The organism is Clostridium sp. CM041, from assembly GCF_055081035.1.
Map to the genome: position 1 here is coordinate 3056586 of NZ_CM143648.1, position 461373 is coordinate 3517958.

At 32.0% G+C, this 461373-nt stretch carries 402 protein-coding genes, 27 tRNA genes, 6 rRNA genes, 2 pseudogenes, 3 riboswitches and 4 other annotated features (2 of these 444 running past the window's edge); of the genes and pseudogenes, 326 read left to right on the plus strand and 111 right to left on the minus strand.

Going from position 1 to position 461373, the window contains the following annotated elements; all coding sequences use genetic code 11:
* The 5 genes from leuS to ACWJJT_RS14405 all read right to left on the minus strand — a co-directional run.
* Nucleotides 1-1458: the 5' portion of a leucine--tRNA ligase gene (leuS, locus tag ACWJJT_RS14385; RefSeq protein ID WP_462955198.1), read on the minus strand. The gene continues 1002 nt to the left of window position 1, outside the view; 1458 of the gene's 2460 nt are visible here — the first part of the coding sequence; its start codon is at nucleotides 1456-1458; its stop codon lies beyond the left edge, outside the window.
* Between the two features lie 96 nt (nucleotides 1459-1554).
* Nucleotides 1555-1789: a binding site (T-box leader), on the minus strand.
* A gap of 76 nt (nucleotides 1790-1865) precedes the next feature.
* Nucleotides 1866-2366 carry a hypothetical protein gene (locus ACWJJT_RS14390; protein ID WP_462955199.1) on the minus strand — a complete coding sequence of 167 codons (501 nt, stop codon included), beginning with the start codon at nucleotides 2364-2366 and terminating at the stop codon, nucleotides 1866-1868.
* Nucleotides 2367-2392: 26 nt separating this feature from the next.
* Complete coding sequence (locus ACWJJT_RS14395) at nucleotides 2393-3022, minus strand: J domain-containing protein (protein ID WP_462956786.1); 630 nt, start codon at nucleotides 3020-3022, stop codon at nucleotides 2393-2395.
* Between the two features lie 163 nt (nucleotides 3023-3185).
* Nucleotides 3186-4067: a DUF5685 family protein gene (locus ACWJJT_RS14400; protein WP_462955200.1), complete on the minus strand. Its 882-nt coding sequence runs from the start codon at nucleotides 4065-4067 to the stop codon at nucleotides 3186-3188.
* Nucleotides 4067-4615, minus strand: a complete 549-nt coding sequence (locus tag ACWJJT_RS14405; protein ID WP_462955201.1) for a class IV adenylate cyclase — start codon at nucleotides 4613-4615, stop codon at nucleotides 4067-4069. The genes ACWJJT_RS14400 and ACWJJT_RS14405 overlap by 1 nt, the downstream gene beginning before the upstream one ends.
* A 343-nt stretch (nucleotides 4616-4958) precedes the next feature.
* On the opposite strand from ACWJJT_RS14405, the gene ACWJJT_RS14410 reads away from it, so the two are divergent.
* Nucleotides 4959-5996 carry a nucleoid-associated protein gene (locus tag ACWJJT_RS14410; protein ID WP_462955202.1) on the plus strand — a complete coding sequence of 346 codons (1038 nt, stop codon included), beginning with the start codon at nucleotides 4959-4961 and terminating at the stop codon, nucleotides 5994-5996.
* 127 nt (nucleotides 5997-6123) lie between these two features.
* Here the strand turns inward: ACWJJT_RS14410 and ACWJJT_RS14415 are convergent, their stop codons facing one another.
* From ACWJJT_RS14415 to ACWJJT_RS14425, 3 genes are all read right to left on the minus strand, one after another.
* Entirely contained in the window at nucleotides 6124-7071 is a 948-nt protein-coding gene (locus tag ACWJJT_RS14415) for a ketose-bisphosphate aldolase (RefSeq protein WP_462955203.1), read from the minus strand.
* Nucleotides 7072-7208: 137 nt separating this feature from the next.
* Nucleotides 7209-7589, minus strand: coding sequence for a DUF4363 family protein (locus ACWJJT_RS14420; protein ID WP_462955204.1), 381 nt, complete (start codon nucleotides 7587-7589; stop codon nucleotides 7209-7211).
* The gene (locus tag ACWJJT_RS14425; protein WP_462955205.1) at nucleotides 7586-8275 is read right to left on the minus strand and encodes a DUF421 domain-containing protein; all 690 of its coding nucleotides are present in this window, start codon (nucleotides 8273-8275) and stop codon (nucleotides 7586-7588) included. The genes ACWJJT_RS14420 and ACWJJT_RS14425 overlap by 4 nt, the downstream gene beginning before the upstream one ends.
* Nucleotides 8276-8401: 126 nt before the next feature.
* Between ACWJJT_RS14425 and ACWJJT_RS14430 the strand changes: the two genes are divergently transcribed.
* The 5 genes from ACWJJT_RS14430 to ACWJJT_RS14450 all read left to right on the plus strand — a co-directional run bounded on the left by ACWJJT_RS14430 (nucleotide 8402) and on the right by ACWJJT_RS14450 (nucleotide 13467).
* Nucleotides 8402-10060 carry a nucleoside kinase gene (locus ACWJJT_RS14430; RefSeq protein WP_462955206.1) on the plus strand — a complete coding sequence of 553 codons (1659 nt, stop codon included), beginning with the start codon at nucleotides 8402-8404 and terminating at the stop codon, nucleotides 10058-10060.
* A gap of 60 nt (nucleotides 10061-10120) precedes the next feature.
* The gene (gene sdaAB, locus ACWJJT_RS14435; RefSeq protein ID WP_462955207.1) at nucleotides 10121-10798 is read left to right on the plus strand and encodes an L-serine ammonia-lyase, iron-sulfur-dependent subunit beta; all 678 of its coding nucleotides are present in this window, start codon (nucleotides 10121-10123) and stop codon (nucleotides 10796-10798) included.
* A 20-nt stretch (nucleotides 10799-10818) separates the two neighbouring features.
* Nucleotides 10819-11709, plus strand: a complete 891-nt coding sequence (sdaAA, locus tag ACWJJT_RS14440) for an L-serine ammonia-lyase, iron-sulfur-dependent, subunit alpha (protein WP_462955208.1) — start codon at nucleotides 10819-10821, stop codon at nucleotides 11707-11709.
* A gap of 273 nt (nucleotides 11710-11982) precedes the next feature.
* On the plus strand, nucleotides 11983-13029 hold the full coding sequence (cax, locus tag ACWJJT_RS14445) for a calcium/proton exchanger (protein WP_462955209.1): 1047 nt from the start codon (nucleotides 11983-11985) through the stop codon (nucleotides 13027-13029).
* Between the two features lie 108 nt (nucleotides 13030-13137).
* Entirely contained in the window at nucleotides 13138-13467 is a 330-nt protein-coding gene (locus ACWJJT_RS14450) for a hypothetical protein (RefSeq protein ID WP_165412674.1), read from the plus strand.
* 95 nt (nucleotides 13468-13562) lie between these two features.
* On the opposite strand, the gene pssA is transcribed toward ACWJJT_RS14450, so the two are convergent.
* Entirely contained in the window at nucleotides 13563-14075 is a 513-nt protein-coding gene (gene pssA / locus ACWJJT_RS14455; protein WP_462955210.1) for a CDP-diacylglycerol--serine O-phosphatidyltransferase, read from the minus strand.
* A 232-nt stretch (nucleotides 14076-14307) separates the two neighbouring features.
* Here pssA and ACWJJT_RS14460 point away from each other — a divergent pair, with 232 nt between their 5' ends.
* From ACWJJT_RS14460 to ACWJJT_RS14470, 3 genes are all read left to right on the plus strand, one after another.
* The gene (locus tag ACWJJT_RS14460) at nucleotides 14308-14736 is read left to right on the plus strand and encodes a CBS domain-containing protein (RefSeq protein ID WP_216301879.1); all 429 of its coding nucleotides are present in this window, start codon (nucleotides 14308-14310) and stop codon (nucleotides 14734-14736) included.
* 184 nt (nucleotides 14737-14920) lie between these two features.
* Nucleotides 14921-15808, plus strand: a complete 888-nt coding sequence (locus ACWJJT_RS14465) for a YegS/Rv2252/BmrU family lipid kinase (RefSeq protein WP_462955211.1) — start codon at nucleotides 14921-14923, stop codon at nucleotides 15806-15808.
* Nucleotides 15809-15873: 65 nt separating this feature from the next.
* On the plus strand, nucleotides 15874-16524 hold the full coding sequence (locus ACWJJT_RS14470) for a hypothetical protein (RefSeq protein ID WP_462955212.1): 651 nt from the start codon (nucleotides 15874-15876) through the stop codon (nucleotides 16522-16524).
* A gap of 71 nt (nucleotides 16525-16595) precedes the next feature.
* Here ACWJJT_RS14470 and ACWJJT_RS14475 read toward each other — a convergent pair whose 3' ends face one another.
* The gene (locus ACWJJT_RS14475; RefSeq protein ID WP_462956787.1) at nucleotides 16596-18551 is read right to left on the minus strand and encodes a YgiQ family radical SAM protein; all 1956 of its coding nucleotides are present in this window, start codon (nucleotides 18549-18551) and stop codon (nucleotides 16596-16598) included.
* A 438-nt stretch (nucleotides 18552-18989) separates the two neighbouring features.
* Between ACWJJT_RS14475 and sleB the strand changes: the two genes are divergently transcribed.
* Nucleotides 18990-19706 carry a spore cortex-lytic enzyme gene (gene sleB / locus ACWJJT_RS14480; RefSeq protein WP_369811880.1) on the plus strand — a complete coding sequence of 239 codons (717 nt, stop codon included), beginning with the start codon at nucleotides 18990-18992 and terminating at the stop codon, nucleotides 19704-19706.
* Between the two features lie 49 nt (nucleotides 19707-19755).
* Here the strand turns inward: sleB and ACWJJT_RS14485 are convergent, their stop codons facing one another.
* Entirely contained in the window at nucleotides 19756-20796 is a 1041-nt protein-coding gene (locus tag ACWJJT_RS14485; RefSeq protein WP_462955213.1) for a M42 family metallopeptidase, read from the minus strand.
* A 174-nt stretch (nucleotides 20797-20970) separates the two neighbouring features.
* Between ACWJJT_RS14485 and ACWJJT_RS14490 the strand changes: the two genes are divergently transcribed.
* The 22 genes from ACWJJT_RS14490 to ligA all read left to right on the plus strand — a co-directional run bounded on the left by ACWJJT_RS14490 (nucleotide 20971) and on the right by ligA (nucleotide 47305).
* Nucleotides 20971-22323, plus strand: coding sequence for a VanW family protein (locus tag ACWJJT_RS14490; RefSeq protein WP_462955214.1), 1353 nt, complete (start codon nucleotides 20971-20973; stop codon nucleotides 22321-22323).
* Between the two features lie 84 nt (nucleotides 22324-22407).
* Nucleotides 22408-23235, plus strand: a complete 828-nt coding sequence (locus ACWJJT_RS14495; protein ID WP_462955216.1) for a Cof-type HAD-IIB family hydrolase — start codon at nucleotides 22408-22410, stop codon at nucleotides 23233-23235.
* Between the two features lie 49 nt (nucleotides 23236-23284).
* Nucleotides 23285-23470: a hypothetical protein gene (locus ACWJJT_RS14500; protein ID WP_462955217.1), complete on the plus strand. Its 186-nt coding sequence runs from the start codon at nucleotides 23285-23287 to the stop codon at nucleotides 23468-23470.
* Nucleotides 23471-23635: 165 nt separating this feature from the next.
* Nucleotides 23636-25198, plus strand: coding sequence for a MutS-related protein (locus ACWJJT_RS14505; RefSeq protein WP_462955218.1), 1563 nt, complete (start codon nucleotides 23636-23638; stop codon nucleotides 25196-25198).
* A gap of 133 nt (nucleotides 25199-25331) precedes the next feature.
* On the plus strand, nucleotides 25332-25799 hold the full coding sequence (locus ACWJJT_RS14510) for a tRNA (cytidine(34)-2'-O)-methyltransferase (protein WP_462955219.1): 468 nt from the start codon (nucleotides 25332-25334) through the stop codon (nucleotides 25797-25799).
* 55 nt (nucleotides 25800-25854) lie between these two features.
* Entirely contained in the window at nucleotides 25855-26694 is an 840-nt protein-coding gene (locus tag ACWJJT_RS14515; protein WP_462955220.1) for a DegV family protein, read from the plus strand.
* Between the two features lie 41 nt (nucleotides 26695-26735).
* Nucleotides 26736-27659 (plus strand): thioredoxin-disulfide reductase, encoded by a 924-nt coding sequence (gene trxB, locus ACWJJT_RS14520; RefSeq protein ID WP_462955221.1) that lies wholly within the window; start codon nucleotides 26736-26738, stop codon nucleotides 27657-27659.
* Nucleotides 27660-27921: 262 nt separating this feature from the next.
* Complete coding sequence (locus ACWJJT_RS14525) at nucleotides 27922-29004, plus strand: BMP family lipoprotein (RefSeq protein ID WP_462955222.1); 1083 nt, start codon at nucleotides 27922-27924, stop codon at nucleotides 29002-29004.
* Between the two features lie 176 nt (nucleotides 29005-29180).
* Entirely contained in the window at nucleotides 29181-30722 is a 1542-nt protein-coding gene (locus tag ACWJJT_RS14530) for an ABC transporter ATP-binding protein (RefSeq protein WP_462955223.1), read from the plus strand.
* Nucleotides 30715-31821, plus strand: coding sequence for an ABC transporter permease (locus tag ACWJJT_RS14535; RefSeq protein WP_216301895.1), 1107 nt, complete (start codon nucleotides 30715-30717; stop codon nucleotides 31819-31821). The genes ACWJJT_RS14530 and ACWJJT_RS14535 overlap by 8 nt, the downstream gene beginning before the upstream one ends.
* Entirely contained in the window at nucleotides 31814-32746 is a 933-nt protein-coding gene (locus ACWJJT_RS14540) for an ABC transporter permease (RefSeq protein ID WP_216301896.1), read from the plus strand. The genes ACWJJT_RS14535 and ACWJJT_RS14540 overlap by 8 nt, the downstream gene beginning before the upstream one ends.
* Nucleotides 32747-32935: 189 nt before the next feature.
* Nucleotides 32936-34306: an RNA polymerase factor sigma-54 gene (rpoN, locus tag ACWJJT_RS14545; protein WP_216302031.1), complete on the plus strand. Its 1371-nt coding sequence runs from the start codon at nucleotides 32936-32938 to the stop codon at nucleotides 34304-34306.
* A gap of 157 nt (nucleotides 34307-34463) precedes the next feature.
* Nucleotides 34464-35498: a sugar-binding transcriptional regulator gene (locus tag ACWJJT_RS14550; RefSeq protein WP_462955224.1), complete on the plus strand. Its 1035-nt coding sequence runs from the start codon at nucleotides 34464-34466 to the stop codon at nucleotides 35496-35498.
* Between the two features lie 80 nt (nucleotides 35499-35578).
* Nucleotides 35579-36586 carry a type I glyceraldehyde-3-phosphate dehydrogenase gene (gene gap, locus ACWJJT_RS14555; protein WP_165412698.1) on the plus strand — a complete coding sequence of 336 codons (1008 nt, stop codon included), beginning with the start codon at nucleotides 35579-35581 and terminating at the stop codon, nucleotides 36584-36586.
* A 226-nt stretch (nucleotides 36587-36812) separates the two neighbouring features.
* Entirely contained in the window at nucleotides 36813-38009 is a 1197-nt protein-coding gene (locus ACWJJT_RS14560; RefSeq protein WP_462953621.1) for a phosphoglycerate kinase, read from the plus strand.
* A gap of 108 nt (nucleotides 38010-38117) precedes the next feature.
* Complete coding sequence (tpiA, locus tag ACWJJT_RS14565; protein ID WP_220286094.1) at nucleotides 38118-38864, plus strand: triose-phosphate isomerase; 747 nt, start codon at nucleotides 38118-38120, stop codon at nucleotides 38862-38864.
* 176 nt (nucleotides 38865-39040) lie between these two features.
* Nucleotides 39041-40570, plus strand: coding sequence for a 2,3-bisphosphoglycerate-independent phosphoglycerate mutase (gene gpmI / locus ACWJJT_RS14570; RefSeq protein ID WP_216301900.1), 1530 nt, complete (start codon nucleotides 39041-39043; stop codon nucleotides 40568-40570).
* A gap of 125 nt (nucleotides 40571-40695) precedes the next feature.
* Nucleotides 40696-41991, plus strand: coding sequence for a phosphopyruvate hydratase (eno, locus tag ACWJJT_RS14575; protein ID WP_165412702.1), 1296 nt, complete (start codon nucleotides 40696-40698; stop codon nucleotides 41989-41991).
* Nucleotides 41992-42103: 112 nt separating this feature from the next.
* Nucleotides 42104-42334 carry a preprotein translocase subunit SecG gene (gene secG, locus ACWJJT_RS14580; protein WP_216301901.1) on the plus strand — a complete coding sequence of 77 codons (231 nt, stop codon included), beginning with the start codon at nucleotides 42104-42106 and terminating at the stop codon, nucleotides 42332-42334.
* A gap of 186 nt (nucleotides 42335-42520) precedes the next feature.
* On the plus strand, nucleotides 42521-42823 hold the full coding sequence (locus tag ACWJJT_RS14585) for a YerC/YecD family TrpR-related protein (RefSeq protein ID WP_462956788.1): 303 nt from the start codon (nucleotides 42521-42523) through the stop codon (nucleotides 42821-42823).
* Nucleotides 42824-42897: 74 nt separating this feature from the next.
* Nucleotides 42898-45156, plus strand: a complete 2259-nt coding sequence (gene pcrA / locus ACWJJT_RS14590; protein ID WP_462955225.1) for a DNA helicase PcrA — start codon at nucleotides 42898-42900, stop codon at nucleotides 45154-45156.
* A gap of 154 nt (nucleotides 45157-45310) precedes the next feature.
* Entirely contained in the window at nucleotides 45311-47305 is a 1995-nt protein-coding gene (gene ligA / locus ACWJJT_RS14595; protein ID WP_462956789.1) for an NAD-dependent DNA ligase LigA, read from the plus strand.
* A 59-nt stretch (nucleotides 47306-47364) separates the two neighbouring features.
* Here the strand turns inward: ligA and ACWJJT_RS14600 are convergent, their stop codons facing one another.
* Nucleotides 47365-47598: a hypothetical protein gene (locus tag ACWJJT_RS14600; protein WP_462955226.1), complete on the minus strand. Its 234-nt coding sequence runs from the start codon at nucleotides 47596-47598 to the stop codon at nucleotides 47365-47367.
* A gap of 449 nt (nucleotides 47599-48047) precedes the next feature.
* Between ACWJJT_RS14600 and ACWJJT_RS14605 the strand changes: the two genes are divergently transcribed.
* On the plus strand, nucleotides 48048-49667 hold the full coding sequence (locus ACWJJT_RS14605; protein WP_462955227.1) for a peptide ABC transporter substrate-binding protein: 1620 nt from the start codon (nucleotides 48048-48050) through the stop codon (nucleotides 49665-49667).
* Nucleotides 49668-49783: 116 nt separating this feature from the next.
* Here ACWJJT_RS14605 and ACWJJT_RS14610 read toward each other — a convergent pair whose 3' ends face one another.
* Entirely contained in the window at nucleotides 49784-51166 is a 1383-nt protein-coding gene (locus tag ACWJJT_RS14610; RefSeq protein WP_462955228.1) for a hypothetical protein, read from the minus strand.
* Nucleotides 51167-51257: 91 nt separating this feature from the next.
* On the opposite strand from ACWJJT_RS14610, the gene ACWJJT_RS14615 reads away from it, so the two are divergent.
* From ACWJJT_RS14615 to ACWJJT_RS14790, 36 genes are all read left to right on the plus strand, one after another.
* The gene (locus tag ACWJJT_RS14615; protein WP_462955229.1) at nucleotides 51258-52232 is read left to right on the plus strand and encodes an AIR synthase family protein; all 975 of its coding nucleotides are present in this window, start codon (nucleotides 51258-51260) and stop codon (nucleotides 52230-52232) included.
* Between the two features lie 78 nt (nucleotides 52233-52310).
* Nucleotides 52311-52916, plus strand: a complete 606-nt coding sequence (locus tag ACWJJT_RS14620; RefSeq protein WP_462955230.1) for an XTP/dITP diphosphatase — start codon at nucleotides 52311-52313, stop codon at nucleotides 52914-52916.
* A 64-nt stretch (nucleotides 52917-52980) separates the two neighbouring features.
* Complete coding sequence (locus ACWJJT_RS14625; RefSeq protein ID WP_462955231.1) at nucleotides 52981-53451, plus strand: metallophosphoesterase; 471 nt, start codon at nucleotides 52981-52983, stop codon at nucleotides 53449-53451.
* Nucleotides 53452-53712: 261 nt separating this feature from the next.
* A tRNA-Pro gene (locus ACWJJT_RS14630) sits at nucleotides 53713-53788 on the plus strand.
* A gap of 6 nt (nucleotides 53789-53794) precedes the next feature.
* Nucleotides 53795-53868, plus strand: a tRNA-Gly gene (locus ACWJJT_RS14635).
* Nucleotides 53869-53903: 35 nt separating this feature from the next.
* Nucleotides 53904-53980: transfer RNA gene (locus ACWJJT_RS14640), tRNA-Arg, on the plus strand.
* Between the two features lie 4 nt (nucleotides 53981-53984).
* A tRNA-His gene (locus tag ACWJJT_RS14645) sits at nucleotides 53985-54060 on the plus strand.
* Between the two features lie 8 nt (nucleotides 54061-54068).
* Nucleotides 54069-54143: transfer RNA gene (locus tag ACWJJT_RS14650), tRNA-Gln, on the plus strand.
* A 4-nt stretch (nucleotides 54144-54147) separates the two neighbouring features.
* Nucleotides 54148-54223 (plus strand) — tRNA-Lys (locus ACWJJT_RS14655).
* A gap of 15 nt (nucleotides 54224-54238) precedes the next feature.
* A tRNA-Leu gene (locus ACWJJT_RS14660) sits at nucleotides 54239-54323 on the plus strand.
* A gap of 43 nt (nucleotides 54324-54366) precedes the next feature.
* Nucleotides 54367-54441 (plus strand) — tRNA-Gly (locus tag ACWJJT_RS14665).
* Nucleotides 54442-54474: 33 nt separating this feature from the next.
* Nucleotides 54475-54551, plus strand: a tRNA-Arg gene (locus tag ACWJJT_RS14670).
* A 4-nt stretch (nucleotides 54552-54555) separates the two neighbouring features.
* Nucleotides 54556-54631, plus strand: a tRNA-Lys gene (locus ACWJJT_RS14675).
* Nucleotides 54632-54646: 15 nt separating this feature from the next.
* Nucleotides 54647-54722, plus strand: a tRNA-Pro gene (locus ACWJJT_RS14680).
* A gap of 14 nt (nucleotides 54723-54736) precedes the next feature.
* A tRNA-Gly gene (locus tag ACWJJT_RS14685) sits at nucleotides 54737-54810 on the plus strand.
* Between the two features lie 35 nt (nucleotides 54811-54845).
* Nucleotides 54846-54922, plus strand: a tRNA-Arg gene (locus ACWJJT_RS14690).
* Nucleotides 54923-54926: 4 nt separating this feature from the next.
* Nucleotides 54927-55002 (plus strand) — tRNA-His (locus ACWJJT_RS14695).
* A gap of 78 nt (nucleotides 55003-55080) precedes the next feature.
* Nucleotides 55081-55156: transfer RNA gene (locus tag ACWJJT_RS14700), tRNA-His, on the plus strand.
* Between the two features lie 79 nt (nucleotides 55157-55235).
* Nucleotides 55236-55311 (plus strand) — tRNA-Lys (locus ACWJJT_RS14705).
* Nucleotides 55312-55326: 15 nt separating this feature from the next.
* A tRNA-Leu gene (locus tag ACWJJT_RS14710) sits at nucleotides 55327-55411 on the plus strand.
* Nucleotides 55412-55437: 26 nt separating this feature from the next.
* A tRNA-Gly gene (locus ACWJJT_RS14715) sits at nucleotides 55438-55512 on the plus strand.
* A 5-nt stretch (nucleotides 55513-55517) separates the two neighbouring features.
* A tRNA-Gly gene (locus ACWJJT_RS14720) sits at nucleotides 55518-55591 on the plus strand.
* Between the two features lie 52 nt (nucleotides 55592-55643).
* Nucleotides 55644-55720 (plus strand) — tRNA-Arg (locus ACWJJT_RS14725).
* Between the two features lie 556 nt (nucleotides 55721-56276).
* Nucleotides 56277-56948, plus strand: a complete 672-nt coding sequence (locus tag ACWJJT_RS14730; protein ID WP_462955232.1) for a response regulator transcription factor — start codon at nucleotides 56277-56279, stop codon at nucleotides 56946-56948.
* A 61-nt stretch (nucleotides 56949-57009) separates the two neighbouring features.
* Nucleotides 57010-58023 (plus strand): sensor histidine kinase, encoded by a 1014-nt coding sequence (locus tag ACWJJT_RS14735; RefSeq protein ID WP_462955233.1) that lies wholly within the window; start codon nucleotides 57010-57012, stop codon nucleotides 58021-58023.
* Nucleotides 58024-58228: 205 nt separating this feature from the next.
* A complete protein-coding gene (locus ACWJJT_RS14740) occupies nucleotides 58229-58996 on the plus strand; it encodes an ABC transporter ATP-binding protein (protein WP_462956790.1) in 768 nt (255 codons plus the stop codon).
* Nucleotides 58986-60965, plus strand: a complete 1980-nt coding sequence (locus ACWJJT_RS14745; RefSeq protein WP_462955234.1) for an FtsX-like permease family protein — start codon at nucleotides 58986-58988, stop codon at nucleotides 60963-60965. The genes ACWJJT_RS14740 and ACWJJT_RS14745 overlap by 11 nt, the downstream gene beginning before the upstream one ends.
* Before the next feature lie 253 nt (nucleotides 60966-61218).
* Nucleotides 61219-62145: an aspartate carbamoyltransferase gene (gene pyrB, locus ACWJJT_RS14750; protein ID WP_165412712.1), complete on the plus strand. Its 927-nt coding sequence runs from the start codon at nucleotides 61219-61221 to the stop codon at nucleotides 62143-62145.
* Nucleotides 62145-62579, plus strand: a complete 435-nt coding sequence (locus ACWJJT_RS14755; RefSeq protein ID WP_462955235.1) for an aspartate carbamoyltransferase regulatory subunit — start codon at nucleotides 62145-62147, stop codon at nucleotides 62577-62579. The genes pyrB and ACWJJT_RS14755 overlap by 1 nt, the downstream gene beginning before the upstream one ends.
* A gap of 95 nt (nucleotides 62580-62674) precedes the next feature.
* Entirely contained in the window at nucleotides 62675-63862 is a 1188-nt protein-coding gene (locus ACWJJT_RS14760) for a dihydroorotase (protein WP_165412714.1), read from the plus strand.
* A gap of 50 nt (nucleotides 63863-63912) precedes the next feature.
* Nucleotides 63913-64782: an orotidine-5'-phosphate decarboxylase gene (gene pyrF, locus ACWJJT_RS14765; protein ID WP_462955236.1), complete on the plus strand. Its 870-nt coding sequence runs from the start codon at nucleotides 63913-63915 to the stop codon at nucleotides 64780-64782.
* 35 nt (nucleotides 64783-64817) lie between these two features.
* On the plus strand, nucleotides 64818-65552 hold the full coding sequence (locus tag ACWJJT_RS14770) for a dihydroorotate dehydrogenase electron transfer subunit (protein ID WP_462955237.1): 735 nt from the start codon (nucleotides 64818-64820) through the stop codon (nucleotides 65550-65552).
* Nucleotides 65545-66441 carry a dihydroorotate dehydrogenase gene (locus ACWJJT_RS14775; protein ID WP_216301912.1) on the plus strand — a complete coding sequence of 299 codons (897 nt, stop codon included), beginning with the start codon at nucleotides 65545-65547 and terminating at the stop codon, nucleotides 66439-66441. The genes ACWJJT_RS14770 and ACWJJT_RS14775 overlap by 8 nt, the downstream gene beginning before the upstream one ends.
* An 11-nt stretch (nucleotides 66442-66452) precedes the next feature.
* Nucleotides 66453-67019: an orotate phosphoribosyltransferase gene (pyrE, locus tag ACWJJT_RS14780; RefSeq protein ID WP_216301913.1), complete on the plus strand. Its 567-nt coding sequence runs from the start codon at nucleotides 66453-66455 to the stop codon at nucleotides 67017-67019.
* A 569-nt stretch (nucleotides 67020-67588) separates the two neighbouring features.
* Nucleotides 67589-68674, plus strand: a complete 1086-nt coding sequence (locus ACWJJT_RS14785) for a hypothetical protein (protein WP_462955238.1) — start codon at nucleotides 67589-67591, stop codon at nucleotides 68672-68674.
* Nucleotides 68675-68785: 111 nt separating this feature from the next.
* The gene (locus ACWJJT_RS14790; RefSeq protein ID WP_462955239.1) at nucleotides 68786-70087 is read left to right on the plus strand and encodes a hypothetical protein; all 1302 of its coding nucleotides are present in this window, start codon (nucleotides 68786-68788) and stop codon (nucleotides 70085-70087) included.
* 326 nt (nucleotides 70088-70413) lie between these two features.
* On the opposite strand, the gene pflA is transcribed toward ACWJJT_RS14790, so the two are convergent.
* Nucleotides 70414-71139 (minus strand): pyruvate formate-lyase-activating protein, encoded by a 726-nt coding sequence (gene pflA / locus ACWJJT_RS14795; protein ID WP_462955240.1) that lies wholly within the window; start codon nucleotides 71137-71139, stop codon nucleotides 70414-70416.
* Between the two features lie 411 nt (nucleotides 71140-71550).
* Between pflA and ACWJJT_RS14800 the strand changes: the two genes are divergently transcribed.
* Entirely contained in the window at nucleotides 71551-73086 is a 1536-nt protein-coding gene (locus ACWJJT_RS14800) for a transposase (protein WP_462954445.1), read from the plus strand.
* A gap of 181 nt (nucleotides 73087-73267) precedes the next feature.
* Here the strand turns inward: ACWJJT_RS14800 and pflB are convergent, their stop codons facing one another.
* On the minus strand, nucleotides 73268-75496 hold the full coding sequence (gene pflB / locus ACWJJT_RS14805; RefSeq protein ID WP_462955241.1) for a formate C-acetyltransferase: 2229 nt from the start codon (nucleotides 75494-75496) through the stop codon (nucleotides 73268-73270).
* A 562-nt stretch (nucleotides 75497-76058) separates the two neighbouring features.
* On the opposite strand from pflB, the gene ACWJJT_RS14810 reads away from it, so the two are divergent.
* From ACWJJT_RS14810 to ACWJJT_RS14860, 11 genes are all read left to right on the plus strand, one after another.
* Nucleotides 76059-76883, plus strand: a complete 825-nt coding sequence (locus ACWJJT_RS14810; protein ID WP_462955242.1) for a hypothetical protein — start codon at nucleotides 76059-76061, stop codon at nucleotides 76881-76883.
* A 16-nt stretch (nucleotides 76884-76899) separates the two neighbouring features.
* Entirely contained in the window at nucleotides 76900-77736 is an 837-nt protein-coding gene (locus ACWJJT_RS14815; RefSeq protein WP_462955243.1) for a sugar phosphate isomerase/epimerase family protein, read from the plus strand.
* 170 nt (nucleotides 77737-77906) lie between these two features.
* Nucleotides 77907-79199, plus strand: coding sequence for a trigger factor (tig, locus tag ACWJJT_RS14820; protein WP_165412010.1), 1293 nt, complete (start codon nucleotides 77907-77909; stop codon nucleotides 79197-79199).
* A gap of 153 nt (nucleotides 79200-79352) precedes the next feature.
* A complete protein-coding gene (gene clpP, locus ACWJJT_RS14825) occupies nucleotides 79353-79937 on the plus strand; it encodes an ATP-dependent Clp endopeptidase proteolytic subunit ClpP (RefSeq protein WP_216301919.1) in 585 nt (194 codons plus the stop codon).
* A gap of 34 nt (nucleotides 79938-79971) precedes the next feature.
* Nucleotides 79972-81264 carry an ATP-dependent Clp protease ATP-binding subunit ClpX gene (clpX, locus tag ACWJJT_RS14830; RefSeq protein WP_462955244.1) on the plus strand — a complete coding sequence of 431 codons (1293 nt, stop codon included), beginning with the start codon at nucleotides 79972-79974 and terminating at the stop codon, nucleotides 81262-81264.
* Nucleotides 81265-81513: 249 nt separating this feature from the next.
* Nucleotides 81514-83196 (plus strand): ATP-dependent protease LonB, encoded by a 1683-nt coding sequence (gene lonB / locus ACWJJT_RS14835; protein WP_462955245.1) that lies wholly within the window; start codon nucleotides 81514-81516, stop codon nucleotides 83194-83196.
* Nucleotides 83197-83434: 238 nt separating this feature from the next.
* Entirely contained in the window at nucleotides 83435-85777 is a 2343-nt protein-coding gene (lon, locus tag ACWJJT_RS14840) for an endopeptidase La (RefSeq protein ID WP_462955246.1), read from the plus strand.
* The gene (gene yihA / locus ACWJJT_RS14845) at nucleotides 85758-86351 is read left to right on the plus strand and encodes a ribosome biogenesis GTP-binding protein YihA/YsxC (RefSeq protein WP_165412005.1); all 594 of its coding nucleotides are present in this window, start codon (nucleotides 85758-85760) and stop codon (nucleotides 86349-86351) included. Before lon ends, yihA begins: the two co-directional genes overlap by 20 nt.
* Before the next feature lie 243 nt (nucleotides 86352-86594).
* The gene (locus ACWJJT_RS14850; RefSeq protein WP_462955247.1) at nucleotides 86595-87050 is read left to right on the plus strand and encodes a hypothetical protein; all 456 of its coding nucleotides are present in this window, start codon (nucleotides 86595-86597) and stop codon (nucleotides 87048-87050) included.
* Nucleotides 87051-87151: 101 nt separating this feature from the next.
* Nucleotides 87152-87397 (plus strand): hypothetical protein, encoded by a 246-nt coding sequence (locus tag ACWJJT_RS14855; protein WP_462955248.1) that lies wholly within the window; start codon nucleotides 87152-87154, stop codon nucleotides 87395-87397.
* 54 nt (nucleotides 87398-87451) lie between these two features.
* Complete coding sequence (locus ACWJJT_RS14860) at nucleotides 87452-88390, plus strand: hypothetical protein (protein WP_462955249.1); 939 nt, start codon at nucleotides 87452-87454, stop codon at nucleotides 88388-88390.
* Nucleotides 88391-88602: 212 nt separating this feature from the next.
* Here the strand turns inward: ACWJJT_RS14860 and ACWJJT_RS14865 are convergent, their stop codons facing one another.
* Nucleotides 88603-89544, minus strand: a complete 942-nt coding sequence (locus ACWJJT_RS14865; RefSeq protein WP_462955250.1) for a VCBS repeat-containing protein — start codon at nucleotides 89542-89544, stop codon at nucleotides 88603-88605.
* Between the two features lie 256 nt (nucleotides 89545-89800).
* Nucleotides 89801-91336, minus strand: coding sequence for a transposase (locus tag ACWJJT_RS14870; protein ID WP_462954445.1), 1536 nt, complete (start codon nucleotides 91334-91336; stop codon nucleotides 89801-89803).
* A 266-nt stretch (nucleotides 91337-91602) separates the two neighbouring features.
* On the opposite strand from ACWJJT_RS14870, the gene ACWJJT_RS14875 reads away from it, so the two are divergent.
* Nucleotides 91603-92832, plus strand: a complete 1230-nt coding sequence (locus tag ACWJJT_RS14875) for an ABC transporter substrate-binding protein (RefSeq protein WP_462955251.1) — start codon at nucleotides 91603-91605, stop codon at nucleotides 92830-92832.
* A gap of 56 nt (nucleotides 92833-92888) precedes the next feature.
* On the opposite strand, the gene perR is transcribed toward ACWJJT_RS14875, so the two are convergent.
* On the minus strand, nucleotides 92889-93299 hold the full coding sequence (gene perR, locus ACWJJT_RS14880) for a transcriptional regulator PerR (protein ID WP_462955252.1): 411 nt from the start codon (nucleotides 93297-93299) through the stop codon (nucleotides 92889-92891).
* A 176-nt stretch (nucleotides 93300-93475) separates the two neighbouring features.
* Between perR and ACWJJT_RS14885 the strand changes: the two genes are divergently transcribed.
* The 16 genes from ACWJJT_RS14885 (at nucleotide 93476) to ACWJJT_RS14960 (ending at nucleotide 111019) form a co-directional block, all read left to right on the plus strand.
* Nucleotides 93476-94852 (plus strand): PhoH family protein, encoded by a 1377-nt coding sequence (locus ACWJJT_RS14885; protein WP_462955253.1) that lies wholly within the window; start codon nucleotides 93476-93478, stop codon nucleotides 94850-94852.
* Between the two features lie 163 nt (nucleotides 94853-95015).
* Nucleotides 95016-96038 carry a phosphodiester glycosidase family protein gene (locus ACWJJT_RS14890; RefSeq protein WP_462955254.1) on the plus strand — a complete coding sequence of 341 codons (1023 nt, stop codon included), beginning with the start codon at nucleotides 95016-95018 and terminating at the stop codon, nucleotides 96036-96038.
* Nucleotides 96039-96087: 49 nt separating this feature from the next.
* Entirely contained in the window at nucleotides 96088-97116 is a 1029-nt protein-coding gene (locus ACWJJT_RS14895; protein ID WP_462955255.1) for a hypothetical protein, read from the plus strand.
* A gap of 293 nt (nucleotides 97117-97409) precedes the next feature.
* Nucleotides 97410-98027: a site-2 protease family protein gene (locus ACWJJT_RS14900; protein WP_462956791.1), complete on the plus strand. Its 618-nt coding sequence runs from the start codon at nucleotides 97410-97412 to the stop codon at nucleotides 98025-98027.
* A gap of 47 nt (nucleotides 98028-98074) precedes the next feature.
* Nucleotides 98075-98728 carry a tRNA (guanosine(46)-N7)-methyltransferase TrmB gene (gene trmB, locus ACWJJT_RS14905; protein ID WP_216301927.1) on the plus strand — a complete coding sequence of 218 codons (654 nt, stop codon included), beginning with the start codon at nucleotides 98075-98077 and terminating at the stop codon, nucleotides 98726-98728.
* Between the two features lie 174 nt (nucleotides 98729-98902).
* Nucleotides 98903-99087, plus strand: a riboswitch (cobalamin riboswitch).
* 135 nt (nucleotides 99088-99222) lie between these two features.
* Nucleotides 99223-100716, plus strand: a complete 1494-nt coding sequence (locus ACWJJT_RS14910; RefSeq protein WP_462955256.1) for a cobyric acid synthase — start codon at nucleotides 99223-99225, stop codon at nucleotides 100714-100716.
* 80 nt (nucleotides 100717-100796) lie between these two features.
* Entirely contained in the window at nucleotides 100797-101747 is a 951-nt protein-coding gene (gene cbiB, locus ACWJJT_RS14915) for an adenosylcobinamide-phosphate synthase CbiB (protein ID WP_462956792.1), read from the plus strand.
* A 30-nt stretch (nucleotides 101748-101777) separates the two neighbouring features.
* Nucleotides 101778-102962, plus strand: a complete 1185-nt coding sequence (gene hemA / locus ACWJJT_RS14920; RefSeq protein WP_462955257.1) for a glutamyl-tRNA reductase — start codon at nucleotides 101778-101780, stop codon at nucleotides 102960-102962.
* The gene (locus tag ACWJJT_RS14925) at nucleotides 102926-103585 is read left to right on the plus strand and encodes an NAD(P)-dependent oxidoreductase (RefSeq protein ID WP_462955258.1); all 660 of its coding nucleotides are present in this window, start codon (nucleotides 102926-102928) and stop codon (nucleotides 103583-103585) included. The genes hemA and ACWJJT_RS14925 overlap by 37 nt, the downstream gene beginning before the upstream one ends.
* Before the next feature lie 27 nt (nucleotides 103586-103612).
* Nucleotides 103613-104488: a hydroxymethylbilane synthase gene (hemC, locus tag ACWJJT_RS14930; protein WP_165411632.1), complete on the plus strand. Its 876-nt coding sequence runs from the start codon at nucleotides 103613-103615 to the stop codon at nucleotides 104486-104488.
* Nucleotides 104489-104517: 29 nt separating this feature from the next.
* Nucleotides 104518-105975, plus strand: coding sequence for a uroporphyrinogen-III C-methyltransferase (gene cobA, locus ACWJJT_RS14935; RefSeq protein ID WP_462955259.1), 1458 nt, complete (start codon nucleotides 104518-104520; stop codon nucleotides 105973-105975).
* A gap of 94 nt (nucleotides 105976-106069) precedes the next feature.
* A complete protein-coding gene (hemB, locus tag ACWJJT_RS14940; RefSeq protein WP_216301932.1) occupies nucleotides 106070-107035 on the plus strand; it encodes a porphobilinogen synthase in 966 nt (321 codons plus the stop codon).
* 35 nt (nucleotides 107036-107070) lie between these two features.
* Complete coding sequence (gene hemL, locus ACWJJT_RS14945; protein ID WP_462955260.1) at nucleotides 107071-108345, plus strand: glutamate-1-semialdehyde 2,1-aminomutase; 1275 nt, start codon at nucleotides 107071-107073, stop codon at nucleotides 108343-108345.
* 307 nt (nucleotides 108346-108652) lie between these two features.
* Entirely contained in the window at nucleotides 108653-109216 is a 564-nt protein-coding gene (gene cbiT, locus ACWJJT_RS14950; protein ID WP_462955261.1) for a precorrin-6Y C5,15-methyltransferase (decarboxylating) subunit CbiT, read from the plus strand.
* 235 nt (nucleotides 109217-109451) lie between these two features.
* Nucleotides 109452-109859, plus strand: coding sequence for a hypothetical protein (locus ACWJJT_RS14955; protein ID WP_220319599.1), 408 nt, complete (start codon nucleotides 109452-109454; stop codon nucleotides 109857-109859).
* Between the two features lie 260 nt (nucleotides 109860-110119).
* A complete protein-coding gene (locus tag ACWJJT_RS14960; RefSeq protein WP_462955262.1) occupies nucleotides 110120-111019 on the plus strand; it encodes a M23 family metallopeptidase in 900 nt (299 codons plus the stop codon).
* Between the two features lie 522 nt (nucleotides 111020-111541).
* Here ACWJJT_RS14960 and ACWJJT_RS14965 read toward each other — a convergent pair.
* Together ACWJJT_RS14965 and ACWJJT_RS14970 are read right to left on the minus strand one after the other, a co-directional pair.
* The gene (locus tag ACWJJT_RS14965) at nucleotides 111542-112327 is read right to left on the minus strand and encodes an HAD family hydrolase (protein ID WP_462953626.1); all 786 of its coding nucleotides are present in this window, start codon (nucleotides 112325-112327) and stop codon (nucleotides 111542-111544) included.
* A gap of 169 nt (nucleotides 112328-112496) precedes the next feature.
* Complete coding sequence (locus ACWJJT_RS14970; RefSeq protein ID WP_462955263.1) at nucleotides 112497-112718, minus strand: hypothetical protein; 222 nt, start codon at nucleotides 112716-112718, stop codon at nucleotides 112497-112499.
* A 423-nt stretch (nucleotides 112719-113141) separates the two neighbouring features.
* Here ACWJJT_RS14970 and ACWJJT_RS14975 point away from each other — a divergent pair, with 423 nt between their 5' ends.
* Together ACWJJT_RS14975 and ACWJJT_RS14980 are read left to right on the plus strand one after the other, a co-directional pair.
* Nucleotides 113142-113579 (plus strand): HTH domain-containing protein, encoded by a 438-nt coding sequence (locus ACWJJT_RS14975; protein WP_462955264.1) that lies wholly within the window; start codon nucleotides 113142-113144, stop codon nucleotides 113577-113579.
* Nucleotides 113580-114110: 531 nt separating this feature from the next.
* A complete protein-coding gene (locus tag ACWJJT_RS14980; RefSeq protein WP_462953631.1) occupies nucleotides 114111-114734 on the plus strand; it encodes an HAD family hydrolase in 624 nt (207 codons plus the stop codon).
* A 407-nt stretch (nucleotides 114735-115141) separates the two neighbouring features.
* Here ACWJJT_RS14980 and asd read toward each other — a convergent pair whose 3' ends face one another.
* On the minus strand, nucleotides 115142-116227 hold the full coding sequence (asd, locus tag ACWJJT_RS14985; RefSeq protein WP_462955265.1) for an aspartate-semialdehyde dehydrogenase: 1086 nt from the start codon (nucleotides 116225-116227) through the stop codon (nucleotides 115142-115144).
* 287 nt (nucleotides 116228-116514) lie between these two features.
* On the opposite strand from asd, the gene speD reads away from it, so the two are divergent.
* From speD to ACWJJT_RS15055, 14 genes are all read left to right on the plus strand, one after another.
* Nucleotides 116515-117333, plus strand: coding sequence for an adenosylmethionine decarboxylase (gene speD, locus ACWJJT_RS14990; RefSeq protein WP_462955266.1), 819 nt, complete (start codon nucleotides 116515-116517; stop codon nucleotides 117331-117333).
* A gap of 841 nt (nucleotides 117334-118174) precedes the next feature.
* A complete protein-coding gene (locus ACWJJT_RS14995) occupies nucleotides 118175-119329 on the plus strand; it encodes a glucose-1-phosphate adenylyltransferase (protein ID WP_462955267.1) in 1155 nt (384 codons plus the stop codon).
* Nucleotides 119330-119347: 18 nt separating this feature from the next.
* On the plus strand, nucleotides 119348-120457 hold the full coding sequence (gene glgD / locus ACWJJT_RS15000; protein WP_462955268.1) for a glucose-1-phosphate adenylyltransferase subunit GlgD: 1110 nt from the start codon (nucleotides 119348-119350) through the stop codon (nucleotides 120455-120457).
* 151 nt (nucleotides 120458-120608) lie between these two features.
* Complete coding sequence (glgA, locus tag ACWJJT_RS15005) at nucleotides 120609-122048, plus strand: glycogen synthase GlgA (RefSeq protein WP_462955269.1); 1440 nt, start codon at nucleotides 120609-120611, stop codon at nucleotides 122046-122048.
* A 21-nt stretch (nucleotides 122049-122069) separates the two neighbouring features.
* Entirely contained in the window at nucleotides 122070-124502 is a 2433-nt protein-coding gene (locus ACWJJT_RS15010) for a glycogen/starch/alpha-glucan phosphorylase (protein ID WP_462956793.1), read from the plus strand.
* 124 nt (nucleotides 124503-124626) lie between these two features.
* Nucleotides 124627-124728, plus strand: a riboswitch (purine riboswitch).
* A 128-nt stretch (nucleotides 124729-124856) separates the two neighbouring features.
* On the plus strand, nucleotides 124857-125429 hold the full coding sequence (locus tag ACWJJT_RS15015) for a xanthine phosphoribosyltransferase (protein ID WP_165411646.1): 573 nt from the start codon (nucleotides 124857-124859) through the stop codon (nucleotides 125427-125429).
* A gap of 33 nt (nucleotides 125430-125462) precedes the next feature.
* On the plus strand, nucleotides 125463-126569 hold the full coding sequence (locus ACWJJT_RS15020; RefSeq protein ID WP_462952807.1) for a BMP family ABC transporter substrate-binding protein: 1107 nt from the start codon (nucleotides 125463-125465) through the stop codon (nucleotides 126567-126569).
* 35 nt (nucleotides 126570-126604) lie between these two features.
* Nucleotides 126605-128125: an ABC transporter ATP-binding protein gene (locus ACWJJT_RS15025; RefSeq protein WP_462955270.1), complete on the plus strand. Its 1521-nt coding sequence runs from the start codon at nucleotides 126605-126607 to the stop codon at nucleotides 128123-128125.
* Nucleotides 128126-129205 carry an ABC transporter permease gene (locus ACWJJT_RS15030; protein ID WP_220286062.1) on the plus strand — a complete coding sequence of 360 codons (1080 nt, stop codon included), beginning with the start codon at nucleotides 128126-128128 and terminating at the stop codon, nucleotides 129203-129205.
* Nucleotides 129198-130136, plus strand: a complete 939-nt coding sequence (locus ACWJJT_RS15035; RefSeq protein WP_216301951.1) for an ABC transporter permease — start codon at nucleotides 129198-129200, stop codon at nucleotides 130134-130136. Before ACWJJT_RS15030 ends, ACWJJT_RS15035 begins: the two co-directional genes overlap by 8 nt.
* Nucleotides 130137-130277: 141 nt before the next feature.
* On the plus strand, nucleotides 130278-131258 hold the full coding sequence (gene cbiG, locus ACWJJT_RS15040; protein ID WP_462955271.1) for a cobalt-precorrin 5A hydrolase: 981 nt from the start codon (nucleotides 130278-130280) through the stop codon (nucleotides 131256-131258).
* A 55-nt stretch (nucleotides 131259-131313) separates the two neighbouring features.
* On the plus strand, nucleotides 131314-132318 hold the full coding sequence (gene rpsA, locus ACWJJT_RS15045; RefSeq protein ID WP_462955272.1) for a 30S ribosomal protein S1: 1005 nt from the start codon (nucleotides 131314-131316) through the stop codon (nucleotides 132316-132318).
* Between the two features lie 236 nt (nucleotides 132319-132554).
* Nucleotides 132555-134354, plus strand: coding sequence for an oligoendopeptidase F (gene pepF, locus ACWJJT_RS15050; RefSeq protein ID WP_462955273.1), 1800 nt, complete (start codon nucleotides 132555-132557; stop codon nucleotides 134352-134354).
* 398 nt (nucleotides 134355-134752) lie between these two features.
* The gene (locus ACWJJT_RS15055; protein WP_462955274.1) at nucleotides 134753-135220 is read left to right on the plus strand and encodes a VOC family protein; all 468 of its coding nucleotides are present in this window, start codon (nucleotides 134753-134755) and stop codon (nucleotides 135218-135220) included.
* A gap of 316 nt (nucleotides 135221-135536) precedes the next feature.
* On the opposite strand, the gene ACWJJT_RS15060 is transcribed toward ACWJJT_RS15055, so the two are convergent.
* On the minus strand, nucleotides 135537-136718 hold the full coding sequence (locus ACWJJT_RS15060) for an IS91 family transposase (RefSeq protein WP_462955275.1): 1182 nt from the start codon (nucleotides 136716-136718) through the stop codon (nucleotides 135537-135539).
* The gene (gene xerA / locus ACWJJT_RS15065) at nucleotides 136711-137559 is read right to left on the minus strand and encodes a site-specific tyrosine recombinase/integron integrase (protein WP_462955276.1); all 849 of its coding nucleotides are present in this window, start codon (nucleotides 137557-137559) and stop codon (nucleotides 136711-136713) included. The genes ACWJJT_RS15060 and xerA (ACWJJT_RS15065) overlap by 8 nt, the downstream gene beginning before the upstream one ends.
* A 263-nt stretch (nucleotides 137560-137822) precedes the next feature.
* Here xerA (ACWJJT_RS15065) and ACWJJT_RS15070 point away from each other — a divergent pair, with 263 nt between their 5' ends.
* The 3 genes from ACWJJT_RS15070 (at nucleotide 137823) to ACWJJT_RS15080 (ending at nucleotide 139133) form a co-directional block, all read left to right on the plus strand.
* A complete protein-coding gene (locus tag ACWJJT_RS15070; protein ID WP_462955277.1) occupies nucleotides 137823-138083 on the plus strand; it encodes a TfoX/Sxy family protein in 261 nt (86 codons plus the stop codon).
* 185 nt (nucleotides 138084-138268) lie between these two features.
* On the plus strand, nucleotides 138269-138643 hold the full coding sequence (locus ACWJJT_RS15075; RefSeq protein WP_462955278.1) for a DUF3795 domain-containing protein: 375 nt from the start codon (nucleotides 138269-138271) through the stop codon (nucleotides 138641-138643).
* Between the two features lie 259 nt (nucleotides 138644-138902).
* Nucleotides 138903-139133: a hypothetical protein gene (locus ACWJJT_RS15080; RefSeq protein WP_462955279.1), complete on the plus strand. Its 231-nt coding sequence runs from the start codon at nucleotides 138903-138905 to the stop codon at nucleotides 139131-139133.
* Between the two features lie 493 nt (nucleotides 139134-139626).
* On the opposite strand, the gene ACWJJT_RS15085 is transcribed toward ACWJJT_RS15080, so the two are convergent.
* Nucleotides 139627-140964: an APC family permease gene (locus ACWJJT_RS15085; protein ID WP_462956794.1), complete on the minus strand. Its 1338-nt coding sequence runs from the start codon at nucleotides 140962-140964 to the stop codon at nucleotides 139627-139629.
* 288 nt (nucleotides 140965-141252) lie between these two features.
* Entirely contained in the window at nucleotides 141253-142233 is a 981-nt protein-coding gene (locus ACWJJT_RS15090; protein WP_462955280.1) for a lipoate--protein ligase, read from the minus strand.
* Nucleotides 142234-142401: 168 nt separating this feature from the next.
* On the opposite strand from ACWJJT_RS15090, the gene gcvT reads away from it, so the two are divergent.
* The 9 genes from gcvT to ACWJJT_RS15135 all read left to right on the plus strand — a co-directional run bounded on the left by gcvT (nucleotide 142402) and on the right by ACWJJT_RS15135 (nucleotide 153909).
* Entirely contained in the window at nucleotides 142402-143508 is a 1107-nt protein-coding gene (gcvT, locus tag ACWJJT_RS15095) for a glycine cleavage system aminomethyltransferase GcvT (RefSeq protein ID WP_462955281.1), read from the plus strand.
* An 18-nt stretch (nucleotides 143509-143526) separates the two neighbouring features.
* Nucleotides 143527-143910: a glycine cleavage system protein GcvH gene (gene gcvH, locus ACWJJT_RS15100; protein ID WP_462955282.1), complete on the plus strand. Its 384-nt coding sequence runs from the start codon at nucleotides 143527-143529 to the stop codon at nucleotides 143908-143910.
* 1 nt (nucleotide 143911) lies between these two features.
* Complete coding sequence (gene gcvPA, locus ACWJJT_RS15105) at nucleotides 143912-145255, plus strand: aminomethyl-transferring glycine dehydrogenase subunit GcvPA (RefSeq protein ID WP_462955283.1); 1344 nt, start codon at nucleotides 143912-143914, stop codon at nucleotides 145253-145255.
* Nucleotides 145252-146706: an aminomethyl-transferring glycine dehydrogenase subunit GcvPB gene (gene gcvPB, locus ACWJJT_RS15110; protein ID WP_216301961.1), complete on the plus strand. Its 1455-nt coding sequence runs from the start codon at nucleotides 145252-145254 to the stop codon at nucleotides 146704-146706. Before gcvPA ends, gcvPB begins: the two co-directional genes overlap by 4 nt.
* Before the next feature lie 210 nt (nucleotides 146707-146916).
* The gene (lpdA, locus tag ACWJJT_RS15115; protein ID WP_216301962.1) at nucleotides 146917-148317 is read left to right on the plus strand and encodes a dihydrolipoyl dehydrogenase; all 1401 of its coding nucleotides are present in this window, start codon (nucleotides 146917-146919) and stop codon (nucleotides 148315-148317) included.
* A 209-nt stretch (nucleotides 148318-148526) separates the two neighbouring features.
* Nucleotides 148527-149291 carry a 5'/3'-nucleotidase SurE gene (surE, locus tag ACWJJT_RS15120; protein WP_462955284.1) on the plus strand — a complete coding sequence of 255 codons (765 nt, stop codon included), beginning with the start codon at nucleotides 148527-148529 and terminating at the stop codon, nucleotides 149289-149291.
* Nucleotides 149292-149374: 83 nt separating this feature from the next.
* Nucleotides 149375-151135: a bifunctional homocysteine S-methyltransferase/methylenetetrahydrofolate reductase gene (locus ACWJJT_RS15125; protein WP_216301964.1), complete on the plus strand. Its 1761-nt coding sequence runs from the start codon at nucleotides 149375-149377 to the stop codon at nucleotides 151133-151135.
* 175 nt (nucleotides 151136-151310) lie between these two features.
* Nucleotides 151311-151673 carry an ArsR/SmtB family transcription factor gene (locus ACWJJT_RS15130; RefSeq protein ID WP_165411667.1) on the plus strand — a complete coding sequence of 121 codons (363 nt, stop codon included), beginning with the start codon at nucleotides 151311-151313 and terminating at the stop codon, nucleotides 151671-151673.
* A 67-nt stretch (nucleotides 151674-151740) separates the two neighbouring features.
* Nucleotides 151741-153909, plus strand: a complete 2169-nt coding sequence (locus ACWJJT_RS15135; protein WP_462955285.1) for a heavy metal translocating P-type ATPase — start codon at nucleotides 151741-151743, stop codon at nucleotides 153907-153909.
* Nucleotides 153910-153970: 61 nt separating this feature from the next.
* On the opposite strand, the gene nagE is transcribed toward ACWJJT_RS15135, so the two are convergent.
* Nucleotides 153971-155371: an N-acetylglucosamine-specific PTS transporter subunit IIBC gene (gene nagE / locus ACWJJT_RS15140; RefSeq protein ID WP_462955286.1), complete on the minus strand. Its 1401-nt coding sequence runs from the start codon at nucleotides 155369-155371 to the stop codon at nucleotides 153971-153973.
* Between the two features lie 456 nt (nucleotides 155372-155827).
* Between nagE and ACWJJT_RS15145 the strand changes: the two genes are divergently transcribed.
* From ACWJJT_RS15145 to nagB, 4 genes are read left to right on the plus strand one after another with little or no spacing between them, the layout of a single operon-like run.
* Nucleotides 155828-156559: a GntR family transcriptional regulator gene (locus tag ACWJJT_RS15145; RefSeq protein ID WP_165411670.1), complete on the plus strand. Its 732-nt coding sequence runs from the start codon at nucleotides 155828-155830 to the stop codon at nucleotides 156557-156559.
* Between the two features lie 55 nt (nucleotides 156560-156614).
* On the plus strand, nucleotides 156615-157490 hold the full coding sequence (murQ, locus tag ACWJJT_RS15150) for an N-acetylmuramic acid 6-phosphate etherase (protein WP_462955287.1): 876 nt from the start codon (nucleotides 156615-156617) through the stop codon (nucleotides 157488-157490).
* Nucleotides 157491-157524: 34 nt separating this feature from the next.
* On the plus strand, nucleotides 157525-158688 hold the full coding sequence (gene nagA, locus ACWJJT_RS15155; protein WP_220286196.1) for an N-acetylglucosamine-6-phosphate deacetylase: 1164 nt from the start codon (nucleotides 157525-157527) through the stop codon (nucleotides 158686-158688).
* A gap of 32 nt (nucleotides 158689-158720) precedes the next feature.
* Entirely contained in the window at nucleotides 158721-159446 is a 726-nt protein-coding gene (gene nagB / locus ACWJJT_RS15160; protein ID WP_220286052.1) for a glucosamine-6-phosphate deaminase, read from the plus strand.
* A gap of 84 nt (nucleotides 159447-159530) precedes the next feature.
* On the opposite strand, the gene ACWJJT_RS15165 is transcribed toward nagB, so the two are convergent.
* Nucleotides 159531-159959, minus strand: a complete 429-nt coding sequence (locus ACWJJT_RS15165) for a CBS domain-containing protein (RefSeq protein ID WP_165411673.1) — start codon at nucleotides 159957-159959, stop codon at nucleotides 159531-159533.
* Between the two features lie 225 nt (nucleotides 159960-160184).
* Here ACWJJT_RS15165 and ACWJJT_RS15170 point away from each other — a divergent pair, with 225 nt between their 5' ends.
* Together ACWJJT_RS15170 and ACWJJT_RS15175 are read left to right on the plus strand one after the other, a co-directional pair.
* The gene (locus ACWJJT_RS15170; RefSeq protein ID WP_462955288.1) at nucleotides 160185-162098 is read left to right on the plus strand and encodes a BMP family ABC transporter substrate-binding protein; all 1914 of its coding nucleotides are present in this window, start codon (nucleotides 160185-160187) and stop codon (nucleotides 162096-162098) included.
* A 19-nt stretch (nucleotides 162099-162117) separates the two neighbouring features.
* Nucleotides 162118-162714 (plus strand): metallophosphoesterase family protein, encoded by a 597-nt coding sequence (locus ACWJJT_RS15175; RefSeq protein ID WP_224579026.1) that lies wholly within the window; start codon nucleotides 162118-162120, stop codon nucleotides 162712-162714.
* Between the two features lie 45 nt (nucleotides 162715-162759).
* Here ACWJJT_RS15175 and ACWJJT_RS15180 read toward each other — a convergent pair whose 3' ends face one another.
* Nucleotides 162760-163659, minus strand: coding sequence for a DMT family transporter (locus tag ACWJJT_RS15180; RefSeq protein ID WP_462955289.1), 900 nt, complete (start codon nucleotides 163657-163659; stop codon nucleotides 162760-162762).
* 349 nt (nucleotides 163660-164008) lie between these two features.
* Between ACWJJT_RS15180 and ACWJJT_RS15185 the strand changes: the two genes are divergently transcribed.
* The 3 genes from ACWJJT_RS15185 to ptsG all read left to right on the plus strand — a co-directional run bounded on the left by ACWJJT_RS15185 (nucleotide 164009) and on the right by ptsG (nucleotide 168450).
* On the plus strand, nucleotides 164009-165151 hold the full coding sequence (locus ACWJJT_RS15185) for a cysteine desulfurase family protein (RefSeq protein WP_462955290.1): 1143 nt from the start codon (nucleotides 164009-164011) through the stop codon (nucleotides 165149-165151).
* 25 nt (nucleotides 165152-165176) lie between these two features.
* Entirely contained in the window at nucleotides 165177-166319 is a 1143-nt protein-coding gene (gene thiI / locus ACWJJT_RS15190) for a tRNA uracil 4-sulfurtransferase ThiI (RefSeq protein ID WP_216301972.1), read from the plus strand.
* A 598-nt stretch (nucleotides 166320-166917) separates the two neighbouring features.
* Nucleotides 166918-168450: a glucose-specific PTS transporter subunit IIBC gene (gene ptsG, locus ACWJJT_RS15195; protein ID WP_462955291.1), complete on the plus strand. Its 1533-nt coding sequence runs from the start codon at nucleotides 166918-166920 to the stop codon at nucleotides 168448-168450.
* Between the two features lie 381 nt (nucleotides 168451-168831).
* Here the strand turns inward: ptsG and ACWJJT_RS15200 are convergent, their stop codons facing one another.
* A complete protein-coding gene (locus tag ACWJJT_RS15200; protein ID WP_462955292.1) occupies nucleotides 168832-169416 on the minus strand; it encodes a phosphatase PAP2 family protein in 585 nt (194 codons plus the stop codon).
* 380 nt (nucleotides 169417-169796) lie between these two features.
* Between ACWJJT_RS15200 and megL the strand changes: the two genes are divergently transcribed.
* The gene (gene megL, locus ACWJJT_RS15205) at nucleotides 169797-171002 is read left to right on the plus strand and encodes a methionine gamma-lyase (protein WP_462955293.1); all 1206 of its coding nucleotides are present in this window, start codon (nucleotides 169797-169799) and stop codon (nucleotides 171000-171002) included.
* 484 nt (nucleotides 171003-171486) lie between these two features.
* Here megL and ACWJJT_RS15210 read toward each other — a convergent pair whose 3' ends face one another.
* The 3 genes from ACWJJT_RS15210 to ACWJJT_RS15220 are packed head-to-tail and all read right to left on the minus strand — an operon-like array spanning nucleotide 171487 to nucleotide 173733.
* Nucleotides 171487-172227, minus strand: a complete 741-nt coding sequence (locus ACWJJT_RS15210; RefSeq protein WP_462955294.1) for an amino acid ABC transporter ATP-binding protein — start codon at nucleotides 172225-172227, stop codon at nucleotides 171487-171489.
* 33 nt (nucleotides 172228-172260) lie between these two features.
* Nucleotides 172261-172902 (minus strand): amino acid ABC transporter permease, encoded by a 642-nt coding sequence (locus ACWJJT_RS15215; RefSeq protein ID WP_462955295.1) that lies wholly within the window; start codon nucleotides 172900-172902, stop codon nucleotides 172261-172263.
* A gap of 33 nt (nucleotides 172903-172935) precedes the next feature.
* A complete protein-coding gene (locus ACWJJT_RS15220) occupies nucleotides 172936-173733 on the minus strand; it encodes an amino acid ABC transporter substrate-binding protein (protein WP_462955296.1) in 798 nt (265 codons plus the stop codon).
* A 213-nt stretch (nucleotides 173734-173946) separates the two neighbouring features.
* On the opposite strand from ACWJJT_RS15220, the gene ACWJJT_RS15225 reads away from it, so the two are divergent.
* The 6 genes from ACWJJT_RS15225 (at nucleotide 173947) to ACWJJT_RS15250 (ending at nucleotide 178736) form a co-directional block, all read left to right on the plus strand.
* Nucleotides 173947-174081, plus strand: coding sequence for a hypothetical protein (locus ACWJJT_RS15225; RefSeq protein WP_258280636.1), 135 nt, complete (start codon nucleotides 173947-173949; stop codon nucleotides 174079-174081).
* 105 nt (nucleotides 174082-174186) lie between these two features.
* Nucleotides 174187-174300, plus strand: a riboswitch (FMN riboswitch).
* Between the two features lie 293 nt (nucleotides 174301-174593).
* A complete protein-coding gene (ribD, locus tag ACWJJT_RS15230; RefSeq protein WP_462955297.1) occupies nucleotides 174594-175700 on the plus strand; it encodes a bifunctional diaminohydroxyphosphoribosylaminopyrimidine deaminase/5-amino-6-(5-phosphoribosylamino)uracil reductase RibD in 1107 nt (368 codons plus the stop codon).
* Nucleotides 175685-176335 (plus strand): riboflavin synthase, encoded by a 651-nt coding sequence (locus ACWJJT_RS15235; RefSeq protein WP_462955298.1) that lies wholly within the window; start codon nucleotides 175685-175687, stop codon nucleotides 176333-176335. The genes ribD and ACWJJT_RS15235 overlap by 16 nt, the downstream gene beginning before the upstream one ends.
* Nucleotides 176336-176419: 84 nt before the next feature.
* Nucleotides 176420-177628 carry a bifunctional 3,4-dihydroxy-2-butanone-4-phosphate synthase/GTP cyclohydrolase II gene (locus ACWJJT_RS15240; RefSeq protein ID WP_462955299.1) on the plus strand — a complete coding sequence of 403 codons (1209 nt, stop codon included), beginning with the start codon at nucleotides 176420-176422 and terminating at the stop codon, nucleotides 177626-177628.
* A gap of 55 nt (nucleotides 177629-177683) precedes the next feature.
* Nucleotides 177684-178145, plus strand: a complete 462-nt coding sequence (gene ribH / locus ACWJJT_RS15245; RefSeq protein ID WP_165411689.1) for a 6,7-dimethyl-8-ribityllumazine synthase — start codon at nucleotides 177684-177686, stop codon at nucleotides 178143-178145.
* A 285-nt stretch (nucleotides 178146-178430) separates the two neighbouring features.
* On the plus strand, nucleotides 178431-178736 hold the full coding sequence (locus ACWJJT_RS15250) for a hypothetical protein (protein ID WP_462955300.1): 306 nt from the start codon (nucleotides 178431-178433) through the stop codon (nucleotides 178734-178736).
* A 56-nt stretch (nucleotides 178737-178792) separates the two neighbouring features.
* Here ACWJJT_RS15250 and ACWJJT_RS15255 read toward each other — a convergent pair whose 3' ends face one another.
* Nucleotides 178793-179539 (minus strand): HAD-IB family hydrolase, encoded by a 747-nt coding sequence (locus tag ACWJJT_RS15255; RefSeq protein WP_462955301.1) that lies wholly within the window; start codon nucleotides 179537-179539, stop codon nucleotides 178793-178795.
* Between the two features lie 37 nt (nucleotides 179540-179576).
* On the minus strand, nucleotides 179577-180158 hold the full coding sequence (locus ACWJJT_RS15260; RefSeq protein ID WP_462955302.1) for a 5-formyltetrahydrofolate cyclo-ligase: 582 nt from the start codon (nucleotides 180156-180158) through the stop codon (nucleotides 179577-179579).
* A gap of 271 nt (nucleotides 180159-180429) precedes the next feature.
* On the opposite strand from ACWJJT_RS15260, the gene ACWJJT_RS15265 reads away from it, so the two are divergent.
* The 4 genes from ACWJJT_RS15265 to ACWJJT_RS15280 all read left to right on the plus strand — a co-directional run bounded on the left by ACWJJT_RS15265 (nucleotide 180430) and on the right by ACWJJT_RS15280 (nucleotide 182692).
* Nucleotides 180430-180636 (plus strand): hypothetical protein, encoded by a 207-nt coding sequence (locus ACWJJT_RS15265; protein ID WP_462955303.1) that lies wholly within the window; start codon nucleotides 180430-180432, stop codon nucleotides 180634-180636.
* 229 nt (nucleotides 180637-180865) lie between these two features.
* A complete protein-coding gene (locus ACWJJT_RS15270; protein WP_462955304.1) occupies nucleotides 180866-181795 on the plus strand; it encodes an FAD:protein FMN transferase in 930 nt (309 codons plus the stop codon).
* Nucleotides 181779-182165 (plus strand): NusG domain II-containing protein, encoded by a 387-nt coding sequence (locus ACWJJT_RS15275; protein WP_165411695.1) that lies wholly within the window; start codon nucleotides 181779-181781, stop codon nucleotides 182163-182165. The genes ACWJJT_RS15270 and ACWJJT_RS15275 overlap by 17 nt, the downstream gene beginning before the upstream one ends.
* Before the next feature lie 23 nt (nucleotides 182166-182188).
* Nucleotides 182189-182692 (plus strand): Gx transporter family protein, encoded by a 504-nt coding sequence (locus ACWJJT_RS15280; RefSeq protein WP_216302045.1) that lies wholly within the window; start codon nucleotides 182189-182191, stop codon nucleotides 182690-182692.
* Between the two features lie 118 nt (nucleotides 182693-182810).
* On the opposite strand, the gene ACWJJT_RS15285 is transcribed toward ACWJJT_RS15280, so the two are convergent.
* From ACWJJT_RS15285 to rsxC, 6 genes are read right to left on the minus strand one after another with little or no spacing between them, the layout of a single operon-like run.
* The gene (locus tag ACWJJT_RS15285) at nucleotides 182811-183629 is read right to left on the minus strand and encodes an RnfABCDGE type electron transport complex subunit B (RefSeq protein ID WP_462956795.1); all 819 of its coding nucleotides are present in this window, start codon (nucleotides 183627-183629) and stop codon (nucleotides 182811-182813) included.
* 6 nt (nucleotides 183630-183635) lie between these two features.
* Nucleotides 183636-184223, minus strand: coding sequence for an electron transport complex subunit RsxA (gene rsxA / locus ACWJJT_RS15290; RefSeq protein WP_216301991.1), 588 nt, complete (start codon nucleotides 184221-184223; stop codon nucleotides 183636-183638).
* A 25-nt stretch (nucleotides 184224-184248) separates the two neighbouring features.
* Nucleotides 184249-184941, minus strand: coding sequence for an RnfABCDGE type electron transport complex subunit E (locus ACWJJT_RS15295; protein ID WP_216301992.1), 693 nt, complete (start codon nucleotides 184939-184941; stop codon nucleotides 184249-184251).
* Nucleotides 184941-185507, minus strand: a complete 567-nt coding sequence (locus ACWJJT_RS15300; protein WP_462955305.1) for an RnfABCDGE type electron transport complex subunit G — start codon at nucleotides 185505-185507, stop codon at nucleotides 184941-184943. The genes ACWJJT_RS15295 and ACWJJT_RS15300 overlap by 1 nt, the downstream gene beginning before the upstream one ends.
* Complete coding sequence (locus ACWJJT_RS15305; RefSeq protein WP_216301993.1) at nucleotides 185508-186428, minus strand: RnfABCDGE type electron transport complex subunit D; 921 nt, start codon at nucleotides 186426-186428, stop codon at nucleotides 185508-185510.
* A gap of 15 nt (nucleotides 186429-186443) precedes the next feature.
* The gene (gene rsxC / locus ACWJJT_RS15310) at nucleotides 186444-187766 is read right to left on the minus strand and encodes an electron transport complex subunit RsxC (protein WP_462955306.1); all 1323 of its coding nucleotides are present in this window, start codon (nucleotides 187764-187766) and stop codon (nucleotides 186444-186446) included.
* A 401-nt stretch (nucleotides 187767-188167) separates the two neighbouring features.
* Between rsxC and ACWJJT_RS15315 the strand changes: the two genes are divergently transcribed.
* The 3 genes from ACWJJT_RS15315 (at nucleotide 188168) to ACWJJT_RS15325 (ending at nucleotide 192372) form a co-directional block, all read left to right on the plus strand.
* Nucleotides 188168-189799, plus strand: a complete 1632-nt coding sequence (locus ACWJJT_RS15315; RefSeq protein WP_462955307.1) for a YceG family protein — start codon at nucleotides 188168-188170, stop codon at nucleotides 189797-189799.
* 101 nt (nucleotides 189800-189900) lie between these two features.
* A complete protein-coding gene (locus ACWJJT_RS15320) occupies nucleotides 189901-191001 on the plus strand; it encodes a toxic anion resistance protein (protein ID WP_462955308.1) in 1101 nt (366 codons plus the stop codon).
* A gap of 51 nt (nucleotides 191002-191052) precedes the next feature.
* Nucleotides 191053-192372: a replication-associated recombination protein A gene (locus ACWJJT_RS15325; protein WP_462955309.1), complete on the plus strand. Its 1320-nt coding sequence runs from the start codon at nucleotides 191053-191055 to the stop codon at nucleotides 192370-192372.
* Nucleotides 192373-192615: 243 nt separating this feature from the next.
* On the opposite strand, the gene ACWJJT_RS15330 is transcribed toward ACWJJT_RS15325, so the two are convergent.
* From ACWJJT_RS15330 to ACWJJT_RS15345, 4 genes are all read right to left on the minus strand, one after another.
* Nucleotides 192616-192957, minus strand: coding sequence for a hypothetical protein (locus ACWJJT_RS15330; RefSeq protein ID WP_165411705.1), 342 nt, complete (start codon nucleotides 192955-192957; stop codon nucleotides 192616-192618).
* A 30-nt stretch (nucleotides 192958-192987) separates the two neighbouring features.
* Nucleotides 192988-193464, minus strand: a complete 477-nt coding sequence (locus tag ACWJJT_RS15335; RefSeq protein WP_462955310.1) for a YtxH domain-containing protein — start codon at nucleotides 193462-193464, stop codon at nucleotides 192988-192990.
* Between the two features lie 175 nt (nucleotides 193465-193639).
* On the minus strand, nucleotides 193640-195247 hold the full coding sequence (locus ACWJJT_RS15340) for a Na/Pi cotransporter family protein (protein ID WP_462955311.1): 1608 nt from the start codon (nucleotides 195245-195247) through the stop codon (nucleotides 193640-193642).
* A 148-nt stretch (nucleotides 195248-195395) separates the two neighbouring features.
* A complete protein-coding gene (locus ACWJJT_RS15345) occupies nucleotides 195396-195929 on the minus strand; it encodes an ECF transporter S component (protein ID WP_462955312.1) in 534 nt (177 codons plus the stop codon).
* Between the two features lie 382 nt (nucleotides 195930-196311).
* Here ACWJJT_RS15345 and hcp point away from each other — a divergent pair, with 382 nt between their 5' ends.
* The 16 genes from hcp (at nucleotide 196312) to ACWJJT_RS15425 (ending at nucleotide 210821) form a co-directional block, all read left to right on the plus strand.
* The gene (gene hcp / locus ACWJJT_RS15350) at nucleotides 196312-197955 is read left to right on the plus strand and encodes a hydroxylamine reductase (protein ID WP_462955313.1); all 1644 of its coding nucleotides are present in this window, start codon (nucleotides 196312-196314) and stop codon (nucleotides 197953-197955) included.
* 226 nt (nucleotides 197956-198181) lie between these two features.
* Complete coding sequence (locus tag ACWJJT_RS15355) at nucleotides 198182-199018, plus strand: PRD domain-containing protein (RefSeq protein ID WP_462955314.1); 837 nt, start codon at nucleotides 198182-198184, stop codon at nucleotides 199016-199018.
* A gap of 305 nt (nucleotides 199019-199323) precedes the next feature.
* A complete protein-coding gene (locus tag ACWJJT_RS15360; RefSeq protein WP_462955315.1) occupies nucleotides 199324-199815 on the plus strand; it encodes a PTS sugar transporter subunit IIA in 492 nt (163 codons plus the stop codon).
* Between the two features lie 12 nt (nucleotides 199816-199827).
* Complete coding sequence (locus tag ACWJJT_RS15365; RefSeq protein ID WP_216302004.1) at nucleotides 199828-200091, plus strand: HPr family phosphocarrier protein; 264 nt, start codon at nucleotides 199828-199830, stop codon at nucleotides 200089-200091.
* 12 nt (nucleotides 200092-200103) lie between these two features.
* Nucleotides 200104-201813: a phosphoenolpyruvate--protein phosphotransferase gene (gene ptsP / locus ACWJJT_RS15370; protein ID WP_462955316.1), complete on the plus strand. Its 1710-nt coding sequence runs from the start codon at nucleotides 200104-200106 to the stop codon at nucleotides 201811-201813.
* 186 nt (nucleotides 201814-201999) lie between these two features.
* Complete coding sequence (locus ACWJJT_RS15375; RefSeq protein ID WP_462955317.1) at nucleotides 202000-203205, plus strand: DNA polymerase Y family protein; 1206 nt, start codon at nucleotides 202000-202002, stop codon at nucleotides 203203-203205.
* Nucleotides 203206-203325: 120 nt separating this feature from the next.
* A complete protein-coding gene (locus ACWJJT_RS15380) occupies nucleotides 203326-204189 on the plus strand; it encodes a DUF6414 family protein (RefSeq protein ID WP_462955318.1) in 864 nt (287 codons plus the stop codon).
* A 35-nt stretch (nucleotides 204190-204224) separates the two neighbouring features.
* Complete coding sequence (locus ACWJJT_RS15385; protein ID WP_462955319.1) at nucleotides 204225-205592, plus strand: CCA tRNA nucleotidyltransferase; 1368 nt, start codon at nucleotides 204225-204227, stop codon at nucleotides 205590-205592.
* Between the two features lie 180 nt (nucleotides 205593-205772).
* Nucleotides 205773-206003, plus strand: a complete 231-nt coding sequence (locus ACWJJT_RS15390; RefSeq protein ID WP_462955320.1) for a DUF1292 domain-containing protein — start codon at nucleotides 205773-205775, stop codon at nucleotides 206001-206003.
* A gap of 67 nt (nucleotides 206004-206070) precedes the next feature.
* Nucleotides 206071-206229 (plus strand): hypothetical protein, encoded by a 159-nt coding sequence (locus ACWJJT_RS15395; RefSeq protein ID WP_165411718.1) that lies wholly within the window; start codon nucleotides 206071-206073, stop codon nucleotides 206227-206229.
* Between the two features lie 173 nt (nucleotides 206230-206402).
* A complete protein-coding gene (locus ACWJJT_RS15400; protein WP_462955321.1) occupies nucleotides 206403-207032 on the plus strand; it encodes an HD domain-containing protein in 630 nt (209 codons plus the stop codon).
* A 149-nt stretch (nucleotides 207033-207181) separates the two neighbouring features.
* A complete protein-coding gene (locus tag ACWJJT_RS15405) occupies nucleotides 207182-208051 on the plus strand; it encodes a radical SAM protein (protein WP_462955322.1) in 870 nt (289 codons plus the stop codon).
* Nucleotides 208052-208097: 46 nt separating this feature from the next.
* Nucleotides 208098-209087, plus strand: coding sequence for a biotin--[acetyl-CoA-carboxylase] ligase (locus ACWJJT_RS15410; RefSeq protein WP_462955323.1), 990 nt, complete (start codon nucleotides 208098-208100; stop codon nucleotides 209085-209087).
* A gap of 135 nt (nucleotides 209088-209222) precedes the next feature.
* A complete protein-coding gene (locus tag ACWJJT_RS15415; RefSeq protein ID WP_462955324.1) occupies nucleotides 209223-209465 on the plus strand; it encodes a DUF1292 domain-containing protein in 243 nt (80 codons plus the stop codon).
* 111 nt (nucleotides 209466-209576) lie between these two features.
* The gene (locus ACWJJT_RS15420; RefSeq protein ID WP_462955325.1) at nucleotides 209577-210068 is read left to right on the plus strand and encodes a UPF0158 family protein; all 492 of its coding nucleotides are present in this window, start codon (nucleotides 209577-209579) and stop codon (nucleotides 210066-210068) included.
* A gap of 51 nt (nucleotides 210069-210119) precedes the next feature.
* Nucleotides 210120-210821, plus strand: a complete 702-nt coding sequence (locus ACWJJT_RS15425) for an MgtC/SapB family protein (RefSeq protein WP_462955326.1) — start codon at nucleotides 210120-210122, stop codon at nucleotides 210819-210821.
* Nucleotides 210822-211070: 249 nt separating this feature from the next.
* On the opposite strand, the gene ACWJJT_RS15430 is transcribed toward ACWJJT_RS15425, so the two are convergent.
* The 3 genes from ACWJJT_RS15430 to ACWJJT_RS15440 form a co-directional block, all read right to left on the minus strand.
* Nucleotides 211071-212642: a DEAD/DEAH box helicase gene (locus tag ACWJJT_RS15430; protein WP_462956796.1), complete on the minus strand. Its 1572-nt coding sequence runs from the start codon at nucleotides 212640-212642 to the stop codon at nucleotides 211071-211073.
* A gap of 121 nt (nucleotides 212643-212763) precedes the next feature.
* Nucleotides 212764-213288, minus strand: a complete 525-nt coding sequence (locus tag ACWJJT_RS15435; RefSeq protein WP_462955327.1) for a QueT transporter family protein — start codon at nucleotides 213286-213288, stop codon at nucleotides 212764-212766.
* 176 nt (nucleotides 213289-213464) lie between these two features.
* Nucleotides 213465-214526, minus strand: a complete 1062-nt coding sequence (locus tag ACWJJT_RS15440; protein ID WP_462955328.1) for an IS30 family transposase — start codon at nucleotides 214524-214526, stop codon at nucleotides 213465-213467.
* 284 nt (nucleotides 214527-214810) lie between these two features.
* On the opposite strand from ACWJJT_RS15440, the gene ACWJJT_RS15445 reads away from it, so the two are divergent.
* From ACWJJT_RS15445 to ACWJJT_RS15455, 3 genes are read left to right on the plus strand one after another with little or no spacing between them, the layout of a single operon-like run.
* Nucleotides 214811-216061: a M16 family metallopeptidase gene (locus tag ACWJJT_RS15445; protein WP_462955329.1), complete on the plus strand. Its 1251-nt coding sequence runs from the start codon at nucleotides 214811-214813 to the stop codon at nucleotides 216059-216061.
* Between the two features lie 2 nt (nucleotides 216062-216063).
* On the plus strand, nucleotides 216064-216948 hold the full coding sequence (recX, locus tag ACWJJT_RS15450; RefSeq protein WP_462955330.1) for a recombination regulator RecX: 885 nt from the start codon (nucleotides 216064-216066) through the stop codon (nucleotides 216946-216948).
* Nucleotides 216923-218107, plus strand: a complete 1185-nt coding sequence (locus ACWJJT_RS15455) for a transglutaminase domain-containing protein (RefSeq protein WP_462955331.1) — start codon at nucleotides 216923-216925, stop codon at nucleotides 218105-218107. Before recX ends, ACWJJT_RS15455 begins: the two co-directional genes overlap by 26 nt.
* A gap of 19 nt (nucleotides 218108-218126) precedes the next feature.
* On the opposite strand, the gene ACWJJT_RS15460 is transcribed toward ACWJJT_RS15455, so the two are convergent.
* The 3 genes from ACWJJT_RS15460 to ACWJJT_RS15470 form a co-directional block, all read right to left on the minus strand.
* Nucleotides 218127-218483, minus strand: coding sequence for a tetratricopeptide repeat protein (locus tag ACWJJT_RS15460; RefSeq protein WP_462955332.1), 357 nt, complete (start codon nucleotides 218481-218483; stop codon nucleotides 218127-218129).
* A gap of 92 nt (nucleotides 218484-218575) precedes the next feature.
* On the minus strand, nucleotides 218576-219376 hold the full coding sequence (locus ACWJJT_RS15465) for an ABC transporter permease (protein ID WP_462955333.1): 801 nt from the start codon (nucleotides 219374-219376) through the stop codon (nucleotides 218576-218578).
* Nucleotides 219360-220103, minus strand: a complete 744-nt coding sequence (locus ACWJJT_RS15470) for an ABC transporter ATP-binding protein (protein WP_462956797.1) — start codon at nucleotides 220101-220103, stop codon at nucleotides 219360-219362. Before ACWJJT_RS15470 ends, ACWJJT_RS15465 begins: the two co-directional genes overlap by 17 nt.
* 743 nt (nucleotides 220104-220846) lie before the next feature.
* On the opposite strand from ACWJJT_RS15470, the gene ACWJJT_RS15475 reads away from it, so the two are divergent.
* The 4 genes from ACWJJT_RS15475 (at nucleotide 220847) to ACWJJT_RS15490 (ending at nucleotide 227149) form a co-directional block, all read left to right on the plus strand.
* Nucleotides 220847-225127, plus strand: coding sequence for an acyl-CoA dehydratase activase-related protein (locus tag ACWJJT_RS15475; protein ID WP_462955334.1), 4281 nt, complete (start codon nucleotides 220847-220849; stop codon nucleotides 225125-225127).
* A 551-nt stretch (nucleotides 225128-225678) separates the two neighbouring features.
* Complete coding sequence (locus tag ACWJJT_RS15480; RefSeq protein ID WP_216302018.1) at nucleotides 225679-225861, plus strand: hypothetical protein; 183 nt, start codon at nucleotides 225679-225681, stop codon at nucleotides 225859-225861.
* A gap of 273 nt (nucleotides 225862-226134) precedes the next feature.
* The gene (locus tag ACWJJT_RS15485; protein ID WP_216302019.1) at nucleotides 226135-226680 is read left to right on the plus strand and encodes a PadR family transcriptional regulator; all 546 of its coding nucleotides are present in this window, start codon (nucleotides 226135-226137) and stop codon (nucleotides 226678-226680) included.
* A gap of 1 nt (nucleotide 226681) precedes the next feature.
* Nucleotides 226682-227149 (plus strand): hypothetical protein, encoded by a 468-nt coding sequence (locus ACWJJT_RS15490; protein WP_216302020.1) that lies wholly within the window; start codon nucleotides 226682-226684, stop codon nucleotides 227147-227149.
* A 388-nt stretch (nucleotides 227150-227537) separates the two neighbouring features.
* Here the strand turns inward: ACWJJT_RS15490 and ACWJJT_RS15495 are convergent, their stop codons facing one another.
* From ACWJJT_RS15495 to ACWJJT_RS15520, 6 genes are all read right to left on the minus strand, one after another.
* The gene (locus tag ACWJJT_RS15495; RefSeq protein WP_462955335.1) at nucleotides 227538-228725 is read right to left on the minus strand and encodes an IS91 family transposase; all 1188 of its coding nucleotides are present in this window, start codon (nucleotides 228723-228725) and stop codon (nucleotides 227538-227540) included.
* On the minus strand, nucleotides 228718-229575 hold the full coding sequence (xerA, locus tag ACWJJT_RS15500; protein ID WP_462955336.1) for a site-specific tyrosine recombinase/integron integrase: 858 nt from the start codon (nucleotides 229573-229575) through the stop codon (nucleotides 228718-228720). Before xerA (ACWJJT_RS15500) ends, ACWJJT_RS15495 begins: the two co-directional genes overlap by 8 nt.
* A gap of 353 nt (nucleotides 229576-229928) precedes the next feature.
* On the minus strand, nucleotides 229929-230327 hold the full coding sequence (locus ACWJJT_RS15505) for a hypothetical protein (RefSeq protein ID WP_216302021.1): 399 nt from the start codon (nucleotides 230325-230327) through the stop codon (nucleotides 229929-229931).
* A gap of 2 nt (nucleotides 230328-230329) precedes the next feature.
* Nucleotides 230330-230542, minus strand: a complete 213-nt coding sequence (locus tag ACWJJT_RS15510) for a helix-turn-helix transcriptional regulator (RefSeq protein WP_216302022.1) — start codon at nucleotides 230540-230542, stop codon at nucleotides 230330-230332.
* A gap of 191 nt (nucleotides 230543-230733) precedes the next feature.
* Nucleotides 230734-230940 carry a hypothetical protein gene (locus ACWJJT_RS15515; RefSeq protein WP_462955337.1) on the minus strand — a complete coding sequence of 69 codons (207 nt, stop codon included), beginning with the start codon at nucleotides 230938-230940 and terminating at the stop codon, nucleotides 230734-230736.
* Between the two features lie 343 nt (nucleotides 230941-231283).
* On the minus strand, nucleotides 231284-232306 hold the full coding sequence (locus ACWJJT_RS15520; protein ID WP_462955338.1) for an ABC transporter substrate-binding protein: 1023 nt from the start codon (nucleotides 232304-232306) through the stop codon (nucleotides 231284-231286).
* A 173-nt stretch (nucleotides 232307-232479) separates the two neighbouring features.
* Nucleotides 232480-232705: a binding site (T-box leader), on the plus strand.
* An 83-nt stretch (nucleotides 232706-232788) separates the two neighbouring features.
* On the opposite strand from ACWJJT_RS15520, the gene ACWJJT_RS15525 reads away from it, so the two are divergent.
* A complete protein-coding gene (locus tag ACWJJT_RS15525) occupies nucleotides 232789-235431 on the plus strand; it encodes a valine--tRNA ligase (protein WP_462955339.1) in 2643 nt (880 codons plus the stop codon).
* A gap of 1111 nt (nucleotides 235432-236542) precedes the next feature.
* Here ACWJJT_RS15525 and ACWJJT_RS15530 read toward each other — a convergent pair.
* Nucleotides 236543-237976, minus strand: a complete 1434-nt coding sequence (locus tag ACWJJT_RS15530) for a DDE-type integrase/transposase/recombinase (RefSeq protein WP_258280699.1) — start codon at nucleotides 237974-237976, stop codon at nucleotides 236543-236545.
* A 174-nt stretch (nucleotides 237977-238150) separates the two neighbouring features.
* Between ACWJJT_RS15530 and ACWJJT_RS15535 the strand changes: the two genes are divergently transcribed.
* The 6 genes from ACWJJT_RS15535 (at nucleotide 238151) to ACWJJT_RS15560 (ending at nucleotide 245485) form a co-directional block, all read left to right on the plus strand.
* The gene (locus ACWJJT_RS15535; protein ID WP_216303284.1) at nucleotides 238151-239068 is read left to right on the plus strand and encodes an ABC transporter permease; all 918 of its coding nucleotides are present in this window, start codon (nucleotides 238151-238153) and stop codon (nucleotides 239066-239068) included.
* A 16-nt stretch (nucleotides 239069-239084) separates the two neighbouring features.
* Nucleotides 239085-240023 carry an ABC transporter permease gene (locus tag ACWJJT_RS15540; RefSeq protein ID WP_462955340.1) on the plus strand — a complete coding sequence of 313 codons (939 nt, stop codon included), beginning with the start codon at nucleotides 239085-239087 and terminating at the stop codon, nucleotides 240021-240023.
* A 14-nt stretch (nucleotides 240024-240037) separates the two neighbouring features.
* Nucleotides 240038-241048, plus strand: coding sequence for an ABC transporter ATP-binding protein (locus ACWJJT_RS15545; RefSeq protein ID WP_216303283.1), 1011 nt, complete (start codon nucleotides 240038-240040; stop codon nucleotides 241046-241048).
* Nucleotides 241048-242025: an ABC transporter ATP-binding protein gene (locus tag ACWJJT_RS15550; protein WP_216303282.1), complete on the plus strand. Its 978-nt coding sequence runs from the start codon at nucleotides 241048-241050 to the stop codon at nucleotides 242023-242025. The genes ACWJJT_RS15545 and ACWJJT_RS15550 overlap by 1 nt, the downstream gene beginning before the upstream one ends.
* 89 nt (nucleotides 242026-242114) lie before the next feature.
* Nucleotides 242115-243809, plus strand: a complete 1695-nt coding sequence (locus tag ACWJJT_RS15555; RefSeq protein ID WP_462956798.1) for a peptide ABC transporter substrate-binding protein — start codon at nucleotides 242115-242117, stop codon at nucleotides 243807-243809.
* A gap of 323 nt (nucleotides 243810-244132) precedes the next feature.
* Nucleotides 244133-245485: a bifunctional folylpolyglutamate synthase/dihydrofolate synthase gene (locus tag ACWJJT_RS15560; RefSeq protein ID WP_216303281.1), complete on the plus strand. Its 1353-nt coding sequence runs from the start codon at nucleotides 244133-244135 to the stop codon at nucleotides 245483-245485.
* 538 nt (nucleotides 245486-246023) lie between these two features.
* On the opposite strand, the gene ACWJJT_RS15565 is transcribed toward ACWJJT_RS15560, so the two are convergent.
* Entirely contained in the window at nucleotides 246024-246272 is a 249-nt protein-coding gene (locus ACWJJT_RS15565) for a TIGR03905 family TSCPD domain-containing protein (protein WP_216303280.1), read from the minus strand.
* A 149-nt stretch (nucleotides 246273-246421) separates the two neighbouring features.
* Here ACWJJT_RS15565 and ACWJJT_RS15570 point away from each other — a divergent pair, with 149 nt between their 5' ends.
* Nucleotides 246422-247303, plus strand: coding sequence for a YncE family protein (locus tag ACWJJT_RS15570; protein WP_462955341.1), 882 nt, complete (start codon nucleotides 246422-246424; stop codon nucleotides 247301-247303).
* 26 nt (nucleotides 247304-247329) lie between these two features.
* On the opposite strand, the gene ACWJJT_RS15575 is transcribed toward ACWJJT_RS15570, so the two are convergent.
* Nucleotides 247330-247857 carry a DUF4364 family protein gene (locus ACWJJT_RS15575; RefSeq protein ID WP_216303278.1) on the minus strand — a complete coding sequence of 176 codons (528 nt, stop codon included), beginning with the start codon at nucleotides 247855-247857 and terminating at the stop codon, nucleotides 247330-247332.
* Nucleotides 247858-248145: 288 nt separating this feature from the next.
* Between ACWJJT_RS15575 and pdaB the strand changes: the two genes are divergently transcribed.
* Nucleotides 248146-248895: a polysaccharide deacetylase family sporulation protein PdaB gene (gene pdaB, locus ACWJJT_RS15580; RefSeq protein ID WP_462955342.1), complete on the plus strand. Its 750-nt coding sequence runs from the start codon at nucleotides 248146-248148 to the stop codon at nucleotides 248893-248895.
* Between the two features lie 182 nt (nucleotides 248896-249077).
* On the plus strand, nucleotides 249078-249767 hold the full coding sequence (locus ACWJJT_RS15585) for a single-stranded DNA-binding protein (protein ID WP_462956799.1): 690 nt from the start codon (nucleotides 249078-249080) through the stop codon (nucleotides 249765-249767).
* 239 nt (nucleotides 249768-250006) lie between these two features.
* Here ACWJJT_RS15585 and dapD read toward each other — a convergent pair whose 3' ends face one another.
* Nucleotides 250007-250717 carry a 2,3,4,5-tetrahydropyridine-2,6-dicarboxylate N-acetyltransferase gene (dapD, locus tag ACWJJT_RS15590; RefSeq protein ID WP_462955343.1) on the minus strand — a complete coding sequence of 237 codons (711 nt, stop codon included), beginning with the start codon at nucleotides 250715-250717 and terminating at the stop codon, nucleotides 250007-250009.
* Nucleotides 250718-250906: 189 nt separating this feature from the next.
* Between dapD and ACWJJT_RS15595 the strand changes: the two genes are divergently transcribed.
* On the plus strand, nucleotides 250907-252058 hold the full coding sequence (locus ACWJJT_RS15595) for a pyridoxal phosphate-dependent aminotransferase (protein WP_462955344.1): 1152 nt from the start codon (nucleotides 250907-250909) through the stop codon (nucleotides 252056-252058).
* A 205-nt stretch (nucleotides 252059-252263) separates the two neighbouring features.
* Here the strand turns inward: ACWJJT_RS15595 and dapB are convergent, their stop codons facing one another.
* Together dapB and dapA are read right to left on the minus strand one after the other, a co-directional pair.
* Nucleotides 252264-253019 (minus strand): 4-hydroxy-tetrahydrodipicolinate reductase, encoded by a 756-nt coding sequence (gene dapB / locus ACWJJT_RS15600; RefSeq protein WP_462955345.1) that lies wholly within the window; start codon nucleotides 253017-253019, stop codon nucleotides 252264-252266.
* The gene (gene dapA, locus ACWJJT_RS15605; protein WP_462955346.1) at nucleotides 253016-253912 is read right to left on the minus strand and encodes a 4-hydroxy-tetrahydrodipicolinate synthase; all 897 of its coding nucleotides are present in this window, start codon (nucleotides 253910-253912) and stop codon (nucleotides 253016-253018) included. The genes dapB and dapA overlap by 4 nt, the downstream gene beginning before the upstream one ends.
* A 340-nt stretch (nucleotides 253913-254252) precedes the next feature.
* On the opposite strand from dapA, the gene ACWJJT_RS15610 reads away from it, so the two are divergent.
* The 8 genes from ACWJJT_RS15610 (at nucleotide 254253) to ACWJJT_RS15645 (ending at nucleotide 257007) form a co-directional block, all read left to right on the plus strand.
* Complete coding sequence (locus ACWJJT_RS15610; RefSeq protein ID WP_165414222.1) at nucleotides 254253-254492, plus strand: small, acid-soluble spore protein, alpha/beta type; 240 nt, start codon at nucleotides 254253-254255, stop codon at nucleotides 254490-254492.
* A 98-nt stretch (nucleotides 254493-254590) separates the two neighbouring features.
* Nucleotides 254591-255328, plus strand: a complete 738-nt coding sequence (locus ACWJJT_RS15615; RefSeq protein ID WP_462955347.1) for a class I SAM-dependent DNA methyltransferase — start codon at nucleotides 254591-254593, stop codon at nucleotides 255326-255328.
* Nucleotides 255329-255359: 31 nt separating this feature from the next.
* Nucleotides 255360-256241, plus strand: a complete 882-nt coding sequence (hslO, locus tag ACWJJT_RS15620; RefSeq protein WP_462955348.1) for an Hsp33 family molecular chaperone HslO — start codon at nucleotides 255360-255362, stop codon at nucleotides 256239-256241.
* A gap of 331 nt (nucleotides 256242-256572) precedes the next feature.
* Nucleotides 256573-256648 (plus strand) — tRNA-Val (locus ACWJJT_RS15625).
* Between the two features lie 5 nt (nucleotides 256649-256653).
* A tRNA-Asp gene (locus tag ACWJJT_RS15630) sits at nucleotides 256654-256730 on the plus strand.
* A gap of 29 nt (nucleotides 256731-256759) precedes the next feature.
* Nucleotides 256760-256835: transfer RNA gene (locus tag ACWJJT_RS15635), tRNA-Phe, on the plus strand.
* A 4-nt stretch (nucleotides 256836-256839) separates the two neighbouring features.
* Nucleotides 256840-256914: transfer RNA gene (locus ACWJJT_RS15640), tRNA-Gly, on the plus strand.
* Nucleotides 256915-256932: 18 nt separating this feature from the next.
* A tRNA-Cys gene (locus tag ACWJJT_RS15645) sits at nucleotides 256933-257007 on the plus strand.
* Between the two features lie 75 nt (nucleotides 257008-257082).
* Here ACWJJT_RS15645 and ACWJJT_RS15650 read toward each other — a convergent pair.
* Nucleotides 257083-257778, minus strand: a complete 696-nt coding sequence (locus ACWJJT_RS15650) for a DUF6873 family GME fold protein (protein ID WP_462955349.1) — start codon at nucleotides 257776-257778, stop codon at nucleotides 257083-257085.
* A gap of 150 nt (nucleotides 257779-257928) precedes the next feature.
* Here ACWJJT_RS15650 and ytxC point away from each other — a divergent pair, with 150 nt between their 5' ends.
* The 19 genes from ytxC to ACWJJT_RS15745 all read left to right on the plus strand — a co-directional run bounded on the left by ytxC (nucleotide 257929) and on the right by ACWJJT_RS15745 (nucleotide 279660).
* Nucleotides 257929-258831: a putative sporulation protein YtxC gene (gene ytxC / locus ACWJJT_RS15655; protein WP_462955350.1), complete on the plus strand. Its 903-nt coding sequence runs from the start codon at nucleotides 257929-257931 to the stop codon at nucleotides 258829-258831.
* A gap of 122 nt (nucleotides 258832-258953) precedes the next feature.
* Nucleotides 258954-259065: a sequence feature (ribosomal protein L20 leader region), on the plus strand.
* A 34-nt stretch (nucleotides 259066-259099) separates the two neighbouring features.
* Complete coding sequence (gene infC, locus ACWJJT_RS15660; protein ID WP_165414227.1) at nucleotides 259100-259627, plus strand: translation initiation factor IF-3; 528 nt, start codon at nucleotides 259100-259102, stop codon at nucleotides 259625-259627.
* A 20-nt stretch (nucleotides 259628-259647) separates the two neighbouring features.
* Nucleotides 259648-259845, plus strand: coding sequence for a 50S ribosomal protein L35 (gene rpmI / locus ACWJJT_RS15665; RefSeq protein WP_165414228.1), 198 nt, complete (start codon nucleotides 259648-259650; stop codon nucleotides 259843-259845).
* Between the two features lie 27 nt (nucleotides 259846-259872).
* Nucleotides 259873-260232 (plus strand): 50S ribosomal protein L20, encoded by a 360-nt coding sequence (gene rplT, locus ACWJJT_RS15670; RefSeq protein ID WP_165414229.1) that lies wholly within the window; start codon nucleotides 259873-259875, stop codon nucleotides 260230-260232.
* 118 nt (nucleotides 260233-260350) lie between these two features.
* A complete protein-coding gene (locus ACWJJT_RS15675) occupies nucleotides 260351-261715 on the plus strand; it encodes a TrkH family potassium uptake protein (protein WP_462955351.1) in 1365 nt (454 codons plus the stop codon).
* An 11-nt stretch (nucleotides 261716-261726) separates the two neighbouring features.
* On the plus strand, nucleotides 261727-262386 hold the full coding sequence (locus tag ACWJJT_RS15680; RefSeq protein ID WP_462955352.1) for a potassium channel family protein: 660 nt from the start codon (nucleotides 261727-261729) through the stop codon (nucleotides 262384-262386).
* A 12-nt stretch (nucleotides 262387-262398) separates the two neighbouring features.
* A complete protein-coding gene (locus tag ACWJJT_RS15685; protein WP_462955353.1) occupies nucleotides 262399-263184 on the plus strand; it encodes a TrmH family RNA methyltransferase in 786 nt (261 codons plus the stop codon).
* 68 nt (nucleotides 263185-263252) lie between these two features.
* Nucleotides 263253-263466, plus strand: a binding site (T-box leader).
* A 59-nt stretch (nucleotides 263467-263525) separates the two neighbouring features.
* On the plus strand, nucleotides 263526-264545 hold the full coding sequence (pheS, locus tag ACWJJT_RS15690; protein ID WP_165414233.1) for a phenylalanine--tRNA ligase subunit alpha: 1020 nt from the start codon (nucleotides 263526-263528) through the stop codon (nucleotides 264543-264545).
* 67 nt (nucleotides 264546-264612) lie between these two features.
* The gene (gene pheT, locus ACWJJT_RS15695) at nucleotides 264613-266991 is read left to right on the plus strand and encodes a phenylalanine--tRNA ligase subunit beta (protein ID WP_462955354.1); all 2379 of its coding nucleotides are present in this window, start codon (nucleotides 264613-264615) and stop codon (nucleotides 266989-266991) included.
* A gap of 172 nt (nucleotides 266992-267163) precedes the next feature.
* A complete protein-coding gene (locus ACWJJT_RS15700) occupies nucleotides 267164-267763 on the plus strand; it encodes a cell division protein ZapA (RefSeq protein ID WP_462955355.1) in 600 nt (199 codons plus the stop codon).
* A 243-nt stretch (nucleotides 267764-268006) separates the two neighbouring features.
* Nucleotides 268007-269719, plus strand: a complete 1713-nt coding sequence (locus ACWJJT_RS15705; RefSeq protein WP_462955356.1) for an ABC transporter substrate-binding protein — start codon at nucleotides 268007-268009, stop codon at nucleotides 269717-269719.
* Nucleotides 269720-269789: 70 nt separating this feature from the next.
* Nucleotides 269790-270752 (plus strand): ABC transporter permease, encoded by a 963-nt coding sequence (locus ACWJJT_RS15710; protein WP_216303263.1) that lies wholly within the window; start codon nucleotides 269790-269792, stop codon nucleotides 270750-270752.
* A gap of 11 nt (nucleotides 270753-270763) precedes the next feature.
* Nucleotides 270764-271681, plus strand: a complete 918-nt coding sequence (opp4C, locus tag ACWJJT_RS15715; RefSeq protein WP_462955357.1) for an oligopeptide ABC transporter permease — start codon at nucleotides 270764-270766, stop codon at nucleotides 271679-271681.
* Between the two features lie 10 nt (nucleotides 271682-271691).
* Entirely contained in the window at nucleotides 271692-272660 is a 969-nt protein-coding gene (locus tag ACWJJT_RS15720; RefSeq protein ID WP_462955358.1) for an ABC transporter ATP-binding protein, read from the plus strand.
* Between the two features lie 63 nt (nucleotides 272661-272723).
* Nucleotides 272724-273689 (plus strand): ABC transporter ATP-binding protein, encoded by a 966-nt coding sequence (locus tag ACWJJT_RS15725; RefSeq protein ID WP_462955359.1) that lies wholly within the window; start codon nucleotides 272724-272726, stop codon nucleotides 273687-273689.
* 60 nt (nucleotides 273690-273749) lie between these two features.
* Nucleotides 273750-273944: a hypothetical protein gene (locus ACWJJT_RS15730; protein ID WP_462955360.1), complete on the plus strand. Its 195-nt coding sequence runs from the start codon at nucleotides 273750-273752 to the stop codon at nucleotides 273942-273944.
* 184 nt (nucleotides 273945-274128) lie between these two features.
* Nucleotides 274129-276060 carry an ABC-F family ATP-binding cassette domain-containing protein gene (locus tag ACWJJT_RS15735; RefSeq protein WP_462955361.1) on the plus strand — a complete coding sequence of 644 codons (1932 nt, stop codon included), beginning with the start codon at nucleotides 274129-274131 and terminating at the stop codon, nucleotides 276058-276060.
* Nucleotides 276061-276155: 95 nt separating this feature from the next.
* Nucleotides 276156-278522 (plus strand): ATP-dependent DNA helicase, encoded by a 2367-nt coding sequence (locus tag ACWJJT_RS15740; protein WP_462955362.1) that lies wholly within the window; start codon nucleotides 276156-276158, stop codon nucleotides 278520-278522.
* 721 nt (nucleotides 278523-279243) lie between these two features.
* Nucleotides 279244-279660, plus strand: coding sequence for a hypothetical protein (locus ACWJJT_RS15745; RefSeq protein ID WP_462955363.1), 417 nt, complete (start codon nucleotides 279244-279246; stop codon nucleotides 279658-279660).
* 79 nt (nucleotides 279661-279739) lie between these two features.
* Here the strand turns inward: ACWJJT_RS15745 and ACWJJT_RS15750 are convergent, their stop codons facing one another.
* Entirely contained in the window at nucleotides 279740-279985 is a 246-nt protein-coding gene (locus ACWJJT_RS15750; protein WP_462955364.1) for an AbrB/MazE/SpoVT family DNA-binding domain-containing protein, read from the minus strand.
* A gap of 296 nt (nucleotides 279986-280281) precedes the next feature.
* Entirely contained in the window at nucleotides 280282-280773 is a 492-nt protein-coding gene (locus ACWJJT_RS15755) for a YajQ family cyclic di-GMP-binding protein (protein ID WP_462955365.1), read from the minus strand.
* A gap of 342 nt (nucleotides 280774-281115) precedes the next feature.
* Here ACWJJT_RS15755 and recQ point away from each other — a divergent pair, with 342 nt between their 5' ends.
* The 3 genes from recQ (at nucleotide 281116) to ACWJJT_RS15770 (ending at nucleotide 286246) form a co-directional block, all read left to right on the plus strand.
* Nucleotides 281116-283287, plus strand: a complete 2172-nt coding sequence (gene recQ, locus ACWJJT_RS15760; protein WP_462955366.1) for a DNA helicase RecQ — start codon at nucleotides 281116-281118, stop codon at nucleotides 283285-283287.
* 15 nt (nucleotides 283288-283302) lie between these two features.
* Nucleotides 283303-284529 carry a DEAD/DEAH box helicase gene (locus ACWJJT_RS15765; protein ID WP_462955367.1) on the plus strand — a complete coding sequence of 409 codons (1227 nt, stop codon included), beginning with the start codon at nucleotides 283303-283305 and terminating at the stop codon, nucleotides 284527-284529.
* A gap of 100 nt (nucleotides 284530-284629) precedes the next feature.
* A complete protein-coding gene (locus tag ACWJJT_RS15770; RefSeq protein ID WP_462955368.1) occupies nucleotides 284630-286246 on the plus strand; it encodes an ABC-F family ATP-binding cassette domain-containing protein in 1617 nt (538 codons plus the stop codon).
* A gap of 51 nt (nucleotides 286247-286297) precedes the next feature.
* On the opposite strand, the gene ACWJJT_RS15775 is transcribed toward ACWJJT_RS15770, so the two are convergent.
* Entirely contained in the window at nucleotides 286298-286525 is a 228-nt protein-coding gene (locus tag ACWJJT_RS15775) for a ground-like protein (protein WP_216303255.1), read from the minus strand.
* Nucleotides 286526-287048: 523 nt separating this feature from the next.
* Between ACWJJT_RS15775 and ACWJJT_RS15780 the strand changes: the two genes are divergently transcribed.
* The 7 genes and pseudogenes from ACWJJT_RS15780 to ACWJJT_RS15810 all read left to right on the plus strand — a co-directional run bounded on the left by ACWJJT_RS15780 (nucleotide 287049) and on the right by ACWJJT_RS15810 (nucleotide 292548).
* The gene (locus ACWJJT_RS15780; protein WP_462955369.1) at nucleotides 287049-287453 is read left to right on the plus strand and encodes a DUF6465 family protein; all 405 of its coding nucleotides are present in this window, start codon (nucleotides 287049-287051) and stop codon (nucleotides 287451-287453) included.
* Between the two features lie 34 nt (nucleotides 287454-287487).
* Nucleotides 287488-288564 (plus strand): M24 family metallopeptidase, encoded by a 1077-nt coding sequence (locus tag ACWJJT_RS15785; RefSeq protein WP_462955370.1) that lies wholly within the window; start codon nucleotides 287488-287490, stop codon nucleotides 288562-288564.
* Between the two features lie 228 nt (nucleotides 288565-288792).
* A complete protein-coding gene (locus tag ACWJJT_RS15790) occupies nucleotides 288793-288939 on the plus strand; it encodes a family 1 glycosylhydrolase (RefSeq protein WP_462955371.1) in 147 nt (48 codons plus the stop codon).
* Nucleotides 288879-289820: pseudogene (locus ACWJJT_RS15795) on the plus strand (family 1 glycosylhydrolase); the annotation flags it as partial. The gene ACWJJT_RS15790 and the pseudogene ACWJJT_RS15795, both read left to right, overlap by 61 nt.
* Before the next feature lie 34 nt (nucleotides 289821-289854).
* A complete protein-coding gene (locus tag ACWJJT_RS15800) occupies nucleotides 289855-290688 on the plus strand; it encodes a deoxyribonuclease IV (RefSeq protein WP_462955372.1) in 834 nt (277 codons plus the stop codon).
* Between the two features lie 143 nt (nucleotides 290689-290831).
* Nucleotides 290832-291524 carry an iron-sulfur cluster assembly scaffold protein gene (locus tag ACWJJT_RS15805; protein WP_216303251.1) on the plus strand — a complete coding sequence of 231 codons (693 nt, stop codon included), beginning with the start codon at nucleotides 290832-290834 and terminating at the stop codon, nucleotides 291522-291524.
* A 22-nt stretch (nucleotides 291525-291546) separates the two neighbouring features.
* The gene (locus ACWJJT_RS15810; RefSeq protein WP_216303250.1) at nucleotides 291547-292548 is read left to right on the plus strand and encodes a GGGtGRT protein; all 1002 of its coding nucleotides are present in this window, start codon (nucleotides 291547-291549) and stop codon (nucleotides 292546-292548) included.
* Nucleotides 292549-292739: 191 nt separating this feature from the next.
* Here the strand turns inward: ACWJJT_RS15810 and ACWJJT_RS15815 are convergent, their stop codons facing one another.
* From ACWJJT_RS15815 to ACWJJT_RS15830, 4 genes are read right to left on the minus strand one after another with little or no spacing between them, the layout of a single operon-like run.
* Nucleotides 292740-293510 carry a hypothetical protein gene (locus ACWJJT_RS15815; protein WP_462955373.1) on the minus strand — a complete coding sequence of 257 codons (771 nt, stop codon included), beginning with the start codon at nucleotides 293508-293510 and terminating at the stop codon, nucleotides 292740-292742.
* Nucleotides 293504-294211, minus strand: coding sequence for an ABC-2 transporter permease (locus ACWJJT_RS15820; RefSeq protein ID WP_462955374.1), 708 nt, complete (start codon nucleotides 294209-294211; stop codon nucleotides 293504-293506). Before ACWJJT_RS15820 ends, ACWJJT_RS15815 begins: the two co-directional genes overlap by 7 nt.
* 58 nt (nucleotides 294212-294269) lie before the next feature.
* Nucleotides 294270-295124 (minus strand): ABC transporter ATP-binding protein, encoded by an 855-nt coding sequence (locus ACWJJT_RS15825; protein WP_462955375.1) that lies wholly within the window; start codon nucleotides 295122-295124, stop codon nucleotides 294270-294272.
* On the minus strand, nucleotides 295117-295500 hold the full coding sequence (locus ACWJJT_RS15830; RefSeq protein WP_216303246.1) for a GntR family transcriptional regulator: 384 nt from the start codon (nucleotides 295498-295500) through the stop codon (nucleotides 295117-295119). Before ACWJJT_RS15830 ends, ACWJJT_RS15825 begins: the two co-directional genes overlap by 8 nt.
* 191 nt (nucleotides 295501-295691) lie before the next feature.
* Here ACWJJT_RS15830 and ACWJJT_RS15835 point away from each other — a divergent pair, with 191 nt between their 5' ends.
* Complete coding sequence (locus tag ACWJJT_RS15835) at nucleotides 295692-297737, plus strand: sigma-54 interaction domain-containing protein (RefSeq protein WP_462955376.1); 2046 nt, start codon at nucleotides 295692-295694, stop codon at nucleotides 297735-297737.
* A 223-nt stretch (nucleotides 297738-297960) separates the two neighbouring features.
* Here ACWJJT_RS15835 and ACWJJT_RS15840 read toward each other — a convergent pair whose 3' ends face one another.
* Entirely contained in the window at nucleotides 297961-298380 is a 420-nt protein-coding gene (locus ACWJJT_RS15840) for an OsmC family protein (RefSeq protein ID WP_462952826.1), read from the minus strand.
* Between the two features lie 134 nt (nucleotides 298381-298514).
* Here ACWJJT_RS15840 and ACWJJT_RS15845 point away from each other — a divergent pair, with 134 nt between their 5' ends.
* Nucleotides 298515-299417 carry a LysR family transcriptional regulator gene (locus tag ACWJJT_RS15845; protein WP_462955377.1) on the plus strand — a complete coding sequence of 301 codons (903 nt, stop codon included), beginning with the start codon at nucleotides 298515-298517 and terminating at the stop codon, nucleotides 299415-299417.
* Nucleotides 299418-299529: 112 nt separating this feature from the next.
* On the opposite strand, the gene ACWJJT_RS15850 is transcribed toward ACWJJT_RS15845, so the two are convergent.
* The 3 genes and pseudogenes from ACWJJT_RS15850 to ACWJJT_RS15860 all read right to left on the minus strand — a co-directional run bounded on the left by ACWJJT_RS15850 (nucleotide 299530) and on the right by ACWJJT_RS15860 (nucleotide 302546).
* Nucleotides 299530-300519, minus strand: coding sequence for a D-cysteine desulfhydrase family protein (locus ACWJJT_RS15850; RefSeq protein ID WP_462955378.1), 990 nt, complete (start codon nucleotides 300517-300519; stop codon nucleotides 299530-299532).
* A gap of 17 nt (nucleotides 300520-300536) precedes the next feature.
* On the minus strand, nucleotides 300537-300917 hold the full coding sequence (locus ACWJJT_RS15855; RefSeq protein ID WP_216303244.1) for a RidA family protein: 381 nt from the start codon (nucleotides 300915-300917) through the stop codon (nucleotides 300537-300539).
* 368 nt (nucleotides 300918-301285) lie between these two features.
* Nucleotides 301286-302546 (minus strand): annotated as a pseudogene (locus ACWJJT_RS15860) (dicarboxylate/amino acid:cation symporter).
* Nucleotides 302547-303227: 681 nt separating this feature from the next.
* Between ACWJJT_RS15860 and ACWJJT_RS15865 the strand changes: the two are divergent.
* Nucleotides 303228-304409: a MalY/PatB family protein gene (locus tag ACWJJT_RS15865; protein ID WP_462955379.1), complete on the plus strand. Its 1182-nt coding sequence runs from the start codon at nucleotides 303228-303230 to the stop codon at nucleotides 304407-304409.
* 98 nt (nucleotides 304410-304507) lie between these two features.
* Here the strand turns inward: ACWJJT_RS15865 and ACWJJT_RS15870 are convergent, their stop codons facing one another.
* The gene (locus ACWJJT_RS15870; protein WP_462955380.1) at nucleotides 304508-305023 is read right to left on the minus strand and encodes a hypothetical protein; all 516 of its coding nucleotides are present in this window, start codon (nucleotides 305021-305023) and stop codon (nucleotides 304508-304510) included.
* A 286-nt stretch (nucleotides 305024-305309) separates the two neighbouring features.
* Nucleotides 305310-306542, minus strand: coding sequence for a sodium/glutamate symporter (gltS, locus tag ACWJJT_RS15875; RefSeq protein ID WP_462955381.1), 1233 nt, complete (start codon nucleotides 306540-306542; stop codon nucleotides 305310-305312).
* A gap of 397 nt (nucleotides 306543-306939) precedes the next feature.
* On the opposite strand from gltS, the gene ACWJJT_RS15880 reads away from it, so the two are divergent.
* The gene (locus tag ACWJJT_RS15880) at nucleotides 306940-307080 is read left to right on the plus strand and encodes a hypothetical protein (RefSeq protein WP_462952831.1); all 141 of its coding nucleotides are present in this window, start codon (nucleotides 306940-306942) and stop codon (nucleotides 307078-307080) included.
* A 21-nt stretch (nucleotides 307081-307101) separates the two neighbouring features.
* On the opposite strand, the gene ACWJJT_RS15885 is transcribed toward ACWJJT_RS15880, so the two are convergent.
* Complete coding sequence (locus tag ACWJJT_RS15885; protein WP_216303238.1) at nucleotides 307102-307305, minus strand: DUF6440 family protein; 204 nt, start codon at nucleotides 307303-307305, stop codon at nucleotides 307102-307104.
* Between the two features lie 583 nt (nucleotides 307306-307888).
* On the opposite strand from ACWJJT_RS15885, the gene ACWJJT_RS15890 reads away from it, so the two are divergent.
* The 4 genes from ACWJJT_RS15890 to ACWJJT_RS15905 all read left to right on the plus strand — a co-directional run bounded on the left by ACWJJT_RS15890 (nucleotide 307889) and on the right by ACWJJT_RS15905 (nucleotide 313956).
* Nucleotides 307889-309415: ribosomal RNA gene (locus ACWJJT_RS15890) — 16S ribosomal RNA — on the plus strand.
* A 291-nt stretch (nucleotides 309416-309706) separates the two neighbouring features.
* Nucleotides 309707-312632 (plus strand): 23S ribosomal RNA (locus ACWJJT_RS15895).
* Between the two features lie 158 nt (nucleotides 312633-312790).
* Nucleotides 312791-312907 (plus strand): 5S ribosomal RNA (gene rrf, locus ACWJJT_RS15900).
* Together the 16S, 23S and 5S rRNA genes form the textbook arrangement of a ribosomal RNA operon.
* Nucleotides 312908-313047: 140 nt before the next feature.
* Entirely contained in the window at nucleotides 313048-313956 is a 909-nt protein-coding gene (locus tag ACWJJT_RS15905) for a L,D-transpeptidase family protein (protein WP_462955382.1), read from the plus strand.
* A gap of 85 nt (nucleotides 313957-314041) precedes the next feature.
* On the opposite strand, the gene ACWJJT_RS15910 is transcribed toward ACWJJT_RS15905, so the two are convergent.
* On the minus strand, nucleotides 314042-314512 hold the full coding sequence (locus ACWJJT_RS15910) for a GreA/GreB family elongation factor (protein ID WP_462955383.1): 471 nt from the start codon (nucleotides 314510-314512) through the stop codon (nucleotides 314042-314044).
* Nucleotides 314513-314948: 436 nt separating this feature from the next.
* Here ACWJJT_RS15910 and glsA point away from each other — a divergent pair, with 436 nt between their 5' ends.
* The 4 genes from glsA (at nucleotide 314949) to ACWJJT_RS15930 (ending at nucleotide 319748) form a co-directional block, all read left to right on the plus strand.
* The gene (gene glsA, locus ACWJJT_RS15915) at nucleotides 314949-315866 is read left to right on the plus strand and encodes a glutaminase A (RefSeq protein WP_462955384.1); all 918 of its coding nucleotides are present in this window, start codon (nucleotides 314949-314951) and stop codon (nucleotides 315864-315866) included.
* A gap of 91 nt (nucleotides 315867-315957) precedes the next feature.
* Nucleotides 315958-317367 (plus strand): alanine/glycine:cation symporter family protein, encoded by a 1410-nt coding sequence (locus tag ACWJJT_RS15920; RefSeq protein ID WP_462955385.1) that lies wholly within the window; start codon nucleotides 315958-315960, stop codon nucleotides 317365-317367.
* 244 nt (nucleotides 317368-317611) lie between these two features.
* The gene (locus ACWJJT_RS15925) at nucleotides 317612-318775 is read left to right on the plus strand and encodes a class I SAM-dependent methyltransferase (protein WP_462955386.1); all 1164 of its coding nucleotides are present in this window, start codon (nucleotides 317612-317614) and stop codon (nucleotides 318773-318775) included.
* 169 nt (nucleotides 318776-318944) lie between these two features.
* A complete protein-coding gene (locus ACWJJT_RS15930) occupies nucleotides 318945-319748 on the plus strand; it encodes a pyruvate, water dikinase regulatory protein (protein WP_462955387.1) in 804 nt (267 codons plus the stop codon).
* 566 nt (nucleotides 319749-320314) lie between these two features.
* On the opposite strand, the gene ACWJJT_RS15935 is transcribed toward ACWJJT_RS15930, so the two are convergent.
* The gene (locus ACWJJT_RS15935; protein WP_462955388.1) at nucleotides 320315-321388 is read right to left on the minus strand and encodes a tetratricopeptide repeat-containing glycosyltransferase family 2 protein; all 1074 of its coding nucleotides are present in this window, start codon (nucleotides 321386-321388) and stop codon (nucleotides 320315-320317) included.
* Between the two features lie 229 nt (nucleotides 321389-321617).
* Between ACWJJT_RS15935 and ACWJJT_RS15940 the strand changes: the two genes are divergently transcribed.
* Nucleotides 321618-323012, plus strand: coding sequence for a glycosyltransferase (locus ACWJJT_RS15940; protein ID WP_462955389.1), 1395 nt, complete (start codon nucleotides 321618-321620; stop codon nucleotides 323010-323012).
* 259 nt (nucleotides 323013-323271) lie between these two features.
* Complete coding sequence (locus ACWJJT_RS15945) at nucleotides 323272-323454, plus strand: hypothetical protein (protein WP_165414411.1); 183 nt, start codon at nucleotides 323272-323274, stop codon at nucleotides 323452-323454.
* A gap of 175 nt (nucleotides 323455-323629) precedes the next feature.
* Here the strand turns inward: ACWJJT_RS15945 and ACWJJT_RS15950 are convergent, their stop codons facing one another.
* The gene (locus tag ACWJJT_RS15950) at nucleotides 323630-325492 is read right to left on the minus strand and encodes a beta-N-acetylhexosaminidase (RefSeq protein WP_462955390.1); all 1863 of its coding nucleotides are present in this window, start codon (nucleotides 325490-325492) and stop codon (nucleotides 323630-323632) included.
* Between the two features lie 966 nt (nucleotides 325493-326458).
* On the opposite strand from ACWJJT_RS15950, the gene ACWJJT_RS15955 reads away from it, so the two are divergent.
* The 5 genes from ACWJJT_RS15955 (at nucleotide 326459) to rrf (ACWJJT_RS15975) (ending at nucleotide 331639) form a co-directional block, all read left to right on the plus strand.
* Nucleotides 326459-327985: ribosomal RNA gene (locus ACWJJT_RS15955) — 16S ribosomal RNA — on the plus strand.
* 161 nt (nucleotides 327986-328146) lie between these two features.
* Nucleotides 328147-328222, plus strand: a tRNA-Ala gene (locus ACWJJT_RS15960).
* Nucleotides 328223-328228: 6 nt separating this feature from the next.
* Nucleotides 328229-328305: transfer RNA gene (locus ACWJJT_RS15965), tRNA-Ile, on the plus strand.
* Nucleotides 328306-328438: 133 nt separating this feature from the next.
* Nucleotides 328439-331364, plus strand: a 23S ribosomal RNA gene (locus ACWJJT_RS15970).
* Nucleotides 331365-331522: 158 nt separating this feature from the next.
* A 5S ribosomal RNA gene (rrf, locus tag ACWJJT_RS15975) occupies nucleotides 331523-331639 on the plus strand.
* A 159-nt stretch (nucleotides 331640-331798) separates the two neighbouring features.
* Here rrf (ACWJJT_RS15975) and ACWJJT_RS15980 read toward each other — a convergent pair.
* A complete protein-coding gene (locus tag ACWJJT_RS15980) occupies nucleotides 331799-331906 on the minus strand; it encodes an alpha-isopropylmalate synthase regulatory domain-containing protein (RefSeq protein WP_462956800.1) in 108 nt (35 codons plus the stop codon).
* A gap of 223 nt (nucleotides 331907-332129) precedes the next feature.
* Between ACWJJT_RS15980 and pdxS the strand changes: the two genes are divergently transcribed.
* The 13 genes from pdxS to ACWJJT_RS16045 all read left to right on the plus strand — a co-directional run bounded on the left by pdxS (nucleotide 332130) and on the right by ACWJJT_RS16045 (nucleotide 345763).
* On the plus strand, nucleotides 332130-332999 hold the full coding sequence (pdxS, locus tag ACWJJT_RS15985; protein WP_462955391.1) for a pyridoxal 5'-phosphate synthase lyase subunit PdxS: 870 nt from the start codon (nucleotides 332130-332132) through the stop codon (nucleotides 332997-332999).
* Nucleotides 333000-333001: 2 nt separating this feature from the next.
* On the plus strand, nucleotides 333002-333589 hold the full coding sequence (gene pdxT / locus ACWJJT_RS15990) for a pyridoxal 5'-phosphate synthase glutaminase subunit PdxT (RefSeq protein ID WP_462955392.1): 588 nt from the start codon (nucleotides 333002-333004) through the stop codon (nucleotides 333587-333589).
* 361 nt (nucleotides 333590-333950) lie between these two features.
* Nucleotides 333951-334073, plus strand: a complete 123-nt coding sequence (locus tag ACWJJT_RS15995; protein WP_462955393.1) for a hypothetical protein — start codon at nucleotides 333951-333953, stop codon at nucleotides 334071-334073.
* Between the two features lie 392 nt (nucleotides 334074-334465).
* Complete coding sequence (locus ACWJJT_RS16000; protein ID WP_462956801.1) at nucleotides 334466-334546, plus strand: hypothetical protein; 81 nt, start codon at nucleotides 334466-334468, stop codon at nucleotides 334544-334546.
* A 164-nt stretch (nucleotides 334547-334710) separates the two neighbouring features.
* On the plus strand, nucleotides 334711-336105 hold the full coding sequence (locus tag ACWJJT_RS16005) for a sigma-54 interaction domain-containing protein (RefSeq protein WP_462955394.1): 1395 nt from the start codon (nucleotides 334711-334713) through the stop codon (nucleotides 336103-336105).
* 261 nt (nucleotides 336106-336366) lie between these two features.
* Entirely contained in the window at nucleotides 336367-336657 is a 291-nt protein-coding gene (gene ortA / locus ACWJJT_RS16010) for a 2-amino-4-oxopentanoate thiolase subunit OrtA (protein WP_462955395.1), read from the plus strand.
* A 28-nt stretch (nucleotides 336658-336685) separates the two neighbouring features.
* Complete coding sequence (gene ortB / locus ACWJJT_RS16015) at nucleotides 336686-338098, plus strand: 2-amino-4-oxopentanoate thiolase subunit OrtB (protein WP_462955396.1); 1413 nt, start codon at nucleotides 336686-336688, stop codon at nucleotides 338096-338098.
* A gap of 60 nt (nucleotides 338099-338158) precedes the next feature.
* Nucleotides 338159-338524, plus strand: a complete 366-nt coding sequence (locus tag ACWJJT_RS16020) for an ornithine aminomutase subunit alpha (protein WP_462955397.1) — start codon at nucleotides 338159-338161, stop codon at nucleotides 338522-338524.
* Nucleotides 338524-340734, plus strand: a complete 2211-nt coding sequence (oraE, locus tag ACWJJT_RS16025; RefSeq protein ID WP_462955398.1) for a D-ornithine 4,5-aminomutase subunit OraE — start codon at nucleotides 338524-338526, stop codon at nucleotides 340732-340734. Before ACWJJT_RS16020 ends, oraE begins: the two co-directional genes overlap by 1 nt.
* 15 nt (nucleotides 340735-340749) lie before the next feature.
* Entirely contained in the window at nucleotides 340750-342123 is a 1374-nt protein-coding gene (locus tag ACWJJT_RS16030; RefSeq protein WP_462955399.1) for a GlmL-related ornithine degradation protein, read from the plus strand.
* Nucleotides 342124-342139: 16 nt separating this feature from the next.
* Complete coding sequence (gene orr / locus ACWJJT_RS16035; protein ID WP_462955400.1) at nucleotides 342140-343210, plus strand: ornithine racemase Orr; 1071 nt, start codon at nucleotides 342140-342142, stop codon at nucleotides 343208-343210.
* 58 nt (nucleotides 343211-343268) lie between these two features.
* Entirely contained in the window at nucleotides 343269-344315 is a 1047-nt protein-coding gene (ord, locus tag ACWJJT_RS16040) for a 2,4-diaminopentanoate dehydrogenase (RefSeq protein ID WP_165413169.1), read from the plus strand.
* A gap of 26 nt (nucleotides 344316-344341) precedes the next feature.
* A complete protein-coding gene (locus ACWJJT_RS16045) occupies nucleotides 344342-345763 on the plus strand; it encodes an amino acid permease (RefSeq protein WP_462955401.1) in 1422 nt (473 codons plus the stop codon).
* Nucleotides 345764-345897: 134 nt separating this feature from the next.
* Here ACWJJT_RS16045 and lysA read toward each other — a convergent pair whose 3' ends face one another.
* Nucleotides 345898-347193: a diaminopimelate decarboxylase gene (gene lysA / locus ACWJJT_RS16050; protein WP_462955402.1), complete on the minus strand. Its 1296-nt coding sequence runs from the start codon at nucleotides 347191-347193 to the stop codon at nucleotides 345898-345900.
* Between the two features lie 283 nt (nucleotides 347194-347476).
* Nucleotides 347477-349327 carry a sigma-54 interaction domain-containing protein gene (locus ACWJJT_RS16055; RefSeq protein WP_462955403.1) on the minus strand — a complete coding sequence of 617 codons (1851 nt, stop codon included), beginning with the start codon at nucleotides 349325-349327 and terminating at the stop codon, nucleotides 347477-347479.
* Nucleotides 349328-349592: 265 nt separating this feature from the next.
* Here ACWJJT_RS16055 and ACWJJT_RS16060 point away from each other — a divergent pair, with 265 nt between their 5' ends.
* The 16 genes from ACWJJT_RS16060 to ACWJJT_RS16135 all read left to right on the plus strand — a co-directional run bounded on the left by ACWJJT_RS16060 (nucleotide 349593) and on the right by ACWJJT_RS16135 (nucleotide 363187).
* Nucleotides 349593-349808 carry an NAD(P)-dependent oxidoreductase gene (locus ACWJJT_RS16060; RefSeq protein WP_462955404.1) on the plus strand — a complete coding sequence of 72 codons (216 nt, stop codon included), beginning with the start codon at nucleotides 349593-349595 and terminating at the stop codon, nucleotides 349806-349808.
* 121 nt (nucleotides 349809-349929) lie between these two features.
* Nucleotides 349930-350574, plus strand: a complete 645-nt coding sequence (locus tag ACWJJT_RS16065) for an ABC transporter permease (RefSeq protein ID WP_462955405.1) — start codon at nucleotides 349930-349932, stop codon at nucleotides 350572-350574.
* Nucleotides 350575-350602: 28 nt separating this feature from the next.
* The gene (locus ACWJJT_RS16070; protein ID WP_462955406.1) at nucleotides 350603-351541 is read left to right on the plus strand and encodes a glycine betaine ABC transporter substrate-binding protein; all 939 of its coding nucleotides are present in this window, start codon (nucleotides 350603-350605) and stop codon (nucleotides 351539-351541) included.
* 32 nt (nucleotides 351542-351573) lie between these two features.
* Entirely contained in the window at nucleotides 351574-352527 is a 954-nt protein-coding gene (locus ACWJJT_RS16075) for an ABC transporter ATP-binding protein (protein WP_462955407.1), read from the plus strand.
* Nucleotides 352528-352543: 16 nt separating this feature from the next.
* A complete protein-coding gene (locus tag ACWJJT_RS16080; protein ID WP_462955408.1) occupies nucleotides 352544-353182 on the plus strand; it encodes an ABC transporter permease in 639 nt (212 codons plus the stop codon).
* Between the two features lie 104 nt (nucleotides 353183-353286).
* The gene (locus ACWJJT_RS16085; RefSeq protein ID WP_462955409.1) at nucleotides 353287-353763 is read left to right on the plus strand and encodes a complex I 24 kDa subunit family protein; all 477 of its coding nucleotides are present in this window, start codon (nucleotides 353287-353289) and stop codon (nucleotides 353761-353763) included.
* A gap of 1 nt (nucleotide 353764) precedes the next feature.
* A complete protein-coding gene (locus ACWJJT_RS16090; protein WP_462955410.1) occupies nucleotides 353765-355639 on the plus strand; it encodes an NADH-ubiquinone oxidoreductase-F iron-sulfur binding region domain-containing protein in 1875 nt (624 codons plus the stop codon).
* Between the two features lie 4 nt (nucleotides 355640-355643).
* Nucleotides 355644-357335 (plus strand): [FeFe] hydrogenase, group A, encoded by a 1692-nt coding sequence (locus tag ACWJJT_RS16095; protein WP_462955411.1) that lies wholly within the window; start codon nucleotides 355644-355646, stop codon nucleotides 357333-357335.
* Nucleotides 357336-357489: 154 nt separating this feature from the next.
* Nucleotides 357490-357867, plus strand: a complete 378-nt coding sequence (locus ACWJJT_RS16100) for a GntR family transcriptional regulator (protein WP_462955412.1) — start codon at nucleotides 357490-357492, stop codon at nucleotides 357865-357867.
* A complete protein-coding gene (locus tag ACWJJT_RS16105; protein WP_462955413.1) occupies nucleotides 357860-358555 on the plus strand; it encodes an ABC transporter ATP-binding protein in 696 nt (231 codons plus the stop codon). Before ACWJJT_RS16100 ends, ACWJJT_RS16105 begins: the two co-directional genes overlap by 8 nt.
* Complete coding sequence (locus ACWJJT_RS16110) at nucleotides 358555-359313, plus strand: hypothetical protein (RefSeq protein WP_462955414.1); 759 nt, start codon at nucleotides 358555-358557, stop codon at nucleotides 359311-359313. Before ACWJJT_RS16105 ends, ACWJJT_RS16110 begins: the two co-directional genes overlap by 1 nt.
* A gap of 37 nt (nucleotides 359314-359350) precedes the next feature.
* Nucleotides 359351-360271 carry an ABC transporter ATP-binding protein gene (locus tag ACWJJT_RS16115; RefSeq protein ID WP_462955415.1) on the plus strand — a complete coding sequence of 307 codons (921 nt, stop codon included), beginning with the start codon at nucleotides 359351-359353 and terminating at the stop codon, nucleotides 360269-360271.
* Nucleotides 360264-361214 carry an ABC transporter permease gene (locus tag ACWJJT_RS16120; RefSeq protein ID WP_462955416.1) on the plus strand — a complete coding sequence of 317 codons (951 nt, stop codon included), beginning with the start codon at nucleotides 360264-360266 and terminating at the stop codon, nucleotides 361212-361214. Before ACWJJT_RS16115 ends, ACWJJT_RS16120 begins: the two co-directional genes overlap by 8 nt.
* Nucleotides 361215-361360: 146 nt before the next feature.
* Entirely contained in the window at nucleotides 361361-361738 is a 378-nt protein-coding gene (locus ACWJJT_RS16125) for a GntR family transcriptional regulator (protein WP_216301639.1), read from the plus strand.
* Nucleotides 361731-362426, plus strand: coding sequence for an ABC transporter ATP-binding protein (locus tag ACWJJT_RS16130; RefSeq protein ID WP_462955417.1), 696 nt, complete (start codon nucleotides 361731-361733; stop codon nucleotides 362424-362426). The genes ACWJJT_RS16125 and ACWJJT_RS16130 overlap by 8 nt, the downstream gene beginning before the upstream one ends.
* Nucleotides 362426-363187, plus strand: coding sequence for a hypothetical protein (locus tag ACWJJT_RS16135; protein ID WP_462955418.1), 762 nt, complete (start codon nucleotides 362426-362428; stop codon nucleotides 363185-363187). The genes ACWJJT_RS16130 and ACWJJT_RS16135 overlap by 1 nt, the downstream gene beginning before the upstream one ends.
* 63 nt (nucleotides 363188-363250) lie before the next feature.
* Here the strand turns inward: ACWJJT_RS16135 and ACWJJT_RS16140 are convergent, their stop codons facing one another.
* Nucleotides 363251-363553, minus strand: coding sequence for a hypothetical protein (locus ACWJJT_RS16140; protein WP_462955419.1), 303 nt, complete (start codon nucleotides 363551-363553; stop codon nucleotides 363251-363253).
* Between the two features lie 237 nt (nucleotides 363554-363790).
* Between ACWJJT_RS16140 and ACWJJT_RS16145 the strand changes: the two genes are divergently transcribed.
* The 11 genes from ACWJJT_RS16145 to ACWJJT_RS16195 all read left to right on the plus strand — a co-directional run bounded on the left by ACWJJT_RS16145 (nucleotide 363791) and on the right by ACWJJT_RS16195 (nucleotide 376905).
* Nucleotides 363791-364477 (plus strand): ABC transporter ATP-binding protein, encoded by a 687-nt coding sequence (locus ACWJJT_RS16145; RefSeq protein WP_462955420.1) that lies wholly within the window; start codon nucleotides 363791-363793, stop codon nucleotides 364475-364477.
* 11 nt (nucleotides 364478-364488) lie between these two features.
* Complete coding sequence (locus ACWJJT_RS16150; RefSeq protein WP_462955421.1) at nucleotides 364489-366996, plus strand: ABC transporter permease; 2508 nt, start codon at nucleotides 364489-364491, stop codon at nucleotides 366994-366996.
* A gap of 100 nt (nucleotides 366997-367096) precedes the next feature.
* A complete protein-coding gene (locus ACWJJT_RS16155; RefSeq protein ID WP_462955422.1) occupies nucleotides 367097-367792 on the plus strand; it encodes a response regulator transcription factor in 696 nt (231 codons plus the stop codon).
* Between the two features lie 6 nt (nucleotides 367793-367798).
* On the plus strand, nucleotides 367799-369040 hold the full coding sequence (locus ACWJJT_RS16160; RefSeq protein WP_216301648.1) for a sensor histidine kinase: 1242 nt from the start codon (nucleotides 367799-367801) through the stop codon (nucleotides 369038-369040).
* A 93-nt stretch (nucleotides 369041-369133) separates the two neighbouring features.
* On the plus strand, nucleotides 369134-369844 hold the full coding sequence (gene treR / locus ACWJJT_RS16165) for a trehalose operon repressor (protein ID WP_216301649.1): 711 nt from the start codon (nucleotides 369134-369136) through the stop codon (nucleotides 369842-369844).
* 219 nt (nucleotides 369845-370063) lie between these two features.
* Nucleotides 370064-371500, plus strand: a complete 1437-nt coding sequence (gene treP, locus ACWJJT_RS16170; protein WP_216301650.1) for a PTS system trehalose-specific EIIBC component — start codon at nucleotides 370064-370066, stop codon at nucleotides 371498-371500.
* Between the two features lie 82 nt (nucleotides 371501-371582).
* Nucleotides 371583-373241: an alpha,alpha-phosphotrehalase gene (gene treC, locus ACWJJT_RS16175; protein ID WP_462955423.1), complete on the plus strand. Its 1659-nt coding sequence runs from the start codon at nucleotides 371583-371585 to the stop codon at nucleotides 373239-373241.
* Nucleotides 373242-373577: 336 nt separating this feature from the next.
* A complete protein-coding gene (gene sstT, locus ACWJJT_RS16180; RefSeq protein WP_462955424.1) occupies nucleotides 373578-374810 on the plus strand; it encodes a serine/threonine transporter SstT in 1233 nt (410 codons plus the stop codon).
* A gap of 313 nt (nucleotides 374811-375123) precedes the next feature.
* Nucleotides 375124-375351 carry a DedA family protein gene (locus ACWJJT_RS16185; RefSeq protein ID WP_462956811.1) on the plus strand — a complete coding sequence of 76 codons (228 nt, stop codon included), beginning with the start codon at nucleotides 375124-375126 and terminating at the stop codon, nucleotides 375349-375351.
* On the plus strand, nucleotides 375320-375880 hold the full coding sequence (locus ACWJJT_RS16190) for a phosphatase PAP2 family protein (RefSeq protein ID WP_462956802.1): 561 nt from the start codon (nucleotides 375320-375322) through the stop codon (nucleotides 375878-375880). Before ACWJJT_RS16185 ends, ACWJJT_RS16190 begins: the two co-directional genes overlap by 32 nt.
* Before the next feature lie 302 nt (nucleotides 375881-376182).
* Nucleotides 376183-376905, plus strand: coding sequence for a DUF975 family protein (locus ACWJJT_RS16195; protein WP_462955425.1), 723 nt, complete (start codon nucleotides 376183-376185; stop codon nucleotides 376903-376905).
* Nucleotides 376906-377038: 133 nt separating this feature from the next.
* Here ACWJJT_RS16195 and ACWJJT_RS16200 read toward each other — a convergent pair whose 3' ends face one another.
* From ACWJJT_RS16200 to ACWJJT_RS16235, 8 genes are all read right to left on the minus strand, one after another.
* A complete protein-coding gene (locus ACWJJT_RS16200) occupies nucleotides 377039-378184 on the minus strand; it encodes an ABC transporter permease (protein ID WP_462955426.1) in 1146 nt (381 codons plus the stop codon).
* A gap of 1 nt (nucleotide 378185) precedes the next feature.
* The gene (locus ACWJJT_RS16205; protein ID WP_462955427.1) at nucleotides 378186-379310 is read right to left on the minus strand and encodes an ABC transporter permease; all 1125 of its coding nucleotides are present in this window, start codon (nucleotides 379308-379310) and stop codon (nucleotides 378186-378188) included.
* 10 nt (nucleotides 379311-379320) lie between these two features.
* The gene (locus ACWJJT_RS16210) at nucleotides 379321-380256 is read right to left on the minus strand and encodes an ABC transporter ATP-binding protein (protein ID WP_462955428.1); all 936 of its coding nucleotides are present in this window, start codon (nucleotides 380254-380256) and stop codon (nucleotides 379321-379323) included.
* 117 nt (nucleotides 380257-380373) lie between these two features.
* Nucleotides 380374-381006, minus strand: a complete 633-nt coding sequence (locus tag ACWJJT_RS16215; RefSeq protein ID WP_462955429.1) for a response regulator transcription factor — start codon at nucleotides 381004-381006, stop codon at nucleotides 380374-380376.
* Between the two features lie 35 nt (nucleotides 381007-381041).
* Nucleotides 381042-382151, minus strand: a complete 1110-nt coding sequence (locus ACWJJT_RS16220; RefSeq protein WP_462955430.1) for a sensor histidine kinase — start codon at nucleotides 382149-382151, stop codon at nucleotides 381042-381044.
* A gap of 207 nt (nucleotides 382152-382358) precedes the next feature.
* A complete protein-coding gene (locus ACWJJT_RS16225; RefSeq protein ID WP_462955431.1) occupies nucleotides 382359-384155 on the minus strand; it encodes an urease accessory protein UreH domain-containing protein in 1797 nt (598 codons plus the stop codon).
* Between the two features lie 178 nt (nucleotides 384156-384333).
* On the minus strand, nucleotides 384334-384924 hold the full coding sequence (locus ACWJJT_RS16230; RefSeq protein ID WP_462955432.1) for a TlpA family protein disulfide reductase: 591 nt from the start codon (nucleotides 384922-384924) through the stop codon (nucleotides 384334-384336).
* 18 nt (nucleotides 384925-384942) lie between these two features.
* Nucleotides 384943-385647 (minus strand): cytochrome c biogenesis CcdA family protein, encoded by a 705-nt coding sequence (locus tag ACWJJT_RS16235; RefSeq protein WP_462955433.1) that lies wholly within the window; start codon nucleotides 385645-385647, stop codon nucleotides 384943-384945.
* A gap of 380 nt (nucleotides 385648-386027) precedes the next feature.
* On the opposite strand from ACWJJT_RS16235, the gene ACWJJT_RS16240 reads away from it, so the two are divergent.
* Complete coding sequence (locus ACWJJT_RS16240) at nucleotides 386028-386294, plus strand: metal-sensing transcriptional repressor (protein WP_165414088.1); 267 nt, start codon at nucleotides 386028-386030, stop codon at nucleotides 386292-386294.
* A gap of 24 nt (nucleotides 386295-386318) precedes the next feature.
* The gene (locus ACWJJT_RS16245; protein WP_462955434.1) at nucleotides 386319-388757 is read left to right on the plus strand and encodes a heavy metal translocating P-type ATPase; all 2439 of its coding nucleotides are present in this window, start codon (nucleotides 386319-386321) and stop codon (nucleotides 388755-388757) included.
* Nucleotides 388758-388928: 171 nt separating this feature from the next.
* Here the strand turns inward: ACWJJT_RS16245 and ACWJJT_RS16250 are convergent, their stop codons facing one another.
* From ACWJJT_RS16250 to ACWJJT_RS16270, 5 genes are all read right to left on the minus strand, one after another.
* On the minus strand, nucleotides 388929-389588 hold the full coding sequence (locus tag ACWJJT_RS16250) for a 3-oxoacid CoA-transferase subunit B (RefSeq protein WP_462953695.1): 660 nt from the start codon (nucleotides 389586-389588) through the stop codon (nucleotides 388929-388931).
* Nucleotides 389589-389621: 33 nt separating this feature from the next.
* Nucleotides 389622-390338, minus strand: coding sequence for a CoA transferase subunit A (locus tag ACWJJT_RS16255; RefSeq protein ID WP_462953696.1), 717 nt, complete (start codon nucleotides 390336-390338; stop codon nucleotides 389622-389624).
* 661 nt (nucleotides 390339-390999) lie between these two features.
* Nucleotides 391000-391902, minus strand: coding sequence for a DNRLRE domain-containing protein (locus ACWJJT_RS16260; protein ID WP_462955435.1), 903 nt, complete (start codon nucleotides 391900-391902; stop codon nucleotides 391000-391002).
* Nucleotides 391903-391966: 64 nt separating this feature from the next.
* Nucleotides 391967-392308, minus strand: a complete 342-nt coding sequence (locus tag ACWJJT_RS16265) for a hypothetical protein (protein WP_216301670.1) — start codon at nucleotides 392306-392308, stop codon at nucleotides 391967-391969.
* Nucleotides 392309-392383: 75 nt separating this feature from the next.
* Nucleotides 392384-392752 carry a YmaF family protein gene (locus ACWJJT_RS16270; protein ID WP_462956803.1) on the minus strand — a complete coding sequence of 123 codons (369 nt, stop codon included), beginning with the start codon at nucleotides 392750-392752 and terminating at the stop codon, nucleotides 392384-392386.
* A gap of 687 nt (nucleotides 392753-393439) precedes the next feature.
* Here ACWJJT_RS16270 and ACWJJT_RS16275 point away from each other — a divergent pair.
* The 6 genes from ACWJJT_RS16275 to ACWJJT_RS16300 all read left to right on the plus strand — a co-directional run bounded on the left by ACWJJT_RS16275 (nucleotide 393440) and on the right by ACWJJT_RS16300 (nucleotide 400803).
* On the plus strand, nucleotides 393440-394180 hold the full coding sequence (locus tag ACWJJT_RS16275; RefSeq protein ID WP_462955436.1) for a CPBP family intramembrane glutamic endopeptidase: 741 nt from the start codon (nucleotides 393440-393442) through the stop codon (nucleotides 394178-394180).
* A gap of 357 nt (nucleotides 394181-394537) precedes the next feature.
* Nucleotides 394538-394843, plus strand: coding sequence for an ArsR/SmtB family transcription factor (locus tag ACWJJT_RS16280; RefSeq protein ID WP_216301684.1), 306 nt, complete (start codon nucleotides 394538-394540; stop codon nucleotides 394841-394843).
* 15 nt (nucleotides 394844-394858) lie between these two features.
* Complete coding sequence (locus ACWJJT_RS16285; RefSeq protein WP_462955437.1) at nucleotides 394859-395296, plus strand: SRPBCC domain-containing protein; 438 nt, start codon at nucleotides 394859-394861, stop codon at nucleotides 395294-395296.
* Between the two features lie 307 nt (nucleotides 395297-395603).
* Entirely contained in the window at nucleotides 395604-397682 is a 2079-nt protein-coding gene (locus tag ACWJJT_RS16290; protein WP_462955438.1) for a thioredoxin domain-containing protein, read from the plus strand.
* Between the two features lie 503 nt (nucleotides 397683-398185).
* A complete protein-coding gene (argS, locus tag ACWJJT_RS16295) occupies nucleotides 398186-399910 on the plus strand; it encodes an arginine--tRNA ligase (protein ID WP_462955439.1) in 1725 nt (574 codons plus the stop codon).
* A gap of 173 nt (nucleotides 399911-400083) precedes the next feature.
* The gene (locus ACWJJT_RS16300) at nucleotides 400084-400803 is read left to right on the plus strand and encodes a ribonuclease H-like domain-containing protein (RefSeq protein WP_462955440.1); all 720 of its coding nucleotides are present in this window, start codon (nucleotides 400084-400086) and stop codon (nucleotides 400801-400803) included.
* 62 nt (nucleotides 400804-400865) lie between these two features.
* On the opposite strand, the gene ACWJJT_RS16305 is transcribed toward ACWJJT_RS16300, so the two are convergent.
* From ACWJJT_RS16305 to ACWJJT_RS16315, 3 genes are read right to left on the minus strand one after another with little or no spacing between them, the layout of a single operon-like run.
* Nucleotides 400866-401021, minus strand: a complete 156-nt coding sequence (locus ACWJJT_RS16305; RefSeq protein ID WP_462955441.1) for a FeoB-associated Cys-rich membrane protein — start codon at nucleotides 401019-401021, stop codon at nucleotides 400866-400868.
* Between the two features lie 55 nt (nucleotides 401022-401076).
* Nucleotides 401077-402840, minus strand: coding sequence for a ferrous iron transport protein B (gene feoB, locus ACWJJT_RS16310; protein WP_462955442.1), 1764 nt, complete (start codon nucleotides 402838-402840; stop codon nucleotides 401077-401079).
* Between the two features lie 33 nt (nucleotides 402841-402873).
* On the minus strand, nucleotides 402874-403098 hold the full coding sequence (locus ACWJJT_RS16315) for a FeoA family protein (protein ID WP_165414912.1): 225 nt from the start codon (nucleotides 403096-403098) through the stop codon (nucleotides 402874-402876).
* A 238-nt stretch (nucleotides 403099-403336) separates the two neighbouring features.
* On the opposite strand from ACWJJT_RS16315, the gene ACWJJT_RS16320 reads away from it, so the two are divergent.
* The 5 genes from ACWJJT_RS16320 (at nucleotide 403337) to ACWJJT_RS16340 (ending at nucleotide 409637) form a co-directional block, all read left to right on the plus strand.
* Nucleotides 403337-404014: a ribonuclease H-like domain-containing protein gene (locus tag ACWJJT_RS16320; RefSeq protein ID WP_462956804.1), complete on the plus strand. Its 678-nt coding sequence runs from the start codon at nucleotides 403337-403339 to the stop codon at nucleotides 404012-404014.
* 118 nt (nucleotides 404015-404132) lie between these two features.
* A complete protein-coding gene (gene ade, locus ACWJJT_RS16325; RefSeq protein WP_462955443.1) occupies nucleotides 404133-405833 on the plus strand; it encodes an adenine deaminase in 1701 nt (566 codons plus the stop codon).
* 393 nt (nucleotides 405834-406226) lie between these two features.
* On the plus strand, nucleotides 406227-407927 hold the full coding sequence (locus tag ACWJJT_RS16330; RefSeq protein ID WP_462955444.1) for a GspE/PulE family protein: 1701 nt from the start codon (nucleotides 406227-406229) through the stop codon (nucleotides 407925-407927).
* Between the two features lie 31 nt (nucleotides 407928-407958).
* Nucleotides 407959-409164: a type II secretion system F family protein gene (locus tag ACWJJT_RS16335; RefSeq protein ID WP_462955445.1), complete on the plus strand. Its 1206-nt coding sequence runs from the start codon at nucleotides 407959-407961 to the stop codon at nucleotides 409162-409164.
* A gap of 77 nt (nucleotides 409165-409241) precedes the next feature.
* Nucleotides 409242-409637 carry a type II secretion system protein gene (locus tag ACWJJT_RS16340; protein ID WP_165411993.1) on the plus strand — a complete coding sequence of 132 codons (396 nt, stop codon included), beginning with the start codon at nucleotides 409242-409244 and terminating at the stop codon, nucleotides 409635-409637.
* 243 nt (nucleotides 409638-409880) lie between these two features.
* Here the strand turns inward: ACWJJT_RS16340 and ACWJJT_RS16345 are convergent, their stop codons facing one another.
* A complete protein-coding gene (locus ACWJJT_RS16345) occupies nucleotides 409881-411416 on the minus strand; it encodes a transposase (RefSeq protein ID WP_462954445.1) in 1536 nt (511 codons plus the stop codon).
* 266 nt (nucleotides 411417-411682) lie between these two features.
* Between ACWJJT_RS16345 and pilM the strand changes: the two genes are divergently transcribed.
* The 9 genes from pilM (at nucleotide 411683) to ACWJJT_RS16390 (ending at nucleotide 419206) form a co-directional block, all read left to right on the plus strand.
* On the plus strand, nucleotides 411683-412711 hold the full coding sequence (pilM, locus tag ACWJJT_RS16350) for a type IV pilus assembly protein PilM (RefSeq protein ID WP_462955446.1): 1029 nt from the start codon (nucleotides 411683-411685) through the stop codon (nucleotides 412709-412711).
* Between the two features lie 3 nt (nucleotides 412712-412714).
* Nucleotides 412715-413242 (plus strand): PilN domain-containing protein, encoded by a 528-nt coding sequence (locus ACWJJT_RS16355; RefSeq protein ID WP_165411991.1) that lies wholly within the window; start codon nucleotides 412715-412717, stop codon nucleotides 413240-413242.
* 28 nt (nucleotides 413243-413270) lie between these two features.
* Nucleotides 413271-413963, plus strand: coding sequence for a hypothetical protein (locus ACWJJT_RS16360; protein WP_462955447.1), 693 nt, complete (start codon nucleotides 413271-413273; stop codon nucleotides 413961-413963).
* Nucleotides 413964-413977: 14 nt separating this feature from the next.
* On the plus strand, nucleotides 413978-415327 hold the full coding sequence (locus tag ACWJJT_RS16365; protein ID WP_462955448.1) for a hypothetical protein: 1350 nt from the start codon (nucleotides 413978-413980) through the stop codon (nucleotides 415325-415327).
* Between the two features lie 30 nt (nucleotides 415328-415357).
* Nucleotides 415358-415732 (plus strand): type II secretion system protein, encoded by a 375-nt coding sequence (locus ACWJJT_RS16370; protein WP_462955449.1) that lies wholly within the window; start codon nucleotides 415358-415360, stop codon nucleotides 415730-415732.
* A 6-nt stretch (nucleotides 415733-415738) separates the two neighbouring features.
* A complete protein-coding gene (locus ACWJJT_RS16375; protein ID WP_165411987.1) occupies nucleotides 415739-416269 on the plus strand; it encodes a PulJ/GspJ family protein in 531 nt (176 codons plus the stop codon).
* Nucleotides 416270-416906: 637 nt separating this feature from the next.
* A complete protein-coding gene (locus ACWJJT_RS16380; protein ID WP_462955450.1) occupies nucleotides 416907-417299 on the plus strand; it encodes a prepilin-type N-terminal cleavage/methylation domain-containing protein in 393 nt (130 codons plus the stop codon).
* A 309-nt stretch (nucleotides 417300-417608) separates the two neighbouring features.
* Nucleotides 417609-418385, plus strand: coding sequence for a prepilin peptidase (locus tag ACWJJT_RS16385; RefSeq protein ID WP_462955451.1), 777 nt, complete (start codon nucleotides 417609-417611; stop codon nucleotides 418383-418385).
* Nucleotides 418386-418615: 230 nt separating this feature from the next.
* On the plus strand, nucleotides 418616-419206 hold the full coding sequence (locus ACWJJT_RS16390; RefSeq protein WP_462955452.1) for a hypothetical protein: 591 nt from the start codon (nucleotides 418616-418618) through the stop codon (nucleotides 419204-419206).
* 102 nt (nucleotides 419207-419308) lie between these two features.
* Here ACWJJT_RS16390 and ACWJJT_RS16395 read toward each other — a convergent pair whose 3' ends face one another.
* Nucleotides 419309-420538, minus strand: coding sequence for a 6-phosphofructokinase (locus ACWJJT_RS16395; protein WP_462955453.1), 1230 nt, complete (start codon nucleotides 420536-420538; stop codon nucleotides 419309-419311).
* A gap of 282 nt (nucleotides 420539-420820) precedes the next feature.
* Between ACWJJT_RS16395 and ACWJJT_RS16400 the strand changes: the two genes are divergently transcribed.
* The 3 genes from ACWJJT_RS16400 (at nucleotide 420821) to ACWJJT_RS16410 (ending at nucleotide 424735) form a co-directional block, all read left to right on the plus strand.
* Nucleotides 420821-423133 (plus strand): VIT and vWA domain-containing protein, encoded by a 2313-nt coding sequence (locus ACWJJT_RS16400; RefSeq protein ID WP_462955454.1) that lies wholly within the window; start codon nucleotides 420821-420823, stop codon nucleotides 423131-423133.
* Nucleotides 423134-423239: 106 nt separating this feature from the next.
* Nucleotides 423240-424004 carry a hypothetical protein gene (locus ACWJJT_RS16405; RefSeq protein WP_462955455.1) on the plus strand — a complete coding sequence of 255 codons (765 nt, stop codon included), beginning with the start codon at nucleotides 423240-423242 and terminating at the stop codon, nucleotides 424002-424004.
* Nucleotides 424005-424144: 140 nt separating this feature from the next.
* Complete coding sequence (locus tag ACWJJT_RS16410) at nucleotides 424145-424735, plus strand: GerMN domain-containing protein (RefSeq protein WP_462955456.1); 591 nt, start codon at nucleotides 424145-424147, stop codon at nucleotides 424733-424735.
* A gap of 618 nt (nucleotides 424736-425353) precedes the next feature.
* Here the strand turns inward: ACWJJT_RS16410 and ltaE are convergent.
* Complete coding sequence (gene ltaE, locus ACWJJT_RS16415) at nucleotides 425354-426391, minus strand: low-specificity L-threonine aldolase (protein ID WP_462955457.1); 1038 nt, start codon at nucleotides 426389-426391, stop codon at nucleotides 425354-425356.
* A 144-nt stretch (nucleotides 426392-426535) separates the two neighbouring features.
* Between ltaE and ACWJJT_RS16420 the strand changes: the two genes are divergently transcribed.
* From ACWJJT_RS16420 to radA, 4 genes are all read left to right on the plus strand, one after another.
* Nucleotides 426536-427918, plus strand: a complete 1383-nt coding sequence (locus ACWJJT_RS16420; RefSeq protein WP_462955458.1) for a metallophosphoesterase family protein — start codon at nucleotides 426536-426538, stop codon at nucleotides 427916-427918.
* Nucleotides 427919-427931: 13 nt separating this feature from the next.
* The gene (locus ACWJJT_RS16425; protein ID WP_462955459.1) at nucleotides 427932-430763 is read left to right on the plus strand and encodes an ATP-binding protein; all 2832 of its coding nucleotides are present in this window, start codon (nucleotides 427932-427934) and stop codon (nucleotides 430761-430763) included.
* Nucleotides 430764-430899: 136 nt separating this feature from the next.
* A complete protein-coding gene (locus ACWJJT_RS16430; RefSeq protein ID WP_462956805.1) occupies nucleotides 430900-432897 on the plus strand; it encodes a DNA topoisomerase in 1998 nt (665 codons plus the stop codon).
* 90 nt (nucleotides 432898-432987) lie between these two features.
* Nucleotides 432988-434373 carry a DNA repair protein RadA gene (gene radA, locus ACWJJT_RS16435; RefSeq protein ID WP_462955460.1) on the plus strand — a complete coding sequence of 462 codons (1386 nt, stop codon included), beginning with the start codon at nucleotides 432988-432990 and terminating at the stop codon, nucleotides 434371-434373.
* Between the two features lie 142 nt (nucleotides 434374-434515).
* Here the strand turns inward: radA and ACWJJT_RS16440 are convergent, their stop codons facing one another.
* Complete coding sequence (locus ACWJJT_RS16440) at nucleotides 434516-436276, minus strand: phosphoenolpyruvate carboxykinase (protein WP_462955461.1); 1761 nt, start codon at nucleotides 436274-436276, stop codon at nucleotides 434516-434518.
* A gap of 366 nt (nucleotides 436277-436642) precedes the next feature.
* Between ACWJJT_RS16440 and ACWJJT_RS16445 the strand changes: the two genes are divergently transcribed.
* The gene (locus ACWJJT_RS16445) at nucleotides 436643-437551 is read left to right on the plus strand and encodes a DMT family transporter (protein ID WP_462955462.1); all 909 of its coding nucleotides are present in this window, start codon (nucleotides 436643-436645) and stop codon (nucleotides 437549-437551) included.
* Between the two features lie 189 nt (nucleotides 437552-437740).
* Here the strand turns inward: ACWJJT_RS16445 and ACWJJT_RS16450 are convergent, their stop codons facing one another.
* Complete coding sequence (locus ACWJJT_RS16450) at nucleotides 437741-438028, minus strand: ArsR/SmtB family transcription factor (RefSeq protein ID WP_462955463.1); 288 nt, start codon at nucleotides 438026-438028, stop codon at nucleotides 437741-437743.
* 207 nt (nucleotides 438029-438235) lie between these two features.
* On the minus strand, nucleotides 438236-439492 hold the full coding sequence (locus tag ACWJJT_RS16455) for a D-alanyl-D-alanine carboxypeptidase family protein (protein WP_462955464.1): 1257 nt from the start codon (nucleotides 439490-439492) through the stop codon (nucleotides 438236-438238).
* A 236-nt stretch (nucleotides 439493-439728) separates the two neighbouring features.
* Here ACWJJT_RS16455 and ACWJJT_RS16460 point away from each other — a divergent pair, with 236 nt between their 5' ends.
* Nucleotides 439729-440343 carry an NUDIX hydrolase gene (locus tag ACWJJT_RS16460; protein ID WP_462955465.1) on the plus strand — a complete coding sequence of 205 codons (615 nt, stop codon included), beginning with the start codon at nucleotides 439729-439731 and terminating at the stop codon, nucleotides 440341-440343.
* A 23-nt stretch (nucleotides 440344-440366) separates the two neighbouring features.
* Here the strand turns inward: ACWJJT_RS16460 and ACWJJT_RS16465 are convergent, their stop codons facing one another.
* Together ACWJJT_RS16465 and ACWJJT_RS16470 are read right to left on the minus strand one after the other, a co-directional pair.
* Nucleotides 440367-440717: a hypothetical protein gene (locus ACWJJT_RS16465; RefSeq protein WP_462955466.1), complete on the minus strand. Its 351-nt coding sequence runs from the start codon at nucleotides 440715-440717 to the stop codon at nucleotides 440367-440369.
* A gap of 126 nt (nucleotides 440718-440843) precedes the next feature.
* Entirely contained in the window at nucleotides 440844-441203 is a 360-nt protein-coding gene (locus ACWJJT_RS16470; protein WP_462955467.1) for a winged helix-turn-helix transcriptional regulator, read from the minus strand.
* Nucleotides 441204-441360: 157 nt separating this feature from the next.
* Here ACWJJT_RS16470 and ACWJJT_RS16475 point away from each other — a divergent pair, with 157 nt between their 5' ends.
* The 3 genes from ACWJJT_RS16475 to ndk all read left to right on the plus strand — a co-directional run bounded on the left by ACWJJT_RS16475 (nucleotide 441361) and on the right by ndk (nucleotide 442980).
* Nucleotides 441361-442002 (plus strand): lactate utilization protein, encoded by a 642-nt coding sequence (locus ACWJJT_RS16475; protein WP_462955468.1) that lies wholly within the window; start codon nucleotides 441361-441363, stop codon nucleotides 442000-442002.
* A 185-nt stretch (nucleotides 442003-442187) separates the two neighbouring features.
* A complete protein-coding gene (locus tag ACWJJT_RS16480; RefSeq protein WP_462955469.1) occupies nucleotides 442188-442400 on the plus strand; it encodes a hypothetical protein in 213 nt (70 codons plus the stop codon).
* Nucleotides 442401-442488: 88 nt separating this feature from the next.
* Nucleotides 442489-442980, plus strand: a complete 492-nt coding sequence (gene ndk / locus ACWJJT_RS16485; protein ID WP_462955470.1) for a nucleoside-diphosphate kinase — start codon at nucleotides 442489-442491, stop codon at nucleotides 442978-442980.
* A 212-nt stretch (nucleotides 442981-443192) separates the two neighbouring features.
* Here the strand turns inward: ndk and ACWJJT_RS16490 are convergent, their stop codons facing one another.
* Together ACWJJT_RS16490 and ACWJJT_RS16495 are read right to left on the minus strand one after the other, a co-directional pair.
* On the minus strand, nucleotides 443193-443552 hold the full coding sequence (locus ACWJJT_RS16490) for a hypothetical protein (RefSeq protein ID WP_462955471.1): 360 nt from the start codon (nucleotides 443550-443552) through the stop codon (nucleotides 443193-443195).
* A 44-nt stretch (nucleotides 443553-443596) separates the two neighbouring features.
* Complete coding sequence (locus tag ACWJJT_RS16495; protein WP_462955472.1) at nucleotides 443597-445075, minus strand: nicotinate phosphoribosyltransferase; 1479 nt, start codon at nucleotides 445073-445075, stop codon at nucleotides 443597-443599.
* Between the two features lie 157 nt (nucleotides 445076-445232).
* Here ACWJJT_RS16495 and ACWJJT_RS16500 point away from each other — a divergent pair, with 157 nt between their 5' ends.
* The 6 genes from ACWJJT_RS16500 (at nucleotide 445233) to ACWJJT_RS16525 (ending at nucleotide 453756) form a co-directional block, all read left to right on the plus strand.
* Entirely contained in the window at nucleotides 445233-447263 is a 2031-nt protein-coding gene (locus tag ACWJJT_RS16500; RefSeq protein ID WP_462956806.1) for an ATP-dependent helicase, read from the plus strand.
* A gap of 88 nt (nucleotides 447264-447351) precedes the next feature.
* Complete coding sequence (locus ACWJJT_RS16505; protein WP_462955473.1) at nucleotides 447352-447651, plus strand: hypothetical protein; 300 nt, start codon at nucleotides 447352-447354, stop codon at nucleotides 447649-447651.
* A gap of 130 nt (nucleotides 447652-447781) precedes the next feature.
* Complete coding sequence (locus tag ACWJJT_RS16510) at nucleotides 447782-449803, plus strand: cell division protein FtsA (protein ID WP_462955474.1); 2022 nt, start codon at nucleotides 447782-447784, stop codon at nucleotides 449801-449803.
* A 33-nt stretch (nucleotides 449804-449836) separates the two neighbouring features.
* Nucleotides 449837-450994 (plus strand): M20 metallopeptidase family protein, encoded by a 1158-nt coding sequence (locus ACWJJT_RS16515; protein WP_462956807.1) that lies wholly within the window; start codon nucleotides 449837-449839, stop codon nucleotides 450992-450994.
* A gap of 147 nt (nucleotides 450995-451141) precedes the next feature.
* Nucleotides 451142-452095: an RluA family pseudouridine synthase gene (locus ACWJJT_RS16520; protein WP_462955475.1), complete on the plus strand. Its 954-nt coding sequence runs from the start codon at nucleotides 451142-451144 to the stop codon at nucleotides 452093-452095.
* 32 nt (nucleotides 452096-452127) lie between these two features.
* Nucleotides 452128-453756 (plus strand): putative polysaccharide biosynthesis protein, encoded by a 1629-nt coding sequence (locus tag ACWJJT_RS16525; protein ID WP_462955476.1) that lies wholly within the window; start codon nucleotides 452128-452130, stop codon nucleotides 453754-453756.
* Nucleotides 453757-453844: 88 nt separating this feature from the next.
* Here ACWJJT_RS16525 and spoVB read toward each other — a convergent pair whose 3' ends face one another.
* The gene (spoVB, locus tag ACWJJT_RS16530; RefSeq protein WP_462955477.1) at nucleotides 453845-455344 is read right to left on the minus strand and encodes a stage V sporulation protein B; all 1500 of its coding nucleotides are present in this window, start codon (nucleotides 455342-455344) and stop codon (nucleotides 453845-453847) included.
* 287 nt (nucleotides 455345-455631) lie between these two features.
* On the opposite strand from spoVB, the gene ACWJJT_RS16535 reads away from it, so the two are divergent.
* The 7 genes from ACWJJT_RS16535 to ACWJJT_RS16565 form a co-directional block, all read left to right on the plus strand.
* Entirely contained in the window at nucleotides 455632-456186 is a 555-nt protein-coding gene (locus ACWJJT_RS16535) for a ferritin-like domain-containing protein (RefSeq protein ID WP_462955478.1), read from the plus strand.
* Between the two features lie 63 nt (nucleotides 456187-456249).
* Nucleotides 456250-457548 carry a hypothetical protein gene (locus tag ACWJJT_RS16540; RefSeq protein WP_462955479.1) on the plus strand — a complete coding sequence of 433 codons (1299 nt, stop codon included), beginning with the start codon at nucleotides 456250-456252 and terminating at the stop codon, nucleotides 457546-457548.
* A 94-nt stretch (nucleotides 457549-457642) separates the two neighbouring features.
* Nucleotides 457643-458344, plus strand: a complete 702-nt coding sequence (locus tag ACWJJT_RS16545) for a zinc dependent phospholipase C family protein (RefSeq protein ID WP_462955480.1) — start codon at nucleotides 457643-457645, stop codon at nucleotides 458342-458344.
* Between the two features lie 101 nt (nucleotides 458345-458445).
* Nucleotides 458446-458985 carry a class I SAM-dependent methyltransferase gene (locus ACWJJT_RS16550; protein WP_462955481.1) on the plus strand — a complete coding sequence of 180 codons (540 nt, stop codon included), beginning with the start codon at nucleotides 458446-458448 and terminating at the stop codon, nucleotides 458983-458985.
* On the plus strand, nucleotides 458960-460693 hold the full coding sequence (locus ACWJJT_RS16555) for a B12-binding domain-containing radical SAM protein (protein WP_462955482.1): 1734 nt from the start codon (nucleotides 458960-458962) through the stop codon (nucleotides 460691-460693). The genes ACWJJT_RS16550 and ACWJJT_RS16555 overlap by 26 nt, the downstream gene beginning before the upstream one ends.
* Nucleotides 460694-460965: 272 nt before the next feature.
* Complete coding sequence (locus tag ACWJJT_RS16560; RefSeq protein ID WP_462955483.1) at nucleotides 460966-461292, plus strand: ATPase; 327 nt, start codon at nucleotides 460966-460968, stop codon at nucleotides 461290-461292.
* Nucleotides 461279-461373: the start of a V-type ATP synthase subunit I gene (locus tag ACWJJT_RS16565; RefSeq protein WP_462955484.1), read on the plus strand. Its footprint extends 1873 nt past the window's final position; the window shows 95 of its 1968 coding nt (coding positions 1-95); its start codon is at nucleotides 461279-461281; the stop codon falls past the right edge of the window. The genes ACWJJT_RS16560 and ACWJJT_RS16565 overlap by 14 nt, the downstream gene beginning before the upstream one ends.

A 461373-nucleotide genomic window follows, 5' to 3' on the forward strand; every position in this document is an offset into this window, starting at 1 on the left:
AGCTGCGCCGCCACAAACTGGGCAAGGGACATTCATAAAATCCTCGCATTTAGCAAGTGGTGATACTCCGTCTGGTGCAAATTCTACGTTGTATGGCAGTTCTACAGGAAGTTGATCCTCAGGTACAGGAACAGCCCCACATTTTTCGCAGTGAATTATTGGAATAGGAGCGCCCCAATATCTTTGTCTTGAAACTAACCAATCACGAAGTCTAAAGTTTACTTTTTCACAGCCGAGACTTATACTTTCTAATTTTTTTACAATTGCTTTTTTTCCGTCGATGGTAGATAAACCATCAAATTCTTGACTGTTTACCATTTTTCCATGTTCAGTATAAGGGAGATTTTCGCCCTCTCCATTTACACTTTTAAAACCAATAATTACCCTTTCAATAGGCAATTTGTATTTAGTAGCAAATGCGAAGTCTCTATCATCATGAGCAGGAACAGCCATTACTGCACCAGTTCCATAAGTGTTTAGAACATAGTCAGCTACCCAAATTGGAACCTCGCGTCCATTAATAGGATTAATAGCATAAGAACCAGTAAATACACCTGTTTTATCTCTTGTAATAGATTGTCTTTCTATATCAGTTTGTTTTCTAGCATCATATTTATAAGATTCTACAGCATCTTTATATTCACTTTTAGTGAGTGAATCTACAAGTTCATTTTCAGGGGCTATGACTACATATGAAACACCGAATAAAGTATCTACTCTTGTAGTAAATACACTAAAGTCTACATCAGAATCAGCTACTTTAAAAGTAACATCAGCACCAGTAGATTTGCCTATCCAATGTTTTTGCATGGATTTGGTTTTTTCAGGCCAATCCAAGGTATCAAGCTTTTCTAGTAGTTCATCAGCATAGTCAGTTATTTTTAAGAACCATTGTGTTAAATTCTTTTTAGTAACCTCAGTGTTACATCTTTCGCAAAAACCATCTACTACTTGCTCATTTGCAAGTACTGTACTACAGCTAGGACACCAATTTACTGGTGCTTTTTTCCTGTAAGCAAGGCCTTTTTCAAATAGTTTTAAGAATAACCATTGAGTCCATTTATAATAATCAGGGCGACATGTAACAACTTCATGATCCCAATTAAACATTGCTCCCATAGCTTTTAATTGCTTTTCCATATTAATAATGTTTTGCTTCGTAGAATCCTTTGGATGCACTCCTGTTTTTATTGCGTAGTTTTCAGCAGGTAGACCAAAAGCATCAAAGCCCATTGGCTGAAATACATTGTATCCTTGCATTTTCTTCATTCTAGCCCAAGAATCTACAGGGCCATAGTTAAACCAATGCCCCGCATGTAATTGGCTTCCAGACGGATAAGAGAACATTTCAAGTACATATAACTTCTTATCAATTTTATTTTCATCAAATTCATAAAGGTTAGATTCTTCCCATTTTTGTTGCCATTTTTCATCGATAGTTGTAGTATATTTTGCCATTAGTATTCCTCCTTATTATGATCTATAGGTTAAAAACAATTATTAATCTTTTCCACTTAGTTTTAAATTAGAAAATAAAAAAAACCCTCATCTCAACAAAGAGACGAAAGTAATATTCCGCGGTACCACTCTAATTAGGCATTACGCCTCACTTAAGAATATAACGGTTTTAACCGTACTTGTTTTCACAAGTAAGCTTTTACTTACAAGTAAGATTTTACTTAAAAGTAAGCTCATAGGCAAGTTCATATTATATCATTACTGCTTCACACCTAACAGCAGCTCTCTTTAAAATGCTATAAATACTACTACTCCTAATAAAAGCAATTTATTATAGTATCATTTGTTTAAGATTGTATTATTATTCATTATAATTTAAATAGAATTTTGTGTCAAGGCCATGTGATTTACTTAAATTTCATAACAAGATTTTTATTTGCATAGGATATAAATGCAGTAAGCGCATAGTCATATACTATGAAGGCAAACTCCATAACAATTATTATTAAATAAATATTTATATTAGGGAGTTTTGACAATATAAATAATTTATAAATAAATATAAGTATAGCGGAGGCTATATTAAAATACAATAACTTAAGCACAATTTCTAGAATCATACTTCTTAATTTTTCTATAAAATATTTCACAAAGCCATAGGAACCAAAAATTAGTATATATGCAATGCTTATAAGCTTTGAAGGTATAATAAATAAACTAAGCAAGGAGACAGCACTATATACTACAATGGTATTCTTTATTCCGGTAGTTAAAATTGAAAGGGGAATAATACAGGAAGCAATGCCTAACATAAAAAACTTATTTGTAGGGAAAATAGAAGAAAGATATAGTAATATTAAACTAAGTGCTGCGAATATTCCACCCTTAGCAATATTATTAGATTTCATAAAAATCATCTCCTAAATTAATAGAATTAGCAACAGGATATAAGATCTCCGCCTAAACATTCGCAAATACTGTCTGCACACCACAAGTTAAGACATAGATTACCCATGCCAAAATCATTGTTACGCTTGCCATAATAGTTATCTCTATAATTTGAAGTACGCGAATTTAGTTCATTAAAACTTCGTCTATATTCAATATTATTAGGATCTTGCGTGCAAGCGCGGCTTATAAAATTATAAGCACTATCATGCCAACCTTTTTTGAGGTGAAGCACTCCCGTTAAATAATTCCACTCGGCAGTTTTTGTATTCATGGAATTTAATTTCTGCTCAGCGGAAGGGATATTTCCGTTATTTAAATCCATTCTTATAGATTGATATATATTGTTATTAGTATAGTCATCATTTGAATTAGAACCATAATTATTAGAGGAATTGTAACTGTTAGAAGAACCATTGCTACTTGAAGAACTAGTGTTTTTCATAAGTGAATCATAGGCTTCATTTAGTTCCTGCATTTTTTCTTCTGCTAAATCTTTTAAAGGATTATCACCATACTGATCAGGGTGATATTTTTTTGCTAACTCTCTATAGGCTTTTTTAATATCTTCTTTAGATGAGCCTTGTCTTACACCAAGTACTTCATAGGGATTTATCATCTTTATATTCCACTCCTTTTAAATTATTAATGTTACATTCTTTATTAAATCATCACCTGCGGTGATGTAATATTAACGACTTCAGAAGGAGATTTATACCCCCACTGAAGTTTTCTACTTGTTAGGGTATGTTACTCCCACTTATAGAAGTGGGAGACTTTCATTCTGAAATGTCGTTAAAAACCTTATCCATTTTTTCCATGAGTCCGAGTTCTAGTATATTACATAATATAGCTTCATTTTTTATTAAAGGTAATCTATTTAGATAGTTTAAACATTGCTGCGCACAGGTAGATAATAAAAAATCAATTCGGGGTGCTATCGATATACTAAAACTTTTGAAATCTAATTTATCCGTATTAAACAATGAATTTATAGCATTAAAAGAATCACTTTTTATATCCTTTTCTAAATCATCATAAGCATCTATAATATATATCCATTTACCTAAATTATACCCAAGCCAATATAAATCATCCTTAAAGGAAGCAGTCTTATAATAAAATGATATTATAAAGCCTGTAAGGTCAGCAAAAACATGAGAAAGCTCATCTATAGATAGCTGCTCATCAATGCATAGATCCTTATGGTCCGCTTCGAGGGTATTTAGTAATAAAAGCTTTTCTTTTGTATAATTCATTACATCATTATATGCTATATCTGATTTTGATAAATAGTTTTTTAAAAACACTGAAAAAACTTTACTTTTCATTGTTTTATTATCGTAAACATCATCCATTATCTTATAATAGGCTAAAGTAATATTACAAAAAGCGGCATAATCTATTGCCTGGTTATTATCAATCATAATCCTTTTTTTTAGTGGATGCATCATACATTTGAATTTAATAAAATTATATTTATTCTCTGAAAGTGCATCCAAAAGTACTGCCAAGAAAGTCATATCATAATTTAAAGTAAGCCTTGGTAGGTTTCCAAAATTATTTTTAATAGAGTTACATAGGCCACAATAATAAGCTTTGAATTTCTCGTAGTCTTTTATCTTCATTTCCATTTTACATGGAGTTACATATCCAAACATTATAGTTCCTTTGGTGATTTTTTTGATTTTAATATTTCATAAATGCTTTTAGCCGTAGTATCCTCTAATCGGTAACCGAGCAAAGTCACAACTTCCTCAATTTCGAATTCATCCTCGCTTTCAATTTCTATGTAAGGAAAAGGACAGAATGTCTTCTCATTTATATCTATTTCAATAAGGGTATTTTTGTATTTATAGCTTTCTCTATATTTTTTAATAGATTGGATAAGCTCTAGACCTAAGGATTCGAATATACCCTTGGCAGCAGCTGCATCTTTAATTTCTGATTCGTGTTCATCCATAATTTTATATTTTTCTTGGCTTATGAGTTTTTTCGTGGTTATGTAATGAACTGTGGAATTTGTTAGTTCATCATGCACTGTTCGTATTCTTGCATAGCCTTTGCCGTTTAGTAACCTTTTATCCGAGAAATCATAAATATTATTTATTTGATTTTCTTGTTTTACTTTTATAGCATTTATGTTTAATAGTTTTTTGCGGATTTCTTGTACATCAATATCTATAATTCTAAGTTCTATTTCTCTCAAAGTAGTTCCTCCTTGTCACTCTTAGGAACATAACAGTTATTAATTGTTATGCTTCTATTTTTATATATCTAATCATTAATTCTTTATTATACCATTAATTGTGATTATATCATAACTTAAGTAAAGTAACATTAATATTGCGTTAAAATTACAAATTCCTATACAGGAAAATAGGTAGTCACAATAATATTGTGTTAAGAACTAAGGATAATAGCAATATATGACTTTGTTATAAGTGACGATACATAGTATAATAATTGGGCACGTTTAAATAAATGGACTAGCATTATTGACTTGTTATTTGTTTAAATGCGCCTTAGATAAATATTAAGGTGGTGTTTTTTTGGAGTACATAAAAGAAGTTAATATAAATGAGGCTATTATTCATGTTTTAGATAACAATGCAGATGAACCTATCTTGAATGAATATGCATTAGACTTAGATGAAGAAAAATATAACTATTTACTGAAACATATCCAGAAGTGCCTAAAGGATGAAGAATTAAAATATGGAGTCTTTAATCCCGATCGAAATATAGTAAAAGATATATCACAGGAATACTTAAATGGTGAGAATAATTTACTGGCGGTATCTAAGGAACTAGCAAGGCAGATGTTTATTTTAATGAGATCTATTGGGAACGTTCCTTCCTGTGATTTGGTAATAGTATCTTTTACCACAGAGTTTGGACCAATGCTTGGGATATTTAAAATGGATTATATTAAAAACTATGTGCACACTATCGAATTTGTGGATAATAAGTTAGGCATTGATATAGTATCGCAGGTTACAGGGTTACCTGGTAGTTCTCAAAGAATACAAAAATGTACGTTTTTAAAACCAATTAGAGATGAAAATAATTTTGATTTAATGGTCATCGATAAAAAAAGCAAGAATAAAGAAGATGAGGAATATGGCTCAAACTACTTTATAAGTGATTTCTTAGGTTGCACAATTATTGATAATGAAAGAGATGTTACTAAAAACTTCGTGAAGGCAGCTGAAAAATTCACCCAAAACAACTTTGCAGAAAATGCAGATGAAGCAGAAGTTGTTAGAAGTACTATAAAAAGAAAGCTTAGAGAAGAAGATAATATTGATCTTAAAGAATTGTCTGAGGAAATGTTTTCTGAAAATAATGATACTAAAGAAAAATTTGTTGAGTTTATAACAGAACAAGGAGTTTCAGAAAATATTAGTCTTGATAAAGAGTGGATAGACAAAAAGCTAAAAAGAGTAAGACTAAAAATTGATAAAGATATAGATTTATACGTAAATGAAGAAACGTATCATGATAATAGTCGCTTTGAAATACAAAGAAACGGTGATGGCACAATTAATATGGTTATTAAACATGTAAGCAATTATGTTGAAAAATAGATAAGAAAAAAGTATAAAAACATTATAGTTTCCTATATAATAAAAAATAAAACAAAAATACCCATAGTAGAATATACTGTGGGTATTTTTGTTTTAATAATTTAGATTTAAAATAATTTAATCTAAATTATTTTAAAGAATTAGAAGAACCTAAAACGTTAGTGATTTTGCTTTCAACTAATTTAGTTATGTTAGTTCTTGCTTCGCCTAAATATTTTCTAGGATCTATTTCGCCAAGATTTTTTGTAAGAACTTTTCTTATTGAACCAGTCATAGCAAGTCTTAAATCAGTATCCATATTTATTTTACAAACAGCCATAGATGCTGCTTTTCTAAGCATATCTAGTGGAATTCCTTTTGCGCCTTTCATTTCGCCACCAAATTCATTGATCATAGTAACGTAATCTTGATCAACTGCAGATGCTCCGTGAAGAACTATTGGGAAATTGTGCTTTCCAGCTTCTTCTAATTTTTCTGTGATTTTTGCTAATCTTTCAAAATCAAGTTTAGCTTCGCCTTTGAATTTATATGCACCGTGGCTTGTTCCTATAGCTACAGCCAAAGAATCAATACCAGTTCTTGTTACATAATCTACAGCTTGTTCTGGATCAGTAAAAGTTGCGTCTGCTGCGGAAACATTAACATCATCTTCAATTCCAGCAAGCTTTCCAAGTTCTGCTTCAACTACAACACCTTTAGAATGAGCATATTCAACTACTTCTTTAGTTGTTCTTACATTTTCTTCATAATCAAGATGAGAACCATCATACATTACTGAAGTAAATCCAGAAGCTATTGCAAGTTTACATTGTGCTAAATCTGAACCGTGATCTAAATGAAGAGCAATTTCAAGACCAGTGTCTTCTACAGCTGCCTCTACCATTTTTCTAAGGTAAGTAGGTCTAGCATATTTCATAGCGCCGCCTGATACTTGAAGTATAACAGCTGACTTGTGAGTAGCACAAGCATCGACAACTCCTTGAATTATTTCCATATTATTGATGTTGAAAGCTCCAATAGCGTAATTGCCTTCTAAAGCTTTTTTAAACATATTAGTAGTAGTAACTAAAGCCATGTTAATTCCACCTTTCAAATTTTGTAATAGGGACATATATTGTCCCTGCGGGACTTTTATGATATGTTATAATTATAAGCTATAATTGGACTATTTTCTACCCCTTTACTATAAATTGTACCCATAAATTTAAAAAATCAAAAAATATTACTTATAGATACTTTTTCATGAGACATTATATGATCTATAAGATATTTCATACTATGTACAGTGGCTAAGCATTCAGACTTATCTTTTATTTTTATATATTGAGTTAATTTTAAAAGCTCGTTGTCCATATGATCTGTATCTTCATGATGTATATATATAGTTAAGAATTTAGAAGCTTTATTCCAATCAGCTACATAATCTAGTGATAAATTGTATGCATCTTCGTAGTTCTCTTTAAGTATATAGCTTTCTAGGGAAGAATTCAAATTTTGTAAATGAGCGCAATTATGATTTATAAGATTTATAGATACAAATATGCCTATAATCATTGTGAAAAATAAGCCGAAGGCTACAATAACATTTTTCATATTTTCTTATCTTTCCCTTCTTTAAGTTGATAATAGAACTTATTTTTAGAGTCAATCATTCCTATGAAAACATCTTTTGCACATAAAATATTATTTTTTCTTAATACATTATTTAACCAAGTTATGTCTTTTTTTAAAAGATCTAAATTTTTATAATTTATATTGCCATCCATAATCAAAGGTATAGGCAAGGACTCTTGAGTTATGGAGATATTTAAATCATCCTTAGTTGCATTAGAAACACTAGTTTTAGGCAATATGGATAGCTCACCACTAGTCTCCAAAATAGCATATTGGATATCAGATAAATTAAAATACCCTTTTAATCTAAGTTCTTCGAATAAATCATTAATATTAAATCTTTGACATCTGAGCTCTGCAATATCAATTTTGCCATTTTTTATTAATATACTCGGAGTGCCTGTTAAAATTTTTCTAGCCTTTTCGCTTTTGAGTTCAATATACGAAGTTGCTATTTGGAGAAATAGCAAAGTGAATATTGGTATAACTGCATGTATAATTGGTATTCTTATATCTTCCATAGGGAAGGTTGCAAGATTAGAAATCATCAATGCAATCACAAGTTCAAAAGGCTCAAGCTCACCTATTTGTTTTTTACCCATCATTCTCATAATAAATATTACTGTAAAGTATAAGACAAAAGTTCTGATTACTAGAATAAGCATAATAACACCTCTTTAACATATGATGTATATGTTTCCTTTAAACTCAAAAATTATAAGGGGGAAAGGATACATTTTCTAAAAACTAAAGTATAATAGTACTAACCACTAAAAATAGGGGATGATTGTATGAGTAGTTTCAATATAGGACTTAAGGATGGTAGAAACATTTCAGTTCCAGAGGGAACTATATTAAATGATATTATTAAAAAAAATAGTTTAGTGAGCGATTTTCCAGTAGTTTTAGGTAAAATCAACAATAAATTTTATGAGCTAGGAAGTACTATCACGCATGGGGGTGATTTTGAACTCGTAGATATTACAAGTAGAATCGGAACGATGGCGTACGTTAGAACCCTTCAATTTGTACTAATAAAAGCAATTTCTGAATTATTCCCTGAAGCTAAAATTTCTATCGAACATTCTTTAAGTAAGGGATTATTTGGTGAGATTCATAAGACTCTTGCACTAGATATTGATGACATATATGATATAAAAAGCAGAATGAGCGAAATAATAAAAGCGAATATTCCTATAAGAAAGATAGCATTTTCAAAAGAAAGGGCAGTGGAAATTTTTACGCAGTACGATATGCAAGATAAAGTTAAGCTTTTAAAATATGTAACAGGAAAAGAGATAAAGCTTTATGAACTAGATGGGAGATATGATTATTTCTATGGCCCTATGGCTTATTCAACAGGAATATTAAAAACATTTGATTTAATGTACTATGAGCCGGGGTTTATATTAAGATATCCAACAAATGATGAACCAGATAGAATCCCTAAATTTTATAAACACGAAAAACTAGCTAAAGTATTTTATGAAGCAGCGCAATGGGGAGAAATACTAAGTGTTGGAAGTGTTGGTGCACTAAACAATGAAGTGGTAAATGGTGATATTGTTAATTTAATTAGAGTAGCAGAAGCACTTCATGAAAAGAAAATTGCATATATTGCGGATATGATTTATAAGCGGGAAAAGGTGAAATTGGTTCTTATTGCTGGACCGTCATCTTCAGGAAAAACTACTTTTTCAAAAAGATTAGGGATTCAATTGAGAGTAAACGGCTTAATACCAATATTTATTTCATTAGATGATTATTTTGTTAATAGGGAAATCACTCCAAGAGATGAAAGTGGAGAATATGATTTTGAGTCTATATATGCTTTAGATTTAGAGCTTATAAACAAGGATTTAAAATTATTACTGGAAGGCAAAGAGACTGAAGTACCAAGTTTTAATTTTAAAACAGGGAAAAGGGAATGGCATGGTAATAAGATTAAAATGCCCGAAAATGGAGTTATGATTGTAGAAGGAATACATGGATTAAATGAAATTTTAACTTCATCTATATCTAAGGACAGTAAATTTAAAATATATATAAGTCCTTTAACACAGCTTAATTTAGATGATCACAACAGGATTTCTACAACAGACGTAAGAATGACAAGGAGAATAGTTAGAGATTATTTATCAAGAGGATACGGCGTTGAAGATACACTGAAAATGTGGCCTTCTATAAAACGTGGAGAGGAAAAAAATATTTTTGTATTTCAAGAGCAGGCAGATGCAATGTTTAATTCTAGCGTAGTATATGAACTTTGTGTGCTTAAGAAATTTGCATTAGCTGAGCTTAATAAAGTTCAGGAAGAAAGTCCAGTATATTACGAGGCAAGCAGATTAAGAAGTTTTCTTAATTTTTTTAAAGATGTAGATAAAGATTTAGTACCAGATAATTCAATAATAAGAGAATTTACTGGCGGAAGTTGCTTTTATAAATACTAAAGCACATGAGAATAAAATAATTATGCTATACTGTGCATATGCTGACAAGGAGGAAAACGAATGAAAAACTATAGTATTTTTGACATATTGGGTCCAATTATGGTAGGGCCATCAAGTTCACATACAGCGGGGGCTGCAAGGCTTGGTAAAATTGCCGCTATAATTTCAGGGAAAAATATAATATCAGTAAAATTTGTTTTACATGGTTCTTTTGCTAAAACTTATAAAGGCCACGGAACGGATAGAGCATTAGTAGCAGGGATTTTAGGAATGGATCCTTGGGATGATAGACTTAAAGACTCATTAGCTATAGCTAAAAAGCAAGGGCTCCAAACAGAGTTTGCTGAGGACGATTTGGGAGATGTTCATCCTAATACAGTAAAGTTTATTATAACAAAAAAAAATGAGAAAATAGTTGAAGTTGTTGGGTCATCTGTTGGAGGAGGAAATATTTCGATATTTGAAGTTGATGGGCAACCAGTTAAATTTACAGGTAACTATCCAACAATTATAATTAGCCATAAAGATATTCCAGGGATGATTTCAAAAGTAAGTACCTTGTTATATGATGGAAATGTTAACATAGCATTTATGAATGTGTATAGAAATAGTAGAGGACTAAAAGCAGCCATGGTGTTTGAGACAGATACCATAGTAACTGAAAACGTATTAAGTAAGATTAAGTCTATGGAGGATATTTACAGTATAAGAGAAATATCACCAGTGCAACGGTCGTAATACAGCGAGGAGGAAATAATATGTTCGTAAACAAAGGGATAGAACTTTTAAGTGTATGTGAAGAGAAAAATATACCAATTTGGGAATATACAATAAGGTGTGAACAAGAAGAAAGTGGATTTACGCGCAGTGAAATTGTTGAAAAAATGAGGAAAAATCTAATTATAATGAGGGAAGCTGCGGAATATGGGCTTACAAATGAAACTAGATCTATAAGTGGATTAATAGGTGGGGATGCAATTAGACTGAATAGGTATGCGCAAGGGGGGAATACACTGACAGGTGAATTTATGATAAAAGCAATGGCGAGAGCTCTTTCTTGCTCAGAAGTTAATGCAGCCATGGGAAAAATAGTCGCTGCGCCGACAGCGGGGTCTTGTGGAATACTTCCTGCAGTAATTATTACAGCAGGAGAGAAGTTAAATAAAACTGAAGATGAGCTGATTAATGCGTTATTTACAGCTTCTGGAGTAGGAATTATAATAGCTAAAAATGCTACAATGTCAGGAGCTGAAGGTGGATGTCAGGCTGAATGTGGTTCTGCAGCTGCCATGGGAGCCGCGGCTGTAGTGGAAATGATGGGTGGTACTCCCGCTATGGCACTAAATGCAGCTGCTATTGTTATAAAAAACATATTAGGACTAGTATGCGACCCTGTCGCAGGTTTGGTTGAGGTACCGTGTGCTAAACGAAATATAGCTGGTGCAGTAAGTGCATTGACTACTGCAGATTTGGCTATGAGTGGGGTTACAAGTCGAATACCTTTTGATGATACAGTAATTGCCATGTATAAGGTGGGAAAACAATTACCTTGTGAATTAAGAGAAACAGCTATGGGCGGGCTTGCAACTACTCCTACAGGACTCGAACTTGCAAAAAAAATATTATTAAAACAAGGTGAGCTTAAATAAATATATTGATGGAAGTTAAGAGAGGGATATCCTAAACGGGATGTCCCTCTTTTTTTGTATATCACATCACTTAGTAAAGTAACCTTTAAAATCATAATGAATAGAATAATAAAGGAGATAACTAATTAAAGGGAGGGATAGAAATGCAGTGGCGCAATACAGATGAAAATGAAGTGTATAACACATACAGAAATATTAATGAAGATATTTTTGAGGGGATTAATGAAGAATACGTAAATGAAAGTACAAAATAATGATAGTTTGGTGTTGTGAATGAAAAAAACCTATATTTTTATAATCGGTGTAATTGCATTAATGTTTATAAGCACTTCTTCAAGTTTAGTAAATACAATAATATATTCTATAGCTATAGTTCCGTTAGCTATTCTACTAGGAGACCAAACCACTAGCATTTCAGATTATATAGGACAAAAAAAAGGGGGGCTTTTAGCTGCTACAGTAGGCAATGTTCCAGAGCTTATGATGGGAATATGGTCAATAAAGTATGGAATGATACCTATGGTTCAAGCTTCTTTAATTGGGTCAATTGTAAACAATATGCTTTTGGGTCTTGGAATTGCGGTAGTGTTTGGAGGATTTAAGTTCAGGCAGCAGAATTTCAATAGGATAATAGCACGAACAAATTTCAATATGTTACTATTGGCATTGTCATCCATGGTAGTTATAGCAACATTAAATAGATACTCTGTAGTTAAGGATCCGGTACTAATATCCATAAGTGTGAAAATTGCTTTTTTACTGATAGGTATTTATATCTTAGGACTAATATTCTCATTGTATACTCATAACAATTTGTTTGTTATAAGCGTGGATAAAGAAGAAAAAAAAGTTGTCGTGAATAAAAAAGTTATTGAAAGTGTAATGATTTTAATTTGTATATCTGTATTACTTTATTTTATAAGTGATAAGCTAATTTATAATATTAGAGAGTTTACTAAAAACTATAATATATCCCAAGAGTTCATAGGCATAATATTAATTCCACTTTTGGGAAATATAGGAGAAAATGTTTCTACAATAATGTGTGCAATGCAAAATAAGGTAGATATGAGCTTAGAAACAGCTATAGGATCAAGCATCCAAATTTCACTTTTTGTTACCCCTGTGCTTGTAATATTCTCTTGTTTTATGGGTTTAAATATGACACTTCTATTTCCAACCTTTCACATAATAATGTGTAGTATAGCTGTAGGTATGTCTTTTTTAGTCTTTCAAGATGGAAAAACCTATTGGCTAGAAGGAAGTATTCTAATTACTACCTATATAATAATTACTTTAGCATATTATTATATTGTTTAGGTAAATTTAGATAAATAACAAGTCACACCTTTGACTTGTTATTTATTTTAATGCACCTAAGCATAAATAGATATATATAATAATATAATTAAACTAAAAGGTGATTATTTGGCACATAGAAGAGTAATTCAGAATTATTATGATGATGTAAATAATTTAGCAGATATTTTAACTAAACTAGTTAGTTCTTATAGGCTATTAATAGGTGGAGCAGATGAATTAAATAAAATTGCACTATCTAAAAAAAGTGAGGTTAAGGATGCATTAAAAAGAGCTGATAATTTGGGGGACATTATAGATGAAACAATAAAGGTGTTAGACGATGCGAGTTATAGTTATATGTCTTATTGCAAAATTAAGACCGAAGTTATGAACTGCAAGATTCAAACTGAGTATATAGAAACAGAGATTGACGAGGAGCTAAGGTTAAAGGATTAATTATCTCCTGCGGAGCTATTAAGTATCTCTTGTTATAAAATTGTGGAATTTCCTTCTGAGATGTCGTTGAAAAAGTGTGAGAAATATTATATTTCTTACACTTTTTTTATTTGAAATTTACTTACCATAAGATAAGAGAGTATAAATATTATAATAATAGTAAGAGGGAATTTGTGTGGAGAATTTAAAGTCACGAAAGCATAGAGTGCTAAAAGCATTCCAGAAATTGTAATAGGGATACCAGTATAAACATTATTAAATTTAGAATTATTATATCGTGCTAGTCTATATGCACCAGCTACAGGGAAAACTAAAAAACAAACATAACCCAAATAGCCTAAGGAAATGAAATTATATAAATTATATATAAGCAAAGAAGGTGCAACGCCAAAAGATACTAGATCAGCTAATGAATCCAATTCTTTTCCTAAAGCGCTTGATACTTGTAAAAAGCGTGCTACTTGGCCATCATATCTATCCATAAAACCAGCTAATAATATAAAAATTACAGACAATTTGTAATTAGCTTGAAAAGTCATTAGCAAGGATAATAAACCAAAAATTAAATTTCCAAAAGTAAGAATATTGGGTATAGAGGATTTCTTCACTAAATATCACTCCTAAAATAATAAAATTTCACTAATATATTAATATAAAATCATACTTTAAATTATACATCATATTATAGAAACATTTAAGTATGAAAATCATAAATTTTATTTTTCGGTTCTCAAGGAAAAATATAATAAAAAAATATTAATATTAACATTTATTTATGGTTAAAATAAAAATATTAGTAATTTTTATCTAACATAAAAAATTAAGAAGGAGGAATACAAAATGAAAGTTTCTGAAATAATGACTAAAGACGTTTTAAGTTTATCTGTAGATGATACTGCAAAGCATGCAGCCGAGCTTATGAAAGAACATAATATAGGATCAATTCCTGTAAAAACAAAGGAGAAAGTGATTGGTATTGTAACGGATAGGGATATAATACTTAGATGCGTGGCAGAAGGCAAGGATGTAAAAACGCAAAAAGTTCGAGATATTATGACTTCTAACCCAGTAGTAGGAGATCAAAATATGAATGTGGATGATGCTATTAGGATTATGAGTGAAAGGCAAATAAGAAGGCTACCAATAACGGCAAAGGATCAATTAGTTGGGATGGTTTCGCTAGGGGATGTGGCATTAGAACCAAAGCTTCATGAAGAGGCTAGGGACGTACTCAGTGATATTTCTATCCCATGCACACAGAATATTTAATGAGAATGTTAAAAAATAAATAAAAAATGTAATTTATTAGCGCAATTATATGTTAAATTACTATTGACTTTTATTTTATTAACTAAAAATCCACAGGAAAGGTAAATCTTGTGGATTCATTTTTAAAGAGGTATAATGTTTATAAATAACATATTAAATTTAAACGGAAATAGGGGAGAATGTAATGAACAAGGTAAAATTTATTTATAATCCATATTCTGGAGAAAATACTATAGCATCAGATTTAGATAAGATAATAATGATTCATCAAAAATATAAGCACACGATAGTGCCATATAGAATATGCAATGAAAATCCTATATCAGATGCTTTTTTTGATATAGACAAAAATTACAAATACATTTTAATAGCAGGTGGAGATGGAACTTTAGATACTGTAGTAAATGAGATGAAAAAAAAGAATATTGATTTACCTATAGCAATTCTTCCCGCAGGTACTGCAAATGATTTTGCATATTATATAGGAATGCCTCAAGATGTTGAAAAGGCATGCAATCAAATATTAACAAGCGATGCAAAAAAAATAGATATAGGGAAAATAAATGATAAATATTTTCTGAATGTAGCGAGTGCAGGTTTATTTACAGATATATCACAAAAAATGGATATGGATCTAAAAAACACTATAGGAAAACTTGCATATTATATAAAAGGAATTGAACAGTTACCTAATTTTAGAAAACTAAAAATAAAAGTTAGTTCAGATGAAGTCTCTTTTGATGGAAATATGTATTTAATGTTAGTGTTCAATGGACAAACTGCAGGAAATTTAAAATTTGCATATAAAGCTAAGGTGGACGATGGACTTTTAGATGTAATTATAATAAAGGCTGGAAACATGAAGAATATCTTAAATATTTTTATTAAAATGATTCGAAATGAGCATTTAGAAAATATAGAAGGAATTGTTTATTTTAAAACTGATAGATTAGAAATAGAATGCTTCGAAGGTATTGGTACAGATATAGATGGAGAAAGAGGACCCGATTTCCCACTCCTTATAGAATGTGAAAAAGGTGGAATATCTATATTAGGTACTAAAATAAAGTAAATTAAGCATAATATCAAACATAAATTAATAAATATTAATAGTAGCAATTTTAGGAGAGTATATGAATGAGTATATATTTTTTACTGCTGTTGATAGTGTTTTTTTTATTGTATGAAGGTATAATATCTAGTTTGATTTATGCACCTAAAAAAATTAAAATAATTAGTCTTATTGCTTTAATTTTAATGACGTTTAGATACATAGCTTTAATAATCCTTTCCGTTATAAAAAATCAAAATTATTTATATTTATTAAAACCTTTGGTATTCACAAATTTACTTAGCATACCAATATGTGGCGTTATTTCAGTGTTTATATTTGCAAGAAACAATAAAATTAAACTTAAAAAGATTTTATTTATCTGCTTAATGTTGTCTGTAGTATACTGCATTATGATATATAAATCTGCTTCAGATATTAATGTATCAATCCTTTGTGGATACATTATAGAATTACAACTAGAAGGTTATTGTTATATTGGACTACTTATAATAAATTCAGTTTTTATTATTAAAGGTATAGAACTTTTTAACAAAACATATTCGAATAAACTAGGATCAGCAATAATAATAATATCTTCTATTGTTACAATTATTTCAGTAGTTCTAACTTCAATAAATGGAAATCTCCCATGGTTATTGCTAGGCGATATTTCTTGGATTATAACCATAGATTATGGATTAATAAAGTTTAAAAAGAAAAGGCAAAATGGTTAATGTTATAGCACCACAGGTGAAAATTTTAAAAGCATATATGACTACAAAAAAATGTAGTCATATATGCTTTTTTATTTTCTAGTTCTAGCTTTTTTGCTAGGACTAATTTTTGAGTCAGTTTTTGAAACGGTTGTTGAAATAGTATTTGAAACGGGTTTTGACCCGGTCTTTAAAGGATTTACTTTAGAATTTTTATTCCCTTTAAATTTGGCATTAGTATTTGCCTTCATAGGTCTTGGCGGTATTAATGATTTTTTATCAAAACCAATTAAATCTTCCCTATGAGCTTTTATTAGTGCTTCTTTTACAATATTATAGTTATCTGGATTTTTAAATTGCATCAGAGCCCTTTGCATATTTTTTTCTTTTTGCTCAGTTGGAACATAAACCTTCTCATTCGTGAAAGGATTAATTCCGGTGTAAAATATTGTGGTAGATAAACTCCCGGGTGTTGGGTAAAAGTCTTGGACCTGTTCGGGAGTATATCCCATTTCTTTTATATATTCTGATAATTTAATTGATTCATTTAAGTCACAACCAGGGTGGCTTGACATAAAGTATGGAACTAAAAATTGATTTTTATCCAATTGTTTATTTGTCTGCGAATATTTTTTAACAAAACGGTCAAATACTTCTTGCTTTGATTTTCCCATTTGGTCTAGTACCTTGTCGCTTATGTGTTCAGGTGCTACTTTTAATTGTCCACTAATATGATGTTCACACAATTCTTCAAAAAACTTAGGGTTTTTATCAAAAATTAAATAGTCATATCTTATTCCAGAACGAATAAAAACTTTTTTAATGTTTGGAATTACTCTAACTTTTCTTAATAAATCCAAATATTCAGTGTGGTCGATAATAAGATTTTTACATGGAGTTGGGAACATACATTGTTTATCTCGGCATACACCTACTTTTTCTTGGAGTTTGCAAGCTCTATGCCTAAAATTTGCAGTAGGCCCACCAATATCATGAATGTATCCTTTGAAATTTTTTAAGGTTGTTAAAAGCTTCGCTTCATCTATAATAGAGTGTTGGCTTCTATTTTGAATAACTCTACCTTGATGAAAGGTTAAAGCGCAAAATGAGCAGCTACCAAAACAACCTCTATGGCTGGTTATAGAAAATTCAACTTCAATTATTGCAGGAATACCGCCCTTATCTTCATATATAGGATGATATGTTCTAGTGTACGGCAGACCATAAGTTACATCCATTTCTTTTTGCGTTAAAGAAATTTGAGGAGCATTTTGTACTACATATCGATCAGTATGTTTTTGTATTACTACTTTTCCTCTTATGTCATCTTGTTCCAAAGACTGTAATTTATAGCTTTCTGCATAAGCATTTTTATCAGTGGAAACAGTTTCGAAAGAAGGTACCTCTATAAAGTCTTTAAGTTCACTAATATCTTTTGAAGCGTAGACAGTTCCACGAAGGGTAGTCATTTTATCAATACTCATGCCATACTTGAAAAGATTAGCCATTTCAACTATAGTTTTTTCTCCCATACCATAGATTAGTAAATCTGCTTTAGCATCAATTAATAAGCTTCGTCTTACTTTATTAGCCCAATAATCGTAATGGGCAAACCGCCTAAGGCTGGCCTCTATTCCACCAATTATAATTGGAACATTTTTAAAAGCTTCGCGAGCGCGATTACAATACACAATTACTGCTCTATCTGGTCTATGACCTGACTTGCCACCTGGTGAATAAAGATCAGTGTGTCTTTTTTTCTTTGCTGCAGTATAGTGATTAACCATAGAATCTATATTACCTGAATTTATAATAAATGCATATTTAGGTTTTCCAAGTTTTCTAAAATCATCAACGCTTTCCCAATTAGGCTGGGCGATAATACCTACGGTAAAGCCTTCTCTTTCTAAGGTTCTTCCGATTATAGCAGTTCCAAAGGAGGGATGATCAATATATGCATCCCCTGTAATTATTATAAAATCTAATTGAGATATATTTCTTTCTTTCAAATCATTCATGCTAATAGGTAAAAATTGTTTATTTGATATCATTTAATCCTCCTAATAGACTAGTTGAGAATTGATAGTGGAAAGTTGCGAGTTTAAAATATAGTTTAATAGTTTTCAGGTTTTCATAAAAACCAACCATAACCCTCAATTTTCAACTCTCAAATTAAAGCTAGTTGTCTTGTATTAACTGTATTTAATAATATTAACATAACTATTGAAAAATATGAACTGTAAAAGTTTATAAATGTTAGATTGTGATTATAAAATGTCGAATTTTAAGAGAAAATAAGCATTTTAAGGTAATAATAAAAGATAACTCACTAGAGTATTTTAAATATTATAATGCGGAAATTTAATTCTAAAAATATACTGTGTTACTTAATTAGATTATAGTAGCATAGTGTATTTTTTTTGGAATTTAGAACAAACTATTAATGTTAATGAAATTTATAGATTGTTTTCTAAGGAGGAATTAATTTGAAGAGTAAAAAGCAATTATTTAAAAGATGTAGTGCTGTGGTTATGATAGTTTTAATTACATATTTTGCAAATGAAATTTACCTTAATATTTCTAGTATGAAAGTTATGGCACAGGTTTACAAATATGGCGCGCGTGGTGAACAAGTTAAACAAATTCAAACTAAATTAAAACAATGGGGATACCATAAGGATAGTGTTGATGGAATATATGGTTACAATACCTATCTTTCTGTTAAAGCATTTCAAGGTAGTAATGGATTAGATGCAGATGGAATTGCAGGAAAACAAACACTTGCGGCCATGGGTATTTCGGTTAGTACATCAACTCCTGGTGGATCAGCTTCCGGCCAAAACGTAACAAATAATAAGGATGTGGATTTAATAGCTATGCTCATAAATGGGGAGGCTAGAGGAGAACCTTATGAAGGTCAGGTGGCTGTTGGAGCAACAATTTTAAACAGAACAAGAGATGCAAGATTCCCGGCTACAATAGCGGGAGTAATTTATCAACCAGGGGCATTCACAGCTATAGTCGATGGACAAATAAATGCAAAACTTGAAGAAAGTTCCGTAAGGGCTGCAAGGGATGCAATAAATGGATGGGACCCATCAGATGGAGCAGTATTCTATTTTAATCCTGCAACGGCTACTAATAAGTGGATATGGTCACGCACACTTATAAAAGTAATTGGTAAACATAGATTTTGTAGCTAGAATAATCATAAAATAGTAGTAGAAAATTTCTACTACTATTTTATATGCATTATTCTTGCGTGCAATATTTAATTATTAGATCTAGAGTACATAATATGGAATCCATATGAGTCCTTTCATATCCATGTGAAGCGAAAATTCCAGCACCAATTAAAGCTGTTTTAATATCCCATCCAGCTATTAGAGCAGCAGAAGCATCAGAACCATAGTGTGGATAAATATCTATTTTATAATCTATGTTTTCTTTTTTGCATATGTTTGTTAACTTTTTCCTTAAATCTAAATCATAAGGGCCTGTTGAGTCTTTAGCGCAAATACAAACACTATACTCAGATGAATTTTGATCAAGACCGGGGCAACCCATATCTACTGATACAAACTCTTTAGTATTTTCTGGAATTGACGCAGAAGCTCCATGTCCAACTTCTTCATAATTACTAATAAATATATTAGTTGTATATGGAAGTTCAATGTTATTTTCTACTATGTGTTTTATAGCATAAAGGAGAATTGCAACTGAAGCCTTATCATCTAGGTGCCTAGATTTTATAAAACCTTTTTCGGTAAAGAGTGTTCTCGTATCAAAGCAAATGAAATCACCGACGCTTAAGCCTAATTCCTCCACTTCTTTTTTTGAAGAAATTTTTTCATCAAGAATTACTTCCATGTTTTCAGGGGTTCTTTTAAGCTCACGAGCATCATTACCACTAATATGCACTGAAGGTTTTGTGCAATGGATAGTTCCTGTGAAGGTTTTACCATCAATAGTCTCTATGGTGCAGTTTTCGCCCTCTATTGAATTCATCATGTATCCACCTATAGGATCTAATGCTAAAGAACCACTGGAATTAATTTTTTTAACCATTGCACCAAGTGTATCCACATGAGCAGAAAGTGTTCTTTGATAATCGTTATTTTTGCCTTTTAAGGTGATTACAATTGCACCTTTATTAGTAATGAAATGTGCTGCGTTCAGAATATTAAGCTCATCATTTATATAGTCCATAATTTTTTGTGTATAACCTGAAGGACTAGATATTGATAAAATGTTCTTTAAATAGTATTTAAGTTTATCTTCATTATAATTCATATTATCACTCCTTAAAATGGAATTATTATAAGTTTAATTTTACCATAAAAGGTACTTAATTGGAACTTAAATATTAAGCTAAGTTAACAAATAAGCAAGAGTGAATAGGGGGAAAGTATAGGAATATTAGATTCTTTGTAGTATAATATGCTTGAGTAGAAAAGGAGATTACATATGAAGAAAAAAGCAATTATAGTATTAGGAATTTTAGTTTTGTTAGGTGCAATTATATTTACTAGCTACTCTTATTTTAAAGTAAAACAATGGGATTCTTTGATTTTACCTAAAGTAAAAATAGAAAATGAGGATTTAACAGGTAAAACTGAGGAACAAGCAAAAATAATAATGAAGGAAAAGTACTCAAGTAAGGTGATTAAGAAAAAAATTACAATAGTAAACGAAGATAAAAAATATACCTTGGACTATTCAATGCTAGACGCAAAATATAATATTGATGAAGCTATAAAGCAGGCAATGAGATATGGAAGTGACATGAATATGTTACAAAGATATAAAGCTATTAAAAATCCTGGCGATAAGCAAATAAAGCTTACCTTTGAATATAATGATAAGGCTGTTGATAAAATATTAGCGGAAATGACAAAAGATATAAATAAAGATCCAGTAAATGCAACTATAACTATGGTTAGTAGTGGAAACTTTAGTGTTACAAGTGACGCTTATGGAAAGCAGTTAGAATCAGAAAAATTGAAAAAAGATATTAAAAGTAAAATAAATGGTCTTCTCTCGGGAGATGATATAAGTATCACGGCTCCAGTAAAGAAATTAAATCCTAAAGTTACGGCAGCTTCCTTAAATGCGATAAATACAAAAATTTCAAGCTATAGTACGAACTTTGCAAGTTCACAAGAAGGCAGAGCTACAAATATAGAGTTGTCTACTAGAAGTATAAATGGGACGCTACTCATGCCAGGAGATGTCTTTAGCTTTAATGGAATTGTAGGAGAGAGAACTGCGGCAAGAGGATATAAAACTGCAGGGGTAATTGTTGGAGATAGATTAGAACAAGGGTTAGGTGGGGGAATATGCCAGGTTTCATCTACTCTGTATAATGCAATGCTTACAACTGAAATTCTTTCAGTAGAAAGAATTCATCATACAATTTCTTCGGGTTATATCCCAAAAGGACAAGATGCTACAGTTGATTATGGCAATCTAGATTATAAGTTTAAAAACACATTTAAGTATCCAATATACATTGAAGGTGTTATATCAAACAGAAATCTCTCATTTAACATTTATTCTAATTCCACATTAACTAAAAGAACTTATGAAATTGTAAGTGAAGTATTGGAAGTTACTCAGCCAAAGACCGAAACAATACAAGATCCAACTAGGTACGAGGGTGAAAAAGAAATTGTTAAGACGGGTTATGCAGGATTTAAAGTCAAAGTGTGTAGAAAAACGTATGAAAATGGTAAGCTAATTGGTACACAGGTTATAAATAATGATACATTCAACGTTATTAATGGAATTATAAAAGTTGGTACTAAGAAGAGAGCATAACGTTTAATTAACGTTATGTTCTCTTCTTAATGACATTTCAGAAGATGATTTAATAAAAAAAACTTAAGAAGGAGAATAAAAAATATGGATTACAAATTGATATGTATAGATATGGATGGTACGCTTCTAAATGATAAAAAAACTATTAGTGAAAGGAATCTTAGCGCTATAAGGCTAGCTAATAAAAAGGGCGTAAAGATTGCAGTATGTACGGGAAGAATTTTTGCCTCTGCTGATTTTTTCTCGGATCTCTTGGGAGTTAAATCACCGGTAATAGCTGCGAATGGTGCTTATATCAGAGAAAAAGATAGAGATGAAGTAGTTTACAATGAAGCGTTAGGTGTGGAAAAATGCAAAAAACTGCTATCTGTGTTTAGAAAGTATGAGATTTATCCGCATTTTTATACCAAAGACATGATTTTTACGGAAAATTTAACATATTCTACATCTTTTTATGCGGGAGTTAATAAAACACTACCAAAGGATAAGCAGATCAAAGTAGTGCTCGTGAAGGAGTGGAATGAGATATTTAAGAAATATGAAACTGAAATTTTTAAAGGTATAGGGGTAGATGAGGATACAGAAAAAATCCGAAAAGCAAAAATATCATTAAGAGATATGGATAATTTTGAAGTGGTAAGCTCTCATTTCGATAATTTTGAAGTAACGAATAAGGGAGTATCAAAGGGAAATGCGGTTAAGATTTTAGCTGATTATTATGGAATAAATCGTGAACAGGTTATTTGTATAGGAGATAGTGAAAATGACTTATCTATGATTAAAATTGCAGGACTTGGAGTTGCTATGGGAAATGGAGATGGGTTCGTGAAAGAAGCTGCAAAATATATTACTGATACTAATAATAACGATGGAGTAGCGAAGGTTATTGAGAAATTTGTGCTAGAAGTGTAATGGTAAGCCTTTCATTCCATCCTTGAAAGAGTGGAATGAAAGGCTAATTTTGAGTTGTAGGAAGTTATTCCAGTCAACTTCAATGAATTGTAATCAAGCGCTAGGGAGTTTAAAAACTGCACTTTATATTAATCCATACAACGGCAAGATATATGGATTAATAGGGGAGTGTAACCAGTGTGAGAAAAATTATAAAGAGGCTGAAAGATTTGCTGCTATAGCAAAATTATTTTAATACTTCTAACTATATAGGATTAGGTGTATATGAAAGTTATGAAACTCTTTATTATCAAGGGTTCAGAACTCATTTATTTATAATAAACATTGGAAATATGTATCGGATTTTGCTATAATGTAGTAAAGATGAAATAGTTTAAAAAAACTAAAGGAGTATTTTACTATGAGTAATAGGTATTTACATTCAATAAGAAGTGATTATAAGGGAGATATGGACAAGAAAAGAGATTTTGAGAAGATTAAGAAGTTTTTTAGTATACATAAAAAAGATGAATATACCTTAGATAATCAAACATGGGACGATTTAGATATGAATAAGGTATACGAAAAATTGGATAGAGCATATAGTAGCCCTGGAGAAGCCGCTTTATACACAATGCTTAGAAATCCTTTAATGAAGGAAGAAAAATTGAAAAAAAGGGGGAAATTAATTCAGTCATTTAAAGAAAATGACAGATTAAGAGAAAGCCTTCAGTGCATTTTCCTTGAATTAGGTAGCGATATAAAAAATAGTTTTTTAGATATGATTGAAACTGACCTTATAATAAATAAAACTAAATATTATATTTATACTTTTATTGGAAAGATATTACCATTAATAGCGATCTTGCTTGCGATATTTGTGAATATTAAATTTATGATAGTTTTGTTTGGAATCGCGTCTATTAATATGCTAATAAACTCTTCGGAAGTAAGGCAAATTAAATCTAATGGCATTTTTTATTTGCAAAAAAATATTAAGGCAGCTAAAAAAATTGTAAGCATAAATAATAAAGATATTGTTTATTATAAAGAAAAGATAAAAATAATGCTTAAATCCGTAAAGGATATAGATAGAAACATAAGATTAATAGGATTTATAAATATGTGGCAAGGATTGTTTGAATTTATATCTGTGATATTTCTCCTTGAAGAAACTGCTTATTATTCTATATCTCATAGGATAAAAGAAGAAAAAGAAGTTTTAATGGACCTTTACGGTACAGTTGGTGAAGTAGAAGCCTTAATTTCTATCGCGGGTTATAAGCAAAATTTAGGTGAGCAGTATGTAAAACCTAAGTTTATAAAGCAGGTTGAGTTAACTATAAAAGAGGGAATACATCCTCTTATAGACAAGGCTGTTGCAAACTCAATTAGCATAGAAAGTGGAGGTATTGTACTTACGGGCACAAATATGGCAGGAAAGTCTACTTTTTTAAGAATGCTAGGGGTAAATATAATTTTGGCTCAATGCTTTGATTTTGTTTTGGCTAAGAGTTACGAAGCTCCTTTTTTTAACATAGTTACATCAATTAGCCCTAATGATGATTTAACAAAGGGAAAAAGTTTCTATATGGCAGAGGCGGAAGCAATTCTTAGAATAATCAAAGCGCTAGAAAAGGATGCAGCTGTATTTTGCCCAATAGATGAGATATTTAGAGGTACAAATCCAATAGAAAGAATTTCAATGTCGGCGGAAATATTAACATACATAAACAATGGAAAATCTGTTTCTATTGTAGCGACTCATGATAGAGAATTAGTGAACATTCTAAAAGAAAATTATGAGTTTTATTATTTTAGTGAAAAGGTTGATACGAGTAAAGGATTAAGTTTTGATTATAAGATAAAAAAAGGAGTTTCTCAAACAAGAAATGCTATAAAACTTTTAGAGTACATGGGTTATCCAAAGAAAATAATATCTAGATCGTTTAAAAGAGCTGAGACCATAGAAAAGTTATTATAGTAGCAGCACAGGTGATGATATAACCCAGAGAATGTAGATTAGCTGCATCTTTACTATTAGTTATACTTAGGGTAATATGGTTTTAGATATTTATATGTTTTATATTGAAAAAGAAGGGCAAGGAGGATTTATTGTGAATTTAAATATAGTTTTATTTCAACCGGAAATTCCACAAAATACTGGTAATATAGGAAGAACTTGTGTGCTAACTGATTGCAAACTTCATCTTATAAAACCTTTAGGATTTAGTTTAGAGGAGAAGCAACTTAAAAGGGCGGGACTCGATTACTGGCCTTATTTGAATTTAGAGATACATGATACATATGAAGCTCTTAGAGAAAAATATAAAGAGTCAACTTTCTACTATTCTACAACAAGAGCTTCAAAATTATATTCAGATGTAAAATATAAAGACGGCGATTTTATAATTTTTGGCCGAGAGTCATCAGGGCTTCCAGATAATGTTCGTGGTAGCGATCCTGAAAGGTGTATAAAAGTGCCTATGATAAATAGTACAACTAGGTCCCTTAATCTTTCCAATACAGTAGCTATTGTGACATATGAAGCACTTAGGCAAATAGGATTTAAGAATATGAAATAAGGTGCATAGCAATTAACAACTGTTATATCCCCAAGAGACGAACAAGGAGATAGGAATGGAAAAGATTAAAATCATAACAGATAGCACGTGCGATTTAAATAAAGACATTATTGATAAGTATAATATAGAAGTTTTACCACTACTCGTGAACATAGAAAACAAAACTTACAGGGATGGCGAGGATATTAATTTACAAGAATATTTATATAAAATGAATAATTCTGAGCAGTTCCCTGTGACCACTCAGGTAAACCCACATAGATTCTATGAATGCTATAAAAAATATTTAGATGAGGGATATAAGATAGTTTCTATTCATTTATCTTCAAAAATGAGTGGGACTTATCAATCTTCATGTATGGCTAAAAGCATGTTATCATCAGAAGATATTATCACAATTGATAGTTATAATGTTACATCGGGTCTTGGAATTTTGGTTTTAAAAGCCTGTAAATTAAAAGAAGAGGGATGTAATATATTTGAAATAGAAGAAAAAGTTAAACAAACAATACCTCATGTGAAAAGTGCGCTTGCTTTTGATTCATTAAATAATTTAGTTAAAGGTGGTCGATTGTCTAAAACTGCTGGAACGATAGGCGGGCTACTCGGGATAAAATTAATTTTAACTGTAAAAGATGGTGAAATGGCCGTAATAGATAAAGTTCGTGGAAGCAAAAAAGCAATAAAAACTATTTTGAAAAATTTAGAGGAAACAGGGACTAGAAGTGGGGAGACAAGTATTCTATTGCAAGCTAGTGACCGAGATATTCTAGGGAGTTTGAGGTCTCATATGAGTGAACGTGAAATGGACTTTATAGAATGCTCGGTTGGATGCGTTGTGGGGACACATGCAGGTGAAGGTGCCTGTGGCATTTTTTACGTTGAAGAATATTAAAATTTTTACTGAGTGAATAAAAAAGTGAGGAGGTTAAGCGTATGGTACATATTTATGATACTATAATTATTGGCGGTGGACCTGCAGGATTATCTGCTGGCATTTATGCATCAAGATCAAAAATGGACACTTTAATTATTGAAAGAGGAGAGTTTGGTGGACAGGTTGCTACAACTAATGAAATAGATAATTACCCAGGCTCCATTGAAGATTGTACAGGAGCATCATTAAGCAAGCGAATGAAACAGCAAGCGAAGGAATTTGGAACACAATTTGTTAAAGAAGAGGTTATGCAAGTTGAGATCGAAGGTGACATTAAAGTAATCAAATGTATGAAAGAAACTTACAAGGCTAAAACAATTATAATTTCCTCAGGAGCGAGCCCAAGACTTGGTGGATTTAAAAATGAAATAGAATTAAGAGGGAAAGGAGTTTCTTATTGTGCAACTTGTGATGCTGACTTCTTTGAAGATTTAGACATTGCAGTACTAGGAGGCGGAGATTCAGCTATATCTGAAGCTATATACTTAACTAAATTTGGGAAAAGTGTTACAGTAATACATAGAAGAGCAGAGCTCAGAGCTGCTAAGTCACTTCAAGAAAAAGCTTTTAATAATCCGAAAATAAAGTTTGTTTGGAATACAGTAGTTACGGAGGCTAAAGGCGAAGAAAGCTTGGAGGGATTAGTACTTAAAAATATTAAAACTGGTAAAACTCACGATTTAAAAGCAGATGGATGTTTTGTATTTGTAGGATACCTTCCAATTTCGGAATTGTTTAAAGGGAAGACTACCATGAATGAGCGAGGCGAAATTATCACTGATGAAGAAATGAGAACTAATATACCTGGAGTATACGCTGCAGGAGATATAAGAGCAAAATTACTAAGACAAATAATTACAGCAGCAGCAGATGGGGCAATAGCATCTACCCATGCTGAATATTACATTGAAAATATGATTTAATTAGTTTATAAATTCAGAAAGAATACCCATAATTTCAATTATGAGTGTCCTTTCTGAAAAATTGTAATAATTAGCTTGAAATAAAAACATAATCAAGGAATCAAAAATCTATATACAGCATATAATATTATTTTATCATCATATAAAGATTACAAAAAAACATTCTAAAATAAAAAGGATTTTTTTAATGTTTATAGAATACATACTGCTAAGCAATAATATTGCTTAATTACTTAGTTAATTACTTAGGGAGGAATTTATTATGAATAAAAGAAAGATAGTTGCAGTACTTACATCAATGGCAATAGTTACAACATTGTTTGCTGGCTGTGGAACTAAGAAGGAAGCTGTAAAAAATACACCAAAAAGTACTGCCGTTATAGGACTTTCTACTGATGAAGGTGGATTAAACGACAAGGCATTTAACCAATCAGCAGATGAAGGGGTTAAAAAGGCACAATCTGAAGACGGTTTCACGTACCATGCCCTTGAATCTCAAAAGAAAGAGGATTATGCATCAAATTTAGAGTCATTAGTTGAAGAGGGCTCAAATCTAACTTTTGCTATTGGATATCAAATTGCAGATGCAATGACAGAGGTTGCTAAAACTCATACTGATAAAAACTTTACAATTATAGACTCAGTTGTTAATCTTCCAAACGTAGCATCAATTACTTTTAAAGAGCAAGAAGGATCTTTTTTAATGGGGATTATTGCTGGGAAAATGACTAAAACTAATAAAATTGGATTTATTGGTGGAAAAGATAATGAATTAATAAACAGATTCGAAGTTGGGTTTGCAGCTGGCGTTAAAGCAGTTAATCCAGAAGCTGCAAAAGGATTATTGAGCATTGATGGTAAGAGTGCAGGAACAACTGTAAAATATGCAGATAGTTACAATGATTCAGCAAAAGGTTATGAATTATCTAAATCATTATATCAAGGAGGTTGTGACGTAATTTATCATGCGGCAGCCGGAGTTGGTCTTGGTTTATTTAAAGCAGCTAAAGAATTAAAAGATGGAGGAAAAACAGTTTGGGCTATAGGAGTTGATATGGATCAATCTTTAACAGTTCCACAGTATTCTGATATAATACTTTCAAGTATGATAAAAAGAGTTGATACAGCAACTTACAATCAAGCTAAAGCTCAAATTAAAAACGAATTTAAAGGTGGTACAGTTACTAATCTTGGGTTAAAAGAAAAAGGCGTAGGAATAGCTGATACATCTAATAAAAACGTACCAAAAGATGTTTTAGATGAAGTTAAAAAATATGAAGATAAAGTTATAGCGGGAAAAACAGTTGTTCCAGTAGATAGACAAGGAGCAATGGATTTTAAATAAAAATCAATAAATAAAAATTTTCATTTACTGATTTATGGTTTTTAGTATACAATAAGAGCTAGATGTGTTACATCTAGCTCTTTCTAATAATGAAAATTTTGGGCGAAGGTAATGTCAGCACCACAGGTGATGTCAGCACCACAGGTGATGAATAATCTTTTTAAGGAGGAAATCCAATGGAAAAGGTAATTGAAATGAAGGGCATAACAAAGATTTTTCCAGGAACCATTGCCAATGACAACATAAATTTTGAACTATTAAGAGGCGAAACACACGTTCTTCTTGGTGAAAATGGCGCAGGAAAAACAACCCTTATGAATATTCTCTATGGTCTATATAAACAAGAAGAAGGCGAGATTTATGTAAGCGGTAACCTAGTGAATATATCTACTCCAAATGATGCTATCAAGTTAGGTATAGGAATGGTTCATCAACATTTTATGCTTGTACATAATTTTACTGTTGCGGAAAATATTGTGTTGGGTATTGAACCTAAAAAAGGATTCAAAATTGATATGGGCAAAGCGATACATGATGTTAAAGAAATTTCAGAAAGGTACGGTTTTGCAATAGACCCAAGCGCGGTTATAGAAGATATTTCTGTAGGGCAACAACAAAAGGTAGAGATACTAAAGGCGCTATATAGAGGTGCACAAATTTTAATATTAGATGAGCCTACAGCAGTTTTAACACCAAAGGAAATTGAGGAACTCGGAATCATAATTGAAAATCTTGAAAAAGAAGGAAAATCCGTAATACTGATAACTCATAAATTAAAAGAGGTTATGAGTATGAGTGATAGAGTTACTATAATTAGGCGAGGTGCAGTAACTGGAACAGTAAAGACTAAAGAAACAAGTATAGACGAATTAGCGCAGCTTATGGTAGGCAGAAAAGTTAATCTAACTGTAGAGAAAAATCCTGCTCAAATTCGCGGCGAAATATTGAAAATTGAAAATCTTTGTGCAAGTGATCACAGAGGATTACCTGCAGTACAAAATTTAAACTTAGCAGTATATGGTGGAGAAATTCTTGGGATAGCTGGTGTTGATGGAAATGGTCAATCTCAATTGTTAGAAGTTTTAACTGGACTTCAAAAGCCTAAGAGTGGAAGCATTATAATAAACGGTAAAAATACATATGGTAAGTCACCAAGAGATATTATGTCAGTAGGTGTTGGCCATATACCAGAAGATAGGCATAAAAGAGGGCTTATATTAGATTATTCTCTATTTGAAAACTCAGTGCTTGGAATTCATAAAAATGCACCCTTCAGTAAAGGCATAGTTATGAATTACAAAGAAATTAGAAAACACTGTGATGAACTTATTAGCGAATTTGATATTAGAACTCCAAATGCAGATGTAAATGCGGAATCATTATCAGGTGGTAATCAACAAAAACTTATAGCAGCTAGAGAAATTTCAAAAGATCCGGAATTATTAATAGCAGCACAACCTACGAGAGGTCTTGACGTTGGTGCAATTGAATATATTCACAAAAGATTAGTTGTAGAACGTGATAAGGGTAAGGCGATTTTATTAGTATCATTAGAACTTGATGAAATAATGGCATTATCAGATAGAATTGCCGTAATGTATGATGGCAGAATAGTAGATATACTCGATAGATGTGATGCAACAGAGAAAAAACTTGGTATACTTATGGCTGGTGGTAATCTAAATAAAACACCGGAAGGAGCTAAAGATAATGAATAAAGTAGAAAGTGAAAATAGTAATTTTGTAAGTATAGCAAAAAATATCATTAAAACACTTGCTTTCCCTTTCTTTTCTATAATCGTTTCTATATTTGTTGCTGTATTCTTTGTAATGTGGGCAAAAGGATATTCTATATTACAATACTTTTCAGCTTTAGGTGATTTATTTGGACTTATATATAAAGGTGGGTTTGGTAATACTAGAGTAACCTTCGTTACCCTTTCAGAAGTTACTCCATTAATATTTACAGGAGTTGCAAATGCTGTAGCATTTAAATGTGGATTATTTAATATAGGTGTTGCTGGTCAATTTATACTTGGAATGATGGCAGCTGCTGTTGTTGGAACATTGCCAGGACTAAATCCAGTAATTCATATAGTTTTAGTTATTTTAGCAGGACTTTTAGCCGGAGGAGTATGGGGAGCAATCCCGGGATATTTAAAGGCTAAAGTAGGCACTCATGAAGTTATTAACACAATTATGATGAATTATATATCTATGGCTTTAGCCAATTTTATTATTTTAAGAACTAGTTTTGGAGTGGAAGGTAAAGCAAGTACTCCTAATATACAAGAGAGTGCAGAAATTCATAGGTTTGTTAGCGGTAGTGGAGCTAATATTAGTATATTCCTTGCCATAGCAGTAGCTATCTTTATATTCTGGTTATTATGGAAAACCACTGTTGGTTACGAAATAAGAGCAGTTGGTATAAATCCACATGCTGCAGAATATGGTGGGATTAATGTAGCGAAAAATACTGTTTTGGCTATGGTGATTTCTGGTGCAATAGCCGGAGTTGGTGGGGCAACGCATGTTGCAGGCGTGCTTCATAATGCAAAAGATTTCATGGCACTTCCCTCTTATGGGTTTGATGGAATTGCAGTTGCTTTACTTGCAAAGAGCAATCCTATTGGATGTATAGCATCTGCTTTATTATTTGGAACATTAAATAGTAGTTCTAGAACCCTTCAATTAAACGGAATACCAAAAGAAATAGTTTATTTAATTCAAGCTATAATTATTATATTTGTAGCAACAGATTATATTGTTAAATACTTCTCTGAGAAGAAAAAGAAGGGGGCGATTACAAATGAGTAGTGTTATTTTAATTAATTTGTTTGCGCAAACTTTAAGAATAGCTACGCCTCTAATTTTTGCAGCACTGGGTGGTATATTTTCAGAAAAATCAGGTGTGGTTAATATAGGCCTTGAAGGTATGATGGTAATAGGCGCTTTCTTTGCGGTATATGGAAGTTACACCACTGGAAGTCCAGCAATGGGAATACTTTTTGGAGTGATAGCAGGGGGTGTTTTGGGATTAATACACGCTGTGCTAAGCATACATTTGCGTGCAGATCAAGTAATTTCAGGTACTGCTATAAATCTTTTTTCGACGGCCCTTGCGAGTTTCTTAATATTTAAGTTATTTGGTGGTAAAGGTGGCCAAACAGATATAGTAACAGGACTTTCATATAACATACCGGATTGGATTAAAAATATACCAATAATAGGGAATTTGATATCGCAGCTAAACTGGTTTGTAATACTCGCGATTATTTTAGTATTTGTTTCGCATTATATACTATATAAAACACCTTTAGGACTTAGAATTAGAGCTGTAGGAGAACATCCAAAGGCGGCTGATACTTTAGGAATAAATGTTTATAAGATAAGATATTTATGTGTTATTTTATCAGGAATGCTAGCAGGGCTCGGTGGAGCAGCATTATCCCTGGGAATAACACCACTTTACAGAGAAGGAATGGTTGCAGGACGTGGATTTATTGCCTTAGCGGCTGTTATTTTCGGTAATTGGAAACCTTTCGGAGCGCTTGGGGCTAGTTTGTTATTTGCCTTTGGTAGTGCATTTAATATTTTTGCACAGGGACTTAGCTGGAATTTACCTACAGAAGTATATGATGTTATTCCATATGTACTTACCATGATTGCACTTGCAGGATTTGTTGGAAAAACAACAGGCCCCCTTGCGAGTGGTAAACCATATGTTAAAGGATCTAGATAATATTTTAAAAATAAAAAATCTTAGCTTACGTTTTCTGCTGTTGTAGAAATTTGTGCTGAGATTTTTTATTTTTATTTCTAGCTTAATGCATAATCTAGGTTTATATCATTAGCTATGTTATAATATTTATAATATGAGAGGTACATGAAAATAAATAGCAACCAAAGATGAGGTGATAATAAAATGAACATTAATTTTGGTTTAAATTTGATTCAAGAACAAAAATTAATAATGACTCAAGAAATGCAAATGTCTGTTAAACTTCTTCAAATGTCAGCGTATGAGCTAGGACAATATGTAAATAAAGAGATGCAAGAGAATCCAGTGCTGGAGGAAAAAGACTTGCAAAACCACAAAAGTAATAACAATAATGAATTTGATTATAAAGAAATAATTAAATATCTTGGCAAGGATGATTATAAAGTAAAGAGCTATGCTGCAAAGAATGAAAATGAGGAAATTTCGCCATTTTATTATATTGCAGAGGAAAAATCTCTTAAAGATTATCTTAAAGAGCAAATAGGAGAACTAACGGAGCAGTATGAAATTTTAGAAATATGCAAATATATGGTGGAGAACTTAGATACCAAAGGTTATTTATCGGAAGATTTATCTGATATATGTAGGGAGCTCGGAATAACAAACGAGAATGCTGAAATTGCACTTGAAATTTTCCAATCTTTAGAGCCACAAGGAATTGGAGCTAGGAACCTAAGGGAATGTTTAAGGATTCAATTACATAATCTGGGGATAGATGATGAAAATATTTATATAATCATTGATAAGTATTTAGAATTATTGGGAGAAAATAAATACAATGATATAGCTAAGGAACTAAATGTTAAAATTTCTGAGGTTCAAAAATATGGAGATATAATAAAAACTTTAGAGCCTAAGCCGTCAAGAGGATTTTATACTGGTGAGACGGTTAAGTATATTGTGCCTGATGCTTATATTAATAAAATTGATGACCAATATTTTATTTCTATGAATGAAGATGTACTTCCTAAATTGAATATAAATAGTTTGTATAAAGAAATTATTAAAAATGAAAATGATATAGAAGCTGTAGAATATGTAAAAGATAAAATTAATAGCGCAGTGTTTCTTATTAAAAGTATTGAACAAAGGAAAAACACTGTATATAGAGTTTTGGAAGATATTTTGGCAGTTCAAAAGGAATATTTCGATAAAGGCGCTGAATATTTAAAACCAATGACGCTTAAAAAGATTGCTAACAATTTAGAAATGCATGAATCTACTATAAGCCGTGCAATTAGGGAGAAATATGTTAGTATAAATAACGGGAAAGTCATTAAAATAAAAGACTTGTTTACTAATGGCATTGCGTCAATTGTAGGTGGTGAGGATGTATCCACAACTAATATTAAGAAAACTATTAAAGAAATGGTGCATAATGAGGACCAAAAGAAGCCCTTATCAGACCAAATTATTTGTAATCGATTAAATGTAGAAGGAATGAATATTTCAAGAAGAACTGTAGCAAAATATAGGGAAGAACTTGAAATTAAAAGTTCTTGTAAGCGGAAAAGATTTTAATGTTTTAGCGACCCCGGAGATGATTTAATCATGCCGTTAACAAAATGTTAACATATTTTTTGCAAATACTAATTTAAAAAAGTTAGAATTTCATCTATAATGTTTGTGGGAGCAAAAAATATAAGCTGGGACTTAAAAAGTCCAGAAAGGTGTTCAAGTGGAGAGTATATTGAAATTACAACAAAAGATAGTGCCTGAATTAATAGAACTTCTTGAAAAACGACATGATATATTAAGGACGATATGTTATAATCAACCTATAGGACGAAGAATTTTAGCAGATCAGATGTGTATAAGCGAGAGAATAGTAAGAAATGAAATAAACTTTCTAAAGTCCCAAAACTTGATTGAGGTTAATGCACTGGGTATGTTTATAACAACTGATGGTGAAGAAATTTTAGATCAGTTAAAAGGCTTTATTCATGAGATTAAAGGGTTGTCTAAAATCGAGAATTTTATTGAGAAACATTTGAAGCTACAGCAAGTTATAGTTGTTCCCGGGAACGTTGAAATTGATAAAAGTGTCCTTAAAGAAGTTGGGAAGGTAGCTGCAATTTATGTTATGGATATTATTAAAGATAACAGTATAATTGCAATAACAGGTGGATCAACAGTTAAGGAAGTTATAGATAATTTCTCTAAAAATAACAAATATACCGATGTTTTAGTGCTTCCGGCCAGGGGTGGTATGGCCAGGAATGTAGAAATTCAAGCTAATACTTTAGTGGCTAGGCTAGCAGATAAAATTGGTGGAAATTACGAATTACTACATGTACCTGATAATTTGAGCAATGATGCTTTAAAAACTATAGTAAATGAAAAAAGTATAAAAAGTATAATTGATAAGATTCGAAGTGCTGATATTCTTATTTATGGAATAGGTATCGCCAGTGATATGGCTATGAAAAGAGAAGTACCTGAAAAAGAGATAAAGGAACTTGAAGAATTAGGTGCAGTAGGAGAAGCATTTGGTCAATACTATAATGAATTAGGAGAAATAGTTCATTCTACACCTACTATTGGGGTGAAAAATGAAGATGTTACAGACAGCAAAACACTAATCGCAGTAGCGGCTGGAAAAAATAAAGCTAGAGCCATCATCGCTACTGAAATCAACCGCTTAAGCACTGTTTTAATAATTGATCAAGCGGCTGCGGAAGAAATAGTAAATATTATAGAGAAAAGAGAGTAAACTATATAATGATTTGATTAATGAAAAAATTATATATTTACATATAATTAGGTTAATAAAATTTAGGAGGTTTTGCCAAGATGGTAAAAGTAGGAATTAATGGATTTGGAAGAATAGGAAGAAATGTATTTAATGCACTAGTAAAAAATTATTCAACAGAATTAGAAGTAGTAGGAATTAATGATTTAACAGATGCTGCGACACTCGCACATCTTTTAAAATATGATTCACTTTACGGAAAATTTGACGGAACTGTAGAAGCTAAAGAAAGTGCAATAGTAGTTAACGGAAAAGAAATTAAAATATTTGCAGAAAGAGAACCAAAGAATATTGACTGGAGTTCACTTGGAGTAGAAATAGTATTAGAATCAACAGGATTCTTTACAGATGCTACTAAAGCAAGCGATCATTTATGTGTAAGTGTTAAAAAAGTTCTTATATCTGCACCAGCAAAAAATGAAGATATTACAATAGTTATGGGAGTTAACGAAGAAAAATATGATTCAGCAAAACATAACGTAATATCAAATGCATCATGTACAACAAACTGTTTAGCACCATTTGCTAAAGTTTTAGATAGAGAATTTGGAATAGTTAAAGGCTTAATGACTACAATTCATTCATATACTGGAGATCAAAGATTATTAGATGCTCCACATAGTGATATGAGACGTGCAAGAGCAGCTAACCTATCAATGATTCCAACTACAACAGGAGCAGCAAAAGCAGTAGCATTAGTTTTACCACAATTAAAAGGAAAATTAAACGGATTCTCATTAAGAGTTCCAACTCCAACAGTTTCATGTACAGATTTAGTTTGCGAAGTTTCAAAGAATGTTACTGTAGAAGAAGTAAATGCAGCATTTAAGAAAGCAGCTGAAACTGAAATGAAAGGAATACTTGGTTGTTGTGAAGAACCTTTAGTTTCAATTGATTTTAAAGGAGACGAAAGATCTTCTATAGTTGATGCTATGTCAACTATGGTTATCGAAGGAAATATGGTTAAAGTTGTTTCATGGTACGATAATGAAGCAGGTTATTCAAACAGATTAGCAGATTTAACTAAATATGTTGCAGACAGACTATAAAATTTAATTTTATTATAAAACTGTAGGAAACTGTAAGTATAGTATTAAGGTCTGGTTTTATAGTTAGTCTATGGAACCGGACCTTTTTATATTTTATTAATACAAGGTACATTCAAATAAATAGTAAGATAGTAGTAAATAGTAAGATAGTAGGGTAGTCTATTTATATGAATGTGATTAAATTATAAGAAACTTGTATTATAAACCATATGGGAGGAGAATGTGTATGCAATTCAATAAAAAAACAATCGAGGATATTGAGGTTAAAGGTAAAAAAGTTTTAGTAAGATGCGATTTTAATGTACCATTAAAAGATGGGGTAATTACAGATGTAAATAGATTAGTAGGTGCAATGCCAACAATAAACTATTTGATAGAAAAAGGTGCAAAAGTTATTTTATGTTCACATCTTGGAAAACCAAGTGGAGAACCAAAACCTGAGCTTTCTTTAGCGCCAGTTGCTAAGAAATTAAGCGAAATGTTAAAAAAAGAAGTAGTCTTTGCAGCAGACCCAAATGTAGTTAGTGATAATGTAAAATCTGCCGTATCAAAAATGAAAGACGGAGATGTTCTATTATTAGAAAACACAAGATATAGAAAAGAAGAAACTAAAAATACAGAAAACTTTTCAAAGGAATTAGCGTCCCTTGCAGATGTATTTGTAAATGATGCCTTTGGAACTGCTCATAGGGCTCATTGCTCTACAGTTGGAGTAACACAATTTATTGAGACTTCAGTATGTGGGTATTTAATTCAAAAGGAATTAAAATTTTTAGGGGATACAATAGAGAACCCTGTTAGACCTTTCGTAGCAATTTTAGGTGGAGCTAAGGTTTCTGATAAAATAAATGTTATCGAAAATTTGCTTGAAAAAGTTGATACTTTAATAATTGGTGGAGGAATGGCTTATACATTCTTAAAAGCTGGTGGATATTCTATCGGAAGTTCACTAGTTGAAGAAGATAAAGTACAATATGCTAAAGTTATGATGCAAAAAGCTGAGTCAAAAGGAGTTAAATTTTTAATACCTGTAGATAATATTGTTGCAGATAGATTTTCAGCTGAAGCAGAGCCAGTAGTTACTGAAAGTCAAAATATTGCTGATGGGTTTATGGGACTTGATATTGGACCTAAGACTTGTGAGATGTATAAAGGCGCTATTAGCATGGCTAAAACTATTGTTTGGAACGGACCAATGGGAGTATTTGAATTTGCGAATTTTGCAAAGGGAACAATAGCAGTAGCTGAGGCTATGTCAAAAGTTGATGGAACTACTATAATAGGTGGTGGAGATAGTGCAGCAGCTGTTAATCAATTAGGATTTGGAGATAAAATGACTCATATATCTACAGGTGGTGGAGCATCTCTTGAATTCTTAGAAGGTAAGCTACTTCCAGGAATTGAAGCTCTTACAAATAAATAGTTAAAGTTAAATAAGACATTTTAAATATTTTAATATACATTAATTGTTGTCCAGATAACAATACTAATAATTATTACTTACAATAAAAGAATACTTGGGGGTTTTTTGATGAGAAAAGGTATAATTGCAGGAAATTGGAAGATGAATAAAACTGTAGCTGAGGCTGTAACTTTAATTGAGGAAATGAAACCGTTAGTTAAAGATGCAAAATGTGATGTTGTAGTTTGTCCTACATTTTTATGTTTAGACGCAGTAATAAAGGCAAGTAAGGGTACAAATATAAAGGTAGGAGCTCAAAACATGCATTTTGAAGAAAATGGTGCTTTTACAGGTGAAATTGCACCAGGAATGCTAAAAGATATGGGCGTTGAATATGTTATAATTGGTCATAGTGAAAGAAGACAATATTTCAATGAAACTGATGAAACTGTAAACAAAAAGATTAAAGCTGCTTATAGCCATAGTATTATTCCTATACTTTGCGTAGGGGAAACTCTTAGTGATAGAGAAGGAAATATTACAGAAAAAGTCTTAGCTAGTCAAGTAAAATTAGATTTAGAAGGACTTACAAAAGAACAAGTGGAAAAATTGGTTATTGCTTATGAACCAATTTGGGCAATAGGTACAGGTAAAACTGCAACTGCTGATCAGGCTAATGATACAATTGCATTTATAAGAGCAACTGTTGGAGCTATGTTCGGAGCAGAAGTAGCAGAAAAAGTTAGAATTCAATATGGTGGATCTGTTAAACCAACAACTATAAAAGAACAAATGGGTAAATCAGATATAGATGGTGGATTAATCGGAGGAGCTAGCCTTAAGGCACAAGACTTCGCAGGAATAGTAAATTATTAAGATGTTATAGTAAATGAATCCACTAATGTGGCTAGACTACTTTAGTAGATGCAGCCACTTTAGTGGATTTAGCTACTTTAGTAGATTAATCTACTTTAGTTAGTTAATTATAACTGTGAACTATTGATACATATACATGTATTTTGATTTTAGAAATAACGGATGGGGGAACAAAAATGTCAAAAAAACCAGTAATGCTAATGATTTTAGATGGATTCGGATTATCAAGTAACGTAGATGGAAATGCAGTAGTTGCGGCCAGTAAGCCAAACTATGACAGAATAATAAAGAAATATCCAAGTACGAAATTAAATGCAAGTGGCCTAGAGGTAGGACTACCAGCGGGTCAAATGGGAAATTCAGAAGTTGGCCACTTAAACATAGGTGCTGGTAGAATTATATATCAAGCACTTACGAAAATAACAAAAGAAATTGAAGAAGGAAACTTTTTTGAAAACCTTGCTTTTAATAAAGCTATAGATAAAGCTATTAAGGCAAATTCTTCGGTGCATCTTTTAGGATTATTGTCAGATGGAGGAGTTCACTCTCATATTGATCATTTAAAAGCTTTAATAAAGCTTGCTAAGGATAAAGGTGCTAAAAATGTTTATGTTCATGCATTGTTAGACGGTAGGGATGTGCAACCAGGTTCAGCACTACAATACATAGCAGAACTCGAAGAATATATGAATACAATAGGCGTGGGTAAAATTGCTACTGTATGTGGTAGATATTATGCTATGGATAGAGATAAGAGATGGGAAAGAGTTGAACTTGCATATAATGCTATGGTTTTATCTAAGGGTGAGGAAAATACCTCGGCAATAGAGGCAGTTAAAAAAGCTATCCATGATAATAAGACAGATGAATTTGTTCTTCCGACTGTTATAATGGAAAATAATAAGCCTGTTTCAGCTATAAGTAATAACGATAGTGTAATATTCTTTAACTTTAGACCGGACAGAGCTCGCGAACTTACTAGGGCATTAAATGATAAAGTATTTAATGGTTTTAAAAGAGAAACTTTAAATTTGAACTTTGTATGTACTACGCAATATGATATAACTATAGAAAACGTTGATGTAGCGTATACACCAGAAAGTTACACTAATACGCTTGGAGAATATGTTAGTAAAATGGGTAAAAAACAGCTCCGAATAGCTGAAACTGAAAAATACGCCCATGTTACATTCTTCTTTAATGGAGGTGTTGAGGCTCCGAATGTAAATGAAGATAGAGCATTAATTCCATCACCTAAAGTAGCAACATATGATTTATTGCCAGAAATGAGTGCGCAAGAGGTTACAGAAGAATTATTAAAGAGACTAGAAACAGATGAATACGACATGATTATACTTAACTATGCTAACCCAGATATGGTAGGTCATACAGGCGTTTTTGAAGCTGCTAAAAAAGCTATAGAAACAGTGGATGAATGCCTTGGAAAAATTGTTGAGTGCGTTCTAGGCAAGGACGGTAGCGTATTTATAACTGCAGATCATGGAAACTCTGAACAAATGCTTGATTATTCGTCTGGAAAGCCTATGACAGCACATACTACAAATTTAGTTCCATTCACATACGTTTCAAATCACAGTAATGGTCTAAAAGATAGTGGAATATTGGCGGATATTGCACCAACTATGCTCCAAGCTATGGGACTCAGTATACCAAGTGAAATGACAGGAAAATCTTTAATTAAATAGGTTAAAAAAAACTAAATTGAATAATGTATTATCTAAGATTAACTTAAGTTTCCGTAAAGTATAGGATTAACTTAAGTTAACTTAGGATATAATAACATAGAGAAAAAATTTGGAGGTTAGATAACATGAAAAACTTTATTGAAATAATTGATATTTATGCAAGACAGATTCTGGACTCAAGAGCATTTCCAACTGTTGAAGTTGAAGTAACACTCGAAGATGGAACAATAGCAAGAGCATCAGTACCATCAGGCGCTTCTACTGGCATATTTGAAGCGGTAGAGTTAAGAGATGGAGACAAGGATACATATAACGGTAAAGGAGTTTTAAAAGCCGTTGATAATGTAAACAATCTAATAGCTGAAGAGATAGTTGGAATGAATGTATATGATCAAATAGCAATTGACAAAGCAATGATAGATCTTGATGGTACACCTAATAAGGCTAAACTAGGTGCTAATGCAATTCTTGGAGTATCTCTTGCATGTGCTAGAGCAGCTGCTGAGTCATTAGGACTCGGACTATATCAATATATTGGTGGAGTAAATGCTAAGGTTTTACCAGTTCCAATGATGAACATTATAAATGGTGGAAGCCATGCTGACAATAATGTAGACTTACAAGAGTTTATGGTTATGCCAGTTGGAGCAACTTCTTTTAAGGACGCTTTAAGAATGAGTGCAGAAGTTTACCATTCATTAAAAGCATTATTAAAAACTAAAGGACTAGCGACTGGTGTTGGTGATGAAGGTGGATTTGCTCCAGATTTATCATCAAACGAAGAAGCTATAAAAATTATAATAGAAGCTATAGAAAAAGCTGGATATGTTCCTGGAAAAGATATTTATATTGCTCTTGATCCAGCAGCTTCTGAATTCTTTGAAGATGGAAAATACAACTTAGCTTCAGAAGGAAGAATATTAACTCCAGAGCAAATGGCTGACTACTATGTAGAACTTGTAAACAAATATCCAATTATATCTATTGAAGATGGAATGGCTGAAGAAGATTGGGAAGGCTGGAAGTACTTAACTGATAAAATAGGAGATAGAGTTCAATTAGTTGGAGATGATTTATTTGTAACCAACACTGACAGATTAAAAATGGGAATTGAAAGAAAAACTGCAAATTCAATTCTTATAAAATTAAACCAAATAGGAACACTCACTGAAACACTAAATGCTATAGAAATGGCTGAAAGGGCAGGATATACTGCAGTAGTTTCTCATAGATCAGGAGAAACAGAAGATACTTCAATAGCTGACTTAGTTGTAGCTATGAATGCAGGACAAATTAAAACTGGTGCCCCAGCTAGAAGCGAAAGAGTTTCTAAATACAATCAATTATTAAGAATAGAAGAAGAATTAGAAGAAATGGCTGAGTACAGAGGATTAAAAGCATTCTATAACATAAATAGATAATTAATTAAGGGTATAGTCTTTATAGGCTATACTCTTAAATTTTACAATTCATTGTAAACTGTCTTAGAGTATGCTAAAATAATTATGTATTCGATGAATTGGAGGTGTACACATGCATAGTTTTCTAGTAGTTTTACAGGTTATAACTTCAATTGCTATAATTGTATCCGTTATGATGCAACCTAGTAAATCAGATGGATTAAGTGGCCTTATAGGAGGAACTTCTGAAACTTTTTTTGCGAAAAATAAAACAAAAACAGCAGAATCAGTACTAGTAAGAATTACAGTAGTTTCAGCAATTTTCTTTGCTATAACTACAGTGATGTTAAATTTAGTTAAATAATATACTTATCTAAGTAATAATTTAGGTACAATCAAATAAATATTTTATACTTCACAGCAGTTTATTTAAAAAAATTTAATAAGCTGCATTTTTTTATATGATTTTTAAGTGTTCAGGTGATGAGTAGAGACCCAGTAGATGATTTAATAGTATATATGAATCTATGATTATTAGAGGTGAAGGATGATGAGTGAATACAGTTCTAAATTAGAAAGTAATGATATGGATTTCCTTTTTGATGGCATTTTAAGCCTTCAAACAAAGGAAGAATGCTATAGATTTTTTGAAGATTTATGCACTATAAATGAAATTAAAGCATTTGAGCAAAGGATTCAAGTAGCAAGAATGTTAGCAGATAAAAGGACCTATTTGGATATAGCGGGTGTAACAGGGGCAAGTACTGCTACAATAAGTAGAATCGGCAGAGCATTAAATTATGGTAGTGATGGGTATAAACTTATATTAGAGCGTTTGGAATTTGCGAAATAAGTGTATTCATTTTTAACGACATTTTAGATGCGGATAGAGAGGGACGGTTAATATAATATATAAGGAGTGGTTTCATGGATTTGAAAAGTTTGTTAAACAAAGAGCAGTGCGAGGCTGCAATAACAGTTGATGGCCCATTGTTAATATTAGCTGGAGCGGGATCTGGAAAAACTAGGGTTTTGACCTACAGAATTGCGCATATGATTCAGGATTTAGCTATTTATCCTTCTCAAATTTTATCCATAACTTTTACTAATAAAGCGGCTGGTGAAATGAAGGACAGAGTGCGTTCTTTAGTAGGCAATATAGCGGATAATATGTGGATTTCTACCTTTCACTCTAGTTGTGTTAGGATTTTAAGGCGAGAGATAGATAGGCTGGGATATAATAAGAATTTCACTATTTATGATAGCTATGATCAAAAAAGTTTGATTAAACAGTGTATGAAGGAACTTCAAATAAATGAAAAAGATCTAACAGATTCAGAAATTTTAGGTAAAATATCGAGTGCTAAAAACGAACTTATTAGTCCACAAAAATTTAAAAAAGAAAATGAAAGTGATTATAGAAAAAACAAAATCGCTGATGTGTATGTTCTTTATCAAAAAAGACTAAAAGGTAACAATGCACTAGATTTTGATGATTTAATTTTTAAAGCAGTTGAACTCTTAAAAAATAATAAGGAAGTTTTGGATTTCTATCATTCAAAATTCAAGTACATTATGGTTGATGAGTATCAAGACACAAATAAAGCACAGTATGAGCTTATAAAGCTTTTAGTAGATGAGCGTGAAAATATATGCGTAGTTGGAGATGATGACCAATGTATTTATGCTTGGAGAGGTGCGGATGTCACCAACATCTTAGATTTTGAAAAAGATTATCCAAAGGCAAAGGTTGTTAAGCTCGAGCAAAATTATAGATCTTGCGGAAATATACTTATGGCAGCTAATGAAGTTATAAGAAATAATTCTCAAAGAAAAGATAAGGCTCTAAGGACTGAAAAAGATTGTGGAGAGAAAATTAATTTATATAGAGCGTTTACAGATAGAGACGAGTCAAATTTTGTAGCAAGCCAAATTAAGAGAATTATGACTGAGGAAAATAGAAGCTATAAGGACTTTGCAATTTTATATAGGATGAATTCTCAATCACGTATTTTTGAGGAGAGTTTTAGAAAAAATTTAATTCCATATAAAATAGTAGGGGGATTAAAATTCTATGATAGAAAAGAAATAAAGGATATAATGGCGTATTTAAAGCTTATTAATAACCCGCTTGACGATATCGCTTTAAAAAGAATTATAAATGTGCCTAAAAGAAGTATAGGAGATGCAACTATTCAAAAGATTCAAGAATTTGCAACAGGTATAGATCAATGCTTGTATAGTGCTATTCTAGATGTAGATTTTATACCTACATTGACAACTAGAAATAAAGCATCTATAAGTAAGTTTGTAAGTCTTATGAATAGCTTTATGGCCAAAAATGAAACAGGAACAGTCTCTGAGTTAATTAAATCTATAATAAGTGATACAGGGTATTTAAAGCAATTAGAACTTTCTAAGGAACCAGAGGATGAGAGCAGGGTAGAAAATATAAAAGAATTAGTATCAGATGCTGTAGAATTTGAAAGAACTTCAGAAGATAAGTCACTTTTAACATTCTTAGAAGGAGTAAGTTTAGGTTCGAGCACCGAGGACCCCGATGAAACAGTAGAGACTGCGGCAATGATGACTGTTCATAGTGCAAAGGGGTTAGAATTTCCAGTAGTATTTATGGTTGGTATGGAAAATGGGATATTCCCCGGCATGTCTTCGCTTAACAACTTTACTGAAATGGAAGAATCAAGGCGCCTGTGCTATGTTGCTATAACAAGGGCGGAGGAGAAGCTCTACATAACATCTGCCGAGAGTAGAATGGTATTTGGAAGAAATGTTGGGTATCAGCCTTCTGATTTTATCAGTGAAATTTCTCCGGATTTAAAAGAAGTTATCGGGGGAGCTAAGAATAGGACTGTGCAGGTATTAAAGAGAAAAAACACTGGAAATTCACAAAATTATAATCCGCATGGACTACTAAGTAAAACTTCGCCTCAAGATTATGCATCAGCTACAGCGAAAGGAAATGATCCAGGGCAGCGAAGTGTCAATAGTGAGAATGCTATGAATAGAGAAGCTACGGTAGGTAGGAAAGTTAGACATACTAAATTTGGAATAGGTACCATAGTGTCAAAATCGAGTTCTGATAATGATACAATGATTTCAATAGCGTTTGATAACATGGGAATAAAAAAGCTGATATTAGATAAAGCGCCTTTAGAAATGTTATAAGGCACATGAAAATAGGGCTAGCATACTGATTTGCTATTTATTTGAATGCGCTAAGGCATTTTGGATAAAATAGCTAGTGAGTGTGCTAGTTATTTTATTTCATATACCTAGCAGATGAACGTTGATTTCGTGGGAAAGGGTGTAGTTTATGAAAATTAGTGTAAAAGATGAAATTGAAGAATTAAAAAAGACAATTAAATATCACAGTGATAGATATTACAACCAAGATAATCCGGAAATATCAGATTATGAATATGATCAATTGATGCTTGCGCTTAAAGCAATAGAGAAAGAATATCCAGAACTTATCACATTAGAGTCCCCGACTCAAAACATAGGTGGAAACGCTAAAAGAAAAGCTGGGGTATTAGTAAAACATAATGTACCAATGCTCAGTTTGCAAGACGTATTTACAAAAGAAGAAGTCTATGCTTATGTAAATAAAATGATTGAAGAACTTAGTGATCCAACATTTGTTGTTGAACTTAAAATTGATGGTTTGTCAATGTCACTACGTTATGTAGAAGGTAAATTAACAGTAGCTGTAACTCGCGGTGATGGAATCATTCAAGGTGAGGATGTCACTGAAAATGCTAAAGTAATTGGGGATGTCGTGCGGAAACTGAAAGAGCAAGTGCCATACCTCGAGATTCGTGGTGAGGTATATATGGCAAATGCTGCGTTTGATAAGGTTAATGAGGGGCAAGAACTATTAGGGAAAAAGATATTTGCAAATCCTAGAAACTGTGCTGCTGGTACATTAAGGCAGTTAGATAGTAAAATAACAAAGGAAAGACAATTATCTCTGTTTATTTTTAATATTCAAGATGCCAAAGGAATTGAATTTAAAACACATACAGAAGGTTATGAATGGTTAAAAAAACAGGGTGTAAAAGTTATTGAGAATTATGTGAAATGTAAAACAGCTGATGAAGTGTGGAATACTATCCAAGCTATAGGAGAAGATAGAGGTAATTTAGCATACGACATTGACGGAGTTGTTATTAAAATTGATAACTTGGAAGATAGAAAAAAACTTGGTAATACTTCAAAAGTTCCCAAATGGGCTATAGCATATAAGTTCCCTCCAGAAGAAAAAGAAACAAAATTGATTGATATTGAACTATCAGTAGGAAGAACCGGAAGAATTACTCCTACAGCAATTTTTGAGCCAATTCGTTTATGCGGAACTTCTGTATCTAGAGCAATTCTTCACAACCAAGATTTTATCAATGATTTAGATATTAGGATTGGAGATAAAATTGTTGTATACAAATCAGGAGAGATTATCCCGAAAATTAAGGCTGTAGTAAAAGAAAAACGTTCTGAGAAGTTAAATAGATTCCAAATTCCAGACCGATGCCCGGTATGTGGAACACCTACTGTCCGTGAAAAAGATACGGCTGATATCAAATGTACAAACCCTAACTGTATGGCGCAATTAGAAAGACACATAATTAATTTTGTTGGTCGGAATGCTATGGATATAAAAGGGTTTGGTACGGCTTATATTAAGGAGCTTATCCGTTTGGAATATATTAAAGATGTAGCGGATGTATATTCACTGTTTAATTACCGCGCGGAGCTTATAGATAAAGGTATAATTGGAAAAGAAAAGAATACAGATAAGTTACTAGATGCTATAGACAAATCAAGGGGAAATGAAGCACAAAGGTTGCTGACGGGACTCGGAATTCCTAATATTGGAAAGATAGCAGCGAAATCCATAATGAAGCATTATAAATCTATTGAATGTTTGCAAAATACAACATTGGATGAACTAATAGAGGTTTCTGATATAGGTGAAATAAGTGCTTTGTGTGTACTAAGATTTTTTGAAGATAATAAAAACAGAGAAATAATTGATAGGTTAAAAGAGTATGGCGTAAATATGGCTGTAGAAGACTCAAATCAGGTCGATAATCTATTTAACGGGTTAACATTCGTTGTAACTGGAACCCTTACGTCAATGGGGCGTAGTGATGCCACATTGATAATAGAAAATCATGGAGGAAAAGTATCAGGTTCTGTTTCTAATAAAACTAGTTACGTTTTAGCAGGCGAGAATGCCGGAAGTAAGCTTACCAAAGCTCAAGAGCTTGGAATTACAGTTATATCTGAAGAAGAACTAGTAAATATGTTAAAATAGTGTGGGAAATGTAAGAAAGACGTCAAATGACGTCTTTCTTTATGTTGCGCTACTAATATTTATTTTTCACCTGGACTAGAAATATCTTCGACTTTAAAATCATCTTTAGGATATTCCTTGTGTCTCTGTTTTGAAGATGAGCTAGAGGTATTTTGTAGAAGTTTTTCAAGTAAATAATTTTTATATCTTAACTGATTAAATATTTTAATTAATAAAATAAAGCCCCATATCGAGGTAAGCATAAAAATTAACATGGAAAATATAAAAAAAATTTGTATAGTCAGGATTAACATGGGAAAAGCCTCCTAAATACTTACATATATAAAAACTGTAAGTACATATTAATATAATAATGTACATTAGGATAAATAACAAGTCAATTTTACACAGTATAATGATTATATGCATTCATCTATATAATATATATTCAACTATATATTATATAGTTAAAATAAATATATTACAGAATTAAGCGCAAAAATAAGTGTATATTACGTATAATGCATTGAAACAAGCTTTAGAACTTCTTATTTTATTTTTAATTAAGATACGTTAAGAAAAACATATGTTTGAGCGACAGCGAGTTTATGCTTTTCAGCAGATTAATTGAAAATAAAATTAGTAGTTCTTAGCGAAGTGAATGCATTAATAGTAATATATACTTTTTTATTTTTTATTGTATATTTGATTATTTCATATATGAAAAGTTAATACTCTTAATAATACTATATTGGGGGTAATTATGAAAAAGTTATTATGTATAATGTTGATTTTTATGACGATGCTAACCAGTGGATGCATTCAAAAGAAAGTAAAACCAACAACATCTAGGAAATATTTAGTTTATAACTTGGGAGAATTGCCAGCAGACTTGCTTATGACAAATAATGATAGTGTTCGCGAAAAAGACTTGTTATTAGTTTTATTTGAAGGATTAGTAAGAGAAGATAAAGATGGCAAAATAGTACCGGCCATGGCAGAAAAAATTGAGGTTAGTAAGGACAAAATAGGGTATACCTTTAAATTAAGAAAAGATCTACATTATAACGATGGAACGTCTATAAAAGCTGATGATTTTAAGAGGTTCTTCCAAAATATTTTATTGGAAAAAGAAAATATTTTTGCTAAGCAATTATATTGCATATTTGGAGCTAAGGATTTTAGTGTAGGAAAAGTAGAATTTGAAAATGTTGGTATTGTTGCAAAGGACGATTCAACATTAGAGATAAGGCTAAATAATCCTAATGAGAACTTTATAAATATCCTTAGTAATCCAGTTTTCACTTTAAGGGGAAATAATATGGATACAAAGAACTGGAAAGATAGTTATAGTAAAATTAAATATAGTGGTCCATTTATTATAAAAGAGGTAAACAAAGATGGAGAAATAAAATTAGTAAAGAACGAAAAGTATTGGAGAGCCAATGAAATTGTTAGTAATGAAATGCTATTTACTTCTATAAAGGATGAAGAGAAAGCTTTAGCAAATTTTGAAACTTCACAGTATAGTGATACCTCAAAAATTGATGTACTTGTAAGTCCACCAATAAGTGAAGTAAGTGCCCTTAGCACGGAAAATAAAACTGAAGTTAAACTATCGCAGAGCATGTATTATATGAATTTCAATCTAAAAACTAAAAATATACTAGAAAAAAGGAATTCGGTAGATATAAATTTTAGAAATGCAATTGGTTCTATTATAGATCGGGAATTAATTATAGAAACTATATCAGAAGATGTAGCAGTTCCAACAATAAATTATACACCTTTTACTAGGTCTAATGACAATAGTGGTAAAGTGATTTTTAATGCATCCCAGAATAAAATTAAAGGCTTAGAATATTTAAAAAAAAGTAGTAATTATGAAGAAAAACAAGAATTAGTTATGGTATATGAAAATAAAAATTTTGACACTAAAATAAGCAAGGAAATAGCTAAAAATATTAAAGAATATTTAGGTATAAAGGTAGTGTGCACTGGATACACAAAAGATGAAATCGAAAAAGTACTTAAGGAGGGAAATTATGATATAGTATTTTCAAAAAATGATGAAGAATATGGAGACATTTATAAATTCTTTACTAAATGGACATCGTATTCAAAAGATAATATTTATGGATATAAGAGTTCGGATTATGATAAAACTATAGAAAAAGCATTGATGGAGAAAACCAATAAAAATAAAGTAACGATTTATAATCATGCGCAATCTATATTGGCAAAAGACTTACCATGTATACCTATATATATTGGCAATACAGTTATATGTAAAAGAGAAAATATTAAAGATATCTATTTAACTAAAAGTGGAAATTTAGTATTTGATTATGCTTATAAAGAGGCTAAGGCTGATTCCAAATAAAACTAAGTTTTTTTCTTATATTATGCTAACAAAAGTATATATTGCGTAGAATGCATTTTAGCCATATATACTTTTTGTTATAGCATAATATGAGGAGAAAACATTAAATTATAATATTAGTGAGTGTGGAAAAATATTGTTAAGAAGAATATAAACATATTTTTGCTGCTATCAAAAGATAACTTACTTTGTTTAAAGCTCTCCTTTCGTTTATTATATACCACATTTTTAATGAATATAGAAGCTAATTCATTGGTTTCAGGTGTGGGGATTTCAGGCATTCTAAAATCATCCTCTTGTATCAAATCCTCTGATTTTAGTGAAAAATCCCGGTAATGTTCAGCGTTATCTAAAGCAGGAGACTCAGGCCAGCTTAAAACTATACCAGAATCCAAAATTTGATGTTTGAAAATATCCTGAAGCATCAAGGAATTATCTTCAATATTGTTAAAATCAGAATATATGATTTGGCTGTAAATGTATAATAAGAGCTCATCACAAGTATAAGTTGTCTCTTTATCAGCGCTTTCCTTTAGCAAGATACCTTTATCGGAATCGTATAAGTTTGTAAGCTTTTCATATAAATCCTCGCTAGTATCTTTAAATTTAAGAATTAATGTATTATTATACATAAGCGTACAGTTTATAAAAAGCATACAGGAATGATCTAATTTAGCATTAACAATTAAAGATGGCTTAGCATTATATTGATCTATAAGCAAATCTAAAAAATCTAGCAGTAGGGTTTCGCATAGTTCTAAGCCAGAGTACTTATAAAAAATATTTAATGCTAAGCATATCTTATTGAGCTCCTCAAAAGAAACATTGTAAATTTCATCCTTATACTGAGCAAACATATCTAGGATATCTAGAGCAAACTGTTTATATTCATGCTCTTGTTTTACGTTATTATAAGTAGAATATTTGTAGTAAGCAGACATCATAAAGGCTTGATCAGAAAATTTGAATTTATTGTTTTTATTTTCGAAATTAAATTCTTGGTTCAGAGGATTAGTTAAATCTTTTTTGTCAACAAAGAGCCCATCTTTATTTCGAAAATAAGAAGCATAAAATTCTAACTGTTCTTTGCAAAGTTTAAGGTAAATAGAGCTTAGATCATATTTTGTATCATCGACGTCCTTAAAGTTATTATAATAGTCTACGAGTTCCAGTAGGGATAAAGTCATAAATGCATTACTATTAACAGTTATTTCTTTCTTTACTTTGTTTTCATTCCAATTTAACATGCCCTCTTTCGATTTTAATTTAGCATCTGCTTTTTTGTAAACACATAAAAGTGGAGAATTTAAATTAATTGTGTTAATATCAATCTTAGAAAAGGATTTAGATTTTAAATCGCGTGAGGGAATATATATACCACATTTAGAATCGAAAACTATATCCTTTAATGATTCTTTTGATAAGTAGAAAAATTGATTTTTTATGTTAGTTTTGTTTAATGTATTGGTTTTTAAAAAAGGTCCTAGAAAATTCAACATATCACCACCATATAATTAGTACTTATATAGATGATATGATTAGAATTGTTAAAATGTGCTACATTTATGAAATTAGAAAGGAAGAATTTAAATGAAAGTTGGAAAATTAAATTGGGATGACTTAAAACAAATAATTGACAACAATAAAAGTGTTGTCCGGGGCGATGTGAGAATTAGAAGTGGAATAGGCGAAGACTGCAGTGTAATAAATTTTGGCGAATATGAGTGCGTAGTATCTACAGATCCAATAACCGGAGCTGATAAAAATATGGGCAAATTAGCAGTTCATATAAATTGCAATGATATAGCTTCTTGTGGAGTTGAGCCTGTAGGCATTTTAGTTACAATTCTTGTACCGCCAACAGCGACGATAGAAGATATAAAAAATATTATGAGTGAAATTGATGAAGAGACAAAAAAACTGAATGTGGAGATATTAGGTGGACATACTGAGGTTACAGACGCTGTAAATAAAATAATAGTTTCATGTACTGCTATAGGAAAAGGAAAAGCACAAGGTGCTGTGGCAACTTCAGGTGCAAAAATCGGAGATGAAATTGTCGTTACCAAACTGCTTTGTATGGAAGGAACTTCAATTATAGTAAATGACCATTTAGACAGGATACAAGGCGTTTTAACTCCTAAAGAAATAGAAGAAGCTAAAGACTATATTAGTGGTATTAGTGTGGTTAATGAAGGACGTATAGCAGGAGAGTTCGGGGTTAATTCTATGCATGATATAACTGAAGGTGGTGTTCTAGGAGCATTATGGGAAGTTGCGGAGGCTAGCAATTTAGGATTTAAGGCATATAGTGATAAAATGCCAATTAGTGATATTACATATAAAATATGTGAAAGACTTAATATTGACCCTTTGAAATTTATATCTTCGGGAAGCATGCTAATAACGGTGGCATCTGGGAAAGAATTGGTGGATAAATTAAATAGCAATGGAGTACAAGCTACGGTAATAGGAAAAATGACTGCGTCTAGAGGGATATTAGTAAAAGATGAAACTTGCAAAGATGTTTTGCCCCCTACTAGAGATGAGTTATTTAGTATATAATTTTTAAAATAGATTACTTTTAGAGTAGATAATGATTACTAATTATTATCTACCCTAGAGAGTTGTGAGGAGTATACAATGAGAAGATTAATAGTTGCTAGTAATAATGACCATAAAATTAAGGAAATAAAAGAAATATTATCACGGTTTCCTTTTGAAGTACTATCTTTAAAAGAAGCCAATATTAACATTGATGTAGAGGAAACAGGAAGCACTTTCATGGAGAATGCAGATATAAAGGCAAGTGAAATTTTCAAAATAGCCCATGGGAATATGGTACTTGCCGATGATTCGGGATTAGCAGTAGAATCATTAAATGGAGCTCCAGGCATTTTTTCAGCGAGGTTTGCGGGGGAACACGGAAATACTAAAGCGAATAATGAAAAATTATTGCAGCTTTTAGATGGCAAAACAGAAGAACAGCGAAAAGCTAAATTCATTTGCGCAATGGTACTTATAATTAATAAAGATGAAATAGTAAAAGTACAAGGAGAGTCAGAAGGGATAATCACAGCAGATTTTAGAGGTGAAGAAGGTTTCGGATATGACCCGCTATTTTTTGTGGAAAAATTCAATAAAACTTTTGCACAGATGGAAAGTAATGAAAAAAATGCTATTAGTCATAGGGGAAGGGCACTAGATAAACTAAAAGGTGAGCTTGAAAAATTAATTTATGATGTTTAATTATTATGCATCTCAAAAAAAGTCTGAGATGCATACGTTATATTAATGAAGAGGGTGATTTTAAATGAGAATAGGTGTTATAAGTGATACACATGGCATCATTAGCAGCATAGAACGGCTAGGATGCGAAATAAAGGGATTAGATGTGTTGATTCACTTAGGCGATAATGTAGACGACATATCCATTATAAGAAAGCATTATAAGGGAGAAATAATTAATGTTAAAGGCAATTGTGATTTTTCTACAAGTGCACCTAATGACAGGGTAAAAGAAATTTGCTTAAAAAAAATTTTTTTAACTCATGGACATAGATATAGTGTAAAAGAGAACTTGGCTAAATTAAGATATAAGGCTTTAGAAACGGGGGCTGACATAGTCTTGTATGGACATACACATATTGGAAAAATAGATTTTGAAGAAGGAATATGGTATATAAATCCTGGAAGTGCGTCACTACCAAGAGATGGAGCTAGGAGCTTTGCTATTATAAGTATCAACCAGGGATGCATAGAGCCAAATTTGATAAGATTCTAGTTGTTTATAGCTAGGTATTTTAAATGTGAACTTCTAAAATTTTAGTTTTTTTTAATCAGACTAAAATAAGTTAAAATAAAAAATAACATGTTGATAGGATTTATTTTAATATTAAAATGAGAAAGTTTTAAAAAAAGTATTGACGTATTAAAACATATGGTGTAGAATAATCCATGTCGTCAGAAAAAATCATTTAATTTAAATGGTTATGAGGTCAGGATTAATTTAGGACATTAAATGGTTTTAAAGTTTAATGGGTAGCGGGGTGTAGCGCAGCTGGGAGCGCGCGTGGTTTGGGACCATGAGGTCGCAGGTTCAATCCCTGTCACCCCGACCACTATATGCGGGTATAACTCAATGGTAGAGTGTTAGCCTTCCAAGCTAATTACGAGGGTTCGATTCCCTCTACCCGCTCCAAATATATTAATGTTTATTTAAACACTAATATATAAGCATCTTTAGCTCAGTTGGATAGAGCAACGCCCTTCTAAGGCGTGGGCCAGGGGTTCGAATCCCTTAAGATGCACCATACGGTGGACGTAGTTCAGTTGGTAGAGCGCCAGTTTGTGGTACTGGTTGTCGTGGGTTCGAGTCCCATCGTCCACCCCATTTAATGCTGGGGTATCGCCAAGCGGTAAGGCACCACACTTTGACTGTGGCATCCGTAGGTTCAAATCCTGCTATCCCAGCCAATAAGGTTTACTAGCTCAGTTGGTAGAGCACATGACTTTTAATCATGGTGTCCGGGGTTCGATTCCCCGGTAAGCCACCAAAATAGTAATAATATGCAGGTGTGGCGGAATTGGCAGACGCACTAGACTTAGGATCTAGCGCCTTCGGGTGTATGGGTTCAACTCCCTTCACCTGCACCATTACTATTTACAAATTAATTACTGTATATAAAAACAATAATATGCGGGGGTGGCTCAGTGGTAGAGCGTCACCTTGCCAAGGTGAACGTCGCGAGTTCGAATCTCGTCTCCCGCTCCAAATATGTTTATACATATTAGTTTAAGTATACAAGCATCTTTAGCTCAGTTGGATAGAGCAACGCCCTTCTAAGGCGTGGGCCAGGGGTTCGAATCCCTTAAGATGCACCAATATGCGTCATTAGCTCAGTTGGTAGAGCACCTGACTCTTAATCAGGGTGTCCGGGGTTCAAGCCCCCGATGTCGCACCATTTTTTAATATATGCCGGGGTGTAGCGCAGCTGGGAGCGCGCGTGGTTTGGGACCATGAGGTCGCAGGTTCAATCCCTGTCACCCCGACCATTAAAATATAATATGCGGGTATAACTCAATGGTAGAGTGTTAGCCTTCCAAGCTAATTACGAGGGTTCGATTCCCTCTACCCGCTCCAAATATGTTAACGTTCAACTGAGCATTAACATATAAGCGTTTTTAGCTCAGTTGGATAGAGCAACGCCCTTCTAAGGCGTGGGCCAGGGGTTCGAATCCCTTAAGACGCACCATATGGTGGACGTAGTTCAGTTGGTAGAGCGCCAGTTTGTGGTACTGGTTGTCGTGGGTTCGAGTCCCATCGTCCACCCCATTTAAAAATAAAGTTATAAATAAAAGGTATTGTATTAGAAAATAATATAACCTTAATAAATTTTAAATTCCCAATACGGTGGACGTAGTTCAGTTGGTAGAGCGCCAGTTTGTGGTACTGGTTGTCGTGGGTTCGAGTCCCATCGTCCACCCCATTTAAAATTGGGATGCCTTTCAAAACCGTAAGGCATCGGACTCTTTACTTAGATGTATAGGTTTGAATTTAACTAATAAGGTTTACTAGCTCAGTTGGTAGAGCACATGACTTTTAATCATGGTGTCCGGGGTTCGATTCCCCGGTAAGCCACCAAAATAGTAATAATATGCAGGTGTGGCGGAATTGGCAGACGCACTAGACTTAGGATCTAGCGCCTTCGGGTGTATGGGTTCAACTCCCTTCACCTGCACCAATTACTATTTATAAAAACAATAATATGCGGGGGTGGCTCAGTGGTAGAGCGTCACCTTGCCAAGGTGAACGTCGCGAGTTCGAATCTCGTCTCCCGCTCCAAACATGCGGGTATAACTCAATGGTAGAGTGTTAGCCTTCCAAGCTAATTACGAGGGTTCGATTCCCTCTACCCGCTCCAATAAAAGTCTTTAGTATTTATACTAAAGACTTTTTAAAAATTATTTTATTATGCGCCCATAGCTCAGTTGGATAGAGTGGCAGACTTCGAATCTGAAGGCCGTGGGTTCGACTCCCTCTGGGCGCACCATCAAAGCCTTACAAACTTAGTGTTTGTAAGGCTTTAACTTTGCCTTTTAATATTAATTTAAAGACAGTTCAGAAGAAAGTATCCCACTTCTATAAGTGGGAGTTACATACCCTAACAAATAGAAAACCTCAGTAGGAGATTATTTAAGTTCTCTGGTTGGGATGTAAGTGTCCGTTGGAACTTCATATCTGTTTTATTTATACAAAGTTACATTTTACTATAGATTCTACTTTGCTCTTACTTTGAGAAAGTTGAATCTACAGAAAAAGTAGACAGTTTTTATTATACTAGCCATCGTTATAGCAGTGTTATTTATAAGAGTACTAAAATATTGGGTGCTTTATGCTCTAAACTAAAATATTATGAGATAGTACTTTATATTTCCTAATTATATATGTTAGAATAAATATAAGGACATCCTTTATTTTTGAGTACGAGACAAAGGGATGGAATTTTTTATTCCATTGTTTTAGGAATGTTTTATGAAGTAAACCGATGTTAGTAACGAAGAGAATAAACAAAATATGAATTTTAATATAAAGTAAGGTGAGTATGAATGTTTAAAATTATGGTTGTTGAGGATGATAAAAGCATCCGGGATGAATTGATAGTACTATTACGTAATGCGATGTATGAAGTTGTTATTGTAACTGATTTCACAAATGTTGTAAATACATTTAAATATGAGAAGGCAGATTTAATTTTATTAGATGTTAACCTGCCTGAAATTAGTGGACTAAAAATCTGTGTGCAAATCCGCACCTTTTCTGAAGTGCCAATTATATTTGTTACTAGCTGTAACACGTCAATGAATGAACTTGATTGTATTAATATGGGTGGAGATGACTATGTTACAAAGCCATATAATTCAGCTGTATTATTGGCTAGAATTTCTACAATGCTAAAAAGAGTTTATGGAAATTCAAATAAAGAAAGCCACTTATTAGTATATAAAAATGTTGAATTAAATATAGCAACAGGGATGGCTCTATATAATGGGAAATCTGTAGAATTAACGAGAAATGAATTGAAAATGATGTATTATTTGTTTCAGAATACAGGCAAAATTATACCAAGGGTGGAGATTATAGAATATCTTTGGAATAACCAAATGTATATTGATGATAATAATTTGAGTGTTAATATAAAAAGAATAAGGATTAAATTGGAAGAAATTGGTTTGGTTGATTTTATAGAAACAAAAAGAGGATTAGGATATAAAGTATGAGAAAAAAATTTGTATAGTTACATGACGGACTTATTAGTTATTATCTAGACTTGGAGGAATTATGAACTTTGGAGATTATTTAAAAGATAAAATTGGAATGATTTTACTGAACATATCATGTGCCCTTGCATTATCGGTATTTTTATATGCAATAGGAAATAATCTAGAGGTAATTTATCTTATTTTAGTAGCGTGGGCATTTGTGTTCATTGGATATACTGTTATCAATTATATAAGTAGGAAAAAATATTTTAATCGAATTAAGAGCATGTTAGATATATTAGAGCAGAAGTACCTAATTTCTGAGATGATTAGAAAACCACATCGATTAGAAGATAAAGAGTATGTTTCAATCTTAAGAAGAGCTTTGAAGTCTATGACAGAGCAGGTCAATAGTGTTAAGAATGATAGTCAAGAATATAAAGAATACATTGAAATCTGGATTCACGAGGTAAAGTTGCCAATAACATCAATTCAGTTAATGTGTGAAAATAATAAGACTGAAGTGACTCGTAAGATTCTTTTAGAACTTAGAAAAATCGAGAATGATGTGGAGAAAGCTCTTTATTATGCCAGATCTAATGAAGTTTGGAAAGATTATATGATACAGAAAACAAATATAGATCAGGTTGTAGTATACACAATTAGTAAAAATATACAGTTTTTTATTCAAAATAGCATTCAAATAGAAAGAAGATGTCAAAACACTTATGTCTACACAGATGGGAAATGGCTGGAATTTATAGTCAATCAGTTATTAGTTAATTCAGTGAAGTATAAGATATCCGAAAATTCTAGGATAAAGATATATACACAAGAGATGAACAATGCTGTAGCATTGGTTATTGAAGACAATGGAATAGGAATAAAAGAGAGTGAGATTAATAGAATCTTTAATAAAAATTTTGTTGGGAGTAATGGAAGGAAAACAGAGAAGTCAACGGGGATGGGATTATTTCTTTGTAAAAAACTATGCGATAAACTTGGCTTAGAAATTTATGCAGAATCTGAAATAGATAACTATACGAAGATTACAATAAGTTTTCCAAAAGGAGAGTTTATCTTACAAAACTGAAAGATAAATGTAAGGTTGTTAGATACAATAATTCTGAATTTTGTTTTATAATAAGATAAGCTTATGTTTTGCAGAAGAAATTAACGACATTTCAGAGGAGAAATTACATTCTGAAGTCGTTGATATTACAGCACCACATGTGATAATTTAACAGTAAAAATTGATAGGGTAGCTTATATTATTTAAAAGGAAGAGATGAATGAAGATGAATGAAATTCTTAAAATTAGTAATATTGAAAAATACTATGGGAAAGAGGGAAATATCACTAAAGTATTAGAAAACATTAATTTTGGTGTAGAAAAAGGGGAATTTGTAGGAATCATGGGGGCTTCTGGTTCTGGGAAGACCACTTTATTAAATCTAATATCAACCATTGACACAGTAACTGCTGGACATATTTACTATGATGATACTGATATTACAGAAATCGCAGATTCAAAACTTGCAAGCTTTAGAAGAAAGAACTTAGGATTTATATTTCAAGATTTTAATTTGCTAGATACACTTACCATTGAAGAAAATATTTCTTTGGCTTTATTAATAAACAATGTAAAAGCAAATGAAATTGACAGTAAGATAGAAAAAATTGCAAAGAAATTGGGTATATTTAAGATATTGAAGAAATTCCCATATGAAGTATCTGGTGGAGAGAAACAAAGATGTGCATGTGCAAGGGCATTGATTAATAACCCAAAACTTATATTGGCAGATGAGCCAACTGGTGCTCTTGATTCAAAATCTGCACAAATGTTATTGGAATCTATGAGTACTTTAAACCAAAACCTAATGGCAACCATTTTGATGGTTACGCATGATCCTTTTTCTGCTAGCTATTGCACCCGTATTCTGTTTCTGAAAGATGGAAGAATATTCAATGAATTAGTGCGAGGAGAGGAAACCAGACACCAATTTTATAGTGAAATTTTAGATGTTTTATCTTTGCTGGGAGGTAACTCTAACAATGTTAACTAAATTGGCATATCGTAATGTAAAAAGATCTATTAAAGATTATCTTATCTATATTATAACTATTACAATCGTTATATCGTTAATGTTTGCATTTAATTCCATGATGTTTTCTGATATGATTCATGGAATGAATAGTCATATGACAGACTATATGTTTTTACTTGTCTTTTTTTCCATAATCGTCGTCATTATTGTTGCTTGGCTTATTAATTATATGACCAAGTTCATGCTTGATAAACGAAGCAAGGAGTTTGGAACGTACTTATTGCTTGGTATGGAAAATGAAAAAATATCCAAATTATTTCTTTGTGAAAATACTTTGCTTGGAATCATTTCTTTTATTTTTGGCGTTATTTTGGGAAGTTTTATATTCCAGTTACTGACCGCTGTTGTTACGGTGTTCTTTGGGAAAGAATATAATATTGTGATAGGATTTGATATTAAGGCATTATTGCTTACAATTGCTTACTATGGTGCAATCATGTTCCTAGTTGTATTAAAAAACAATAAAAGACTGAAGAAAATGAAAATATATGAATTGCTTTACGCAGATAAAAAGAATGAAGTAATTAAAATCAAAAACATAAAGAAAAGTTGTTTCATTTTTGTACTATCTTTGATTGCAGGAAGTGTGGCACTGAAGGGTGCACCTGTCATTGTTACTTTGATTTGTGTCATATTTTTTATCTATGGTTTTTATATCGGAATAACAGGTGTTATTGTTTTGATATTTTTAAAATCTAAACGTCTTAAATATAAGAAAACTAATTTGTTTGTATTCCGTGAATTATCATCTAAGCTTAATACAAGGGGATTTACTATGGGAACTTTAGCAGTACTATTTACCCTAACATTACTAAGCAGCAATTATGCAGTTGGAGTAAGTAGATTTAAGGGTGAAATAGAGCAGAGTGTTCCGTTTGATACTTGTATTTCAGTGCTTAATAAGGATGAAAATTTTGAAAAAGTATCTGCTTATATGGATAAAAATGATTGGGTAAAGGAAAGTATTGTATATCGTATTTATAAGGGGAAAAATAGTACGTTTACAAATGTACTATCTCAGAATAAGATTTTAGGTGGTTATTTTAAGCATGATATCTATTTGAAAGTAAGTGATTATAATGTTTTAAGAAGACTTTTAGGCTTAAATGAAATAACGATTAGCGATAATGAGTTTTTAATTCATACGGTTTCTTCCGTAGCGGATTGTTATACTCAATATATTAAAAAAAATCCAACAGTGGATATAAATAATAAAAAGTATTCATGCAAGAAGGTTTATTCAGAGGATTTTTCGCAAAATGGACAAAATGGAGCTGGCTTTATATTGGTAGTACCAGATGAAGCTGTAAGTCAAATGGAAGTATATTATTCACAGTATGCGGCAAGTACGAAAAAGCAAACAAATGAAAAACTCTATAGTGATCTAAAAAAAAATGTAACACAGGATGCAGATAAGTGGGCAAGTTCTGCTCATAGAGCTAACGAAATCGATCATGGTGTGGGAGTAGATAGTGTCTATATGATTTTTGACAATATTATGGTTAAAGATGGAGGACTTGATTATGAGGTTAAGGCCGCGATTATAACAGTGGTTTCATCTATTTTCTATGTTTCATTGGTATTTGTAAGTGTGGCATTAACAGTGCTCGCTGTTCAACAGTTAAGCGATTCTGCAAAGTACAAGCATAGATATAAGATATTAAATCAATTAGGACTTGACGAGAAGCAGCGAAATCGATTGGTGTTTAAGCAACTGTTAATTTACTTTATGTGGCCGATAGTAATTCCGATTATAGTTAGTTTTACTATTTCAATGAAGCTAAATCAGCTGATGTTAAGAGGAACGCAGATTGCAGCAACTACATTTACCTTCTATGGAGCAACATTGATTCTATTCTTAATAGTTTACTGTATTTATTTTGTGGCTACATACGTCGGATTTAAAAGAAACATTAGTGAAGATTAGTCTATAGAGTGGTTTTTATTTTTGTGGTAAATTATGTTGACAGGGATTAAAATGTATAGTATTATAGGTAAAAGAATAAAGAACCTTTAATTTTGCCCGAGAGGCTGAGAAGGAAGTAGATGTTTTACAGCGATATTACTACGCCTTCTCATAAAAGAGATGGCGTTTTTTGTTTAGAAGTAAATGTAATATTAAAAGTACTTATAGTACCTTTAAATTTAGCTCAGAGAGGCTGAGAAGGAGTGGATGTAATATGCTAAAAGGAAGACACTTAATTGAACCAATGGATTTTACAATATTAGAGCTTGAGGAGATTTTTGATTATGCAGATGAAATAATTAAAAAACCTGAAAATTTTTCTCATATCTGTGATGGGAAAGTTTTGGCAACATTATTTTATGAACCAAGCACACGAACAAGATTAAGCTTTGAAGCGGCAATGTTAAGACTTGGAGGTCAGGTTTTAGGTTTTTCTGAGGCGAAATCAAGTTCGGCAGCAAAAGGGGAAAGTGTAGCAGATACTATAAGGACAGTAGAATGTTATGCAGATATTGCAGCCATGAGACATCCCAAAGAAGGAGCTCCTAAAGTTGCATCTATGCACTCTCAAATGCCAGTAATAAATGCCGGTGATGGTGGGCATCAACATCCAACTCAAACATTAACAGATCTTTTAACCATAAGAAATATTAAAGGGTCATTATCAAACTTAACCATAGGAATTTGTGGTGATTTAAAGTTTGGTAGAACAGTTCACTCATTAATAAAAGCCATGTCAAGATATGAAAACATTAAATTTATACTAATTTCACCAAATGAATTAACAATTCCTAAATACATTAAATCGGAAGTATTGGAAAAAAATAATATGGAGTTCCTTGAAGTTGAAAAATTAGAGGATGTTATTGGAGATTTAGATATTTTATATATGACTAGAGTTCAAAAAGAAAGATTTTTTAACGAGGAAGATTATATAAGACTTAAAGATATTTATATACTGGATAAAGAAAAAATGCTAAAAGCTAAGAAAGATATGATAATTCTTCATCCACTACCTAGAGTTAATGAAATAGCTGTGGAAATCGACGCTGATCCAAGGGCATGTTACTTTAGACAAGCAAAATATGGTATGTATGCAAGAATGGCACTTATTGCTAAACTTTTGGGGGTGGATAAGTAATGGTAACAATAAATAGCATAAAAAGAGGAATAGTAATAGATCATATTAAAGCGGGTGTAGGACTCAAAATATTCAACTATTTAGGTCTTGATAATGCTGAATTTACAGTTGCGCTTATTATGAATGCACATAGCGGGAAGCTCGGAAAAAAGGATATAATTAAAATAGAAAACGAGATTGATATAGATTTTACAGTGTTGGGGTTTATAGACCCTAACATAACAATAAATATAATAACTGGAGAAAAAATCGAAAATAAAGTTAAACTAAAGCTGCCAGATAAAATTGATAATGTTATAAGATGCAATAATCCAAGATGCATAACATCTGTAGAGCAAGAAATTTTGAATAGTTTCTACCTAGCAAATAGTGAAAAGGGCGAGTATAGATGTATATATTGTGATGAGATTAATAACCATACTACTGTATCGTAATAAAACACATAATTATTAATATAAAGTGTACGGTTTAAATTGTGACTTAGACCGTACAAAAAAATCGTAATGCAGTGTGAAGGGATGGTAGAACTATGGAATTGTTAATTAAGAACGCAAGGGTAGTTGATTCATCACAGGATTTTATTGGCGATGTTTATATAAATAAAGGAACAATATATGAAATAGGAAAAAAACTAGAAAAAGACTGTGAGGTAATAAATGGAGAGGGATATATTTTAGCCCCTTCTTTTATAGATCTTCACAGTCATTTTAGAGAACCGGGGTATACATATAAAGAAGATATACTGTCGGGAAGCCAGGCAGCAGTGCGGGGTGGATATACTGCGGTAAACCTTATGGCAAATACAAAACCAGTATGTAACTCAATGGATACAATAGATAAGGTGCTCAAAAAATCTAGGGAAATAAATCTCTTAGACATTCATCAATGTGCATCTATTACAGAGGATCTATTGGGGAAATCTATAGATCACCTAGGTCAGTTAACCAATGAAGTAAGATTTATATCGGATGATGGTAAAGGGGTTTATGATAGTCGTATAATGCTTGAGGCAATGGTTAAAGCTAAAGAAAAGGATTTAACAGTAATATCTCATGCTGAAAATGAAGAGTTAGTAGAAGTTGATACAAGGCTTGCTGAAAATATGATGACATGGAGAGATATAGCCCTTTCAAAATTCACAGGTTGTAAACTTCACTTAGCTCATGTTAGTACAAAAGAAGCTATGCAAGATATTATAAAAGGAAAACAGCAGGGGGGACGAATAACCTGTGAAGTTACGCCGCATCATCTAGCATTAACAGAAGAAACAAACTATAGGGTAAATCCACCTATGAGGAAAGTTGAGGATGTAAGCTTCTTAATACAAGCTATAAAAGATGGCTTTGTGGATGTTATAGCTACTGACCATGCGCCACATAGTGTTGAGGATAAAATAAAGGGCGCTCCTGGTATATCAGGACTAGAAAGTTCATTTCCTGTATGCTACACTAAATTGGTAGGAGAAGGTCATATTACTTTAAATAAACTTTCTGAATTGATGTCAAAAAACCCAGCTAAAATTATGGGATTTAACAAGGGCGAAATAAAAATAGGTTATGATGGAGACTTGGTACTGTTAGATACTAAATCTAAATATAACATTGATCCTTCGCAGTTTTTATCTAAAGGACACAATTCCCCATTTGAGGGTAAGGCTGTAGTAGGTAGGGTAATGTGTACTATTAAGGCAGGGAGAATAATTTATAAAGATAAGTAGAAACAAACAAAGTGTGATTTGTAAATAAAATGGTAAAGGCGGAATAATCTTTGATTATAGATAAATTATTTAAAAGTGTAGAAAAAAACGGTCATGTATGCGTTGGGCTTGATACGGATATAGAATATTTACCAGTAGAGTTTAGGAATAAGTTTATGCATGAGGAGCACGCGTTATACAGATTTAATCAAATGATAATTGATGCTACTTTTGATGTATCAGCTTGCTATAAGGTGCAAATAGCATATTATGAAGCTCTTGGATTAAAAGGTTTAAAAGTATACAAAGACACCTTGAGTTATATAAAAAGCAAAGGTGGCATAGTGATTGCAGATATTAAAAGAGGAGACATTGCAAAAACTGCACAAATGTATGCTAAAGCTCATTTTGAAGGGGATTTTGAAAGTGACTTTATAACTATAAATCCGTACATGGGGATGGATAGTATTGAACCATATCTTCCTTATTTGAAAAATAAGGAAAAGGGATTATTCTCACTAGTAAGAACCTCTAATAAAGGCGCAGAAGATATAGAGTACATAGAGAATAAAGAAAATAAAAAGGTTTATGATATTGTGGGGGAAAAGTTATTAAAAATCGGAAGTGAATTTATTGGAGAATGTGGATATAGCTCCATAGGTGGAGTAGTTGGGTGCACGCATATAGATGAAGGATTAAAGATGAGAAATGATCTTCAAAAAATGTTTTTCTTAATACCAGGGTATGGAGCGCAAGGTGGAGCAGCGAAAGATGTAGCCATATATTTGAAAAATGGGAATGGTGGAGTAGTAAATGCATCTAGAAGTATTTTGCTTGCATACAAGAAAGCAGAAAATGGTCAAATTCGTTTTGAACAGTGTGCTCGCGAAGAAGCTATAAAAATGAGAGACGAAATAAGAAAAGCCGCAAACAAAAAATAAGATATATTCTTTATTAAAATGCTGGAGGGGTTTATTTGATATGTTCAGTAGAAAAGACATATGAAAATGTTGAAATAAGTGATGGCGTGTATAAGCTTTCTATAAAGGGGAAGTTTAACGTAAAACCAGGACAATTTTTTATGTTAAAGGTAAAAGAAATGGAGCCATTATTACCAAGACCTATAAGTGTGTATGATGTGGATGATGAGAAAATAAGTTTTTTATACCAAGTAGTAGGTCAAGGTACAAAATATCTTAGTAAACTTTGCGCAAATGATGAACTTCAGATAATGGGACCACTCGGAAATGGATTTGATGTGGAAAAAATAAAAGGGAAAATTGCTGTTGTATCTGGAGGAATTGGAATAGCACCACTTGTTTATCTGATAAAAAAACTTAGGTCGTGTGAAATAGATTTGTATGCAGGGTTTAGGACTGTGGATTATTCTGTGGATTCTGTGGAAAAATATGTAAATAAAATTAACTTATCCACAGAAAGTGGTAAAATTGGTCATAAGGGATACGTAACAGACATAATAAATGTAAAAGAATATGAAACTGTTATTTGCTGTGGACCAGAAATTATGATGAAAAAGGTTGTAAATATGTGCTGTGATGAAAAAGTGCCAGTATATGTGTCTATGGAAAACCATATGGCTTGCGGAATAGGTGCATGTCTTGTATGTACTTGTAAAACCGTGGGTGGAAATAAGAGAACCTGCAAGGATGGTCCAGTCTTTGAAGGAAAGGATTTGATTTTTAATGACTAAAGTAGAATTATGCGGTGTGCATTTAAAAAATCCAGTCATAGCTGCATCTGGAACTTTTGGATTTGGCGAGGAGTATAGTAAGTATTACGATATTGGAAGACTTGGCGGCATATCAAGTAAAGGTCTTACGATAAATGAAAAGCAAGGTAATGATGGAATACGAATTTATGAAACCCGTGGGGGAATGCTAAATAGTGTAGGACTTCAAAATCCAGGTATTGAAAATTTTATAAATACACAACTTCCGCAAATGCAACAATATAACACAGCTATAATTGCAAATGTTGGTGGAGGTAGTATAGAAGAATACATAATGGCAATAGAAAAATTAAATAATGAGGCTATAGATATAGTTGAATTAAACATATCCTGTCCTAATGTAAAATGTGGGGGTATGGCTTTTGGAATTAAATCAAAGGTAGCATATGAAGCAGTGAAAGAAATTAAGAGTATTTGCAAGAAACCTCTTATGGTTAAACTTTCACCGAATGCAGAGGACATAGTAGATATGGCATATAAATGCTGTGAAGCTGGAGCAGATGCATTATCTTTAGTAAATACGTTTAAAGGTATGGCAGTTGATATACATAAACGAAAAGCGATTTTTAATAATATATATGCAGGGGTATCAGGACCAGCTATAAAACCTATGGCACTCAGAATGGTACATGAAGTATGTAAAGCTGTAAATATACCAGTTGTAGGTATGGGTGGTATAACTAGCTTTGAGGATGCTATAGAATTTATAATGGTGGGAGCAGAGGCGGTTCAAGTTGGAACTGCCAATTTCATAAAACCGGATATTTGCAATGATATAATCGACGGAATTGAGAAGTATATGATAAAAGAAGGTATTAAAGATCTAAGTGAAATTAGAGGGATTATATAGGAGGAGATACTATGAATATTAATGTTTTAGATATATTAAAAGAATCAGGTGCGCTACTTGAGGGACATTTTCTGTTATCTTCAGGAAGACACAGCAATAGGTATTGCCAATGTGCAAAATTGCTTCAGTATCCAGACAAGGCTGAAAAGGTACTAAGTGTAGTAGTAGAAAAGATTAAAGATATAGATTTTGATGTGGTAGTAGGCCCGGCGATGGGTGGTATAATAGTAGCTTATGAAGTAGGTAGACAAACAGGAAAGCCTGCTATATTTACTGAAAGAGTAAACGGCACCTTCGAACTTAGACGTGGATTTGAAATTAAAAAGGGACAAAAGGTTTTAATTACAGAGGATGTAGTAACTACTGGCAAGTCTTCTTTAGAAACAATAAAAGTCTTAAAAGAACTTGGTGCAGAAGTAGTTGGGATATGTTGCATAGTAGATAGAGGAAGTAGCACTATTGATTATCCTATCTATAGTTCAATAAAACTAGATATTGAAAGTTACGATCCATCAGAGTGCCCACTTTGTAAAGCTGGAACGGCTTACATAAAACCTGGTAGTAGAAATATAAAATAAATGTAATCTTTTTTTCTCAGAGAATGCTGTAATGAAGAGTATATATTGCTGAAATGCGCTCACTTTGCCAAGGAATTCTAAAATTAATATTATTTTAAGAATTACTAAGGCTCGCTCGAACGCATTCTACGCAATATGTACTTTTATTAGCATTCTCTAAGAAAAAAGATATAATTAGTTCGCTAATGGTATCTTTCAAATATTATGTATTAATTAGTCTCGAAGTTAGTAAATACATTAAGAAAGTAAAAAAACAAGAAAAGCAGAAGAGTAAATCTTCTGCTTTTCTTGTTATATAGGAAACAGTTTAGGGAAGTGACTGTAGATAACATACTAGAAAAAATCTACGTGGAAAAATGAGATTACGATAAAAAATATTTGAGAATATTTTTTATATCCTCATTAATTCCAATATATATTAAATTAACGATAGGTGAGGAATAATTAAATATTTTTGAGGTAGAGCAACATCTTTATTTTGTTTGTAGCTTAATATTATAAAAATTCTTAAAGATTTCCAAATATAGTACGATATAGGTAGTGATATAAAAAAATGAGGGGGTAATATGATGAAAAACAATAGACATTATTTTAAAAAAGTTTTAGGTTTTCTTTGTATAGTCTTATTTTTAGGAGGAGCCATTTCTGTTAAGGCAACAACAAATAAAAAAAATGTTGATTTTAATTTAAAAAGTTTGAACACAAAAAATGAAGATGTACGCGAAGTTAATAATCTAGGACAAATTAATAATAAAACTATAAAGATTAAAGAAAAATTAATAAAAAATAAAAAATTAAAATCACAATCGATGGTAGATGTTCCATTAATAAGTTTAGATGAGTCATTAACGGCAGAAGATAATACGGATTTTTATTTTTTTAATGTTGATAGCACTAAAACTATGCTAATGAATATGGTATCAAGTAATTCAAATTATGTAGCACAATTAGGAATAGTTAATTGGCAAGATGGAACGTTTAATCCAACAGATATATATGTATTTGCTGGTAATCAAATTAAATTAGCTAATTTACCAACAGGTAGTTATGGTATTAGGGTATTTTCAAATAATAACACTGTTGGTGATAAATATACTCTTAGAATGAATGCATTAAATCCAGGTGGTGATAATTCTATAATTTTACGAAAGTCCGATTCATTAAAATATTTAACATTACAATATATTAATAAAGATATATATTCGAACGGAAAATATGTTTGTAATCCAGACAAGGACAATTCCCAATTAAATTGGGATCGTGAATTTTATTTTCCCAATAGCGGAGGGTATACAAGTCGTAAGCATAGTATTTCTGATATGAAAATTAAGTCTGTATCAGGACCTGTAAGCTATAAATCATCGTATGCAAGTTCAGATAACGCAATGTTAATTTATCTAGACAAAGGAACTTTGTTTACATATTTTGAATCAGCATTTCAATCTGGTGTAAATACATCGTATCACAATTCGTTTGTTGATACTACTGGGAAAACAACACCTAGAAGGATTGATGCTGAGGATATGATAACTTACGGAGATCATATATTAGTAGTAGATTTAAATACAGGTAAGTCAATTGACTTTTTTAGCGTACTAAATTTTTATTATGCAAGTGGAATTGAACCTATACCAACAATAAACTTTTTGAATTAAGTAATAAGTTCATTTAAATAAATAATAAGTCAGGTCAGTATATTAATGCATTTGATTTGTTATTTATTTAAATGTAACTAAGTAAGTAATTAGGGAGAGGGGAATTTAACAATGAAAATTGATATTTCACATATAGTAAAGAGTTCTGGGATTACACCTATTAGTGATGAATTTAAAAATATGAAAGTTAAAACTTGTGAATATAACCCACTAAAACCAATTACCTATGATGAAGCACAAAATAGGGCATATTTTAATACAGATGTAAGTGAAATAACTAAAGATGAATTTATAAAACAAATACAAAACAGGGGACTTGATAAAGAGATAAATTGGGATTCATTAAATCTGAATTTAGTGAATGTTAGTGGAAATATTTTGGATAATAATAATTTTAGTGACAGTTTAGACTATCTATCATCTCAGTATTCAGTTTTAAAGAATCAGATTCAAGAGGATTTTCAAGGAGAAGACTTAAAGAAGCAAATAAGTTTACTTGATGATATGTTTGATAGTACAATAGATAGGTTTTCACATGAATTTTCAAATATGGTTGGTGGTTTTTTAGATAATAATGGATTAAGTGGAGAAAAAGATGAAGTTTATAATAGTGTAAAAAACATATATTCAGAACAAGTTAAGAATTACTCTAAATATATAGGTCAAAATGATAATTATGCAAATATTAAAAGTCCTAAGAATAAATGGTTAGAGAAAGATAATTATTATATGTCATCTAAGTTAAGGGAGGTTTGCAAATCAGGAGATTATAAGGATTTAGATAAAATGTATAGTAAAGATGAACTTTATGCAATGTCAATTTTTGTTAATAATATTAAAAAACCTATATATTGTGAATGGGAGTTTGACCAAAATGAAGAAGCTGTAGGACTTAATTTGGGTATAGTAGAACTAAAAACCAATATATTATTGGAAAGTTTTAACTTGAGAGACGATATTGTAGATAAAATTAATATTGCAAAGAAAAATTATTTTGATAATACTATAGAGAATTATGATAAAAAATATGCGAATTCTCAAAAAATTGTACAAGATACAAGAGGATATGCAATGATGGACAAACAAGCTATTAATGATGTATTTAAATTTGTAATAAATAAATACAATAATAGTAATAATATTTCAGATACAATTAATGAAAGTATAGATTATGCAAAAAATAAATATGAGGAAAAACGGAAAGATATTAAATATAGCGACATTTATAGATATAGCAATAATTCAGAGTTTTTTTTAAATATGGATAACATAAAACATGAAAACTATTATGGCAAAAATAAAACAATTAAGAGCACTATAATAGACAATTGGAATAAGTTCATAAATGAAGCTACTACTAAAAATAAGGATAGTTTTATAATTAAAGATAATACTTATTATAATTTTGCATAGCTAAAATTATAATAAAAAATGTTCGATGATCTACATTCAAGAGGATTATATAGGAAACAGTTTGGGGAAAATAATGTGGATAATTTTTTTATTCGTAATCTCACTAGCATTTACTTATAGGAATTCATGGTTTTTCGCCAGACCATTTCGGTCTAAGGCCGCGCAAAAGTCCCAATCTTAAATATAGATATACATAATAGCATGAACCTTCTCCGGAAGTGACTTAAAATAAGAAGAGTAGAAACATTGAAATTGAATTTAGAAATTCACGTTTCAAGCTCTTATTTCTAGTCATATAGGAGAAAGTCTATATGGATGAACTCCTATTATTTGATATTAAGTAAATTATTTATTAGTGTTTGGAGTTCTTTAGTTTTATCTTTATCCATTGGTTCTACACCTTTTAATTTATAAGGGATAGATAAAGCTTCGTATTTATTTACTCCAAGAACGTGATAAGAGAGGAGCTCTACTTTATCAACATGCGGAACTTCTTCACTAATAATTTTGGCAAGTTTAGTTATATGTTCCACAGAATCTGTAATTCCGGGTACAACAACATGTCTTACCCAAACTCTAGATTTAGAGTGTCTTAACGCTTCTAAAAATGTATTAACATCAGTTGAATCTCTGCCAGTTAAATTAACATAACCTTGACCAGTTGTATGCTTTATATCCAAAAGAACTAAATCTGTATGCTTTAATATCTCAGAATAGTCACCATCACCAAAACCAGCTGTGTCTATGGCAGTATGGATACCATTTTGTTTACATAATTTTAAACACTCAAGTAGAAATTGTGGTTGAACTAACGGGTCGCCGCCAGAGAAAGTAACTCCACCGGAAGATCTATTAAAATATGGTTTGAATCTAATGATTTTTTGAACAATTTCTTCCGCAGTCATTTCAATGCCACCGCTTAGCTTCCAAGTATCGGGGTTGTGGCAATAGGCACATCTTAGTTTGCAGCCTTGAAAAAAAACTACTACTCTTATTCCAGGACCATCAACCAGGCCCATGCTCTCTATAGAATGAATTTTACCTTTTACCATATATACTCCTCCTTCAGATTTGTTACAAGAAATTTCAATGTCAAAACTAGATTATATTCATTTCATATTAAAATAAAAACAATATTTTTGCTTTAATATAAAATGAAACCCACAATTAGTTTTATATAAATTGAGAAGTGCTTATAATAAGCACCTCTCATAATATAATGTGCACTCTCGGAAACTCTTAAGGCACTGCTAACTCTTGATTCATTTTGCTCAAAAATCAACTTCACCTCAAAAATTCGTGGTGCCTCATATTGTACGAATAACCTAGAAAATTTAAGCTATTCGTATTATTTTTTATTTTTTTTACTTAAACATTGTGAAATAAGACTTGACAGCTAGTAAAAATTCGCAAAATTAAATATGTATATTTTTTACATTATTTCATTTGCGAGGAGTGTTTTTATGTTAACTGTTAAGGTTTCTCATTCCCAATATCAATATTTTCTTGAAACATTTTTAGAAAAATTCTATATTCAAACCAATCAACAAATCACTTTGTTTGAGCGTAGTTCACAAATAACTAAAATATGGTCTACCGACCTAACCGGAATTGTCCCTCTAATAGAAAGTACTTATTCTAAATCTAATCAAGGAGCTCCGCCAAAAGATGCGGCAGCATTACTCAGGTCACTTATTATCATGGCTTATTGTAAAGAAACTAGTATATCCTCTTGGGTAAAAACATTACGTTCAGACCCTTTCTATTCAATTTTATCTGGTTTTATACCCGCTTGCTATTCAGACTCTAAAGCCGAAGGCATACATGTTGACCGACTTCCTGGTGTAGGTACTTTTTATGATTTTATGGATAGGCTGATTCATAAGGATAAGATCCTTAATAAATCCAAACTGCGTAAAATTAAACGTAAACCACGTAAAAAGCAAAAGAAAAACCAAAAGATGAATAACTCCAAATCTGGTGTAGTTGACCGTTTAGTTAAAAGAATCTTAAAATTTGATAATTTAAAGCTCCTTGACAGAAGCGAATCCAAAATGAACAACATACTTAAAGAATTATTTGTTATTCCTTCTTTATCAATGGGTATTTTGGGCGATCCTTCTAAACTAAATATTGCTGGCGACGGAACCTGTATGCCAACACAGGCTTCGCCTTACGGTAAAAAAGTTTGTGATTGCAAACTTAAACCAGGAGAACATTGTGACTGTTATCGAAAGTTTACCGACCCCAGTGCTAGCTGGGGTTGGGATAGCTTTAATGAACATTATTACTATGGTCATACCTATCATGGATTTACTGCCTGTGATAGCTTTTACAGCCTACCTATCCATATTAAATTTGTTAGCGCGGCACGCCATGATGCTGTTACTGGAGTTTATGCACTTAAAGAACTTGTAGATTTATATCCTGAAATTAAATTTCATTCTGTAGCCTTAGATTCTGCTTATGATGCTAATGCTTTTTATCTTTTATGCATGCATTATGGAATAAATCCTATTATTGATTTAAATTCACGTTCTTCAAAACCATCATCAAATAGTGAATTTGTTAAACTTGATAAGAATGCTATTCCACACGGAACTGTTTGTGGACATCAGCTTCGTAATTGGGGAATTATTACTAAACAATATAGACATAAATGGTTATTCCCAGTTCAATGTGAAAACTGTGAAAAATGTCCTATGAAAAGCAATAAATCTTATTACACTAAAACATTAGATAACCCAAGGTATTTTACTCCAATATTAAGAGGTTCAAAACAATGGAAATCTCTTTATAAAAGACGTTCAACTACTGAAAGGTGTTGGGATAGAATAAATAATAATTTTCATGCTGAAGATGCAATTATTTATTCTGTTGGGTATAGAATAACAAGGGTATTTCTTGGTGCATTTTGCTGTTTCATAGATGCTTGGGCATCAGAAAAATTAATAGCCCTTGCTGATATTTTCCCAACTCTTAAAAATATAGCTGCGTAATTTAAAATAAATTTCAATTCAATAACCAGCCTACGGCTTTTTTTAATAGTGTATAAAAAAGTCTTTTTGTCATGCCCGTAATTAATTCAAATATAACTTTTCATTCAAATAAGCACTTTTAATACTTAAATATGGAAATTGTTAATTATTGTTTTCCGACTATACTATATAATAAAATTATTTAGATTTTATCATGGAAAGTTCTGCTAATAACTTCAAGTTGTTGTTCTTTTGATAATCTATTAAAATGAACAGCATATCCTGATACTCTTATTGTGAGTGTTGGATATTTGTCTGGATTCTCATAAGCATCAACTAAAACTTCTCTATTTAGTACATTTACATTTAAATGGTGTGCACTTTGTGCAAAATAACCATCTAAAAGGAAAACTAGATTATTTATTCTTGTAGATTCATCTATTCCAAGTGCAGCTGGTACTATTGAAAAAGTATTTGAAACTCCGTCTTGGCAATAATTTCTATAAGGAATCTTAGCAACTGAATTTAATGATGCTAATGCTCCATTTTCATCGTTACATTGTGTTGGGTTTGCCCCTGGAGCAAGTGCTATACCTTGTTTTCTTCCATCAGGAGTTGCTCCTGTCTTCTTACCATAAACTACATTTGATGTAATAGTAAGTGCTGATAAAGTATGTTCTGCTTCCTTATATGTAGGGTGTGTTTTAAGATTATCGCTGAATTCCTTTATAAGATTAACAGCTAAATCATCAACTCTATCATCATCATTTCCGTATTTAGGGAAATCTCCTTCAATTTCAAAATCAACGGTTATGCCATTCTCATTTCTTATTGGAGATACCTTAGCAAATTTTATAGCACTTAAGGAGTCGGCTGCAACAGAAAGCCCTGCTACTCCAAATGCCATGAAGTATTTAAGATCACTATCATGAAGAGAAAGTTGACCAGCTTCATAAGCATATTTATCATGCATATAATGTATGGTATTCATTGTATCCACATACATTTGCGCAACATATTTTAAAACTTTTGAATACATTTTTCTAACTGTTTTGTAGTCAAGAATTTCATCAGTTGTCTTTTCAATTCCAGGTACCACGAGTTTGCCTTTTAATTCGTCGACTCCGCCATTAAGCGATAGTAATAAAGATTTTGCAAGGTTAGCTCTTGCTCCAAAGAATTGCATTCTCTTACCAATTTCCATAGCAGATACACAACAAGCTATACCATAATCCTCACCATATATTGGTCTCATTATATCATCATTTTCATATTGTACGGCATCAGTTTCGATAGACATTTTAGCGCAATACTTTTTGAAAGTTTCTGGTAATTTTTCTGACCAAAGTACAGTCATGTTAGGTTCTGGTGCAGATCCTAGGTTTGTTAATGTATGAAGGAATCTAAAAGAATTCTTTGTTACCATTGCTTTGCCATTAAGAGCAACGCCACCTATTGATTCTGTTACCCAATTTGGATCTCCACCAAATAAATCATTATATTCAGGAGTTCTAAGATGTCTTGCCATTCTAAGTTTAATTACGAATTGATCAATAATCTCCTGAGCTTCATCTTCAGTTATTAAACCTTTCGCCAAATCTCTTTCAAAATAAATATCTAAGAAAGTAGTAGTTCGTCCAAGTGACATTGCAGCGCCGTTGTTTTCTTTTATTCCTGCAAGGTATCCTAAATAAACTGCTTGTACAGCTTCTTGTGCAGTGGTAGCCGGTTTTGAAATATCAACGCCGTATTTTGAAGCCATGCTTTTTATTTGACCAAGTGCTTTAATTTGCATGCTTAGTTCTTCTCTATGTCTTATTAAATCATCTGATGCACGTCCTGTTAATTCTTTTAAATCTTTTTTCTTCTGCTCTACTAAATAATCTAATCCATAAAGAGCTATTCTTCTGTAATCTCCTATTATTCTTCCTCTACCATATGCATCTGGAAGTCCAGTTAATAATCCTACATTTCTTGCAACTTTAGTAGCATCAGAATATGCATCGAAAACTCCTTCATTATGAGTTTTTCTATACTTAGGGAAATATTTTTTTATATCCTTGTTTAATTCGTAACCATACTCTTCAAGTGATTGCTCTACCATTCTAAAGCCGCCAAATGGGTTTACTATTCTTTTGAGTGGTGCATCTGTTTGTAATCCAACAATTACTTCATTTTCTTTATCTATATATCCAGGTGCAAAATTATCTATGCCTGAAACCTCATTAGTTTCTACATCTATAATACCTTTGTTTATTTCTTCTATAATAAGCGAATTAGCTTTATCCCAAACTTTATTAGTTTTATCAGTTGTTCCTACTAAGAAACTATCATCACCTTCATATAAGGTATAATTTTTTTGTATAAAGTCTCTTACATTAATTTCATCTTTCCACTGGTCGCCTTTAAAGCCGGTCCATTGTTTAAACATTTGTTTTCCTCCTTATAATACATTAATGTTATAATATTTTTTAAAGTGATTGGTTTTACGTAAAATCACAACAAATTCATCATAAAATAATCGATATATAGTAGTGGTAATTCAAATTGATTATGTCGATATATACATTGTAATATTAAAAATGAAACAGTTCAAGTGTTTTATAAAAGTTGCAAAATTGAGAATATTCAAATAGTTGCTCAAACGTTGAAATACAACGTTTTGAATGTGTTAAACATTTAACGTAAAAAAACAACAGGACATTTTTAAAATGAAACAAGGCCATACTAGATTGGGTTATAATAGAAAAATATGCTTAATTATTTGAAATTTTAACAAATTATATCAATGCAGACTATTAATCAAATTTGATGTTGCAGTTTTGCAGAAGATGAGTTAATATAGACTACTTGGAAAATATATATCGCTAAAGGGGTAGATGATATGGGATAAACAAAGAGACATGTATGTCATCTTTAAAAAACCATATTATTTTCATTTACAATGATGTATAATTAATAATACTGCATCAATTATAATGGAGGTAAATTATATGAAGAAGCCTAGCATGTTTAGTAAGGATTATGAGAAAGAAGTGAAAAAACGAAGAAAAACAATATTATTATTGATTATTGTACCTATAATAGGGTTGAGCATATTTTTAGCTACAGATTTTGATTTTTTATTAAGTAAACCAAAAATCAATACAGAGGATAAGGAAAGTAAGGCAGCGGAATCACAAAAAAAATCAGAAGAAGCTGTTAAAAAACAGGCAGATGCTGAAAAGTCGAAAGCGGCAGAGGATTCAGCAAAAGCAGAGGCTGCTTTAAAAGCGGAAGCGGTTGAAAAAAATGAGATCTTTATTGCCTCATTTTCGGATGGGCAGAAAATTAGCGTTGAATATAATGTAAAATCAGGCGAAAAAAATATAAAAGGTGTATCAAACACTAAAGATATATCATATGACATAAGTCCAAGTAAAAAAGCAATAGTAGTGCAGAGTACGAAAAGCCAGGATATGCTATACATTGATGTGAATAAAATCACTAAAGATATCACAAAAAAAGAATATAAATCTAGTAAAGGTGAAGTTTTTCCTAAAGTAAATAAACTTAAAGAGAAACCAACATATATTTGGTCAATTACACCTAAGTTTATTGATGAAGATAATATTGCATACGTTAGTGAATTACCTTGGATGAAGGAAAAGCAAGTTCAATATATATGGAAGGTGAATTTAAAAAATAATGAGCATACGCAGGTAATGTCATTATCTGGTAAAAAAATTACTTTTAAAAACATAACGGCAAAGGGGCTTGAAACAATTGTAGATGGTCAGGTAGTGCATGTAAATTCATTAGGTGAAGTAACGCAGTAGAGAAAAGAGGTTAAGCATGGATATAGGATTATCTTCGGCATGTTTTTATCCTAATTTGAGTACGGAAAGCAGTATAAAAAAGATGAAAGAGTTAGGGTTTAATCATGGTGAAATATTTTTTAATACACAGGGTGAGTACGAGGAAGATTTTTTAAAGATGTTACTTGAAAAAAAAGAAACCTATGAATTCAACGTAAATTCGGTTCATGCATTTTCAAGTTCATTTGAGCCGTATCTTTTTGATGAATATGACAGAAGACGCCTGGATATGTTAAAACATTTTAAAAAAGTTTGTAGGGCAGCAAAGATATTAGGTGCAAGCTGTTATACATTTCATGGTATGCGCAGTGCAGATTTTAATGAACTTGATACTAAATTTGTTATAGATACATATAATGAACTTTCCTATATTGCAATGGAAATGGGTATTAAATTGGCACAGGAAAATGTATCTTGGTGTATGTCGGGGAATTTAAAGTTTTTAACATTTTTGTCTTCTAAGTGTAAGTACCCAATATATTTTACTTTAGATTTTAAACAAGCGTATAAAGCCAATGTTTCTATAGAAAAGTATATTGAGGTTATGGGTGAAAATATAGTGAACCTTCATATTAATGATAGAGATGAAAATTCCCCTTGTCTTTTACCTGGAAAAGGTAATTTGGATTATGAATATATATATAACAAACTTAAGAGCGTTAAGTATAGTGGAAAAGGAACTATAGAAGTTTATAGCAGCAATTATTTAAGTTGCGAGGAACTGACAGAAGCAAAGGATTTTGTTATTGAAAAATTTAACAAAAGTTCAGAAGGAAAGTCTCGCACTTCTATAATAGGCAGTTCTATACTATAACAAGGAGAAAAGCTTGGCAAAAATAACTTGTAAATTATAAGCAATTTGGTTATAATTATAGCATTAGACTATTTGAGCAAATATGCTTAAGAATATTTGTAAATACATGAAAAGTTATGTTATAATATTTAAAGTAATAAGCATTTGTGGCGATTAGGAGGAGTAATATAATGAACATTAAAATGGAAAAATTAGAAAAAAATATTATTAAATTAGAAATAACGGTGGAAGCAACAAGATTTAATGAATCTTTGAAAAAATCTTGTGCAAAAAACTCAAAGACTATTAATATACCTGGGTTTAGAAAAGGTAAAGCTCCAATGAATATAATAAAGAAAATGTATGGTGAAGGTGTTTTCTTTGAAGATGCTATAAACTTCTGCTGTGATGATACATATCCAGAAGCTTTAAAAGAGTATGATATAAAGCCATTGGATTATCCTCAAATTGATATTGTTGAAATAGGGGAAGGAAAAGACTTTGTATACACTGCATCAATTGCAGTAGCACCCGAAGTTCAAATTGGAGAATACAAAGGATTAGAAGTTAAGAAAACTGAATATAAGGTAACAGATGATGAAATTGAAAATCAGTTAAAAGGCATGCAAGAAAAAAATGCTAGAGTTGAAGAGAAGCTTGATGGCGCTGTTGCAATGGGCAACATAGCAATTATAGACTTCGAAGGATTTGTTGAAGATGTAGCTTTCGAAGGCGGACAAGGAACAGATTTTGAACTTGAAATTGGTTCAGGATCATTTATTGATACCTTTGAAGAACAATTAATAGGCTTAAAAGCTGGAGAAACTAAAGAAGTTAAAGTTAATTTTCCAGAAGCATATGGAAGAGAAGACTTAAATGGAAAACTTGCAACTTTTAATGTAACTATTAAAAGCATGAAAGAAAAAGAATTACCAGCTATTGATGATGAATTTGCTAAAGAAGTGTCAGAATTCGATACTTTAGAAGAATTAAGAAATAACATTAAAAAATCACTTGAGGTATCAAGTGCAGATAGAGAAAAGAAAGAATTTGAAGAAGCTGTAATAGATGCAGTTTGTTCTAACGTAGCAATGGATATTCCAGAAATTATGGTGAAAAGAGAAACTGATATAATGCTCAAAGATTTAGAAATGAAATTAAAACAACAAGGGTTAGATCTTGAATCGTACTATCAGTACACTAACAACACTGAAGAAAAGGTTAGGGAGTTCATGAAAGAAGCAGCTGAAAAGAGAGTTAAAACTGATTTAGTAATAACAGAGATAGCGAAAATAGAAAAATTTGAAGCTAGTGATGAAGAACTGTTAGAAAAAGCTAAACAAGTTGCGGCGCAATATGGAGACAAAGAAATAGATAAAACAGCAGACTTAATTATGAAAGCGCAAAAACAATATCTACAAATTGATGTTGTAAATGAAAAAGTAATAGATATGTTAGTTGATAGTGCAAAAGTTACTGCATAATTTATACTAGAATTAATTGCCAGATATTTCTCTGGCAATTAATTTTAAATACAGGATAAAATTAATTGATTAAAAAATAATTACTTGGGATAGAATTAAGGAATAGATTACCTAGTTAAACAGTACTATTATTAGAGTAAAGGAGTGAATTATATGAGTTTAGTGCCAATGGTTGTTGAACAAACTAATAGGGGCGAAAGATCCTATGATATTTATTCGAGATTATTAAATGATAGAATAATTTTCCTAGGAGAAGAGGTAAATGATGTCACTGCTAGTTTAGTTGTTGCTCAGTTATTGTATTTAGAGTCGGAAGACCCTGATAAAGACATTTATTTATATATAAATAGTCCAGGTGGATCAATTACAGCAGGGATGGCTATTTATGACACAATGCAATATATAAAACCACAAGTTTCAACTATTTGCATTGGTATGGCAGCATCCATGGGATCGTTCTTATTAAATGCTGGTGAAAAGGGAAAAAGATTTGCATTACCTAATAGCGAAATACTTATACATCAGCCTTTAGGTGGGTTCCAAGGTCAGGCAACTGATATTGATATTCACGCAAAAAGAATTATGAAAACTAAAGCTACACTAAATAAAATCTATAGTGAAAGAACTGGACAATCAATTGAAAAAATTCAACATGATGTTGAAAGAGATTACTTCATGAGTGCACAAGAAGCTATGGAGTATGGATTAATAGATGAAGTTATATCTAAAAAGAAATAACATTAAACGAAATAAGGTTAGTTGAGGTGAAAATATGACAAAGTTTGATGAAAAAAAACAACTTAAATGTTCTTTTTGTGGTAAAACCCAAGAACAAGTTAGAAGATTAATTGCAGGACCAGGAGTGTATATTTGTGATGAGTGTATAGAATTATGTTCTGAAATAATTGTAGATGAATTCCAGGGGGATGTTGAACTAGACCTAGGGTCATTACCAAAACCTGCAGAAATAAAAAAATATATAGATGAGTACGTAGTTGGGCAAAATACCGCTAAAAAATCTTTGGCTGTAGCAGTATATAATCATTACAAAAGAATAAATTCAAATGTTAATGAAGGTGATGTTGAACTTCAAAAAAGTAATATATTATTACTTGGACCTACAGGAAGTGGTAAGACTTTACTAGCTCAAACATTAGCAAAATATTTAAATGTACCTTTTGCAATAGCCGATGCAACTACACTTACTGAAGCAGGATATGTAGGAGAAGATGTAGAAAACATCTTACTTAAATTAATACAAAATGCTGATTATGATGTAGAAAAAGCAGAAAAAGGTATTATCTATATAGATGAAATAGATAAGGTAGCTAGAAAATCTGAAAATCCTTCTATAACTAGGGATGTATCTGGAGAAGGCGTTCAACAGGCGTTACTTAAAATATTAGAAGGCACTACAGCATCAGTTCCACCACAAGGTGGAAGAAAGCATCCTCATCAAGAGTTTATTCAGATAAATACATCAAATATTTTATTTATCTGTGGAGGAGCATTTGATGGACTTGATAAAATTATAGAAAAAAGAACTAGAACTACATCTGTTGGTTTCGGAGCTGAAATAAGATCAAAAGAAGAAGCAAATGTAGGAGAAATGTTGAAATTTATAATGCCAGGAGATTTATTGAAATTTGGATTAATTCCAGAGTTTGTAGGAAGGCTTCCGATAGTAGTTACTCTTGAAGCTTTAGATGAAGAAGCATTAGTTAAAATTCTTAGTGAACCTAAAAATGCGCTCATTAAACAATATAAGAAATTGTTTGAGATGGATAACGTAGAATTAGAGTTTGAAGAAGAGGCGTTAAAAGCTATAGCTAAAGAAGCTATCAAAAGAAAAACTGGAGCTCGTGGACTTAGATCTATTATAGAAGATACAATGAAGGAAATTATGTTTGATATTCCATCTAATGAACAAGTATCTAAAGTAATAGTTAATGAGGATACTATTAGAACTAGAAACCCACAATTAGTCTTAGCTGAAAGTGGAAAAAGAGAAAAATTAAAGATTGCAAAGAAAATTAAAACTAAAAAAGGCCCAGAAACAGCATAGTAAACTAAGACTAAATCATCACCTACGCAGGTGTAATATTAATGTAGAAAAAAGACGGATTATATATCTGTCTTTTTTTATTGTGATGAAATTATAAAATTTAAAAATTTGAATAATATATGGAATAAGAAGAATATATTATTCCTTTCTTGACCATAATATAAATGATGCAATATTTACTAAAATATGCAAATTTAATATGAGAAAGGAGGATTAGTTTAATATATTAAATATTAAACTTTAAATAATATGACAATGAAACTTCTTATGGCAATACAACTTTTTTTTACAATAGTTATTGGATTATATTTTTTTAATGCATTAAAAAGTCAGCAAAGTAGTAAGGTGGTTGTTAATAAAGGAAACAAAAAAGAAATGGAAAATTTAAGAAAAATGAAAAGCATAAGCCTTACAGAACCACTTACTGAAAAAAGCAGACCGACAAGATTCGAGGAGGTTATAGGACAAGAAAAAGGAATTAAGGCACTGCAAGCAGCAATATGCGGACCTAATCCTCAACATGTCATAATTTATGGGCCACCTGGAGTAGGAAAAACAGCGGCCGCTAGATTAGTACTTGAAGACGCTAAAAAAAGAGAACGATCTCCATTTAATGAATGTTCTAAGTTTGTAGAAATAGATGGAACAACTGTTAGATTTGATGAAAGGGGGATTGCAGATCCGCTTATTGGATCCGTTCACGATCCCATTTACCAAGGAGCCGGACCACTCGGAGCGGCTGGAGTACCTCAACCAAAGCCTGGAGCGGTTACAAAAGCACATGGCGGAATTCTATTTGTTGATGAAATTGGAGAGCTACATCCTATAGAAATGAATAAACTCCTTAAAGTATTAGAAGATAGAAAAGTGTTTTTAGATAGTGCTTATTATAATGGAGAAGATCCTAACATGCCGCTTTATATAAAAGAAGTATTCGATGAAGGGCTTCCAGCTGATTTTAGACTTATAGGTGCAACTACACGTAATCCAGAAGAAATAATGCCTGCAATAAGGTCAAGGTGTATAGAGATATTTTTTAGGGCATTACTTCCAGAAGAATTACAAACAATTGCTGAAAATTCAATAAATAAAATAGGTCTTAAAATATGTGAAAAAGCATTAAAGCTTGTTGGTAAATACTCTAGCAATGGACGTGATACTGTTAATTTAATTCAGTTAGCTAGTGGTATGGCTATTAACGATAATAGAGATGAAGTAAGTGTTGAGGATGTTGAGTGGGTTATAGAAAATGGTCAGTACTCCCCAAGGTTCGAAAATATGATATCAGATAAACCACAAATTGGATATGTAAACGGGCTTGCGGTTTACGGATCTAATATAGGAGCGGTAATGGAAATTGAAGCTAGTGCAAAAAAAATAAAGCTTAGAAAAGGTGTTCTTAAAATTACAGGAATTATTGAAGAAGAAGAAATAAGTAGTAGCAATAAAAAATTGAAAAGAAAAAGTACTGCGAGATCATCAGTAGAAAATGTGGTTACAGTACTCGAAAAATATTTTGATATAGATTGTGATGATTATGATATTCATGTAAACTTTCCAGGTGGATCACCTGTAGATGGCCCATCAGCAGGGGTTAGCATAACAACTGCAATATATAGTGCAATAAAAGGTGTACCAGTTGATAATATGGTTGCAATGACAGGAGAAATATCAATTCATGGTAATGTAAAGCCGATAGGCGGTGTCAATGCTAAAATTGATGCTGCAAAAAAAGCAGGTGCCACAAGAGTTATTATTCCGAGGGATAATTGGCAAGATAGTTTTAAAAGTATCGAAAATATTAAGATTATACCAGTGAGTAATATTAGTGAGGTAATTCGTGAGGCGTTACTTCAGGAGACTCCTAAAAATATTTCAATTGCATTTGAGAAAGATGTGGATGTTATAGCAGCTGAATCATTAAAAGGATAAATCATATTTAAAAAAAAGGTGATCACTATTTAATTATAGTAGGTTACCTTTTTTATTTTAAACTTTGTAGTATTGAAAAATAATTGTATTATAGGTATACTATAGTAGTCGAAATATAAAAACATAAAAATATAATGAGCAAATATTTATAGTTTGTGATATCTATTATTTGTAAAGTAGAAATTTGATTTTACATTAATAGAGAAAAATTAATATAATATAGAAAAGAGGGAGAAAAATGGACAAAATTACAAAACTTCTTCCGTTAATTCCGTTAAGAGGCATGAATATATTTCCATATATGGTATTGCATTTTGATGTTGGTAGAGAAAAATCTATACTTGCATTAGAGGATGCTATGCTAAATAATCAAGAGATTTTTCTGGGTTCACAGAAGGTATTAAAAATTGAAGAACCAGAAGAGAAGGATATATATAATATTGGTACTATTTGTAATGTAAAACAAATATTAAAGTTACCAGGAGATGCAATTAGGGTACTAGTTGAGGGAATAAAGAGAGGTAAGATTCTTGAGTACAAAGAGAAGGAACCTTTTCTACGGGTGGAAGTAGAAATTATTGAGGATGAATTGTATGAAGATAATAAGGAATGTAAGGCATACATTAGAAGTATAGATAAAGCCTTTGAAGAATACATAAATCTATCAGTTAACAACTTCCCAGATGCTTTATTCAGTTTAGAAGAGACGGAAGAACCAGGAAGATATTGTGATATGGTAAGCTCATATTTAATACTAAAGCCAGAGACAAAACAAGAATTGCTTGAAACAGTACAAGTTATTAAAAGATTAGAAAAATTGTTACTTATATTAAAAAATGAGGTTGAAGTATTAAAAATAGAAAAGAAGATTGGAAACAAGGTTAAAGGTAGAATTGATAAAATCCAAAAGGAATATTATCTAAGAGAACAAATGAAAGCTATACAAGAAGAATTAGGAGAAGATGACGAAGATAAGAGAGAAATCGTAGAATATGAAAATAAAATAAAAAAGGCAAAGCTTCCTAAAGAGGCAAAAGAAAAAGCAATTTATGAACTAAATAGATTGAAAAGTTCAGGGAATTATTCTTCAGAAAATGGAGTAACAAAAGCCTATTTAGATTGGATATTAGCACTACCCTTTAATAAAGTTACTAAAGATACCATTGATATTAACAAGGCTAGAGAGGTTTTTAAAGCGGAACATTATGGGCTCGAGGATGTTAAGGAAAGAATAATAGAATATTTAGCAGTTAAAAAAATCAGCAATACGCTTAAGGGACCTATACTTTGTTTGGTAGGTCCACCAGGAGTTGGAAAAACATCTATAGCGAAGTCTGTTGCTAATGCATTAAATAGAAATTTTGTTAGAATGTCACTTGGGGGAGTAAAAGATGAGGCTGAAATAAGAGGACATAGAAAAACTTACGTGGGAGCAATTCCAGGTAGAATTATATATGCCATGAAACAAGCCGGATATAGAAATCCATTATTCTTATTAGATGAAATTGATAAAATGAGCGGTGATTCTAAGGGTGACCCCGCAGATGCGCTTTTAGAAGTTTTGGATAGTGAACAAAATGCAACTTTTAGGGATCATTACCTAGAATTAGACTTTGATTTATCGAAAGTTTTATTTATAACTACTGCAAATAAATTAGATACCATTCCAAGACCATTACTAGATAGAATGGAAGTTATTGAGGTGTCAGGCTATACTTCAGAAGAAAAATTCCATATCGCTAAAAATCACATTATTCCAAAGATGTTAAAAGAACATAATATGGATGATGATAAAATAACTTTTTCCGATTCTTCGGTGAATTGTATTATCGAAAATTATACTAGGGAATCAGGGGTTAGAAATCTTGAAAGAAAAATTGCCTCAGTTATAAGAAAGGCAATAACTGAAACGGTAGAAAAGGGCAAAGAAAATGTTAATGTTACAACTTCACATGTTAAACGATATTTAGGTCCAGTTTTATATACCTATGATAAAGCTGACGAGGAAGATGGAGTAGGAGTTGTAACAGGCCTTGCGTGGACAGAGGTTGGTGGGGTTATCTTGCCTGTAGAGGCAAGTGCTATGGATGGAACTGGTAAGCTTCAACTTACCGGTCAATTAGGAGATGTAATGAAAGAATCTGCTAAAGCTGGATACAGCTATGTTAGAGCTAATGCAGCCAAATATAATATTGATAAAGATTTTTATAAAAATAAAGATATTCATATTCATGTACCAGAGGGGTCGGTGCCTAAAGATGGACCATCGGCGGGGGTAACTATGATAACTGCAATGGTATCTGCCTTAACTAACAAAAAAGTAAGACATAATGTAGCGATGACAGGGGAGATTACACTTACAGGAAGAGTGCTGCCTATTGGTGGACTTAAGGAAAAATCGTTAGCTGCATATAGGGCAGGAATTGATACAATTATAATACCTAAAAATAATGAAAAAGACATACAAAAAATACCAAATAGTATTAAAAATAAACTAAAATTTATAATTGCAAGTAAAGTAGAACATGTGCTTGAAAATGCATTAATTGGAGAGATATATAATGGAGATAAAACAATCTGAATTCATAATTTCAGCAGTAAAACCTAACCAGTATCCTACAGATAATATGGTAGAGTATGCTTTCGTTGGTAGGTCCAACGTAGGAAAGTCTTCTTTAATAAATACTTTAACCAATAGACGAAAGCTGGTTAAAGTTAGTGGAACACCTGGAAAAACTAGACTTATAAACTTTTTTTTAATAAACAATAGCTTTTATTTTGTTGATTTACCAGGTTACGGATATGCAAAAGTATCAAAAACTGAACAAGCTAAATGGGGTAAGATGATGGAGGACTACCTAATTCGTAGACCACAACTTCAAAAGGTAGCATTACTTGTGGATTGTAGACGTAAGCCAACTAAAGATGATCTTCTAATGTACGGATGGATTAAACATTTTGGTTATGAAGTTGTAATAGTGGCAACAAAAAAAGATAAGTTAAATAGAGCAGAACTTGTAAAAAATAATAAGCTGATAAGGGAAACATTTGCTCTTGAGGCGAATGAGGAAATTATTAATATTTCCTCACTAAAGAAAATAGGTGTAAAAGAGTTACTAGGAAACATGTTTAAAGATGATCACATAGAAGAATAAAAAATAAAATAGACCTACATTACGGCGTGCAAACTAGTACTTTGTGCATAAAGTAATGAGGTCTATTTTTTTTTGCCTTTAGCATGTGTAAAAAATATACAGCGCCGCAGGTAATGATTTAAGCACATGGAAAAAGATGATTTAATTTGAAAATCTGTGTCAATTTATTTCTACAAGAATAGTATATATTAGAACCAAAGAAAAAGATTTTAAAAGGTAAAACAACAATAAGGAGGCAAGTAAATGGATATGAATAGCTTATTAAGTGGCTTGAGTAGTGGCAAAGGAAATTTAGGCGGTGGCAACTGTGGCATCGGAGGTGGCAACTGTAACAACAGAGGCGATTGTGACTGTGGACGCGGCTGTGGTGGCTTTGGAGGCGGAAGAAGCTCAATAATTTGGATCATTATTCTATTATGCTTATGCGGAGGATGGGGTCAAGGACAAGAGAGTGGAACTGTCTGCGGATGCGATCCTAAACACTGCAAGGAACTTTGCAGATGTGGCTCAAGTAGTAGAGGTGGATTTGGCGGATTTGGTGGATTTGGTGGCGGATGTGGCGGATTCGGCGGCGGCGGTGCATGTTGCTGGATAATAATCTTAATTCTTATATTCGCATGTGGTGGCAATAATGGTAGACAAGGCAGAGGATGCACAAATAATTTTATAAATCTAGATAACTGTGATGAAGATTGTTAGATAAATAATTGTAATTGCACAAATAGATAAATTAAAATATTAATTAACTTGAGTTAAAATAAATAGTGCATTAAAACATGGCCCAGGAAGGGGAGTTTTATATGTCAAAAAGAAGATGTCGTGAAAGAAGATGTTGTGATAGAACATCAGAGTGTGGATGTAGAAATGGAAATCAGTTTTCAAGTATATGTACAAATCCATGTTGTGCGTTAATACTCTTAATTATACTTCAAAGAACATGTCTACTTGAAAACAAAAATGCTTTCTTGCTAATATTGATATTCATAGTTTGTTGTTGTTGTAAAGGTAGAAATGTTGAAACACCAGCGAGAGGATGTTGTTGTTAATTCTAAAAATCAGGGAGAGCTTATGCTCTCCCATTTATAAATGAGGTGATAAATATGTCAAAACATCATAAACACGATAGAAATAATATGAATAATGAAAATAATAACAATAATGCAAATAATAACAATGACAGTAATAATAACGGCAACAATAATAACAATAACAATTCTGGCAATAACCCATTAGCACAAATGATTAATGGAAATTCTGCAAATCCTTTGATGGGATTATTAACTAGCTTTCTTGGAGGAAATAATGGTGGGGGCAATAATATGCTTGAAGGGTTAATTTCTGGGTTAGGTGGCCAAGACAATAATATGCTAGGAAATTTAATTGGCAGTTTAGGCGGACAAGACAATAATATGTTAGGAAATTTGATGGACAGTTTAGGAGGGCAAGGTAATAACATGCGAGGCAACTCAACGGATAGTTATTCAGGAAATGTAAATTCAACATCGAATTCAGCAAAAAATAATAATAATAATCAAAATAATAATAATGGCAATAATAATCAAAACAATCAAAATAAAAATAATAGTAATAGTAGTAATAATAGTAATCGTAATAATGGTAATAGTAATCGTAATAGTAATAGTAATGAAAAAAACAATGATCTTAATGAGAATAATGATTTAGTAAATTCAAATGAAGATGGGCAAGATAATATGTTATCAAATATATTTTCAGGTATGGGTAATATAGATTTAAGCGAAATTTCAAATATGCTGTCTGGAATAGATTTAAATAATCTAGACTTAAACAATCCAAATCTTAATGATATTATGAATTCCATATCGAATAATGATTCTTTTGAAAGCAACGATGTTGAATTTAAACATACGAGTCCTAAAGAAAGTACACATAGCATTTTACAATTCTTAGAGGATGAGGATAAGGAACAGCTTATTTTTATATTAGCTCATCTAGTAGATGATAAAAAAATTGAAGTGCTCAATAAAATCGTAGAGGAAAATGATACCTCAAGACATTAGAATTGCTACAAATAAATGTGTGTTTTATATAAAAAATTTAAATATATTTTATAATGAATAAAACTCCGTAAAAAGGGTAATATTATAAATGTAATCGGAGTTGAAATCTCCATTAGCATAAAATAATTATTTTATGCGTAACCCCCCATCCCCCTTGGGACCGATAATACGGTCCCTTTTATAATTGTGTATATCTTAATAATATCGCTTTATTACTTAAGAGTTATAGAGCTAATCTTGAAGATAGAAACTTTATTCTCATTAGGCATAAGCTTTACAATTAGTTCTATAGTATAGTTTTTTGTTTCTTTTAAATCATTTGTATTGGTTCCTTTAAAATTTAATGTCCATAGAATTTCACTGGCATTACCGTCTTTGTCCCAATTATAATCTTTGAAAACGGCATCTTGAAAAGTAAAATGTATTTTTTGGCTTGATAAATCGCCTAATAGTGAAATATCATTACCATTTAAATAAGGTGCGAAAAGTTCTTTTGACATATTTAATTCTGATAATGGAAAGCTTTCCATCAGATTTACAAAACCTAACATGGTGTTTTTACCCATATAATTATCGGCATAATTATAGTTAAAAGACTTTAAATTATTTTTAATGAAAATATAACTGACTAAGTTCATTTCACCATCTTTAATATTTCCAGATATAACTTTAGGGGTTTTATTATTCTTACTATCTATAAAACCTAAAATATTGTTTGTGCTGCAAAATATATCATCAAATTTTTCTCCAGTCCAAAGAAATACATGCTGAATAGCCTTATCCTTTACTGATGCTTGAGTAAATATTTCAGGTATATTGTTTCTAGATATGTCCATTAAAGTAAGTCGCATTGGCCACTGCGAATAATAATTTCCCACAGTGTTACTTTTTTTAGAAGGCTCTAGATAATAACTCTTAGATTCTGAATTTATTTGGATATAATATTTATCTGCATCTGTTTTTATGTAGAGAATATCCTTAGTTCCATCCGCTGTTAGATCAGCTTGCATCATTTTGTTTTCATTAACGACATTAAACGTACTTATTGAACTTTTTCTGAAAAACAAAAAAAATGTAAGTGTTATGGTAAAGATAATAATTGCTAAAGTATAATAGACAATCTTCTTCTTAAAAAATAGTATCTGTAATTTCATATATTACACCCCCCTCTAAATTATATGTAACAATTGTATGTTTAATTAATTTATATTAAATAAATTTAAAAAAGATTCATATTTATTAATAGTATAGTCGGAAAACAATAATTAACAATTTCCATATTTAAGTATTAAAAGTGCTTATTTGAATGAAAAGTTATATTTGAATTAATTACGGGCATGACAAAAAGACTTTTTTATACACTATTAAAAAAAGCCGTAGGCTGGTTATTGAATTGAAATTTATTTTAAATTACGCAGCTATATTTTTAAGAGTTGGGAAAATATCAGCAAGGGCTATTAATTTTTCTGATGCCCAAGCATCTATGAAACAGCAAAATGCACCAAGAAATACCCTTGTTATTCTATACCCAACAGAATAAATAATTGCATCTTCAGCATGAAAATTATTATTTATTCTATCCCAACACCTTTCAGTAGTTGAACGTCTTTTATAAAGAGATTTCCATTGTTTTGAACCTCTTAATATTGGAGTAAAATACCTTGGGTTATCTAATGTTTTAGTGTAATAAGATTTATTGCTTTTCATAGGACATTTTTCACAGTTTTCACATTGAACTGGGAATAACCATTTATGTCTATATTGTTTAGTAATAATTCCCCAATTACGAAGCTGATGTCCACAAACAGTTCCGTGTGGAATAGCATTCTTATCAAGTTTAACAAATTCACTATTTGATGATGGTTTTGAAGAACGTGAATTTAAATCAATAATAGGATTTATTCCATAATGCATGCATAAAAGATAAAAAGCATTAGCATCATAAGCAGAATCTAAGGCTACAGAATGAAATTTAATTTCAGGATATAAATCTACAAGTTCTTTAAGTGCATAAACTCCAGTAACAGCATCATGGCGTGCCGCGCTAACAAATTTAATATGGATAGGTAGGCTGTAAAAGCTATCACAGGCAGTAAATCCATGATAGGTATGACCATAGTAATAATGTTCATTAAAGCTATCCCAACCCCAGCTAGCACTGGGGTCGGTAAACTTTCGATAACAGTCACAATGTTCTCCTGGTTTAAGTTTGCAATCACAAACTTTTTTACCGTAAGGCGAAGCCTGTGTTGGCATACAGGTTCCGTCGCCAGCAATATTTAGTTTAGAAGGATCGCCCAAAATACCCATTGATAAAGAAGGAATAACAAATAATTCTTTAAGTATGTTGTTCATTTTGGATTCGCTTCTGTCAAGGAGCTTTAAATTATCAAATTTTAAGATTCTTTTAACTAAACGGTCAACTACACCAGATTTGGAGTTATTCATCTTTTGGTTTTTCTTTTGCTTTTTACGTGGTTTACGTTTAATTTTACGCAGTTTGGATTTATTAAGGATCTTATCCTTATGAATCAGCCTATCCATAAAATCATAAAAAGTACCTACACCAGGAAGTCGGTCAACATGTATGCCTTCGGCTTTAGAGTCTGAATAGCAAGCGGGTATAAAACCAGATAAAATTGAATAGAAAGGGTCTGAACGTAATGTTTTTACCCAAGAGGATATACTAGTTTCTTTACAATAAGCCATGATAATAAGTGACCTGAGTAATGCTGCCGCATCTTTTGGCGGAGCTCCTTGATTAGATTTAGAATAAGTACTTTCTATTAGAGGGACAATTCCGGTTAGGTCGGTAGACCATATTTTAGTTATTTGTGAACTACGCTCAAACAAAGTGATTTGTTGATTGGTTTGAATATAGAATTTTTCTAAAAATGTTTCAAGAAAATATTGATATTGGGAATGAGAAACCTTAACAGTTAACATAAAAACACTCCTCGCAAATGAAATAATGTAAAAAATATACATATTTAATTTTGCGAATTTTTACTAGCTGTCAAGTCTTATTTCACAATGTTTAAGTAAAAAAAATAAAAAATAATACGAATAGCTTAAATTTTCTAGGTTATTCGTACAATATGAGGCACCACGAATTTTTGAGGTGAAGTTGATTTTTGAGCAAAATGAATCAAGAGTTAGCAGTGCCTTAAGAGTTTCCGAGAGTGCACTTATTAATAAAGTGAGGTGAACTTATGAAAAAATCATTAAAAAATTTATGTTGCGTTCTTATAGTTTTAACTATGGTGTTTAGCTTTTCATCATGCAAAATGGATGAAAAAGAAAAAAAATTAAATATATTTTTAGATACAACTGATGAGTCTTCTTCAAAAGTAATTAAGCTTTTAATTGATGATTTTAAAAAGAACAACCCTGATGTTGAAGTAAAACTAAATGATGCACTAGGTGATAAAAGTGATATCATGGAGACCATTAATTTAGGAACAGAAATTGATGTGATTTTTACTAATAGGAATAAACTTATTGAACTTAGTAAAAATGGAGTTTTGAGTGATATGAAAGATTCTTATGATGATAATACTATAAATAATAGATACTATAATATTATGAGTTCTTATGGTAGAGTAGGAGATAAATACTATGGAATAGGGGTTGTGCCATATTCTATTGAGCTACTATATAATAAAGCGCATCTTGAGAAACTAAAAATATCTAACCCTAATAATTTAGAACAATGGTTAAATGTGCTAAAGAAAACTAATGGTAAGGGTATGAAAACTCCAGTAGTGTTAACGGGAGATGTAGATGCGAATGGATTTCTATTTTCATTAATAGCTAGCAAGAGCATAAGTATTCATGACGTTGAGGAAAAATATGATAGTGGTGAAGAATCTTATAAAGAATTGAAAGATGTACAGGGAATATTTAAAGAATTTGATTCTTTAACAAAAAATAATGGAATTACTAAGGACTCTTTTGAATTAGGTAATGAACAAAATATTACGAATTTTAATAATGGTGATTCTCCATTATTAGTATGTATTTCTTATTATAATTCTAAACTTAATGGAAGTAACATAGGCATAATAGAAGATTACGAGAATAATTCAAAGTATGGTTCTAATGGACCTATTATAATTAATTCTTTATTAAGTGTTCCTGTAAATGCAAAGAATGGCGATAATGCCGATGCGTTTATTAAATATATTTATAGTGATGAGGTTCAAGCAAGAATTGTGCAGAAAGGAATTATAAGTGGAAATAAAATCGCAAATAATAAAGTCTCAGGTATTGGTAAAATAATGGTTCAACATATATATAAAGCTAATGATAATAATGTACCTATATTATATAATTTACCTGATAAACTCAAAAACAATGTACTTTTGGCTTTGAAAAAGATTTTAGGTGGTGATTATAGCTCTAAAGAATGGGAGGAGTTATTAAAAGAAAGTTATAAATGATTTGGTAAATAAAGAAAGAAGTATGAATTGAATTTCATACTTCTTTCTTTATTTAATTATTTTTTGCAATTTTCACATAAACCATAAAAATATACTTTACTCTCTAAAACTTCATAGCTAGTATGCTGTTTTACATCTTCGCGTATATTTGAAAAACGTATGCCTTCTATGTCATCAACCCTGCCACAACTTATGCAATGTATATGAGGATGTGAAGACACATTGCCATCATATCTAAAGTTACCTTCACCTACATTAAGTTCAATTATTAATTTAACTTCTATAAGAGTTTTTAATGCTTTATAAACCGTAGCTAAACTCATAGTAGGATACGTTGGTTGCAGAGCTTTGTAAATTAATTCTGCAGAAGGGTGTTCTTTTGTTGATTGCAAATATTTATAAACAGCAATCCGTTGAGGTGTAAGTTTTAATTTCTTCTCTTTAAAAATTGTTGTAATGTTATCCATATACACCATCCTATAATGTTATCAAAACTGTTGTAGGTTTTATTATATAATAAAACCTATTACTTGTCAAAAAAATATATTTAGAATTAATAGGAATTTTAAATTTTATTTTATTTTTAATTCATTTATAGGATAAGTAACATATATTAGTAATAGAGAAAGGGGGAGCTGACATTTTGAAAAAAACCTATGTACTAGATACAAATGTTATTTTGTATTCACCAAGCGCCATATTATCTTTTGGAGATAATGATGTAATAATACCTGAAGTGGTACTCGAGGAATTAGATAGTTTTAAGAAAGATAAAAGTGATTTAGGGGCTAATGCTAGATATGCGGCTAGACTTATTGATAAACTTAGGAAGCAGGGGAAACTAAATGAGGGTATTGATTTAACAAGTGGAGGAAGACTAAGAGTAGAAATGAATCATTATGATACCAAAATTCCTGATTCTTGGAATAAAGATAAAGCTGACAATAGAATATTGCAGGTATGTAAAGGGCTTAAAGAGCAAGGCGAGGATGTATGGTTAATAACCAAAGACATTTTCCAACGAATAAAGGCAGATGCCGTAGATATTAATGTAGAAGATTTTTATGAAAAATTTGTACCGGAATATGACAATCAGTATACAGGAAGAATGGAGGTATTTGTATCTCCAGAAAAGCTTCAGGAGTTTTTTAGTAAAAAAAATCTGGAAGTTGGTGCCTTACTTAAATATGATGAGGAAACAGAAGAATATACCACTCCACTTTTATACACAAATCAATTTTTAATAATTCATTCAATGGAAAATCCTAAACAAACGGCACTCGCTAGATATGATGGTAAAAATGTAGTACCGCTTTATAATAAGGAAAGTAAACCTTCAGGAGTTTCGCCAAGAAATGTAGGTCAGAAATTTATGCTGGAAGCTTTAAGCGCTGACTCAGTAAAAGCACCACTCGTAATTATAAAAGGACCTGCAGGAACAGCTAAAACATTATTTTCATTAGCGGTAGGTCTTCAAAAAATATTACAGGATAGTAATGAACATTACAGAAGAATTTTAATTTGCAGACCCAATGTTACTATGGATGAGGAAATAGGGTTTTTACCTGGTACAGAACAAGAAAAAATATCACCATTCATGAGGCCAATATTTGATAATTTAGAGATACTTGTGGAATCTGATGAAAAAGAACGTTACAAAAATGAAAAGCAACTATTAGATAAAATAAATGACTTGTTTGATAGGAGAATTATAACTACTGAAGCTGTTGCTTATCTTAGAGGAAGGTCCATAGTTAAAAATTGGGTAATTATAGATGAGGCACAAAATTTGTCGCCGAAACAAGTTAAAGCAATAATAACTAGAGTTGGAGAGGGAACTAAGTTGATTCTTATAGGTGACCCAGAACAAATAGATCATCCTTTCCTTGATTCAAGGTCAAATGGTTTGTGTTATGCCTCTGAAAAAATGAAGGGTAGTGACTTGTGTTATCAAGTAACTTTGAAATATGATGAATGTGAGAGGTCGCCCCTAGCATACGAAGGCTCTAAAAAATTATAAAAATCTAATTCTATAGAAGAGAGTATAAAAATTTATACTCTCTTTTTGTATTAATTTATCATATGATATTTATATTCACAAAAATTACATTTAAAAGATGTGTTAAAATATATAGTTTTATTGTATAATATGATAGTACATAATAAAGAAAAGGATGGGAAAGATGAAAAAAATAGAAAAATGTGGGAAGAGAAAAAAAAGAAGTCAAAGCACGCTTGTTTTATTTTTTATAATATTTGAATTAACTTTTACAGCTATTACAGGCCCATTTATGATTTATTATGGTCCGTTTAAAAATGTAAAGACTACAGTGGTAGGCGCAGCAATGACCACCCTTACCTTACAGTGGCTAGCAACATCATTTTTATCCGATGAAAAAATAAAAGAAATTATGAAGGACCAAGTAGTGGAAACTATAGCTCAAAATAACTCGGCTGGCGTAAATATAGAAAATAAAGATGATAATAGTATTGAAAGATATAATATTAAAGGGACAAAATATAAAGGTCATGTGTTAGTAATCAGTGACGCGACTAGATTAAAAGTAGGGTATAGTAGTAAGCTCAACCAGGAAGGTCAATTAAGGGAAGGTCAATTAACTAGTGATATTGCAAAAGATAATAATGCAATTGCAGCAGTTAATGGTGGCGCGTTTACAGATAAAGCTGGTGACACACTTTGGGCAGGAACGGGAGCAAATCCAACAGGAATTATAATGTCTAATGGTAAAGAAATTTTTAATGATATAAAAGATGAAAATGAAAAAACAGAGGTTGTAGCATTTACTAAATCGGGAAATTTATTAGTTGGAGCTCATTCAATTAAAGAAATGAAAGAGCTTGAAGTGATGGAAGCGGTATCCTTTGGTCCGGCACTTATAGTTAATGGACATAAAACTATAAATACGGGTGACGGACGTCAGGGGATAGCACCTAGAACAGCTATTGGACAAAGGAAAGATGGTGCAATAATATTATTAGTTATTGATGGTAGACAGATAGGTAGTTTAGGTGCTAATTTAAGAGAGGTGCAAGATATATTGTATGATTATGGGGCTTATAATGCTACTAACTTAGATGGAGGTTCTTCTTCTACATTGTTTTATGATGATGAAATTATAAACAATCCTAGTGATAGTTTAGGAGAAAGATCTATACCTTCAATTATTTATGTGGAGAGTAGGTAATGAAGTGAAATTTGAGCATAGTACATTTTAAATTAAAGGAGAAGAAACTATGAGCTGGAAGAAAAGAATAAGTATATGGATAATATTTTCATTATCCATGCAATGTTTAGGTTTATTTTATATAGATCATTATTTTTTAGCTACTGATTCAAAAATGGTTACGGAAAAAATTGTTGAAAATAAAAGCGATAAATTAAAAAATATTGATATTACATTGCCAGCAAACGTAGAAAATATATTAGCATCCTATGATGCTAAATATTTATGCTATTATGAGAATGAAGAATTAAAAATTGCTAACTGTAAGGATGGAAGCGTTAAAAATATAGAGGCGGAAGATGGAAGTAAAATTTCTTTTTATAAATGGCTTCCAGATAGAAATAGAATGCTTTTAGTAGAGAAAAGTGATGATGAGTCTAGTAATTTAGTATTGTATTCTTATGACGTAGCAAAAGGTGAAAAAGCGAAGATTAAAGATTTAGCCTGGACTGATACAAATGCTGAAGTAGAAGATACTCAACTATCAATTTTAACAGGGTTTATTTACGTAAAAGTTTCAAGTAGTGGTGAGGGAAGCAGTATATATAGAATTACAAGAATGAAAGATATGACAAAAATTGATACAATACCAAAGAGTGTGAGTAATATGGCATTAGCGCGCCATGAAGATAATTTGGTGTACGAGGGATTAGTCTATAATAAAATGTATTCTACCACCCTTGAGGAACCTATAAATATTAAAGGTGTAGAAAAACTTACTTTAATTGGCACTGATGATGATGACAATGTGTATCTTGGAGAATTAAAAGATAATTTGGTAAGCAAAGTTTATTATGGTAAAACATCAGAAAACACTGAAAATTGGAAAGTGATTGATTTACAAAAACCTTGTAAAAAAAATGATCTATTCGTTACATCTCTTGGTAAGGTCTATCAAAATGATGCAATGAAGGGTGTAATAAAAGATGTTAGTTCTGGAACTGAAACTAGCTATAAAGGAGAATTATTGCAATTGTATACTAAGGGAATAGTATCATTAGTTAATAATAAAGAAGTATCTTTTGTTCTTTTTAAGTAGTCGATACTATGATGTTTTATTTAAGACCTTATCTTTTTAAGATAAGGTTTTTTCTATAACCTGAAAATATAAGTTAATTCATAAGGATATAGTTGTGGTAATATATTATTTTATTTTAAGAATATTCAATTCAAAATAACAATAAACTTTGTTATAATAGATATATTAGACATCTTAAAAAATAACAAGTCAAAGATGCATTAACAAGGTGAGTAGCGATTAACATTGCCTACCATGTAGGAATATAAGGAGGAATAAATTTGGATACACAACAAATATTAAATAAGATTTTGATGATACCGGCAATTTTATTAGCATTTACTTTTCATGAGTATGCGCATGCTATCGTAGCGGATAGGTTAGGAGACAAAACTCCACGATTTCAAGGGAGACTTACGCTGAATCCAATCGCACATATAGATCCAATGGGATTTCTTATGATTATATTAGTAGGGTTTGGTTGGGCAAAGCCTGTTCAGACAAATCCTAGTGCATTTAAAAATTATTATAAGGATGATTTGAAAGTTTCAGTTGCAGGCCCAATTGCTAATCTGATTCTAGGGTTTGTATTTGCAATTCTGACTGTGTTATTTTCGAAACTTCCACCAATTCATGGTGGATTATATACTATTATTAGCCAAATTTTAATAATTACAGGGTACCTAAATTGTATTTTGTTTTTTCTTAATTTAGTGCCAATACCGGGATTTGATGGATCTCATATAGTTAGAGATTTGTTCCCAAAGTTTTTTTACAATTTACCAGATGCAATTTATAGGTATCAATTCTTAATATTTATGGTGTTAATATTGCCTATATTGCCTGGTGGACAATCAGTTTTTACTTATATCGTGCAAGCGCCAGGGTTATGGTTATTTAAACAGTTTTTAAATATTGCAGGGATGTTTTAAATAAAAAGTAAATTTCATAAAAATTATAAATGTAGGGAGAAAAACATATGCGCTTAAGAAAAAAATATTGGGCTAGGCCAGAGCTGGAAACTAGTCATATTGTAATAACTGACCAATATGATCACAAAGGAAAATGGAATGAAGAATTTAAAAATAACAATGCAATTCATCTAGAACTAGGTTGCGGTAAAGGTAGATTTATATCAGAAAAGTCCAGGAGAGATCTTGATATCAATTTTGTAGGCATTGATTTAAAAGATGAGGTTCTGGTATTTGCCCTTAGAAAAGTAATAGAAGTAAGAGAAGTTGAAGGGGAACAAGACATAAATGTACGTCTTATGCCAATGAACATTATGCTTATTGATGATGTGTTTGCAAAAGATGAGATAAGCAGAATTTATATAAATTTTTGTAATCCTTGGCCAAAAGACAGACATAATAAAAGAAGATTAACTCATACTAAGTTCTTGACGAGCTATAAGAAATTCTTAAAACCGGGATCTGAAGTTTGGTTCAAAACAGATGATACAGAGCTATTCGAAGAATCAGTAGACTATTTCAAAGAGTGCGGGTTTGAAATATTATTTTCAACCTATGATTTGCATAAGAGTGATTTTAAAGATAATGTAGTTACAGAATATGAAGCTAAATTCACAGAAATAGGGAAACAAGCTATGTTTCTACAAGCAAAATTAATTTAGCGAATTTAACCATATGAGACTTAAGCATTTTAGATTCTTATTTATTGACAGGATTAACATAATGCTATAAACTTAATTACATAGAAATGTATTAAATTGAAAATTTTAATAATGAAACTTATGAATTATATTAGTTAAAAATGAATAGATTTGTTTAGGTGCCTTTTATTAATCAGCCAATAAAGTGGATGAAGTTACTTTAGTAGATGATTAGTAAGGTGAAAAGGGAATGTGGTGTAATTCCACAGCAGCCCCCGCTACTGTAATTGAGAGAAAATCTTTAATAACTACCTGAAAGGGAAAGTGATAAGAGAAAGTGTATCAAGAGCCAGGAGACCTGCCTAAATTAGTAATATTAAGCTTTCGGCGGGAAAGAACTGTAGAATTCAAGTTAGTGCAATGAAATATTTGTACATAACAGCAGGTGCGCAAGCTTGCTGTTTTTTTGTTGTGTGCCAAGTACGAATACAAGCAGGAAGAAAGGAGAAATAATAATGGCTAAAGTAATGGTTCAAGGAACCGCTTCATCAGTAGGAAAAAGCATATTAGTAACAGCACTTTGCAGAATTTTTGTGCAAGATGGGTTTTCAGTATGTCCTTTTAAGTCACAGAATATGTCATTGAATTCTTATATTACATTGGATGGAAAAGAAATGGGACGTGCGCAGGTGCTTCAAGCCTATGCGGCAGGATTGGAGCCAGAGGTATATATGAATCCGATTTTATTAAAACCTACCTCGGATAAAAAGTGCCAAATTATCGTTAATGGAAAGGTTTTTGGGAATAGTACAGCTATGGAATATCATAATATGAAATTGGAATTCAAAGACATGCTAAAAAAGCAGTTTGAAGAATTAGAGAAGAAGTTTGATATTATAGTAATGGAAGGAGCAGGTAGCCCAGCAGAAATTAATTTAAGAGATAGAGATATAGTGAATATGGGAATGGCGGAACTTATAGATGCACCTGTGATACTCGCAGGAGATATAGATAAGGGTGGAGTATTTGCGTCATTAGCAGGGACTTTGCTTTTGCTTAATCAGGCAGAGAAAAAAAGGGTTAAAGCCACTATTATTAATAAATTTAGAGGAGATTTAGAAATCTTAAAGCCAGGACTTACAATGCTTGAGGATATTATACATATTCCATGTGCAGGGGTAGTTCCTTATTTTAGATTGGAACTCGAAGATGAAGATGGTGCAGTAGAATTTAACAAAAAAATTACTGCAGCTATTGATATTGCTGTAATAAAGCTTCCACATATATCGAATTTTACGGATTTAGACGCATTAAAGGCTGAAGAAGATGTATCAGTTAGATTTGTTACAACTAAAGGAGAATTGGGCACGCCAGACCTCCTTATCATACCGGGAACAAAAAATACTATTGATGATTTAATTTCTTTAAGAAATTCAGGACTTGCAGAAGCGGTTCAGCAATATAGTGTAGAAGGTAACGTATTAGGTATTTGTGGGGGCTATCAAATGCTAGGAAATAGCTTAAGTGACCCTAATTGCTTAGAGGGAAATTCAAAAGAAACAGAGGGTATGAAGCTTTTAGACATAGACACAATATTTGAAGATGAGAAAATAACTACAAGAGTAAAGGCTCGTAGCATTAACATTAGGGATACTAGTATAGAAACTTATGGTTACGAAATACATATGGGAATTTGTAAATATGGTCATAATGCAAAACCACTTTTTGAAATCTATGATAAGAATGGTTCTGATACGTCATCCTTCGATGGAGCAATAAATGCAGGTGGAAATGTTATGGGTACATATATTCATGGAGTTTTTGATGGAGTAGAATTTAGAGAACATATGATTAATACTTTAAGGGTAAAAAAAGCTATGGAACCTAAAAAATCTAAGGTTTATGAAAATCTAAGAGAAAAAGAATTAGACAAGCTAGCAGATATAGTTAGAGATAATGTAGATATGGATTCAATCTATAAAATCATAGGAATAAAAAGAAAAAGTTAGGGACAGTTAACAACTATTTAAAAAATTATAACAGTATAAGATAGTGAGGAATTAAAATGGCAATACTATTTCAGACGAACATAATAGATTTAATTTTAGCGGTAATGTTAGACTTATTAATTGGAGATCCATATTGGTTTAAACATCCGGTGATTTATATAGGAAAACTTATTTCTAAATTAGATAAGTTAGGCAGAAGGATATGTAAAACTAATGGTCAAATTAAAATTTTTGGCGGAATTATTGTAGTTATAGTAGCACTTTCTAGTTTTTTAGTGCCTTTTATAATTTTGAGAATTTCTAATAAGTTTTTTTGGTTGTACCATATTCTCAATATAATATTGCTTTGGACAACAATAGCTGCTAGATGCCTTCATAAAGAAGGTAAAAAGGTTTATGATTCTTTAGTTAATGATGATATTTATGACGCAAGAGTTAAATTATCGTACCTTGTAGGGCGAGATACAAAAACCCTTACTGAGTATGAAATAGTAAGGGCTGATGTGGAGACCATTGCAGAGAATACAGCAGATGGTGTTATAGCCCCTATTCTCTATGCAATATTAGGGGGAGCACCTTTAGCTATGATGTATAAGGGCATAAATACCATGGATTCAATGCTTGGATATATGAATGAAAAATATAAATATATTGGGTTCTTTCCAGCTAAAACAGACGATGTATTTAATTTTATACCAGCAAGAATAACAGGGTTTTTAATCTGTTTGGCATCACCACTTGTTCGAGGAAATATTGCTTGCAGTATAAAAGTGATGATAAGAGATAGAAAAAATCATAAAAGTCCTAATTGTGCTTATCCAGAAGGAGCAGCAGCGGGGGCTATGGGAGTTAGACTAGGTGGTACGAATGAATATTTTGGAGAAAAAATGTATAAACCAACAATAGGAAACAAAATAAACGATTTGGGGAAAGAACATATAATAGATACAATAAAATTAATGTATGGGGCAATGTTTTATTTAATAATAATATGCATGTTATATGAAATATGCGTATATATGAAGTATTAGTAATAGTGATGTATTTTTGGAGATGATATAATGATACAACTTATAGGGCTAAAGCATGATGTGAAAATAGAAATTAGAGAAAAACTCTCAATTATACCAAAACGCCAAGGAAAGTGCTTAGAGGAACTTTTAAAAATTTGCGAAGAGGCAGTTATTTTAAGTACCTGCAACAGGACAGAGATATATTTTAAATCTAAGGATGAAGAGATTGTTGATAAGATTTTTAAGGCATTAAATTGGGATAGATCTTTAATAAAGTGTGTAGAAAATTATAAGGAAGAAAAAGCAATACAACATTTAATGGATGTGGTCTGTGGGTTTGATTCATTATTACTTGGAGAGGACCAAATTTTAGGGCAAGTTAGGGATGCTTATGAAGCTGCAAAAGGTTCAAAATCAACTAAAAAGGAACTTCAAAGACTTTTTGAAAATGCTATCGCTTGTGGCAAGAAGTTTAGAAATAAATCTAAAATAAGTGAGATACCGGTTTCTTCATCTTCTATGGTAGTTAAAGAAGCAATAGATAGGGGACACAAAAATTTTATGATTTTAGGCTATGGAGCGGTAGGAGAATTAACTTCAAAATATATACTAGAGGGAAAAATAAATTTACTATATATTGCAGTTAGGGATATTCATAAGGCTAATATAGAAGATCCGAGGGTGAAAATGATACCGTTTAACGACATACATAAATATTATGAAAAGGTGGATTGTGTTATATCTTGTACAACGGCCCCTCATACTGTGGTTCACTTAAAGGAGTTACCGAGCAAACACTTATTATTATTTGATTTAGCTGTACCAAGGGACATTGAAGAAATAGTAAGTGAAAACCCCTTATATGAAGTGTATGACATAGATATGTTAGGCGATATCCATGATGCCAACTACAAAAGACGTGAAGCCTCTATGAGGGATAATAGATACATTGTGGATGAAGCTATAAAAGAGTATATAGAGTGGAAAACCATGGAAGAGTTATCGCCTTTTATAAAAAAGTTAAAACACAATGGTGAAGGTGTTTACAAAGAAAGACTAGAGACTTTTAAGCACAAGAAAGAGACTAAGGATAATGAAAAATTAGCAGAGATACTTTTGAAGAGTACTTCAAATGCCTATGTAAACAAAGCTATAGAGGTGTTAAAGGAGGAACATTTGAAGGGGAGGTCTAAGGAATGCGTGGACATAATAAGCAGGATTTTTCAGGTTTAAATTATACCATGATTTCACTGCTATCAGATAAGATTAATATACTTATAGTTGGTGGGGGAGAGGCAGCTCTTATAAAATGTAAAACTTTCTCAAAGGAAGGTTGTAATATTACAGTAGTATCAAAAGAGTTTTGCCTAGAATTTTACACACTACAAAATATTTATAACCTAAAATTAATAAAGGGTGAATATGATGAAAGATATGTGGATCAGAATCATATTGTAATTATCGCTACAGATAATATAGAGACAAATGATGGTATAAAAGGATACTGCGATAGAAAAAGTAAACTATATGTACACTGCGGGGATTATAAACAAGGGTTATTTGTAACACCAGTTCAAAGAAGTACACCCAATATGAAATTTGCATTACATACTAAAAACGGTAGCCCTAAAACAACACTTTTCATGTCGAAAGTCATAGAAGATAAAATTTGTGAGTATGAAGGTTTTATAAATTATACATGTAGCATGAGAAATATGGTAAAGAAGAGTGAAGTCAAAAAGGAAATTATGAATTTTGTATGTAGTGAAGATTTCTACTTTTTCTATAATAAGGGAGTGCAAAATACTATTTTAGAAATGTTTTATGGAGCTGAATTTGGGATAGTTGAGAATTGAAAGTTGAAGTTAAAGGAGGAATAAATTTTGAAAATTAATATAGGAACTAGGAGAAGTGAACTTGCACAAGTACAAGCTAATACAGTTATGGCTATGATTAAAGAAAAATTTAATATTGACTCTGGAAAGGTACTTATTGAGACTAAGGGAGATAGAATTTTAAATGTAACTTTAGATAAAATAGGAGGTAAGGGTCTTTTTGTAAAGGAAATAGAGGTTGCAATGCTGGAGCAAAAAGTTGATATAGCAGTACATAGTATGAAGGATGTACCCTACGACATACCAGAGGAGTTTGAAATAGTGGCTATTCCAGTTAGAGAAGATGTTAGGGATGCATTTGTTGCCTTTAACAACATTAGTTTTTATGACTTGCCTAAGGGCGCAAGAATAGGAACTAGTAGTATTAGACGCGGCACTCAAATTAAGATACTAAGACCAGATGTGGAGATTGTACCTATAAGAGGTAATGTACAGACTAGAATAGCAAAAATAGAAAAGGAAAACCTAGATGGCATAATCCTAGCGGCTGCAGGACTAAAAAGACTAGGTATGGAAAAGATAATTACTAACTATTTTGAACCAACGGAAGTTGTACCAGCAATAGCCCAAGGTGCATTAGGTATTGAAATGGTTAAAAGCCATCCACAAGTATCTATGATTAGAAAATTAGATTGCTACGATGCTAGAATTTGCGTAGACGCAGAAAGAAGCTTTATGGCGACACTTAATGGGGATTGCCATGGTTGTATAGGAGCATATGCTTATTTTGAAGGAGAAACTATGCACATGCTTGGCGTGTTTGAAGTTGATGGGAAAATAGTGAAAAAACAACTTTCAGGAGATAAAAATGATTATATAAAGCTAGGTGCTGATCTAGCTAAAAAAATATTAGAAGATAATTAATCATATTAAAAAGTAGAAAGGGGATACTAATGGGAAAGGTTTATTTAATGGGAGTCGGTCCAGGAGATGAGGAACTAATAACCCTAAAAGCAATAAGAATGCTAGAAAAATGTACTGCAGTTATGTATGATAGGTTAGCAAGTACTAGTATACTTAAATATTTAAAAGCGGAATGTGAAATATACTATTGTGGAAAAGAGCCGGGCTGTCATTATAAAACTCAGGAAGAGATAAATGAAATGCTAGTAATGCTCGCTAAAAAAGGACATGTAGTTGGAAGAATTAAGGGCGGAGATCCATTTGTATTTGGACGTGGCGGAGAGGAAGCTTTAGCACTTCTTGAAGAGAACATTGAATTTGAAGTTATACCAGGAATAACTTCACCAATAGCAGTGCTCAATTATGCTGGGATACCTATCACTCATAGAGGGATAGCTCAAAGTTTCCATATATTCACTGCAATGACCGCAGAAAAACTTAATATTGATTGGAATGCGGTAGCAAGGCTTGGCGGAACTTTGGTTTTTATGATGGGTTTTAAAAATCTAGAAAAGATTGCAGGAAATCTTATATCCAATGGAAAAAGTAAAGATACTCTTTGCGCGGTAATAATGAGAGGAACTACATCAAAGCAGAAGAAGGTAGTGGGAACGCTAGAAGATATTTTATGTAAGGTGCAAAAATCAGAAATATCATCTCCTTGCATTATCGTAGTGGGGGAAGTAATTAAATTTAATGATGAATTCAATTGGTACGAGAAGAAACCTTTATTCGGGAAGAACATCTGTATAACTCGTTCAAAAGAGCAATCAAAGGAATTAAGAGAAAAATTAATAGATTTAGGTGCAGAAGTACTTGAGATAAATTCCATTGAATTTAAAAACACTTCATATAATTTAGATGATTATAAAACAAAGCTTGCGGGCTATGATTTTTTAACTTTAACCAGTGTAAATGGAGTGAATATCTTTTTCGATTACTTAAAGGATATTGAATTTGATATTAGGAAGCTCAAAGCTAAAATTGCAGCCATAGGGCCAGCCACTGCAAGCGCTCTTAAAAATAGAGGGATTATGCCAGAAATAGTTGCAGATCATTTTGTTGCTGAAAGTTTGTTTGAGAAAATGAATACATACGTAAAGGCGAAAGATAAAATATTAGTTCCTCGATCTAAAGATGCAAGACCTTATTTGGTAGAAGAATTAAGAAGTATTGGCTGCAGCGTGGATGAAGTTTTCACATATGAAACGGTTTGTGGTAAATTAAGATATGAAAATGAAATAAAAGATGTAGATTTGATAGTATTTACTTCGCCGTCGACTGTTAAAAATATGATTACAATGGTAGGTATTGAAGTTATAAAATCGAAAACGGCACTGGCTATAGGACCTATAACTGCAAAGGAACTTTCAGATAATGGTATAGAATCTATTATATGTGATGAATATAGTGCAGAAGGGGTTATAAGCAAGCTTGTAAAAATGTAATGTTAATTTAGAGATGATTTACAGCACCGCAGGTGATGAATTAATAACAATTTGTGGATAAAATGATAATTTATTTAATTAGGAGTGGATAACTGTGTTCAAAAGGAATAGAAGATTAAGAGAAACAAGTAATATAAGAGATTTAGTAAGAGAAACGATATTAACACCATCAGATTTTATATTTCCTATTTTTGTAGTAGAAGGTGAAAATATTAAAGAAGAAATATCTTCAATGCCAGGGAATTATCATTTTTCATTAGATAGACTTCATGAAATTATTGAAGAAGTTGAAGAAGTGGGCGTACGTGGAGTAATTTTATTCGGATTACCAGATCATAAAGATGAAGTAGGTTGTGGGGCCTTTGATAAAAATGGTATTGTTCAAAGAGCAGTTAAAAAGGTACGAGAGATATCAAAAAAATTAGTTATAATAACGGATGTATGTATGTGTCAATATACTAGTCATGGACACTGTGGAATATTAGAAAACGAGAAAGTAGATAACGATAAGAGTTTAAAATATATGGCAGAAATAGCATTATCTCATGCTGCAGCTGGAGCGGACATGATAGCACCATCTGACATGATGGATGGTCACGTAGCTGCAATAAGAGAAATTTTAGACGGAAATGGATTTAAAGATGTATCAATAATGGCTTATAGTGCAAAATACTCGTCAGCGTTTTATGGCCCTTTTAGAGAAGCGGCTAACTCAACGCCACAGTCTGGGGATAGAAAAACTTATCAAATGGATCCAGCAAATATCAGAGAAGCTATGAGAGAAATAGAATGCGATATTGAAGAGGGCGCAGATATTGTAATGGTAAAACCAGCATTATCATATTTAGATGTAATAAGATGGGCTCGTGATAGACATGATGTGCCAATAGCAGCTTATAGTGTTAGTGGAGAATTTGCTATGGTAAAATCAGCTGCAAAAATGGGATTAATTGATGAAAAAGCTGTAGCTATGGAAATGCATATGTCTATGAAAAGAGCAGGAGCGGATATGATAATCACTTATTATGCACTTGATTTATGTAGATGGATTAAGGGATAATTAGAAATTAAATATTTAGAAAAGAGGAAATTACGATGAGAAATTTAGATATATTTAATGAATCAAAGCAATATATGCCTGGTGGAGTTAATAGCCCAGTTAGAGCGTTTAAAGATGTAAGTGTAACTCCCCCAATTATTAAAAGTGGTAAGGGGGCATATATTTATGATGAAGATGGAAATAAATATATAGATTTTGTATGCGCTTGGGGACCTATGATACTTGGGCATAGTGATGATGATGTAGTAAAAGCTATACAAAATACTTGCACCAGTGCTATTGCATTTGGTGCACCTACAGAATTAGAACTAAAACTCGCAAGGCACATTTGTAGCACTGTAGATAGTGTAGACATGATTAGAATGGTCAACTCAGGTACAGAAGCCACAATGAGTGCAGTTAAGCTTGCAAGGGGATATACAAGAAAGAATAAAATAATAAAATTTGCAGGTTGCTACCATGGACATTTTGAAGGCTTTCTAGTTGAAGCCGGTTCAGGAGTAATGACCGCGGGAATACCAGGTTCAGCAGGCGTTCCTGAGGAAAGTATTATACATACATTAATTGCAAATTACAATGACATTAGCAGCGTTAAAGCATTGTTTGATAAATATAGTGATGATATTGCCTGTATAATAATTGAGCCAGTAGCAGGAAATATGGGAGTTATACCAGCTGAAAAAGAATTTTTATTAGAGCTTAGAAATTTATGTGATGAATACAAGAGTCTACTTATTTTTGATGAAGTAATGAGTGGATTTAGAGTAGCATATAAAGGAGCACAAAGTATTTATGGAATAGTTCCTGATTTAGTAACTTATGCAAAAATCATGGGAGGGGGACTTCCTTGTGGTGCATATGGTGGGAAAAAAGAAATAATGGAGTTATTATCTCCTATGGGACCAGTTTATCAAGCGGGAACTATGTCTGGGAATCCAGTGGTAATGGCAGCAGGATATGAAACATTAACTAAGCTTTATAATAACCCTAGTCAATACGCGTACATGGAGAAAATTTCAGAAAAACTTCAAAAGGGGCTACTAGAAATTGCAAAAGAAAAGGGTATACCTATGGTAGTTAATAGATGTGGTTCAATGCTCACAGCATTCTTTACAAAGAAGAGTGAAGTTAAAACTTTTGAAGATGCTAAAACCTGTGATCCATCGCTATTTGCAAAATACTTTGAACATATGATAAAAAGTGGAATAAATATTGCACCTTCTCAATTTGAGGCAATATTCTTATGCGTTAAGCATACTGATAATGATATTGAAAAATTCTTAGAGGCGTTTAATAGTTTTAAAATATAAGAGTTCAGTGAATAACAGGCACAATATGTGAAGTAACAATTTATTCTTGCTGTATGCTATAACGAAAAGTATATATCGCTACAGATGCGTTCGCTTTGCCAAGTAATTCTAAAATTTATTTTATTTACAGTTGCTAAAAAACACAAACTCGCTAGCGCTCAAACATGTGTTTTTCTTAACGCATCTGAAACTAAAACAAATTAAGAATAACTAAGGCTCGCTCAAACGCATTTTACGCGATATATACTTTTGTTAGTATCTATTAAGAAAAAATACTTAATTTCTAAAATTGAAGGAAGTGTAAAACATGAGATTTATTAAAGACAATGAATTTATAAGGGGCAATTGCCCAATGACTAAGGAAGAAGTAAGAATATTAAGTGTGGTAAAACTTGAGCTTCAAGAGGATTATAGGGTATTAGACATCGGTGCTGGAACAGGATCGGTAAGTGTTCAGATTGCTCAGATATGCAGTAGCGGCGAAGTAATCGCTATAGAAAAAGATGTTGATGCATTAGAGGTTATAAAACAAAATAAAGAAAAATTTAAAACGAGTAACCTGGAAATACAAAGTTCAGAAGCTATGGAGATCCAGCCTAATATAACAGGAGAATTTGATGCTATATTTGTAGGTGGAAGTGGTGGAAATATAGCTGATATTATCGAGAAGTATGGAAGTAAGCTTAAGAAAAACAGAAATATCGTTTTAAATTTTATAACAATAAATAATGTGTACAAGGCTATGGAAGCTTTAAAAACATTAAATTATGAAGTAGAATGTGTACAAATTCAAGTAAGTAAGACAAAAGGAAAGAGCTATATGTTAATGGCAAATAATCCTATATTTGTTGTTAGTGGAAAAAAAATATAAAAAGTATATATTACTATTAATGCATTCACTTCGCTAAGAAGTTCTAAAGCTCGCTTCAATGCATTATAGGTAATATATACTTTTTTTGCGCATAAATCGGTAGGATTTCTAAATGAAATTTCAATTGTTTCTGCTCCTCTTATTTGAAGTCGCTTCCGGAGAAAATCATACTATTATGCAGGTAGCCTAGTATAAATCTTAATAATTCCCACTAAAAAGTCTTTTAGCCTGTAGGATGAAGCGATTAGGAGTAACAAGTTTTGAACTTTCATATATGCTTGCTGAAAAATTATGTCAAACTGGTAAGGCTTTTATTGTTGAAGGTAATTTTGAAGATAAATTCGCAACAAAAATTTTCTCTGACTTAAAAACAAAATATAACTACAAAATATTACAATTATATTGTCATGCACCAGAAGAAATATTATATAAAAGATATATTGAACGTGATAATTCAGGGAAAAGACATCCAGGGCATATTATTCAGATAAGTGGACTTGATGAATTTAAGAAAAGAGTTACAAATAAGAACTTTAAGTTAAAAATAGATAATTGTATAAATATAGATGTAGATACAACAAAATTTGAAGATATTAGATTACAAAATATTTATGATGAAATAATAGAAAATATTAACTTATAAATAATGTTACAACCTTGTTAAATTTCACGTCACAAACAATAAAAGGTTGTGGCGTTTTTACTTGTGACGACTTATTTATTAATGATACATGTATCATTGTAATTTACTGCGAAGCAAATATTAGTTGAAGTATTATGATTTTTAAGATCGTTATATAATATATAGGGTTGTTTCATTTTGTCTTTGTTGGAGTATATCAATCTCAATTCAATTTGTGATTTATTGTTGCATTATTAATATTATATATTGGGGGCGTTAAATTGGAAACTGGAAAATCTAATAGAATACTGAATTATATAATGGCTAGTGTTTTATTTGTTTTATGGGGGAGTATCTTTCTTATTCATGGAATAGCAGGTGCTGTGGCATGGCCACTATCAATGTTATTTTTTGCACCAATTGGTGTTATATTGGTATTTATTAATATGATACTGCTCATTATCTGCTTAGTAAGAAAGAAAAATATTATTCATAAAGTAATTGCATTGCTATTATCTATTTTTCTTGCATTTCCTATTCTTATGTTATTCGATGTTTTACAGCTTAAATATCCTGCGAACATTGATAAAGTAAAGCCTTCAATTACAGTAAGATGGCCATTAAAGGAGAGGACAATTGTTGGATGGGGTGGAGATACCATAGAAACTAATTCGCCACATGTTAGATGGTCAGCTGAAAGGTGGGCATATGATTTGGTTATGGAACCAGAAAATATAGGTAGTAAAAATCTTAGGGACTATGGAATTTACGATAAAGAGGTTGTTGCACCAATTTCAGGAACAATTATTGCCGCTTATGATAAGGAAAATGATATACTACCCAATACAGAGAAATTTCTATCTATGGAAGGTAATCATGTTTACATAAAGATAGATAAAACGGGGACATTTTTACTGCTGAATCACTTGAAAAAAGGTAGCGTCCTTGTGAAAGCTGGAGAACATGTAAGTGATGGAGATATCATTGGAAGTGTTGGAAACTCAGGTTCCACATCTGAACCTCATTTGCATATTCATCATCAACGGCAAGATCCAACAAAAACTATTTATTCAATCTTTGCAGAAGGTTTGCCACTTTATTTTAAAACTATCGATGGCAAACCTATGCCGGAGAAGGGTTCAATTATAACACCTAAGAAATTCGCTTTGGAATGTTCATAAATGGTACATCAATCATGATTCTATGATATATGGAGAATTGTAAAATATTGTGAACCTTAATCTATATTAGAGTAATAAAAAAAATGCTTGATTATATTTAACGTGGTACATTTTGTTTAACAATATTTCAGAAGGGAAGTCTCCCACTTCTATAAGTGGGAGTATAAATTTCATTTAAAGCTCGCTTCAATGCATTATACGTAATATATACTTTTTTTTGCACATAAATAGGAAATATTGCAGCTTCGCAGGTTATGATTTAACTATTATTCTATGGTTGCTTAAAAATCCATAAATTATTTTTTGTATCTGAAAATAACATCACATAAAAAATATGTTTAATATATGAATATATAAAGGGGGGTTCACTGCAAAAACTGCTGACACAAAGAGGCGAGTTTGATAATGATTAGCCTCAGTTTTCAAAATGGTATGATTTATTTCTTGAAAAAGAAATTGTTACTGAACGTATTGTGAATTTTAGGGTGTTAGTCATGGTTTTGTAAATGAATTTTTATATACTTATAGTATGTAATTTTTGATTCCTAAAGCTATGCCATCATTATTTACGGTATCAGTCACTTTTTTTGCATAGTTTTTAACTTCATCACTAGCATTTCCCATAGCTATTCCGCATCCAACTGTAGATAACATTTCTATATCATTTTTTCCATCACCAAAAGCATAGCTATTTTCTATTGAAATATTTAAATAAGCTAATGCTTTTAAGATTCCTGTAGCTTTTGTATTTCTTTTTGAATAAAGCTCAAAAGAGTTTTCTTTTACATTATGAATATAATCATAATTATCATTTCCTAAGGATAAACAATAATCTGCACCTTTCTTATCTTTGCAGAGCATTTCAATTTTATAGGTATCTACATTTTCAATATCATAATTAATTTTTAAGTACTTTCTAGAAATACTAAAACTATCATAAATTGAATAAAATTCTTTGTAATTTTCTTTCATATATGAATATACCTCTCCTTGTAACATGTATTGAATGTTAAGTCTTTCAAAATTATTAGTTATTTTCTTTATAAAATCTTTATCAAGTGGGTCGTTATAAATAAGATTATCTTTGATTTTTACTTGTGCTCCATTTGTAAGAATAAAACCATCAAATCCAAAATTCAACAAAGATTCACTTAAAAATGCATAAGGTCTACCTGTTGCAATGAATGCATAATATCCATTGGTTTGCAAAATACGAATTGCTTGTTTCACTTTATGAGTAATATCTGTTAACCCATTTAAACAATCTATTAATGTTCCATCTATGTCAAAAAACACTGCTTTTTTCATAAATATATACTACCTCCTCACTGTCATTTTAATAATTTATTGAGTCTTTGACTAAAAGAATAGGATAATTACAATTTCTCATAAAACTCTATTTTTTCTTCCGATGGCCCTTTTAATATAAAAAAACTAACTTTATTCTCTCCAAAAAAAATATATTGCACTTCATCTTCTATAATATTATATCCTCTACATTTACAAATTTTAAATGCTTTTTCAATATCAGAAAGTTTATTGATATATTAGCTATTGCGCCTACTTTTCCTTTGGTATTTAAAGTTTCATTAGTTTCAATTACTATATCTTTAAATTGAAGAAATGGCACCTGCTCATTTGCTTCTTTATTAAAAGTTCTTAAAATAGTTTTAAATCCTAAATCTATATAAAATTTCATGGTTTTTTGTAAATTAATAGTTGAAATTTTTATATGTTTAATTTCTGTAGAAAGGGAAATTCAAAATTTGGAGATTCTTTTAAAGGTTGTAAAATATAAAAGATAATAAAAAATAACATGCTAATTAATTTTATAATTAGCATGTTATTTTTATTGACAATGCTTTTTATTAAATAATTCTTTCAATATAATATTAAAAATATGTTATGATTATATTATAGGTTATATATATCATAAAAGAATTATATATACATCATTGTAAAAAGAATGAAAAGTAAGGATTAGCTATATAATGGGAGGTGACACCAATTGAATCCAGCACTTTGGATTTGCATATTTATGCCGATAGTTACATGGTATATTATAAGCTTATGCTTATATGCTGTTGTGAAACTGTATAAAAATACGAATTAAATTTAAGAGGTGATAATAATCGAAAATGAAATTCAGATAATTACAGACATAGATAAAAAGATAGGAGCAATATTAGATACATTGACGATGGATTATGGAATGAGCACAGAATGTCTATCACATTTGTTGGGCGTAAAAAGTGATGGACACAAGGTTGAAGTACCGACAGGGTTTGCAGAGCGTTCTTCCTTTGGTAATTTAATAGCAATGTTAGACATTATTCCAAAGGAGGAACCAGATTTTAAGTTTAAAGCATTTTTAGGAGTTCTAATTGAAGTACATAAGATTAGTGCTGATACTATTGCCAAATTTGCAAAAATTCCAACACAGTATGTTTTAGATTTCATGATTGAGAGTAGCACAGTGCCAATTGAGATAAAATATAAGCTTGCATCAGTAATAATGACATTAGGACTTATATTTAAAACTGTTGAGCCTAAAATATAATATATGTTATATTAAGCGATTTCGGACATAATGAATATTATTCTTATATTGTTAACTAACTAGTGTAAAAAACACTCTAGTTTTATTTTATTTGAGAGTTTTAATATAACCTTTATGATATTTATTTTAGATATTATTTGATTAACGTAGGCAATTGATTTTAATGTTGTTTCTATATAAAAGAATTGATGGGATATTAAGAAAATAACTCTTTGGCTAAAAATAAATTGTGCTAAATAGCATATATTAAGAAAAGTTACTCTAAGCCTGAGGCTTTTCCAATACTAATTGTTATGTCCCCCCAGAGAACTGCCCAGAGGCAGGGTCTTAAATTAAAGAAAAAACAAAAATACTATTATGGGTATTTAATACATAAGCATTCATAAAGTTCTTGGATATCCAGAAGTTTGTTATTATTCTATTTGTTATGGCGATAAAGTGGGTATGTGATATGAGATTCATTAGGCAAAAACAATCATTATAGGTATGTAAACTATGTAAAATTACTTAATTTTAACAATGGAGGTTACAATGTATAATTATGTTATATTTGATATTGATGGTACGATTTTAGATACCGAATTTGCAGTTCTTTCATCACTCCAAAAATTAATGTTTGAAGAACTTAATAAAAATTTTAGCTTTGAAGAATTAAGATTCGCTTTAGGTATTCCAGGAGAGGTAACATTAAATAAACTTGGAATAACTAATCTTCATGAGTCTAATGAGAAATGGAATAGATATTTAAAAGAATATCTTTCTCATGTGAAAGTTTTCGATGACATTAAGGATACATTAGTTAAATTAAATGAAATGGGAATTTCAGTAGGTATAGTTACTTCAAAGACTAAAAAAGAGTACATAAATGACTTTGTACCTTTTGGGTTAACCAATTACTTTAAATTAGTAGTTTGCGCAGACGATACAGAAAAACATAAGCCTAATCCAGAACCTATTTTAAAATTTATTGAATTATCAGGAGCAGATAAATCAAAGACAATTTACATTGGTGACACTAAATATGATATGGACTGTGCATTCAGTGCTGGTATAGATTTTGCATTAGCGTTATGGGGTGCTAAATCCTCAAGTGGGATTAATGCAAATTATATTTTTCAAAAACCTAAACAAATATTGGAATTTATAGAGGTTTAATCCGGATTAAGGGAAACTCAAAATTTGGGGATTCTCTTAAAGGTTGTAAAATATAAAAGATAAACAGAAGGATGTGCTAGCGAACCTGAGGCAGGATGTCGAGTGTGGTCACATAATAATTAATAATTGTTATGTACCTAAGAGAACTACCCAGAGGCAGAGAATTTTATATTCGCAAAACACTGATTTTTAGGCGCAAAAAAAGTATATATTACGTATAATGCATTGAAGCAAGCTTTAGAACTTCTTATTTTATTTTTAATTAAGATGCGTTTCGAAAAACATATGTTTGAGCGACAGCGAGTTTATGTTTTCTAGCAGATTAATTAAAAATAAAATTAGTAGTTCTTAGTCAAGTGAATGCATTAATCGTATTGCAATACGCGTAATATATACTTTTTTTCTCTTTATTTTGAAGTTAAATAACCTTCTTTCATTAAAAGTTCAGCAGAAAGCACTGCGCCACCGGCTGCACCACGTAAAGTGTTATGAGATAGGCAAACAAATTTATAGTCAAACAATTTATCTTCCCTAAGTCTTCCAAGTGATATGCCCATTCCTTTTTCAATATCTCTATCTAGTCTAGCTTGAGGTCTATCATTTTCCTCAAAATAAGTTAGGAATTGCTCTGGGGCATTTGGTAGTTCTAAAAGCTGTGGTTTGCCTTCGTAACTTGCCCAATGCTTTAAAATAGTTTCTTTTGATGGTTTATTTTCAAAAGAAACAAAAACTGCAGCTAAGTGACCATCTGCCACAGGAACACGAATGCATTGAGTTGAAATTATAGGTTCCGCAGCATTAACTATCTTATTATCCTCCATATGGCCCCAAATTTTTAGGGGTTCCTGCTCGCTCTTTTCTTCTTCTCCACCTATATAGGGTATAACGTTGTCAATGATTTCCGGCCAGTCTGAAAATATTTTTCCAGAACCTGATATAGCCTGATAGGTGCAAACTAATATTTTTGTGGGTTTATATTCCATAAGGGCGCTTATAGCAGGAACATAACTTTGAATTGAGCAGTTGGGTTTCGCAACGATAAAGCCTCTTTTAGTGCCTAAACGCTTACGTTGTGCGTTAATTAATTCAAAATGGTCAGCATTTATTTCTGGAATAACCATCGGAACATCAGGTGTACCTCGGTGTGCAGAGTTATTTGAAACTACAGGAGTCTCAGCTTTTGCATATTTCTCTTCAATTTCTCTTATTTCATTAGCTTTCATATTAACAGCACAGAAGACAAAATCTACCTCACTGCTTATTACATCTACTTCATTTATATTTTTAATTACAATATTCTTAACGCTTTCAGGCATAGGTACGTCTAGTTTCCATCTGTTATTTACTGCGTCATAATAAGTTTTACCCACAGAGTTCTCACTAGCAGCAATAACAGCTATTTCAAAATAAGGGTGATTTTCAAGTAGTGTAACAAGACGTTGACCAACAAATCCAGTTCCACCTAATAATCCAACTTTTAATTTTTTATACATTGTATTAATACCTCCGATTCTAATGATATACATTTGTAGAAAAATATAAATATTACACTTAAATATATTAATATCCATGATATAAAGGGAATAGTATGATAAACATAAAAACATATATACTACTATTATATATATTACTATTATAAATAATTATAATGTTAAAAAGTATATACTTCAAGCAATTTATTATATAGAATGGAAAGAAACGATAAATTTATATCTTGACAATGAAGTCATAAGTTATATAATTTTCTTTAGAAGAAGTCTAATAGAAATGGGGAATAAAGTTGGCTAAAAATGAGAAAAATAAAATAAAGCTATATGGATTTAACAACTTAACAAAATCATTAAGTTTTAATATTTATGATATTTGCTATACGAAAACAGAAGAAGATCGCAAAAGATATATAGAGTATATTGATGAACAATATAACGCTGAGAGGTTAACGAAAATTCTTACCGATGTTACTGAGACGATAGGCGCAAGTGTACTAAATATTGCAAAGCAGAACTATGATCCCCAAGGAGCAAGCGTAACATTACTTATTTCAGAGGAAGAAATTCCATTATATGTAGTGGATCCTTCCTGTAATAGAGGAATTTTAACTCCGGTACGCGCGAATATCGTGGGACATTTAGATAAAAGTCATGTAACAGTACATACTTATCCTGAAAGCCATCCTCAAAATGATATAAGCACTTTTAGAGTAGATATAGATGTAGCCACTTGTGGTACTATTTCGCCATTAAAAGCTCTAAATTACTTAATAGATAGTTTTGATTCGGATATTATTACTATTGATTATAGAGTTCGTGGCTTCACTAGAGATATGGATGGTCAAAAACATTTTATAGATCATGAAATTAATTCTATACAAGATTATATTTCAAAAGAAACTATAAATAAATACAACTTAATTGATATGAATATATATCAATCTAATATATTTCATACTAAAATGATATTAAACGATTTTGAGCTAGATAATTATTTATTTGAAATTAAACAAGAAGATTTAAATGAAGATGAAAAATGTGATATTATACAAAAATTAAAAAAGGAAATGGGCGAAATATTTTATGGTATGGATATTTCTAATGAGTAAATTTCTATGAAATTTTATCTAAGGCACATTAAAATGAATAATTATTCATTTTAATGTGCCTTAATAATTATTAAGGCTTTATCATAAAGCATGATTAGAGTTATAGATTTTTAGCTATCTTAATAAAAACTGAGCCAAAAAAATAATTGTAAATATTTAACATAATATTGGCGGGTAATATAGTTATAAATGTAACACTTATTCCCAAAATAATTTTATTGAGATAAAAAAAATGTAATTATCTTTAAATATTTATATATTTTTATTATGAAACTTAAAACAGTGTAATAATATTCTAATCCTAAAAGAAACTTTAGTAAACTTGTAGATAAATAATTATTATAAGGAGCAAAATCCACCAATATTTTCCCTATTCTTATGATACAATTATAAAAACATTATAAAAATATTATTAAAAATATTCAAATAAATGCAGTTGAATAAGGCTTTGCTTTCATTTTAATAAATTTAACAATTCAAAATTTATTATTACTAAATTATAATTTTTATATGTTTAAAGTGGAGGGTGTATTCCTAATTTTTAAAGCAAAATTGTGGATGAGCTTCTTGGGGATAGCAAACCATCAGATATTTTTCTTTGATTAGTCTTTTGAAAATCCCTAAAGATTATATGCGCCTTGTTAGATAAATTTTATGAAACGTATTTGTTATCATTAATATGAATTTTCTAAAGATTTTTTTGTGTTTTTATATTATGAAGTAAGTACATGTAAAAATGTGTAAAAATCAATTAAGTAAGATGTTAGCTTTAGTAAAAGTTAGTATGTAGCTCCGCAGGAGATGATTTAATTAGTAAAGGTTTAGAAAGGAGAGAACTAGCATGATAAAAAAAGAAATGATAGCTATGATATTGGCAGGAGGCCAAGGGTCAAGACTAAAACAATTAACTAAAATCACAGCAAAGCCTGCGGTTCCATTTGGAGGAAAGTATAGAATTATAGATTTTTCTTTAAGTAATTGTTCTAATTCGGATATAGACACTGTAGGGGTTCTTACTCAATACCAACCTTTAGCTTTAAACTCTCATATAGGTATAGGCGCACCTTGGGATTTAGATAGGAAAAATGGAGGGGTGAGTCTACTTCCACCTTACCAAAGTCAAGATGGCGGAAATTGGTATAATGGCACAGCAGATGCTATATATCAAAACACAAATTACATCGATAGCTTTGAACCAGAGTATGTTCTTATTTTATCAGGAGACCATATTTATAAAATGGATTATTCCAAAATGTTAGATTATCACAAAGAAAAAGGCGCAGATGTTACCATTGCAGTATTAGAAGTAACGAAGGCCGAGGCAAGTAGATTTGGAATAATGAACACACGAGAGGATCACAGCATCTTTGAATTTGATGAAAAACCAGAAGAGCCTAAAAGCAATTTAGCATCTATGGGAGTTTATATTTTTAAATGGTCTGTTCTTAAACAGCTTTTAAAAGATGATAACCTTGATAAAGATTCCAGTAACGATTTTGGGAAGAATATAATACCGAAAATGTTAATAAATAATCAAAAATTATATGCATATCCATTCAAGGGATATTGGAGAGATGTTGGTACTATTGAAAGTTTATGGGAAGCTAATATGGATTTGCTATCTGACGATAACGAACTTGATATACATGATAATCAATGGAAAATATATACGGTGAATCCTATGATGCCGCCACAATATATCGGACCTAGCGCAAGCATTGACAATGCAATGCTCAATGAGGGATGTACTGTTTTTGGAGAAATAAGCAATTGTGTGCTTTTTCATGGAGTACATGTAGGAAAAAACACTAAAATAACTAATTCCGTAATTCTACCTAATACTAAAATAGGCAATAATGTGGTAATAGATAAAGCTATTATAGGAAGTAATGTTACCGTAAGACGTAATGTGCATATTGGCAATGGAGAAGACATTATTGTTATAGAACAAGGAAGAGAAATTAAGGTTGATTCAAAGAAAGTAACTAAATTATAAAACTTGCGAGGTGAGAACATGCTTAAAAATTATATAGGAATATTAATGTTAAATGAGCAAGAAGATAATATTAAAAGTCTTACAAAATCGAGACCTATAGCGTCGATTCCTATAGGTGGAAGATATAGAATTATTGATTTTGTGCTTTCAAATATGATTAATTCGGGTATTCATAATATAGGTATGTTTACTAACACAAAATCGAGGTCCTTAGTTGATCATTTAGGTTCAGGGAAATCGTGGGATTTAGATAGAAAAATAAATGGACTATTTTTGTTTAATATTACCTCAGAAACATCACAATTAAAAGATATAGATGCAATAAGTGAAAATATGGAATACATTTACAGAACTAAGCAAGAGTATGTAATAATATCTTCCTCTTATATGTTATGTAATATGGATTACAATGAAGCTGCTAAGTATCACGAAGAATCTGGTAGCGATATAACGGTAGTTTACAAAAAAACAAATAATGGAAAGAAGCATTATGTAAGTTGTAGTACTTTATATATTGATGAAGAAAATAAAGTTTTGAACATTGGAAAAAACATAGGAGCAGAGGACGAACTAAATATATCAATGGAAATGTATATAATGAAAAAAAGCACTCTTATATCTATTGTAAACAAGTGCATTCAGACTGGATATCATAGTTCGATGAAAGAAGTTATTTGTAGTGAAATTACTGAACTTAATGTAAATGCATATGAGTTTAAAGGATACCTCCAATGTGTAAATTCTATAAAAAATTACTATAAAACTAGTATGGATATGCTAAATGGTAAAGTAACCAAGGAATTATTCTTTAACAAAGGATTAATCTATACAAAGAGTAAAGATGAAGCTCCTACTAAATACTTTAATGGATCAAAGGTTAGTAATGCTTTGATTTCCAATGGATGTATTTTGAAAGGAAGTATAGAGAAAAGTATAATTTCAAGAAGGGTAACGGTACACGAAGGAGCAGAAATCAAAAATTGTATAATATTTCAGAATTGCGAAATTAAAAAAGGTTGTAAACTGACTAATGTTATAATTGATAAAAATGCAATTATAAGTGAAAATACAGTACTAAATGGGGATGAAGATTTTCCGGTGGTTATTGAAAAAAAATTTCGGCCATAACAATTTTAAAAAATAAGGTATATGAAAATAAATAACAAGTATATTTACTTGTTCAGCTTGTTAACAAACCAACAAGTAAGTATGCTTGTTTACAAAATAACAAGTATACTTACTTGTTATTTATTTTCATATATTTAATGGGGGGTTTAGTATGAAAGTATTATTTGTGGCTTCTGAAGCATATCCTTTTATAAAAACTGGAGGCCTTGGGGATGTTGCATATGCACTGCCTAAAGCTTTAAGAAAGCTCGGCATTGACGCAAGAGTAATTATACCTAAATATAGTAAAATTCCTTTGTCATTTAAAAATTGCATGGAAACTACAGCTAGTTTTAAGGTTAAAGTTGGTTGGAGAGATAAGTATTGTGGACTACAACGGTTGACTTATGATGAGGTGCCTTATTATTTTGTAGATAATGAAGATTATTTTAAAAGACCTGAGATATATGGATATTATGATGATGGAGAGAGATTCTCTTACTTTTCAAAAGCAATCTTAGAATCTATAAAATACATGGGGGATTTCGTTCCAGATATAATTCATTGTAATGATTGGCACTCTGGAATAGTACCAGCTTTACTTAAAGAAAATTATAGTGAAGACGAGCGATATAATGAAATAAAAAGTGTATTCACTATACACAATTTGAAATATCAAGGAGTATTCAACAAAGAGATACTAGGTGATTTAATAGATTTAGATTGGAAATATTTTAATGATGAAGCATTAAAATTTTATGACAATGTATCATTTATGAAGGGCGGGATCGTTTTCTCAGATGCAGTAACTACTGTAAGCAACACTTATGCAAGAGAAATACAAACTCCTTTTTATGGGGAATCGCTAGATGGATTATTAGCGTCAAAGGCTGAAAATATATATGGCATAGTAAATGGTATAGATTATGATCTCTATGATCCTAGGGTGGATAAAAAAATATTTTGCAATTATGATGAAAAAAGTATAAAACAGAAAGTGAAAAACAAATTAAAGCTACAAGAAAAACTAGGGTTTACGGTAGATGAAGAAATGCCAATGATAGGAATTACAACTAGACTAGTGAAACAAAAAGGCTTAGATTTAATTGTGGATAAACTTCAGGAATTACTTATTCTTCCTATACAAATAGTACTGCTTGGTAATGGTGAAGGATATTATGAAGATATATTTCAATACTTTGCGTCTATTTACCCAAGTAGGATATCGACAAATATTATTTTCGATGAGGAGCTAGCACAGCAAATATACGCTGCCTCAGATATGTTTTTGATGCCATCTTTATTTGAACCTTGTGGCATAGGTCAGCTTATAGCCTTAAAATATGGAAGTATTCCAATTGTCAGGGAAACAGGAGGGCTCAAAGACACCGTTATCCCTTATAATAAATATACTAGTATTGGCAATGGTTTTTCTTTTGAAAATTATAGTAGTCAAGAATTGTTAGATGCTATAAAGAGGGCTCTGGATTTATACAAAGACAAAGATTCTTGGAATAAATTAGTTCAAAATGCCATGCTTTCAAACAATAGTTGGGAAAATTCGGCTAAAAACTATATGAAATTATATAATAATCTGAAAAGTAAATTTTAAAATTGCTAGGTGGTGAATGTTATAGTAATAGATAAAGAAATATTTAAATTGGATTATGTAGAGAAATTACAAACAATGTTTGCAGAAGATGAAATTGATGCATCGCCTCTGCATCAATATTATGCTTTAGGAGCATTAGTAAAAGACTATTGCTCTAAACCATGGATAGAAAGTAATAAAGAGTATGGAAAAAATAGAGGAAAACAAGTGTATTATTTTTCTATGGAATTTTTAATTGGTAGATTACTAGATAGTAATCTAGTTAATCTAGGTATAAAGGATATTTGTGAGGATGCTCTTAATGATTTAGGAATTAGTTTAAAAAAGATAGAGGATATAGAATCGGATGCAGGGCTCGGTAATGGTGGGCTTGGAAGATTGGCAGCATGTTTCTTAGATTCTATGGCATCTACTCATATACCGGGCCATGGTTGCGGCATAAGATATAAATATGGATTATTTAAACAGAAAATAGAAAATGGTTATCAAGTAGAAGTTCCTGATAATTGGTTAAAAAATGGAAATTCATGGGAGATAAGAAAAGAAAGCAAGTCTGTAGAAGTAAGATTCGGTGGAGATGTAAATTTAAATAAAGAGAATGGATTAACAAAAGTTAGCCATGAAAATTATGAGTGTGTAAGGGCGGTACCCTACGATACTCCAATAAAAGGATATGAGAATAATACTGTAAATACATTAAGGCTTTGGAGCGCAGAAACTATGGAGGAAGATTTTGATTTTTCATCCTTTAGTCAAGGAAATTATGCAAAAGCTGGCGAAAATAAATATTCAGCGGAGGCTATTTCACAAATTTTATATCCGGATGATAGCTATGAAAAGGGTAAATTACTAAGGCTTAAGCAAGAGTATTTTTTTGTGAGTGCTGGATTACAAAGTATTTTAAGAAATTATAAAAAGAAGAAACTTTCATTTAGTGAGTTTCATAAACACGTGGCGGTGCAGATAAATGATACCCATCCGGCTGTAGCTGTGGCTGAACTAATGAGGCTATTAATTGATGAAGAAGGTTTATCTTGGGACGCTGCAATGAATATTACAACGCGAACTATGGCATATACTAACCATACAATTATGGCAGAGGCACTAGAAAAATGGCCTGTTGATATGTTTAAAAAATTACTTCCACGTATTTATATGATTGTGGAAGAAATAAACAGGCGTTTTTGTAATGAAGTGTATCATAGGTACAATGGAGATTGGAACAAAGTCAATAAAATGTCTATTATTTATGATGGATATATAAGGATGGCGTATCTCGCTATTGTAGGGAGCCATTCTGTTAATGGAGTTGCAAAATTGCATACAGAATTATTAAAGCATCAAGAATTGGCTGATTTTTATGAGTTTTTCCCAGAAAAATTTAACAACCAAACTAATGGCATAACTCATAGAAGATGGCTATTAAATTCTAACCAAAAGCTTGCAGAACTTATAACGGAAACTATAGGTTACGGGTGGGTAAAGTCTCCAAATGAGCTCCATAAATTAATGGATTATTCAAAGGATACCGCTTTTCAAGAAAAAACACATATCATAAAAACGAATAATAAAATAAAATTTTCAAACTATATATTAACCAACTATGGAACTGAAATTGATCCGAATTCCATATTTGATGTTCAGGTAAAAAGACTGCATTCCTATAAAAGACAAACTTTAAATGTACTCCATATAATGCATTTATATAACCAACTTCTTGAAAACCCTAATTTAGATATGGTTCCAAGAACTTTTATATTTGGAGCGAAAGCTTCTCCAAGTTACTATATAGCAAAACAAACTATTAAACTCATTAATACAATTGCTTCTAAGATAAATAATGATCCCATAGCACGCGGTAAAATAAAGATAGTATTCCTTGAAAATTATGGTGTGTCACTAGCTGAGAAAATTATTCCTTGTGCTGATGTTAGTGAACAGATTTCTACAGCGTCTAAGGAGGCTTCTGGAACTGGTAACATGAAATTTATGATGAATGGGGCTATAACACTAGCCACTTTAGACGGCGCAAACGTAGAAATATTTGAAGCAGTTGGAAAAGAAAATATTATATTATTCGGGCTAACATCAGAAGAAGTATTAGAATATTACAAGAATAAAAGTTATAACCCTTATGATATATATAATAGCGATCAAAGAGTAAATACTATAGTGAATCAATTGGTAAATGGATTTTTAGAAACTCCTAAAATGGAATTTATGAGCATATATGATAGTTTACTATTACACAATGATGAGTATTTTGTGCTTAAAGATTTTGATGCTTATGTAAAGGCACATAGAGAAATTGACAGGTTATATAGACAAAAATCCATTTGGCAACAAATGGCCATTACAAATATTGCTAAGTCGGGTATCTTTTCAAGTGATAATACTGTAAAGAAATATGCAAAAGAAATTTGGGGAATTCCTGAGGTTAATATTAAATTATAATTGTATAAGAATGCTGTACTATATTATCATCTAGTACAGCATTTTTTTAAATACATATTGATTTAACGAAAAAAATGTTGTAGTATTGATATACAACTATAAATACGAACAATTAATAAGAAACAAAACTTAATATTCGCAAACTCATATATGCTTAGAAATATGGACTAAGCGTTTCTACCAAGTAGCCGTAAAATACTTGACTATGGGTGTTTTAATAAAAATAGTTAAATAATTCTAAAATGAATTTTTTTATTATAAACTCCCTAGCTAACGCGTTAAGTCGTTAACAGGGGAGTTTTTTGTTTTGCAATGAATCGTATGTTGAAAATATAGTTAATAAAGGAGAAGATTATGGAAATATTAAAGGATAAAATATTAACGCAAGGGTCAGTAATAGGTAGTGGAATTTTAAAGGTTGATAGTTTTTTGAATCATCAAATTGATATAGTGCTCTTAAATGAAATTGGAAAAGAATTTAAAAAAAGGTTTGCACAACATGAAATCACAAAAATATTAACAGTTGAAGCATCAGGTATAGGAATAGCATGTATTGTGGCACAATACTTTGGTAACATTCCTGTAGTTTTTGCAAAAAAACATGAAGCCACTAATTTGGATAGCAATACATATGAAGCAGATGTGTTCTCTTTCACAAAAAATAAGAATTATAAAATTAGAACTAGTAAAAAATATATAAAAAAAGAAGATAAGATTTTAATAATTGATGACTTTTTAGCTAATGGGAACGCTGCACTAGGACTTATAAAAATTGTACGTCAAGCTGAAGCCGAAGTGGTTGGAGTGGGAATTGTAATCGAAAAAGCATTTCAAAATGGAAGAATATGCATAGAAAAGGAGGGTGTTAAAGTAGAATCATTAGCCATAATAAAATCTTTACAAGATAACAAGATAGTTTTTAGCTAAGACTTATTATTTATTATAGGGGAGGAATTAACAATGAAGAAAAAATTAGGAAGTTTATTAATAGTACTTACATTAGTTATGCCTTTAATGATTGCAGGATGTGGCACTGATAAGAAAACTGAGACAAAAGGTACGCAAAAAAAGGAAATAAACGTAGGGTTTATATATGTAGGACCTGTAGGTGACGAAGGCTGGACTTACTCTCATGATGTTGCAAGAAAAGAGATTGAAAAACAGCTAGCTGTAAAAACTTTGTATAAAGAATCAGTAAAAGAGGATTTAGCAGAAGTTGAAAAAGTATGTGAAGAAATGATTAATCAAGGAGCTAACGTTATTGTAGGAACAAGTTTTGGATTTATGGATGGAATGGAAGCATCAGCTGCGAAACATCCTGAAGTTAAATATCTACATGCATCTGGGTACAAAACTTCAGAAAATATGTCAAACTATTTTGGACGTATCTATCAAGCAAGGTATCTTTCAGGGATAGTTGCTGGAATGAAGACTAAAACTAATAAAATAGGATATGCAGCAGCACACCCAATTCCAGAAGTAATAAGAGGAATAAATGCTTTTGCTCTAGGGGTACAATCAGTGAATCCGAAAGCTGTAGTAAAAGTAAAATGGACTAATACTTGGTATGACCCAGCTAGAGAAAAAGAAGCAGGAAAGGCACTTATTGCAGAAGGTGTAGACGTAATTACCCAGCATCAAGATACTGCAGGACCATTACAAGCTGCAGAAGAAGCAGGAATATCCGCTATTGGATATAATACAGATATGAAAGCTAAAGCACCTAAAGCATATATGACATCGCCAGTTTGGAATTGGACACCATATTATGTTGAGCAAATAAAAGCTATTAAAGCCGGTACGTGGAAATCAGGAAGTTATTGGAAAGGTTTAGAATCTGGAGTAGTGAGTCTTGCGCCGCTCACAGAAAATGCACCAACTGGAGCAAAAGAGGCTGTAGAAAAGGCTAAAACAGAGATTCTTTCAGGTGAAAACAAAATATTTGTAGGACCTTTAAAGGACCAAACGGGAACTACTAAAATTGAAAAAGGTAAAGTCATGACAGATGAGGAATTACTACAATTTAATTGGTTTGTTAAAGGCGTAGAAGGAAAAATAGAGAAATAATATATGATTTTAAAATATGCAGGAGATGATTTAATATGAATGAAATCCCTTATGTATCTATAGAGAATATTAGTAAGACCTTCGGAAAGGTAATAGCTAATAAGAATATGAATTTAACGGTGCATGGTGGGGAAATTCATGCGCTACTAGGTGAAAATGGGGCAGGTAAAAGCACTCTCATGAATATGCTATCAGGGGTATATACTCCTGATAGTGGCTCTATTTTTATTCATGGGAAAAATATGAATTTTACTTCTCCAAAGGATGCTATTAAAGCTGGTATAGGAATGATTTATCAGCATTTTAAATTAGTTGAGGAAATGACTGCGAAGCAAAATATATTACTGGGTCAAAATAGAGGCTTATTTTTTAATGACAAGTTAGAAATTAAAAAGATTAATGATATATGTGAAAAATTTCATTTAGAGATGGATGTAAACAAATATGTTTGCGATATGGCAGTAGGAGAGAGGCAAAATCTTGAAATACTTAAGGTACTTTATAGAGGTGCTGATGTCTTGGTATTAGATGAACCTACTACGGTGTTTACTCAAGGTGAAACTGAAAAATTATTTAAAATAATGAGAAAGATGAAAGAACAAGGCTGTGCAATTATATTTATAAGTCATAAAATGGATGAAGTAATGGAGATCTGTGACAAAATTACTGTATTAAGAAAAGGTGAAGCTATAAAAACAGTTGAAAAAGAAAATACCACTCCAAAGCAATTAACAGAACTTATGATGGGCCGCAAAGCGGATTTATCTATAAATAAGGTAAATAAAGAGCCAGGAGATATAATGCTTAAGGTAAAGGAATTAAAAGTGTTAAATGCTGAAAAGGCAGAGATAATTAAAAATATTAGTTTCAGCCTAAGAAGTTCTGAAATTCTTGGCGTGGCTGGAATTGCTGGTAGTGGCCAAAGGGAATTATGTGAGGCCATTGCAGGAATTGAGAAGGTAGCAAGTGGTGAAATAGTTCTTGAGGGCGAGAATCTAGTAGGGAAATCTCCTAGAGATATTATTAATAAAGGTATAAGTATGAGCTTTATACCAGAAGATAGATTAGGAATGGGACTTGTTGCTTCTATGGGAATGGTGGATAACCTTTTGCTAAAGGATTACCACACGCAAAAGGGGATATTTATAGATAGAAAACCAGTCGTAATTAAAGCAAAAAAAATGGTTGAGAAGTTTGAAATTAAAACACCGGACATACATCATCCCATAAAATATTTATCAGGTGGGAATATTCAAAAAATATTAGTTGGAAGAGAATTAAGCATGTATCCGAAGATTCTTGTTATGGCATATGCCGTAAGGGGCCTGGATATTAATACATGTTATACGATTTACGACTTAATAAGTCAAGAGAAGGAAAAAGGAACGGCAGTATTATTCATTGGAGAAGATTTGGATGTATTAATTAAGTTGTGCGATAGGATTATGGTGCTTTGTGATGGTGAGGTTACTGGCATTGTTGATGCAAAAAAAGCTTCAAGAGAAGAAATTGGTATGATGATGGTGGGAAATACTGCCCAGATGGAGGAGAATTAGATGATGAAGATTGTTAAAAGAGCTGAAACTCGCAAAACTGATAATTTTAAAATTAGAAGCATTGCAATCCTCCTATCATTATTGGTACTAGGTATGTTTTTGTTAGTAATTAAACTTAATCCAATAGACGTATATGCGTCTCTTATAAAGGGGAGCTTTGGCTCGAGTTATAGTATTAAGCAAACACTTATTAAGGCAATACTACTAATTGTAGCTTCTCTTGGAATATCGATAGCCTTCAAAATGCAATTTTGGAATATTGGTGGAGAGGGACAAATAGTAATGGGAGCCTTTGCTGCTACTTTTTTTGCATTGAAGTTTCCCTATATGGATAAATTACCATTGTTATTAATAATGTTTTGTGCAGGTATTTTAGGCGGAGGATTATGGGCATTAATTGCAGCCTTACTTAAGGGGAAATGGAATACTAATGAAACAATTGTAACATTAATGCTAAATTACATAGCCTTAAAATTTATTACATACCTACAATATGGACCTTGGAAGGATAAGAGAGCAATGGGTTTCCCTAAAATACCTAATTTATCGCCAAATGCAACGCTTCCAGATGTTTTTGGTATACATATGGGATGGATAATCGCAATTATACTTGTGATTATAGTGTATATTTTCATGAAATATACTAAGAAGGGTTATGAAATTTCGGTGCTTGGAGAAAGTGAAAAAACAGCATTGTATGCAGGCATTAAAATCAGAAAAACCATGTACATAGCTATATTTTTAAGTGGAGCACTATGTGGAATTGCAGGTGTAATTCAAGTATCAGCTGTAAGTAGGACACTGTCTGCACAAGTTGCAGGTGGGGCAGGATTTACAGCTATAATTATAGCTTGGCTTTCAGGATTAAGTGCACCCATTATAGTAATAGTATCTATACTATTTGCGGCTCTATTACAAGGAGCGTCATTTATTCAAACAGCATTTGGAATACCTGAAGCGGCTGCACAATTAATACAAGCAATTATACTGTTTTTTGTATTAGGCAGTGAATTCTTCATTAAATATAAAATAAATTTTAACTATCAAGGCATACTAAAGGAGGAAAATAGAAATGAATAGTATAACAACATTTTTAGCCGCTGCGGTTGTAGCAGGTACACCTCTACTTTTTGCCACATTAGGTGAATTATTAACTGAAAAGGTAGGTAACCTTAATTTAGGTGTAGAAGGCATGATGCTTATGGGATCTGTCATTGGATTTATGGCAGGCTTAAGTACGGGAAATCCTGTTATAGCAATGATAGCTGCAGCGATTTCAGGAGCCTTTGGAGCGTTAATTTATGCGTTTTTAACTATAACACTTCGGGCAAATCAAGTTGTATGTGGTCTTACGCTAACTATATTTGGAACAGGGTTCTCAAGTATGATAGGTAAAAAATTGATTGGGCAAGTTACCCCGGATAAGGTTAAATCATTTTTCGTACCTAAAAGAATTCCATTAATTGGAGATATACCTTTTATAGGAGATATATTTTTTAATCAAGATGTGTTTGTATATTTGGGATATATTATAACTTTGCTTTTGTTTATATATTTATATAAAACTACTAAGGGCTTAAACACCATGGCAGTTGGCGAAAATCCTGCAGCTGCCGATGCAGCTAGTATAAACGTTAATTTGTATAAATATGTGAATACATTAGTAGGCGGAGCTCTTTGTGGTCTTGGAGGAGCATATCTATCTCTTGTTTATGTTCCAGCATGGCAGGAGAATGTAACATCTGGCAGAGGATGGATAGCAGTGGCCTTAGTAATTTTTGCAACTTGGAGACCTCATAGAGCGATTATAGGAGCATACCTTTTTGGAGGGCTTGACATAGTAGGTTTTAGACTTCAAGGATTACCTAATTTTTCAGTATCTCAATATCTTATTGATTTGCTACCATATTTAGTTACAATAATTATTTTAGTAATAGTATCAATGAAAAAATCTAGTAAAAACTCACCACCGGCTGGACTCGGAAACCCCTATTTTAGAGAAGAAAGATAGTTAATTTCTCGAATTTTTTTACATGATACATAATAGGGGACATTTAATAATTATTCAAATGCAAATAGTTGTTAACTGTCCCCAATTATTTTATGTTTTGTGTATAATAATAGTATGATATATAATAGGAATGGTGACAAAATGAAATATGCAGTTATTACATTTACAGAAAAGGGAGATCAAATAGCTAATATTTTAGCTTCAAGCCTTAACATTGATTTGTATTCAAAGAAAAAGCAAAGTGATTTTAATTTTAAGGAAGTTAGTAGAAATGCAATGGAAAACTATAGAGGTGTAATATTTATAAGTTCTACGGGTATTGCAGTTAGAGCTATAGCACCATACATAAAAAGTAAGGATGTGGACCCTGCAGTATTAGTTATAGATAATTCTTGTAATTATGTTATAAGTCTTTTAAGTGGTCATTTAGGAGGGGCAAATGAGCTTACATTAAAGGTTAGTAAGCTTCTCGGATCACAAGCTATAATAACTACTGCTACAGATAATTTAGGGATTTATGCTCCAGATATGATAGCAAAAGATAATGGACTTATAATTGAAGATTTGAAAAAAGCAAAAGACATAGCGGCCCTTTTAGTAGAAGGAAGAAAAATTGGATTTTTTGATGAAAGAGGAATAGTACAAACGCCCGCTGGATATAGTAGTAATTTAGAGGATATTAGTGGGTTACTATACATTTGCAGCTCAGAGAGTACTAATAATCATAATATAGTGCCTACGCTTAAATTAATAAGAAGAAATATCGTACTAGGGATAGGATGTAGAAAAGATTTTTCAACCCAGAAAATGAAACAAACTGTATTAGGGGTTCTTAAAGAATATAATATAGATATTAGGTCTATAAAGTCTATAACCACGATTTTGATAAAAAAAGATGAGGTAGCAATAAATGCGCTAGTAGATTATTTTAAATGCCAACTTAAAATATTTACGGCAGAAGATATAAAGCAAGTACAACATAAATTTTACGGAAGTGATTTCGTTGAAAAAACTATTGGAGTTAGAGCTGTTTGTGAGCCTTGTGTAGAACTTAGTGGTGCAAGGATTATAAAAAATAAGATGAAATTAGATGGTATGACGTTATGTATAGGTGAAGTATGATATAATAAAGAAGATATTTTTAGTAACAATTATGCAATAAGAGGAGTGTATTTATATGACAACAGATAATAAAGAAGAAGTTATAATGAAAGATATGACACTAGATAGTAGTGAAGAAATTACAATGAAAGATGCGATGGATAATACTGATGACGTTCTTTTAGCTAAAAAAAGAGAAGATAGCGTTAAAGTATGGGAAAAATTCCAGGAAATCGTAGATGAAAATAAAACGTTAGAAGTAACAGTTAGCGATATAGTAAAAGGCGGAGTTACGGCTTATATTGATGGAGTTAGAGCATTTATACCTGCGTCACAAATCTCAGATTCATATATAGAAAACTTAGAAGACTTTAAAGGTAAAACTTTAGAAGTTAAAATAATAGAACTTGATAAAGAAAATAAAAACATAGTTCTATCAAGAAGAGTAATAGAAAAAGAAGAAAATGAAGGTAAGAAAGATATAATTTGGAATGAACTTAAAAAGGGCGATAAGAGAAATGGTGTTATAACTAGACTTGCTAAATTTGGTGCTTTTGTAGATTTAGGTGGCATTGATGGTCTTATTCACGTTTCACAATTATCATGGAAAAGAGTTCAAGATCCAGCAGAGGTAGTGGCAGTTGGAGATGAAGTCGAAGTTACTATTTTAGATTTTGATAAAGAAAAAGGAAGAATATCTTTAGGACTTAAATCAGAAGCAGGAAACCCATGGAAGAATATAGTAAGCAACTACAAGCCTGGTGCTATAGTAGAAGGAACTGTTGTAAAATTAATGGATTTCGGTGCTTTTGTACAACTTGAATCAGGAGTAGAAGGACTAGTTCATTTATCAGAAATATCAGAAGAACGTATAGCAAAAGTTTCTGACGTATTAAAAGTTGGAGAAGTTGTAAAAGTTAAAATCGGTGAAATAAACGAAAAAGATAGAAGAATAAGCCTAAGTATTAGAGAAGCAGCAAGAGGAAATGAAGATTTTTCACAATATAAGCAAGAAGAAGAAGCTGGATTAACTTTAGCTGATATATTAGGAGATAAATTCAAAAACTTTAAATTTGAATAAAATTATAAGTAAAAATAATTAATAATAGTTTTACTTAATAGAGCTACAAGAAGCATAGATTTTTAAAAAAGTATATGCTGAATTAAGAAGATGATTTCTGTATTGTAAACAGGAATCATCTTTTTTAGGTTCCATTGATATCTAAATTTAATATCTACTTTTAATAGATTTTTTTAGAAACATATGGTAATATATTTATAAAATGTAATTTAATGATATGAAAGAAGGGGATTTTAGTGAGTGAAGTTAAAAAACTTAAAACAAGAGATGAAATTGACAGCATGTACAAGTGGAACGTACAAAAGATGTATAAGAGTTCTGCGGCGTGGGAAGAAGATTTTGAAATACTAAGATCTAAAGCATCAGAAATGCAAAGATTTTCAGGGAAACTGGGCACTGCTGAGGAGTTATTATCATTTTTAGAAAGCAATGTAGAGATTCAAAGACTTCTAGAAAAATTGCTTGTATATGCACATTTAAGAGGGGATGAGGATACAGCTAAGGCAGAGTTTCAAGTGCTTAAAAATAAGATTGATTCATATGCCGCAGAAGTTTCGAGTGCCACTGCATTTTTTGTCCCTGAACTATTATCATTAAAAGAGGGCTTTATAGATGAGGCAATTTGTAAGATTCCAAAACTTAAAATATATGAATTCTACTTACTAGATATTTTAAGTCAAAAGCCTCATACATTAAGTGTAGAGGGAGAAAAGCTATTAGCCTCTGTAAGCGACTGCTTAAATGCCCCGGGAAATATATTTGAAATGCTTACAAATGCAGATATGACGTTTCCAAGTATAAAAGATGAAAAAGGTAATGAAATTGAATTAACAGAAGGAAACTACAGTATTTTTATAAAATCGAAGGATAGAAGGGTAAGAAAAGATGCCTTTGAAACATTATTTGGAACATATAAGGGGTTTAGAAATACGTTAACAACATCTTTAACATCATCAATAAAAAACTTTGTATTTAATGCAAAAACAAGAAATTATGCATCAGCATTAGAAAGCTCATTAAAGCCTAATAATATTCCAGTAGAGGTTTATCATAATGTGGTGGATACTATAAACAACAATCTAGACTCCCTCCATAAATATGTAAGACTTAAAAAGAAACTTTTAGGACTTGATGAAATTCATATGTATGATTTATATGTGCCAATAGTTGATGCGGTGCAAGATAGTATTGAGTACGAAGATGCTGTTAAGATAGCATTAGATGGTATTAAACCTTTGGGTCAAGAATATTTAAATATATTTAAGGAAGGAATTAGTGAAGGCTGGGTAGATGTATTTGAAAATAAGGGTAAACGTTCTGGGGCATATTCATCGGGATGCTATGACAGTATGCCATATGTACTCTTGAATTATAACCACCAATTAAATGATGTATCTACGCTTGCTCATGAAATGGGGCACTCTATTCATTCTTATTATTCAAGGAAGAATCAACCATATATATATTCAGAGTATGAGTTATTCTGTGCGGAAGTAGCATCTACAACTAATGAATGTTTACTAATAGATTATTTAATTAAAAATGAGACAGATAAGAAGAAAAGACTATTCTTAATAAATCAGCAATTGGAAGGAATAAGAACTACAGTATTTAGACAATGTATGTTTGCAGAGTTTGAAAAAACAACCCATGAAAATATTGAACAGGGTAACCCATTATCTCCAGAGGACTTATGTAAAATTTATCATGATTTAAACCAAAAATATTTTGGAACTGAAATGGTGGTAGATGAGGGTATTGATATGGAATGGGCAAGAATTCCCCACTTTTACAGCGACTTCTATGTATATCAATATACTACAGGTTTTGCAGCAGCTAATTCTTTCAGTAAAATGATAGTTGAAGAGGGCGAAAGTGCTGTAGAAAGATATAAAGGATTCTTAAAGAGCGGTGGAAGTGACTATCCAATAAATATACTTAAAAAAGCAGGGGTAGATATGTCATCACCAAAACCTTTAGAGGATACTATAAGAAGATTTGATGAATTATTAGAAATGCTCGAAAAAGAGATATAAAAAAAGTATGAAGTTTCTCCTGGGGGACTTGCAATAAGAGCTTGGGACTGGAAATTCCATTAAGGAATTCTAATCTTTTGCAAATATAAAATTCTCTAACATTCACACTCGACGTCCTGTCTCGGGTTCACTAGCTTGCACTTCCTGTGCAAGCTTACGAGAATTTTATATTGGCAAAAGAAGAATTCCTAAATGGAATTTCAATAGCCCTGCACTTCTTATTGCAAGTCACTTCGGAGAAACTTCATACTTACTATTAAGCTCTTATTTTAAGCACACCTCTGATATAACAGAGATAATGACTACAGAATTAAATATATTAATATTTAATACACAGTTGTAAAAAAACAGCGAAGTAAAGATTATTTATAGTGCGCCCTATCAGGAGGATAAGAAAGATGAAATATACAAGTACATTGATTGTGGTGAAAGATATGGAAAGAGCCAAGCAATTTTATCATGATGTATTAGGCTTAGATGTTATTGCCGACTTCGGAGCAAATGTGACTTTGACAGATGGTATTGGATTACAGACTATTGACACTTGGAATGACTTTATCCATAAACAGGACAGTGAAATTGTTTTCTGTAACAATGCGAGTGAACTGTATTTTGAAGAAGATGATATGGATGTTTTTTTCGAAAAGCTGAATGATATAAAAAATATTGACTATGTACATCCGCTGATTGAACATTCATGGGGACAGAGAGTGGTTCGTTTCTATGATTTGGATAAGCACATCATTGAAGTTGGTGAAAATATTATTACGGTCGTTAAACAATTTTTGAATAGTGGTCTCTCTATTGAAGAAACTGCTGTCCGTATGGATGTACCTGTTGATTATGTGAAATCATGTTTAGCGTAGGGAATGAGTATAATGTGTAATTGAGTTAATTCGTTTTCTGAATAGGTTTGGATTCAGATGTTGAGCCGCTAAAAACTATCACCATAAGTATATGCTTAAATGATGATAGCCACTAAAGTTGCTCAATTTCTGAAACAAGCTAAAGAACGATGCCGCGTTTCCACTACTATGGAGATTCAATCTTTTCCCTCTTTCTGAAATTTTCTTTAACACTAAGAGTATTAACTTTAATTTCCACAAATGCATCTTAAATCATTCTAAGCCTTGATTATTTTCTAAAAATAGACGTAATTTCCCCCTCCCCTAAATAAAAACTTTATGCTATTTTATTTATTCCTCCTGGTGGCGAATAATTTTGGCGATTTAATTTCTCTTTTGTAATCATTTTACCTTTACCACAGCAAGAACAGATATTTATATCTATCCCTGTCAGCTTTAAAAGAAGCTCCGCTGCACTTAACTTAACTTCTAAATTTTTATTTTCTATTGTTCCTGTAAGTTCTTTGCATTTTTGAAGCTTAGTTGACCTATTTCTATTGCTTAATATTCCATAATGTCTAATTTTAACAAACTTTCTTGGTAAAACATGCATGAGAAATCTTCTAATAAATTCATCTACTGTAAGTGTCATAAACTTTTCTTTATTATGGTCTTTATAATCTCTCCATTTAAATGTTACATATCCATTTTCTAAATTTACAATTCGATGATTAGATATCGCTACTCTATGAGTATATCTACCAAGGTATTCAAGTACGTACTCCGCACTCCCAAAAGGAGGTCTACAATATACAATCCATTCTTTTTTATATAACTTATCTATGAAGCTCTGAAATATATGTTTCTTTGTTAATTCCTCAATTCCTGTAGTATATTTAAGTGCATTACTATAATAAGCTCTTTTAAGGTAAAATAAAAATTTACCTCTAAATTTTCTTGAAAGCACTTTCACTGGGATAAAGAAATCTTTTTTTGAATTTATCCATCGGTTACCATCTAAAGTTAATCCGCCACTAGGAACTATGCAATGTACGTGTGGATGATTCATTAAATTTTGACCCCACGTATGCAAAATTGCCATAAATCCAATTTCTGCTCCTAAATGTTTTTTATCACTTGAAAGTTCAAGTAGTGTTTCAGAAACAGATTTAAATAGAATAGAATACATTTCCTTTTGATTTGTTAATGTTATATAGTTAAGCTCTTCAGGAATAGTGAAAACTACATGAAAATACCCTACGGATAATAAATCCTCTTTTCTTTTTTCAAGCCATCTTTCCTTGGCTAAAGTTTGGCATTTAGGACAATGCCTGTTTCGGCAGGAATTATAAGAAACCCTAACATGCCCACATTCATCACATTCGTCTACATGACCACCAAGCTCTGCTGTTCTACAAGCTTCAATATCTATCATAGTTTTTAAAATATTCAGCGGAAGCTGATGAGTTCTCCTATATTCATCACCATGTTGATTGAATATATCTTGAATCTCAATCATCGTTCTCTCCTAAGAGGATATCCAACGGACTCTTTATATTAAGTAAATCCATCCTTCTAAGATGTAAATAGATAGTGGTAGTAGTAATTCGGGTATGTCCTAAAAGTCTTTGAATATAGCAGATATCCGTGCCAGCATCCAATAAGTGAGTTGCAAAGCTATGGCGAAGCGTATGGACAGTTGCATGCTTAGTGATTTTAGTTTTTTTTATAGATTTCTCGAGCATTTTCTGAACACTACGTGGACTTATAGAATCTGTACGACACTTTCCAGAAAATAAATATTCCGTAGGATGATATCTGCTCCAATACTCTCTGAGGATTTCTAAATTTGCTTTAGATAACAATGAATATCTATCTTTTTTACCTTTGCCCTCTCTAATTAATATTTGCATGTTTTTACTATCAATATCTGTTATTTTTAGGTTACAAACTTCACTAACTCTTAATCCTGCGGAGTAGACCGTCATGAGAATTGCTTTATGCTTAAGGTTTTCAGTAACATCAAAGATAGATTTAACCTCATCTGGAGATAATACAGAAGGTAATTTTGATGGTTCTTTCATCCTTGCGATTTTGTCCGAATTCCAATATCTATTTAGAGTTTTAGTATAAAAAAATTTAAGACTTGAATTAATATAATTAACTGTTCCTTCACTTAATTTTTTTTTAATGATACAATAATGTAGATAGTCACAAATTTCTTTTTCACCTAAATACTTTGGTGATTTGTTGTAAAATTTAGCAAAGTTACTAACGTGATTGATATAGCTTTTTATAGTCATTGGACTATAACCCCTTAGTTCCATATTCATTTTCATTTTTTCTCTTAATTCTGACATAAATAATAACACTTCCTTATTTTTTATTTCGACAATAAAAGTTTATAGGAAGTGTGTATTATAATAAAGAAGTATCTTAGTCAAATAGGATACTTCTTTCTATTTTATTTAAGTAAAAATTAAATTAATATGATTAGCACTTGTCTGCCACCGTTTTTAGCGGTTTAGTTCTATTCTTATATCACGTCACAATAGTATAAAAAATGCGACTTATGAACGATGTAAACAAGTCAATAAATAGGAATCTGGAAGGAAGTTTCATAATGGGAGAATTATCAAAACTACCGAATATCGGAAAAGAAGTTGAAAGTCAATTGAATAAAGCAGGTATATTTACTCATGATGAATTAAAAGATATTGGTGCAGAACAAGCGTGGCTGAAAATACAAGAAATTGATGCTTCTGCATGTATTCATAGATTGTTAGTACTGGAAGGTGCAATTCATGGTGTTAAGAAAACAGCGTTGCCACAGGAACGTAAAGCAGAACTAAAAGATTTTTATAATTGGCATAAAGATAAATAGTAAATTTGTATAAAGAGTAGTATAAGTATGTACATAAAAAAAATGGATGAAAATGATGAATTATTATTGAAACAAAGAAGAGAAAAAATAAAAAGATTCCAAATTAAGTTTAAATGAAATAGTGGATATAATCTATCAAGATGTTATAAAGTAAGTAATAATTCCAAATCTGAAGAGGTGTTAAAATGAGAAGAGAATTAGGCATTGCACGTTGTGGACTTGCTTGTTGTCTGTGTTCAGAGAATACAAAATGTTCTGGTTGTAATTCAGGTGAATGTCCAGATAAAGAATGGTGTGAAAATCGTAAATGTTCTATTAAAAAAAATATAACTGCTTGTTATTTATGCAAAGAAGAATGTCGTAAGGGGCTATTAAACAAAATAAAACCTTATGGATTTACTTTGTTTATTAAGAAATATGGAATTGAAGAGCTCCTTGATTGTTTAGAGAGAAATGAAAAAAAGGGAGTAGTATATCATAGAGAAGGAACAAATGGAGATTATGATGATTTTGATAATGTTGAGGATTTAATATCTTTTATTAAATCTGGAATTCGATAAATTCCAATTTGTTGAGTTGAAGTAACGTAATTTTAGCTTCAGTTATGTCGTATCTTTCTAAAATAGTGCATCAATTGTATAGCTACGATTGATGCGCTATTTTTAAGACTTCGAAGATTGATTAGTTATATGATTTTTAACGGACAAGATGTAATTGTGGCACATGCTGTAAAACATTTAACATAAGTGTATAATATTGAAAAGTATGAATATATTGGTATGAAGCTATGAAATAATATGAAAAATGAGGCGATTTTATATGTCAAAAAAATGTGCTATTTGTGGGGTAGAAATTGGTTTTTCCTTAGGTAAGTTTATTTCAGATAAATATGTGTGTAATACTTGTTATGAGTTGAATGAAAAAAAGAAATTAAGCGAACAAAAAGAAGAGAATAAAGATATAGGGTCCAATATGGGTAAGGGTTTAAGTTATATGGCTGGCGCATTTAAAGATGATGAGGTCTTCACTTCGTCGGTAAACAAAAAATAAAACAGCTTGCGGAAAACAATGTGGATAACTTTTTTAAAAGTTGAGAATTAATGTTGAGTTTCCGGTTGACAGAGAAAAATTTTAAAATCTCATTTGGAAATTCTTGTTTTGTAAATATTAAATTTAAAGGATATGTACCAAATCTGCAGCCTACCGGCCAAAAGACTTTTGGTGGGAATTATTGCGATTTGATCTTTTTTTATCTGCTATCCATAGTAGATACATCTTAGTGTAAATATGATATAGTATGAAGTCTTTCCGGAAGTGGACCAAATAAGAAGAGCAGAAACATTGAAATTCCATTTAAAATTCTTCTTTTGCAAATATAAAATTCTCGTGAGACTGACTTGGAAGGAAGGCTAGCGAACCGGCTGTAAGCCGAATGTGAACGTTAGAGAATTTTATATTTGCAAAAGATTAGAATTTCTTAATGGAATTTCACGTTTCAAACTCTTAGTTGGTGCCATGCAGGAGAAACTTCATACGAATCGTATTATTTCTTTTTAGTAATATACCAATATACAGGCAATCCAATTAAGGTTATTGCAAGTCCTATAAGTGCTTTTGAAGTATCAGTTAAAAGTGTACTTACTAGGATATAGATACCTCCAGTAATTCCGATGAGTGGAACTATTGGGTAGAAGGGTACTTTATAAGGTCTCTCTAAATCTTTATGTTTTGTTCTTAATATAAAGATACCAGCTACTGCCATTGTGAAGAAAATCCATAAAACAAATATAACAAGATCAGTTAAGGTATCAAAAGAACCGCTAAATACATATAAAGAGGCGAGTACTGCCTCGAAAATAAAAGCGTTTAATGGAGTTTGATATTTTTGATTAACTTTTCCGAGGATCTTATCAAAAGGTAAAAGTTTATCTCGAGCCATGGCAAAGGGTATTCTAACTCCTGTCATTAGGTAACCATTTAATGTTCCAAAGATTGAAATTAATATGCCAGCAGTTATAAACAATGAACCAAATTTTCCAAATAAAACTGTTGCAACATCAGAAGCCACTTTATTAGAACTAATAACAGCTGTTATAGGAATTATGTTTATAATTGCTAAATTAAATAAAACATACACTGTTATAATAACGATTAGCCCTAAAATTATGGACTTTGGTATGTCTTTTTTAGGATTTTTAAGTTCACCTGCTATATTACCTACGCCTACCCAGCCATCATAAGCCCAAAGTGTTCCAAGCATAGCAGCTCCAAAACCAGCTCCGGCTGCAGTAGTCCCTAGTGGCAAGGAAAAACTGTGAGCTGTTCCTTTTATAAGGCCTAAGGCAATAATAATAAAAATTGGAATTAGTTTTGCAACAGTTGCAATGAACTGAATTTTACTAGCAAGTTTTGTTGATAACACGTTTGCAGTGGTGATAACAAATATCATTAATATTGCAAATAGTTTTTGCTGGATTGGACTCATAGGTACAAAATTAGTAGCTTGAGTTGCTAAAACTATTGCGAGTGCTGCGGCGGCACCAGGTACATAAATAACCGTCTGTACCCAACCAAATAGAAATGCCCATTTTTCTCCATAAAGTTCTTTAAGATATATAAATATACCACCAGTTTTTGGAATAGCTGCTGCTATTTCAGCTATAGTAAGACCAGAAGCCATAGTTATAATGCCACCGGCGATCCAAGCAAGTATTCCCATGGTTGGAGATCCTGCGTTTTTAAATACAATAGAAGGTTTAAAGAAAATCCCTGAACCTATAACCATACCTATAACTAGGGTAATGGATTCTAGTAAGCCGATTTCTTTCTTTAGTGTTTTTGGTGAATTATTGATAGAATCTAATTCTTTTGATGCTTCCAGAATAAATCATCCTCTCTTTTGTTAGTCTTAAAATAATAGAAAACTCATTTAAGTGGGTCAAATCATCTCCTGCGGAGCTGAAATGTCGCTAAAATATATAAAGACATGAAGTAAAAAAGCGGCAAAAGCACTGCATTTTTACTACATGTCCTCTTATCTGAAAGTTTCATTAGATAATAATCTAAGTTGCTCCAATAAAAATATTTTAAAAAATTATAATCCCAAATGTAAATTTTATTATTTCTTTATATTTTATTAGCAAATTCAAATATAGTCAAGAAGAATTTTTTAAAACATACAACTTAAAATATCTTCTATATTTGCATTTGAAAAATAATCAGATATATTAAAGGCTGAAAGCGCTTTTTTTACATCAGATTCCACATGATTTACGCCTATAAGGGCAGCATCTATGTCCGAGATATCAAGTTTGCTAAAGAAATCACCATATATCGTAATATCTTTTATTATTCCATGTTGTACTTCCATATTACATTCAACAGTTCCAAATGAAAATTTCTTTTCATTTGTGAAATTATATTTTGGTGAATGGCCAAAATTCCATTCCCAAGTAGAATATTTTTCAGTGGCAAGCTTATTTATACTATTTAAATCATATGGAGTAAATTCATACAAAGAATCTGAATTATCTTTTGTAATAATATAGTTCATAATCAACTCTTTAAATTCCATGATAGGTATAGGCTGCTTTAAGTGAGAACTTATATTGGTTACCCTGCTTAATACGGATTTAATACTTTTGTCTTGAAATTTTAAAGGTTTAGCTTGTAATGCTTTTGATAAATCCGAAATATTTGATGAAAAAAGCAAGGTGCCATGATGAAGAACTCTGTTTTTGTAATTATATTGTGCATTGCCTGAGAATTTTTTACCTTCAATGGTTAGATCATTTCTTCCACTAAATTCAGCATTTATTTTAAGTGAATTTAAAACATTTAAAATTGGCAAGGTAAATTTTCTGAAATTATTAAAATTTTCTTCACTACTATTTTTGATAAAAGTGAAATTCAAATTGCCTAAATCGTGAAAAACAGTGCCTCCACCAGACAATCTCCTTACCACAGGAATATTATTTGTTCTTATATAGTCTAGGTTAATTTCTGATAAGGTATTTTGGTTTTTTCCGACGATGATACAAGGCTCATCCCTCCAGAGCATAAAACAGTCTTCTTTAAATTTTTTTAGTAAATATTCTTCCGCTGCTAAGTTAAAATAGGGACTTGTATTTGTGTTATTTATATAAATCATATTATTTCCTCCTTGCATTAACTTTAGATTTGAATCTTTAAACCAAAATATATATTTAATTGAATTATATACCAAAAGGCAGTATAATGAAACATGAAAGAGAATAAAAAAACAATCATTTTTTTTTATATTTTAATGAATATATTTTACAAAAATGGGGGGATTAGTTTGAAAAATTTAAAAAAAACGCCATTATACAGTGTTTATAAAGAATATGGTGGGAAAATAGTTGATTTTGCTGGGTGGCAAATGCCAATACAGTTTGAAGGGATAATTTCTGAACATGAGGCTGTAAGGTCCGCTGCTGGACTTTTCGATGTGTCACACATGGGAGAAGTGGAAGTAAAAGGAGCCGAGGCTTTCGAATTTGTACAAAATTTAGTTACAAATGATGTAGCAGTACTTGAAGATAATCAAATACTATATACTTTTATGTGCTATGAAAACGGAGGAGTAGTTGATGATCTTTTAATATATAAATTTGGTAAGGAACATTTCTATCTTGTTATAAATGCAGGGAACATAGAGAAAGATTTTCAATGGATGATTGACAATAAGGGCACCTATGATATGGAACTCACTAATATCTCGAATGAAATAGCAGAGGTTGCGATTCAAGGACCAAAGGCACAAAAGATACTTCAAAAAATAACTGATATAGATTTAGATGAAATTAAATTTTTCTATTGTAAACGATATGTTCTTGTAGATGGTGTAAAATGTCTTATTTCAAGAACAGGATATACAGGTGAGGATGGGTTTGAAATATACACTTCCCCAGAGGAAATAGAAAAATTATGGCATAAACTACTTAATATAGGTGAGGAAGAAGGACTTAAGCCCACAGGGCTAGGCTGCAGAGACACTTTAAGATTCGAAGCTTGCCTCCCTTTATATGGAAACGAATTATCTCAAGATATTACACCGCTTGAAGCAGGACTTGGATTTTTTGTAAAGCTTAAAAAAACTGGATTTATAGGAAAAGAAGCTCTTTTAAAGCAAAAAGAACAAGGTCTTAAGAGGAAATCAGTAGGCTTTGAAATGAAGGATAGAGGGATTCCAAGACATGGTTATGAAGTTACTGCATTCGGAGAAAAAATCGGGGTGGTAACAACGGGATATTTCTCGCCTACATTAAAGAAAAATATAGGTCTTGCTTTAATAGATTCTAAATACTCAGAATTAGGTACAGAAATTGGAATTGGGATTAGAGGTAAAGCATTAAAAGCTGAAGTAATAAGTAAAAAATTCTATAAGAAAAATTATAACAAATAAAATTTAGGAGGATTTTAAATGAAAACATTAAAGGGATTATTTTATAGTAAAGATCATGAATGGATAAAAATTAAAGGTAATATTGCATACGTTGGAATTTCTGATTATGCACAACATGCTTTAGGAGATATTGTTTTTGTTGAGCTACCAGAGGTAGATGCAGAAATTACTAGTGGGGATGTTTTTGGGGTCATTGAGTCTGTTAAAGCAGCTTCTGATATGTATACTCCATTTAGTGGAAAGATTTTAGAGGTAAATGATGATGTAGTAGATAACCCAGTATTAGTAAACGAAGACTGCTATGAAAATTGGATGTTTCTTATAGAAATTGCAAATAAGGAAGAATTAAAAGAGCTTATGAACGAAGAGCAATATAATGAATATTGCAGTAAGGAGAAATAAGATGTTTCCTTATATACCTAATACTTTAGAAGACGAAAAGGTAATGTTAAAAAGTGTGGGTGCGGAGTCTGTACAGGAATTGTTTAAGGACATACCAGAGGACCTTAAATTAAATAGAGATCTAAATATAAATTCACCCATGTCAGAACTGGAAGTACAAAAACACGTAAAATCACTTTGTAATAAAAATAAAAGCGCTGAAGAGTTAGTTTGTTTTTTAGGAGCTGGAGTTTACGATCATTATATACCTTCTATAATAAAGCATATAGTTTCAAGATCAGAATTTTATACATCATATACACCTTATCAACCAGAGATAAGCCAAGGTACTCTTCAGGCTATTTTTGAATATCAAACATTGATATGCAGTTTGACCGGACTAGACGTTGCGAATGCATCTATGTATGATGGTGCTACGAGTTGCGCTGAAGCTGCTTTTATGGCTGCTGAGCATACAAAAAGAAAATCTATAATTGTATCTAAAACAGTACATCCAGAAATTAGAAAAGTCATTCATACCTATGCAAAATTTAAGGGATTAGAACTAATAGAAGTAGATGAGAAGGAAGGAGTTACTGATACTCTAAAATTAAAAGAACTTGTAGATAGCAGTGTGGCAGGAGTTATAGTTCAAAACCCTAATTTCTTTGGAATAATTGAAGATATGAGGTCGGTTGAAAAAATTACTCATGATAATAAAGCTATTCTAATAATGAGTGTAGATCCTATATCTCTTGCCATATTAAAAACTCCAGGAGAAATAGGAGCAGATATTGTGGTAGGGGAAGGCCAATCACTTGGAAATGCAATGAATTTTGGAGGACCTTATTTGGGATTCATGGCAACGACGAAAAAACTTATGAGAAAAATGCCAGGAAGGATTGTAGGTCAGACCATCGACGTAGATGGAAAAAGAGCCTTTGTATTAACGCTTCAAGCTAGGGAACAACATATAAGACGCGAAAAAGCGACTTCTAATATATGTTCAAATCAAGCTTTAAATGCATTAACTGCTGCAATTTATCTTACAACTATGGGAAAACAGGGATTAAAAGAAGTGGCATATCAAAGCACTCAAAAGGCGCACTATGCTTTTAATGAAATAATTAAATTAGAAAAATACGAGCCAGTATTTAATAAACCTTTCTTTAAGGAGTTCGTAATTCAGGGACAGGAAAGGGCTAGTATTATTAACGATAAATTATTAGAAAATAATATAATTGGTGGATATGATATAGAGAAAAATTACCCTGACCATAAAAATGCTCTACTATTCTGTGTAACAGAAAAAAGAACAAAACCAGAAATTTGTGAGCTAATAACTGCAATGGAGGGGATAAAATGAAACAGTATAATAAATTAATATTTGAAATCTCAAAAGAAGGAAGACGAGGATATACGTTACCTTGTTGTGATGTAGAGAGTATCGATATTAGCGAAATGATACCTGAGCATTTGCTAAGCAAAAAAGACATATCCCTTCCGGAAGTAAGTGAAGTAGATGTTATAAGACATTTCACTCTATTGTCTAATAAGAATTACGGGGTAGATACTGGCTTTTATCCTTTAGGTTCGTGTACTATGAAATATAATCCGAAAATTAACGAAGATATGGCGTCTATGACCTCATTTACTCAGATCCATCCATATCAAAGTGTAAAAACGGTACAAGGTTCCTTACAATTAATGTATGAACTTAGTGAAAAATTAGCTGAGATATCCGGAATGGATCAGGTTTCACTTCAACCTGCAGCAGGGGCCCATGGAGAGCTTACTGGACTTATGATTATAAAAGCCTTCCATGAAAATAAAGGGGATTTTAAAAGAAAAAAGATTATAGTTCCAGATTCAGCTCACGGAACTAACCCAGCCAGTGCAAGTGTGGCAGGCTTTGAAATTGTAGAAGTTAAATCTAATGAAAAAGGTAGTGTAGACTTAGATAGTTTGAAATCTGTATTAAACGATGAAATAGCGGGATTAATGCTAACAAATCCAAACACTTTAGGTTTATTTGATGAGAATATTAAAGAAATAACAAATCTAGTACATGAAGCTGGTGGGCTCGTATATTATGATGGAGCAAATTTAAATGCCATTATGGGTATAGCAAGACCAGGAGATATGGGATTTGACGTTGTCCATATGAATCTTCATAAAACATTTTCTACCCCACATGGTGGTGGTGGACCGGGAAGCGGACCAGTAGGAGTTAAAAAAGAACTTATACAATATTTGCCTGTCCCAATAATAGAAAAAATAGAAGAAAAATTTGTTCTTAATTATGATAAACCACTATCTATTGGAAAGGTAAAGAGTTTCTATGGGAACTTCGGAGTACTTGTTAAAGCATATTCTTATATACTTTCAATGGGCGCTGAGGGACTAAAGAAGGCAAGTGAAATGGCAGTGCTTAATGCAAATTATATGAAAAGCAAACTAAAGAACTATTATTATTTACCAATTGATAGAGTTTGCAAGCATGAATTTGTTTTAGGAGGTTTAAAGCAGGGACCAAGTGAGGTAACTACATTAGATATTGCCAAGAGACTTCTAGATTATGGATATCATCCGCCTACAATATATTTTCCAACAATTGTAGAAAATGCAATTATGATAGAACCTACGGAAACGGAAAGTCTTGAAACTATGGATGATTTTATTGAAGCTATGATAAATATTTCAGAAGAAGCAATAGAAGATCCACAGCTACTAAAGGATGCTCCATATGATACTCTTGTTAGAAGGCTTGATGAAGTTCGAGCTGCTAGATATCCAGTTTTAAAATATACTAATTAATATAACTTCGGGATAGTTAAATCATCTCCTGCGGAGCTGTAACATCTTCGTAGAAGATGTATTAACGACTTCAGAAGGAGATTTATACTCCCGCTGAAGTTTTCTATTTGTTGGGGCAAGTAACCCCACTTATAGAAGTGGGAGACTTTCCTTCTGAAATGTCGTTAAGATATTCCGAAGTTATACTGATTTATAGGAGGAGGAGCAGTGATGGAGAAGGATATAGTTATAATTGGGGGAGGCCCTGGGGGATATGTTGCTGCTATTCGTGCAGCTCAGCTGGGTGCTAAGGTTTGTATTGTAGAAAAAGGTGAGCTTGGTGGAACATGTTTAAATAGAGGATGTATTCCTACAAAGGCGCTATATAGAAATGCTGAAATTTTAAATACTTTAAAGAATATTAATGAATTTGGAATCGTGGTAGATAGTTACAGTTTTAGCGTAGAAGAAATTCAAAATAGAAAAGACAAAATAGTTAATCAACTAGTGAACGGGGTAGAACAATTATTAAAGTCAAATAATATAGATGTAATTTTAGGGACAGCTTGTTTGAAAGATAAAAATACAGTTTCTATCTCTCTTAAGAATGGAGAATTAAGAGAAATAATAACGAAAAATATAATTATAGCAACTGGGTCTATTCCATTAATACCTAATATACCGGGTATAGATCTACCAGGAGTATTTACTAGTGAAAATATATTAGAATTTAAAGAAGTGCCTAATAAATTAGCAATTATAGGCGGCGGTGTTATAGGTGTGGAGTTTGCAGGTATATTTAATGCATTAGGATCAAAGGTAACTGTTATAGAGTTCTTGCCAAGTATTCTTGCTCAAGTGGATACTGATTTAACAAAGAGATTGAGTGTTTCACTTAAAAGAAAAGGTATAGATATGAGTATCAACACAAAGGTAATTAGTATTGAAAAATCTAATGAACAGCTAATTGTAACTGCCGATGGGAAAAAAGGAGAAATTGTGTTTACGGCAGATAATGTATTGGTATCCGTTGGTAGAACGCCTATGACTGAAGGGCTTAATATTGAGAATTTGGGTATATCGCTTAATAGAAGAGCTATTGTGGTAGATGAAAATTATGAAACTAACATTCCAGGTATTTATGCTATTGGTGATGTGAATGGAATAAGTATGCTTGCTCATGCAGCAACGCATCAAGGTAAAAAAGTGGTTGAGAGAATTATGGGTTATATTGCTCCTTATTCTAGTGAAATAATACCAAGTTGTATTTTTGCATTTCCAGAGATAGCTTGCGTAGGCATAACAGAAAACGAAGCCAAAAAAAAGGGAATGGAGTATAAAACAAGTAAATTTTTATTTGGAGCTAATGGCAAGGCATTAGCACTAGGTGAAGGAGAAGGATTAGTAAAGGTTATAGCAACGCTTGAGGATATAATCATTGGAGTGCATATAATGGGACCTCATGCATCGGATTTAATTCATGAAGGGGCTATGGCTATAAATAATAATATGAATGTTTCAAACATCGCTAGCATGATACATGCTCATCCAACACTATCTGAAGCTTTTGAAGAAGCAGTGTTAGGGTTAAAAGGTGAAGCTATTCATATGGTACCTGCTAAAAAAAGATAGAAGAAACATAAAGATAGTTCAAGAGAGTAATTTTAATTACTCCCTTGGACTATCTTTGTATTTTAAAGCTTTCTTACAAATAATATTTAAATGCTATGCAATTAGAATTATATTTGGACGGTTTGTATCCTGTTGAACCATATTTTGCTATAATATATATACATATACTATTTGAAATTTTAAAATAGTGAATAATGGGAGGGATGAAAATGAGATTATTGCTTACAAACGATGATGGTATAAATGCAAAGGGGTTATATGCTTTAGCTAAAGAACTCGAAAAAAATCATGAAGTAATTATTGTAGCACCATATAATGAAAAAAGCGCTTGCGGACATTCCATAACCCTTACAAGGCCACTTATTGTTAGAGAAACAAAAATTGAAGGGTTAAAATCAAAAGCTTATAGCGTAGATGGAACACCAGCAGATTGTGTAAAAATAGCAATTAATAAGCTCATTGATAGTAAAAGTGATTGTAAAATAGATATGGTAGTATCCGGAATCAATAAAGGATTAAATTTAGGTACTGATGTCTTATATTCCGGTACAGTTTCTGCAGCTATAGAAGCAACTATTTATAAAATACCAGCTATGGCGGTTTCTATGGAAATTAAGCGAAATATTGAAAATTATGAAATGGCAGCTAAATATGCTGGAAAGATATTGCTTAAGGCTATTGAGAATAACATTAAGAATGATATTGTATTAAATGTGAATATTCCTATACTAAGGGATAATGAAATAAAAGGAATTAAAGTATGTAAAATTGGAAGTAGATTGTATAACAACCGTTATATAGAAACTATTGGAGAAAATAATGAAACTCAATATGAAATTAAGGGTGAGGTAATAGATATTCATGAGGATGATTCTGACACAATATATTTTAAAGAGGGGTATGTTACTGTAACTCCACTTCATTATGATTTAACTAATTTTAAAATGTTAGATGAAACACGCAAATGGTTTTAACGACATTTCAGAAGGAAAGTCTCCAACTTATATAAGTGAGAGTTCTATACTGTAACAAAGAGAAAACTTCAGTGGGGGAATTTATGAATATTAAAGAAAAACCATTAATTTTTGATGGCGCAATGGGGACATATTACGCAAGCGTTTGTGAAAATCCATTATCCAAATGTGAACTTGCAAATATTTATGATAAAAATACCATACTAAATATACATAAGGAATATATAAATGCTGGTTGCAAGGCAATTAAAACCAATACATTTGGAGCAAATAAAATTAGCCTTGAAAGTAATTTCGATACGGTTAAAGAGGTTATTGTAAAAGGTTATGAGATAGCAAGGGAAGCCACAAAGGGTACTGAGGTTTTAGTTTTTGCCGATATTGGGCCAATACCATTTTTAGAAATGATGGATTTATGGGAGGCATACAAAGAAATAGTAGATTTGTTTTTAGATCTCGGTGCAACATATTTTATATTTGAAACTTTTAGCAGTGATGAATATCTTGCTGAGATTTCAAGGTATATTAAGGAGAAAAATCCAAATACATATATTTTGATGGAACTTGCGGTTTCACCAGAAGGGTTTACAAGACTTGGAATAAATGGTGAAAAATTTATAGAGAAAGTTTCGCAAATACCAACTATTGATGCCTGTGGATTCAACTGCTTTTCTGGGCCATATCACTTACTTCAATATATTAAAACTCTTAATATAGAAAATAAAACTATTTCTGTTATGCCAAACTCAGGGTATCCAACAATAATAAATAATCGTACGTTTTTTAATAATACTAAAGAATATTTTGCTGTGCAAATGCTAGAAATAGCAAAGCAAGGTGTGGCTATTATTGGTGGTTGTTGCGGTACAACTCCAGAATTTATAAGGGAAACTGTTGCAAAAATAAAAGGTTTATCAACACGCGAAATTGTTCCGAGTAAAACTGGAAAAGTTAAAATTGAGAAATTAATTGTTAAAAACCTTCTCCTGGAAAAAATCAGAATTGGGAAAAAAATTATTGCGGTAGAATTAGACCCACCACTTGATACAGGAATTGAATTTTTTATGAATAGTGCTAAGAGTCTTAAAGAGAATGGAGTTGATGCAATAACCATTGCAGATTGTCCTATTGCAAGAGTAAGGGTAGATAGTAGTCTACTCGCTTGTAAGTTGAAAAGAGAACTCGACATCACAACAATTCCACATATGACATGTCGCGATAGAAATATTAATGCTACAAAGGCATTACTTCTAGGCTTAAATATTGAGGGGGTAAATAACGTTTTAGTGGTAACAGGTGACCCTATACCCTCAGCCCAGCGTGACGAGGTTAAGGGGATGTTTAGTTTTAATTCTGCAATACTTGCTAACTATATAACCAATCTAAATGATATAACATTTTCATCACCTTTTAATATTTGTGGTGCTTTAAACGTAAATGCTATTAATTTTAGTAGCCAACTATTACACGCAAAAAAGAAAATTGAAAGTGGAGTAACTATGTTTTTAACACAGCCAATTTTAACAAAGCAGGCTGTAGAAAATTTAAAACGGGCACGTAGTGAATTACCTGCTAAGATATTAGGTGGAATTATTCCGATTGTAAGCTATAAGAATGCTTGCTTTATGAACAATGAAATTTCTGGAATAAGCGTTTCTGAGGAAATTATAGAACTATATAAGGACATTTCAAAAGAAGAAGCTAGGGTTCTTGCAATTAAAATATCTACTGAAATAGCGGAAGAAATCTACCCTTATGTAGATGGATATTATCTTATTACACCGTTTAAAAGAATTGATATTATTACTGATATTATTAAGAATATAAGCACTATTAATAATTAATAAATTAAAACTCCAATCATGAATAAATACATGATTAGGGTTTTAATTTTTTGATTACAAATTTTATAAAACTAATGAACTATTATTTCCCAGGAATGTTGACAAGTATTAATTGGTAACATATAATGAACATATGAACAATGATTCATGTGTTCATATGAAAGGGGTGGAATAAATGGGAAAAAACATAGAGGTTTGTACATGTTCTAATATACATGAAGATGTAGTAGAAAAAGTAAGAAAATCAATACCACGTGAGGAAACGTTATATGACTTAGCAGAGCTTTTCAAAGTTTTTGGAGATGGTACGAGAATTAAAATTCTTTGTGTGTTATTTGAAACTGAAATGTGTGTTTGTGATATAGCTGCTCTTCTTAATATGACTCAATCAGCTATTTCTCATCAACTTCGTGTGCTTAAAAATGCTAGACTTGTTAAGTATAGACGTGAGGGAAAGGTTGTCTACTATTCTTTAGATGATCAGCATGTTAAACAAATTTTTGACCAAGGACTTATACACATAAAGGAACTTAGATAATACTCTATTACATAAAGAAAAATTTATAATATAAAAGCAAATAAAAACTTTGAAAGTGGGGGAGAAAATGAGTACTATAATAAAAAGAGAATTCATTTTAGAAGGTCTAGGTTGTGCTAATTGTGCAAACAAAATTGAAGCTCAATGTAAAAAAATAGATGGAGTATTAGATGCAAATATAAATTTTGTCACTAAAAGCTTAGTAATTCAATTTCAAAGTGAAGAAAAAATAACAAGTGTTATAGATGATGCAAAAAAAATAGTTGAAAGAATAGAACCTGGTGTTAAATTTATAGTAAAACAAGTAAAAACATTTAAACATGAGGAAAATGGTCATAGCCATAACCATGATCATAACCATGATCACGCACATGAACACGGTGAAGAAGGAACTAATAAAAATAAAATTATACGTTTCTCTGTAGGTGTAGTAATTTTCATCGTAGCAGTTTTGTTTAAATTAGATTATTTAATTGAATTTGCGTTATTCCTCATAAGTTATTTATTAATTGGTGGAGACGTCCTAATAGTTGCAGTGAAAAATATATTAAGAGGACAATTGTTTGATGAGAATTTCTTAATGGCACTCGCTACAGTAGGAGCATTTTCTATTGGACAATTTTCAGAAGGCGTTGGGGTTATGCTTTTTTATCAAGTAGGAGAATTTTTCCAAGATGTCGCTGTAAATAAATCAAGGAAATCTATATCTGCGCTTATGGATATAAGGCCAGATTATGCAAATAAAAAAATTAAAGATGAAATTATAAAGGTAGATCCAGAGGAAGTACACATTGGGGATATTATAATAGTAAAACCAGGAGAAAAAGTACCATTAGATGGTATTGTCATAGAAGGAAAATCATTAGTAGATACAGCGGCATTAACTGGTGAATCAGTTCCAAGAGAAGTTAAAAGCGGCGATGAAATTTTGGCAGGGTGCATAAATAAAAATGGATTATTAACTATAGAGGTTGCGAAAGAATTTGGAGAATCAACCCTTGCAAAAATTTTGAATTTAGTGCAAAATGCTAGCAGCAAAAAAGCACCAACTGAAAATTTTATAACTAAATTTGCAAGATATTACACACCGATTGTAGTTATAAGTGCAACAGCACTAGCAATACTTCCACCCCTTTTAATACCTGGTGCTACTTTCTCACAATGGATATATAAAGCATTGGTATTTTTAGTAGTATCTTGCCCTTGTGCACTCGTAATATCTATTCCACTTGGATTTTTTGGAGGAATAGGTGGTGCATCTAAAAATGGTATTTTGGTTAAAGGTGGAAATTACTTGGAGGCATTAAATAGCGTTGAAGTAGTGATTTTTGACAAGACAGGAACACTAACTAAAGGAGTATTTGTGGTTACGCAGATGCATACAGAAGGTGAGATAAGTAGGGATGAATTATTAGAGTATGCAGCTCATGCAGAAAGCAATTCTAATCATCCTATTGCTACATCTATAATAAAAGCTTATGGCAAAGATATACGTAGTGAAGATATTGAAGGCGTCGAAGAAATAGCTGGAAAAGGTATTAGGGCTAAAGTTAAAGGGAAACATGTGTTAGCTGGTAATTCAAAGTTAATGGATAGTGAGAAAATTTCCTATAATAAAGCTGGAAATGTAGGCACAATAATATATGTAGCTATAGACAAGAAATATGCAGGTAGTATTATAATTTCAGATGAGATAAAAGAAGACTCTATTCAAGCAATAGTCGATTTGAAATCTATGGGTGTTAAAAAAATAGTAATGCTTACTGGTGACAATAAAGATATAGCGACGAGTATTGGAAAAATACTTGGTGTAGATGAAGTTTATTCAGAACTTCTTCCACACGAGAAGGTAGAAAAGTTAGAATTGCTTCAAAAAGAAAAATCGCCTAAAGGGAAGATAGTATTTGTAGGAGATGGAATTAATGATGCACCGGTGCTCGCAAGAGCAGATATTGGGATTGCAATGGGTGGTGTAGGTTCTGATGCTGCAATAGAGGCGGCAGATATAGTAATAATGACAGATGAACCATCAAAAATTGCTGAAGCTATAAAAATTGCTAAAAGAACAAAAACAATTGTTCTGCAAAATATTATCTTTGCACTAAGTGTAAAAGCAGTTATTTTAACATTGGCAGTTTTCGGAATTTCAACTATGTGGGAAGCTGTTTTTGGTGATGTAGGAGTCGCTTTAATTGCAGTGTTAAATTCAATGAGAGCAATGAAGATTAATAGCTAAAAATAGTAAAAGGTTAACAAGAACGAAAAGTTCTTGTTAACCTTTTTTATGTAATTAAGGACTATCGTGTCATAGCAATTTTCATTTGAGTTACTAGTGGATCAGCAATGGTACCAACAATAATCTGGTAATTATTGTTTCCGATTTTCATAACAGCAGTAGCCCCAAGCTGCTTTAATCTAGCTTCATCAATAAGAGAATTGTCTTTAATAGATAACCTTACTCTTGTAATACAAGCATCTATAGTCTTTATATTTGCTTTGCCTCCAATAGCCTCTAACATACTAATAGCTCTAAGACCTAACTCAGAAGTATTTAGTTTAGCAAGTGCAGGAGAGGTTTCATCATCTCCTCTACCTGGAGTCTTTAAGTCGAACTTCTTAATAGAGAAGAAGAAAACAAAGAAATAAATAACACCGAATATTAAACCTATTATTATTAAAAGTATTGGCTTGCTTGCGATTCCAAAGCTTAGAACATAATCAAGTATACCTGCAGAGAAAGTGAAACCAGATTTAATTCCTAAAGCAGAAGTTATGGCAAAAGCTGCTCCCGTTAATATAGCATGAATTAAATATAGTGCTGGTGCAATGAACATGAATAAGAATTCAATTGGTTCTGTAATACCAGTTAGGAAAGCAGTAAAAGCAATACCAAGAAGCATTCCAGTTACAGCTTTTCTATTTTCTTTTTTAGCTGTAGCTATCATTGCAAGACATGCAGCAGGAAGACCAAACATCATAATTGGGAAAAAGCCTGTCATAAATGTTCCAGCAGTTGGGTCCAGTGCGAAAAATCTAGTCATATCTCCTGTAATAAGTTTACCAGCAGCATCCGTAAAGGTACCAAACTGTACCCAAACAAGTGTGTTCATAACATGGTGTAATCCAAAAGGAATAAGCAATCTATTTAGGACTCCATAAAAGAAGGCGCCTATAGAACCAGAGTGAGCAATAACATTCCCTGCATTATTAATAATATCTTGAATATGAGGCCAAATATAGCCAGCGCCCACACCTATAATTAAAGTGTAAAAGGATGTTATAATTGGAACAAAACGTTTACCACCGAAGAAACCTAAGAAATCTGGAACCCTTATACTCTTATACTTGTTGTATAGGTAACCAGATAATATACCAACGATAATACCTGCTAGTACACCCATATCTATCTTAGCATTAAAAGTGACAGCAACTTCAGTTAATACAAAATAACCAACTGCAGCTGCAAGACCTGCAACTCCATTGTTATCATCTGCAAGACCTATAGCTATACCAATTGCAAAAATTATAGGAAGATGGCCAAAAATAGCATTTCCGGCAGCGAACATCCATGCAATATTAAATATATCTGGAGCTCCCAATCTTAATAGTAGTCCGGCTGCAGGCATAACTGCAATTGGCGTCATCATAGCTTTTCCAAGTTTTTGAAGATTTGATGAAAATTTGTTGTTTTTAGACATTTTAGTACCTCCTCGTTTTTGGATTAGATAAAAATTATTAATTTTTATCTACCCTGTGGTTTTCATGGCATGTTACATGATTAAATTATAGGGATAAATGCAGTGATATTTATTAATATAGGTGAAAAGATATTATTAAGTATTACTCAGTACTAAGAATATTTAAGAAATCTAACACCATGATATACATGATAAAAAAATCGTTAAAGGTTTACAATAGATGAATAAAAGAGCATATGCCTTATAAATCTAAACTATTTTCTATGGACTCTATAATCGAATCAGATAGCTATTAATACTAAATTGTAATTTGTTGTTTCAAATAGGTTGTAAAAAAAACAAATTTGAAATATAATTGGTATATACAACATAACAACATAACAATATAATAACATATAAATTGCATATGTGCACTAATTTACCAAAAAAAATATTATTAATCAAGGAGGGAAAAATTTGAGAAAAATTTCGAAGGATAACCCTATACCACTTCATTATCAAATAAAAGAAATATTACAGGAAATGATAGAAAATGAAGTTTTAAAGCCAGGGGAATCAATTCCAACAGAAAGAGAACTGTGTGAAATTCAAGGGGTCAGCAGAATGACCGTAAATAAGGCTATTATGTCCTTAGTAAATGAGGGGTTAATTTATAGAGAACAGGGAAAAGGGACTTTTGTGTCTACTGCAAAGGTTAATAGTGAAATATCACGGCTCAAAGGATTTACTGAGCAAATGCAAGAAAATGGAGTGGTATCAAAAACTAAAATATTATCTTTTAAGGTAATAGACGCAACAAAGAAATGCAAGCTTGAACTGAAAATGCCTGAAGATGAAAATAAAATTATTGAAATTAAAAGACTGAGATTTAGTGATCAGCAACCAGTAGCAATTGAAACAGCGTGGCTTCCATATTTTTTATTTAATGGAATGACTAAAGAAATTATTGAAGATAAATCACTGTATGAAATTTTTCGTCAAAAGTATGGTCATCATCCGGATAAAGCGAAACAAACAATTGAACCTACAATGTTAAATCAATATGAAAGTAACCTTCTTAACCAAGAAAATGATGCTTTGGCATTAATATTTAGGCGAACCACCTATTTAGAAAATGAAACTCCAATTGAATATACCAAAGCCATATATAGAAGTGATAAGTATAAATATCAAATAAACTTAAAATAATAGGAAAACAATCCAGAATTGTCATATACCCCATAGATAAATAAGGAGGTTTTTTATGAAGGGAAATAATGAAAATAAATTTAATTTAGATACAATGAACACCTTTGAAATTCTTAAGAAAGTGAATGATGAGGATAAAAAAGTAGCTATAGCTATTGAAAATGAGCTAAGTAATATAGAGAAAGCTGTGGAACTAATAGTTGAAAGCTTTGAAGATGGTGGGAGGCTTTTTTATATTGGCAGTGGCACAAGTGGAAAATTAGGAGTAATGGATGCATCAGAATGTCCTCCTACATTTGGTACCGCGGATTCTATGGTTCAAGGAATTATCTCTGGTGGAAAAGAGGCAATAAGTGGATGGCTTGAACATACGGAGGATGATCCAGAACTGGCGATTCTAGATTTAGAAAAGGTAAATATAAATAAAAAAGATGTAATAGTCGGCGTAACAGCTAGTGGTAATACCCCTTATGTTGTACGCGCTATGGAATACGCTAAAGAAATGGGTTGCAAAACTATAGCACTTATATGTAATTCAAAGGGCAAAATCAAAGATATTTGCGAAGTTACTATAGCTATAGAGGTTGGATCAGAATTAATACTAGGATCAACTAGAATGAAAGCAGGTACTGCACAAAAAATGGTTTTAAATATGTTAAGCACTGTGGCAATGATAAAACTTGGCAAAACTTATACTAACTTGATGGTTAATGTACGACCTATTAATAAGAAGTTACAACAACGTGTACGCGAAATAGTAAAGCTTTCCACAGGTGTGGATGATGCCCTAGTGAATAAAAATCTAGAAATCTGCGAATATGACCCTAAAGTGTGTATTGTTAAAATTAAAAAAGATGTAACCCTTAAAAAAGCAAAAGAAGCCTTGGAAAAGACCAAGGGAAATGTAGCTAAGGCATTAGCAACATTATAATAATTATATTCAAATATTTGATGAGGTGATTAATATTAAAGCTATAGTTAATGGAAAACTTATTATGAGAGATAGAATAATTTATGATAGTGTAATAATTTTCGATACAAAAATTATAGACATTATAAATAATGATAACTTCCTTCAGTATAAAAAAGAGTATAAGGAAGAAATACTAGTGATAGATGCTAAGGGTAAATATGTATCACCTGGCTTTATTGATATTCATATTCACGGCTCCGGAGGCTATGATACCATGGATGCAACGGCTACGGCATTGAGGGTTATAAGTACTACAATAGCTGAAAATGGAGTAACATCTTATCTACCTACTACAATGACTATGGACTCAATTAGTATATATAGTGCGTTAGATGCTATTAGACAGGCAATGTCATTAGAAAATGAAGGGGCAAAGATTCTAGGGGCACATATGGAGGGACCTTTCATAAATGAGAAGTACAAAGGGGCTCAGAAGGCGGATAATATTATAAAGCCCAATTATGATATTATAAAGGATTATTTAGATATTATTAAAATTATAACCCTTGCGCCAGAAAAGGATGAAAATCATAGTTTTATAAAAAAAGTAAAAAGTAATTCTAAAATTACATTATCAGTAGGTCATTCAGATGCAAGTTATGAAGAGGCTGTACGTGCTATTGAGGATGGCATAACACATGCGACTCATACATTCAATGCTATGACTCCCTTAAATCATAGAAAACCAGGAATTGTAGGTGCAATTTTCACAAATGATATAACATGCGAGCTAATAGCGGATCTAATACATGTTCATCCAGCAATTTTTAAGATGCTCATAAATATCAAACATAAAGATAAAATGGTACTTATAACAGATTCTATGAGAGCTGGATGTATGAAGAGTGGCAATTATGAGCTTGGTGGACAGAAGGTAACAGTTGAAAATGGAGCTGCAAGACTTCAGGATGGAACACTCGCAGGTAGTGTTTTAACCTTAAATAAGGCTGTTAAAAACATGTTAAATCATAGTGATTTAGAAATCTATGAGGTAGTGGCAATGGCATCGCATGTTCCGGCAAAGGTTATTAATATGGATAATAAAAAGGGCAGGTTAGAGGCTGGATTCGATGCAGATATAGTTGTTTTTGATAATGATATAGATGTATTTTTAACAATAGTAGAAGGCAAAATAGTTTACGAAACTCAAAAGTAAAATTTTGAGTATTATTATAAGGTGGTGCGAATATGAGAATATTAGTTTTAGATAATTATGAAGAAATGAGTAAAAAAGCTGCTTTGATGATTGCAAGCCAAGTTATGTTAAAGCCTGATAGTGTATTGGGCCTAGCTACTGGAGATACTCCACTTGGCATGTATAAGGAATTAATTGCGTTGTATAACAAAAAAGAAGTAGATTTTAATGAGGTCAGAACTTTTAACCTGGACGAATATTATGGAATTAATAGAGAAGATCCTCAAAGCTACTATAATTATATGATTAATAATTTGTTTAATAGTATAAATGTAAACGTAAAAAATATTAACGTGCCTGATGGTATGGCAATGGATATTGAGGCTTCATGCAGAGGCTATGAAAATAAAATAAAAGAAGTTGGCGGCATAGATATGCAGATCCTTGGTATAGGTGGAAATGGGCATATTGGATTCAATGAACCAGATGTAACCTTTGAGGCAGAAACGCATTTAGTTAATCTTAATGAACAAACAATAGAAGCTAATTCTAGGTTTTTTAAGTCAAGAAAGGATGTACCAGTAAAAGCGATAAGTATGGGAATAAAGACAATAATGAACTCTAAGAAAATTATTTTACTTGCTAACGGCTTAAATAAGGCTGAAGCTATAGAAAGAGCTGTTAAAGGTAAAATAAATCCTAATATGCCTGCTTCAATTCTGCAGCTTCATAATGATGTAACAATAATTTTAGATAAAAAGGCTGCTAGTAATTTATAAAAGTAAAACACCTATACTAGATATTAAGCTAGTATAGGTGTTTTATTTAAATTATATATTTATTCTAGTATGCTTATGCTTTAATTAAATTAAAGCTTTCAATTCATTATGTTCGTATAATAAATTATAACAATAAGTTATTATATCACTTCTTTTAATTATTCCTATAAAAACACCATTATCATCTACAACGGGGACAAAGTTTTGATCCTTCGCTAGTGATATTAAGCTCTCTATATCTGCACTAATTAATACTGCTTTGTTAGAGATATGCCTTGGGATATCTTCAATTAAAATTTTATTTGTATCATTAAAACTTAAATTTGGAGTATTCTTTAGTTTCCATAATAAATCACCTTCTGTTAAAGTACCTACATAATTACCTGTTTCATTTATTAAGGGCACAGATGTGTATCTGTGGTACTCCATCCGTTCTAATGCTTGCCTCATTGTAGAGCTTGGTTTTTCATAAACAAGTTCACTTTTAGGTGTAAGAAAAAATGCTATGTTCATACTTTACCATCCTTTAAAGATTTATATTTTGGGTTGTTAGATATCTTACAATATTATTATAACATGTTTAATAGAGTTATTTATTAATAATCTATTAAACATATCAGTATCTATCAAAATGTTGTTAAATACATTTTGGTATATTATAATATATAAAAGAATATTTACCATAATAGGCTGTTGTGGTAATGGTATGGATAGCTGGAAAAATTAAGGAGTGAGTGTATGATCAGTTTTTCATCTGTTGAAGAATATAAAAAGGCTAGCAAATTGGCTAAAGTTAAATATCACATGGACATATCAAGAGGGGCTTCTGGCCATATATTATCCTTAGATAGTATTTTAAAAAAAATAGATATAGTAGCGGAAGTCCCTTTAGGAATAAAAAGCATTCCATTAAAAAAAATAATAGGATCCTATTTTTATACAAGGAGTAGGGATTTTGCAACGAACTTTCTTCCTCTAGCTAGTATTGATAGCGAATTCTCTATGAAATGGCAAGCGGTCTATGCTCATCACATTAAAGATGGAATAATTGACCCTGTAAAAATTTATGAGTATATGAATGAATTTTATGTTATGGAGGGAAATAAGCGTGTAAGTGTATTAAAATACGTGGATGCCTATGCGATAGAGGGCGATGTTACTAGGCTAGTTCCTAAAAAGGATGAGAATGATTTAAATAACATAATATATTATGAATTTTTGAACTTTAATAATGAGACTGGGATAAATGCTATTTGGTTTTCCAGGGAGGGTAGCTTTACCGAGCTTTTGAAGTATTTGGATGGATATAATCCGAAGCTTAACTTATTTTCAAATAAATACGAGCATTTTTTAAAAAATGTTTATTCACCTTTTAGAAATACCTTTTACGAATTAGGTGGAGATAAATTAAATATTACCACTGGAGATGCGTTTTTAAAATATATAAAAATTTATGGAATCTCAGACGAATTCATAGAAACAAAGAGAAAATCAAGGGTTCGTAAGTTCTTAGGAGAACTTAAAATACTTTCAAGAAACAATGCAGTAGAAATCCAAACGGAACCTTTTGATGTGCGCAGGAAAAATGTTATTACTTCATTTACAAATTTAGTAGGCCCACATAAAAAATTAAGAGTAGCTTTTATTTTTGAAAAGACTATTGATACATCAGGTTGGAGTTATGTTCATAATCTAGGAAGACTGTATGCACAAAATGAATTAGAAGGTGAAATAGAAACTTTTGTTATAGATAATTTTCAAACTGAGGGTGATAGTTATGAAAGATTAAGGGAGTTATGTGAAAAAGATTATGACATTATATTTACTACATGTCCATCTTATCTTAATATAACTTTGAGGGCGGCTTTAAAGTATGACAATATTAAATTTTTTAACTGCTCTCCCGTAAAGGCTTTTAGAAATGTAAGTACTTATTTTGGGCGTTCTCATGAACCAAGGTTTTTACTAGGGCTTATTGCCGGGGCTATTACAAAATCAAATATTATAGGATATATAGATATTTATAATGAAACAGAAGTTATAACGGGGATTAATGCTTTTTCATTAGGTGTTAAAACTGTAAATCCGAATGCGAAAGTTATGATTTCTTGGCTTAATGAAACAGGGGATATCAATCATTCAAAGGAATTAATTCAAGGGCTTCAAAGGCTCGGTGCAGATCTCATAATGCAAAATGACCTAACAGCTTTAGGTAAGGGGTCAAGAGATTTTGGACTATATTCACTAAAGTATAGTGAAAAAGAGGGTAAATGGATACCGGAAGTGAACTATGCTTTAATTACATGGGATTGGGGACAGTTTTATGAGAAAATACTTAGAAATATAGTAAATGGTAGTTTTAAAGGTATTTTTAGTACTGAATCTAAACGAGTAAGTTTTTGGTGGGGGATGGACTCGGGACTTGTGGATATTATATATTCAAAACATAATGTACCAATTCAAACTCAAAAATTAGTAGTTATAATGCGCGAATTAATTATTGAAAACAGATTCCACACTTTTACTGGTCCGGTGCACGATACAAAAGGTCAACTTAGGATAAATGATGGTGATATAGGAAACTACGAGGATATGTTATATATGGACTGGTTTGTAGACAATGTTGTAGGAAAACTTCCGGTGGAGGAGTAAATAATCAGAAGATAAGTAGGTGATTAAAGTTAAAGTTCTATTAGTTTCAGATATAGAAGATAGTTACATTTGGGATCATTTTGATTGTGAAAGGTTTAAAGAAATTCAGATGGTAATTTCATGTGGAGATTTAAAAGCAGATTATTTAGAATATCTAGCGAATATGATTAAAGCACCTGTATTTTATGTTAACGGTAATCATGATATAGCATATTTAGAAAAGCCGCCAGCTGGATGTATCCCTATTGATGATAAGATAATAGTATATAAAAATATTAGAATACTAGGCCTTGGAGGATCTATTGACTATAATAAAGGCCCTTTTCAATATTCTCAAAAGGAAATGCAAAAAAGAGTTTCGAAATTAAAATTGTGTTTATGGAAGAATAAGGGGTTTGATATATTAGTCACACATTCACCTGCAAAAGGTATGGGGGATGGAAAGGATCTTTGTCATCAGGGATTTGAAGTATTTATCGATATTTTAAATAAATACTCTCCGAAATATTTTTTTTACGCTCATCAGCATTTGGACTATGGGAAAGGTGATAGAAAAATGATTTATAACACCACCACTCTTATAAATGCATTTAAATATCATATTATTGAAATATAAAGAACTCATGGGCAATGATTTTCCCATGAGTTCTTTATATTTGTTTTATGGAGTAGCGGATATTTTCTTCATTTTTAAGAAATTCAATTTAGTTTCTGTTGTAATAATTGCGATAAATATAGTTAAACATCCTAAAATCATTTTTGATGTAAATATCTCATTAAGCATTACAACAGATAAAATAGAACCGAAAACAGATTCTAAACATAAGATAATAGCAGCATGAGTAGAAGTGGTATATTTCTGTGCTACATTTTGTATGATAAATGAAATCATTGTGCTGAAAATCGCTAAATAACCAATTGCAAATATTGTATCTGAATTTAATGATTGTGGCATTGGTTCATAAATTAAAGCGGCTATAATTGAAAATACTGCAGCGGCACCTAACTGTATTATTACAAGTGATATAGCATCAACTTTTTCAGTGAAAAATCCAACAGAAACTATATGAGCTGCAAAAAATACTGCACATAGTAGAGTTAAACCATCACCTAGCCCAATACGTATACCTCCATCTAAGGTTAGCATTCCTATCCCAACAAAACACAAAAATGCAGATATTAATGAATATGTATCTGGCTTTTTTTTGCTAATTACCCAATAAAGGAAGGGCACAATAACTACATTAGTTCCAGTTAAAAAAGCATTTTTACCAGCAGTTGTATATTTCATACCAATAGTTTGAGCAGCAAAGCCTAAAAACAAGAGAAGTCCAACCAAAGTTCCAACCTTAAGTTCATTTTTAGTAATAAGTTTAACCTTCTTTCTGAAAATTAAAAGCATAATTATTGTGGAAATACTAAAACGCATTGCCATAATATAAAAAGGTGTAAGACTATCTAAAGCACCTTTTACAGCTATAAACCCACCGCCCCAAAAAATTGCAACTAAAAGCAAAGACATATCGGCGAGGATACTCTTTTTTTTGTCAGTATTTTTCATGGTTATCACTCCTTCAATTTGTAGTGTAATACTAAGGTTACGCGATTTAAATTTAGTGAAATTACTCAAATGTCAGTTGATAAATTATATATTCCAATAAATTTATTTTACCATAAAAGTAAGCATTAACCTATATGTTATGTCGCAATATGTGATGATTCAATTTTTTTCTTAAACCATTCTATAATCATCAGCTCCATATCAGGTTCACTCTTTACAGGATATTTTTTTATTTATTGACATTAATAATTAACATATTTATAATTAAATAAAACAGAGTGAAATAGTAAGAATTAATATATACAGTTAGTGGATTCTTTAACGATATTTAGAGGAGAGAGATAAAAACATGGAAATATATTTAGATAACAGTGCAACTACTAAGCCTTATGAAGCAGTTATTGAGGATGTATGTAGTACTATGAGAAATTATTATGGTAATCCATCTTCAGCACATAGTTTGGGGTTTAAGGCAGAGCAAAAACTTAGGGAGATAAGGGTAAATATTGCGAGTAGCATAAATGCTAGCAGTGAGGAAATAATATTTACATCAGGAGGAAGTGAAAGTAATAATTTTCTTATAAAGGGGTTTGCTAAAACATCTTCAAATATAATAACTACCAAAATAGAGCATCCAAGTGTATTAGACACATTTAAGGCGTTAGAAGATTTAGGAATAAAGGTTACTTATATTGATGTAGATGAAAGTGGTAGAATTGATATAGAAAATCTTATAGACAGTATAGATAAGAATACTCAAATTGTTAGCGTAATGCACGTTAATAACGAAGTAGGTGTAGTGCAGGATATTGAGCTTATAGGAAAACGAATTAAAGAGAAAAGTAGTAGGGCTAAATTTCATGTGGATGCAGTACAAAGTTACGGAAAGATTCCTATTGATGTACAAAAGTGTAATATTGATTTACTATCTACTAGTGCACATAAAATACATGGACCACGCGGAATTGGATTTGCATATATACGGAAAGGACTTATACCAGGTAGCTTAATAAATGGTGGAGGACAAGAAAGAAATTTAAGATCTGGTACAGAAAATCTTGCTGGAATTGTGGGATTTGGAACTGCAGTACAGACTAGCTGCAAAAATCAACATGAGAATTTTAACAGTGTTTTAGAGGTAAAGAAATATTTTATAGAAAAACTGTCTAAGTTAGATGATGTTATAATTAATAGCAAACTAGAAGAGTATTTCACACCGTATATATTAAGTGTTTCATTTAAAGGGATTAAAGGAGAAGTATTACTTCATGCATTAGAAGCAAAAGGGATATATGTTTCTACAGGTTCAGCATGTTCTTCTAAAAATCATAAAAGTAGTGAAATATTAAAGGCACTTGGAAGAAGTTTAGAGGAGCAAGGTGGAACTATACGGTTTAGTTTTTCAGAGTGCAATAATAAGGATGAAATAGACTATGTTATAATCGAATTAAATAAATCACTAAAGTTTTTAAGAAAGATGAACAAAAGATAATGAATCACAGAAGGAGTGTCAAAAGATGAGAAAATTAATTTTAGTAAAATTTGCACCAGAAATCTTTTTAAAAGGGCTCAACAGAGGTAAATTCGAAAAAAAACTTAAAGACAATATAAAAAATGCTATAAGAGACTTAAATTACGAATTTGTTGAGGATCAAGGAAGATGGTTTATATACTCAGAAATGATGGAGGGAATTATAGAGAAGGTTAAAAATGTTTTTGGAGTAATGGAGGTTTGCGTAGTTACACAGGTTGAAGCTTCTATGGAGAGTATTGAAAAGCAAGCACTTTTAGACATGATAGAAAGCGCCGCTAAAACTTTTAAAGTAGAAACTAATAGAGCAAACAAAAAATTTAGCCCAGGATCTATGGACGTAAGTCGAAAAGTAGGGGGTTATATATTACAAAATAACGAAGACGTAAGTGTAGATGTACATAATCCGGAGTGTACAATAAATGTTGAAATAAGAAATATGGCATACATTTATGCTAAGAGAATAAAGGCAGTGGGTGGATTACCTTATGGAATGAATGGTAGTACTATGCTTATGTTATCAGGAGGTATAGACTCACCTGTTGCAGGCTACATGATGGCAAGACGTGGGGTAGAACTTCATGCAGTTTATTATCATAGCCATCCGTATACTAGTGAAAGAGCAAAGGATAAGGTAAAGCAATTAACTAGTATTTTAAAAGAATACACCGGTAAATTGACTTTGTATGTTGTACCTTTTACTGAAATCCAAATGCAAATTATAGAAAAGTGTAGAGAAGACGAATTAACAATAATTATGAGAAGATTTATGATGAGGCTTGCGTGTGCTCTAGCCGAAAAATATGGCATAAATTCAGTAACTACAGGAGAAAGCATAGGGCAGGTAGCTAGTCAAACTATGGAGGGACTTGTAGTAAGTGATGATGTTTCTGATAGACCAGTGTTTAGACCACTGATCGCTATGGATAAAATAGATATTATAGATGTGTCAAGAAAAATAGAAACTTATGAAACCTCTATTTTGCCTTATGAGGATTGTTGTACAATTTTTGTTCCTAAACATCCAAAAACAAAACCAAGGTTAATTGAGATAATTAAATCTGAATCAGTTTTAGATATTGATAGTCTAGTTGAGAAGGCTATTTTGGATATGGAAATTTATAAATAAATATATTTATGTTAGTTAATCAATCATGTGTATTAAATTAAATAAAGTGTTAATAATAATATAATAAACACATATTGAAGGGGTGATTAACATAGCTAAAAAAGGTACAGAGAAAAAATCAGGTTCTAAGGATACTAAAGATAAAACTCAGAAAAAGAATCAAAATGGAAACACAGTTAAATAAAATGTAATATAAAAAACTAAAGATGTAATTGCAAAAAATAAGTTAACAAAATGATTTATCACTTTGTTAGCTTATTTTTAGTTTATATAAAATTGTTGTAACTTGATCAGAGGACATTAAAGGACAGTAAAAGCTTATTTTTTCATTAAAATATTAAAAAATGTTGAAAAATGTTGAAAAAATTAATAATGCATGATATCATGTATATATAAGGTAGAATGAGTGTGAATCATCATGTAAAAGTTTACACTGAAAACTAATTTAATAATTAAAATTGCGTGTTACTGATACAATCAGGCATGAGCAAAAGTTGTTATAATATTATAGCTACATTTAGGTGAAGCTATAATATTATAACGACTTTGCTCATGTTTTTTGTTTTTGCTACATGCCACAAAAGAAAGGGGAATATAAATGAAAAAAGCTTTTGGTGTTTTACAAAAGGTAGGAAAAGCTTTAATGCTACCAGTAGCGCTATTACCAGCTGCAGGGTTACTGCTTGGATTTGGTAATATGTTTCAAAGTGAACAATTTTTAGTAAATGCTCCGATATTTAATGCTGGTTGGTTCCAATTAGTAGCTAAAATTATGGAACAGTCTGGCGATGTTATTTTTGGTAATCTTGCATTATTATTTGCAGTAGGGGTTGCAGTAGGTCTAGCCGAGGGTGAAGGAGTTGCAGGACTTGCAGCAATAGTTGGGTTCTTAATAATGAACAAAACTTTAGGTATTGTTGCTGGTGTTACTCCAGAATTAATAGGTAGAGCACATCCAGAGTTTGCAAGCGTATTAGGAATTCCATCACTTTCAACAGGCGTATTTGGCGGTATTATAATAGGTATTGTAGCTGCACAATTATATAAAAAATATTACAACATTGAGTTACCTTCTTATCTCGGATTCTTTGCAGGTAAGAGATTTGTACCTATAGCTACAGCAGTAGCTGCAATTGGAATAGGTATTGCAATGAGTTTTGTATGGCCTCCAATTCAACATGGTTTAAATGTTTTCTCAAAAAGTATGATTGAGGCGAATCCAACAGCAGCAGCGTTAATATTCGGAGTAATAGAAAGATCATTAATTCCATTTGGATTACATCACATTTTCTATAACCCATTTTGGTATCAATTTGGTGAGTATATTAACAAAGCTGGTCAAGTAGTTAACGGAGATCAAGCTATTTTTATGGCTCAGTTAAAAGATGGAGTATCATTTACAGCAGGTACATTTATGGCCGGTAAATTCCCATTTATGATGTTTGGGCTTCCAGCAGCAGCACTTGCAATGATTCATGAAGCAAAACCTGAAAAGAAGGTATTTGTAACTGGTATTATGGTGTCTGCGGCTTTAACTTCTTTCCTAACAGGTATTACAGAACCAATTGAATTCTCATTCTTATTCGTAGCACCAATATTGTTCGGAATCCACTGTGTATTTGCAGGATTATCATTTATGACAATGCAGCTTTTAAATGTTAAAATAGGAATGACATTTTCAGGTGGACTTATAGATTACTTGCTATTTGGTGTAGTTCCAAATAGAACAGCTTGGTGGTTAGTAATCCCAGTAGGATTAGTATTAGCAGCACTTTACTACTTCGGATTCCGTTTTGCTATAAGAAAATGGAATCTTAAAACTCCAGGTCGTGAAGTAGATGAAGAAGAAAAAGCAAGTACTACAAAAACTAATCTTAATGGTCAAGAACATGCAATATTAGTATTAAAAGCATTAGGTGGAAAAGAAAATATAACAAATTTAGATGCTTGCATTACTCGCTTACGTGTAAGTGTTGTAGATGCTAAAAATGTTGATAAGGCAGAACTTAAGAAATTAGGAGCTGCGGGAGTTCTTGAAGTTGGTGACAGCATTCAAGCAATATTTGGACCAAGAGCAGAGCATATAAAAACAGAGGTTAAAGAGGTTATAGCTAAGGGTTTAGATAAATAATATTATAACTTTAATTAAAAATAAATTTTAACATAAAAAACATTGGATAAGTAATATACATTATCTAATGTTTTTTTATGCTTGTTATGAACTGTATTGCTTTTTAGTGTTTATTAATAGATAACATATTAATATTAAGGCTAGTATCATTAAGCTCAAATTAATGGCAAATATAGTTTTATTATAGATTAAGAATTCACCAATAAATATTGAATATAAAACCACATATGAGATCCATGCACTAGAGCCTGCGAGAATACTAATTTAAAGATTTCTATTTATAAAAAATATGGGAAAGTTATACAGAATAATAAAAAATATTTAAAGGTAAAGCCCTAATTATTCAATTATGAATAATTAGGGCTTTATAGTATAGTAAAACTAATTAGATTTTGGTTTATGTTTAAAAATATTAAGTTTAATAGTGAAATGTTTATCTAAATACTCGTTTAGGCCTTTGTTCATACAAAACCTATAAGCTGCAAGACTAATGAAAGACCATAGTATAGCGATAAACCATCCACCAAGCACATCTGTTGGATAGTGAACACCCACATAAACCCTACTAACTCCTACAAGAATTAAATATGCGAATATAAAACAGCTAAGTAGATAGGCAACTTTTTTATTCTTCATTCGATTAAGTATAAAGTAAATAAGAACAATACCAATAGCTGTAGAAATCGAAGAATGGCCGCTAGGAAAACTATAGCCATCAGCTTCAACTAATCTTACTCCCATGGGTCTAGATCGTTGTACAGTGTTTTTAAGCATCAAATTGGTAAAGCCAGTAATTCCAATATTAAATACACAGCAAATGGCTTCCAATTTATTGTTCCAAAGATATAATATAATAAAAACCAATAGGGTTATTAAAATCTGTAATTCAGGGTCAGAAGATTTTGAAACAGCAATATAAAATTGATTCCATCCCAAATTCATAGAAGTTGCTAAATAATAAAGCATGTTAATTTAATCATCCTTTCTATATTACATTGAACATTAATATTCATTCGATAGTTAATGTATAAAATTCCAATTAAGTCATAAGCATCAGCTAATATTATATCAAAATCTACAATTAAAAGCTACATTTATATTATTTGTTAACACAGGAGTAAGATATTATTCATATTTTACAACTCAATTGTAAATCTAAAAGCAACCTGTTCTATTTACAATTGAGGTACTGTTGGATTTATGCTTTTTAGTATAATTCAGTTATGTTTATGTTGGCTATAGTAAAAATTTAACATAATAATTAAAAGAATATTTTAGTAATAAATAGCAGGATAGTTGCTTATATATTTATAAAGCAAGAAAAAATTATATTAGGGGGAATTGTAATGGATAGAGAACATTTACGTAATAGTGGATTTGCAACTAAAGCTATACATGGAGGAAATAAGAAGGATCAATATGGTGCATTGGCTACTCCAATACATCAAACAGCTACTTTTGTTTTTGATTCAGCACAGCAAGGTGGAAATAGATTTGCAGGAACGGAAGATGGCTATATTTATACAAGACTTGGGAACCCTACTAATACTGTTTTAGAAGAAAAATTGGCCATGCTTGAAGGTGGAGAAGCGTGTATGTCTATGGCATCAGGAATAGGAGCTATATCTTCAACTATGTGGACAGCATTAAAGGCTGGAGATCATATAGTTGCAGCACAAACGCTTTATGGCTGTACTCATGCATTTTTGGCTCATGGTATTTCTAGATATGGTGTTGAAGTTACTTTTGTTGATGTTTCAAATCCAGAAAATGTTAGAAATGCTATGAAAGAAAATACAAAAGTTATTTTCTTAGAAACACCTGCAAATCCAACATTGCTTATAACAGATATTGAGGAAATATCAAAGATTGCCCACGCACAAGAAAATTGTATGGTTATAGTGGATAATACATTTAGCACTCCATACATACAAAGACCATTAGAAATAGGTGCAGACGTTGTGGTACACTCTGGAACTAAATTTATAAATGGGCATGGTGACGTAATTTCTGGTTTTGCTGTTGGATCTAAAGAATTTATTGACGGAGTTAGATTATTTGGTGTAAAGGATATGACTGGAGCTAGTTTAAGTCCTTTTGATGCATTTTTGATTATAAGAGGAATGAAAACACTAGAAATAAGAATGGAAAGACATTGCAAAAATGCAATGGCTGTAGCTGAATTTTTAGAAGCCCATCCAGCAGTAGAAAACGTATATTACCCAGGACTTAAAAGTTTTCCTCAATATGAATTAGCAAAAAAACAAATGGATCTGCCAGGCGGGATTATTGCTTTTGTAATAAAGGGTGGAATTGAAGAAGGTAAAAAGGTTATAAATTCCACTAAGCTTTGTAGTATAGCTGTTAGTTTAGGAGATGCTGAAACTTTAATTGAACATCCTGCTTCAATGACTCATTCGCCATATTCACCAGAAGAAAGATTAGAAGCTGGTATAAGTGACGGTTTAATAAGATTGGCAGTAGGCCTTGAAAATGTTGAGGATATTATTGCAGATTTAGACCAAGCCCTTAATTTAATTATTAAATGTTAAGTAGCATAATAAATAAGTGAATGTAGGAATTATTATCTAGAGTGTTAACATGTAGATAATAATTCCTGTTTTTTATTTTCTATTATCTGTTATTGTTAATCCATTCCATATAACATCAGTATCTTCATTTCTATCTTATATTAATTAAACCCTCTAATCATGCTTATATCGGATATTTTGATTGGGTGTTTTTGTTTGTTATTGTGGTTATTAATTTCCTTAAATGTTGATTTTCTTGAAGTTAGGGGGCCATAAAAATTTATTATTCCCCAAGATGCCAAAAATTTATTGTATTTAGATTTAATTGAAATTGTGATCAGTAATGCTCCTTTTTATATATTAATTCTAAATATTATATAATACATGTTAGAAAAATGTGATTTAATAATTAATTGGTTTGTGAATTAAGACATAGAAGCCATGGAAAAAGTGTCATTCCTATAGTTGATTTTTTTATAATTTTTATAAAGGTCTGATTTCATAGCTATGCAAGGTTTAAAAATTGTTTTACCCTGGCATGGTTAGAATTAAAAAATAGTAATTCAGGAGTGGAGTTCGCTAGTATTTCTCCATTTTCCATGAAAATAATTCTATCTGATATTTCTCTTGCAAATTGCATTTCATGGGTAACTACTATGAGTGATATTTTATCAATGGCAAGAGATTTAATGACCTTTAACACTTCGCTGACTAGTTCAGGGTCTAATGCAGAAGTTGGTTCATCAAAAAGAATTAATTCTGGATTCATTGCAAGACATCTAGCAATTGCAATTCTTTGCTTTTGTCCACCAGAGAGAGTACAAGGATAAGAATTTATTTTATCTAATAAATCCACTTTTAAAAGTAATTTTTCTGCAATGTCTATAGCATCTTTCTTATCTATATTATTTACTATAATAGGAGCTTCAATTATATTCTCAAGAACGGTTTTATGAGGGAATAAATTGAAGTTTTGAAAAACCATACCTATTTTTTTAGTAGCATTAACTGATTCAATATTATTAATTTTCTTTTTAGATTCTGCAATAGTTACGCCATTAAATTCAATGAGTCCATTATCCATATGCTCAAGACCACTTATGCACCTAAGCAGAGTGCTTTTCCCAGAGCCAGAAGGACCGATAATTGATATTACCTCGCCTTTTTTCAAACTTAAAGATACATTCTTTAAAACCTGGGTTTTATCATAACTTTTATTTATTTTACATATCTTGAGTAAATCCATAGTAGCACCATCCTTTATTTATCATATTGTTCTTTATTCGTAAATTGAATATTTTTTTTCAAGCTTTTTAAAAGCCAACACAATAAGAGAAGTAAAGATTAAATATATTATTGCGGCAATAAAAAAAGGAGCGATTGTAAAATCTCTAGTTACAATTTCCCTAGCAGCTCTTAGTAAATCTTGTAATCCAATTGCAGCTACTAAAGCGGTATCTTTTATTAGAGTAATCGCCTCATTACAAGTTGGTGGAATTATCCGTTTAAAGGCTTGGGGCAGTATTATTTTTGACATAGTTTGTCTATAATTCATGCCTAAGACTTTAGCGGCCTCGTATTGGCCTTTATCTATAGATTGAATACCGGATCTGAATATTTCTGTAAAATAAGCTCCGTAATTCAAAGAAAAGGTAAGAGCGGCTGCAGTAAAAGGAGAAAATTTAATGCCGATAATAGGTAACCCGAAATATGTAAAAAACAGTTGGAGAAGTAAGGGTGTTCCGCGAAATAACCAAGTATAGAGGTCCACAATCTTACTAAGTATTTTTAAATTTGAGACTTTGATTAGTGCGCCTATTATTCCAAGAGGCAAACAAAAGATTATTGTCGCAAAATACAATTCAATAGTAAAGAGGCTCCCTTTTAAAATATAAGTTGTAATGTCTATAAAATTAGCCAAATCTAACACTCCTTCAGAAAAAATTCATAATTATTATTTGATTATATCTTTGCCGAACCATTTCTTTGATATAGTATTGGCAGTTCCATCATTTTGTATTTCATCTAGTTGTTTATTTATTTCTGCAGTAAGGCTTGTATCAGTTTTTCTTATACCTACCCCATAATCTTCTACTCCTAGATTTTCATTAATAACTTTATAATCACCAGGTTTTTTACTAGCATAGTATCTTCCAACTACCTCATCCACTATAACAGCATCAATACGACCAGCGTTTAAATCGAGTAGCGCTTCTGTATTGTTTGAATATTTCTTGGCCTCCTTTAGTGAGTTAGTAAGTAGTGAATCTTTAGCAAGTGCAGCTTCACTGCTGCTACCCAGTTGCAGGCCTACAATTTTATCAGTTAAATCGCTTTTTTTAGAAATAGTTGACTTGTTCTTTACAATAATTATTTGCTTATTTTGAAGGTATACTTTAGAAAAAGCAATTTGTTCTTTTCTCTTATCTGTTATTGTTAATCCATTCCATATAGCATCAATATCTTTATTGTTTAGACTTAATATAATTCCGTCCCATTCTACTGGTTTAAAGGTTACTTTTACGCCCATTCGCTTGCCTACTTCTTTTGCCATATCAATGTCAAAGCCTACAATTTCACCACTTTTATCTCTAAATCCCATTGGTGGAAAGTTATCATCAAGACCAACTATTAGTTCTTTTTTGTCTTGTATATCTTTTAAAGAATTATCAGCTGTGGGGGTGTTTCCGCAGCCAGATAAAATAGCGGTTGAAAGTATCGCCACAATTAGTAAGTTAAATTTAATTTTCATTATTAACACTCCTTTATGAATTCTATAAATACAATATTACTTTATTACGTTAGTTATGTAAAGTGGTAAATTAAAGATTAATTAACTTATATATAAATATAAAATCATTACAAGATAAAAATTTATAAATTTTTTAGAATAGATGGGAAAATCATAGTAGTATAAATCTCTCTTCCAGTGGAAAATATAAATTAAGAAAGGGGAGTGTTTTAAATGAGTATAAAGCAGAAACTTACTAATGAGCAATTATCTTCAGTAGGAATTAAGAGAACTGATAATGACAAAGATATGCATACGAATGATGTAAATATTAAAAATAATGAAACAAGAAATAAAAAAAATAAATAAATCATCTAAAAGTGTTTATAGCTAATATTTTGATTAATTGTTTATATTTATAGGATTCGCTTGACATTAAAATAACAAAGTGGTATTCTTAAGTTGAAAATTTAATAGATCCTTCAGGGTAGGGTTAAATTCCCAACCGGCGGTATAGCCCGCGAGCCGAAAGGTAGATCTGGTTTAATTCCAGGGCCGACAGTAAAGTCTGGATGAGAGAAGGAGAATAATGATAAATATAGGAGATTTTCATTTATTAACTATGAAAGATAGTTAATACTGCTTTTATATTTTATTGTGAATATATTTAGTGAACAGCACCGATAGGTGATGATTTAACAGCACCGATAGGTGATGATTTGACTAGATATATAATTAGCTTATTAAGCCCTGAAAACTTTGTTTTCAGGGCTTTTATTATTTTAGCCACATATATGATTTTATTTGATCAAAGTTATGCATACTAAGAGAGAAATATTTATGAAGATTGGCACCAGAATTATAGAATTAGGGGTGATAAATTGGATAATTATTATATGAGAAGAGCACTTGAATTATCTAAAAAAGCAGTGGGGCTTGTAAATCCTAATCCATTGGTTGGTGCTGTTATTGTAAAAGATAATAGGATAATCGGTGAGGGGTATCATGAATATTTTGGTGGACCACATGCAGAAGTAAATGCTTTTAAAAATGCCAAAGAAAATGTAGAAGGCGCAACAATGTATGTAACTTTAGAGCCTTGCGCACACTATGGTAAAACGCCACCTTGCGCTGATGCTATAGTGCAAAATAAAATATCTAAAGTGGTAATTGGAATGATAGACCCTAACCCATTAGTTGCAGGGAAGGGAATAGAAATTCTAAGAAGTAGTGGCATAGAAGTAACTACGGGCATAATGGAAACTGAAATAAAGAAAACAAATGAAATATTTATAAAATACATAACTCACAAAAAACCATTTTGCATCATGAAAACTGCTATGACAATAGACGGAAAAATATCAACTTCTATTGGTGAGTCAAAGTGGATAAGTAATGAAAAATCTAGAGCGTATGTGCATGAATTAAGGCATATGGTAACTGGAATTATGGTGGGAATTGGAACTGTCCTAAGTGATGATCCAGAACTTACTACAAGAAGAGAAGGCATAATTAGCAAAAACCCAATAAGGATAATTATAGATAGCACAGCAAAAACACCAATAAATGCAAAGGTGTTAAAATGTGATGAAAAAACAAAAACTATTGTCGTTACTACAAAATTTGCAAAAGAGACTAAAATTGAAGCTATTAAACAAAAAGGTGCACAAGTTATTGTAACGCCAAGTAAAAATAACCGAGTGAATTTAAACTATTTAATGAGAGTACTAGGTGACATGGGGATAGATAGTATTTTGATTGAGGGTGGCAGTACTCTAAATTATGCTGCATTAGAAGAAGGCATCGTTGATAAGGTTATTAATTTTATTTCCCCGAAAATATTCGGTGGAACAACAGGTAAGACTCCAGTAGGAGGACAGGGAATAGAACATGTAAGTGATGCTATATTGCTTACGGATACTGAAGTAACTAGATTTAACGAGGACATTATGATAGAAGGGTACGTGAATAGATGTTTACAGGGTTAATTGAGGAAATTGGAGAAATAAAGTCTATAGAGAAAGGTGCGAGGTCTGCGAGAATTACCATAAAAGCTACAAAGGTTATATGTGGAATAAAGATTGGTGACAGTATTAGCACAAATGGAGTGTGCCTTACCGTAACAGAATTTTATAAAAATAGCTTCAGTGTAGATGTAATGGCGGAGACTATAAGAAGTAGTAATTTAGGGAAATTGAAATCTGGTTCTCATGTCAATTTGGAAAGGGCATTAATGGCTAGTGATAGGTTAGGAGGCCATATAGTAAGTGGACATATTGACGGAATAGGAACTATTGTAGATTTTTGCATCGAAGAAAATGCCACCTGGGTGTCTGTAGAAACTACAGTGGATATATTAAAGTATATTGTACATAAAGGATCGATAGCAATTGACGGTATTAGTTTAACTGTAGCATATGTTGATGAAAACATTTTCAAAGTATCAATTATACCTCATACAAGAGGTGAAACTACTCTAATTAGTAAAAAGGTAGGTGACGAGGTTAACCTTGAAAGTGATATGATGGCGAAGTATATTGAAAAACTGCTTAAATATGGTGAAGCTCCAGAAAAAAAGAAATCTATTGGTATGGATTTTCTCGAAAAAAATGGATTTGTATAAGCAATCAGTTGTAGATACAGCAAATAATATTACATCACCAAAAGTGATGATTACAGCACAGAGTGATAATTAAGGGGTGGAAAAATGTATAAATTTAATACTATTGAAGAAGCTTTAGAAGATATTAAAAATGGAAAAATGGTTGTTGTGGTAGATGATGAAGATAGGGAAAATGAAGGAGATTTAATTATAGCAGCCGAGAAAGCTACTCAGGAAAACATAAATTTTATGGCTAAGTATGCACGTGGACTTATATGCATGCCTATAGTTAAAGATAGATTAGATAAGTTAAATATAAATCAGATGGTGGTAAATAATACTGATGTGCATGGAACAGCATTTTCTGTTTCTATTGATGCTGTAACTACCACTACAGGAATATCAGCTGCAGAGAGGGCAACTACTATATTAAAGGTGATAGATTCGGAGGCTTCATCAAAAGATTTCAATAGACCAGGCCATGTATTTCCTCTAGCAGCAAGAGAGGGTGGCGTACTAAATAGGGGCGGTCATACAGAGGCTGCAGTTGATTTAGCAAGACTTGCAGGGTTATATCCTGCAGGTGTGATTTGTGAAATTATGAATGAAGATGGATCAATGGCTAGGGTGCCAGAGCTTATGGATTATGTGAAAAAACATGCTTTAAAAATGATTACCATAGTAGATTTAATTGCTTATAGGAGAAAAACTGAATGCCTTGTAGAAATGGTTACGGAGGCACAAATGCCAACTAGATATGGTGAATTTACTATCTATGGATTTGTTAATAAGATAAATGGAGAGCATCATGTAGCATTAGTTAAAGGTGATGTAAGAAGTAGTGAATCTGTACTTGTTAGGGTGCACTCTGAGTGTCTTACTGGAGATGCACTAGGATCTATGAGATGTGATTGTGGAGAACAATATGATGCGGCCATGAAAGCTATAGCAAAAGAGAAAAATGGGATTTTGCTTTATATGAGGCAGGAAGGACGTGGAATAGGGTTAATTAATAAGCTAAAGGCATACAATCTTCAAGATAAAGGAATGGATACCGCAGAAGCAAATTTAGCTTTAGGTTTCCCTGTAGACATGAGAGATTATGGCATTGGAGCTCAGATATTGGAACTATTAGGTGCTACAAAAATAAGACTCATGACTAACAATCCTAAAAAAATAACAGGAATTTCAGGCTATGGTATTGACATAGTTGATAGAGTGCCAATAGTTATGAATCACAATGAAAAAGATAAGCTTTATTTGCAAACTAAAAGAGAAAAAATGGGACATTTACTTGACTCTGAACAAGTATAAGTGTTAAGCACATTCAAGTAAACAACAAGATATTAAATTAATAGGAGGAATAGAAATGATAACGTATGAAGGTAAATTAATAGCAGAAGGTTTGAAATTTGGGATTATAGTAGCAAGATTTAATGAATTTATAGGTGGAAAATTATTATCGGGAGCACTAGATGGTTTAAAACGTCACGGAGTTACAGAAGAAAATGTTGAAATTGCATGGGTTCCTGGTGCATTTGAGATACCTCTAGTTGCAAAAAAGATGGCTAAGTCAGGTAAGTATGATGGTGTGATATGTTTAGGAGCAGTAATAAGAGGTGCTACATCTCATTATGAATATGTATCTGGTGAGGTAACTAAGGGAATTGCATCTGTATCACTTGAAACAGGAGTTCCAGTTATTTTTGGAATTCTTACTACTGAGAATATCGAGCAAGCTATTGAAAGAGCGGGTACAAAAGCAGGTAATAAAGGGTATGATGCTGCAGTAACTGCAATAGAAATGGCGAATTTATTAAAAGAAATTTAAAATAATAGAGCAAAAAATTTCTCCTGCGTGCATTGCAAACGAACTTAAAACTGGAAATTCGATTAAGAAATTCTAAATCAAATTTAATAGTTTATACGTTTCTTATTGCAAGTCACTTCGGATAAATACCATACTTAATATTAAGCTGATTTTTAAGTACTACTTTGGGTATTCAGTAGGGGTACATAACAATTATTAACTGTTCTGCACCCCTAGACTTTTTTCGCTTTCATGTATACTTATGATATACTATTCTTAAAGATAAGTAGAATGGGGGTAGTCCAAATGGGTATAGGCGATAGTGTATTTACTATTATATTTATTATGATGGGTGCATCGGCTGTTGTTTCTGGTTTGAATTTTGAGAAGAAGCAGGGGAAAAAATATAAGGGCGAAAATTTAGATGAATATATAAAACTAAATAAGCTTGTTTTAATTTCAATGGGAGGAATGATTCTAATTGGTACTTTCCTCGGACAAGGGTTACCTTTATTAAAAAATATAATAACAAATATAACAATTGGAAGTTTATTTCTCATATGGATTGTTTATTCGGTAGTATCCAAAAAGAAATTTTCAACCAAAAAATAATAAAGAGAATGGAAGGTTACGGACTTCCATTCTCTTTTTGATTTAAAGAAAAAATATTATATTTCAATGTGTTCTGGTCTTAGCTTGTAAACCACATCTTTTCTTTCTAGCATTATATTGATTTTTTCTTTTAAGTCATCATCGTCTAGAATTTTTAGGAGTAGTTCTTTAGTAGGGTTTATTACAGTAGGGTTACTAATTAACTTTAACATAGAGTAATCTCCAGAAGTATCTCCATAAGCATAACTTTGATCCAAATCAATATTATATTTACAAACAAAATGTTCTATGGCGGCCTGCTTACTAACACTATCCCACATAGGAACAATATCACCAGTGTAAATATTGTTTTCATTTAATTTATACTTTGTTCCTATATAATCATCAAACCCGTATTTTATAGACATTTCGCGTACAAGTTCTATTGGACTGCCTGATACAGTGATAATGATGTGACCCTGGCTCTTATGCCATTTAATTCTATCACGGGTGTAGGTATAAACCCTATCGCCTTTTTGCTTTATAGTTTGCCTAGCAATAAACTCAATTTGACACTTATGAAGTCCAATTATTGCCTCGGTATAAATATCAGCCATTTTAAGTAGGTAATTATCATAATTTCCTATTCGCTTATCCCATTTAACATAATAGGGTTTTACTTCTTTGTACCATTTATCATTTTCTATTATTTCGCTTTTAATTAATTTTTTGAATACCTCACTAATTAAACTATCTCTATAGAGAGTACCATCAATATCAAAGAAAGCAGCTATTCTTTTTTTCAAAGTGATCACCTCCAACATCGGTATAATATAATTATTTTAAGAAATTTATAATTAGCTATTCGGAAAATATTATTCTTTTTTCAGTGATTATGAAATCCAATGGCACATCATATTCACCAGTGGGCACTTTATCAACTATTTGATAGTCATAGGCTATGCCTATAGTAGGAGTAAGTTTCGTCTTTTTAGGTAAAAATCTATCATAATAACCAGCACCAAAACCTATCCTATTGCAATGTTTATCAAATACTACGCCGGGAACTATAATTAAATCTATATCCTCAATATCAACTTTATCGAACAAATCATGTTTTGGCTCCATAACTCCAATACTAGATTTATAAAGATCAGTAGTAAGATTATTTATTTTAAAAGGTATTATTTCTCGCTTAGATTGTATGCAATAGGGTGCAATTACTGTTTTACCGTTATCCAAACACCACTTGGCAAGAGGATATGTATCAACTTCTTTATTGAAACTTAGGTATAACATGATATTTTTGCAATTTATAAATTCAGGTAACTCCATAATTGTGCCTATAATTTTATTACTAAAATTACTTACATCTTGAATCTTCATACTTTTTCTTTGATGTAGCATATTTTTTCTTAAAGTATCTTTAAGATTATCTTCCATAAGTACCCTCCCCTAGAAATTATTTAAATATTATACTATAAAATTTAAATTAGTATAACATATGTTTATCATATATGCAATTTATAGAATTATATATAAGTTTATATTATTTTAGATAACCAATCTTAAGCAAAATAACACTTTCATAAGTCTCAAGTAATGCATTAATACATTAAAAATTATAAATTGGGAAGTCTATAATTATAATATTAAAGATGCAGGAGTATTAAAAACTACTAGGTATCTTTAAGAAATATAAGGAGGAATATTCATGGACAATTCAAAAATAAGAGAAGTTAATGGAATAGACCACGTTGGAGATGTGCCAAGTGCAAAGAAAGGAATCGTAGATTTTCTTTCAGGTGAGGACAGATATAAAGACTCTATCCCACAGGATAAACTTAATTCTTACAAAAAAGGTCGTGAAATAGCAGTAGAAATAGAGAATATTTTAAAAGGGGATCAAAGGGATTATTAGAATTAAATATTATTCAAAAATGGGTATAGAGCTTTAATTCTATACCTTTATTCTTTTAAATGCAGTATATATGCTATAATATATATTGTATTTAAAAACAATCTAGGGGTGGTGATGTACCATAAAAGGTTCACGTAAAACATGTCGTATACTGTTATTATTGTCTATTTCAATATTTTTAACATCTTGCAAAGCTAATTCAAAACTTGTTGAAAAAGAGACCTACCTAATGGGCACAATTGTTCAATTAAAGGTATATGGTGGAAACGCAGAAAAAGCAACCGAGAAAGCATTAAAGAGGGTAAGTGATGTAGAAGATAAAATGTCTGTTAATATTGAAACTTCTGAAATTACAAAATTAAATGCTAAATCTGGAATTTCAGGTGAGAAACTTAGCGCCGATACATATCACGTAATAAAAGAAGCTGTTAAATATGGTAAATTAACTGGAGGGGCTCTTGATGTAACTATAGAACCAATTGTAAAGCTATGGGGTATAGGTACTGACAAGGAGAGAGTTCCAACAAAAAATGAAATTGATGAAAAATTAAAGCTAGTTGATTATAATGATATTATTCTAGATGAAAAAAATTCAACTATCAAGTTAAGGCGAGCGAGCCAAGCTATAGATTTGGGCGCTATAGCAAAGGGATATACGGCTGATGAAATAAAGAAGGTTTTAATAGATAATAAGATTAGCAGTGCGCTTATAAATTTAGGTGGTAATGTTTATGCTGTAGGAAGTAAACCAGATGGAACTAGCTGGAATATAGGAATACAAAATCCATTAGATACGCGTGGAGAATACTTAGGAACTGTTAGTTTTACTGATAAATCCGTGGTTACATCAGGTAATTATGAGAGATATTTTATAAAGGATGGTGTGCGGTATCATCATATATTTGATCCTAAAACTGGGTATCCAGCAGATAAAGGTATCATAAGCACAACTATAGTATCGGATAAATCAATTGATGGAGATGCACTATCTACAAGTGCTTATATCATGGGACTTGAAAAAGGGATTAAATTGATAGAGTCTATTGAAGGTGTAGATGCTATTTTTGTTACCTCGGATAAAAAAATATATGTTACATCAGGCCTTAAAGATAGTTTTAACCTAACGAACAAGGAGTTTATTTATGAAAAAGGGCGATAAAATAGTTTTCATAATACTTTTAATTATTGTAGTAATATCTTTTAGTGTAGCTTTAATATACAAAATCGCAATCAAGGGGTCAGAAAATATTGCAGTTATTAAAAGCGCCGGTACAGTGATTAGAACTATTGATTTAAATAAGGTAAAAGAGCCACAAGAGTTTACTATAAAAACAAAAGATGGCCATTATAATACCATACTAGTTACTCATGATGGTGTTAAGGTAAAAGATTCTGATTGTGCACATAAAGAGTGTGTTAAAAGTGGAAGTATATCAGAGCCAGGTGGGATGATTGTATGTTTACCTAATAAACTTATGATTAGTATTGAAGGCGAAGCAAATAAAGGTATTGATGGTGGGACTTTTTAAATTAAAAAAATGTAGGTGAAAATATGGGAAAGACTAAAAGAATGGTTTTACTCAGTATGTTAGTTGCAATAGCATTAGTTATTTATTTAATTGAGGCTCAGATTCCAGTGCTATTTCCAGGAATAAAATTAGGGCTTGCTAATTCTATATCGTTAGTTGCATTAATATTACTAGGGTGGAAAGAAGCATTTTTAATAATGATTTTAAGAACCTTATTAGGTTCTATTTTTGGTGGAAGCATGTCAGCCTTTATGTTTAGCATTGCAGGCGGAGTGCTAAGTAATATAGTAATGGTATTGCTTTACAAGTATCTTAAGAATCACTTAAGTATACCTTCAATAAGTGTTTGTGGATCTGTTTTTCACAATGTAGGTCAGCTACTTGTGGCCGCTTTTATAATTAATGATTTAAGAATATATGTGTATTTACCGGTATTATTAATTTCAGCGATTGTTACAGGGTATTTTATTGGAATTCTATCTAGTATTTTAAAAAGTAGATTAGAAGAAATATTACCACTAAAATAGAAATCGTAGTCCATTTATCAAGTCAAAGGTTTCCAAGTTTGTAAAAAGGAATTGAAATGTTTTTCAGTAAATAAAAAAGATAAGCAGAAGGTTTAAAACCTTCTGCTTATCTTTTTCATTAATTACTTAAGTTTTCACGAGCTTTTAATGGTTTTGAAATAACCTTTGTAGGACACTTAGTTGCACATAGTCCACACTGTGTACATTTTTCAAAGTCTATTACAGGTAAGTTATTAACCATAACAATCGCTTTAGATGGGCAAACTCTCGCACACATTCCGCAAGCAATGCATCCAACACCGCAATTATCTTTTACTGTTTTACCCTTTGATTTTGAGTTACATTCAATAAGTACTTCTTGAGTAGCTGGAACTAATTCTATTAAATTCTTAGGGCATACTGCAATGCATGCGCCACAAGCTACACAATTATCCTTATATACTACAGCTACACCATCAATGACGTGAAGGGCATTGAACTCACAAGCTCTTACACAACTTGCAAAACCCAAACAACCATCAGCGCAAGCTTTAGGACCACCACCAGGAGCAATAACTGCTTGGCGGCAATCTTTGATTCCATCATACTCATATTTTTCTTTAGCAACCGTGCAAGTTCCTTTACATTTAACAAAGGCAACTTGTGGATTAGCGGTTTCAACGGATACGCCCATTATTTCCCCGATTTTTTCAGCGACAGAAGCTCCACCTACGCTGCATGCATTTAGGAGTGCACCGCCCTCAACTACAGCTGCAGCATAAGCATCACAACCAGCGAATCCACATGCACCACAATTTGCACTAGGCAATGCTTCTCTAACTAGTGGTATTTTAGGATCAACAGCTACGTAGAATTTCTTATTAGCATAACCAAGTACTATACCAAATACAAGGCCTATACCACCAATGCTTATTACTGGGTAAATTAAATTATTTATATCCATTTAAATACCCCCCAATTTTAAACCACTAAAGCCTAAAAATGCGATGGCCATGAGTCCGGCTGTAATTAATGAAATAGGTAGACCTCTAAAGGCTAGTGGCATATTATCATTCTCTTCCATTCTTTCTCTTAACCCTGAAAGAAGTACAATGGCAAGCATATAGCCAGCTGATGCTCCAAGGGCATTAACCATGGATTCTACTAGGTTGTATTTTTCACCTATGTTGATAACAGCCATACCAAGCACAGCACAATTAGTTGTTATTAATGGAAGAAATATTCCGAGCGCTTTATAGAGACTTGGCTGAGTTTTTTTGATAACCATCTCAACAAATTGCACGAGTGCTGCAATAACTAGCACGAATGATAGTGTTGATAAATAAGTTATGTTCAAAGGAACTAAAATCCAGTTATAGACTCCATAAGTCATGAATGAGGCTAAGAACATAACAAATACTACTGCTAGTCCCATACCTTTTGCAGTTTCGGTTTTTTTAGAAACTCCAAGAAAAGAACATACTCCAAGGAATTTAACTAATAAGAAGTTATTTACCAAAAATGCACTTATAAAAATTGAAAAAAGTCTCATTTCCATCCACCTTTCTTAAAAAAAATTATTTTTTGCAACTATGAGCACAAGACCCACATCCAGTACACGCGCCAGTCACTGGATCAATTTCATGAAAATGTGCAATTTTATCATTAACTTTATTTGTTTGATTAATTGCTTTTTGGTTTAATAGAGCCATTAAAATTCCTAGAGTAATAAAAGCTCCAGGTGCTAGAACCATAATTATAGCAGGTTGAAAAGAGGCTCCCAATAATTTAAATCCGTATATTGAACCAGCGCCTAGTAATTCCCTTATTGCACCCAGAATTGCTAAAGCTACTGTAAACCCAAGTCCCATTCCGATAGCATCAAAAATTGAAGGAAGTGCTTTGTGTTTTGAAGCATATGATTCAGCTCTTCCAAGAATTACACAGTTAACAACTATAAGTGGAATAAAAATTCCGAGTGACTTATATAGAGATGGAACAAAACCTTGCAATAAAAACTGAATTAATGTTACAAAAGCAGCTATTATTGTAATGTAAGCTGGTATACGAACCTTATCAGGTATTGCATTTCTTAATAATGATATAAAAAGATTAGAAAAAATCAACACTGCTGTAGATGCTAGTCCCATACCTATGCCGTTTTTTACACTTGTGGTAACAGCTAGGGTAGGGCACATAGCGAGAACTTGCACAAATATTGGATTTTCGGTTACAATACCATTTTTTAATCTTTCAGAAAATACGCTCATTATTTTTCAGCTCCTTTCAATGAAGAGTTGTAAAAATCAATAGCATCGCTAACACCAAGAGTTACAGCTTTTGATGTAATAGTTGCACCTGTAATAGCTTGTATTTGGTTGTCCTTTGAAGGAGCTACTTTTACAACTTCTAATTTTTCGTTTATAGGTTTATTCTTAAATTGATCTGAAAACTTAGGTTCTGGAGCATTAGCACCAAGACCAGGAGTTTCAGTGTGGGCTAAAATTTTAATCCCAGTAACTTTTCCCTCGTTTGATATTCCAACCATGATTTCTACTGGGCCAGCGTATCCTTTTGGAGCAACTTTTATAGCATAACCAGCTATTTCATTACCCTTTATGCCAGAGTTAACCTCAGAAATCTTTTCATTGATTTTCACGTCTGTCTTTTCAAATTTATCAGCTGTGGGTAATATTGCTTTCATAGCAGCTTGCTTATCAGCAGCAATCGAATTAGCAATAGGTGCTTTTGTTATTTCATAGGCACCGCCTAGTAAGAAGCCCGCAACTCCAGTAATTAAAAGTAAAATCAAACCTAATTTAATATTTTCTTTCAATTATTTCACCTCCCCAAAAATACGTGGAGCAGTAAACTTATCAATAAATGGAACAAATAAGCTCATTATTAATATAGAGTAGGATACTCCTTCAGCATAACCACCATATAAACGTATAATTGTGGTTAAAACTCCACATCCAAGTCCAAAGATAAGTTGTCCTTTTTTAGTCATTGGCGAAGTTGAATAATCAGTTGCCATAAAGAAAGCACCAATCATTAAGCCTCCAGCACAAATTTCATATAATGCATTTCCAGTCATTAAACCATCTCTACCTAATATAGCAGTTAAAACAAATACAGTACCAATAAATACTACTGGAGTATGCCAGCTTATTATTTTCCTATATAGTAGATAGGCTCCACCGATTAGTAATGCAAGTACAGAAGTTTCACCAATGCAACCACCGACATTACCAATAAAAACGTTCATTAGACTAGGTAAATTGTCACCACCAGTTTTAAGTATTCCAAGTGCCGTAGCAGCGGAAGTACCATCAACGGTAAAATTAGTCATGTGAACTGGCCAAGAAGCAAGTAAAAATGCTCTAGCGGCTAAAGCGGGGTTCATTACATTTTGTCCAATTCCACCAAAAAATTGTTTTACAATAATTATTGCGAAAAATCCTCCAATTGCAGGAAGCCAAAGCGGAACAGCAGCGGGCAAATTAAATGCAAGTAATAAACCAGTTACCACAGCACTAAGATCTCCTATTGTAATTTTTCTATGAGTTAGTTTCTGCCATAAAGCCTCTGCCGCAATACATGATAGCACAGATACCAATGTAACTAAAAATGCTTGCATTCCAAAAAAATATATGCCGGCAAAGGTAGCAGGTAGTAATGCTATTATTACGTCTCTCATTATGCCCTGCACAGAATCATTTGATTTTATGTGTGGGGATGAAGATACTGTATACATATAAGTCACCTCTATCTATTTTTTTCGTCTATTGATATTTACTGTTTGTTTACCTTCACGGCAAGTTTGAGTTAAATGACGTTTTGCTGGGCATACATAAGAGCAACAAGCACACTCAATGCAATCCATACCATGGTATTCTTCAAATTCATCGTACTTACCTCTTAAAACTAAAGAGTTAAGTTTTGTAGGGTTTAAAAACATAGGACAAGCGTTCATGCATTTTCCACATCTTATGCAGCTAGATTCTTGTTCTAATTTAGCTTGCTGTTTTGTTAAACAAAGTATCCCCGAGGTTCCTTTAATAACGGGAGTTTTTAATGAACTTAAAGCCATTCCCATCATAGGTCCACCGGATATTACTTTAACGGGGTCTTCTTTAAATCCACCAGCAGCCTCGATAACTTCTTCTATAGAAGTTCCAAATTTTACTCTTAAATTAAGTGGTTCTTTAACTGCTTCTCCGGTTACGGTTAGTACTCGCTCCATAAGTGGTCTACCGTTTACTACAGCGTTATATATCTCAAACACAGAATCAACATTTTGAACTATGCATCCAACGTCTGCAGGGAGCTTACCAGAAGGTAATTCTCTACCAGTAATTGCATAAATTAATTGTTTTTCTGCACCTTGAGGATATTTTGTAATAAGTGGAGTAACTTGTACATTATCCATGCTTTTGCAAGCTTTTTCCATAGCTTCAATTGCATCAGGCTTATTATCTTCTATTCCAACATATCCCTTTACACCAGGGAACATTTGAAGAATAATTTTTAAGCCGAGAGCTATTTCAGTGGATTTTTCCATCATCATTCTGTAATCGCAAGTTAAATATGGTTCACACTCTGCAGCATTTATTATAATGCTGTCGATAATTTTTCCCTCTGGAGGAGTAAGCTTAATATGTGTAGGAAAACATGCCCCACCCATACCTACTATACCAGCTTCTTTAATGATAGTTACGATTTCATTTTTTGATAGCTTTTCATAATCATTGTGAGGTGTCATAGTTGGCACTTCTTCATAAGTGTTATCGTTTTCGATAATGACAGACAATACCATTGTTCCATTGCTATGTAGCCACGGCGCTACGTCTTTTACAGTTCCAGATACGCTTGAATATATTGGCGCAGATACAAAAGCTTTGGATTCACCTATTTTTTGTCCCACCAATACCTTATCACCTTTTTTTACTAAAGGTTCGCAAGGTGCACCTATATGTTGTTGCATAGGAAATACTAAGTTGCCCTTTGGAAGCAAATCTTGAATTGCTTTGTGCATACTTAAGTCTTTACTACCACTCGGGTGAATACCTTTTTTAAAAGTCAAAAGTCCCATAATAAACCTCCTTGTAGTTCTCTGAGAGGCATAACAATTATCAATTGTTACCCTCTTTAGTGGTTTATAGTGTATATAACAATAATTAACTGTTATACTACTATAAAATTATAGCGAAGATTGTCAAAAATAAAAAAGTGTAAAAGCTTGATGCAGTTACAACTAAAATCCACTATACCATATATATTATACCTTTTGTATGTATAAAAGAATACCTTTTATGAAAAAAAACTTTTGTGAAAAAGTGAGATTATTCCAACAACTCCATTGGTATAAAATGTGATTTTAAGGAATATTGAATGAAAAATATAAGATTATTATGGTATACTTAATATGGATAATAAATTATATTTACGAGAAAATATAATTGAAAAGGTAAGGTGAATATGGAGAATAATAGTTTGAATAATTTGGAGATCCAAAGTGTTAATCTAGACATTAATGAGGATATCGTAAATAGTTTAAAAACAGAGATTTATAAAAGAAGCAAATTTGAACATAATTCTAATGTTGTTACTATTCCCAATTATTTTTATAGGTTTATAGGTATAAAAAACAATGAAAAAGATTACTATGAAAATTTACATAGTTTAGACAGTGAATTAAAGAAAATAGGGTCATGTTACATACGGTTTGGTGAGGGGTTAGATAAAGACATTAGCATAAGACTTCAAAATGTATTAAATGACATTTGGATAAAAGTATTCAAAAGAGAAGTTCTAGATGTATCTTTAATTATAAATTTAATAAGTGATAATGGACTTTTTCCGAATTTATCTAATAAAGTTTTGCTCAGACAAATTAAAAATAATTTAAAGGGACTAATAGAATATTATATTAAGAGCAATGGAATAATTGATAATCATAAAATTAAAGTTATTATCAATTATGTGATTCACTGGATAAATATTTATTCTAAAGAGTTATTCGAAAAGTTTAATTATATGGAAATTAATCCTAAGGTAGTCTTTTATGGAGAAATTTCAAGAGAAGAAGTTTTTTATTTAATATTATTATCAACCTTGGGTTGCGATATTTTATACTTTAATCCGAAAAACGCTGGAGCTTTTCATGAAATTGATAAATATAATGCTTTTTCAAATGAAATTGTTTATAATTGTAACTATGAAATAAAACCGTTCCCTACTAATATTGAGGATAGAATTAAGACCACTGCATACAATGCTAAAGAAGAGCTCAATAAGACATTGTATACGGATGATTCTGGGTTTTATAGACCGTGGCAGTTTTCAGATTATAATGTAGAGGCAGTAACCCTTAATACTACATATGAGGAAATATATATTTGGATTAAGGAAAAGGCATGCATAAGGGAAGGCTTTAAGGTTAAAGACTCAACTGTAGTCGTGCCCAATATGTTCTCAAAAATTTGTGGTACTCATGAAAATATTGATATTTACTGGAAGGAAATTAATGAGGTATCAACTGGGAAATTTACTAAGTTTTACAATGAACTACCTATAATGGATGTAGTACATTTGGAATATGGAAAATTCAATAAAATATACCCGAGTAATGTTTTTTCAGAGTTTAATGTTTCTGAAATGCTTAATTCATCTTGGTGGAAATACAAGGAGCTTAGGTCTGGACTTCAAAAAACTATGGCAGAGAAAATTAAAGACTTATGCCTTAATCCTGTAATAATAAACGTTGAACAGGAAGATTTAAGAGATTTGCAAGTGGATATTTTCTCAGTGTTAATAAATTTAGATACAACATTACTTGAATTACTGCAAGCATATGATTACCCAGAAGAAGTTCCTAAAATTGTAGTTTATAATAATGAAGAAAATGGGAACTTATCTTTCGAAGATTGTATAATGCTTGCTTTTATGAATTCTATGGGAATAGATATAATTATATATAACCCTTCAGGGTATAACGATATAGAAAATTTTATATTTCCTGAGCAATATGACATTCATAGATTAGAAAATGTAAGTTTTAAGTTGCACTTTAAAAAACATGTTGAGAAGAAAAAAGGTTTTTTTGAAAATTTGTTCCGCAGTTAATATTTTGATAGTTGAAAGTTGATTTTTATGCTATAGCACAAAAATCTTAAAAATAAGTTAGAAAAACATAGGCGCACGAGATATTAGGAGGAGAGAAAAACATGGAAAAGAATAATCAAATACTTAAAATTGAAGATGAAAACATTGAAGATAAGGCTATAGAGCAAAAAGCAATAAGCATAAGTCGGCAGCTTAAAGTCTCACCACAAGTGATACAAATTGCAGCCAATATAAATATTAAAGATGCAAATGCAATATTAGAATTTGGAAATGAACCGGCTCAGCAAATATCGAAATTTGCCGATCAAATATTAAATTCTATTAAAAGCAGTAGTGTTGAAGACTCGGGTGTTATGATAAAGGAACTTACAAGCATAATGAAGAAATTCGATAAGCAAGATTTTGAGGAAAATAAAACTGGTTTCCTTGCAAAGCTATTTAGTAAACCAGGTAAGGCAATTGACAAAATGATGGGTAAGTATAAAACCATCGGAGGAGAAATAGACAAAATTTACACGGCGCTTAGTGGTTATAAGGCGGAAATAAATAGTTCTAACTTATCACTTGAAAACTTATATAATCAGAATTTTGAGTATTATGGAGAATTAGAAAAATACATTGCAGCAGGAAATATGGTTGTTGAAAAAAATGAAAATGGAGATATTCCTAGACTTGAGGCGTTAGCTGCGAGTGGTGAACAAATAAATATGATAAATTACGAGAATGCTAAAGCCACTGTTGAAATGTTAAAACAGAGAATTTATGATTTGGAAATGGCTAAGATGGTATCATTACAAACTGCCCCTCAAATTAAAATGATTCAAAGAGGAAATTATAAGTTGATATCTAAAGTTCATTCTGCTTTTATAATAACTATACCTGTATTCAAAAATGGAATAATTCAAGCTATTGCTTTAAAAAAGCAAAAGCTAGTATCAGATTCTTTAGCAGAACTTGACAGAACTACTAATGAATTATTAATGAAAAATGCCGAAAATATAAGAAGTCAAAGTGTTGACATAGCGAAACTCGCTGGAGGAACAAGTGTGAAAATAGAAACTCTAGAGAAAACTTGGAATACTATTATGCAAGGGATAGAGGAAACAAAGAACATTGAAGATGAAAATAAAAAATTAAGAGAAGCCGGAATAGTTAAATTACATGATATGACAGAAAAACTAAAACAAAAATCTTTGAGCTAATTAATTATAATAGAGCAGAATAAACTAAACGAAAGATTTAAAGGTGATTATATGGATCTATTTGAATTACAAGCACAAAAGAACTTACAAAAAGAAGCACCGCTCGCTGAGAGATTAAAACCTGAAAAATTAGAAGACTATGTAGGACAAGAGCATATTTTAAGCAAGGGAAAGCTTTTGAACCGAGCTATAAAAGCAGATAAGATAACTTCGTTACTACTTTATGGTCCACCAGGTACAGGTAAAACTAGCTTGGCTAAAGTTATTGCAAATACAACGAAATCTAATTTTGTTAGACTTAATGCTGTAACAGATGGGCTAAAAGAATTAAGAGAAGTGGTAGCTGACGCTAACAATAATTTAGGCATGTATAATACTAAAACTATATTATTTATAGATGAAATTCATAGATTTAATAAAGCTCAACAGGATGCATTGCTACCTTTTGTAGAAAAAGGCACAATAGTTTTAATTGGAGCAACTACGGAAAATCCGTATTTTGAAGTTAATAATGCATTAATATCTAGATCTATGCTATTTAAATTAGAACCATTAAGGAAAAAACATATTGAAAAAATTATTGCACGTGCGCTTGTTGATAAAGAAGTAGGATTTGGGAACACCAATATTTGTATGGAGAGTGAAGCCATAAGTTATCTTGCAGATATGGCAAATGGCGATGCAAGACGTGCACTTAATGCTTTGGAATTATCAGTACTCACTACGGATAGAGATGAAGATGGTAAAATAAAAATAACACTTGCAGTTACTCAGGAATGTCTCCAAAAAAAGCATATAAAATATGATAAGAATAGAGACGAGCATTATGATGTAATTTCTGCGTTTATTAAAAGTATGCGAGGATCGGACCCTGATGCTACAGTACATTACCTTGCTAGGATGATATACGCTGGGGAGGATCCCAAGTTTATTGCCAGGAGAATTGTAATAGCTGCATCCGAGGATGTGGGAAATGCTGATCCTATTGCGCTACTCGTAGCAAATAATGCAGCACAATCGGTTCAGTTTATAGGCATGCCAGAAGCAAGAATTATTTTAGCACAGGCTGCAATTTATATAGCATCAGCTCCTAAAAGTAATGCATCTTATATAGCTATAAATAATGCACTTAAAGATGTAGAAGAACAAAACATAGGGGAAATACCTGTACATTTAAGGGAGCGAAGTTATAGTGGTGCAAAGAAACTAGGACATGGAGTAGGATATTTGTACCCGCATGATTATGAGGGGAATTATGTAGCGCAGCAATATTTGCCTGATGAGCTAATTGGCAAAGTATATTATGAAGCCCTTGACAATGGATATGAGAAAAAAATTAAAGAACGGCTTAAGGCACATTTAAACAAATGAAGCAGATAACATAAACTTAGGTTTATGTTATCTGCTTCATTTGTTTGAATGCGCAAAAAAAAGTATATATTACGTATAATGCATTGAAGCGAGCTTTGAACTTCTTGTTTTATTTTTAATTAAGATGCGTTAAGAAAAACATATGTTTGAGCGACAGTGAGTTTATGTTTTTTAGCAGATTAACTAAAAATAAAATTATTAGTTCTTAGCGAAGTGAACGCATTAATAGTAATATATACTTTTTTATTTTTTATTTGAAAATATTTTTTTTATAATAGTTAAAATATCTACTATATATACTAAATATTTTTCAAAATATTCTGTTGTACCAATGGCAGAGGCAGTTGTTTGAACTACTACTTCAGTAACATCTTTTATGTTGTCTGTTACCTCATATAAGTTTTTAAATGTTTTTGGTAAAACAGACAATATTTCATCAATATTATCTTCATTTTTTTCGATAATTGAATTTACACTTGATATAGTTTTAATAAGTTTTAATAACCCTATTATAAGTATAATTAAAATGACTATACCAAGAAAAAGCAATAAGCCTTGTCCCAATTTAAAAAAGTTTATATACATTAATAGCACCACTATTCTATAAGATTTTGATTATTTTTTTGTTTCAGTTTCAACTATAACAGGTTGTCCTACAACGGTATCTAGATCTTCATTGTCAGTTATAGTCATATCATCTTTTGTTTCAGAAATTACTTTTGAAGTCTTTTTTTCGTTTAAATATTGTGAAACTTTAACTTTAGCATCTGTTACACTATCTTTGGCATCTGAGACTTTACTGTTAAGAGATTCTTTAAGGGCAGCACTTTTTTGTTTAATTTTAACTTTAGCATCTGTTACACTATCTTTAGCATCAGAAACTTTATTATCAATGTTCCCCTTAAGCTCCTTTGATGAACGAGCAATATCTCCTCTAGTTTCCTTTCCTGATTTTGGCGAAAAAAGTAAGCCACCTAATAATCCACTAAGACTTCCAGCTGCGGTACCAATAAGTATTTTTTTCGCAGTTTTAATTCTTAATTTTCTTTCTTTTTCTTTTTTTTGTTTTTTATACCAATTTGAAAATATCATAAATGTTTCCTCCTCTAAATATAAAAACATTATATGGTTGTATATTATACAATATGTAGACTTTTGTCAATAGATATAGGAAATGTAAAAAACCATACTGACAAGTACAAATTAAAATAAAAAAGATTAGGACTTAGTATTATACTAGGTCCTAATCTTTTTTGTTTTAATTTGATTAATTAGAGCTTACAACCATTTGTGCAATATTATTTGAATGGTCTCCAACTCTTTCAAGATTGGTTAATAGCTCTAGATACACAGAGCTTCCAGCAGGAGTGCATTCAAGGCGACTTAACCTAGATATATGCTCCTTTTTAAGCTGTCTTTCCATGGTATCTATCTTTTTTTCTACGTTCATTGCTTTGCGAGCAGATTCTAAGTCGGAATTTTCTAAAGCGGATATTGCGTTATCAACACAGTATTTTACAGTTTCAAACATATATGTAACATCAGATAGTGATTTTTCTGAAAAAATGAGTTTATTAACCATTCTGCTTTTAGCAAGCTCACCTAAGTTGTCAGCATGATCTCCAATTCTCTCTATATCATTTACAACATTGTAAAGAGAAGTAATAATTTCAGATTGATGTTCGGATAGAGATGTGTTTGAAAGCGACACCATATAACTAGTTATTTCTCTCTCAAGATAGTTAATTGTAACCTCATGATCAATAACTGAGTTCATCATTTTTTCATCACAATTAAGGAAAGCTTGCATAGCATTAGAAAGATTTGCCGAGGCTAATTGACCCATTCTAGTAACTTCTTTAATAAGTTGTCCAACTGCGATAGAAGGAGTTTCGAGTAGTCTTCGATCTAAGTATTCGAGTACTAGAGCAGTTGATTTTTCATCCTCACCAGGTACTAATTTATTAACAATTTTAACTAAAGCATTTATAAACCAAACTTGTATAAATACATTTGATACATTAAATAATGTATGAGCATTTGCAATTTGTCTTTGGACATCTCCACCAAACATAGGAACAATTTTTAATACTAACTTGAAAGCTAGCATAAATATTACTGTGCCTGTAAAGTTAAAAATCAAATGTAACAGTGCAGCTCTTTTAGCATTTTTAGTAGTGCCTATACTTGCAAGTAGTGCGGTAGCACAGGTTCCAATATTATCCCCAAAAAGTATAGGAAGTGCAATAGCAAGCGTTATACTGCTATTTGAAGCAAGTGCCATTAATATTCCAATAGTAGCACTACTACTTTGAATTGTTGCTGTCATACAAAGACCAACAATAACTCCCATGAATGGGTGCTTTCCTAAAACTAAAATAAGATTCTTGAAGCTATCTAGTTCACTTAAAGGACTCATAGCAGTTTCCATCATTGACATACCAACAAATAATATACCGAAACCCAAAACAATCTCGCCAATGTCTTTAGTTTTCTTATTCTTGCAAAATAGAACTAAAGCAGCACCTATTGCAAGAATAAAGGGTGCGACATCTGTAAGTTTAAAGGCTATAAGTTGAGCAGTCATTGTAGTACCAACATTTGCTCCCATAATAACCCCAGCAGCTTGGAATAAATTCATAAGCCCTGCATTTACAAAGCCAATAGTCATTACTGTAGTAGCACTACTGCTTTGAATAATTGCAGTGACTCCTGCACCAACGAGTACAGCAAAAAACCTATTGCTAGTTAGAACCTCTAGCATTTTTTTTAGCTTTTCTCCAGCAGCCTTCTGGAGACCATCGCCCATTAGCTTCATTCCGTATACAAATAGTCCTAAACCACCTAAAAGTTGAAAAATCATTTTATAATCCATATTTTAATAACACTCCTCTAAATAGAATATTCCGATGAAATTTTATCACAACAATGTTAAGTTAGTGTTAAGTTTCGATAATTTATGTTATTTTTTAAAAAATATTGTACATTATTTCAACAAATATTGCAAAATGTTAAAGAAATCTCTATAAGATTCTTCTTTTTGTTAAAATTTCAATTAGTATTAATGCAAAAGCTCCTCCGATGAGTGCAGTTATAAGCTGAGGTGACCCCATAGTAATAACTAGTTTATTAACTATTTTTGGAGGTATATTTAGATTGAATAAGGGGATAAGTTTTGATGCGGAAATTGATAGAAATATATATTTCATAAAAGCCCCAATTATAACTCCTAAATGTTCACCATATTTTCCACGTTTATTTAAAATTACAAAACTAAGAACAAATATTATGTTACCAATAATTATAAAGGGGAGGAAGGGTCCTAAAACGCTGGCAAGTTGTCCAGTTAACCAGGCGAGTAGTGGAGTTAAAGAACCTACTAATACCCCGTAAACACCTCCACAAATTGCAGCTGTAAGTATAAGGATAGCATTAACAGCTGGTCCAACAAAAAATTGACTTATTCCAGGTAAAGTCTTTCCTACTACTTGAAAAACTATAGCTAGAGCAAGAAAAAGACTTGCTTTTACCAGGTTATTTACATTTCTATTTTTCATTTTATTCACTCCTAAATAGTTTTTTAAATACTAATTATACCATAATAATAGATAAATACTGATATTAATGGTATCAGCAATAAGTGCATACTAATAGTAAGCAGTGGAGAATATCATATTTGGTAAATAATAATAAAGAACAGTGAGAAAATATTAATGCTGTAACATTTGTTACCGACTTTCAATCTGTGCGCAACTATAATAAAGGTAGTTCAACAATAAAGGATAGATTACTTATGTTGATGTTAATTATTAAAATACTAAATTTTTATATGGAAGATAATTAGTGCATTCAAATAAATACCAAGTTAATATGTGGCTATTTATTTGAATGCGACATTATAAAACTATTATCTATCCGAAAAAACAGGAGGAATTTACAATGAGTATGTTTTGTTATCAATGTCAAGAAACTTCAAAGGGCACAGGATGCACATCACGAGGAGTTTGTGGTAAAACAGAGGATTTAGCTAATATGCAGGATTTATTAATATATGTTTTAAAAGGAATATCAATTTATAGCACAAGAGCAAGGGAACTAGGGGTAGAAAATCAAGAAGTAAATAAATTTGTAGTAAATGGATTATTCATGACTATAACAAATGCAAATTTTGATAAAGTTAAATTTATTGAAACAATAACAAAAGCATTAGAATTACGTGAAGTAATTAAGGCAGAACTCGTAAATGCCGGTGGAGTAATAGATGATAAACTACCTGAATGTGCAATATGGACAGGTACTTCTGAAGAATTTGAGAGTAAATCTATGAATGTAGGAGTTCTTAAAACAGAAAATGAAGATGTAAGATCTTTAAGAGAACTTGTAACTTATGGTATCAAAGGAATGGCAGCTTATGCTGACCATGCATTTAACTTAGGGTATGGAAGCAATGACCTACATGCATTTATGCAAAAAGGACTTGCACAAACTACTAATGATAACTTATCTGTTGATGAATTAGTTGCATTGGTACTTGAGTGTGGTAAATATGGAGTAGATGCTATGGCACTACTTGATGGAGCTAATACAACTACTTACGGAAATCCAGAAATTACAAAGGTTAATATAGGAACTCGAAATAACCCAGGAATATTAATTAGTGGACATGATTTAAAGGATATGGAAGAATTATTAAAACAAACAGTAGGTACAGGAGTAGATGTATATACTCATAGTGAAATGTTACCAGCAAACTACTATCCAGCTTTTAAAAAATATGATCAACTTGTAGGTAACTACGGAAATGCGTGGTGGAAACAAAATTCAGAGTTTGAAAGCTTTAATGGACCAATACTAATGACAACAAACTGTATTACTCCTCCAAAGGATTCTTATAAAGAGCGAGTTTATACTACTGGAGCATCTGGATTTCCTTCCGTGAACCATATAGCTGATAGGAAAGATGGAACTGCAAAAGATTTTTCAGCTATAATTGAGCATGCAAAAAAATGTAGTGCACCAATTGAAATTGAAAGAGGAGAAATAGTTGGAGGATTTGCTCACAATCAAGTAATAGCATTAGCTGATAAAGTTGTAGAGGCTGTTAAAACAGGAGCAATTAAAAGATTCTTTGTAATGGCTGGTTGTGATGGAAGAATGAAAGGCCGCGAATACTATACTGATTTTGCAAAAGAATTACCAACAGATACAGTTATTTTAACTGCAGGTTGTGCAAAATACAGATACAATAAATTAGAACTTGGAGATATTGGTGGAATTCCTAGAGTCCTAGATGCAGGACAATGTAATGATTCATATTCATTAGTTGTTATTGCAATGAAGCTACAAGAAGTATTTGGACTCGATGATATCAATGAATTACCAATAACATATAATATTGCATGGTATGAGCAAAAAGCTGTAATAGTGTTATTAGCATTACTTCACCTAGGCGTTAAAAATATTCACTTAGGACCAACATTACCAGCATTTTTATCCCCAAATGTTGTCAATGTATTAGTAGAGAACTTTGGAATAGCTGGAATTTCTAGCGTAGAAGAAGATATAAAAATGTTTATGGCTTAAGAATTTGAACAAGCATCCTAAAAAGGGTGCTTGTACTTATTTAATGACATTGCATAATAAGTTTACATTAATTTAAGAATTAAGAGCAAAATAATAATGATTAATCCTTAAATTAAGTGAAATCCGACAATTTAAGTGGCTATATTTAAATTCTCGAGAATATATTTAAAAAAACCCTTGAATAATTCCAAAATGTATTTTAAACTATAGAAGAGGTAATGTTAACATGAATATTGATTATAAGGTATTAAAATCTCTTAGTAGTAATGTTGTTGTTTCAGAGAAAGACGATAATGTATATGTTCTTTTTGGTAAAGGTATAGGATTTGGTAAAAAACCTGGTGAGCTTATAGCTAAAGGGAGTGCCATAGACCAGAAATTTATTAAAATAGATGATAGTGAAAAAGCTAACTATGTGGAAATCGTTCAAAATGTAGAAGGTAAAATATTGGCAGTAGCAGAAGAAATAATTTCTTTTGCGGAAGATAGGTTACAAGAAAAATTAAATTCACATATACATGTTGGTCTAAGTGACCATATTAGTTTTGCAATTAAAAGAGTGGAACTTGGAATTAATATTGTTAATCCATTTCTAAATGAAATACAAACATTATATCCTAATGAATATAGCATAGCAGAAAAAGGAACAAAATTTATCAAAGAAAAATTAAATGTGGCTTTACCAGAAAGTGAAATCGGTTTTATTACTCTTCATATATATTCCGCAAGAGTTAACGAGGAAGTGTCTCAAAGCCTTAAGTATACCAGAATCGTTAAAGAAGTAATGGAATATATTCAAGGATTACTTGGAATAAAAACTAGTGAGAAATCAATGGAATATGGGAGATTAGTATCTCATTTAAGGTATGCTTTAGATAGAATAGATAATGATAAGGTTCTAAAAAATGTAATGCTAGGATCTGTTAAAGCTCAGATGAGTGAAGACTTTGAAATTTCTAAGAAAGTATGTGAATTTATATCAGAAAAACTTTCAAAAGGAGTTTGTGAAGATGAAGCTTCATATATTTGTATGCATATACATAGATTAAAGCAATCAAATTAAAAAACAAAGTTTATAATATTAGGTGTGTTACTGATTAGATCAGGCATGAGCCATATAAAATGCTAATGAGCATCTTATTAGTTTATGTCTTTTTTTAGAACGTTTTAAAAAGAATGTATAAAGATACTAAAGTAGATAAAGCTACTTTAGTGGATTTTAAAATGTATTTGAAATTCGAAAGACTGCATAAACTAATGTTTATATAATTATTTAAGATTTAAAGTGAAATCTCATAATAAAGAAACTTTAGGTAGATAATAATTAATAATTCCTATCTACCTTAGAGAAAGGCGAGGATGATAAAAATGTTTAGTTTTTTAAAAAAGAGCAAAGAAGCAAAGAGTATGATTTTAAAATCTCCAGTTGTGGGAAGATGTTTTGACATATCAGAAATACCTGATGAAGTTTTTTCATCTAAAATGTTAGGTAATGGGATAGGATTTGAATCTACAGAAGGAGTATTATATTCACCAGTTGATGGTGAGATTCTTCAAGTATTCCCTACAAAACATGCCTTTATTTTAAAGAGCAAAGAAGGTATAGAGATATTACTTCACATAGGTATTGATACTGTAGAGATGAAGGGTGAGGGCTTTGAAGCTTTTGCGCAAAAAGGACAACAAGTTAAGGCTGGAGATAAATTATTAACTTTTAATAATGAATTAATAAAAGCTAAAGCTAAAACTAATTTAAGTGTACTGGTTCTTACAGATAATGAAATAATGGAATCTGTAGAATTTAAGTTAGGGACTGTAGATAAAAATGATGAAGTTATAACAATAAAAATAAAAAAATAGGGAGCGTATATTATGATGGAAAAAAAAGCAATAGTTAAAAGTGAAAGTGGAATACATGCAAGACCGGCATTATCAGTAGTTAAAGAGGCTTCTAAGTTTAAATCAGAAGTTCTTATAGTAAAAGAGGGCAATGAGTATAATGCAAAAAGTATAGTAGCTATAATGTGTATGGCAGCTGTTAAAGATGATGAAATAACAATAAAAACTACTGGTGATGATGAAGAAGCCGCTGCAGTAGCTATGGTAAAACTTATAGAAGAAGGACTTGGAAAATAGGAGGAATAAGCTATGTTAAAGGCAATAGGTGCATCACTTGGAATAGCTATAGGCAAAGCATTAGTTATTAGAGAAGAAGTCTTAGAGATAAAGGAAAGTAAGGTAATAGATTCAGAGGTTGAGCTAGCTAGGTTTAATGATGCCTTGCAAGAAGCAATTACTGAACTTGAAAAAATAGTTAAAAATGTTAAAGAAAAGCTAGGTAGTGAGAAGTCAGAAATATTCGAAGCACATTTATGTATGCTTGAGGATCCAGAATTCATAGGATCTATTCAAAAGAAAATAGCAAACGATAAATTCAATGCTGAATACTCATTACAAACTGTAGCAGCGCAAACAGCAGCTATTTTTGAAAATATGGATAATGAATATATGACTGAGAGAGCAGCAGACATTAGAGATGTAAGCAAAAGAGTGTTAAATGTGCTAATGGGTATAAAAGTAGCTTCTATTTCAGAAATTAAAGAAGAGTGCATACTAATAGCAAAGGATCTCACTCCGTCAGATACAGCACAAATTGATAAAGCTAAAGTTTTGGCATTTGTAACTGAAATAGGTGGGAAAACTGCACATACCTCAATTATTGCACGTTCTTTAGAGTTACCAGCAGTCGTAGGTGCAGGCAATGGCATAAGTGAAATTAAAGATGGCGATTTAATTATTGTAGATGGAGAAGAAGGTATAGTTATAATTAATCCTGATGAAGCGACTTTAAACGATTATAAAGAACTCCGAAAAGAATTCATTGAATCTAAACATCAGCTACTTAAATATGCCACTATGAAATCTACTACAATAGATGGCAAAACAGTTGAATTAGCTGCAAATATAGGATCATCGGAAGATTTAGAATCTGTTTTGAAAAATGGTGCAGAAGCTATAGGATTATTTAGAACAGAATTTTTATATATGTCAAAAGATGCACTTCCAACTGAGGAAGAACAATTTGAAGAATACAAGTCAGTTCTTGAAAAGATGGATGGAAAACCTGTTATTATAAGAACCTTAGATATTGGTGGAGACAAGAAATTGAATTATTTACCTATGGATGAGGAAATGAATCCGTTTTTAGGATATAGAGCTATAAGACTTTGTCTTGATAGAACAGATGTATTTACAACTCAATTAAGAGCTTTAGTAAGGGCGTCTGCATATGGCAAGCTTAAAATCATGTTTCCTATGGTATGCAATCTTCAGGAACTTAGAATGGCTAAAAAAGTACTCGCGCAGTGTAAAAATGAGCTTAAGTCAGAAGGCGTAGTATTTGATGAGAATATTGAAGTGGGTATTATGATAGAAATACCATCAGCTGCAATAATGTCAGATGTATTAGCTAAAGAAGTAGACTTCTTTAGTATAGGTACTAATGATTTAATTCAATATACATTGGCAGTTGATAGAATGAATGAGAAAATATCATATTTATATGATTTTTATCATCCAGCTGTTTTAAGACTTATTAAAATCGTAATAGATAATGGTCACAAGGCAGGAATAAAGGTAAACATGTGTGGTGAAATGGCAGGGGATACAAATCTTATTCCTGTACTACTTGGATTTGGATTAGATGAATTCAGTATGAGTGCCTCTTCAATATTAAGAGCGCGTAAAACTGTTACAGATTCTAACTATGAAGAATGCATAAAGCTATCAGAGCCAGTATTATCATTTGGAGATTCAGATGAAATAAAGGAATATATAAAAGCTAATATTAAGGCATAAGGCTTATATTAGTAAATAAGGCTTATACTAACGTATAAGCAATAAAATCAATCGTTTCACTAAAGCAATCTATTCTGAATAAAGGATAGGTTGCTTTTTTGTACTAAAATTCTATATAATATATTTATGTGAAAAATATTTTAAAGATACATTCATAAATGCCCATTATATAAAGGATGAGATTAGATGATTAAATTAAAAGATAAGCTTATGTTTCATATAGATGTTAATTCAGCATTTCTTTCTTGGAGTGCTATGGATAAACTTAGAAAAGGCTCGGATATTGATTTAAGGGATATAGCATCGGTAATAGGCGGAGACGCGGAGTCTAGAAGGGGAGTAGTACTCGCAAAATCTATGATAGCTAAAAAAAGTGGAATAATAACAGGAGAGAGTTTATTTACTGCAAGAAAGAAGTGTAAAAGCATGATAGTTATATCACCTGACTTTAGGTTATATGAAAGTTGTAGTAGAAGTATGAGAGAAATTTTTGAAGACTATACACCTTATGTGGAGAAGTTTTCTATAGATGAGTGCTTTCTAGATATGACAAGTTATAATACTTCAAAAGAAGCAGCACTCAAGATAGCTTGCGAAATTAAGGACAGAATAAAAAAAGAACTTGGATTTACAGTAAATGTGGGCATATCAAATGTTAAGCTTCTAGCTAAGATGGCATCTGATTTTGAAAAACCTGATAAAGTGCATACGCTATATGAAAATGAAATAGAAAAGAAACTGTGGAATCTTCCAGTTGGTGAGCTTTTCATGGTTGGAAAGAGAACCGTACCTAGGCTTAATAATTTAAACATATTTACTATAGGAGATTTAGCTCAGTATGATGTTGAAATTTTGAAATACCACTTTAAAAGTAGTGGACTTATGATGTGGAAATATGCCAATGGTATAGATAATAGAGAGGTAAAGTCAAATAAACATGAGCTAAAAGGAATAAGCAATTCGACTACATTATCAGAAAATGTTAAAAGCAAAGACGAAGCCTATAAAGTATTATTAGCATTAGTAGAGCATACAGCTTCTAGATTAAGAAATATAAAAAAATGCTGTTACTGTATTTGCATAACTATAAGAAACCATGAATTTATTGATTATTCGCGTAGCACGACTTTAAAAAGTGCTACAGATTCAACGCAGGAAATACTAAAAACAGTAAAAAAACTTTTTGATGAATTATGGAAGGGAGAGCCAATAAGACTACTAGGAGTTTCTCTTAATAATTTAAGTGAGGATAATTTCAAACAAATATCAATTTTTGATATTGGTGATGATTCTGATGAAAAGAAAAGGGCGATAGACAAAACGATAGACAGTATTAGACGCAAATATGGTGAAACTTCAGTTATGAAATCAGTATTTCTAAAAAATAAATAGTTTATTAAGTCGCAAAGAGAACAAACATATATTATACACTGTTGTTCTAAATAATAAAAAAATGATATAGACTAGGTAAGAAGTATTATTTGAGAAAATGTAACGGAGGTATATGTAAATATGGATAATCGAGCACTTATACCATTATACCTTAATGAAAATATGATAAATAATTTATATACAATTGTAATACAGGAATTTGCCGAAATCAAAAGTGAAAGTACGAGAAAACAGTTAACTATTAGTACCAATACACCATTATATGAACTTACTTGTGGTAAAATAAGGCAAGGAGATTTAAATGTTCAACTTCTTAATGAATTCTCGTCGCAGAAAATTGAAGAAAGAGTTTCAATTGTAATAACAATACTGTCAAGAATAAAAAGCATACTAAATGATCAAAGTTTGTTAAAGGTTATAAATAATGATAGTGATGTAAAGAATATGAAGGAATTTGATTTTGTTCAGTTTACTAGTGAATTGTATAAAAATCCAGTTATAGAATATATAGAAGATATGATTAGGGTTATGGAAATGCAATTGGCTTTTTCACCGGAAACTGTGGAAAATGGTGCAGAAAGCCAAGAGCAAAGAGTTAAGAAGCAAGTTTTAAAGGTCTTGAAAGATGATATGGAAAATTGTAAAAGAGAAAAATGTTTAAAATTTATTAGTAGTAATATAGGGACGAGCAATACAAAAGTTGTAGTGCCCTTAGAGATAAAAAATATGGCAGACAATTTAGATTATATTGAAGGTGCTAAAATCACTGTCCTTGGTAAGGTGGTAAGAATTCCAAAGGAAAATGAAATTAATAACTATAGTTTACTAAGTGGCACATACTTTGATTATTTGAATGAAGAGTATTTTAAAGAATTTAAAAATAGATTTCTAAAAGATACAAGTTTAATTAGTGATTATGATAAAAAACAAATAGAAATTACCGGATCTGTAATTGAAATTATACCTATAGCAATGTATATTTAGAATTAAGATTACAGTGAAAATAAAGGGTGAGTGGAATGATTAAAGATAATACTATATTTGTAGGCTTTATGTTTATACCAAATGATGTAAAAGTAATTTTAGACACTTTAAAAAATAATGGATATGAATCTTATATAGTGGGAGGAAGTATACGTGATTCCAAAATCGGGACATCCATGCCCAAGGACTATGATGTAACTACCAATGCCCTACCACAAGAGGTTATCAAACTCTTTGACAAAACTGTGCCTACAGGTATAGAACACGGAACTGTTACTGTTATGATAAATGGAGATGGATACGAAGTTACAACTTACAGAATAGATGGTGAATACTTGGACAATAGAAGACCGGATGGTGTTACATTCGTTTTAAATTTAAAAGAAGACTTAGCAAGACGTGATTTCACTATAAATGCTTTAGCTTTTAATGAGGAAGATGGGCTTATAGATTATTTTGGTGGCACCGAAGATTTAGAGAATAAAATAATTAGAGCCGTAGGCGAGCCTAATAAAAGGTTTCAAGAAGATGCGCTAAGAATGCTTAGAGCTATTCGTTTTTCAGCCAGGTTAGATTTTGAAATAGAAGAAAAAACTTTAGAGGCTATAAAAGCAAATTCGTTACTTATATTAAATGTAAGTAATGAAAGGATTAGAGATGAATTATGCAAAATGATGGTATCTAATAATACAACAAAAGCTTTAAGATTACTTGAAGAGACTAAACTATTAGAGGTCATACTACCAGAGATTCAATTAGCTGTAGGGTTTAATCAGCAAAACCCTCATCATGATAAAGATATATTTGAACATACTTTGTCGGTTGTAGAAAAATGCCCACATTCACTTAATGTGAGAATAGCAGCATTATTACATGACATAGCTAAACCTTACTGTTTCACTATTGGCAAAGATGGGATAGGTCATTTTTATGGACATGATAAAAAAGGTGTTATATTATCTGAGCAAATACTAGGGCGTCTTAGATTTGATAATCAAAGTATAAGTGAAATTAGTGTTTTAGTAAAGGAACATATGAATGTGCTTACAAGACCAACAGATGCTTCTGTAAAACGTCTTATTAATAGAGTAGGTGTAGATTTAGTATGTGATCTCTTCGCCTTGCAAAGAGCGGATGCACTAGGTTCACGTTTTCCAGAAGTGAGATTAAAAGAAATTAATAAGGTAGAAGAAAAAACATTGGCTATCTTAGAATCTAAAGTTCCACTATCTATAAAAGAACTTGCAATAAACGGTGGAGATTTAATGAGTGAATTTTCTATTAAACCAGGAGAAAAAATAGGTGATATGCTTAGATTTCTTTTAGATAAAGTATTAGAAAATCCGCAATTGAATAGTAAAGAGAAACTTTTAGCTATAATTTATGATGAATATGTAAAGTGAAAAACTAAAATCGAAGACTACTCTTCTCCTATTTCACTGGAAGTGATTTCAGGTCGCACAGGAGAAAGTTATACGGATGCATTTTTTTTATTCTAGGAGATTTCCTTTTGAGTTATTATGAAAATTTGGTATAAAACATTTACTTAGGCACAAAATAATACATGAGAGAAGGTGTAGTGTTTGAAAGCTAGTGAAATAATTACTGTACTAAATGAAAATGGTGAGAAAGTCGACTTAGAACTGATTGATGCTATTAAAATGGATGGAAATGAATATGTGATAGTTGGTCCTAAAGATTCGGATGAGGCATATGCTTACAAGTCAGTTGTAATTAATGGAGAAACAGAATACTTGTCCATAGGACAGGGCCAAGAGTTTAAAAAAGTATTACAGAAGTTTAGCGAGCAGTAATACTGCGGTGGCAGAGGCAACATATTTAGAAGTATGTAGTAATAATAAGTAATTAGGAGGAGTATATATGAAGAGTCGTGAAGAAGCTAAGAAGGAAAATTTACGTGATTATATTAAGAAAGATACAAAAACACAAAATGGACATTCTAAAAATCAAATTATTCAAACCGTTGAAGAAAGCGCATATAACGAAAGTGTTTTTGAAACCAAAAAAAATGGATATTAGGTATCTGAAAAAAAACAACTAATAAAAGATACATTAATAAAAAGAGCAGGTGTTTGTTATCTAAGCTATGATAGTATATAGTTTAAATAAAGGTTAGCTTGCTCTTTTTGTTATAATAACAAAATGTGATGTAAATAAAAAAATATCAATAATAGATAGAAAGGACTTAATATATGATAAAAATGTTTGAAGAATTTGAGAGGCATTTAATGGAAGATGATAAGCCGTCTATATATTTCGATAAAATAATAAATAATAAGATCATCTTTAATGAATATCCATATACATTGTTAAGTCGTTTAGTAGATATTCCCCAATCTCCACAGTATCACCCAGAAGGAAATGTATGGATTCACACAATGTTAGTCGTGGATAATGCAGCAAAAGTAAAGGAGAAAAGTGAATGTCCTAGAGCGTTTATGTGGGGGGCATTATTACATGATTTAGGGAAAGCACCTACTACAAAAATCAGGAAAGGAAAAATAACGTCTTATGACCATGACAAGGTTGGTGAAGATCTTAGCATAAAATTTCTTGAAGCGCTTACAGATGAGGTCGAATTAATTAATCAAGTTTCAGCTTTAGTTAGATGGCATATGCAAACTCTTTTTGTAAACAAAAAATCACCTTTTGGGGATATGAAAAACATGTCTCAAGAAATATCTTTTAAAGAAATTGCCTTATTATCACAGTGTGATAGACTTGGTAGAGGGGAAATCAGTGAGGATAAAGTTAAAGAGGAGAAAGAAAATATTAAATCTTTTATTCGCACTTGTGAAGAGTATTTATTACGCTCCAAATAATTTACATAGATTGATAGCACTAAATTACTTTGTGAGTTTAATGAGTATAGTATAAAAAGGATTTATTTTTATGGAAAAACCTATGATATACTAATAAAGTATGCAACAAATAAAATTCATTGAATTTACGAAGTTTGGAGATGATTATAGTGAGGTATGAAGGAACAGTTTACAGACCACCAAGTGAGGCCTACAGTCTTATACTGCAAGTTACAATCGGATGTTCACATAATGCGTGCAGCTTTTGCAATATGTACAAAGATAAGAAGTTTAGAATACGGGATTTAGTAGATATTATGGCAGATTTACAGCATGCTAAATCAACCTACGGGGTAGTTAAAAAGATATTTTTAGCAGATGGAGATGCTTTAGTTATTGAAACTAATAAATTGAAATTGATTTTATTAAAAATAAGAGAATTGTTTCCTCAGTGTGAAAGAGTGGGAATTTATGCAGCTCCTAGTGATATTTTAAGAAAATCTTTAGATGAGCTTAGACAGCTTAAGGATCTTGGCGTTGGGATTGTGTATCTAGGTGTTGAATCTGGAAGTAATGAAATATTAAAAAGTATAAATAAGGGCGTAACTGCTGAGAAAATGATTATTGCAGGCCGCAAGGTTAAAGAAAGTGGAATAAAGTTATCCACTACATTGATTTCAGGAATAGGTGGCACAGAAAAAATAAGTGAACATGCAATAGAATCGGCTAAACTTATAAGTGATATAAACCCAGATTATGTAGGATTTTTAACTTTAATGTTAGAGAGTGGAACCCCTATATATGAGGATGTACAGAACGGGACTTTTCATATATTAACTCCAGAACAAATAATGTATGAGATGAGAGAGTTCCTTAAAAATGTAGAAGTTACTAACTGTGTTTTCAGAAGCAATCATGCTTCAAATTATATGGCACTTTCTGGTACATTGCCACAAGACAGGAATCAGTTAGTGGGAGACATTGACCTTGTACTGAAAGGCAAATATAGGTATAGGCAAGAGGAATACAGAAGACTATAAAACGATTTTCCTCAGAATTCGGTAAAACAAAAAGGGTGTGGGTGTTATGAAGGAAAAAATCATTAGGCTACTTAAGGAAAGTGGAAATAATTTTGTGTCTGGTCAAAAAATTAGTGAAGATTTAGGCGTTAGCCGTGCAGCTATTTGGAAACATATAAATATAATTAAAGAGGATGGCTACGAAATTGAATCAATTTCAAGAAAGGGTTATAGAATAATTTCGTCACCGGATATACTTACATTTGAGGAAATTAAAAATTTTTTAAGTACAAAATACATAGGTAGAAATATTATTCACTACGATTCTATAGGGTCAACTAACTCTAAAGCTAAAGAGCTTGCGGAGACAAAGCAAGATCACGGCACAGTTATAATAAGTGAAGAACAAACATTAGGACGTGGAAGGCTCGGGCGAAATTGGGTATCTCCAAAGCATAAGGGCATATGGATGTCCATAATACTTAGACCAAATATTAATACACAAAATATATCACAAATAACCCTACTTGGGGCAGCAGCTGTTCAAAAAGCTATTATGAAAATGGGAATTAAAACTAGTATTAAGTGGCCTAACGATATAGTACTTAATGGTAAAAAAGTATGTGGTATATTAACGGAAATGAGTGGGGAAGTAGATCATATTAATTATCTAGTTATGGGAATTGGTATAAATGTAAATTTGGAAAAAGAAGATATACCAATTGATCTAAAAGATGTGGCTACATCTATAAAGCTTGTGAGTGGCAAATATATGGAGAGGAAGCTTTTGCTTGCCAACATATTAAATATTTTTGAGGAGCTATATAGTGATTTTATCCAAAATGGAAATATAGAAGAAACTATACAGATTTGTAGAAGAAATTCCATGCTTATAGGTAAAGAGATCCAATTATTTAATAGAGGAAAAGTAACAACAGCTAGGGCAATAGATATAAGTGATCAAGGAGAATTGGTAATTGAAAATTACAAAGGTATAGTAGAACATATTGTTTCAGGAGAAGTTTCTATAAGAGGAATTTCCGGATATAGTAAATAAACTGATGTTTGATATGTTTAAGGTATAATGTAGGATAATTTCCTTTTGAAATGTTATTAAATCTATATTTTTATATAGACAGTATAGCTAGATTAACGGTATAATGTGGTTATTAAGGTTGAAAGGAGAATAGACATGGAAGAAAATAAAATTATAACAATGCTAGATGAAGATGGAGAAAAGGTTGATTTTGAATTAATCGAAATTATTGAATTAGATGAAAATAAATATGCTTTATTAGCTCCTATAGGAGAAGAAGATGATGCTTTTGTCTATAAAATAGAAATGGTAGATGGTAAAGAGCAATATAATGCAGTAGAAGATGAAGAAGAATTTGAAAGGGTTTTAGAAGAATATGATTCATCTTTTGAGGAATAAATAGTAGACCAATAACCCAATAAATCGGTAAGGTTTATTGGGTTTTTACTATAAATATTATAATTTTTTTAGATATTAAAAATTATTGTAGTAACTGGAGGGGGTGAAATTTTGAATTTAGTAGAAATTAATATGGAGGCACTTATAGAGACAATTTCGCATGTTGATGACAATTTAGGGAAAAGCTTTCTAGACACAACTACTGGTGAGGTTATATATATTCCTACAGAAGTAAGTGTAGCATTAGAAAATGGAACTTTAAAAGAAGATACATTTGATAAGTGGTTAAAAGAATTTGTCATCACCGCTATACTTATTAGCGAAGATGATGTTAATAGATATTTAAGAACTCCTCTAATAGATGAAGACTTTTATATAAGTGCAATGAAAAAATATGTTAATAGTATAATTAGTAATTCAGATTTAAAACTAGAATTAAAAAAGGCACTAATAAGTGAAGAACCTATAAAAAGTTTTAAACATATTCTAATGGATAAACCAAATGCAACTGATGGATGGTATGAATATGAAGATAAATGCATAGAAGATTTTGTTAGAACATGGTTAAAGTCAATTGGTATTGAATTAAAGTATTTAAATTAAACTAAAGTATTTACTTTAAAGAAAAGCAACCTATTTGTTGGAGGTATATACATGTTAGTATATGAAGTAGCAATAAGGCTTGCGCTTGCAGTTTTAGTCGGTGGCTTAATTGGATATGAGAGAGAATATAAGAATAGACCAGCTGGTTTTAGAACTCATATATTAGTATGTCTAGGCGCGGCAGTTACCTCAATGATACAATTATATTCAATTCAAGAAACAACTAATATGATACTGCAGCATCCAGAACTCCAAAATGTCATGAAAGCAGATATTGGAAGACTTGGGGCGCAAGTTATATCGGGAGTAGGATTCTTAGGGGCGGGGACTATTATACATGAGAAGGGATCAGTAAAAGGACTTACTACTGCAGCAAGTTTATGGACTGTGGCATGTATTGGACTTGCAGTTGGTCAAGGTTATTACACTTTAAGCATATTATCAACTATATTTGTTTTTATAGTATTAGTATTTCTTAAGACTTTTGAAGCTAAGTTATTTAAAAACATTAATATTCTTAAAATAGAAATTCAATACGTTAACAAGAAGAACATGGTGGAAAAATTAGAACAGTACTTTGATGGTATGGGCATAAAAGTTAAAAATATAGATTTTTTAATTGATGAGGAAGAGGAAAATCCAGATTACAGCACAACAATGTATACAATTTTAGCTCCCAGACATATAAAGAGCAGTGGGATTGTGCAAAAACTATGTGCTTTTGAAGAAATATACAAAGCAACTATATTATAAGAGAAAAATAAGAAGTGTACTTATTTATAAATCACATATATTAGCGAAATCTCAATTAACAAGATAAAAATCAATGTGTAAATAAGTTTTTTAAATTTATTCATTATTATCACCCCATTTATATTGTATGTTAAAAGAGACGATAAAATAATCAAATCATCGCCTGCGGAGCTGAAATATCTTTAAAAGCAAATAAAAATACGCGAAAAAAGAGCACTTATTAATAAGTGCTCTTTTGATTTAACAAATCTATCTTCTAGATTTAGCTACTTCAATATTTACTTTTCTACTATTTAATTTCTTACCTGAACTATTGTTTAAAATAGAATCTACTAAGTTCGCAGGAACATCTAAGAAAGAAAATTTATCTAAAATATCAATACGGCCAAGTTCATTTTTATTAATGTTAGCAGTCTCGCATAGGAAGGATATAATATCTTTAGTCATAACTTCATCCATTCTTCCTATAGATAAGAATAGTCTAACATTATCTGTAGTTGTAGTTGTAGCATCATCTGCATAGTTATAGTTAACTTCTTTATCAAAAATAATTTTGATTAGGGAAGCAGCTACATCTTCATCACCAAATTCTTTTATAAGATTTTGTCCTAGTGGAAGAAAGTTTTCATATAAATTTTCTTTTAGAACTAATTTTATAGAATCTAAAATAGTTTCTGATTTTGCAGCGAATATATCTGTTATAGTAGGTACAGTTTTTTTAGCGATGATACTTTTAGTATCACGTTCAATTTGTCTTATAGCAGATGCTTCTCGTCTTGTAATAAGACTATAAGCTGTGCCTTCTTTACCAGCTCTACCTGTTCTACCAATTCTATGTATATATGATTCGCTATCTTGTGGTAAATCATAGTTTATTACATGCGTAACATTTTCAACGTCAATTCCTCTTGCAGCTACATCTGTTGCAATTAAGAAATTCAGATTACCATCTTTGAATTTTTTAAGAGTATTCATTCTTTGACTTTGTTTCATGTCTCCGTGCATACCTTCTACTGTATAACCTCTAGGTTGTAATGCATCAACTAATTCATCTACACCCTTCTTAGTTTTACAGAATAGTATACAAGTTTTAGGAGCATCAACGTCAAGAATTCTACATAATGATTCAAATTTATTTTTTGGGTTTACTTCATAATAATATTGTTCAATCTTAGAAACAGTCAAAGATTTCTTTTCTATTGCAATAAGCTTTGTTTCAGGATGCATATATTTTTTTGACAATATTTTAATAGCTCTTGGCATAGTAGCTGAGAAAAGTAAAGTCTGTCTATCTTCACTTAAATTACTTATAATGCTTTCGATATCTTCAATAAAGCCCATGTTTAACATTTCGTCAGCTTCATCTAAAACAAGATACTTAGCATTAGCGAGTTTTAAAGTGCCTTTTCTAATATGATCTAATAATCTGCCTGGAGTTCCAACTACAATATCTACTCCTCTTTTTAAAGCGGATATTTGTCTATCGATAGATTGGCCACCATAGATTGGTAATATTTTAATTCTTTCATGTTTTGCAATACGTGAAAGTTCTTCAGCAACTTGGACAGCAAGTTCTCTTGTTGGAGACATTATTATTGCTTGAACTTTTCCATTTGGTCTTTCCATTAGGCTTAAAATAGGTGCACCAAAGGCTAATGTTTTACCAGTTCCTGTTTGAGCTTGACCTATAATATCAAAGCCATCTAGTACAACTGGAATAGCTTTTGCTTGAATATCAGATGGATATTCAAATTTAAGATCTTGTATAGAGTGGAGTACGGATTCGCTTAGTCCTAGTTCATCAAATTTAAGTTTGTCAATTTTGTTCATTAAAATTCCTCTTTCTTTTCATAAAGTATCAAATACATCTTATTATTACAAAAATATATACAAAATAATAAATATTAAATCAAAAAAGCAAATTCAAATTGCTTTTTTATAATTATTTAAAAAAATTCCTCAAAGTTGAGTTCTTCTCAATAACATAAATAAGAGGCAATCCAATTCCATAACAGCAGACTAATTCTCCCCATGCAACTTGCAGCATACAAACTATAAGGGGCATGTCATTAACATATAAAAGCTTTAACAGTATGCCTATAATAATGGCATTAACTACTACAGCCGGTAATGGAGCAAGTATTCTTTTGAATTTAAGTTTGCTTTTACCAATATAGTAAGTTGAAATCGCAGCTATAAGCGTTGCAAGGGAACCGAAAACCATATCCATAATACCTAGTGGACTTATAATATTAGAAACTATACAACCAATTAGCAGCCCAGGAATAGAAAAGGATGCAAAATAAGGTAAAATAGTAAGTCCTTCAGCGATACGATATTGAATAACTCCAAAGCTGAAAAACGATAAGCTCAGAGTTAAGGCTACATAAATAGCAGCCACCATTGCTGCAAAAACGATCTTTCTTATTTTTACAGACATAGTTCCTTCATTTAATTTAATATTCATTTTTGTGCCTCCGTAGTTTTATTTTAAGACAGGATGGTTACGAACTGTCTATGAGTATTTGACTCGAATCTTTATTTTACTCCATATTTCGCAATTAGTCAATAGGGCTTTCAGATTTTTTGAGGTTGTGTAGATTGCAATATAAAATGTCCGAAATTTTCACGAAAAATATAATGTTAAGTTGTAATGGTTTTCTGTTCCATCATATTGGAAGATAAACCGTTGAAAATCCTTCTTGGATAATTGTTGATCCAGTGCTGTATTTGCATAATTTGTTTTTTAGAGAATGCTGAAATATCCACACCTTTTGGGATAAATCGTCGTATCATTTTATTGATATTTTCGTTTGTGCCTCGCTCCCATGAACTATATGGGTGAGCATAATACACTTTAGTTCTCTTTCGTTTATTTCTTACTGAGTTCTCAATACCCTCGAAATCAAGGTTCTCACAGCCGTTATCACAGGTGATTGTTTTAAATGTTTTTGAGAATAACATTCCCATTTTACGCTCCAATTTGTCCAATTCTTTCACGACAGCCGCCTGTGATTTAGATGGTATTTTAAAGACTAACTCCTTACGAGTTACTCTTTCACTTAACACCATTAAGACAGTTTTTGTACCCTGTTTGCCAACTACAGTGTCCATTTCCCAATGGCCTATCTCATCACGTGCAGCTACCGCTGCAGGTCTCTCCGATATGCTAGTTCCTTTGGTATTGTTATACGCTGATCTTATTTTTTTATAGTTTCTCTTTTTAGCATTCTTTTTAACAGGCAGATCTTTGTTACTTATATTTAAAAACAAATTATTATCCAAATAGTTATACACAGTTTTGAAGCAAATAGTTGTTTCAAATTGTAGATTTTTATTTGTGATATTTTGAATAGCTGCATACGGAGATTCGCCATCTATACCAATAGCTTTTTCTAAGTACCTCACCAATTTGTGATCTTTTCCTATTTTTAATGCAGGACCTTTAGCGGCACCTTGTTTGTCATGCTCTGACTGCCCAATTTCTGCGCTATATTCCATTCGAGTGGTTAAGTCACTATTCAATAGTTCTACAATTCCTTTAGCAATTTCACGCCTTATTGTACGTTCTGAGCGCCCACCTATTTGCTCCGCAATACGAGTTGAATTAAGTCCCATTTTGTGTAAAGCTTCTAACTTTATGCGTTCCTCGTATGTTATGTGTTTACCTTTTCTGCTCTGTGTGATAAAATCTAATTGACTCATTTGAAATCCTCCCGTATATGTTGGTTTAGTCACTTAACATTATACAAGAGTATTTCTCTTGAGTCTTTATTTTTTTGTTACTCTTCGGTCATTTCATTATACAACTTACCGATTTTTTGAGGTTGTAGAGAATTAATTCTAGTTTTAAATACGTTGAAATTATGGTCTAAAATAGTTAAAAGTATGATATAGTTAAAATATATATGAATTTGTTTTTTGAAGTTAGTATTACAGAGTCGCAGGTGATGATTTAATAACATAGTTTTTGGTTAAAGGAGAATATGATGAGTAAAGAAATTTTTAATACAAAACAAACACAATTAAGTAATGGTATTAAACTTATTACTATTAAAAAGGATAGTCAAATTTCAGCAGTTCATGTTGGAGTAAATATAGGTTCTCTTTTTGAAGAAAAAAATGAAAAGGGAATAGCACATTTTATAGAACATATGCTTTTTAAAGGAACTGAGGGTAGAACTAACGAAGAACTAAACAGCAATCTAGAAAATTTAGGTGGGGAATATAATGCATACACGGATTTTAATTGTACAGTATATACTGCGACAATTTTAAATGAAGAATTAGAGAACTCGTTAACACTTCTCGGAGATATGCTATTAAATTCAACCTTTCCAATTGATGAAATTGAAAAGGAAAGGGGTGTAATACTCGCTGAAATTAGAACTATTAATGATGACATTGAAGATTTAAGCTTTAAGAGAATTAATGAAATTGCTTTTAAATATAGTCCACTTAGAGAAGATACTATTGGTAGTGAAAATATTATAAAAAAAGTTACAAGAAAGCAACTTGTTGATTTTTATAACAAATATTATTTGCCTAATAATTGCTTCATATCTATTGTATCGTCGTTTGAACATGAGGATATAATAAACATGGTTAACAAATATTTTGGTGATTGGATAAAGAGGGAATTTGAAAAGAAACAAATAACTTTTGAACATCACAAGTCTATAAAAAAAGTCTCATATAAAAAAGAAATTGAGCAATGCACTATACTGTATTTATATACCTTTAATGGACTATCTAAAGATGAGGAATTAGCACTTAGAATATTAAACTATAAATTTGGAGAAAGTTCTAATTCTATATTATTTAGAGAACTTCGAGAAGAAAGAGGATTGTCATATGATGTTTACACTCATTTAGATACTTCAAATAACGTTAAAATATTATATATTTATACATCGGTGTCAGAAGAAAATGTAGATGAAGCAATCGATGTAATAGATACCGCTATTAAAGATATCAAAAGTGAAAAAATAGTTTTTGACGATAATACGATTGCATTGATGAAAAAAATAATGAAAACTGCTATAGCTTCAACCTTAGAGGACTCAACAGACCTTGGAAGTTATGTAATACATCAAGCTATGGACGATGAAGATATATATCAGTTTACTGATGATATGGATAACATGGAGAATATTAAAAGTGAAGACCTATATAATATTTCAAGAAAAGTATTGCAGGAGCCAACAATTCACATATTTTTACCAGAAAAGAGAGTGTAAAATTGAGTAGTATTATAACAAAAATTGAAATACAAAAAAAAAATAAGCGGAGAGTTAACATCTATATGGATGGCGAATATGCATTTGCTTGTGATGCAGAATTTATATATATCCATAATATTACAAAAGGCAGAGTTATGGACAAACAGAATTTAGAAGATATAGCTAGTGAAGATAATTATATTAAGGGGAAAACCTGCGCACTTCACTTTTTGGAGAGAAGCAATAAATCGGCTAAACAAGTAGTTGATAAATTAACGATAAAGGAATTTGATACTAAAACTATAGATAGAGTACTGGAATTTTTAAAGCAGTATGATTTTATTGATGATAAGCGTTTTGTTGAATTATTTATAAAAGAAAAAATCAAGTCTAGTGGTAAAAATAAAATTAAGTTTGCTTTATTAAAAAAATCTCTTCCAAAAGAATTAATTAAAGAAGAACTTAATAAGATAACTAATGAGCAACAGCTCGAAACAGCTTTGAAATTAGGTGAAAAAAAGATCGTTACAATATCTAAGAGTGAGAAGGATACAAAAAAACTTTATAAAAAAACATCAGACTATTTAGCTCGCAGTGGATATGATTACGAAATAATTAAAGAGGTTTTGGCTAAGATAACTGAAGATGACAAAGGAGAGGAATCATGCGATAATGCGCCCTCCGAAGATAATTATCAAGAAGATTATAATAAATTATACGAGTTAGCTAGTAAAAGATACAGCATATTAATCAAGTCAGAATTGCACAAAATAAAGCTATATAAAAAGCTAGGAGACTACCTTTTAAGAAGAGGATTCCAGTGGGATCAAATTAAAAAAGTATTAAAAGATTTAATTAATGGCACAGAAGATATTGTTAATGAAAGCGGTGATAGGAGTGTTTAAAGAGCCCGTAAGCTTAATTTTACTGTTATTGTTTATATACCCAATAATTAAAGGGTTTATATATAAATTCTCATCGGAGCATTTAAAAGGTGGCATTGAGGGAGTTTTTCAAAGTATATCTTTTTTGCTTTCTTTATGTCTAGGTATTTATTATACGAAAAAAGTGCTTATTCAGCACCATGAAGGTATGTATGAGAAAATATATAAAAGTATACCAATGAATGTTATAGGGTTTATTAATAGCAAACCATTAGTGATTTATATATTAATAATGCCAATAGTGATATTAATAATTTATAGTGTTATAAATTTTGTAATTAGTATTATTTCTCACATTACTTTTTATCCTCTATTTGATAGCATAGAGCGCAAAGTAAGGCAAAAAAGTGTTTTATTTAATAGAATTATAGGTGCAGTATTTCAGTTGCCTAAAGCAATATGTTATGTAATTGTTATTACTTTCATATTTAATTTTTTATCACTTCTTAATATAACTGATACATATAATAAGTATTTGGAAGAATCACAAGTATATAATTATATATCCAAAGAGGTAGTTATTCCATTGACTAATTCAAAGCTTGCAAAAAAGCTTCCGAATGTTGTAGATAACTCTTTTAAAATTGTAGTAAAAGAGGCTTCTACTTTAGAACCTAATTTACAAAACAAGCCAAAAGGTATAATTTATTATAATGGTATTACTCTGGATCAAGGGGTTAAGTCTAATGATGAAATTAATAAGTTTGCAATTACCCTGGCTGAAGGTAAAAGTGGTACAAGGGAGAAAGCAAGGGTTATTTATAAATGGGTAGGTAGTGAAGTAGCTTATAGCGATGAAAAAGCAAATAGAGTATTAAATAACGATTTAGAAGCGAAATCTGGTGCCATCCCAACTTTTAACTCTAAAAGTGGTATATGTTTTGATTATGCATGTCTATATGTAGCTATGTGCAGAGCTAATAATATAAAGGTGAGAATTATAACAGGCCAAGGATTCAACGGAAGTAATTGGGTTAGCCATGCTTGGAATCAAGTATATATAGAGGAAGAAAACACCTGGATTAATGTAGATCCAACATTTTTAATTGGTGGGGATTATTATGATAGTAAAAGATTTGATATAGATCATAAAGGAGAGAATATAGCTGGAGAATGGTAATAGAATAGCTCCCTAAGTTTTAGGGAGCTATTCTATAGCTTTTTAATAATAAATTAATGGCTTTTTCGCAATCTGTATCTTCATTATTTAATGACCAAGCGGTATTGAAATAATATAATGATTTTTGCTTGTTAACACACATAGCATAGCAGTAAGCTAAGTTGAAAAAATATTTACTTTCGCGGCGCAGGCTTATAGCAGCATGCAATAAAGGTATTGCCTTTTCGTATTTTTTTAAGTGAATAAAACATACTGCAGTATTATAAAGTGAACCAGCCTCATTATCTTTCATTTCTGCGGATTTTTTATAGAGAATTATTGCTCTATTATAATCTTTAGTATTGTATACTTCGTTAGCTCTTTGAAAGTATTCCATTATTATCCTCCTTGTAATTCTCCGAAGAATTATAAACTTGTTATTCTAAATACTGTCCAAGGATTTTAAAATGTATTCATTTAAGTGGAATTTTATTTGTTTTTATTAACCACTTTTTTTTCGAAAAGTGCAACCAGTTCATACATAAGATAAGCTAAGATAGAAAGTATTACTATGCTCATCATTACCATATCTAGTTGGGAAACTTGACCACCATAGATTATTAAAAATCCTAAACCTTCTTTAGCCACTAAGAACTCACCCATAATTACTCCCACCCATGAGAGGCCTACATTGATCTTAAGTGCAGAAATAAAAGCTCCAATAGATGCAGGAATAATTAGATTAATCAATATTTGGTATTTAGAAGCTCCGAAGGTTTTTAAAAGTTTAATTTTATCTTCATCCACTTCTCTAAAACCGCTCAGTATACTAATTATGGTTACAATTATTGATATTAAAAGCGCGATTACTATTATTGCCTTTACTCCGTTGCCTACCCAAAAAATAATAATAGGTGCAAGTGCTACTTTAGGTAAAGCATTTAATACTATTAAGTATGGATCCAAAACTTTTGAAACAAAATCGGACCACCACAATAAGACTGCAATTAAGGCCCCTAAGATGGTTCCAAGTAAAAAACCTGTTATTGTTTCAAAACATGTTACTGATATATGAGTTAGCAGTGTACCTTCATTGTATATTTGTATAAAGGAATTAAACATTTTTGACGGTGTGCTTGTTAAAAAGGAATCAATCCATTTAAGTCTGCCAGCTATTTCCCAAAGGCTAAAAAAAACAATTAGTATTATTATTCTTGTGAAAATAATAGTGTATTTCTCTCTTTTTACATTTTTCATATAATTCTTTTGCTCATCACTTTGAATCAGCATTGCTATTCATCTCCTTCCAAATTTCATTGAAGTAAACTCTGAAATTTGGAGCTTCTCGACGCTTGAGAGGACAGGAAAAATCTTCTCCAAATTCAATATTCATCTCTTTAACGATTACAGCAGGTCGATTTGAAAGTATAATAATTTCATCTGACATAGCGATAGCTTCAGAAATATCATGAGTTACCATTATAGTAGTCTTTTTTTCTTTTTTTATAATTTCATAAACTTCATCACTAATGTTTAATCTAGTTTGGTAGTCTAAAGCTGAGAAAGGCTCATCTAAAAGAAGGACTTCGGGGCTTAAAGCTAGGGTGCGAATTAAAGCAACTCTTTGGCGCATGCCTCCGGATAATTCTCTAGGATGATGATTTCTAAATTCCCAGAGACCATAGCTTATTAAAATATTTTTTACCATTTCCTTATTGTCATCTGTAATACGGTGGTTAATTTTGAGACCCAAAAGTACATTGTCCCATATGGTTAACCAGTCGAATAATTGATCCTTTTGAAACATATATCCAATTTTTGAAAGGCTTGAGCTATTATCGTGACTTTTAATTACTATTTCGCCATATGACGGAGTAATTAAGCCTGCTATTATATTTAACAGCGTAGATTTCCCACAGCCAGAAGGCCCTACAATACTTAAAAAGTGACCTTCTTCTACACTAAATGAGATATGCTTTAAAGCAGGAGTTTCTGCAGTTAAAGAGTGATAATTCATGCATATATTATTAATTTCTACTTTAATCACTTTATCATCCCCTTGAGAGTTATAGTTTAGTATATGAGGTTAGATAATGTATTGTTAACGACATTTCAGAAGGGTCACCCACTTACTTAAGTAGGAATATACATACTATAATAAAAATAAGAGTTAAGTAGAAATATAAAACGCCTTCTGAAGTCGTTAATATTGCAGCATCGCAGATGATGATTAACAACATTTCAGAAGGGTCACCCATTTACTTAAGTAGGAATATACATCTATAATAAAAATAAGAGTTAAGTAGAAATATAAAACGCCTTCTGAAGTCGTTAATATTGCAGCATCGCAGATGATGATTAACAATATTTCAGAAGGAAAGCCACCCACTTATATAAATACCATAATAAATAGATAGGGATGTACATACTATAATAAAGAAAAAATAGGTTGAAAATATTATGGTTATTGAGTTATAATTTTATATACTTATGTTTTAATATTATACAAATGCAATTAATAATTACAAATTTTATCAATAATGATATGTAATTAATAGAAAAAATATTATAAGTATCTGTAGCAGAGGGAATAAATTCGGTTTTTGAAGAATAAAGATATATAATAAATAGGCTATTTACTAAAATATTAGGTTATTTTAAAAAAGGGAGATTGAATCCAACTGCATTAACATATATAATAAAATATTAGGGTCAAAAAACACAAATAAATCCAGACTTGCGGGGAAAGAGAAGATAATTATGAAAAAAATATTACATGTTGGATTAGATGTAGGATCTACCACTGTTAAAATAGTAGTGTTAAATAATCAAGAAAAAATAATATATAGTAAGTATCAAAGGCATTTTTCTGATATAAAAAGTACAATAGCCGAGCTTTTATATGAGGCTTATAATGATTTCAGTGAATGCGATATAACTATAGTGGTAACGGGGTCTGGTGGACTAGCCTTATCTAAATGGCTCAATATCACATTTATTCAAGAAGTAGTTGCCAGTACTTATGCTATAGAAAATATTATCCCAAGAACTAATGTGGCTATTGAACTAGGTGGAGAAGATGCAAAGATTATATATTTTGATGGAGGAATAGACCAAAGAATGAATGGTACTTGCGCTGGTGGTACTGGCGCATTTATTGATCAGATGGCATCACTGCTTCAAACGGATGCAGCGGGACTTAATGAACTTGCGAAGAAGTATAAAACTATATACCCAATTGCAGCTAGATGCGGAGTTTTTGCTAAAACTGATATTCAACCCTTATTAAATGAAGGTGCTGCAAAAGAAGATATTGCTGTGTCAGTTTTTCAATCAGTAGTTAATCAAACTATTAGTGGACTTGCTTGCGGTAGACCGATTACGGGAAATGTTGCATTTTTAGGTGGACCATTATATTTCTTGTCTGAACTACGACAAAGGTTTATTGAGACCTTAAAGCTTTCAGATGATCAAGTTATTTTTCCTAAGGATTCTCAGTTATTTGTTGCGCTAGGTGCTGCTATGTCGTCAAAGAATGAGGTCATTATTTCTTTTGAAGAACTAAAGAGGCAGCTTCCAAAGTTAAAGGAAGTATCGAGCCTCGATGTTCGAAGACTTAGACCTTTATTTATAGATGATGCAGAGCTACAAGTATTTAACAAAAGGCAGAGCGAATATAAGGCAGTAAGAAAAGAATTAGCGGATTACGCGGGGAATTGTTTTTTGGGAATAGATGCTGGATCTACAACTACCAAAGTTACACTTATAGATGAGGAAGGCGCAATTTTATACTCTTACTATGGAAGTAATGAAGGCAATCCATTGACTGTAGTTAGTAAAATATTAAAACATATATACACTATTTTACCGAGTGAAGTAATTATCAAAAATTCAGCGGTAACAGGTTATGGTGAAAGGCTAATAATGGCTGCATTAAAAGTGGACGTTGGAGAAATTGAAACTATAGCTCATTACAAGGCAGCAAAATTCTTTTTGCCAGGAGTAGACTTTATATTAGACATTGGCGGGCAAGATATGAAGTGTTTAAAAATAAAAGATGGAGTAATCGATAGTATAATGCTAAATGAAGCATGTTCTTCTGGTTGTGGTTCTTTTATAGAAACTTTTGCTCATTCTTTAGATATGCAAATATCAGATTTTGCAAATGTAGCCTTGTGTGCTAAAAGTCCAGTGGACTTAGGTTCAAGATGTACTGTGTTTATGAATTCAAGGGTTAAACAGGCTCAGAAGGAAGGCGCCTCTATAGGGGATATATCATCAGGACTTTCTTATTCGGTAATAAAAAATGCACTGCTTAAAGTTATTAAGATAAGAGACCCAAAGGACATGGGTAAGAAAATAATAGTTCAAGGCGGAACATTTTATAACGATTCGGTACTTAGGGCTTTTGAAATTATTTCAGGACGAGAGGCGGTTAGACCAGATATTGCAGGACTAATGGGTGCATTTGGTGCCGCACTTATTGCAAAGGAAAGAGCAGTAAAAAGCCAAATTTCTACATTGTTATCACTCGAACAATTGGATAGTTTTAATGTAGAAACTTCAATGGGTAGATGCAAGCAATGCGCAAATCAATGCGTTCTTACAATTAATAAATTCGATAATGAAAGGCAATTTATAACTGGTAATCGCTGTGAAAAAGCATTAGGAAAAAGCAGTAAAAAAGAAGAGGTTCCTAATCTCTATGACTATAAGTATAAAAGAATATTTGATTATACTCCATTAAAGAAGGAAGAGGCATTTAGGGGTGTAATAGGCATTCCAAGAGTACTTAACATATATGAAAATTATCCGTTTTGGTTTACCTTCTTTACCAATTTAGGATTCAGGGTAGAAGTATCCCAAAGATCTTCTAAACAGGTATATGAAATGGGAATTGCAACTATTCCCTCAGAATCTGCTTGTTATCCGGCTAAAATAGCACATGGGCATATAATGAGTCTTATAAATAAGGGGGTAGACACTATATTCTATCCTTGTATTCCATATGAAAAAAAGGAGCAATCAGGCGCGGATAATCATTATAACTGTCCTATAGTAACTTCATATCCTGAGGTAATAAAAAATAATATGGATATTTTGAAGGAACGAGATATTAAGTTCCTGAATCCTTTTATTTCTTTAGATAATAAGAAAAAAATAATTGATAGATTAGCGGGTGAGCTAGCGAGTTTTGGAATTGATAAAAGAGAAGTTGCTATGGCGGTTAAAAAGGCATGGATCGAAAATGAAAAGGTAAAATTAGATATTCAAAGTAAAGGTGCGGAAGTCGTACAATATATTAGGAGGACCGGAAAGAGGGGTATTGTTTTAGCAGGGAGACCTTATCATATAGACCCAGAAATTAATCATGGAATTCCTAGTTTAATTACGGGGTTTGATATGCCCGTGCTTACAGAGGATTCTGTGGCTCATCTAGGTGTTGTTGAAAGACCTTTAAAAATAGTAGATCAATGGGTATATCATTCTAGGTTATACGCAGCGGCGAGTTTTGTAGCAAAAGAGCCCAATATTGAGCTTATTCAGCTAAATTCTTTTGGGTGTGGACTTGATGCAGTTACCACGGACCAAGTTGGAGAAATTTTAGAAAATAGCGGCAAGATATATACAAGCTTAAAAATTGATGAGGGAAATAACTTGGGAGCTGCTAGAATTAGAATTAGATCCTTAAAAGCCGCCCTCGATGAAAGAGACAAGAACGGAACTTTGCCGAGTAAAACTGAGGAAATCAACAGTAGAATTATTTTCACCAAGGAAATGAGAAAAAATCACACGATTTTATGCCCACAAATGTCTCCGGTGCATTTTCAATTTGTACAGGAAGCTTTTAATTCATCAGGATACAATTTAGAAATTTTACCTTCGGTAGATACTAAAGCTGTAGATGAAGGCTTAAAATATGTAAATAATGACGCTTGTTATCCAACAATAATTGTAGTAGGACAAATAATTGCTGCTTTAAAATCAGGTAGATATGAAATAGATAATACCTCCGTTATAATTTCTCAAACCTGTGGAGGATGTAGAGCTACAAATTATATTGGATTCCTTAGGAAAGCCTTGAAGGAAGCGGGGTTTCCAAAGGTTCCAGTAATATCCTTAAATGCTGCTGGTCTTGAGAAAAATCCGGGTTTAAAATTCACATATCCAATGGTTAAAAAATCGATAATGGCTTTAGTGTACGGAGATTTGTTTATGAGGGTGCTATACAAGGTTAGACCTTATGAGAAGATACTAGGCTCAGCTAATTTACTTTATGAAAAATGGGTGAAAATATGCAAAGAAGCCGTGACAAGAGGTAATAGTCGCGAGTTTAATAATAATATATCTTCTATAGTAGCTGACTTTGACAATTTAGAGATCAAAAACATTTCCAAACCTCAGATAGGTCTAGTAGGAGAGATTTTAGTTAAGTTCCATCCTACAGCTAACAATAACATTATAGATGTTATTGAAAATGAAGGTGGGGAGGCAGTTATGCCGGATTTAACGGACTTTTTCTTATACTGTGCATATGATGCTGATTTTAAATATAAGTATTTGGGTAAGAGTAGGACTGATAAAGTACTAAGTAATATTGCAATTCGATATATAGAAGGTTTCAGAAAATGTATGAAATCGGCTTTAGAAAGTAGTAAAAGATTTCACGCACCTAAAACTATACAGGAATTAGCGAAAGGAGCATCACCTATTTTATCACTAGGTAATCAGGCAGGTGAAGGATGGTTTCTTACTGCTGAAATGGTTGAGCTTATTGAAAGTGGAACAAGAAACATAGTGTGTATGCAACCTTTTGCTTGTCTTCCAAATCATGTAACAGGTAAAGGAATGATTAAAGAATTAAAGCGGAGGTATCCAGGCTCTAATATAACCGCTATAGATTATGACCCGGGTGCAAGTGAAGTAAATCAAATTAATAGAATAAAGCTTATGATGTCCATTGCTTTTAAAAACCTTAAGAGTGAGGAAGAAGTTAAAATTGCGCACCAAGAAGTAGCTAGTGATAAAAAAACAGATTAAAAATCTAATGAATTGTTAATTACAAGTTTTTTCTTAAATTATGCTACAACGAAAAGTATATATTGCTAAGTGATTTCACATCGCGAAGTAATTCTAAAATCTATTTTATTTACAGTTGCTAAAAAATACAAACTCGCTTACGCTCAAACATATATTTTTCTTCACCCATCTGTAATTAAAATAAATTAAGAATCACTAAGGCTAGTTCAAATGCATTTTACGCAATATATACTTTTGTTAGCATAATCCAAGAAAAAATATTCAAATCATCATATTCCACACAATGTATTATGATGAAAAAGTATGGAATTTATTGATATAGACACATAAAAGAATATGGAATATAAGAGAGGGGTAATACCTTCTTTTTTTATGGAATGAATTAATTATCTGATTTATAATACATTTTGTGTAGAATTATAATTTATTATTTGGAGGAAAAAATGAAACCAATAAAATTAAATAACTTTGAAGCATATACGCTAAAAGATGACTTTTACGGTGAAATTATTTCCTATATGTTAATTGCAGATTTCAGAAGAAAATGAACATTGGATGATTTTCCAGAATTAAAAAGAATAGAAGAGGAAGAAGAGTTTGAAAGAAGTAATTTTATTAAGGTAATATTTTTGCATAATTCACAAATTGAAAAAGATCTTGAGAATGAACTAGTAAGCATTGCAGGAGGATTTTTAGAAAATAAGGATGAGTGCCATTCAAATAAAACGCAATGATTTTATCATAGCGTTTTGTTATAACTATATCTAAGTGTAGTTATATTGTATTAAATCTTAATTTTAACAAGTATTTTCTCATATAGAAGTGCACCATTAATAAATTTATTTTGTTTATTAGAATTGACATACTCAAATTTTCGTATTATTATATCTTTAAGATATATAACTAAAAGATACATATCTTAAAGATATAATAATGGGGGATCAACTATGAAAAGACAAAATATTAGAAAATTGATTTTAACAAGTGAAATAAAGGGGAGGACATAAGTGAAAAAAACAAGGTATGTATTACTTGGACTTCTTCAGGAAGAAGAGCTAAGCGGATATGAAATGAAAAAAATTATAGATATACGAATGTCATTCTTCTGGCAGGAGAGCTTTGGGCAAATATATCCAGAACTTAGAAAGATGATAGAAGAAGGATTAATTGAGTTTTCTAACAACGAATCAAACGGAAAAATAAAACGTGAAAAAATAAGATATAAAGTGACTCCCGAAGGGGAAAAAGAGATAAGGCAATGGATGGAAGCAGATAATGAAAAAGACACTTCTAGAAGTGAATTCCTTTTAAAAATGTTTTTATCAAATGAGAAAAATGTGGAGGAAATGCGAAAACATATTATTCGGTTTAAAGAACAATCAGAACAAAAGTTGGAATTATTTAATTTGTTTGATGTGCAGTTAAATAGAGACATAGAAATACATAATAATCATAAGCATATACTTTATGTATTAAATCTAGGCATACGTCAGGCAAAGTTATATATTGATTGGAGTAAGGAAATCTTAGAACATTTGGAGAAGGGAGAATAATATGGATAAAGTAATGGAGATTTTACAAAATAACATAGGATTCTCATGGAAAGGGTTAATAGTCTTTATATTACCTATGCTACCGAATATTCTCTTTTTTATATTGAAGGATCCAAATGGTTCGACGGTAGTAACCAATAAACATCTCTTATTAGATATTATTGAGCATGGCAGTCAAACGATATTTTTTGCACTTTTGATATTTGGGGTCAGTAAGAAAGTTTCTCCAATATTATGTGGATATACAATTTTTATGTTAATAATATTATTATCATACTATGGATTTTGGATAGCATATTTTACAATAGGTACTAATTTTATTATGATTATATCAATGGCTGTTTTTCCTGTAATTTATTTCATTTTAGCAGAAATATGGCTTCACAATCTATTTGCTATTGTACCACTAACGATTTTTGGGATAGCACATACTATAATTACTTATATAGATTATTATTCATCATATTAATATAACAATAAAACCTCAGTTATTCAAATCATAGTTTATTATATTGTATACTTATAGATTTATAGTTTATGTGAAAATGATTTATTCAGTTTATATATTTGATTCGCAAAATGAACAGGCTCGGATTCAGATGTTGAGCCGACAAAAGCTATCACCTTAAGTATATACTTAAACGATGATAGCTACGAAAGTTGCTCAATGTCTGAAACGAACTATTGAACGATGTCGCGTTAGCTCTACTATGGAGATTCAATCATTCACCTCTTTCTGAAATTAGCTTTAACATTAAGATTATTGATATAATTTCCACAATTATATCAATAATTCTTAGAATTTTAGATTCTCTTCTAAAAATAGACGTAATTTCCCCCTCCCCTAAATAAAGATTTTATGCTATTTTATTTATTTCTTCTGGTGGAGAATAATTTTGGCGATTCAACTTCTCTTTTGTAACCATTTCACCTTTATCACAGCAAGGACAAATATTTATATCTATTCCTGTCAGCTTAAAAAGAAGTTCTGCTACACTTAACTTAACTTCTAGATCTTGTTTTTTATTTTGTACTGCGCCTGTAAGTTCTTTGCATTTTTGAAGTTTGGTTGATCTATTTCTATTGCTTAATATTCCATAGTGTCTAATTTTAACAAACTTTCTTGGTAAAACATGCATGAAAAATCTTCTCATAAATTCGTCTACTGTAAGAGTCATAAATTTTTCTTTATTATGGTCTCTATAATCTTTCCACTTAAATGTTACATAGCCATTTTCCAAATTTATAATTCTATGATTGGATATAGCTACTCGATGAGAATATCTACCAAGGTACTCAAGCACGTGCTCTGCACTCCCGAAGGGGGGCTTACAGTATACAACCCATTCTTTTTTATATAACTTATCTATGAAACTCTGAAATATATGTTTTTCTGTTAATTCCTGAATCCCGGTAGTATATTTAAGAGCATTATTATAATAAGCTTTTTTAAGATAAAATAAGAATTTACCTCTAAATTTTCTTGATAAAACTTTCACCGGAATAAAAAAATCTTTCTTTGAGTTTATCCATCTTGTACCATCAAAAGTTAATCCACCGCTTGGAACTATACAATGAATATGAGGATGATTCATAAGGTTTTGACCCCACGTATGAAGGATACTCATAAAACCAATTTCCGCTCCTAAATATTTTTTATCTCTTGATAGTTCAAGTAGAGTTTCAGAAACAGAGTTAAATAGTATAGAATACATTTCCTTTTGGTTTGTAAGTGTTATAAAGTTGAGTTCTTGTGGTATAGTAAAAACTATATGAAAATACCCTACGGGTAATAAATCTTCTTTTCTTTTTTGAAGCCATCTTTCTTTGGCTAAAGTTTGGCATTTAGGACAATGCCTATTTCTACAAGAATTATAAGATATTCTTATGTGCCCACATTCATTACACTCATCCACATGACCACCGAGTTCCGCTGTTCTACAAGACTCAATAGCAATCATAGTTTTTAAAATATGTAGCGGCAGCTTATGATTTCTTCTATATTCATCACCAAATTGATTAAATATGTCTTGAATCTCAATCATCTTGTTCACCTTTTTTATCTAGAAGTGAATCCAATGGACTTTTTATATTAAGTAAATCCAGCCTCCTAAGATGTAAATAGATAGTTGTAGTATTTATTTGAGTATGTCCTAACAACCTTTGGATATAACATATATCTGTTCCATCATCTAACAAATGAGTGGCAAAACTATGGCGAAGTGTATGAATAGATGCTTTCTTAGTGATTCTAGTCTTTTTTATAGATTTTTCTAGCATTCTTTGAACACTACGATGACTTATAGCTCCAGTGCCACCACTTCCAGAAAATAAATATTCCGTAGGGTGATATCTTTTCCAATACTCTCTGAGAACTTCAAGATTTACTTTTGATAACAAGGAATACCTATCTTTTTTACCTTTACCCTGTCTTATTAGTATTTGCATATTTTTACTATCAATATCTTTTATTTTTAGATTACAAACTTCACTGACCCTTAATCCTGCGGAGTAAACCGTCATGAGAATTGCCTTATGTTTAAGGTTTTCAGTAACGTCAAAAATAGAGTTAACTTCCTCCGGAGATAAAACAGAAGGTAATCTCTTTGGTTCTTTAAGCCTCACAATTTTATTACTGTTCCAATTCCTATCTAACGTTTTAGTATAAAAAAATTTAAGGCTTGAGTTAATATAATTAACAGTACATTCACTTAATTTTTTTTTCGTGATACAATAGTGTAAATAATCGCGTATTTCTTTTTCACCTAAAAACTTTGGTGATTTATTATAAAATTTAGCAAAGTTACTAACATGATTGGTATAGGCTTTTATGCTTCCAGGGCTATAACCCCTTAGTTCCATATCCATTTTCAATCTTTCTCTTAATTCTGACATAAATAATAACACTCCCTTATTTTTTATTTCGACAATAAAAGTTTATAGGAAGTGTCTATTATAAGAAAGAAGTATCTTAGTAACTAGGATATTTCTTTCTATTTTATTTAAGTGAAAATTAAACTAACCTAATTAGCACTTGTCTGCCACCGCTGTTAGCGGTTTAGTTCAATAAATCTGTAGGTGGTTCAAAAGATATACAAATAACATTTACGGTTAAAAAGATAAATGGTACATTATGGAAAACGAAGAACCGGCCTAAATTTTAAAATAGGCCTTTGAATTTTAGCAAAACAACCGTACTTACCTTATTTGTGGATAACTTTTTTTATGGAATGAATTAATTATCTGATTTATAACCATTTTGTTATAACAGCACCAACCCCAATTAATATATATAATACCATCATATATACGATCAACATACCAGTTTCAATAGAATGAACACCCATTGAATATAGAATAAGTAAAATAGCCCCACTACCCAAAAGAACAACGTAAAGTACAATCATAAGATAACGTTTCAAAAGTAGCAGAGTTCGTTCATCAGCATCTGGAATATTACCATTTCTTTTTTTATTCCACTTATATAAAATCAAAGTTATGATATTTCCGAATGCTAACCCACCTATAATAGGCATAACATATTCAATAGGGTCTTCACCAAAAATATACATACCCCAAAAACCACCTATCATCATACATAACATGATAAACACCCAACCAAAGATTTGCAATTTTTTATTTTTCATAGTTATTCCCCCTTTGATTTTCCTAAATAAAATAATTCCTCAATTGGCACATCAAAATACTGTATTAATTTTAGTGCTAACTCCAAACTGGGATTATATTTATTTTTCTCAATTGCATTTATAGTTTGCCTCGTAACTTGTAAATCTTCTGCCATTTTAACTTGTGTTATCATCTTTTCTTGACGAATTTCACGAATATGATTTATCACCCTCATTTGTAGCCCTCCAATCAATAAGTAAAGATATCTTTACTTATATTATAAAGAAAATATTACTGAGTGTAAAGATATATTTACACTAAATATATCTCTATATCTTAGAAAAATGGTATAATAGGGTATATTAAAATAACAATTCAAGAGGGAAGCCATTTTATTTGGGACTTCCCTTAATTTATATATTAATATTATTCTTTATTTCTTTTCATTAGCTCAATATATAATTTTGGGTCTGCTTCTGATTTGTAAACAAATACCTTCCACTTACCATTTTCGTTTAAAAGCCCTATATATCCTTTTGCTGTATCAGTTCGTTCAGCCTTCCCATTAGTAGAAATAAACTTCAATTTAGCTTCATAATAATATCCAGCTTTATCTTCTTTCTCACCATACAAATTTTTATCTAAGATAAAGTCTAAAAGACTTTTGGGGCGATTGTAGAGAAGTAATAGTTTCTTTATATGACATTCCTCTTAGACACATATTGGGGTAGTTGCATAATAAGGGTATACTAAAATAAATAACAAATATTTTTATGCGCAAAAAAAAGTATATATTACGTATAATGCATTGAAACTAGCTTTAGAACCCCTTATTTTATTTTTAATTAAGAAACGCTCAGAAAAACATATGTTTGAGCGACAGCGAGTTTATGTTTTTTAGCAAATTAATTAAAAATAAAATTAGTAGTTCTTAGCGAAGTGAATGCATTAATAGTAATGTATACTTTTTTACTTTTTATTTTAAGTCTTTTACGGCTTTGTCGCTAAAGGAATTGTTGACGATTTTATTAAAAGATGGTCTTTCGGGAATTAACGCTGCGTTATAAGATTGTATTATATCCATAAGCTTTGTTAAGTCATCTGATTTTAATATTGGGTTCGGCGCAAAAGCATTTATATCTCTATAGTTTTTAATGGATGAAGTAAGAACAGCCTCATCTGCGCCAGGGAAATAAGATTTAATTGAAGTCATTACTTCTTTATCGGAATGACTACTTACCCATTTTTGACCTTTATATATTGCATTAGTGAATTTTTGAACCATTTCTGGATTTTTTTCTATATAAGATTTTGTGGAAAAAAAACATGTATAAGGTATGGTTCCAGCGGACGCTCCGATGGAGGCTACAATATGTCCAGAATTATCTTTTTTCATCATACTAGCACTAGGTTCAAAAAGAGTAACATAATTACCTGCTCCGCCCTTGAAAGCACCGGACGTAGCTGTGAAAGCGAGGTTTGTAACAAGATTTATATCAATAACTGGTTTAATACCATGATTTTTTAAGACATACTCAAAAGCCATTTCAGGTACGCCGCCAGGTCTTCCTCCTATTACAGTTTTACCCTTTAAGGATTCCCATTTGAAATTCGCTTCAGCATTTCTGCCTACTAAGAAAGATCCATCTTTCTGTGTTAATTGTGCAAAAATAACAGGATAGTCTTCTCGGTGTTGATTATAGATGTAAATAACTTGCTCAGGTCCACAGAAACCTATATCTACAGATTTGCTTAATACCTGCTGCATAGTTTTGTCCGCTCCTTGCCCAGTTGAAAGGTTGATTTCCATACCCTCTTCTTTAAAGAAGCCTTGAGAAATAGCTGCATACATAGGGGCATAGAAAATAGAACGAACTACTTCACTTAATTTTACTTTGACTAAAGCATCACTAGGTTTCTTTTTACAGCCGGAAAATAAGGTGGTTATCAAGGCGAAAGAAAGAAACAGGGAAAAAATCGAAATTTTTTTAAGCTTCATAGATACCTCCATATTATATAGTTGCTATAATTATATAATATGAAAGAGCGTGTAGATGTGACATTTTAAATTCAAAAATGAAATACCTTGACATATGTAAATTAAGAGGTATACAATAAATGAAAGACAAGTGAATAATAATTGAACAACTAGATAATAATTTCATAAAACATTCAAAAGCGTAGATGAAGAGGAGTAGGGGAAAATAATATTAAGAGAGGAAGATCCAGAGGCTGTAAGATCTTCTATATGAAAAACCTTGAAGGTAGCTTCGGAGCTTCTTTGCCAATTCATGTAATTATGAGTAGATGGCAAAGACGGTTTTCTTAATCGTTAAATTTTAAAGAGCCTGCAAAATTGTAGGAAAAAAGGTGGTACCGCGAGCTTTTCGTCCTTTTATAGACGAAGGCTCTTTTTTTATTGTTTGAAATTTATTGCTAAAATAAATTGACATACTAATTATTGTTTAGGAGGAGTTAATAATGGAAGAAAATAATAATATTGCTAAGAATTATGATCCAAAAGAGTTTGAAGAACGACTTTACGCATGGTGGGAAGAAAAAGGATTTTTTACTCCAACCGTTGATAAAGATAAAAAACCATTTACAATAGTAATGCCCCCACCAAACATTACAGGAAAATTACATTTAGGGCATGCTCTTGATAATACTCTTCAAGATATTCTAATAAGAACTAAAAGAATGCAAGGGTACAATACCTTGTGGCTTCCTGGTGAGGACCATGCTAGTATTGCAACAGAAGTAAAGGTTGAAAATGAACTTTTAAAAAAAGGGCTTAAGAAAAAAGAAATGGGAAGAGAAGCCTTCCTTGAAAAAGTTTGGGAGTGGACTAATGAATATAGAGAAAAAATAAGAGGACAAATAAAGAAAATGGGATGTTCTGTTGATTTTACTAGGGAAAGCTTTACTATGGATGAAAACTTAAACCATGCAGTAAGAGAAGTTTTCGTTAAATTATATAAGGATGGACTAATATACCAAGGCAATAGGATAACAAATTGGTGCCCAAAATGCATGACGGCAATTTCAGATGCTGAAATAGAGTTTGAAGAACAAGAGGGGCACTTCTGGCATGTTAAATATCCAATAATAGGTAGCGATGAGTTTTTAGAAATAGCTACCACGAGGCCGGAAACTATGCTTGGAGATACGGCGGTAGCTGTAAATCCTAAAGATCCACGGTATACACATTTAGTAGGAAAAAAAATAATGCTACCTCTAGTAAATAGAGAAATACCAATAATTGCAGATGATTATGTTGATATAGAGTTTGGAACAGGCGCAGTTAAAATTACTCCAGCACATGATCCTAATGATTACCAAGTAGGAAAAAGACATAATCTTCCAGAAATAGTGGTTTTGGATGAAAATGCAGCTATATGCGAGGGTTATGGAAAATATTCAGGTCTTGATAAATATGACGCAAGAAAGGTCATGGTAGAAGATTTACATAATGCAGGACTACTTGTTAAAATAAAAGACCACGCTCATAATGTAGGTACTCATGATAGGTGTAAAACCACTGTAGAACCAATGTTATCAAAACAATGGTATGTTAAAATGAAATCACTTGCAAAACCAGCTATAGAGGCTGTACGGGAAAATAAAACTAAATTTGTTCCTGAAAGATTTGAAAAAACATACTTCAATTGGATGGAGAATATTCAAGATTGGTGTATATCAAGACAGTTATGGTGGGGACATAGAATACCAGTATGGTATTGCAAAGATTGTGGGGAAATTATAGTTACAGTTAATGCGCCAACAAGTTGCAGTAAATGTAATAGTACAAATCTTAATCAAGATAAAGATGTGCTTGATACTTGGTTTAGTTCAGCATTGTGGCCTTTCTCAACACTTGGCTTTCCAAATAACACAGAGGATTTAAAACAGTTCTATCCAACAAGTGTTTTAGTAACTGGATATGATATTATATTCTTCTGGGTAGCAAGAATGATTTTTTCAGGGATTTATAATTTAGGGGAAGTGCCATTTGAAACAGTAGTAATACATGGAATGGTTAGAGATGATCAAGGAAGAAAAATGTCTAAGTCACTGGGAAATGGTATTGATCCATTAGACGTAATAGACCAATATGGTTCAGATGCGTTAAGGTTTTCGCTCGCAACAGGAAACTCTCCAGGCAGTGATATAAGGTTCTATGAGTCAAGAGTTGAAGCAGCTAGAAACTTTGCTAATAAAATTTGGAATGCTTCTAGATTTGTTATGATGAACAATAATTGCGAATTAATGGAGAAATATAAAGATAATAAAAATTACACTGTTGCAGACAAATGGATATTATCAAGAATGAACACTGTAATAAAAGAAGTTACAGAAAATATTGAGAAATATGAAATAGGGATAGCGCTTCAAAAGACTCATGATTTCATGTGGACAGAATTCTGTGATTGGTATATTGAACTTGTTAAACCAGTATTATACGCAGAAGATGGAGAGGCTAAAGGCATCGCATTAAATGTATTAAACAATGTATTAAAAACTGGGCTTAAATTACTTCATCCTGTTATGCCATTTATAACAGAAGAAATTTATACTCACTTAGATAATGAGTATGAATCTATAACGATTTCTAAGTGGCCAGAGTATGACGATGCTCTTAAAGATGAAAAAGCTGAAGAAAATATGAATTATATCATAGAAGCGATAAAAGACGTAAGAAATGCTAGATCGGATATGAATGTAGCACCTTCAAGAAAAGCTAAAGTATTTATATATGCTACAGAGGCAAAAGAAGCATTTGAGGAAGGTATGGTTTATTTTCAAAAACTTGCATCAGCTAGTGAGGTTAAGTTTCTAGCTACAAAAGCCGAAGCCCCAGAAAATGTAGTTACAGTAGTAACTAAGGGCGCGCAGGTATATATGCCATTACTTGAGCTTGTAGACTTAGAAAAAGAATTAGAAAGATTAAATAAAGAAAAAGAAAAACTAAAAAAAGAAATAGATAGAGTAGAGAAAAAGCTTTGTAATGAAAGATTCACAGCTAAAGCTCCAATTGAAGTGGTTGATGAGGAAAAAGCTAAGGGCGAAAAATATAAAGAAATGTATGATTTAGTAATTAAAAGTATAGAAAACTTGAAATAATCTTTAAAAAAGCAAGATAAACTATAGAATAGACACTTGAAAAGTCTATTCTATAGTTTTTTTTGTTTTTACCATACAAATAAAAAGTTGGAATATTGAAAAAAATGAATGGTGTGAGTTCAGCATACCAATAATTATGCAAGGTGTATTGATAAAGAACTGGAGAAAAGATTCTCTAATTTGATCTACTATAAGATAAGTGAAAAAAGGTGAATCTAATTTAGAGGTGGCCAACTATTAAAATAAATGAAACATATAAAAATATATTTCATTAGTTTAATTCTATTATTAATTCCTTTTTCATAAATAGAAATATAGATTACTATGAATTTATTTTCATAATGAAACCTGTTATATATACTGATGTATTTTACAAAACATACAAAATATATAAAAAACATGAAGGAATCACAAATAAAATATGGATAATATATGGATTTACTTACAAAAAATACATTGACTTCTGGAAAAATATTATTATACTTAAAATAAGATTAAAGGGGCGGACCTACGATAGTGCAAAATAATACTGTGAATATTTTTCAAATCAGCATTTATAAAGGTTAAGATGGCTATGAAATATGAAGGAATATAAAAGATATATGAATAATATATTTAATTATTTTATTGTTGTAAAATGGACATGTTAAAAAAAATCGGATAAATCAAATGATTTGATAACGGAATAGTTACATGAAAATATTTTAAAATGAAATATTTATCCGGAGCAACTTCAATAGTGTAAGTAATTCGAATCTTTCAACAACGAGACAATCTTGTATTCTTAAAATTAATAAAGGTAAGATAATAAGCTATAATTCAAAAAACAAGATTAGTGTTTATATAAGGGGGAAGAAAAGTACCAATATTATAAGGATAGTGTTAACTAATCTATGAAAAAACAAGATTAAAAATTTTGGAATTTAAATTGCACCTTGAAAAGTGAAAATATACCTTAAAGGAATGAAATATTAGTTTTGTCTTCATCAAAACCTTGTAATTTTTTTGGTAAATAAAAAAAGTCAGCAAAAATATACCTAATCAGATTGTTCCTTTTTTACGGAACCCTGCCGGGTAAGAAAATTCAAACTATATTAAAAGGTAAATTCACTTATACAACCTGTTTTTCTATTATAAGTTGCTGTGAAAGTTCGATTAACTTTTGCCATTTTGCTGGCATAGTAGAAATCTTTTCAAGTTCAGGGATTGAGTTCAATGGTCCCCAATAAGCGTAGCTATGTGGGCGGAGAAAGTTGTAATATGCTACAAACAACGCCAAGTGCGTGTTGGAACCTTCTTCACTACCAAAGCCATTTGTAACCCTATAGGAAAATTTAAATGTTCTGTTGAGACGCTCTATTATTTGTTTAAGCCAACGATATTCGGTTGAAATAGGATCAGAGTTAGTAAGACCAATTACTTGGATTACATCGAAGTCCATGCCGTTAAGTTTAAACTGTTGCTCAGCAAGCTTATATGCAGTATAGCCATCAGCAACGAATTTAAGTGACTTGCCGGGAAACTCTTTGAACTTATCGAAAGCCATACGCATAGTCAAAATGCAAGGGCCAGTATCACGGCTAAAAGACGCTTGGTATCCTAAAATTGATTTCTTGATAGCGTCCATAACAAGCCAAACATATTGATGGACTCCTTTGACTTTAGTATAAGTTTCATCAGCAGCGAGGTAATCAGTAGGCTTATAGTCATAATTATCGACAAAGGGTTTAACTAAAGCGGCAGCTGTGACGGCGTATCTGCTAACCATGACATGAGATATTTTAACTCCATGTATTTCCCAAAGAGCAAGCGCCGTACGGCGTGTAGATAATCCTAAATTAATGTTATATGTTAGACATAGGCCCATTACATGAGACGAAAAATTTCTGAAATTTAGGCTAGTAGCACCTTTTGGCATAGAAGATAAATCTACATCAAAATAATTCGTTGTAAACTCACGATAAATGTAATGCAGTTTAAATCTGTGCTTATCTTTCTTGTATTCTTTAATATCTTCAAGAGAAAGCCTTGAAAGAGAATTCAGGTAATAATTACATTTTTTATTAACACATTTATGGATATAAAAGTTTTTACGGTCCTTCTTCTTACTTAAAGAGTGTCCACAAAATGGGCAAAGGAAGCTCTCAGTTTTAAAATTAACCTTATTTTTGTTGAAATGCAGATCACAAACTTTGCACCAAAGCTGCCCACGGCCTCCAGCGTTATCGTAGATATAGATGTGCGGAGCGCCACATTGAGGGCAGATGGTCTCTGGGGATACTGGATATTTACCACGAGAATTGACAGGTTTTTTATCCTTACCATGAGAGGTTTTATACTCATCTAATAGTTGATTATAATTAAGCTTTTCAAAAGTTTTGATAGTAGGCAATTTGTCTACAGTAAGTTTTTTATATTTAGGACTTGTCATATCGTATTTTGGAACTTTTAGCGGTATATTTTTAGCAATAAAAATAAGTAATTGTTTAATTTGAGAAAGTAATACTTGATTATAGGTAACTAACATTGATATAATTGTACTCACAATGACACCTTCCTTTTGGTATTTTGTTGAGTTCAGATACAACAATTATATCAAATAGAGGGGGGCATTGTTTTTTTATTTTAAAAACAACTTAAATCCTTGCAAATTCAAGGATTTATATAAAAAAAGTAAAGATAGTGTTTACACTATCATTATAAGATGGGGGGGCAAAAGATGTTAAATTTCTTTGTTAAAAGACTATTTTCAACTGTGATTACAATCTTCGTCGTTATCACAATAACTTTTTTCTTAATGCGATTAATGCCTGGCGGACCATTTTCTGGTGAAAAAAAGCTTAATCCACAGGTTTTAGAGAATTTGAACAAGAAATTTGGTTTGGACAAACCTGTATTTAAACAATACACTATGTATCTAAAAAATCTTTCGCATGGGGACCTAGGTCCTTCAATGACATATGAAGGAAGAACAGTTAATGAAATTATAGGATATTCTCTTCCGGTTTCTGCTAGATTAGGTGTGGTTTCTGTAGGGTTTGCTATGGTATTAGGTGTATATCTAGGAATAGTTGCAGCCCTCCATCAAGGAAAATGGCCGGATAAATTATGTATGTTTATTTCAACCATTGGAATTACGGTACCAAGTTTTGTAATTGCGACACTAATGATTTATGTATTCGCAATAAGGATGGGTATATTTCATGCCATAGGGCTTGAATCTCCTATGGATTATGTTCTTCCGTCAATTGCTCTTGGAGCATCTTCGATGGCCTTTGTTGCAAGACTTGGAAGGTCGGCTTTACTTGATGTTATAAGGACGGATTATATTAGAGTTGCAAGGGCTAAGGGACTTTCTAAAAATGCAGTTATATATAAACATGCTTTAAGAAACTCATTAATTCCTATTGTAACTTATATTGGACCACTTCTTGCTGCTGTTTTAACTGGTAGCTTTGTAATTGAAGGGCTGTTTGGTATCCCAGGTATGGGCCGAGAATTCATTACAAGCATAACAAACAGAGATTACACCGTGATAATAGGTTTTGTAACTTTAGATGCTACCTTCTTAGTACTTTCTAATTTTGTTGTTGATATACTTTACGCAGTAATTGACCCAAGAATAAAAATTGAATAATAGGGGGTGCATAAACATGGAGATAAATAGTGAGTTATTTGAAAAAATACCAAATGACAAGAAAAAAATGAATGAGATAGTTAGACCAAGTGAAACTTATCTACAGGATGCTTGGAGAAGATTAAAACAAAACAAGCTTGCGATGGGAGGATTAGTTTTTGTTATATTAATAACTATACTTGCTATAGTTGGCCCAATGTTATCAAAGTATAATTATTATTCTCAGAATTTTAGAATTGCAAACCAAAACCCTAGTGCGACTCATTGGCTCGGTACTGATAAGTTTGGTCGCGACCAATTTGTAAGAATATTATATGGAGCAAGAATTTCACTTATGATTGCATATGTTGCAAGTATATTAAATCTTGTTGTAGGAATTTTGTATGGTAGTATTGCAGGATATGCAGGTGGTATTGTTGATAATTTAATGATGAGGATTGTTGATGTAATTTGGTCAGTACCTAGTATGATTTATGTTATTCTCTTGATGGTTATACTTACTAAACCAAATCATCCATCAGCCGATGGGGGTATGTTAAATATTATAATTGCAATGGCAATATCCTTTTGGGTGGTAATGGCAAGAATAGTTCGTTCGCAAGTTATGGCACTAAAGGAACAGGAATTTGTCCTTGCTGCAAAGGTTTCAGGTGCGTCTAGCATGAGAATAATACTAAAACATCTTATTCCAAATAGTATGGGACCGATAATAGTAACAATGACAATGTCTGTACCGGGTGCTATTTTTACAGAAGCTTTTCTTAGTTTTATAGGACTTGGAATTTCTGCACCTCAAGCATCATGGGGAAGCCTTGCGTCAGAAGCATTAGATGGATACCAACTTTACCCATTACAATTGTTTTTCCCGGCGATGGCAATATGTTTAACAATACTTGCATTTAATTTCCTTGGTGACGGCTTAAGAGATGCTCTAGATCCAAAGATGAGAAAATAAGTAAGGGGGAAATTATGGAAAAATTACTTGAAATAAATAATTTAAAAACATCTTTTTTTACACATGTAGGAGAGGTGCAGGCTGTAGGTGGAGTATCCTTTTACTTAAATAAAGGTGAGGCTCTTGGAATAGTTGGAGAATCCGGAAGTGGAAAAAGCGTTACTATGATGTCACTTATGAGACTACTTGCTGATACAGGGAAAATAATAGATGGTGAAATGCTATTCCAAGGAAAAGATTTAGCAAAGATTTCCGAGAAAGAAATGGAAAAAATAAGAGGAAATGAAATTGGAATGATATTTCAGGACCCCATGACTTCCCTAAATCCTGTATTCAACATAGGTAATCAAATAATGGAACCATTACTTAAACATAGAGGATTAAGTAAGCAAGAAGCTTTTGATAAGTCAGTGAAAATGCTTTCATTAGTTGGAATCCCAAGTCCTGAAAAAAGAATGAAACAATACCCTCATGAATTTTCTGGTGGTATGAGACAACGTGCAATGATTGCTATGGCATTATGTTGTGAACCAAAATTGTTAATTGCAGATGAACCTACAACAGCCCTAGATGTTACTATACAGGCACAAATTCTTGAACTTATGAAGGATATTAAAGAAAAATTAAACACTTCTATTATTCTTATAACGCATGATTTAGGCGTGGTTGCAGATGTTTGCGACAGAATAAATGTTATGTACGGTGGATTAATTGCAGAGACGGGGTCTACTAAGGACTTATTTTATAATCCAAGGCATCCATATACTTGGGGGCTTTTAAATAGTATTCCAAATCCCCAAAGTACCATAAGGGAAAAACTGAAACCAATAGAGGGTCAACCGCCAGATTTGTTAAAACCTCCTGTGGGATGTCCATTTGCAGCTAGATGTAATTATTCTATGAAGATTTGTGAAAAGCAAAGACCGCCATTATTTCAAATTAGTCCTGAGCATAATGCAGCTTGCTTTCTAAATCACCCTAGTGCACCTAAGGTAAAAGCACCTGTTGGAAGGGGGAGTTTATAATGAGTGTTGAAAAAGTATTAGTTGAAATAAAAGATTTGAAAAAATATTTTCCTGTTAAAAAGGGATTGTTTGGTACAGCTCATAGTTATGTAAAAGCAGTAGATGGTATTTCTTTTACGATCAATAAAGGTGAGACTTTAGGGCTTGTGGGAGAATCAGGCTGTGGTAAAACAACCTGTGGAAGAACAATAATAAAGCTATATGAACCAACTGGTGGACAAATAATATACGATGGACATGATTTATCAAAGTTAAGTCAAAAGCAGATGCTTCCTTATAGAAAAAAAATTCAAATGATATTCCAAGACCCCTATGCTTCGTTAAATTCAAGAATGACTGTTGGCGACATAGTTGGTGAATCAATTGATATTCATGGTGTTTATAAAGGTAAGGATAGAATGGCAAGAATTCAAGAACTGTTAACAACGGTGGGATTAAACAGTGAACATTCTAGCAGATATCCACATGAATTTTCTGGCGGTCAAAGACAAAGAATTGGTATAGCTAGGTCTCTAGCAGTGCAACCAGAATTTATAATTTGTGATGAACCTATATCTGCACTTGATGTTTCCATACAAGCACAGATTATAAATATGCTCGAAGAGTTGCAAGAAAATATGGGATTAACATATCTTTTTATAGCTCATGATTTATCAATGGTTAAGCATATATCAAATAGAATTGGAGTTATGTATTTAGGTAAAATGGTTGAAATAGGTAAAAGTGATGAGGTATATAGCCTCCCAATGCATCCATATACTCAGGCGCTACTTTCGGCTATTCCAATACCGGACCCTGAAGGTGCAGCACTAAGAAAGAGGATTATGCTTGAGGGAGAAATACCATCACCTATAGATCCTCCACCGGGATGTAGATTTAAAGGTAGATGTAAATATGCTAAGGCAATATGTTCAGAGGTAGACCCAGAGCTTAAAAATTTAGGGGCAGACCACTTTGTGGCTTGTCATTTATTTTAAATGGTATAAAAATTTTGTTTAGCGAATATATTATTGAGTATAATTCGATGCTTTGCAACGAATAGTTATATATATAACAGGGGGGAATAATAAAAATGAATAAATCAACAAAGATTAGTGCAACTTTGATTGCGGTAACCTTAGGGGTATCATTGCTATCGGGCTGTGGCACTAAAGCGGCACCAGAGGCTAATGGCAAGGTGCCGCAGGTAATAACTTTCAATTTAGGTGCAGAACCTAAGACTATCGATCCAGCATTAAGTCAGGCAAGTGACAGTGCAGATGTTATCGGAAATGCTTTTGAGGGTTTGATGAGATTGGATGATAAAGATAAACCAATTCCAGGTATGGCTGATAGGTATGAAATGTCAAAAGATGGTTTGACTTATACGTTTCATATTAGAAGTGGCGCTCAATGGTCAGATGGCAAACCAGTTGTTGCTGGTGATTTCGAATATGCGTGGAAAAGAGTTTTAAAGCCTGCAACTGCTTCTGTATATTCTTATCAACTTTTTTACTTGAAGAATGCCCAAGGGTATAATGAAAGCGAACTTGCAGCTGACAAGAAAACAGCTGGTGTAAAATCAGCAACTGTTGATGAAGTCGGAGTTAAGGCTAAAGATGATTCAACTCTTGTAGTTACCCTCGAGAACCCAACTGCTTACTTCTTATCACTTATGGCTTTCGAAACATATATGCCGATTAGAAAAGATGTAGCAGATAAAGATGCTTCTTGGGCAACCAAACCTGCAACTTATATTACTAATGGTGCATTTAAAATGAAAGAATGGAAACCTAAGGATGTTTTGACTTTTGTAAAAAACGACAAATATTGGGATGTTAAAAATATTAAACTTGATACTCTTAACTATAAAATGTTAGAGGATCAAACAGCAGCACTTTCAGCATATAAAGCCGGTCAAATGGATCTCATTAAAGACCCACCACAATCAGAAATTCCTGCGCTTGTAGCAGATGGTAGTTGCAAAATCACTCCTAATTATGCAACTTACTACTATGTGCTAAATCTTACAGCAGAGGCGGTTAAGATAAATCCAGAGGCTGCTAAGGCTATACAAAACCCTAAAGTAAGAAAAGCATTATCGCTTGCCCTTAACAGAAAAGACATAGTTGATAACGTTAGTAAAGGTGGGCAAACCCCAGCAACGTCATTTGTTCCAAAAGGGAGTCTAGAACCAAATGGTAAGGATTTTGCAAATAAAGCTTACTACCCAGCGGAGGGAGATATAGCTCAAGCTAAAAAATTACTAGCTGAAGCAGGGTATCCAGATGGAAAAGGATTCCCTAAAATAACTTTACTCTATAACACCCTTGCGGGACACCAAAATATAGCTGCTGCAGTTCAAGATATGTGGAAAACAAATCTTGGAGTAAATATAGAACTTAAGAACCAAGAATGGAAGGTATTCATACAAACAAGAAATACTAAGCAATATATTCTTGCAAGAAATGGCTGGAATGCAGACTACACAGATCCAATGACATTCCTTGATTTATTTACAACAAGTTCAGGAAATAATGACGCTGGATACAGTAATCCAGCATATGATGCAAAAATAATAGCTGCAAAAAAGGAATTAGATCCAGCTAAGAGAATGGCTATTTTGCATGAAGCAGAAGACATTATTATGAACAATGATGTTGTAATTCCTATTTATGGGTATACAAATACAATGGTTTCAAAACCAAATATTATGGGAGTTCGTACATCAGCTTTAGGAAAACATTGGTTCCAAAAAGCCTACGTAACTGCTGCTAAATAACATAAAATAGCAAAATAATAAAATGCCCTATAGAGTAGATAAAAGTCTATGCTGTAGGGCATTTTTATGAAAATAAAAGAGGTGGGTTAACAGATCTAATGGGGGAATAGATGTTAACCGTCTCTAATATTTTCTCAGGTATTAGTACGCAGTATCTATACATAAAATAATTCCTAAAAAGAATTACTTAGAATATTTTATTTAAGTAATGATTAAAGTGTTACAAATTTTTTGGATTTTTTATAAAAAAGGTTGTTAACTGCCACTAAGTTGGTATAAAATTTAACCGGACATAGTTATTTATTTTGAAAGGAAGGATAAGCATGAATTATAATGAATCTATAGCTTACATAAAAAATACAGCAAAGTTTGGTAGCAAACTTGGGCTTGAGAGAACTGAAAAAATATTAGAACTTTTAGGAAACCCACATAAAAAATTAAAGTGTATACATATTGCAGGAACTAATGGGAAAGGTTCAACTACTGCTATGGTGACTACGATTTTGGTCGAAGCTGGATATAAGGTAGGCTCATATATTTCGCCATTTATTGAAGAGTTTGAAGAACGAATGCAAATAAATAATAAAAACATCTCTAAAGGAGATTTAAGTGATGTTGTGACAGAGGTTTCTAAAGCGGTAGAAAAGGTAGTGGAACTAGGATATAGTAATCCAACAGAGTTTGAAATCATTACCTGCGCGGGTTTTTTATATTTTTATAAAAACAATATAGATTTTGCAGTGGTTGAAGTAGGGATGGGTGGAAGGCTTGACTCAACAAATGTAATTACACCTATTTTAAGTATTATTGCATCTATTAGTTTGGACCATACGCTAATACTCGGAGATACCATCGCTAAAATTGCTTGTGAAAAGGCAGGTATTATTAAAGAGGGGATTCCCGTAGTTATGTTTCCACAACAAAAACAAAGCGAAGAAGTAATAGAAAGAATATGTAGAGAAAAAAAATGCAAATTAATAAAAGTATCACAGGATTCAGCGGTATATTTAGGGAAGGGAAATTTACAATATAGTGCAGTGGATTCAATGGAAGAAACAATGTGTACTAGTAATAATGCTATAATTCAAAAATTGAAAGTGCAAACTTCAAATAATGATTATACTATTGATTTATCACTTTTAGGAAAACATCAATTACTAAACTGTTCTGTAGCGGTTCATGCTATAGAGGAGCTTATAGAGCAAGGCGCAATGATTAATAGAGATCATATAATAACAGGGCTTGGGAGTGTAGTGTGGCCAGCAAGGCTTGAGGTGATGCATAAAAAGCCTTTAGTAGTTATAGATGGTGCACACAATATAGATGGTATAGAAAAACTTACGCAGAGTATTGATATGTACTTTAACTACAAAAAAATCATATTAATTTTAGGAATCCTTGCGGATAAGCAAGTGGAAGAGATGATAAAAACTATAGTTCCAAAGGTGAGTAGAGTTATTACTGTTACCCCCCATAGCGATAGGGCAGAACTCTGCGAAGAATTAAAAATCCAAGTAGAAAAATATACTATGAGTTGCGAGGCAATTGAAGATTATGAGGATGCATATAAAAAAGCTTTGAGCTACTGCGATGAAGATGATTTACTGTTAGTGTCAGGTTCTTTATACATGGTGGGCGATATGAGAAAAATAATACGAAATGTTCATAGCCATTAATAGTAATAAAAATAAATTGACACATATTACTAGATAATATGTGTCAATTTATTTTTATTATATAGGAAACAGCTTGCGGAAAATATTAAATTCAAAACATATGTACCGCATATGCAGCCTACCGGCTAAAAGACTTTTGGTGGGGATTAAAGAAAATTATTATTTTCTTTATCAGAAATTAATCTTAAATACATCTTAGGGCACTTCGTCTGTCACAAAATATCCTCAGAATCTTTGGTTTGTTATTTTCTTTAAGTTCCCTTAGTGTAAATATGATATAGTATGAAGTTTCTCCGGAAGTGGCACCAAATAAGAAGAGCAGAAACATTGAAATTCCATTTAAAATTCTTCTTTTGCAAATATAAAATTCTCGTGAGACTGACTGGAAGGAAGGCTAGCGAACCGGCGCACGCCGAATGTGAGTGTTAGAGAATTTTATATTTGCAAAAGATTAGAATTTCTTAATGGAATTTCACGTTTCAAACTCTTATTTGGTGCCACGCAGGGGAAACTTCATACGAATCGTATTCTTATTTGGTTAAGCTTTTGCAACTAATTCTTCCAGTGCCAAAGCTAATTGGTCTGGGCAAGAAGTGCTTTTACCACCACAGTTAATACCCTTAAGTTTTTTTATAACTTCGGAAACTTCCATACCTTTTACTAAGGTTGAAATTCCACTTAAATTTCCAGCGCATCCTCCTGTGAAAACAACATTTGTTATTTTATCGTCAACGACTTCAAAAGTTATTTTTTTTGAACAAACGCCTTTTGGATCATAACTATACATAATTTACTCCTCCGTCCTTTGTAATATTAATAATTACAATAGTTATTATATACTATTAAGTATCCTCATTTCAAGAATTTAATTTTAATGAAAACAATGTTAGCATATTAGCGCTATTTTCATATTATGGTTATGGGGAGGTGAGGGATTTGAGAAAGTTATATGTGTGTAGTACTTCAGCAGATTGCATATCAAAAGTTAACTTGGATTTGTTTATAGAAGAAGAAAAAATATATTTGGATAAAAAAAATCTCAAAAGAATTGGTCCTCATGGTATATATATATATAAAAACAAGATATTAACAGCTAATAGTTATGATAATAGTATTTCTATGGTTGATATTGATAATAATGAAACAGAAAGTTATTTTATAGGTATGCATTGTAATGATTTATCAGTTTATGATAATAGGGCATATGTTATTTGTGGAGATTCTGATGATATAATAGTTTTTGATTTAGACAAAAAAACAATTGTAGAAGTAATTCCATGTGGTAACTCACCACATAGTATTTATCTTTGTAAAAGAAAGAACCTTATTATAGTGGCAAATATGAATAGTGACAGCATAACAATAATAGATTGTGCTCAGAATACAAATATTAAAAATATTAGGGTGGGGGCATATCCTACTAAAGCTCTAATTACCCCGGATGGAAATTATATTTTAGTTTGCGAGAGCAATATAGGTATAGACAATAAGGGAAGTATAAGCATTATTTCATTAAAAAACTATAACGTATTATACAAGATACCTGTTGGTAATTCGCCTGTGGACATGTATTGTAATGAAAAATACTGTTATGTATCAAATTTTGGAGATGGCACGGTGAGTATATTAGACATAAATAATTACAAAGAGATAAAAAAAATTAAAATTGGGGGTATGCCTCGGGGAATACTCGAAGATGAAAAATATTTGTATGTAGGTGATAATTATAACAATTTGCTTATTAGAATTGATAAAATTACTGAAAATAAAAAAGCCATCTCTATTGGCGGAGAGCCCACAGGTATGGCACTTTTATAAAAATCAGCTTCTATAGAAGATTAAGATTAATCATCTATGAGAAGATTAATTATTTTAGCATAAAGTTCAGAAGGGTTTTTTCTCCATTTACTGCATAAATTTCGTGCTTGCTTGTTCGACGCAACACTAAGTTTAATATCTATAAGTGTAAAATTATCTTCTGAAGCGGTTAGGTTAACTAAATAATTATTATTGTTTTCTATTGTGTAATCAGCACTAACCGTGAGTGCTTTTTTGATGTTTTCAATATGAACTTTCAAATAGCTATCAATAAGTTGTATCTTGCTTTCAGAAATTCTTCCTTTAAATAAAGATAGAACATTGTCACCTTTTTGCGAAATGACTAATCTATGTTTACCTTTCTGATCAGTATGCTTAAGTAGGTTAGATGCAATAAGTTCCGTAATATATTGTTGCAAAGTAAAATAATTTATAAAATTATTCTCTAAAATAATTTGTGTTATTTGAATATTAGAAATAGGGAGCTTTATTTTATAAAATATATAAAGTAAAAGAAGCTTATTTTCAGCTAAGTCTAAAGCATCCTCAAACATATCTGTTCCTCCTTGTAGTCTGCTTAATATAAAACAAAAATGAACGGTATCATTTCATGTAAAATTAACTATAAACATTATAACATAAAAAGCACCGAAATGAATCGGTGCTTTTAATTTTAATACTATATAATGGGTTATCTGAATTTTCAAAGAAATAAACTTTATAAATTATACACATATATATTAACTTATAGAATATAAATTTAAAGTATAAATGTGCGGGGAGACGATAGGAGATATCTATTACTTTGGCACAAAGTGATTATAAGGAGGATATAAGAGGATATGAATTACATAAAAAAAAAATTAATAGTATTTTGTGCGATTTTCATTGTAATTTTATCAATTATAGGTGTTTATAACTTAAAAACTAAGGGTGCGTTTTTGGGTGAGCAACGTAAATTACCAATTTACTCCGTAGATACTAAAGAGAAAAAGATTGCAATCTCTTTTGATGCAAACTGGGGCGATGATAGAACAGATGATATATTAAAAATATTAGATAAGTACAATGCTAAAGCAACGTTTTTTATAGTGGGAGCGTGGCTAGACCAGTATCCGGATAGAGTAAAGACTATACATCAAAAAGGCCATGAAATAGGGAACCATTCCAATAAGCATCCTATAATGACTACAATATCCAAAGAGAGAATGAACAAAGAGATAACCACCACAGATGCTAAAATAATGGCTATAACAGGGAAAGAAACAACTCTTTTTAGATGCCCATCTGGAGAATATAATAATTTAGTAATTGAGACCGTAGAATCAACAAATCATTATTGTATTCAATGGGATGCAGATAGTATTGATTGGAAAGAGCAGGGGGCAGAAATTGAGTATAATAGAATAATTAAAAAGACTAAGCCGGGCTCCATACTTTTATTTCACAATAATGCAAAATATACACCTGAAAATTTGGATAAAATTTTAAACCATTTTAAGGCTCAAGGCTATGAATTTGTAAAAATATCAAACCTTATATACAAAAAAAATTATTATATAAATGAATCAGGAAAACAAATACAAAAATAAAAATTAAATGTATTGAAATCCACGGTGTATTTGTATTATAATGGAAATGACAATTAGTTATAATTTTGGAAAAATAGATATAAACAAAATTCTCTTAATATTAGGTATATTACATTGAAAAACTGAATATTTATATTCTAAAGAAAGTTTATTAAAAAAAACTAAGGGAAAGAGGGATTATGATGGATAATGTTATGTTAAATAACAAGATTTATTTAGAAGGAAAGGTAGTATCTGAATTGAAATTCAGTCATGAAATGTATGGAGAAGGCTTTTATGTATTCGATTTTGAGGTTTGGAGACTTAGCGAAACAACAGATATTTTAACTATAACAATTTCTGAAAGATTAATTGCAGGTATGAATATTACAATAGGAAATGAGTTTATAGTTGAAGGTCAACTTAGATCTTACAATAAATTCGTTGACGGATCTAACCGATTAATATTAACGGTATTTGCTAGAGATATTAAAATTTGTGAAGAACACAGTAAGAATCCAAATCAAATATTTTTAGATGGATATATTTGCAAGAGTCCGGTGTATAGGACAACTCCCTTTGGGAGAGAGATTGCGGACATGCTTTTAGCAGTTAACAGATTGTATAATAAATCTGATTATATACCTACAATTGCTTGGGGACGAAATTCTAGGTTTTGTAAAAGTCTTGAAGTAGGAGATAATATAAGAATATGGGGAAGACTTCAGAGTAGAGAATATCAAAAGAAATTATCAGATGACGAAGTTATAAAGAAAGTGGCATATGAAGTCTCTATATCAAAGATGGAAAAGGTTGATAAAGATGGTGAGGGCACAGTAGAAGCGGATATGATTGATGAAGAGCAGGACCTTGAAGCTCTAGACGTTATATAGTATAGATATGTAGAATGAATTTTCTTCTTTTAATGGGGTTGAAAAGAGCATATATTACGTAAAATACATTCGAACAAGCTTTAGTAATTCAAACTAATTTTATCGGAAGATACGTTAAGAACGGTACATGTTTGAGCGTTAGCGAGTTTGTACTGTTTAGTATCTTTCAATAAAATTAGTTTAGAATTACTTAGCAAAGTAAAATGAATTTGTAGTAATATATGCTCTTTTAATTTTTGTTATTTTCTTAAATCATCAAGTAGTTTAGTTTTTTCTTTAGTTCCACTATCCACATTTTTTATTATTTTTGCTGGTGTTCCAGCAACTACAACATTTTCAGGGATATCATTTACAACTACAGATCCTGCTGCCACTATAGAATTATTTCCAATTTTTACTCCTTCTAAAATTACAGCATTGGCTCCAATTAGTACATTGTCTCCAATTTCACAAGGACTTTTGCTTGGCGGTTCTAACACTCCTGCGATTACTGCACCTGCACCTAAATGAACTCTTTTACCGAGTTTACCTCTGGCACCAACAACAGCATTCATATCTACCATAGTTTCATCGCCAATTTCAGCACCTATGTTAATTATGGCACCCATCATTATAACGGCATTTTTACCTATGGTAACCTTGTCGCGTATAATTGCACCTGGTTCAATTCTTGCATCGATATTTTTTAAATCTATCAAAGGGATAGCAGAGTTTCGTCTGTCTTGTTCAAGTTTGGATTTTTTGATTCTGTCTTTATACTTCATTAGAAAATCTGATACCTCATTACTTTCTCCAAAAAGGATATAAAAGCTTCCGTTACCAAAACTTTCTATATTACCAAATTCGCATTGTGATAAATCTCCATCAATATAGAGTTTGAGTGGAGTTGCCTTTTTAGCTTCTTTTATGTACCTTGCAATTTCATAAGGGTCGGTTAAATCATAGTTCATAGTTAATCTCCTTTCGTATTATAAGTATTAAGCCAAATTTTCATTTTTATGCATTTAATTTCGATTACACCATAAATATTAGCATTATCCTAGAACAATTTAAAAAATACTGATTTTTATTCTATTATATAGTAAAATACTTATAATGCAAATAATTGAAAGCACAAACACATTGAAAAGGATGATGTTATGGATAATTTATTTTCAAATAATGTAAACAATGTAGAGATTTCTGGAATTAGAAAATTTTTTAATAAGGTTTCACAAGTTGAAGGGGCGATTTCACTGACTCTTGGTCAACCTGATTTTCCAGTGCCTAAAAATATTAAGAAAGCCATGATCCAAGCTATTAATGAAAATAAAACTGAGTATACAACTAATGCAGGTATTCCGGAGCTACGACATGAGATTTCTAATTTTTTATGCGGCACAGGCATCAACTATTCAGCTGATGAAATAACTGTGACTGTTGGTGGGAGTGAGGCACTTCTATGCACATTTGCAGCATTTTTAAATGCTGGAGACAAAGTGCTGGTACCGACCCCAGCTTATCCAGCTTATGAGAGCTGTGTAAAGATCTTTGGAGCAGAAGTAGTTAATTATAAGCTTAACAGTGATTTTACTATTAATTTTGAAACATTAAATAAACTTATTAATGAAGAAAATCCTAAGATTTTAGTGATGTCACATCCGTCTAACCCTACTGGAGCAACATTAACATTATTCGAGCGAAATAAACTTTTTCAAATCCTAAAAGAAAAAAATATTTACATAATAAGTGATGAAATTTATAGCTCATTATGTTATGAAAAATACTATTCATTAGCTCAAATTGATGAATTAAGAAATAAAGTAATTTTGGTGGGTGGATTTTCTAAAATGTTTTCAATGACAGGACTTAGAGTTGGATATGTTTGTGCTAGCAAATATATCATGGATAATATAATGAAAGTACATCAGTATAATGTTTCTTGTGCACCTTCAATATCTCAATGGGGTGCGTGCGAAGGATTACTTTCCAGCATGAATGATGTAAATAATATGAAAGTGGAGTTTGAGAGGCGAAAAGATTATGTATATAAAAGGTTGAAGCAAATGGGAATGGATACAACTATTCCTAAAGGGGCCTTTTATATATTTCCCTCTATAACAAAATTTTCTATGAGTAGCGAAGAGTTTTGCAACAGACTGTTGAATGAAGGCAAGGTCGCTGTTGTGCCTGGTTCGGCTTTTGGAGCCGGAGGAGAAGGTTTCATAAGGATATCATATTCTTATAGTATGGAAGTGTTAAAAGAGGCTTTAGATAGAATGGAAAAATGGATTAAATCATTACCTAAGTAATTTTTAAAAATATTGAACTAGAAAAGCAACCTATTTAAGTATTTAATACTTTGAAGGTTGCTTTTGTAGTTCAAAGGCTAAATCAATCCTGCGGATCTGTATTAACGACTTCAGAAGGAGATTTGTACTCCCACTGAAGTTTTTTATTTGTTAGGGCACGTAACTCCAGCGTGTAGTAATGGGAGACTTTCCTTCTGAACTGTCGTTATATTGACATATTAACTACATCATCCATACTATATAGACCTTTTTCTTTTCCATATATATATTCGCAGGCTTTAAGTGCACCTATTGCAAAAACATCTCTTGATATTGCAGTATGCTTAATTTCAATACATTCTCCTTTTCCTGCAAATATGACTTCATGATCACCTATAATACTTCCACCACGGATAGCGTGAATCCCTATTTCATTAGGTTGTCTTTTACTTAAACCGTCACGTCCTTTGACAAAGGTGGTTTCGTCATCTATAGAATCCTTAATTGTATTTGCAAGAAGTAGAGCGGTACCACTAGGGGAATCGACTTTTTGATTATGATGCTTTTCAATTATCTCAATGTCAAAATCCTTGTAAAGCATATTGCTTATGCTTTTAAGTATATTATTAACAACATTTATACCTATAGACATATTTGCAGAGTGGAATACTGGGATTTCGGTGCTGAGGGAACTGATTTTAGATAACTGTTCTTGCGTGTAACCAGTAGTGCAGAACACAATAGGGATATTTTTCTCTTTAGAATACTTACATAAGGAATCTAAAGCATCTGGCCTTGAAAAATCTAAAATCACATCTATATCATTTTCACATTCAAGTATGCTGTCATAGCATGTATAGCCTAAATTAAATGAATTTTTATCAACACCTGCAACAATTGAAATCGTTGTTGATGCTTTAGTCATTTCAGAAATAACTTTGCCCATTTTTCCATTGCAGCCATTTAGAAGCATTTTAATCATTTGATTTCCTCCTTTAAAGGGATATTATATGCTTTTAATTCTTTTTTTAGAATCTTTAAATTTAATTCATCCATTTCACATAGTGGTAGTCTTAAAGCCCCGACTTCCATTCCCATAAGATTCATAGCTGTTTTTACAGGGATAGGGTTAGTTTCTATGAATATAGAGCCATTAAGAGGAAGATAATCCAATTGAATTTTTAGAGCTTTTGAATGCTCGCCTTTTAAATATAATTCACACATGTTATGAATCACTGTAGGAATTATATTTGAAAGAACAGATATAACTCCGATACCTCCTAAGGAAAGTATAGGTATAACTTGGTCGTCATTACCTGAATAGATATCTATTCTATCTCCGCAGAGCGCTTTAATCTGTGCTATCTGACTTATATCGCCGCTCGCTTCTTTAATTGCTACAATGTTTTGTACTTCGCATAATTTTAGAAGTGTGCTTGGAATAATATTAAGACCTGTTCTCGAAGGAACGTTGTATATTATTATTGGTGAAGTTACACTATTTGCAATTGCCTTGAAATGCTCAACTAAGCCTTTTTGAGTAGTCTTATTATAGTAAGGCGTAATTACAAGTAATCCGTCTACTCCTATTTTTTCTGCCCATTTGCTCATACTTATTGCAGCGGCAGTATTGTTACTTCCTGTACCCGCGATTACTGGAATTCTCTTATTAACTAGATCAACTACAAATTTTATAGTCTCTTTTCTTTCTTGCTCGGTCATAGTAGAAGCTTCACCTGTAGTACCACATACTACAATAGCATCTGTCATGCTTTTGATATGCCATTCTATTAATTCTTCGAGTTTTTTAAAATCTACGCCTCTTTCATTAAATGGAGTGACTATTGCAACACCAGAACCTTTAAAAATACTCATAAGATTACCTCCTAGTAGTTTATACTATATAGTTATTAATTTAGATAGCTTTTAGTGAAGCATTTCGTAATATTCTTCATAATGAATTAAGAAACACATAAATTATCACTAAAATATTTTTCTTATTAGATTATATTATATAGCCCATATGTAAAAATATATATACTTTTAAAAAAAAAACTGAAAATCAGCAAGGTACAATTTAATGGGTATATTTATAAAACTGTAATTTAAATCATATTATGATTAAATAACGGGTAATATTTATTTATTATTATGAATAAAAAACCTCGAATTGTAAAAAATATAAGATATTACAATTATAATTAGGAGGTATATGATGGGTAAAACACCTTTGAAAAAAGTTATAAAAGCTAAATTAAGAACAAATAAAGAGTTAACTAAAAACGAAATGCTAAGAGAATCGTTAAAATATGAAATAGCAGAAGAATTAGGATTAACAGAAAAGATAGATGTTGATGGTTGGAGTGGGTTAACAGCAGAAGAAACAGGAAGAATTGGAGGCTTAATGACAAAAAGAAAGAAAGCCATAAATCTCCCTAAAAACAAAGATTTTTAAAGATATTAAGCAAATTAATTTGGACAATATTTGGTATATAGGTTAGTATATTATATACCATTATAGTATTAAGAGGAATATAAAGGAGAAATGTTAATATGAACTGTTACAAAGAGTTTGCTTGTATATATGATGAATTAATCAATTCTGATATTGATTATAAAACATGGGCTTCCCAAATATTATGTATTTGCAAAGAGTATCACTTAGATATGGAGAGTTATTTAGATTTAGCCTGTGGTACAGGAAATCTTACTATAGAAATTGCAAATGAGTTTAAGCATACGTGGGCAGTTGATTTATCTTGTGATATGTTAAGTCAAGCAGAGAAAAAGATGAGAGATGCTCGGGTAGGAGCAAAATTTGTATGCCAAGATATTTGTGAATTGAATTTAGATAATACTTTTAATCTTATAACTTGCGGATTAGATTCTAGCAACTATATATTAAAAAAAGAAAATTTTAAAAAGTATTTATTAGGTGCTTATGATTTATTAAAACAGGATGGGTTATTCATCTTTGATATTAACTCTTATTATAAACTTACCAATGTGCTTGGAAATAATATTTATAATTACGATAGTGATGATGTAGTGTATATTTGGGAAAATTATTTAGAAAATGATATAGTGCAAATGAATTTAACTTTTTTTGTAAAAGAAGGACAAGTGTTCAGACGCTTTGATGAGCAACACTCTGAAAGGGCCTATAAAGAAGAATATGTAGAAAGTGTTATAAAAGAAATTGGGTTCGAAATAATTAAAAAGATGGATAACTATGAAGATAAAGTAGTAAGTAAAATCACAGAGCGAATATGTTATGTACTTAAGAAGTAAAAAACAAAAATAGTTTACAGGAGGCTAGTATATGGATAAATTGGTTAGAGCTACTGCAAAGGAAGGCCAGGTTAGAATAGTTGCAGCAATAACTACGGATTTAGTAAATGAGGGGGTTTCTATGCATTTGTGTGCACCCACGGCAGCAGCTGCTTTTGGTAGGATGCTAACGGCTGGTACTCTTATGGGAAGCATGTTAAAGTCGCAGCAAGATAGTTTAACACTTCAAATTGATGGCGGAGGAGAAGCAAGAGGAGTGGTAGTAACTGCTCATGCTGATGTAAGTGTAAAAGGGTACATAGGAAATCCTAATGTAGATTTGCCTGCAAACAAACAGGGGAAACTTGATGTAAGTGCTGCCATTGGTATGGATGGTTATTTAAGGATTATAAGAGATTTGGGACTAAAGGAACCGTATATAGGTCAAGTGCCAATCTCTACAGGTGAAATTGGGGATGATTTAGCTTATTACTTTACTGTATCAGAGCAAACGCCGTCTGCTGTGGGACTCGGAGTTTTAGTTGACACGGACATGAGCATTAAAGCTTCAGGAGGTTTTATAATACAAATGATGCCTGGTGCAGATGAATTTTTAGCTGATATAATAACGTATAGACTTGAAGAAATTCCATCTATAACTGAATTAATAGCAAAAGGGATGAACATCGAAGAAATTTTGGAATTTATTTTTGAAGATATGGAACTTAAAATACATGAAGAGGTTAAGCCGACGTATAAATGTGATTGTTGTAGGGAAAGAGTTGAGAAGGCCTTAATAAGTATAGGTAAAAAGGATTTAGAGGAATTATATAATGATGGTAAAACAGAAGAACTTAAATGCCATTTTTGTAATGAAAATTATGAATTCAATCATGAAGAAATTGGGAAATTACTTAAAGAAGCTAATTCATAGAAAAAATACATCTTTGGATAAAGAGAATATAGTATTTGTGATATTGCTTTTTATAGTGAGCAATACACAAACTATATTCTATAGTAATATATGTTTCAAATCGTAGTAAAGTGGAGTAAATTTGACAAATAGGGAGTATAATTCAAATATACATGAATATCCGCCGTATTTATGGTTGACAGCCGTAAGAAAATCTTATAATATAATAAAGTACTCACAAAGTACACATGGACGAGGAAGTTAACAATAAAGTAAAAAAACAGTTAACACATAAAGTAGTTGACAAGTTTTATGAAATGATGTAAACTGTACTAGTCTGATAAAGATATGTGGGAGCATAGCTCAGCTGGGAGAGCATCTGCCTTACAAGCAGAGGGTCACAGGTTCGAACCCTGTTGTTCCCACCACATATGGCTCAATAGCTCAGTTGGTTAGAGTGCCGCCCTGTCACGGCGGAGGTCGAGGGTTCGAGTCCCTTTTGAGTCGCCATTTAAATTTACTAAATTTAAAATTATTAAGGCTGGATAGCTCAGTCGGTAGAGCAGAGGACTGAAAATCCTCGTGTCCCTGGTTCGATTCCTGGTCTAGCCACCATGTTGCGGAAGTGGCTCAGTGGTAGAGCGTCACCTTGCCAAGGTGAACGTCGCGAGTTCGAATCTCGTCTTCCGCTCCAACTATAATTATGAATAATGGCGCTATAGCCAAGCGGTAAGGTCAAGGTCTGCAAAACCTTTATTCCCCGGTTCAAATCCGGGTGGCGCCTCCAAAACAATAAAAAGTAGTCCAAATGCTGATGTTTCAGCAATTGGGCTACTTTTTATTTCCGCATATTCTGGATTCTTTAGACTCTCAAAATACTACCTCTATCGATTAGTTTTCCATTTCTTAAAAACACGGGTTCTACCTTATGCTTATTTAAAAAATTTAATACTTCTTTCCCATACAAATAATGATCTAAGTGACCATAAAAAGCTAAGACATTATCTTCGATAAGACCTGTTACGCCACCTATAAAACCGTAGTTAAGCCCGGGAAGGATAATATCACCAGGTGGGACTAATAAAATATCTATTTTTTCAATGCTTAAAGCCTTAGCGATAGAAACATCACTAGTTATGACTGCATGATCATTTACAATGCAAGTAGAGCATTTTGTATAACCTTGCTTAACGTTTATTAATTTTCTGTTTTTCAATAGTGACAAAAGATTAGTGTCAGTAAAATTAACTGAGTGAATAAAAAGATTGCCTAGGCTTAATGAATTGAGACATATATCATAAGGGTATTTATTTTTTAAAGTTGAATTTGATTTATAAACTTTATAATTTAACAAAACTAAGCTCAGTATGAATTCGTTATCCATGTCTTTATGAACTATAATATCATTGCCTAAAATATGCATAAGCATATCAGGGTGACCACATACAGCCTCGTATAAAATGTTACTAGGAGGGCAAATAAGCAAGTTATATCCTCTAGAAACTAAATATTCCTTTTCTTCGTTATGGATTCTAAAATCAACAATAATATTTTTCATTACAATACTCCTATTTAATATTTATTTTCTTATGTTTATTTTATAACACAAAGCTATCGCAAATTGCAATATGTCGATAATTGTTTAATCTATTTTGCATATACATTAATATTACACACATACTATCTTAGTGAGAAAGGAGTGTGCGAAATGCTTTTATTAACTATTGTATATAATAGGAGTATGGAATGTATTATTGATGAAATTAAAGACATTAAGAAGTGTTTTGAAGATAAAAAAAAATTTTCAGGTATTTCGGAAAATATAATAGGGGATACTCACGTAGTAAAGTTTTTTTGTGATGATGACAACTTAAGTGATGCTGGTATCAAAACATTTAATTTGCATGTTGCAAACATGTTATATAAAATAGTTGTAATGGAATTTTGTAAAAAAGGACTTAAAAAATTTTTAGATGAATCTTATTTTTTTCTGCAATTTGATGAAATAGAACAAATTAAACCTAGAATACAAGAATACTTGAGCAGTGAAGGCGAAATATCTGGACCTAATGGAGTATACTGTATGAATAAGAAAAATAGTATAATCGATAAGATAACTAAATGTATAGAAGAAAATAATGAAATTAACATACGTGGATTTTTAACCTTTAGGACAAAAGAGCTAAAGGGTGATTTAGAGTGCATAGTGGATAAAGTTGTGGAAGAGTATATGGTAGAGAAAGAATATAATGAGTTTATAAAATTGCTTAAATACTTTGTTGATGTTCAGGATAGTAAGGTAGATGAGATTAATATTCTAATTGAAAAAAACGGAAATTATCGTTTAACAGATGAAGAAGGTAATGATTTAGTAGGAAATATGATGATGGAGTTACCGGATGTTAAATTTGATTCAAAAGAAAATCAAGAAGAGCTTATTATTAGCACTATGATAACCAATGCTCCTAAAAAAGTAATTATACACTGTGTAGAACATTGTAAAAATAAAGAACTAATACAAACGATAAACAAGGTTTTTGCAGATAGGGTCTATTATTGTGATAAATGTGTTAAATGTGAAGAGATAAAAAAAGAAACTCTTGTATGGTAGTAAGGCATTTTGATATGTGAATAAAATAAATAAAAAAGTGTTGACAAACAAATACTTAGATAGTATACTTTGAATTGTTGTGAATGAAAATATAAAAAATATTTTAATATAATAGAGTTATCTTTTACAAGAAGAAACAGCCGTTTCTCACCTAACAGTAATGCTAGTTAGGTTAATTAGTAATTTAAATTTGTTACTATTAGGGACGGCATTTTGCCGTCCTTTTAATTGTTTAAATATTATATTTTTATCTAAATACACTTAGGAGGTGAAAATTATTAGTAAAAACAAAGATTTCATGATGAATGAAGAAATCAGAGTTAGAGAAATAAGAGTTATTGGAGCTGATGGTTCTGCATTGGGTATTTTGAATACTAAAGATGCGTTGAATCTTGCGGAAGAGAAAGATTTAGATTTAGTTATGATGTCTCCTACCGCAAAACCTCCAGTATGTAGAATAATGGATTTTGGTAAGTTTATTTATGAACAACAGAAAAAAGAAAAAGAAGCTAAAAAGAAACAAAAAGTTGTTAATCTTAAAGAAATACGATTAAGTGCAACAATAGAAGATCATGATATTGCAATTAAGGCTAGTAATGCTAAAAAATTCTTGTTGGATGAAGATAAGGTAAAGATAACCGTAAGATTTAGAGGTAGAGAAATTGAAAACTCAAAAGTAGGACATAAGATATTAAAATCTTTTGTAGAAAAAATCGGTGATGTTTATATTGTTGAAAAACCAGCGAGACAAGAGGGAAGAAATATGATAATGATTTTAGCTCCCAAAAAAGCATAACTGAGAGGAGGAATTTTATTATGCCTAAAATGAAAACACATAGAGGCGCAGCAAAAAGATTTAAGAAAACAGGAACAGGTAAGTTAAAAAGAGCTAAAGCTTTTACAAGTCATATATTAACAAAGAAAAGCCCGAAAAGAAAAAGAAACCTTAGAAAAACAGCATATGTTTCAACAACTCAAATAAAATCGATGAAGAAATTGTTACCATACTTATAATTGAATGGTGATTAGGAGGTATATTAAATGGCAAGAATTAAGCGAGCAGTTAACTCTCGTAAAAACCATAAAAAAGTATTAAAGCTTGCAAAAGGCTACTATGGTGGTAGAAGTAAGTTATTTAAAACAGCTAATGAAGCAGTAATGAGAGCACTTAGAAATGGTTATATCGGAAGAAAATTAAAGAAAAGAGATTTTAGAAAACTTTGGATAGCTAGAATCAATGCTGCTACAAGGTTAAATGACCTTTCGTATTCAAGATTCATGAATGGAATGAAACTTTCAGGCATAGATATTAACAGAAAAATGCTTTCTGAAATTGCAATAAATGATCCAAAAGCTTTTGCTGAATTAGTAGAAGTTGCAAAAAAACAATTACAAGCATAAAAATTATTTATTCAAAAATGTAGCCATACGGCTGCATTTTTTATTGCATTTTTGACAAAAACATGTAAAGTGATATAATTAGTAAAACATCATAGTTGGAAATTTAGAGGTGAATAATTTGAAATTAGATATTAAAGATCTTAAAAAGAAAAGCATATATACTCCTGTTCGGATACTTGCATTAGGGTTTGCTATAGTCATAGTTATAGGGGCAATACTATTAAGTCTACCTATAGCTTCGCAAAGTGGTAAAATTACGCCTTTCATAGATTGTATATTTACCTCTACATCTGCTGTGTGTGTTACAGGACTTGTAGTACTAGACACAGGAACATATTGGACATATTTTGGCAAAACAGTGATTATGTTACTTATAGAAATAGGTGGACTTGGATTTATGTCTGTAGCTACTTTAGTTTTTTTAATTTTAGGTAAAAGAATAACATTAAAGGAAAGACTAGTAATGCAGGAGGCTATGAATGTAAACTCATTACAAGGGTTAGTGAAAATGGTCAGATATGTATTGATATTTACAATTTATGTTCAGATAACAGGTGCTGTGTTATTCTCAACACAATTTATTCCTGAATTTGGAATTGCCAAAGGTATTTATTATAGCGTGTTCCATTCGGTGTCTGCGTTCTGCAATGCTGGGTTTGATTTGATTGGAAACTTTAATAGTGTCACTGCTTATGCTAGTAATTCAGTAGTAATATTAACAATTGCATCATTAATAATAATAGGTGGGTTAGGATTTTATGTTTGGGTAGAAATTTATAATTGCAAGGGAACAAAAAGATTGTCACTCCATGCTAGAATAGTTATTTACTCGACGATAGCATTGGTTGTTTTAGGGGCAATACTTATGTATATTTTTGAGATGAATAATGCCGACACTATGCAAGGAATGTCTATTAAGGGCAAATTTTTATCTTCCGTTTTTGCATCAGTTTCTCCAAGAACAGCAGGGTTTAATTCTATACCACTCGGTAAAATGACCACGGCGGGAAAGTTTTTAACAATAATTTTAATGTTTATTGGAGGATCGCCTGGATCAACGGCGGGTGGAATAAAAACGACTACTGCCATTGTGATTTTTATGACTATAGTGTCTGTGGTTCGTGGAAGAGAAGATACTGAAATATTTCAAAAGCGCATAAGCAAAGAATTTGTGTATAAAGCGTTTGCAGTATCACTTATTTCCCTAACAATTGTTATATCAGTTACCATGATATTATCTATTACACAGAACCCGAATATTCCTTTTGAATACTTTTTGTATGAGGCTACTTCAGCATTTGCTACAGTTGGATTAACACTCGGATTAACTACAAAATTAACATTTGTAGGAAAGGTAATAATATTACTTACCATGTATGCAGGGAGAGTGGGACCACTTACTATAATACTAGCATTAGCTAAAAATAAAAAAAGTAAATCGGGAAATATAAAATACCCAGAAGGCAAAATTTTAATTGGATAGGGGTGGGGTTAATGATTAAAAAACAGTTTATTGTTATAGGTCTCGGAAGATTTGGAGAATCCGTTGCTGAAACATTATATTCTTTGGGAAATGATGTATTAGCAGTTGATTTTGATGAAGATGTAGTTCAAAATATTTCGGATAATGTAACTCATGCAGTTCAAGCTGATGCGAATGATGAAAATAGCTTAAGGGCTCTTGGAATTCGTAATTTTGATTGTGCAGTCATTAGTATAGGTTCTAATATCCAATCTAGCATTTTGGCAACACTCTTAGTTAAAGAATTAGGAGTAAAATATGTGATAACAAAAGCGACTAATGCCCTGCATGCTAAAGTATTATATAAAATAGGTGCAGACAGAGTAGTTTTTCCAGAAAGAGATATGGGTGTACGCGTTGCTCATAATTTAGTATCATCAAATATATTAGATTATATTGAATTATCTCCTGATTATAGTATAGCTGAAGTTATTAGTCCTGAAGAATGGCATAATAAAACCCTGGGAGAATTAAATATAAGAGCTCAATATGGTATAAATGTAATGGCTATAAAAAGAAACAATGATATTGATGTTGCTCCAGCAGCTGATAATATTGTTGAACCAGGTGATATTATTGTTGCAATAGGTAATATTGAAGAATTAAATAAGTTGGAAAATCTAGTTAAATAAGGAGCATTCAGTTTGGAACATATTCAAAGTAAGGATAATTTATTGATTAAAGATATAAAAAAGTTAAAAGAAAAGAAATATAGAAAAGACAGTAATATGTTTTTAGTTGAAGGTTTCAGATTTGTAGAAGAAGCTTTGGATTCTGGTTTTGAAGTGGTGCACATTTTTATAAGTGCTAGAGGAGATTCAAAATATGAAAACTCTTGTATGAAAAACAAGCTACAGAAGAATACTAAAGTTTATAGTGTTAGTGACAGTTTATTCAAAAGTATTTGCGATACGGATAATCCGCAAGGTATTATTGCTACAGTTAGAAATAAACCGGTAGAGATTAAATATGATCATGGCTTCTATATGTTAGCTGATAAAATACAAGATCCAGGTAATATGGGAACTATAATTAGAACAGCTCATGCGGCGGGAGCACTAGGAGTTATAATTACAAAAGGAACTGTAGATATCTATAATGAAAAAACTTTAAGATCCACAATGGGTTCTATTTTTAAAATACCCGTTATTTGCGATAGTGATCTATCGGTGGTGCAAAAGCTTAGGAGCGCTGGATTTAAGCTAGTTACTAGTTCGTTGGATACTGATAAAAACTTCTATAATGTAGATCTTAGAGAGAAAGTTATTATATCAGTTGGAAATGAAGGAAATGGAATAAGCGCCGAAGTTTATGAGATATGTGATTTGAAAATTAAAATTCCCATGCCTGGTGGTGCAGAATCTTTAAATGCAGCTGTAGCTGCATCAATTATGATGTATGAAGTCGTAAGACAGAAAAATAATATATGATTTTTAAATTCATAGTTGAATTTTATTGTAGTTGTGGTTATAATATTTTGTATACTTCCATAAATTAATAATAAACTGTGACGGAGAAAGTAAATATAAAGATACTTACAGGGATAAGAAGCCTTAGACTGAGAGCTTCATTAAGAAATTTTTATATCCAAGTTCACTCCAGAGTTCTAATGGTGAAAAAAAAGTAGCCGATAGCGGGTAAAACCGATAAATTTATCTAAGAGGACTGTTTTTAGTCAATTAGGGTGGTAACGCGGATTTTCCGTCCCTTTATTGGGGATGGTTTTTTTTGTTTTATAAAGAATTATCAAAATATGAGAGGAGCATTCATTATGAAAGAAAAGTTAGAAACGATAAAAGCTGCAGTTTTAGAAGAATTAAAAGGAGCTGCTATTAAAACAGAATTAGAAAATATCAGGGTTAAATATTTAGGCAAAAAAGGTGAATTGACGCAAATATTAAGAGGCATGGGACAGTTATCAAATGAAGAAAGACCAATTGTTGGAAAATTAGCAAATAAAGTAAGAGAGGATATAGAGACACTTATAGATAAAGCCTCAGATACATTAAAAAACAATGAAAAAGAAATGAAACTAAAAAGTGAAGTTATAGATATATCAATGCCGGGGAAAAAACAAACAGTAGGCAAAAGACATCCGTTAGAGTTAACACTTGAAAAAGTTAATGAAATATTTTTATCTATGGGATTTGTTATTGAAGAGGGCCCTGAGGTAGAAAGAGATTATTATAACTTTGAGGCATTAAACATACCTAAAAATCATCCGGCAAGAGGTGAACAAGATACTTTTTACATAAATGATAATATAGTTTTAAGAACCCAAACTTCACCAATACAAATAAGAACTATGGAACTTCAGAAACCGCCTATAAAAATGATAGCGCCGGGTAAAGTTTATAGATCCGATGCAGCGGATGCTACTCATTCACCAATATTTTATCAAATTGAAGGGCTTATAGTAGATAAGGGAATTACCTTTGCCGATTTAAAAGGGACGCTAGAATTATTTACGCAAAAAATGTTCGGAGACGAAATGGAAACAAAGTTTAGACCACATCATTTTCCTTTTACAGAGCCATCAGCTGAGATGGATGCCACTTGTTTTGTGTGCAATGGTAAAGGGTGCAAGGTTTGCGGCGGTAGCGGCTGGATAGAACTTTTAGGTTGTGGCATGGTTCATCCGGACGTTTTAAGAAATTGTGGGATTGATCCAGAAGTTTATAGCGGATTTGCTTTCGGGTTTGGACTTGATAGAATTACAATGTTAAAATACGGAATAGATGATATTAGAGCACTTTATGAAAGTGATATGAGATTTTTAAAACAATTCTAAAATATAAATAATAATGCAGCTTCGCAGAAGATGATTTAATACTATACAAATTCTAGGAGGATATAAAATGAAAGTTCCAGTTAAATGGCTTAAAGATTATGTAGATATAGATATTTCACCAAAGGTGCTTGGAGATAAGTTAACCATGTCTGGTTCAAAAGTAGAAGAGGTTATTATATCAGGTGCTGAAATTGAGAAGGTTGTTACAGGGAAAATAATAAAAATAGAAAGACATCCGGATGCTGAGAAATTAGTTATATGTCAAGTAAATATAGGATTAGACGAACCGACTCAAATCGTTACAGCAGCTACTAATATGAAAGAACAGGATATAGTACCAGTAGCACTTCACGGATCAACGTTACATGGAGGACTAAAAATAAAAAAAGGTAAACTCCGTGGAATAGTTTCAAATGGTATGTTCTGCTCTGAGGAAGAACTTGGAATTGCAGTTGATGAACCAGTTGATGGACTAATGATACTTCCAAGCGATACCATCATTGGAAAAGACATAAAAGAAGTATTAAATCTTCAAAGTGTACTAATAGATTTTGAAATAACTTCAAACAGAGCAGATTGCTTAAGTATTCTAGGAATAGCTAGAGAAACGGCTGCAACTTTAGGCACGCAGTATAGAAAACCAGCGCTTGATTATAAAGCTACCTGCAAGGATAATGTGGAAGACATTTATAAGGTTCATATTAATGATGAACTTTGCAGAAGATATATGTTAAAGGGCATAAAAAATGTAAAAATTGAGCCTTCTCCACAATGGATGCAGGAAAGACTTATAGAAGCGGAAATTAGACCTATAAATAATATAGTGGATATTACAAACTTTGTAATGGTAGAGCTTGGTCAACCTATGCATGCATTTGATGCTAGGCAAATTACGACTAATGGTATAGTGATAGAAAGAGCGGGTAACGGAGAAAAATTTATTACCTTAGATGAGATAGAAAGAGATTTAGATGAAAGTATTTTAACTATTAAAGATGGAGATAGAACAATAGCAATTGCAGGCATTATGGGAGGCTTAAATTCAGAAATTAAAGAAGACAGCACAAGCATAATACTTGAGAGTGCAAACTTTAATGGGGTTAATATAAGACTCGCTTCTAAGAAATTATCTTTAAGAACCGATGCATCTTCTAAATTTGAAAAAGATTTAGATCCTAATATGGCTGAAATGGCAATGGATAGAGCTTGTCATTTAATAGAAGAATTAGGTGCGGGTGAAATAATGGACGGATGCACTGAGGTATATCCGAGTAAAATTAAATCTCATACTTTAGAAGTAGATGCAAATTGGATTAATAAATTTTTAGGAACTAATATATCTATGCCAAATATGAAAATATACCTTGATAGGTTAGAACTTGCTACAGAAATAACTGGGGATTTTTTAGTTATACATGTACCTACGTTTAGGTCTGATATTAACATTAGAGAAGACGTCGCAGAGGAAATAGCTAGAATGTATGGTTATGATAACATACCATCTACTATTCCTAATTGTAAAACTTCAAAAAGTGGGAAAAGTGAAAAGCAAAAATTAGAAGATAAAGTAGTGCTTTCTTTAATTGGTAGTGCACTTAATCAATCCATAAGTTATTCTTTTGTAAGTCCTAAAATATTTAATAAAATTTTAGTTCCAGAAGATAGTGAGTTAAGAAAAGTAGTTACTATAAAAAATCCTTTAGGAGAAGATTATAGTATAATGAGAACTACAACTATAGCATCTATGATGGAATGTTTATCAAGGAATTATTCAAGGAATAATGAAGAAGCTAGGTTATTCGAAATAGGTAAGGTGTATATACCAAATGAAGATGCAGATAAGCTTCCAGAGGAAAGAAATATATTAACTATAGGAATGTATGGAAATGCTGATTATCTGGATTTAAAAGGTGTAGTGGAAAATGTATTAGATATTTTGGGAATGAAAAATACATCATTTAAAAGAGAAAGTGAAAATCCAACTTATCACCCAGGAAAAACATCAAACCTATATGTAAAGAGAGAATTTATAGGTGTGGTTGGAGAAATTCATCCGAGTGTTTCGGAGAACTATGAAGTGCAGCCAAGATGTTATATAGCAGAATTAAACTTAGATATATTATATAAATATGCTGACTTAAATAAGAAATACAAAGCACTTCCAAAGTTTCCAGCTGTAACAAGGGATATTGCACTTATAGTTGATGAGAGGGTTCTAGTTCAAGACATTGATGATATAATTGTAAAGCAAGGTGGTAATATTTTAGAAAGTGTAAAATTATTTGACGTGTATAAGGGGAAACAAATAGCAGAAGGAAAGAAAAGTATAGCCTATGCTATAGTATATAGACGCTCGGACAAGACATTAACAGATGAAGAAGTAAACAAGGTGCATGAAAAGATATTAAGATCTCTAGAGCATAAATTAGGTGCGCAGCTTAGATAATGAAAGTAAACTAAAACTCCCTTAGTAATAAGGGGGTTTTATCACTTCATGCAATCTCAAAAAACAAATGAATATTGTATTAATTGTATGCATAATTTCAAAAAATTGGTTTTATTAAAAGTTATATTGTGGTACAATAAGTTTAACTAATCTGTCTAAGAGGGTGTTTTAGATGAACGTTGTAACAATAAAGATAAACGGTGTTGAATATAATTTAAAAGGTGATGAAAGAGAAGAATATTTACATATGGTAGCTAGTTATGTTGATAAAAAAATAAAAAATATAATGGGTAATAATGAAAAGCTTAGTACTTCCTCAGCGGCAATTTTAACAGCTTTAAATTTAGGTGATGATATGTTTAAAAGTAAGTCACTTTGCAAGGAACTTTTGAGTAAGGGTGAATCTTTAGAAAAACATGATAATGAATTGAATGAGCAATTAGAAGGTTTAAAAAAACAGTTAAATCATTTGGAAGACTATAATCAAGAATTACTTAACAAGTGTAAAAACACAGAAAAAACTGAATATGTAAAAACATTAGAGCAAGAAAATATAGAGATGCAACAACAATTAGATGTGATGCAAGTGACTAGTAAAAGTTGTATCGAAGAAAATAGAAGAACAAAAACAGAAAATAAAGAAATGAGATTTAAGCTTCAATCTTATAAGTACAAAATAATCGATTCACAAAATAAGTTGATAGAATACCAAATTAGTTTAGCTAAACAAAAGAAAATTAATAATCCACTTTTAGCTTCACATAAAAAATAAAAATTATTTAAATGTCGCCGAAAGGCGATTTTTTTAATGGACGAGAAATATATTTACAAAAGGCTCACAATTTTTAAAATAATTGTGAGTCTATTTTTTATTATAATGACTTTAAGTTGATAAAGTGTAATATTAAAATGCTCATGAAACATATAATTATATTGATAGCGAAATTAAAGACTGTTATATTAACAACAATTATTAAGTTATATGAAATTGTTTATAAAAAAAGGGGGGAAAACAATGAAAAGAAGAATTGCTGGATGTTTAAGTTTAGCAATGTCAATGGCTCTAGTATTATCGGGTTGTGGTAAAAGTGATGTTGGGAGGGCAGCGAAGGATTTAAAAGGATCAGAAGTTATAGCGGCTGTAAATCCAGAAAAAGTGCCACAAACAGCAAAAAACAGAAAAGATACTTTAATTGTTGGATTTACAGCACCAGAAGGAAAATTTAATCCCATATATGAAAGTTCAGTAGATGATGGTTATATTGCTCAATTAGTTTTTGAAGGGTTATTGACAAATGATGCGAAAGGAAATCCTGTAGAAAAAGTAGCTAAGAAATGGGAGATTTCAAAGGATAGCAAAACCTATACCTTCCATTTAAACAAAGGCATTAAATTTAGCAATGGAGAAGAATTAACTGCAAAGGACGTGGAATTTACTTATACAGCTATTTGTGACCCAAAGTATGATGGACCCAGAACAGACGCTGTAGATAAATTGGTTGGGTATAAGGAATACAATAAAGGTGATGCTAAAACTGTTAAAGGCATAAAGGTTATAGATGACAATACAATTTCATTTACATTAACAGATGTTAAAGCACCAGCTCTAAGTTCTGATTTTATTTATGGGATTATGTGCAAGAGTTATTATGCATTTGAAAAAGGTAATATAGATAAATTAAAAAAAACATTCTTAAAACCGATGGGCAGTGGTCCATATATATTTAAAGCATATAAAGCAGGTCAAGAAGCTGATTTTGAGAAAAACCCTGATTATTGGAAGGGTGCGCCTAAGATTAATAAGTTAATATTAAAAGTTACTAATGCTCAAACCAATATTCAATCACTTTCCGCTGGTGAAGTAGATATCGATAGAATTACAGCTGAACCAGAAAATATCCAAATGCTTAAAAGTGCAGGATTCTTAGATATGCAACTTTTTCCAGATAATGGATATGGATTTATAGGTTTAAACCTTAAAAATGAAAAATTAAAAGATAAGAGAGTACGTCAAGCACTTACCTATGGTTTAAATAGAAAAGGATTTATAGATGCTAGATATAAAGGTTACGCTGATGTTTGTAATTCACCAGTATCGCAAGTCTCTTGGGCATATACTGATGATATAAAGAAGTATGAATATAATCCTGAAAAAGCAAATAAATTATTAGAAGAATCTGGTTGGATTAAAAAGGAAGATGGCTTTAGATATAAGGATGGTAAAAAGTTTCAAATCCATTGGATGACTTATCAAGGAAGTAAATACGTAGAATTGTTAATTCCAATAGTAAAGGAGAATTGGAAGGCTATAGGAATAGATGTTATTCCTGAATTAATGGAATTTAACACTTTGTGTACAAAGGTTTTTGATGAACAAAAATTTGATATGTATAATATGTCTTGGACTTTAAGTATTGATCCAGATCCATCAGGATTATTCTCAGAAAAGCAAGCAGAGCTCGGTGGATTCAATCCAGGAAATTGGGTAAATAAAGAAAGTGAAAAATTAATGGCAGATGCTCGTAATACTACGGATGTAAAAGAAAGAAAGGTATTATATCAAAAGTGGTTAAAACTTTTCACAGAGGAAGCTCCATATGTTTTGTTAGATCAATGTAAAATGATGTGGGCTGTAAGTTCAAGAGTTAAAGGCATAAACATCTCTCCATATGTTAATTTTACTTATCAAATTGCAGATGCAGAATTAATTGAACCTAAAGCTAAATAGGTAAATGATGCTTTAATTATATTTTACTATGCTTGGGGTTACCAAGCATAGTTTATAAAGGAGGATTGTCATGAGGCAGTATATAACTAGAAGATTACTGCAAATGATACCAGTTTTAATAGGGGTATCTATAGTAATATTTTTAATATTACAGTTGGCACCAGGTGATGCATTAACAGGTAAAATGGACCCACATTTAACACCAGAAAGAAAACAAGAATTAAGACAGCAAATGGGACTAGATCTACCGGCGTATAAGCAGTATCTTAGATGGGCTGGAGGAGTACTTCATGGGGATTTTGGCGAATCTACTAACTTTAAACAGCCAGTAGGAAAGGTTATGAACACATATATTTGGAATACATTTTACCTAGCTATACTCTCATTAATACTAAGTGTATTAATCTCAATTCCAATCGGAGTAGTTTCTGCAACTAAGCAGTACTCAAAATTTGATGGTTTTTTCACCGTGTTTGCCCTGATAGGTATTTCTATGCCCTCCTTCTTTTTTGGTATGCTTCTTATAAAAGTTTTTGCTGTAGACCTTAAAATACTTCCGGTTTCTGGAATGAGCACGGCTGGAAGTACAGTAGCAGGCATTTCCTATGGTTTAGATGTAGCTCGTCATATGATACTACCGCTAATTGTACTTACTTTAAGTAGTGTAGCAGGTCTTATGAGATACACAAGATCAAGTATGCTAGAGGTAATAAGGCAGGATTATATAAGAACAGCTAGAGCTAAAGGACTTAAAGAAAAAGTGGTTATATATAAACATGCTCTTAGAAATGGAATGATTCCTGTTATTACTTTACTGGGATTTTGGCTTCCTTTATTATTTTCTGGAGCGTTTATTACAGAAAGCATTTTTGGGTGGCCTGGCATAGGACCTATAGAAATTGCTGCAGTAAGTGGACGTGATTATCCACTGCTCATGGGAATAAATATCTTATTTGCAGTGTTAACTTTGGTTGGGAATTTAATTGCAGATGTTACTTATGCCGTAGTTGATCCGAGAATAAGGCTTAAATAGGAGGTGTTAAAATGCAAGCAGAAGTAAAACCAAAAGTGAAGCAAATTAAAAAAGAAGAAATTTTAAGCCCTTGGAAGATAATAAGAAAACGGTTAAAAAAGAATAAACTAGCTATATTTGGAATGTATATACTATTGTTTATGGTGATTATGGCATTAATTGGTCCATTAATATCACCTTATAAAATGGAAACTATAGATTTATACAATGTATCATCTTCACCTTCTTTTAAACATCTTTTGGGTACTGATGATGTGGGAAGAGATGTTTTAGTAAGAGTGATGTATGGAGGCAGAATATCTCTGTCAGTAGGAGTGCTCGCTGTATTTGTTGAAGTACTAATTGGAAGTATGTTAGGAGGAATAGCAGGCTTTTATGGTGGAACAGTGGATAGTGTAATAATGAGGATAGTTGATATATTCTTATGCTTTCCAAGTTTGCCACTACTAATAATGCTGGCAGCTGTAATGTCAGATTTAAAAGTTGCCCCACAGTATAGGATGTACGTAGTTATGTTTATTATAGGATTACTTGGATGGCCAAGTCTTTGCCGTATTGTTCGAGGACAAATACTATCCCTTAGGGAACAGGAATTTATGCAGGCAGCAGAAGCTTTAGGACTTAAGGATAGAAGAAAAATATTTAGTCATCTACTACCAAATACCTATGCGTCTATTATAGTTTCAGCTACTTTAGGTATAGGTGGTGCAATTCTAACGGAATCAGCATTAAGTTTTCTAGGACTTGGAGTTACTCCCCCTACGCCGTCTTGGGGTCAAATGGTCCAGGCAGTTAATAATGCATATATATTACAATTCAAACCTTGGATTTGGGCGCCTCCTGGCATATGCATTTTCTTAACGGTAATGGGTATAAATTTATTTGGAGATGGACTTCGCGATGCCATCGATCCAAAACTAAAAGTTTAGGAGGGGTGCTATGAGTAAGAATTTAGTAGAGATAAAAAATTTGAAAACGTATTTTTACACCGAAGATGGAATTGTGAAAGCTGTTGATGATGTTAGTTTTAATATTAGAAAAGGTGAAATAATAGGTGTAGTTGGAGAATCGGGTTGTGGTAAAAGCGTTACGGCAATGTCAATAATGAGATTAATTCCGTCACCACCCGGAAAAATAGTTGGTGGTGAAATTCTGTTTGAAGATAAAAATATTTTAGAACTTAAAGGCGATGAAATAAGAAAAATAAGGGGCAATGACATAGCGGTAATATTTCAAGAGCCTATGACTTCATTAAATCCTATATTCACTATAGGGTATCAAATAGAAGAAGTAATAATGCTCCACCAAAAATTAAATAAAGCCCAGGCTAGGGAAAAAGCGGTAGAAATGTTAAAGCTAGTTGGAGTGCCAAGAGCTGAGGACATAGTGAAGTGTTATCCTCATGAGCTTAGTGGTGGTATGCGCCAAAGGGCAATGATTGCAATGGCCGTGTCTTGTAATCCAAAGCTCTTAATAGCAGATGAGCCAACTACTGCATTAGATGTAACAATTCAAGCGCAAATACTGGATATTATGAAAGATTTAAAGAAAAAACTTAATACTTCAATAATGTTAATCACCCATGATCTTGGAGTAATTGCTGAAATGGCAGAATATGTAGTAGTAATGTATGCTGGTAAGGTTATTGAAGAAGCACCCGTAATTGAGTTATTTGAAAATCCAATGCATCCATATACTGAAGGATTAATGAAATCTAAACCTTCACTGGATAAAGATGTAGATAGATTATACTCAATACCCGGACAGGTTCCAAACCCAATTAATATGCCAGAAGAATGTTATTTTTGTGCAAGATGCCCGAAAGCTATGGATATTTGTAGAAAGAAGCAACCACCTACTTACGAGATAAGGAAAGGACATAAGGTAGCCTGCTTTTTATATGATTAGCAAAAGAACTAATAACTGCTTTGTACTACTGAGCAATGCATGGAGTGTAAGGAGGGGAAGTAAGTGTGTGATGAAATAGTTAGAGTAGAGAATTTAAAAACATATTTTCCTATTCAGGGTGGAATACTTAAAAAGACTGTAGGTTATGTTAAAGCTGTAGATGGGGTATCTCTATATATAAATAAAGGTGAAACCTTGGGCCTAGTGGGTGAATCAGGATGTGGGAAAACTACAGTTGGTAGAACTATGTTAAGGCTTATAAACAAAACAGAAGGCAATGTTTATTTTAAAAATCAAAATGTATTTGATTTATCGAAAAAAGATTTAAGAAAGATGAGACCTAAAATGCAAATAATTTTTCAAGATCCATATAGTTCTCTTAATCCAAGACTTACTATAGGGCAAATAGTTGGAGAATCGCTAATAGATCATGAGTTATTGCCTAAAAGCGAAATTGCTGGTAGAGTTCAAGAGGTGCTTGAGATTTGTGGGCTTGCACCTTATCACATAAGAAGATACCCACATGAATTTTCAGGTGGGCAAAGGCAGAGAATAGGAATAGCAAGAGCTCTTATATTAAATCCTGAATTTATAGTTGCTGATGAACCTGTATCAGCACTAGATGTGTCCATTCAATCTCAAATAGTTAATTTAATGTGTGATCTTCAAGAAAAAATGGGGTTTTCATATTTATTTATTTCGCATGATTTAAGTGTAGTAAAACATATTAGTCATAGAATAGGGGTTATGTACCTAGGATCTTTGGTGGAATTAGCATCAAAAAATGAATTGTACAATAATCCTCTTCATCCATATACAAAGGCATTGTTATCGGCAGTGCCTCTACCAGATCCAACACTAAAGAGAGAAAGAATTATTCTTAAGGGAGATATACCAAGTCCGGCAAATCCACCCTCTGGCTGTAAATTTCATACCCGATGTCAATATGCTGTGGAAAGATGCAAAAATGAATGTCCACAGTATAAAGATGTAGGCGGTAAACATTTTGTAGCTTGCCACTTGCTGTAAGGTAATGATTGGTAGCATAAAAGGATAGTATATTGAATTTACAGAGTAAGGGGGTAATATATGAGACAGGAAAGAGAAATAGAAATAGAAAGAATAAAGGATAGGGATATGAATTGTGATGAAGGTGTAGGCTGGAAGGACATTGTAGCCATTGTTATAGCACAATTTCAGATATTGATGCCAATAGTTATGGGAGCTGCATTAGTCATGAGTTTGTTGTTATTTATTGTAATGAAAGTATGGATCAGAAGTTAATAATAGTTAATTAATATATGTAAAAAAACTGTATATTTTTCAGGGAATACACCCTAGAGATAATGAAAAATTTGTCGAAGATGAATTTACACTATCACTCGGGTGCTTATTTGGGTATAATTGAAGTGTAGGGACATTTAATCTCATGCCCCTAATGTTAGAACATGAAAAGGATGGTATGTATATGAATTTATTAACAATAGAAGAAATGAGTAAAAGTTATAGTGAAAAAATACTCATTAATAAAGTGTCATTAGGTATAAGTGATGGCGATAAAATTGGATTAATAGGAGTTAATGGTACAGGGAAATCAACTTTTCTAAAAATAATAGCTGGCTTTGAAGTTCCTGATGAGGGAAGAATTTTAAAGGGAAACAAAGTGAATATAGAATACTTATCTCAAAATCCTAAATTTGACCCAGAAGCTACAGTGCTTGAGCAAATTTTTAAAAGTGACACTGATGTTATGCACGTTATAAGAGAATATGAAGTAGCTATGGAGAAAATGGAGGAAAATCCAGAAGATGAGTCCGTTCAAAATACTTTAATGAACCTTAACACTAAGATGGACGCATGTAACGGATGGGAAGTTCAAAATGAAGCTAAAATAATACTTACAAAGCTTGGAATAACAAATTTTAAGCAGCGAATAGGTAACCTTTCAGGTGGTCAAAGAAAAAGAGTGGCTTTGTGTAGTGCTCTAATTACGCCCTCAGATTTATTAATTTTGGATGAGCCTACAAATCATATGGACAATAAAATAATAGATTGGCTTGAGAAATTTTTAAATAGTAGAAAAGGTGCACTACTTATGATTACTCATGATAGGTATTTTTTAGATAGAATAACAAATAAAATTATTGAGCTTGATAAGGGTAATCTATATAGTTATCAAGGGAATTATAGTGTGTTTTTGGAAAAGAAAGTTGAAAGAATGGCTTTAATGGAAACGATAGAGAAAAAAAGAGAGAGTTTATTTAAAAAGGAACTAGCTTGGATAAGACGTGGGGCTAAAGCTAGAAGTACTAAGCAAAAGGCAAGAATTGACCGTTTTGGTGAGCTTCGCGATGGAAAAGTTGATGTAACAAACGAAAAGTTAGAATTATCCTCAGCATCGACTAGACTCGGTAAAAAGATTATGAATATAGAACATATTTATAAAGCATATGGTGAAAAGAAATTAATTAGTGATTTTAGTCATACTTTTACTAGGAGAGATAAAGTAGGTATTATAGGGCCTAATGGTATGGGGAAATCTACACTTATGAATATTTTAAGTGGAGTATTAAGCCCAGATTCAGGGGTAATAGATTGGGGAGAAACATTGAAAATTGGCTTTTTCCATCAAGAAAATGGTGAGATGAACGAAAAGCTACGTGCTATAGAGTACATTCGCGAAGGTGCAGAATATATAACTACAGGCGATGGAGAACAGGTTACAGCTTCTCAAATGCTTGAGAGATTCTTATTTGATGGAACTACTAAGCATTCATTTATTTCTAGTTTATCCGGTGGAGAAAAACGAAGACTATATTTATTAAGGATTCTTATGGAAGCTCCAAATGTACTATTTTTAGATGAGCCAACTAATGACTTCGATATTCAAACTTTAGCAGTACTTGAAGATTATTTAGATGGGTTTAGTGGTGTGGTTATAACTGTATCTCATGATAGATACTTTTTAGATAGAGTCTCTGACAAAATATTCAGTTTTGAAGGAAATGAAAAGATAATTCAATTTGTAGGTAATTATTCTGAGTATAAAGAATATATAGAAAAAAATCCGAATTTACTAGAAGTAGATAAAGAAGACAAAAAAGATGTAAATGAAGAGGTTGCAAGCAGTAAAGATGAGAGAATTAAAGAAGATAAACTTTTGAAAATTACATTTAAAGAGCAGAAAGAATTTGATGAAATCGACGGTAAAATTGAGCAAAAGGAAGCAGAACTTGTGGATATTAATAAAAAAATCAATGATGGAAGTAGTGATTTTGAATATTTGCAGAAACTAGTTAAGCAGCAAAAAAATATTGAAGTTGAAGCTGAACAGCTAATGGTGCGATGGACATATTTAAATGAATTAGTTGAGAAAATAGAGCAGCAGAAAAACAATTAAATAATCACCCGCTTATACAAGTGGGTGATTTTGTTTCTGAAATGTTATTGAAAATTTATGAGTGATAAGTTTATTTAATAAAGAAGGTATAGTCTGTGGATAAAGATAGAGATATAAAAATATCTGTGCGTAACTTAGTAGAGTTTGTACTAAGGGCTGGCGATTTAGATATGAGATTTATGGGGAGTAGCAGAGCTGTAGAGGGAACCAAAGCACATCAAAAAATTCAAAGTGAAAATAAAGAAAAGTATTCGGTATTACTTGGAGAAGAATATCACCCTGAGGTAAGTTTAAAACACAGCATACTATATAATGGGGCCTCGATTATAATTGAGGGTCGTGCTGATGGTATTCTAATCAAAAATAATAAAGTTACCATAGATGAAATCAAAACAGTTGCTAAAGATATAGAACTTATTAAGGAGGATTATAATAGTCTTCACTGGGCTCAAGCCAAATGCTATGCATATATATATGGGATTCAAAATAATCTTGGGCTTATTAATGTTCAATTAACCTATTATGAAATAGATACGCAAAAAACTAAGCAATTTATCAAAGCTTTTTCAATTGAAAAATTACAAGAATTTTTTGATGAAATTATTTCTAGCTATTTTGTATGGGCAAATATTGCTAGTGAGTGGAATAAGGAAAGAGATAGTTCTATAAAAGAGTTGTTGTTTCCGTTTGAAAATTATAGGGACGGTCAAAGGGAACTAGCTGTCTGCGTATATAAAACAGTAGTAGAGAAAAAGAAAATGTTTGTGCAAGCCCCCACAGGAATAGGTAAAACTATATCTACTTTGTTTCCGGTGGTTAAAGCTATGGGAGAAGGGCATACCACAAAGATCTTTTACCTAACAGCCAAAACTATAACAAGACGGGTTGCAGAGGATGCTTTTGATAAAATGAAATCAAATGGACTTAAATTTAAGACGATTACACTAACAGCGAAGGATAAAGTATGTCTTAGTAAAGGTAGTGCATGTAATCCGCAGCAATGTAAATTTGCAAAAGGACATTTTGATAGAGTTAATGAAGCGCTACTTGATATTCTGAAAAATGAAAATACATTTAGCAGAGAAATAATTGAGATATACTCAAATAAATATAACGTATGTCCATTTGAGTTTTCATTGGATTTAACTGTGTGGGCTGACAGCGTTATATGCGATTATAATTATGTATTTGATCCTAGGGTTTACTTAAAAAGATTCTTTACTGATAACGGTGGGGAATATACTTTTTTGGTTGATGAGGCTCATAACTTAGTGGATAGAGCTAGAGAAATGTTTTCAGCGCAAATTAGTAAAAAATTGATTATGCAATTGAAAAAAGATATAAAAGGTCTTGACGATCAAATGTACAAAGTTTTGAATAAGTTAAATGCTCTTATCAACAGCATGAAGAAAATGTGTAATGAAGATGGATATTACAAACAAAATTCTGAACCAGTGGATATATATAACCTCCTTACGAGGCTTACTAAAATATTAGAAAAATGGCTCACGAAAAATGAAAAATCTGAAACATATGATAGTTTTTTAGAATTGTATTTTAATTCTTTGAGTTTTATTCGGGTAGCTGAACTTTATGATGAAAAATATATAACCTATGTAGAAAGTGGGTTAGATGACGTAGTATTAAAAATGTTTTGCTTGGATCCATCTAAGCTTTTAAGAGAGGCGTCAAAAAGAGGGCAATCAGTGATATACTTCTCTGCAACGCTACTACCATTAGTATACTTTAAAGAGATTTTGGGTGGAGAAAGTAAGGATTACCATTTAACGCTGAATTCTCCTTTTGACAAAAGTAGGCTTAGGGTAATGGTAGCTAAGGACATTTCTACTAAATATAAATATAGAGAAAATAGTTACCTAAAGATAGTAGAGTACATACATTCTGTAATAAGTGCTAAGAATGGAAATTATATGGTGTTTTTTCCTTCATATAAATATATGGAGGAAGTGTGTAATAGTTTTACGCAAAAGCATCCACATATTAAAGTAAGTATCCAAACTAATTCTATGACTGAAGATGCCAGGGAAGAATTTTTGCAAAACTTTAGTAGTTCGAGTGGTGAGAATATTTTAGGTTTTGGAGTTTTAGGTGGTATATTTTCTGAAGGTATTGATTTAAAAGGTGATGCATTAATTGGTGTTATAATCATCGGTGTAGGTCATCCTATGATTTGCTTTGAACGGGAAATTATTAAAGAATACTTTAATAATAAAAGCAATTGTGGCTATGAATATTCTTATATGTACCCAGGTATGAATAAAGTACTACAGGCAGCGGGAAGGGTAATTAGAACAGAGGAAGATAGTGGGATCGCGCTATTAATAGATGATAGATTCCTCAACCAAAGGTATAGACGACTTTTCCCAAATGAATGGGATAATTATCATATAATAAATAATAGCACTCATGCTAAAAAAGAGATTTGTGAGTTTTGGGAATAAAGAATTATAAAAATAACATTATCTAATAAAATAAAAAAACTTGAGCATTCGCTCAAGTTTTTTATATACAAACAATTAAAGTCTATTTATAGGATACTATGGGGGGGGGATAAAAAAGGAAACTAATTTAATAATAACCGCTACAGATACATCTACATAAAATATTTTCCTTTTTATAGTTGGGGTATTTAATTTTAAAGGGATTATATCAAAATAAGTTTCCTATATATAAACGGTATATTTCGACTTATTTCTTACTATAAGATTAACATGTATTACACATATAGTCAATGGGATTTTTAAAAGTTTAATGTAAACTGATTAAAAATGAAAATAGATAAATATATTCGACAAAATATAATAAAATTCACATTTTCATTTAGTGCTTTATCAATGATATTGTAAAATCTTAACTCTAACTAGTTTTATATTTTTCTTATATCGTATTCGCTCTATAGGTTAGTTATCTCTATAAGTTGACGATTTCCCATACTATTAATTAAATAAGTAAAAGTGACGGGAGCTTAAAAGGTTTTTTTTGGTGTTTTTACAGAAAATTAATAATAATATAGCATTTATAGTGCTAGAATATAATATAAGAATAACAATGCTGAAAGTGCTAAATTAAAATTATTATATTTAGTTTACTGCTTACACATGTTAAAGTAGATAACACTTAATAAGTTATCTACTTCAGAAAATGATAGGGGGGATAGTATAAATGTTTGTTAAATCTTCTAGGGAAGTTTATGGCTGGGATAGATTTTCAACAGCAACCTTATTGGTAGGAATATTTTTGTTAGTAGCTAGGTATTCATTAATTTTAGGAACAGCACTTATTATATATTCAATTTGGAGAAGTAGGTCAACTAATGTACATGGTAGAAATAATGAAAAATTTGTTTTTGAAAATATAGAAAGACATTTTTATCGCAAAATCAATAATTTAAAACAAAATATTAAACTAATTAATATTAAAATTAAAAATTATAAACCTATAGAGAGATTAAAGGAAAAAAAGAAGTATATAATAACTAGCTGTCCTAAATGTGAACAAAAATTAAGATTACCAAGGGGAAAGGGTAAAATTATTATAACTTGCTCAAAGTGCTGTAGCGAATTTAGATTGAAGACATAAAAAAAGATATCCTTTTAAAGGATATCTTTTTTTATTAGGCTCGTATGACCTATTTTATTTAATAAAAAACTATCTTGAATTATTTACCTGAACCTAACTCAGCAAGACAGTCTTTACAAATATTTTTACCTTTGTAGTTTACAACGTCTCTTGCATTTTGACAGAAAATACAAGCTGGCTCATATTTTTTAAGAATAATTTGATCACCATCTACATAGATTTCTAAAGCGTCCTTGATATCTATATTCAAAGTTCTTCTCAATTCTATGGGAATAACAATTCTTCCAAGTTCGTCCACTTTTCTTACAATACCTGTTGATTTCATTTAATTTCCTCCTCAAACATCTTTCGACTTATTTATAATTAAATTGTAGCAAAAATAACATAAAACGTCAATAGGTTTATGAAAATATTTAAGAAAAATAATAAAAATTAACAAACTTTTACGTATTATGCAAAAAAAATATAAATGGTCTGTCATTTTAAACATTATTATAATATCTTATACAATATACATAAGATTTTAATTATTACAATATACATAATGGCTTGTAATTGGTGTAAATCATAATAGTAAATAAAAAAGGTTAGTACAGTGGGTACTAACCTTTAAAAATGTAACTATCTATAATTAGTGAATTGTAGGGGAATATCAAAATCTTTCGATTTTATTAAAGCCATTACTTGCTGTAGATCGTCAAGGTCCTTACCGGTAACCCTTAGCTGATTATCCATAATTTGAGCTTGAACTTTAATTTTGCTGGATTTAATTTCAGCAATTATTTTTTTCGATTTTTCAGTAGAAATACCTTTTACAATTTTGGCTGTTTGCCTTGCAGAACCTAATGTAGCAGGTTCTTGTTTACCTAGATCTAATGCTTTTCCAGATATACCTCTTTTAATTAACTTACTTACAAGAACGTCTATAACTGATTTTAATTTAAAATCATCATCAGATATTATTTTAATATCTTCTTTTCCTAGGTTAATTTCAGTAATAGTATTTCTAAAATCATATCTTTGTTTAATTTCTTTCAATGCTTGGTTTATTGCATTATCTACTTCTTGCATATCGACATCTGATACTATGTCAAAGGAATGTGCAGTTGCCATAATTAAAAACCTCCTATATATTTTTATGTTAATTAATAGAATCTTATTAATTAATAGTAGATTAATAATTTGAAAATGTCCAGTAGTTAATGAGTAAAAATTATAAAAACTATAAACTTGATAGCGATTTGTTTATTTATTTATTTATTTATTTATGAAATGTCATTAAATAATGAAAATCAAATGTTTAATATGTTTTAAATATCATAAAGTTGACGAAAATAGATAATAATAGATGTTTTGATTAAAACAAATACAAAGTTCGTCGCCATAAAGGTACAAATTTTTTAAAATAATGTTATACTATTGTAAGAAATTATTACGTATGAGAGGAAGAAATATATGTTGCGTGAAGCACAAGAAAAATTAAAAAAGTATTATGGATATGATAATTTTAGAAAAGGACAAGAAAATGTAATAGAGAGTATAATAAGCGGAAAAGATACCTTTGCTGTAATGCCTACTGGTGCAGGGAAATCGGTGTGTTACCAGATACCTGCTCTAATGCTAAAAGGAGTAACACTCGTAATATCACCACTTATATCGCTTATGAAGGATCAAGTAGATACATTGAATAGTATAGGGATAGCTGCAACATATATAAATAGCTCATTAAGTATTAATGAAGTTAATGAAAGAATTGATAAGGTAGCGCGTGGGGAGTTTAAGCTTCTTTATGTTGCCCCAGAAAGGTTAGAATCAGACTTCTTCTGCAATATGTTAAATAGATTAACAATATCGCTTTTAGCAGTGGATGAAGCTCATTGTGTATCTCAATGGGGACATGATTTTAGACCCAGTTATGCAGCAATTTCTAGTTTAATAGAAAAATTGCAAGAAAGACCAATTATAGCAGCATTTACGGCTACTGCAACAGAGGAAGTAAGGTTAGACGTTATAAAGTTATTAAAATTAAGAGAGCCAGATGTTTATGTAACTGGTTTTAATAGAGAAAATTTGAGCTTTACTGTTATTCGTGGAGAAAACAAAAGAGATTTTGTATTAGAATACATTCAAGACAATAAAGACCAGGTAGGGATAATATACACTTCTACAAGGAAGGAAACGAATAATCTCTATGAGCTTTTGAATAAAAAGGGATATAGTGTTGGAAGATACCATGCGGGGCTAGGAGATGAGGAGCGAAAACAAAACCAAGAAAAGTTTTTATATGACGATATCAACATTATTATAGCTACAAATGCTTTTGGAATGGGAATAGATAAATCAAATGTTCGATATGTAATTCATTATAATTTGCCAAAGAGTATGGAATCTTATTATCAAGAAGCGGGACGTGGAGGCAGAGATGGAGAGCCTAGCGAATGTATACTGTTATTTTCTGCAGCAGATGTGTTACTTCAAAAATTTTTTATAGAACAAAGTGTCGTATCACCTCAAAGGAAGGTAAATGAATATAAGAAACTTCAAGCTATGGTGGATTATTCACATACTTCAAGATGTTTACGACAGTTTATTTTGGAATATTTTGGTGAAGAAAATGTTCAAGATAAATGTGACAATTGCAGTACATGCAATGATGAAAGTGAACTGGTAGATATAACTATAGAGGCACAAAAAATATTTTCTTGCATCTTTAGGATGAAGGAGAGGTATGGTACTTCATTAATTGCAGAAGTGCTTCGTGGCTCAAAGAATAAAAAAGTTTTGGAACTTGGATTTGATAAGTTATCTACCTATGGGATAATAAAGCAATATACTGTTAAAGAGATAAGAGACCTAATAAATGTGCTTACGGCAGAAGAATATCTTTCGCTTGCAGATGGTCAATTTCCAGTGGTTCATTTAAAAGATAAAGCAGTGGCAGTACTTAAAAATGAAGAAAAAGTGTATCAAAAGGTTGAGAAAAAGAAAGCCAAGGTAGCTCGCGATACTGGTTTATTTGAAATATTGAGGTCCCTTCGAAAAGAAATTTCAGAGCGGGAAAAAGTTCCACCTTATATTGTGTTTGCAGATAGCGCGTTAAGAGAGATGAGCGAATATTTCCCAGTAAATAATAAAGAAATGCTAAACATTAAAGGGGTAGGAGAATCTAAGCTTAAGAAGTATGGTGAGGAATTCATTCAGGTTATAAAAAAATATATGCAGGAAAACAATATAGAACTAAAGGCAGAAATACTATATAATGAAAATGATGAGAAGGTTCAAACTGAATGTGCGGTAGAAAAAGCTTGCGAAAATGAAGGGAAGATCCCTAGCTATGTTATTACTTATAATATGTATAAAGAGGGTAAAAGCATAGAGGACATAATTTACGAGAGAAAATTAAAAAGCCTCACAGTACAAGAACATATATTTAAATGTGCTTATGAGGGTTTTGATGTTAATTTAGATGATTTTATTCCAAAACATCAGGAAGCACTTATTATTGAAGTTATAGAAAAAATTGGAGCTTCAAAGCTTAGACCTATCAAAGAAGCATTACCAGAAGAAATAGATTATTTAGCTATAAAAGCAACAATATTTAAATACGCTAACAATAAGATTTCTTAGAAAAAAGGAGAAAATATGAATAAATTATTTAATGAACTAGGATTACAAGAAAACCTTATAGAAGGTTTGATTAAACAGGAGATACAGAGCCCTACAGAAATTCAAGTAAAGGCTATACCAATTGGACTTGAGGGCAAGGATATTATAGGAGAATCAGAAACAGGTTCAGGTAAAACACTGGCTTACCTATTACCTATATTTCAAAAAATAGACACAACATCAAAAGATATTCAAGCGATTGTACTTGCACCTACTCATGAACTTGCAATGCAAATACATAAGCAAATAGAATTGCTATCAGAGAACTCAAATAGCAACATCAAATCAACTACCATAATAGGTAATGTTAACATTAAAAGACAGCTAGAAGCTCTTAAGGAAAAGCCACATATAATAGTTGGATCCGCAGGAAGAATTTTAGAACTTATAACTATGAAGAAACTAAAATCACACTTCGTTAAGACTATAGTAATAGATGAAGGCGATAGAATGATAGATGAAGATAACATAGATGGGGTAAAGGCCATAATAAAAACTACGCTTAGGGATAGACAAATTATGATATTTTCAGCTACGATTTCGCTTAAAGTTGTTGAGATTGCTAAAACTTTGATGAAGGATCCAGAAGTAATTAAAGTGGGTGATAAAAGTCAGGTAAATCCTAATATAGAGCACATGTATTTTGTAGTGGAAAAGAGAGAGAAACTGGTTCTACTCAGAAAACTCATAAGTGCTACTAAACCTGAAAAAGCAATAATATTTATAAACAAAAGTGATGAGGTAGAAATTACAACTTCAAAGCTTGGTTATCACGGATTAAAGGTTGAGGGTATTCATGGAAGCTCTGATAAACTTAATAGAAAAAAAGCTATTGAGGATTTCAATGCAGGAAAAATTCAACTATTAGTTGCTTCTGATTTAGCAGCTAGAGGCCTTGATATAGTAGGAGTGTCACATATATTTAATCTTGATATACCAGAGAATCCTAAGGATTATTTACATAGGGTAGGTAGAACGGCAAGAATGGGTGAACATGGTTTTGCATTATCTATAACAGAAGAGAGAGAACTTGATCTAATTAAAAACTATGAAAAAGATTTTAATATAGAAATTCTGCCTAAAGATATTCGTATGGGAACAATTATTGATTTACAAAACACACCTAAAGCAAAGTCAATAGAACATAATTTTAGATCTGATAGCAAAGCATCAAACACTAATAAGTCTAATAAGACTAGATAAGAAAGAAATTCATTGGCCTAGTTTCTTTCCGTATGGTATAATGAGTCAGTAGTTTTGACTAGAATGAAATTACTTAATGTATGGAGGTATTTATAAAGATATGATTAGTACAAATAACGTAAGTTTAAGATATGGTGCACGTAAATTATTTGATAATGTTAATATAAAATTTACTCCAGGTAATTGTTATGGATTAATTGGTGCGAACGGTGCCGGTAAATCAACGTTTCTTAATATATTATCAGGTCAAATTGAACCTAATACAGGAGAAGTTAATATTACAGCAGGAGAAAGATTAGCATTCTTAAAGCAAGATCATTTTGAATTTGATGAATATGAAGTTGTCAAAACTGTAATGATGGGACATGTAAGATTGTTTGAAATAATGAATGAAAAAGATGATTTATATGCAAAACCAGATTTTACTGATGAGGACGGGATTAGAGCGGCAGTACTAGAAGGCGAATTTGCAGAACTTAATGGATGGGAAGCTGAATCAGAAGCTTCAACTCTATTGATGGGACTTGGAATAACTGAAGACCTTCAAAACAAAACAATGAAGGAATTAACAGGATCAGAAAAAGTTAAGGTACTCCTTGCTCAAACACTATTTGGAAAACCAGACATTCTATTACTAGATGAGCCTACAAACAATTTAGATGTAAAATCTAAAAATTGGCTTGAAAGTTTCCTACTGAATTTTGATAGTACTGTTATAGTTGTTTCCCATGATAGACATTTTTTAAATAAAATATGTACTCATGTTGCAGATATAGACTTTAGCAAAATTCAATTATTTGTTGGAAACTATGATTTTTGGTATGAATCTAGTCAGTTGGCTCTTCAAATGGCTAAAGATCAAAATAAGAAAAAAGAAGAAAAAATTGTTGAATTACAAAACTTTATTGCTAGATTTAGTTCTAATGCATCTAAAGCAAAACAGGCTACTTCTCGTAAAAAGCAATTAGATAAATTGACTTTAGATGATATAAAACCATCTTCTCGTAAATATCCATTTGTTGGATTTAAGCCAGAAAGAGAAGCGGGAAATGATTTATTGACAGTTAAAAATCTAAGTAAAACTGTGGATGGAGAAATACTTCTTGATAATGTTTCTTTTATAGTTAACAAGGGAGATAAGATTGCTTTTACAGGTGCAGATGAAATAGCTAAAACTACATTATTTAAGATAGTAATGGGTGAAATGGAGCCGGATAGTGGTGAGGTTAAGTGGGGAATTACTACTTCTAAGGCTTACTTACCAAAGGATAACACGGAATATTTTAATGGCGTAGATTGCACCTTAGTTGATTGGCTTCGCCAATATTCAGATGAAAAGGCTGAAAGCTTTATTAGAGGCTTTTTAGGCAGAATGCTTTTCTCTGGAGAAGAGGCCCTTAAAAAAGCCAGCGTATTGTCCGGTGGAGAAAAGGTTAGATGCATGCTTTCTAAAATGATGCTTAGTAATGCTAATGTATTAATTTTTGATGAGCCCACTAATCATTTAGACCTAGAGTCCATTACGGCGTTAAACAATGGGTTAACTAGCTATAGTGGAACAATGTTACTTACATCTCATGACTCCCAACTAGTTGCAACAGTTGCAACTAGAATAATAGAAATTACACCTAAGGGAATAATGGATAAACAAATGACTTATGATGAATTTATAGAAAATAATGAAGTTCAAAAAGAACTAGAACTTATGTACAAATAAAAAAGAAGCACTTCTAATAATATTATTAGGAGTGCTTCTTTTTTTATTAAATTAACAACCAAAGCCACCAAAGCCGCCGAAGCCGCCACGGCCACCAATACCACCACAGCCTAATAGTAAAAGAATTATCAAGATACTGCCATTTCCGCAGCCAAAGCCACTTCCAAAGCCACTTCCAAAGTTATTATCACAGCAGCAAGCAGGTTTACAACAACTAACAGGCTTACAACAACTAACAGGTTCACAGCAACAACAACAATTTTTATGTCTATGACTCATATAAATAACCTCCTTATTTTTAATAAGTAAAAGTTTAAAAATCAACGTAGGTAGCTAGATTAGCAACTTAAGAAGAAATTTTACACTTAAACTTAAGTAATGAAGTTGCTTTGGTGTTAATGCCACCATAAATAAGTGATGGACTGCTTTTGAAAGGTCGTTAAATGAATGAAGTTGTAGCTGTACTTTAATATATTCCGCATTTTATTAAGTGTGAATATAAATTGTAGTAAATCTTTAAAATAAAAATTTGACGAATACTTTAATTTTATCATAAAATATTCAGAGGACTTATTTATCATACAGAAGTAATGTCATTCCTATATTCATAGTATAATTATGTATATAATAACAAAAAATAGAATTTAATTGCGATTTATGATATAATAAAGTACATAATTAATATTAAGTTATAATTATCCTATATGGGTAACTGACAGTCACCTAAAAAAAGGGTTTTTCCTAAAAATATAGAATATAAGTATTAAGGATAAAAATTGTTTTAAAATGGGAGGTACATGACATGATAAAAGAGAATACGTTAACTTCGGCTAAAGAAGCTGGTGAATCAACAGCAGAAGAGGCAATAACAATAGTTTCTGATGTTACAAAAGAAAATGTTGATAAGACTATTAATGTGGTGAAGGATATTGCTAAAAATGTTAAGTCAAAAGCTAGAAGGGCAACTACTGCTACAAAAAAAACAGCTAAAAAAACAATAGCTAAGAGAATTGATGTTGGATTCTATGTTCAATATAAGGGAAAAGAGGTTTCCAAAAAAACAATACTAGAAAAAGTTTATGAAGAATGGGTAAAATCTCACAAAATTACAGAACTTAAAACCTTAGATGTATATATAAAGGTTGAAGAAGATATAGCCTATTGCTTGGTAAATGGTGAAATTAAGATTAATTTGAAATTATCCTAACATAATTCAATAATATTTTAGGAGGGGATTTTTAATGTTACAAGAAAGACTTAATAAGGTTCTAAAGATCATGGCTCTAAAGAAAACACCTCAAATGATAGTTTCTGACCCAGCGGCTATATTCTATCTTACGGGGAAGTGGATTTTATCAGGAGAAAGAATGCTTGTACTCTATATTAACTTAGATGGACATAACAAATTATTTATAAATGAGTTATTCCCTATAAGTGAAGATTTAGGGGTAGAAAAGATATGGTTTAACGATACTCAGAGTCCAGTAGAAATTATTGCAAGAAACATTGATAAAGATAAGCCTATGGGTATAGATAAAAATTGGCCAGCTCATTTCTTAATAAAGTTAATGAAGCTTAAAGGTGGCAGTACATTTGTTAATGGATCTGAAATTCTTGACAGAGTAAGGATGTGTAAGGACGAAGGTGAAAAAGATCTAATGAGAGAAGCTTCAAAATTAAATGATATCGCTGTGGATAAAATGATAAAGCTTATCCCTAAAAAATATTCAGAAAAGAAAATGGGAAAGTTGCTTGGCGATATATGGGAAGAAATGGGTACTGAAGGGCATTCATTTGATCCAATTATAGGTTATGGCGCAAATGCTGCTGATCCTCATCATGAATTAGATGGAACAATGGTTAAAGAAGGGGACAGCGTAGTTATTGATATCGGATGTAAGATGAATTCATACTGCTCAGACATGACTAGAACTGTTTTCTATAAAAGTGTATCAGATCATAGTAGAGAAGTTTATAATATTGTTAAAGAAGCAAATAAAAGGGGAATTGAAAAAGTTAAAGCAGGCGTTAGATTTTGTGATATTGATGCTGCAGCTAGAGACTATATCTCGGAGAAAGGATATGGAAAATATTTTACTCATAGATTAGGGCATTCAATAGGAATAGAAGTTCATGATTTCGGTGATGTTTCCTCTGCTAATACTGATAAAGTTCAGCCAGGGCAAATTTTCTCCATTGAGCCAGGCATTTATCTTCCGGGTGACGTGGGTGTTCGTATAGAGGATTTAGTAATAGTTACGCAAGATGGTTGTGAGGTATTAAACCATTATACAAAGGACCTAATTATTGTAGAATAGTATGAAAATACTCAAAAAAATAAAAGAGCTTTGATAAATTAAAATTTTATCGAAGCTCTTTTATATTATTTCGAGGGTATAAATAATTTTCATTGTTATATATAATGTATAAGGTGTGGGTACACTAATGTAAGAAGATATCCACAAAATTGAATTTAATAAATAACAACAAAGCTAACGGATATAACTTGTAAGATAAATTTTAAAATTTAAAAGGAGCGATTTAAAATGACGAAGAGCTTTCCAAAAGGATTTCTATGGGGCGGAGCAGTAGCAGCTAACCAATGTGAAGGTGCGTACAATGAAGATGGCAAAGGGTTATCAACACAAGATATTGCACGAAAAGGTATTTTAACGAAATTAATTCAGTATTAAATGCACCATATATGAGCGGTGGTATATTTACGGATAAAGAAAAATTAACAAAGCAAGATTTATATCAGGCGATTCATCATGAATTAGTAGCAAGTGCAATGGCAGTTAAGATTGGGCATGAAATGATACCAGGAGCGAAATTTGGATGTATGATTCTTGGTGTACCAAATTATCCATTAACGCCTCATCCAAGCGATGTAATTGAAGCAATGAAACAGGATAGAGAAAATTTATATTTCGCAGATGTTCACGCAAGGGGAGCATATCCTAAATATATGGATAGATACTTTAAAGATAACAATATTAAAATACATATGGAGCCAGGAGACACTGAGGTACTTAAAAATACAGTGGATTTTATCTCATTTAGCTATTATATGAGTTCTTGTGCAACAGCAGACCCTAAAAAGAGAGAAATGGGAACAGGAAACATTATTTCAGGTGTACATAACCCATATCTTAAGGCTTCAGATTGGGGGTGGCAGATAGATCCACAAGGATTACGTTACATACTTAATCTTTTTTATGACCGTTATCAAAAACCTTTATTCATTGTTGAAAATGGGTTAGGTGCTATTGATAAATTAATAATTGATGAAAATGGAAACAAAACAGTAATTGACGATTACAGAATTAAGTATTTAAATGATCATTTGGTTCAAGTAGCGGAGGCAATCGACGACGGAGTCGATATAATGGGGTATACTTCATGGGGATGTATTGATCTTGTTAGTGCAACAACTGCAGAACTCAGAAAGCGTTATGGATTTATCTATGTTGATCGTAATGATGATGGAACAGGTACATTAGAAAGATATAAGAAAAAAAGCTTTGATTGGTATAAAGAAGTAATTTCAACAAATGGGAAAAGTTTAATATAAAATAAGAATATAATTTTTTATTGGAGGGATAATCATGTTAAATATAGGTTGTCATTTATCAGTATCAAAAGGGTATAAAGCCATGGGGAAAGATGCTCTTAGCATAGGGGCAAATACATTTCAGTTTTTTACTCGTAATCCTAGAGGTAGTAAAGCAAAAGAAATTGATCCGAGTGATGTAGAAGCTTTATTAGAAATATTAAAAGAAAATAAATTTGCGACAATCTTAGCGCATGCGCCATACACACTTAATGCTTGTTCTGCTGATGAAAAAACAAGAGAATTTGCAGTGATGATTATGGAAGATGATTTATCTAGAATGGAATACTTCCCGAATAGTTTTTATAACTTTCATCCGGGTAGCCATATAAAACAGGGTGTTGAGAAGGGAATAGAATATATTATAAATATGCTTAACACTATATTGAAACCAGATCAAACCACCACAGTACTTCTTGAAACAATGGCTGGTAAAGGAACAGAAGTAGGCCGAACGTTTGAAGAATTAAAACAAATTCTTGATGGTGTTACTCTTTCAGGCAAAATGGGTGTATGTCTTGATACTTGCCATATATATGATGCTGGTTATGATATCGTTAATGATTTAGATGGCGTAATAGATGAATTTGATAGAATTATTGGACTTGATAAGCTTTATGCAATTCACTTAAATGATAGTAAAAATCCATTTGAAAGTCATAAAGACAGACATGAAAAAATTGGAGAAGGTTCAATTGGAATAGAAGCGATTAGTAGAATTATTAATCACCCCAAGTTACGTCACTTACCATTCTATTTAGAAACACCAAATGAATTAGCTGGTCATGCGCAGGAAATTAAGATATTAAGAGAAGCATATAAAAACTAATAAAATACTATTGATAAGTTAGGTTTTCTTTGTTAAAATAGAATCGAAGACATATTTCAATTATTGACCCAGTGGGACGTTTTAATGCCCACTGATTATAAAGCGTATTAAATTACCATATACATATGGAAGGAGATAATATTATGATTTATTCAACAGAAGTTTCAGAAATGATGTGTGTTGCAAAAGGACCTAATCATGGATCAGCACCAATTCCTGAAGAAGGAAAATGGGTACAAAGTAAAGAAATTAAAGATATCTCAGGTTTAACACACGGAATTGGCTGGTGTGCTCCTCAACAGGGTGCATGTAAGCTTACTTTAAATGTAAAAGAGGGTATAATACAAGAAGCATTAGTTGAGGTAATAGGATGCTCTGGTAGTACTCACTCAGCTGCAATGGCATCAGAAATACTTCCAGGAAAAACTATTTTAGAAGCGTTAAACACAGATTTAGTGTGTGATGCAATAAATACAGCTATGAGAGAGTTATTCCTTCAAATTGTTTACGGAAGAACTCAAACAGCATTTTCAGAAGGTGGACTACCTATAGGAGCTGGACTTGAAGACTTAGGTAAAGGTCTTAGAAGTCAAGTTGGTACAATGTATGGAACACTTGCTAAGGGCCCAAGATATTTAGAAATGGCTGAAGGTTATGTTACTAATATTGCATTAGATAAAAATAACGAGATAATAGGTTATAAATTTGTTCAACTTGGAAAAATGATGGAAATGATCAAAACAGGTATGGATGCTAATGAAGCTATGGAAAAAGCTACTGGAAGTTATGGTAGATTTGCAGAAGCAACAACAGTAATCGACCCAAGAAACAAATAATATAAGAAGGAGGAATAATTAAATGGCTTTATTTGAAAGTTATGAAAGAAGAATAGATCAAATATTACCTGTGTTAAGTAAGCACGGTATAAACTCACTAGAAGAAGCAAGAACAATTTGCGAAGAAAAAGGTATCGATGTTTTTGGTATAGTTAAAGGAATTCAACCTATAGCATTTGAAAATGCTTGCTGGGCATATGCAGTAGGTGCTTCTATAGCAATTAAAAATGGTTGTACTAAGGCAGCTGATGCAGCAGTATATATAGGAGAAGGTCTTCAATCATTTTGTATACCTGGTTCTGTTGCTGATGACAGAAAAGTTGGAATTGGACATGGTAACTTAGCAGCTATGCTTCTACGCGAAGAAACTAAATGCTTCGCATTTTTAGCTGGACATGAATCATTTGCTGCTGCTGAAGGTGCAATTGGCCTTGCAAGAGCTGCAAACAAAGTAAGAACAGAACCTTTAAAAGTAATACTTAATGGTCTTGGAAAAGATGCTGCTTATATAATTTCAAGAATTAATGGATTTACTTATGTTCAAACTAAATTTGATTACTATACTAGTAAATTAACAGTAGTTAAAGAAACAGCTTATTCTGATGGAGAAAAAGCTAAAGTAAGATGTTACGGAGCAGATGATGTACGCGAAGGCGTTTCAATAATGCATTCTGAGGGAGTAGACGTTTCAATTACAGGAAACTCTACAAATCCAACAAGATTCCAACATCCAGTTGCTGGTACTTACAAAAAAGAATGTTGCGCAGAAGGTAAGAAATACTTCTCAGTTGCATCAGGTGGTGGTACTGGAAGAACTCTTCACCCAGATAATATGGGAGCAGGTCCTGCTTCATACGGAATGACTGATACTATGGGAAGAATGCATTCAGATGCACAATTTGCAGGTTCTTCATCAGTACCAGCTCACGTTGAAATGATGGGACTTATCGGAATGGGTAACAACCCTATGGTTGGAGCTTCAGTTGCAGTTGCGGTTGCAGTTGAAGAAGCAATGAGTAAATAAAGTCTAAGAAAAGGTACAAGCCCAGCATTTAGTGATAATTGACTAAATGCTGGGCTTTTATTTTCGCCTATAACTGATGCCAAATCAAATTACTAGATTCAAAAAAAAACCTGCTGAATGGTTAAGAGCGTAGTAGATAAAAAGATAGACATGAGAGAAGTCGCATGTCTATCTTTTGTTAATGAAAACTATTAGTCGTTGATAGCAGTGGGTTTACCTACATAAAGATTATATCCTATGAAAACCGAGACAATGCTTATTATAACTGTAGCAATAGCTACACAAGCAAGAATTGTATTTCCTTGAGGCATTATAGAAAAACTTTCGAAAAATTCTACTTCGCCAGTGGATGATGATAGCGGCATAGAAGATTTTAGAAAAGCTAAAAGTCCATAACCGATAGTAGCAAACCCGGCAAAGCTTAAGAGCCTAATTTTTCTGCTTTTTATAAAAATAATTGCAACTCCCACAAAAACAATTATTACTAATATGCATAACATTAATAGATCTCCTTTTGTTGTGTCTATTACTTGATTTATAGCAGAGTCTGGAGGAGCGTTACTAAAACCTTGGGAATCCGTAAGGTATGTAAATCCAAATATACTACCGAGTAACACAGCACCAGAAATATAGAATAGGATGTACATTATAAATATCATAACTATTGGTAGCAAAAATATATTTAGCAGTGTATATTTCCGGCTTACAGGAACAGTTTCAAAAAGTTTGTGATTACCATGAAATATCCCATTAATCATCCATACAATTATTATAGGCAAATTACAAGGTAAAAAAGAATTGAAAATTGCAGTATTTCCGAAAAATATAGATATATTCATGAAAATTATTACAGCAAAAGCAAAAACATAAAGTAATACATTTAAAGGGTTTAGCGAGTTAATATCAATTGGAGGATATGAATTTAGCAATAGCTTTTGATATGCAATAAGTTTTTTTAACATACTAAGCACCTCTTTCCTTTATAGAGTTTGTAGGATATTAACATTGAAATAGGGATTATTACTACGCAGACACAGACTAATATTGATAAAAATTCATTGTAACGAGGCATTGTTGCAATGCTTTCTAAAAAATGCAATGTACCAAATTCAGTCGAAACGGGCAATGCATTTTCGAATAATAGAAGTACTATTGTGACAAGTGTAACTATCGATATTGTAAGGGCTTTTCTAAGAGGATTAAGCCTTATAAAAAATATGGGTAATAAGACACTTGCTATTATAGTAGATATGCAGCTTGTTACTAATACAGCTTTCCAATTATTTGCTAATGAAATCATATCCAAAACGTCGGTCGACTGTGGTGAAAGTCCAGTTAGTATTAGTCCTAAGGTAATTCCAACAGTAAAACAGAGATTTTTTACAAGAACAAATAAATAAATATTTATAATGGAATACAATTTTGGAACTGGTACAATCTCAAATAATTTGTTTTGTGAATTTATAGTGTAATAAACTGCATGCAAAGTAAAAAATATGGGGCAAAATACCAATCCTCCAGCGTCTAATATTAATGATAAAGTAAACATAAATAACACGTAAATAAATACAGTGAAGAAACTCGATTTTAAAGAGTTTTCCGTACTAGCAATCCCCGATGAATAACTTAAAAGCGTCTGATAATTCAACAACTTCTTTAACATTGTTCCATCTCCTTGTAAAACTTTCTATAATTTGCTAAGGGGTAGTTCCTAGTCATCTTCATTTTTTTGCACCCATATAAACCATAATGTCCTCAATTGTAGGTCTGGCGGTTTTAACCCCTTCAAAATTTTGAAGTTTTAGATTTTTGTTGCATAATCCCTCATATCCGAAGGTCGTTTCCTTTATGCCTATAAGTCCAGATTTAATTTCATCTGTCATAGATTCTCTCTCAATATGTGCAAGGAGATAGGTATCAAGCATTTCATCTTTCCCCTTAGAAAAAACAATTTTACCATTATCAATCATTGTTATATAATCTGCAATTTTTTCAAGATCACTTGTAATATGAGTTGAAAATAGTATGGATCTTTGCTCATTTTGCATAAGTTCTAAGAGTAAATCAATTACGTCAGCTCTTGCGATTGGGTCAAGGCCTGCTGTGGGTTCGTCAAGTATGATTAAATCTGGATTATGACATAGTGCCATTACAACTCCGAATTTCATCTGCATACCTTTTGAATATGCTTTAAGCTTTTTACTTGGATTAAGTTCAAAGTGCTTCATAAGTTCGTCAAATTTTTTATCATCAAAGGTTTTATAAAAGGGTGATATCATTTTTTTAATTTTAATAGGTTTGAGGTTAAGAGGATAAATTAGACTGTCAAAGACAACTCCTATTTTTGCTTTAACTGTTTCTTCATTTCCAAACATAGGAGTACCATCGAAGAATACTTGTCCCGAAGTTTTTGGAATCATATTAAGTATTGTTTTAATAAGGGTGGTTTTTCCTGAGCCATTCTTTCCTATAAACCCCATGATAGTTCCTTTTTCAATTGAAAACCTTATATCATCCAAAGAGAAATCTCCTATATTTCCATTTAAGTTTTTGATTTCCAAAGCCTTATTAGTCATTTTTACTACCTCCGTATATTTCATTTATAACTTTAAGCATTTCCTCAGGGGATATGCCACAAGCGTCTGTAAATTCTTTAATTTCAAGAAGTTGTTCATGAAGCATGTCAATGTGTATTGACTTAATTTTCTTTCGGTCAATCTCTGCCACAAAGCATCCTCGTCCTTGTAAATTGATGACAATACCCTCTTTTCCAAGTTCTTCATAAGCACGTTTTACTGTTATGATTCCTACCTTCAAATCTTTTGCCATAAGCCTTATTGACGGCAATTGCTCCTTGGATTTTAGCTTTCCGCTGAGTACCATTTCTTTTATTTGATTTTGTATTTGCTCATATATGGGCGTTTGAGAAAGGGATGATATAAGAATATTCAAACATATGACCTCCTTGTCTACTGTTATTATACGGTAGACACAGAGGGGTGTCAATAATTTCTTTAAAATACAATTTATTAATTAGAGACTATCCTTGACATGTTTTTTTAAAAGAATTAACATTATAATAATTAAAACTTAAGAGGGTGAGTCCTATAAAAAAAAGAATAGCTGTTGTAGCGTTGGATTATATGGCTGCAAAATTTTACGAAAATCAGATTAAAGAGCTTTTTGGTGAGTTAGTAACCACGTGTGCTTATAATGTATTAAATGGATCGGTTAAAGAAATAAAGGAAGCTGATTTATTTGTAGTTTCAACCGATGCTTTTGAAAACATTACGGATTTTCAGGAATGCATTCCCATTGATGTCCCTAAAGTAGAAATTGCAGTGGCCTTTACTAACAAATCTCTTGATATTTTAAGGAGTATTCCAAATGGAAGTAAAGCTTTATTTGTAAATCTCAGTGAAAAAATGGTGCGCGAGGCTATAACTAGACTCAGCCAACTAGGCATCAATCACATAGAGTTTACTCCATATTATCCTGGAGCAAAGCTGGTTAGTGGGTTCGAGCTGTCGGTAACACCAGGTGAATTACGTTATGTACCAAAAGATATAAAGACTATTATCGACCTTGGGCAGCGTGTGCTAGATTCAACCACTATGGTGGAAATAGCCCTGAGGCTAAAATTTGATTACCTATTAGAGAGGGAAAAATTCAAGGAATATTTTCGTTCTTTAGCTGTCAATAATTATAGCTTTGATCAACTGTTTGGAAGATCTCTTCAAATGGAAAGTCAATTTGAAATTTTGATGGAAATCATGGATGAAGGTATTATTGGTGTGAATGAGGATGATATTATTTTTGCTTGTAATTCAAGAGCACTAGAAATTACAGGTGTTACGAAAGAACAATCCATCGATCATCCTGCTGCGTTAATTTTATCGTTTTTACCTTTTGAGGAGTGTAGGAGTACGCGAAAAAAGATAAATAATCGTTTGATTAGAGTGAGTGGTGTGGATATTACTGTAACCGTTACTCCTGTAATACGTGGAGATGAATATCTCGGTTCTTTTGCTACTATACAAAAATTTACTGAAGAAGAGTATAAACAACATAATTTGCGTCTTCAATTACTTAATAAAGGTCATAAAGCTAAATATACCTTTGATGATATCATTGGGGAGAGTGGTGTAATAAAAAAAGCATGTACCATTGCTAAAAAAATGGCGAGAACCAATTCTACTGTTTTAATTACAGGTGAGAGCGGAACGGGGAAGGAACTTTTTGCACATGCTGTACATAACGAATCAGAGCGTCATAACTATCCTTTTATTGCCATAAACTGCGCAGCAATACCAGATAATCTGCTAGAAAGTGAACTATTTGGTTACGATGAAGGATCTTTCACTGGTGCTAAAAAGGGAGGGAAATTGGGGCTTTTTGAATATGCTCATAGGGGAACAATATTTTTAGATGAAGTAGAAGGGATGAGTCCAGCCCTCCAAATAAAACTGCTTCGTGTTATTCAAGAAAGAGAGATTATGCGGATTGGAGGCAATAAAATTATTAGTATTGATGTACGAATAATAGCTGCAGCCAATGAAAATCTTGAAGAGCTGGTGTCTAACGGGAGTTTTCGTAATGACCTCTACTTTCGTCTAAACACCTTGCCAATTCAGCTTCCTCCATTGCGAGAGCGCGGTGAAGACATTATGCTGCTGTTTGACTACTTTAAACACAAATTGGGAGGAAAATTCATCCTATCTACACAAGTAATTAATGCATTGCTCTCTCATAATTGGAATGGAAATATTCGTGAACTACACAACTATGTAGAATATCTCACCTATATAGATAAAGATATAGTGTATTACGATGATTTACCACCTGGGTTCTACAATAATGCTATGTCAATATTAAAATGTAAGTCTGATACTAGCACTAATCTAGATACTAAACTTTTGGAGCAATTAGCAGGTAATCAATTAGATGATTATTTTTTTGTACTAGACAGATTGCATGTGGGATTTGTTCAACGAATTTCCATGGGTAGATTATCAATTTCTGAGCAAGCAGAAAAAACAGGACGCTACCTAACCCAACAAGAAGTTCGGGGTATTTTAAACGATTTAAATAATTTAGGTTTAATTAAAATGTCGCGAGGTAGAGGTGGTAGTAAAATAAATGACCGAGGCATAAAGGTTTTCAACAAACTGCAATCTCAACTTAAATAGACATTATTTTTCATTAAATTGGCACCATATTTGTTGTATTTATGTTATAGCAAATATTTCTTGCATAAATAAATATAAGAAGGGTGTAAATTTTGAAGTAATAGAATCTTGTTCTAATAATTGAAGATCAAGTGTTAGAACAAGATGGAGTCTATTCAATAGATTTTAAGGACTTTGAAAGAAAATTAAAACAGAAAAGAACTAATTAAAAAGCAATGTAAAATTATTCTTCAATGAGATTAAAAGACCAAGTGATATCTGATTTATAAGTATTTGCAACACCACTCTCAACCTCAAAGGTAGTTTTAAGCGCATCTTCTATCATTTCAGGGGTCATACCTTTTCCTTTTATATTATATGAAAGATCAATTTTTTCGATAGGCTTTGGAGCCACTGCTCCTCTTTCTCCATTCACAATCACTTCGTATTCTGAAATTTGAGCCCCTCTAGCCTTAAGTGTTGTAACTATATCTACACTTGTACATGCTGCAACCGCATGAAGAAGTATTTCAATTGGCTTTGGACCTAAAACTTTTCCGTTATTCATTTCTGCTGGACCAGCCAGCACGAATTTTGCTCCCTCTCGAGTTGTACATTCAAATGCCGCTCCGTCTCCAAGCCATTTTACTACTGCGTTCATCATAATAATTAAATCCTCCTATATTCATAATATGGTATGTGTTTAAGTTAATAATAACTCATAGACTTCAAAAAGAAAAATTGATATAATAAATCATAATCATATAAAAAATTTATGGATGAAGAAAGGATAATAACATGGAAATTCGCCAACTTAATACATTCATTACTGTAGCGGATCTTAATAGTTTTACTCGAGCAGCGTATACGCTTGGATATACTCAGCCTACTGTCACATCTCAGATACAGTTGCTAGAGAGTGACCTAGGAGTTCGTCTATTTGAACGTATTAGGAAGAATATTTCGCTTACCCATGAGGGTGAAAAATTTCTTGTTTATGCAAGACAAATCGTTAATCTGTGTGAAGAGGCAAAAGATGCAGTAAAAGATTATCCTGCTAGAAAAGGAGTTGTGACGATAGGAGCATGGGAGTCGTTATGCACAACACGGATAGATAACCTTCTCAAAAAGTTCCATTATAAGTTTCCCGACATTGAAATCATATTAAAAACTATCAAATCTACGGAGTATCAAGAACTTTTACTGGATAACCAGATTGATGTGGCCTTTTGCTTGGAGCGTATGATAACAAGTTCAGATTTCATTGTTGAATTGGCAATACCCGAACCTTTAGTATTACTCGCAGGACCTAACCATCCTATTGCAAAGTCCATTAGTGTATATCCCGAAAACATCGTTGACTATACCCTTATTTTAGCAGAAGAAGGCTGTAGCTATCGGAAGACGCTGATGAAAATACTTAGCGATTGTGGTTTGACTCCCCAATCAATTATGGAAATCGGTAGTATCCAATCTATGAAACAGCTTGCAATCGGCGGTTTAGGAATTATACTTCTGCCTAAAATTACAGTTGAAGAAGAACTATCAAAAGGTGAGCTTGTTGAATTGAAATGGTGTGGACCTTATTTTGAATTCTTGACTCAAGTAATTTACCACAAAGACAAGTGGATGTCGCCTGATTTACAGACTTTGCTGAATATGACGAAGATAATCCTTCCAATGCAGTATTGTCAGAAGTGATATTAGACTGCTGCCCATATCTCGTAGGAGGTAAAGTAGTGCTTTTATCAGAAAAGGCATAGCAAAATTTTGCTATACCTTTTTGTGAACTTTTTATATAAGTCTATTATTTTTAAAATTCAAATAGATCTTTTTGTGGGAACAATCCAAATGCTCCGCCGGTATGAATAAATAGAATATTTTCGCAGTTTTTAAAGGTTCCCTTTTTAATTTCTTGTACTAATCCATACATTGCTTTACCGGTATACACAGGATCTAAAATAATTCCCTCTAGTTTTGCAAAGTCGTGGATAAATTGAAGCTCTTCTGCTCTGCTAAGAGCATATCCTCTTCCTACATATCCATCTATAATATGAATTTCATCTTTAGAAATATGTAAATTCACATCGATGTATTGCATACTTTCATGAGCTATTTTATAAATCTCATTTTTGAAGTGTTCAGCGTCATCACAAACGTTGACGCCATAGATTTCACCATTATACTCTAGTGTTTTGCTTGCTAGAAACAGTCCGGAATGGGTTCCACCAGATCCTACGGCTAGTACAATTTTATCAAAATGTACACCTAGCACTTTTTCCTGGCAAATAATTTCCTTCATGGCATTATAGTATCCAAATCCACCAATCCCATTAGAAGCACCTTCTGGTATAATATAAGGTTTACAGCCCGTTGCCTCTAATTGCGCTTTGATTTGTTCCATAATTCCAGCTTTATTATTTTTATATTCTTCTGGAGTAACAAAACGAATCTCAGCTCCCAAAAGCTTATCTATAAATAAATTACCATCTGATTCTGTTTCTGAGTCCCCTCTTAAAACAAGGACTGATTTCATTCCAAGTCTTGCAGCGACTGCTGCCGTAGATCTACAATGATTAGATTGGATTCCTCCGCAGGTAATAAGTACATCACATTTTTGATCAAGGGCTTCCTTTATAGAAAATTCAAGTTTCCTTATTTTATTACCAGATACTTCGGTTCCTGTTTGATCATCTCTTTTTATATAGATATTAGGTCCGCCCAGTTTTTGAGAAAGTCTTTCTAGTTTTTCTATTCGTGTGGGTAAGTTTGCAAACGTTATTTTTTCAGGAATTTTAATCATTGATTACTCCTCCTTTTTTATACAAATGCTACAGCTTCTATTTCAAGTATTCCATCTTTAGGTAGTTTTGCCACCTGGACACATGAACGTGCTGGTTGATTTGAAGTAAAATAGCTTTCGTATACTTCATTTACTATTGCAAAATCATTCATATCTCTAAGAAAAATTACCGTTTTTACGACTTTATCAAGAGATGATCCTGCTTCTTCTAATATTGCTTTTAAATTTTCAATAGATCTTTCTGTAGCTTTTCTTACGTCGCCACTTATAAGTTCTCCGGTTTCTGGTACAAATGGTAGTTGACCAGATGTAAATAATAAATTTCCTACCTTAATTGCCTGTGAATATGGTCCAATTGCTGCAGGTGCTTTTTTAGTTGAAATAATTTCTTTTATCATAATTAATCTCCTTCTTTATGAAACTATATTTTAATTTTGAAAGTCTTTTTAGCTTTTATCTTACAATAATAATATACAAGTAAACCTAATAATGCAAGTTCTAATCCTAGTATAGTACTATTAGGTGAATACTTACTATTATTAAAGTTTACAGTTTAAGATTTATTGTACATAAAGTATTAGATGCTAAAAATCATCCGATGTAAGTTTTAATTGTAACTCGTATTTGCAAATACACTTATATTACAAGCAATAACCATGCCAATGTTATTGAACCTTTTCTATATTATTAAGAATTTATAGGACTAAATCAGTTATTTAAGGGGAGAGCATTCAACCTATAATATAGAGTTAACATCTATAAATCATTAGCCTTTGATAGAAGATGATAAAGATTGAACATTCTTCTTCATCCAGTCTTTACCTTCTACCAATCTAGTAACTATCATAGATGTTACAGCGTCACCAGTGCAGTTTATCCACGTTGCAGCAGGATCTACAAGGAAACCAAGAGTTGCAATAATTGGAAACGCTTCTGGCGGAAACCCAAATAAGTTTACAATCAACATTTCACCGATAAGTCCACCACCTGGAACACCCGACATAACTACGCCGCCCATAACTGAAATGGCTAGTGCAGCAATATAGGTTCCAATTCCAGAGAATCCTTGTCCGAATATTCCAAATAAAAATGAAATTTTTAATATCGAAGAAATAACAGTACCGTCCATATGCATGGTCGCACCAATTGGCAATACAATTTCACGGATATCCTTTGGAACTCCCATATTATTAGTAGCCTTTAGGTTAACAGGTAGAGTTGCAATAGAGCTTTGTGTTGCAAGAGATGTAATTGATGGTTCTAAGATGTTTTTGAAGAAAATTTTTATACCCTGAGTACCACCAGCAAAATATGAATATCCAGAAAATGCAACAAAAAAATATAAAATACATAGTGGATAATATATAATCATAGCCCTTGCATAAGCTCCCAAGAGCTGAGGACCAAATTCGCCAATGAGGCTTGCAAAATAAGCACCTAAACCAATTGGAGCGTACAACATAATAATGCTAATAAACTTCATCATAACTTTGGACATAGCGTCTAACCCCTTAGCTATAATGTTGTTTTCAGCGCCAAGGGAACTAACACATAAACCAAAGAAAATAGAGAATATAATAAGAGGCATCATATTAGAGCGAGAAAATAAGCCACCAAAATCAGTTACAGTTAGTGTCTTAACAATTTGATCAGAAAGATTGACTGATTCCAACGCTTTAGCAGATTCAAATGTTAGGTTAACGCCAGCAGCAGGTGAAAAATTTGACAACAGCAATAACTATAACGCCAGCAATAAGTCCCGTAGTAACAAATGTTAAAAACATGTTACTTATAATTTTTCCAAGTCTTTTCATATTGACCATATTTCCTACTGCACCAGCTATGGTAACAAATACTAGAGGGGTTACAACAGTGAACATTAAGTTAAGAAATACATCACCAAATGGCTTAAGTACTGTTGCTTTTTCACCGAAAATAATGCCAATGATACTACCTATTATAATAGATAGCATTAAAATAATTGGGAAACGATAGTTTTTCCATGTACTTTGTTTTTTTGTGATCATGTTAATATCTCCTTTTCATTGGTTGGTATTGTTAAGAAATTAAAAGACATTTCAAACAATCCTTGACTTTACGCCTTTTTATAATTGATAATGAGCAATTACCTGTTATACAATCTGTGGACAAATAATGACATTGTTGATTAATCACGATTTACAAGTACGGTATCGTTTACTTTGACGAAAATAATTTTGAATAAATATTGAAAATAGGTGTGATACCTATTCCATTATGTACGCTTAATATAAGTGTACAATTGCTCCTTGCATTAGCAACTTAATAATTCCATTTTTGTAATCATAGTTTTTATCCTTTCATTTTTTATATCAAGCTTGCTATAATGGTAACTAGCAAATTTTATGCCAATAAATGAGATTTATGCTTTTTTTCAACATAATTCAGAAATTAGGGATGAATGAATTATTGGTGTAAATGAGAATGATGTAATTATTGATTGCAATTTAAGAGAAGTAGACATTATTTTTTATTTAAATGGTTAAAGTTGTATAACTTTAACCATTTAATTTGTTAAAAAACAATTTTTTCAATAAAAGCTTTATATATAATAGATACTTATTTAAAAACCACTGCAAAAGATCAATCAGAAAATTGGCATCATTTTTGCTGTAATTATGTTATAGCAAGTATTTCTTGCACAAATAAATATAAGAAGGGTGTAAATTATGAAGTATAATTTTGATGAAATACTTGACCGTAGTAACAACTTTGCTGCAAAATACGATGAAAGAGAAAAAAAATTTGGAACTTCTAATGTAATACCATTATGGATAGCAGATATGGAATTCGAGGTAGCTAAGCCAATTAATGATGCCATCATCAAAAGAGCGAAGCAAGGAATCTATGGATATACATCTCGCCCTGACTCCTATTATGAAGCTTTTTGTGATTGGGAAAAGACTCAAAATAATTGGATAGTTAATAAAGATTTAATTAGTTTCAGCCCCGGTGTTGTCCCATCTCTATCGGTTATTGTCAGAGAATTTTCTAATAAAGAAGATAAAATTTTGATACAGACTCCAGTCTATCCAGAATTTTATGACGTAATAGAATCTTGGGGAAGAGTGGTAATTGAAAATCAATTATTAGAACAAGATGGAGTCTGTTCAATAGATTTTGAGGACTTCGAAGAAAAATTAAAACAGAAACCAAAGTTATTTATTATGTGTAGCCCACACAATCCGGTAGGCAGAGTGTGGAGCCGAGAGGAACTAGAACATATTACTGGACTATGCCTACGATACAATGTAATGATTGTTTCAGATGAGATACACTCAGATTTGATATTATGGGATAATAAACACGTTCCTACTGCTAGTATATCAAAGGAGGTTTCTAGTAAAACCATCACCTGTACTTCATGTACAAAAACTTTCAACTTGGCAGGACTACAGGCTTCTGTAGTGATTTTTCCCAATGCTGAAGTTAAAGAGACGTTTGATGTTTTTTGGAGAGGTATGGATATCCATCGCAATAATTGCTTTAGTCTTGTAGCGGTAGAAGCAGCTTATAGGTATGGTCAAGAGTGGCTTACACAGTTAATTCCATATATTGAGGGGAATATTGATTTCATAGTAGAGTTTTGTAAAAACAACATACCAAAAATTAAACCTAGCAGACCTGAAAGTACTTATCTGGTTTGGCTTGACTGTCGTAAACTAGAATTGGGAAATGATGAACTGAAAGAATTTATGATAAATAAGGCGGGTCTAGGACTTAATGCTGGCAATGATTTCTGTCGTAGTCTTTCTGGATATATGCGTGTAAATATAGCGTGTCCACGTTCAATACTTGAGAAAGCTATGCTACAACTTGAAAAAGCTGTTAATTCATTGAATAAGGATTAGATAAAATTATAAACAAGCAGTGATATACTTGGATTTAACGAGGGATATGAAAATAAAGAAATAGCTGTAGTAAAAATTAATTTTACTACAGCTATTTCTTATTTATCAAACAATCTTTGGAAAATTCCTTTTTTCCTGTGGAGAATTTCGTCGGCTACTGCTTTAGATCGTTGTCTTTCAAGACTTTGAGTTAGATTATTAACCAATTGAATATCGTGTTCCTTAATGGTTTCGGGTAATGACAATACGATTTTATTTTTCTCTTGTTCTTGTTTAAACAGGACCTGTGTATTTTCTAATAATTTATTAATATCATAGAGTTGACCGTCTTTAACATCTAATTGTTGTTTAATAAATTCGATATTACTTTTAAGTATTTCGATCATATCTTCTTTTAATAGATTCACCACTGTAACTGCAACTTCTGATTCTGCTTCTGAAGAGTGATTATATTTTAGAGCTTGTTTAATTGCCTCTAAGCCTTTTTCTTCTACACATGTTTTACCATTGTGGGATATTAAAAAAGGTTTTACTTCAGGTAATTTCATCTTAGCGTAAGCCGTTACTTTACTGATATTTAAATGTTTAGCAATTTTAAATGCATCATAGATCATTGTACACGCCTCCTATATTATATATAGAAAGTATTCTCCAAATATTTCCAAATACCTTCTATAATAAATTAAATTTAATTAGGCCATTGTAAAATTTAATTAAACACTTAACAGGAATGTATAGTAAAGTACTAAGATTAGGGATTTTATCGGGTTAAGGGTTAGTTAATAGTGATGTTAAACTTAACATCACTATTAACAATGGAAAAGGTTATTTTTGATTAAATTCTTGCTGTAAGTACTTTTGGAAGTCTTGGCATCGTAATAATATTTTCTATATGGAGTTTTATTTAAAAAAATTCATGAAAAATACAATAGTTGGGATGCCTATGAGGTCAATTAGAAATGCTCCGACTAATGGAACTATTAAAAATGCCTTTGGAGATGGACCATATTTTTCAGTAACAGCTCCCATATTAGCTATAGCATTTGGAGTAGCGCCAAGGCCATGACCTGCCATACCAGCTGCCATAACGGCTGCATCAAAATCTTTTCCAAGGAATTTAAATACAACAAATACTGTATATAATATCATAAATATTACTTGTGCAGTAACTATTATTAATAATGGTCCTGCAAGTCCTACAAGTTCCCATAACTTCAATGTCATTAATGCCATTGAGAGGAAAATTCCAAGGGACACGTTGCCCATTAAATCTATGGTGTAATAATCAAGTTTAGCGATGTGTATTTTATCATTTATATTTCTAAAAGCTACAGATACAAACATAGCGCCTACATATCCAGGTAAAGAAAGGCCTGTAGCTGTTGAAAACCATCCGCTGGCAATAGACCCGATTGTCATACAAACAGTTATTATTGCCATATGAGCCATAACCATATTCGTTGTGATTTTTGTATTTCCTGTATCGCTTACTACATTTTCAAAGGATTTTACGTCATAGTTATCTGATGTACTAGGTTTTAATTTGTATTTGTCTATTAAATGCTTTGCAATGGGGCCCCCGATAAGACCACCAGATATAAGACCACCAGTGGCGGCAGCTATAGCTACGGTAGTAGATCCTGGAATACCCATAGCCTCTGCAGTTTTTCCAAAAGCGGCTGCTGCACCATGCCCACCTTCCATTGAAACTGAACCTGCCATAATACCAAACATAGGGTGAATTCCAGTAATCTTTGCAAATACAATGCCTATAACATTCTGTGAAATAGCAAGGAATCCACATAGCAGCCAGTAGATAATTAAACATTTTCCACCTTTTTTAAGTAATTTAAAACTTGCGCCAAGTCCAATAGTCGTAAAGAAAGCTATCATAAAAGGAGATTGAAAAGTTGTATCCATACTAATTGTTATTAGACCGCTCTGTTTTAAAACGAGGGCAAGTATTGAAAATAGTAACCCTCCAATTACAGGGGCAGGAATACAAAACTTTCTAAAAAAAGATACCTTTTTTATAAGCCAGTAACCTAATAGTAATAATAAAATTGCGGTTGCTAAGGTTGCTACCATATCAACCTTGAGAGTAAGTAAATCTTCTACTAATTCTGTTTTCATAATTGCTCCTCCTTTAACATCAAGACAGTGTAAACGTTGTCTTGATTATTTTTATTATACCACTTTCTAATTTTAACAGTGCTAGACATCTATAGAAACATAAGAGTGGTTTTAATAATATATGTAGAATTAAATACTATATGTTCGATAAAAAAGTATCAGTTAATTATTTAGTAATAAGGATTCGTTTAGAGAGGATTTATAATAGATTTGAGATAATTAGTAAATAAAAACTGTCTATTGAAATCAGTTCCAGATATTAAGGATCCACCAATCTGATACTTTAGGGGAATCCTTAATTGAATATGTGAAAAACTCTAGGGAACGTGGGTTTTGGTAAATCATTATACTTTTCAAAGGCTTAAAAGAATATAAATAACTGTAAGGAGTGATTTATATGAAGTTGATATATACATTATTAGTTGTAAAAGTATTGTATAGTGGAAAAGCTAATCCGAAAAAAATAGTAAAAACAATTAAAAAGGAGTCTAAGTTTTGGGGTAAATTAATTACTGAAATTAGTAAACATTATAAGTAGGTTTGTATCTTTATAAAAACGTTACAACTTCACTTGTGAAAACATAGGGTTTCCATCTTTATCTAACAATACAGTAATTCCTCCAGCATAATCCTCAATATTAATTAAATAATTTGTTACTGTGTCTGTATCTACAAGTATTTTACAACGTACTGCTAATGCATCAGCCCGATTGCATACAGTTTTAAATGTTTTATTTCTTATCTTATCGTTCTTATTAAACATTTTTTCCTCCTATATTTTTTATTTCGCAATATTATTAAATATAGCCAAAAATTAAGGTTGTATACTTAATAGGGGGAGACTTTTGTTATTTGACGACAGTTTCTCAAAAAAATGTTTCTATGTTGATAATAATTAGCCATGTGTATCAGGATGCGAAACATTGAATTATTTAGACTAATATGTAGAAATATGAATGTAATCTAGCTAGAGTAGCTATGTTGTGAAATTATGCTCTTATTTATGTGATAGAATACTCCTTGTCGTCACAAACGAGTGGCACGATAAGCTAACTGTTGATAACTATTTAGTATGTTTTCAAATGAAAACAAATTAAAAAAATGTTGACAAAACAAGAAATACCTAGTAATATAGTAGAAGTCGTCACATGATGACGAAACAAATTGGTCTTTGAAAATTAAACAGAGAAATAGGTAAAGATAGCGAAATAATATTTCGTTAAACCAGTTAATTACTTTAGTATAAAGTAAAATTTAGTCGTAAGACTAAAAGTATGTAATGAGCTTGCGAATCAACTTAACAGTTGTCGCAGATTAATCATTTCAACTAAAAAAGTGTAAACTTTTAAATTGAGAGTTTGATCCTGGCTCAGGACGAACGCTGGCGGCGTGCCTAACACATGCAAGTCGAGCGATGATTCGTCTCCTTCGGGAGACGTTGATTAGCGGCGGACGGGTGAGTAACACGTGGGTAACCTGCCTCAAAGAGGGGAATAGCCTCCCGAAAGGGAGATTAATACCGCATAATATGTTTTGGTCGCATGATCGAAACATCAAAGGATTTTTCTTTTAGAAAATTCCACTTTGAGATGGACCCGCGGCGCATTAGCTAGTTGGTGAGGTAACGGCTCACCAAGGCGACGATGCGTAGCCGACCTGAGAGGGTGATCGGCCACATTGGAACTGAGACACGGTCCAGACTCCTACGGGAGGCAGCAGTGGGGAATATTGCGCAATGGGGGAAACCCTGACGCAGCAACGCCGCGTGAATGATGAAGGCCTTCGGGTTGTAAAGTTCTGTCTTCTGGGACGATAATGACGGTACCAGAGGAGGAAGCCACGGCTAACTACGTGCCAGCAGCCGCGGTAATACGTAGGTGGCAAGCGTTGTCCGGATTTACTGGGCGTAAAGGATGCGTAGGCGGACATTTAAGTCAGATGTGAAATACCCGAGCTTAACTTGGGTGCTGCATTTGAAACTGGGTGTCTAGAGTGCAGGAGAGGTAAGTGGAATTCCTAGTGTAGCGGTGAAATGCGTAGAGATTAGGAAGAACACCAGTGGCGAAGGCGACTTACTGGACTGTAACTGACGCTGAGGCATGAAAGCGTGGGGAGCAAACAGGATTAGATACCCTGGTAGTCCACGCCGTAAACGATGAATACTAGGTGTCGGGGGTCGAACCTCGGTGCCGCCGTTAACACATTAAGTATTCCGCCTGGGGAGTACGATCGCAAGATTAAAACTCAAAGGAATTGACGGGGGCCCGCACAAGCAGCGGAGCATGTGGTTTAATTCGAAGCAACGCGAAGAACCTTACCTAGACTTGACATCCCCTGCATAACCCAGAGATGGGCGAAGTCCTTCGGGACAGGGTGACAGGTGGTGCATGGTTGTCGTCAGCTCGTGTCGTGAGATGTTGGGTTAAGTCCCGCAACGAGCGCAACCCTTATCATTAGTTGCTACCATTAAGTTGAGCACTCTAGTGAGACTGCCCGGGTTAACCGGGAGGAAGGTGGGGATGACGTCAAATCATCATGCCCCTTATGTCTAGGGCTACACACGTGCTACAATGGTGAGTACAAAGAGATGCAAGACCGCAAGGTGGAGCCAAACTCAAAAACTCATCCCAGTTCGGATTGTAGGCTGCAACTCGCCTACATGAAGCCGGAGTTGCTAGTAATCGCGAATCAGCATGTCGCGGTGAATACGTTCCCGGGCCTTGTACACACCGCCCGTCACACCATGAGAGTTGGTAACACCCGAAGTCCGTGAGGTAACCGTAAGGAGCCAGCGGCCGAAGGTGGGATTGATGATTGGGGTGAAGTCGTAACAAGGTAGCCGTAGGAGAACCTGCGGCTGGATCACCTCCTTTCTAGGGAGTAGATGTATTGACTTCGGTCGATGCAATAGAAGAATATTAATTTGTTCTTCAAAAATATCTATTGTAATTAATCGTACCTAGTTCTCTGTTTAATTTTGAGAGACTAATTTTATCTAACTCTTAGGAGTTAGATAATGAATAGTTTTTCTAAAATGTTCTTTGAAAATTGCACAGTGAAAAAAGTTGTTTTAAAAAAATTAAAGCTACGCGAGTAGTTTATAAATTGATTTAATACAATTTCGCAAAATTAATATAATCGTCTATGTAAATAGACAGAATCAAGGTCAAGCTACAAAGGGCGCATGGCGAATGCCTTGGCACTAGGAGCCGAAGAAGGACGCGTTAAGCTGCGATAAGCTTTGGGTAGGCGCAAATAGCCTGTGATCCAAAGATTTCCGAATGGGGGAACCCACATAGTAACAACTATGTACTGCATACTGAATAAATAGGTATGCAGAGGTAGACCCGGGGAACTGAAACATCTAAGTACCCGGAGGAAGAGAAAGAAATATCGATTTCCTAAGTAGCGGCGAGCGAAAGGGAAAGAGCCCAAACCCAGGTCTTTGACCTGGGGGTTGAGGATAGATCATAAATACTGCAATTCCTTAATTGAAGATAGCTGGAAAGCTGCTCCGCAGAAGGTAATAGGCCTGTAAATGAAAAGGAAAAACAGTCAGATCTAATCCAGAGTACCACGAGACACGTGAAACCTTGTGGGAAGCTGGGAGGACCACCTCCCAAGGCTAAATACTACCTAGTGACCGATAGTGAAGAAGTACCGTGAGGGAAAGGTGAAAAGAACCCCGGAAGGGGAGTGAAATAGAACCTGAAACCGTGTGCCTACAACCGGTCGAAGCACTTTATATGTGTGACGGCGTGCTTTTTGTAGAACGAGCCAACGAGTTACGATATGTAGCAAGGTTAAGTACTTAAGGTACGGAGCCGAAGGGAAACCAAGTCTGAATAGGGCGCATAGTTGCATGTCGTAGACCCGAAACCGGGTGACCTATCCATGGCCAGGATGAAGCGGAAGTAAAATTCCGTGGAGGTCCGAACCACGTTGGTGTTGAAAAACCATGGGATGAGCTGTGGATAGCGGAGAAATTCCAATCGAACTCGGAGATAGCTGGTTCTCCTCGAAATAGCTTTAGGGCTAGCGTCGATTAATTGAGTAATGGAGGTAGAGCACTGAATGGGCTAGGGGCTGACAACAGTTACTGAACCCTATCAAACTCCGAATGCCATATACTTTTATTTCGGCAGTCAGACTGCGAATGATAAGATCCGTAGTCAAAAGGGAAACAGCCCAGACCATCAGCTAAGGTCCCAAAGTGTAAGTTAAGTGGAAAAGGATGTGGGATTTCTAAGACAACTAGGATGTTGGCTCAGAAGCAGCCACTCATTTAAAGAGTGCGTAATAGCTCACTAGTCAAGAGATCCTGCGCCGAAGATGTCCGGGGCTAAAACTTACCACCGAAGCTATGGGTGTACACAATTGTGTACGCGGTAGAGGAGCTTTCTGTACTGGCTGAAGTCATACCGTAAGGAGTGGTGGACGGTACAGAAGTGAGAATGTTGGCATGAGTAGCGAGAGTTAAGTGAGAATCTTAACGGTCGAAAACCTAAGGTTTCCTGAGGAAGGCTCGTCCTCTCAGGGTTAGTCGGGACCTAAGCCGAGGCCGAAAGGCGTAGGTGATGGACAATCGGTTGATATTCCGATACCACCAATGGACGTTATTAGAAATGGGATGACGCAGGAGGATAAGATGTGCACACTATTGGATGTGTGTCTAAGCATTTAGGCGGAGCAAGCAGGCAAATCCGTTTGCTCTTAACGCTGAGATGTGATGGGGAAGGGAATTTATTCCTGAAGTATCTGATTCCACGCTGCCAAGAAAAGTCTCTATCGAGGATATTGGTGCCCGTACCGCAAACCGACACAGGTAGGTGAGGAGAGAATCCTAAGACCATCGGAAGAATTGTTGTTAAGGAACTCGGCAAATTGACCCCGTAACTTCGGGAGAAGGGGTGCCTACGAAAGTAGGTCGCAGAGAATAGGCCCAAGCAACTGTTTAGCAAAAACACAGGTCTCTGCTAAAGCGAAAGCTGATGTATAGGGGCTGACGCCTGCCCGGTGCTGGAAGGTTAAGGGGATTAGTTAGCGCAAGCGAGGCTATGAACTTAAGCCCCAGTAAACGGCGGCCGTAACTATAACGGTCCTAAGGTAGCGAAATTCCTTGTCGGGTAAGTTCCGACCCGCACGAATGGCGTAATGATTTGGGCACTGTCTCAACAACACATCCGGCGAAATTGTAGTGCAAGTGAAGATGCTTGCTACCCGCGATTGGACGGAAAGACCCCGTAGAGCTTTACTGTAGCTTAGCATTGAATTTCGGTATTGTCTGTACAGGATAGGTGGGAGACTGAGAAACATGGGCGTCAGCCTGTGTGGAGTCATCCTTGGGATACCACCCTGACAGTACTGAGGTTCTAACTGGAGGCCATGAATCTGGTCACAGGACATTGTTAGGTGGGCAGTTTGACTGGGGCGGTCGCCTCCAAAAAAGTAACGGAGGCGCCCAAAGGTTCCCTCAGCGCGGTTGGAAATCGCGCGAAGAGTGCAAAGGCAGAAGGGAGCCTGACTGCGACACTTACAAGTGGAGCAGGGACGAAAGTCGGGCTTAGTGATCCGGTGGTACCTCGTGGGAGGGCCATCGCTCAACGGATAAAAGCTACCTCGGGGATAACAGGCTGATCTCCCCCAAGAGTCCACATCGACGGGGAGGTTTGGCACCTCGATGTCGGCTCGTCGCATCCTGGGGCTGAAGTAGGTCCCAAGGGTTGGGCTGTTCGCCCATTAAAGCGGCACGCGAGCTGGGTTCAGAACGTCGTGAGACAGTTCGGTCCCTATCCGTCGCGGGCGTAGGAAATTTGAAGGGAGCTGTCCTTAGTACGAGAGGACCGGGATGGACAAACCTCTGGTGCACCAGTTGTCACGCCAGTGGCATCGCTGGGTAGCTATGTTTGGAAGGGATAAACGCTGAAAGCATCTAAGCGTGAAGCCCACCCTGAGATGAGATTTCCCATAATGCGTGTTTTTAACACAAGTTAGTAAGACTCCTGGAAGACCACCAGGTTGATAGGTTAGAGGTGTAAGCATGGTAACATGTTCAGCTGACTAATACTAATAAGTCGAGGGCTTGACCTAAATAAATAATTAAAAGTAATGCGATATACTTCTTTTACAGGAACTATTTCTTTCGTAAGAAAGAAACTAAGCTTCTGACAAAGGAAGAAGCGAGGCTTTGAGCGTGAGCGAAAAGACTAATTCACTGTGCAATTTTCAGAGAATATTTATATTCTCAATCTGGTGATTATGGCATGAAGGTAACACCCGTTCCCATACCGAACACGAAGGTTAAGCTTCAATGCGCCGATGGTACTGCAGGGGTGACCTTGTGGAAGAGTAGGTTGTCGCCAGGTAAGAAAAAACCGCTAAGTTTAACTTAGTGGTTTTTATTTGGTTAAATACAATTACATTTTTGGATTTTAGTGGCACTTTAATTTTAGGAGAATATACTATAGGGACAAGATCCATACTTCTAAAAAAAGGGGTATTCAGTATGAATAAAAGATATCTATCAGGTATTGTCTTTATAGTTGTGATTATGATAAGTGGATGTACTTTAGCGAATAAATCGGAGGCTGCGGTTAAATTGCCTCCTAGTGACGCAAAAATATATCAAACTAACGTTAGAGTGTCTCAAAACAGTATACAAAAAGAAAATGTACAAAATAACAGTATTAAACTTTTAGCTCAAAAAAAACAACAGCCAATTGCTCAAATAATATTCAAGCAAGGAAATAAGGGCAGTAAAGTTAAGGAAATACAGCAAAAGCTTAATAAATTTGGTTATAAACTTTATGCAGATGGAGATTTCGGACGATTAACCTATTATGCGGTTATAGACTTTCAAATGAGAAATAAGCTAATCAAAGATGGCATAGTAGGTAAGTTAACACTAAAGAAACTTAATATGAAACCAACTTCACAGTCTATGTATAAACCACCAGTAATACAAAAATATACACCTAAAGTTTCAGCTTCAAACAATTCGTTAGAAAAAACTATAAACAGTAAGAACATTTATAGTTCAACTGCTTATTTTATATGGATTGATTTATCACACCAAAGGGTAAATATATTCAAAGGGTCTAATAGAAAATGGAATCTTGTTAGATCAATGGTTTGTTCTTCAGGAAAATCAAGAACACCAACAGTTAAAGGTAATTTTACCGTTGGAATTAAAGGAAGCTACTTTATTTCAGATGGAGGTGCTAGGTGCAAATATTATACTCAAATAAGAGGTAACTATTTATTCCACAGCGTACTATACGATAGAAAGGGTAATTATGTTATAGATAACACCCTTGGAGTTCCTGTATCTCACGGATGCGTAAGGTTAGCTTTAAAAGATGCTAAATTTATATATGATAATATTCCAGCTAGAACTGCTATTTGGAGCAAATAAAAAGTAAGTTATAAAAGGATATATACTCGAAAATAAGAATTCCATTTGGTATTCTTATTTTTATTGTACGGTGCAATGTGTTAAGTTATTCCTTAGTTATGCTTAATAACTCTATTTTATAATTTCCATCAGGAGATGCTACTTCTACTATAGTTCCTACTGTTTTTCCAAACAATACCATTCCTATTGGTGACTCAATACTAAACTTACCATTTAATATATCCACTTGTAATGTTGTTACAAGTTCTATTTCTTCGATATCATCGCTACCTAAAAATTTTATCATTAATTTATCACTTATATTTGCACCTTTAGTATTATAAATAACATCATCTATAACTTCAGCAGTTCTAATCATTTTTATTAAATATCCCATTCTTCTGTAGTTTTCGTACATATTTGTTTTGGCAGCTTTATATTCAGCATTTTCACTTCTATCACCGTGAGCAGCGGCTATCATTTTTTCGTGTGCAATTTTCATGGTTAAAGGACCTTTACGATAATCAAATTCTTTTTGAAGATCTTCAAGATCTTTTTTAGTAAGTTTATTATTCATTTTATTACCTTCTTTTATCTTTTTTACAAATTGTGTACTAATAATTTAATAGTACATTTATAATTCGATTTCTAAAAAAATTCGGAGTATTACTTGTATAGTTTACTATTGAACTTGCAGTTTTTCAACTTTTTTAGTAAGTACTGTTATTCTTCAATCCACATGACCATCAATGATCCTAAGTTAACGATAGTATTAATAAGTCCATCTAAGCCTATAAGATATTTTATTGTGGGCATTTATGTAAACATTAACAAATAGAAAGCACCTCCGAAACAAATCTTCATGATTATTATAAATATGTAGAAATATGTTTAAAGGTTTTTATCCAAAAATAGAGAATAATAGAGTATAATAAAAGAAGTCATTGTAAGTAATATAATAAAAAAGTATTAAATATGAAGATGAGAAAAACAACTTAAAGAGGTGGTTGTAAATGCAATCAATATTAAAAACAGCAATTGAAAACAGTAAAAAAATTACGAAAGATGGAAAAGTGGCAACGTATATTCCAGAACTTGCAAAAGGTGATAGAGATGCCCTTGGTGCATGTATTTTTGACACAAGCTGTAATGTTATTTTAGAAGGTGATTACAGAACAAAATTCACTATTCAAAGTGTATCAAAGGTGATAATCCTTATATGTGCTCTTATTGATAATGGAAAGGATGTTGTTTTTTCTAAAGTAGGTAAGGAACCCTCAGCAGACCCATTTAATTCATTGGTGAAGTTAGAAATAAAGGAGACTCATAAACCATCAAATCCATTTATAAATGCTGGCGCAATAGTTTGTACATCTCTTGTGGCAGGAGATAATGGGATAGAGAAATTTAGTAGAATTCTTAATACCATGAAGAGGTTAGCAAATAATAATGACATTGAGGTGAATTATTCAGTTTATAACTCTGAAAAATTGACTGGGAATACAAACAGAGCTATTGCTTATTACCTAAAGGGAGCAGGCATAATTGAAAAGGATGTAGAAGACGTATTAGACGCATACTTTAAATGCTGCTCAGTAGAGGTAGTTGTTGAGGATATAGCAAGAATGGCATCAGTAATTGCAAACAATGGGGTAGCACCATGGTCAAATGAACAGTTAATTCCAGAGTTCATCAATAAAATAGTTAAGGCTATTATGATGACCTGTGGATTATACGACAGATCCGGAGAATTTTGTATCGAGGTTGGTGTTCCAGCTAAAAGCGGAGTAGGGGGATGTATTATGGCTGTTGTTCCAAACCGTATGGGAATAGCAGTTGTAGGGCCAGCACTTGATAATTACGGAAATAGTATTGCTGGAACGAGAGTTCTAGAAGAACTTTCTAAAGAACTCAATCTAAGTATCTTCTGAATTTTCTAAGAAAATACATAATAAGGTATGGTGATGATAGAAAAAAGTTATTATATTTCAGTATTTAAATTATTAGAAGGAGTGTGACAGAATGTTAAATTTATTAAATTCTATTGTAACATCAGTTAATAACATACTTTGGTCTTACGTGCTCATAATTTTACTTATAAGTATTGGAGCATATTTTACTATTCATCTTAAGTTTCCACAGTTCAGATTTTTTTCTCATACAGTTAAACTTCTTAGGAATGGTAGAAAAACCTCAGATGGCGAGGAAGGTGTGGCTGTATCATCATTTCAAGCATTCTGCATAAGTGTTGCTTCTCATGTTGGTACTGGAAATCTTGCGGGAGTTGCAATAGCCGTTACAGTTGGAGGTCCAGGAGCAGTTTTTTGGATGTGGGTTATAGCTCTTTTAGGTGCAGGCTCAAGCTTTGTTGAAAATACATTAGCACAGATTTATAAAGTAAAGGGTGAAAACGGATACAAGGGTGGCCCTGCATACTATATGGAAAAAGCCCTTGGCAAAAGAAAACTTGGTATAGTATTCTCAGTACTTATAACTATATCCTTTGGTCTTGTATTTAATTCGGTTCAGGCAAATACTGTAACATTAGCTTTTGAAGGAGCTTTTGGTATTACAAGATTTTGGGGGGGCATGATCCTGGTAGGACTTACTGCTTTAGTTATATTTGGTGGCGTTAAGAGGATAGCAAAAGTTGCAGAGATTCTAGTGCCAGTTATGGCTGTAGCCTATGTATGTGTTGCATTCTTTGTAATTTTCAAAAATATATCCCAGGTTCCAAGCGTATTTAAAATGATTTTTCAAGGTGCTTTTGGTTTAAAGCAATTTACAGGCGGTGGAATTGGTGCAGCGATTATGATGGGTATTAAAAGAGGACTATTCTCAAATGAAGCAGGTATGGGAAGTGCTCCAAATGCAGCAGCTACAGCAGATGTAAGTCATCCTGTTAAACAGGGTATTGTGCAAGTATTTGGGGTTTTCCTAGATACTATAGTAATATGTAGTGCAACAGCATTTATCGTTTTGGTTTCTGGCGAACATTTAAATGAAGGACTTACAGGAATAGAACTGACACAAGCAGCATTAACATCGCAGGTAGGTGAATGGGGGAACATATTTATAGCTGTATGCATTTTCATGTTTGCGTGGAGTTCTATAATTGGAAACTATTATTATGGTGAATCAAATATTGAGTTTATGAATGGAAGTAAAATATGGCTTACTATGTTTAGAGTAGGTGTACTTGGTATGGTATTTTGGGGGTCAATGTCTTCAATAAGTATTGTATGGAATATGGCAGATTTATTTATGGGAGCAATGGCACTCATAAATCTTGTTGTTATTTTTAAATTAAGCAAGGTGCTTCCAAAGGTAATTAAGGATTATGCAATTCAAATTAAACAAGGAAAAGATCCAGTATTTCATGCGAATTCTATTGAGGGACTTACCAATACTGAGTGTTGGGATAAGGATTAGTAGGGAATTCTAATAGCATATTTTAAATGGGTTATTGAACAGGCCATATACGGTATATATTTTAGTATATGGTCTGTTCTTATATATTATAAAAAAATTCTTTATGAATATTAGGGAAGCAAGATTTTTCATTCATAAATTTTATTGGGATTTTTTTAAAAAGTGTTAGAACTAATTAACTTGGTATATAATGATATTATTATATAGAAAAGTAGTTTTAAAATAAATTATAAGGTGTGTTGACATGGAAGAGTTAAGAAGCGCGATTAATGAAATATTAAAGCAGGATATTTTAAAATTAGTTATTAGTAATAAAATGAATAAAGATGTACAGTATAATAAAATAACATTCGTATTGAAAGAAGATGATGTAAAGCAATATTATCAAATAGAAAAAAACACCGATAAGCAAGCTTTCCATGAGAATATTGCTATAGATGTTTTAGGAGAAAAAATACTAGAATATGTATCAGCGAGTTATAAACAAGTAGATGCTTGGTCAAATACAATTACATTTGATTTGAAAATATCTAAAAAAGGTAAAGTTCATTTAGGGAAGAAAAAAAGTGATAATGTAAAAATTGCTAATAAAGGACATAACAAAGAAAAAAATTATATTCTTAAAGAGGGTATGATAATAGAGCCTCTTATAGATTTAGGCATTTTTACAAAAGAAGGCAGGGTTGTTAATTCAAAATATGATAAGTATAAGCAAATAAATAAGTTTGTTGAAATTATTGATGATGAAATTAAGAAGAATGATTTTAAGGAACTTACTATATTAGACTTTGGATGTGGAAAATCTTACTTAACATTTGTATTATATTATTATTTTGTTGAAATCAAAAAAATCAATGTAAAAATGATAGGACTTGATCTTAAGGAGGATGTAATTAAAGAATGTAATGACATATCTAAAAGATACAATTATGAAAACTTACATTTTGAGCTAGGGGATATAAATGGATTTAAATATGATAATAAAGTTGATATGGTAATTACATTACATGCGTGCGATACAGCTACTGATTATGCTTTATATAATGCGATAAAGTGGAATAGTAATATGATTTTCTCTGTTCCTTGCTGCCAACATGAATTCAATAGCCAAATTAAAACAGAGTCATTATCGATACTAACAAAGTATGGAATAGTACAAGAAAGGGTTTCGGCGCTTATGACAGATTCAGTAAGAGCAAATCTTTTAGAAAGCGTCGGATATAAAAGTCAGCTTCTAGAATTTATAGATATATCACACTCTCCTAAAAACATATTAATTAGAGCTTCAAAAGCTAATATATCTAAGGATAAAAAAGAGAAAGCATTATCTGAAATTAATGTTTTAATGAACCAATTTAATTTAAATTCAACATTATTTAATTTATTAAAAAAAGATAATTTAATTTAAATTATATCGATTAATATGGATAACATAATGATAGCTTAATCAATCTAATTTAAATTCAACATTCTTTAATTTGTTTTAAAAATATAATTTTAATTTATTTTTTATATTAAGAGACGATAAGCTAGAGTGCTGAAAAAAATATATAAAAAGAGAGTAGATGTGATGCAAAATGTTAACAATATATGCGGTATCAGATTCAATAGGAGAAACGGCGGAACTTGTAGCTAAATCAGTTGCGAGTCAGTTCCCAGATAGTGTAATAGTGAAAAAAACACCACATATTAAAACAGCTGAGGATGTTAATTATTTTATTAGCAAAATAGATAGGGATTCAAAAGCAATGATTATTTCAACTATAATTATGGTAGATGTAAAAGAATTTTTAGTACAAAGATGTGTAGAAAAAGGAATATTTGTATCGAATGTTTTAGGACCAGGGATAGGACTAGCTTCTAAGTTATTAAATAAACAGCCAGAATACATTCCAGGAGCGATATGGAAAATGGATAAGGATTATTATAAAAGAATAGAAGCTATGGAGTTTGCTATGCAATATGATGATAGCCGGGATTATGATGGGATAAAACATGCAGACGTTGTGCTTATTGGTGTTTCAAGAACCTCAAAAACGCCATTGTGTATGTATTTAGCTAATAAAGGTATTAAAGCTATAAATATACCGTTAGTACCTGAAGTGCCTGTTCCAGAAGAACTATATAACATCCCTGGAAGAAAGATCATAGGGCTTAAAATAAATCCTTTTGAGCTTATTGAAATAAGAAAAAATAGAATGGGTAAATTCAATGGACTTAATGCTAACTTTCAATATGCGAATGATTCAAGAATATTAGATGAGTTAGATTATGCAGAAAAAATAATGAAAAAAACAAGGTGTTTGACAATTGATGTTACTAAAAGAGCTATAGAAGATACGGCTTTAATTATTATGAAAAGTATAGGGTATGATCAATAGTGTTTTTAATGTTTTTTAATAATAGTGATATAATTAAATAAATGCTTTGCTATGAAGTTATCTTACTTGAAAGCAAAACTTTGTATTGAATGTGTGAATTTTATAGTACATTAATGGCATAATAAAAAAATATGAACTTAAATATTAAAATGGAGTAGCGGCCTTTATTGGTGATAAAGTCAACATACTGACCTTTTGGTCTGGCTTTATCGTGGCTGAATTCTGTTTAAGTGAGACTTTTAACACAATGGTTTTATCGTTGTATGTATGGTCTTTTTTAGTATAATCGTTTATTCTAAAGAAGATTTTTAGCAGGATAGAATTTCATTGTGTTGAAAGTCTTTTTATTTATAAATTTTAATTTAAAGGGAGGGTGTCAAATGGCTATATTTATTAAAGCGTTATTACTTACTTAATTAGTGTCTATTTCAGAAACGATATTACATGTTACTTATTTTATAATCTTCTTGAATTATAGAATTGTTGCCAAAACTATAATATAATTTTGATAAAGGGCACCCATATAATATTACCTCAATTTTGGGATATATTTTAAAGGTAATAATTTATATAGCAGTTCTTTCAAAATAATCTTTATTTGAAAGTACCGCTGGAGAATCAGGCTTATATTCAGCTGCTTTATTATTATATTTAATTGACTCTTCTCTACTTCCTAACCTGTCATAACAAACACATAGTTGTAAATTGGGTATATATCCCCAATAATCATGCGATATAAAGCCCCAACTGTTAACTGGCTTATTAAGTTCTGATGCAAGCTTATACCAAAAGATAGCTTTGTTATAATCGGAAATTTCAAAATAGTTGGTTCCTAAAGTACAGCATATTTCAGCTCTTGGAGTATCATATTCAAAGCTTCTAAGTAGTATTTTTAGCATGGCTTTTTTATCACCTATAATGTTATAACAGTTAGAAAGATCAAAGCAGGCACTTATATTATCCTCTACCCAGCCCTTTTCTGTGTCTAAAAATTCATTGAAATATTTTATTGCTTCTTCAAAAAATCCATTTTGATGTAATTCCCTGGAATAATAGAAGAGTCCTCTTGGCGTTAAAGGTTGCCCATCTGACAGTAATTTTTTATAAATAGATATATTTCTACCTTGTACTGCGGCATGTTCTTTTCTATGTGTTATGCAAACATCAGCGTTTATAATATTTCCTCCCATTACTAGGCATTCATGAACAGGTTCTGTCCATTTACAATTGTTTATTCTTTTTGACAAGCGTTCTCTAAAATATGATAAGGTAACTGTTCCATTTTCGTCAAATCCTACGTTATACATCATCATAACATTATCTACATCTAGAGTTAAGCTTTGCTTAAGTTGTTTAAATTTTTTTATATCTTCTACGAGGATAATATCATCAGCGTCTAGCCAAAGAATATAATCCATTTTTGCTTTAGAAAAAGAAAAATTTCTAGCAGCAGAGAAATCATCAATCCACTGGAAATTAAAAAAATTATCTGTATATTCTTGTGCAATTTTTTTTGTGTTATCTGTGGAGCCAGTGTCAACTATTATTATTTCGTCAACAATATCCTTAATACAGTCAAGACACCTACCTAAAACATCTTCCTCATTTTTTACAATCATACATAAACTAATAGTTATCATATAAGATATAAGCCTCCTAAAACAAATTTACAGTTTATAATATGCTGTGGTTTGGAATAGGGAGCGTATTTAAAAATAAATTATAAAATGTAACTAAGTTTATGAAAATTATTTCTAAGGCCATTAGAACGCATTTATAAATAGGATAGGTACACTTTTTAATAATAAGCGTAATATGTAATTGAAGCATAATTTGCTGTGACTAAGTTATCGAGGAAGGGATAAAGTAATGATTGAGAATAGGAAAACTTCAATAATAATTTTAACTTACAACAATCTTATTTACAATCACAAATGCGTTGATAGCATAAGGAAATACACTAAAGAGAATACCTACGAAATAATTGTTGTAGATAATAATTCTACTGATGGGACAAGAGAATGGCTTAAAGACCAGAAGGATATAAAATCTATTTTAAATGATGAAAATGTAGGTTTTCCAAAGGGCTGTAATATTGGAATAGCTGCATCAGGCAAAGAAAATGATATTTTGTTTTTGAATAATGATACGGTAGTTACTCCAAGGTGGCTTGATAATCTTAAAATATGTCTTTACAGTGATGATAAAGTTGGAGCAACTTCATCTGTAACTAATAATTGTTCTAATTATCAGTCTGTAAGTGTGCCTTATAGTGATGTTAAAGATATGATTCCATTCGCTGAGACTAATAATGTTTCAAACCCCGAGAAATGGGAGGGGAAAGTAAGGCTTGTGGCATTTTGCATGCTTATAAGGAGAGATGTTCTTAACAAGATTGGCGTTATGGATGAGCAATTTTCACCTGGAAATTTTGAAGATGATGATTTATGCATGAGAATTATAGAATCGGGATATAAGATGATGCTTTGTAATGACAGCTTCATACACCATTTTGGCAGTTCATCTTTTAATAAAGATTATACTGAATTTAATAATGTACTAACGACAAATCGTAAAAAAATTGAGGATAAGTGGGGGTTTAACTCTAACGTAGGCAGCACATTAAAATTTGACATAATACAGCGTATAGATGAGCCAAAAGAAAATGGTCTAAATATTCTTGAGTTTGACTGTGGGCTAGGTGCTACACTACTTAAGTTGAAATATATGTACCCTAACGCTGATATATATGGTATAGAGACAAATGAGCATGTAGCGAGGCTAGGTGGAAAAATTCTAGAGTTAATAACTGATGATTTTGAAGAAAATTATAGCATGAACTTTAAAAAAGACAAGACAAATTTTTTTGATTATATAATTCTTGGCAATAGACTTCAACTAAGTAAAGACCCTTGGACATTACTAAATGAAATAAAAAAATTTTTGAAGCCTGGGGGATATATAATTGCGACTATTCCTAACTTAATGCATCATTCAGTTATAAAAGAGTTATTAAGAGGAAGCTTTATGTACAGCGGAAATTCTATTTTAAATAGAAATAATAATAAGTTTTTTACTTTAACAGATATATGCAAAATATTCGATGAGTGTGGGTATAGTAATCCATATATATTTCATTATCGTACTGAATTAACACCGGAAGATGATCAGCTATTAAATAATATTTGTGGTATTGTTGGTAAAGATATGAAAGAGTATTTCTTATCTTACGAGTATGTAGCTAAATATCAAAAAAATGTATAGTGTGCAGAGATTGACAACTATGTTGGCAGTCTCTATTTTTTAGCAAGGAGAAAATTGGCATAGTGTAATTGTTAGACTTTTTTCGTTTTATAGAAATATTTATGACTATTTGAGGCTAAGCTAGTTTATTTTTGTTGCAAATTGTCGTATGGTGTATAATGATTAATGTAAACAAAACTGGATATAATTACAAAAATAAATATTAAAGATTATCAGGTGGCAAAATTAAATACCAAGTGGTTAAAGGAAGGTAGTAAAAATGTATAAACATGAAATATTATTTCAAGATTATTTAGAACTAAAAAGTAAAGAATCAAAAGATTGTATTATGGGTTTTCAAGAATACAATGAGCCTGGGAAAGATATAGAAATTAAAGTTAATTTAATAAATGGCGACTGGTTAAGGGTTTATTATAATGATAGCGATATAGATTGGTGTTAAAAAATAATGTAGCTATTATATTAGAGTCAGTTGTTTGTAAACAGTCTGAAACATAAAAATAATCCTCCCAATTTGGGAGGATTATTTTTATGTTAAGATAAACCAAAGAAATACCTTAATTTTTTTATAGATAACATACCTTATTAGCAAGCTACCTTATTAGCAAGCTACCTTATTAGCAAGCTACCAAGCATATTCCCCTTAAGTATCTACAAGTATAAACTATGATTTCTCTAATTCTATATAGTTCACTTTCCTTATTTCGTGCCCTCCAGATTTTTGCATAATCACAGAACCATACTTCGAGATTTTCTGCGAGATCCATTGGACTAAATACTGTATCTACATCATTTTTAGAATACTCATTCTTCAAAAGATTTAGGAAAAAGCTATTCACAAGTTGTATTGCCCTTGCTGAAACAATAAATTCTTGCAGATCAAAGGTGTTTATGCACACTTTTTTAGACAATGTAGTAAACTTATTTTCTATTTCACAAGCTATGTCATAACCAGCTAAAATCTTTTTCCAATCAAGCTCGCTGAAACTTTCTTTAATATCTGAATTTTTACTATGATTTTCTTTCCATTCGACTAGTTCATACCAGCCTACGATCTGCTCCTTGGATAATTTATTAAGTAGAGACACGAGTTCAAGTGAGTCATCACCATACTCTATTAAGGACAACGCTTTAAATACATTTTCAAACTCTTTCTCGCCATCTGGGTTCCATGATAAGGACGCTCCGTATGCCATGCCTGGAATTGAGCTACTTAAAAAATTTATATGACCAAAATCTCCCCAGTCAGTATTGAGAACGCCTGTTGCACCATATTTAACACCATAGGCTACCATTCTTTTAATATTCTCAAAACCCTTATCGACTTTGTTCACTAGTTGATTCCATCCCCATACACCTGGGCACACGTACTGCTCCATACCTGACTCAGTTATTGCTTTTGTGCCATCCTCTTTGGCATTTTCGTTATAGTCCCAATTAAGACATATGGCATCCTTACTTATATTATTTAAAAGTTCAGGATGATGTAAAATCACATCCCCCCAGAACATAACCTTCTTGCCTTTTTTCTTGACTATATCTATTACTTTGTTCAAAAATTCAACATACAACATTCCAACCCCAACTTCATCGGCTTTGGCTTTACTTTTACCCTTTCCTAAATCAAAGGTTTCATCACAGCATATATTGAATGTGTCTGAGCTAAATAGCGGTATATATTGCATTAGCATTTCTTCAACTAGTTTTATGCTACCTTCATTAGTTGCATCCAGTGTGTGTGAAACCATTCTATGACCAAAAGAGTACTCGCCTCCCTCACTGTTTTCTAGCTCACACAATTCATTGAAGGACTTTGACCTAAGCACCTCATACATATGCCCGAAGGTAGACAAGGATGGGATTAATTCAACATGCCTTTTTTTGCAATATTGGTCAAGTATTAATATTTCCTCCGCTGTTAGTGGATCTTTGTCCATCCATATTTCACTCATGCCTTTAAATGCAAAAGTATGTTCTATATACAATTGCAACTGATTAATTTTATAAAAAGCTGCCCTGTCAACTAGTTCCATAAGCATTTCAAGTGTTGGTACCTTGCCTCTTGTAACATCATGATAGAACCCACGGTTAGTAAAATATGGCTCGTCTTCAATTTTGAGGTTTGGAAGTAAAGTTCCATTTTGCCTAATAATTTGTCTAAATGTCTGTACTCCATAAAACATGCCTATGGAAGTAGCAGCACATATTTCGATGCAGGTTCCACCAATAATTAAGGTGTAAGCCTCTTTTGGACCTGATACTTTTTTAAATCTAATTACGGTTTTATCATTATGGCAATCAAAGGCCTTATTTATTACTAATTTGAAGCCTAATTGTTGCTGAATTTCATATTGTAATACAATCGCGGCATTTAAGTCATCAAAATCACATTGGTAATCTAAGACTATCTCCGTATCACGTCTAAGCTGCAATGTACCTTTATTTAGTTCTAATTGTTTTGGACTTGGTATTAAAAACATATTGTACACTCCCTAAATTTTGTTTGATTAGAATCCGGGTTACTAGCCCTTAACTAGGGTAATAAATCCCGATTTTACTGAGTATTATAGAGAAAAATATCTATAAAATAAAAGCATCCATTTTATAATAGTTTTGAGATAAACTTTATATAAAAAGATGCTAATAAAATGAACAAAAAATATTTAAATCAAACTCTTATCTACTTCTCTACGCTATACCATATTGGAGAAGAAATCAATAGACTGATAGATAATAAAAAAATTACCAAAAGCAATTAATAACAAGGATACGGTTTCAAGCCATAGTCTAAGACTTAGAAGTGTTTATTTTAACATTTGTGTAAAAATAAACTACATATATAGTAAAAGCGTATATGTTAACTTTCTACATTATATGTGTCTATTATAAATGCCTCTTGTTAAAAGAAATAAAAAATGTGTTATCAATATATGAAACGGTAAGATATTATATATTGATAAAATAGAGTTGATTTTGAAATGTATTGATAATACTTAGCCATGTGTATCTGGATGCGAAATATTGAATTATTTAGACTTACATGTAGAAAAATGAATATAATCTAGCTAGAGTACCTATATTGTAAAATTATGCCCTTATTTATATGATAGAATACTCCTTGTCGTCACAAACGAGTGGCACGATAAGCTAACTGTTGATAACTATTTAATATGTTTTCAAATGAAAATAAGTTTTAAAAAGTTGTTGACAAAACAAGAAATACCTAGTAATATAGTAGAAGTCGTCACATGATGACAAAGCGAATTGGTCTTTGAAAATTAAACAGAGAAATAGGTAAAGATAGCGAAATAATATTTCGTTAAACCAGTTAATTACTTTAGTATAAAGTAAAATTTAGTCGTAAGACTAAAAGTATGTAATGAGCTTGCGAATCAACTTAACAGTTGTCGCAGATTAATCATTTCAACTAAAAAAGTGTAAACTTTTAAATTGAGAGTTTGATCCTGGCTCAGGACGAACGCTGGCGGCGTGCCTAACACATGCAAGTCGAGCGATGATTCGTCTCCTTCGGGAGACGTTGATTAGCGGCGGACGGGTGAGTAACACGTGGGTAACCTGCCTCAAAGAGGGGAATAGCCTCCCGAAAGGGAGATTAATACCGCATAATATGTTTTGGTCGCATGATCGAAACATCAAAGGATTTTTCTTTTAGAAAATTCCACTTTGAGATGGACCCGCGGCGCATTAGCTAGTTGGTGAGGTAACGGCTCACCAAGGCGACGATGCGTAGCCGACCTGAGAGGGTGATCGGCCACATTGGAACTGAGACACGGTCCAGACTCCTACGGGAGGCAGCAGTGGGGAATATTGCGCAATGGGGGAAACCCTGACGCAGCAACGCCGCGTGAATGATGAAGGCCTTCGGGTTGTAAAGTTCTGTCTTCTGGGACGATAATGACGGTACCAGAGGAGGAAGCCACGGCTAACTACGTGCCAGCAGCCGCGGTAATACGTAGGTGGCAAGCGTTGTCCGGATTTACTGGGCGTAAAGGATGCGTAGGCGGACATTTAAGTCAGATGTGAAATACCCGAGCTTAACTTGGGTGCTGCATTTGAAACTGGGTGTCTAGAGTGCAGGAGAGGTAAGTGGAATTCCTAGTGTAGCGGTGAAATGCGTAGAGATTAGGAAGAACACCAGTGGCGAAGGCGACTTACTGGACTGTAACTGACGCTGAGGCATGAAAGCGTGGGGAGCAAACAGGATTAGATACCCTGGTAGTCCACGCCGTAAACGATGAATACTAGGTGTCGGGGGTCGAACCTCGGTGCCGCCGTTAACACATTAAGTATTCCGCCTGGGGAGTACGATCGCAAGATTAAAACTCAAAGGAATTGACGGGGGCCCGCACAAGCAGCGGAGCATGTGGTTTAATTCGAAGCAACGCGAAGAACCTTACCTAGACTTGACATCCCCTGCATAACCCAGAGATGGGCGAAGTCCTTCGGGACAGGGTGACAGGTGGTGCATGGTTGTCGTCAGCTCGTGTCGTGAGATGTTGGGTTAAGTCCCGCAACGAGCGCAACCCTTATCATTAGTTGCTACCATTAAGTTGAGCACTCTAGTGAGACTGCCCGGGTTAACCGGGAGGAAGGTGGGGATGACGTCAAATCATCATGCCCCTTATGTCTAGGGCTACACACGTGCTACAATGGTGAGTACAAAGAGATGCAAGACCGCAAGGTGGAGCCAAACTCAAAAACTCATCCCAGTTCGGATTGTAGGCTGCAACTCGCCTACATGAAGCCGGAGTTGCTAGTAATCGCGAATCAGCATGTCGCGGTGAATACGTTCCCGGGCCTTGTACACACCGCCCGTCACACCATGAGAGTTGGTAACACCCGAAGTCCGTGAGGTAACCGTAAGGAGCCAGCGGCCGAAGGTGGGATTGATGATTGGGGTGAAGTCGTAACAAGGTAGCCGTAGGAGAACCTGCGGCTGGATCACCTCCTTTCTAGGGAGTAGATGTATTGACTTCGGTCGATGCAATAGAAGAATATTAATTTGTTCTTCAAAAATATCTATTGTAATTAATCGTACCTAGTTCTCTGTTTAATTTTGAGAGACTAATTTTAGATAACCCTTAGGGGTTATCTAATAAATAGTTTTTCTAATGGGGGTATAGCTCAGCTGGGAGAGCACCTGCCTTGCACGCAGGGGGTCAAGAGTTCGATTCTCTTTACCTCCACCATTAAATGGGCCTATAGCTCAGCTGGTTAGAGCGCACGCCTGATAAGCGTGAGGTCGATGGTTCGAGTCCATTTAGGCCCACCATTTATGTTCTTTGAAAATTGCACAGTGAAAAAAGTTGTTTTAAAAAAATTAAAGCTACGCAAGTAGTTTATAAATTGATTTAATACAATTTCGCAAAATTAATATAACCGTCTATGTAAATAGACAGAATCAAGGTCAAGCTACAAAGGGCGCATGGCGAATGCCTTGGCACTAGGAGCCGAAGAAGGACGCGTTAAGCTGCGATAAGCTTTGGGTAGGCGCAAATAGCCTGTGATCCAAAGATTTCCGAATGGGGGAACCCACATAGTAACAACTATGTACTGCATACTGAATAAATAGGTATGCAGAGGTAGACCCGGGGAACTGAAACATCTAAGTACCCGGAGGAAGAGAAAGAAATATCGATTTCCTAAGTAGCGGCGAGCGAAAGGGAAAGAGCCCAAACCCAGGTCTTTGACCTGGGGGTTGAGGATAGATCATAAATACTGCAATTCCTTAATTGAAGATAGCTGGAAAGCTGCTCCGCAGAAGGTAATAGGCCTGTAAATGAAAAGGAAAAACAGTCAGATCTAATCCAGAGTACCACGAGACACGTGAAACCTTGTGGGAAGCTGGGAGGACCACCTCCCAAGGCTAAATACTACCTAGTGACCGATAGTGAAGAAGTACCGTGAGGGAAAGGTGAAAAGAACCCCGGAAGGGGAGTGAAATAGAACCTGAAACCGTGTGCCTACAACCGGTCGAAGCACTTTATATGTGTGACGGCGTGCTTTTTGTAGAACGAGCCAACGAGTTACGATATGTAGCAAGGTTAAGTACTTAAGGTACGGAGCCGAAGGGAAACCAAGTCTGAATAGGGCGCATAGTTGCATGTCGTAGACCCGAAACCGGGTGACCTATCCATGGCCAGGATGAAGCGGAAGTAAAATTCCGTGGAGGTCCGAACCACGTTGGTGTTGAAAAACCATGGGATGAGCTGTGGATAGCGGAGAAATTCCAATCGAACTCGGAGATAGCTGGTTCTCCTCGAAATAGCTTTAGGGCTAGCGTCGATTAATTGAGTAATGGAGGTAGAGCACTGAATGGGCTAGGGGCTGACAACAGTTACTGAACCCTATCAAACTCCGAATGCCATATACTTTTATTTCGGCAGTCAGACTGCGAATGATAAGATCCGTAGTCAAAAGGGAAACAGCCCAGACCATCAGCTAAGGTCCCAAAGTGTAAGTTAAGTGGAAAAGGATGTGGGATTTCTAAGACAACTAGGATGTTGGCTCAGAAGCAGCCACTCATTTAAAGAGTGCGTAATAGCTCACTAGTCAAGAGATCCTGCGCCGAAGATGTCCGGGGCTAAAACTTACCACCGAAGCTATGGGTGTACACAATTGTGTACGCGGTAGAGGAGCTTTCTGTACTGGCTGAAGTCATACCGTAAGGAGTGGTGGACGGTACAGAAGTGAGAATGTTGGCATGAGTAGCGAGAGTTAAGTGAGAATCTTAACGGTCGAAAACCTAAGGTTTCCTGAGGAAGGCTCGTCCTCTCAGGGTTAGTCGGGACCTAAGCCGAGGCCGAAAGGCGTAGGTGATGGACAATCGGTTGATATTCCGATACCACCAATGGACGTTATTAGAAATGGGATGACGCAGGAGGATAAGATGTGCACACTATTGGATGTGTGTCTAAGCATTTAGGCGGAGCAAGCAGGCAAATCCGTTTGCTCTTAACGCTGAGATGTGATGGGGAAGGGAATTTATTCCTGAAGTATCTGATTCCACGCTGCCAAGAAAAGTCTCTATCGAGGATATTGGTGCCCGTACCGCAAACCGACACAGGTAGGTGAGGAGAGAATCCTAAGACCATCGGAAGAATTGTTGTTAAGGAACTCGGCAAATTGACCCCGTAACTTCGGGAGAAGGGGTGCCTACGAAAGTAGGTCGCAGAGAATAGGCCCAAGCAACTGTTTAGCAAAAACACAGGTCTCTGCTAAAGCGAAAGCTGATGTATAGGGGCTGACGCCTGCCCGGTGCTGGAAGGTTAAGGGGATTAGTTAGCGCAAGCGAGGCTATGAACTTAAGCCCCAGTAAACGGCGGCCGTAACTATAACGGTCCTAAGGTAGCGAAATTCCTTGTCGGGTAAGTTCCGACCCGCACGAATGGCGTAATGATTTGGGCACTGTCTCAACAACACATCCGGCGAAATTGTAGTGCAAGTGAAGATGCTTGCTACCCGCGATTGGACGGAAAGACCCCGTAGAGCTTTACTGTAGCTTAGCATTGAATTTCGGTATTGTCTGTACAGGATAGGTGGGAGACTGAGAAACATGGGCGTCAGCCTGTGTGGAGTCATCCTTGGGATACCACCCTGACAGTACTGAGGTTCTAACTGGAGGCCATGAATCTGGTCACAGGACATTGTTAGGTGGGCAGTTTGACTGGGGCGGTCGCCTCCAAAAAAGTAACGGAGGCGCCCAAAGGTTCCCTCAGCGCGGTTGGAAATCGCGCGAAGAGTGCAAAGGCAGAAGGGAGCCTGACTGCGACACTTACAAGTGGAGCAGGGACGAAAGTCGGGCTTAGTGATCCGGTGGTACCTCGTGGGAGGGCCATCGCTCAACGGATAAAAGCTACCTCGGGGATAACAGGCTGATCTCCCCCAAGAGTCCACATCGACGGGGAGGTTTGGCACCTCGATGTCGGCTCGTCGCATCCTGGGGCTGAAGTAGGTCCCAAGGGTTGGGCTGTTCGCCCATTAAAGCGGCACGCGAGCTGGGTTCAGAACGTCGTGAGACAGTTCGGTCCCTATCCGTCGCGGGCGTAGGAAATTTGAAGGGAGCTGTCCTTAGTACGAGAGGACCGGGATGGACAAACCTCTGGTGCACCAGTTGTCACGCCAGTGGCATCGCTGGGTAGCTATGTTTGGAAGGGATAAACGCTGAAAGCATCTAAGCGTGAAGCCCACCCTGAGATGAGATTTCCCATAATGCGTGTTTTTAACACAAGTTAGTAAGACTCCTGGAAGACCACCAGGTTGATAGGTTAGAGGTGTAAGCATGGTAACATGTTCAGCTGACTAATACTAATAAGTCGAGGGCTTGACCTAAATAAATAATTAAAAGTAATGCGATATACTTCTTTTACAGGAACTATTTCTTTCGTAAGAAAGAAACTAAGCTTCTGACAAAGGAAGAAGCGAGGCTTTGAGCGTGAGCGAAAAGACTAATTCACTGTGCAATTTTCAGAGAATATTTATATTCTCAATCTGGTGATTATGGCATGAAGGTAACACCCGTTCCCATACCGAACACGAAGGTTAAGCTTCAATGCGCCGATGGTACTGCAGGGGTGACCTTGTGGAAGAGTAGGTTGTCGCCAGGTAAGAAAAAACCGCTAAGTTATACTTAGCGGTTTTTATTTTGATAAAATATATTAAGGTGATTGTAGTTAGCTTATAATATAACAAGTGAAAGCACTAATAAAAGGAGCTTGACCGAAAATGGTTAAGCTCCTTTTATTAGTGCGCCAGTCACGGGGCAATTAGCTTCTTCTATTAATAGCACTAAATAAAGCATTTAGTGAAGCTGTATCAATATTCGCAGAAATACCAACCCCAAAATACCTTTGCCCATTGTATTGTATTTGTATATAAGTGGAAGTTTATTGCCTAGATAGTAACTATATTTTTATCTGTTTCAACATTTTGATAGTAAAAGGAATTTATACTGGACCAATACTACAGCTCATAAAATAGTTTAATGTAAAGCTTTTTTTATTTACTGCTTGTACTATAAGTGTATCCATACACTATCATATGCTATATAGATATGGTATAATTTTACTAATAAATAAATTTTTTGGGGGTTATTCTATGGAAAGATATGAAATTAATAAAAATTTAGCTCAAATGTTAAAGGGCGGAGTAATAATGGACGTTGTGAATGTGGAGCAGGCAATAATTGCAGAAAAGGCAGGGGCTTGTGCGGTAATGGCACTAGAGAGGGTACCATCAGATATTAGAAAAGAGGGTGGAGTGGCTAGAATGTCTGACCCTAGAATGATTAAAGAAATAAAAGCAGCCGTTTCTATTCCAGTAATGGCTAAAGGAAGGATAGGACATTTTGTTGAAGCACAAATTTTGCAGGAAATAGGGGTAGATTTTATAGATGAAAGTGAAGTTTTGACTCCAGCAGATGAGCAGTATCATATAAATAAATGGGGTTATAAGGTTCCTTATGTTTGTGGAGCAAGAAATTTAGGTGAGGCACTAAGAAGGATTGGAGAAGGTGCTGCAATGATAAGAACAAAAGGTGAAGCAGGTACAGGAAATGTAGTAGAAGCTGTGAGGCACATGAGATGTATAATGGATGAAATTAGAAAAGTGAAAAATGCTCCAAAAGAAGAGCTAATGACAATTGCTAAAGACTTTGGTGCCCCTGTTAATTTAATTGAATATGTATGGAAAAATGGTAGACTTCCAGTAGTAAATTTCGCTGCAGGTGGAATAGCAACACCAGCTGACGCAGCACTCATGATGCAACTTGGGGCAGAAGGAGTTTTTGTTGGCTCAGCAATATTTAAAGCGGAAAATCCACAGGTGGTAGCAAATGCTATAGTTTTAGCAACTACATACTATAATGATCCAAAAGTTATAGCAGAAGTTTCTGAAAACCTTGGAGAAGCAATGAGTGGCCTAGAAATAAGCGAGATTAAAGAGAAGTTTGCAGAAAGAGGATGGTAAAGTTGAGAATTGGAGTTTTATCACTTCAGGGTGGTGTAATAGAACATATAAATCATATTAATAAGCTTGGTCATGAAGGTGTAGAGATTAAGAAAATTGAGGATATCAAAGATATACAGGGGATCATTTTACCAGGTGGGGAAAGTACAACGATAGGGAAAATTTTAAAGGAAAGAAATATGATTATGCCTTTAAGAGAAAAAATACTTTCAGGATTACCTGTGTGGGGAACTTGTGCTGGTATGATACTGCTTGCTAAATATATTGAGGGATCAGTTAATGAATATCTTAAAATTATGGATATAAAAGTAAAAAGAAATGCTTACGGAAGCCAAATCGATAGCTTTAAAAGGGATGTTGTAATCGATAAGATTTCAAGTGAGCCGTTGCCACTAGTCTTTATTCGGGGTCCATTAATTACAGAAGTTTCGAGCGATGTTAAAATAATATGTACTCTTGATGGGAAAATTGTAGCAGCAAAACAAAATAATATGTTTGCTACGTCTTTCCATCCGGAACTTACTGATAGCTTAGAAGTTCATAAATATTTCATAAATATGTGCATCTCTAATAATACAAAGCTTTATTAATAAATTAATATTATTCCCATACATTTTAAGTTTCGAACTTATTTGAAAATTAAAATGTATGGGATGTCTATTTATACTTGAAATAATCTGCAATAGTAGGCAGCTCTTAGGGTAGACATTTATTAACTTATATATACGATTGCTCATGAACAGCAACATGCTTTTCAAAATTATGCAATAAGCAATAAAGTAGAAACATCAGAACAGTACTGCGTCACTTTTAGTTGGTGGTGCAACGGTTACTAAAGCTTCTATCCCAAATGCCATTGTTGGTACTGCGCTATTTCATTTAATGTTTATAGTCATGCCAATGGCAGGTAAATATATTACTGGATCGGCCATGATTGGGGAATACTTCCGTATGTTTATATCCTATGGAGTTGTTACCATAGCGCTAGTTCTCCACGCTTGGAAACGTCAAAAGGATAAAGAGATGGAACGTCACAGTTTTCAGTTGGACATGGAAAAACAGTCTGGTAAATAATTAATATGTTAGAAATATATTAGTGTAAACAATATGAAAGACATAAGCCCTAGATTTAGGAGTACACTTCTAAATCAGGGGCTTATTTTTAATCTGGGGGTAATTAAATATCATACTAGAAGATTACCTGTGTTAAGGAAAGTTTAATTCGCATTTTGACCTAAAAAAGAATTGACAATATACTACAAAGTCTTAAAATTCTAAGTGTCTAATAAGTTGAATTTCATGTCTTAGAAGACTAAATATCTGTCGTTATCCCATATATTCCAACCAAATTCAGATAATAATTCAGAATCAGTCACTGCGAATGCTTTTGTTAACTTAGTTAAAACTCCAATATAATCTGAAAAGATCAATCTTGGCTTTAGCTAATTTTAAATGTAAAATTCTCAATACAATTTTTGTATGATATAATGAAAATAATAATCAATAGATTTAATGTAAAAAATATGGTAACTATAAAAAAATTGTAATATTAAATACTTGATTTATCCATGGATGTAATCTTTTTTCATAATTAGAAAGTAGATAAACTTTAATTGTCTACTATTAACATGCTATACATCAGATATAGAAAGGAAGTGAGTATTTAGTGGGTTTGTGTACCTTTTATACAAGCTCTCACTAAAGATAAAGTATGGATAGTAAATTTCTAAACGCAGACAAGGTATTAGAATGTCTATTAGAAAATTTGGAGGAAGGAATTCAAGTAATAGATTGTGAGGGCAAAACTATATATTATAATAGCGCCATGGGAAAAGTAGAAGGTATAGATAGTAAAGAAGTAATAGGGAAAAAGGTTAATGAGTATCTAGAGGATGTAAAAGATGATGAATCTACACTTATGAGCGTATTAAAGACCGGTAAAAAAATTGTGGATTTAATACAACATTATGGTAATGGATATAAGAAAAAAGTCACTACTATAAATACTACTTTGCCAGTAACATTAAACAATAAAGTTGTAGCAGTGATTGAAATAGCGAAAGACATGACTCAGCTAAAAGAACTAACTGAAAACGTTTGCAAATTACAAAATTCAAATAAAATAATTCATAGACATTTTACTTTTAGTGATATATATGGTGACAATCCTGCTATGAAAAGTGTTATAGAAAAAGCTAAAAAAGCTAGCATGTCAAGTTCATCTGTACTATTATATGCAGAAACTGGGTCAGGAAAAGAAGTTTTTTCTCAAAGTATTCATTATGATGGATTAAGAAAAGATAAGCCTTTTATACCTATAAATTGTGCAGCTATTCCTGCCCTATTACTAGAGGGAATGCTTTTTGGTACAGAAAAGGGCGGGTTTACAGGGGCAGAGAATAAAAAGGGATTATTTGAAGAGGCAAATCATGGAACTCTTTTATTAGATGAAGTTAATTCTTTAGAACCGTATCTTCAATCTAAACTTTTAAGAGTACTTCAAGATGGTTATATAAGGCCTGTGGGAAGTACCAAAAGTATATATATTGACGTTAGAATAATAGCTACGTTAAATGAGGAACCAGAGAAACTTATTGAGAGTGGTAAATTGAGGAAAGATTTTTATTATAGGGTAGGTGTAATGAGAATAAATATACCTCCATTAAGAGAAAGAAAAGAGGATATTACTATATTTGTAGACAATTTAATCGAAAAATATAATAAAATTCTAAGTAAGAATATAAGGGGTATCGATGAAGATATGATGAGAAAACTCCAAGAATATAATTGGCCGGGAAATATTCGTGAATTAACAAATGTTATTGAAGCTGCAATGAATATGGCGGAAAATAATTCGATTTTAACAGAAAACTATTTTGATTCTATAATAACATATGAAAAATGTGGAAATGTTCATGACATTGCATCAAATACATATGAGAGCTTTAATTTAGAAAGTTATATGAGTAATATTGAAAAAAACTTAATAAAAAAAATGTTGGAAAAAAATAATTATAATGTTAGTAAGACTGCTAGAGACCTTAATATTTCAAGACAAAATCTTCAATATAAAATAAAGATACATAAAATAATACAAAAATATTAAAATAGCAAATTTTTTTGCTAATCATGCAAAATAATTTGCAGATATAGCTAAGCCCAAGAAACACTGAGTTTACCTAAAATTACTAGTCTTAATTCTCAATTATAAAAAAAAGATGCAGAATATTTTGCGAATTTAAAACACATGTATTTGAGCGATGGCTTAAAAGCATGTGTTTTTTACTTGGCATGGTAATTGCTGTATATTAAAGTGAGTATATCAATAAAGTGCTTTAATAAATATTAAATTTGGGAGGTATAAATTATGATAAAAAAAGGCATCTGGGTTGAAATAGAAGAAATCGTTTTAATGCCGAAAGATAGAGCTTTAAATATACCAGATGAGACAAAGAAAACTCCTCTTAAATGTTGGATAAGAGGGAAGTGCCTTAGTGATTGTGAATTAGGAGATGAAGTGCAAGTTGAAACTAATGTAGGCAGAATTGCTAAAGGTAAAGTTGTTGAAATAGAGCCAGGATATTATCACACCTATGGTAAGTATGTTGAAGAAATAAGTAATATAGGAAGACAAGCTAGGGAGATAATAGCACAATAGGTGATAATTTAAGAGGAGGTTATAAAGTATGAATAAATATGATGAGCTTATGGCCCGAAAGAATGAAATAATTCTTAAATCTATAGGAATAGATTATAGTAAATATGAAACTGGTAAGCTTTCATTTGATTATGAAGCTTTGATGAGAGATGTTGAATACTCATTTGCAGAAGTTAAAGAAATTCAAAATGATGTAGGGGTAGGAAATACTCCACTTATTGAACTAAGAAATATAACAAAATTAGCAAGAAAGGTTTCTAAGACTGGACGTGCAGCTAGAATATTTGTAAAGGATGAAAGCTGCAACCCATCCGGAAGTTTTAAAGATAGAAGAGCATGCATATCTGTATTTGATGCAATGAAAAGAGGGTACAAAGGCGTAGGAGCAGCTACGTCAGGTAATTATGGAGCAGCGGTTGCATCTCAAGCAAATATTAGAGGCCTTAAATGTATAATAGCAAATGAATGTTATGATTCAAGAAAAATAGGACAACCAGAAATATTAGAAAAAGGAAGAAAGTGTGAGGGGTTTGGATCAGAAGTTGTTAGGCTTTCCGTAGGTCCTGAATTATTTTATACTTATCTAAAGATACTTGAAGATACAGGTTATTACAATGCTTCATTATATTCCTCGTACGGTGTAGCAGGAATTGAAACTCTAGGATATGAAATAGCGGAGCAGTGTAGAGAAAAATTAGGAAAAGATCCTGATGCAGTTATTATAACGCATGCAGGTGGTGGAAATGTTACTGGTACTGCAAGAGGACTTATTAGGGCAGGTGCAGTGGAAACAAAGATAATAGGGGCATCGGTTGACCTTTCTGGATTGCATATGGCATCTGATATAGACTTTAATAAGAAATCGTTTACTACAGGCCATACAGGATTTGGAATTCCATTTATGACTTATCCAGATAGATCAGATGTACCTAGGAGCGCGGCTAGACCATTAAGGTATTTAGATAGATATGTAACAACTACTCAAGGTGAAGTATTTTGGATGACTGAAATATTAGCTCAGCTTGAAGGCTTAGAAAGAGGTCCAGCAGGAAATGTATCCCTAGTGGCAGCTTTTGCAATTGCTCAGGAATACGATGATGATGCCGTAATTGTTGTCCAAGAAACTGAATATACGGGAGCTGGAAAACATTTATTGCCTCAGCTTAATTTTGCTAAAGAAAATGGAATTAAAGTTTATGTGGGTAATCCTCGCCAGCAAGTACCTGGCGAGAATATAGTAATTCCGTCTCATCCATCAATAGTAACAGTCACAGATATAGACATGGAAGGGTTGAAAAATTCCTACATGAAAAATGTTATTAAGAAATTGATTGAGAATAGAGTGCAGCAGGTTGATATTGAGTTTTTGTCTTTAGAAACAAAAATGTCTAAAGAAGAAATAGTAGAAATATTAAAACAGCATAATATAGAAATAGCATAATCTTGAAAAACATAATCTTGCAAAACATAATCTTGAAATATGTTAGGGGGAGTTTAATTTATGAAAAGAGAAGATGATTTTGAAAAAAGAAGAGAACATTTGAAAGATTTGACTAATGATCAGTTATATGAAAAATTTTGGAGCCTTACTAATCAAGTTGTAAAACCGATGGTGGATTTAGCGTATACGCATACATCACCAGCTATTGAACGTTCTGTAGTACTTAGAATGGGATTTTCTAGTATGCAAGCTCAGCCTATAATTTCTTATGCAGCAAAATGGAATTTGATTGGAAAAGGTATAGGAAATGTAATTTTAACTTATGCAAAGCTTAAAAATATGGACTATCTTAAAGCAGGAGCAGAACTTTCTAAAGGAATAGGGTGGGATATTGTATCTGAAAAAATGAAGGGAAGTGAGTATTAATGCAAGAAAAATTACAAGAAAATGAAAAGCTTAGTGTAGAAGAAATATTAAAAGACTTAGATAAGTATGAACCAAAATGGAGAGGATGGCACTGGAGAGAAGAAAATGAAACTGGAAAGGTTGGAGAATTCACATATCATGAAATATCAGCACCTTTAAAGAAGAGTCAACCTCTTCCAGCAGCAAGAAGCTTTGAAAATATAGATCCGCAACCAAGAGCAGTTATTACCACAGAAATTGCTTCAGGAAGATTTGAAGATGATATAAGAAGAATGAGAATGGCAGCATGGCATGGTGCGGATCATTTAATGGTTATAAGGACAATGGGTCAAAGTCACTTTGATGGATTATTAGAAGGAAGCCCAGAAGGGTTTGGTGGGGTACCAATAACTAGAAAAGAAATTAGAGCAACAAGAAAAGCTATAGATTTAATAGAAGAAGAAGTAGGAAGAAAAATTAATTTCCATTCATATGTATCGGGCGTTGCCGGTCCTGATGTAGCGGTTATGTTCGCAGAAGAAGGCGTTAATGGAGCTCATCAAGATCCACAATACAATGTACTTTATAGAAATATTAATATGGTTAGATCTTTCGTTGATGCTGCAGTTGCAAAGGGTATAATGGCTCATGCAGGAATGCTTCAAATAGATGGTGCACATAATGCAAACGCAACAGCTATGAAGGGATATAAGGTAATGCCAGAACTTATGGTACAACATGCTATAAATTCTTGTTTTTCAGAACTCGTTGGAATGAAACCAGAAAACATTTCTTTATCAACTGTACCCCCAACATCTGCACCAGCTCCTTGTATGAGATATGATCTGCCTTATGCAGTAGCACTTCGTGAGTTTTTCAAAAGATACAAAATGAGAGCTCAAATGAATACTAAGTATATAGAGTCTTGTGAAAGAGAAGCTACAGTTGGACATACTTTGAATCTTTTAATATCAGAACTAACATCAGCAGACATTCAAAGTACAATAACTCCAGATGAAGGACGTAATGTTCCTTGGCATTATAATAATATTCATGCTATAAACACAGCTAAACAGGCATTTATAGGTATGGATGGATTAATGGACATGATAGAGCTTAAGAAAACAGGATATTTACCAGAAAAGGCAAGAGAAATTCAAGAAAGAGCTATTTTATTCTTTGAGGAAATACTTGAAGTTGGTGGATACTTTAAAGCTGTTGATTCAGGATTCTTTATTGATTCTGGTCAATATCCAGAAAGAAATGATGATGGTATTGCAAGAAAGATTGCGGGCGGAGATGCTGTCGGAACAATTGTAAAAAGAGAATCAGATTATTTTGCACCAGTTTGTGGCCATTTTGGATACAATAATGTTCCAAAAGAATATAAAAGACCTTGCGATGCAATAGATGAATGTACATTATGTAACCATTCCAAAATTCAATATATCGATGAATTGGATGATAATGACAATGTATTTAAGAGAATGGAAGAAGTTAAAGAAGATGGTACTGTAATTCCAGAAGTCCAATGGGCTAAAGACGGGTATGTAAAAATCACTTTATGTATCCCGGAAAATGAACAAATTAGTGAAGCAGCAGCACTTGAAATGGGCACGCGAATGAATTTGAAAAATGTAGAAATTATTCATAAACAAGTGTTACAAAAAGCTGAGGGAACTCTTGTGGAAATAAAAGGCGTATGTGATTTCACACCTGTAAAACGTGATGAGTTAGTTCTTCCAAAGAGAAGAAAAACACTAACAGATCAACAAATGAAGGATTATGTAAAAGAACATCCACTTAAGGTTGTTGCAGCCACAGTAGGTGAAGATGAACACTCTGTTGGAGTTCGCGAAGTTATTGATATTAAACATGGCGGAGTTGAAAGATTTGGTATAGAAGCAATTTTCCTTGGAACTTCATGTCCAATAGAAAAACTAGTAGATGCAGCTATAGAGTCAAAAGCTCAAGCTATATTGTGTAGTACAATAATTAGCCATAACGATGTTCATACAAAGAACATGAAAAAACTTAGTGATCTTTGCATCGAAAAAGGAGTAAGAGATAAGATTATACTTGTTTCCGGTGGTACACAAGTAACTGATGAAATAGCTAAAGCAAACGGTATGGATGTTGGATTTGGACGTGGATCAAATGGTACAGCTGTTGCATCCTTCATAATCAAAAGGTTAATGGGTTTGCCTGATAATGAAGAAGAAGAAGAATAAAAGGAGCGATTGCTTGTGAAGGTAGATTATCTTGTTGCTGAAATAGGTAGCACCACTACCCTGGTTACTGCTTTTAATGTATACTATGATGATAAGGGACAGGTTATTGTAGATATACCTTTTCAAGGTAATAGCTGTACAACAGTAATAGATGGTGATGTAACTATAGGATTAAAAAATGCTGTTAAAGATATTGAAAATCAAATTGGAGAATCAATTACATGGAAAAAGATGTTAGCGACGTCTAGTGCTGCAGGGGGACTTAGGATAACTGTTCACGGACTTATGCAGCAAATGACTGTTAAGGCTGCTAGAGAAGCAGCTCTTGGTGCTGGTGGTATCATAAAAATGGTTACTGCAGGGAAGATGCGAAAAAGTGATCTAAAGAGAATACATGATATAAATCCTAATATGATAATGATTGCTGGAGGCACTGATTATGGTGAAAGGGAAACATCTCTTTATAATGCAGAACTTATAAGCCTCGAAAAATATAATAAACCTATTGTATATTGTGGAAATATTGAAAATAGGGAAGAAATAAAAGAGATATTTGAAGGGCAAGAACTTTATTTAATTGACAATGTTTATCCAAGTATAGATGAGTTAAATGTGGAGCCTGCAAGGAAAATAATACAAGAAGCTTTTGAGAAGAATATTGTAAAAGCACCTGGAATGAATAAAATAAAAGAAATGGTAAATGGAAGCATAATGCCAACTCCAGGAGCGGTTATGGAAAGTTCAAAACTCTTATATGATATAATAGGTGACTTAGTAGTTTTTGATGTAGGAGGGGCTACCACAGATGTACACTCTGTTACAGAAGGAAGTAGTATAGTTTTAGATATGCTAATAAATCCTGAACCAAAGGCTAAAAGAACTGTAGAAGGAGACCTTGGAGTTTTTATTAACAGCAAAAATGTAATAGATTTACTTGACGTTAGGGATTTAGGTGAATATACTAAGGAATATATAAAGTTGCACATAAAACCTATACCGGAAGATATGGATGATATAAATGCAAGCAGCCTGCTAACGAAGAAAGCTATATCTGTCGCAATAGATAGGCATGTAGGATTTATAAAAAGAAAATATGATGGTGAAAGTGGTTTTGTGGCTTATGGTAAGGATTTATCTGAGGTTAAATATATAATAGGTACCGGAGGGGCACTTACAAGGCTTCCGAGTGGAGAAGCTTTGCTACTAGAAATAAGACACTTAAAAGACGAAGTTACAATGCTACCTAAAAAAGGTGCTAAAGTGCTTCTAGATAAAAACTATATTATGGCTTGTGCAGGGGTTTTAAGTAGAGAAAATAAAGAAGTGGCAACAGCGTTATTAACTCAAAGTTTAGGTATAACAAAGGATATGGGAATTAACGACATTTAAAAAGGGGAGTATCTATATGAAAAAAAATTATCCTTGTGTGGAAGTGAACTTGAAAAAATTAACACACAATGTAAAAACAATCCTAGCAATGTGTAATAAAAAGCATATAGATGTTACATCCGTAACTAAAGTATTTTGTGCACAAAAGCCTATTGTAGAAGCTATACTACGAGCTGGGGTGACTGAGGTTGCTGATTCTAGAATCTTAAATTTAAAAAAACTAAAAGATTTAAATTGTAAAAAGATGATGCTTAGAATTCCAATGATCAGCGAAGTCTATGAAGTTGTGAAGTATAGCGATTGCAGCTTAAATTCAGAGATCGACACAATTAGGAAGCTAGGAGCAGCTGCAAAAGATTTAAATAAAATGCACAACATTATACTGATGGTAGATTTAGGGGATTTAAGAGAAGGGGTATTGATTGACGATGTAGTTTCCATTGTGAGTAAAATAGTAAAATTAGATAATATTAAATTAATTGGACTTGGAACCAATGTTACTTGTTATGGTGGGGTAATTCCAGACACAAAAAACTTAGGTAAGCTTATAAAATTAAAATTAGATATAGAAAAAAACTTTAGTTTAAAGTTATCTATAATTTCAGGTGGGAATTCTAGTAGTTTATATATGGTTATTAATGATAATATGCCAGAAGAAATAAATCAGCTTAGAATTGGAGAAGCAATAGTTCTTGGTAGGGAAACTTCTTTTGGACTCGCAGTACCTAATTGCTATGAAGATGCCTTTATACTCAGTGGGGAGGTAGTTGAAATAAAGAGTAAACCAACAGTACCAACAGGTACTATAGGAATGGATGCTTTTGGTAATGAACCTCATTTTGAAGATAAAGGAATAAGAAAAAGGGCTATTATAGCAATTGGAAGACAAGATATAAGAGTTGAAGGGTTAATTCCTTTGGACACAGATATAAGCATTTTTGGTGCAAGTAGTGACCATTTAATTTTAGATGTAACTGATAGTAAAAAAGAACTAACAGTTGGCGATATAGTAGATTTTAAAATAGATTATGGATGTTTACTTGCAGCAATGACTTCTCCATATGTTGATAAGTATTACAATAATTAATGAAGATGCAGTTTAAAATATATAGAGTAAAATATAAAATTATGAGGGGGAAAATATTATGAGAAATAAAATAAAAGTTGTAGTCTGGGGATTAGGTTCAATGGGAAGCGGTATTGCTAGAATGGTATTAAGCAAAAAAGGATTTACTATCGTAGGTGCTATTGACATGGATCCGAGTAAGGTTGGCAAAAAACTTTATGAAGTGTTAGGTGTTCCAGCAAATGAAGATAATTCATGTATAGTTACAAAAAATGCTGGAGATGTTATAAAGAAGGGTTTTGCAGAGGTTTGCCTTATGGCTACAGCTTCCTTTACAAAAGTTGTATTTCCATTAATAAAAATGGCAGCAGTTGCTGGCATGGATATTGTAACAACAGCTGAGGAAATGTCCTACCCAAGAGCTTTAGACCCAGAATTATCAGATGAAATGGATAGAATTGCTAAAGAAAATAAGGTTTCAATATTAGGAACCGGAGTAAATCCTGGATTTATAATGGATTTAGTTGCAATAATGCTTACAGGAGTTTCTGACACAGTTGATAGCATAAAGGCTACTCGAGTTAATGACTTAGCTTGCTTTGGTAGGGCAGTTATGGTTGAGCAAGGTATTGGCTTAAAACCAGAAGCATTTATACAGGGTGTTAAAGACAATACAGTAGATGGGCACGTAGGATTTTTACAATCATTTGGTATGTTTGAAGAAGCATTTAATATTAAGTTCAATAATATTAGACAAGAAAAATCACCAATTGTTACAACTGTTCCACGTAAAACAGATATTATCTCAGTAAATGCTGGAGAGGTTGCTGGATGTAGTCAATTGGGATATGCAAATTTAGGAGATAAAGTATTTGCTACAATGGAACATCCTCAACAGATAAGACCAGAACTTGAGAATGTTGATACTGGAGATTATATTACAATTAATGGAGTTCCAAACTTGAACCTTCAAATAAAACCAGAAATACCAGGAGGAATCGCTACAATAGCCATATGTGTTAATATGATTCCACTAGTAATGAATGCAGAACCGGGACTCAAAACAATGCTCGATTTACCAGTTCCAAGAGCAATATTATCAGACGTTAGAAATTTACTAAAGTAAAAAGATATTAGAGGAGGTTTTTTATATTGGAAGAAAATAATAAAAAATTAGGACTAGGGTTACTTGTTGCTTTAGGCATAGGTACTATGATTGCATCAGGTATTTTTAATAGCCCTACAGATTTAATAACAACAACAAATCCAATGGTAGTCCTAATTTCATGGGGTATTGGAGTTTTTGGGGTAGTAATGCTAGGATTAGTATTTTACTTACTTTCAAATAAAAAACCTGAATTACACGGGGGAATTTATTCCTATGCTAAAGATGGATATGGTGATTTTATAGGTTTTAATTCAGCTTGGGGTTACTTTACAAGTTCATTCCTTGGCAATGTTGCATTTATTGTTTTAATTTTCAAGACTATAAATAGCTTAATTGGAGAAGGATACACAATGCCTCGTGTTTTAGCATTTTTACTTGCATCTATTGTTTTGTGGTCATACTATTTTGTAATAAAAAGAGGAATTAGACAAGCTGGTATACTCAATTTGGTAGTTACAATTGGCAAAGTTATACCACTAATTCTAGTAATTGTATTTGGCCTTTCAGCTTTTAAACTAGGTACATTTAATGTTGAAAATTGGAAGACAATTTTAGCAGTCAGTGGAGATACCGTTAGTATAGGGAAACAGATAAGTGGCGCAATGGGAACAATTTTATGGTGCTTCGTAGGTGTTGAAGGCTTAGTAGTTTTGTCTCAAAGGGCAGAATCTCATATAGTGGTTGGAAAAGCAACAATAATCTCACTTGTTATAACAGCGATACTTTATGTATCAATATCTATATTGTCAATGGGTATTTTGCCAGCTAAGGCTTTAGTTGCAGCACAAACTCCATTAGCAGCTGTTTTAGCACAGACTGCATTGGGAAGTGCAGGGGCTATTATAGTTAAAGTGGGAATTCTAATTTCCGTTATGGGTGCTTTACTTTGCTGGCTTTTGATAACCACAGAAATTTTATATGTTCCAGCAGAACAGGATGGGTTAATGCCTAAATGGTTTAAAAAGAACAATGATAAAAATGTGCCTATAAATGCTCTTTTATTTGGAATGGTAGCAACACAAATAGGGTTGCTAGCTATGCTCTCACCAGGCTTGCAAAAAGCTTATTTTGTTGTGACACATATGTGTACTACTAATATATTAATACCATACTTATTATCTTCTATGTATGCATTTAAGGTATATAATAAAGAAAGTGGACATCTTAAGGAAAAAATTATAGCAGTAATTGCAGGTATATATTCAATTTATGTTATATATGCAGTGGGAATTGGATATTTAGGTTTAGCAGTTGTAATTTATGCATTAGGGTTAGGTTTTTATTTGAAAGCAAAAAAAGAAAAAAAAGAAGCTATTACTCAGAAAGAAAAGTTGTCCATGATAGTTATGGTTATAGTGGCGATTGTTATGATAATAGCAGCAGCTATGGGTAAAATTTCTGTTTAACGACATTTCAGAAGGAAAGTCTCCAACTTCTACAAGTGGGACGAGGCAGCAAGAACAGTGATAATAAATTAAATATAAAAATGGGCCCTATAGAATAGACAAAAAAGTCTATCTTATAGGGCCTTTTTATTTTTTTAGTCCAAATCATTCCTTACGATATCCTCATAGGTTTCCCTTTTAACAACTAACCTTGAATTACCAGCCTTTAGCATTACCACTGCTGGTCTCGGTAATCTATTGTAATTACTGGACATCGAGTAGTTATAGGCTCCTGTAGTAAGCATTGCAAGTATATCACCTGTTTCCATTTTAGGAAGCTTTATATCGTGGATCAGCATATCACCCGATTCACAGCATCTTCCTGCAATAGTTACAAGGTCTTCATTTTCTTTATCAGCCTTATTCGCAACAATAGCTTCGTTTTCAGCTTGATATAGGGCAGGTCTTGGATTATCTGCCATACCACCATCTACACTAACATATTTTCTTATTCCCTCAATTTCTTTTATAGCTCCTATTGTATAAAGGGTTATACCGTTTTCTCCGACTAACCATCTTCCTGGTTCAATGAGAACTCTAGGAGTTTCTAATGAATATTTCTTGCAATCTCCATATATATTACCCATTATTACTTCTATAAACTCACTCATTTCAAGAGGTTTATCGCCATTAGAATAGTAGATTCCAAAGCCACCGCCCATATTTAGCTCTTCTGTTTTAAGGCCTAAGTTGTTCTTTAAATCAAGCATAAATTTTGTCATTATATGAACAGCTTCTTTATAAACATCCTTGTTAAACATTTGTGAACCTATATGACAATGTATACCGCTATATTTTATGTTTTCACATTTGCTTACCATTTCTATAGCCTCAAAAGCAACATTACCCTGTATAGGGAAGCCAAACTTTGAATCTAACTGTCCAGTAGAAATGTATTCATGTGTGTGACCTGAAATGCCAGGGGATATTCTTAAAATAGCCCTTACTACAACACCTTTACGTTGGGCTATTTTTTGTAAAAGTTTCACTTCGTGAAAGCTATCGATAACAAAGCAGCCAACATTATTATCTATACCAAGTTCAATCTCTTCTTGCGATTTATTGTTGCCATGAAAATATACTTTTTCCATTGGAAAGCCAGATTTACATGCGGTATATAATTCGCCGCCTGATACAACATCTATGCCAAGACCTTCTTCTTTTATTATTTTGCACATGGCAATGTTGCTGAAAGCTTTGCTGGCATATAAAGCAAGCGTATTGGGGTATTTATCCATAAAATGCTCGCGCACCTGTTTACAACTTTGTCTTATTCCGTCTTCACTCATAACATAAAGAGGCGTCTTGAATTCTCCTGCCAATTTTACCGTATCGCATCCAAAAAACTCTAGATGTCCTTTTTCATTTACATTTAAATAATTTCTTTTCATGAAAACACCTCCTGGTTGATTTTTGTGAAATTACTTTCTTATCGATTTAAAGTGTTATTGTATTTATAAATTAGCAATTATCATGCCAATACAGGAAAGTTATATAAATCAAAGATTTAGTTTGTTAATGCGTCCAAAATATTGGATAAAAATCCATTCTAAATTTTTATGAACTCCGAAAAGTGTTATTTCCAGAATGAGTCCAATGTTTTGGACTGATTCCGTGGTTTTGGACTTGTTTTGTTTATAAGAATGATGTTCAAAATAAAATCAATGATCCATATCAATCATTGATTTTATTTTGAAGATTATACCTCTTAAGTTTTTCGTAAAAACCTGATTTGCTTATGTTAAGTATCCTCATAGCTTCGGTTTTATCTCCAGCTGTAATTTTTAGTGCATTTTCAATAGCTTTTCGCTCTGCAATTTCGATTGCACCCTTGAGAGAATATCCAAAGCTACAGCTTTCTGAGCTTTTCGCTGAGGTTATGATGCTTATATCATTCGTAAAAATTGTATGCTCATCAGATACGTTTATTGCTCTTTCAAGAACATTTTCAACCTCTCTGACGTTTCCTGGCCAATCATACATAAGCATTTTTTTTATAACACCCGCTGATATTCTTTTCTCTTCGCAGCCCGCTCTTTTGCAAATTTTAGGGGTCAAATACATAATCAACGTATAAATATCTTCTTTTCTTAATCTTAACGGCGGTATAAAAATAGGGAAAACGTTAATCCTATAATATAAATCTCTTCTGAATTCTCCCTGCTTGACAGCTATATCTAAAGCCTTATTAGTTGCAGCTATAATTTTCACGTCAACTTCTATATAGTGTGTACCACCGACTCTATTAAATCGCTTGCTTTGCAAGACGTGTAGTAGCTTTGCTTGCATATATAAAGGTATATCCCCTATTTCATCGAGAAAAATAGTCCCCTCATGAGCAACCTCAAATAGCCCCTTTTTACCTTCTTTTTTTGAACCGGTGAATGCGCCACCTTCATATCCAAAGAGCTCACTTTCTATTAAGTCCTTGGGTATAGAAGCGCAATTTACATATATGAATGGCTTATTATTTCTTCTACTACCTTTATGTATGCACTCTGCCACGAGTCCCTTTCCTGTACCACTATCGCCTAACAAAAGTACTGTAGAATCTATTCCAGATGCCTTTCTGGCAAGCTTTCTTACAGCCTTAATGCTGTCACTTTGTCCAATAATCTTTCTGAATTCGTCATTATCTTTAAGCTTATTTTCAGCCTCATTAAGGGATGCTATGGCATAGTCTCTTTCTTTAATTATATTTTCAAGCTCAGTTATGTCTTGAACCTTTAATAAGGCACCTATAATTTTGTTATCATCTTTTAGCTGAACTAAAGAGCATCTTGTAGACCGGCCATTTATGTCCTTAACCTGATTAGTATAAGAAATATATTTACCTTTTGCGGCTTCTACAAAATCTACAATATTTATATTCGTTTCTTTAGGGTGAACATCAAAAATACTGCGTCCAACCACATCAATTGTATAGTTATAATCTCCCTTTGAAGCAAATATGGTTCCATTAAGGAGCTTTTTTATATCATCTCGCCTACTGGTGTAGCCTCTAGCCTGATAAAATTTTACCTTACCTGTATTGCCACATAAAACTACCATATGTCCTATGGACTTCGTATAATTAAGTGTATATTTAATATCATTTATAGATATAATCGCCACCCTGTTACAAAAATCAATAGCTGTAGTTAGTTTATTTTTGGAATATATGTTTTCAAGATACAGAGTACTTTCTCTAGAAGAAGTGCATTCTATTACACCATTGTATGATTTATCTCCCATAATACCTATTGAAACAAAGGCATCTCCTTGTTTCAATTTTTGAGAGGATACCCCTATATTTTTTAAGTCTTCAAGAGTTAGCCCCCCATCATCCTCACCAAGCATTGTATCAGCGATTATTACAATATCATTTTCTACGATACTGCCAGCAGAATGCCCTATGCCCTGGTTATATATAATTCCAAAGATCTCTTTAGCCATTCTGTTATAACATTTAATTACTCCATTTGGGTCGACTACTATGAGGCCTTCCGAGACCTCATCAAATATAATATTAAAAGGATCCTTCATATTATTACCACCATTCTATACTCTTATTCTAGTATTTTTTGCTTGGGTATACTAGATTATTTTGTATCGTTTATTTATTGTCATTCATAGCATTTCTTGCAATATGTTTTAGAAACATTATACCACTCTAATAAAAAGATAAAAATATATTACCTCTTTAAAAATACATTATAGAGTAGATAAATAAAAAAAGGAATAGTTTAGATTAGGTATTAAATATTACGATTTTAAATCACTTCTAGGTAAATCTGATTTCATTGTATTAATGACTCCACTTAATGATGAAACGCGCCACCTTATAGATTTTAAGAAATTCAATATAATGAAGAATACTGCTATATTTATCAATGCCTCTAGGGGGCAAACAGTAAATGAACAGGCCTTAATTGAAGCACTTCAAAGTAAAAGATTTATGGCGCAGGTATGGATGTGTATGAAAAAGAGCCAGTTAATAGTTTTTTATATAAATTGGCCACTATAATTTTTTGTAATAAGTGTAATTATTTTAGTACATTAACTCATACAATTATATGTATGAGTATACTTTTAAGACATTCTCAATAAATAAAGTTTAAGTAGAAATTACTTTTTAGAAAGGATAGATGAAAATGTTAAATGAGGTTATGGACTATTTATTAAGTCACATTGATAAATACTATGAAGCAGTGAGGATTCATATTAATATTAGTGTTACAGCAGTTTTAATAAGTATTATAATAGCGGTACCTTTGGGAATTATATGTGCTAAATTCACAAAAGCAACACAGCCTATAATGAATATATTTAATCTTTTTAGGATTATTCCAAGCCTTGCAATCTTAGTGCTAGTTATGCCAATACTTGGGACTGGATGCTTGCCAGCACTATTGGCACTTGTGATTTTAGCTATACCACCAATACTTATAAATACATATTTAGGGATAAAAAATATTGATGCATCTGTTCTAGAAAGTGCTGAAGGTATGGGAATGGATTACAAGAAAATGCTTTATAAAATTGAGATTCCATTAGCACTTCCATTAATAATTACGGGAGTTAGAACATCTGCGGTTGAAGTAATTGCTAGTGCGACTTTAGCATCTTATATAGGAGCTGGAGGACTAGGAGATTTCATTTTCACGGGTCTTGGTATGAATGATTTTAGAATATTAATAATAGGGGGAGCAACAGTTGCACTGCTTTCGGTAATCGCAGAAATGTTGTTATTTATGTTAGAACAAAGTATAACAAAGTATCAAAGAGACTAAAGAATACTATGTAGGAGAGTGAGTAGTTATGAATAAGAGATTAAAAAGCTTAGTCGTAGTTTCTGTATTAACAGCCTTGGTTACAGTTTCAGTTTTAACTGGCTGTTCTAAAAAGAGTGTTTCATCTGGGGATATAAATACATCCCAAACTAAAAGTAAACCTACAATAAAAGTTGGATCTAAAGATTTTACAGAATCTTTAATTTTATCTGAATTATATGCAGTTGCTTTAGAAAAAGAAGGTTATAAAGTTTACAGAAAATTTGATCTTGGTAGTGCTGTGGTTCATACTTCACTTGTAAATGGAGACATTGATGTTTACCCTGAGTATACTGGTACAGGATTATTATCTGTTTTAAAGCAGCAGCCAAAGTTTGATTCAAAGGAAGTTTATAATGAGGTTTCAACGAAATACAAGGAGAAATTTAAATTGATTTGGCTTGATCCATCTTCTGCAAATGATGGGCAGGGATTAGTGATTTCCAAAAGGGCCTCTGATAAATATAATATACACACTATAACCGATCTTCAAAAAAGAGCAGGAAGTATAAGATTTGCATCTCAAGGTCAATTTGATGAAAGATTAGATGGAATGCAGGCTTTGACAATGGCTTATGGGGATTTTAAATTTAAAGATGAAAAGATTTATGATAATGGAATTAAATATGATGTGCTTCATAATGATAAAGCAGATGTTGCTGTAGCATATACAACAGAAGGACAATTAAGTAAAACTGAGTTTGCGATTCTCGAAGATGATAAAAATGCATGGCCACCGTACAACATAGCCCCAGTTATAAAGCAAGACCTTCTTGAAAAGAATCCTCAAATAAAAGATATTTTAAATAAGGTTACAAGCAAAATTGACAACGTGTCAATAATAAAATTAAATTCCGAAGTAGACATAGATAAAAAAGAATACGCAGAGGTAGCTAAAAAATTTTTTGAAAAGGAATTAGCAAAATAGAAAATGGATATACACGGAAGGAGGTAAATCTTTTGAAAAGGGTAGCGATTGAATTTGTAAAAGTAAGCAAAAAATTTAAAGGTTCAGAGCAATATGCTGTAACAGATGTAAGTGCCAGTATTGAAGAAGGTAGTTTTATAACAATACTGGGAACTTCGGGCTCAGGTAAAACTACATTTTTGAAAATGATAAATAGAATATATGAATCAACCTCAGGAGAAATATTGTTTTTCAAAGAAAACATTAAAAATATTCCCGCTGAAAAACATAGGCAGAAAATTGGATATGTCATTCAACAAATTGGGCTATTTCCTCATATGACTGTGGAGGAAAATATTGCTACAGTTCCGAATATTTTAAGGTGGAAAAAGAAAGAGATAGCGCAAAGAGTTGATATATTGTTGGATTTAGTGAGCATTCCTTCTAAGGAGTTCAAAAAAAGATATCCAAGGCAATTGTCAGGAGGCCAGCAGCAAAGGGTTGGAATAGCAAGAGCTATGGCTGCTGATCCTGAAATAATGCTTATGGATGAGCCTTTTGGAGCGATAGATGCTATAACTAGACTAAATCTTCAAGAAGAACTCCTAAGAATTCAAAAAAAGCTTAATAAGACAATTCTCTTTGTAACTCATGATGTTAATGAAGCTTTCAAATTGGGGGATAAAGTAATAATCATGGATAAAGGAAAAATTCAACAGTTCGATACACCGTACAATATATTATTTCATCCAGCAAATGAATTTGTTACCCGTTTGGTCTCTTCAGAGAATGTTATTCAAAAACTTAAGTTTGTACGTGCGAGTTCTGTAATGATTCCTTTGGATTCAAAAACAATGGAAGATGACACAAGAGTTAATGAAAATGAGGATTTGCAACATTTGTTAGCATATTTTCTTAAAAAAAATATCGATCATTTGATTGTTGAGAAGGATAATCATGAAGCTGTTGGCAAAATAACACTTGAGCAATTAAAGATAAGTCAGTGAACAGGGGGGATAGTGCATGATAGAGTATTTATATAAGTATCATGATAATATGTTAAATTTGCTGCTACAGCATCTTCAAATTGTATCACTAAGTATTTCAATATCACTCGTGATCGCAATCCCTCTATCACTTTTGATTTTAAGGTCAAAAGTTTTATCTGTAGTAGTTTTATCCTCTTTAGGGGTTATTTATTCCGTGCCTAGTCTAGCATTATTTGCTTTATTAATACCTCTATTAGGCCTTGGAAAAGGAACAGCGATTTTCGTTTTAGTAATTTATAATCAGTATATTTTAGTTAGAAATATATTCGCAGCATTTAAGTCCATAGATTCATCCATAATAGAAGCCGCCAAAGGGATGGGTTTTAACCCTTTTCAGTTATTTTTGAAAGTACAAATGCCGCTAGCTCTTCCAATAATAATTGGTGGAATAAGAATTGCTACTGTAACTACCATTTCCATAGCGACTATTGCCTCGGTAATAAACGCTGGTGGGTTAGGAGTTATTTTGTTTGATGGACTTAGGATGAATTACCTTCCTAAAATATTATGGGGAACCATAATGTCTGCAGGACTTGCAATAGTTGCAAATGAAATATTGTTATGTTTGGAAAAATTGGCTAGTTTTAAAGCCAGTGGTAAATGCGAAGTTTGATGTTCTTATATTAAAATATATAGCTAGGAGTTTTATGGCAAAAGTTACAAAGGTGATATATTATAAAATACATTTGTATTTTTGAATTTACAAGGGGGAGAAAAATGAATACAATATTTGATTATAGTAATCTAGATACTATATTAGAAAACCATGAGTTTAAATCTAGTAATATTATTGCAATATTGCAGGATACCCAAGAATGCTATAGGTATTTGCCTAAGGAGGTATTCTCGTATCTTTCAGAAAAGCTTGGTATGAGCAGAGCAAAAATATATAGTGTGGCAACTTTTTATGAAAATTTTTCTTTACAACCTAAAGGTAAGTTTATAATAAAAATATGTGATGGTACTGCTTGTCACGTTAGAAAATCTTCTCCTATATTAGAAAAGCTAAGAGAGCATTTAAAACTTTCGGAAACTAAAACTACAACAGATGATTTAACATTTACTTTAGAAACAGTTTCTTGTCTAGGCGTTTGTGGACTTGCACCAGCTATGAGTATTAATGATAAAGTACATGGTTCTATGACCCCAGAAAAAGCAATGGAGCTTTTAAATACTCTTAAGGAGGAAAAATAATATGCTTCATAATAGAAATGATCTAATTAATGCAAGAAATATATATAAAAATAGTTTTGCAAAAGAAAAAAAGAAAATTCTTGTATGTGCTGGCACTGGCTGCGTTGCAGGCGGATCCCTAGATATTTATGATGAATTAATAAGGATTATAAAGAAAAAGGGCATAAATTGTGAAGTAAGCCTTGAGAAAGAGCCACATGAGGAAACTGTCGGAGTAAAAAAAAGCGGATGTCATGGATTTTGTGAAATGGGTCCTCTTATAAGAATAGAACCATTTGGATATTTATATTTAAAAGTAAAGATGGAAGATTGCGCAGAAATCGTGGATAAAACTATAGTTAAAGATGAATGTGTTGAAAGACTTGTATATACCAAAAATGGACAAATATTTAGGAAGCAGAATGAAATTTCTTTTTATAAAAAACAAACTAGAGTTGCACTTGAACATTGTGGACACATTGATGCAACTTCAATAGAAGAATATATCGCTATAGGCGGATATTCTGCATTTGAAAAAGTACTATTTGATATGAATTCAGATGAGGTTATTAACCAAATAAATGAATCAAATTTAAGAGGCCGTGGAGGCGGTGGATTCCCTACTGGTAGTAAATGGGGGCAGGTACAGCGCCAAAAGGAAAAGATAAAATATATTGTATGTAACGGTGACGAAGGTGACCCAGGGGCATTCATGGATAGGAGTGTAATGGAGGGAGACCCTCATAGAGTACTTGAAGGAATGATAATCGCCGCTGTTGCTTGTGGTGCACAAAAAGGTTTTTTATATGTTCGTGCAGAATATCCTCTTGCTGTAGATAGACTTTCGAGTGCTATTAAACAAGCAAAAGAATATGGAATCATTGGAGAAAACATTCTTGGGACAAATTTTAGTTTTGATATCCAAATTAATAGAGGTGCAGGTGCTTTTGTATGTGGTGAGGGAAGTGCACTAACAGCTTCCATTGAAGGAAAAAGAGGTATGCCAAGAGTAAAACCTCCAAGAACTGTTGAGAATGGACTTTTTGGCAAGCCAACAGTCCTTAATAATGTTGAAACTTTTGCTAATGTGCCTGTAATAATTAACAAAGGCCTAGAATGGTATAAATCAATTGGAACTAAAAATAGTCCTGGTACAAAAGCGTTTGCTTTAACAGGAAATATTGAAAACACAGGACTTATTGAGGTGCCAATGGGCACAACTCTAAGAGAAATAATATTTGATATTGGTGGAGGAATAAAAAACGGCAAAAAGTTTAAGGCTGTACAAATAGGTGGGCCATCTGGTGGATGTCTTACAATAGATGATCTTGATTTGCCACTAGATTTCGACTCACTAAAAAAAGCAGGGGCAATGATAGGGTCGGGTGGACTTGTAGTTATGGATGAAGATACTTGTATGGTTGATATTGCAAGATTTTTTATGAACTTTACAAAAAATGAATCCTGTGGTAAATGTGTTCCTTGTCGCGAAGGTACTAAAAGAATGCTTGAAATTCTTGAAGGAATAGTTGCAGGTAAAGGAAAGCTTGAAGATATATGTATGCTCTTAGAACTTGCAGATACCATATCTTCAACATCATTGTGTGGACTTGGAAAGACAGCGCCATTACCAGTTGTCAGTACTATTAATAATTTTCGTGATGAGTATGAAGCTCATATTACTTATAAAAAATGCCCATCTAAAACATGTCAGAAGCTTAAGACAATATTTATTGATTCAAAAATTTGCAAGGGATGTTCAAAGTGTTCAAAAATTTGTCCAGTTGGAGCAATCTCAGGTAAGATTAAAGGAACATTTACAATTGATAAAGACAAGTGCATAAGATGTGGTACTTGTGTTGATACTTGCGCGTTTAAAGCTATAAAGGAGGAGTAATAGAATGAATGGACAGTTTATGACTATAGACAATGTACCTGTAGAAATAAAGGGCGAAAAAAACATTCTTGAATTAGTTAGAAAAGCTGGTATCGAATTACCTACATTATGCTTCTATTCAGAGCTTTCAGTTTATGGAGCTTGTCGTATGTGTATGGTTGAAAACAAACATGGAGGCATTGAGGCTGCATGTTCTACTCCTCCTAAAGCCGGCATGGATATATATACAAATACGCCAAGACTTAGAAAGTATAGAAAGAATATTCTTGAGTTACTGCTTGCAAATCACTGCAGAGATTGTACAACCTGTGAAAAAAATACTTCATGTAAGCTACAGGAGTTAGCAAAACGTTTCGGAATAAAGAAAGTAAGATTTGAAAATACTGCTAAAGAACCTGAACCAGACAATTCATCTGTATGCATAGTAAGAAATCAAAGCAAGTGTATCTTATGTGGTGATTGTGTAAGAGTGTGTGCAGAAGTACAAAACGTTGGAGCAATTGATTTTGTTGGCAGAGGATCTAAAATGGCTGTTTCAACGGCATTTAATGAACCTATAGGAGACTCTAATTGTGTTGGTTGCGGGCAATGCGCTGCAGTATGTCCTACTGGTGCTATTGTAGTAAGGAGTACTACAGATAAACTTTGGAGGGAACTTAGTGATAAGAATACACAGGTGGTAGTTCAAATTGCTCCTGCTGTAAGGGTATCTATAAGCAAGGAATTAGGACAAGAAGATGGCAAAAATGCAATGGGAAAAATAGTAACTGCCCTTAGAAAAATGGGATTTGATAAGGTGTTTGATACCTCAGTAGGGGCAGACCTTACAATTATAGAGGAAACAAATGAATTTAATTCAAAACTTAGAAATAATGAAAGATTACCTCTGTTTTCATCTTGCTGCCCTGCTTGGGTAAATTATGTTCAAAATACTTATCCAGATTTAATGAGAAATGTTTCCACTTGTAAATCTCCTATGCAAATGTTTGCTTCTGTATTGAAGGAACATTACAAAGATGATGATAAAAAACTTGTGAGCGTAGCAATTATGCCTTGTTCAGCAAAAAAAATCGAAGCAAATAGGGATGAATTTAAAAAAAATGGTGTTCCTAATGTAGATTATGTAGTAACAACGCAAGAACTTATTAATATGATAAAAGAATCAGGAATTACGTTCTCAGAATTAGAACCTGAGGCACTAGATATGCCATTTGAAATTAGTAGTGGAGCTGGTGTTATATTTGGAGTAACGGGTGGTGTTAGTGAGGCTGTTATACGTAAAGTCTTAGGGGATCAACCGATTGCAATATTACGTGCACTTGCTTTTGATGGTGTTAGAGGTATGAATGGCGTTAAAGAAGCCAGTATTAATGTAAATGAACGCGTAATAAAATTCGCCATAGTAAGTGGACTCAAAAATGCAGATTACGTTATAAAGAAGATAAAATCCGGTGAAGCTCATTATGATTTTGTAGAAGTTATGGCATGCCCCGGTGGATGCGTTAGTGGTGCAGGACAACCATTCGTAAAAGCAGAAGGGAAATCTAAGCGTGGTACTGGATTATATAAGGCGGATAAAATGAATAGTATAAGTCGAACAGATGACAATCCATTGATGAATTCATTATATTCAGGATTGTTAAAAGGCAAGGTTCATGAACTATTACATGTACACTACAATAAAAAAGTTGAGTAATCAACACCCATCCATATATGGATGGTTTTTTTTTGTTTAAATGTATCATTATACATTTAAAATACATGTTCTATGTTGACAACGTTAACGTTCTAGTGTACTATTGGTATATGTCACTAGGACGTTAATGTACTTTCTGAAAGGAGATGAAATCATGGATTTAAAATTTAATGACAAAATGCCTATATATTTGCAAATTATGGATATTATAAAAATGGACATTGTTACAGGAAAGCTAAAATCAAAGGATAAATTACCATCAGTACGAGAAATGGCAACAAATTTGAAGGTTAATCCAAATACGCTTCAAAGATCTTATCAAGAGCTTGAAAGACTTGGAATTGTGTATACACAAAGAGGCACTGGAACATTTGTGGGGGAGGGAAATAATATGGTAGATGATTTAAAAAAGGAAATGGCAAAGGAAGTTATAGATTCATTTATACTTAGAATGAAAAGCTTAGGATTTACTGCTAAGGAGATAATTAAATCTGTTTCAAAGGAAACTATGGAGGTAAAACAAGATGAATAGTATATTAAAATCAGAAAAAATATGTAAGTCATATTTAAATAAAAAGGCCCTACGGGGAGTAGACCTAGATATAATGCCAGGAAAAATCGTAGGACTTCTTGGTCCTAATGGTAGCGGTAAAACTACATTTTTAAAAATAGCAGCTGGAATACTGCATCCATCGAAAGGGAAAATACTAATAGATGGTCAAAAGCCTGGTGTTTATACAAAGTCTATAATTTCATATTTGCCTGATAATGAGTATCTTCTAAATTGGATGAAAATAAAGGATGCGGTGAAGTATTTCAAGGACTTTTATTCTGATTTTGATGAAAAAAAATCAAAGGAAATGCTCCAGTTTATGAAACTTGATGAAAATAGCACTGTGAAAAGCCTATCAAAGGGAATGAAGGAAAAGTTAAAGCTTACATTGGTACTCTCAAGATCCGCAAAGCTTTATATACTTGACGAACCACTTGGTGGCGTAGACCCCACTACTAGAGAACAGATATTAAATGCTATAGTTAATAACTTTAACGAAAATAGTTCAATGATAATTACTACACATCTTGTAAATGATATAGAACGAATTTTTGATGATGTAGTATTTATATCTGATGGAGAGATAGTACTTAAGGGTAATGCAGAAGAATTAAGAAGAGATAAGAAAAAGTCAATCGATGAATTGTATAGGGAGGTATTTAGGTAATGTTTAAGCTTATAAAATATGAATTAAGATCAACTTTTTTAACCATAATTGGAATTTGTATATCGGTTATAATTGCTAATCTATTTCTTATGACAAAGAAAGATACCTGGGACGTTACAGTAACTGCATTATCTACATGCTTAATTATTGGTGCCATGATAGTAATATTTATATCTTCATTAAAAATTATGAGTAAATACTTATATGGAGACTCAGGCTACCTGTTATTTACGCTTCCTCAATCGGGCAAAGCGCTATTAGCCTCAAGGCTGATAACCGCCTTAATTCAAATATCCATTGTTGCTTTTGTATCCATTGTGATGTTCTATTTGACTGTAATAGAAAAAATAGATTTAAGTTTTTTTAAATATTTCAAGTTCAATGTAGTATTATTTTTTATAATTCAATATATATGGGGCATTGTTTATTTATTAACATTTATATACTTTTGTATGGTTATTGGCAAAGTAGCCTTAAGAGGTAAAAAACTAGGTAAAATAGGTTCTTTTATAATTTTTATAATACTAACAGTAGCGATAGGCTGGCTATCATTCAAAATTGTTGAACTATTCCCTCAAACAATGAACATCGTTGGTTCTTCATTAGAAAGTAGCTTTCAATCATCTGCTCTTGCTCTCTCAATTCCAAGTGAGGAATTAAATATTAATATTGCTGATACCATATTTCAGATAATTACTTTTGTAGGATTATTCATAACCACTACCTATCTAATAGACAAAAAATTAGATTTATCATAAGATTTATTAATTTAAAACTCATATAAGGAGGTTCAACATGGAAACTATAGTAAAAATCAAGAATGTTACAAAAAAAATCGGTAAAAAGGTAATAATAGATGATATTACTTTTGAGGTGCGTTCAGGGGAGGTGTTTGGATTCCTCGGACCAAATGGCGCTGGTAAAACTACTACTATTAAAATGCTTTTGGGACTTATGTCTATTACTAAAGGCGAAATGTATATTGATGGATTAAACGTTGAGAAGGATTTTGAAAAGGCCATCGCTAAAGTAGGTGGAATTATTGAAAATCCAGATTTATACAAATATTTAACGGGGTATCAAAATCTTGTCCATTTTGGGAGAATGTATCCAGACTTAAAGAAGGAACGTATTGATGAGGTTATAAAAATTGTGGGTCTTGAAAAAAGAATAAATGACAAAATAAAGACATATTCACTAGGTATGCGTCAAAGACTAGGGGTTGCACAGGCACTACTTAATTCTCCAAAGTTATTGGTACTAGATGAACCTACTAATGGTCTAGATCCTGCTGGTATTCACGAATTACGTAATCATTTACGGACACTTGCAAGAGAAGAAAATGTTGCAGTAATAGTATCAAGCCACTTACTTTCTGAAATGGAGCTTATGTGTGATAGGGTAGGAATTTTGCAAAATGGAAAATTGGTTAGAATTCAGGATATGAAGGAAATGCTTGAAGAGGAGTCGGATTCAGTTATAGCTCTAGATGTTTCGCCGATTGAAAGTGTAAAAGCATATTTAGAAAGTCTTAGTAGCAAATATAAACCAGAAATAAATGAAAAAGAAATTAGAATTAAAGAAAATATAGAAAATGTTCCTGAGTTAGTTGAAAAGCTTGTGGGTCAAGGAATTAAAATTTACGGTGTTCACAAAGTACAACAAAGCTTAGAAGAAAAATTCTTAGAAATGACAGGGGGTAGCGGAATTGCGTAATATAATAAATTTAGTTCGTAATGAAAATATGAAACTTGCTCATAGCATTAGTACATGGATAATGATTGGTATATTAGTTATTATTACAGTAGCAGCTGGGCTCATAATTAGATTTACAGGAAATGAGGCACCTAAAAGTGATTGGAAATCAGACATAACAATTCAAAATCAGGAAATTAAAAAATCATTAGCTAGGCCAGGGATATCTAAAATGGTAAAGGACGAAATTACAAAGCAGTTACAAACTAATGAATATCGTCTTAAAAATGACATACAACCTATACAAGATAAATCCTTATGGGGATTTGTAGAAGGAGCAAGTAGCATAATATTTTTAATTTCTCTTTTTGCTATTATAATGGGTGGTGGAATAGTAGCCAATGAGTTTTCAGGAGGCACAATTAAACTATTACTAATTAGACCTTCAAAACGGTGGAAAATTCTACTTTCAAAATATATTTCTGTTTTAGGATACACTCTTTTCATGCTTTTAGTACTTTTAATAGTTTCATTTCTTATTGGAGGAACATTGTTTAGCTTTAAAGGGTCAGGTACACCATTCCTTACAAATGTTAGTGGCAAAATTACTGAAGTTAATATGATAGCACATATTGTGGGGGTTTATGGACTTCAGTGTATAAGCTTAGTTATGATGGTTACTTTAGCATTTATGATTTCTACAGTTTTCCGTAATAGTGCAATGGCTATAGGAATTGGAGTTTTTCTTTTAACAGTAGGGAATACCGTAACAATGCTACTCACTAGATTTAATTGGTCAAAATATATTCTATTTGCAAATACGAATTTGAATCAATATATTGATGGGCAGCCATTGGTTAAAGGAATGACAATGAGCTTTTCAATTACTGTACTAATAGCTTATTTTATAATTTTTAATGTTGTTGCATACGTAGCTTTTATAAAAAGGGATATAGTAGCATAATATTATAAATAAAATATAGACCACCTGGATAAATATAAAATTTAGCTAGGTGGTCTATATTTTCATATTGACACGATTAATGTTGCAGTGTACTATTAACATATGTCACTAGGAAATCGGTGTATTTTCTAAAAGGAGATGAAATAATGAATTTAGAATTTAATGATAAAATGCCTATATATCTACAAATCATGGACCTTATAAAAATGGATATTGTTACAGGAAAGCTAAAATCAAAGGATAAGTTGCCCTCAGTACGAGAAATGGCAATGAATTTAAATGTGAATCCAAATACGCTTCAAAGATCCTATCAAGAGCTCGAAAGACTTGGAATTGTTTATACACAAAGAGGAACTGGAACATTTGTGGAGGAGAATGAAAATATGGTGGATAATTTAAAAAATGAAATGGCAAAGGAAGTTATAGATTCTTTTATACTTAGAATGAAAAGCTTAGGATTTACTACTAATGAAATAATTAAATCTGTTTCAAAGGAAACTATGGAGGTAATGCAAGATGAATAATATATTAAAATCAAAAAAAATATGTAAGTCGTATTTAACTAAAAAAGCATTGCGCGGTGTAGACCTAGATATAATGCCAGGGAAAATTGTAGGACTTCTCGGTCCTAATGGTAGCGGTAAAACTACATTCTTAAAAATAGCAGCAGGAATACTTCATCCATCGAAAGGAGAAATACGCATAGATGGTCAAAAGCCTGGTGTTTATACAAAGTCTATAGTTTCATATTTGCCTGACAATGAGTATCTTCTAAAGTGGATGAAGGTAAAGGATACAGTGAAATATTTTAAGGACTTTTATTCTGATTTTGATGAAAAAAAAGCAAAGGAAATGCTCGTATTTATGAACCTTGATGAAAATAGCGCTGTGAAAAGCCTGTCAAAAGGAATGAAAGAAAAGTTAAAGCTTACATTGGTACTTTCGAGAGCTGCAAAGCTTTATATACTTGACGAACCGCTTGGGGGAGTAGATCCTACTACTAGAGAAAAGATATTAAATGCTATAGTTAATAACTTTAGTGAAAATAGTTCTATGATAATTACTACACACCTTGTAAATGATATAGAACGGATTTTTGATGATGTAGCATTTATATCTGATGGAGAGATAGTGCTTCAAGGTAATGCAGAAGAATTACGAACTAGTAAGAAAAAGTCAATCGATGAATTGTATAGGGAGGTATTTCAATAATGTTTAAGCTTATAAAATATGAATTAAGATCAACTTTTTTAACCATAATTGGAATTTGTATATCTGTTATAATTGCTAACATATTTCTTATGACAAAGAAAGATACCTGGGACGGTAATGCAGTAGTGGGATTATCTATATGCTTAATTATTGGAGCCATAATAGTAATATTTATATCTTCGTTAAAGATTATGAGTAAATACTTACACGGAGAATCAGGCTACCTATTATTTACACTTCCACAATCTGGAGTATCGATAATGACATCCAGGCTGATAACCGCTTTAATACAAATATCCATTGTTGCTTTTGTATCCATTTTAATGTTCTATTTGACAATACCTGAAGAAATGGATTTAAATTTTTTAAAAGATATTAAGAGTGGTCTAATATTATTTTCTATAATTCAATATATATGGCGCATTGTTTATTCCCTAACAGTTATATACTTCTGTATGGTTATTGGCAAAGTAGCATTAAAAGGCAAAAAACTAGGTAAAATAGGCTCTTTTATAAATTTTATAATACTAACAGTTGCAATAGGCTGGCTGTCAACTAAAATTACAACGCAATTCCCTCAAACAATTAACTTGAGCAATTTTTCAATAAATACGACTAATAATATATTGAATTCTGATTTCACGGTTTCAAGTGGAGCATTTAATATTAATATTGCGAGTGCCATATTTCAGGTAATTACTTTTGTTGGATTATTCATAACCTCTACCTATCTAATAGATAAAAAATTGGATCTATCATAGGGAAAATAATTAAAACCACCTGGATAAATATGATATTTATCCAGGTGGTTTTAAAATACTTTTCTAAACTCTTTTTTTTATTCTAAATAATTTATTTATATTTGAGAATAACCCTAAAAGAGCTCCAATTAGCACAGCTTGAATCGCATATGTAAAAGTGCTAGATATATGAAAAATCATAGCTAAGGTTGCAACTATAAATGTGCTAAGCACCAAGGTTATTAATATAAAAAGATATAGTCCTAAAAAGTTATTTATCTTAAACTTTATTTGTATTTTACTGCTAATTAATAGCTTTTTATCAAAGTAAATAAATAGACCTGCTGGAACTAAGAGTAGTATTGCTATTAGTATATTTGTATCCATGATTCATCATCTCCTCTGATAATTGTACTTTCAGCTGTATACATATTATTTCCCTATATAATTTAAATACATGCTAAAATTATAACACATTTTTAGTGCTACTTTATTAGGTTATCTTACAAAATTGTAAGATAACCTTTTTTATTTGTAAGTGTAGCGATATGGAGTATGAGCGGTGAGCGCAGTATAATATGTGTATAGTGATGAGAAAACGAGATATAAAAAGGAGAGATATAAATGGAAGTTTTAAAGATTGAAAATTTAAAAAAAACTTATGGCACCGGCGAAAACAAGGTGGAAGCGCTTAAAAATATTAATTTATCAGTTGCTAAGGGTGAGTTTGTGGCAATTGTGGGAGCATCAGGTTCAGGAAAAAGTACACTTCTTCATTTACTAGGAGGACTCGATAGGCCAACATCTGGCAATGTAGTTATTGATGGAGAAAGCATTTATGATTACAAGGAAGAAAAACTTGCAGTGTTTAGAAGAAGAAAGATAGGTTTTGTATTTCAGTTTTATAACTTACTACCTATTTTAGATGTAGAAGAAAATATAGCACTTCCAGCACTTCTAGATAATGATAAGGTGGATAAAATTTATTTAGAAGAACTCATTAAAGTATTAGGGCTAAGCGAAAGGCGTAATCATCTTCCATCAGAATTATCAGGAGGTCAACAGCAGAGGGTATCAATTGGTAGAGCTGTATTTAATAAGCCGTCAATAATACTTGCAGATGAACCAACAGGAAATCTTGATACTAAAAATTCGAAAGACGTTATAGAATTATTAAAATTTACTGCTAAAAAATATAATCAAACACTAATACTTATAACCCATGACGTTAATATAGCAGCCATGGCAGATAGGGTTATAACTATTTACGATGGTGAAATAACTTCGGACAGGAACTTAAAAATAATCTAGGAGGGAAAGAGATGATAACTAGTTATAAACAGCTCACATGGAAATATTTGAAAAAAAATAAAAAAAGAACCACACTTACGATTATCGGAATAATGCTATCGGTTGCACTTATATCAACAATAGGACTTTTCTTTAAAGGAATTCAGGATGCTCAGATACAGGATGCTATAAATAGTGGAGGTTCTTTCCATTTAGCATTTCAAAAAACCAACGAAAAGTTAATCTCTAAAATAGTTAATAATCCTAAAGTGGCGAGGTCTGGATTGTATACTGTAAGTGAAGAAATAAAGATAGGTGATAAACTAGTTGTTAACGTAATAACAGCAACAGACAAGGCTTTAGAGCTTTTTCCCTATAACGCAAAGATTGGGAGATTACCAGAAAAACAAAATGAAGTAGCAATGGAAAAGTGGATATTACCATCTATTGATAAAAACGCTAAAGTAGCGAATAAAATTAAAATTAAGGGTAAAGAATATACTCTTGTAGGAATACTCGAGGATAATGTACAAAATCAGATAGAGGGTAACGGACTAATTTTATCAAAAAATAATAATATTAACAAACAAAATGCAGCGTTACTTATAGAAATAAGCTCAAAAACGAACTTAAAAAAGGCTGTAAAAGAATTAAAGCAGTTAGATGAGAAAGATACCGTTATGGAAAACAGCTATTTGTTACAAATGCAGGGAGCAGGAGATTCTGGTTCAGGTCTTAAAGGATTATATGTAACCCTAGCAATAATAATTGGAATAGTTTTAATTTCAACAATAGCCGTAATATATAATTCATTTCAAATAAGTGTTGTGGAAAGAATTAAACAGTTTGGACTTTTAAGAGCAGTAGGAACTACTCCAAGACAAATTAGAAAGATTGTCCTAAGGGAAGCAACAATCCTCGCAGTAATAGCTATTCCACTAGGCTTACTATGTAGCATTATAGCTATATATGGAATAAGTATTGCATTTAAATTAATTGGTGTAGATTCAGTTATGCCTATGAAAATTGCTATATCACCTATGGTTTTATGCATAAGCGCAGCAGTAGGTCTTATAGCAATATACCTATCAGCACTAGTGCCAGCATATTTCGCAGGCAGAATTTCACCACTGAATGCTATAAGTGGTAGAACTTCTATAACAAAGGAGAAAATAAAAAGAAGAAAGAACAGAGTTATTCAAAAAATATTTGGGTTTGAAGGAGCATTGGCCGCTAAAAATATTAGGAGGAATAGAAAAAGATATAGAATAACTGTTTTTTCTATAGTAATAAGTGTGGTGTTATTTGTTACTTTTAAATCTTTTATGGATATGTCACTCAATATATCCTCGGATCTTAATGAATCAAAAAACATCCATTTCTCAGTTGTGGGAAATAATAAAGGTACAGAAAAAATAGTAATAGATAATAAAATAGAAGATAATATTAGAGCATTAAAGTCAGTAGATAAGGTATATAAAGTATATGATCCATATTTTTTCGATATGGCAATTAATGAAAACAGTGAAGTTAAGGAAATTCAAGATATGAAAAATATATACAAAAAATCAACTTTAGATGGAGTGGAGAAGACCCTTATAGAAAGTTCTATTGCAATTTATGATGCGGATTCACTAGAAGCTTCTAAAAAATATCTAAAGACAGGAAATATTGATATAAAAAAACTAAACAGTGAAAATGGAGTAATCTTAATTAACAAAAATAGAGTGTATGATGAAAATACAAAGAAAGATTATTTTGGACCAATAGCAAATATAAAAGTAGGAGATGAAATAGACCTACAATATGATGCATTTAAACAGGGGGACGCTATTAAGGTAAAGACGGAATTTGGTAAAGGCAAGGTTCAAAAAGTAGAGGTTATGGCAATTCTTGAAAATGAACCTTTTAACTTTAGAGGATCTTCAAATGGATTAAAAATAATCACAACAGAAGAAATGGGAAAGAAATTAACAGAGGGGAAGGACATCAAACCTGTAAACTTAAATATAGTTCTTAAAGATGTAAAAAATGAAGAAGCAGGAAAAATAGGAATAGAAAATGCCATAAAATCAAACCCCGCTTTAATGGTAATAAATAATATAGATAATAATAGAACTGGAAAATCCACAATATTAATGGTCCAAATATTATTGTATGGATTTGTACTAGTAGTGTCATTAATAGGTAGTGTTAATATTATAAATACATTAACAACAAATATTATTCTTAGAAAAAGAGAGTTTGCTACATTAAAATCCATAGGGCTAACTCAAAAGGGTTTAAAGAAAATGATTGTGCTAGAAGGACTTCTCTATGGAATTGTTGGTTCTATATATGGATCAATAATAGGTTGCGGAGTATCTTACCTCCTAGGATTATCAATGGGCGCATTTAGAGAGATGGGGTGGATGGTGCCATGGGAGGCAATAGCTATTGCAGGAGCTGCATCTATAGTAATAAGCTATATTTCAGTATTGTCACCACTTTCAAGAATTAAAAAAGAAAACTTAATTCAAGCAGTCAGAGAAGATTATTAATAATCTTCTCTTTTCCAATTTTTATATACGTTAGCTTTAACTTAAGACATAATTGAGGTATTATTAAGGTGTTAACGACATTTATAGTGAGGTGAACAGCATGAATAGATTATTATTAGTTGAAGATGATGAGTCATTAGCCCTTGGAATAGAGTTTTCTCTAAAAGATGGTGGATATGCAGTTTCTAGAGCCGCAACAGTAGAAGAGGGAAAAAAATTATTCCATTTAGAAAAGTTTGATTTGATTTTATTAGATGTTAATTTACCTGATGGAAATGGGTATGAATTATGTAAGTACATAAGGAGCAAAAGTGATGTTCTTATAATATTTTTAACAGCCTGTGATGATGAGGTTAATATAGTCCAGGGGCTTGAAATAGGTGGAGATGATTATATAACAAAGCCTTTTCGTGTAAGAGAACTTTTATCAAGGATAAAGGCACTAATAAGGCGCAACTCTAAAAATATATCTATAAAAAGTACAATGAAAAGTGAAAATATATTAGTAGATAATATAAAAGCAGCAGTGTGGAAAAATGGTGAAGTCATAAATCTCACAGCGCAAGAATATAAGCTTTTATTAATATTTATGAATAAACCTAATATTCTAATGAAGAGGGATGAGATATTGTGTGAATTATTAGAAGGGGAAGATCCTTTCTTTGATGAAAATACACTATCTGTTTATATTAAGAGAATAAGAGATAAAATAGAAGACGATCCGAGGGAACCACAATATATTGTCAATAAACGTGGGCTAGGGTACAAGTGGAATAAGGAGATTATTAAGGGGTAGATTAGTATGAGAAGATATTTTGTTAATTCTGAGCTAAAAATAAGTACGGCGGTTCTTTTGTTTTTAATGACTTTATTTTTGATCATTACATCATTATGTTTAAAAGCGCATCATGATAACTTAAAGGCTGATTATATAAAAAGTTTAGGAGTAATTAGCGAAAGAATGATAGAGAAAAATCCGGAAATGGAAAAGGAAATTATACCTCTTATTACAAAAGAAATTTCTAGGAAAGAAGCTATAAAAGGAAGTGCTTTTTTAAGAGAGTATGGGTTAAGCGAGGATTTAGAGAATGAACTTTTCCCATATGTGAGCACAACTATTATAAAGAATAACTACACAGTTATTTTAATTTTTATTCTTATGGGTGCTATAGTACTTATACTTAATTATGTTCAATATAGTTTTTTTTATAAAAGGATAAGAAGAGTAACCTACGCCGCAAAGAGGGTAGTTGAAGGCGATTACGACATAGATATTAATGAAAACAGAGAAGGAGATTTTTCAAAATTAGCAATTTCTTTTAACTCTATGAGGGAAATCATTAGGAGTAATTTAAGCGATCTTAGGCGGGAGAAACAATTTCTAGTGGATTTATTATCAGATATATCCCACCAGCTAAAAACTCCACTTTCATCTGTAATTTTATATAATGATATTATGGGTACAAAGGAGCTACCTCGAGAGCAAAATGAGGCATTTTTATTAAATAATCAAAATCAACTAGAAAAGATGAATTGGCTCATAAAGAATATACTTAAGCTTGCTAAACTGGACGCTAAAGCAATAGAAATTGTAAAAGAAAAACAAAGCTTAAATGAAACATTGCAAGATTCAATAGAGGCTTTAGAAAGTAAGGCAAATGATTGCCAGGTTAAGATTATTTTTAATGAAAAAGAAGAGATAAATTTTGCACATGATAGGTTGTGGCTTCAAGAGGCACTTATTAATATTATTAAGAATGCTATAGAACACACTCAACCTGGCGGAATCATAAACTTGGAGCTTATGGAAAATGCTTTGTATGCAAGAATTATAATAGAAGATACAGGCGAAGGTATAAGTGATACGGATTTGCCTAATATATTTAAAAGGTTTTATAAAGCAAAAAACTCTAAGAAAAGCGAGTCTATTGGAATTGGGCTAGCCCTTTCAAAATCGATAGTTGAAGCACATAATGGAATAATAGAAGTTCGAAGTAAGGTTGACATAGGAACCAGATTTATTATTACATTTATTAAATGGTGAATACAAAGCAACAAAAAGTGGTAATGCCCATCATTATCCAGTGTTTTATGATATAATAATTTTTATTGGTATTTTGAGTCTTGGAGGATTAAAATGAAAAAGCTATATACAGACATATATGATAATATAAAAAAAAATATTGTTAAAGGTATTTATACACCAGGGGAAAAACTTCCCTCAGAGAATGATTTTTGCAAAGAGTATGGGGTAAGTCGTGGTACTGTTAGAAAAGCTTTGGAGATGCTTGCTGAGGAAGGCTTTGTTAATAGTCTTCATGGTAAAGGGGTATTTGTTTTAGAAAATAATTTTATTTCATTTTCTGTTGGTGGTCTAGTTAGTTTTAAGGAAGCTAGTGCAAGCAGTAACCAAAATTTTATTACTACAGTGCCTAAATTCCAGGAAGTTATAATAGATGAAGTAATAAATAAAAAAAGCAATTTAAATGTAGGAAAAGAAGCTTTTCAATTATATAGAGTGCGTAGTTTAGAAGGTGAACGAATAATTTTTGATATTAATTATTTCTTAAAAGATGAAGTGCAAGGATTAACAAAAAAAATTGCAGAGAAATCCATTTATGAATATATTGAAGAAAGCTTAAATTTAAAAATAGGTTTTGCTAATAAAATTATACAAGTTGAAACTGCTAATTCAAGAGATAAATTAAATTTAGATATGAAATCTTATAATTTTGTTGTTGTTGTTAAAAATTATGTATATTTAGCTGATGGAAATCAATTTGAATATACAGAATCTCGTCATCGCCCAGACCGTTTTGTATTTACTGATTTTGCACGTCGCCGATAGGGCGATTTTTTTTGCGATTTAATAATTCAAAACCGTTTACATTTTTTTCGCTTAAATCTATTGACTAACTTGTATATATAAGTTAATATAAGAACAAGAGAAACTTGTATAGACAAGCTGAGATGGAAATATAAAGAACTGGTGTATATAAGTTATAATGAATTCTTTAGGAGAGAAGTGAATTAAAGTTAAGGAATTATAATTGTAGGAGGAATTTATATGAGTAAATATACAGAAGATTCAAAACGATTATTAGAATACATCGGTGGGAAAGAAAATATTGTAGCGGTATCCCATTGTGCAACTCGAATGAGATTTGTATTAAAGGATGATAAAAAAGCAGATGGTAAAAAGATTAAAAGTATTAAATTAGTAAAAGGTACTTTTATGCAGGCTGGACAATTTCAGGTTATTATAGGAAATGAAGTACCTGATTTTTACAATGAATTTGTAAACGTTTCGGGAGTGGACGGGGTTAGTAAAGATAAGGCAAAAATAGAAGCAAAAGGTAATATGAATTTTATTCAAAGAATGCTTGCTAATTTGGCAGAAATATTTACACCTCTTATTCCAGCGCTTATAGTTGGAGGTTTGATATTGGGTTTTCGCAACGTAATAGGGGATATTAAATTTCTTGAAAATGGTACTAAAACAATAACTCAGATGTATCCATTTTGGGCTGGAGTTCATTCTTTCTTGTGGTTAATTGGTGAAGCTATATTTAACTTTTTACCAGTAGGAATAACCTGGGCTATTTCTAAAAAGATGGGAACGACTCAAATACTCGGAATTGTATTAGGTCTTACTCTAGTATCACCTCAACTATTAAATGCTTATGATGTAGCAGGTGCTGCTGCAGATAAGATTCCATTTTGGAATTTTGGAGCTTTTCACATTCAAATGATAGGTTATCAAGCACAAGTTATTCCAGCAATTATGGCAGGATTTCTTTTAGCGATATTCGAAAAAAATGTACGAAAAATTGTTCCAGAGTATATATCGATGATAGTGGTACCTTTTCTAGCGTTGGTGCCAACGGTAATAATAGCTCATACTGTTTTAGGCCCAATAGGTTGGGCAATAGGTTCAGTTATATCAAGTGTAGTATACACTGGGTTAACTTCTGCTTTTGGGTGGTTATTTGCGGCAGTGTTTGGATTCTTTTATGCACCACTCGTAATTACTGGATTACATCATATGTCAAATGCTATTGATCTACAACTTATGGCTGAATTTGGTGGAACAAATTTATGGCCAATGATTGCACTGTCAAATATAGCTCAAGGTTCTGCAGTTATGGCAATAATACGTATAAATAAAAAGGCTAAACCAGAAGAAGAACAAGTATCAATTCCGGCAGCTATTTCCTGTTACCTTGGAGTAACTGAGCCGGCTATATTTGGTATTAACTTAAAATACGTATATCCATTCTTAGCAGCTATGGTAGGTTCAGCAATTGCAGGCGTAATATCAGTTAGTTCAGGAGTCATGGCAAATTCAATTGGCGTTGGGGGAATTCCTGGTATACTATCTATTAAACCTAAATATATGTTGATTTTTTCATTGGCAATGATAGTGGCAATTGTGGTTTCATTTACATTAACGCTTATACTTTCTAAAACAAAATTTGCAGCAAAATTTGCACCAGAGGATTAATCGTGAATAACTAAAAAAATATAAAGTGATGATTTAATATAAATTCGTTTATATGCATTCATTTAAAGGAGTATTAAGAAGTATGAAAGATTTTAAAAAGAGTGTGGTTTATCAAATATATCCTAGATCATTTAAGGATTCAAATGGAGATGGAATTGGTGATTTAAAAGGTGTTACGCAAAAATTAAATTATTTAAAAGTCTTAGGAGTGGACTATATATGGATAACTCCATTTTATAGTTCTCCCCAAATAGACAATGGGTATGATGTAGCAGATTATTGTAGTATTGATAGTAGTTTTGGTACTATGGAAGATTTTGAGGAGATGGTTTTAGAAGCTAAAAAATTAGGAATCGACATTATGTTAGATATGGTATTTAACCATACGTCTACAGAGCATGAATGGTTTAAAAAGGCAATGAATGGTGATGAAAAGTATAAAAATTACTATATATTCAAAGAACCTAAGAATGGAAATGAGCCAACAAATTGGGTTTCAAAGTTTGGTGGTACGGCTTGGGAATATGTAAGAGAATTTGATGAGTATTATTTGCATTTGTTTGATAAAACTCAAGCAGATCTTAATTGGAAAAATGAAGAGTTAAAACAAGAAGTGTTTGATGTGGTTAATTTTTGGATGGAAAAAGGAGTAAATGGGTTTCGATTTGATGTGATTAATTTAATTTCGAAACCAGAAAAATATGAAGATGATTATAAAGGTGATGGTCGCCGTTTTTATACAGATGGTCCTAAAATTCACGAATATTTAAAGCAGCTTAACAAAGAAACATTTGGAAAATGCGAAGATATTATTACAGTTGGAGAAATGTCCTCCACGACTATAGAAAATTGTATCAAATATTCAAATCCACAGGAAAAAGAACTATCAATGGTATTTAATTTTCACCATCTTAAAGTTGATTATAAAAATGGCGATAAGTGGAGTTTAATGGATTTTGATTTTAAAAAGTTAAAACAGATTCTTGCTGAGTGGCAGGTTGGAATTGAGGAAAGTAATGGATGGAATGCTTTGTTTTGGTGTAATCATGATCAGCCACGTATTGTGTCTCGCTTTGGAGATGATAAAAAATACCATAGTAAATCTGCAAAAATGCTGGCAACAACAGTGCATTTATTAAGAGGAACACCTTATATTTATCAAGGGGAAGAGCTTGGCATGACAAACCCATACTTTGATAAAATTGAATTATATAAAGATGTAGAGTCAATTAATTATTACAATATCTTAAAAGAGAAAGGTATAGATGATAAAGAAATAATTAAAATATTGCAATCAAAATCAAGAGATAACGCGCGTACTCCGGTGCAATGGAATGATAATATGAATGCTGGTTTTACAACAGGCTCGCCACATATAACAATATGTAACAATTACAAAGAAATAAATGCCAAGAAGGCTTTGAAGGATGAAAATTCTATTTTTTATCACTATAAAAAACTTATACAACTTAGAAAAGAATATGATGTAATTGCTTATGGTGATTTCAAGATTATAATAAAAGATGATTCTCAGATATTCGCTTATATGCGTTCATGGAAGGCTGAGAAAATTTTAGTTATAAATAATTTTTATGGGAAAGAAACTACTTTTAATTTACCAGAGGATTTATTGCTTATTGGGCAATCAACTATTTTGATATCTAATTATAAAGATACTATAAATAACATCAAAGAATTAACTTTAAGACCATATGAATCTATTGTTTTTTATATAAAATAGAAGTTTATAAAATAGAGAATTTCAAAACGCTTTGCTCCATACATGGGCAAAGCGTTTATATTTTTGTTAGTAATTATAATAGATAGTATAGAAAGACTGCTGTTACAGCTTAACAGTAGATTTTTATCGAAATTTTGGAAATTTTATATTGCAATCTACAAGGGGAAACTTACGCTTCAATTTTTCTTTACATGACTTAGAATCAGTGGTAAGATTATTTTTATGTCGTGTTTACTGCAATTATTTATACTAAGAGAAGAACTAGTCGGCTAGTAGCACACCTAAAATAGGTGTGTGTTGTTTTGTCTCTATCTTGAACTATAGGAGGAAAAAAACATGAAAAAACTAATGAGCAAGTGGAATCAGATGAGTCTGGTAAAACAAATAATTATAGGTTTAATTATTGGTATTATCTTGGCTGTAACAATTCCTGAGCAAGCAAAATCAATCGTAATTTTCGGTTCTTTATTTGTAGGTGCGTTGAAAGCGATTGCACCTATATTGGTCTTATTCTTGGTTATATCTGCTATTTCCCAACACAAGAGTGGTCATCAAACCAATATAAAATCTGTTATCATACTTTATCTTTTAGGAACATTCTTGGCTGGACTTGTAGCGGTTATTGCAAGCTTTATGTTCCCTGTAACATTAACACTTACAGAAGGTGTTAAGAATGTTACGCCTCCTGGAGGTGTCGTAGAAGTGCTTAAAGCATTACTACTTAATGTTGTTGATAACCCAGTAAAAGCACTTTTTAATGCCAATTATATCGGCATATTGTCTTGGGGGTTAGTTCTTGGAGTGGCTTTAAAGAATGCGGCCAATTCTACAAAAACAATGATTGCTGATGTTTCAGATGCAGTAACCGAAATGGTTAGATGGGTAATTAACTTTGCACCACTAGGTATCATGGGTCTCGTATTTGATGCTATTGCTACAAATGGAGTAAAGGCATTACTCGGCTATGGACAATTACTTGCAGTTCTGATTGGTTGTATGGTCTTTGTGGCTCTTGTTGTCAACCCAATCATTGTGTACGTAAATACTCGTAAAAATCCATATCCACTTGTGCTTATGTGCTTAAAGGAAAGTGGTATTACTGCATTCTTTACACGTAGCTCAGCTGCGAACATTCCTGTAAATATGAGCTTGTGTGAGAAACTAGGGTTAGATAAGGATACATATTCAGTATCTATTCCATTAGGTGCTACGATAAATATGGCTGGTGCAGCTGTTACCATTACTGTTTTGACCCTTGCAGCAGTAAATACACTTGGAATTAAAGTGGATATTCCTACTGCATTTATTCTCAGCATACTTGCGGCTGTAAGCGCTTGTGGTACTTCAGGAGTAGCTGGTGGTTCTATACTACTGGTTCCTCTAGCGGCTAGCTTATTTGGAATCCAAAATGATATTGCTATGCAGATAGTTGGTGTAGGATTTATCGTAGGTGTGCTGCAAGACTCTTGCGAAACGGCACTTAACTCATCCACAGATGCACTTTTTACAGCAGCAGCTGAATTTGCTAAGTGGCGTAAAGAAGGAAAAAAACCATTATCAATAAATTAAATTATGTGATTGTGGTTACATATTAAAGCCCCTTATCGCAGGTTATAATCTACGATAAGGGGTTTTCTCTTTTGAATGAACAGGTATTAGCTGAATATTGAAAAAATAAATAAGCATAAGCCTCAAGATATATTTTAAAACCCTAAGACAGATTGGGATAACTGTGTAATAGTAAGAGTAAATGATGAAAAATATAAAAACGAAAGCAAGAAGAGCGATACAAAAGATAATGGTGGCTATGGCCAAGATTGGTAAAAGGATGTATATTAGTATTATATAGCTCGCTATTTTATAATGGAAGGAAAGTGGTAATTTGAAGGATTTTAAAATTCTTTTGTTGGAAGATGTCAAAACAATAGTAGGTTTAATGACAATAATTTTAGCAAGATTTATTCCCATAATTAGGACGTTCGCACCTTTTGTAGCTGGTATTTCAGAAATGAATTATTCGAAATTAGTTATAGAGTTCACAAAAGAAAATAGAAAAACAAGGAGAAATGCTGAAAATGATGAAAATAATATCTTTAATGCAGAAATTTGATAGTTCCATATTATTGTATATAAAAGGCAATATGCATGGAACTGTTATGAATAAAGTAATGGTTACTATTACATCATTAGGTGATAATGGAGCTATATGGATTATAATTGCAATTGCATTGATGGTTAACAAAAAATATAGGAAAATAGGTTTCATGGCTTTAGTAGCGTTATTGCTAAGCGCAATTTTAGGAGAAGTAATATTAAAAAACATAGTTCAACGTATAAGACCATCAGCAAATATACCAGCAGTTGACCTTTTAATTGTAAAGCCTTTATCCTATTCATTTCCTTCAGGGCACACTACGTCTTCATTTGCGGTTGCAGGTATATTAGCAAAATATTTTAAAAATTATGCACTTGAGATTTTTAGTTTAGCTACTTTAATAGCTTTTTCAAGATTATATTTATATGTTCATTATCCTACAGATGTTTTAGGTGGTGTACTTTTAGGGCTTATATGCAGTGGAATAATAGTTTATTTATTTAACGCCATTTCAGAGGGGAAGTCTCCCACCTCTATAAGTTAAAGTCCAATATTATAATAAAGCAATGTAATTTATATAAGTAAGTAGAAAAAAATGGAGATCTTGATTAAATTTATAGAAGGCATATTTGAATGCAGTTAGGTAAGGATAATAGGAAACAGTCAATAGACTCTTTCAAGCGATATTCTTAGTAGATAGTTTGTGTATATGTAAAAATCATTGGAATATAGGACTTTGTTTACTATTTATTTTACTTGGTTCAAAAATGCGGTAATAAGCATATTATATATAGTGTACCAATTTTAAGTAATTAATAAAACCAAAGCAACACAAGGGGGATTTATATGGATGGTTATGACTTAAAATCAAAAAGTAATAAGGAAATACGGCAAGAAGCAAGGGAGGATTTATCAGGTAATTGGATTGTAGCTATAATAGTTTGTGTATTAGCCTGGATTTTCACAGAAATGTTTATACAGGCACCTGATATTAAAGAAAGGGTAAACTGGGTTATTAATAATCCTATACATGAAATATTTAAATATAGTGCTCCAATTAGTGATGGTGGAATTCAAAATATAGGTCTATTTATAGTACTGATTATCGGAGGACCCATAACTTTTGGCGCTTCAATGTTTTTTCTAAATTTAATACGAAAGACTAATGCTAAAATCGAGGACGTTTTTATGGGGTTTAAGTATTTTGGGAAGACATTTTTGTTGAACTTATTAATGGGTATATTTATATTGTTATGGACTTTATTGCTTATAATACCGGGGATAATCGCTAGTTTTAGTTATTCTATGGCATACTATATACTAATTGATAATCCCGAATTAACCTCTTTGGAGGCTATAAACCGTAGCAAAGAGATGATGAATGGATATAAAGGGAAATTATTTTGTCTATATCTAAGCTTTGCAGGGTGGTTTATATTATGTTTAGTCACTTTAGGAATAGGGTTCATATGGCTTGAACCGTATATACAGACATCCACAGCAGTTTTCTATCAGGGGTTAAAGAATGATTCTAATGAAAAAAACTACTTTAGTAGAAAAGATAGATAAATTAAGTGATTAATTCTAATGTATTTATATAATGAAATGGTTAGTAAACAGAAGTTGGAACAATGGGATATATTGCAATGTAATAAACTAATTTTTGATTAATATGAAAGGAGCCAACAATCGTTGGCTCCTTTTATATAAAACTTTTAACGCTTTCATTGCTTTTCATCTTATACATACCAATTAGGAAAAATGCTAATGCGAAGGCTACAAGTATTCCAAGTAATGGCATAATTTCTAAAAAGGTTTTACCGTTTTGGAGCTGCCTAATAGCCTCTAATGCCCAAGTTTGTGGTAAAAAATTGGCTATCTGCTGCATAGTTTTAGACATAAGCTCAATTGGCCAAAAACACCCTGAAAGCATACATGTCGGGATTATTATTAAGGTAGCCATCACCCCTACTTGATTTGTTGTCTTTGAAAAAGCAACTAATAGAATACCTAGTGTTACACAAACAAATCCAAATAAAGTGAGTATTGCAAGTAGCTGCAAATCAGGTACTCCAGTAGTCAGTTTTAAAATATACTTAGAAAAAAATATTACTAAAATTGATTGTGCTACCATTATACACATATTAGCCATTATATTGGCCCCAATATATATTCTACTGTTTACAGGAGTCGTAAATATTCTAAAGTAGGTTTTCTCTTTCTTCTCCTTTAAAATAAGCCCTGAAGTGGTAGTTGCGCCTTGAAGCATAAACATTATTAAAAATCCTATACTTTGAACAGTTTTTAATTTATCAAGGGATTCATCTTTAACTACATTTTTATGAAGAGTAAGAGTTTGAATCTTAAATCCTTCATAAAGTTTATTAAATATAACGTTATCCCCACCTGATGCTTTTCCTAGCATCATGAGACTTTTAACATAATAATTTACATAGTTTTGAACCCAAGTCGTAACTTCTTGCCCTTTAATTGCAGTAATCTGTATTTTACTTATTGCTCCATTATGAACACTTTCATCAAAGTTTGCAGGTATTGTAATTACACAATCAACCTTACCTTCTGCAACTAAATTATTTATTTCTTCATCTTTAATTTCTTGAATTTTAAATTTATCCTGTTTATTTAAAGCAGCAACAAAATCTTTAGCTATTACTCCGTTTGCAGCTTTATTGTTTATTCCTACTTTAATCTTTGAATCCATTGAGGAATAAACGGACATAACAAATATAACAATTACAACTGGAAGAATTAAGTATACTATAATATTAGACTTCTTTCTAAAAGTGATTTTTAATGTATTAAGTGCAAGCAAAAATAAATTTCTCATATTATGCATTCTCCTTTCTAAACAACAAGGAAGATATAGCAAGAAATATTACAGCTACGCCTATATTAATCAAAATTGCTGTGGAAACCTTGCTGTAATTATTATTATAAACCACGTCAAATATAGATCTATTAACCCATCTTACAGGTGATAAATAGGTTATTGATTGAAAAGTTTTGCTTCCAAAACCATCTACAGGCATATAACTTCCTCCAAGGAATACCATTACCGGTATTATAAAATTTAAAACTCCATTTGCCACATTTTCATTTTTGAAAATAAATCCTAGCCCAACACCTATGCTTATTGCCATGATTATTTGAGATGTAAATATTAGTAATACAGTAAAAATATCATTCCCCCAATTTGCATGAAGCACATATTTACTAAACAAAATAACAATAGCAATCTGAATAATTGTACCTATAACTCCACCTATTGTTTTTCCAATAAGAAACTCATATTTTTTAACAGGACTTATCAAAATCCTATCTCTAGTTTTTAAATTTTTCTCACTTGCAATTCCAAAGAGACCTGTCATTCCTGAATACATAATTATTAGAGCTATTTCTGCAATTGTATAATAATCTAAAGAGGAGGGCTGGATTGCTTTATTAAGAGAATTAATTGTAGAATAGTTGTCATTGCTATCACTTAGCAAACTATTTATTATATGTGGATTTACTTTGCTAATATCTACAATTACATTAAATTCTTGTACATAGGTAGATAGAATAGTTTCAACCACACCAGCCTTAAGGCTTTCTACATTGCTCTTGTAAAATTCTATCTTATTATTACTTTTCATTTCTATGATTGCATCGTACTCTTTAGAAATTAATTTTTTCTTAGCAGAATCCATATCCTTAGTTTTTGTAAATTCTATTTTAAAATCTTTACCTTTTTCAATAAAACTAGTTTTAAAATTATCCGAAACAACACCTGTAGCTTCAATGCTATATAAAACTTTAGGTGTACCAATATCAATAGTGTTAGTAAACTCTGATTTAAATGCTGCACTAATCACAACTATTAGCGCTATTGGAAATAATATCATCATTGCCATTGATTTTCTATCTCGGAAAGTATGTTTTACTTCCTTTATAATTATAGAAATAATGTTCATTTTTTCACCTCTAATCCCTTAATTTTCTACCGGTAAGTGTTAAAAATACAGTTTCAAGATCTGGTACTTTGTTCTCAATATTTTTAATTGGAATTCCATTATCCGTGAAATATAAAATTATCTTATCTAAATTGTTAATTTCCTTTAAACTGTCAATTTTAACTTTGTTTTCATTAATGAGGACATTCGTAACTCCCTTTAGTTCCTTTAATTGTTCTTCATTAATTACCGTACCATCGATAACCGTAACCTCAACAGTATTTTTATCTGTAACAATAGCTTTGAGTTCTTCCTTGGTACCTGTTACAATAACCTTCCCATGATCAATAATACTTATCATCGTTGAGATTGCTTCTACTTCTTCCATGTAATGGGTTGTATAAATAATGGTACATCCTCTTTCATTTAATTTCTTCACAGAGTCAAGTATATGATTTCTTGATTGTGGATCGATACCTACTGTAGGTTCATCCATTATTAAAAGCTTAGGGGTATGGGCAATTGCGCATGCTATATTTAATCTTCTTTTCATTCCTCCAGAAAAACTAGCTGGCATACTCTTAGCTTTATCACTAAGACCAACAAATTCTAGAGCATCGAAGGCTTTCTTTTTTAATTCTTCCCCTTTAAGACCGTAAAGACTTGCAAAAAACTTTACGTTTTCGAGGCAAGTTAAATCTTCGTATACTGCTATGTCTTGAGGAACTACACCAATGTTTCTCTTTGCATTATTCGAATTTTTCTGATTATCTTTTCCAAGTATTTCAATAGAACCTTTTGTCGTTGTAATTAACCCACAAATCATATTTATAATGGTACTCTTACCTGCTCCATTAGGCCCAAGTAAGCCATAAATTTCTCCCTCTTTAATGGAAAAATCTATATTATCAACTGCAGTAAAGTCTCCAAATTTTTTAGTTAATCCTTTTATTTTAACAATATCCAAAATAATACCCCCTAAAACTTTTTTGTTTTTAGTAATTTCTATGCTTTTATTATATAAAAAAAAGACTTCTACTGTGAGTGCAGAAAGTCACTTTTACAACATGACAAAGGTCACATTCTATTTATTACCACCTTTTAAATAATAAATAGCAATCTGTGTTCTATGTTCGAGGCCTGTTTTACTTAAAATTGAAGTAATGTAGTTTTTCACAGTACCCTCTGATATAAACAATCTTGCCGAAATCTTTCTATTTGATAATCCATCAGCTATTGCCTGCATTATCTCTATCTCTCTCCCAGTAAACAAATCCCTATTTAATTTACTATTATTATCACTATCTATTCCTTTTAACACTTTATCAATTATACCTTCCTGCATAACCATATTCCCACTGTATACTACCTTTATTGCAGCTTTAATCTTATCTGGAGTATTATTTTTAAGAATATATCCCTTTGCTCCATAACGAATCGCTGCATTTATATATTCGTCTTCATCAAAGGTAGTCAGAATGAGGCATTTTGTTGAAGTCTTTATAGAGATTTCCTTTATGGCCTCCACGCCATTTAATACTGGCATTCTTATATCCAAAAGTGCAACATCTACGGAGTTGTTTAAACAATATTCTATTGCATCGAATCCATTTTCTACACAAGCCATCACAATAAATTCTTCGTCTAAACCAATTATTATTTTTAGACCTTCTCGAATAAGTGAATCATCATCAGCAATCAAAATCTTAATTGGCAATTCGGCACCACCCTTTTACTAAATTTGAATTATTCCTAAATAGGAAGTAAAATAATTACTGAAAACCCACTAGAACCATCTAAAATAACTTTTCCATTTAAATTCATAGTTCTTTCTTCTATTCCTGATAGGCCAAGATCTTTTTTTATGATGATGCACCCTATGCCATCATCCTTTATTTCTACTTTAAGTAAAGTATTAAGCACTTCCACATTTACTTTGACATTCTTAGCTTCAGAATATTTAATTATATTGGTGAAAGTTTCTTTTATATTGTCGCATATAACCTTCCATTCAATATAGGAAATCCTATCCAAATTATTGCTGTAATATAAATTTGCATTGATTTTAGTTTTATTGTTAAACTCATCTACAAGTAGCTTTATTTTGTTTATACCTAACTGTTCTGCTTCAGGTTTAATGTTCTTCAAAGTATATCGTATACTTTCCATTCCATCTCTAAGTACATTTATTGTAGTTTGAATAATAGATTTGCTTTGATTACTATCCTTGTCCATAATAAGTTTCGCAGCCTCTAGTTGCATTAAACTTCCTGAGATACTATGGCCTAATTTATCATGTATTTCCTGAGCAATATTATTTCTCTCTTGCAACTGTGAAGTATATATCATTTGATTTTTGTATTCCATTTGATTATTTAAGCTCATCAATAATCTATAGTTTTTCTCTTTAAGCTCATCATTTTTAATAGTAAGTTTTTTCATTTTATTTTCAATGATTAAAATAAAATAGTATGCTACGAGACTAAGCAAGGAAGCGAATGAGTATTCGCATACTATAAAATGTTTATTAATAATAAAAATAGATATTAGTAAAACAAACAAAATAAATATGAGTTTTATTTTACCAATAAATATTTCGAAAAAGTTTAATGGTAACAATATAAAAAATATAGGGGTGACAAAAAAAATGCAAATCAAAAGCTCAAGAATTGATATGCTTAAAAATATGAGTTTGCATTTATTATTTGAAATCAATGATTTACTTACATTAATAATCACATAAAAAAGTAATGATATAATAACTATATAGTTGCTGCAAGGATAATCGAAATTGCCCTTTACTAGCAGAACACTTACATAAATCAGTAAAATTAATTTATTTAATATAATCCAATTTTCCATAAAAGCACCTCTGCCTATTACAAATTATGCAAATACTTGAGATATTTTATTAATATTTATAAATTTTCATAAAATACACCATTATTGTAATTCTATATTAACGTGATATTATCCTTCAATTGTATAAAAACAACTGTATTAGAGTTCTTCACAATAAGATGAAGAGAAGTACCGTAATGATGAATTAGTTAATGTATATCATAAAAATTAACCACCGATATAATCTTTTCTAATCGTTTCTAAATCTGTATTTTTTAAATCATCTACAATAATCATGCCACCTACAATACTGCCATCTTTTATAATCGAATAGATACCGCTTCTACTAAAGGTGGTATCTACTTTAACAGTTCCTTTTTTACCATTAAAAGTAGTTATGTTGTTGCCAGTGTCTGATGCAGCAATTTCAAAGGTTCCATCTGGATTGTCAAATCCAAATAAATCAAAGCTTAAAATGGTATTAACATTTTTAGCCGCAACTACAATCAAGGGTTCAAATTCATATCCTGTACCTTTAATTGAAAGAGCCTGATTGCTTCCTGAAATCACAGCTTTTTGGATCAATCTACTGGTTTCAACTTTACTCAAATCCGTACCATAAACACTTGGTTTTTCAGGTGCGCTACCCATATTACAACCAGGCATTCCACTGGATGGAGCTGGCACAGAAGGATCAGGTTTTGAAGTGTCTACCGTTTCAACATTATCAACTACCTTAAACACGCCTCTAATCATGCCCATTCCACAACTGAAGTTTATATCTTTATCCTTTGGTGTAAATTCAATAACATTTTCACCGGGCTTCAAAGTTTTCTGAATGTTTAAGGATGGAATAATTATTTGGCTGTTACAGGAATTTAATGATTTACCATCAATTATCCATTTTACAGGCATATTTTTCTGTATATATAAACCATTCGGTGTATAACCTGCACCGTCTGCGGTCATCTTAACTACCTGAACTCCATTCTCTATAGTTGCCTTAGCAGCTGGGGTAGCTGATTCCAATGGGTTATTACCAGATAAACTAGAAGCTAATGAAGATGTAGAAGGCACATTTACACCAGCTAAAGCTAGTCCTCTACTTCCCATTACAATACCTAAAACTACAACTAGTATTCCACTAAATTTTAAAAGGGTTTTTGTATATCCTTTAGTAATGAGACCTGATAATGCGCCAAATGTTAACATTAAAGGTCCTGTACCGAGAGAAAATATTAACATAGATAAGGCTCCATTAAAAGCACTTCCAGTTCCTAAAGCATATAGTTGCATTGTCTGAAGGGGCCCACAGGGCATAAGTCCATTTAAAACACCAACTAAAAAAGGAGTTTTTGGTTTCTTCTTAACTGAGCAAGCAGGCCTCGGAAGCTTTATGTTAAACCTTCTAAATAGGCTATATCCACTCATATTAAGTCCCATTATTATCATAAAGACACCGGCAAATATTTGGAGCCCAGCCTTTGCGGATAGAGAGAGTGAAAGCACGGAACCTAGAGCACCTACTATCCCACCAATTACTGTATATGCCATAACTCTACCTGCATTATATAGAAGTGCAGGTTTGATGGAATCGAATTTACTTTTGCTATCTTTATTTATACTTTGGGATAGCATTATTCCACCACACATTCCTACACAATGTATTGAAGTAAGGACTCCAACAATGAATAGAACAAAATATGTAGCGCCATTGAGTCTAGAGGTCATGTCAATTCCACCTGATGAATTTCCGATTAATATAATTGTCGCTACAATTATAAATATACCTACTATTTTGTGGTTATTTGAACCTTCTATGCTATAACCAGCTGCTTTTATGGCAGTTCTAATTTCTTCAGAATTACACAGGTCTGTATCGTATTCTATTGTTACAGATTGACTACTAAAGCTTGCTAGAGCTTTTTTCACACCATATAATTTTGTAACGGCTCTTTCTACTTTTGATTCACATGATGTACACGTCATATCGAAGACTTTTATTCTTTCCTTTTTAATGCTCACATTATTACCTCCTAAAAGTTCTTAATATAATATTTAATGTTGTATTCTATGAATATAAACTTATTATTTAAATTATATAAAAAAGATGTGTAGATTTTATAAAGATATATAGCTGATAGGTTTTAAAAAATAATTAAATCCAGATAAGTTACTTATCTGGATTTAATGTTAAGTTAGATTATTTATCTAGAGTTTTAATATATTCTTTCATCTGATCAATATTCATAGCACCAGAGTGTTTAGAAATGATATTCCCGTCTACATCAATGAAATATGAAGTAGGAATTGATGCTATATTATTTTGAGCGGCAACAATCTGATCAGGGTCTGAAAGAACTTTAAAATTATAATTATTACTATTAATAAAGGATTTAACAGTATCTAAAGGTTCACCAATTTCTATAGCTACTATAACCAAGTCGCTATCTTTTGTTTCTTGATATAATTTTTCGATTTCAGGCATTTCTGATCTGCAAGGTGGACACCAAGTTGCCCAAAAATTAAGAAAAACCTTTTTACCTTTTAAGTCACTTAAAGATAATTCCTTACCATCTAGATCCTTTAATTTGAAATCCGTGGCCTTGGTTTTAGAAGCCTTAGGATTTATTCCAATGGGCTTAGTAGGAGCATTATTTTGATTGGGACTACTTTTGTCTGTATTTTCCACAGATAAGTTAGAGTTAGAACTTGATGCATTGTAGGTGTTTAAAGTATGGACAGAGACACCTACAATGATAGCAGCTACAAGTACTATTAGTAATTTTTTCATATTAATTATCTCCTTTAACTAAAAATTAATAAAATTCATATATTGACTTAATATGGCTAATTTGTTTGTGAAAATCATAACCCCCATTATTATCATTAAAACGCCACTTATTATAGAGATTATAGGAAGATATATTGAAAACTTTCTAAATTGTTTAATAAAGCTACCTATGGCCATGGCAGTTAAAATAAATGGAACAGCAAGTCCTAGGGAATACATTATCAAAAGTAAAACCCCTTTACCTATAGAGTTCATACTTGTAGCATAGATGAGTATTGAGGATAATATAGGACCAATGCAAGGTGTCCAACCTGTGGCAAAAGCCATTCCCATTATCACTGAGCTAAAAGGACCCTTGATTTTATCGAAATATAAAAATCTTTTCTCACGATAAAACAATTTTATTTTAAATAATCCAATAGTATGAAGACCAAAAACAACAATAAGAGTTCCTCCTACTTTTCTAAACAAATTTTTATGGGTAATTAGTAATTTACCAAGGGATGTTATAGAAACTCCCATTAAAATAAAAATAATAGAAAAGCCTAATACAAATCCAAAGGATTTATATAAAACAGAAAGTTTAGCTTTGCCATCCTTTAATTCTTCTATGGAAGAACCAGTTAAATAGCTTATATATGCAGGAACCAGTGGAAGGACGCAAGGAGATAAAAATGATAGAAGACCTGCAGAGAAAGCTAGTAATATTGATATGTCATTCAAAAGTAAAACACCTCCAATTTAGTATTAAAAAAATGAGTTAATAAATCAAATAGGTTATTGAGCTTCAACGTAAAATATGAATAATAAAAATTCCTTTCTATGAAAAAAATCTTAACTATAAACATTATACTAAAAAGATGTGGAGATTTTATGTGCTTATGTAAAATAGATTTTTAAAATAGGGTTCTTCATAAAATCTACATAATAATTAGGTATTATGTGGTTATAGAAATGAAAAGGAGCTGTTTAAATATTAAAAATGCCAACAAAATTATGATATTAATGATCAATTAGTTATAAATTATGTTTATATTATATAATTTATGGTGTACAATACAACTAGATAGCACCCCCTATGGGGGGGGTAAGGAGATGTTTAAATGAATCAAGAAAAAGTAAGGGCATTACAATCGTTGAAAACTTCAAAAGGACAAATTGAAGGGATTATAAAGATGTTAGAGGGCGGAAGATATTGTGTAGATATATCTAACCAAATAATTGCAGCTCAATCTCTTTTAAAGAAAGCTAATTTATTAATATTAAAACAGCATTTAAGTCATTGTGTTAAGGATGCTGTACTTAGTGATAATGGGGATGAGAAGATTGAAGAGATAATTGATTTACTCTCAAAGATTATGGATAAATAATAAAGTTATAGGAGGCAATATAAATTGGAAACAAAATCATTGAAAATTGAAGGAATGACCTGTTCAGCATGTGCTAAGACTATAGAAAGAGTTTCGAAAAAATTACCAGGGGTTTACGATGCAAGTGTAAACTTTGCTACAGAAAAATTAAATATAAATTATGAAGAGTCAAAAATTAAATTATTAGATATACAAAGAGCAGTTGAAAAAGCTGGGTACAAAATAGTAGTGCAAACAACTAATAAAACATTAAAGATAGAAGGAATGACTTGTTCGGCCTGCGCTAAGAATATAGAAAGAACAACTAGAAAAATTAATGGAGTTGTGGAATCAAATGTAAACTTTGCCACAGAAAAATTAACTATTTCTTTTGAACCATCATTAGTAAGGACAGTAGATATAAAGAAGGCAATTGAAAAATCAGGATATAAGGCTCTAGAGGATGAAAGTAATGTAGACGCTGATAAAGAAAAAAAAGAAAAAGAGATAAAGTCTTTATGGAATAGATTTTTAATGTCTGCAATATTTGGAGTTCCATTGTTACTAGTTGCAATGCTACCTATGATTATTACATTACCTGAAGCTATTAACCCGATGATGCATATGGAGACTTATGCTATTTTACAATTGATACTTGTTCTACCAATAATGTATACAGGTAAAAAATATTTTATAGTTGGATTCAAATCATTATTTAGATTAAGTCCAAATATGGATTCACTTATATCCATCGGAACCTCTGCGGCATTTTTATATAGTTTATTTGCTGTATTTGAAATAACAATTATGGGAAATATGGATTATGAAATGTATTTTGAGTCAGCAGGAGTAATTTTGACACTTATAACTCTTGGGAAGTATTTAGAATCAGTAACTAAAGGAAAAACCTCTGAGGCAATTAAAAAACTTATGGGTCTTGCCCCAAAAACTGCAATGATAATTCGCGGTAATAAAGAAATAGAGATTCCAATTGACGAAGTAGAAGTTGGAGATATAGTAGTAGTGAGGCCTGGCGAGAAAATGCCTGTGGATGGTGAGGTAATAGACGGAACTACATCAGTAGATGAGTCAATGCTTACAGGTGAGAGTATACCAGTTGAAAAAAGTATTGGACATAATATAATTGGTGCAAGTATAAATAAAAATGGATCTATTAAATATAAAGCAACTAAAGTTGGTAAGGATACGGCACTATCACAAATAATAACCTTAGTTGAAAATGCTCAAGGCTCAAAAGCTCCAATAGCTGCAATGGCAGATGTTATATCAGGTTACTTTGTGCCTGTGGTTATAGGACTTGCTCTAGTTTCGTCATTAGCTTGGTTTTTATCTGGAGAAACGGCAGTGTTTTCTCTAACAATATTCATTTCGGTGCTTGTAATAGCGTGCCCTTGTGCTCTGGGCCTTGCAACACCTACAGCAATAATGGTTGGAACAGGAAAAGGCGCAGAGTATGGAGTGCTTATAAAAAGTGGTACAGCGCTCGAAACTGCACATAAAATTCAAACTATAGTATTTGATAAGACTGGAACACTTACGCAAGGAAAACCAAAGGTAACTGATATAGTTACGGTGGAGGGTGCTTCCGCGGAATTCTTACTTCAAATAGCAGCCTCTGCTGAAAAAGGATCGGAACACCCACTAGGTGAGGCTATAGTTAAAGACGCAGAAGAAAAATCATTAGAATTTAAAAAAGTAGAAAGCTTTAAAGCTATACCTGGTTATGGAATAGAAGTTAGTATAGATGGTAATAAAATAATATTAGGAAATAGAAAACTTATGATAGAAAGTGAAATTTCTTTAGAAAAATTAGAAGATGTTTCAAACAAACTAGCTGAAGAAGGTAAGACTCCAATGTATATTGCCATAGAAAATAAGTTAAGTGGAATAATTGCAGTTGCTGACACTGTTAAAGAAAATAGTAAAAAAGCTATAGAGAGACTCCATAGTATGGGAATAGAAGTTGCCATGATAACTGGTGATAATAAAAGGACTGCAGCAGCTATTGGAAAGCAAGTTGGTATTGATAGAATATACGCAGAAGTTCTGCCAGAGGATAAAGCAAATGAAGTTAAAAAACTTCAATCAGAAGGTAAAAAGGTTGCTATGGTTGGAGATGGAATAAACGATGCTCCTGCACTTGCACAGGCTGATATTGGTATAGCTATAGGTTCTGGAACAGACGTTGCAATGGAATCCGCAGATATAGTACTTATGAGAAGTGATTTAATGGATGTACCTACAGCGCTACAGTTAAGTAAGAAAACTATAACAAATATAAAGGAAAATTTATTCTGGGCTTTTGGTTATAATGCATTAGGAATCCCAGTTGCGATGGGAGCACTGCATTTATTTGGAGGTCCGCTTCTAAATCCTATTATTGCAGCACTTGCAATGAGCTTAAGTTCAGTTTCAGTATTAACAAATGCTTTACGATTAAAAGGGTTTAAGCCATTAAGATAAAATTCATGAGAATAATATAAATCACAATTAAATTTAAATATGAAAATACCCAAGTATTTTTTAATAAAACAAAACTCCTACTTATAAAAGTGGGAGTTTTGTTTTAGAAGATGAGCAGTTTCGCAGAAGATGATTTAATTCTAGTATATAAACAATTTTGAAAACAAACATCTACAACTGATATACAGCTACCTTATCAGAAACTGTAAAATCAGCTTCTGTAATACTACGAATGTCCTCAACATTTAGGCCTTCAAATATTTCAGTAAGTACCAGTCCAGTAGGCGTTACCTCAAATACTGCTTTTTCAGTAACGATAACATCGACTACACCTTTACCTGTAATTGGAAGAAGGCATTTTTTTAGTATCTTAGATCCACTCTTACTAGAATGTTTCAATGTAGCAATAACTTTGCGAGCACCATTTACTAAATCCATAGCCCCCCCCATGCCTGGTGCAAATTTTCCTGGAGCAAGTGGCATAGCCCAGTTTGCAATGCTACCCTCTTCATCTACTTCAAGTGCGCCCAGTACTGTGGCGTCAACATGCCCTCCACGAATAATGCAAAATGATGTAGCCAAATCAAAAACCGCAGCTCCGGCTAGTAAGCTAATAGGTTGACCACCAGAGTTTGCAATATCCGGATCTTCCTTGCCTAGTTTTGGAGTAGGGCCAAACATTAAGCAACCGTTTTCGGATTGCAATATTACTTCCACACCCTCAGCTAAATAATTGGCAACTGCTGTAGGCATTCCAAACCCTAAGTTCACTACTTGATCATTACTTAGTTCCTTAGCTGCCCTCCGAGCAATTATTTCTCTTGCTTCCATACTTAATTACCTCCTTTGATTTATAAAAAACAATTATTTTAATTGATTAGAACGAACCCACAAATTAGTATATACTTGTTTATGTTCATCAAATGAATGGCCTTGTACAACGGCTTGTACAAATACACTTGGTGTACCTACGCATTCAGGTTCAATACCACCAACATCAACTATTTCATTCACTTCGGCTACTGTATAGTCTGCACCCATTGCCATAATTGGATTGGTATTAATGGCTAAGCCACGATATTGTATATTTCCTAATCTATCGCCTTTATAGCCTTTAATAAATGCAAAATCAGCCTTCAGTGGCAACTCAATTAAATACATTTTATCCTCTATTATAAGTTTTTGTTTACCGTATTCAACTAATGTACCTACACCAGTAGGGGTAAGAACACCACCTAACCCAGAACCAGCTGCTCTAATTTTTTCAACAAGACTACCCATTGGAAAGTATTCAATTTCAATATCTCCGTTTTTAAATTGTTCCAAGGCAAGCTGGCAAGTGCTAGAATGGGCAGTTATTAATTTTTTAACTTGCTTGTTTTTGTACAATCGTGCAATGTCAAAATCCTGACCGGGATAAGAGTTAACTACTGATATTATAGTTAACTCTTTAACACCTTTTTCTACTAATTTGTCAATTGCTTTAAGCGGTGCACCCACCCCTAGAAAGCCACCAAACATAATTGTCGCTCCATCGTGAACCTTTTCCATTACTTCATCTAAATCCATAACTTTGTTCATGAAATTATCCCCTTTCAATAATAGCTTGATATATGAACTTATAATGTCTCAGTTAAATCATTTTTGTCATAGCTCTATGCACAAAAGGTTGGATCAACTACACATCTACTAACACCTACTTAGCCATCTATTATTCTATACATCTAAGCAATATGGGTTACTGCATCAACTATATTGTAAGAAATTTACTTAAATGCACATAAAAACTATATATATTTATCATACTATAAATGAACGAAAATTATTACATTAATTTCAATATAACAAAAAAAGAGAAAAATATCTATGCAATCTCCTGTTACAATTAAGTCACGACACAAAACATCCAAAGGGAGCTTCTAAAAAGTATAAACCAATATTAATAGAACAAAATCATGGGATATATTTAGTCCATATGAATTTGAACCAGTATCTCAAGTATCTATTGATGATGATTGGTCAGCAATGCATTTCCGTCATGTTGATAATATAAAGACAATGAAGAGAAAAACTGCAGATACTGAAAAGGGAAAGGAACGAATAAAGGACAATAAAGGTTGTAAATAGGTATTGCTGTACACGATCTACATATATAGTGTAAATATGTAATTGTTAGTTTAATAGCTGACATCATCTAGAAATGGATTATTTGTGAACTACCACTTCTATAAGTGGTGGTAGTTCACAGAAATAGTTCTAAATTTCCTTTATAAGCTCCATAAAAATCTACATTTTCAGTATCTCCTGGATTTGCTTTTGGAAGAACAGGAATATTATAAATTTTGTCTATTGCAAGTGGAGTATTGCTTGAAGAATTATCGTATTCATCAGTAATATAATAATTATCAGCATGACCAGTGCCATTTCTAGTTACCACCAGTTTTACAATTGCTTCGTATATTGCCATTGGTGCAACTATTCCGGTAACTTTAACCTGTCTTGTTGTTGGTATTCCAGGATTAGGATTGCAATTGCAGGGACAAGGATAATATATTACCTTCATTGAAGTATGATTTTCGATATTATGATTACATTCATCTTTACAACTAGTATGTTTTTCTTGTATTACGATAGTGTTTTTTATACAATAAATTACTTTTATAAATGGAATTAAATTGCTATCCTTACACATGGCCGAACCAAAGTTAGTGATAAAATCATTATTTTTTTTACACAGAATTATACCCTTGTTTGAATTTGAATTCTTGAACCATAGCGAAACAATCTTAGTGAGATTCGTTGTAACTGATATTTTAGAAGTTATGGGATATATGCTACCTTCAATAAGATGGTTAACTTTCGGAGGATTCTTATAGGTAGTGTAATTGCTAAAATAATCAAAAAGCGGATATATATTAATACATTTTTTTTTATTTTTATAAAAGTTATCAGTTTTAAATAATACAATTTCTGCATTGGTTATTTCAGCATTATTTGGTATTGTGGAGATATCAAAAAATAAAAGGCTTGAATAAGTATATACTCCATCATTTCCTACGGTTATATAATCTTTATTTATGTTTCCAGTAGGAATTTTATTTGTTAATGTAAGACTTTTAGTTGATGGTATTATAATACTTTCCACTTTTGTTACACTCCTTATCTTATAACACAAACAAAGCCTGCCAAGGCTTTGTTTGTGTTTATTATTATGCTATTGGAATCATAGCGCCTTCAAAAGCTCCACCATCTCCAGAGATTAATAATGTCACTGGCTTTGGTGTTGATAAAAGCTCATTAGCTGTTAGTCTGGGGGTAATTGCCATATATACTTCGTCGGGTGTAGTCGAGAAGTCTGCACCAGCAAGATACTCCTTTGTTACATAAAAATATCTATGAGTAGGCGTAAGCGGAGTAGTAATATTATCGAGAACATCCAAAGTTATAGTTACTGCATAGGTTGGAGAATCAGTACCAATCTTCCCAGTAAGCTGTATTTCTTGAACAGAAGCAGTTTTAGGGCTTCCAAAATCTAAAGTTAGTGCTGCCATATATAAAGACTCCTTATTTTTAATTTAAGCTTTTTATTGCTCAATACATAGTAGTATATTTCTAGTATTTTGTGACTAAAAAGGAGCATTTATACTATTTTTCTCTTCGAGTATTGGGGAGTCTATAAGTGTAACAAATATTAATTTATGGGAGTGGAAATCATTTACGGATGTAGTTATTTTTACTAAATGAACATGTTTTCCATTACCAACAGGTATCTGAATGCCAGAAGTTGCTTCGAAATAATGTAAGTGATCAAAACAATCTGTTCTTGACTTAACTTTATGAATATGTCCACCTGAAACAGATATTGCAGGACTGGATACTCCAGCAAATCTATGATTAGGAGGTGTTTCCTCTAATTCAGCTATTGTAGTGCTACCTTCAAACTCATGGACATGAAATTGTTTTTTTTCGGAATCACAATGATCTTTATCATCGATATTGTCATTAAGTTTTTTTTCGAAGTCACAATGATCTTTATCATCGATATTGTCATTAAGTTTTTTTTCGAAAGCACAATGATCTTTATCATCGATATTGTCATTAAGTTTTTTTTCGAAGTCACAATGATCTTTATCATCAATATTGTCATCAAGTTTTTTTTCAAAATCACACTGGTCTTTAACGTCGACTATATCATCATGTTTTTCTTCAAAATCACGTAGGTCTTCACAATCGTCTTTTTCGACACACCAATCTTCAGGATGATACTTTGTTTCTATAGTTGGCATAACATCGCTCCTTAGCTTTATTTAGTATATAATACGTAGATTGATTAAAAACGACACTGAAAGTAAAAAAATAGAAGAGGTAGTCTATATTATCTCATTGAAATTTAGATATGCTTAATGTAACATAAATACAATTGAGTTATGATAAGCATGGGACATCATTGCAAACGAGGCGGTTACTCCTTAAGGTGGATGTACCGATTTGATTACGGTACGAAAAAGACCGTGTCTATTTTGCCCGTGGTAAAATAATGTTATAATCTTCGTAAGAGTTGTTTCGCAAGTGTAGATTATTGTGAAGAATAGCAGGATTTAAATATATAAAACAAAGATAGTGTTTACACTAGCCAAACATAAAAGGAGGTGTTGTCAATTAGTAGGAGGACTAAAAAAGTATTGTACTTTGTAATGTCGACATATATTATTACACTTTTATTTTATATAATGCTTCAGGTTATTGGAGGAAAATCAAGTCCGATTGCTGTCGATTTATTAGGAGTACCAATGATTATACCTTTTATCTCAGTTATTATTGTGCAAAAATTTATCTTCAAACAGAAATTAAAAGGTTGTCTTGGCATTTCTTTTAGACCTAATTCTTGGTTTTTATTTTCAATATTATTACCTATGTTAATGGCATTGGTTATCAATGTAATTAGTATAATCCAGTTTAACAATATAATTTTTTCGAAAAAAACATTTATATTAAATATAATAATTGGTCTGTCTATTTCAACTGTTTCAGCATTAATAGAAGAATTAGCGTGGAGAGGTTTTTTGTTTAATGAGTTGAAACATATAGGTATGATTAAATCATCATTACTTATAGGCTTTATATGGGCAGTGTGGCATACTCCTGTTAGCATATGGTATAAGTATCCCAATAATCCGATTAAAGGGGCAATTATTAATTTTATACAAATGTTTGTTATGTCTATAATTATTACTTATATTCGTGAAAAGTCAGAGTCTATATTTGCAGCGGCTATCATGCATGGGATGTTTAATACAATGATTTTATCAAGTAATATGGATGATTTTAAAGTTGTGGTAATAAAGATTTTATCGGGTATATTGGTTATAACTGTATTGTTTACATACGATTTTTATAAAAAAAAAATGCATCTCTGCTGTTAGTAGCTTAGTGCAGGCACAGAAGTTCGAAAGCTATAAGAAAAATAAGCGTGTAGATTTGCAAACTAATTACATATTAAAAAATTATTATACTTCTTTTATTAAGAGTGGATTTTATCCTATATTTAGGGTTAAAATTCATTCTTTATTTTTGTAATATGGATTAAAGAATGATATTAGGTTATTTATTATGAACTTAAAGTAGTTACATTGGGCATAATATCGTTAATACATATTTGATAGGAGTTGTTGTATGAGTATTATTACATGAATAAAAGAAAATTTGAGGCACAATGGATGACATTAGTAGTAATTTGAAAAAAACTTGACATGCAACTAAATGGTTGCTAATATAAAACTATGGATAAAATATTTAGTGCTCTTGCTGATAAGTCACGTCGTTACTTATTAGATCTGCTTTATGAAAAGAATGGTCAATCTCTTTCTGAACTATGTTCCCGGCTTGAAATGTCAAGACAGGCAGTATCAAAACATCTTTTAATTTTAGAAAATGCCGATATTATAGTACCCATATGGAGGGGGAGAGAGAAGATTCATTATATTAATACTGTTCCATTAAGGCTAATTTCTTTGAGGTGGATAAATAAGTTTGATGAAATAAGAATTGAAGACTTGATGGAATTGAAAGGAAATCTTGAAAAATAAACTAAGGAGGATATTATGGAAGGATTTATGTATCAAATAGTTATATCGACCAGTGCGGAGAAAGTATGGGAAGCTCTTATTAAACCTGAATATACAAAAAAATATTGGTTCGGACGCAGTGTAATTTCTAAATGGAATGTTGGTTCCTCTGTATCGGTTATTACACCCGAAGGAAAAGAGGAAGTGAGAGGCGAAGTTATTGAATATAAGCCAAACAAAAGACTTTCCTATACTTGGAAAAAGTTTCAAGAAAATACTGAAGAAAAGGTTACAACAGTGGTTTTCGAAATACAAGAGATGGGACCCTTAACAAAATTAACGATTTTGCAAGATATAAATGCTGAAGATGCAAAATTCCAGCAAGCTGCTGCTGGATGGACTTTTATTCTTTGTGGAATAAAAACTCTATTAGAAACAGGAGAACCACTTCCGTCGCTTCCTTGGAAGCACTGATAAAGAAAATTGAATATAAAAAAATAACTTAGTATCTTGGATTAAAGAATGATACTAGGTTATTTTTATGGAAGGCTGGTTATATCTGACTGATAAAATGATGTTAATCAGGCTTTTGCATTAGAAATTATGAAATAAGATAAAACTTCCTTCCTTTACGGACGACACAAGTGTTTTGTATTGATATAAGTATACAACACAAAATTAAACAACTTGGATAAAATGTTATTCTTTATTTTTATGGACTTAAAGTAGCTACATTGGGCATAATATCGTTAATACATATTTGATAGGAGTTGTTGTAGCTATGACTAAACTAGGCACTATTAAACAAAACAGAAAACCTAACAGATTAATTAATGAAAAGTCTCCATACCTTCTGCAACATGCATATAACCCAGTAAGTTGGAATCCCTGGGGTGAAGACGCCTTTACCAAAGCAAAAGCAGAAGATAAACCAATCTTCCTTTCAATCGGTTATTCAACTTGCCATTGGTGTCATGTCATGGAGAAAGAATCTTTTGAAAATGAAGAAGTAGCAGCTATTATAGATAAATATTTTGTATCAATAAAGGTGGATAGAGAGGAACGCCCAGATATAGACAGTATTTATATGACCGTATGCCAAACTTTAACTGGAAGTGGTGGATGGCCCTTAACTATTTTTATGACACCAGATAAAAAACCATTTTATGCTGGTACGTATTTTCCAAGGGAAAGTAGACATAGAATGCCAGGCATAAAGGATGTACTGAATTCTATCGCACAGCAGTGGAATGAAGAAAGAGAGGATGTTGTAGCATCTAGTGAAAAAATAGTAGAACATATAAAAAACATTAATAAAAAGGTTAATCTAGTAGAACTAGGAGAAGAAATAGGCGAGGATGAAATACATAATGCATATAATAGCTTCAAGAGTGTATTTGATAGAGATTATGGTGGATTTGGAAGGTCTCCAAAATTTCCAGCGCCTCATAACTTGCAATTTTTATTGAAATACTGGAGAAATTATAATGAGCCTAAAGCATTAGAGATGGTAGAAAAAACTTTGGAAGCTATGTATGAGGGCGGGATTTTCGACCATATAGGGTTTGGATTCTCAAGGTATTCCACAGATGGGAAATGGCTCATACCTCACTTCGAAAAAATGTTATATGATAATGCACTTTTAGCTACAGTATATATTGAGGCTTTTGAAGCTACAGGCAAAGTATTCTACAAACAAGTAGCTGAAAAAATATTTATTTATATCTTAAGGGATATGACCTCTCCAGAGGGTGGCTTTTACTCAGCAGAGGATGCAGATAGTGAGGGCGAAGAAGGCACATATTATTTATTAACATTAAAGGAAATAGGTTCAGTTCTAGGTGAGGAGCTTTATGAAACCTATTGTAAACGCTACAATATAACGGTTGAAGGTAATTTTGAAGGTGGGAATATTCCAAATCTTATTGGCAAAAAGAGTAGCTCTAAGATGGATGAAAAAATAGAATGCAAATTAGAAGAAATGAGACAAAAGTTATTTGAATATAGGGAAAAAAGAATTCATCCTTATAAGGATGACAAGATATTAACTTCCTGGAATGGACTTATGATTGCGGCGCTCGCTTATGGTGGAAGGGTTTTTGATAATAGCGTTTATATTACCCAGGCAGAAAAGGCTATGGATTTTATTTTAAGTAACATGATTAATGAAAAAGGAAGATTAATGGCTAGATACAGAGAAGGCGAAATAGCCCATTTAGGCTATTTAGAAGATTACGCCTTCCTTGTGCATGCTTTAATTGAGTTATATGAAGCTACTTTTAATGTAAAATACTTAGCTAAAGCAATAGAGTTTAATGAAAATATGCTTAAGTTGTTTAAAGATGAAGAGCAAGGTGGATTGTTTTTATATGGAGTTGACGGAGAAGAACTAATTGTTAGGCCAAAAGATATATATGATGGTGCTATGCCATCAGGTAATTCAGTGGCTACTTTAAATATGTTAAGGCTTGCTAGATTAAGTGGTAATAGTGAATTAGAAAATGAGGCATACGGGCAATTTGAGGCTTTTGCTTCAAAGGTTAAAACTATAGAAAGTGCTCATGCTTATTTTATGACGGCACTATTATATAGCGAGGTACCAGGAAAGGATATTATTATCGCAGGAGAGGGGCAGGGTAGTGTTACTAAAGCTATGATTAAAGAGATTAATAGTAATTACCTCCCATTTGCTACAGTAGTAATAAACACTGGCGATGAAAGGTTAAATTCTATTAATAATGAGTTAAGGGCACATAAACCTTTGCAGGGAAAAACTACTGCTTATATTTGTGAGAATTTTACTTGCAAAGAGCCAATTACTGATTTAAAAAAATTCTCTGAGCATATTAAAATTTATTAATATGCAAAACAAATTGTAAAAAAATTGACAAATATGTACTGTAGTGATATAATTTGAGCTATTATTGAGTAATTATATAATTATATAATCATTAAATTCCATGAAAAGGACAGTACTTTCTTATTAATCTTAAAGCGAGCAAGGGTAGAGTGTAAGCCTTGTAAGGTATAGGAAGTTAAGTGGGCAACTATTTAACAAAATTAGTATTAAATTAATTTTAGGAAGAGAACCTTGGAGAAGCTGCCTGAACTAGTTAAAAGTATTTTTGACTCTTATAGGGTAAGCCGCGAGTAGCGTTAACACATTGAGTGGACTTTATAGTCAACTAGAGTGGTACAGCGGAAGTATAACCCGTCTCTTTATTTAGAGATGGGTTTTTGTTATATTACAATATATATGGATTTTGAGATTAGGATTACAATTAATAAGTGTATCAAGTGAAATGCAGTGCAGGAGGGATAACAATTGTTATCTACCGCAGAGCAATACAGGAGGGAATTTTTATGGATTATAAAAAAATAGTTGCAGAAAGAATTAAACAATTGGTGGAGCTAGATATAGAAACAATAGAGAAGTTAATTGAAATACCCCCAAGACCTGAAATGGGAGAGTTTGCTTTTCCGTGTTTTCAATTAGCAAAAACTATGAAAAAAGCGCCTAATATGATATCTAATGACCTAAAAGGAAAAATTGAAAATGAGGGTTTTGAAAAAATAGAGTGCTTTGGTCCTTACTTAAATTTCTTCCTAGACAAAGGAGTATTTATTAAAAATACTATAGAAAAAATATTAGAAGAGGGAGAAAGCTATGGTTCATCTAAAATAGGTGAAGGTAAGAATATGATAGTAGAGTATTCATCACCTAATATAGCAAAGCCATTTCACGTAGGACATTTATTCACTACAGTTATAGGTAACTCTTTATATAAGATACTTTCTTTTGAAGGATATAATTGTACTGGAATTAATCATCTCGGGGATTGGGGAACGCAATTTGGTAAGCTTATTTACGCCTATAAAAACTGGGTAGACGAAGATGCATTAGAAAAAGAGCCTATTAATGAATTATTAAGAATTTATGTAAAATTCCATGAAGAGTCTGATATTGACCCAACACTTAATGATGAAGCAAAAATGTATTTTAGGAAATTAGAAGACGGTTGCGTTGATGAAGTTAAGCTATGGACTAAATTTAGAGACTTAAGCCTAGTAGAGTTTAAGAAACTTTACAAAACTTTAAATGTTGAATTTGATTCTTATGCTGGGGAAAGTTTTTACTGCGATAAAATGGATGACATAATAAAAGACATAGATTCAAAGGGCCTACTTGTAGACAGTAATGGAGCTAAAGTTGTAATGCTCGATGAGTACAATATACCACCTTGCATAATTAAAAAATCAGACGGTGCTACAATTTATGCTACTCGTGATTTAGCTGCAGCAACTTACAGAAAGAAGACTTACGATTTTCATAAAAATATTTATGTAGTTGGAAAAGATCAAGCTCTTCATTTTAAACAAGTATTTACTACTTTAAAGCTTATGGGCAATGAGTGGGCAGATGATTGTGTGCATGTACCTTTTGGAACAGTAAGATTTGCAGATAAAAAATTATCTACAAGAAAAGGCGATGTTATTTTCTTAGATGAATTATTAGATCAAGCAGTGGTTAAAACTCTTGAAGTAATAAATGAAAAAAATCCAGAGCTTGAAAACAAAGAAGATGTAGCTAAAAAAGTAGGAATAGGTGCTATTGTATTCACTTATTTAAAAAATCATAGAGAAAGAGATATTGTCTTCAATTGGGAAGAAATGCTTAGCTTTGATGGAGAAACAGGTCCTTATGTGCAATATACTTATGCAAGAGCAAAAAGCATATTAAGAAAAGTTGGAGAAAATAGCAATAAACCTGAAACTAATGAAGTTAGAACTAATGTAGAACCTGATTATAATAAATTAAGTTCTAAAGAAGAATTTGAACTTGTTAAGCAGTTAGAAGGTTTCCAAAGTGCAATTATGGCTGCTATTGATAAATTAGAACCATCTATGGTTACAAGATATGTTATTGAGGTAGCAAAGGCATTTAATAAATTTTATAATCAGCACAATATATCAAATTTAGAAGATGAATCGAATAAAAAAGCAAAAATTAAAATGGTAGAATCTACTTGCCAAGTAATCAAGAACGCGTTAAACCTTATAGGGATAGAAGTTGTAGACAGAATGTAGCATATACTCGGTATTCCTTTGAATTTGCGTTATTGCAATTATTTGCAATAACGCTGTTTTTAATGTATTATTAGATTATAGAAAAATGTAAAACTTGTTTAGAATTATTTAGCAAATAAAAAACACATTTGTTGTAATAGATACTTTTCTTTTTTTATAGATTAGGGGGAACTATGTTTATCAAAAAATATAAAATTAAGGTTATTTTGCCTAACGAAATTTTCACCAAATATAAGATGGACACTATTGCGTATTTAGATATTGAAGCTACAGGTTTCGATATGGAATATGATAAAATAGTATTGATATCTTTAGGGTATTACTTAAACAAAGATGAATTTGAAATCGTTCAATATTTTGCGGAGGTGCCAAGCGACGAGGAGAGTCTTTTGAAAGAACTTAAAAAAGCGATGGGTAATTTTAAAAGATGGTGCTCTTATAATGGAACAGCCTTTGATGAGCCCTTCATAATTAGAAAGATGTACAGATATAATCTTGGGTTTAGAATGCCAAGGGAACATATAGATTTATTTAGGATTATAAGACCTTTTCATAAAAAAATGGGAATTAAAAATTGCAGTTTAAAAAGTGTAGAGCAGTTCACTGGTATTAACAGAAAAGATGAAATAAATGGGGCTATGTGGGTTGAACTATACAATGAATACCTAGTAAAACATGATGAAAAGTCTAAGGAAATTCTCATGCTTCATAATTATGAAGATGTTGTTAATTTGCCTAAAATTTTCAATGTAGTTGATATTATTGAAAATGATTTGGATCTTAAGAGAAAAGAAAAATTAGCTAAAAAACAAATAGCTTTTTTGAAAAGTAATAGAACCACTAATGAACCACTAAAAATGGTGAGTAACAGGTTATCTATATTAGCAAAATAGTGCAGAGGTAAGATTAAAAAAACAGTGGTATAGTACAAAAATGTACTATACCACTGCTTTTTTTATTGAATTTTATTGGGGGGCTTTATTTCACAACTATGGCTACAGCCTTTACAGCCATTTCCACAACCACAATCACCACTTGCTTGCTTTTTTATATTAGTATATAAGATATATCCAGCTACAACTATAATCACACCAACAATAATAAATTCCACGCTAGCATCACCTCTTTATATTTTATACTATATATTTTATGCTATAAATTTTTTATTATCCAATTATAAAACTACCTAGATTAAATATTATAAAAGAAACTATCCAGGCTAATAGCAATTGGTATGTTAAAGAAAAAATTGCCATTTTATTTCCATATTCCTTTTTCATAGTTGCGATTACTGATACACAGGGAGTATATAATAATACGAAAACTAAGAAGCTATAAGCCGATAGTGGCGTAAAATAATTAGCTAAAATATGTTTTAAATTACCTCCATATATAACACCCATTGTACCTACAACTACTTCCTTAGCCATAAGACCAGTTAAAAGTGCTACCGAATTTTGCCATGAAGCAAATCCAAGGGGTATAAATACTGGATTTATAAATTTTCCTATTGAAGCTAAAAAGCTAATGTTTATATCAACCATACCTGTAGTATTGAAATTTGATAAAAACCATATTATTACGGAAATTGAGAAAATTATAGTGCCGGCTTTCTTTAAGAAGCCTTTACCTTTTTGCCAAGTATGTATTAATAAGCTTTTTGGTTCTGGTAATTTATATACAGGTAATTCTATAATAAAAGGTTCTTCATCCTTTTTGAATAAAGTATTTTTAAATAGTAGTCCAATTCCAAAGGCTAAACCAATACCTAGTAAGTATAATGAAAATACCATGAAGGTTTCTCTTCCAGGAAAAAATATTGATGCAAACAATGCATAAACTGGAAGCCTGGCATTGCAGGACATAAGAGGAACTAAAAGTGCTGTTAATCTTCTGTCTTTATCACTCTCTAGAGTTCTAGCAGACATTATAGCTGGAACAGAGCAACCGAAACCAACAATTAAAGGAATAAAAGCTTTACCTGATAAGCCCATTTTTCTCATTAACTTATCCATTATAAAAGCAGCTCTTGCCATGTATCCACTGTCTTCTAAAAATGAAATACCTAAGAATAATGTCAATATAACCGGTAAAAATACTATTACGGAACCAACTCCGCCTACGATACCATCAATTAGTAGAGAAGAAAACCAAGCGCTGTTACTCGCAAGTACAATACGTAAAAATGGAACGAAAAAATCATTAAGCAAACTATCTAGAAGATCAGCTAAAGGTTGTCCAACCCAGGTAAATGTAAACATAAAAATTAAAAATAAACTTCCGAAAAATAGCGGATAAGCAAGTATTCTATTAAGCACAATTTTATCTATTTTTTCTGTAATAGAAGCTTTATTATCAGTGTTTTTATTAGTAATTGATTTTAATAAACATTCAATGTAATCATAGGTTTCTTTTTCATCTTTAAATTTTAAACTGTTTGTAGAAGTGGTAATATAATCCTTTTTGAGGAGGCAATCGCGAACATCAGAAATACCTTTACCTTTTGAAGCTACTATAGGTATTATTTTTACCCCTAGTTTTCGTTCTAAAAGTTTTAAATTAATGTCTATTCCCTTAGATATTGCTACGTCTATCATGTTTAATACTAAAATTATCGGTTTGTTAAATTGTTTTAATTGAGTTGTAAGGTATAAATTTCTATCAAGGCTCGATGCATCAACAATATTTACAATTACATCTACGTTACTGCTTTGCAAAAATTCCTTGGACACTTTTTCTTCGTTTGAATAAGTGTCCATGGCATAAATACCAGGCAAGTCAACAATTTTAATTTTATTAGCTATAAAGCCTTCTTTTTTTTCTACGGTCACTCCAGCCCAATTACCTACGTATTGGTTAGAACCTGTAAGCGCATTAAATAGAGTTGTTTTGCCAACATTAGGATTACCTAGTAAGGCAGCAGTAATCATTCAAATCCTCCTTATTATATCTCGCTATAATAATTATGCAATTTTTATAGATATATTTTTAGCGTCGTTTTTTCTAATGGCTAAATTGAAACCGCGTAAATTTATAATTATAGGATCCCCTAGAGGTGCAGTAGCTACTAATTTAACTTCAGTACCTTCTATGAAGCCTAATGCGAGTAATCTTTTAGCAAACTTATCATCCCCGCAAACGGAGTCAATGAGCGCTTTATCTCCTGGCTTTAAATCGTAAATACTTATAATAATCACTCCTTAATGAAAACAATTCTCAATTGTAATTCTAACATGTTTATCTATTAGTGTCAATATAAAGTAACAAGAAAAATCATTAAATTTTAAAAATGATTTTATAAAATAGTGGAAATGTGATAACATATAAATAGAGCGGAGGTTTAAATTAGACTTGTGCAAATTTACGGTTTTGCTTTTTAGAAAACTTAGTAAAAAGTTAGTAAACTTAGTAGAAAAGAGTGATATTGTGATTACAAAACTTAGTAGTATTAATGTAGGGGAAATTTCAGTGGAAGGGGCCCTTACTATAGACGGAAATAAGCAACTCTTTAAAGATGCATTGTTTTTTGATTTAGAACATTACATTTATAAAAAGCCCATATGTATAGGAGTTTTTGGGTGCTGCTATTATGATGAAATTTCAAACGAGTTAAAGGTTACCCAATATATGGCGGAAAATAAAAAAGATGCTATAGAAATATTGTCTTTAGCTAAAAATTATTTTGAAGAAATGAAGATGAAGAATAATAAAAAATGCATCGTTACATTTTCAGGTAATAATGATTTTACAGTTATAAACTATTTGTTAAAAGCTCATAAAATAGATTTTATACTAGAGGGGTATTTTGGCGAAGTAGATTTGCAGAAATGTTATGAAAAAGCTGAAGGAACATGTATTGGGCTTAAAGCTCTAGAAAAGATATTTGAGATTGATCGCGAAAGCGAGGTAATTAGTGGATCTAATTTAGCTAAAACCTTTGGTAAAATAGTAAAAGACGCTGACTATATAAATAGAATGCCTAAAGAGAAAAAAGAAAGAATATTATTATATAATCAACAAGATGTTGTTAGTTTATTTTATATATACGTTGATTGGTACAATAAAATACAGTTAAAAACTAAGGAAAGCATAGCACAGCAATAGCTGTGTTTTTTTTATTTGCTAAAAAATTTTAGATTAACTTAGTAATGAGGAATACTGTAAGCATTTCCATAATAATTTAATAGAAGGGTGTTTTAAAATTATTAGAGGAGGGAAGCATATGGAGCAGACTCGGAAAAACATTGATGCAGCGATGGGAAGGGTTAAAGCAGATTTAGTGCTAAAGAATGCGAATTTTATTAATGTGTTTACTGAAAATATAGATAGAGGGGATATTGCTATACTAGGCGATACTATTATAGGAATTGGTGAATACGATGGAATCGCTGAAATTGATTGCTCAGATTTATATGTTTCGCCGGGATTCATTGATTCGCATGTACACATAGAATCCTCCATGATTATGCCCAAGCAGTTTGCGGAGGTGGTAATTAAAAAAGGTGTAACTACGATAATAGCAGATCCACATGAAATAGCTAATGTAGAAGGAATGAACGGTATTAACTTTATGATAAATAATAGTAAAAAAGCACCTATAGATATTTTTTTCATGCTACCGTCCTGTGTTCCGGCAACGAACTTTGAGGATAGTGGATGCGTTCTTAATGCTAATAATTTTGAGAAATTAATCAATAATAAGCTAGTTTTAGGTCTCGGTGAAGTAATGGATGTGACCGCAGTTACAAATAAGGATGAAAATATATTAAAAAAAATAGATATAGCAAAGCACAAACATATAGATGGTCACTGTCCTAATATATCGACTAGGGAGTTAAATGCATACTTAAGCTGTGGTGTAAGAACAGATCATGAAAGCGAAAATGCCAAAGAAGCCTTGCTCAAAGTTAGTAGGGGAATGTACGTAATGCTGCGAGAAGGATCAGCTGCAAGAAATTTAAAGGACATACTTCCCGCGGTTACCAAGAATAACTTCGGAAGATTTTTATTTTGCAGCGATGATAGACATATAGACGATTTACTAGAGAGTGGCTCCATAGATAACTGTATTAGAATTTCTATAAAACAGGGGATTAATCCTATAAATGCGTTTATAATGGCCTCATTTAATGCAGCTAAATGTTATGGGTTGTTGGATAGAGGAGCTATAGCACCAGGATATAAAGCAGACTTAGTGCTATTTGAAGACTTAAAGAACGTAAATATAATAAAAGTTATAAAAAATGGTAAAGAGTATAAAGAATTACCGGGCACAAAACATGTAGACTTAAAAATAAAATCGTCCATGCATATGGATTTTATAGATAGTGAAATTTTCAAAGTCGAAAGTAATGCTAAAGCTGTAAATGTGATAAAATTAATTCCGAATTCCTTGCGAACTAAATTAGTGCAGAGGAAAACAGAAAGTGAACTTGGTTATATAAAGAGAGTGGCAGAAAGAGATGTATTAAAAATAGCAGTAATTGAAAGACATCATAATACAGGTAAGCATTTTGTTGGGTTTATAGAAGGATTAGGATTAAAGCATTGCGCCATAGCACAAACTATAGTCCATGATTCTCACAACCTTATAGTCGTTGGAGATAATGATGAGGACATGGAGGTGGCAGTTAATACTCTTGTTTCGATTGGTGGAGGTATAGCTATGGTGTCTGAAGGGAAAGTTATTGCTCAGCTAAGCTTGCCAATTGCGGGGCTAATGACCTTTGAGTCACCATATATGGTGTCAGAGCACCTAAATAGGCTTAGTAGAATTGCCAGGGGCTTTGGAGTACGAGAGGAATATGACCCTTTTGTAAGCTTATCTTTTATGGCGCTTCCAGTAATACCTGAAGTTAAAATTACTACTCGAGGATTGTTTGACTATAATAAGCATGCATTTATAAAGCTTATTATCGAATAATAGCGGAAATAAAAATCTTACAATAATAATTAATATTATTGTAAGATTTTTTTTAAACCCATTTCTAAATGATGAACATATTAATTAATAAAGTATATTTATGAAAAGGAGATATAGGGATATTTATTTACCCCGCAAAATTAACGTTTTCTTTATAATTATGTTAAATATTCATAAAAAACTATGCATATAATTTGCAAAATAAGGAATGCACTGATGGCGGGTATTGTGATTGGATTTAAAAAAATAAAAAATCCGTAAATATTTTTGATTTGAGTACATATACTGTCAAAGGGGTATTTAAATTTAGCGTACTAAATATTATATAATGTGTTATGAAGCTATTAATGAGAAATTTAATAACAGTGAAAACATGATTAGGAGTGGGGAAATATGAGTCTTCAAAATAAACATAAATTAGGAGATATACTTGTTCAAACCAAGAAAATAACTGAAGAACAGTTGAGATCAGTTTTGAAAAAACAAAGAATATCTGGGAAAAGACTTGGAGAACAACTTATAGAGGACAATATTTTAACGGAAGATGTAATAATAGATGTACTTGAAATACAACTAGGAATTATGAGAGTAGATTTAGAAAGAACTGTTGTAAATATGGAAGCAGTTAAATGTATATCTGAAAGTCTAGCTCTTAGATACAATTTGATTCCTATAGATATAGAAGACAATAAAATCAAAGTTGCTATGGCAGACCCATTAAATGTGTTTGCAATCGATGATGTGGGCATATCATCAGGTTATGAGGTAGAACCTTTAATTACGACTCAAACAGCCATTAAAAAGTCTATAGATAGATATTACTCGTCGCAATATGTTCAAAAGGCAGCAAATGAACTAGTAAAATCTCAAACTCAAAGTGATATAAAGGGACTTAGCGTGGAGGAATCTGATAGTCTTGAAAACATTAAGAATGCTCCTGCGGTAAGGCTTGTAGATTCTCTAGTTAAAAATGCAGTAAAAAGCAGGGCTAGTGACATTCACATAGAACCCTTTGATGAGTATGTTAGGGTTAGATATAGAATCGATGGTGAGCTTCATGAAGTATTGAAGTCTCCCAAGGAAACCTTAGCTGCATTGGTAACTAGAATAAAGATACTTGGTAACATGAATATAGCAGAGAAAAGACTTCCTCAAGATGGAAGAATACTAATGAATATAGAGAAAAAAGATTACGATCTTCGTGTATCTATTCTTCCTACGGTTTATGGAGAGAAAGTGGTTATTAGAGTGCTTGACAGAGAAAACTTTCTTAAATCTAAGCAGCAACTAGGATTAAGTAAAGATGACTTAGAAAAGGTAGAGGGTATAATTAAAAGCCCTTACGGTATTATTTTAGTAACAGGGCCTACGGGAAGTGGTAAGTCTACCACGTTATATAGTATTTTAAGTGATTTGAACAAGGAAAATATTAATATTATAACTGTAGAAGATCCAGTAGAGTACTTAATAGATGATATAAATCAAGTTAATGTGAATATTAAGGCGGGACTAACCTTTGCGTCAGGCCTTAGATCTATTTTAAGACAAGACCCAGATATAATAATGATAGGTGAAATCAGAGATAGTGAAACAGCAGAAATAGCGATTAGGTCCGCTATTACAGGACATTTAGTTTTAAGCACTATTCATACCAATGATGCAGCCTCAGCAGTAGTAAGACTTTCGGACATGGGAATAGAACCATACCTAGTGGCAACTTCGGTAAGTGGAGTTATTTCACAAAGACTTGTGCGAAGGATATGTAAGCACTGTAAAACTTCTTTTGAAGCTAATAGTTATGAAAAAACAATATTAGGATTAGAAGAGGAAGAGACGTTAAAGCTTTATAAGGGCGAGGGTTGTACCTACTGTAATAACAGTGGGTTTTCGGGCAGAACAGGTGTCTATGAGATTATGGAAATCACTAGAGAAATAAGGGAAAGCATCCTACTTAACAAAAGCATAGATCAAATTAAAGATATAAGCATTAGAAATGGAATGAAAACCCTTAAAAAATCCTGTGAGGAGTTGGTTTATAGTGGTGAAACTACAATAGACGAATTGATAAAAATAGCTTTTTCAAAGGATAGTTAGCAGTTGTGCTAACTATAAAGGGGGTGTACGAGTGCCAATTTTCGTATATGAGGCAAAAAACGTTCAAGGTGTTTCATTAAAAGGTAAAATGGAGGCCTCAAATGAAAGAGCTGTAACTATGATGCTTAGAGAAAAAAGCTATTATCCTGTTAGAATAAAAGAATATAAGAAATCCTTAAATGTAGATTTAAGCTCTCTTAAAATGGTTAGTACAAAGGATATATCAATATTTTGCAGACAGTTTTCAGTTATAGTTTCTGCGGGAATCAGTATAGTTAAGGCTGTAGATATAGTTAAAGAACAGACAGAAAATCCAAAGCTTAAAAAAGTTTTATATGTTGTGAGCGAAGAGATACAAAAGGGTAAAACTTTTTCAATATCCCTTAGAGAACACAAAGATATTCCAGATATGCTAGTAAATATGGTTGAGGTTGGAGAAACTAGCGGGGATTTGGACACAATTTTGGGAACATTAGCTAAGTATTATGAGAATGAGCATAAACTACAACAAAAAATAAAGCAGGCCATAACATATCCAAAGGTTATTGTTATTTTTTCATTTATTGTTGTAACTGGGATTGTAATCTTTGTGGTGCCTACATTTACAAATATGATTATAGACGCAGGAGGAAAAATTCCGCTTCCTACTAAAATTGTTATGGGCATCAGTAATTTTTTTAGAGAAAATATAATAGCTGTAACTTTAATTATGTTATTTACTTTTCTATTATTTAAAATTTTGGGCAATAAGGGTAAGAGAAAATTGAGAAATGATAGATATACTATGAAAATGCCTATATTTGGGAAGCTATATTTAAAGATTGTAACAGCTAGATTTGCTAGAACATTTGGAATACTTTTATCTAGTGGAGTACCAATTATTGAAAGTTTAGAAACTTGCGCGAAGGTCCTTAATAGTAGGACAATTAGTGATATACTTTTTTCTATTAAAGAAGAAGTTAAAAAAGGGATAGGTCTTGGTGATGCTTTGTCAACTAGAAAAATATTTCCACTTATGCTTACTCAAATGATTAAAATAGGTGAAGAATCTGGTAATATGGATGAGGTCTTAAAGAAAACGGCTGACTTTTATGATGATGAGGTAGCGAACGCTACAGCACAAATGACTGCTTTAATAGAACCCCTTATAATAATAGGATTAGCAATGGTAGTCGGATTTATAGTGGTATCAATAATACTACCTATCTTTGGCATGTATGATGCAGTAGGGGTCTAAAGGGTCTAAATTTGATAATTATCAAAGCTAATACTTTGATGAATATAAATATTATATGAAAAGGGAGGAATTATAAAATGATTGAAACGATTATTAAAAAGAAGAAAAAAGGATTTACACTTATCGAGCTTATTGCAGTTATAGCAATACTTGCTATACTAGGTGCTATTTTGGTGCCAAAAATTACAGGCTATTCTGACAGTGCTAAGAAAGCTAAGGCTATATCGGATGCTAAAATTATAGTGAATGCAGCAGCAGCCTACAATGCTGATCATGAAACTGCACAAATTGCAGATACAGGTACTTTTAAACTTGGATTAGATGCAATTATAGGAACTGGAACTGGAAAAGTTATAGAGGTAAAACCTAGTGAATTTGCTGAGGTCACAACATTAGCACAATTAAAGGTGATTGCAGCTGCTGGCAAAGATCATATAATTCTTGATAGTAATGGAATGGTTACATCTAACTAATAATTTAAGGTTTTTAGCTTAATCAAGGTTATTCAATGATTTGGTTAAGCTTATTATTGAATGAAATTTTATTACTTAGTATAGTCGGAAAACAATAATTAACAATTTCCATATTTAAGTATTAAAAGTGCTTATTTGAATGAAAAGTTATATTTGAATTAATTACGGGCATGACAAAAAGACTTTTTTATACACTATTAAAAAAAGCCGTAGGCTGGTTATTGAATTGAAATTTATTTTAAATTACGCAGCTATATTTTTAAGAGTTGGGAAAATATCAGCAAGGGCTATTAATTTTTCTGATGCCCAAGCATCTATGAAACAGCAAAATGCACCAAGAAATACCCTTGTTATTCTATACCCAACAGAATAAATAATTGCATCTTCAGCATGAAAATTATTATTTATTCTATCCCAACACCTTTCAGTAGTTGAACGTCTTTTATAAAGAGATTTCCATTGTTTTGAACCTCTTAATATTGGAGTAAAATACCTTGGGTTATCTAATGTTTTAGTGTAATAAGATTTATTGCTTTTCATAGGACATTTTTCACAGTTTTCACATTGAACTGGGAATAACCATTTATGTCTATATTGTTTAGTAATAATTCCCCAATTACGAAGCTGATGTCCACAAACAGTTCCGTGTGGAATAGCATTCTTATCAAGTTTAACAAATTCACTATTTGATGATGGTTTTGAAGAACGTGAATTTAAATCAATAATAGGATTTATTCCATAATGCATGCATAAAAGATAAAAAGCATTAGCATCATAAGCAGAATCTAAGGCTACAGAATGAAATTTAATTTCAGGATATAAATCTACAAGTTCTTTAAGTGCATAAACTCCAGTAACAGCATCATGGCGTGCCGCGCTAACAAATTTAATATGGATAGGTAGGCTGTAAAAGCTATCACAGGCAGTAAATCCATGATAGGTATGACCATAGTAATAATGTTCATTAAAGCTATCCCAACCCCAGCTAGCACTGGGGTCGGTAAACTTTCGATAACAGTCACAATGTTCTCCTGGTTTAAGTTTGCAATCACAAACTTTTTTACCGTAAGGCGAAGCCTGTGTTGGCATACAGGTTCCGTCGCCAGCAATATTTAGTTTAGAAGGATCGCCCAAAATACCCATTGATAAAGAAGGAATAACAAATAATTCTTTAAGTATGTTGTTCATTTTGGATTCGCTTCTGTCAAGGAGCTTTAAATTATCAAATTTTAAGATTCTTTTAACTAAACGGTCAACTACACCAGATTTGGAGTTATTCATCTTTTGGTTTTTCTTTTGCTTTTTACGTGGTTTACGTTTAATTTTACGCAGTTTGGATTTATTAAGGATCTTATCCTTATGAATCAGCCTATCCATAAAATCATAAAAAGTACCTACACCAGGAAGTCGGTCAACATGTATGCCTTCGGCTTTAGAGTCTGAATAGCAAGCGGGTATAAAACCAGATAAAATTGAATAGAAAGGGTCTGAACGTAATGTTTTTACCCAAGAGGATATACTAGTTTCTTTACAATAAGCCATGATAATAAGTGACCTGAGTAATGCTGCCGCATCTTTTGGCGGAGCTCCTTGATTAGATTTAGAATAAGTACTTTCTATTAGAGGGACAATTCCGGTTAGGTCGGTAGACCATATTTTAGTTATTTGTGAACTACGCTCAAACAAAGTGATTTGTTGATTGGTTTGAATATAGAATTTTTCTAAAAATGTTTCAAGAAAATATTGATATTGGGAATGAGAAACCTTAACAGTTAACATAAAAACACTCCTCGCAAATGAAATAATGTAAAAAATATACATATTTAATTTTGCGAATTTTTACTAGCTGTCAAGTCTTATTTCACAATGTTTAAGTAAAAAAAATAAAAAATAATACGAATAGCTTAAATTTTCTAGGTTATTCGTACAATATGAGGCACCACGAATTTTTGAGGTGAAGTTGATTTTTGAGCAAAATGAATCAAGAGTTAGCAGTGCCTTAAGAGTTTCCGAGAGTGCACATTACTAAACATGAGGTGAATTAAGTGTTTGAAAAGGATAGAATTGCTTTAGACTTAGGTTCTACCAGTATGAAAATAATGATAGGTAATAAAAAACAAGTTAAGTTATTTGAAACTATAAAAACCTCAGAGGGTAGCATTAAAGATGATAAAATAGTGAATCTTGAAGAAATCAAGGATTCACTTGGAGTGTTTTTAAAGAAGAACAACATTAGAACAAAGGAGATTGCCTTTACTATCCATGGACAAGAGGTTATATCAAGACATACAGAAATGCCAATAATGGATGATAGAGGAATAAAAACTTCACTTGAATGGGAAATGAATCAGTATCTCCCAAGAGATATAAGCGAATACACTATCGATTATGAAATTATAGAGAAAATAGATACCTCAGAAAAAAAAGCATTAAGACTTTTAGTTTCGGCTGTACCTAAAGAAAAAATCAACCAATTAGTTAAAATTTCTCAAATGTTAAATTTAGAGATTGTAGCAATAGATATTTCTTCTAACTGTGCACGAAGAGTGTTTAAAGACGCTTCAAAAAAGAGTACTTCATTAGAGAATATTGGAGTTATAGATATTGGTAGTAACAATACCAATATAATAATATTAGATAAAGGAAAACTTTTTATTGAAAGAGAAATTCCATTTGGTGTAAATAATATACTCACGGAAATTATTAAAAAAGAAAACATTGAGCACATTAGTGCATTTGAATATTTAGAAAAAAATATTAATTTTATAGAAAATAAAGATGATAATGAACTTGAAGGCAGAATAAAAGCACTTTTTAATAATGTTTTATTAGCTTTAGAAAAAATAGTTACTTTCTTTACAATAGGTAAAACTAAGGGTAATTTGGATAGTATATATTTAATTGGCGGAGGTTGTGTAATTAATGGTTTAAGTGAATACGTTAGTAATTATTTTAACTGCTCTGTATATATTTTAGATGATGCTAAGAGTATTGGAGTGAAGACAATAATTCCTACTGATTGCAATATAAAACATTTTATTGGCACCCTAGGTCTTTTACTTAGAAAGGAGTAACTCATGTCTGAATTAAATTTAATACCCTACGAACTAAAGGTTAAAAGAGAGAGGAAATTAAAAGTCAAGAACTATATTTCCATGGGAATTATAGTTCTTGCAATACTCTTTACAATTGTATATGTCCCGAAGCTTTATTTGAAGAAGCTTATTTCAGATGAATCGGATTTTAAAACTGAAATTGCTGACAATTACGAAGTTGTTCAAGAAAACAAAAAGATTTTGTCAGATATCAAAAACTATAACTTATATAATAATGAAGTAGAGTTATTAATAAAGCAAAAGGTAAGTGTCACAAACAAAATTAAAAATCTTGAAAAATATATTCCGGTTGATGTATCACTTACAGATATTAATTATTCAAAGGGAACAATAATGATAGGTGGAGCTTCAACAAATTATGCTTCAATTAGTACTTTTGCTGCAAACCTTCAAATGTCAGTTGAGTATCCAATAGCTAAAATTGGTAACATAAATAACCCTGATATTAAGACAAAAGGGTATATATTTACTATAGAGATAAGTGAATAGAAATATTTGGAATTTTGAGGTGATTTTATTGAGCAATTTTAGTAAGAGAGAGAAACTTCTAGTTATAGTAGGAACCATTTTAGTAATCTTGTATCCATATTACAATCTTTTTCTAAAGCCAATAAGCCAAAAAATAAAGATTGTAAATCAAAGCATAAGTGATAAAAAGATAGAATGTGATTCGATTGAAAAATTTAATGGTTCGAATATAAGTAATACTGAAAAGCTAGAAGATATTAAAAATATATATAATGAATCAGTAAAGGTGCTTCCTGAAAATGAAAGAAATCCTGAGATATCTTATAGCATAAATTCTTTTGCCACTAAGAATAAAATTAAACTAATTTCTGTTGCCTTTGGGCAAAGTGTAAATTATTCTTCCAAAAGTAGTGTGAATAATTCTGCAAACATCACTGCCAATACCAATACCAATGAAGTAGATAGTTCTATTGACAGTACTAATCAGAAATTAATGTTTGTACCAGTAACTGTTATAATTAGCGGTGATTATTCATCTGTTTTAAGTTTCATTAGTGGCATAGAAGGGGATAGTAGATTGGCTGAGATAGTTGATATAAGTATGTCTTCAGCGCAGGGAGAAAGCAAGGGGCCACAAGCAACTATTGTTTTGAACTACTATTCTACTGAAGGTACTATTAAAAACAAACCAAGCTATGATTTTAAGGATGATAATGTTGGGAAAAGCAATTTGTTTAATTAAGGGGTTTGATAATAGTGTCTAGGAGCAGAGATATAAAGTTACAAAAGCATAATGGATCTTCTTTATTACTGGTAATTGCTATAGTTGGTGTTTTACTTATCTTGTGTTCGGCTTTAGGAACTAGCGTAGTTTGGGAAGCTAACAATGCAAGAAATCAAGAAAAAAAGACACAAGCATATTATATAGCAAGAGCGGGGGCGGAAGCTGCGGCTAAATATATAGAATCTATGAACAGTAAGGATGTGAGTACATTGGTATCTCAACTGCCACTCCATTCTGATAATACTATTTTTGGTAATGGTAATTTCAACATAACAATACCAACTATAATAGATGGAAAATTACTAATTAAATCAACAGGTAAAGTTAATAATGGTAAAGATTCCGGTGGAAGTCCAAAATATATTACAGATACAGTTACAGTTGTTCTTAAAAATACTATATCACCTACAATCATTACAACAGCTATTTTTGCTAATAGTAGTATTATTCTTAATGGCGGTAGTGTGGATGGAGATATTGGGACCAACTCTATAGCTGCTAATTCAATTAAGTATTATAAGGATGTAATTACTAGCGGTCATAAAATTATAATTCCTAATACTGGGAACAATGGTGAATTAGAAGGTGCAGTAGTAAAAAAGCAAGGAAATTGGATTAAACTTGTACCCGTAGAGAATTCACCTAACACTGTTGTTGGAAATTACCCAACGCCAGTTATGCCAAGCTTCCCAAATGGTCTTGCAAATATGGGTAATATTACGATTAATGGTGCTAGTAGCGTAAATATTAGCACTGATGGATGTTATGAAAAAATTGAAATATTAGATGACACTACTCTAACTATTAATACAAGTACAGGGGATAGAAATATAAGAATAAAAAATTTAAACATGAAACAAGGTAAAATTGTAATTACTGGAGGTAATAAAGTTAATCTATATGTGGACTATTGTACTAACCTAAAAGGATATGTTAACAGCGATGGAAAATCAAATGGAGATAAAAACAAATTACAATTTTATTGTAATAATACTACTCCATTTACTATGGCTGCTGAAACTCATATTTACGGTTCTGTAACATGGGGCACAGGGGAGATTATATTAACTGGATCAGGTGCAATTATAGGAAATTTAACCTCCATAGGAACATCCATTCTTTTTGATGGTGGAAGCTTTTTAGGTTCACAAATTTTATATGCACCTAATGCAGATATTACTTTAAATAGTGGAAAGATTACAGGCGCCGTTATTGGAAATACAGTTACCGTCACTAATAGCGGATTTGTAATAAAGTTACCTAGCAATCTGCCACCTTTATCTGTTAATTCGGATAGATACGAAATCTCCTATTGGAAATAAAAAAAATAATTATTTTTAGGAAGTGAGTTTATGAAAACTGTTTCAAAACAAAGCGGGTTTACATTAGTAGAAGAAATCGCTTCGCTTGCAATAATTTCAATAGTATTAGTTGCATTTTTACCAGTTATTACAGGTAGCTTAAAAAATATTCATGTTAATGGTAATAGGACTATAAATGTTTCTTCTGCTGAAAATATAATTGGGAATGCAATAAAAGGTAATTCGACTACAGGTGTAGTTCAAACAAGCAAGATGATTCCAATGACGTTGAAAAATTCTGAGGGCATAACAATACTAACACCTGGAAGCATTAAAGGTACGGTGTTTACTTTTGATAAAAGTGGTGACAACCAAACAACGCTATCTACCTTTGTTCCGTTGGATGAAGCGATTAGAGGAGAGTAATATTAAATGAATCAAAATAAGGGCTTTCATAAAAAGGGATTTACACTATTGGAATTGGTTGTAACAATTCCAATAATGATAATGGCTATAGCTTTAATTTTTTCTATTGGAGATTTTGGAAATAGATATTTCAAAAAAACTAATATACAAATGAATAATCAACAAGTTGTTAGACTAGTTGGAGATTATATTAAAAAAGATATTAGAAGTGCTAAAATAATAAATAGTGACAAAACAATTGTTAAAGAACAAAATGTGAATGTTAATTATTATGTATTAGCATACACAGGTAATCACTTAGTAAAGCAAGTAAGGAAAAATAGTGATGAAACTTTAGTCAGTGAAATAACCATAGGTGATATGCTAACAGATTTATCTTTTTTGACTGCTACGGATAAGGGGATGCTAAAGTATAAAGTAACAAATAATGCTAACGGACAAAATTATAGTGTAACATATGAAGTTGTACTTGATAACATAAGTACGGTTGTGTTACCTAGTGCCAGTACACCAACTATATATTATGCAAATAATTAAAGTAATAAATAATAAAAATAGTTCAACAATTTAAAGACATGTCAATACTTTCAAAAGAGGTGATGGCATGTCTTTTAAAATTACGTGGAAAACGCACGTAATATGCATTTTAATAACATTTATAACCGTAAAGCTCCTGGGGAGTAGCGCAAATAACATACTAGATAATTTCTTTCTAAAATCTTTTATTTTTTACCCAACGTCAAACTTAATCATTAATTTTTACATATATGTGTTGCTTCTTATGATTCCTATATCAATTGCTCATGAGAGTATACATGGATTAGCATTTTTAGCTTTTGGTGGTAAAGTTAGGTATGGATTCAAAGGCATTTATGATATACCCAGGAAATATCTGAGCTACCTATAGATCGCACTAAATTTCTAATCATCCTTATGGCACCTAATGTGGGCAGAAACTGATGCATACAAATATGTATATAAATAATAAATAAGGATAACATTGTAAACATATCCGTGGTAGTCAGTTTATAGTTCTTCTATAAATTGGCTACTTATTTATGGAATAAATACAAAATTCTATAAGTGGGTCTCACATGTAAAACTCAACTCAATTAAAAGTTAGTAGCTCTCAAAAGGAGTTAAAATAAAAAGATAACAAAAGGGGAAACAAAGAATGATGAAAAAGGTTAAAAAGAAAAAAGGATTTACCCTAATTGAACTAATAATTGTAATTTCAATTATTGGGATTTTAGCGGCAATTGCGGTGCCTAAGTTTAGTGGGGTACAAAAGGATGCTAAAGCGAAAGTTGATGTAGCTAGTGCAAAGGTTATTGGTGATGCCACAAATACTCTTATTGCTAAGGATGGCATAACAAAAGCAACTTACTTTAAGCCAAGTCATTTAGGCAAAGAAATAACGGATTATCTTCAAGTAGAGCCTGATGTTAAGGCAGTTACTGATGGTGAATTTTTTGTTGAAATCGATGGTAATGACAATGTTTTTGTTACAGTTGGCGGCGCCCAGTTGTATCCTAAACAAAAGGGAGTTTATCCTCCCGCAAAATAATAAGCATATCTGTAGTCTTATTTATTTGTCCAAAGTTTTAATGACTTTGGACTTTGAATTATTTTAAATTCACAAGATTACATTGCATTAATAATTGAAAAAAACTTTATAGTAAAGTAATCCTCCTAAAACATCTTATTTTGCGGATTTAATTATCACTAACTTATATTTTGAATGTTATTATTTGCATATATATGTTAAAGTAATAATGAAAATAAATACAAAAGAGTTAAAAACTTATATTAAAATAGACTAATATAAATGCTTCTTTGTATTTAAATATAAAAGTAAATTCAAGGAGGTCTACCTATGGCAAGTATTTTCGGAATAATTATTTTTATCTTAGGATTATTAATAGGAAGTTTTTTAAATGTATGTATATATAGAATTCCAAAAGGAGAAAATATAGCATATCCCGCATCTCACTGTACTTCTTGTGGCAGTGATATTAAACCCTATGATCTTATACCAGTATTTAGTTGGATTTTTTTAAGGGGCAAATGTAGAAATTGCGGAGAGAGGATATCTAGTAGATATGCACTGGTAGAACTTACAACAGCTATATTTTTCTTATTAACTTATTTTCAATATGGAGCCAGTATTTATATAGCACGGTATTTAATACTTATACCTTTTTTAATAGTTATAGCTATGATAGATTATGATACTATGGAAGTATATACCACTACAACATGGTTGGCTATCGCTATGGGTATTGTTTTACTAGGAGTGAATATCTACATGGGACAATCAATAGTTACATACATTTATGGAGGGATACTCGGAGCAGGTACAATTACCTTTATCATATTATTGTCAAAACTTATTCTTGGGACAGAGGGTATGGGTTGGGGAGATGCAGAGATTTGCGGGCTTTGTGGTTTGTTTTTAGGGTTTGAACTAACCATTGTGATGATGTTCTTTTCTTTTATAATTGGCGGAATCATTGGTGTTTATTTAATGAGATTCAAGAAAAAGAATGGGAGATCAGAAATGCCTTTTGGTCCATCTATTATAATAGCCGCTTTTTTAATGATAATTTGGGGCGATAAAATTTTAAACTGGTACTTGAATTTAATTTTATAATTAACTATAAAATTTCAAATATTTGCAAATGGCAGTCTAAACATAAGGACTTTAATGAAAACTAGAGGATTACTCGAATAGTTTAAGTAACCGCTAAACTACCTAGAATGGCGACCTTTGGCTCTTGCGAATAAAAGTTGTATAATAAGTCATAACTGAATTGGTTATGAAAGGTTGATAATATGCAAAACATTTTGCAGAACATGAATAATAGAGGAAAGGAAAAACCCATGAAAGCTAAAAAAAGTGATTATCTTCAAAAAATTTACGAGAAAAATACTAGCACAGGAAATTATGTTATACAGGTAGCTATAGATAAGTACACTGACATATTTAATGAATGGGATCGTGCTCCTTTTAGAAAAAGAGACATGGATCCAGATTTAGCACTTTTTCTTGAAAACTGTTTTGAAGATATTCCGGCTAAACATGGAGTAGATATATGTTTCTACTTACCTAAAGAGGGAAAAGATGTAACTAGAGAAGAATTGTTAATTGCAGGTATTAAAACTTATTATTCCTTTTATTTGCATCAGGAAATTAGAGTTTTAAAGGGGAATTATAGTAGGTTATTCAAATATTTAGTTTCATCATTTAGTTTACTAGCAATGTCTATTTTTTTAGGTACAATAGTTGGTGAAAACATAATCTTAGAAACATTACAACAAGGATTTAACATAGGCGGCTGGGTATTTTTATGGGAAGTTATTTCAATAGTAATATTTAGAGGACGAGAAGTTAGTTCTGAAATTAATAAATACCAGAGATTTTTAAATTCATTAATTTATTTTAAATATGGTAATGAGAACCCGTTATCATAAGATAGCTAAAAGCTAAAAAGGTAGATATTTCTGCAGCAGCAAAAATATCTACCTTTTTTATTACCTTTAGGAAATATTAAACTAACCTTGTTACAGTTATTTTTAAAATTTAAAGGATTCTTCTAAAAATGTATATTTAGGAAGACCATTTTCAATTGATATTTTTGGTTCCCCCATTATTAATGGCAAGGTGTATTCGTATGCGTCGCGAGTAACATTATTACCTTCCGAATTTATCCATTCCTTAGGGAAGTATTTAATGTTATTTGCAACATGTACAGTATCGAGCGCAAAAGTTGCAGAGGTGTAAGGATCGTTTGAAAGTCTTCTTATACCTATCATATTTCCGCTTATTCCATCTATAGAATAAATAGCAGCGGCTTTTCCTACTTCATATGCTTCATCAATATCAGTTTGAGATGCACAGTGCATTGAACAACGTTGAATTGTAGAAAGTTCTAAAACTCTAACTTTTTCAGCGGTACTCGTAGTTAAAATTAAATTCTTAAGGTAGGCACAAACACCACCTAATTGAACATGACCAAATTTATCGAGGCATGTTGCTCCCATTTCACCTAAGAATTTACCTTCTTTAGTTCTGATGCCCTCAGATACTACTACGAAAACATGATTCTTTTCAGTAAGTTTTTTACTGACATCTTTTAAAAATTTATCTATATCAAAAGCTACTTCTGGTAGATATATAAAATCTGCAGCAGGTTTACCGTTAATAGTTGCAAGGCAAGCACTAGCGGCGAGCCAGCCAGTATCACGTCCCATAGTTTCAAGTATGAAGACCCCTTTTGTAGGATATACACTGGCATCTAGGAAGTTTTCAAGAACTTGAGTAGCAATTAGTTTAGCTGCACTTCCAAAGCCCGGGGTATGATCCATAATTGGTAGGTCATTATCTATTGTTTTAGGAATGCCAATAAATTTTACATCCTTATTATGCTCAGTTGCGTAAACGCTAAATTTATGAACAGTATCTTGTGAATCATTCCCCCCGATATAGAAGAATGTTTTTATTTCATATTCTTCTAATATTTCAAAGAGTTTTATGTATTCCTCGGTGCTTTTTTCAAATGGTTTTAATTTATATCTGCAAGAACCAAGACCAGAGGATGGCGTGTATTTTAATCCTTTAACATCATCATAGTTAATGGTGGATAGGTTTACAATGTGGTTGTCTAAAATACCTTGTATTCCATATATACCAGCATAAACATTATCATAATAGTGAGAATTCATATTTGCGTCTAGTAATCCTATAACACTAGCATTTATTACGGAAGTTGGACCTCCTGATTGCGCTACTATACAATTTTTCATTAGAGAATCTCCCCTTTCAATAGAATTTAAATTAATAGTATGTTCTTATAGCACATACTTATTTATTATAATGCACATAAAAACAAATAACAAGCCAGTATTATAGCGTAACAGGTGATGTTTAGAAAAAAAGATGAAAATCTATAGAACTATTAGAAGTTTCGTTTAATAATAAAATTGTTGCAAAAATTCAAAGACTAATTTTAATATTAATGATAAAATATATATATAATATTTTAAAAATTCTGTGAAGTTTTTGGTATTAAAATCAGGAGGGATACAATGTCGATTAATAAAAATAAACATAAAAAAGAATTGAAAAATAATATAATTTTAAAAGAAGTTAATATTCGAGGAAATTTATGTGGGGAATTTGCGGAGTATACTATTGACCATGTATATGAGAATAAAGGAAGCAATAATGTAGAAGCAATTTATACTTTCCCAATTCCAGATGGAGCTGTTATATCTGGTTTTGAAGCAGTGCTTGGCGGTAGAACTATAAAGGGATTAATACAAGATAAGGAAGAAGCAAATAAACTATACGAGAATGTTAAGGGAAAAGATAATAACACTTTTATGCTGGAAGAATTTAAAGATAATATAGTTAGAATATTTATTGGCAAGATAATTCCTAATGAAGTTGTGAAAATTAAAGTGTCTTATATGGAAGAACTTAGTTATGAAAATAGAAACTTAAAATTAATTATTCCAACTATAATAACTCCAATAAATCTTTCTACTAATAATAATTTACTATCTAATAAAGATAGTAGCACCAATGAAAATTATAAGTTCACTTTAAGCCTATTAGTTGAATCCTTAACAAAATTAAAATTTAAATGTTCTTCGCATAAACTCAAGGTTGAATATGAAGAAAATAATTTATATAAAGTAACGTTAGATGGAAAAAATCAAAAAATGGATCAAGATTTAGAAATAATACTAGAAGAGCAAGAAAAATTAGAAACTACAGGAATGATATATGATTATCCGAGAGATGATAAGGGTATTTTATATTTAAGGTTTATACCAGAGATTGAAATAGAACAAAAACCGACTGGAGAAAATTATATATTGCTGCTTGATATATCAATGGATGAAGATAAGTTAATAGAAGGTAAAAATGCGCTTCAACTATGTTTAAGAAATTTAACACTAGGAGATACCTTTAATATTGCAGCGTTTGGAGATAAGCTTAATTACTTCTCTAAAGACATTAGAGTTGAGTTTAACGAAGAAAATTTAAGTAATGCTAGCAAGTGGATTGAAGAACTTACAACAGAAAAAGATGCAGCAATTTTTGATGCAATAAAATATGCACTACTTGGAAAAAGTGAAAAAGAGGAAAATATAATATTCTTATTTACAGATGATGTTGTTGAAAATGAAAAAGAAATATTGAATTTTGTGGAAGAGAACATTAAAGAAAGCCGAATATTTACTTTTGGAATAGATACTTCAGTAAACAGTTATTTCATAAATAAATTGGCTCGTATTAGCTATGGTGCTGCAGAAGTTATTTCCCCAGATGAGAGAATTGAAGATAAAGTACTTAGACAGTTTAATAGAATCAAAAATCCTCAAATTACTGACATTGAAATTGATTGGGGTAAAATGAATGTGGAAACAACATTCCCAAGAACTATTGAATATATGTATGATAAAGAACCATTTTCAATTTTTGCTAAAATTAAAGGAGAAGTGGGCGGGGTTGTAACTTTAAAAGGAAAAGTTGGTAACAATAGAATTCAAAGAATAATTATGCTTAATGAACTTGAACTAGAAGAAAATGTGAATTTAATTGAAAAAATGTGGTACAAAAAACGTATAGAATCTCTTCAACACAGAGTCAAGTATGAACGAGGGGAACTTCGTGATGCAATGAGCAATAAAATTGTTGAAATTTCTAAAAAGGTTGGTATAATTTGCAAAGAAACTTCATTTATTCTTTATGAAGAGATGGAAGATCCAATAATAGGAATAAGAATAAGAGAAATTTTGCCTGTTAAAACAACGAAAAAATTAGGGATTTCCTGTGAAAGTTTAGATGAAGACTCTGAATCAACAGCATTTTATTATAAAGATTTATTTAAAATAAAAGAAGGTAATGATAAATATGCTAATTTTCAAAGAAATGAGTTATTAAGGATTTTGGCGTCGAACCAATTTGCCAGCGGAGCTTTTGGTATTAATGTGGAAGATAAATTAGAAAAAAATATAAAATACACAGTAAAAGCTATATTAGCATTTATCATAGGCAGTGAAGACACTAAGAAGTATACTAATCAATTAAATAAATCTATAGAGTTTTTAAATGGAGCACTAGGAAAGAATGATTTAGAAATAAACAAAGAAGAATACCTAAATTTATTGTTAGTTTTTAAATTGGCTATTAAAAAGAATGTAGCACTATCTTTTCATAAAGAAAATATAGACAAGAAAATTAATGAAATCAAAGAAAAATTTGAATTGCAGAATGTTGATGTAAATGAAATGCAAGATGAATTTATTAATAGGTTAAGGGAAAGTTCTAATGAGCCTAAAGATACAGTTAATTTTATAATTGACACCGCTATTTTAAAAACTGTTTAAAATTCACTAGATTTTTTAAGTATTAAACACATGGAAATAAATAAGTAGTCAGGATATACTGACTACTTGTTTTTTTGAATCTACCTAAGAATAAGGAAGTAAGATAATGATAAATGAAAATATAAAAGATTTAGAGTATGGCAGGTCAGAAATAATTGAAAAAAGAAATAGAATAAGAAAGAAATTCATAGTAAGATCTATTAATGTAAAAAATGGAAGTATACAATGCATGTCAAATGAGGATTTGAAAATTTTATTCTATTTGTATGATGAAGAATTTTTTTATGATTACTTTAGTAAAAGATTCAAAGGGAGCTTAATTTTTTCGTTATCCACTAGGATGACTTCTGCTGCAGGAAAAACTATGTATAGTAGAAAGATAAAACTATTGCACGAAGCAGAAGAAAGTTATGAAATCAGGATGGGAATAAAATTCTTTTTTCAGTATTATAAGGTAGACAGAGACAAAATAGTTTCTGGTATAAATACAAAAGATTCCTTAGAGGCATTCCAAATAGTATTAGAACATGAATTATGTCATTTAATTGAACTACATATTTATAAAGAATCTAGTTGCAAAAAACTTAGGTTTAAAACTATGGTTAATAACTTATTTGCCCATACGGATGTGTATCACCAATTGCCAAGTCAAAAGGAGATAATTTCACAAAAATACGGTTTAATAATAGGACAAAAGGTGAGTTTTGTGAATGCAGGTAAAAAATATAGTGGGTTCATTTATAAAATAAATAAAAGAGCAATAGTTATGGTGAAGGATTCAAAAGGCACTTATAGAGATGGATATGGAAATGCATATTCTAAATGGTATGTACAATTAGAGAAACTTAATTTTAAAAAAATTACCACATAACATCATAATTTATGATATAATTAGAAATAATTGCTAGCAAAATTAAGATGGTTTTCATATTTTGTCAACGATTAATATAATAAGTAAAATCAATACGTGTAGCGTTTGCTATATGGGATGTAAATAGGAAGGTGACAAAAATGAAGAAGATTCTTTCAGTAATAGTATGTAGTGTGGTAATATTTACATTGGTCGCTTGTGGGAAATCTGAGGTAAAGAAAGAGGATCCAAAAGCAGTTAATAAAATAGAAACTAAGGAAGTACCTAAAGAAGAAACTAAATCAGAACCTAAAGAAGAAGTGAAAAGTAGTGAAGTGCTGCTGTATTTTAGTGATGATCAAGCTATGTACTTAGTAGGAGAGAAAAGAAATATAACAAAGCCTACAGCTAAGTCTATTGTAGAGGAATTAGTAAAAGGCCCTAGTGCAAAAAGCGAAGGAGCAGGGAAATTGTATGCAACATTGCCTGTTGTAGCACAAGTACTAGATGTGCAGATTAAAGAACATATAGCTTATGTTGATTTTAAAGGTAACTTAAGTGAGAAAATGCAGGGTGGCTCTGCAGGTGAGGGAATGGCTTTATTTTCAATAATAAACACATTGGTTTTAGATAAGGAATTAGGAATAACAAAGGTTCAATTTCTTGTTGACGGGAAAAAGGTAGATACTATCAAAGGCCATTATGATGTTAGTAAACCTATGAGTGAAAGTAAAGAAATGATAAAAAAATAATACCCACAAGGTTTCAGATTTATAGATTACCTAATAACAAAAAGGCAAGTTTATTATAAATACATTTAAACAAATAACAAGTCAATATGCTAGCCTATTTGACTTGTTATTTATTTTCATGTACCTAATAACTTGCCTTTTAACCCTAGGGATTATTTGACAACTTAGAACAGTCTTCGCTACAACCCATATACATACCTACACACCCATTTGTAATCTTTCAACAACATACAAGCATTACAGCACATATATACATCTTTGCTCGACAATATAGAACACCTTGGGAGCCAAAAACAATCTCTCGATTAAGAATAACCCCTAGTTATAAGTTAATAAAACCTGCGGCAACCTATATCATCTTAGTTCGAATATTACACATCCGGGAGAACCATATATATACGGTTAGGCACATATCCAGCTGTTAAGAACCCATAATAATCTTCCCTCCAGCATATACAAAACCTTAGCAGATCTCGCATACACCTTTGGCCGAATACTCTAAAGCCATTTCCAGCCTACGAGCACTCTAGACTCAACCATAATAAATCATCTACTAAGATTATTGTATGCTTTTTTTTATTTTTTATACTATAAGGCACAATGAAAAAATTATAAAAGTTAGCCTAGAGTAAGAATTTCTTTCAGTGAGGATATAACAAATTCAACATCTTTATCAGAAACCCAATTGTGGGTAACAAAACGCATTAATCCATCTTCTTCTCCATTAATTTTTATTCCTCTATTGTAGAATTTCTCTACTAATTTACTGCTACTAAATCCAGTACTCTTCATATCAAAGAATACCATATTAATATGGATATATTCTTTATTGACTACTATGCCAGGGATTTTTGATAATTCTTCACCTAAAACTATAGCATTTTTATGATCTGTTTTAAGTTGAGGAATCATCTCACAAAGTGCTACAAGGCCTGCTGCAGCTAAAATACCTGACTGCCTTAAACCTCCACCTAAAACTTTTCTTTTCTTTCTTGCCTTATCAATAAAATTTTTACTACCAGCAAGTATAGAACCTATAGGTGCACAAAGAGCTTTGGATAGGCAAAACATAACAGAATCACAATACTTAGTAATTTCTTTTGCATCCACATCTAAGTAAGCAGAGGCATTAAAAAGCCTTGCTCCATCTAAGTGAACAGGTACTTCATGCTCTTTTGCCAAGGTATAAATTTTTTTCATCGTACTTAGAGGTATTACTGTACCGAAGGAATGAGCATTTTCTATGCATATAAGGCCTGTACTAGGATAATGAATGTCTTCTTCCTCTTTTCTGATTTTGGATTCAATTTCTTTAGGATCTAATTCACCCTTATTGCTCATTAGGGTTCTAAGCTGAACCCCAGCAATTATTGATGCACCAGCAACTTCATGCATTACTATATGGCAATCATCACCAAGAATTACTTCATTACCCCTAGTGCAATGAGTAAAAAGTGCTAGTTGATTACCCATTGTACCACTTGGTACAAATAGCGCAGCTTCTTTTCCAACAAGTTTAGCAGCATACTCTTCTAGTGTTTTTACAGTTGGATCATCTCCATAAACATCATCTCCAACTTCAGCTGTGAACATAGCTTGTCTCATATTTTGTGTAGGCTGCGTTACTGTATCACTTCTTAAATCTATAAACTTCATTTTAATAACCTCCCTAAAATATTTATAGATACTATTATAACTTAAAATTTTTTGTATTGTAGTGAATAATAAAATCTTAATGGAGTAGTAGTAATATTATTTTTGGTTTTTATGGTAAAATCTATATTAGGGGGTGGTAAAGTAATGAGTGGAACATTTCGATTTATTCATGCTGCGGACTTGCATTTAGGTTCCTTTCTTAATATAAATGGGAACCCGCAGGAGGAAATTAAAGACTTGTGTAAAGACGCTGTCTATGATGCCTTTGAAAGGATATGTAATAAAGCTATTTCATATAAGGTAGATTTTATATTGCTTTGTGGAGACGTTTATGATAGCTATTTAAGATCAGTAAGAGGAAATAGGTTTTTTATTAATCAATGTGAAAGACTAAATGAAAAAGATATAAGTGTATATGCTATTTACGGTAATCACGATGCTATAAATGATGCACAGGAATTGTTTGCTATGCCCCAAAATGTTCATATAGTAAGCGCTGATAAAGCAGAGAGTTTTGAGGTATATAAAGAAGGGAAAGTTATAGCAAAAATTATTGGGAAATCTTATAAGCATCGATCCGAAAGAGAAAAAATATATGAAAACTATTTATTGGATAATGATGTTTTTAATATTGCGATGCTACATACTGCTTTAGAAGGGGATAATAAAAATTATGTTCCTTGCACTTTGGAGGAACTTAAGGTGGTGCATAATATAGATTATTGGGCTCTAGGTCATATTCATAAACTAAGTATTTTAAGCACTATGAAACCTATTATAGCTTTCCCAGGGATTCCTCAAGGGCGTGATATGGGAGAACAGGGAGTAGGGGGAGTTTTCTTAGTTACAGCATGCAAGAAAGAAATTGCCCATATGGAATTCATACCTGTAGCAACAGTTATGTATAAAAGGGTAGAAGTAATAATAGGTGATGAGAATGAAATAGAAAATTATAGTGATTTACTTCGAGTAATTTACGATAAGATAAGTAGTTTAACATATAGTCTTCCTGAAATTTATAGCGAGATTGTTCCTTTAAAGGAAGATACATATTCTAAGGAAAGTACGCCTTTAAACGAAGATCTATTGGATGAATTTAAAGGCTATATTGTGAAGCTTATAATAAAAGGAAGAACAGATATGCACGGTGATATAAATAACATGACGGAAGATGATTATAAGCAGTTTATAGAGGAAATAAATGAAGAACTGGTCGCCCAAAAATATTTTCTGTGGATAGATTCCATAATATTTAGAACCAAACCACTTATGCAGGATTTTGAAAGTCTAAAAATGCAAAACTCTATTTTTAAGGATTTAGATGAAATAATTAGCTTATATACTGAGGACCCTGAGCATAAAAACCAACTTGCAAAAAATTGGGGATCCATTTGGAAAAAACAAATTTATAAAGAAAATATAGATGAAGATAAATTTGATTTTGATGAAGAAGTTATGCAGGATATTATATCACAAGCTAGAGAATTGCTTATTGAAAAATTGGCAGAAGCTTTAGAAATAATATAGGGGTGGTGAGAATTTGAAAATAACACAGCTAGATATTAGAGATTTCGGCGTGTTTCAAGGTGGAAAGCTGGAAGACTTGGGTAGCGGCATAATAGTTATTGGTGGAGCAAATAGATCTGGTAAAACTACCTTAATGCAGGTACTTAGAAATATCCCCTTTGGGTTTTCAAAGAATGGCAATATACCCCCAGCTAAATTCCAATACGATGTACGATGTGATTTATTATTAGATGATGGAAATGGCGTAAATGTACTTTTAAAAGGATTTAGTAATCCGGAGATAGTTTATAATAATGCTACAGACAATAAAGCTAATAAAGGGTTATATAATATAGATAAATCAGCCTACAGAGAACTCTTTACCATAAGTCTTGATGAACTCAATAAAAGCTCTGGCAAGGAAGATAGTAACCTGCAGTCTATGCTACTGGGTGCAGGCTTTAAGCATATTGCAAAAATTCCTGGAGTTGCTAAAGAGTTAAGGGAAAAAGCTAATACAATCGGTGGAACTCGTGGAAATCCATCAACTAAAATGTTTAAGCCCTTCACAGAGAATATTAAAAAAGGCGTAGAGGGAAGGAAAAAATCCATATCCATGTTAGATACTTTTGCTGAAAAGAAAAATAGCTTGTCCCGTCTTCAGGCTACCATAATTTCAAAGGAGAAGCAGCTTGAGATTAGCAATAATAATATAATTAAATTAGACATTTTAAGGCACAATTACGAGCTTAACCAAGACAGAAAAAATATTGAGGGCGAGCTTCAAACATATTTTTTTAGTCATAGCGATATAAAGGAATATAATATAGAAAAAGCAAAGACTCTAAAAACTCAATATATTAAAGAGTTAGAACAGTACAATAATGACAACAATGAATTTCAAAGGGAAATAACCACAGAGAAACCTATGAAAGAATTACTTTTAGGTAGTAAGGATTTAATTATTGATTTTTATAATGGAATATCAGGCATTAAGGAAATGAACAAGAACCTACTAAGTGTAAAAAAAGAGTATTATGAGAAAACACAGTTATTAATGAATAAAATTAAAAAATCAAATGATAACTGGTCTAGTTTTAAAGATATTTCAGAGATTAATTGTGATGAGGTGCAACAATGCATTTTAATACAGAATATTGAAAAATTTAAAAAGGCAGAATACGATAGAGCAGTTTGTGATAAAAGAATTGGAGACCTCAAAGTTCAAAGAGAGATCTTAGAAAAACAAATAGTAACCTGCGATTCTGCAACTTATATGAAAAAATATTTTTATCTTACAATATCTTTTATGATTTTAGGCTTGGTATTATTTTTTATAGATAAATTGCTTGGGTGTTCACTAATAATAATGGGGGCAATAGGATCAGCCCTATATTTGTTTATAAATTACTCAAATAGCAAACTAATTATAAATAGAAATATAGAAATTAAAACTCAGATAGACAATAGATCAGGTGATATCGGTAATAATTCCCAGGAAATAATAAGCTTAGATGAGGATTTAAGAGAACTAAACAACATAATGGACGAGTATAGAGATATTCTAAAGCTTGATGGAAGAGTCTCAGTAGAAGGTATCAAGGATTATTTTAAAACAGTGTCTTATTTAAAGGATGAAATATCGGAGTATTATTTATTAAAGAAAAAACTAAGCAGTCACTTTAATACCCTTAATGGATCTTTAAGTAGTATTGAAGAGGTGCTTAAAAAATTTACTGAATTTATTACTAAAAATCCAGAGAAAACAAATTTAGATAATATTGAGAATATTTGTAGTGACATACTACTAAAGTTAGAGGAGTTATATAAGTATTTGATACTGGTGGAAAAAGCCCATGAAAGTTACTTAAAATTAAACATGGTAGAGCATGAGATATTGGGGTTCCTTGGAAGCAATTACTTAGAGGATATAATTTTAAATATAGAAAAGTATATAAGTCAGGGAGAAAAGTATATAAAATATTTAAATAAGCAGAATGAATTAAAAATTATTCAGGAGAAGTTATTGCAATCGATAAAAAGCCAGCGTATAAAAAAAATATTATATGATGGGAAAGTAGAAGCTGCGCCCAGTGATGATACAAATCTATTAAAAATCCTTGAAAATTTATATAGGGAGTATATCAATATAGATGAACTCACTTATGAATACGAGGGATTAAATGCTGAAATTAAAGAATTGATAGGGCAATTGGATATTTTAAAGAATGAAAAACAAACTTTAAAAGATGAACTCCTAGCCTTAAATTCTGATGAGATGTTAGTGCAATACGATAAAGAAATTAGACAGGCAAGAGGCCACTTGCGGCCACTTGCAGAAAAATATGCTGTTTATAATACAGCAGCTTTATTACTTGAAAAAATCAGAGAAAAATTTTTAGAAAGTACTAAGGATAAGTTATTAAAAGGAGCTAGTGATATTCTAAGTGAAATAACCTCTGGGGAATACAAAGATATTGTGCCTATGGAAGATTTAATGCAGGGAGACTTTAAAACTGTATTACGAGATGAGAGTGTTAAGGAGAGTTCAAGAGAGTTAAGCAGGGGTACAAAAGAACAATTATTTTTGGCAGTTCGTATAAGCAGAATAAAAGAAATTAAGCCAAGTTTACCAGTGATTTTAGACGATTCCTTTGTTAACTTTGATATTGCACATACGAAAAATACAGTTAAGGCATTAGTACAGCTTTCAAAAACTCATCAGATTTTTGTACTTACCTGTCATGCAACTTTAGTAGAGTTAATAAATGATCTAGAGAAGCAGGCACAATATTTCAAATTAGACAAGGGTAAGTTTGAAAAAAGCACAGGGGGAGATTTGAAAAAATATCTAAAAGAATTATAAGTGCATTTCTTTTGAAATAGGTGCGTAAAAAATGGTATAATAGATTGCTTAATACAATTATTAGAGCATGTATTATAGAGTTTGTTAATACTTCAGCTCCGCAGGAGATGATTTAATGGAAAGTGAAGTGGTAATTATTAGTAAGGCGTTATTTATTACAGAGAAACCAAGTGTTGCTGCGGAATTTGCCAAAGTCTTAAAAATAAATGGTAGAAAGTTTGATGGATATATAGAGTCTGACAAAGCTGTTGTTACATGGTGCGTGGGACATCTTGTTACTATGAGTTACCCAGAAAGATATGATGCAAAACTTAAAAAGTGGTCTTTAGATACTTTGCCATTTTTACCTAAAAAGTATAAATATGAAGTTATAGATGGAGTGAAAAAACAATTTAATATAGTTAAAAGCCAACTAATACGCGAAGATATTGATAGAATTTATGTTTGTACAGATTCGGGGCGAGAAGGGGAGTACATATATAGATTAGTAGATGAAATGGCGGGGACTCCTAATAAGCAAAAACGAAGAGTGTGGATAGATTCACAAACGGAAGCTGAGATTATTCGAGGAGTTAAAGAAGCAAAGGATTTGAGTGAATATGATAATTTATCTGAAGCGGCCTATTTAAGAGCAAAAGAGGATTATCTAATGGGAATTAATTTCTCAAGGCTTTTAAGTTTAGTATATGGAAAAACTGTAAGCAATTATCTTGGGAAAAATTATATAGTTATTGCTGTGGGACGAGTAATGTCTTGTGTGCTTGGAATGGTAGTTCAAAGGGAAAGAGAAGTTCGCGAGTTTGTTGTTACTCCTTTTTATAAGATTATGGTCAGTTTTAAGGTAGATGAAGGTTGTAATTATGAGGGAGAATGGAAAGCGGTAGAGGGTTCTAAGTATTTTGATTCACCTATGCTTTATAATGAGGGTGGGTTTAAAACTAAGGAAACGGCGGAAAAGTTGATGGGAGAACTAAGGGATTCTAGTATAGATGGTAAAGTTTTCGTTGAAAATATTACTAAGAAAAAAGAAAACAAAAATGCTCCGTTACTTTTTAACTTAGCAGAAATACAAAATGAGTGTTCTAAGAAATTCAAGATAAATCCAGAGCAAACGCTTAGTCACATTCAGGCATTATATGAGAAGAAAATGCTTACATATCCAAGAACGGATGCTAGGGTATTGACTACAGCGATAGCAAAAGAAATAGATGAGAATATAAAAAAATTAACGAAGTTAAATGGAAATGCTGAGATAAATAATATAGCTCAGCATATTTTAGAAAAAAAATGGTATAGCAATATAGCTAAAACAAAATATGTTGATGATAGCAAGGTAACAGATCATTATGCTATTATTCCAACAGGTGAAGGGCTTCAAAACTATTCATCATTAAAGGATATACAAAAGAAAATTTATGACTTAGTGTTACGACGGTTTTTGGCGATTTTTTATCCGCCCGCTGTGTATAGTAAGGTCTCTGTTATAACAAAGATTGACAAAGAAAGATTTTTCACCTCAGATAAGGTGTGCGTTGAACTTGGCTATTTGGAAGTTTTAAAACCGGATAGGGATAGCAATGATAATGAAAGCACAAATATGAAATTTTTGAGTACATTAAAAAAAGGTCAAAGTGTAGAAATTGAAGATTTAGTTGTAAAAGAAGGTAAAACTTCTCCCCCTAAAAGGTTTACCACAGGTTCAATTATTATAGCTATGGAAAATGCAGGTAAGCTAATTGAAGATGAAGAACTAAGAGAACATATAAAAGGGTCAGGTATTGGTACAAGTGCCACTCGTTCAGGGATTTTAACAAAGCTTGAAAAAATAGAATACATTAAATCTAATAATAAAACACAAGTAGTTATGCCTACTCTACTTGGAGAAATTATCTATGATGTGGTGAAAAATTCTATCCCTACGCTTTTAAATCCAGAGTTAACAGCTAGTTGGGAAAAAGGATTAACCATGGTTACTCAAAAAGAAATAGCTGGAGAGTTGTACATGGAAAAGCTTGAAAATTATATTATTAAAAATAATGATAGAGTACTTAAACTAAATAATGGACAAAGGCTTAAAAACAATTTTGATATGGTAAGTGGGTTTTACAAAAATTCAAAAGCTAAGGTGGAATAATAGAAAAGATAAGCAGAAAGTAAAATATATCTTCTGCTTATCTTTTTTCTGAATTTCACTGACATGATAATTAAAGGGAGATGGCTCTAATTGGCAAAAGATAAAACAATCTATGTTTGTAAAGAGTGTGGGTCACATGCTCCAAAATGGATGGGTAAATGTAATGATTGCGGTGCATGGAATTCATATGAAGAGAAAGTGGTTAAGGCGGGATCCGCTAAATTAAATACCTTAAATAGTATGGGAACAACAACTAAACCTACAAAACTAAAGGCGGTTGTACAGGCGAACAGTGACAGAATAATTACTGGAGTTTCAGAATTTGATAGAGTTATGGGTGGAGGAATAGTTAGAGATAGTGTGACTATTATATCTGCTCCCCCAGGGGCGGGAAAGTCTACACTTTTGCTACAACTCGCAAATTCACTGTCATTAAAAGGATATAAAGTTTTATATGCGTCTGGAGAGGAAAGTAATAGCCAAATTAAAAATAGAGCTGACAGAACAGTAAAAGAGATAGCTGATAACTTTTGGGTTGTTTCGGATACAAAGCTTGACGAAATATTACAACATATAGAAACTGTCGATGCCGATTTAATAATACTTGATAGTATTCAGACATTCACTTTGGAGGAATATTCAAGTTCGAGAGCGGGTTCTCCTACTCAAGTAATTGAATGTGCCACAGCTTTAAAGGATAAAGCAAAAAATCCAGAGAGACCAAGAGCTGTTTTTCTGGTTGGGCAAATGACAAAGGCAGATGAGATGGCAGGACCACGCATATTAGAGCATTTAGTAGACACTGTATTATATATTGAAGGAGAAGATGGAGAAGAGCTAAAACACTTGGTAAGTAAGAAGAACCGTTTTGGAAATACGGAAGAGAGTGGTATGTTTAGGCTTTCGGACATCGGAATGGAAGAGATTACTGACCCTTCTGAGTTTTTTATGACCAAAAGAGATGAGTTGGTTCCAGGAAGTGCCTTAGCTGTTATAAAGGATGGAACAAGACCCATTGTTATAGAAATAGAAAGTCTTGTATCTAAATCTTTTACTCCTTACCCAAGTAGGTTAAGTGAGTGTTTTTCAAGGAAGGAACAACTGGGAACCCTTATTTCTATTCTTGAAGAAAGGGGAGGAATAGGGCTTTATGATAAGAATGTTATTATAAAAGCAACCGGCGGTCTTAAACTAACTGAAACATCGGTGAATCTTGCTGTAGTTATGAGTATTGCATCCTCTACGCTTAATCATGGAATAGCTACGGATACAGTATTTATTGGAGAACTGGGTCTTACTGGTGAATTAAAAAAAGTCCCATCTTTAGAGCAAAGACTAAAAGAAGTAGACAGGATGGGGTTTAAAAAGGCTTATATACCTCAAAATTGTTTAAAGGCGGGGGTTAAATTCAAGAAATTAAAGATTATCCCATGTAAAAAATTAACAGATGTTATTGAAAAAGAATTCAAGCAATAATGAAAAGGCCACTGAAATATTATACATATTTCAGTGGCCTCATCACATAATTACCATCTTCCACAGGCGCAATAGTATGAAATTTCACTTTTCAAACCCTTATTTGGAGTCACGCAGGAGAAAATTCATACGGATTGCACTCTTATTTAATAATTAATTCAAATAGTTTTTTAGCTGCCTTTTTAGGACCATCTTTTTCTTGTCCTTTTACACCCAAGGAAGTTCTAATTTGTCCAACTTTTACACCTGTTTTGAAGAATTCCTCAAAATAGTTCACTAGAAGTACATCTACTAGTTCTTGTTTTTGAACAGGACCAAAAGGATTTGCAAAATATGAGGTTACAAGACCTAATTCAGTAGTAGTACCCTTTGCCATCCTTGACCCTCTTTTGCAAATATCAATAGCGTCCGTAGGATTCGTAAAGAAATTAATTTCCTCAATATCACAGGTTACTTCTTCATAATTATTTGCATAGAGAAATAAATCTATAGGATAGCCCTTAATAATATCTTTATAGCTTGCTACTGGCATAACAAGTCTTGCGTTAATTTTATCAGGATTCATAAATATGCTTCTATCAATTTCTTTAAAGGCATAACCTGCATCTAAATCATCGAGTCTTACGAAAGCACCAATTTCAGTTCCAAAGGCTAATGGTTTAGCACCTTCGTTTAGAGTAAGAACGCCCATATCATCAAAGACTATGGTCATGTCACTGATATAATCTTCACTTAAACTTCTAAAGGCTTCTAAGCATTCAGACTTACCCGCACCGCTATCACCCATGATAACAATATTTGCACTGTTACCATTATTCATAATAATGTTTACCATTGCACCATGTATTGGCAGAGAACCTCGTTTAATCATTATTAAGTTATGAAGTGTTAAGGTCATCTTTTTTACATATCCGAAATAATCAATTTCATCGCCATAACTTATATAGCCAAGCATGATATTATTTGCTACATCATCATAAAATACTGTGCTGCCGTTAGAAGAAGAATTTTTAATATTAGAAGAATCTTTACCACCAAAAACAAAAACTATATCTGGCTTAATGCCCCTATACTCGCTTTCACTTGCCATTTCAAAGAGGTTACATAGCGTTATTGCATGGGCCATAAAATCTCTGTGAATATAAATGAATGCAAGTAAAGTGCCTACTTTAGCTGGATAACAAAACCAATGGTCTGTGCTTATAGTACAATTTTTCAATGGGTTTTCAAAACATTCATTAAAAATTCCATTGCGAGTATTCTTTTTGGGGTAGCTTATATAAGGTAAATCTAATATTATCGAATCAATAAATGGAACGTCTTTTAATAGTTCATATCCAGAAGGAATTGGCCAATATGCATTATTAACAATTAGACCAGCATTGCCACCTGCAGGCAGTTGCCTGTAAACCTTAGGTTTATAGCCAACAACATTCTCTTCAATTTTTCTGTATAAATTAAGTATAAGCATTGAAAAATCATTGTTAGCTTCAACAAAGCTTGTTTTCTCAAGGCCATCATTGATTTTATTGTTGTGAATTACAGTGTATCTTTCAAGTTTTCTCCAAAAGCCATAGAAATCTTCTATAAAATCAATAAAAGTATCCTTACTACTTATAAGGGAACTATATTTAGTGTTTAAATTTGTAATCTCATGTACATTTAATACAGATAAGAGTTTAAATAAATGTACAATGAAGACATCTAAATTCTCATTGTCTGTGTGTGCATTTTGGATTAAATATTTATATATATTCGATTTTTTCTTTTTTATTTTTTTGAGATATGCGTTGAAAACCCGTCGAAAGCCAGCACTTTCTAATAGGGTTTCAGGACTATTACAGTATTTTGCAGTGAAATTTATCATTACTTTATCGTTACTTAAAGAAAATTCTTTTTTCAAATTGGCACCTCCATATGTGTGTAGATAATTTTTGCGTTTTAACGAAATGAAATTTATATAAAAAAACATTTCATAAGTGACGGCTGAAACTTGAATACTATAATATAATACTGCAAAAATGAAATATTAACAATACATAAATTGCATAAAACGTATTTTAATATATTACGCATATGAAAATAAATAGGGATATAGACATACTATGATACTGAATTGTTATTTTTAAAAATGAGACTTATCTTAATAATATATTATAGTAACTAGATATTTGGAATAAAATTATGTTGTAATTCTTTAGAATGCTGAGATATAATAATATTAGGCGTTTGTCATTTATTCTCATGTGAAGTAAAAGGGAGTGATATATTGAAAAACAAAAAAACATCTCATGTATTGGCAATTATCTTAATGTTTATGTGGAGTTTATCATATTTAAGCATAAAGGTTATATCAGAAGAGGTAGATCCAACATTATCGGCATTTTATAGATTTATGTTAGCCGCAATAATCTTATTTATAATATTAAAAGTGAAATTCCCTAAGGAAAAGGTTTTAAAAGAGGACAAGTTTAAATTTGCCTTGGGTGGTCTCTTTGGAGTAACAATATATTTTATATTCGAGAACGCTGCTGTTGCATATACATCTGCATCAAATGTTGCAATTTTAATTGCATCTATACCAGTATTTACTCTATTTACCCAAAAAATAATTTATAAAGAAAAACTTACTTATGGAAAAATAATTGGTGCCACCTTAAGTTTAATTGGAATTATTATAATAGTTGCATCTAAGGAAAGAGTAAGCATATTATCAAAAGGAAGTATAGGAGACTTGATGACTCTTGGGGCGGTATTTTCTTGGATAATTTACAACATTGTTTGTAGTAGTTTTAAAGGAAATTATAAAGTTATAAGTATAACTACTTATGAAATTATGTGGGGAGCGTTATTCTTAAGTCCTTCACTATTTTTTAGCACACTTCAAGTTCCTTCTACCAAAGTTATACTAAATATATTGTATTTATCAATTTTTTGTTCTTGCATTGGGTATGTAATATATGTACATTGCCTAAAAGATCTTGGAGCAACCGTCATTACTACATATATAAATTTACAGCCTATTATGAGTCTAATTGCTGCGGGAGTAATACTAAATGAAGTCGTTAAGATTTGGCAGATAGTTGGATGCGTGGTCATAATAATGGGGGTAACTTTAGTTACTTTCGATGGTAAGTTAAATTTAAAAAGACGAAAAAAGATAGCTGATAATTTATAACAATAGGTAAACATAAATGTGTATGGAATAAGGAAGTTTCAGGATGGGGATTTTGATGTATAATATTTTTTTTCATAGTATGTTAAAAAAAGTATATATTGCGTAAAATGCGTGATTAAGAGCAATATATACTTTTGCTATAACATACTGTTAGAAAAAGCACATAGCGCTAATTTTTTGAAAATACAATTAATGTTCATCAGGAAATATCGCATTTATAACGTTTATGATGGTTTCATTACAAATTTTATAATTAATTTGTAGACCATTTCTCTCACCTTTGATAATTCCAAGAGATTTTAGTTTTTGAAGATGCTGAGAGACGGTGGATTGAGGAAGGTTTAAACAGTTCTGCATATAGCTAACATTGCAGCTTCCTTTGTTTATAAGTCCTCTAATAATACATATTCGTGCAGGGTGAGCAATAGCTTTTAATAAATCAGCAATTTCTGTATATTGTTCAAAGTTGGCATTCATAAAAAATCTCCTTTTAAAAATCAATAAATTTTAATCTAGATTTGTTTTATACATGTAATGAAAAATATAACAACTTGTATATATCAATATTCTTATATTAATATATTACGATATAAATGTCAATATACCGCAATAAAACTATTTGAAAAGCCTAAAAAAGGACTATATTAATTTTAAAATTAATATAGTCCTTAAATTCGCAAATACCTATTTGAATCTCATTCCTCTACTATGACGATTTTTACGTCGGTTGATAGAAGAAATTAATAATACAATTAATGCTAAAACTACGATTAGTACAATGGCAGCTACAGCATAGATAATTACATTGTCTTTAATAAGAGCAGACTTTGAAATCATTGGATATAATTTATAGCTTTTTTCAGCATCTTTTTGTTTGAAAAGTAATGTCCCAACAGAAGTCTTTTTATTAAGTTTCCATGCATTTGTGAGGGAAACTTTAGAGGAAGTTTGCGGTGCGACATCATTTTTATAAAAGGTCACATCTTCTTTTGAATCTAATGGCACATCAATTGTTTTTTCAGGTCCTATGAATGGAATAACCTTATAGGGTACAGAAATTGTTTTGATTTCAGTATCTTTTTTATTAAGCACTTCTTTTTTAACGTCATAACTATAGTCAATTAGTTTTTTCATATCTTCAAAGACTTTTGTATCTTTTGGCAAATCATACTCAGAATTCATAACAACGCCTATGATATGGCGACCGTTACGTTCATATATAGAAACTAAGCATCTTCCAGCCTTTTCCGTATAACCAGTTTTACCACCTATGTTGCCTTCTATTCCAAGAAGTTTATTTCTATTCTGAACAGTAGATTCGACCCCATTAGCAGATTTTATTATACTTGTTTTTTTACCCATAGACTTTTTTACCCAATCATTTTTATAAGCAGCTCTACCTAAAAGAGTTAGGTCATAAGCAGTTGTATAATGTTGATCATTTTTATCATCCAAACCATTAGGTGTGATAAAATGAGAGCCTTTCATTCCTAGATTTGTAGCCTTGTCATTCATCATTTTAGCGAAATTAGTTGGATTTTGACCAACGTTATCGGCAATCATATAGGCTATATCATTTCCTGAATAAAGAAGAAGTCCATCCATTACGTTGTCAGCGGACATTGTATCTCCAATTGCTACAGGCTGTACATTTAGATTATATGAGTAAGATGGTTGTTCTTTTGCAGTTTTTGTATAATTTAAGTTGTCTGTTGATTTTTTGTTTTCAGCTAGTAGTAAAGCTGTAACAAGCTTTGTAATACTTGCTGGGTACATCTTATTATCAATGTTTTTGGTGTAAATAATTTCGTTAGTATCCATATCTACAGAAATGGCAGCTTTACCAATTAATTCTGGTGGGTTAACAGCAGCTAAAACAGTTGTAGAAAAGATTAAAGTAAACACTAGTGTAAATAATAAAAGCCGATTTTTTCTTTTCAATTTTCATCTCTCCATTTGTATTGAATTTTATCTTTATCTATTGATAATTATAAAGCAAGTATAACATTTTAAGATATTAAGAACAAGGTACATTGATTAATGAAGATGTATTTAAGATGGAGTTAATACAATTTATTTAAGTTTTCTATGTGAGAACCAAAATACAGAAAGGTATGGTTTATTATCTTAGCATATTGGTATATTATATAAGTAGGTTGAATCAGGAGGTGATAGGTATGGTAAATAGCCTAGAAAAAATATTTAAAAATAGAGATTCAAAGGTTATTGGAGAATTTAAAGAAAGTGCAGTTATGATATTACTTACGGAGGATGCAGAGGAGTTATCTATTGTATTTGAAGTGCGTGCTCATAAATTAAGAAGCCAGCCAGGTGATGTTTGTCTTCCAGGTGGAAAAGTGGAACTAGATGAAAATCCAAGGGAAACTTCTATCAGAGAAACTATGGAAGAATTAAATTTGAAAAGGGATCAAATTGAAATTATAGGGGATATGGATTATTATATAAGCCCTTATGGTAACTTGCTATATGCTTTTATAGGCAAACTAAAATATGGTGATATAAATCCTAATGAGGATGAAGTAGATCACGTTTTTAAAGTTCCACTAAAATTCTTTTTGGAAAATGAACCACTGCTTTATAGAATGGAAATAGGTCCCATAAACCAAGAGGGTTTTCCTTTCCATTTAATAAATGGAGGAAAAGACTATAAGTTTAGAAAAGGGTATCTAGATGAGCATTTTTATGAATATAATAACTATAAGATATGGGGTTTTACAGCGCAGATTATTAAAAGCTTTATTGAAATTATACAAAACAGTAATAAGAAATAGATTATTACTGTTTTGTAGTTATATTATTTACTGCGTGCAACTTTGTTTTTCTTAATGAATAATAAAACACTTAGTGAGATAAAAACCAAATAGATAAAAACATATATAATTGAAACCAATCCTGATTTATATAAAAATTTTAGATAAATAAACGCACCTTGCGATATTAAGGCCCAAAACAGAGAAACAAAAGCCATGATATTATTTCCGTGTCTCCAATGCTCAGGGTCTTTCATTGATCCAATAATTTTATCTCGTCTTTTACTTTTATCACCTGTGTTAATTACTAGAAATTTGTAATACAAGAAAAATATAAATGATACTATAGAAATTGCAAAAAACATATATGATAATGAAGTACTGGTTACATTCAAAAAAATCACTCCTTTTAGCAATTAATATACCCTAAAAGTTAAAAAATATGTTTTGTTAGCTGACGATTACCATACTTAATTTGAACATATCAAAAAAGAGTGGAAAAGTCCACCCTTTAAAAATCACTATTCTTTATTGTAAGAAACGATGCCATCATAATAATCAGTTCCCCACTTACACATAACGTCTAATATAGGCATTACACTTTTGCCTTGTTTTGTTAAAGAGTATTCTACCTTAGGAGGAACTTCTGCATAAACTTTTCTAAGAACCATTTCATATGATTCTAATTCTCTAAGCTGTTGTGTTAACATTTTTTGTGTTATTCCACCCATGGAGCGTTTCAATTCGCTAAATCTTAATACACCGTTTTGGGCTAATTTCCAAAGAATAATTGGCTTCCATTTACCACCTATTATATCGAGTGTTAACTCTATGGCACAACTATATTCTTTATTATTTATTTTCATAATTTTATCGCTCATAATACCTCCTAGTGTTAGTTTGAGTGGTAACAGTTCTTAGTATACTAAGTAACTTATAAGTGAGTACTTGATTAAAAAACCTTTGGTATATACAATTATATCATTGATATATTTTATATACAATGATATAATGCTCCTTAAAAAAGGAGGGAAAGAAATGAAAGAAATTCATACATGGCATAAAGAGACTATTGGGTCAAAAGTAGTAGAGGTCCTTAAAAAAAATGGGTTTTCAGCAGTTTATTTAAAAAAAGGTGAGGAAGCCTCAGAATTTATAATGAATAATGTACACAAGGGTGACAGAGTAGGTTTTGGAGGATCAATGACTATAAGTGAACTTGGTATACAAGATAAGGTAAAGGCCATGGGAGGAGTTGTGTTAGATCATGGTGATCCAACTTTATCACCTTACGAAAAATTGGAGACTATGAGGGGTGAGCTCCTTAGTGATGTTTATTTATGTAGTTCTAATGCTGTAACTTTAGATGGAGAGCTTGTTAACATTGATGGAGCGGGAAATAGAGTGGCAGCAATGAGCTTTGGACCTAAAAAAGTCATTGTTGTCGTAGGGGTTAATAAAATTTGTAAAAATGAAGCTTTAGCGTTTGAACGAATAGAACAAATTGCGGCACCAAAGAATAATATGAGACTAAATATGCCAAATCCTTGTACTAAGACGGGAGTTTGCAATGACTGCAAAACAGATACTAGAATCTGTAGGATCTATTCTGTAATTAAAAGAAAGCCTATGAGAGCTGATATTACTGTAGTTGTAATTGGTGAGAATTTCGGTTTTTAACGATATTTCAGCACCGAAGGTGATGATTTAACGACATTTCAGAAGGGTAAATAATTTGTATTTTTTTGTCTATATCTTTATATGTAAAATTCAAAAAAGCACTTCAATTTATCGGTAGGATGTCTTATAATGTTATGAGAGTAACGATGTTACTTAAATAACAAAATATGGGATGGAGTGATGGAATGTTACAGTGTGATTTTCTGACAACTATAGAAGAAGAAGTAGACTGCTTTAAGGAGTGTGCATTACATAAATGGGTAGATAATGGAGGGAAATGTCCATTTGATGAATTGAGAAATTATAAACCATTTGATGTTAAAAATATTTCTGATTATGATTTATTTAGTGATGATAGGACTTCACCACTTAGATTGCTATACAAAGAAATATACTAACAGGAATATTAATGAAAGTTTGTGTATAATATCTAATAATAGGATGTAAATTAGTTTATAAATATACAATGCGGGGGAGTGAATTTAAATGGAAAGAACTTTGGTTTTAATCAAACCAGATGGAGTTAAACGAGGACTTATTGGGAAAATTCTTAATCAATATGAAGAGAAATCATTAGAAATTGTGTCGCTCAAAATGATTACTGCTACAAAGGACATTGCTAAAAAACATTATAGTGAACACGCAGGAAAGAAATTTTTTGATGAGTTAATAAATTATATTACTGAAGGTAAAATATGTGCAATTATTTTAATGGGTGAAAAAGCTGTTGATGTAGTGCGTAAAATCAATGGAGATAAGGATCCTGTAAAAGCGGAACTTGGCAGTATAAGAGGGAAATTCACTTTGGATAAAACTAAAAATTTAGTTCACGCCTCTGATAGCATTGAAAGTGCAGAACATGAGATTGCAATATGGTTTCCGGAGCTTACGAGCCTTCAAAAGCTTACATACCAAGATCAGTATAAGGGAACTGTGGATTTGTTTTCAAAAACAGATAGTCTATTAATAAATGTATAGGTTAACGACATTTCAGAAGGAAGTCCCCAACTTATATAAGTGGGAGATCCATACTATAACAAAGAGAAAAATTCAGCGGGAGTACAGATCTCCTACTGAAGTCGTTAATGCATCTTCAAATAAGATGAGCAGCACCGAAGGTGATGATTTCAACTAAAAGGCTAACCAATAATATTGGCTAGCCTTTTTAAGTATTTCAATATTACATGTGGTTAATGAGAACCACAATGTCCACCGCAACCATTACAGGATTGTTTGCCGGCACTAGAACAATGGCTCTTGGCACCTTTTGGCAATAATGTCTTAATCCAAAATCTAGAGTCTTTATAGGCTACTGTGAGTTCATTTATGTTTTCTAAAAGAGTTTCATCATATAATATTGGTAAATTATCAATATTATTTTTAATGTCTCCAGTTTTAAAATTGTCTAAGTAAATATCAACTTTTGCAGTTTTGCAACAACCGCTGACGTATACAAATCGCACACTATCATAAGAATCGTCAAGTTTAATCATTTCCATAAGATTATCAAGAGCAATTTTCGAAAGTTTAATTTTTAAAGGTTGTGCCATAAGTCCTCCTAGTATAACTCTTGGGGATAACAAATATATTTCTGTTACTCCTCGAGGATTTCAGAATAATGTGTTAATAGACCTTGCTTTAGGTTCCATAAATTGCAAGAAAGATCCACATAATATGCATGAGGATTATCAAATCTTAAAACTTCTGTCCATAATTTAGATACTTCTTGTTCAGAAAATGCTTTTATTTCCATAACAGACGGAGATTCATAAATCTGATGTCCATTTTCAAATAGTTTAACCATAAGTTCTTTTACATAGTAATGTTTAAGAGTTTTCTTTTTCCAGGTATAAACTGGATTAAATATTTCAAGTGGTCTACTTTCATCGATTTTCTCATCATGTAAGGTAATAAAATCCGCAATGGCCTTGTGTGATGTTTTATCGAAAATTCTATATAATTTTTTAAAAGCAGGATTGATGATCTTTTCTGTATTCTCACTAATCTTAATTTTTGGTATTATTTCTCCATCATTCTCAACTGCAACGAGTTTATAAACACCGCCAAACACTGGTTCCGATCTTGCAGTAATAAGTCTTTCACCAACACCAAAGTTATCAATTTGTGCCCCGTTTTCCAAAACACCGCTTATAATATATTCATCCAGTGAGTTAGAAACCGTAATCTTTACATCTGGGTATCCAGCTTCATCTAAAATTACTCTAACTTTTTTAGTTAGATAAGTAATATCACCACTATCAATTCGAATTCCTTTTGGTCTTTTACCCATAGGTTTAAGTACATCATTAAATACTTTTATGGCATTTAGAATCCCAGAGCGTAGTACGTTATAAGTATCTATAAGAAGTACACAGTTATCGGGGTAGGTTATAGTCCAAGATTTAAAGGCATCATATTCAGTATCAAAAAGCTGTACCCAACTATGAGCCATAGTTCCAATGGCTGGGATATCAAACATTTCTTCAGCGATAGTACAAGCAGTACCAACACAACCACCAATAACAGCGGCACGTGCTCCATATATAGCGCCATCATAGCCTTGAGCACGCCTAGAACCAAATTCCATAACAGGTCTACCCTTTGCGGCTCTACATATTCTACTCGCTTTTGTAGCTATTAAAGTTTGATGATTTATTGTGAGTAGTATCATTGTCTCAACAAATTGAGCTTGTATAATAGGTCCTTTAACTATAACCAAGGGTTCACCAGGAAAAACAGGATAACCTTCGGGCACCGCCCAGACATCACAAGAAAATTTAAAATCCTTTAAATAATCTATAAAATCATCTGAAAAATCATTTTTGCTTTTTAGATAGGATATATCATCATTTGAAAATTTTAAATTAGAAAGATATTCAAGTAATTGTTGTACCCCGGCCATAATACAATATCCACCACCGTCAGGTATTCGTCTAAAAAACATATCAAAGTAGGCAATTTTATCTTGAACATTATTATCTAAATAACCGTTTGCCATAGTTAATTCGTAAAAGTCTACCAGCATTGTTAGGTTTCTTTCATTCCTCACATTAAAATCTTTTGAGTGTTTCATAATTTTTCCCCTTTGAAATTTAATAAAAGTATATAATGAAATTATAACATAATTATATATTAATGTTTAGATAAGATTATTAAAATAGTAAATTGGGGATAAGCATAATATATGAGCAATTTAAAGTAGGTGGATGAAAGTGGAGACAAAACATAATATGGATAATAAAATAGTAAGCGAGAGAATAAATTCGAAATTAAGTAAAGAACAAAAGGATGCTGTTTATTCTGTTAACAGAAAATTATTAGTAACAGCAGGACCGGGTAGTGGTAAAACGGTAGTTATTGTTAATAGGATTGTTCATTTAATAAATGAGAAAAATATTAAGCCTAAAAACATTATTGTCATTACCTTTACAAGAGCTGCGGCTATTAATATGAAAAGTAGATATGTTGCTATTAATGGAAAGGAGAGGGTTCCATTTTTTGGAACCTTTCATGGTTTGTTTTATAAGATTCTTAAGAACTATTACGGGCAGATAAACATAATAGATACATTAGAGGTATTTAAACTCATAAAAAATGTACTTATGTCATATTTGGATGAGGTAGGTGATGAAAAAGTAAAGGAAGTTATAAATAATATTTCAGTATTCAAAACAAGTGGAAAAATAATGGAAAATTTCTCTCCAAGTATTGATAAAGGAATATTTGTAGCAGCATATAATATTTATGAGCAGTATAGAAAAGAAAAAAAATTATTTGATTTTGATGATCTTCAAATAGGTTGCAGAGATTTGTTTATAAAAAATCACACAATACTTAAGGGGTATAGAAGTTTATTTAAGCATATTCTAGTGGACGAATTTCAAGATTGTGATTCAATGCAAGTTGAGATATTAAAACTTTTAAATGAAGAAAATTCTATTTTTGCAGTAGGAGACGAGGACCAATGTATTTATGGTTTTAGAGGGTCGAATCCTGAATGCATGGTTAAGTTTTCTGAGCATTTTGTAGGTGGAGGGAAATTACCCTTGTCCACTAATTATAGATGTCCAAAGAATATAGTAGAAATATCCATGAACATTATAAAAAATAACGACTTGAGAAACGAAAAAGATATAACAGCATTTAAACAGTATGATGGCATCGTTGCAGTGCTTAACAATGTAAATGAGAACTCACAGGCAGAGGAAATTAGCTGTATTATTCAAAAATATAAGGAAAATAATGAAAAAAATTATAGAGATAATGCTATATTGTACAGAACAAACGTAGAGTGCAGAAGTCTAATAGATGTTTTTATTAAAAAAAGAATACCTTTTAAGCTTTTAGACAAGGAGTATGACTTCTTTCAACATTTCATTTGTAAAGATATAATTGCATATTTTAAATTAAGTATTGATAAAAGTGATAAAGAGAGTTTTGTCAGGATAATTAATAAGCCTTTTAGATATATAAGTAAACTAAATTTAGATAAATTAAAAAGAAATTCCGTAAAGGAAGACTGTTTTGAAATGCTAAAAGATATTGAAGACATACCGGTATTTCAAATGAAGATGTTAGATAAGTTAAAAAAGGATATACATTTTTTAAATAAAATTTCGTTAGAAAGCGCTATAGATAATTTAGTCTTAAGTATAGGATATCATGAGTATATTAAAGGGTATTGCACTAAATTTAAGATAGATCTAGGTGAGATAGAGGATGTTATTGACGAATTTAGACAATCAGCAGAAGGATATAACTCAATAATAACTTTTCTAGCCCATGTGGACCAGGTTAAAGAGGAAATTAGTAAGCATAAGAAAAATATAGATGAGGATGCAGTAATACTTAGTACAATTCACGGTGTTAAAGGTATGGAGTTTGAAAATGTATACTTAATAAATTGCAATGAGGAAAATATCCCCCATGTAAATAGTATAGATAATAACCTAGAGGAAGAAAGAAGATTATTTTATGTTGGAATTACAAGAGCTATAGACAATGTTTGGCTATGCATTAGTAAAAGTGTAAAAGGAAAAGCGAAAGAAACCTCACGATTTATTAGAGAGTGCAATATATTAGGATCAAGCAATTCGGATTTACCATTTAAAGAAGGCGACGCGGTGATACATAAAAGTTTTGGCAGTGGAGTCGTAATTGCAATTACTAGTAAAGAGTTAGAGATTAAGTTTGAGGGAGAAATTATAAGAAAATTTGACGTCAATGTGTTGTATAATAACTCTTTAATTTCAAAAGTGTAGTAAATGTAATGCAATACATAACAACAATTGACAAAGTATGTAAATATGGTATACTGAAAAATGAATTGTGTATTAAGGAGGGTATTTAATGGTTGCCTTTAAGCAAATGTGGGATGATGTAAGGTTAATTTTGTCAAATGGAAAGCACTCAGATATAGAAATTGTGGAGAGATTTAACTGTGGATTTACAGTTGAAGAGAGAGGTAATATAATTTTTATTACAAGAGATGACTTCGTGGATTTTTGGTGCAAGCTATTGTACTATAATGAATTATCATTGGAACAGGCTTTAAAAGATGATAAATCAAAACCAAAATATATTTATACTATTATAAAAAAATTACCTTATGTATCAGAAAGTTCCGGTGTAATTAAGTTATTGCAGTAGTTTCATTGAATGTTACAATATAATGTTATATAATTTTATTAAGCTCATATTCTATGAATATGAGCTTAATAATTTAAGTTACAGTGATTGGAATAACACTTAAATAATTTTGTGAGGAAGAGGTATATAAATGGAAATCACAAATGTACATTTAGAAGAACTAATATTCGCTTTAGATATAGGAACAAGATCCATCATAGGGACAGTTGGAGTAATATATGAGAAAAAATTCCAAGTAATTGCTGAAAGTTATATAGAACATGAAGAAAGGGCTATGATTGATGGTCAGATTCATGATATTCAATTGGTCGCTAGTGGAGTGAAAAAAGTAAAAAAAGAATTAGAACATAGCTTAAATATCTCTTTAACTAAAGTGGCAATTGCGGCGGCTGGAAGATTTTTAAGGACAACTGATATTAAGTCTGAAATAGAAGTTGAGGGCGATAAGGAAATTGATAGGGAATCCATTAGAAGCTTAGAGCTTACTGCAGTTAAAATGGCAGAGGATGAAGTTGCGAGTTCCTCGAAAGGGAAGCTTTATTGTGTAGGATATAGTGTGAAAAATTACTACTTAAATGGGTATGTAATAACAAATTTGAACTCCCACAAAGGAGAGAAGATTGCAGTGGAGATTATTGCTACATTCCTACCACGCTCGGTGATTGATAGCCTTTATGCTGTTATGAGTAAGGCTGAACTTGAGGTTGTAAGTTTAACACTAGAGCCAATAGCGGCAATGGAAGCTGCAGTACCACGAAACATGCGACTTCTAAATTTAGCTTTAGTGGATATTGGTGCAGGTACTTCTGACATTGCCATTAGTAGTAAAGATAGTATAAGTGCATACGGTATGGTACCTGTTGCAGGGGATGAGGTAACTGAAATAATAGCACAAGCATATTTAGTCGATTTTAATACTGCTGAAAAAATTAAAAAGGGATGCAGCGGAAAAGACAAAATTGAGTACATAGATGTTTTAGGATTTGCTAATGAGATAGACCCGGAGGAAGTAATAAAAATAATTAACCCTGTAGTTATGAAGATCTCAGAACAAATTGGGAGTAGGATAATTGAATTAAATGGAGGAAAAGCCCCTAATGCGGTATTTCTAGTAGGCGGGGGAGCACATACACCCTTTGTTAAAGAAAATATTGCTAAAATTTTAAATTTGCCGATTAATCGAGTTGCAATTAAAGGTAGAGATTCAATAGTTGAATGCATATGTGATGCAGGGATTGGAAGCGCTGGAGTTACAGTTTTAGGTATTGCATTAATATCAATAAAGAGATTGGGAAATGATTTTATTGACATCACTATAAATGATAAAATTATAAGTTTATTTAATGCACATAAACATACAGTTATGGATGTAATGATTCAAGAGGGGATAAACCCCAAAATATTGATTGGTAAGAACGGACGTAATATCAGGTTCAGTGTTGATGGAATAAAACGAGTCGCCTTTGGGAAATTAGCCAAGGGGGCAGAAATTAAGATTAATAACATAATTAGCAATATTGATTCTGAAGTAGTTGAAGGTGATATTATTGACGTCTCTTTCTGCAAGGACGGGAAAGATGCAGAGCCTAAAATTATGGATTATGTTAAGAATATTCAAGCTATAAGTTTTTATTTTGAAGATGTAATTCAAAACATTGAGCCAGTACCATTTATTAATGGCGAGCGATCTTTAATAAATGATGTAATAAAAGAAAACGACAATGTTTTAATAGAATTGCCTACTACAATTAGCGAATATGCAAAGTTTTTTTGTTGTAAATCGAAAGGCTCAACTTTTATAATTGATAATGAAGAACTTTTGGAGGATTATGTTATAAAAGAAGGGGACAGAATATATAAAAAACATGTAATCGAAGAATATGTTAAAGAAAAAGATGGAAATGTGAAATTAGACATGGAAGTATTAGAAGTTAAAATAGAAGATAAGAGTGAAGTTAAGGTTGAAGTTAATAAAAAAATTATAACGCTTAAAAGTAAAGATAAATACATATTTGTGGATATATTTAATTATGTAGAATTTGATTTGTCTATTTCAAAAGGAAACCTAATATTAATGCTCAATGGTAGCAAAGCAAGTTATAACCAGATTCTAAATAATGGGGATGTAATTAAAATATATTGGGAAAAATAGCGTAAAGAGGTGTACATAGTGAATTTTTTAGATATGGCAAAAAATATTGAAAGTGAATTAATAGACATAAGAAGAGGCTTTCATGAAAATCCTGAATTAGGGTTTGATTTATTTAAAACTTCCCAGAAGGTAAAAGATTTTTTATTAAAGGAAGGTATTGAGTTTTATGAGGTAGCACAAACGGGAATCTGTGCTATTATTAGAGGCAAAGGTGAAAAAACTATTGCTTTAAGGGCAGATATGGATGCACTTCCATTGCAAGATAAGAAAACGTGTGATTACTCCTCTAGAATTAATGGTAAAATGCATGCTTGTGGACATGATGCTCATACCACTATACTTTTGGGTGTAGCTAAGATATTAAATAGCATGAAAGAAAAAATTCCAGGAAATGTTAAACTTTTATTTGAACCAGCAGAAGAAACAACTGGGGGTTCACCTTTAATGATTAAAGAAGGAGTACTAGAAAATCCTAATGTGGATGCTATTATTGGGCTTCATGTAGAGGAATTTTTAGAGGCTGGAACCGTTGGTTTAAAAAGAGGCGTAGCTTATGCAGCATCAAATCCATTTACTATAAAAATAATAGGTAAAGGAGGACATGGTGCAAGCCCACATATGACGGTTGATCCCATTGTAATAGCTAGTAATGTTATAATAACTATTCAAAACATTGTAAGTCGCGAAATTCCACCTACAGATCCTGCAGTAATTACTATAGGATCAATTCATGGAGGTACAGCCCAAAATATTATACCAGAAGGGGTTACAATATCGGGAATTATTAGAACTATGAAGAGTGAACAGAGAGAATATATAAAGACCAGATTAATTCAGGTAGTGGAAGGCATCGTTACCTCTATGAGAGGGGAATGTGAAATTAGTATTGAGGAAAGCTATCCTTGCCTTTATAATAATGATAAACTTGCAGAGATGTTTGAAAGTAAAGCAAGCCAACTAATTTCTGAGAGTAATGTTTATAAATTAGATCAGCCTACTATGGGTGTGGAAAGTTTTGCTTATTTCTCTATGGAGAGACCATCACTATTTTATTTTTTAGGAAGTGGTAACAAAGAAAAAGGTATAGTAAACCCGGCTCATGGAAGTTTATTTGATATAGATGAGAGCTGTATATCAATAGGTGTAGCTATGCAATGTACATTAGCTTATGAATTTTTATTGAATTCATAACACATATTAGTATATAATTGATATTTGATGTGATTTTTTTAAATGTATTATAATTTATTAAAAAATAAAATGGTGATTTTTTTAAAAATAAATTAGATTATATATAGAATTCGTCAATAGATAAAAGAAATAGGAGGATATATATATATGAGGATAGAAATTGGAGCGAATGAAGCGGGACAAAGAACAGATAAATTCATGAGAAAAGTGCTTGGTGATGTGCCGTTGAGCAAAATATATAAAGCTTTTAGAAAAGGTGATATTAGGGTTAATGGTAACAAAATCAAGGAAAAACATTCTTTAGTACAAGGTGATATTATTGAAACAAAATATATTACAAGTGAGTTTAAAAAAGAAGAGTTTAAAAGAATTGAAAACAATTTAAAAATTACCTTTGAGGATTCTAATATATTAATGGTTGAAAAATGGCCGGGAGTTTTAGTTCATTCTGATAAAAAAGATGGCGAAGCTACTTTAATAGATTATGTGCTTTCTTATTTGTATGATAAGGGAGATTATCAGCCAGAAAATGAAATAACATTTAAACCAGCACCTTGTAATAGATTAGATAGAAATACTTCAGGTATAGTCATGTTTGGTAAGAACTTTAAATCTCTTAAACTTTTAAATGAAATGGTAAGAGAAAGAAATGTTGAAAAATATTATATGGCTTTAGTAAGAAACAGAATTAAAGATGGGGTTTACGAGGGATATATATATAAAAATGAGGATGCAAATATATCACAGGTATTTGATACCGAGATGCCAGATACAAAAAAAATAGCAATGGAAGTTAAAACGTTGCAAAGTTGTGGTACATTTTCTTTAATAGATATTAACCTTTTAACAGGAAGAAGCCATCAGCTTAGAGCGCATTTAAGCCATTTGGGTAATTCTATTGTTGGTGATTCAAAATATGGAGATAAAAAAATGAATAGTTTCTTCAACAACAAATATGGTTTAGATTATCAATATCTATATGCGTATAAGGCAACGTTTAAGAATTGCCCTGATGACTTATCTTATATGGAGAATAAAACTATTGCAGAGAGTTTACCACCAATATTAAAAAAGATTAAAAAGGATGTATTTAAATTTTAGAGGGTGAGTTTAATGACCCAGGAGATGATTTAATGAGCGAACAAGCAAATTCAAATAAACAATCTACAACAAAAGGTTTTGCCATATTATCTGCGGCAGGTTTTATGGTTAAGGTTTTATCACTACTTTATATACCTTTTTTAGGGAAAATACTAGGAGAGGATGGGTTAGGGGTATATTATTCAGCATATAGTATATTTACATATGTATATATATTAACAAATGCTGGTATTCCTGTGGCTATTTCTAAGATAGTATCAGAGCTCATAGCGGTAGGTAATTATAAGGATGCTGTAAAGACCTTTAAAATAGCTAGATTTTCGCTTTTGATATTAGGGATAGTTATGTCACTTTTAATGCTTATTTTCGTAGTACCTATAGCTAATGCAACCGAGAGTGATACTGCAAAATTAGCAATCATGGCACTCGCTCCAACTATTCTATTATCCTCTGTATTATCAGCTTATAGAGGCTATTTTCAAGGAAGAGGGAATATGACACCTACTGCAGTTTCACAAGTATTAGAACAAATTGCAAATACTATATTTAGTTTAGTTTTTGCAGCGTGTTTTATAAAATATGGGCTAGCAGAAGGAGCGGCAGGCGGAACTATAGGAACAACTGTAGGAGCACTGGTTGCGGTAATATATATGATTTATGCTTATAAAAAAAATAGAATTTTTATAGTTCCAAAAGGGTATAGTAGGTTAAATATAAAGAGATTAACTACTAAAAAAATAATAAAAAAGCTATTGGGTGTTGCCGTGCCAATGACAATATGTTTAGGAATACAACAATCAGGATTATTGATTGATTTAGTGGTAGTTAAATCAAGAATGTTATCTTCTGGAATGGATAAAGTACAGGTTAGTATTTTATGGGGTGTGTTAAGTAAATATTCAACATTAATAAATGTGCCTATAGCTATTATTACAGCTCTAGCCATGACTATTCTGCCTTCTATATCCGGCTTAATGGCACTTAAGGACAAAAAGGCTGTAAGAAATAAAATTGATTATGCTTTTAGGTTATGTTTTTTGGTGGCAGTACCTTCGGCAGTTGGACTAGCAGTTTTAGCTAAACCTATAGTATATTTAATCCAATATGGTTCTGATGTTTCAAGATTACTTACATATGGATCAGTGGTAATAATACTTATGGCTGTGGTTAGTATTCAAACTTCAATTCTTCAAGGGCTTGGAAAACTTTACTTAGTTACCATTTATGCAGTTCTGGGATTAATAGGTAAAATAATTACTAATTATATTTTTGTAGCAATTCCAACTCTTAATGTATTAGGGGCTGTTATGGCCAACGGAGTAAGTTTTGCAATAATTTTGATGTTGAACTATAATACTATGAACAAAGCGCTAGGGATTAGAATTAAACTAGCTAGTCATGCAATAAAACCCATAATAGCATCAGGGGTTATGGCTGTAGTTGCAGGGTTCATGTATACTATCTTAAATTTTATATTCAGTCATATTAAACAAGGATATTTTGCTAATGCTGTTTCTATATTATTTACTATATGCTTAGCTATATTAACTTATTTCTTCGCATTAGTGATTATAGGTGGAATAACTAAAGATGATTTGGATGTATTTCCAAGAAAGATTAAGAAACTTATACCTAAGTATATTTTACAAAGAATTAAATAAAAAAAGTATATATTACTATTAATGCATTTTATACGTAATATATACTTTTTTTTCATTCATCTCTCCAATCCATAAAAAAATATATACATTATTTTCTTTTTTTTGTAAGCAGGATAGAAAATAGTAAAAGGGAGAAGCCAGTAGCAATAATTATTATGTTTTTAGTAACAAAGATAGAATTTGGCAACGTAGTATTTAAAATTTTTAATACAAAGTATAAGAGTGTGCTAAGACAGACATCAGTTAAAATTTCGCCTACTGAAAACTGTATATAGCAGCTTTTTTTAATTGCAATAATATTTAATATAAAGCTTATAATAGAGCTTATAATGAGCGCCATGCCGTAACCTAGAATGTTTAATTTTGGAATACCTAATAATACATATAGTAAAACAAGTTCAAGAATAGAGGTTACTATAGAATTTATTAAAAGAGATTTTTGTTTGCCAAGTCCGTTTAAAATTCCAAAGGTTGAACCAGACATATACATGAATGGTGCACTTAAGGAAGCAAGTCGTATGTAAACACCTAAGTCATATCTGTCGAAAAATAATTTTCCAAGGGAGTCTCCAGTACATAAACATATTATCATAGTTGAAATTCCTAGTAAAAACGAAACTTTTATAGCTTCGCGGACTCTACGCTCCAAACCATTATAATCATTTTTACTAATACTTTTAGAAATATCTGGAGTTAATATGGTTGACATGGATATTACAATAATAAAAGGAAAGAACACAATGCTCATAGCCATACCTGAAAACTTACCTATTAAGGATAAGCTCTGCGTATACTCTATGCCTGCAGAGACTAGTCGCCCAGGGACAATCAATGTTGATAGCGCGGAAATTACAGTGTTTAAAAAGCCATTTAAACATAATGGGAATGAAACAACAAGGACATTAAATAAAAGTTGGGCCCTTCCTTCAGTTTTTTTATTGTAATTCTTAAATTTGGTTTTACTTTTTTCATAGAAGATAAAGAGTAGAATAAAACTTATAAGTTCCCCAATGGATAAGGCGATATATGTAGCAGTTACGGTAGTAGTTACATTTTTTAATGCGAAAAAATTTATTATTCCAAGTATTATGCCCATTCTTACGGTTTTTTCAACAATATCTATGATTGCAGGTACTTTAACATTGGAAATACCGTAGAAATAACCCTTATATATAGATGAAAGAGCAACAAAGATTAAAGCCGGGCAAATAACCCAAAGGGAGTATAATGTTCTCTGGTCTTTTATTATATATGTACTAATAAAAGGTGAAAAAATAAATACTAAAGCTGCTATTGATATAGAAAATGCAAAATCGAAAACTAAGGCAGTATGTATAGATTTGTTTAAACTACCGTAATCTTTTAATTCATAATAGGATGAAGCTTCTTTTGAAATAGCTGTTACCATTCCACCGCAAATAAGGCAAGTGAATAAATCATAAATAGGCATTACAAGGCTATATAATCCCATACCTTCTGCACCTAATTTTTTTGAAAGTAAAATTGAAAACATAAACCTTAATATACCAGCAGTTAAATTTGATACGGTGAGTATTATTGAGTCTCTATAGAAATTATCTTTAATCATAAAAGGATCCTCCTTGTTCTACTACCTGGGGAGATAACAGTTATTTATAATTAGTATGTGAAATTTAATAATTATATTCTGTAAATCATCATCTGAAATATTGAATGTAAGAAAAATAAAAAATTCAGTAAATATGATACCAGTATAGTTGATTTTATAAAAAAAATGTAAAAACGCTCCTAGGGAGGAGTTTTTTATGTTAGAATAATTTTAGTAGTGTCTTTAGGAGAATAATAAATAATAATTATTATTTACTCCAAATAAAAGTGCGGAGGAAATAGAGCTATATGAAATGTTTGATATGTGGTATGGAGATAAATATAAATAATTTCAATATAAATAATGATGGCTTATTAGAAGTGAATGAAAGAGAGCATATTAAATATTGCCCGTTTTGTGGCGTAACTTCTAAGTATTTAAAATCTCTTGGTGAAGCCTATAAGGTTTGTGCGCAAAGTTTGGATCCCAATACTTTAGTAGTATTAGATCATGCCATGAAACTTGAAATATTTAATTCAGAGTTTTACATGTCAGCGGCAAAGCTTGCGAGTAACGACCATGTTAAAGAAATTTTTAAAGCACTTTCAAAAATTGAAAAAATACATGCTATTGTGCATCAAAAACTAGGTGGGTTCAAAGAACTTCCAAAACTCGTGGATATAGATTACAGTAAATATAAAAACGATACAAGCTTAATGAAACTCGCAGAAAATAGAGAAGTTCATGCTACAAAGTTTTATGAAAAACATGCAAAGGAAATAAATAATTTGATTGTTAAAGAGGTATTCGTTGCCTTGGCGGAGGTTGAAAGAAGTCATATACAAATTGCTAAAAATTATTAACACATATACTCTAATTTATATAAATATATATAAATTAGAGTATTTATAATTTAGGGGGTAAGTATGAAGAAGACCATTGGATTTATAGTTATTTTAGCTGCAATGGCTTTTGCACTATTTTCAATGAAAGGTTCTTTTAAAGAATATAGGGTTGCAGTTAAAGATGAAGTTATAAAATCACAGATACTATTTAAAGGATTAAGTAAGGCAGTAGATTTTACGAAAGATAGTGAAGGAAACTACTATGTAGCTTTCAAAGACAAAGTACAGTACATAGATAAAGTAGGCAGGTCATACAATATATTTACAAATAAGAAGCTAAGCATAACTAGTTTAGATTATAATAATAAAGTATTGTATTATGCATCCGGAACAAAAGTCTACTCATATGATTTAGTAACAAAGGCAAATAAAGAAATTATCAAGAATATACCTAATTATGGAGACTATAATGACAGTTTAGTTAGAATTAATGGAGAATATCTATTTGTTACAATAGGAGCTGCAACAAATTCTGGGGTAGTTGGACCGGATAATCAATGGTTAGATGATTACCCTCAAAATCATGATGTTTCGCCTAAAAGTATAACTATAAAAGGAATTAATTTTGATGAGAAAAAGACTGGAGCATTTGTCCCATATAAAACTAGGAACGTAAAGGGGCAAATAATAACAGAACATATGATTGGAAATTCATCTATAATAGTTTATAATTTAAAAACTGGAGCACAGGGGAACTTTGCTTGGGGTATAAGAAATATGAAGGCTATAGATTTTAATAGTGAGGGCAAAATAATAGTTGCTGTTGGGGGAATGGAGGACAGGGGATTAAGGCCTGTAAAGGGAGATAGTGATTATATATACAAAATTAAAAAAAAGTCATGGTATGGTTTCCCAGATTATACTGGAGGAGATCCAATAAGTTCACCTAAATTTAAAGGCTTACTTAACGGGGAGATACCATTTATTTTAGACCAGCACCCTACAACAAATCCTCCCGCACCAATTTATCAACATAAAGAAGTAAATAGTTTAGCCGGGTTAGCAATTGATAAAAAAGGTATAATAGGTAGCATAGACTGTATATATTTCTATGAAAAGAATGATAATAGTATATATAGTTTAAATAAAAGTAATGCGCTTAAAGAAAAAGTAAGATTTGGGGATGAAACTTATATATCTAGTATGAAGTTTTTTGATGATTTAATAGTGTTAGACTCTAAAAGTGGATATTTAATTAATATTAAAAAAAATATAAAGAATGATATAGGGATAGAAGGGAGGAAATTAAGCTACTATTTATTAACAATTGTGCTAACTTTAATAATTAGCCTACTTGTTAGTTTAAGCAAAAAGAATTAGAATATAGTCAATATACATTGTTGTTAATTATTAAAAATATTCAGGTATGTTTTCAGATCATATTTATTGTATACTAAAGTGAGAGGTGAACAGGTTGAAGAAAAGAATGGAAGTTACTTATGGAAGAACTTTAAAAGGCTTAATGATAACAATAAATCCAATTAAAAAAAGGATCATGAAAACTCATTGCATTGTTCATAAATTTATAAATATTCAAGCTATAGAAATTTTAAAAAATAAGGAATATAGTGAAATTTCTAGTTTTTACAAGGGACACATAAAAGAACTAAATAAGGGGGTTACTTGGGCAGATCAAGATTTTAAAAGCTCAAACCATTTTTATCATCACATTAAGGGTACTGGCCTTTATGGATTTTCAAATGCATTAACCGAATTCGAAAAATATTATAAATGTGCATTAAGATTTATTAAAGAAGGGGACACAAGGCAAGGTCTGTTTTATTTTGGAGCAGCCTGTCATTTAATTCAAGATGCTACGGTGCCTCAACATGTGAACAATAAGCTACTTAAAAGCCACAGGAATTTCGAACTTTGGATTATAAGTAGATTAATGAGTGATTATTCATTTCCTATTTTTAATGAAGTAATAAAACAAGAGAATATAGAAGACTATATAAAAAAAAATGCATTATTTGCGAATGAAACTTATATTGCTAATGCAAACATAAAAAACAAGGAAGATAGGTACAAGAAAATATCTACACTTATAGTGCAACGAGCACAAAAGACTACTGCAGGTTTAATGATTAATTTTTATAATGAAATTAATAAATAATTCCTTTATATTAGAGGAATTATTTTATTTTTGAAGAATATAAAAATAGGTAAAAATAGGTAATAACATGTGAAATATATTTAACAAAGGGGGAGTAACAATTGAAAAAGGAGGTTTTTATAAATTTAGAAAAAGAAATTTTCAAAGGAAATATATTAGATATAGGTTTTTCTAATCATGGAATTATATATAATATATACAAACAATATGTTGATGATAGTAGTAGCTTAGATTATATAGAGGGAAAAGATGAGAAGACAGGAATAGAGGAAGGTGAGTATGATCTCTGTGCACTGTTTTTTACTTTGAGTGATATAAAATTTACAAAAAGCAAAAGTAAATTAATACAAGATATATATAAATTTTTGAAAGAAGATGGATTGCTATATATATGGGATGTAGATAAAGGATTTGCTAAAATCTTTAATTCTAAAATTAAGGTTGTGTCACCAGATAAAAATACAAAACAAATACATTTAAGAGACTTAAATATATTTAAAGATAGTTCTAAAGAGAATACAATCAAAATTTTACAACCTTATTTTGAAGTATTAACTTTAAAAAATTCAGATAATGTTTATTATATGATATGCAAAAAGAAAGGGAAATCAAAAGATGAAAGTAACACTAGTAGGTATTAATGCAAAATATATTCACAGTAACTTAGCAGTAAGATATTTAAAAACATATACAGAGGATTTAAATTACGAATGCAAAATTATGGAGTTTTCTATTAATGATCAAATCGAAAGAATTGTAGAGGAAATTTTGAGTAGCAAGCCAGACCTTGTAGCATTCTCTTGCTACATATGGAACATTGAGTACGTTAAGGCTGTATCATCTCTTATAAAGCTTGTAAATAGTGAGATTGAAATCCTTTATGGAGGACCAGAGGTTAGCTTTAATTGTAAAGAGTTTCTTAAGGAAAACGTAGGGGATTATGTAATAGAAGGGGAAGGAGAGGTAACGTATAAAGAATTTATTAAATGGAGAATTAATTCAAAGGATGATTCTAATATCAATGATGAGAATAGTGATAACATTCAAAACATTCTAGGGCTATATTATAAATATTATGAAAATATTGGATGTGATAGTAAAATTAACTATGGTGGTAAGAGAGCCTTAATGGATATGGAGCAGGTTATTTTCCCATATAATGAAGAAGAACTTATCAATAAAATAGTTTATTATGAAGCATCAAGAGGATGCCCTTTTAATTGTAAATATTGTCTCTCCTCGACTACTCATGGAGTTAGATTTTTAAATACTGAAAGAGTAAAGCGAGAATTGAAATTTCTCGTGGACAAGAAGGTAAAATTAATAAAGTTTGTTGATAGAACATTTAATTGCAATTCGAGATTTGCGGTAGAGATTTGGGAATTTCTAATAAAGATGGATACTGAAATAACTTTCCACTTTGAAATCTCAGCAGATCTTCTAAACAAACAGGAATTAGACATTTTAGCTAAGGCACCAAAGGGTAGATTTCAATTTGAAGTGGGTGTACAAACAACAAATCCCTTAGTTCTTAACAATATAAATAGATTTGTAAACTTTAATGATATAAAGGAAATGGTGGAGGAATTAGAAAAAATAAAAAATATTAAACAACATTTAGATTTAATAGCGGGCCTACCAGGAGAGAATTATGAATCATTTAAAAAATCTTTTAATGATGTTTATAGCATTCATCCAGAAGTAATACAATTAGGATTTTTAAAATTACTTAAAGGTTCGGATATGAGGAGTGAAGCAACTCTTTGGGGAATGGTCTATGCACCTTATCCACCATATGAAATTCTAAAGACAAGGGATATAAGTTATGAGGAATTAGTATGCTTAAAAAGGGTAGAAAAAATTGTGGACAAATATTACAATTCACAAAAGTTTAGTACTATTCTGAAATATTTTGTGAAAAAATTTAATACACCATTTGAATTTTATTACGAACTGGGATTATTTTTCTATGAAAAGGGATATCTAAGTAGAAACATTTCCTCAGTAGATTATTACAAGATATTTATTGAATTTAATGAGGAGAAACTTGAAGAAGAAGATTTCGTTTTAAAAGAAATTGTTAAATATGACTACCTTAAATATAACAAAAAGAAGTGGCTTCCAGATTTTCTAATCAGAGATTTAGGTAAGAAAGTAGAAAGATCAATTAAGGATAAGTTGTTACAAAACAATGATACAAACAATACATCTAATATTCATATTGAAAAATTTATGATTGATATTTTAGATTATATAGATAATAATACTGTACGCAAAGAAGATCATTATTTAGTTTATGATATTAATGATGAGGATAACATAAAGGATATAACTTCTATCATAGATTAGAATATGATAAAAGTTATAAAACGGAAAAAATGATAAATTATTAAAAATGACATTTGAAACATTGGAATAAGTTAATATTACGAATATTGTTAATGTTAAAAAAAAGTTGAAATTTTCAATAAAAATTAGTATAATTAAGATATTAAGATGTATTCAATATTATATAAAATAGAATAAAGGTAAATACTATACTAAGTATTTACTATTATATAAATTATTAATAATTTATATATACTCATTATGGCTAGTTATTAGTAAAAGGTGGTGATATTTTGGCATTAGAAGCAATAAAAAGTATAAAAGAAGCGGAAAAAAAAGCAGCAGATATTGTAAGTAAGGCAATTTCGGATAGTAAGGATATATTAAAAAAATCTGAAATTTACGCCGAAGATCAGTACAAAAAGGTTTTGGATGCTGCAAGAGAAGAAACTAAAAAAATCATTAAAAATGCTAAAGAAGAAGGTAAAAGTAAGTCTGAACCAATTTTTGATACAGGTAAGATAGAGGTCACGAATATACTAAATTTAGATAAAGAAAGATTTGATAGGTCGGTTAACATGGTGGTTGAGAGGATAGTGAAAAATAATGGCAATAGTTAAAATGAGCAAATTTACATTGTTTGCCTTTGAATCACAAAAAGAAGCGTTGCTTGATAACTTTCACAAATTTGAAAATATTCA

Bases quoted from the DNA above. Each gene is read 5' to 3' on its own strand.
- ACWJJT_RS14390 (WP_462955199.1), bottom strand. From the start codon at position 2,366: ATGAAATCTAATAATATTGCTAAGGGTGGAATATTCGCAGCACTTAGT.
- ACWJJT_RS14400 (WP_462955200.1), bottom strand. From the start codon at position 4,067: ATGTTTGGATATGTAACTCCATGTAAAATGGAAATGAAGATAAAAGAC.
- ACWJJT_RS14415 (WP_462955203.1), bottom strand. From the start codon at position 7,071: ATGGCTTTAGTTACTACTACTAATATGTTTAAAAAAGCTTTAGAAGGC.
- ACWJJT_RS14420 (WP_462955204.1), bottom strand. From the start codon at position 7,589: ATGAAAAATGTTATTGTAGCCTTCGGCTTATTTTTCACAATGATTATA.
- ACWJJT_RS14425 (WP_462955205.1), bottom strand. From the start codon at position 8,275: ATGCTTATTCTAGTAATCAGAACTTTTGTCTTATACTTTACAGTAATA.
- ACWJJT_RS14430 (WP_462955206.1), top strand. From the start codon at position 8,402: ATGAGTAGTTTCAATATAGGACTTAAGGATGGTAGAAACATTTCAGTT.
- sdaAB (WP_462955207.1), top strand. From the start codon at position 10,121: ATGAAAAACTATAGTATTTTTGACATATTGGGTCCAATTATGGTAGGG.
- sdaAA (WP_462955208.1), top strand. From the start codon at position 10,819: ATGTTCGTAAACAAAGGGATAGAACTTTTAAGTGTATGTGAAGAGAAA.
- cax (WP_462955209.1), top strand. From the start codon at position 11,983: ATGAAAAAAACCTATATTTTTATAATCGGTGTAATTGCATTAATGTTT.
- ACWJJT_RS14460 (WP_216301879.1), top strand. From the start codon at position 14,308: ATGAAAGTTTCTGAAATAATGACTAAAGACGTTTTAAGTTTATCTGTA.
- ACWJJT_RS14465 (WP_462955211.1), top strand. From the start codon at position 14,921: ATGAACAAGGTAAAATTTATTTATAATCCATATTCTGGAGAAAATACT.
- ACWJJT_RS14470 (WP_462955212.1), top strand. From the start codon at position 15,874: ATGAGTATATATTTTTTACTGCTGTTGATAGTGTTTTTTTTATTGTAT.
- ACWJJT_RS14485 (WP_462955213.1), bottom strand. From the start codon at position 20,796: ATGAATTATAATGAAGATAAACTTAAATACTATTTAAAGAACATTTTA.
- ACWJJT_RS14490 (WP_462955214.1), top strand. From the start codon at position 20,971: ATGAAGAAAAAAGCAATTATAGTATTAGGAATTTTAGTTTTGTTAGGT.
- ACWJJT_RS14495 (WP_462955216.1), top strand. From the start codon at position 22,408: ATGGATTACAAATTGATATGTATAGATATGGATGGTACGCTTCTAAAT.
- ACWJJT_RS14505 (WP_462955218.1), top strand. From the start codon at position 23,636: ATGAGTAATAGGTATTTACATTCAATAAGAAGTGATTATAAGGGAGAT.
- ACWJJT_RS14515 (WP_462955220.1), top strand. From the start codon at position 25,855: ATGGAAAAGATTAAAATCATAACAGATAGCACGTGCGATTTAAATAAA.
- trxB (WP_462955221.1), top strand. From the start codon at position 26,736: ATGGTACATATTTATGATACTATAATTATTGGCGGTGGACCTGCAGGA.
- ACWJJT_RS14525 (WP_462955222.1), top strand. From the start codon at position 27,922: ATGAATAAAAGAAAGATAGTTGCAGTACTTACATCAATGGCAATAGTT.
- ACWJJT_RS14530 (WP_462955223.1), top strand. From the start codon at position 29,181: ATGGAAAAGGTAATTGAAATGAAGGGCATAACAAAGATTTTTCCAGGA.
- ACWJJT_RS14535 (WP_216301895.1), top strand. From the start codon at position 30,715: ATGAATAAAGTAGAAAGTGAAAATAGTAATTTTGTAAGTATAGCAAAA.
- ACWJJT_RS14540 (WP_216301896.1), top strand. From the start codon at position 31,814: ATGAGTAGTGTTATTTTAATTAATTTGTTTGCGCAAACTTTAAGAATA.
- gap (WP_165412698.1), top strand. From the start codon at position 35,579: ATGGTAAAAGTAGGAATTAATGGATTTGGAAGAATAGGAAGAAATGTA.
- ACWJJT_RS14560 (WP_462953621.1), top strand. From the start codon at position 36,813: ATGCAATTCAATAAAAAAACAATCGAGGATATTGAGGTTAAAGGTAAA.
- tpiA (WP_220286094.1), top strand. From the start codon at position 38,118: ATGAGAAAAGGTATAATTGCAGGAAATTGGAAGATGAATAAAACTGTA.
- gpmI (WP_216301900.1), top strand. From the start codon at position 39,041: ATGTCAAAAAAACCAGTAATGCTAATGATTTTAGATGGATTCGGATTA.
- eno (WP_165412702.1), top strand. From the start codon at position 40,696: ATGAAAAACTTTATTGAAATAATTGATATTTATGCAAGACAGATTCTG.
- secG (WP_216301901.1), top strand. From the start codon at position 42,104: ATGCATAGTTTTCTAGTAGTTTTACAGGTTATAACTTCAATTGCTATA.
- ACWJJT_RS14585 (WP_462956788.1), top strand. From the start codon at position 42,521: ATGAGTGAATACAGTTCTAAATTAGAAAGTAATGATATGGATTTCCTT.
- pcrA (WP_462955225.1), top strand. From the start codon at position 42,898: ATGGATTTGAAAAGTTTGTTAAACAAAGAGCAGTGCGAGGCTGCAATA.
- ACWJJT_RS14600 (WP_462955226.1), bottom strand. From the start codon at position 47,598: ATGTTAATCCTGACTATACAAATTTTTTTTATATTTTCCATGTTAATT.
- ACWJJT_RS14605 (WP_462955227.1), top strand. From the start codon at position 48,048: ATGAAAAAGTTATTATGTATAATGTTGATTTTTATGACGATGCTAACC.
- ACWJJT_RS14610 (WP_462955228.1), bottom strand. From the start codon at position 51,166: ATGTTGAATTTTCTAGGACCTTTTTTAAAAACCAATACATTAAACAAA.
- ACWJJT_RS14615 (WP_462955229.1), top strand. From the start codon at position 51,258: ATGAAAGTTGGAAAATTAAATTGGGATGACTTAAAACAAATAATTGAC.
- ACWJJT_RS14620 (WP_462955230.1), top strand. From the start codon at position 52,311: ATGAGAAGATTAATAGTTGCTAGTAATAATGACCATAAAATTAAGGAA.
- ACWJJT_RS14625 (WP_462955231.1), top strand. From the start codon at position 52,981: ATGAGAATAGGTGTTATAAGTGATACACATGGCATCATTAGCAGCATA.
- ACWJJT_RS14730 (WP_462955232.1), top strand. From the start codon at position 56,277: ATGTTTAAAATTATGGTTGTTGAGGATGATAAAAGCATCCGGGATGAA.
- ACWJJT_RS14735 (WP_462955233.1), top strand. From the start codon at position 57,010: ATGAACTTTGGAGATTATTTAAAAGATAAAATTGGAATGATTTTACTG.
- ACWJJT_RS14740 (WP_462956790.1), top strand. From the start codon at position 58,229: ATGAATGAAATTCTTAAAATTAGTAATATTGAAAAATACTATGGGAAA.
- ACWJJT_RS14745 (WP_462955234.1), top strand. From the start codon at position 58,986: ATGTTAACTAAATTGGCATATCGTAATGTAAAAAGATCTATTAAAGAT.
- pyrB (WP_165412712.1), top strand. From the start codon at position 61,219: ATGCTAAAAGGAAGACACTTAATTGAACCAATGGATTTTACAATATTA.
- ACWJJT_RS14755 (WP_462955235.1), top strand. From the start codon at position 62,145: ATGGTAACAATAAATAGCATAAAAAGAGGAATAGTAATAGATCATATT.
- ACWJJT_RS14760 (WP_165412714.1), top strand. From the start codon at position 62,675: ATGGAATTGTTAATTAAGAACGCAAGGGTAGTTGATTCATCACAGGAT.
- ACWJJT_RS14775 (WP_216301912.1), top strand. From the start codon at position 65,545: ATGACTAAAGTAGAATTATGCGGTGTGCATTTAAAAAATCCAGTCATA.
- pyrE (WP_216301913.1), top strand. From the start codon at position 66,453: ATGAATATTAATGTTTTAGATATATTAAAAGAATCAGGTGCGCTACTT.
- ACWJJT_RS14785 (WP_462955238.1), top strand. From the start codon at position 67,589: ATGAAAAACAATAGACATTATTTTAAAAAAGTTTTAGGTTTTCTTTGT.
- ACWJJT_RS14790 (WP_462955239.1), top strand. From the start codon at position 68,786: ATGAAAATTGATATTTCACATATAGTAAAGAGTTCTGGGATTACACCT.
- pflA (WP_462955240.1), bottom strand. From the start codon at position 71,139: ATGGTAAAAGGTAAAATTCATTCTATAGAGAGCATGGGCCTGGTTGAT.
- ACWJJT_RS14800 (WP_462954445.1), top strand. From the start codon at position 71,551: ATGTTAACTGTTAAGGTTTCTCATTCCCAATATCAATATTTTCTTGAA.
- pflB (WP_462955241.1), bottom strand. From the start codon at position 75,496: ATGTTTAAACAATGGACCGGCTTTAAAGGCGACCAGTGGAAAGATGAA.
- ACWJJT_RS14810 (WP_462955242.1), top strand. From the start codon at position 76,059: ATGAAGAAGCCTAGCATGTTTAGTAAGGATTATGAGAAAGAAGTGAAA.
- ACWJJT_RS14815 (WP_462955243.1), top strand. From the start codon at position 76,900: ATGGATATAGGATTATCTTCGGCATGTTTTTATCCTAATTTGAGTACG.
- tig (WP_165412010.1), top strand. From the start codon at position 77,907: ATGAACATTAAAATGGAAAAATTAGAAAAAAATATTATTAAATTAGAA.
- clpP (WP_216301919.1), top strand. From the start codon at position 79,353: ATGAGTTTAGTGCCAATGGTTGTTGAACAAACTAATAGGGGCGAAAGA.
- clpX (WP_462955244.1), top strand. From the start codon at position 79,972: ATGACAAAGTTTGATGAAAAAAAACAACTTAAATGTTCTTTTTGTGGT.
- lonB (WP_462955245.1), top strand. From the start codon at position 81,514: ATGACAATGAAACTTCTTATGGCAATACAACTTTTTTTTACAATAGTT.
- lon (WP_462955246.1), top strand. From the start codon at position 83,435: ATGGACAAAATTACAAAACTTCTTCCGTTAATTCCGTTAAGAGGCATG.
- yihA (WP_165412005.1), top strand. From the start codon at position 85,758: ATGGAGATAAAACAATCTGAATTCATAATTTCAGCAGTAAAACCTAAC.
- ACWJJT_RS14850 (WP_462955247.1), top strand. From the start codon at position 86,595: ATGGATATGAATAGCTTATTAAGTGGCTTGAGTAGTGGCAAAGGAAAT.
- ACWJJT_RS14855 (WP_462955248.1), top strand. From the start codon at position 87,152: ATGTCAAAAAGAAGATGTCGTGAAAGAAGATGTTGTGATAGAACATCA.
- ACWJJT_RS14860 (WP_462955249.1), top strand. From the start codon at position 87,452: ATGTCAAAACATCATAAACACGATAGAAATAATATGAATAATGAAAAT.
- ACWJJT_RS14865 (WP_462955250.1), bottom strand. From the start codon at position 89,544: ATGAAATTACAGATACTATTTTTTAAGAAGAAGATTGTCTATTATACT.
- ACWJJT_RS14870 (WP_462954445.1), bottom strand. From the start codon at position 91,336: ATGTTAACTGTTAAGGTTTCTCATTCCCAATATCAATATTTTCTTGAA.
- ACWJJT_RS14875 (WP_462955251.1), top strand. From the start codon at position 91,603: ATGAAAAAATCATTAAAAAATTTATGTTGCGTTCTTATAGTTTTAACT.
- perR (WP_462955252.1), bottom strand. From the start codon at position 93,299: ATGGATAACATTACAACAATTTTTAAAGAGAAGAAATTAAAACTTACA.
- ACWJJT_RS14890 (WP_462955254.1), top strand. From the start codon at position 95,016: ATGAAAAAAATAGAAAAATGTGGGAAGAGAAAAAAAAGAAGTCAAAGC.
- ACWJJT_RS14895 (WP_462955255.1), top strand. From the start codon at position 96,088: ATGAGCTGGAAGAAAAGAATAAGTATATGGATAATATTTTCATTATCC.
- ACWJJT_RS14900 (WP_462956791.1), top strand. From the start codon at position 97,410: ATGATACCGGCAATTTTATTAGCATTTACTTTTCATGAGTATGCGCAT.
- trmB (WP_216301927.1), top strand. From the start codon at position 98,075: ATGCGCTTAAGAAAAAAATATTGGGCTAGGCCAGAGCTGGAAACTAGT.
- ACWJJT_RS14910 (WP_462955256.1), top strand. From the start codon at position 99,223: ATGGCTAAAGTAATGGTTCAAGGAACCGCTTCATCAGTAGGAAAAAGC.
- hemA (WP_462955257.1), top strand. From the start codon at position 101,778: ATGATACAACTTATAGGGCTAAAGCATGATGTGAAAATAGAAATTAGA.
- ACWJJT_RS14925 (WP_462955258.1), top strand. From the start codon at position 102,926: ATGCGTGGACATAATAAGCAGGATTTTTCAGGTTTAAATTATACCATG.
- cobA (WP_462955259.1), top strand. From the start codon at position 104,518: ATGGGAAAGGTTTATTTAATGGGAGTCGGTCCAGGAGATGAGGAACTA.
- hemL (WP_462955260.1), top strand. From the start codon at position 107,071: ATGAGAAATTTAGATATATTTAATGAATCAAAGCAATATATGCCTGGT.
- cbiT (WP_462955261.1), top strand. From the start codon at position 108,653: ATGAGATTTATTAAAGACAATGAATTTATAAGGGGCAATTGCCCAATG.
- ACWJJT_RS14955 (WP_220319599.1), top strand. From the start codon at position 109,452: ATGAAGCGATTAGGAGTAACAAGTTTTGAACTTTCATATATGCTTGCT.
- ACWJJT_RS14965 (WP_462953626.1), bottom strand. From the start codon at position 112,327: ATGAAAAAAGCAGTGTTTTTTGACATAGATGGAACATTAATAGATTGT.
- ACWJJT_RS14970 (WP_462955263.1), bottom strand. From the start codon at position 112,718: ATGAAATTTTATATAGATTTAGGATTTAAAACTATTTTAAGAACTTTT.
- ACWJJT_RS14980 (WP_462953631.1), top strand. From the start codon at position 114,111: ATGTATAATTATGTTATATTTGATATTGATGGTACGATTTTAGATACC.
- asd (WP_462955265.1), bottom strand. From the start codon at position 116,227: ATGTATAAAAAATTAAAAGTTGGATTATTAGGTGGAACTGGATTTGTT.
- ACWJJT_RS14995 (WP_462955267.1), top strand. From the start codon at position 118,175: ATGATAAAAAAAGAAATGATAGCTATGATATTGGCAGGAGGCCAAGGG.
- glgD (WP_462955268.1), top strand. From the start codon at position 119,348: ATGCTTAAAAATTATATAGGAATATTAATGTTAAATGAGCAAGAAGAT.
- glgA (WP_462955269.1), top strand. From the start codon at position 120,609: ATGAAAGTATTATTTGTGGCTTCTGAAGCATATCCTTTTATAAAAACT.
- ACWJJT_RS15015 (WP_165411646.1), top strand. From the start codon at position 124,857: ATGGAAATATTAAAGGATAAAATATTAACGCAAGGGTCAGTAATAGGT.
- ACWJJT_RS15020 (WP_462952807.1), top strand. From the start codon at position 125,463: ATGAAGAAAAAATTAGGAAGTTTATTAATAGTACTTACATTAGTTATG.
- ACWJJT_RS15025 (WP_462955270.1), top strand. From the start codon at position 126,605: ATGAATGAAATCCCTTATGTATCTATAGAGAATATTAGTAAGACCTTC.
- ACWJJT_RS15030 (WP_220286062.1), top strand. From the start codon at position 128,126: ATGATGAAGATTGTTAAAAGAGCTGAAACTCGCAAAACTGATAATTTT.
- ACWJJT_RS15035 (WP_216301951.1), top strand. From the start codon at position 129,198: ATGAATAGTATAACAACATTTTTAGCCGCTGCGGTTGTAGCAGGTACA.
- cbiG (WP_462955271.1), top strand. From the start codon at position 130,278: ATGAAATATGCAGTTATTACATTTACAGAAAAGGGAGATCAAATAGCT.
- rpsA (WP_462955272.1), top strand. From the start codon at position 131,314: ATGACAACAGATAATAAAGAAGAAGTTATAATGAAAGATATGACACTA.
- ACWJJT_RS15055 (WP_462955274.1), top strand. From the start codon at position 134,753: ATGAAATATACAAGTACATTGATTGTGGTGAAAGATATGGAAAGAGCC.
- ACWJJT_RS15060 (WP_462955275.1), bottom strand. From the start codon at position 136,718: ATGATTGAGATTCAAGATATATTCAATCAACATGGTGATGAATATAGG.
- xerA (WP_462955276.1), bottom strand. From the start codon at position 137,559: ATGTCAGAATTAAGAGAAAAAATGAAAATGAATATGGAACTAAGGGGT.
- ACWJJT_RS15070 (WP_462955277.1), top strand. From the start codon at position 137,823: ATGGGAGAATTATCAAAACTACCGAATATCGGAAAAGAAGTTGAAAGT.
- ACWJJT_RS15075 (WP_462955278.1), top strand. From the start codon at position 138,269: ATGAGAAGAGAATTAGGCATTGCACGTTGTGGACTTGCTTGTTGTCTG.
- ACWJJT_RS15080 (WP_462955279.1), top strand. From the start codon at position 138,903: ATGTCAAAAAAATGTGCTATTTGTGGGGTAGAAATTGGTTTTTCCTTA.
- ACWJJT_RS15090 (WP_462955280.1), bottom strand. From the start codon at position 142,233: ATGATTTATATAAATAACACAAATACAAGTCCCTATTTTAACTTAGCA.
- gcvH (WP_462955282.1), top strand. From the start codon at position 143,527: ATGAAAACATTAAAGGGATTATTTTATAGTAAAGATCATGAATGGATA.
- gcvPA (WP_462955283.1), top strand. From the start codon at position 143,912: ATGTTTCCTTATATACCTAATACTTTAGAAGACGAAAAGGTAATGTTA.
- gcvPB (WP_216301961.1), top strand. From the start codon at position 145,252: ATGAAACAGTATAATAAATTAATATTTGAAATCTCAAAAGAAGGAAGA.
- lpdA (WP_216301962.1), top strand. From the start codon at position 146,917: ATGGAGAAGGATATAGTTATAATTGGGGGAGGCCCTGGGGGATATGTT.
- surE (WP_462955284.1), top strand. From the start codon at position 148,527: ATGAGATTATTGCTTACAAACGATGATGGTATAAATGCAAAGGGGTTA.
- ACWJJT_RS15125 (WP_216301964.1), top strand. From the start codon at position 149,375: ATGAATATTAAAGAAAAACCATTAATTTTTGATGGCGCAATGGGGACA.
- ACWJJT_RS15130 (WP_165411667.1), top strand. From the start codon at position 151,311: ATGGGAAAAAACATAGAGGTTTGTACATGTTCTAATATACATGAAGAT.
- ACWJJT_RS15135 (WP_462955285.1), top strand. From the start codon at position 151,741: ATGAGTACTATAATAAAAAGAGAATTCATTTTAGAAGGTCTAGGTTGT.
- nagE (WP_462955286.1), bottom strand. From the start codon at position 155,371: ATGTCTAAAAACAACAAATTTTCATCAAATCTTCAAAAACTTGGAAAA.
- murQ (WP_462955287.1), top strand. From the start codon at position 156,615: ATGAAGGGAAATAATGAAAATAAATTTAATTTAGATACAATGAACACC.
- nagB (WP_220286052.1), top strand. From the start codon at position 158,721: ATGAGAATATTAGTTTTAGATAATTATGAAGAAATGAGTAAAAAAGCT.
- ACWJJT_RS15165 (WP_165411673.1), bottom strand. From the start codon at position 159,959: ATGAACATAGCATTTTTTCTTACACCTAAAAGTGAACTTGTTTATGAA.
- ACWJJT_RS15170 (WP_462955288.1), top strand. From the start codon at position 160,185: ATGATCAGTTTTTCATCTGTTGAAGAATATAAAAAGGCTAGCAAATTG.
- ACWJJT_RS15180 (WP_462955289.1), bottom strand. From the start codon at position 163,659: ATGAAAAATACTGACAAAAAAAAGAGTATCCTCGCCGATATGTCTTTG.
- ACWJJT_RS15185 (WP_462955290.1), top strand. From the start codon at position 164,009: ATGGAAATATATTTAGATAACAGTGCAACTACTAAGCCTTATGAAGCA.
- thiI (WP_216301972.1), top strand. From the start codon at position 165,177: ATGAGAAAATTAATTTTAGTAAAATTTGCACCAGAAATCTTTTTAAAA.
- ptsG (WP_462955291.1), top strand. From the start codon at position 166,918: ATGAAAAAAGCTTTTGGTGTTTTACAAAAGGTAGGAAAAGCTTTAATG.
- ACWJJT_RS15200 (WP_462955292.1), bottom strand. From the start codon at position 169,416: ATGCTTTATTATTTAGCAACTTCTATGAATTTGGGATGGAATCAATTT.
- megL (WP_462955293.1), top strand. From the start codon at position 169,797: ATGGATAGAGAACATTTACGTAATAGTGGATTTGCAACTAAAGCTATA.
- ACWJJT_RS15210 (WP_462955294.1), bottom strand. From the start codon at position 172,227: ATGGATTTACTCAAGATATGTAAAATAAATAAAAGTTATGATAAAACC.
- ACWJJT_RS15220 (WP_462955296.1), bottom strand. From the start codon at position 173,733: ATGAAAATTAAATTTAACTTACTAATTGTGGCGATACTTTCAACCGCT.
- ACWJJT_RS15225 (WP_258280636.1), top strand. From the start codon at position 173,947: ATGAGTATAAAGCAGAAACTTACTAATGAGCAATTATCTTCAGTAGGA.
- ACWJJT_RS15235 (WP_462955298.1), top strand. From the start codon at position 175,685: ATGTTTACAGGGTTAATTGAGGAAATTGGAGAAATAAAGTCTATAGAG.
- ACWJJT_RS15240 (WP_462955299.1), top strand. From the start codon at position 176,420: ATGTATAAATTTAATACTATTGAAGAAGCTTTAGAAGATATTAAAAAT.
- ribH (WP_165411689.1), top strand. From the start codon at position 177,684: ATGATAACGTATGAAGGTAAATTAATAGCAGAAGGTTTGAAATTTGGG.
- ACWJJT_RS15250 (WP_462955300.1), top strand. From the start codon at position 178,431: ATGGGTATAGGCGATAGTGTATTTACTATTATATTTATTATGATGGGT.
- ACWJJT_RS15255 (WP_462955301.1), bottom strand. From the start codon at position 179,539: ATGTTGGAGGTGATCACTTTGAAAAAAAGAATAGCTGCTTTCTTTGAT.
- ACWJJT_RS15260 (WP_462955302.1), bottom strand. From the start codon at position 180,158: ATGGAAGATAATCTTAAAGATACTTTAAGAAAAAATATGCTACATCAA.
- ACWJJT_RS15265 (WP_462955303.1), top strand. From the start codon at position 180,430: ATGGACAATTCAAAAATAAGAGAAGTTAATGGAATAGACCACGTTGGA.
- ACWJJT_RS15270 (WP_462955304.1), top strand. From the start codon at position 180,866: ATGGGCACAATTGTTCAATTAAAGGTATATGGTGGAAACGCAGAAAAA.
- ACWJJT_RS15275 (WP_165411695.1), top strand. From the start codon at position 181,779: ATGAAAAAGGGCGATAAAATAGTTTTCATAATACTTTTAATTATTGTA.
- ACWJJT_RS15280 (WP_216302045.1), top strand. From the start codon at position 182,189: ATGGGAAAGACTAAAAGAATGGTTTTACTCAGTATGTTAGTTGCAATA.
- rsxA (WP_216301991.1), bottom strand. From the start codon at position 184,223: ATGAGACTTTTTTCAATTTTTATAAGTGCATTTTTGGTAAATAACTTC.
- ACWJJT_RS15295 (WP_216301992.1), bottom strand. From the start codon at position 184,941: ATGAGCGTATTTTCTGAAAGATTAAAAAATGGTATTGTAACCGAAAAT.
- ACWJJT_RS15305 (WP_216301993.1), bottom strand. From the start codon at position 186,428: ATGTATACAGTATCTTCATCCCCACACATAAAATCAAATGATTCTGTG.
- rsxC (WP_462955306.1), bottom strand. From the start codon at position 187,766: ATGGGACTTTTGACTTTTAAAAAAGGTATTCACCCGAGTGGTAGTAAA.
- ACWJJT_RS15320 (WP_462955308.1), top strand. From the start codon at position 189,901: ATGGAAAAGAATAATCAAATACTTAAAATTGAAGATGAAAACATTGAA.
- ACWJJT_RS15325 (WP_462955309.1), top strand. From the start codon at position 191,053: ATGGATCTATTTGAATTACAAGCACAAAAGAACTTACAAAAAGAAGCA.
- ACWJJT_RS15330 (WP_165411705.1), bottom strand. From the start codon at position 192,957: ATGTATATAAACTTTTTTAAATTGGGACAAGGCTTATTGCTTTTTCTT.
- ACWJJT_RS15335 (WP_462955310.1), bottom strand. From the start codon at position 193,464: ATGATATTTTCAAATTGGTATAAAAAACAAAAAAAAGAAAAAGAAAGA.
- ACWJJT_RS15340 (WP_462955311.1), bottom strand. From the start codon at position 195,247: ATGGATTATAAAATGATTTTTCAACTTTTAGGTGGTTTAGGACTATTT.
- ACWJJT_RS15345 (WP_462955312.1), bottom strand. From the start codon at position 195,929: ATGAAAAATAGAAATGTAAATAACCTGGTAAAAGCAAGTCTTTTTCTT.
- hcp (WP_462955313.1), top strand. From the start codon at position 196,312: ATGAGTATGTTTTGTTATCAATGTCAAGAAACTTCAAAGGGCACAGGA.
- ACWJJT_RS15355 (WP_462955314.1), top strand. From the start codon at position 198,182: ATGAATATTGATTATAAGGTATTAAAATCTCTTAGTAGTAATGTTGTT.
- ACWJJT_RS15360 (WP_462955315.1), top strand. From the start codon at position 199,324: ATGTTTAGTTTTTTAAAAAAGAGCAAAGAAGCAAAGAGTATGATTTTA.
- ACWJJT_RS15365 (WP_216302004.1), top strand. From the start codon at position 199,828: ATGATGGAAAAAAAAGCAATAGTTAAAAGTGAAAGTGGAATACATGCA.
- ptsP (WP_462955316.1), top strand. From the start codon at position 200,104: ATGTTAAAGGCAATAGGTGCATCACTTGGAATAGCTATAGGCAAAGCA.
- ACWJJT_RS15375 (WP_462955317.1), top strand. From the start codon at position 202,000: ATGATTAAATTAAAAGATAAGCTTATGTTTCATATAGATGTTAATTCA.
- ACWJJT_RS15380 (WP_462955318.1), top strand. From the start codon at position 203,326: ATGGATAATCGAGCACTTATACCATTATACCTTAATGAAAATATGATA.
- ACWJJT_RS15385 (WP_462955319.1), top strand. From the start codon at position 204,225: ATGATTAAAGATAATACTATATTTGTAGGCTTTATGTTTATACCAAAT.
- ACWJJT_RS15395 (WP_165411718.1), top strand. From the start codon at position 206,071: ATGAAGAGTCGTGAAGAAGCTAAGAAGGAAAATTTACGTGATTATATT.
- ACWJJT_RS15400 (WP_462955321.1), top strand. From the start codon at position 206,403: ATGATAAAAATGTTTGAAGAATTTGAGAGGCATTTAATGGAAGATGAT.
- ACWJJT_RS15410 (WP_462955323.1), top strand. From the start codon at position 208,098: ATGAAGGAAAAAATCATTAGGCTACTTAAGGAAAGTGGAAATAATTTT.
- ACWJJT_RS15415 (WP_462955324.1), top strand. From the start codon at position 209,223: ATGGAAGAAAATAAAATTATAACAATGCTAGATGAAGATGGAGAAAAG.
- ACWJJT_RS15425 (WP_462955326.1), top strand. From the start codon at position 210,120: ATGTTAGTATATGAAGTAGCAATAAGGCTTGCGCTTGCAGTTTTAGTC.
- ACWJJT_RS15435 (WP_462955327.1), bottom strand. From the start codon at position 213,288: ATGAATATTAAATTAAATGAAGGAACTATGTCTGTAAAAATAAGAAAG.
- ACWJJT_RS15440 (WP_462955328.1), bottom strand. From the start codon at position 214,526: ATGAGTCAATTAGATTTTATCACACAGAGCAGAAAAGGTAAACACATA.
- ACWJJT_RS15445 (WP_462955329.1), top strand. From the start codon at position 214,811: ATGAGTAAAGAAATTTTTAATACAAAACAAACACAATTAAGTAATGGT.
- ACWJJT_RS15455 (WP_462955331.1), top strand. From the start codon at position 216,923: ATGAAAGCGGTGATAGGAGTGTTTAAAGAGCCCGTAAGCTTAATTTTA.
- ACWJJT_RS15460 (WP_462955332.1), bottom strand. From the start codon at position 218,483: ATGGAATACTTTCAAAGAGCTAACGAAGTATACAATACTAAAGATTAT.
- ACWJJT_RS15465 (WP_462955333.1), bottom strand. From the start codon at position 219,376: ATGCTGATTCAAAGTGATGAGCAAAAGAATTATATGAAAAATGTAAAA.
- ACWJJT_RS15470 (WP_462956797.1), bottom strand. From the start codon at position 220,103: ATGAATTATCACTCTTTAACTGCAGAAACTCCTGCTTTAAAGCATATC.
- ACWJJT_RS15475 (WP_462955334.1), top strand. From the start codon at position 220,847: ATGAAAAAAATATTACATGTTGGATTAGATGTAGGATCTACCACTGTT.
- ACWJJT_RS15490 (WP_216302020.1), top strand. From the start codon at position 226,682: ATGGATAAAGTAATGGAGATTTTACAAAATAACATAGGATTCTCATGG.
- ACWJJT_RS15495 (WP_462955335.1), bottom strand. From the start codon at position 228,725: ATGATTGAGATTCAAGACATATTTAATCAATTTGGTGATGAATATAGA.
- xerA (WP_462955336.1), bottom strand. From the start codon at position 229,575: ATGTCAGAATTAAGAGAAAGATTGAAAATGGATATGGAACTAAGGGGT.
- ACWJJT_RS15505 (WP_216302021.1), bottom strand. From the start codon at position 230,327: ATGAAAAATAAAAAATTGCAAATCTTTGGTTGGGTGTTTATCATGTTA.
- ACWJJT_RS15510 (WP_216302022.1), bottom strand. From the start codon at position 230,542: ATGAGGGTGATAAATCATATTCGTGAAATTCGTCAAGAAAAGATGATA.
- ACWJJT_RS15520 (WP_462955338.1), bottom strand. From the start codon at position 232,306: ATGAAGCTTAAAAAAATTTCGATTTTTTCCCTGTTTCTTTCTTTCGCC.
- ACWJJT_RS15525 (WP_462955339.1), top strand. From the start codon at position 232,789: ATGGAAGAAAATAATAATATTGCTAAGAATTATGATCCAAAAGAGTTT.
- ACWJJT_RS15535 (WP_216303284.1), top strand. From the start codon at position 238,151: ATGTTAAATTTCTTTGTTAAAAGACTATTTTCAACTGTGATTACAATC.
- ACWJJT_RS15540 (WP_462955340.1), top strand. From the start codon at position 239,085: ATGGAGATAAATAGTGAGTTATTTGAAAAAATACCAAATGACAAGAAA.
- ACWJJT_RS15545 (WP_216303283.1), top strand. From the start codon at position 240,038: ATGGAAAAATTACTTGAAATAAATAATTTAAAAACATCTTTTTTTACA.
- ACWJJT_RS15550 (WP_216303282.1), top strand. From the start codon at position 241,048: ATGAGTGTTGAAAAAGTATTAGTTGAAATAAAAGATTTGAAAAAATAT.
- ACWJJT_RS15560 (WP_216303281.1), top strand. From the start codon at position 244,133: ATGAATTATAATGAATCTATAGCTTACATAAAAAATACAGCAAAGTTT.
- ACWJJT_RS15565 (WP_216303280.1), bottom strand. From the start codon at position 246,272: ATGTATAGTTATGATCCAAAAGGCGTTTGTTCAAAAAAAATAACTTTT.
- ACWJJT_RS15575 (WP_216303278.1), bottom strand. From the start codon at position 247,857: ATGTTTGAGGATGCTTTAGACTTAGCTGAAAATAAGCTTCTTTTACTT.
- pdaB (WP_462955342.1), top strand. From the start codon at position 248,146: ATGAATTACATAAAAAAAAAATTAATAGTATTTTGTGCGATTTTCATT.
- ACWJJT_RS15585 (WP_462956799.1), top strand. From the start codon at position 249,078: ATGGATAATGTTATGTTAAATAACAAGATTTATTTAGAAGGAAAGGTA.
- dapD (WP_462955343.1), bottom strand. From the start codon at position 250,717: ATGAACTATGATTTAACCGACCCTTATGAAATTGCAAGGTACATAAAA.
- ACWJJT_RS15595 (WP_462955344.1), top strand. From the start codon at position 250,907: ATGGATAATTTATTTTCAAATAATGTAAACAATGTAGAGATTTCTGGA.
- dapB (WP_462955345.1), bottom strand. From the start codon at position 253,019: ATGATTAAAATGCTTCTAAATGGCTGCAATGGAAAAATGGGCAAAGTT.
- dapA (WP_462955346.1), bottom strand. From the start codon at position 253,912: ATGAGTATTTTTAAAGGTTCTGGTGTTGCAATAGTCACTCCATTTAAT.
- ACWJJT_RS15610 (WP_165414222.1), top strand. From the start codon at position 254,253: ATGGGTAAAACACCTTTGAAAAAAGTTATAAAAGCTAAATTAAGAACA.
- ACWJJT_RS15615 (WP_462955347.1), top strand. From the start codon at position 254,591: ATGAACTGTTACAAAGAGTTTGCTTGTATATATGATGAATTAATCAAT.
- hslO (WP_462955348.1), top strand. From the start codon at position 255,360: ATGGATAAATTGGTTAGAGCTACTGCAAAGGAAGGCCAGGTTAGAATA.
- ACWJJT_RS15650 (WP_462955349.1), bottom strand. From the start codon at position 257,778: ATGAAAAATATTATTGTTGATTTTAGAATCCATAACGAAGAAAAGGAA.
- ytxC (WP_462955350.1), top strand. From the start codon at position 257,929: ATGCTTTTATTAACTATTGTATATAATAGGAGTATGGAATGTATTATT.
- rpmI (WP_165414228.1), top strand. From the start codon at position 259,648: ATGCCTAAAATGAAAACACATAGAGGCGCAGCAAAAAGATTTAAGAAA.
- rplT (WP_165414229.1), top strand. From the start codon at position 259,873: ATGGCAAGAATTAAGCGAGCAGTTAACTCTCGTAAAAACCATAAAAAA.
- ACWJJT_RS15680 (WP_462955352.1), top strand. From the start codon at position 261,727: ATGATTAAAAAACAGTTTATTGTTATAGGTCTCGGAAGATTTGGAGAA.
- pheS (WP_165414233.1), top strand. From the start codon at position 263,526: ATGAAAGAAAAGTTAGAAACGATAAAAGCTGCAGTTTTAGAAGAATTA.
- pheT (WP_462955354.1), top strand. From the start codon at position 264,613: ATGAAAGTTCCAGTTAAATGGCTTAAAGATTATGTAGATATAGATATT.
- ACWJJT_RS15700 (WP_462955355.1), top strand. From the start codon at position 267,164: ATGAACGTTGTAACAATAAAGATAAACGGTGTTGAATATAATTTAAAA.
- ACWJJT_RS15705 (WP_462955356.1), top strand. From the start codon at position 268,007: ATGAAAAGAAGAATTGCTGGATGTTTAAGTTTAGCAATGTCAATGGCT.
- ACWJJT_RS15710 (WP_216303263.1), top strand. From the start codon at position 269,790: ATGAGGCAGTATATAACTAGAAGATTACTGCAAATGATACCAGTTTTA.
- opp4C (WP_462955357.1), top strand. From the start codon at position 270,764: ATGCAAGCAGAAGTAAAACCAAAAGTGAAGCAAATTAAAAAAGAAGAA.
- ACWJJT_RS15720 (WP_462955358.1), top strand. From the start codon at position 271,692: ATGAGTAAGAATTTAGTAGAGATAAAAAATTTGAAAACGTATTTTTAC.
- ACWJJT_RS15730 (WP_462955360.1), top strand. From the start codon at position 273,750: ATGAGACAGGAAAGAGAAATAGAAATAGAAAGAATAAAGGATAGGGAT.
- ACWJJT_RS15735 (WP_462955361.1), top strand. From the start codon at position 274,129: ATGAATTTATTAACAATAGAAGAAATGAGTAAAAGTTATAGTGAAAAA.
- ACWJJT_RS15745 (WP_462955363.1), top strand. From the start codon at position 279,244: ATGTTTGTTAAATCTTCTAGGGAAGTTTATGGCTGGGATAGATTTTCA.
- ACWJJT_RS15750 (WP_462955364.1), bottom strand. From the start codon at position 279,985: ATGAAATCAACAGGTATTGTAAGAAAAGTGGACGAACTTGGAAGAATT.
- ACWJJT_RS15755 (WP_462955365.1), bottom strand. From the start codon at position 280,773: ATGGCAACTGCACATTCCTTTGACATAGTATCAGATGTCGATATGCAA.
- recQ (WP_462955366.1), top strand. From the start codon at position 281,116: ATGTTGCGTGAAGCACAAGAAAAATTAAAAAAGTATTATGGATATGAT.
- ACWJJT_RS15765 (WP_462955367.1), top strand. From the start codon at position 283,303: ATGAATAAATTATTTAATGAACTAGGATTACAAGAAAACCTTATAGAA.
- ACWJJT_RS15770 (WP_462955368.1), top strand. From the start codon at position 284,630: ATGATTAGTACAAATAACGTAAGTTTAAGATATGGTGCACGTAAATTA.
- ACWJJT_RS15775 (WP_216303255.1), bottom strand. From the start codon at position 286,525: ATGAGTCATAGACATAAAAATTGTTGTTGTTGCTGTGAACCTGTTAGT.
- ACWJJT_RS15780 (WP_462955369.1), top strand. From the start codon at position 287,049: ATGATAAAAGAGAATACGTTAACTTCGGCTAAAGAAGCTGGTGAATCA.
- ACWJJT_RS15785 (WP_462955370.1), top strand. From the start codon at position 287,488: ATGTTACAAGAAAGACTTAATAAGGTTCTAAAGATCATGGCTCTAAAG.
- ACWJJT_RS15790 (WP_462955371.1), top strand. From the start codon at position 288,793: ATGACGAAGAGCTTTCCAAAAGGATTTCTATGGGGCGGAGCAGTAGCA.
- ACWJJT_RS15800 (WP_462955372.1), top strand. From the start codon at position 289,855: ATGTTAAATATAGGTTGTCATTTATCAGTATCAAAAGGGTATAAAGCC.
- ACWJJT_RS15805 (WP_216303251.1), top strand. From the start codon at position 290,832: ATGATTTATTCAACAGAAGTTTCAGAAATGATGTGTGTTGCAAAAGGA.
- ACWJJT_RS15810 (WP_216303250.1), top strand. From the start codon at position 291,547: ATGGCTTTATTTGAAAGTTATGAAAGAAGAATAGATCAAATATTACCT.
- ACWJJT_RS15815 (WP_462955373.1), bottom strand. From the start codon at position 293,510: ATGTTAAAAAAACTTATTGCATATCAAAAGCTATTGCTAAATTCATAT.
- ACWJJT_RS15820 (WP_462955374.1), bottom strand. From the start codon at position 294,211: ATGTTAAAGAAGTTGTTGAATTATCAGACGCTTTTAAGTTATTCATCG.
- ACWJJT_RS15825 (WP_462955375.1), bottom strand. From the start codon at position 295,124: ATGACTAATAAGGCTTTGGAAATCAAAAACTTAAATGGAAATATAGGA.
- ACWJJT_RS15835 (WP_462955376.1), top strand. From the start codon at position 295,692: ATGGCTGCAAAATTTTACGAAAATCAGATTAAAGAGCTTTTTGGTGAG.
- ACWJJT_RS15840 (WP_462952826.1), bottom strand. From the start codon at position 298,380: ATGATGAACGCAGTAGTAAAATGGCTTGGAGACGGAGCGGCATTTGAA.
- ACWJJT_RS15845 (WP_462955377.1), top strand. From the start codon at position 298,515: ATGGAAATTCGCCAACTTAATACATTCATTACTGTAGCGGATCTTAAT.
- ACWJJT_RS15850 (WP_462955378.1), bottom strand. From the start codon at position 300,519: ATGATTAAAATTCCTGAAAAAATAACGTTTGCAAACTTACCCACACGA.
- ACWJJT_RS15855 (WP_216303244.1), bottom strand. From the start codon at position 300,917: ATGATAAAAGAAATTATTTCAACTAAAAAAGCACCTGCAGCAATTGGA.
- ACWJJT_RS15865 (WP_462955379.1), top strand. From the start codon at position 303,228: ATGAAGTATAATTTTGATGAAATACTTGACCGTAGTAACAACTTTGCT.
- ACWJJT_RS15870 (WP_462955380.1), bottom strand. From the start codon at position 305,023: ATGATCTATGATGCATTTAAAATTGCTAAACATTTAAATATCAGTAAA.
- gltS (WP_462955381.1), bottom strand. From the start codon at position 306,542: ATGAAAACAGAATTAGTAGAAGATTTACTTACTCTCAAGGTTGATATG.
- ACWJJT_RS15880 (WP_462952831.1), top strand. From the start codon at position 306,940: ATGAAGTTGATATATACATTATTAGTTGTAAAAGTATTGTATAGTGGA.
- ACWJJT_RS15885 (WP_216303238.1), bottom strand. From the start codon at position 307,305: ATGTTTAATAAGAACGATAAGATAAGAAATAAAACATTTAAAACTGTA.
- ACWJJT_RS15905 (WP_462955382.1), top strand. From the start codon at position 313,048: ATGAATAAAAGATATCTATCAGGTATTGTCTTTATAGTTGTGATTATG.
- ACWJJT_RS15910 (WP_462955383.1), bottom strand. From the start codon at position 314,512: ATGAATAATAAACTTACTAAAAAAGATCTTGAAGATCTTCAAAAAGAA.
- glsA (WP_462955384.1), top strand. From the start codon at position 314,949: ATGCAATCAATATTAAAAACAGCAATTGAAAACAGTAAAAAAATTACG.
- ACWJJT_RS15920 (WP_462955385.1), top strand. From the start codon at position 315,958: ATGTTAAATTTATTAAATTCTATTGTAACATCAGTTAATAACATACTT.
- ACWJJT_RS15925 (WP_462955386.1), top strand. From the start codon at position 317,612: ATGGAAGAGTTAAGAAGCGCGATTAATGAAATATTAAAGCAGGATATT.
- ACWJJT_RS15930 (WP_462955387.1), top strand. From the start codon at position 318,945: ATGTTAACAATATATGCGGTATCAGATTCAATAGGAGAAACGGCGGAA.
- ACWJJT_RS15935 (WP_462955388.1), bottom strand. From the start codon at position 321,388: ATGATAACTATTAGTTTATGTATGATTGTAAAAAATGAGGAAGATGTT.
- ACWJJT_RS15940 (WP_462955389.1), top strand. From the start codon at position 321,618: ATGATTGAGAATAGGAAAACTTCAATAATAATTTTAACTTACAACAAT.
- ACWJJT_RS15945 (WP_165414411.1), top strand. From the start codon at position 323,272: ATGTATAAACATGAAATATTATTTCAAGATTATTTAGAACTAAAAAGT.
- ACWJJT_RS15950 (WP_462955390.1), bottom strand. From the start codon at position 325,492: ATGTTTTTAATACCAAGTCCAAAACAATTAGAACTAAATAAAGGTACA.
- pdxS (WP_462955391.1), top strand. From the start codon at position 332,130: ATGGAAAGATATGAAATTAATAAAAATTTAGCTCAAATGTTAAAGGGC.
- ACWJJT_RS15995 (WP_462955393.1), top strand. From the start codon at position 333,951: ATGTTTATATCCTATGGAGTTGTTACCATAGCGCTAGTTCTCCACGCT.
- ACWJJT_RS16005 (WP_462955394.1), top strand. From the start codon at position 334,711: ATGGATAGTAAATTTCTAAACGCAGACAAGGTATTAGAATGTCTATTA.
- ortA (WP_462955395.1), top strand. From the start codon at position 336,367: ATGATAAAAAAAGGCATCTGGGTTGAAATAGAAGAAATCGTTTTAATG.
- ortB (WP_462955396.1), top strand. From the start codon at position 336,686: ATGAATAAATATGATGAGCTTATGGCCCGAAAGAATGAAATAATTCTT.
- ACWJJT_RS16020 (WP_462955397.1), top strand. From the start codon at position 338,159: ATGAAAAGAGAAGATGATTTTGAAAAAAGAAGAGAACATTTGAAAGAT.
- oraE (WP_462955398.1), top strand. From the start codon at position 338,524: ATGCAAGAAAAATTACAAGAAAATGAAAAGCTTAGTGTAGAAGAAATA.
- orr (WP_462955400.1), top strand. From the start codon at position 342,140: ATGAAAAAAAATTATCCTTGTGTGGAAGTGAACTTGAAAAAATTAACA.
- ord (WP_165413169.1), top strand. From the start codon at position 343,269: ATGAGAAATAAAATAAAAGTTGTAGTCTGGGGATTAGGTTCAATGGGA.
- lysA (WP_462955402.1), bottom strand. From the start codon at position 347,193: ATGAAAAGAAATTATTTAAATGTAAATGAAAAAGGACATCTAGAGTTT.
- ACWJJT_RS16055 (WP_462955403.1), bottom strand. From the start codon at position 349,327: ATGAAGGATCCTTTTAATATTATATTTGATGAGGTCTCGGAAGGCCTC.
- ACWJJT_RS16060 (WP_462955404.1), top strand. From the start codon at position 349,593: ATGACTCCACTTAATGATGAAACGCGCCACCTTATAGATTTTAAGAAA.
- ACWJJT_RS16065 (WP_462955405.1), top strand. From the start codon at position 349,930: ATGAAAATGTTAAATGAGGTTATGGACTATTTATTAAGTCACATTGAT.
- ACWJJT_RS16070 (WP_462955406.1), top strand. From the start codon at position 350,603: ATGAATAAGAGATTAAAAAGCTTAGTCGTAGTTTCTGTATTAACAGCC.
- ACWJJT_RS16080 (WP_462955408.1), top strand. From the start codon at position 352,544: ATGATAGAGTATTTATATAAGTATCATGATAATATGTTAAATTTGCTG.
- ACWJJT_RS16085 (WP_462955409.1), top strand. From the start codon at position 353,287: ATGAATACAATATTTGATTATAGTAATCTAGATACTATATTAGAAAAC.
- ACWJJT_RS16090 (WP_462955410.1), top strand. From the start codon at position 353,765: ATGCTTCATAATAGAAATGATCTAATTAATGCAAGAAATATATATAAA.
- ACWJJT_RS16095 (WP_462955411.1), top strand. From the start codon at position 355,644: ATGAATGGACAGTTTATGACTATAGACAATGTACCTGTAGAAATAAAG.
- ACWJJT_RS16100 (WP_462955412.1), top strand. From the start codon at position 357,490: ATGGATTTAAAATTTAATGACAAAATGCCTATATATTTGCAAATTATG.
- ACWJJT_RS16105 (WP_462955413.1), top strand. From the start codon at position 357,860: ATGAATAGTATATTAAAATCAGAAAAAATATGTAAGTCATATTTAAAT.
- ACWJJT_RS16110 (WP_462955414.1), top strand. From the start codon at position 358,555: ATGTTTAAGCTTATAAAATATGAATTAAGATCAACTTTTTTAACCATA.
- ACWJJT_RS16115 (WP_462955415.1), top strand. From the start codon at position 359,351: ATGGAAACTATAGTAAAAATCAAGAATGTTACAAAAAAAATCGGTAAA.
- ACWJJT_RS16125 (WP_216301639.1), top strand. From the start codon at position 361,361: ATGAATTTAGAATTTAATGATAAAATGCCTATATATCTACAAATCATG.
- ACWJJT_RS16130 (WP_462955417.1), top strand. From the start codon at position 361,731: ATGAATAATATATTAAAATCAAAAAAAATATGTAAGTCGTATTTAACT.
- ACWJJT_RS16135 (WP_462955418.1), top strand. From the start codon at position 362,426: ATGTTTAAGCTTATAAAATATGAATTAAGATCAACTTTTTTAACCATA.
- ACWJJT_RS16140 (WP_462955419.1), bottom strand. From the start codon at position 363,553: ATGGATACAAATATACTAATAGCAATACTACTCTTAGTTCCAGCAGGT.
- ACWJJT_RS16145 (WP_462955420.1), top strand. From the start codon at position 363,791: ATGGAAGTTTTAAAGATTGAAAATTTAAAAAAAACTTATGGCACCGGC.
- ACWJJT_RS16150 (WP_462955421.1), top strand. From the start codon at position 364,489: ATGATAACTAGTTATAAACAGCTCACATGGAAATATTTGAAAAAAAAT.
- ACWJJT_RS16155 (WP_462955422.1), top strand. From the start codon at position 367,097: ATGAATAGATTATTATTAGTTGAAGATGATGAGTCATTAGCCCTTGGA.
- ACWJJT_RS16160 (WP_216301648.1), top strand. From the start codon at position 367,799: ATGAGAAGATATTTTGTTAATTCTGAGCTAAAAATAAGTACGGCGGTT.
- treR (WP_216301649.1), top strand. From the start codon at position 369,134: ATGAAAAAGCTATATACAGACATATATGATAATATAAAAAAAAATATT.
- treP (WP_216301650.1), top strand. From the start codon at position 370,064: ATGAGTAAATATACAGAAGATTCAAAACGATTATTAGAATACATCGGT.
- treC (WP_462955423.1), top strand. From the start codon at position 371,583: ATGAAAGATTTTAAAAAGAGTGTGGTTTATCAAATATATCCTAGATCA.
- sstT (WP_462955424.1), top strand. From the start codon at position 373,578: ATGAAAAAACTAATGAGCAAGTGGAATCAGATGAGTCTGGTAAAACAA.
- ACWJJT_RS16190 (WP_462956802.1), top strand. From the start codon at position 375,320: ATGAAAATAATATCTTTAATGCAGAAATTTGATAGTTCCATATTATTG.
- ACWJJT_RS16195 (WP_462955425.1), top strand. From the start codon at position 376,183: ATGGATGGTTATGACTTAAAATCAAAAAGTAATAAGGAAATACGGCAA.
- ACWJJT_RS16200 (WP_462955426.1), bottom strand. From the start codon at position 378,184: ATGAGAAATTTATTTTTGCTTGCACTTAATACATTAAAAATCACTTTT.
- ACWJJT_RS16205 (WP_462955427.1), bottom strand. From the start codon at position 379,310: ATGAACATTATTTCTATAATTATAAAGGAAGTAAAACATACTTTCCGA.
- ACWJJT_RS16220 (WP_462955430.1), bottom strand. From the start codon at position 382,151: ATGGAAAATTGGATTATATTAAATAAATTAATTTTACTGATTTATGTA.
- ACWJJT_RS16230 (WP_462955432.1), bottom strand. From the start codon at position 384,924: ATGAAAAAATTACTAATAGTACTTGTAGCTGCTATCATTGTAGGTGTC.
- ACWJJT_RS16240 (WP_165414088.1), top strand. From the start codon at position 386,028: ATGAATCAAGAAAAAGTAAGGGCATTACAATCGTTGAAAACTTCAAAA.
- ACWJJT_RS16250 (WP_462953695.1), bottom strand. From the start codon at position 389,588: ATGGAAGCAAGAGAAATAATTGCTCGGAGGGCAGCTAAGGAACTAAGT.
- ACWJJT_RS16255 (WP_462953696.1), bottom strand. From the start codon at position 390,338: ATGAACAAAGTTATGGATTTAGATGAAGTAATGGAAAAGGTTCACGAT.
- ACWJJT_RS16265 (WP_216301670.1), bottom strand. From the start codon at position 392,308: ATGGCAGCACTAACTTTAGATTTTGGAAGCCCTAAAACTGCTTCTGTT.
- ACWJJT_RS16280 (WP_216301684.1), top strand. From the start codon at position 394,538: ATGGATAAAATATTTAGTGCTCTTGCTGATAAGTCACGTCGTTACTTA.
- ACWJJT_RS16285 (WP_462955437.1), top strand. From the start codon at position 394,859: ATGGAAGGATTTATGTATCAAATAGTTATATCGACCAGTGCGGAGAAA.
- ACWJJT_RS16290 (WP_462955438.1), top strand. From the start codon at position 395,604: ATGACTAAACTAGGCACTATTAAACAAAACAGAAAACCTAACAGATTA.
- argS (WP_462955439.1), top strand. From the start codon at position 398,186: ATGGATTATAAAAAAATAGTTGCAGAAAGAATTAAACAATTGGTGGAG.
- ACWJJT_RS16300 (WP_462955440.1), top strand. From the start codon at position 400,084: ATGTTTATCAAAAAATATAAAATTAAGGTTATTTTGCCTAACGAAATT.
- feoB (WP_462955442.1), bottom strand. From the start codon at position 402,840: ATGATTACTGCTGCCTTACTAGGTAATCCTAATGTTGGCAAAACAACT.
- ade (WP_462955443.1), top strand. From the start codon at position 404,133: ATGGAGCAGACTCGGAAAAACATTGATGCAGCGATGGGAAGGGTTAAA.
- ACWJJT_RS16330 (WP_462955444.1), top strand. From the start codon at position 406,227: ATGAGTCTTCAAAATAAACATAAATTAGGAGATATACTTGTTCAAACC.
- ACWJJT_RS16340 (WP_165411993.1), top strand. From the start codon at position 409,242: ATGATTGAAACGATTATTAAAAAGAAGAAAAAAGGATTTACACTTATC.
- ACWJJT_RS16345 (WP_462954445.1), bottom strand. From the start codon at position 411,416: ATGTTAACTGTTAAGGTTTCTCATTCCCAATATCAATATTTTCTTGAA.
- ACWJJT_RS16355 (WP_165411991.1), top strand. From the start codon at position 412,715: ATGTCTGAATTAAATTTAATACCCTACGAACTAAAGGTTAAAAGAGAG.
- ACWJJT_RS16370 (WP_462955449.1), top strand. From the start codon at position 415,358: ATGAAAACTGTTTCAAAACAAAGCGGGTTTACATTAGTAGAAGAAATC.
- ACWJJT_RS16375 (WP_165411987.1), top strand. From the start codon at position 415,739: ATGAATCAAAATAAGGGCTTTCATAAAAAGGGATTTACACTATTGGAA.
- ACWJJT_RS16380 (WP_462955450.1), top strand. From the start codon at position 416,907: ATGATGAAAAAGGTTAAAAAGAAAAAAGGATTTACCCTAATTGAACTA.
- ACWJJT_RS16385 (WP_462955451.1), top strand. From the start codon at position 417,609: ATGGCAAGTATTTTCGGAATAATTATTTTTATCTTAGGATTATTAATA.
- ACWJJT_RS16390 (WP_462955452.1), top strand. From the start codon at position 418,616: ATGAAAGCTAAAAAAAGTGATTATCTTCAAAAAATTTACGAGAAAAAT.
- ACWJJT_RS16395 (WP_462955453.1), bottom strand. From the start codon at position 420,538: ATGAAAAATTGTATAGTAGCGCAATCAGGAGGTCCAACTTCCGTAATA.
- ACWJJT_RS16400 (WP_462955454.1), top strand. From the start codon at position 420,821: ATGTCGATTAATAAAAATAAACATAAAAAAGAATTGAAAAATAATATA.
- ACWJJT_RS16405 (WP_462955455.1), top strand. From the start codon at position 423,240: ATGATAAATGAAAATATAAAAGATTTAGAGTATGGCAGGTCAGAAATA.
- ACWJJT_RS16410 (WP_462955456.1), top strand. From the start codon at position 424,145: ATGAAGAAGATTCTTTCAGTAATAGTATGTAGTGTGGTAATATTTACA.
- ltaE (WP_462955457.1), bottom strand. From the start codon at position 426,391: ATGAAGTTTATAGATTTAAGAAGTGATACAGTAACGCAGCCTACACAA.
- ACWJJT_RS16420 (WP_462955458.1), top strand. From the start codon at position 426,536: ATGAGTGGAACATTTCGATTTATTCATGCTGCGGACTTGCATTTAGGT.
- ACWJJT_RS16450 (WP_462955463.1), bottom strand. From the start codon at position 438,028: ATGAATGCCAACTTTGAACAATATACAGAAATTGCTGATTTATTAAAA.
- ACWJJT_RS16460 (WP_462955465.1), top strand. From the start codon at position 439,729: ATGGTAAATAGCCTAGAAAAAATATTTAAAAATAGAGATTCAAAGGTT.
- ACWJJT_RS16470 (WP_462955467.1), bottom strand. From the start codon at position 441,203: ATGAGCGATAAAATTATGAAAATAAATAATAAAGAATATAGTTGTGCC.
- ACWJJT_RS16475 (WP_462955468.1), top strand. From the start codon at position 441,361: ATGAAAGAAATTCATACATGGCATAAAGAGACTATTGGGTCAAAAGTA.
- ACWJJT_RS16480 (WP_462955469.1), top strand. From the start codon at position 442,188: ATGTTACAGTGTGATTTTCTGACAACTATAGAAGAAGAAGTAGACTGC.
- ndk (WP_462955470.1), top strand. From the start codon at position 442,489: ATGGAAAGAACTTTGGTTTTAATCAAACCAGATGGAGTTAAACGAGGA.
- ACWJJT_RS16490 (WP_462955471.1), bottom strand. From the start codon at position 443,552: ATGGCACAACCTTTAAAAATTAAACTTTCGAAAATTGCTCTTGATAAT.
- ACWJJT_RS16495 (WP_462955472.1), bottom strand. From the start codon at position 445,075: ATGAAACACTCAAAAGATTTTAATGTGAGGAATGAAAGAAACCTAACA.
- ACWJJT_RS16500 (WP_462956806.1), top strand. From the start codon at position 445,233: ATGGATAATAAAATAGTAAGCGAGAGAATAAATTCGAAATTAAGTAAA.
- ACWJJT_RS16505 (WP_462955473.1), top strand. From the start codon at position 447,352: ATGGTTGCCTTTAAGCAAATGTGGGATGATGTAAGGTTAATTTTGTCA.
- ACWJJT_RS16510 (WP_462955474.1), top strand. From the start codon at position 447,782: ATGGAAATCACAAATGTACATTTAGAAGAACTAATATTCGCTTTAGAT.
- ACWJJT_RS16515 (WP_462956807.1), top strand. From the start codon at position 449,837: ATGGCAAAAAATATTGAAAGTGAATTAATAGACATAAGAAGAGGCTTT.
- ACWJJT_RS16520 (WP_462955475.1), top strand. From the start codon at position 451,142: ATGAGGATAGAAATTGGAGCGAATGAAGCGGGACAAAGAACAGATAAA.
- ACWJJT_RS16525 (WP_462955476.1), top strand. From the start codon at position 452,128: ATGAGCGAACAAGCAAATTCAAATAAACAATCTACAACAAAAGGTTTT.
- spoVB (WP_462955477.1), bottom strand. From the start codon at position 455,344: ATGATTAAAGATAATTTCTATAGAGACTCAATAATACTCACCGTATCA.
- ACWJJT_RS16535 (WP_462955478.1), top strand. From the start codon at position 455,632: ATGAAATGTTTGATATGTGGTATGGAGATAAATATAAATAATTTCAAT.
- ACWJJT_RS16540 (WP_462955479.1), top strand. From the start codon at position 456,250: ATGAAGAAGACCATTGGATTTATAGTTATTTTAGCTGCAATGGCTTTT.
- ACWJJT_RS16555 (WP_462955482.1), top strand. From the start codon at position 458,960: ATGAAAGTAACACTAGTAGGTATTAATGCAAAATATATTCACAGTAAC.